We start from the raw sequence: 461,373 nt of genomic DNA on the forward strand, positions 1-461,373 counted from the left end.
TGGAAAGAATAATCCTTATGTATGTCACTACATTAGGAGCATAATCCCAACCTTCAAGTAATTTAGACTTACTGTTTTTCAACATCTATAAATACCTCCATAAAGCTACACAAATATGGTATAGCAAACGCAAAACTTAATTCAACTTTTACAAAGAATCACTTTCACCGCGAATAAATGCTAAAACTTTAGGCAAATCTTGAGGTTGCACAAGAACCTCACGTGCCTTAGATCCTTCGGATGGACCAACAACGCCACGCGACTCAAGCAAATCCATTAACCTACCAGCTTTAGAAAAGCCAACACGCAATTTTCTTTGAAGCATCGAAGTGGATCCAAACTGAGCGCCTACTACAAGCTCTGCAGCCTGAAGCAGCTCATCCATATCGTCGCCAATATCGCTAGTTTTAAGCTTGCTTTGAGCTTGAGCATCCGCTTTTTGAGCCATTTGTTCAATATCTTCACGATACTTTGGCTTGCGCTGAGTGCGAACATACTCCACAGCTCTGCGGATTTCAGATTCACTCACCCACGAGCCCTGCACACGCTGAGGCTTAGCAGCACCCATTGGAAGGAACAAAGCGTCACCTTGACCAATCAAAGTTTCTGCACCAACAGTATCGAGAATAACCCTGGAATCAGTTGCAGATGAAGTAGCAAAAGCCAAGCGAGAAGGAATATTTGCTTTAATCAAGCCTGTTACAACGTCAACAGATGGGCGCTGAGTAGCAAGAACCAAATGCACTCCTGCAGCTCGAGCAAGCTGAGTAATACGCTGAATAGAACTTTCCACATCGTTCTTAGCAACCATCATCAAATCAGCCATCTCGTCTACAACCACAAGCAAATACGGGTATGGAGCAACTTTTCGATTAGAACCAGCCGGAGCATGAACTTTTCCTTCACGCACAGCCTTGTTGAAATCTTTAACATGGCGGAAGCCGAAGAATTGCAAGTCGTCGTAGCGCGCGTCCATCTCTTTAACAACCCACTCGAGAGCCTGCGCAGCCTTCTTAGGATCCGTAATAATCGGTGTGAGCAAATGCGGAATGCCAGCGTATGCAGAAAGCTCTACTCTCTTAGGATCTACCAAAATCATACGAACCTGTTCAGGTGTTGCTCGCATGATAATAGAAGTGAGCATCGAGTTAATAAAACTCGACTTACCAGATCCTGTAGCACCTGCAACAAGCAAATGCGGCATTTTATCGAGAGCTGCCGTTACGAAATGACCCTCAACATCCTTACCAACACCTGTAAGCATAGGGTTTGGATCTTGGCGCGCTTTATCAGACCTAAGAACATCTCCCAGATTTACAATCTCTCTATCTACATTCGGGATCTCAATACCAATTGCAGACTTGCCCGGAATTGGAGAGAGAATACGCACATCAGTACTTGCTACAGCATACGCAATATTCTTTTGAAGATTCGTTACCTTCTCTACTTTTACTCCAGATCCTAACTCAACTTCATATTGAGTTACAGAAGGACCTCTTAAGAAGCCAATAACCTTCGCATCTACCTCAAATTGTTCAAAGGTAGAAGTTAAAGCTCGAATCACACGATCATTCGCTGGTGTTCTTGTTGCATGAGGCTTTCCATGAACAAGTATGTTCAAATCTGGTAGAATATAAGGTTCATCTTCATAAACATTAGAATCACTATGATTTGAATCGTATATATCTTTGCCAGCAGCGCTATCACTATTATTTTCTTGCGATGACCTATATTTATCTAATTGTTGAGCAGGCATATTTCCCCAAGGATCAGAAGAATATTGCTCGCTGGTGCTTATAGGAGCCTTAGGGAATTCATCAATATATAATTCTGGAGATGTTTTCCAAGAATTAGAATTCGCAGAAGAACCACTTGAAGATACAGACCTAGGAGACTCACGATTATGTGATTTATCAACCGTATTTTCATAACCTTGCGATTGATTATTAAGATCACCATCATGACTATTCGTGCGATCAGCATTATTTGATTCGAAATTACTACCGCCATCTTTTGAAGATGCACAGAGAAAAGCATCATCTCCAGCATACTCATCTAAAAGCTCATTATTACTATCTTTTTTCTTAGTTCCAAATAGTGAATTCCATAATTTAGAAATTAACGAATTATGCAAAGATCTGCGAGACTTTTCAGATTTGTCAGAATCATCATGAGTTGGCACTCCATCAGCAAATTCAAGTGTTTTATCATCATCCTTAGAATCATTATCGTATGAATCTTCCTCAGAATTATCGTCTTTACTATCTTTACTATCTTTAGAAAAAGCAGAAAATATAAACTGCGTTATGTCTGTAACATGCAATTTTAAAATCATCAAAAACGAAAAAATTGCGATAATAACAAAAATCACTAGAGCAAAAGTCCTAGATAATCCCCAAGCTAAAGGAGAACCAAGAGAAAAACCTAATAATCCACCAGATTTTTGCAAATCTTCTATGTGAAAATGTTGATTTTTACTAGCAAATAAAATATCTAAAATAGAACATATAGACCACAAAATAAGAACAAAACCACCTATAACACGTGGGTTACCTGATTTTGATCCACTATTTCTCATTAGTCTAATTGCTACAGCAAATAACCAAACTGGTAAAACAATGCTCATAACTCCAAAAACTGCAGATGCTGCGAAGTGAAAAGCAACGCCTATAAAACCACTAACTCTAAACCATTCCGATGCGCAGAAAAGAATAGCAATAATAATCATTACAAAGCACAATCCATCTCTGCGGTATGCTTCGTCGTATTCTCCCACACCAAAAAGCGAACGTACTACTTTACCAACAAGTCGCGGAACAAAAAGCAGCGCGGATTCCCAAAAAGGTTCATCATAAGATACATTTGATGACGACTTTGATGACTTACCGCCCCTACCTGCCATATATAAGCTCCTTAAACATAAATTTATGAAACATAACAAATTATGCAACCCACATTATTCTACCCCAACGTGTACTAATATACGGGCATAAACGTGTACTGATAAATTAAAAAATCTAATTGCAAAAAGAATGATACTCAAAGTAAAAAATAATCTAGCATAAAAAAAAATTCGGCTGAAACCAGCCGAAAAAATGGGGTGGCTAACGCGGCTTGAACGCGCGACCTTCTGAACCACAATCAGATGCTCTACCAACTGAGCTATAGCCACCATTATGGCGCGAAACCCTTCGGGAATCGCACAACAGAGGAATACTATACACGATTTTTTAAATTTATGCTAGTCAATCTTCATTCGGCGCGTCGCACGACAATTCGACATTGCGTAATGTAAGAATATAGCTATGAGTTTTTCGCAAAAATCAGATTCAAATAATGAATTAAATGAAAGCGTTACAAACGAGCGAATTTTTGGTATTTTTGATTCAAAATTACATACAACAAAAGTTCTTCTTCTTGGCTCTGGAGAACTTGGTAAAGAGATTGCTATAGAGCTTATAAGGCTTGGCATAAGAGTATGCGCGGCAGATAGCTATGCGAACGCTCCTGCAATGCAAGTAGCTCAAGAAAATCGCGTTTTAGATATGAGCGACTCTCAAGCGTTACAAGACTTAATAAACGATATAAACCCAGACATAATAATTCCTGAAATTGAAGCAATATCAACTCAAATACTAAAAAATGTTGTAAAGAGTAAGAAAATTCAGGTTGTTCCAAGCTCTGATATTACTGCGATTGCTATGGACCGTGAAGCTTTGCGAAAAATTTCACACGAAAAACTAGGATTGCCAACAACACCATATCGATTTGCTTCTAACTATGAAGAATTAGAAAAAGGAGCAAAAATCGTAGGATATCCATGCGTCGTGAAACCAATTATGAGCTCATCTGGTCACGGTCAATCAATAGTAAAAAATCCTGAAAACCTACAAAATGCTTGGATAGAAGCACAAAATGGAAGAAGATCTAAGCATAAGAATCAGAACACGCAAAACGCTGATATATCTCGCGTAATTGTTGAAGCTTTAGCACCATTAGACTACGAGCTAACAGTACTAACTGTAAGCTCCAGCGCTGGAATAACAACATGCGAACCCATTGCACAATTTCAAAAAAATGGCGATTACAGGCAATCATGGCAACCAGCAAATATACCAGAAAACGTTCGAATCAACGCTCAAAATATTGCTAAACGAGCCGTTGAAGGTCTATCTCAAATAGCAAGAGAAAACGGAGAAACTGGTTGGGGCGTTTATGGAGTTGAACTCTTTGTTCTTAAAAACGGTGATTTACTTTTCAACGAACTATCCCCTCGTCCGCACGATACTGGCATGGTTACAATGATTTCACAGTATTACAGCGAGTTTGCTCTGCATGTTTTAGCTATTTTGGGTGTTCCTATTACTCAAAAGCACACTGCTCTTTGCTTAAAAAATAATGAAGTCGCTTTAAGCCATGCACTTGTTGTAGAAGGTAACGGAAAAATTGGATTTGCGAATGTAGCAAAATCATTAAACACTGAAGATTGCGCAAGATGTGATATACGCATCTTTGGAAAGCCAGAAGTTCATGGCTCAAGACGCATGGGTGTTATTTTGACAGTAGCAGACAGCGTAAGTGATGCAAAATCTTGCGCGACACGCATTGCTAGCGAATTACACACTGTAGAACTACCGTCTTAAAACATCGAAAAATCAAGGTTTTTACTGGTTTAAGACATTAAAAAATTAAAAAATAATACAAAAAAATTGTAGGTAACAATTGTTAGTCTGAACGTGCTGACAAGGTTGGATAAACCTTCAAACAATGTTGGTTTTCGCCTACAGCCATAGATGCAACAAGAGAGGCACGTCAATGGAAAAACTTGACAAGTTGTATGAAGGCAAAGCAAAGAAATTGTATGCCACTGATAACAATAATGTGTTGTGGGTGGAATACATGAATCAGGCAACAGCTGGCAACGGTCTTAAAAAAGCTCAAATTGCTGGCAAAGGCAGCTTAAACAATCAAATAACTTCTTTACTATTCCATCTTCTTGAAGCGCGTGGCGTGAAAAGCCACTTCCTAGGGCGCATTTCTAGCACTGAGCAACTTGTAAAACGCATGAAAATGTTCCCATTAGAAATAATAATGCGAAATACTGCTGCTGGTTCTTTTGCAAAACGTTATGCTGTAAAAGAAGGCACTCCTTTAAAGAAACCATTATTGGAATTCTGCGTTAAATCCGACGAACTTGGCGATCCATTTATTAATCCTGAAGGCGTTGTAGCTCTTGGATTAGCAACCGATGAAGAGCTGGCAGAAATTACTCGTCAAGCTCATGCTGTTAATAATGCATTGCTTGATGTTTTCTCTAAGATTGACGTACAGCTTGTTGACTTCAAGATTGAAGAAGGCGTTGATTCTAAGGGAAACATTCTGCTCGCTGACGAAATAACGCCAGATACTTGCAGACTTTGGGATAAGCGCAATACGAATAATTCTGAAGTAAGCCACTTAGATAAAGATTTATTCAGACGAGATTTAGGAGATATAATTCCAGCCTACGAGGAGATATTCTCAAGGCTTAAATCTCTTGCTCAAAGCGAAAGCGTAAACTTCGACGAAATAAATCCAAATAATTATGTTGAAGAATGATTTTTAATGTGGCTCGCATCTTTCGAGGTGCGAGCCACACGCGTTCTTAAAGCAAAACTAAACAAAATTGAAAAAGAAAACTGAAAAAACAAAACAACCAAAATAGCCAAAACGTACAATTACAAGGCAGGTTTACCGTGGTATTTCGCGTTTATGTTGAAAAGCAATCTGGTTTCGATGTTAAGGCACAGCATCTTAATCACGAGCTTAAAGAAATTCTAGGAATAGATTCTTTAAAATCAACGCGCATAATAAACAGGTATGATGTTGAAGGAATATCAGAAGATCTATTCAACAATGCTATCAAAACAGTTTTTAGCGAACCACCAGTAGATAACACCTACGATTATCTGCCCATAAGCACAAGCGAACATGTTTTTGCTATGGAATTTCTTCCAGGACAATTTGATCAGCGAGCAGAATCTGCAAGTGAATGCATACAGCTTATAAGCCAAGGAGAGCGACCAAGGGTAAGAACCGCGCAAATCTTGGCTTTTAAAGGTGATTTGTCTAAAAAAGATTTGGACGCAATTAAACACTACATAATTAATCCAGTTGAAGCGCGCGAAGCATCTTTAGATAAAGTCAATACTTTGCAAACTGAAACAGTTATTCCAGCAAATGTGGAAGTTATCAACGGATTCAACGATTTAGACGAACAAGGTTTAAAAAAGTTCATAGAAGATCGCGCGCTTGCAATGGACTTGGAAGACGCAAAATTCTGCCAGAACTATTTTAAAAACGAAAATCGCAATCCAACTATTACAGAAATCAAAGTAATAGACACATATTGGTCTGATCATTGCCGTCATACAACTTTTGGCACGCATCTTACAAACATAAAAATAGACGATAAGCAAGTACAAACCGCATTCAATCGTTATCTTGAAATGCGAGAAGAACTTAATCGCACAAATAAGCCGATTTGCCTTATGGATATGGCAACTATTGGTGCAAAGTATTTGAAGCATAATGGAATTCTTAAAAATCTAGACGAATCCGAAGAAATCAACGCTTGTACAGTAAAAATCAAAGTTGACGTAAACGGTCACGATGAAGATTGGCTGTTTTTGTTTAAAAACGAAACACATAATCATCCTACAGAAATCGAGCCTTTTGGTGGTGCTGCAACATGCATTGGCGGATGCATTCGCGACCCTCTTTCGGGAAGATCTTACGTATATCAGGCAATGCGAGTAACTGGTGCTGCAGATCCTAGAACGCCAATAGCCCAAACTCTTGAAGGAAAATTGCCTCAAAGAAAAATCGTAACGTCTGCAGCTGCAGGCTACTCTTCTTACGGAAATCAAATTGGACTTGCAACAGGCGAAGTACACGAGATTTACCACCCAGGATACGTTGCAAAACGAATGGAAGTGGGTGCGGTTGTAGCCGCTACCCCAGCAGACCATGTTCGAAGAGAAACACCTGAGCCAGGAGACGTGATTATTCTTCTAGGTGGACGAACTGGAAGAGACGGAATTGGTGGAGCAACTGGTGCTTCTAAAGCGCAAGACACTGATAGCATTGAGGAATGCGGAGCAGAAGTTCAAAAAGGAAATGCTCCTATTGAACGCAAGTTACAACGACTTTTCCGCCGCAAAGATGCATGCAGACTTATTAAGCGTTGCAACGACTTTGGCGCTGGCGGCGTAAGCGTTGCAACGGGTGAAATTGCAGATGGCTTGATTATTGATTTAGATAAAGTCTCTAAAAAATATGAAGGTCTTGATGGCACAGAGCTTGCGATTTCTGAATCTCAAGAGCGAATGGCTGTTGATGTTGCAGCAAGCGATGCCGACGAATTTTTGTCATACGCACGTCAGGAAAATTTGGAAGCACAAATTGTAGCCATAGTCACAGAAGAAGCACGAATGAAAATGACTTGGCGAGGAAAAACAATTGTGGATCTAAGCCGTGAATTCCTAGCTTCTAATGGAGCTCCAAAAGAGCAAAATATTCACGTTGAAAGTGGCGAAAACTATACTTCGAAATGGCAAGATATAAGTGGCGAATACGCTAATAAATCTTTTGACGAGCGCATGAAAAATCTTGTTTCCAACATAAATATTTGCTCAAACAAAGGTCTTAGTGAAATGTTCGACTCCACTATTGGAGCTGCAACAGTTCTTATGCCTTTTGGAGGCAGACGTCAGCTTACTCCTGCACAAGCAATGGTTGCAAAATTGCCAGTTTTTGGAGAAACGAACACAGCTTCTGCAATGTCGTGGGGCTTTAACCCATATATTATGGAAAAGAATCAATTTACTGGAGCTTATTTAGCTGTTGTTGAGTCTTTGGCAAAGCTCACAGCCAGCGGTTTTACTATAGAAAATGCTTATTTAAGTTTGCAAGAATATTTTGGAAAGCCTCATAATGCTCCAGAACGTTGGGGAAAACCAATGGCAGCTATTCTCGGAGCTTTAAGCGCACAAATTGACTTTGGTGTAGGCGCTATTGGCGGCAAGGATTCTATGAGCGGAAGCTTTGAAAATCTTGATGTTCCACCAACACTTATTTCTTTTGCTGTTTCTACAGGAGACGCGAGAAACGTTGTTTCGCCAGAATTCAAAAAAGCCAATAGTAGAATTTTAAGAATATTGCCTAAATATAAGGAAGATGGAATCACGCCTAAATCTCAAAGCTTCTTAGAGGCGATTAGGATTGTGGAAAATCTTACCTCAAATAAGCATGCGCTTTCCGTTAGCACTCCTGGATTTGGTGCTAGTGCGGAAATCTTATTTAAGATGACTTTGGGAAATCATATTGGGTTAAAGCTTAATAATGCGATTAGCAAGAATGATTTGTTTAAGCCAGAATATGGGTCGTTCTATGTGGAGCTTAAAGATGATTCTGAACTTACGTATGCAGATTCAGATCTTGTAAGCGTAGATGTAGTAGGCGAAACTTGTAATGAGTTCGAGTTTTGCGTAGAAAACGAGAAACTTAATTTAGCTAGTTTGCAAGAAGATTGGGAAAATACTTTAGAAGATATATTCCCGTATCGAGAGAAGGGAGACTCAGTTCCTGCTATAAACTCTAGTGAACTGAAGTATTCTCATAACCACATGCGTTCTCATAGAAAAACTCCGATTAGTCACCCACGCGTAATCATTCCAGTTTTCCCTGGAAACAATTGCGAATACGACACTCAAGCAGCGTTTGAAAAAGCTGGAGCAGAATGCAAAACGCTTATAATCAATAATTTAAGCGCTGATGATATTGCTCAATCTGCAAAAGATCTTGTTGATGAGATTAATAAAAGCCAAATTGTTATGATTCCAGGCGGATTCTCTGGAGGTGATGAACCAGACGGTTCAGCCAAGTTCATAGCATCTTTCTTTAGGAATCCTGCTGTTAGTGACGCTGTTCGCGATTTGCTCAATAATCGCGATGGCTTAATGCTTGGTATTTGCAATGGTTTCCAAGCTCTTATTAAACTAGGTCTTGTCCCGTTTGGAGATATTGTTCCAATGGATTCAGAATGCCCGACTTTAACGTTTAACACTATTGGAAGGCATCAAAGCAAGATTGTTAGAACTCGCGTTGCTTCTAATCTTTCTCCATGGCTTTCAAATTGCAAAGTTGGCGATGTTCATAGTGTTGCAATATCTCATGGAGAAGGTCGATTCGTAGCATTGCCAGAAGTTATGGATACTCTTATACAAAACGGCCAAATCGCAACACAATACGTTGACAGCAATGGCGTTCCAAGCATGAATCTTAAAGTGAATCCGAACGGTTCACTTATGGCTGTAGAAGGAATCACTAGCCCAGATGGCAGAGTGTTTGGAAAAATGGGACATTGCGAACGCAGCGGAAACGGTTTGTACGTGAATATTCCAGATTTTAGAACACAAAACATTTTTAGCGCTGGAGTCGAATATTTCACTGCATAATGTGATTTTTGTAGCAAGTTTATAGGAAAATCTTGATTAAGAATCTAAAACAACAGGGGGTGTTTGATGTCTGCAGAGCTCGAAGACATTCATGAAGAGTGTGGCGTTTTTGGCGTTTGGGGTCATTCAGATGCTGCTAGATTAACATATTTTGGATTACATGCACTGCAACACCGAGGTCAAGAAGGCGCTGGAATCGTATCAAACGATAATGGTCATCTTAAAGGTTACAGAAACCTAGGTCTTTTAACTCAGGTTTTTGCAAACGAAGACATTATGAAGAAACTTACTGGAAACAGCGCAATTGGGCACGTTCGTTATGCTACTGCTGGTTCGGGAAGTGTTGAAAACATTCAGCCTTTTCTTTTTTGTTTCCATGATGGAGATGTTGCTTTAGGACATAATGGCAATCTTACTAATTGCACAACTCTTAGGAATAAACTTGAAGATGAGGGAGCAATCTTCCACTCGAATTCGGATACTGAAGTGTTAATGCATCTTATTAGAAGATCAAATAAAACTTCTTTTATGGATAAGCTTAAAGATGCTTTGCAAATAGTTCATGGTGGTTTTGCCTATTTGCTTCTAACTGAAAAGGAGCTTATTGGCGTAACAGACCCGAATGGTTTTAGACCTCTTTCTTTAGGAAGAATGAGCAATGGAGCTTATGTACTCGCATCCGAAACTTGCGCATTAGATATTGTTAGAGCAGAGTTTATTCGCGATATTGAGCCTGGCGAAATAATTGTTATTAATGACGATGGCTACACTATTGAGCAATATACAAAGCACGTACAACATGCAGTATGCTCAATGGAATTTATTTATTTCGCTCGCCCAGATTCTAATATTTACGGTATTAATGTTCATTCTGTGCGAAAGCGTATGGGTGCGCGTTTGGCTAAAGAATCTCCTGTTGACGCAGACATGGTTATTGGAGTACCTAATTCTTCACTTTCTGCTGCTGCAGGATACGCTGAAACAAGCGGAATTCCAAATGAAATGGGATTGATTAAAAACCAGTATGTTGCACGCACTTTTATTCAACCAACACAAGAATTACGCGAGCAAGGCGTTCGTATGAAACTTTCTGCTGTTCGTGGCGTAGTTGCAGGAAAACGCGTTATCGTTATTGACGATTCAATTGTTCGCGGAACTACCTCTAAGCGCATTGTGCAATTGCTACGAGAAGCTGGAGCTAAAGAGGTACATATGCGTATTTCTTCTCCTCCTCTTAAATATCCTTGCTTCTACGGTATTGATATTCAAACCACAAAGGAACTTATTGCAGCAAAACATTCAGTCGAAGAAATACGCGAGTATATTGATGCTGATTCCTTAGCATTTTTGTCTTTAGATGGATTAGTAGAGTCGATTGGATTAAAAAAGCCAGCGCCTTATGGCGGTTTGTGTGTTGCTTACTTTAATGGCGACTACCCTACTGCACTAGACGATTACGGCGAAGAATTCTTGGCTTCACTTACTCCTGAAGAACGCGAACATTTGCAAGAAGTGAGAAAGCACAGCAAATATTCACACGAAAATCTTATATAACTTAATATTTTAATTGTTTACCGCAATTTATAAATAAAATTTAAGAAAATACTTATAACATAGTTATGAAAGGAATCAATATGCCACACGCATATGAAGAGGCTGGCGTAAGCGTAGAAGCAGGATACGAAGTAGTACGTCGTATTAAATCGCATGTGAATCGCACGAAACGCCCAGGCGTTGTAGGTGGCATCGGCGGATTTGGCGGCTTATTTGATTTGGCATCTCTTGGTTACAAAGAGCCAGTGCTGATTTCTGGTACGGATGGCGTTGGAACCAAGCTTGTGATTGCAAAAATGATGAATAAGCATAACACTATTGGCATTGATTGCGTTGCAATGTGCGTAAACGATATTGCAGCTCAAGGTGCCGAGCCTCTTTTCTTCCTCGATTACATTGCGTGTGGGAAAAACAATCCTGAAATACTTGAGCAGGTAGTTTCAGGCGTTGCAGATGGTTGCGTGCAATCAGAAGCAGGTTTAATTGGCGGCGAAACTGCTGAAATGCCTGGAATGTATGACGAAGACGAGTACGATCTTGCAGGTTTTGCAGTAGGCGTTGCAGAACGTTCGAATATTGTTGACGGCTCTGCTATTTGCGAAGGCGACGTGCTTATAGGACTTCCTTCTTCAGGAGTTCATTCAAATGGATTCTCTCTTGTTCGCAAAGCTTTGTTTGAAGAAGCAGGTTTTAGCGTTGACACCAAGTTAGATGAGCTTGGCGGCAAAACGCTTGGCGAAGTTCTTCTTGAACCTACTCGAATCTACGTAAAAGCTTTGAAGCCACTTTTTGCTGAGCATCTTATTAAGGGAGTTGCTCATATTACAGGCGGCGGATTTATTGAAAATGTTCCTCGCATGTATGCGGATGATTTGGCTGCAAAAATTGATACCACTAGCTGGAGCGTTCCACCTATTTTTGGCGTTATTGAAAAAGCTGGAGAAGTTACTCACGCTGAAATGTTCAACGTTTTTAATATGGGAATTGGCATGGTTTTGTCAGTTGATGAAAGCAAAGCAAACGAGGCAATGCGTATACTAAACGAGCATGACGAAACCGCTTATATTATTGGCAAAATGGCTAAGCGCGAAAACGCTGCAGTTGAGTTGTTGTAAACCGCAAAAAACGCAAAACAGTAGACAGCAAAATCTTAAAGCAATAAAGGATTAAAAATGAAAGTTTTAGTAGTTGGTTCTGGCGCTCGCGAACACGCTATTGCACACGCGTTACTTAAAGGAGAAAGCGTTGAAGAAGTAACTGTTGCTCCTGGAAATCCTGGTATTGCAGCAGATGGAATTCAAACTGTAAACATAAGTCAATCAGATCATGACGCTCTTATTAAGTTCGTTAAAGACAATAACTACGATTTTGCGTTCATTGGTCCTGAAGTTCCGCTTATGAATGGCATTGTTGACGATTTTGAAGCGCATGGAATTGCCGCTTTTGGTCCAAACAAAGCCGCAGCTCAAATTGAAGGCTCTAAAGATTTCGCAAAAAAGCTTATGGCTCGTCACAACGTTCCAACTGCCTCCTACAAAACATTTGACGCTTTGGAGCCTGCACGCGCATACGTTCTTGAGCATGGTGCTCCAATTGTTATTAAAGCGGACGGTTTGGCTGCTGGAAAAGGCGTTACTGTTGCTATGGATGAGCAAACAGCAGTTGATGCTTTGGAAGATATTTTCGTCGATCATCGTTTTGGTCAAGCTGGAGCAAAAGTTGTTATTGAAGAATTTTTGCAAGGTCAAGAGTTTTCACTTATGAGTTTCGTAAGCGGAACTGATTTTTGGGTTATGCCAATTTCTCAAGACCACAAACGCGCTAACGACGGCGACACTGGTCCAAATACTGGCGGCATGGGAGCTTATAGTCCTGTTCCACAAATTAGCGACGAAACAGTTCAGCGTGCTATTGACGAGATTGTGCGCCCAACTGTTGAAGGACTAGCTAAAGAGGGCACGCCTTTTACCGGTGTACTTTATGCTGGATTAATTGATACAGCTTCAGGGCCTAAAGTTATTGAGTTTAATGCTCGTTTTGGAGACCCAGAAACCGAAGTTGTTCTTCCAAGACTTACTAGCGACTTTGGTGAAGCTATTTTTAACATTTTGCATGGCAAAGAACCAACATTTACTTGGATTAAAAATGGCGTAACTCTTGGAGTTGTATTAGCAAGCGAAGGCTACCCTGGCACTTTAGTTACTGGAACTCCTATTCCTCAAATTCCTGTTGACGAAAATCAAGGTCAGCACGTGTATTATGCAGGAGTAAAAAGCGATGAAGAAAGCGGCAAACTTCTTACTTCTTCAGGTAGAGTAGCTCTTGTGCAAGTACATGGAGACGACGTAAAAGACGCTCAAAACAACGTCTACAGCATATTAGATAAGCTTAATCTTCCTCACATGTTCTTTAGGCATGACATTGCGTCAAAAGCACTAGACTTGTAGAGGATTAGCCGACTATCTGATTATCTTAAAAACCAAGAAAGTTTGTATTTTTAAGATAATGTTTCCCAGCTGTAATGTCGTACTGAATCAAGCGGTAATCATGCAATAATTGCTTAGTTTCTTTATTCATATTATTAGCAATCATTGGCTTACCATGATTATCCAGATAGATGGATTGTCCTTCTGGAATCCTATCCCAACCTTGAATCTTATTGACTACAGGAGGCTCCATAGCACTAACCTTATCGTGTAATCTAGTAAGGAAAGCTATATAGGGCGAAACCTTTGAATTAGTATGAGATGCTACTTGAGATATGAAGAAGTTTGGAGACGAATAAGTATTTTTATGAATATTTTTAATCTTATTTGTCTCAATAGCTTTTCTATTTGACCAAATAAAGTAGTCAGTTAAATGCAGATCTAGAGAATTATTTTGATCTGCACTAGCCGTACTGTATACGCCAGGAAGATGATCGCCGTAAAACACAACAGTAACAGGCTTGTCAATTGAATCAAGATTCTCTAAGAACTTTTGCGTAGCATGATCCGTGTAATTAACACCCTTAGCATATGTTTCAATTGATGATGTTTCCGATTGTCCTAAATTAGGTGAACCATCTTTTGCTTTTGCAACAAAATCATTATTCTTATACCAATTTCTATAAGGCATATGATTTTGCATTGTGACTACTTGCACAAACTGCGGCTTTTTACTAGCAGAAATTGACTCAAATGCGCTATCGTAAGCTGAAGAATCTGAAACATAAGGAGATTTATCCAACATTTTTTTATGAGAAATAATATTAGGACCTTCAAGAGCATAAAACTTACTAAAACCGAACTTCTTGTAGTTTATTGATCTAGAATACATGCTTGGCTCATATGGATGAAAAGCTACAGAATTTCCTTCACTACCCCAATATCTGTTGATTGTAGGAGTCCAAGAAGAATTTGGAACAAGCTGCTGATACGGGCTTGTAAGAGATGAATTGAAGTTCACCATGCTCAATCCCGTAAGAGACATATATTCGAGATTCGCTGTTCCCCCACCATAACCAGAAGAAAGCATTAAACCACTATCTGTTTTCTCTTTCAAAGAGCTTATAAATGGCATTGGATTCTTATTCAGTTGCAATCCTGGAACCCTCATTGGGTTTGAGAAAGATTCCGAAAGTACATAAACCACAGTATTGTCTGAAATTTTGCTTTTGCGAGAAACATTGATTTTCTTAGCTTCAGTATCATATTTTTTTAGAAGAGCTTTCATAGTGGATTCATTGTAATCCGCTGGTTTATCCATAACTTTTGGATTCACTTGTCTTAAGAAAGCAACTAAAGCACCGTTTCTTTGCGAATCATAAACAGAATCCCACATCGCAGGAGCATCGCCCATAAACTTAGCAAAACCGTTAGCACTAGAACCAACTGTTCCAACCCCAGAAACATACCATCCAAGACCCAAAAAACACACTAAGCATGTAACAACTCTAATTACAATAGAAATGCGAAAATCCTTAGTAAACACGATTTTTCCGCGATTTACATCTACAAAATGCATAAAAATAGCAGCAATAACAGCTACAAGTACAGCAATTATGGAGCAGACAATCACGGCTATAGCATTATCCGGCAGAAAAGATGCGATATTCCCCGTATTACTCTTTAAAAAGTTCAAGTCCGCTGGAAGAATTGTCTCGTATCTAACATTAACCTTCATATACTCGATTACAGAAATTATTACAGATAATGTAATCAGAATAAGTGTAGTAATCCAAAAACGATTTATTACCATCAACAGAATTCCGTAAATTAGAGCAACTATAAGCAGATTCAAAACGAATACAAAATTTAAGCTAATCCACATTTTTGAAATTATGTTCCATGCGCTTGCCGAAAGCGAGGAAGTCATTTCCACTCGTCCAGACCTTTGAACAGAAAGCTGCACAATCATAACCATTATTGCATCAAATACAACGAACAGAACCGCATACAGCCATCGCGGAATCGCAAGCTTAAAACGTTTAAAAATAGTAAGAAAATTGCTTAATGGCAATTTCACACCCTTCTAATTACATGACTAATACATAACTCATTTACGCATCTATGTTACAAATACATTTTAATTATCGCCATCGTCATAAATAAACATAACTTGTAGTAAACAATTGTGTATATTCATACTTTTGACGTATTGTAATAAACTCTGTATCTTTTATCATTATAATTGATGACATAATATAGAAAATTTTAAGGATTACGAATTATATTATCAACGGCTATATTTTTTGACAGCTCTAATCTAGTGAGGTTTTAAGGAACAGTAAAAATGAAGTTTATTGCCACAATTAACCTAATGCACGGCATACTACCTATAAGTATATTCGCAATATCTGGATTATGCTTAGCTGTCCTTTTAATAACAAAATCTAAAAAAATAAAGTATTTTCCATCTCTTTTAACACAATTAGGTTCTGCATCATTATTCGCAATTATATTTGGATTTATAACTTGGCTTATTTCAGACGTTTTTCTTGTATTCGGAGTAAGCCTAGGATGGCTCGTGATTTTTTCTATTGCAGGAGGATTTGCAGCCGTAGGATTTGCTTTAAGCGCTGCGATAATATCTAAAGGATATAGAAGAGCTTTCGCAATATTTTCAATTATTCTGTTTATTTTAGCCACAATGATTCGCGTAAATATGATTTATGGCGAATACACAACTATTGGATCAGTATTTGGATTAGGTAATTATCCAAAGCTTGAAGAGCATAATAAACATAATGGGGTTATGGAAATCGCTGATTGGAATTCACTCGCAGCACAAAACAAGCTCCCAAAAATACCATCCAAAGGAATAAGTAGATCCGTTAAAATTCCCGCAACAACATCTAACTTCCGTGCCCGCACCGCAAACGTCTACTTACCACCAGCAGCTTTAACAAAATACGCTCCAAAACTGCCTGTAATGGTTCTTCTTTCTGGTCAACCAGGAAGCCCTAATAGGCTATTTGCTGCGAGCGAAATTGTAAACACCTTAGACGCTTATGCTAAGGATCATAATGGTTTAGCTCCGATTGTTGTGTCACCAGATCAAAACGGTACTGCAACACACAATTCTCTTTGCGCGGATACAAAGGTTTATGGAAAAGCACAAACTTATTTGACAAAAGATGTTGTTAATTGGATTCATAAAAATCTACCAGCCAGCAACAATCCAGCACTTTGGCTAATGGGAGGATTTTCTCAAGGAGGAACTTGCGCAACTCAGATTGTGCCAGCTTATCCTAAACTATTTGGAAACATGTATTCTGCAGGCGGAGAACTAGAGCCAACATACAAGAATCGCGATGAAACAATAAAACGTTATTTTGATGGAGATCGCAAAAAATACGAAAAGCATATTCCAGCAAACATAATGAGAAAAAATGCTCCTTTAAAACAAAATTATTACTCTATAGCTGGAGCTTGGGATCCTAAATCGCAAGTAAATCAGTCTAATATTGCTATAGCGGCTCATAAGTCTGGAATAAGCGTTATAACCATGATTTCTAAAGGATCTGGACACGATTGGCATACCGTTCAAAATGGGTTAAAAGTTGTAATCGACCATCTTTGTAAAGATTCTGGAATAACAAGCAATTATCCAGATTTAAACTCTTATAATAATATTCAAGTGGTTATCAATCAGAAGGTGAGGCGATAAATCATGCCAAACTTTTTATCAAAAAATCACGAGTCTACAGCAAAACATCATTTAAGCGTTCTTACCAACGATGTGCGCATGTGGCTATCGCAGCGCGTGCTAGCAGCGAAAATAACTCTAGTTTTCTTGGTTATTAACCTTATTCACTGGGTTTTCAGTACCGTAATGCACATCTATACTTATGGCACCAATGCAACTCTTTCACAATTCTTCTCGTATCATAAACCGAAAATAAGCTCTACTTTTTTGTTTGGGCATAGAAATATTACACAGCTTCTGATTAAACTATTCCACTCGCTATTTTTTGTAAATAGTTTCTCATCTCTAATAGTAAATGCAATACTTTCACTTGTTTTAATAGGATTAGCCGAAACACGTATCGGTAAAATGCGTTTGCTTTTTGTTTCCGTAACAAGCACTCTTATTGGAACAATACTCGGGCTTACTTTAATCGGTAATCTTTCAATGATTATTAGAAACATGCGTTGGATTACTAGAATACCAATTAGACTTTCTCCTTTTACACTTTTTGTTGGAGCTTTTATGGCTGCAGCAACATGCGAATCAATATTGTGGCGTAGACGAATGTTTGTTTTGGGATATGCAATCACGTCTGCAATGCTTCTTTATAGTGGAAATCCTGGGGATTATTGCACAATTTTTGCAGCAATTTGTGGCCATATTATTGGCAATCTGATGAACAAAAATAGCAATGCTAATACAAATACTGTGAAAAGCGCGAACTGGTGGGAAGGAACAGACTACGAGATTAGACGTCTATTTGCCATAACTCAACTTGTTATGGCTTTAGGACCAGTTCTTGCACTATCTTCTAGATCTCATGCTGGAATACTAACTACATTAGGTTTATTCATGTCTCCGCAAATGGGTACGAAACCGTGGCTAGCAAGATGTATATCAAACTATAGTTCAAGCAGTTGCCTGCTTCATTCAGGATTACAACACGCAACAATAGGAGGTCTTTGGATTCGTATTCTTTTGCCTATTGTCACTTTAATGATTATATCTTGGGGACTTTTACGCGGAAGAAGACTTGCAGCTTATGCTGCTATAACAATCAACGGAATTACAGCAGTATATGCAACAATGTATTTTGCTATTTTGCCTTTGATTGCAACTAAACAAACTATGATTTTCCACAAGAATAATGCTACTTCTATAGCCTTTATGCTTACAGCTTTGCCTCCTTTATTAATAGCAATTCTACTGTTTATAAGCATAAAGCATTTTCCAAATCATAGTGATAAGCTTGAGCGCAGAGTTGGATTAGTTGCAATTGTTTTTGCACTATTTTCTACTGGAATAGGATATGTTTGCTTCGGGTTGATTGCACCAAATGAATTTAAGCCTGTAGCAGACTTGCATCATTTACTACGTGATCTTCCAGGGCGTTGGATGCCTATGGGCTTTGGATTAAGGTCCAATGCCATGCTTACACCTATAACTCCTTTGTCTTCAGCAATAACTCAAGGTGTTGGAGTTCTATTCTGGCTTGTTCTTTTTGCTGTTTGCATGGTGTGGTTTAGAAACAAAATAACAATTAATGAAGAAGACCGCAAAAAAGCAAGCGAGTTAGTTCAACTTGGTGGAGACACCATGAGTTTTATGACAACATGGCATGATAACCACTATTGGTTCTCCGCCACTGAACATTCTGCAATAGCATACAGACTAAAATATGGAGTTGCTTTAACTCTAACTGGTCCTTTTGGAGATAAAACAGAATATAAACAAGATTTGAAAGCGTTTATTCAACTTTGCGAACAAAATTCATGGTCTCCAGCATTCTACGCTGTTCACGATGAAGAACGAAAAGCCTTGGAATCTATTGGTTTTTCTTCTATAAAAGTTGGAAGCGATATGCTAGTCTACCCTAAAGAGTGGCAAACTAGGGGTAAAAAGTGGCAGGATATTCGCACTGCCATAAACAAGGCAAAACGTGATGGAATAACAGATGTTCTTAGCACTTACAACGATGCTCCTTGGGAAGTTCAGCAACAAATTATTGAGATTTCGGAAGAATGGGCGGAACTTAAAGCCCTTCCAGAAATGAAGTTTACTCTTGGCGGTTTGGAAGAATTGCATGATCCTAGAGTAAAGATTTTGTATGCGATTGACGAGAACAATCGCGTTCTTGGGGTTACAAGTTGGATGCCGACTTATGACAATAATCGCGTAATCGGGTGGACTCTTGATTTTATGAGACATCGCACGGATAGCCCTAATGGAATTATGGAGTTGCTTATTGCTAGAATGGCGGAACGGTTAAGAGACGAAGGTCTTGAAAATCCAGAATCTGCTGTGGAGTTTATGAGTCTTTCTGCAGCTCCTCTTGCTGGAATAACAGATATTTGTGAAAATTCTACATTAAGCAATGAGGATTCTAGTAAAGATATCCAGGCAAGCCAAAAGCCTACAATTCATGGAGATTCTCAATCTTCAAATCATCATGAATCAAATGATATTATTGTTCATACGCTTGAAATGATGTCCGATATTTTGGAGCCAGCATACGGATTTAAGTCGCTTTATTTCTTTAAAAAGAAGTTCCAGCCTACTAATAGACCTGTATACATATGCTATTTGGATTCTGCAAAACTAGCACAAATATCGTTAGCTGTTACAAGCTCTTATTTGCCAGAGACTAATCCTAAGCAGATTTTAGAAATGCTAAAAACTCTTAAAAAATAGTTCATGTAATGAAAAATCAGCCTAAATTCTAAATCTAGGCTGATTTTTAACTGTAATTAATTAGATTGATTAATGAGTTTGCAATCAATCTACACTCTGATTACAGTCTGGGCATAATCCAAACACTTCCAAAGTGTGATCTATAACCGTATACCCATGAGATTCGGCGATCTTGTGAATCCAACCCTCATCATCAGGAGGCTCTATATCCACGGTTTTACCACACTTTTCACACACAAGATGGTGGTGATGAGTATTCTCATCGCAAATGCGAAATAGTTGCTGTCCATTAAAACGAACAGTATCAACATCGCCACTTTGTGCAAGCATATTAAGCTGACGATACACTGTGGCTAAACCAATGATTTCACCATCTTCCACAAGCAGGCGATGCAGATTCTGTGCAGAAACAAAATTACGCGAAGCTCTTAAATGTTCAAGAACAGTTTCTTTTTGCTTAGTGTTTCTGCGTACTGGCTCACCAACCATTATTTAACCTTTTACCTTTCAAACTATTAAAAAATCTAATACTAGTCCAACAAACTATAACTATTTAAATTTTAAGACTAATACTAAATCTTTTAATCAAGCTCGTCATCCCAACAGCCAGTAGCATCTAATTCTGCAGCTTCTTTAACTGGGTCATCACACAAAACAGTAATATGACCCATTTTGCGATTTTTACGAACCTCAGCCTTTCCATAGTCATGAACATGCCATTCTGGATGCTCTAATATAAGAGAACGAGTAGGAGCAACATGTTGACCAAGAACATTAACCATCACTGCAGGAGAAAGCAGCTTAGGCTTTTTTAAAGGCCATCCAACAATACCGCGAATATGTGCTTCAAACTGATCCATATCGCAAGCTTCAATCGTGTAATGCCCAGAATTGTGAGGGCGAGGAGCAAGCTCGTTTACTACTACACGATTATCTTTAGTAATAAATAACTCAATGCCAAGCGTTCCAGCAAGCTCAAAACCTTTAGCCAGTTGAAGCGCTAAATCGTGTGCGGTCTCTTCTACAACAGGATCCACAACTGCAGGTGCGAGAGTCATATGAAGAATGCTATTGTGATGAACGTTTTTTACAAGAGGATAAGTCACAAAATCATTACCATTGCCGGAAACAAGAATTGAAGCTTCAAAAGCAAAATCTACAAAGCCTTCAAGAATAGACGGAGGGAATTTTCCTCCCCTATCGGAACGGTGATGAATATTAGCAACATCTTCTTCAGTGCGAAGAACATCCTGACCATGACCATCATAGCCACCACGACGAGTCTTAAGAATAGCAGGCAAACCAATTTCTTCGATTGCTGCGTCTAAATCGTCAAGATTATTGACTTCACGCCATTTAGCTGTTTCAATGCCATGCTTATTAATAAACTCTTTTTCACAAACACGATCTTGTGTAACACGCAATAAATCTGTGCCCTGAGGAATAGCTGTTAAATGACGAACCTTATCTAACGCATCTGCGTTAACATTTTCAAACTCGTATGTAAGAACATCACAACGTTCAGCAAGCTCGCGCAAGCCTTCAGGATCATCATAATTTGCCTCAACCTGCAAATCTGCAACCTGAAATACTGGGCAATCAAGCGTTGGATCTAAAACTCCTATGCGGAATCCCATATGTCTAGCTGCAATAGCCATCATGCGTCCCAATTGACCGCCGCCAATAATTCCAATAGTGGCTCCTGGCATCAAACGCTCTACAGCACCATTAGTGACTTCAGATAAGCTCGGCATTAGATTCCTCAACCTTCTCTTTTAATTCTTGACGGTAATCTTCAAGTTCGTCTGCAAGACGATTATCTGTTGTGCTCAACATGCTTACTGCAAGCAAACCAGCATTTGTAGCTCCCGAGTTGCCCACAGCTGTTGTAGCAACAGGAATACCACCAGGCATTTGCACTATAGAAAGCAAAGAATCCCAGCCCGAAAGAGCATGGGATTTTACAGGAACACCAACAACTGGAAGAGTTGTTTGAGCAGCAATCATACCTGGTAAGTGTGCTGCTCCACCAGCGCCAGCAATAATTACGCGAAAACCATTTTTTCTAGCACTGTGAGCAAAATCTGCCATAAGTTCTGGAGTGCGATGTGCAGAAATAACTTTTTTCATATACGGCACTCTGAATCTTTCTAGGATTTCGCAGGCATGACGCATGGTTTCCCAATCACTTGAAGACCCCATAACAACTGCCACAATAGGCTTAGAATCTGACACTTCAGCCACAACAACCTCCCCGTGTATGCACTGATACGCAACTTCTGCGCAAAGGTTACGCACAGGTTTTACTTTACGCAGAAGCACGGAAAAATCGTTGATAATTAGTCTTTTATATTATTTTTTTGTTAACTGTTTGTTTTTGAGAACATATTTTATGTCTGCAGCAGCCGCCACATCGCTCGAATGTGTTACAACAATCACGCATTTTCCGTGTTTATGAGCTGCGTCTTTTAAGATTGATATAACTTCTTGTGTTGTATTTGGATCCAAGCTACCTGTTGGCTCATCGGCAAGAATAACAGGAGCAGAAGATACAAGCGCTCGCGCAATAGCCACTCGCTGCTGCTGCCCGCCAGAAAGCTTTGTTATATTTCTAGTTGATTCGTCTTCACTAAGTCCCAGTTCTTTAAGAATCTTGGAATCAGCATTTGAATTAACAAGACGCAAGTTTTCTACAGGAGTCAAGTAGTCGATTAGATTGAAATTCTGAAAAACTAAAGACACATGATTCTTGCGATGATTAGAATATCCACCATTCTTGGAAATATCTTGTCCATCAAACAATACTGTTCCTTTTGTTGGAGTATCTAATCCCGCTAGAAGAGATAGCATAGTGGATTTTCCAGCTCCAGATTGACCTGTAATACTGTATATTTTCCCTGATTCAAAATCCGCATTAACGTTTCTAAGAACAGGAATATTAGTTGCACCATAAGAATAATCAACGTTGTTAAGTTTTAATAAAGTAGTCATAATAAAACTCCAATATTTTCTAAATTTAATATTTCATACTTAATATTTAATACTTGTAAATTTTTAATTTTCTATCAGAATCCGAATCTTATTCTTAATAAAATCCAGTTAAATCCAATCTTCTAATTGATTCATATTAATTATCTAAGAAAATCACCTCAGCTCATTGAATTCAATACAAAGCGAGGCTTTTTAAACATTATTGGCGCAAGAGCAATGCATAGAGATACAAACGCTATAGCAAATCCTATAAGAATAGCAAAAAATGTTTGTTTATTTGGAATCCAAGAAATGCTTAAGTCAGAAATTGTACTATTTGAGACATTAGCCAATAGCATTGATCCTACACTTGAAGATATTGCAGACCCAATTAGAATTGATGCAACTGAACAGAAGGCTGTTATTATAAAAACTTCTATAATCATTTGCAAAGCTATTACAGACTTGTTCATACCAATTGCCATTAGAACTCCAACTTCGTGAATCCTTCCTCGAACCCAAAAAACAAGAACTAAACCAAGCACTATAATTCCGACTAATGCAAGACACATTAAAATCATTGTTACTAGTTGCTTAACTGTTTTTACAGATTGAAGAACAGAGGCAAATCTTTGCGCATTGTTTTCTACAGAAAGCATGCCATCGCCATCGTTTTTAGCGATTTTATTAGCTTCTTCTAAAGCTTTAGTTAGATTATTTGAATTTTGCATAACGCACTTTATAGAACTGCGATTTTTACTTCCAGACAGGTAAAGAGCGGATTCTAAATCAGTTATTACGCGATTTTCGGAAGAGTCTGACGGCAACGCACCTTTTGTTTGCATCTTGCCAGAAAAAATACCAACAACCTTAAGATTAATGCTTTTGCTGCCTTGTTTTAGCTTTAAAACAGAGCCGAGTTTAAGATTATTTTGCTTAGCAAAAGACTTGTGAATTATTGCAGATTTTGCGCGCTTAAAGTCGCCAGGTGCCGAAGAATCAATATGATTACCTTCCTCAAGCTTATATAATCCTTCTTGAAATCCTTGTGATAACTGTGATCTAGTTGTTCCCGTTATTGAAACAAGCGAAAACATCTCATCATTGTCTAAACGCGGACCATGTATTGGCGCTACAATTTTAACGTTAACAGGATTTGCTAAAACATCTTTTTCTTCTGCAATAGTTTTTATTCCACTAATCTTTTTAAATTTTGCAATAAGATTTTCTGGAATTCCTTCGTTTTTTTGCAAATCTTGAGGAATATCTTGCTGCGATTGATTAGCAGAATCACTAGCAGAATCAGACTCTGGTAAAGTCTCTCCCTGCGTTTTTGCATAAACGCTAAAACCTAAGCCAATATTAGAAGCTATTTGATTCTCAAGATTTTTTACAGAAGCAATAACTCCACTCTGGCAAATAAGCGCACTAAGAACAACCGTAATAATCAAAGCTAAAATAGCACTGCGCCTTGGTTTTCTAACTATAGCTAGCCAAGCTCTTTTTATAATTTGAGTCATTTTACCACCTACTTTTGCAGCCAACTACTTTTGCATGCCAAGCAAATCTCTAGGAGACTTTCGCAAAATAGGAAGATAAGACAACGCAACTGCCACAATAATAACCATCAGAACAATTAATGACGATTGAATTAAACATTCTGTGTTAACTTGAACAGCAATCTTATCTAATGTTCTCGTTGCCATGCTCGATTCTAGATTTCCTCCAGCTTGACCCATCGAACTAAGCTGCTGCGCGGCAGAATTTTTTACTGAGCCTAATGCGCAATCACTAATCCAAGGAGATATTGCGCTCGCAAAACCGTAACCTATTGCAATAGCTGGAATAGCAAGTATCACAAGCTCAAAAAGCTGCTGCAACACAAGGGACGCCTTTCCAACACCAATTGAAGTTAGAACACCAATTTCTCTTCTACGCTCATTAATCCAAAGAATAAGCACTAATCCTAAAGCAATTACAGCAAACGCGCTTACTGCAATAACTGTTATGTTCATCATGGATTTTACGCCTTTTGCTGCTCCAATCATGCCTTGTACGAATTGATCATCTCGAGTAATCTGATAGTTTTGCAAATCAATCGGCAGCTTAGACGCTTCTTCAATCACAGAATCTGCGTCCGCTCCTTTTTTAACCTTAAAACTTGCGTCCTGGTATATTTCTTTTCCAGGCTTATATTTGTAAAGTTCTCTAGTTGTTTTTAAATCTGTATACACAGTGTTTGCAGTTAATTCCGCACGTGTTGCAACTGGGCGATTATTAGCTCCGCCATAAATTCCAACTATGCGTGTTTTTACTTGCTCCGTAGAATGGTTAAGATTATCGGCGTCAAACGGGTTTGCTTTAAGTGTTAACGAATCGCCTAATTTTAAGCCATTTAGTTTTGCTAAATCTTCGTGGATTAAGGAAGCATGCTCATCTGATTCTTGCAAAGCTCTTCCTTTAACCATGTGAATTGATTTTGTTTTGAACGCATTTAGACCCTTAGAGGAGTTTGTTCCCTCTAGGTTTACAGCGTTTCCGAATTGCTTTTCTCTACGAGCATCGTAGTCTTGAACACCTTTGATTCTAGCTGCTTTTGCACCAACTAAATCGGCAGTAACATTTTGACGCAAAACATACGAATCAACATTTTTTAGTGACGCTATTTTTTTAACATCACTTGGCTTAACAGTTCCTGCTCCCCTAGGAGTTCCAGGATTTACTTGCGGATTATTTGCTAAAACAAAACTAGATTCTGCCTGTTCTTCTACCTTTTTGCCTTCTTTTTCTGCAGCAATCGCAACTGCAGAAGATGCCAGCAGAAGCGTTGAAATTAATGCTAATATTACAAACACTATTGCTGATTTCACTCTTTTTCTCAAAACGTAGCGTATTGCGCGAGAAATAAATGTCATCGACTACCTTCCTCATTGAACACTTGTCATTATGAAATTGTCTGTTACAAAATAGGTACAATAAGTACAATCTCGTAGCTTATATGATTTACCCTTATAAAAAGCTAAGAAAGAACTGTTGATTTTCTTTAAATATCTTAGAAAATTTTATGAAAATTACTGATTTAATCTAAAAAATATGCGCAATATTGTTATAATCATTTTAAATATTTTTAGTTGTCGAATGATTATAGAAGAAAATTACGCAAACAAACTATAAGTTTTACTAATTAAAACTTACTAGTCAAAAAAATTTATTTTGCATGATTTAACTAGAATTTGCATGATCATTTTGCAAGATTTGCATAGATAAAAGCGTGTAAAACAAACAAGGCGCGCACATTGTATTACCAAAGCGCCCGCCTTAATTATTTTTATTTATAAACAAACCTAAATCGACCCAAATCTAACTAAAGCGCGGTACCGTGCTGATCGAGTCGCGGATTTTGCTTAGAGTTGCTAAAGCTAAAGAACAGCCCAAACACGCCCAAAGCAAACAACACTGCAACAGTTATAACAAGCACCATTGGCTGACTTGGCAGCCACATAATTACCAAGAACGCGAATGCAGAAAGCAAGAGAACAGCCCAAGAACACACGCCAATAACTTTGCGAACAGTATTCCAAGTATCATCTCCAGCCTTAGCTCGCTTAATATTACGAGTTAACTGTTCCTCTTGTTCTGTAACGCTAGAAGATGGCTTCCAACCGTCAACGCCGTTTTCTTGGAGCCTTCTTGAATGTTCTTGCAGATTGTATTCGTCAATCATTCCACCGCGACCGCGGCCATTCGTTTGATCGTATTGAGACGGGATTCCCCTACGACTCTGCCTGGCTTTTGCTCTACGCTCTTTGCGGTTTGCCATGATTGATTCCTTTCTGCATTGAATTTTCACACAATACGAATCATTTTAACGCATAACTAAGCCATTTTGGCACGCGTCAACAATTTTTTCGATTAATAAATCGTTTAATAAACGCCCTTTTCGAGTGGCAGCAATACGATTTTTGTTCAACACTGCCAAATCTTCTTTACACACTTCGATTAGCACTTTTTGCAAATAAGAATCGTCAAATTCGCAATTTGCTTTACGCATCTTTGTACACAATTCATCAATACTAAGACCTTCCCTAATGCGCAACCCAAGCATTACCTCTTCTATCAACGCATCCTCGCTATTTATACACTCGTAGTTTTGCCAAGGCACGTTTCCTGCATTAATCGCATGCGCCCAACGTTTTGGATGCAAAATATCCCAAGATCTAAGATTGTAAAACTTGCTTGAATCCGCCAAAAGAGCACAATCATCCATGCTTTGCTTGCTAATGCCGCTAACAGAATTGTAGTGAGAATGAGCCCCTGGGCCAATTCCTGCCCAATCAATGTTCTTCCAATATCCAAGATTATGTTGAGACTCAAAACCAGTGCGCGCCCAATTAGAAATCTCATACCACTCTAGGCCCGCAGAATTAAAAAGCTCGTCTGCAACTTCGTATTTCGCGGCTTCATCATCGTCATCTGGCGCGTGAATTGTGCCAGCAGCAATTTGGCGACCCATTTTTGTGCGCGGCTCTACTGTTAGCGCATACGCGGAAACGTGGTTAACGCCCAGGCTCAAAGCCATTTCTACCGACTTTCGCCAATCGTCTAGACTCTCCCCTGGAGCTCCATAAATCAAATCAACACTCGAACGCAAACCACAAGCATCCGCTGTTTTAACTCCGCGCTCTACGTTTTCTGGAGTATGCGTGCGGTCAAGCGTTTTTAACACATGTGGCACAGCCGATTGCATTCCGAAAGATATTCGCGTAAATCCACCTTCTGCAAGCGTCTCAATATAAGACTCGTCTGCAGTGTCTGGATTTGCTTCCGTAGTTATTTCCGCGCCAGGCATAATGCCCCACAAGTTACGTATTTCTTGCAAAATTCGCACTAAATCTTGCGCTTTAAGAACGGTCGGAGTGCCGCCGCCAAAGAAAACAGATTGCGCTTTAGGCTCGAAAATCCCGTGAAATTCCTGCCACTTTTTTACAAGACGCATCTCTAGAATCGCAACATCCGCGTACCCTTCACGACTCGCACCTTCGCCCAAATCACGAGCAGTATACGTATTAAAATCGCAATAACCGCAGCGACGCAAGCAAAACGGCACGTGCACGTAAACTTCAAAAGGCATGCTTTTAGTTTGCATAGCTGATTTATTTAATTCAGCATCCAACTCTAAACTCATCCTTCAGACTTTTGCGCTGCACGAATCTTATCTTTAGTGTCTCTATCGTTTGCGCCATCATCCGTAGCCAAAGCCGCAACAAACGCTTCTTGAGGAACTTCAACGTGTCCAAGCATCTTCATGCGCTTCTTACCAGCCTTTTGCTTTTCAAGAAGCTTGCGCTTACGAGTAATATCGCCGCCGTAGCATTTAGCGAGCACGTCTTTTCTAAGCGCACTAATCGTTTCGCGCGCAATAATACGCGAGCCAATTGCAGCCTGAATTGGAATCTCAAACTGTTGGCGAGGAATAAGTCCGCGAAGTTTCTTCGTCATCATAACGCCGTAAGAATAAGCCTTATCGCGATGCACGATGGCGCTAAAAGCGTCAACCTTATCTCCCTGAATAAGAATATCTACCTTAACAAGATCTGCAGCTTGCTCGCCATCTTCGTGGTAGTCAAGAGAAGCGTAGCCCTTTGTGCGGCTTTTAAGCTGATCGAAGAAGTCAAAAACGATTTCTGCAAGAGGAATCCTGTAGTGCATTTCCACGCGATCGGCACTAATGTATTCCATTGTGCCCATTTCCCCACGATGATCTTGGCACAAGTCCATAATAGCGCCAATAAAATCTTTTGGAGCAATAATGTCGGCAGCAACCATTGGCTCAATAATGCGCTTGATTTTGCCTTCTGGGAACTCGCTAGGATTAGTCACATGATGCTCGGTACCGTCTTCGCTAGTAACGTCGTAAGTTACGTTTGGAGCAGTTGAAATAAGATCTAATCCAAATTCTCGGCTTAAGCGCTCGGAAACAATCTCCATGTGCAAAAGACCTAAGAATCCACAACGGAAACCAAATCCCAACGCAACCGACGTTTCTGGCTCGTAAATAAGAGCAGCATCGTTAAGTTTTAGCTTATCGAGAGCATCTCTTAGCTCTGGGAATTGCGCGTTATCTATTGGGAATAAGCCAGCGTAAACCATAGGCTTAGGGTCTCTGTAGCCTTCCAAAGGCTCAGATGCGGGATTTACAGCGCTAGTAATAGTGTCGCCAACTTTAGATTGACTCACGTCTTTTGCGCCTGTAATTACGTAGCCGACTTCTCCAGCTCCAAGCGCCTTGGTTGGAGCCATATCTGGGCTAATAACGCCGATTTCAATAGGATCATGCGTCATGCCAATGCCCATCATATGCAATTTTTCACGCGATTTAAGCTCGCCATCAACCATACGAATATATGTGACGATTCCGCGATACGAATCGTAGACTGAGTCAAAAATAAGCGCACGAGCAGCGCCATTAGGATTTCCACTAGGAGCTGGCACTTCCAGCACGATTTGGTCGAGAAGATCTTTTACACCTTCGCCAGTTTTCCCAGAAACACGCAAAACTTCATTAGGCTTGCAACCAATTAATCCAGCTATTTCTTCCGCATGCTTGTCTGGCTCCGCACTAGGCAAATCGATTTTGTTTAATACAGGAATAATCGTTAAATCATGTTCGATTGCCATATAAAGGTTAGAAAGCGTCTGCGCTTCAATACCTTGAGTGGCATCCACAAGCAAAACCGCACCCTCGCATGCTGCAAGCGCACGCGAAACTTCGTAAGTAAAATCAACGTGACCAGGAGTATCAATCATGCCAAGCGAGTACTCTTTACCGTCAAAAGTCCACGGCACGCGAACAGCCTGCGATTTAATAGTTATTCCGCGCTCTTGCTCAATATCCATGCGATCCAAGAAACGGTCTCGCATCTCACGTTCTGGCACAATTCCAGAAAGCTGCAAAATGCGATCCGCTACAGTAGACTTGCCGTGATCTATATGCGCAATAATGCAGAAGTTGCGTATCAACGATTGATCCGTAAATCCTGGCTGGTTATGCGGTGTAATCAAAGCAAATATCTCCTTTTAAGACACAATGAATATATAGTATAATGTGCATCAAGCACTGTAACTCATTAATGGTAGCAACTTGACTACCCTAGTCCAAGAAGATAAGAACAGCAAGTTATGCACTTAATTACATTTAATTCATGCAGTAAGCATTATGGTGATTAATATTCGTGAAAATTAGTGGTTTTATCCAAGAATCATGCTATGCTTACCCTTTGTATGTCCTTGATATAGCAAACGTCGTTTGGAGTAATAGTGGCAAACATTAAGTCGCAGAAAAAGCGCGTGCTCACCAATGAGAAGGCACACAAGCGTAACGTGGCAGTGAAGTCTGCTTTGAAGACTGCTATCCGCGCTACTCGTGAAGCCATCGCTGCTGGTGACAAGGCTGCAGCTGAAGCTGCATTCGCAGTGGCTGCTAAGAAGCTTGACAAGGCTGCAGGTCGTGGTGTGATTCATAAGAATCAGGCTGCAAACCGTAAGTCTGGTCTTGCTTTGGCAATCAACGCTCTTTAAAATAGTCGCATTAGATTGCGATCTTAATTAGAGTTTGAAAAATCTCCGTTATCATTTGTTTACATTTGGTAACGGAGATTTTCTGTATACTAGAACATTTTTATATAGTAAAACAAGAATCGTTCAAGAATAAATAAAGTAATATCAAACACTAATATGCATTTTGAATTGAATATCACAATACTTTGGTGTATAAACAGCAGCACCAAAGGCTATTATTGAACCAAAAGAGTCCTTAACAATGGATTCAACTGCAAGAGATGGAGTTTTATCTTCAACCTGTAAAACTTTTGCCATGGTTCCACATAGTTGCTCAACATGAACAGACAAATCATTTTCACAAAGCTTTACAGCGTAATCGCTTTCTAGAAACTCTGCTAAAGATTTTTTCGTAAAATCATGAGTCAAAACTTTTGGAAATCTTGAAGCTTCAAGATAAACTACACTGTAATTAGACAAAACGTCATCAACGTACTTTAATCGTTTAACACAAATCAGATCAATTGACTCATCTAAACCAAGCTTATAAGCAGCAGATTCATCTTTAACTACATCATTTTGAATAACTTTGATTCGTATATGTTCTTTGCTTTCAGAATAATTCTGGTAAAAGCCTTGAACCTGGTCTGATATAACTTCACGGTTAACACTGTGAATAACATCTCTTGCTCTAAAAGTTCCTTTGCCTTGTATTCTTACAAGCAGACCTTCCAATATCAGATTATCAACTGCATGTCTAAGAGTAATTCGGCTAACGTTGTATTGCTTACACAATTCTACTTATGGAGGAAGCTGTTCGTCTGGCTCCATTAAGTCAATGCGTTTCCTAAGATTGTCTCGCACGGCAATATATTTAGGTACACCTTCGGTCACAATCCACTCTCCAAATAGTAATTTTCTTTTAAAAGCTATTAAAAAAAAAATCTTAAAAAATGAAGCTTTTAAGAAAATTTTTACAAATTTGCTTTCAAAACACACAACAGTTACATAGTATCAGTATATTATGCCAATATACGATTAAGGCGTGCCTATACTACAAAAGGCTACAATCTTAAATTATTGATTAAAGTTGCTATTTAATCGCAAATTCAAGATTATAACCTTTTAGACTTATCGTTTCTATTTTTAATTGTGATTTAGGTTTAATTTCTACAATAACTCTTCACAATTGTATTAGTTTTCAATTGCATATTTGACTTTACTATTTTCTCTGCGAGTCAACAATATTGAAGACGCATAGAAAAGAATATAAGATATTACAACTGCAATAATACTTACGATTTTGCCTCCTGCAACATTCGTGTAACCAAGAAAAACTCCAGTTACACCAAAATCAGCGTCTGAATAAGTGGAGTTTGCAGAACCAAGATTACCCAAAACAGGCAAAAGAAGTAACGGCAAGAATGTAATAACAATACCATTAACAAAACCGCCTACAACGCAGCCTCTTCTACCAGCTTGGCCGTTGCTAAATACGCCAGTAACACCACCAGCCATAAAGTGCGCAACAATTCCTGGAATAACAACTGTTGTGCCAGCCAAAGCCATAATAACCATTCCAACAATTCCGCCAGCAAAGCTTGCCAAGAATCCAATAAGAACAGCGTTTGGAGCAAAACCAAAAGTCATAGGAGCATCCAATGCTGGTTTAGCGTTTTTAACGAGTTTTTCGGATATTCCCTTAAATGCTGGAACAATCTCATCTAAAACAACCTGTACGCCTGCAAGAATAATGAAAACGCCTGCAGAGAACATTGCAGCCTTAAGAATAACAAACACAATAAAGTTTTGCCCATTAGATAAATGCGATTCAATATATTGCGGCCCCGCAAAAAGTGCTACAACAGCGTAGATAATTGCCATTGAAAGTGCAATGAGAACAGTTGTATCTTTTAAGAATCCAAGAGCAGCTGGGAACTTAATATCTTCAGTAGACTTAGACGGATGCTTTTTAGAAGCTGTAAGTTTTGCAATCAAAGTTCCAATAAGAACTCCACTACTCGTAGGATGTCCAAGTGCAACATCATCTTTGCCGGAAGCAGTGCGCATAAATGACTGAACCAATGCTGGAGAAATCGTAATAAGTAAACCTTGAGCGAATGATCCGAGAATAATAACGGTTAGAGTATCAAAACCTGCGACATTGAAGATTACTGCGAGCATACTTGCCATATAGAATGCAACGTGACCAGTTAAGTAAATGAACTTAAATCTAGATGTTATTGATAAAACAATGTTAACAATCATTCCAAAGAAGAAGATTAATGCTGCTTCTGATCCATACTTCATAAGAACTGTACCGATTATAGCTTCATTATTTGGTACTACGCCTTGAACATGGAACGCATATTGGAACATGCTCCCAAAAGGATTTAGTGCTTCAGTGACTACTCCAGATCCGGCTGCCAATACTAAGAAACCAATCATTGTACGAATAGAGCCTTGTACTATGTCGGAAATCTTTTTGCCTTGTACTGCAAGACCAATTAGAGAAATCATTGCAACTATTACAGATGGTTGTCTAAAAACATCTAGCAGTATAGACAGAACACCGTTCATAGTTCTCTCCTTATATATTTTTATTAATATGTGAGCTGATTTTGGCATGCATAATTTACAAAATTACAAGAGAGAAAATGTAATTAATGCCAAAAGTCTTTTGCCCAAACTTAACTTAGTGCAAGAAGCCATAATAATGGATAAGCCAAGACATAAATTTGTTATAATGTTATATTCAATTTTTGATGATTTTCGTATATATTTTAAATAAAATGAAAATTATTAAGCATAATTGCGATTTAATAGAAAATAATACAACAAAATCGCAAATAATCTGAAATTTACTAGCATTTCATTGCAGAATAACGTAAAAATATGTGAAAATAATCACAATAATTGCAATAAAAGACACACCCACAATGCAAAAATCACGCAAAAAGCCAGAAAAACACTACTCAATAATCCAAGCTAAACCAATCAAAACAGCCAAGAAAAGAAGATTCACAATTGTGTACATAAGCAAATAGCGACCCTTATTATGAGGATACTTATGCGTAATACTCTTGTATGAAATCAAAGATGCCATAGACGCAATAAGCGTTCCCATACCGCCAAGATTAGTACCAATAATAAGCATCTTCCACTGGTCGCAGAAGCCTGAAAGTAAGATAGTAGTTGGAACATTACTAATCATTTGACTAGAAACAACCGAAACTTCCATAGGATGAGAGCCAACCCACATTTGTGCAATCTCGGTAAATCCTGGGACCCTACGCATGTTTCCAATAAAAATAAAGAACATTATAAATGTAAGAGGCAAAGCCCAGTCTAGAGCGCGGAACACATGCGAATCGCAAATAATAAAGGCAATAACAACTGCCAAAACCATAATCCAGTCTGGAATCCAGCCAGCTACTCCACACAAGCACAAAACAAATAAAAGACTATAAACAATAACTCGCCATTGAGTAAAACCAACACCGTAACCCATAACGCGAATCTCATCTGGCTTAGGTGATTTAGAGTGCGGAGCCAAGACACTTTGTTCAATGTCATCTCCATGCAAGCCCTCAAATTGATCGACTTTTCTAGAGCTAAAGAACACAAACGCAAACGCAATCATAAGAATCGCAGCAGTAAGCGTGTACGGAGCCATAATGGAAAGAAATCCACCAGTAGACATTCTAGTAAGCGCTTTAAGATACAAATTGTGTGCATTGCCAATAGGAGTTAGCATACTTCCAACGTTTGCACCAATCGTCATTAAAGTCACAACAAGAATTGCGTGCTTTTCTGCATTCGCCATCATCAAAACAGAAATCGCAAAAGGAACAAAAGTTACAAGTGCAACATCATTAGTTATAAGCATCGCTGAGAAAAACGTTAGAGACATAAGAACCAGAACTAATCCGCGCTCAGTCCTAACTCTTCTAAGAAGATTCGCGCCAATGCTTCTAAAAACGCCTATTCGTTGGAATCCGCAAACAACCATCATTAAGCAAACAAGTTGAGAAATAGTGTTTACGTGAATGTAGCTAAAATATTGCGCATCTGGTGGAACGAAAAAGCAAGAAATAACAGCTAAAACGGCGGCCACAATAAGGATGGTTTCACACTTGACCAAATTCAGAAGCCAGCGCCTCATCGTTCCTCCGTGACAAAAATACACAACTCGTTCAATTGTATAAGAAACCCAATCCAAAGGGGCAAAAATTCCCGACAAAATCGTTGAAATAACAAGGCATATTGTCTTAAAAGAGCTTTAGTTTTGCCACAAAGCGAATAGGCAAAAATCCGCCCATTTTTATGACACGCGCAAAATGGGCGCATGTCGTAGAAGACTATATTATAAATGGAAAAGAAGTCTTGAAGTTTAAGCTTAAAGGCTGAAACAACTTAAAGCAAAAGCGAGAAGCGCAATTATGGCAAACGAAGAATTGCAGAAAACAAAACAAAACAATCATAAAAGAAACACAGCAGATTTGGTTGTAGAATGCCTTGTAAATGAAGGCGTTGAAGTTGTTTTTGGAATCCCAGGCGAAGAAAATATTCCGCTTTTAGAAGCAATTGAACGAAATGGAAACATACGCTTTGTGCTTACTCGCCACGAGCAAGGCGCAGGTTTTATGGCCGCAACTTATGCTCATATTACTGGAAAGCCAGGCGTGTGCTTAGCAACGCTTGGACCTGGAGCATTAAATCTTACTCTTCCAGTGGCTCAGGCAAACGCAAGCACGACCCCGCTTGTTGCAATATGCGCTCAAGGAAACGTATCTCGTCTTTATAAAGAATCTCACCAAATCATTGATTTGGTGTCATTGTTCCAACCGATCACTCAGTGGTCTTCGATGATGTTAGCTCCAAGCACTGCTCCAGAAATGGTTCGTAAAGCTTTCTCAATCGCTCAAAGAAAGCGTCCAGGAGCAACCTGCCTTGTAATCCCAGAAGACATTAGCGAAATGAGCGTTCCAGAAAACGCAAAGCCACTTCCACTTCCAAGACCTCTGCACATCCTTCCCGCTCCAGATACTATTGACGAAGCTGCTAAAATCATTAGCCAAGCAAAAACGCCGATTATTCTTGCAGGAAACGGAGTTGCACGAAGCCACGCTCAAGAACAGCTACGCGCTTTTGCAGAACAGCTTAATGTTCCAGTTGCAACAACATTTGAAGGCAAAGGCGTGTTCCCAGATAATCACCCTAATGCTCTTGGCGTAGTCGGATTCATGCATAGGGATTATGAGAATTTTGCTTTCGATACAGCAGATTTGATTATTGCTGTTGGATTCTCTATACAACAGTTTGACCCTAAGAAGATTAATCCAAATATTGACAAGACTATTATTCACATAAACACATTTGTTGAAGACACAGACGCACACTACCCTACTGCCCTAAACATTATGGCAGATATTGGTCAGACTCTTAAAACTCTTACAAATGTTCTTAAGGATAGAAACATTACTTTTGATGTAACTCACCCAAAGATTCGTCAAATGATTACAGACGAGCTACGTTCGTTTGAAAACGATAACAGTATTCCTATGAAGCCACAGCGTGTTGTATATGACACTAGGCGCGCTGTTCCAGAAGGCACCAAGGTTCTTGTAGACACAGGCGCTTTAAAAATGTGGATGGCAAGGCTTTACCCAACAATGCACCCAAATACTTGCATTATAGACAACAGCCTTTCTACAATGGCTTGGACTTTGCCTGGAGCTGTTGGAGCATCGTTTATTAAAGATAATAGTGGAAAAATCAACACAAAGCCTGTTCTTGCTGTTATGGGCGACGGCAGCTTTATGATGAATGTTCAAGAGATTGAAACCGCTGTTCGCGTGGGTTCTAGAATGGTTGTTCTAGTTTGGGAAGACAACGCTTACGGATTGATTAAGTGGAAGATGGACTTACACGCTGGAGAACACGAATACGTTGATTTTACTAATCCAAATGTTCCAAAATTGGCAGAAAGCTTTGGAGCTAGAGGCCATGTTGTACAAAAGCCAGAAGACTTATACAACATGCTTAAAGAAGCTTTGGAACAAGAAAGCGGCGTTGACGTTATAGCTTGCCCAGTGGATTATAGCGAAAACATGAAGCTTATTGAAAAGCTTGGAGACATTGATTTTGGCAACTAGGTTGATTGTGACAACTAGAGTGCTAATTGCATAAGAAGAATCTCCGCACTTGCATTAATTCAGTTATCATCTGCCAATTTAAAGATAGTTAAAGGTAGTTTTCTGAAGAATAAATGCAATGCGGAGATTTTTATAATACTTTTACAACACGGTTTAAATATTTAATTTTCCTCCTTTGCTTTATCATCGTAGCGTCTGCCAATAAGAGCTGCTCCTAACGCACCAAAGAACACTTCTTGATTTGCAATCACTACACGATCGGGTATTTTTAGTGAGGACAAAAATGACGATTTTTGTTCAAGTCTACAAATGTATTCTTTTACGCCTTTTAATAAAATTGCTCCTGTTTTACTCACTCCTCCACCAATAACAATAATCTCTGGATCAAAAGTAACTGTAATAATCTGTAGTGCACTAACTAAGGTGGAAATGAACTTATTCCATACTTTTTCAGCTTCTTTATTTTTAGCAGAAACATTGCGCAGCAAAGACGCGATAGGATACTCATTCTTTGCTGGCCAAAGTTTAGATAAACCAGTTCCAGAGATTATTGTTTCTACACATCCACGCTGTCCACATGGGCAATCCCTACCCTGCGTATCAGCAACTATATGACCTATTTCTCCAGCCACACCAGTGGAGCCGTGGAAAATAGAACCATTAATGATAATTCCCGCAGAGACTCCAGTACCTAAATTCAAAAACACTAAACTACTAGAATCAGAACCATAATAATTATATGCACCGAATGCTGCAGCATTAACATCATTATCTATTACAGAATTCAATCCAAAACGTTTACGTATTTCAGTCTTAAAATCTATACTATGAGATCCCAAATTTACTGATTCAGATACTTGCCCAGTATGTTGATTAACTAAACCAGGCACACCAATTCCTATAGTGAATTTAGTATCATTGCCATATTTTAGGATAATTTGATTAATCACTTCAGAAATAAGCTTGCACACTTCATCGACAATCTCTACTTCACCTTGCTTGGTAGAAACTTGAGAATGCGCAATCAGTTCATTATTAGTATTGAAAGCTGCACATAATACTTTTGTTCCACCTACATCTACCCCTATGCTTATATGCGACGGTGTGCTGTGCGTCATAATAAACTCCTTAGAAAAATACTTCTGCTTTGAAGTTGAACCCTATTAAACCAATTAAGTACAATTATTGCACTAAAAGATAAAAATGCAAGACTATCTAATATATTTAATAAAAACATTGAAAAATAAAGGAATCTATAGTTCCAATATTTCATATATAAAAAATAAAATTAGAAAATATTTTACAAAAACATGTTTTAGTATATATTCCAAACTATATATTTATCTGATAGAATATCATGTATAAAACAATGGGCATTAAAAGTGGAACGACGACATGAGCATAAAAACAATAGCGAAGCCAATGATTAATCAATTAATGACAGTGTCTCAAAAAACCATACCTGCCGACGCAAGAATAAATAACAGAATGCTAATATTCAACTATTTATTCCCAAAACAAATACTTTCTAGAGCTATGCTCGTAAGAAAAACAAAATTATCAAAAGCATCTATTTCAACCGTCGTGTACGAAATGCTTGAAGACCACATATTAGTAGAAAGTGGTCAAGAGTCAAAAATAGAAAGAGGTAAAAAAGGTACACTACTCGAAGTAGACGCAAACTATTGGAACATTATAACTATAGATCTTTCACAACCTTGTCTCATACAAGGCGCTGTTGTTAATCTGTGCGGAGATATATTAAAAAGATCGGAAATATCGTTATATAAAAGCACAGATGCGAACTGTGAAAAAATCATAGAAGTTTGCAAAACTCTAATAAATAATTCAAATAATCACATACTAGGAATAGGAATTGCTGTACCTGGGATCGTAGACGATGAAGGAAGAGTAGTTCGCTCATCGAATCTTCAGTGGGAAAATATAAACATTAAAGAAGAGTTGATTAAGCATTTTAATTGTCCAATTATCGTTGATCATGACACGAATAGCGCATTACTAGCCGAAAGATTCTTCGGCAACGGCGTACCAAATACAATTTTTATACAGTTATCGTTAGGTGTTGGCGCATCAATATTAATAAATGATGCTATTATCACTGGAATAAATAATTCTGCAGGAGAAATTGGTCATATTACAGTAGATCCGCAAGGACCAGATTGTTCATGCGGCAAAAAAGGATGTTTAGAAACATATATTTCCGCGGAAACACTGCATAGAAAAATGTTTACATCAAATAGAAAACCAGAAGATATATTAGCAGAGGCAGGTAATTATTTAGGAAAAGCTCTCACAACAACAATTAATCTTTTAGACCTAACAGACGTGGTAATTTATGGACCATCCGACATTGTAAATAAGGTATTTATAAGCTCTACAGAAAAAGCAATACAAGAATATGGTCCATACAGTCCAAAACATCCTTGTACAGTAAGAAGATGCACTTGCAACAATGACATAACTCTTATAGGAGAATGTATATCAGTAATTCAAAATAGAATCATGAATCTCTAAGATATAAAAAGCAAAGAAGCAATCAACAAAAAATTAATGTAAAAACTAGTAGCAAAGAAGCACAAAATGAAAATCGACAATTCAAATATCGAAATAATACCTTCACCACAAAACATATCAATATACGCAAAAGATACTATTACGCTTCCACAATCAAGTCATATTAGTTTCATAAATATTAAACCAGACTTAAGAATAACTACAGCAGCAAAACAGCTATGTGAAGATTTGAAAAACAATCACAATTGCAACTGGAGCATTAGCTACTCAGAAGGATATAAAAGCGCTATATCGGCAGCTATTAACAAACATCTACGTATTCAAGAATATAAAATTTCATCTAAAATCTCAACCAATCAAACACTTGTAAATATAGAAGCTGGGAGCATAGCGAGTATCTGCTTTGCAATACAAACTATAAGACAACTAATTATGCAATATGGTCTAATACTGCCATCATTACAAATTCAAGACTTTCCAGAAATACCTGTAAGAGCATATTCTTATGATGTTTCAAGAGGAAGAGTGCCAAAACTTTCATGGTTAAAAACTTTAGTAGACCAGTTAAGTCTATACAAATATAATCAACTTCAACTATACGTAGAACATGTTATCGATTTAGATGACACAATTGAATCCTGGATTGGACATTCACCATTAACTTGTAGTGAGATTATCGATCTAGATGAATACTGCTATGCAAGAGGAATAGAACTCGTTCCAACACTTGCAACTTTTGGACACATGTATGAAATACTAAGAAGTAACTCATATAAACAGCTTGGCGAATTCCCAGAACAATCAGAAAGACCCTTCAGTTTTGTTGAAAGAATGATGCATCATACTCTAAATCCTACTAATCCTAACACTATACCGTTTATATCTAAAAGGATTAAAGATTATGCATCACTATTTAAATCTAATAAGTTTAATATTGGCGCCGATGAGACCTTTGACCTTGGATGCGGTGAAAGTAAAAATGTTGCTGAAAAAATAGGAGTGGCAAATCTTTATTTGTCCTATATTAAAAAGCTATGTGAAAAATTACACGAATTAGGTTTGCAGCCAATAATGTATGCTGATATTGCAATAAAACACCCAGAGTTATTAGCTGATATTCCAAAAAATGTTATTTTTGCAAATTGGGATTACTCGGCAAACATGAATGAAAACAATATAAAACTAATAAAAAGTCAGAATCGCGATCAATACGTATGCCCTGGCACACAATCTTGGAATAGGCTTATACCAGATTTTGACTCTGCTATAAATAACATATCCAAAACATGTGAATATGGGCACAAAAATCATGTATTAGGATTTTTGTTAACTGATTGGGGAGATTATGGACATATAAACGATCCCATACTCTCACTTCCGTATGTAATAATATCATCGGAATATGCTTGGAAATCTAATAATATTGCAAAAAAAGATTTAATAAACAAGGTAAGTAATGTATTTGCTAACAGAACAAACTCAAACTTACTTAACATTATTAAACAAGCGTCTCATGCACAAGCATTCAGCTGGTCTGACGCTGTGCAATTCAAAGAACTTGAATACAATAACGAAAATATAGCAAACGAAGATGTACTATTTTCATTAGGATATCCAAAGAACACTTCCCTAGAACAAGCAAGAAGACGATTCTTAAATGAAAGAGAATCACAAATATTAAATGCTAAAGAATATAATCGCACTCTATCAGAATGCTCAAAGAGCATCTACGATATAAATGCTTGCAGCGAAAATATAAACTGTGAAAATATAAACAAAGATTTTATAAGCACTAGCATTTTAAACATTCAAGGTCAACAACTGCTCAACCAATTAGGGTTGTACATACTAAACCAGAGATTTACTCTAGCTGAAGCAAAATCTTTTAAAACAAATTTGAACGAATGGTTCACACAATATCAAAATCGTTGGGAATCAATAGGTAAAACGGCAGACCTGTACAGGATACGAGAAGTATTGGATTGGTATATAAAAATACTAGGGATGTGAGAAAAGTATATTTACTGGACATATACGCATTAAATATAAATACGACCGAGAAAGTTTATGAATAACAATAAACAAACCCGGTCGTATTTAAATGTTATTGCAAGATAGAAAAGCATGTCGGTAAAGACAAATTTTGCTAATCTACAACATGTAAAGTACGATAAATGTAATTTTTATATTTTTCTGGATTAAGCTTACTACATATTTCAACATTCGGAGTCTTCCCAGAGAAGAAATTAGCGTCAACAAGAACTGAACCATAACTTGGTCCAGGAGTTGCATCAACTTGGCAATAATATTTTGTGCATTCGCTTACACATTCAGGATATAGCGCAGCGGCAACAGCAGATGGATCAGCCATATCGAGATAAGCATCCCCAAAACGGCTAATATTCATTTCCATTAATTCCCTATTGCAATCAATGGCAAACTTACCAAGTTTTCCACTTTCGCGAATATTAGCAATTTCTTGTGGATTCAGCATACATTCTCCCAAGCATGCATCCCATCCAACAAACATAATATTTTTAAGACCAGAATCAACTAATATCTTTGCAGCTTCTGCATCTTGCCAAATATTGAATTCTGCTACAGGAGAAACATTTCCACGACCTAGACCAGCAGATCCCATAACTACTATGCGACCAACTTTTTTCATCGCTTCATAATCAACCTTAATAGCTAGAGCAATGTTAGTTAATGGCCCTAATGCAATAATGTCTATTTCACCATCCTCACTGTTTCTCAAAGTTTCAATCATTTTCAAAACAGCATTACCATTACTTTCTTTTAAGCGATGAGGCACTAGACCAATATCACCCATTCCATCTCTGCCATGGGTTTCATGAGCATAAACCAAATCGCGCAACAGCATGCTGCTACTTCCTTTATATACAGGTGGTTCATATGAACCAGCATGCTCGATAGTAGTAAGCGTATTAATAGTCGCTTGTTCCATGCATACGTTTCCTGATACAGTGGAAAACATTAATATCTTATATCTAGGATCATTTAAAGCCATGGCAATTGCCATAGCATCATCCGAACCACAATCTGTATCTATTATTATTTTCTTTTTAGAATAAATTTCTTTATTTTCCATAAACTCTCAACACCCTATCAATTAATAGAAACTGTATTTTCAAATGTAACTATCTTTAGCAGTGCAGCCGAAGCAATACATATTGCCAGCATTATAAGCCCGAATGTATATGAGAACCCTACTCCAAATTGCGAAATAACAGCACCAACAACGATAGGAGTTAGCATATCAGCTACGCCACTTGCTGTAGCAACGATAGAGCATGCTATACTCACGCGCTTATACATAATTCTAGAGGCAATTGCAACAATAACACTAAATAAAACGCCTAAGAAAAGACCAGCAACGAAAAGCCCAATATAGTAACTCAAGGCAGTGTTAACAAGCATTGCGGCAAGAATAGCAATAAATGAACCGATACAATTCATGAGTAGCACTAAGGTACCTTTTACATATCTCAGAATCCAAGTGAAAAGGAAACCTCCAAGGACACAACCTAAGTTAAATAGTGTAAACATAAATGCAGCATTTGATTCGCTTATTCCTTTTGTTATTGCAAAACTTGTTGTATACATACCTATAGCAGTCGATACTCCGCTGAATGCGGCAACTGAAATAACAATTCCAGCATAGGCAAGAATCTTACTCTTAGCATATAGTGGCCTGATATGTTCTTCCTCTTTCTCTGTATCTTTAATCTCAGACGTATCTTTGACTATAAAAGACACCGCACAGATAATAAATGAAAGAATACCTAACACATAATATGACCATGCATAAGATAATTTACCACTCAAGAACAGACCTAATACAAATGGTGAAACTGTAGTTCCTACACCAAATAGTCCTTGTCCAAAAGTCAATGAACTTTCATAATTCTTTTTGAATATGCTACTTAACAATGTTGGGCATGCAGCATCCTGCGTGCCAAATGCAATGCCTCCCGCAAACGCAAGTATTAAACCAGAAACAAAACTAGGAATTGTAGGAATACCAAACATAAATATGCCAGTAATAAAAGTACCAATTCCTAAAACTTTTACTGATCCAATTTTCTCTACAAGAACACCTGTTATGTTAACGGTGAGAATTCTACCAAGAGCATATGCTGATCCAAGTAAACCGACAAGTTCAATCTTCTGTCCATAGGTTTGTACTAACTGTGGCAACGTACTGCCAATCATTACACATGTCGAACCTGCCAAGAAATACATAGCAAATGAAAGAAAAGCTTTTAGCGCATCATTACGCTTCATGATTTCACACTTTCCTAGTTCTTTTAATTAACATTTATAAACCATTAGAGGCTTGCCTAAAAAATATCATGATTTTATAATGCTTAAAATGACACTTGTCATGACTAATTTTGTTCTTAAGGAGTAAAAGTAAATCATGAACAACAAATGTATAGCAACGGCGCTTGCATTTATACTAGATGCAACGGATAGCATGAGTACGATTGTAAAAATAGAGAAAGCAAAACAACTCATTCCTCACCAATTCATACGAACATATCACACTAATGATGTTCTCATAAATATGAATAGTGCAGCAAAATATGTATATATCTTTTTAGATGGTAAAGCTACAGTTCGAGGAAGTTTAAATCGTAACGATGGAGTTATTTCAAATATTGAACCAATAGAAATACTGGGACTTTTTGAACTCGTTACCAATGAACCGCATTATACTGCTTTCGTTATGGCAGAAGAAAAAAGTTTGGTATTTAGAATTCCATCTTCGCTATTTCGCGAAATTGTTCAAGAAAATGGCAAAATTTGCTATTTCGTATTATCAATATTCGCAAAAACAGCGGGAAGAACAATGCAAGAAGCAGCAACGAAAAGACTACTTGAATCAATTGACATTATTGGATATTATTTATATACTCAAGCAAACAAAGATAGACCGTATATATGCCCATATACTCGCGAAGATTTAGCAAAAATACTAAATATTAATTTACGAACTTTATACAGGTATCTAGAATCCATGAAAAAAGAGAATCTTATAACAAGCATAAGAGGAAAATTGGTTATAACGGACCAACATTTTGCTTTGCTACATAAAAGATACTCTTCTATGACTATTTAATTATCAAATGACAAATGTCATTTGATAATTAAATAGTCAAAAAGATAATATTTGTAGTAATCAAATAGGAAGTGATTGCATGAAACAGATAATTAAATCATTCAAGGAAGAATTTACTACTGTTGCAGTTGTCACAATACCATTATGTGTTGCTGTTAATTATATTTCTGGAACTATAGCAGGTATGCTAAAACTACCTATTTTCCTTGATACTATAGGTACTTTATTTGCATGCATGATTTTTGGGCCACTTGTAGGAATAACAACTGGAATGCTATCTTCAATAATTTCATCAATCACTATGCCAACCATGCTTCCATTCATAGTGGTCAATATTGCTCTAGCCTTATGCGCTGGTATTCTAGCAAAACATAAAATGTTTTCAAATTATATGAAAATTTTTATTTCTTCAATAATCATGGCAACAATATCCATTATTATTTCAGCACCGATTGTAGTCCTAGTATTTAGCGGGTTCACTGGCGGAGGATCATCTATTATAGCGGCTTTAATAACTGCATCTGGAATGAATATCTGGATTTCTGTATTCTCTACTGAAGGATTCTTTACATGGGTTGATAGAGTATTAACAATCATTATATGCTTAAGCGTTATAAAATGCTTGCCCAATAAATTACTGCTTCTTTTCCCATTAGGTTTACTTTATTTAAAAAATTCAGATTCTGAATAGTAAAAATTAAATCGAGTTTACTATATAAATACAGAGATAAAAGTAATTATGTACATGCATTATATCGATACTATTAATCAAGTAAAAAATACCAAGATACTTGCGACGCTATACCCGACAACAAAATTTATATTGACCATATATTTAATATTAGTAGATATTATATTAAATACTTTTTCATTCACATTATACAATTTGCGACTTTTATTGTTCCCCTATTTTGTTGCTCTACTTGTTCTGATGATTCTATGTGGAATAAAAAAGAATGGATATAAGCTCGTATCAAGTATAGCCATGTTCTCATTATTTGTTGCGATATTTCAAGTCGCTTTCTGTAGACAAGGAAATACAATATTAAGTCTTAATTTTTTGCAGATTACAGATACAGCATTGTCTAATTCTATAACGCTCGGAATGAATACCTTAAATATATCAACTATAGTCATATGTTTTTTCCAAATAACTGATATAGAAGATATTACAATATCTTTAAACAAACTTGGGATGAGCAATAAAACATGTTTCATAATACTTTCTACTTTCCAAACGATTGATTATTTACAAATGCAAATTAAAGCAATAATAACCTCGCAAAAAAGTCGTGGAATAAACTTTAATGGAAATTTAATACGTAGAATTGGCACATTTACTTCGATTTTGCTTCCAGCATTTATTACTTCACTAATAAACATCGAGCAACGCATAATGATGCTTGATTCGCGAAATTTTTTTAGTTCAGAAAAAAAGACATATATTAAACAGGTTAATCATAATGGTCACGAAAAATTAGTACTAACAATAGGAACAATTACACTAGTTTTTCTTATTCTAGGAAGAGTAATTTATGGTTATATCATATAATATTTGCAATTTTTCATACACTTATCCACTTACTTCAAAACCAGCTTTAAGCAAGATAACAATACAGCTAGAATTAGGGAAAATATATGGAGTAATTGGAGCTAACGCTTCAGGTAAATCAAGTCTATGCTTATCTCTTAAGGGATATATTCCTCATTTCTATAAGGGAAAATATTCTGGAAAAATACTATTAAACAACACGATTGATTTATTAAAATCTAATGAATGTGACAGTGTAGGCTTTGTATTTAGCGCTCCTTTTTCACAGTTAAGTCATATCAAAAAAACTGTATTTGAAGAAATTGCATTCAGCTTAGAAAATCGCAGTATCCCTATTCAACAAATAGAGAGTCTGGTTACACAAGTTATGCAATTACTTAACATAGAACAACTTGCGCTTCAAAACCCACTAACCCTATCCGGAGGGCAGGTTCAACGCGTTGCAATCGCGTGCGTTATAGTTAATAATCCAGAAATACTAATTCTTGACGAACCTACTTCACAACTTGATCCAGAAGAAACTAAAAATATTTATAATTTTCTACAAAAATACAAAGACGAGGGACATACCGTAATAATTAGTGAACAAGATACAAATTTGTTAGCGGAATATGCAGATAATATCATTGTTCTTCAAAATGGTTTTATCACTCATTATGGAAATAAATATGATGTTTTTTATGATGAAACTTTCCCTTCTGACTGTATTGATATTCCAGAAGTTGTCAAAATTGTGAAAAAGTTACGTAAGTTTGATATCCAAATAACCCCTGACATAACAGATATAGGCGAATTAATAGTTTTATTAAAGGAGAAATGCGATGAGCATCGCAATTAAATTGAACGATGTAAGTTTTCAATATCCTTCAAATGAAAAAATAAAAAATAAAAATAATGATAAACAAGAAAAATCCTGCAGAATACTAAACCACGTAAACATAGAATTCGAAAGTGGTGAATTATGCGCAATAATAGGTAGCAATGGAGCAGGTAAAAGCACTCTCGCCAAAATAATAGACAATTTATTACAGCCAACTTCTGGAGACATAACTATTGAAGGAAAACAATATAAGACATTAAAGCAACACGATATTACATCACTCGTTGGTTATATTTTTCAAAACCCAAATGATCAAATTTTTAACAGCACTGTACATAAAGAAATTACATATGGGATAAAGAATATAAACAATGATCTTTACAGTCGCGTTCTGAATCTTACTGGTTTAAACGATAAAGAAAATACAAACCCATTTAATTTGTCATTCGCTGAAAGAAAATTTATTAACATTGCATCTGCACTACTAAGAGAACCACATATTATTATTATGGATGAAGTGACTGGTGGGTTGGATAAACCACAAAAAATGCGACTTGTAAAAATACTTAATTATTTACATACGATAAATGTAACAGTATTATTTATCACCCATGACATGGAATTCGCATACGAAAATTGTCAAAATGCTCTCATACTTGATAACGGAAATGTGTTATACAAAGGGAGCATCGAATCTGCATTCCAGAATGTAGAAATAATAAAACGCGCGCATATTGACCAACCAATCATAGTACATATAATGAATGCGCTCGGAATTAACTATATGCATAAAGATAATCCTATACGTGCTTTAGCTAAATATATTGCGAATCGCAATAATCATTAAGGTATATGCAATCAAAAGCATCAAAATATAAACAAAATATCAACATTAAGATGCAATGCGAATACGCAATGAACATAGTTGGAAAGGACGTAATTCTACATTTAACGCGTCATTATTATTGTGCAAAGCTATAGGCATACCATGCAGCACTGGCATTTCCATAAGATCTACCTCTTCAATTGAGGAATAACGCAAGATTTTATTGAGTTTTATTTGCCCATTTGCATATCCACCAGACGGCTCGTGAATACGTAAGATTATGTCTCCAGAACAATCGTCAGCTAGCTTAACCCAATCTAATGCAATTAGACCTGAGTTTCTGTGAATCGTAAACAATGGATCGACTTCTGGTAGCATATCAATAATTGGCGAATTCAAAAAATCAGCTGTACTTAGAACTGAATCCATATTTGCATCAGCAATAAATGACCAAGTAAATTCATGCTTACCTTGATCGGTGTTAGGATCGGGGTAAAGAGGCGCAGAAAGCAAAGATAATCTGAGCATAGTTCCATAAGATGAAGAATAATCGCCAATAGGAGCAGTATCAGCGCCATAAGTAGACGAATTTGCAACAGCAACAGCATACGAGGAATCTTCTATGCGAACAAACCTATGTGTGCATGATTCAAACTTTGCATCATCACTACGAGTATTTTTTACTATTGGCCTTTCAACTAAACCATATTGGCACTCATACTGGGCCTTATCTGAACATACAGATGTTGGCATATCTACTTTTAGAAATTGCTCTTTAGCATTCCAATCAACTTGCGCATGGAAATCAAGTCGTTTAACACATGGCTCTAAAATTATACTTGTTTGAATCTTAACATCCTTTTTACATGCCAAGATTTCAACAGATACACCGCCCGATAAAAGCTCTTTAACGTCAACAATTGAAGAATCATCAATCTTACGATTCCTCATAAATGCATCTCGCTCAATATCCCATGCGTCCCACTGATACGGCTCATCTTTTAATATCTCATATTGCGCCATGCGATAACCAGATGGGATTAGCTCACGATTAAATTTAATATCTTCAACAGAAGATACTGTGCCATCGCGTTCAATAGTCACACTTAAAACACCATTATTAAGAATTACTCCACCATCATTTTTGTGTTTTACAGTTGTTGTATTATTTTTACAGCTTTCACTACATTGATATAAATTCCAAGCGACCTCATTTTTACCTGTATAAGTCAACAACTTTACATTTTCACGCGCATTAACCGCGTTAACCGTGCTGTTAGCTTTTACAATCGCATTGGCAATATCTGAAATAATTTTACGTAAACAAGAAATATCTCTAGCATATTCTTCTCTAGCTTGCCTATGAACCCATGCAATAGCAGAACCTGGAAGAATATCGTGGAACTGGTTCAATAATAAAGTCTTCCAAATTCTAGTAAGCTCATCGTTATTGAAACGATATTCTGGCGCATACACTCGAGCTAAAACAACAAGATATTCAGCCACACGCAACAATGATTCCTCCATGCGGCAATAACGCTTCATATCTTGCTGAGAAGTAAGAGTTTTTCTATGCAACTCTAGATAAAGCTCACCCTTGAATACTGGTGTATCACCATTTGAATCGTCAACAATATCTTTTCGTATTTTTTCAAATAACTCATCAGGAGTGCCGAAATCAACTCTAGGAGCACCCTCTAAATTACGATCACGCCTAATACGAGCAGTCATTTCGCGAGTAGGCCCTCCACCGCCATCGCCAAAACCGTATAACAATATTGCGTGATCAGATAAATCTTTATCCAAAAAATTGCGTTGAGAATAAACTAACTCATGCATGCTCACAGATGAAGCATAAGTATTAGATGGAGGAAAATGAGCTAAAATCCTAGAACCGTCTATTCCTTCCCAAAGGAATGAATGATGTGGGAATTTAGTGGTATCATTCCAAGAAATCTTTTGAGTTAAAAACCAATCAAATCCAGCGCGGCGAGCGAGTTGAGGCAATGCGCCAGTATAGCCAAAACTGTCTGGGAGCCAAATGCCATGCGGATCAACACCAAGATGCTCTTTAAAATAGCGCTTACCAAAAGTCATTTGTCGAATTAAAGATTCACCACATGGCATAATTACATCGGACTCAACCCACATACCACCAACAGGTATAAAACGTCCTTCTTTAATCCTATTTTTCATACGCTCAAATAAATCGGGATGCTCGTTTTCTAGCCACTCGTATTGTTGAGCAGAACTCATAGCATAAGTAAAATCAGGATCCTCATCCATAAGAGCTAAAACGTTAGATATTGTGCGTGCGACTTTCCTGTGCGTCTCGCGCACAGGCCATTGCCAAGCAGAGTCAATATGAGCATGCCCAACAGCAATATGCCTTAGAGAACTTGCCGCCGCGGGCTGACTTAATACATTAGTCAACATATTACGAGCATTTTGAACAGTAGAAGAATCATGTTCATCATATGCATTTAAGGAGCGCTGTAAAGCTTTAGCTAGTTTCCAGTATCGCGGATTATCGTCATTCAATTCTCGCATCAAAGAACTTACAGTCTCAAGATCCATATAATAATCAAAAATATTACGATTAAAAACAGTAACGTCAACATACTTCAACATATATTGGCATTCTGTATTTCCAGTCGCACACTCACCTAAATCAGTAGGAGAAAATGGAGTAGGTCCTTCAACAAATGGATTGTCTGCAGCTTCCAAATATAAAGTAAAATTACCATTTTCATCAATACTAATAGAACGATTATTATGTTCATCAATCAATGGAACCCAATGATTACAAGGGTTTACAGCTTTTATAACTCTTCCGTCAACGTTATACACTAATCCTTCAGCTTGAAAACCAGGAAAAAGATTCTCAATCCAACCTAAATCAACATTTAGCTCAACTTTGCACCCCTTTACCTTTGAAAGATCAATCGACCCTGATATCTCAAACCACGTTGTGCCCCAAGTTGTTCCCCAAACGCTTGGAACATTGAATGAATGAAACACAATATCGTTTCTTTTTAACTTAGAAAAGAATTCGTTAGAAGAAATAGGTTCTCCAGCAATCTCATACGCTCGAATTTTACAATGCAATAAAACAGTATTTATATGCGGGTATAAGCGTTGTTGCATAACTCTTGTACAGCGATTTAATTGCTGCTCAGGTAATAAAAACATAGTTTCTACACTTCTTTCTTACACAATTAAACATTTATACGTAAATCACGTACACGCAAATCACATACGCATAAATCGCATATCTAACATATAAAGACAAAACAAGTATACGATATTAAATCAGTAAAAGTTTATGACAAAAGACAGTAATTAATAAAAATTCATAACTGTTATGAATTTTGGGAAATAAACCTGAATTTTGCTAACCAAAGTTATAATATTTAATCAGCAAAGAGTAATTGTCCATATATAGTGATGAGCTGTTAGAAACTTCAGAAAATATTAAAGATGATATTTTCTAATTGGAATAATTATCTGTAGACAGCATATAAACAGCATAAATGAAGATAGGCAATTATTCATCCCTAACATAACACATGACTCTGTTGATTCAATTTTAAAATTACAATCTACGAAAGGACAATAATGCAAGATTTTGAAACAACTAAATATACGTTTGACACACAAGCCAACAGAATATTCATGGCAGAACAAACAAAACAATTACTTGATTTCGCAAAAAACTTCCCAACACCAATAGGAGGGTCAGGATGGCTCAACACAGACGGAACACTAGATAAAACACGCGGAGTACAAACATGGATTACAGCACGAATGACTCATGTTTACTCAATAGGAGAAATGTTAGGATACAAAGAAGCGAATCAACTTGTTGAACGAGGACTCGACGGACTATTAGGTCCTTTACACGACAACGAACACGGAGGATGGTATCCACAAGTAAGTTGGAACAAAGAACCTGAAAAAGACAAAATTTGTTACACTCACGCATTCGTTATACTAGCCGCATCAAGCGCACTACTAGCAGGACATGAACGAGCAAAACAACTATTAGAAGATGCATTAAAAGTATTCGATAAGTACTTCTGGAATAATGAAATAGGTTTAACAGTAGACACATGGGATACAAGCTTCAATAAGCTTGATTCTTATCGCGGGCTTAATGCAAACATGCATACAACAGAAGCATTTCTTGCAGTAGCTGATAGCACAGGAGATGAAAAATATAGAGAACGCGCAAAGCGCATAATCAGCCACGTAATCAATTGGGCATCTAACAACAATTGGCGAATACCAGAACATTTCAACGATCAATGGCAAGCAGACTTAGAATATAATAAAGACAAAAAAGATGACCAATTTAAACCATACGGTGCAACACCAGGTCATGGAATCGAATGGTCAAGATTAATACTCCAATGGGCATACAGTTACTATAAGGAAGATTGCAAACAGCGAAGAGAAGCATTAAACGCTGCAGAAAATTTGTTTAACCAAGCATTAAAAGATGGATGGAATGCCGATGGGCAACCAGGTATCGTATACACAACAGATTGGAATGGAAAGCCTATAGTCCACGACCGTATGCATTGGACACTAGCAGAAGCAATTAATACATCATCAACTCTTTACAGAATCACTAAAAATAAGCAATATGCTACTTGGTATAAAGAATTCTGCAAATATCTAGACCACTCAGTCATTGATCATTCTAACGGTTCGTGGTTCCATCAACTCGATGATAAAAACAATGTTTTAAATACTGTATGGACAGGAAAATCAGACGCTTATCATGCTTTCCAATCCACTCTGATTCCATTTATAGATACGACGTGTTCTATAGCAAGTGCTATATACAGAGAGCAACTTGATTAATAATAAAATATTGTTAATTTATTAATTTAATAATCCACATTGCAATTAAATCTGCAGTGTGGATTATTTCATCACATACACTCCAAATATTTCACAAATACGTATAAAAATATAAAAATGAGAAACGTTAAAAAGTAAAGTAAACAGCATTAGGACGTAAATACAATATTGATACACATTATAGAATTTGCGACTGAAGGTCTTTTCGAGCGCTTTCCATTTTAGTGATTTGACCTAAAAGAGTAAGCTTTTCTTGACCATCAGGAAGCTTACTCATACGAACTTTAAAAGCTCCGATCTTTCGCATAAAACCAACGTCTAAAAGCTTAATAAGCAGCTCGTTTGCGTACTTTTGCTCTTCTTCACTAGGAACGCGCAAAAAATCAGATGGTCCGCCTTTAGCACTTTCGCCACTATAGTCGTAAGCAGCCGACGAGTTAAGCGAAGAAGCGCTACTTAAGCCCTTGCTTAAAGACAATGGAAGAGGCATTACAGAAAGCTCGTTAATAGCGCCTTCTAACATAGGGCCAGCAGCTTTAGTTATAATATGAAGCCATAATCCTTGACTTACATTTGAAGTAGGCAATCCCCCAGCTGCCACAAAAGCCTGAAAAAGCGTTCTAAAAACTGGCGTAATAAAATTATTCAAAGTAAGCTGAGCAAAAAGCTGACTGTTAAACGCTAAAGGAGATTGCATAAGAACAGCCATAAATTGCTGCTCACACATAAACACGGAATCGTCAACCTTATAGTAACTTTGATTTTTGTACGCGCTTCTAAGCATAGCTGTTTTTATAGCAGCTTCATTCATGCTTTGAGAACGCTGATCAAATACGCGAGAATCCGCGGAAACGATAGAAGAATAGCTTTTAGAATAAGCGTCATCGTCTATAACATGCAATCGCCTTCTATTAGACTCCACTTCCCTACGCATAACGTCTAAATCAACACCAATATTTCTAACAGCTTTCCTAGTGTACAAGTCCAACAAAGACCTATCTCGAATTTGCGCAACAAGAGGAGCAACCGCCTTAACAGCACCCATCTGCCCTGTTGCAAAAGACGTGTCAAACTTACGAATAACAGTGTCGATTACAAAATCGTAAAGAGGATTAGCGCGTGCAATCAAAGAGCGAACAGCCTCATCTCCCCTTTGAATACGCAAATCACAAGGGTCTAAATTGTTATCTGCAACAGCAACAAAAGTCTGTGTTAAAAACGCTGAATCTAAGCCAAAAGCATGTAACGCAGCTTTCTGACCTGCAGCATCTCCATCGAAAGTAAAAACAATACGCGAACTAACTTTTTGACCTTCTACTTTTACAGGCCCCACAAGCTGAATCGCTCCCAAAGAATCGTCTGCAATAAGACGGCGAATAATCTTCGCATGCTCCGCACCAAAAGCCGTTCCACAAGTTGCAACAGCAGTATCTACACCAGCTAAATGGCAAGCCATAACATCCGTATAGCCTTCCACAATCACAACTTGACGCTTTTTAACAATATTCGATTTAGCAATGTCAATTCCATAAAGAACCTGCGTTTTTCTATACAACACAGTATCTGGAGTGTTAATGTACTTTGCACTAATAGAATCGTCGTCATAAAGCTTTCTAGCGCCAAAACCCAAAGTTCTGCCTGTAGAATCGCGAATAGGCCACGTTAATCTGCCGCGAAAATAATCGTAAATTCCGCGCTGACCTTGGCGCGCTAAACCTGCGTCCAATAATTCTTGACGAGTAAAACCCTTATTAGACAAATATCTAACTAGAGTATCCCAACTATTCGGCGCATATCCGCAACCAAAACGTTCACATTGCGCTTGAGTAAAATTACGTCCAGCAAGCAAACTACGAGCTGGAGCTGCTTCTTTAGAGTTGATTTGGGACACGAAAAAACGCTGAGCTTCCTCATTTGCTTCTATAAGACGAGCACGCTTAGAACCTGCGTGAGCACTATCTTTACCAGCTTGCGATTGGTCATAATGAACTTCAACGTGGTATCGATCTGCCAACAGTTCTACTGCCTCGCGAAAATCAATGTTTTCTTTTTGCTCAACATACTTAAAAACATCTCCACCAGCACCGCAACCAAAGCAATGCCAGACACCTAAGCCTGGACGAACGCTAAAACTAGGCGTTTTTTCATCGTGAAACGGGCAAAGCCCCACAAAAGTACCCGTCCCAGAAGGCTTAAGCGTAACAGTTGCAGATACAATATCGTACAAATCTGCAGCAGCGCGCACACGCTCAACGTCTTCTTTTACAATCATTCCAGCCATAATCTCTAGCTTATCGCAAGCCAGCGGCTATAAAACACTCGCGCAAGATAAATGCAAATTTAGCACAAAGCGGCATGAAGAGCTGTAGCAGAACCATCTGTAAGACTTGCAACTTGATCAATCGCAACTCTTAAACGCTCGCCTTCGCTAGAGCAAGTATTCCAATCACTTATAAACACAGCTTCCATAGCATCGTGCGCTCTTGGAGACTTGCTCATAAAAACTTCAACCAAATCTGTTAGAATCTTTTGCTCACGCCTATAAAACTCGCGCTCTCTAGGTTGGATTATAAAATGCACAGCCAAGCTTTTAAGAACGATTATCTCGTAAGATGTTTCTGGCGGAATAACAACATTTGCGCGGTAGCGAATCAAAGCACCGCTCCCATATTTTTCTCGAGTTGCTCTCTCAACTGAGCTTGCAAACCTGCCGATTAAAGCACTAGTAATATTCTTTAAGTGAGCGAGAGACCTTCTAGAACCGTCATAAGAATCGGGGAACATGTTAAGAGCGCGCAAACGCTTAAAAGCCGCCAAAAGACTATCCGCATCCCACTGGCTGCCATACCAATTATGAGCTTCTTGAACAACTTGATCCGCAACGCTTGAATCCCAAACAAGCTCCGTATTAAAAGCGCCAGTCACAATCGCGTCTTCAATATCGTGAACACTGTACGCAATATCATCGGAAAGATCCATAATCTGGCATTCCATAGGTTTTAATTCGCGAGGAGAGCCACTTTTTAGCCAATCAAAAACTTCCCTATCATCTGGGTAAACGCAGAATTTTAGGTCACGCTCGCCTTTATCGTGCGCTTTTGCTTCATCAAAACCCCAAGGATATTTAACAGCAGCATCCAAGCTTGCACGCGTAAGATTTACTCCTGCACTAGCGCCATTTTCTCTAAAAACTTTAGGCTCTAAACGCGTTAAAAGTCTAAGAGTTTGAGCATTTCCTTCAAAACCACCAATATTGCTGGCGATTTGAGCAAGCGCGCGCTCGCCATTATGACCAAAAGGCGGATGACCTAAGTCATGAGCTAAGCAAGCGCAATCTACAACATCTGGATCCGCGCCAAGCATCGAAGCAATCTGGCGACCAATTTGCGCAACTTCCAACGTGTGCGTTAAGCGCGTTCGAGCAAAATCGTCGGAGCCTGCTACAAGCACTTGGCTTTTAGCGCCGAGTCTTCTAAGCGCTGAAGAGTGGATTATTCTGGCTCTGTCTCGTTCAAACGGAGTGCGAGCGCGCGTGTGGTGAGGCTCGCTAGCCCATCTCTCAGTATCGTGCAAGCTGTATTCGCCAACAACTTCGTTATCGGAAGTAATCACATCGTTACACATTAAAAACCTCTTCAACTAATCGCAAGCCGCAAATCACAAAATATTTAGATTAAGCTTTTTTCATCCAACATTTTTATGTCTTTTTTAGGCAAAACTTCGTAAGCATTCTTATACAATCGAGGAACTCTAGGGCCAATCCCAGTCATAATCTCGTAGCTTATTGTTCCTGCAGCCGCCGCCCAATCGTCTGCCGTCGGCTCCGCATATTCAATACCTCTGCCTGGCCCAAAAAGCCTGACTGTATCTCCTTCTTTAACCCCAAGCTCTTTAGCACTGCCTTTTAAGTCAACAATAAATTGATCCATGCAAACGCGCCCCGAAACATGCAAAATCCTAGCACCGTTATTAGTTTCTACGCGCACTGGTCCTCCAGGCTTATTAACATGCCGAGATCCTTGCATATCGTATCCGCTAGCGGCGCGCAAAATGCCATCCGCATAGCCGAGCGGAACGATTGCTGTGCTTGTATTGTCTGGCGTTAAATACGTGCGGCCGTATGAAATGCCGTGACCTGCTTCTACAGATTTAACTGTTCCTAATTGCGCTTGTAAAGTCATAGCTGGACGCAAGTCGTAAGTTTGAGGCACTCCCATAACGGGGTCTGGCTCGTATCCGTACAATCCAATTCCTGGGCGAACAAGCTCAAATCGTATCTCTGGTCTGTTAAGAGTTGCAGCCGTATTAGCCAAATGTCGGATTTTAGGCTCCAAACCAGCTTCGCACATTCTGCGAGTAAAATCGTGGAATTGCTCAATTTGCCTATCTGTAGACGACACAAACTCTGGAACGTCTGGGCAATCAGCAACAGCCAAGTGACTCCATTGCCCAATAACTTCGATTAATCCCTGGCTAGAATATTCACTAAGTTTTTCTAAAGCATCACTAAAGCCTGCAGGCGTAAAACCGTTTCTGCCAAATCCTGTATCTACCTTAACGTGTATGCGCGCAGCGGCGCCAACCGATTTAGCAGCGAGCGCAACAGCATCAATTGAATCAAGCGAGCCAACAGAAATATCAATATCCGCGTTTATTAAATCAGCAAAAAGAGACGTTGGAGCGCTAGTAAGCCACGTAAGAATACGGCATCTGCTTGAATCAATTCCACACGCGCGAAGTCGCAAAGCCTCGTAAGGTTGAGCTGTACCAAGCCAAGTTGCTCCTCCTGCTAGAGCTGCGAGCGCACTAGGAATAAGCCCGTGACCATAAGCGTCTGCTTTAACAACTCCCATAACTGCTGGCGACTTTTGCCCAGGCTGCAAATCTTTAGAAACACGCTCAATCAGCGTTCGCATATTATCCCTGAGCGCTTTTAAATCAACGATTACCTGACCCGGGTATGTACTTAAGGCGCGAGCGTAGTTTTCTTGCAAAATCGCTTGTATACTCGAATTTTTACACATATCTCACGCCTTTACTTTTAGTTTTTAGCTTTATGTTTAATTTTTACTTTTATATTTATTTTTTGTCTACTATATCTGCAACTAATTTTGACTTACATTTTAATACTGCAAATACAGCAAATACCGCTAATACCGTATTACATGATTATGCGAGCGCAACCATTGATACGCGATTCTAGTTGCACTATGCGCGCGATCTGGAATCACAACAAGACCACACTTGCTAAAGCCTTCTCGCAAAATAACTTTTTGCATAATCAAGTTGTCGGGATGAGTGTCGATTCTAACATTAGAGTAGTTGAGCTTAGCCCATTTTAAACACTCTCTTGCCATTTTTGGCTTGACTCCCGAAGATGCAAGTCTATGGATTGTAACGTATGGCAAAACGTCATCTAGCCACGCTCCGTCAATCTTTGCGTAGACTTCATCAAGGCCCTCGCACAGTGCAAATTGCGCCAAAATGCGCTCATTGCCAAAGTCTGGGTCCGTGTCTACAAGAAGATTAAAACGGTTCAAACGAATATCTTCTATAACACTAGATGTTAGAGGAAAACGATCTCCCCATTGATGAGGATTGCCATTATTTGCCATAAATACTCTTGCTCTCTCATAAATATTTTCAATATCTTTTAGATCGCTAAGAGTTGCTTTCCTCAATCTTATTTCACACATACACCCCCCTATGCCTAGAATATGGCGATTCTACAGTATTACACAAGCGAACGCAACAAGTCACACAATCTTACGCTCAAAAGGATCGGAGCTAATGCCCTTGTCTAAAATATCTTTGCACCATTGACGCGCTCCAAACAAACTATGATCGCGGTAGTTTCCGCAAGACTCAATAGTTGTAGCTGGAACATCTTCCCAAGTAGCTTTGTACGCAATAAATTCAAGCGATTCCTTCAACGCGCGCGCAACATCTTCCGTGCTATGAGTGCCCCAAGTTAAAAGGTGGAATCCTGTACGGCAACCAAATGGAGAGCAATCAATGTAACCTTCAATGCGCTGACGCAAAAGAACAGCAATCGTATGCTCAATCGTATGCAAAGCGCCCGTAGGAATAGCCTCTTGGTTAGGCTGAGTTAAGCGAATATCGTAGTTAGAAATAACGTCTCCATTCGGGCCTTTTTGAGTGTCAATATAGCGAACATATGGAGCTTTAACTTTAGTGTGATCAAGCTCAAAGCTTTCTGGACGAGGAGTCGGCTGATTGTTTTGATTTTCGCTCATTTTATCTTTCCTAACTTGTAATACATGCGCAAAATGTATGCGTAAATATGCATAAATAACGATTACTAAATAATATTAGACGCTATTCTTGCCAAACACACATAAACGCGAATTTAAAAGATATTTTTTATTGACTTACAAAGCTTATTACTTACAAACTTGCAAGACTTACCGATACAGACTTACAAAGTAGCAGCATCAATAAGTTCACGCGTGTAGCTATGTTTTGGATTAGTTAAAATTTGACTTACATTCCCAGATTCAACAACAACGCCATCTTTTAGAACAACAACACTAGACGCCAAATGCTGAATCATACCAAGATCGTGGCTAACGAATACGCACGCCATATTAGGGCGATTTGCACGAATCACATTAAAAGCATCTAAAATTCTTGTGCGCTCAGCAACATCGATTGCGCTCATTGGCTCATCTGCAACCAAAACTCTAGGATTATTGATTAGCGCGCGCGCAATCGCAACGCATTGAGCTTGCCCACCCGAAAGCTCGCAAGGGTATCTTTTGCCAAAAACATTAGGATTTAATCCAACTAAATTCAAAACATCATCTACTTTAGAATCAATAACATGTGAATCAACAGTATTTGAATCAACAGTATTTGAATCAGAACTCATGTTTTTACGCCATATTTCAAGCGGCTCAGAAACACTTTTTCTAACTGTCCAACGCGGGTCTAAAGCTGCAAAAGGATGCTGAAATACAAGCGAACATTGTCTTCTCATATTTACGTAAGCAGAATCTTTTAAACTTGATTTTTTAGCATTTTTAGCAGTTTCAACAACTTTGCCGCAATACTCTATTCTTCCTTCGCTTATTTCTTGCAATCCAAGCAAAGAACGAATCAAAGTTGTTTTACCACTTCCAGATCCGCCAATTAGCGCTAAAGATTCGCCAACTCTAAGATTAAAATCAACTCCTTTTAATGCTTCAACGCGCGTCTTTGAACTTCCTAAAACAACGTGAACGTTTTTAGCTTTAAAAATGCAATCATCTTTAGAAGAATCATTCTTATTTAAATCGCTTTTACAGTCAAGGCTTAGATCATTATTATCTAAACTTAAATCATTTTTACTAAGACTTAAAGCGCGCGCCGCAAGAACAAGCTGTTTAGTAGAGCGCACCTTAGGATTTTCTAGCAATTCACCAACACGCGCACTATCGACTAATCGCCCAGAATCCAAAACATAGCAACGAGTAGCAGCGCGAGAAAGTACCGAAAAATCGTGAGTAACAAAAAGCATTGAAGCGCCCATATTATCAACTAAAGAAGTGAGCATATTTACAACATCTTTTTGCGTAACAGAATCAAGAGCAGTAGTCGGCTCGTCTGCAAGAATCAACTTAGGGCAAGTTATAAGCGCTGTAGCAATTCCAACTCGTTGCATTTGCCCGCCCGAAAGCTCAAAAGTGCGCTTATGCAAAATATTCGCGCCTAAACCAACTTTTTCAAGCATAACTTTAACGCGATTTTGAATATCGTCTTCGTCTAAATTGTAATGAAGCCTAAGAGGTAATGCGATTTGCTCGCTAACACTCATAACGGGGTTAAGAGCACGATCCGCCTGCTGAAAAACAACGCCAGCATACTTGCCACGAATGTTTGCAAGCGCAGAATCGTTAGCGCCAACAGTTTGGGCATTGCCAACATGGCAAGAGCCAGTGATTTTGCAATTAGACGGAACTAGGCCAATCGCAGCTCTTAAAAGCATTGATTTACCAGAGCCAGAAGATCCAACTAACCCAACGCGCTCACCATCTTTAACGTTAAGTGAAACATCACTTAAAATGCGCGAAGATCCAATGCTAAGAGATAATCCTTTTATATCAAGACTCATTCTTAGACTCCCTATTTGCTGGATTTGTAACACTTCTTAAAACATCGCCAAAAAGATTAAGAGCCAAAACTGTTAAAGTAACAACAAGACCAGGCCATAGAGCTGCAAGCGGGTAAACGTGAATCAAAGTAACCGAAGTAGAAAGAACACGACCCCAGCTCGGCACTCCCGAAGGAACACCAACACCTAGATAAGTCAATCCGCTTTCCGCTAAAATAACAGTTCCTGCCGAAAGCGAAAGCTGAACGGAAGCAATAGGCAAAATATTAGGAAGAACATGCTTTAGCAGAACGTAACTTCTGCTAGCTCCATTAGAAATCGCGCAATCAACATAGTTGGACTTAAGAACAAGAACAGCACTTGGACGCAAAATACGAGCAAGATTTAAGCCATATCCAAATCCGCATGCAAGCATAATTACAAGAACGGATGCTCCAAGAGGCACAGCAAGCATAAGCGCAATCAAAACCGTTGGAATGGAAATTAAAGCATCTACTGCCATAATGCTTACGGAACGAATTTTTTGAACGCGACAAATCGTAAAACTCAAAATCACAAACCCAACAACGCTTGCAATCACAATTGTTGAAATAACAAGCAAAATCTCTACCCTAGAACCAGCCATAAGCCAACTAAGCATATCTGCACCCGTGCCATCTGTGCCAAGCCAATGATTTAGCGAAGGCTTTTGCCATACCTGGTATCCGTTTGTTTCTAGAAGAGAATAAGGCGTCCACACAAAAGAAAGCGCAGCTACAAAAATCCACAAGCACAAAATAATGCAAACAAATTTTCCAATAATTCCGCGCCAAATGCGGCTTAAAAACTTAATCATTGCTTGAATCACTCCCCACTTGAATCTTGGCTAAGTCTTGAATCCAACAAACGATGCAACGCGTCAATCGCAAATCCAACAAGCAAGAACAATGCAGAAAGCATAAAAAGATTGCCTTGAACAGATATAAGATCTCGCAAACCAACATCGCGCACAAGACCCATACCCATTCCGGGAAGCGAAAACAGATTTTCAATAACCATTACGCCCATAATCATGTGCGCAAAAGTCAAGCCGATTACAGACACAAGTTGCGGCAACGCTAATCGCAAGCCAACGCGCCAAATCATTTGCTTTTTAGTCATTCCACAAGCCATGGCTTGCAATGCAATGTCACTATTAGAAATCTGTTCTAATGATGCTGCAGTGTAACGCATAAAACCAGATCCAACAATAATGCCAACTGTTAGCGCTGGAAGAATCAAAGACAAAAACGCACTACCAAAATCACGCCAACCATCTGTTGGAAAACCTTGAGTAGGGAAAAGCTCCACCAAACCAATACCCTTGCCAAAAATCATGATTAAAATCATTCCACCCCAAAGAGCTGGGACAGATCCTGCTGTAATAGCACAAAACCTTGCGACTACTTGCGAAGCCTTGCCAGAATGCAAAACTTGCAAGCATCCAAGAGGAATACCAATTGCGAGCGCAATTAAAAGTCCAAGGAAAATAAGTGGAAAAGTTATACTAGCACGCATAGCAATAGTGGATGCAACGGAGCGACCAGTGAGCATTGAAACACCAAAGTCACCTCTAAAAACGCCAAAAATCCACTCTAAATATTGAACGAAAAGGGGCTTGTTTAATCCTAAATCGTGTCTTAATTGCTCAACTTTTCCATCTGGCGCGTTTAAGCCAGCCATAACTTGAGCAACGTCTCCAGGTAAAACTCTAAGAGCAAGAAATACGATTGCAGAAATAAATAGCAGCGCTACAAAAAACAACGTGATGCGTCGAAGAATCATGCGCTTCATACAAACCCCTTACTTAATTTAATGTTTTCCGAAAATTTCCGCTTTTTGTTGCTCTACACACCATCTTGAGCTACAAAACCCGTCAATCTTTTCCGCTTTTTGTTGCTCTACACACCATTTTGAGCTACAAAACCCGTCAACTATCTCCGCACTTTGTAGTCCAACACGCCGTAAATCAGCAACATTCTCGGGAGAATTTAGAGCAAATCAGCTAAGTCGCAAGTTGTATAGCGGCAAAAGAACTTGATTAATATCAAAAGGCATGCCTTCAAGATTCTTTACCTTAGCTGTAACAACCTTATAATTAAGCAACCAATCTGCAGGAGCATCCTTGCTAACGATTCTCGCAGCCTTGGCAAGAAGCTTATTAGACTCCTTAGTATTCGCGCAAAGCATTGCCTTAGCATACAAATCCTGAACCTGCTTATTGTTGTAACCATAGTAATATTTAGGATCTGCCCACTGGCCAAAATCATGGCTTTCATTGTGATCTACCATAGACAAATCGTAGTTTTTATTGTTATAAACGTCGTGAAGCCAAGTAGTAAATTCTACAATGTTTACCTTCAGATCAATGCCAATCTTCTTTAGCTGAGACCTCAACTGGTCACCAAGTTGCGTTCCATAAATATTCGGGTATGTAAGCGAAAGATGCAAAGGATTTGATTCGCTGAAACCAGCCTCCTTCATCAATGACTTAGCGCGCTTAACATCATGAGTGTAAATATTAGTCAAATCCTCATAACCTGGGTCAAGAGAAGGAATCGGTCCGCCAAGCAAAGCATCCGTACCGCCGCGTGAAGCAATAATCTGCTTATGGTCAATAGCATATCGAATCGCTTGGCGCACGCGCTTATCTTTAGTCCGCTCACCATTCATGTTCATAGCAAGCACAAATTTATCGGTACTGTTTCCAGCTTTAACAACATAGCGCTTTGCATCCGCTTTAAAAGTCTTAGCAAGCTGACCTGAAATAGGCGCCAAAGCTTGAACAGCTCCAGAAGAAAGCGCATCTACAGCAGCAACATCATCCACAAAATAGCGAACAACAACTTTTGATGTTCTAGGCTTATTAATACCCTTGTAGCACGGATTTGCCTTTAACACAACACGGTCATTCGGCACAAACTTTTCTACCAAATACGGGCCAGATCCAACAGCTTGAGTTTTAGCATCATAATTCGCAAGCTTATCGAAGACTAAGCCAGCTCTAGAGCACAACGCCCACAAAAGCTTTGCGTTTGGCTCTTTAAGCTTGATTTCAAACGTGTAATCATCTTTAGCTTTAGCGGATTCAACTTTTCCAACCATGTTTGATCCGCGATATTTCTTTGCAACAAGCTCGTTAAAAGACCACTCAGCATCTTTAGCAGTAAGCCTGTGCTTGTTAGAAAACACGACTCCCTTACGCATGTGGAACGTGTACTTTAAGCCATCTTTGCTTATTTCCCAACTCTTTGCAAGGGATGGAACAACCTGATTTTTAGTATTTCTAGCTACAAGACCTTCATACACGTTTCCAATCAATAACTGTTCCAAGGAAGAGCCAGATTGATTGCGAATATCGAGATTTGTAGGAGCAAGTTTTAATCCGATTGACACAGTTTTATTTGATACTTGTGTAGAAGATGTTTGACTTGCAGGATTTTTTTGCGGACCTGTAAACGTTGCAATAATAGCGCTAACCACTGCAATTACTACGATTGCTACAGAAACAAGCCAGAATTTTCCTAAACCACGCTTATTAGTTTTATATCCCCTTTTAGACGCAGCGTTAAGCGAAGCATCTGTACTAGAACTAAATTGCGATTGCTCTGCGTTTTCTTGCCCATAGAATTTATCGGTCGCGTCGTTATTGTACGCGCCATCTTTGGGTTCTTTGTTATCCATTCAACAAACCTTTCTGGATTGTAATTAGATACATTATTTATATTTAATTTATATTTATTCTGTTTTACAGCTCGTCGCTTTATCTAGCTGCAACTTTCGCAACCATAAAGTCAACGGCAAACACAATCGTATCCGATTCACAAGTCAAACGAAGATGCGGTGAGTCTAAACAACACATTGCATATTTGCATGATTTTTCAGATATTTTAAGCCTATTTTATTACCATATATCCTACGAATGTGGTTAAATGCCAACAGGCGTAAACTTGCAAACGTGCGCAAAATCCTAAAAAGATTAGAATCACGCTAGCTTGCATATTAACAAAATACATACGTTTAATAGATGCATGAAAATGTGTAGTATAACAATGTACAACATAAAAATGCGTTTAATAGGTTTAGTAAAAAGCGAGGAATAATGGCAGAGAACTTGAATACTACGGTAACAGTAAACGAATCCTCGGATCCGCAAAATAACGGCAGCCAAGACCGCACTGCTCTAAATCGCCAGCTTGCACAAATGCTTAAGGGCGGCGTGATTATGGATGTTACTACTCCAGAGCAGGCGCGAATTGCTGAAGATTCTGGAGCTTGCGCTGTTATGGCATTGGAGCGTATTCCTGCCGATATTCGCGCGGCTGGCGGAGTTTCTAGAATGAGCGACCCAGCTATGATTCACGGCATTCAGGAAGCTGTGTCTATTCCTGTTATGGCAAAATGCCGTATTGGTCACTTTGTTGAAGCGCAGGTGCTTGAGGCTATTGAGATTGATTACATTGACGAAAGCGAAGTGCTTAGCCCAGCAGACGACGTTTACCACATTAACAAGCGCGATTTTGCAGTTCCATTTGTTTGCGGTGCAAAAGATTTGGGAGAAGCTTTGCGCAGGATTAACGAGGGTGCTTCCATGATTCGCACAAAGGGCGAGCCTGGAACTGGAGATGTTATTCAAGCTGTGCGCCACATGCGCATGATGAATTCCGCAATACGCAAGCTTACAAGCATGCGCGAAGATGAGCTTTTTGAGGAAGCTAAGACTTTGCGCGTGCCTTTCGATCTTGTAAAGTACGTTGCACAAAATGGCAAACTTCCTGTTGTAAACTTTGCAGCTGGCGGTGTTGCAACCCCTGCAGACGCTGCTTTAATGATGCAGCTTGGTGCAGAAGGCGTTTTTGTTGGCTCTGGCATCTTTAAGTCTGGAGATCCAGCAAAGCGCGCTGCTGCAATAGTTAAGGCTGTGACTAATTACAAAGACGCTAAAATGATTGCTAAGCTTTCCGAGAATTTGGGCGAAGCGATGGTTGGTATTAACGAGCAGGAAATCAAGCTTTTAATGGCAAATCGCGGCGAGTAATTGAGGCGAATTATTTTGGCAAACTCACCTATCAATACAAATAATTGCTCGCATACTGTAGCAGTTTTAGCTGTTCAAGGTGCTTTTCTTGAACATCGCTTAATGCTTGAAAAATTAGGCGCACACGTTATTGAGCTTCGTCAAGCGCGCGACTTGGAGCAGTCTTTTGACCGCCTTGTTTTACCGGGCGGCGAAAGCACTGTGCAATCGAAGCTTCTCAAAGAGCAAAATATGCTCGAGCCTTTGCGTGAGAGGATTGCAAGCGGAATGCCAGTTCTTGGCACTTGTGCAGGCTTGATTTTGCTTGCAAAAAACGTGGAAGGTAACGAAGTTAGCGGATTTGGCACGCTAGACGTTACAGTTAAGCGCAACGCTTACGGCCGCCAGCTTGGAAGCTTCCACTACGAATCTGAGTTTGGAAATCTTGGCAAAGTGCCGATGACATTTATTCGCGCGCCTTATATTGTGCAAGTCGGGTCGAATGCAGAAACTCTTGCAACTGTAGATGGCAACGTTGTTGCCGCGCGCCAAGGAAATCAAATCGGAACAGCTTTCCACCCAGAGCTTGATGAAGACACTAGAATACACCAGCTTTTCTTAAGCTTATAGATATCTTGCGTTTGTAAATTAAAGTGGCACTTAAATAACTTGATTAAGTGCCACTTTTATTGATTAAATCGCCAGTAAAATCGCTAATAAATCGCTATTTTACTTCAAAAATCGCGTATCCAAAAGCTCCAAGAGATTGATTTTGAGCATCATAATTGTAGCTAATAATCGGCTTACAATCAGGCAAAGCACTAAACGAATCGTTAGATTCATTAAACGCATTTAAAGCTACAACAACACGCTTAGAGTCAGTTTCTCGCGCAAACACAAACTTTCCGCGCTCATCATAGTCAAGAACTCTAAAATTACCATGAATAAAGCAATCGTTATTTTTACGCAATTTTATAAGTTCGCGGAATAAATCACGATTATCGCTGACAGGATTTGACCAAGGCATAGGCGCTCGATAATCACACTCTTCAAAACCAATTACACCAAGCTCATCACCATAGAACACGCTTGGGGCTCCAACAGATGTAAGCAAACAAAGCTCAGCCAAGCGGAATCGCTTATCTGCCGTAGAAAAGTCGCAAGCTTCCGAAGAGCTTTGAGCACACAAGCTTCTAAAGCGACTAACGTCATGGCTATCAAGCAAATTCAATTGACCTTGAACAATCGGGAATGGGTATCTTAAAAGCATATCTACAAATCGACTATTAAACTCGCGCGCATTAATCTTGCCAAAAGCAAAGAAATCGCGGCAAACTTTGCGGAATTCGTAGTTCATAGTGGAGTCAAACATGTCTCCTTGTAGCCAACGCTCAGAATTCTCCCAAATCTCAGCAATTAGCACACTATCTTTTTTAGTCTTTTTAGCAACAGAGCGGAAGGCACGCCAAAAGTCTTTATCAACTTCATTCGCAACATCCAAACGCCAACCGTCAACATCAAAATCTTCAAGCCAATAGCGGCAAACGTCCATAAAATAGTCGCGAACTTCGGGATTAGAAGTATTGAGCTTTGGCATTTTACGCTCATACGCAAAACACGTGTAGCTTGGGCGCTTACCATCTTCGGGGCGCTTAACAGGGAACTTTAATCCATAGAACCAATCCTTGTATCGCGAATTTTCGCCATTTTTAACAACATCGTCAAACGCGAAGAAATACCAACTAGAATGATTAAAAACGCCGTCAATAATTATGTGCATGCCGCGATTATGAACCTCGCTAACAAGCTCCCTAAAATCGTCGTCCGTTCCTAAATTAGGGCAAACATGGTAGTAGTCAAGAAGATCGTAACGATGGTATTCTGCAGCTTTAAAAATAGGATTTAAATACAAGCAATTAAAGCCCAAATCCTCAATATAATCAAGATTTTCGATTATTCCTCTAATGGTTCCACCTAAACGAGTGTGTAAAGTTTGGCCAGTTTTCTCATCAAAATAATCTTTTGCCTCGCAACTTATGCCACGTTTAGAATCTGCAAAACTATCTGGGAAAATGTTATAAACAACAGCCTCTTTAAGCCAATTAGGAACGTCGCTAATCTCCTCGCGGCGAATAAATGGGAACTGGTAGACTTCTGTACGATCTTCTGGAAAATCAGTCGCAATAGTATCGGCGTACAAATACAAGCGCTCATCCGCATCTTGCATCTCAAAGTAATAACAAACTCTATCTAAATCGCTGCTTATGTTTGCTTCATAGTAGTCAAAGTAATCGTCGCTCGCAATCTTTTCCATTTTCAGCGTGCAGAACTGATCTAACGGAGTCAAATCGACGCGATTTCCGTAATGCAAAACGCATGAACAAAGATTATTCTTTGCCGCACGCAAGCGAATTGTTAAACAATATTCTGCCGTAGAATACGCATATTGTGAAAGTGGTCGGTGCAATATTGCTTGACGATTTATCATTTACATTTCCTTTCTAGCCTCGCTGCCATTGTTTTCGACTTTATCACCTACTGTGCTACACCGCTACACTTTGATGGTGACTCGCCGAGAGAGCAAGAAAAATCGAGAATCTCGGCGATGAAAGCCACGCAATTGTTCAGACTCGTAAGAGGGCTGGGTGATTCTTGGTCGAACAATATAAGAGCGGCAGCCGATACCAAATAATCCAATGATCAACCACTACAAACAAACCTCAACACAAAAACAAAATCAAAACCAAATCGGAACAACCGCAACAACAACCAACACACAAGAGGCAGAGCGTTGTAAGACAAGAATTAGCCAGCCCTCGCGCAACACCAAGTAAAGAAAGCTTGTAAAAGCCCACAACAGACTTAGCGTTAATGTAGTATTGCTCTAAAGATGCGAATACTTAAGTTTGGCAACACGCAACAAACGCAACGGAGGCGAATATGCTTTTAGCAGTAGACATTGGCAACACGAATATTGTGCTTGGATTCTTGGAGAACGGCAAGATTGTTGGCACGTATAGAATGACTACAAAAGCAAATCACACTTCCGACGAATACGGCATTATGATTACGCAATTCTTAAATCTTAGCGGTTTTAGCGTAAACGATGTTGAAGATGTTATTGTTGCTTCGGTTGTCCCAAAAGTTATGCACTCGTTCCGCGCAAGCATTGTTAAGTTTTTGCAAATCGACCCTATGATTGTAGGCCCTGGCGTAAAAACTGGCGTAAATATTCGCATTGACGAGCCACGCTCTTTGGGAGCAGACTGCTTAGCGGATTGTGTTGGCGCGTTTTACGAATACGGTGGCCCCGTATTAGTTATAGATTTTGGCACAGCTACAACCTATAACTACGTTGATAAAAGCGGAGCAATTACTTGCGGACTTATTTGCACGGGAATTAGTGCGGCGGCTGCAGCTCTATGGGATAATACTGCTCAGCTTCCAGAAGTTGAGATTTCTCGCCCTAAATCCGTTCTTACAAAATCAACTCGTCCAGCTATGCAAGCTGGATTGTATTACAGCTTCTTGGGTGGAATTGAGCGCACGATTGAGCAATTCAAAATAGAAATAAATGAGCCTTTTAAGGTTGTTGCTACAGGCGGCTTGGGACGACTTTTTGAAAAAGACGTTGAAACTATTGATTATTACGATCCAAATTTGATTTTTAAAGGAATGTACGAGATTTATAGACGAACGATCGGCTGCTAGCGACTTTTCCTTTGGATTACAGACCTAAAGTGCATAAGTCTAGCGCACAACAAAACCCTGATTATACCCGTATTCTTTCAAGTCTTTTTTCCAAAGATTAATACCATCTTTAAGACTAATTTTAGGACCAGGGTCGTCTGGAAGTTGAAAATCCTTACCATCGTCTTGTTTAATGCCTGCATCAATCATCGACTGCACTGTTAAACGTGCTCTTGATTTTCTGTTCCAATCATAGGCCAAACCGACTGTGAAACGAAAATCGCTACGAGAATATACTTCAAACGGCAAATATTTGTAGCCTGTGTCTACATGATTTGCTGCATCTGCAAAAATACGGTTGAATTGTTGTCCTCCGAAATATGGCACATCGATTCCGCGAGAATCACGAACCATTGTTTTGTTTAGAAACGATTTGTCTCTAAGAGTCACAACGTCTGCTGGGAATGCTCCAGATAAAACTCTTTCTTTAATACCAGTCTGATCATGGCATACAAAATTCACAAAACGCATCGCGGCTTCAGGCTTGCGACTAGACTGAAGGACGCTTAGAGCAGATCCTCCCATTTGCGCATTGTCATTGTTTCCATTCATAGTCGGAACTCTCGCTACACGCCACAACCCTGCTCCGCCTGGAATATCATGCATTAAAAGCGATGTCATCCATGCTCCAGCAAAAACAGATGCAACACTGCCAGAACCGACTGCACTTTTCCAAGCTGGAGTCCAAGTTGCAAGTCTTGTATCAACCAAATCTTCGTCAATCATGGACTGCCAAAATTTAGTAAAGTCTTTTGTTCCTTTGTCTTTACTTAAGCGAACTGTAACGGTTTTACCATCGTGAGAAGTTATAAAAGGTCTTCCTCCTGCAAGCCAAATCATAGCGTTGTAAAAACTTGCATCTCCAGAATCTGCAGCAATATAAACGCCAATATTTTTTAATTTTCTTGCAGCATGTAGATAATCCTTCCAGGTGTGAATTTGCGTAACATCCACACCTGCTTGGTTGAATACGTCTTGATTATAAAACCATGCTAAAGGACCTGAATCCATTGGCAATCCATAAACTCGTCCTCCTAATTGAACAGAAGACCATGTGCCTGGCGTATAGAATGTTTGAGTTCCTTGAACGCGATTTGTAATATCCAAAAGTTGTCCGCTAACCGCGTATTGTGGCAAAGCGTGGTATTCAAGCTGGGCAACATCTGGCATACCGTAACCGTCTTGAATAGCACTGTTAAGATTGTTGTATCCGCTTGTATCTTTAACGCTAACTCGAATATCTGGATTTTGTTTCTCAAAATCTGCCGCAATCCGCTTCATGCTTGGTTCCCAAGACCATACTGTTATTTTTGTTCTAGAATCAACAGATCCGCATGACGCACAAAAAGCAACAATAAAAACGCATGTAATCGCAGAAATTACGCGCTTTATATTACGAACAAAAACGCGGTTTATATTACGGTTTATATTACGCATAACAAAACAACCAAAATCCTGCTTGCGACTTTTCTGCGGGCTTCTTGCACACATAATATTCACTGCTATTCTACAGTTACAGATTTTGCAAGATTCCTAGGCTTATCAACGTCATAGCCTTTAAGCTTTGCCATATTCATAGCAAAAAGTTGTAATGCTACAACATCTACTAAAGGACTTAACAACGTTGGGCATTTAGGGCGCCAGAACACAATATCTGCGTAACGCTCAGCGTCTGGATCACCATCTTCTGCAACCGCAATAGTAAACGCTCCGCGAGCCTTAACTTCTTCAATTCCCGAGATTACTTTAGCGTGTAAAACGTCTCTGCCTCTAGAAGATGGCACAATCACAACAACTGGCTCGCCTTTGTCTACTAGAGCTATCGGGCCATGTTTAAGCTCTCCTGCCGCAAAACCTTCTGTAAACGTGTACGCAATCTCTTTTAGCTTTAATGCGCCTTCTAAAGCAACTGGGTAGCCAACATGCCTGCCAAGGAACAAGAACGATTTTGCGTCTATTGTTTTCTTTGCGGCTTGCATAATCGAATCAGCTTGCGTATCTAAAACGTTTTGGATTTTATCTGGCATTTCTTTAAGCTGAGACACAATTTGCTGAATCTCATCTCTGTACATTGTTCCCTTGACTTGAGCCAAATAAAGCCCAAGCATGTATGCTGCTACGATTTGCGCAACAAATGCTTTTGTAGAAGCAACTGCGATTTCTGGGCCAGCATGAGTGTAAAGTACAGCATCCGATTCTCGCGGAATACTCGAGCCTTGAGTGTTGCATATTGCAAGCACGCGGCTGCCCTGCTCGCGCGCGTGCCTTAACGCCATTAACGTGTCCATTGTTTCGCCAGATTGAGATATTGCGACAACAAGCGTTCTATGCGTTAAAATTGGGTCTCTGTACCTAAATTCGTGAGCCAACTCCACTTCTACTGGCACGCGCACCCAATGTTCAATTGCATATTTTGCAACTAATCCAGCGTAGCTTGCTGTTCCACAAGCTACAACTATTATCTTGTCGATTGATCGCAAAATATCTTGACTAATTCTAACTTCGTCAAGAATAATATTCCCTTTTGCGTCGAATCGTCCTCGTAAAGTATCAGCTACGGCATGCGGATCTTCGTGGATTTCCTTATCCATAAAGGAATCCCATCCGCCTTTTTCTACTGCAGAAGCATCCCAGTCTACTGTAAAACAACTAGGGTTTTCAATCTCGTTGCCGTCAAAATCAGTAAGACGAAGCTGTGCTTTTTTGTTTCCTTCTATATCTCCGATTAAAACAGCTTGATCTTGACCAACTTCAAGCACTTTATCTGTGTATTGAACAAAAGCAGCAACATCGGAGCCTAGAAAATACTCGTTATTTGAAACACCTACTACAAGCGGCGAATCGTGACGAACAGCAGCAACAATATTAGGCTGTCTAACGTCTACTGCAAGTAGAGTAAAAGCTCCTTTAAGAATTTTTGCAACTCGTCTTATTGCTTCAAAAAGATCTGGCTTACCAGTTTCTTCAATTATTTGATTCGCGATTTTTCCAAGCGCTTTTGCTGCAACTTCCGTATCTGTTTGAGACGAAAACTCTATGCCTTCTTTTTGCATTTGTTCTTTAAGACTAATAGCGTTTTCAATAATACCGTTGTGAATAAGTGCGATTTTTCCGTCGGCACTAACATGCGGATGCGCATTTAAATCACAAGGAGCGCCATTCGTAGCCCATCGAGTGTGACCTATTGCCACACTCGCTTCTGGCATTGGATCAGCTTCTATATCTTTTCTTAAAACAGCTAAGCGACCAGCTTTTTTGCGTACGCATATAGAATCCATTCCTGGAGCAGCAAGAGCTACTCCAGATGAATCATATCCGCGATATTCTAAGCGTTCTAACCCATTTAAGCAAACTTCTAGAGGCTTTGAGCAAACTGTGCCAAAACCTGCATATCCTACAATGCCACACATAATTTTCTATTGTACGTTATAAAGCGTGCGTGTTTCTACACATGTCGAAAATATGCAAAAATCTTATTAAAATATGCAAAAAATACTTGCAAAACACTTGCAAAACACTTATAAAACGTGATGTAGAAAATCTTTAAATCTTTCTGTTTGTGGGCAATCTATGATTCCTGAAGTACCACATTCAACAACTTTTCCGCCATCCATGAACACAACTTGATCTGCAACTTCTCGCGCAAAGCCAATCTCGTGAGTTACAACAATCATTGTCATTCCATCATTAGCTAAATCACGCATAACGTTAAGCACTTCACCAACTAGTTCTGGGTCTAATGCAGACGTAGGCTCGTCAAAAAGCATTATTTCTGGTTTCATCGCAAGCGCACGCGCAATGGCAACTCGCTGCTGCTGACCACCCGAAAGCTGAGAAGGATAATGGTCTAATCTATCTGCCATTCCAACACGTTCAAGTTCTTTAATTGCTAAATCGCGTGCAGCGGTTTTGTCCATGTGTAAAACATGAACTGGCGATTCCATAACGTTTTCAATAGCAGTCATATGTGGGAACAAATTAAAACGTTGGAACACCATTCCAAGCTTTGCGCGTTGCGCTGCAATTTCATTGTCATTTAACGCTTGCAATGCTTCTTTACCATTATGTATAACGGTTTTTACGCCAATGCGCTCGCCATAAATTGTGATTTTACCAGACGTAATTTTTTCTAGCTGATTTATCAATCGCAATAGGGTTGATTTTCCACTTCCAGAAGGACCAAGTATGACTGTTACACTTCCTGGATTAACAGTCATGTCAACTCCCTTAAGGACTTGAAGATTACCGAAGGACTTGTGTAAATCTTTTATGACTACTGCTGGAGTATCACTTTTAGTAACATTTTGGCTTTGTGTATCAACCGTTAAAATATCAGTCATTTTTCCTCAAATCTAATTACGATTATATAAAATTTGTAATTTTGACGCGGTTTATGCGTTATATGTTTATGCGTTAAAACCTAACATTGTTGCATTATTGCGACCCTTTACAGCGTCACTATTCGCTTTAATCGCATTATCTCCACGTTTTGCAGCATTAGAGTTAATTTGAGCATTGTTTACAATGTCTTTTGCTTCGAATCCTTTACCAAAATGCTTTTCTAACATAACTTGAAAAACCATCAAAATAGACGTAATAATTAAATACCAAATGCTAGCAACTATAAGCAACGGAATCGGCTTATAAATACGATTTGCTACAGCATTTGTTGCAAACTGAAGTTCTAAGGTAAAAGGCACAGCTAAAACCAGAGACGTAGTTTTAAGCATACCGATAGTCTCATTGCCCAAAGGTGGAACGATAATACGCATAGCCTGAGGCAAAACAACCCTGCGCATAGTCAAAGACCTGCCCATGCCAAGAGCTTGAGCTGCCTCAACCTGACCAGCATCCACAGCTTCTAAACCAGCACGAACAATCTCCGACAAATACGCAGCCTCATTAAGGGACAATCCAATAACTGCAGCGTTTAAAGAAGTCATAACAACGTTGGAATCAATGGAGAAAAACTCAACGGATGTAAATGGAATGCCCATACTCAACTTAGGAACAAGTACAGCAAACATTCCCCAAAATACTAGCTGCGTATAAACTGGAGTACCCCTAAAGAACCAAATAAAGAACCAGCTTACGGCTCGAAGAACAGGGTTTACAGACTTACGCATCATTGCTAATCCTATAGCAAGAACGATTGCAATAATCATAGACAAGAATGTGAGTATTAGCGTCCAAGCAATGCCTGTAAGAACATTGTCGCTTATTAGATATATGCCTACAACATTCCACTCAAATCGCGGATTTGTAACTATAGAATAAAGCAGCGAGCACGCAATTATAGCTACGATTATGCCAGCTATGATTGGTCCAGGTTTTTTGACTGGTAGAATTCGATCACCATCAGAATTTTGCGAAAGCTTCTTACTCGCATTGTTAAACATATTTTCTCCATTAACATTTTAAATTGTCACATATGTGAATAATAACTAGCGGATTATTAACTAGTAATTAACGCACTTGCGATGTACAAATATATTAAATACAAATAAAGCGTGCGGTTTTCACTATACTAATAGCTACAAACGCACGCCAAATTTAAGATCAGACTTCTGGATTTACTTGTGCTTCCTTAATGGCAACGTTTTCAACACCCCACTTCTTTAGAATGTCGTTATAAACGCCATTCTTCATAAGCTTATCGATTGCAGCCTTAATGAGCTTTAGCATCTTAGCATCGCCCTTCTTAACGGCTGCACCCATTGGCTCCGCGTCGTTGCTGCTTTCTAGAATCTCTAGCTTTCCATTGTTCTTTATTGCAGCATAACCAGCTACAGGAGTGTCAGCATACATAACGTCTGCACGACCAGAAAGCAATGCTGTAGTGGCGTCGGTCTGCTCCTTAAAGCTCATGATTTCTAGTGGCTTATCGTTATTTGCCTTGCACTGCTTTTTAGCTTCTTCCATGATTGGCTCGCCAACAGTGCCTGTTTCTAATGTAACTTTTTTGCCGCAAAGATTCTTTGGATCTACTTTAGTTGGGTTTCCTTTACGAACTTCAAAAGATAAGCCAGCGTTTGCGTACGTTACAAAATCAACGGACTTCATACGTTCAGCGTTTACAGTAAAGCCCGAGATTCCAACGTTATATTTGCTTCCGATTGCTGGAATAATGGAATCAAACTGAGCATGCATAATCTTCGCTTTTAAGCCCATCAATTTTGCTAAAGCTTTAGAAAAGTCGATTTCGTAGCCGACTGGTGTTTTGCCATCTGCAGCGAAGAACTCTGCTGGAGCATAGCTAACGTTTACACCAACTGTTAATTCGCCAGTTTTTGCAACGCTTTCTGGAACAAGTTTTGCAATCTCATCGTCTTTTTGAACTTTGCTTACATCGTAGCTGCGTGCCACATCTGGGTCTGCTGCCTTAGAATCGGCTGGACCGCATGCGCATGTGCATCCAATCAATGCAAGAGTTGCAATTGCTGCAATAGGCTTAATTGACTTAAAAATCTTATTTGACTTAAGCATTTTCTTCTCCTGTCCAATATTTAAAGAATAAATAACTTATAATTTACAGTGATATGCATAACTATACACGATATCGCTACTAAATTGCGATTATTAAAATGCAAAAACTGAATATTCATAAATTGCCATACATGAATATGCTAAAAATCAGCAAAAAATAGCGAATTACAAAATCGAAAGCCGCATATTATTCACAAAAATGAATAATATACGGCGTGTCGTTTATAGACCTACTACAAAGTTGTACGATTACACCAAGCTGGGTAGAGATTCGAGATTTTTCGCACTGAATGAGATGAACCTCAGCATCTTTGATGGTGATTCATCGAATGAAGAAGAAAAATCGAGAATCTCAGTGATAAAAACCACGTAATTGTTCAAGCACGTAAGAGGGCTGGGTGATTCTTGGTCGAACAGTATAAGAGCAGCAGCCGATACCAAATAATCCAATGAGCCACCACTACAAACAAACTTCAACTCAAAAAAACAAAATCAAAGCCAAATCGGAACAACCGCAACACCAGAAAACACGTAAGAGGCGGAGCGTTGTGAGACAAGAAACACCCAGCCCTCGCGCAACAGTAAGCAAGAAATAAAAAACAGCAAATCACCTAGATTGCATATTCTTGTATCGCATAGCGCGCAATGCTTCGCGCTTATCTTGTTCTTCGCGCAACGCTTGACGCTTATCGTACTCTTTTTTGCCTCGCGCCAAAGCAATCTCAACTTTAGCGTAGCTGCCTTTAAAATAAATCCTCAAAGGCACAATGGTATAACCTTTAGCTTCAATCTGCCTAGAAAGCTTAGCAATTTGAATCGCATGAAGAAGCAACTTGCGCTTGCGCTTAGGAGCATGATTATTCCAAGTGCCATTTAAGTACTCTGGAATATTTGCGCCTTCTAGCCAAATCTCACCACGTCTATCAATATTCACAAACGCTTCAGCTAAAGAAGCTCTGCCTTCGCGCAAAGACTTAACCTCTGTGCCAGTAAGAGCAATACCTGCTTCATAGCAATCTTCAATCGCATAGTCGTGATTTGCTTTTTTATTTCTTGCAACAGTTAAAGTACCATCTGAACCAGGTTTTTTATCCAAATTACACCAGCCTAAATCGAATCATAAAAATTAATAGTGAACATACTCATAATTGCCAGCATTACGAATAGTCCTATAAGACGGGAACGTAGCAAATCCAACGCCACCTTCAGAAATCAGTACCGAACCGTCCGAATTAACGCGTTCAACAACAGCAACATGTCCATATGTAGGATCTGATCCAGCAGCTCCTCTAGCAAATACCATAACAGCACCAACATGCGGTGTGCGATTTACAAGATACCCAAGTCTACGCCCAGAATTCGCCCAATCAGCACCGTTGCCCATAAAGGATCCTACTGGAAGACCAAGCTGTGATCTGCGCAAATACGCCCAAAGTGTGCATTGGCGAGCTGGATAGGCAGAACCTCCAGCTGTGTTACCAGTATTATGACCATAGCAATTGCCAGAACCAGCAGGACAATTCCCAGGAACCGCGTAATTCATACCATTTGCAGCACCATTAGAAAGCGGCAGCGAAGGCAAAGAAGGAGTATTCCAACTGCCGCCGCCTCTAAGCTGTTGACGATTACCATTATTAGGATTCATGCGAGCTGCAGCCGTAGCAGCTAAAGCCCTAGCTTGAGCGTCAATTTGTGACTTCAAAGCAATTATTTCCGCAGCTTCGCGAGCATCTTGAGAAGTAAGACTATTCTTTTGACTCTCTAACTGCTTTCTTAGAATAGTTCCCTGATCTCTTAAAGACTGAAGAGAACGCTGCTTTTCACTGGCAGCCTTAGCCGCAGCCTGAGCACTCTGCGCCTCAGAATCAGCTTTTGCTTTTAATTTTTGAATCTCTGTTTCAATAGCAGCTAAGCGCTGACGTCTATTCATAGAATTACTCAAAGTAACAGCAGCATCATTTGCAGCATTTGCTTCGCTACGTGCAACAGCAGCTTCTGACTGAAGTTTTCCAACAAACTGCTCGGTAGTAGTGGATTTAGTCACCATTGCCATTACGTTAGAGGCATTGGAGCCATGGAAACTTTTGCGAGCAAGTTGAGCTACAGCAGCCTTTGCATCATCAAAATCTTCGCCAGTCTGCTTGATTTTTTCTTCTAAATCGAGTTTGTCTTTTTGCGCAGACTGCAAACGCTGATTTGTTGATTCAACAAGGCCCATAGCTTGTTGCGCTTGCTCCTGAGCTTGCTGAGCAGCACGGACTTGATTAGGGATTTGATGTTCGTTTAAATCATTGAGCTCTAGAATCTTATCAGCAAGCTGTTTATTTACTCCAGCAAGACGCTTTTTAAGAGCGGCATTACTTTGAACTTTCCTGTTGTAATCTTGCATGGTAACTGCATCAGCGCGTAGTGGCTGGCAAGCATATAAGGTAATACCGGCAGAAAGCATAAGAAAGCTGCTTGCAATCGCGCTTGCAACAGTGCGCTTACAATATTTTGCATGGCATTTCTTGCTTTCCATATTTACTTCCCTTTCAAGTAGAATAATTCAAACACAACTAATGCGAATTATACATTGAAAATTCTATTATCGATAAAATTTTTTTATTTATGATTTTTTATTTATGATCTATTAATGTTCATAATTTATTGATAATTTAAATTTTTCTTTTATGTTTACGCTTGCAGATATCTTCTGAGTGCAACCGCGGAGGCGACTATTGAAAGTAGCACGGCTCCAAGAACCAGCACTGGAACTGTCATCCAAACAGTTGTTTGATTTACAAATGGCATCCAACGAACGTTTTGTGCAAGCCAATCTGTAATAAACACTTTAACAACAACGCTTAGCGCGCACCCAGATAGCAGAGAGCCCATAAGGGACGCAAAAGCACCTTCTAAAATAAATGGCATGCGAATTGTCCAATTAGACGCGCCCACAAGTCGCATAATCTCCGTCTCTTGTTTTCTAGATGCTGCAGACATACGAATAGTTGTACCGGTTAGCATAATCGCAACAACAACCATAACTGCAGCAAGCACGATTGTAACAGCCGTGGCATGATTCAAAACGCTAAACACTGGGTCAAAAATTTGTCTTTGGTCTACTACTTCCTCAACACCATTTCTGCCAGAAAGAACTTCTGAAACAACCTGGTATTTAGTTGGATTTGTGAGCTTTAGTCGCAAAGAATCTTGCATATCAGCAGCTGTTAAAGTACGCCCCTGATATAAGCCATTAGGATATTGCTTAAGAAAAGTATTCTTGTAAAATTCGCTTCTACTAACATAAGTGATATTCGAAACATCATCACCTAACTCTTGGTTAATAATGTTTTCCAATTTTACAATTTCTTCTTTAGTAGGAGCTTTTCCAGAAGCACAGGATGCTGACTGACTTGTACCGTCTGGGCAAAGCCATGCTACAACTTCTACCTTGTCATACCAATCGCCTTTGGCTTTTGTGATTTGCGCTTGCATAAGAACAGATGCGCCTATAAACAAGAACGATATGAAGGTAACGAGCATTACCGAAACAATCATAGAAACGTTTCTGCGCAAGCTAATCCACGTTTCTGAGAATATGAACTGCAATCGCATTACTCGTCTCCTTCGTTCTTAAGATTTTCGCTTTTACTGGCTTCAGATTTACTTTTTTCATTGGATTCTTTAGATTCAATATAATCGCCAGTTTCGCTTGGATTCTCGCTTGTATTGCCGACGTTTTCGCCAGAATTTTCGCTAGAATTTTCAATATCGTTTTCGACAATATTTTCTGTATTATTCTTATCTTTTTGATTCTCACTTAAATCAAGAGAATCGCCAGAATCCGAAGAGTTGCTAGAATCTGCAAAATCTGAATTCTTCATATCTTCAGCATCATTCGACTTTTGCACGGGAGGAGCTGGTGGAATTGAAAGACCACGCCCCCAAGTCATAGTTGTTTCTAAAGGCTGAAAAACTTCACCATATCTACCCGTTCTGCCTGAATGAACAGATTGCGCAAGTCGAGCAATACCCTCATTATCTTCAGAACCATTTTGCAAAGTTTGCGCAACAGCATCCATAGCCTGCTTTGCTTGAGCTGCACGCTTTGCGCGTTTAGACATGAATCTGTAATTTTTAGGATCTTCAGAAGACGAGTTAAAACTAGTGTGATCAGAGCCTGAATCTGCCACAGTACGAACACCTGAATCGCCTTCAACTGCCTGCTGAGCTTTCGACTTTTGCTCAACATCTGCGTCTGGGAAGTAAAGCGCAGAATCATAAGAGCCTTCGCGTTCGTCTCGCACAATTTTTCCAGCATGAAGCTCCACAACTCGCTTGCGCATTGAGTTAACAATTTCTTCATTATGCGTAGCCATAACAATTGTAGTGCCCGTACGATTAATAGCGTCCAAAACTTCCATAATGCCAAGCGAAGTAGTTGGATCCAAATTACCAGTAGGCTCGTCAGCGAGAAGAATTTGCGGATGATTCACGTACGCGCGCGCAATTGCAACACGCTGAGCTTCACCACCCGAAAGCTCATGCGGATAATTATTTTCCTTACCAGTTAAGCCAACCGTTTCAAGCACACGCGGAACAAGCGACTTAATAGTAGAACGACTCGTGCCAATAACTTCTAGTGCAAAAGCCACGTTCTGATACACGGTTTTATTATTCAACAGTTTATAATCCTGGAAAATAAAGCCGAGAGTACGTCTATACTGCGGAACCTGACGATTCACTAAGCGTCGCAAGTCATTACCAGCAACGTGAATCTCGCCCTTAGTGGCCTCCTCTTCGCGCAGCAGCAAGCTTAGAAGAGTTGTTTTACCAGATCCAGACGCCCCAACAAGAAACACGAAGTCGCCACGATTAACGTCTAAAGAAATATCGTCCAAAGCAGGGCGCGTACCCTTAGGATAGATCTTCGACACATGTTCTAGTGAAATCAGAGACATATTCTGCAGTTTCCTTTACGAACTATTGAACGATATACTTTAATTTTGTTTTTAACTATTTTATATTTTATTTTTGATTTTTATTCTGACTTTTATCTTGAATTTTATCTAATGCAGACTAAGCTTGCGACTTTTCCTCAGCCTCTTTTTTAGCTGCAACTCTCTGTTCGTGACGCCAACGAATTCCAGCTTCAATAAAACCGTCAATATCGCCGTCAAAAACAGCCTGAGTTTGCGAAGTTTCGTAGCCAGTGCGCAAATCCTTCACCATCTGGTATGGGTGAAGCACGTATGAGCGCATTTGGTCTCCCCAACTTGCCTTAATATCTCCAGCAAGCTCCTTCTTTTTCGCTGCTTCCTCAGCATGCTTAAGCACAAGTAAACGCGATTGCAAAACCGCCATTGCAGCAGCTCGGTTCTGAATCTGGCTGCGCTCATCTTGCATTGAAACAACCAAACCAGTTGGCAAATGCGTGATGCGCACAGCGGAATACGTAGTGTTTACGCCTTGTCCGCCAGGGCCAGACGCCTGGAAAGTATCCACACGAATGTCAGAATCTGGAATGTCAATATGATCTGTAGCTTCAACAAGTGGGATTACTTCTACGGCACTAAAGCCAGTTTGACGCCTGCCTTGATTGTCGAATGGAGAAATACGAACCATTCTGTGAGTGCCGCCTTCTACGGAAAGACGACCATACGCATATGGGGCATCAACTTGGAAAGTGGCGGATTTAATACCAGCTTCTTCTGCGTAAGACGTATCCATCATCTTAGTTTTGTAGCCGTTTCGTTCCGCCCAACGCAAGTACATTCTAAGAAGCATTTGCGCAAAATCGGCAGCATCCACACCACCCGCACCAGAGCGTATTGTCACCACCGCTGCACGAGCATCATATTCGCCGTCAAGAAGAGTTTGAACTTCCATATCGTCCAACTCGTGAGCAATAGAGCCAAGCTCCTCTTGAGCCTCGCTCATAGAATCAGCATCCTCTTCTTCCTGACCAAGTTCAATCAAAGTCTTAGTATCTTCAATGCGTTGCTCAACGGCTTGTAAACGCTTTAATTGAGACTGAGCTGCCGAAAGCTTACTCGTAACTTGCTGAGCGTGATCAGAATCATCCCAAAGTCCAGGCTCCGAAGCCTGCTTTTCTAAATCTGCAATAGCAGTCTTCAACGAATTAACGTCTAAAGCCTTAGAAATCAAAGAATACTTTGCTTCAACATCATTTAACGCTTGGGCAAAATCAAATTCCGCCATTTATTTAAAGTACCTCTTTATATTTTATATTATTCGTTTTACGCACTTACTATTCGAAGTTTAGCGTACGGTCAAAATCTCTGGACCATTCTCTGTAATTGCAATCGTATGCTCGCTATGAGCGCCACGCGAACCGTCAGCAGATCGAAGAGTCCAACCGTCTTTTGGATCTTGATAAATCTCGTCAGTAGTCTTTAAGAACCACGGCTCAATAGCAATAACCAAGCCTGGGCGAAGCTTGTAGCCGTGATGCGCAGTGCCATCGTTAGGAACGTGCGGATCGCCATGCATAATATGGCCAACTCCGTGACCGCCAAACTCAAGGTTTACGCTGTAACCATACTCGTGAGCAACGCATCCAACAGCTGCGGAAATGTCTCCAAGGCGGTTTCCAGGCTGAGCCATGTTAATTCCAGCCTCAAGTGCTTCCTCAGTGCACTTAATTAAGCGCAAATCTTCAGGATCCGCATGCTTTCCAACCACGAAACTAATAGCAGAATCTCCAACCCATCCGTCAACGTTAATCGCTAAGTCAAGAGTCAACAAATCGCCGTCTTTAAGGTTGTAATCAAAAGGAACTCCGTGAAGAACAGCATCGTTTACAGAAGTGCAAATGTAGTGCGCAAAAGGACCAGTTCCAAAATCAGGAGCGTAGTCAACATAGCAAGAAGACGCACCTTTACGGCTCATAATGCGTTGACGAACAAAGTCATCAATCTCAAGAAGATTTGTTCCAACTTTTGTCATTGCTTGTAAATCTTTAAGAATACTACCAACGAAGCGACCCGCAGGCTTCATAGCTTCAATCTCGGATGGAGTTTTAAGTTCAATCATGATTTAAGACTAACGCGCAGGCACGAAAATAGCGCAAAATATAGCGAAAATACTAGCTAATGATGTCGCTTAATACTTGTAATCTAGGCACATGCCTAATAACAATGATAATAATAATAAAGAATCGCAGAAGGAAATTTCTGCTGTAAATTTTGACCCAGCTTCCTTCTCATCGGTTACTCGACCACAAGACGATTTATTCCGTTACGTAAACGGTCCTTGGATTGACACTTACACTCTTCCAGAAGACAAGCCAATGTATGGTGCTTTCTACAAGCTCGCAGAAGATGCAGAGACGCAAATTCGAGATATTTTAGAAAGCGAAGATTGCCCAGCCAAAAAGTCGCGAATCTTATACCGCAACTATTTGGATACTGCATCTATTGAAAAAGCTGGAATTACGCCAATTAAGAGCGATTTAGACGCTGTTGATGCGGCAAACAGCAAGGAAGACCTGGTTCGCACTATTGCTTCTCTTACTCCATACGGTGGTCCAAATGCAATGTTTGCTTTTGGCGTCTGCGGAGACCCTAAAGACCCTAAGACGAATATTATGCACATTGAGCAGGCTGGATTGGGCTTGCCAGACGAAGCATACTATCGCGAAGATAATTACGCTCCGATTCGCGCTGAATACGTAAAAATGGTGGCTTCATTGTTGCGCTTAGCTGGTTACGGAGATGCCACTACTACAAGAGAGCAATCGGAACGTTTCTTGAAGGTTGAAACACAAATCGCAAGCAACCACTGGGATAACGTAGCAACACGCGATTCTCAAAAAACTTATAATCCTTACGATTATGCTGATTTGGCAAAAACGCTTGAAGCGTTAAATCTTGACGCATTCTTGGATGCTGCCCAAAAATCTTACGACGATTCCGAAGAAGCAAAGAATCAGCCAATAGATTTTCGTAAAGCTTTTAGCAAAGTAGTAGTTCACGAGCCAAGCTTTATAGAAGGATTGAATAAGATTTGGCAAGAAGCCGACTTAGAAGATCTAAAGCTTTGGGCACGCGTGCACGTGATTTTGTGCTGGGCAAGCATGTTAAGCGAGGATTTTGCACAAGCGCGATTTGACTTCTACGGCAAAGTTCTTTCCGGCGCCACCAAGCCGCGCGATCGCTGGAAGCGCGCAATCGGAGTTGTTGACGATGCTTGCGGCGAGGAAGTCGGTAAAGAATACGTGCGCTTGCACTTCCCTGAGTCTTCTAAAAAGTATATGCAAGGCTTAGTTGACAATCTTATTAACGCTTACCGCGAGTCGATTTCTCACAGCAGCTGGCTTGGCGAGGAAACTAAAGCAAAGGCTTTGGAAAAGCTTAGCAAGTTTGAGCCAAATATTGGTTATACTAATCATTGGATTGACTACTCTGCGCTAAATATTAAGGAAGACGCTTGCTTAATTGAGAATATGCGCGAAGTTTCTCGATTTGTGTTTGGTAGGTATACTGCAAAAGCTGGAGAACCTGTGGATCGCGAAGAGTGGCAGATGACTCCGCAAACTGTAAACGCTTACTACGATCCGCTGCTTAACGTAATCGTGTTCCCAGCTGCGATTTTGCAGCCGCCATTCTTTAGCCCGAGTGCTCCAGACGCAGCAAACTACGGCGCTATTGGTGCCGTAATCGGTCACGAAATCGGCCACGGTTTTGACGATCAAGGTTGCGAATACGACGGCGACGGCGTGCTTAACAATTGGTGGACTGAAGAAGACAAAACCAACTTCACTGAGCGCACTAAAACGCTTATTGAGCAATACAATGCTTTTACACCAACGCAGCTTATTGTTAAATACTCTCACTTAAAGAGCAAAGAAGAGCGCGATGCAATGCCTCACGTAAATGGCGCTTTAACAATCGGCGAAAACATTGGTGATTTAAGCGGAGTAACTATTGCTCTTAAAGCCTACGCTTTTGCTTTGCAAAAGAGCAAGGGACAAGAAATCGACGGAAGTGACGATGCGATTCGCGAAACTTTGCTGAACGCTCCTAAGATTGATGGTTTCACTGCTTTGCAACGATTCTTCTTAAGCTACGCACTTGTGTGGCGTTCAAAGGCTCGTAACGAGATTGCGGAGCAATACCTTCAAATCGACCCACACTCCCCTGCAGAGTGCCGCACTAATGGCATTGCGCGCAACGTTGACTTGTTCTACGATGCTTTCGACGTTAAAGAAGGCGACGAGATGTGGCTCGACCCAAGCGAGCGCGTACACATTTGGTAAATCGCAAATAAAACTAAAGTAAATAAGTAAACAAAAGCCTGCAAGCGTTTAAAACGTTTGCAGGCTTTTTAAATGATACTAATCAGATTTACTAATCAGATTCACACGCCGAAAGCGTAGGTCTTAACATCCGACAAATTACCGTTCTCATCGTAAGCTTCGAAATGAGTCCAGTAAATGCCTGGGCGTGGGCTCCACAAAGCCCAAGGACCATCAAATCCTTCAACCCACTGCTTAGCATTGTAATCATAAATCTTAATCTTGGTAGAACCATTAGGATTATTAGTGGATGCACCAAGAAGAACACTACTGCCTTGCCAACCAGCATAAGTTCCAGTAATAACTGTTTGGCTTGGAACTGTGTAGTGGAAAGCAATTGTCTTTTCTAGAACAACTTTCTTGGTAGAAGGATCACGAGCTTCGCAATGCAGCCAATAATCACCTGGCTTTGTAACCCAAGAAGCCCAGTTTCCAGTACTCCAATCAGCAATAGTAGCCCACTGCTGAGTATTCAAATTGTAGGAAAGCCAACGATACTCAAGCTGCTTGTCGGTGTAAGCATTTGCACCAACAGCAATATCGTTATTACGAATAATCCAAGCAAAATCAAGGTGAGGAGCAACACCTAACTTGCCTTGTGGGTAGTCAGTGTCTCCAACCTGAGTTGAAAGAGTCAAAACAGATACTCTTCCGTATTTGGTACCTGCTATTTCGCCATATCCGAAGGAAATGTTTTCTGGATTCAAAATCTGGTAAAGATGAGCATTGTCAGTAGTTGCAGCACCATTAGACTGGTGTAATGCAGATTCCTCTCCAGCAGTCCAATCCGACATAGCTTCTTCTGGGCTTTCACCCCAAGCAACGTTTTCGCCCCAAGCCTTACGACCATCGTAGTTTGGAAGGCTCACACCATCCGCAGCAAAATGACCAAGTTTTCCATGCTGAACAGTCTCATTTGCACGACGATAAGCATCCTCTTCATTAGCACGATCATAGCGAATATCGTTAATATACTGCTCTTTTGTAAGACCCTTAGAAGCAACATAATCCGCAAGAGGCATACCGTTCATAAGGGTAACGCCATCGTCATAATACTTTGAACGCACATCACGAATTGCACCTAAAATGTAGCTTGCAACTGACTGATTCTGAACTTGCCAATTAGTATTAACATTAGCAACACTGTGATTCTACACTATAACCAAAGCACTAGCAGATACTGCAGTAGATCCAATCATTGCTACGCAGGCAACGGCTGATGCTGCAGCAGCTAAACATTTCTTTGCAGAAAATACGTGCGACTTATGCCACATAAATGTAGTCCTCTCTCCACGTGATTAATAACTACTTTTCAGTAATCCCTGATTCAAATAACACAAACATGTAGGCAAAAAATTCAAGCTTCACCTTCCAATGCTAATGAAAAACAAAAACTACTTCCGCTAAGTATATCAATCTACATATATTTTCCGCATTTTAGACTCGCTTACTCAGTTTTATATATTTTGTCAAGAGTTTTTAAACGATGTGCATAAAGCATAGGCTTTAACCACATTGATAAAAATATCTTGCAAAACTATTTTTGATACTTCATAGTTGATTCTACTGCGGCAAATTTATTGAAAATCACAATAATCAACACGTGTTGCGCGATGAATTTTGAGATTTAAATTAGTCGCAGTCCAAACTTTTGAAAGGTTAAGAATATGGCACAACAACAAGCAACACTAACAATCAGCGGCTATGTAGGGAATGACCCTGTGAACTTTAGTCGCAACGAAAACTCACCAGCATGCTCACTTAGAATAGGAAGCACAACGTCTTACTATCATAGCGAGGAAAGACAGTGGAAAGATAGACCGACAACTTGGATGACAGTAAAAGCATACAAGTCTTTAGCTGCAAATGTACTAAAAAGCGTGCATAAGGGAGACGCGATAGTCGTATGTGGAAATTTAAACACGGAATCCTGGCACAAAGACGGAGAAGACCGATCTCGAGTTGTACTAGAAGCAACCGCAATTGGACACGACCTAAATCGAGGAATCAGTGCTTTTACTAAATACTCTTATAATCGTGGAAGAACCGATCAGAGTAACAATAGCAAATATCACACTAATCAAATAAACCAAGAAAATCGGTCAAATCAAGAGACTTATTCCAACCAAGATTTGAGCTTGGCGATGAAAAACCCTATGGCTAATACATATTCTATGGATTCTTCGCAAGAAAACGACAGCCAAGAATACCATTATGATGCTGAATCTTCAGCAAAAGAAACAATAGATTTCGTCTCACAAGTCGAAGAAAACCAATATGACGATATTGAAGGAGGTGTAAATGATTTTTAGAAAGTTTTAATAGAATTAAACATTAAAACTTATGAACATTCTATTCTAATAATTTAGATAATTTTTTACTATTCATAGCAATATTGCCGCTGAAAATAATGCGTATAATATACAAAGCATTACACCAACGGCAATATTGCTTAGTCGTTTAATTGTTTAATAGTTTAATTGCTTAATCGCTGATTCGTTGTTAACAGTTATTGCGATTACAACTGTTCACGAACGCGCTCTACAATTCGAGCAGCAGCCTCATCCACTGGAATTGCCTCAACGTTTGAACCGTTGCGATCGCGGATTTCAATCGTTCCATTGTTCACAGTATCGCGGCCGGCTACAGCAATCAGCGGCACACCAACAAGCTCAGCATCCTTAAACTTCACGCCTGGAGAAACCTTTGGACGATCGTCGAAGATTACTTCGATTCCCTGCTTACTAAGCTCTTCAACAACCTTCTCAGCAGCATCGAAAGCAACTTGATCTTTGCCTGTAGCAACGACGTGAACTTGAGCTGGAGCAATCGCCATAGGCCATGCAAGACCAGCATCATCGTGATGCGTTTCTGCCAAGCATGCAATCACGCGGCTAACGCCAATACCGTAACAGCCCATCCAAACTGGTACAGCTTTACCATTTTCGTTAAGAACGCTTAAGCCCAAAGCCTTAGAATACTTTAAGCCGAGCTGGAACACCTGACCGATTTCCACACCGCGTTCGAAGCTCAATGGGCCGGAACCATCTGGGCTCATATCGCCGTCGCGAACCTGGGCTGCTTCAACAACACCATCAGCCTCAAAATCGCGGCCGTAAACAGCGTTGTAAACATGCTTTCCGTCTTCGTCGGCTCCTGTAATCCAGGCGCTGCCCTTTACAACGTGAGCATCCATCAAGTAGCGGACAGGATTTTCAATTCCACTACCATCTTTGCGAGCTTGAGGACCTAATACGCTAAAGCCAATGTAGCCCTTAACAAACTCAGGATGAGCCTTCAAATCATCCTCAGTTGCTTCTTCAATTTCTGCAGGAGCAAACTGAGCTTCAAGACGCTTCATATCTACCTGGCGGTCACCTGGAATACCAATAGCCACGATTTCGCGCCATGGCTCCTCGTGCTCACCACCCTCAGCATCAGCTGGATGCTTAACAGCAATGATCAGATTCTTCAAAGTATCGCTTGCTTGCCATTCGCGGCCGTCTTCGCGCGGATGCAAATCGTTGGAAACCTTAACCAAAGCCTCAATCGTCTTAGCATCTGGAGTATCAAGAGTCTCCATTTTAGGAGTTGCCGAGCAGTCAACATCTTGCATTTCTGGTGTGGTCAAAGCCTCAACATTCCAAGCTTTTCCAGAAGGAGCAAGCGCAAAAGTATCTTCGCCAATTGCCATTGGAGCCAAGAATTCCTCAGAATCCGATCCGCCCATAGGGCCAGAAACAGCGTGAACAATCACGTATTTAATGCCCAAACGGTCGAAAATTCGAGCGTAAGCAGCGCGCTCTTCAACATAAGCAGACTTCAAACCATCTTCGTCAATCGAGAACGAGTAAGCGTCTTGCATAATAAACTCGCGTCCGCGAATAAGACCTGCACGAGGACGGAATTCATCGCGATACTTCGTTTGAATCTGATACAAAGTAACTGGCAAATCCTTGTAAGAAGAATACATATCCTTAACAAGCAATGTGAAAACTTCTTCGTGCGTTGGAGCAAGAAGATAGTCAGCCTCATGACGATCCTTAAGGCGGAAAATGTTATCGCCGTATTCTTCCCAACGATTTGTAGCCTCATAAGGCTCACGTGGAAGAAGCGCTGGGAAGTGGACCTCCTGTGCACCGATACCGTTGATTTCTTCACGAATAATCGCTTGAACCTTGTTTAAAACCTTGAGTCCAAGCGGCAACCAAGTCCACACACCTGGGGCAGATTTACGAATATAGCCTGCGCGCTGCATAAGTTTTGCGGAAGTTACGTCCGCGTCTGCTGGATCCTCGCGCAGCGTACGAAGGAACAGCTGAGACATACGAAGTACATTGGAATTCATGCGTTCCAATCTATTTGCGCATGAGGACATAAACACTTGTTTACACAGCTAATCAAACTACGAACGTTTTACTTGCAAAAAGCGAAAGTGTTCTTGCTTTTGTTTTCCAAATCGACCCAAAAGGGAACAAATGCGGGAAAAATAACACCGTTTCAACAGCAACAAATAAAACTAAAACTCGTCATTGAATCCAAACTCATCATTGCTAGTACTTGCAAAAATATCAAGTTCCTGCTGACTAACGAATTCGTTTTCTAACGTGTTTTTTATGAAAGAATTGGCACCACTGTTAGTAAGAAGCTTACTTGCTTTCTCAGAAGCCTCACGCAAGAATCCGTCTAACAGTACAGCATCCGCCGAAACACTAAACGCGCGATCGTTAATACCTTCCAAATAAAGCCCGCCAAGATTTTCCACGCGAGAAAGCGCCACATATCCCATTCCGGGAGCAAAAGTTCTACGCAAATCCATTACCGCACTGTCAAGCGTCATACCTTGCGATTTATGAATCGTAATTCCCCACGCGCATCTAAGTGGCACTTGATTTACGCTAGCAAGAACAGTCTCACCATCCGTCATTTCCCAAGCAGCCGGCTTAAGAGTGACAATATTGCCGTTTTCAAACTCAACAATCGGCCATCCACCTTTAGATTCAGGTGCGAATCTCAAAACTCGCCCAACCGAGCCGTTCACATACTGCTTATCTTGATCATTTCGCAACGCCATCACTGCAGCTCCAACCTTTAATACAAGCCGTTCTGGAGCGAGCATATTCTTTTTTAAACGCTCGACGAGATTTTTAGGGCCGGCTTCTGTTGCCACGAATTCGTGAGGCTCAGCATCAATTGCCGCAAGCTGCACATTATTTAAACCATCTGCTTGTGAGTTCGTAGGGAAAAGATGAACCGAAACTTCATCGTCTTGCGGATACTCACCAAGGCGACTGGCAAGCACTTGCTTATCTTCGTAGCTTACAAGACCGCCACGAATATCCGTCAAAACTTCAAGCAATTTGCCGTCATCCTGACGATGTTGCTCAGTTAAATAGCACACAACAGGCTTTAAAGCATCCCAGGCGAAAGATTCCGTAATATAGCCTTCTGGATTTTTGCCAGCAGCAGCATACTTTTCGCGCGACTCAATAAACTCTGGACTTGGCTCGAACACATCGCGATTTCGCATAGAAGTACTCACAGGAGGCAGCTGGAAGAAATCTCCCGAAATAACTACTTGAAGTCCGCCGAAGGGAGCAGAGTTTTTGCGCACTTTGCGGCATACTTCATCAACCATGTCGAAAAGCCACGCGTGAATCATTGAAACTTCGTCCAACACGAGCACTTCCGTGGCTTTTATGCGTTTCCCTCGCCTAGCTCTAATGGTTTTAAGAAGCGAATCGCTAAGCGCGTTTGAAACTCCAACTCCACTCCACGAGTGAATGGTTTGACCGTTTAAATGCGTTGCTGCGATTCCTGTAGAAGCCGTTACAGCCACGCTTAAACCGTTTTTTCGCATTTCGCGAATAGCCGCGTTTAATACGTAGGTTTTACCTGCACCCGGAGCGCCGGTAATGAAAACGCTTGCACCAGCGTTGATTATGGTTAGGGCTTCGGATTGCTTCATTGGCAGTACCTTTTATTGCGTTTAATAGTCGCGCTTTATTTAATAATCGCGCTTTTCTGCGGAATTTACGTCTTCTAGCGCGTCTCCGCGGCGCTCGTAGTCGCGAAGCAAGCTCGTGCTCTCAATGTGCTGTGCGCCAGCTTTTGCCTGTGCTTCGCTTGGGCCTGGAGCTGGAACAAACATCATGTCACGGTAATATCTCAACTCGTCAATCGACTCAATAATATCCGCGAGCGCACGGTGACCGCCGTGTTTTGCCGGCTTATTGCGGTAAACGTCTGGGTAAAGTCTGCGCGAAATCTCCTTCAACGTGCTTACGTCTATTACGCGATAGTGCAGATTTGCCATTAAATCTGGCATGTAACGGTCGAGGAACTTTTTATCGGAGCCAACAGAGTTGCCAGCAAGATGTGCTTTTCCGTGCTCTGGCAAAAAGCGCTTTACATACTCAACAACCTGCTTTTGTGCTTCTTCTAGAGGCAAACCGTTTTTATTACACTCGTCAACAAGCCCAGAAGAAGTGTGCATATTGCGTACGAAATCGTTCATATGAGCCACAGCAGCATCGCTCGGCTTAATCACTAAATCAATACCGTCGTCTAGAACTTTCAAATTAAAATCAGTTGGAACTACAGATACTTCGCATAATTCGTCGTGGAAAATATCGAGTCCCGTCATCTCGCAATCAATCCAAATTAAGCGCGATTCTTCCGGCGTAAACGTAAGATCTTCCTTAGCTTCAGCCATTTTCGTTCCTTTCCTAATATTTTTTCGAACCCATCAGCCTACATCTTCCCAGCGACGACTAACAGCTAAAATCACATCTCTGGCATATCAGAAAGTGAAATTCTAGAATATGATCCATTTTTCTTATCTTCAGGGTGAGGCTCTAAACCGATAATAGTTATTGACATATGATCTGGACCATAAACCCAATACATTCTCATTGCACTACTTGTTTTATTCTCCAAGTAGGATTGCCAAACTCTAACACCATATCTATTTGTCAATTCTTCAATATCATGAGTATGCAATCCTGGATGCCTTGGATTTTCAGATAAAAGTTTCATAGATTTTCCCCATTTCTTATAAAGAGAAAGATCTTTTTTACTTATACTGCCTTCTAGAAACTCTTTCTTCAATCTCTCCCAAATATTAGACATCTCTGGAATACCCATTCTAATATTGAAGTTCATTCACTTACTCCTAGAAGTCAGAGAGATCAACAGGTTCAGAGACTTTGCCAATCTTAAAATTGCGGATTGCTTCATCCATACTTTTAAGAGTTTTAGAAGAGATACTCTTAGGAATAGTAAGCTCACGTGGCTCTAATAAAATACAACCATTATCACATTCTTTAACATTGTAATAAGGGTATTTAGCTCCGCGCAGAGTTACACGCTTTTTACTATCAAGACGAACGTCATAATCTTTCACTACTTCCACAAAACACCTCATTTTTAGTGGGATATCCCACTAACTATACAATAATTTTATACGAATTGTCAAAACAAAAACGACGAAAAGTTAGAAAGTAGCAAAAAAGACTTAGCTAACTCTTCGCCGTTTAATGCAAAATTACTTGCGATTTATACGCAACTTATACGCGCAACTTACGAAACTTACGATTTAGTTGTGGAAACCGCTGTAGTTTGGCGCTTCTGCAGTCATCACAATATCGTGAGGATGCGATTCGCGAAGACCAGCATCCGTAATGCGAATAAAGCGACCGCGCTCTTGCATTTCCTTAATATTGTGCGCACCAACGTAGAACATAGACTGATGCAATCCGCCAAGCAACTGGTAAAGCACAGCGTTAAGTGGACCGCGATATGGAACTTCGCCTTCCACGCCTTCTGGAACCACCTTGTCGGAGCTAGTAACGTCTGCCTGGAAGTAACGATCCTTAGAATAAGACTTCTTACCGCGAGGAGCCATTGCGCCAAGCGAGCCCATGCCACGATAAAGCTTATACTGCTTGCCGTGAAGTAAAACCTTTTCACCTGGAGCTTCCTCGCAACCAGCCAAAGTGCCGCCGAGCATAACGGTGTCAGCGCCAGCAACCAAAGCCTTAGCAATATCGCCAGAATAGTGAATACCACCATCAGCAATGCATGGAACGCCAGCAGCCTTGCAAGCCTGAGCCGCATCATAAACAGCAGTAAGCTGAGGCACACCAACGCCTGCAACAACGCGCGTAGTGCAAATAGAGCCTGGTCCAACGCCAACCTTTACAGCGTCGACGCCGGCATCAATCATAGCCTGAGCGCCTTGGCGAGTAGCAATATTTCCGCCAATAATTTGTACTCCGTCAAACGCCTTATCTGCCTTAATTCTGCGAATCATATCGAGAGCCAATCGAGCCTCTCCGTTTGCGGTATCAACCACAAGCACGTCAACTCCAGCTTCCATAAGCGCGCACGCACGCTGCCAAGCATCTCCAAGGAAGCCAATTCCAGCAGCCACGCGCAAGCGACCCTGATCATCCTTAGTAGCATCTGGATACTGCTCAGTCTTCACAAAATCCTTAACAGTAATCAAACCAGTAAGCTTGCCTTCTGCATCAACCAAAGGCAATTTTTCAACTTTGTTGTCTGCAAGCAAACGATGCGCGTCTTCTTTAGAAATATTAGAAGGACCAGTGACGAGATTTTCGCGAGTCATCACGTCTTTGACTTTCAAACGATCATAGTCTTCGGAAGCAATGAAACGCATATCGCGATTGGTAATAATACCAACTAGACGATTTTCGCTATCTACCACTGGCAAACCAGAAATATGAAAACGCCCGCACAATTTATCTAAATCTGCGAGCGTTGCATCTGGGTGAACAGTGAGTGGGTCGGTAATCATACCAGACTCGCTGCGCTTAACAATATCGACTTGCGCAGCCTGATCATCTATAGAAAGATTGCGATGAAGAACACCAATTCCGCCATTTCGAGCCATTGCAATAGCCATATCGGACTCGGTTACTGTGTCCATTGCTGCAGAAATTGCAGGAACTTTCATAGTGATTTCGCGAGTCAGATGAGTAGTTGTATCCACTTCGGATGGGATTACATCGGTTTCGTTTGGAAGCAACAGCACATCATCATAAGCAAGTCCGAGCTTCTCGAAAATTGGTGGAACAGGAGCATACACGGATTCCGTGTTCATATCAGTTGTAGCCATAGGGTTACTATACGTTTTTGCTATGACGTTTGTAAAAATCGCGTTTCATAAACTATGATTCGCGAGTATTCGAGTATTATTTTACGAATTTCGTAGCTCTGGCAGCCGCCTGCGCAAATATGGCATCATTGTAAGAACTGTAAGCAGCGCTGCCGCAATAATCATGCCAACAAGCACGTAAATTGCTTTAAAGAACAGAATCATTATTGACCCGAAAGATATAAGCGCCGCCCATCCCCACAAAATAAGTACTGCTCCTTGCACAGAATGCCCAATGCGCAACATTCTGTGATGCAAATGCATGCGGTCTGGATGCATTGGCGACTGCCCTTTTGCAAGCCTTCTGCATATTGCTAAACACATGTCTAACACTGGCAAAAACAGCACTAAAATCGGAAGCAAAATCGGCATAAATACTGGCAAATATATGCTTGTGTGCACTGCAGATGGATCTAAGTGACCCGTCATTATAATAGACGCGCAAGTTATTAAATACCCGATTAGCATGGAGCCAGAATCACCCATAAAAAGCTTTGCAGGATGCCAATTGTGCAAAATAAACCCTAAGCACATTCCAACCATTGCAACGTCTATAAGAGTTGCCATTGAAGCGTAGCTTGGAGATGTGCGCGCAAGAATATAAGAGTATGTCGCGAAGGCGATTCCGCCAATGGCCACAATTCCAGAAGCCAGTCCATCTAGTCCGTCTACAAAGTTGACTGCATTAATTGAAGCCACGATTAGTATTGCGGTTATTGCGATTGAAAGACTTGGAGACGCTGTAACTAGAGAGCCGAGCGGCAATGTTACGATTTGAAGCCCTCCCCATGCTACAAAAACAGCTATTAGCAATTGACCTGCAAGTTTTAGCATCCAATCTAAGTCCCAAATGTCGTCACAAACACCCAAAAGGCATACGAGTACAGCTCCAGCTAAAACTACCCACGGCTGGTGTGTTCCTGTAAAAAGCCCTGAAATAAAAGGCATGGAGCTTGCAAACGCCATTGATACAGCAAAGCCGAATAGCATTCCCACTCCACCCATACGTGGCGTAGGTATTGTGTGCACGTCGCGAGCGCGCACTTTTCCTACGGCTCCTATGCGAATCGCAAGATGACGTACAAGCGGCATTATTAGCCAAGTTGCGCCTCCTGCGATTGCTGCTATAAACAGGTATACCCTCATTTCTTGCGACTTTCTGCTCTTATCTGTTCTTCACTTATTACGCCTTCGCGCAAAATCACAATTCCGTCTTTATCGCTTGCATCCGCGCCAACTACTGTGCTTGCTACGTGTGAGCGAGTTGGACCAGCATTTAAATACAGCGGAATTTCGTATCCAAAAGCTGCTACTGCCTCTTCTGCGCTGTCTGCGCTCTCGTTTCCGCTGCGATTTGCGCTAGATGCAGCCAAAGGGCCCGTAACTCTTAAAATTTGCATTAATTCTGGGCAATCTGGCACGCGCACACCTTGCGTTGCTTCACATTTCTCACTGCTCTCATCTGCTTTACAAAGCGTAGCAAGCCTTGTAGCTACCGAATCTTTTTTTGCGCGAGCGATTGGCGAATATCCGCCTGGCAGGAATTTTTCCGCCAGCACGTCTAGTGGATTTGGCAAGTAAAGCCCAAGTTTTTCTAGATCACTTACGCTGCTCATAAGTATTTGCAAGGCTTTTGTGCGCGGCCTGCGTTTTAATTGGTAGATTTTCGCTACTGCATCCTCGTTAAATGGGTCGCATGCTACTCCGTAAACTGTGTCTGTTGGCACTACGATTACGCCGCCTGCGTTGATTATTTGCGCTGCAAGTTGCAACGATTCTTCGTTAATCGTGCAAATTTTACTCATTTTTAGCCTCTTTTTTGCATACTACAAATCTTGCTCTGTTTGTTAAGTCGTTTTTGACTTTTGCGCTGCTAAATCCTACGTTTTTTGCATAATCTGCAAGCGCTTCTCCTTGCGTAATATCGTGTTCCATAATCATTATTCCACCCCTACGCAAATATGCAAAACTCGCTTTTACAATTTTTTGCGGTATTAGTAGCCCATCTTGAGATCCACCATATAGCGCCATTTTAGGGTCGTAGTCGCGAGCTTCAATCTGCTCTACTGGCTGGCTTTCTGGCACATACGGCGGATTTGTGATTACTACATCTACTTTCTCTTTAATCGCAGCTTTTTCAGGCAGATTAACGTTTGTAGCATCACCTAATATTGCGTGATATCTGTTTAAAATATTATATTTTTCCGCGATTTTGTTGTAGTTTTTTTGCAAATATTCAAAAGCTTTGGGAGACTTTTCCACAGCCCACACTTGCGCATCTGCAACTTCGCTTGCAACCGATAATCCAATCGCTCCCGACCCTGCGCACAAGTCTAAAACAATAGGATTTTTTAGATTATTTGCGCGAATCCAATCTAATCCCTCTTGAACTACCACTTCTGTCTCAGGCCGCGGCACAAAAACACCTTTGCCAACTATTAGGTCTATGTAGCGAAAAGTAGCGCATCCAATAATGTGCTGCAATGGCTCGCGCGAAGCACGTCTAGATATAAAATCGCTATATTTGCTAGCATAATTGGGCAAAAAATCCTTAAAATCGCCAAGTATTAGCGCTTTGTTTAAGTCTGCCAAACTTACGCCACAAGCGTGAGCCAGTAGCAAACGTGCGTCGTATTCTGCCGACTCTACTCCTGCATCTTCAAGTTTTTCGGCAGATGCGCGCAAAATGTGCAAAATTTCTTGCATTTTACAAGCCACGTGGTGATTTTACTTATCTTACTTAATTTACTTGGATAACTTAACTTACTTGGCTTACTTGGCTTTAGCTAAGCGATCGGCTTCATCCGCCTGAATATCGCTGTCTATAACAGGCTGCAAGTCTCCGTTAAGCACCTGGTCAAGATTGTATGCCTTGTAGTTTGTGCGATGATCCACAATACGATTTTCTGGGAAGTTGTATGTGCGGATTCGCTCAGAACGGTCCAACGAGCGCACCTGCGAGTGGCGCATATCTGCAGCCTCCGCAGCCTCCTGCTCGTGCTTCATGGCTAGCAAGCGCGATTTTAGCACGCGAAGAGCTGCCGCACGGTTTTGAATTTGCGACTTTTCATCTTGCATGCTAACCACAATTCCAGTTGGAATATGCGTCATGCGAACTGCGGAATAAGTAGTGTTCACGGACTGTCCGCCAGGACCAGAGCTCATGAAGATGTCGATTTTCAGGTCTTTTGGATCGATTTCGATTTCGTCGTCGTCTTCGTCTGCTTCTGGGAACACGATTACGCCGGCTGCGGAAGTTTGAATACGCCCTTGCGATTCAGTTACTGGGATTCGCTGCACGCGATGCACGCCGCCCTCGTATTTCATGCTTGCCCACACGCCGTCTTCTGGAGCAGGCGTGCCTTTTGCACGAATCGCAAGCTGCACGTCTTTTACGCCGCCAAGCTCCGTCGAATTTTCGCTTTGTATTACAGTAGTCCAGCCGCGCTTTTCCGCGTAACGCATGTACATGCGCAATAAATCGCCAGCAAACAGAGCCGCTTCTTCGCCGCCCGTACCAGCTTTGATTTCCATAATCATGTCTCGCGCATCGTCTGGGTCTCTAGGAATCAGCGCTGTGCGCAACTTTTCTTTTGCTGCTGGAATTTGTTCTTCTAATTGTTTTGCTTCTTTTGCTAAGTCTTCGTCTTCGCTTGCCATTTCGTTAGCTACTTCGTAGTCTTCGCAAAGCTGCTTGTAGTTTAGGTACGCGCTTACGATTGACCCGAGTTCTGCGTGTCTACGACCGAGCTTGCGAATTGCGTCTGGATTAGACGCTACTTCTGGCTCTCCCATGCGATTTTCAATATCGCGGTATTCGTTTAGAGCTGTAACCGCTGCTGGGAACTGTTCCTCTACTGACTCAGCCATTTTGTTCCTTTGTAGTCGCGTATAACGCGGATTTTGAATAGAAAATATTAAATATTGAGTTAAGTATTAAATATTAAATAAGACACATGAGCACATGTATGTTTAGCACATAAAACGCCAGCCCCGATTCCGCGAGTTACACGAAAGCAGGGCTGGCGTTTAAAAAGCTACTTAGTCTTCTTACCGTAGCGCTTCTCGAAGCGAGCCACACGACCGCCGGTATCGAGAATCTTCTGCTTGCCGGTATAGAATGGGTGGCACTTTGAGCACACGTCAACCGTCATATGATTGCCATTTGCGGTGGAACGAGTTACAAAAGTGTCTCCGCAGGAGCAGGTAACCTGCACTGCGTGATAGTCGGGATGAATACCCTGCTTCATAATGTCTCCTATGGAATTCGGGCGACCCGGGTCGCAAAGCCCCAATAGCTAAGCGTGAACCGGAACCTTCGTTATTCTAGTCACTACCCTCGACTCAACAAATCAACTTTCGTTATCTTCGTTCTTACGTCTGCGATGCTTAGCAGCAAATCCAGCTAAACCAACAGACGCTAACAAGCTGGCGATTAACGCGGACTGTGTAACGTCACTACCAGTTTGAGGCAGAGCTTCTGACGGCTGCTTTGCAGAATCCTTCACGGCTTCTGGCTCTGTTGCTTGCTTAGGTTCCGCAGCCTGTTCAGGTACGACTTCAGACAAAGGAGCTTCAGGCATCGGAATATACGGATATTCTTCTTGTCTTGGTTCTTCTTCTGGCTTCGACGGAGCTGGTGCAGGAGCTGGCGGCACAGGCGTTGGAACAGGTGCTGGAGTTGGCACGGGAGCAGGTTTGCTCTCAGAAATCACATCAATTTCAACAGTAATTTCCGCTTCGCGACCATACTTGTCGGTAGTAGTAAACGTTAGCTCAACTTTCGGCTTGCCGTCAACAATCTTAGGCGTGCCAGAAATCTTGCATTCAGTACCAGCGTAATTTGCGTTAATGCCGTTTACAGAAGTCAAGCCTTGAGCAACTAACTCGTTAATAGTTAATGTCTTGCCATCTACTGTAACCGTTGTGTTATTAACATCTCCTTCAGTCATGTTTTGCAATCTGAAGTTCGTTAGAATACCCTCGCGAGCAGAACCACTAAACTTAAACTTCATAGGAGCCATCTTCTCGAAGTTTGCAGTAATAATGGTTTCGCTTTCTGGGAATACCATTGCAATATCAGCGTCAGTAATACCAGCTTGTACAAGTAAATTCTTCAAAGCTTCAATAGTTGAGTGTTGTGAATTACGAATTATTTTTGCCGTATATGACTTTCCTAATGTTTCAGCAACAATAGCCAATCTATTACGACTTGCTTCATAACTCATATTCTCGTTATTTATAGCTTCAGCAAGAATATTCTTTATAGCCGCAAATGTAGAATTCTTAGATTTGCGGATTACATTAGCTGTAAACGACATGCCATAGCGTTCAGCAATCTTAGCTAATGTTTCACGCTCAATATCAGTTGATTTGTGGTTATCAGCACTGTTATAGATGGTATCAATATGTTTAGAGTAAGATACTTCATCCCAATTCTTGAATATGTAACCTTTGTTAGCAAGAACGTCTGGAATATAATTATTTATTTCAGATATTCTATCTTTACGCACCCAGTATGTATGTACTCGTGACTGCATAGTTCCGCCATTGCCAGCTACATACGTTACCTTTGTGTAGTTTTCTAAAATAAACTTTCCTGCTTGACTGTTACTTGAAGGTAAATCTCTCTCTGCAATCACATTCGGAAGCACTTGAATAGGTACATTTTCATAACGTACTATCTTTGCACCCTTCTTATTTGGATCAGATGTTTCAACCCTCACTCTAACAGTAGTAATGCCCGGCTTTGCAATACGAACGGAATTGGCACCGGAAGAATAAGCTACACCCGCACCATGCATGCCCGCAATCTCTAGGTTATTAGGATCAACACCAGACACAAGCTCATCAGGAGCAGGAACTTCGTCTCCAACACTCTTAACAAACTGAGATACATTCACAGGCATATCAGCAATCTGATTTGCAACATATACGCGAATTTGTCTATTCTTATTTGTGTCAGTTAACGGAACAGGTTTGTTGCCTGCATCATAAACTTCCCACTTGCTAAAGCCCTTAAGCTGTTGCTTTAACTCATTAGTTTTATTATTAACGTCATTTTCATATGTAGTACTATCGGACTTAAAGTAGATAACTTTCGGTTTGTATGAGCCATCATCCCACTTCCTTCCGAAAGCTGGTAAGAACACATACGGCACGTAGTTATCTGGAATTTTCTCATTACTCTTCGCGTCGATGATGTTCATCACCTTTTCATACACTGCTTGGTATGTAGTATTTTCAGAGTACTTTAATTTGCGAATCTCATCATTCGTTAACAACTTTTCACCATTCGCGTTTTGCACATCAACGCTAGTTGCAGATGCTGGTTCACTTACCATCAAAGTAGTGACAGGAATTTCAGGTTGATTTGCTAAGCTTCTTCTTGCACGCGAACGAGCATCAGAATTATCATTATCAACAAAATTCTCAAGCTTCCTCCAGCCTTTGAACACGTAATGGTATCCATCAGCGTCATAATCCTTGCCAACAGCTTGCGGAGCTTTTACGCCCGTAACATCGTCTTTAAGAACGTAGTACAGCTTAGTAGTATCTTTATCAAGGCTGCCCTGATCTTTATGATCAACTTGATTGGCATTTATGAAGTTGACCTTAACATACTTATCCTTATTGAGAACAAGATCACGCTCTGCAGCAACACCCGTAAGAGGATTAGTATCGCCAGGCTGATGTGAAGGCTGAGTACTATCTGGTTTCGGTAGGCTCTTATCGTACATCAACTGGTAAAGCACCTTTAAGCGTCCTACAAGTCTATAAGTCTTGTAATCTGCTGCATCCTTATACTTAACTGTAACTTTCAAAGGAACAGTGTACAAAGCAGGCTTCTTAAGCATCTTCTGCTTTAATGTATTTTGTTCAGCTTCAGTTGGCAAATCATATTCGACTTTTATGTCTTCTACGCCATTATTCGTAGCAGCATCTGCTTTGAGTTGAGGCATATTAGTTATAAAATCGGTTAACTTTGGAAGCGTGTCAGGCTTATCTTGCACAGCGACCAAGTAATCAGTCTGCACTGTTGGTTCTGTCCAAGGGGTTTGATCTGCCACGAACTCTTGGAATGGTTCGTCGACTTTCCACTTGTTAGCAGATTCAGCGACATTTGGAACTGAATCAACCTTCTTACCGTCGTTAAGCATGCTGCTTCGAGACCAAGTTCCCTTAGCGCCAGTTAGCTGATTATTAAGCCAAGCTAATGCGCCACTTCCTTCTTTTGTAATCTTCTCAAGATCAGTACCCTTCTTTACGTAGAACACTTTAGGGCCGCTTGTGCCATCCTTCCACAATCGCCCTGGAGCAGGCTTGAAGATTGCGACTACAGCATCCTTAGGAACTTCACCACCGTCAGAAGTGCTAGAGAAGTATTCAATCTTCTTGTAAACAGCGGTGTAAGTTTTGCCAGAATTATCGTCAACAGTAACATCTTTATAACGACCTTCAGGATCGATATCGTACTTCTGCTCTGGATTTGGATTCTCAGCAGTCGGTTCTACAACCTTAGTTGCCCAGCCCTTGAACACATAGTAGTAATTATCTTGACCGTGATCCTTACCGAAGGCTTGCGGCACGCGGATTCTAACTTCCTTACCCTTATAAACGTACGCAGTAAGAGTAGTTTCTCCGCCAGCAGGATGATTAGCATTATCTCCATCGTGACCAACAATAGTGCCTTCATCATTCTTTCCGGTAAAAGTAATCGGTGCATACTCGTCAATATGAGCTTTGCCGTAGTCGGTAGCTTTGAACTTATCCCAATCGCTTGCGTACACCAAATCTGGCAGCACGCGGTACAGCACTTCAGCTTCAGCACTGTTATCACCAAGCTTCACTTGCACTTTAATCTTGTGCAAGCCTGGAGTGTTGTCAAACTTTTCACCATCAGCAAAGCTGAACTTAGCACCATCTGGATAATCACCAGCATTCGTTATAAGCTTCTTAGCATCATCACTATTTGCAATACTAATATTCTCAGTTGGCTTAAGCACTTGCGGAGCTGCAGCAACAGGAGCTTTTAGCTTGAATTTAGCAGTGTAAATTACCTCAGGACTGTTCTGCTCTTCAGAGCGAATCGGCAAGCGACTTACGCCATCAGCATACTGAAGCTTCGTAGAGCCAGCATCATACGAACCGATTTGCGAAGTCCAGCCATCAAACTCATAGCCTTGCTTTGCTTTCACTGTTGGAAGTGGCATCTGGTATGCCTTCGTGCCCTTAATTGCGTCGTACACAAGAGCAGAGCCGTCAGCTACATTATTATTTTGCCAGTCAACAACGCTACCCATAGAGCCTTGCTTATCATCCACTTTGAACACGTAGCGCGTGTAGTTGGTTGGGCGATACTGATTATCGTCCTGGCGCTTAAGCACGCGAACGTCTTTATACTTGAAGGTGATTGTAGGGATACCGTTAGTCTGCTTACCTTCGCTATCAGTAGTATAAATAATATTCTTCTGCGTAGTTTCCGGCATAAATCCTTCAATCGGCTTATAGAATGCTACGTCATAGTTTCTATTTACAGAGCTGACTTCGCTTTCTGGAAGAAGCTCCTTGCCGTTTTGATCAATATACTTTACCTTATACTTGCGCGTATTGTACGTTTGGTAAATAAACTCGCCAGTATTCTGCTTCTCATCACTCGAGGCTTCAAAGCTCGTGAAATGCTTATCCGGGAAGTGCGTTTCGTCACTGTAGACTGCTTCAGCATTGTAGCGCAAATGCTCGCGCAAACCTGAAACCGTTTGAGTAGAAATGTGATCCACCATCGCGGCTTTTTCTGCGTCTGAAAGACCCTCTTTCTTATAGTCAGCAAACGTGTACCCTGGCTTTAAGAATATGTGCTTAAAAGTACCGTTGTAGCGAGTATCCCTAACCCACACTGCATCAAGCTTTATATCTTCTACTACTTTATTGCCAAAAGCGTACGGCAAAGTTTTGCCGTTCTTAGTAATTTCCCAACCGTAGAAGTCGTAGCCCTTACGCGTTGGAACCTTTATATCATTCTTTTCGTCAATAACATTGTAGCGAGCGAACTCTTTTTTCTTAACTACATCTTGGATAGTATTGCCGTTTTCGTCAGTTCCAGGCATATGGTAGTCAAGCGTCACAGTGTGCTTAATATTAGTTGGCTTACCCCAGGCAGCGTAAAGCTTAATGCCGTTGACTGGCATTGTAATATCTTTGTTTTCGCCATTTATAAACTGAGTACCAGCCTGATCAACAGCCCAGCCTTTAAACACATAGTCTTCTGGCAAATCAGCAGGGCGAACGATGGAGTAAGTCTTGTTATTAAGCGTGAAAGTATACTTGCCGTCGAACTGCTTAGACGTATTACCGGCATCGTCTTTAGTTACAGAAGCATCGTAAGACGTATCGTTTCCGTATAAATCTTTGTCTTCGCCCGTCAAATCTTTTTTGCCGCGCTTAGTCAAGCTATACTCGAACGGCAGGCTCTCTTTAGCAGAGCCATTGCCGTCCTTTATAGCCTTGCCGTCCGCATTATAAAACTGCACATCGTACGACTTGCGGTTGTACCTAAATTCAAGTAGTTTGTTAGTTTCAAATTCAGTTGCATCACCAGAATAATCTTCTTGTTCATCTACTGGAACGCCCCTATACTTTCGAAATGCTAAATGATACTTTTTAGCAAAAGCATTCTTCTCACCATCACTTAAATCATCCCAATTCCCATGACCATGAGATTCGTTATACCACTCTTCCCGATTATCTTCAAAGTCGAATGAATCTAACGAATCACCAACTTTTGTCTTATCATAACCATTAGCAGGATTAAAACCTGCAATAGATGGAGCTGTATATAAATAACCCGAATTGTCAGTATCATCTTTGCTATATGAATCAGTTGAAAGCTCATAATCATTGTCGCCTATATCATCGCCACCGTTTTTAGCAGACGCTATACTTTGCTTCCTAATAATCACCTGTATAGGCGCACTGTTACTACTGCTATCAGCTGTAAGCAGACGCTGATTATCTTTCAACTCGTATTGGTGTGCACTAGGATTCGAAGGGTCATCGCTAATTCTAGGTGCTATGCCAGCACCATTCTTAAAATCAACACGCAAACTAGGATCAGCAAATTCTTTTATAGTAAAACGATACGGAGGAGTGTCACGATAGCAACGTCTACCATCTCCTGCATATCCAAGTGTCCAACCTAAAGAGCCTATATTTTCTTCATTAAAATCTAATTCATTTATATCAGGCCAAATATCAGTAAGCTTTTGACCGTAACGAACATTTACGCGGTAACCTTTATGGTTAATTGCATTACCGCTGTCATCTTCGTTTTTGTCATCATACTCATCTGAGCAATTTCCGCCGCCAGCATAGCAATAAATAGTTTTATTTCCATGCTCATCTTCTCTTTTTATAGCAGCATTGTTTAAGCGACCATTATTTATATCAGCAGGCTTAGCAAAAATAAGCTCGTAAGTATTGCGGTCGTAAACTAAGTTAAGAGTGTTGTTTAAGTCGTCCGCGCAAAGCTGTGATTTACTACGTTTGCCTAAATCTGGGCGGCCAGGCACAAAATCATGTTCCTCACTGTTAAGCTTTTTAGTAAGCTCCTTATTCACATGGAAGTAGCGTGTGAATATATCCTTGCCTTTGTTTTCAGCGGCACCAGGATTCGCGGTATTGTACCCATCTAAGCTTGTTACAGGCGTATCGTTCATCCAGTTGAACTTTGAAATTAAGCCAGTCTTATGGTCAGAATCTTTTCCCTGCAGCTCTTCTTTAGTTAAGCCAAGCTCTGGGTTTTCTACATAATTATCTTCGTTTTCACCATTAAGCTTATTAGTATCATTAGCAACGCCGGCATCATCCATTTTATTAAGCGCAACTTCACTGTCTGTCTTCACATTCTTGCGCTCAACAAGACCCACAAAGTCGTAGTTTTTAAGCGAATTTGGATTATCTTTGTCAACTAAATCCGCTTTTTGCACCCACACGTTCACGCGGTAGCTAGTAGTATTGTTCGCTTCCCAATTAGCCCGGAATTGCACATTGTGATCCGGCATCTTGTAGTCATCAAGAGAAACAATAGTATTCTCATCATAAAGCGGATCACTCTTTTGGTTAGGATCAACTAAAGACCATCCTTTAAAAGTGTAACCGCGCCTAGTTGGTTCCTTAACTTGTGGCACATCTTGCTGGTAATACACTTTTTGAGCAGTAACATCCGTACCGCCAGCAGAATCGTAAGTAACTTCATACGCTTTACGGTAGTAGCGAAGGTTCAAAACAAGCTTGTCTTTTTCATCTTCAGAATCCGAAAGCGGCGAGCTAATAAGATTATGTTCCGGTTCGTAGCCTGGGATGTACGTTGAAACAGCTGTTACATCCGAGCCAACTGTGCCAGTAATCTCTGTAACGTGAATATTCTCAGAAGTGCCATCCTTATGCGTTATAGTAATTACTTTACCTATACCCAAATTTGGAGCATCGATAAACTTATCCTTATTATCGAGATCTTGCACCAAGTGACGCACATAGTACTTAGCTGTTTTAGGAGCGTAGTTGATGTTCAACTCGCCGTAGTACTGAATGCCGTCTTCTGCTGGCATCTGCGTAGAGGATGAAGATTGCGGATTTGTAGTTGTTTGAGATGATGAGGCTTGCGGAGCTTGAGCGCCGTTATTTCCCCCAACAGCCTGCCTTTTCTTTACAGCGTATTCTTTAATAAGATTTTTGTCTAGACGCAAGTAGCGAACAGCGTCCGCATTCGTACCGTCGTCAATAACGAACTCGTTTTTATCGTTTTTAATGTAGTACTGGTATGTGCCTGAATGATATACAGATGGGCGGTATCCAGCAGACTTTGGAAGCTCAATATATTCGTACTTGCCATCTTTGCCAAGATTATCGAAGCCGGCTTTGTCAATCGTAAGCTCGTACGGCTGCACAAGCTGCTTATTCGCAGCGCCGCCAATCGTATAGCGAATTTGCAAATTGTATGTAGCTTTTGGCTTTTTGTCGGTTTGTACCTGTTCGTTGGCTTGCTCTGTGCTCTTCGCCTCTGGATTATCTGTATTCGGCTTAATTACCTGGCTATTTGGATCAGTTGCTGCGTTATTAGTTGTTGTGCCAGTGTTCTGTGTGCCAGCCGGTGTAGAATCAGGTGAAGGCGTTGTGTCAGAAGCTGAAGGCGTAGCGCTTTTATCTTTGCCAGTGACGCCTGTACCTGTAACTGCACCTTGCGCATTATCATGCGAACCTTGTGCAGTGCCTTGTGCAGTTGGATTTTCTGCACTTTGCCCTTGCGCACCTTGCCCCCCTTGAGCATTGCCATTGCCTTCTGCACTTGGGCTCGCTGTATTTCCAGCACCAGAGCTAGATTCTGTACCTGCTGAAGGTGCAGAAGCAGACAGAGTTTCAGGCGCATTACTTGCAGGAGTTACGCTACTCCCCTTGTTAGAACCGTTTGCACTTTCATCAACACTTCTACGAGAACGCACTTTTGGCTTATTTTCATCGTTTACTGTATTCGCATTTTCTTCGTGAGTGCTTGAAGGTTGTGCGCTTGTATTCTGCTCTGTAGCAGGCTGCTTATTTTCAGCGTGTTCAGTCTGCGCTGAATTCTGATTTGGTTCAGCCTTTGCCTCTGGTTTCGTCTTCGCAACAGTCTTTGCACTTGCAGGCTGTGAAGTTTCTGGTTGTGCAGATTGCTTCGCTGCAGGAGCAGCAGCTGGCTTTGTGTATGAAGCCTTTGTATCAGCTGGCTTTGTATCAGCTGGCTTTACAGAATTTTCAACTTTAGGTTTTGCAACAGCTGGCTTTTCAGTCGTTTTATGTGCAGGTACAGACGCGTTCGACTTTGGCTTCTCCGCAACCTTACCAGTTTCAGCTGGATTGGTTTTCTCATCCTTAGTCTGCGTTGTATCAGACTTCTTCGCAGATTTTACAGGTTTTGCAATCTCAGAACTTGATGTATCTTGCTTACCCTTAGTCGCAGTCTTAGTAGCACTATTATCTGCATTACTGTCTGCACTACTAGCCGCAGATCTATCCTCAAAATTATTAGTATCAAAAGAACGATTTGAAGGCGAAGACGAATCGACATTTGTAACAAAATATTCGCCAGAATCCTTAACACCTACGGAAGAATCGCCAGCAACCGTTTCCTGATTCTCAACGCCTTCAGCGATAGAATTAGAATCAGTATTTTTAACTGAATACTCTTTAGCAGAACCAACCATCTGACGCGTAGTACGATCAAAAGTAGCACCCGTGTTAAGCAATCCATGCTTATATAAGCCGTTTCCATCGCCCTTGCCATCGCCCTTGCCATTACCATTCCCAGCACCTTTGCCAGAAGTCTTAGCAACACTATTTACATAAGACGGATCAAAAGAATCAGGGTTAAAAGAAGTCCTAGCTAAAGCCGCTGCGCCAGGCAACACCATAGACAATGTAGACGCTAAAGCTACAGCTGCAACGCCAAGGCGATGACCAGAAGCACTAGTAGCAGTAGACGAGGAAGAACGCTTAGCAGTCTTAGCATTTTTCTTAACGCTCTTAACACTCTTAGCGTTACTAGCGTCGCCAGAAACGCTCTTATGCTTAGCGGATTTAATGCTTAAAACGTCACTACCACTATTTTTAGTTCTAGCCAATTCGACTCCCAAACTCCGTTACATCTAGTACATAGAATCAACATGCACGTTTAGTATTTAACAATCAAAATACACAACATACGGCAATGTTTAGCAACCAGTGCACTCCAAAAAAAATACTTAACCTTTATTATTTAAGCACAAGCTATGGATACCCCCCCCCCATAAGCATTGCAATTTCTGTGTTTTTGGTGTTTCTTGTACTAAGTGAAATACCATGCTTGGTAGAGATTCTCGATTTTTCAAAAAAAAAACCGCGCAAACCAAGAAAATCTTGACTATGCGCGGCTTATAAAATCTTAGAAAATCCTAAGCAAAACCTTACTCGGCTGCAGGAGCTTCTGCAGCAGGAGCGGCAGCATCGGCAGCAGGAGCGGCAGCTGTCTCTTCTGTAGCAGCATCTTCTGGAACAGTAACGCTAACAACAGACTCTTCGCCATCCATGTCGAGCACAACGCCCTCAGGAAGCTTAACATCTTTAGCAAACACCTTGGTGCCATCGGTCAAGCCGTCAACATTAACCACCAAGCGCTCTGGCAAGTTGGCAACGTCTGCGCGAACCTTAAGCTCCTGAACGTCTACGAATGCAACAGCAGCACCCTTTGGAGTGCCTTCAACAAACACTGGCACCTCAACGTCAATCTTTTCGCCAGCCTTAACTTCGTAGAAGTCAATGTGCTCAACGATGCGCTTAACAGGGTTGCGCTGAACGTCCTTAACAACTGCGATTCGTGACTCATTGCCGAACTTAATAGTGAACAAAGCGTTTGCGTGACGAAGAGAAAGAGTAGTCTCCCTCATTGGAAGAGTCACGTGTACAGGTTCAGCACCACCAGCGTAAATGCTGGCTGGAATCAAATTGGCAACACGCAAACGGCGAGCAACGCCCTTACCGAATTCATTGCGAACTTCGCCTTCAAGTGTAATCTTTGTAGCCATATCGGTCTCCTTATGGTCTGGATTATGCGGATAATCTTATTTAAATCCAGCTTCAGGCGCACCGACGCGCCGAAAACCACCATAAGTTGGCTATCAGCCCAGTCGATAACGGAACTTACACAACAATCGCAAGCAACCAACGAATCGCAAAGCGCCTATCGCAAGTATCGCAGTGTTATTCCCTCGCCAAAGCAACTTATCTAGTCTATAAAAACACTTAGACAGATAAAGTCTAAAGTCAAATCCAACACCAAAAGGTGACTTGAATCACACCAACGATTATCATGTATATATAGTCAAAGGCGCATAACAAATATGTGCTCGAAACAAGCTGATTTAACCAAAATAAATTAGCAAATTTAAGCATTTAGCAAAATTAAGGAGCAGATGTGTCCGTCCTAAATACACTCCAGCAGCAAGCTTTCAATCTTGCTCGTAAGGCTTTGCAAATTGGCAGCAACTTCGCGCACCCAGTAAGCGACGACATCGCAGGAGAACCAGACTATTCTATTCCACAAGATCAGCAAGACGGATCACAGAATAAACAGAATAATCTGCTTCAGCAAAATCAGTATCTTCCACGAGTAGACGAATGGGGTTCTCAACTACAAACCACCACTTTCCTAGACCCACAAACTGGCTTGCTAACCACAAAAACGGACGGAAATCCGCCATTAGACGAAGGCACAAGCATCTACGACTTGTATGCAGACAGGGCAGCAAGAATGGGAGATGATCCACTTTACACATACAAAGAAAACGATGAATGGGTTACAAAAACAGCCAACCAGTTCCTTACAGAAGTTAGAAAAGCCGCAAAAGGCTTGATTCACTATGGATTGCGCAAAGGCGACGCTGTTGCGTTAATGTGCAAAACCTCGTATGAGTGGGATGTTGTTGATGCTGCAGTTATGGCTTGCGGAGGCGTGTTGGCTACAATTTACGATACGGATTCTGCCGAGCAAATTCGCAACATTGTAAACAACTCCGACTCGCGCTTTTTGATTGTTGGCACAACTGAAATGAAAGACAAGGCAGATGGAGCTATTGAAGAATGCCCAAGCCTTGAGCGCATTATTTGCATAGAAACAGGCGGATTGGCGGAACTACAAGCCTTTGAATACTCCGTTAGCGACGAAGAACTAGACGAGCGAATTGACTCGGTTAAAAAAACCGACTTGTGCTCTATTGTGTACACTTCTGGCTCTACGGCTGCGCCAAAAGGCGTGGAAATGACGCATGAGCATTACTGCACAACCGCGTTAAACTTGCCAACTTACTTGCCGGACTTGCTTAGCGAGCCTAACGGTTCTGTGCTTCTATTCTTACCTCAAGCCCATTCGTTTGCGCGTGCAATCAACTATATTGTTGTTGCTAGCACGCTTAGAATCTACATTGCGCAAGGCATTACAACGCTTATATCTGACCTTCAAGTCGCAAAACCAACAGTTATGATTGTTGTTCCTCGTGTGCTCGAAAAAGTGTATAATGCGGCTTCGCAAAAGGCAGGTCATGGTGCTAAGGGACTTGCTTTCCAGGGTGCTGTTGTTACAGCTCAGCAATACATGAAGGAAGTACAGGATTCTGGAGACGCTAAGGCGCTAACAAAGGCTCGCCGCGCTGCTTACGATCCACTGGTTTACCGCCCGATTCGCCAAGCGCTTGGTGGGCGTGCGCGCTGGATTGTTGCTGGCGGTGCACCACTGGATCCAGAGCTGCTAGCGTTCTTCCGCGGCGCAGGCGTGCCAGTTTACGAGGGCTATGGTCTTACGGAAACCACTGCCCCGTGCGCGTTTACTCCTATTGGCGTTCCATTCCGTGAAGGCTCTGTTGGCATTGCTTTCCCAGCTTTCACTTTGCGAATTGCTAAAGATGGCGAAGTGCAAATTAAGGGCACTTGCGTGTTTAAGAAGTATCACAAGAATGAAGAGGCGACAGAAACTTCGTTTACAGAAGACGGATGGTATGCTACTGGCGATTTGGGTCGCATTGACGACGATGGCATGCTTTACATTACTGGTCGCAAGAAGGACTTGATTATTACTGCCGGCGGCAAGAATGTGGCTCCGGGTCCTATTGAAGAAGTGATTAAGCGTTGCGAACTTGTATCTCAAGCTCTTGTTCTTGGAGATAAAAGACCATTTATATCTGCTCTTGTGACTTTAGACGAGGAGATTTTACGCAATTGGCTTAAGACCAAGGGCTTGGACGAGACTATGAGCATGGAAGACGCCGCAAATAACGCGGTTGTGCGCGCGGAAATCCAAAAGTTTGTGGATATTGCAAACGAGGACGTATCGCGCGCGGAATCTGTGCGAAAGTTCATTATTCTGCCAGAAGAGTTTACTCAAGAAAACGGTTTGATGACGGCTTCTATGAAGATTATCCGCCCGCGCGTTATTAAGAAATACGCTAATCTGCTTAACACGCAAATGTATACGATTCGCAAGAAGTAGCGCCTAAAGCGTAACTCGCAAATCGCCCAAAACCGCGGTTAACTAGTCTTATAACTGACTAGTCTTCCGCGGTTTTTCGTATCTACACACGATCCCGCTTTTTGCATCTACCCCATGCTTCATGCGTTATATTTGTCGCACCTCCGAGACAAATATAACGAAAATCAGCCAAAAGGCGTTACAAATGTCTCATCAGTGATGCAAATCTAACGAAATTAGGGCAAAAAGCGTTACAAATGTCGCACCTCCGAGACATATATAACGAATCCAGCCATCTCGCAACAGAAAACAAAGAACGTCGCTCACTCGAGACAAATCTAACTTCACAAAATCAGCGCACATACACCATCGCTCGCATAAATCACAGCATTTTAATAATCCTAGGAACTCCTGCATCAATCAGCTTACTCTCAACCCTTTTAGGATTAACAATATCCGAAATGGTAAAACGCACAATCCTGCTTACTCCACACTCCTTCATAAGCAACGCTTCACGCTCAGCCTGCCGGTCAATATTGCGATTAATAACACTAGGATTATACGATTTACGCAACATTCGATTATCGCATGACGAATTAAAATCGACGTTAGTATGACTAGGATTATCGAAATCAACGTAATACTTTGAATGCCCGTCAAACTCGCCAACAATCAACTCAGCATTGGGAAGCCGCCACAAAAAATCACACCTATACTTGCCACCTGAGTGCGGCAATATAAACTCGCGTTGCAATTCTGGCACCATAAATCCGAGCGAAATCATCGTTCCTCGCGCGAACGATTCACCGCCGTTTTCACTTAATCTATTTGCAAAACAACAAAGGCGTCTAAGCGAGAGAAACTTGTCTATTCTAGTTTCACAGCAACTTCCAAAAAATGTGCTTTCAAATAAATCAGAGGTTGTTGCAGCAGAAACACTTTTATAATTATTAATATCCGAAGTCGAATATCTACTTTCACAAATAGAGATGACTTTAGCAAAATCAACATTATCGCGAGCAGCAGAATCGAAAATCGACAATGCTGATCTAAAATTCATGCTATTTGCAACATCGAAAAGCATTGTGCTCTTATCTACAATATGACTTCGAACTCCGTAATCTATATTGTCGCTTAAATGCGAAAGAACAACGAAGCGACCGCCACTTCCCTCCCTTCCACGCACAATTCGAACATCATCACTAGTGCCATCCATCTCTCTGCCTGTTGCATTAATTCTACGCAACAACGGATTATCATTTGCAGACTTTCTGGTTATAGTGCGAACGTAAATTGGAATTGACTGAGACGGCAGCATTTTGACGCAATCACTATTTTTATCAGTTTTATAATCAGTTTTATAATCATATGTTATGTGATCATAATCATTCACAACATCGTAGCCGATTAGCGCAGCAGCAGTAACCCCTGTAAATTTCCAGTCTGGATGAATATCCATCAAAGAAAACGCTATATGTCGAATTTGCTCAGCTGTATACAGATTTTGCCAATATTCTGTTCTTGCGTAAAGACCTGGGAATACTCTCACAAGCGATCCTGCCCTAGTGTACCTATACACACACTGCCTTTGCGAATTGCTGATTGGATGAAAACAACGATGCTCAAACTCAGCTTTTTCGAGCATGCTTTTAACGTTAGACTTTTTCATAAGCCTGAGATTATGAGATAAGCAATGAATGTGCAATAGATTTCGATCAATGTGGATAAAGGCTAGCTTGTAAGTATGAGACTAGACTGAGTTGACTTACGACAAGCGTTAGATTTGCCTCACCGATGATGCAAATCTAACGGATTTGACCCAAAAAGCGTTACAAATGTCTCATCAATGATGCAAATCTAACAAATTTGACCCAAAAAGCGTTACAAATGTCTCACCTCCGAGACATATATAACAAATCTGAGGCAAACAGAGAATGTCGCTCGCGCAGATTTAATCCATAGGTATTTGATAAAATCGCGTTGAAAACTTGATACCCCCCCCCCGGTAGAAAATATGTTTTCCAAAACAAGACGAACGGCAAGAAATTGCTAAAAATCTTGTTCAAAAACACGAAAACTAGCGATTTCCTATTATCAAACATGAGGAGAGGTTTTATGAATGCTAAAATCGCAGCCGCTATATCTTTAGGCGCAAGTTCACTGGCATTATTCGCAATGGCAAATGTGGCAAATGCCGATGTTGTAAATCAAAACTCAGATAATGCAAATGTTGAAATTAATGCTAATCATGAGAATCCTGATCCACAGGAAGCTAAAGCAAATGAACTCGCAAGAGAAGCTGAAAAGCTTGAGTTAGAAACCAAAACAGAAGTAGGCAAAGCCGATGAAGCTGTTAAAAACGCAAATAGCAATCTTGCAAAAGTAAATAAAAAAGTAGAAGACGCATCCAAAAAAGCATCCGAAGCTATAGAAGCGAAAAATCAAGCAGAAAAAGATGCAGAGGATGCAAAGAAGCAAGATGCAGAAGCTAAAGAAAAAGTAGATGCAGCTCAAAAGATAGTTGACGAAGCCGAAAAAATTAAAGAAAATGCACAATTAGCGGCAAGTAACGCCGAAAATGCAAAGAAGCAAGCAGAAACACAACTTGAACAAAATCAAAACGAACTACAAAATGCCCAAAAAGCTGTAGATGAAGCAAAAACAAATCTGAATGAAGAAAACAAGAATCTAAACGCAGCTAAAGAAAATCTTGAAAAAGAAAAGTCATCTTATACCTCTTTAGTTGAAAGCGCAAAATCTCTTGAAGAAGCAAAGAAGAAAACAGATAATGAGCTTAAAGACAAAGAAACAGAATTAAAAGAAAAACAAGCACAGTTAGAGCAACTTAAAAAGTCTGATTCTGCTTTAAGCAATACGGATTTGGAAAAAGTAAAACAAATTGCTAAAGAGAAAGAATCCGTTTATAAGCAAGCTCAAGAAAAAGTAACAAAAATTAAAGAAACGCTTGCTACAAGTACCCAGAAAATTAACAAAACAAGTGAAGAACTAGAATCTAAAGAAAAAGAACTAGAAAAAATCGGTGATTACAAAAAGCTAGTTGAATCTTACAAAAACTTAGACAATCTTAGAGGAAAAGCAGATGCAGCAGAAAAAGTCTACGATGCTGAAAGCAAAAATGATTCTAATACAGAAAATTCATTAGAGAAGAAGTCTGACTTCTACAAGTTCTTGCAATATGTGATTAACACTGAAAAAGCTAAGGAAAATAACAAAAACGAAGATCTTATTGCAGACGCTGAGCGCGCGCAGAAAATTCTTAAAGGCGAATCATATGTGATTCCAGGGCAAGAATTCCAAGATGGATCGTATAAAGAAGCACAAACAATAGAAGCTCCAACGTGGTATGAAGATATTGTAAAACCTGGGCTTGGTAGAGTTGGCAGCGCTGACTCTTTGCAAAACATGAAGGAAGCCGCTGAGTATTATGATGCTTTAAATGAGTACAGAAGAAACGATAACAACGCGTTGCAAAATGTAAACGTGCGTTTAAGCTTGATTGCCGAAAGCATTGTGCATTCCTTCTACTCTGCTGCTATTAATAATCATGCAGTAAACCATGAAAAGTATGATAACGCTAGTGTTATGGACACTACACCGTACAAAACTGCAGAAAATCTTGCGTGGGGAGATTACGACGGGCATAAAAATGGTCGAATGAAATATTCAAATAACGATTGCAAAGTTCTAGACGACGGTAAAACTTCATGCTCAAAGCAAATTAAAACGCAAAGCACGGAACCTAAACCTACAGATAATAAGTGGAATGCCTTAGACGGCTGGTATACGATTGAAAAGAATCGCTATGAAGAGGCTAGAGATACAGGAATCTTCTATACATTCAATGGCGATACAAAGATTGAAAACAAGCTTTCTGAAGCTGGTAAGCAATTCCTTAGGGACAATCAATATGATTTTGGAATGAAATTAAGCCAAAATCCAAACACAAGATTATTCGAAGAAAATGACGAAAATGGCAAGCTAACTAATTTATTTAGTCTTTCCGTAGGTCATTACACTACTTTTGCTAGAAAAGATATAAGTGCTGGCGGTTTCGCAGAAGGCGATTTATATATTCAAGAAATGACTAGACCTTCTGGCGGGAAACAAGAAACTGTTACAAAAAATGAAGATGTTGCTGTGTGGCACGGAAGCAATGAATATTCGATTAGCGTTGCCAAATATAAAGAGCTTCTTGATGGTTATGAGAACAGTCTAAAACAAGAAAAAGCTGCTGGAAGCGCCTCTGAAGATGCAGATGAAATCGTTAAATTGCAAAAGCTGAATGCTGAAGCAAATAAAGCAAATGCAAATTTGTTTGAAGCTAAGTACAATCTTCGAAAAGTACAATACGATTTGAATTTGCCAGACAAAAAGAGCGCTAAGGGGCTAAAAGAACAAGAATTAGAACATGTAAAAGCCGAGAAAGAAAAAGCAAATAATGAAGCTAAAAAATATGGCGACCCTAACGCAGACTGGGGAATCGAAGAAAATGCAGCTATTGCAAAAAAGCTTGCTCAGCAGTGGCAAACAAAGTACACGCATCTAAATGGAAAGGTTAAAACTCTTAGTAGCTCAATAGATGCTGCGAATGCTAAGAACTTACCAAATAAAATCGCCTTGGATGCTTTCACAAATGCTGCATACGATTTTGATAGCGCTAAGAACGAGTTAAAAAAATCTCAAGAAGAATTTGCAAAGCTCACTATTGAAGCAAAGAAATACGAGAATGAGTATAAAGTTGCAAGCACAAATGTAGAAGAAGCCGAGAAACAATCTCAGTTAACTGGTGAAGCAAAGCAAGCTAAAATCAGGGAGTTTGAAGAATCTGTAAAGCAACTCAAATCTACTAAAGACGATTTGCAAATCAAAGCTAATGATGCTGCTAAAAACTTGGCAGAAGCCAACGAGAAGGTCACGAAACAAGATGAAACTGTTGATAGTGTCACACGGTTGCTTGATTCTGCTCGTAACAGAGTTAGTGAAGCAGAGAAACAATTCAATCTTGCAAACAAAACTAAGGAAAAAGCTGAACAGAAAGTTGCGGAAACTCAAAGCCAAGTTAACAAAGCACAGAAGCAAATTGAAGATGCAAGCCAACAAATTGATTCTGCTAACAGAAAAGTTACAGAAGCTCAAAAGCAAGTTCAAGATGCTGAACAGCAGGTAGCTGCAGCAACCGAAGTTAAGAATAAAGCTGATGCTACTAAGTCGAATACAACTAAGTTAGTATCTGATGCTGCTGCTAAAGCCGCTCAAGCTAAGCAAAAAGCTAATGAAGCAAAGTCTGCTATTGAGCAAGCACAACGCATTACAAAAGAAGCTCAAAGCCAATTTGAATCAGCAAAGAAAAAGGCTGAAAACGTTAAAATGCAAGTTTTGCAAGCAAAGCAAAAAGTTGCTGAATTGCATGAGAAAGTTAAGACGCTTTTGGCTGGAGCTAAAAATAACGTAATTGAAAGGTACAACGCTACTTTTGCTGCCGTAAATCAAAGCTTCAATAATTTTGAGAATACGCTTATTCTTCGTTTTACAACGCTTGATGCAGTGGAACAGTCTCTTAATGAATCTACTAGTACTTTAGATAAGACTTTAAAGGACGTAAATTCGCTGGTGACTTCAGATAATGAGAATAATGGTGATGGTGGCAATAATGGTGGTAATAATGAATCTCCAACAGTGCCACAAACAAATCCGTCTCATGACGCAAGCACAGATTTAACGCCTGCTCCTACCCCATCTAAAGAAGTAGAATCGGGCAACGCTAATCAGAATACTGGTTCAACTAGCGCAACGCAGAATAACACGAGCAACAGTACAAGTTCTAGCGAATCCTTCGAGAACTACTACAACCAGTATCTTGCAGGATACGCAAACAACTTGTTCGGAAATGAGCAACTCGGATTCCACGCTGCTATTCCAGCTGCACAATCGCAAAGCGCAAACGATGCTAACGGTGCTAACGGTGCAAATGCTCAAAATGATAATGGCGTTGCAGCGAATAATGTTGCAGGAGCTGCGCACACTAACACTCTTAGCGCAAGCAGCGCTAACCGCATAGCAGCTGCTCTTGCATCTGGCTCTAAAGCTGCAGCTAAGGATCTTGCTAAAGATCTTGCTAAAGCACAAGATGCTGCTAAGGATTCTGCTGCTAAGAGCGAGTCCAATAAGGATAATGCAAAGAACGACGCAAAGGATTCTGCAAAGAGCAAGTCTAAGAGCGAATCCAAGAATGATTCCAAGAGTGAATCTAGTGAATCCAAGGATGAGTCTAAGAACGCTCAAGCTTCTGGCGGCGCACAAGACGGAGCGCAAAGCGCATCCAACAACACTACGCTTAAGGTTGTTGCAGCTCTAGCGGCTGTTGTTGCAGGAATCGCAGCAATCGGAGGCGGCACTTACTTCGCTCGCCATCGTCGCCCATAATCAAAACTAAAAAACAAAAATAAAACCGCGGTTAACTGGTCTTATAATTGACTAGTCTTCCGCGGTTTTTTGTATCTACACACGATCCCGCTTTTTGTAGCTCTACACACGAAAATCAGCAACAAAATGCGGAAAAAACGACGCTTCATGTAGTGCGTTTGTATGACAACACGCCGTATTTTAGGTACAAACACACTACAAGGCAGGTCCTCGTTCGCACGGATTAGCCGTGCGAACGTCTTCGCTTGCGTTGAAAGCACACCGTGCTTTCAACCTTAAGCAAGCTCAGCGCTCCGAATTGCCTTTTCGCGCTACGCTCTAAGCGAAAAGACAGGTCGTCGCGCTAGAACCCCAAGCGCTCAAGCTTCTTAGGGTCACTCTGCCACCCCTTTGCAACCTTCACATGCAAATCGAGCACAGCTTTAGCGCCCGTAATACGATTCACCGCAGTGCGCAAACGCTTCTTAACGCGCACAAGATGCTCCGCACCGCGCCCAATAATAATCGGCTTTTGCGAATCGCGCTCAACATACACCGACACAATCACATGCGCTTTATTATCGCTATATTGCGTATAGTCCCCATCTCCTGGGCGCACAATGCTATCTACAACAACCGCAAGCGAATGTGGCAACTCGTCGTCAAGCTCCTCAAGAAAAGCCCCACGAATCAACTCCGCAATCATGCTAGAAGGACTCTCCTCGCTAAGCTGATCGTCTGGATACATCTTCGGACCTTCTGGAAGATTGTCAATCAAAACCTTCTTAACTTCGTCAACATTGTCGCGTTCCAAAGCGCTAACTGGCACAATATCAGTAAAATCAGCAAACTGTTGAATCTCAATCAAATGAGACACCAACTCATCTCGGCTTAGCGTATCAATTTTAGTGACGATTCCAATAAGCGGAACCTTCCACACCCAGTTTCCAGACGCGTCTTTTTTGGCAAAGTCGGAGCGAAGTCGGCTCAAGATTCTTCTATCTCCAGGCCCAATCTCTTGATCTGCTGGAAGCAAGAAAGCAATCGCATCCACATCCGCAAGCGACTCGTCTACAATATCGTTCAAACGTTGGCCTAGCAAAGTGCGCGGTCTGTGGATTCCTGGAGTATCAACTAACACCATTTGCGCGTTTGGAGTTGTTAAGATTCCGCGAATCGCCTTGCGCGTTGTTTCTGGGCGAGAAGACGCGATTGCGATTTGCGTTCCGATTAGCGCGTTCATAAGCGTTGATTTTCCAACGTTTGGTCTGCCTACTACAGCAACAAATCCCGATTTATAGCCGTTAAAATCAGGCACTTCTACGCTCGCTTTTAGAGAAGGATCTAAATTAGCAAACATTTCGTCATTCATATCTTCCATATCTTCCATATCGTCACTCATATCATTAACATCTTTCATATCATTCATAATTCAACACTATTTATCGCCATCAACTTGCGATGATTCGCTATCTTTACTACTATCTTTATCGCCATTCTTGCCATTATTCTTGGCATCAGCCTTGCTGTCACTCTTTCCGCCGCTCTTTCCAGCGCTATCGTCTTCTTTAAGACCTTGAATATCTTTAAATCCTTGAATATCTCGCTCAACAAGAATCGTGGAGACTTTCTTGCGTCGCCCAGCAGAATCAACCGCGGTTAGCTTAAGACCTCTCGTCACAGCACTCGACCCAACAATCGGCACGTTTCCAAGCAACTTGGTAAGCAACCCAAACACAGTGTCTACATCGTCTTCGTCTATATGAACTTCAAAAATATCTTCCAAATCGGCGATAGGCGTGCGCGCAGGCATTTTCCACACACCCTTACTCACCTCTTGCGGATCCGCGTGCTGAGTGCGGTCGTGCTCGTCTTCTAGCTCTCCAACAATCTGCTCAATCGCGTCTTCAATCGTTACAAGCCCTGCAATTCCGCCATATTCGTCTACAACAACGGCAACATGCTGGCGGATTCGCTGCATTTCGTGGAACAAATCATCCACTGGCTTGGACTCTGGTACAAGCATTGGGCTTCGACTAATCGTAGAAACCGCGCGCTCAGATGCTGCTGGATTAAACACGGTTGCGCGCACAGCATCCTTTAAATACGCGATTCCTTCCAAATCGTCAACCGACTCGCCAATTATAGGCACGCGAGAAAATCCAGATCTTGAGCACAATTTTAGGAAATTTTCCAGCGTTTCGTCGTTTTTAACGCAAATCATATCGGTTCGCGGAACCATGATTTCGCGCGTTAACGTGTCGGAAAGCGTAAGCACGTTGCGCATCATCTCTGAAACTTCTGGGTCAAAATCGTTTGCTTCCACAAGCCTATCGATACTCGCTTTAGCTTGGTCTAATTGAATATTTTCCAACTCTTCGTCGTCGGAAAGAGCAGCATTCTTCTTATGATTTTGGCTTTGATTTTGCGAATCTCCACGGCTTGCGATTTTTGCAAAAGGATTCATAAAAACAGCAATCGAAATTATTCTAGACAAGCGCATCAGCTTAAAAACTGGCTGAGCCGCTCCAACTGCTCTTGGCCGCACAAGAACAGAAACAATTGCAACAATCATTGCAACTATTAGCCCGATTAATAGCGTTAACCAAAGAGGCGCACCAAGAGTCGCCGCGATTGCAGAAAAAGCCACGCCGTCCAGCACATTACACACGATTCGCACAAACGCGCACGCTCCGCTCGTAGCATACCTATCTGCTATAAGCTTTTTTGCTCTGCGAATTCTAGCAAGCTTCCTCAAGCGAACGACTTGACTTTCGTTATCGTTCGTTTGTTCTTCAATCATAAGATTATTAAGACTAGACCTTGTGACTCTTGGCACAGCCCCTTCCGCCGCCGCCATTGCAAGCGAAAGCCACACAAGCAAAACTGCGACTATTGCAATTGCACACAAGCAAGCCCACATATGTGCAGGCAAATCGGGAATCGGCGGAATTGTAATGTTATTTAGCATGATTTTTCTCGTATTCTTCCAGCTCATTTACAGCACCATCTGGCAAAGTGGCGTCGTAAAGTTCGCCAGATCTAGCTGCAAAGAACGTTAGCAAAAGCTGCCTTTGCAAGCCGAACATCTGCTTTTCTTCTTGAGGCGTAGTGTGATCGTATCCAAGCAAATGCAACATTCCGTGAATCGTGAGCAATAGCATCTCTTCCATTGTGCTATGCCCTGCCGCTGCTGCCTGTTGAGCCGCCACCCACGGGCAAATCACAAGGTCTCCAAGCATTCCTTCACTCACTTTGTCGTCGCTTCCAGGAGTCAGCTCGTCCATTGGAAAGCTCATAACGTCTGTAGGACCTTCTAAGTCCATCCACTTTTCGTGAAGACTAGCAATTGGCTCTGGGTCCACAAAAGTAATTGACAAATCGGATTGAACGCTTACTCGCATTTGTTGCAAAACCCACATTCCAAGGTCGGAGAATATTTTTGGGTCGATTTGCCAAACGGTTTCGTTCATCACTTCAACACTCATTATTACTTGATATTCCTCTCAAGATTTTGCGATTCGTTGGCTGCTTGCGACTCAAGACTTTTCCTATTTCTAGCCTTCTCGCGCCTAAAATCAGCCTCGCGATTTTCCCACGCTTCGTACGCTTCTACGATTCGCCCAACAAGCTCGGCCCTAACAACGTCTTGCGCATTTAAGTGAACAAACGCAATGCTTTTAACGTCTTTCAGCACGTTCTCAATCGAAGCTAATCCAGATTTTGGAACCGCTAAATCAACTTGCGTTCTATCCCCTGTAATCACCATTGTGGTGTTAAATCCAAGACGCGTCAAAAACATCTTAAGCTGCTGAACAGTAGCATTTTGCGCTTCGTCTAAAATAACAAAAGCGTCATTAAGCGTGCGACCTCTCATGTATGCAAGCGGCGCCACTTCCACAACGTTCTCGTCCATGTATCGCTTAAGTTGCGGCGCTCCCAACATGTCGGAAAGCGCGTCATAAAGCGGCCTTAAATATGGGTCTACTTTGTCGTTTAGCGTTCCAGGCAAGAATCCAAGATTTTCCCCAGCTTCTACAGCAGGGCGCGTCAACACTATTCTTCGCACTCGCCCATCTTCTAAAGCTCTAACAGCCTTAGCAACCGCTAAATACGTTTTTCCAGTACCAGCAGGCCCAATTCCAAACGTTACAGTATTTGATTCCATTGCTTGAATATAAGCTGTTTGACCCGCTGTTTTTGCGCGAACAGGATTTCCTCCTGCAAACGTTATAACACCTTTAGCCATTCGCGCTTTTCTGCTCATTGCGCGCCTTTTAGCATCTTCACTAGATGGCATTAAATCGGCAGAACCGCGCGCAAAATCGCTTTCCATTGCGCCAGTTCCAAAGCCAGATTCAGTTCCATTACCAAAAGACTTTAATCCGCTAAACGCTCCGCCTAAAACTCCGCCATTGTGCCCAATTCTATCGATTCGCACATTATGCTCGCTACCTTTAAGCACATCTCTTTCTAACATGCGTTTTACAGCATAAGAATCAACAGGAGCTTCGTAAGCGCAATCAACTATTTTGCGCAACGCGTGTTCGGCTTTGCAAGCGTCTTCTTCACTTCTTGCGCTTCTAGATACGATTTTCACACAATCCGCGTGAACGGAAATATCTATGCTTGGAAAAGCTTTCTCCAACTCTCTTAAGTTTGAATCTGCTGCTCCCAAAACAGCAACTGGGCTTAATTCGCTTGGAATTTGAACAATACGCGTTGTACTATTTGCCACGATTTATAAACTACCTTCTTCAAGTTTTTCGCCTGTTAAAACATGAGCGTGAACATGGAACACGGTTTGACCAGCTCCCAAACCAGTGTTGAAAACAAGGCGATAATCGCCATTATAAAAGTCGTTTGCAATTTTTTGCGCAACGCATGCAATATGAGCCAAAACATCAGAATCATTTTGAGCAAGATCTGCAACATTCTTGTAATGATTGCGCGGAACAATCAAAACATGCACCTTGGCTTGCGGATTAATATCTTTAAAAGCCACTACTTCATCGTCTTCATACACTTTGCTGCTTGGGATTTGCCCATCAATTATCTTGCAAAAAATGCAATCGTCGTCAGTTTTGTATGTTTTGCATGCTTTATCCATTATTTTGCCCACTTTTCAATAATTCTTATTGCAATTCTTGTTGCAATTCTTATTGCCGAACACCATTTACTATTTTACACAAAACACGCACAAAGCTTGCAAAAATTGCTTACTACTCATACCTGCCAAGTGCTCTAGAAAGCAACGATAAACATACTGGCCCTGCTGTAGATGCGCGTAAAATATTGCTTCCTAAAACGCAACTTTTGGCGCCAGCGTCTATAAAACTTTGCACTTCTTCTTCGCTAATTCCGCCTTCTGGCCCCACAACTACATAAACAGTGCGCGTTTTGCCATCTTTTAAGCATTTTTCCGTTAAGTCGTTTACGTAGTTTTCGATTTGACTAAAAGAATCCGTTGCGTCTTGATGCAAAACAACTACAAGGCTTCCATAAACGCATGCACGCCTACAAATCGCTAGAATCTGCTTGCTTGTAACTGGCTCTAAAAGCTGTGGAATCCACGCTCTGCGCGATTGCTCCGTTGCAGCCTCAAGCACTTGATTCCATCGCTTATCTGTGCGCCCTGGCTTCCATTTTGAAATCGACCTATTTGCGCACCAAGGAATTACTTCGTCTACACCAATTTGGGTAGCCATGTCTATTGCTTGCTCGTCGTGACCCGTTTTTGCGAGAGCCTGAATAAGCGTTAATCGGGTTGTTGGCGCTGGTTCTTTTATGAACGAATCTACTCTAACTAAGCCGTTTTCGCTGTCTGTAATCGTTGCGTGAATTCGCACTCCTTTGCCGTCCGAAAGGTCTAGCGAATCGCCATCCGAAAGTCGCATTGCGCTTATTGCGTGCCTTTTAACGTGTTGAGGCAAGCTAAGAGTCCACCCTTCTTCAATCCCATTTGCAAGAACGGGCGCATCGTCTTTATTCGTATCCAGCAAAAACAAAGCATCTGTCATAATTTAAGCCTAACGTTAGGCGCAGCCAACATTTTTGCTACTTCTGTGATTCGCTCAAGTATTTCTGCTTCTGCATTTTCGCTCAAGTATTTCTGTGCAAGTATTATGGCAAACTAGAATTATATGAATTGGAGGTATGCGCAAATGGTTGACGATTTTAGACGCAACTTTGCGCATTCTAATAATCAAGATTGCACTACAAGCGATGAAGCTTTTGTGACTTTTCGCGTATCTCGTTTTACGCCAAATGACGATTCTTGCGATTCGTCGGTTACTTGCGACTCCGCGGTTGCTTGCGATTCAGCGGTTGCTTGCGATTCAGCCACCGATTCAGCACCAATCGCCTCCACTAACTCCCCTGGTTTAGTTAGAAGGCACCGAGAAAGCCCTTTTGCAAAAAAGCGCAAAAGTAGCCCATTTTCAACGCAAAATTCTGGCGATTTACCAGCTAAACCATTAAGCGGAAAACATTGGATTCAAGATTATACGATTCGCGCGCGCAAAAACGACACGATTTTAGACTGCTTGCTTAAAATTAAGCGCACAATAGACCCCACTTTGGCATTTAGATACTCTTGCGGTCACGGCGTTTGCGGATCGGATGCTGCAAACGTAAACGGCATGCCCACTTTACTTTGCACAGCCACAATCGCCCAAAACGCTAGGCAAAATACACAAACTCAAGGTGTTAGATCAAGCGGTTTTAGAAAAACTGGTAGCGTAAAGTCGCAAGCAACCGCAACACCAACACCAACAGCCGATGAAAATCACAATCTGCAAGTTCAATCTCAAGAGATATCTTCACTAATCCAAAATGGAAGCTTTGGCATTATTGAGGTTGCGCCACTTTCAGGCTTTCCTATTCAAAGAGATCTTATTTGCGATCTTTCCCCAATGATTGCACAGCTTAAAAGACTCGAGCCATATTTGCAAGCGCAAGATGTTCAAACAAGAAACAGCAGCGGAAAACTTGCGATTATTGAGTTTTTGCAGCACCCAGAGCAGCTTGCAAAGTTTGAGCTTTTAAGCAATTGCATAATGTGCGGCGTGTGTGAAGGAATTTGCCCAGTCTATGCAGGCGGAGAAGCGTTTATTGGACCTGCAGCACTTATAAATGCTGCGCGATTTATTAACGATTCTAGAGATAACGCCACTAATCGAAGATTAGACTTGGCGGATTCTAGCGACGGCATAAGCGCGTGCCAATCCGTGCGAGCATGCTCCAGGCAATGCCCACGCGGAATCGACGTTGGAGAAGAAATTTGGCAACTTACAACGCTTATAAATGAGCGAAAAATGAAGGAAAACTAGCCAAAACTAGCTAAGACTAATTAATAAACTTGTCTCCAGTTGCAATTCGCACAGCTTCTAGAGGATCGTCTGTAGTCGCAAGCAAACTAGGGTCAAAAGACGATATAAGTCCTCTTTCTTTAACTGTAGTTTCAATCCAATTCATAAGGCCTTTCCAATATTCACTGCCGAAAAGAACAACAGGAATTTTAGAAACCTTATGCGTTTGAACAAGCGTAAGCGACTCAAAAAGCTCGTCCATTGTGCCAAAACCGCCTGGGCACACAATAATTCCCGAAGAATATTTTAGGAACATTGTTTTGCGAACAAAAAAGTAACGAAATTGCATTCCAAGATTCACCCACTGATTTAGGCCCTGCTCGTGAGGCAATTCGATTCCTAACCCCACGCTTGTTCCGCCAGCTTCTGCCGCTCCGCGATTTGCCGCTTCCATAATTCCAGGACCTCCGCCCGTAATCACAGCAAAACCGCGTTTTACAAGCTCTTTGCCCATTATGCGAGCGCTACTGTATTCTGGATCGTCTGGCTTTATTCGTGCAGAGCCAAACACGCTAACAGCTAATCCAAGTTTTGCTAAAGCGTCGAAACCATCAATAAATTCGGCTTGTATTCTAAGAACTCTCCAAGGGTCAAGTCCTTGCCACGCATGATTATCTTGCAAATCTCCGTTAGGCAAATCGTGTTGCAATAGCGTTTCCGTTGTGCTTTCCTTAGGAATCATTGGCCCGCGCATCATTACCGCACCGCTGTAATAAGTGTCTTTCCAAGGTGAGTTTTGTTCGCTTTGCGCGCGCAAGTCGCAAGAATTATCTGGATTATCAGATTTACCAGAATTATCTAAACTATCTAAATTACCTAAATTATCTAAATTATTATTAGAAACCATAAGTCACCTTTAGAACTTTCTAGTCACTTTCTAGTCATCTTGTAATCGCGTTAAATAAACGCATTAAAGTCACTCTTCAATATCGTCTAATTCTTCTTCCATATGATTCGATTGCTTTGCAAGCATAAATCCCGAAACAGCAGCCGCAATAATAGACGCCACTAGTACTCCGAATCGTGCTTCACCCGAAAGATCCGCGTCGCTGTATGCAAGCGAAGCGATTAGCAAAGACACAGTAAAACCAATTCCGCACGCGCATGCTGTAGGCAAAAGGTCGCGAACGCGCAAATCGTCTGGAACGCGCAAGCCAATAACTTTCTTAGCAAACCAAGCAGTAATCATAATTCCAAGTGGCTTTCCAACAACTAGCGCAATCGTAATCGCAATTAGTATTGGAGACAAGAACAGCTGCCAAGTCAATGTTTCAAAATGAACTCCAGTTGCAAAAAGCGCAAAAACTGGCAGCGCAAACAAAGAAGACAAAGGCTGAATTTTCTGTCGATACCTTTCGGCTCTAAGCGACTTTTCGCCGTGAACAAGATGCGCAGGAGTTAGCAAACCAACCATTACGCCTGCAAGAGTTGGGTGAACGCCAGCTTGATACATCATAACCCACGCAAGCAAGCCAACAAGAGCCACAACAGGCCACGGAACGCGCTTTAATCGCACAAGCATAGTCCATACTAATCCGCATAAAACAACGCCCACAAACCAATACCATGCGTTAAGCGAAGAGAAGAACAATGCGATTAATGCGATTCCAAGAAGATCGTCTACTGTAGCCAGAGTCATTAAAAATGCGCGCAAGGCTTTAGGAAGCGTTTTAGCAAAAAGCGCAAGAACAGCCAGAGAGAATGCTATATCTGTTGCCGTAGGAATAGCCCAGCCAGCGCGAACCATGTCTAAAGACGGAAGCGCTCCAGAAGTAAGTCGCATAATCTCTTGACCAGCGTGCAACTCCGAGAATATTGTAACAGTTCCCGCAAAAAGAATAGGAGGAACAACCATACCTCCAATCGCGCAAATCATTGGCATTGCTGCCGCGCGAGGGTCTCTAAGCGATCCTGCAATAAGCTCGTGTTTTAAGTCTAAACCAACTGTAAGAAAGAAAATAGTTAACAAGCCGTCTTGAACCCAGTGGCTAATCGACATGTGAATATTTGTGTACGGAATTCCTATTTGAGTGTGAGAAACAGCTTCAAAAATCGGAGACGTAAATGGCAAATTTGCAAGCATTAATCCAGCTAAAGCAAATCCGAGCATAATTAACCCAGATGTACGCTCATTATTGGCTATTTTGCATACTGTTTTCCAAGAGCGTCTTAGCATGATGTAAATCTTCCCTCCGATTTTCTATCTTTTATTTTCTATTTTCTATTTTTGACTTTTAGTTTTTAGTTTCGACTTTTTACTTTCGACTTTTGTTTAACAATTTACGGCATATAAATTTTATGCGATAAAGTTTATGCACCTAGGACTTATAAGTATATAGGATACGTATCGAAATATAACAAAAAACGCCACCTCGCTTAGAAGTGACGTTTCAAATTGTGGAGCTAGGGGGATTCGAACCCCCGACCCCCTCCATGCCATGGAGATGCGCTACCAGCTGCGCCATAGCCCCGTTTTTAATTGTGCGGCTCAAACGAACCTTTGATAGAATACAACAGATTTTGCTACCAACCAAACTCGGCGTGTCGTAAACTCCTCAATTTTTGTTGTAAAAATATGGATTTCTTGCCGCATAAAACTATTATTCGCCACTACCCGATGATTGTTGCGATCCAGATTCTCCCTGCTGTACAGAAGTACCACCATCTGCACCATTAGGTGAAGAATAAGAAGGAGATGAAGGAGACGAAGCCGATCCAGAATCTGTGTTTTGTGAAGAATCACCCTTAGATCCGCTAGATTTTGAGTCAGATCCAGAATTGTTTAATCCATCCGCACCCTTTGAATCACCACTATTCGAAGAGTTTTTATCATCTAAAGAGTTTCCTTCATGATTATTCGCATCTTTTTTATCAGACGGTTTTTTATCCGAACTATTCTCATCATTCTTATTGTCTTCATTAGATTTAGAATAGTTGCCTGAATCTTGATTCTGATTTTGAATACGATTATTCTCACCATTTTCAGGAGTCTGATTTCCCCTATTAGTCTGATTGTTATTTTGCGCAGGATTCTGCGGTAAATTGTTTAAATTATCAGTGCCTTTTCCTTGCGTAAACAACAGAACCATGCCAGCAGTAATAATCACCGCAGCAAGAGCGCTAAGAACAGCAACTAAAATAGTAAGTCGTTTGTACCTTGACTCATCATCCACGTATTTTTTCTGCTTTGCATAGTCATAATCACTATTGTTGCCTAATCTACGCTTTGCGTCGGTTAGCGTAAGCAGAGAATCCGAATCTCCTTCCGAAAGCGAATTATCTTCTTCTTTCATCTTTCTTAATGAAGACAATTCCATAATGCTTGTGTTATCAACGCTATTATCAGTATTTTGCCCAGAGGCAGTAGCCATAACTTTTCTAACTGTTTTTATTCTGCGAGGTTCGTTCGCTTCATGAACCTCATATTCTTCTGGCATATCATCCTCTAATGCAATAAATCGTGCATTATTTACAACTTTAGTGTCATCATCTGCATAATGGCTTGAAACTGATTTTAATGCAGAAGAAGACTGGATCTTTTTTGAAGACGCGTGAATAACATTTTGATAAAGTTGCGATGCTACAGCAGACACAATCGAACCTATTGCAACACCAATTACTGATCCTGCTATACCGATTTTTGACGATAGAAGTAATGCTGTAACAGCTGCTAAAGAACCAGCCAGCACTTGCGTAAACGATATTCCTTTGAAGAAGTTCTTCACAAGTACCACCTTACAAAATTATTATTTACTACTATTCAAATTGACAATTATTGACAACTATTTAAATTGACAACTATTTAAATTGTAGATGCTGCTGCAGATGCAACTTTAGACTCTGTTTCAGAAATTTTCTGCTTATTTTTGATTTTTATAAGCTCAATATGTTCTGCCAAACTTGCAAGCAGAATCGCAGCAAAAATCAATGCAAAGCCAATAAAAGCAACGCTTGTTACGCGCTCGTTGTATAGAATGCTAGAAAATAGCAATGTAAATAAGCATTCTGTGCACATAATCACGGAAGCGTTAGCTGTTGAAAGATAAATCAGAGTATAGTTTTGAATGATTTGCGCAAGAACAGTTACTATCACTATAAGATAGAACATGTTCGTAATAGTTATCCAATTATCTTCGGCATTAAAATTAGGCAAAGGCTCACTTATTGCAGCTCCGCACAAAAATAGAACTCCAGAAACACTAAACTGACCGAATGTTAAAGCAACGGGATTGTATTGTCTAGAATAATACGCTAAGTATGTTAAGTTAAACGCAAAAACAGCCGCGCAAATAAGAGTTAAAACATCTCCGTGAGAAAGTGTAAGAACAAGAGATCCTGGCTTTAATGCAACTAATCCAACGCCCACAACGCATGTTAGAGCTGCAATAATTCCTAAAAGCGTTGGCTTTTTTCTAATAATCATCCAAGCTGAAAATGGCGCTATAACACAGTAGGCGGCTGTAAGAAAAGCACTTCTACCTGGGTCTATCCACCTTAATCCTTCTGTTTGAGTAACTAAAGATGCGTAGTATGTAACACCTGTTAAAAGCGAAGGAATTATTAGCTTTTTAGTAAAATTTTTGCGGATTGTTTTAAAGAAGACTGCGCCCATTATTATGCACGCTCCAAGCATGCGAACTCCCATAAGCCATTGAGGTGGGAATACCTCTAGAGCGTATTTAGATGAGACGTAGCTTCCGCCCCAAATTGCGGCGCATAAGAGCAACATGATTCGCGCGAAGTTTACGTTAATTCGATTGTTCTGTCTTGGTTGAACCGCGCTATTTATTTCACTCATGTCACTCCCCTCAATTTCTTGCAAATCACAAGTCTATAACATTAAATTTTTCTTTAAGGTAGCTAAATTGCCTTATAAACTTTATAGAATAGCCACAAAAACAAGAAAAGTACAACCTATCGGCGTTCCTTCGGAAAATTTCCTAATTGACAACTGAATTGGTTGTACACACTGCGACTTTACCTTAATATTTACGATTAATGATTGATGCGCGACGACCTGCCTTTTCGCTTAAAGCGTAGCGCGAAAAGGTAATTCGGAGCGCTGAGCTTGCTTAAGGTTGAAAGCACAGTGTGCTTTCAACGCAAGCGAAGACGTGAGCGCGCTTAGACCGCGCGAACGGTATTCTCTGTTTACTATTGTGAGAGGGCTGGCTAATTCTTGTCTCACAACGCTCCGCCTATTACGTGTAGTCTAGAGTTGCGGTTGTTCCGTTTTGTCTTTGATTTTGTTTTTGTGTTGAGGTTTGTTTGTAGTGGTTGATCATTGGATTATTTGGTATCGGCTGCCGCTCTTATACTGTTCGACCAAGAATCACCCAGCCCTCTTACATGCTAGGACTTTTGCGTGGTTTTTATCACCGAGATTCGAGATTTTTCTTGCGCGACGACCTGCCTTTTCGCTTAAAGCGTAGCGCGTTAGCGATTTTCCGCTTTTTGTACGTGATTTAGGTCAAATATGGTACAAAGTGCGGAAAATTACGTTTGCACTTTGTACAATTGGTGATTTATGTCACAAGTTTAGGCGTTTTTGCAAAAACTTGTCGAATTTTAAGCATTTATATGCAGGATTGCGCGTAATCTTAGATGTGATTGAATCATAATCATATGATTGCGCGATTGCAAAATAATCAGTTGAAGAAAGGACTCAACATGGCAACTCTTAGTGAAGATATGAAGACTTTTATTGAGAACAATTTGGCTTGGATTGCAACGATTAGCAAAGATGGCGAGCTTGATCTTGGACCAAAGATGTCAATGTTTGTTCTAGACGATAATCACCTTGCTTACCACGAGCGCACTGCAGGTCAGCATTTTAAGAACTTGCAAGACGGCAGCCAGCTTGTTGTTGCCGTTGCAAATTTGGCCGAAAAGAAGGGATATCGCTTCCGCGGGACCGTTACTCTTCACACAGATGACGCGATTTACGAAGAGCAGGTACGAGTTGCAGAAGAAAAAGGCACAAAGAAGCCTGCTGCCGTTCCTGTTATGGAGATTAATGAGATTCAGGATTTGACTTCTGGAGCTAATGCTGGAAAGACAATTGCTAAAGATTAATCAAAATACTAATTTTTAGCAAAAATCTAACAAAACGCCGAATTTTTAGGTCTCTAATACGAGGCATACAATAGCGAGTGGCGTTCTTCTTCAAAGGCGAAGATGAACACCACTCAATTTTTATTTGATTATTTTATTTACTTAAATTTTTACTTAAATTATTTAATTGTCACTAATTTACTTGCTTTCTTTACGCAATGCTTGCAACCTAGCGTTCATTTCTTCCGCTTTCTTCTTCTCGAAGTAATAAATTATTGCAGCAAGTGCAATCGGGAAAATAACAGTGAATACAATCCATCCGCAAATCACAGCTGGCCCATCTTTGAATGAAATCCACCCAACAATCACAGACACAATAAATTGAATAGCAATTGGTGGAACTAGTGCAAAAACGAACTTCGCAAGATTTGACATACGCTCATTCGACCAAAAAATAGCGAACACTCCATAGCCTATGCCAATAACAAACGACGCTACAGCATAAGATGCAATTCTGTTTCCAACTGCGGTATGCGCTAACAGGCTCGACACAAAACTAATTGCAGTAAAAATAGTGCACCCTATGCCAATGCCTTTAACAATGTTTTTTACCATTGTTTTACCAAAAGTTGTAACTTGCTTTTCCATAATAATCATTTCCTTTTTAAGTATTAAAAAATTAGTATTAAAATTTTTGATAGTTTTATATTTGACTACGCTTAAAACTACATTCCTAAGCGCTTTTTGAACCCAGCTAAGCATCTGCGACTAATCCACTCAACGCTTCCGTCGTCCATTTTTACGCTCATACTTCCGCCGAATCCTGGATCAACTCGAACAATGCGATTCAAGTTCACGATTGCGGATTTAGATATGCGCACAAACGACGCGAATTGCGGATTGTCGAAATCCATTAGGCGCTTGTAAGACACGCACTCGCCTTTATCACTGTGAATAATTACGCGCGAATTTTCTACGCAAATCATAATCACATCTGGCTCATGCATAACAATAATCGAATCGTTAATATAACCGTATATGAATGAATTATTGTTGCTATTTTCCGCATTTACAGTATTATTTTCAGTGTTACTTGCTTTTGCATTTTTAGAATCAATGCTTTGCAAATTGGCTATAATGCGTTTAAGATTGTCGTCAATATTGTGAACTGACAATTGAGCGTGCTGCTCCTCTTCTGGCGGCACAATAGCAATCGTTACCTTCATCAAGCCTCCCTTCCGTATACTACCGTTAGCGTTTACTAGCTTTTGCTAACTTTTCTTAGCTTTTGCTAGCTTTCTGTTTTGTAATTTTGACTATACGGCACTGTAAATAATCTGTCTTTACAAAACCGCTAAACGGTAGCTTTTGGAACATAAGCGGCGAAAAATGAAAAGATTACACAGCTACTTAAGCCGCTCCCCAAATGCGAATAAGACGCTGACTTGTAGGGTCGGCTGCAGGGCCTTGATCGTAAGCATCCAAACGCCAATGGATTGAACCATCCGCGTTAAGACTTGGAATTAAACGCGCCCAACGACCGTTTCCCATTCCACCAATCGTCTTATAAGAAGGATCTACCTTGTCTAATCCAAGAAGCTTATGAACAGTTTGAGATAGGCAAGAGCCGTGCGAAAACACTAGCAAATCGCGATCCGAGCCAGTTTTGCGCGCCCAATCCTCAACAGCTTTCGCCGCGCGCTCGCCAACTTCTTGCTTAGTTTCTGCACCGTGGTTGAGTTCACCACCTTTGCCATCAACCCATGACTTAAAATCTTCAGGCCATTTTTCGTTAATTTGCTGGCGATTAAGGCCTTCCCACTCTCCAAAAAAGCGCTCGCGCACACCATTTTCAACGTGAACATTAAGCTCAATCTTATCTGCAAAAGCATGAGCTGTCTGTTGTGCGCGAATAAGCGGAGAAGCAATTGCAACAAAACTCGCGTCTGCTTCTTCTGGAGTAATGCGCACGTGCTCCTCGCTATTTGGATTCTTTGGGTCTTCTAAGTCGGAAGCTCCAAAAAGAACACGCAAAGCCTTACCAGAGCGAGTCACCTGGTCTATTCCAGACTCATCTAAAGCAATATCAATCATGCCTTGAAGTCTAAATTGTGCATTATAAGGCGTCTGGCCATGGCGAACAAGCATTACAGAACGCGCAATACCTTCGTGAGCGCTGTTTTTATTGGCATTATGCGCAATTTGCGTTGCGCTTTCAACAAAATCAACCATTATCTTGCGCTACCTTTCAGACTCTTGATCGCCATTTTGCGCATCATAGACATAATCGCCATCCGCATCGCTCTCATCATGCTCTGGAAGTTGCAAATCAATTGCAGGGCAATCATTCCACAAACGCTCAAGGCGATAAAACTCGCGCGCTTCCTCGTGCATAATATGAATCACAAAGTCGCCAAAATCAAGCAAAATCCACTGTGCTAGTTCTAAACCTTCTCGAGATAAAGCTTTACGCTTATTGTCTTTTAAGTACAAGTCTTTTTCGATTTCTTCGCTAACAGCTAAGACTTGACGCTCGTTAGATGCAGAAACAACCAGCATGGCGTCTGTAATTCCAAGCAGATTGCTAACGTCAAAAGCCTGGATATTAGTGGCTTTTAACCTATCAGCTGCAGCCGCAGCAATCCTAATCGCGTTAACAGAGCTTTCTAAAGCTGCCATTGTTTCTCCTTAACTATTGAACTATCGAACTAGCGCTCCCAAACTGGCTTCCAGCCTTCTACAACATGCTGCGTATTTTCCGAATACACCATGGAATCCGCTGGAACATCGTGACGCACAACAGATCCTGCACCCGTTGTAACTCCATCTCCAACAGTAACGGGAGCTACAAACAGGTTTCCTGCACCAACATGCGCGTTAGAGCCAATAGTCGTGTGATTCTTATGCACACCGTCGTAGTTTGCTGTAATTGTGCCACCGCCGATATTCGTGTGCTCACCCAAATCAGCGTCGCCCATGTAGCTTAAGTGTGGAACCTTAGTGCCGTTTCCAATATGCGCTTTCTTCATCTCCACAAACGCGCCCGCTTTGCTCTCCTCGCCAAGCACATTTCCTGGTCGCAAATACGTCCACGGACCAATGTTTGCAGCGCGGCAAATATGTGATTCTTGCACACGCGAGCGCTCCACAACCGCGTCTTCATCTACTTGCGCATCGATAAGCGTAGTGTATGGTCCTACAACCGCACCGCTTTTAACAATCGTTTGCCCTTGCAAGAAGCACCCTGGAAGTACCGTAACGTCTTCTTGCAAAACAACATCGTCTTCGATCCACGTGTTTTCTGGGTCTAGAATCGTTACGCCTTCAAGCATCCACTTTTCGCAAACGCGCTTGTTGTATGCTTTTGCAAGCGCAGCTAATTGAACGCGTGTATTTACGCCTTCTACTCTCAACGAATCAGCTGCCGCCATTGCTCCAACACGCCCCATTGTGCGAGCGTGCTCTAGCGCATCCGTTAAGTAAAACTCGCCTTGAGCGTTCTTGGAATTAAGGTTAGATATTGCGTCTGTAAGCACTTCCGCATCGAACACGTACACAGATGTGTTCACTTCCTTAATCGCAAGCTCTCCTGCATTAGCATCTTTGTGTTCAACAATTCTTAGCACATCACCATTTGCTTCTCGCACAATTCGCCCGTAGCCAGTGGCATCGTCTAAAACAGCGGTTAAAACAGTTGCTACATTGCCTTGATTATTGTGAAAATCAATTAATGATTGCAATGTTTGCGTGTCTAAAAGTGGCATATCACTTGCCGCAATTACCACAGAACCTTTAAGCGCACTACCACATTCTTGTTTTGAAGCTTCATTAAGATCTCGCATTGCGCACTGCACTGCCCTGCCCGTTCCAGGCTTATCATCCTGGTTCACAATACGCACGGCGTTATTGTAGCTTTGCGCAGCTGCCGACACTCGTTGCGCTTGAGCGTGCACTACAACAGCAAGCTCCTTAGGGTTTACGCCTGCCATTGCGTTCATTACGCGATTTAAGAACGTTTTTCCAGCGAACGGATGCAATACTTTCGGCGTTGTTGAACGCATGCGCGTCCCATCACCTGCTGCCAGAATTATCGCTGCGGCTACATTATCATTATGCTTTTCCACGCGCGCTCCTTGTTTTTATGAGATATTGTCGAAATGCTTTCGAAATAATACAAGAGCAGAAAATCAAACAAGTGCCCCCGACGCGATTCGAACGCGCAACCAACGGATTAGAAGGCCGTTGCTCTATCCATTGAGCTACAGAGGCGCAAGTCGCAATTATACCAAAATTCTTACATCAACACACCCAGTCTTAAATAATTTGCAAATTAATATTTCTGTTTTGACTCTGTTTTGACTCTGTTTTGATTTATATTTATTTATTTTGATTTTACTTTGGGTTTTTGGTGCTCGGCTGCTAGCGACTTTTCCGCACGCGCAACACGCGGTATATTTGATTACTCTACAAAATGTGGTATAGTCATCAAGTCGCGTTAAAACGCGGATAATTTAAGATGCCCCTGTATCCCAATTGGTAGAGGAAACAGCCTCAAAATCTGTGCAGTGTGAGTTCGAGTCTCACCGGGGGCACGTGCACAACGCCGCTTAACATTCTAAGCGGCGTTTTTGTTATCTTCTCTCTCACGCGATTTTGCACGATACACAAACGACACACCAAACGACACACTTAATCCTCGTAGCGTTTTCATTACTGCGTTTGTTCCCTTTTTGGCTCAAATGGTAAACAAACGCGGGAATAGACGACTTCGAGTTTAAATCGTAGCGTGAGAAATCACCAGATTCATGCTAAACGAAAACGCGCACCCAAAAGGATGCGCGTTTAAAAAAACTAACGATTAACTAGCAATCAACTAGGGATTAATCGCAAGCACCAACGGTGTGAACGTAAATAGAGTCGGTACGACCAGCCTGGCGCTCACCCTGAGCAGTGCTCAAAACAACAATCTTGTCGCCGTCTTCAACCTTACCAGCTTCACGAAGAACCTTGTCGGTGAAGATCATAAGATCGTGACGGTTCATATCGTGGTAGTCCTCGCTAATCAAGAAGCCTTCAGTGCCCCAGCTCAAAGCCAACCAGTGATAAGTGTGCTCATTGTTGGTCAAGCCGTAGATTGGAGCAGCTGGGCGTTCGCGAGAAATGCGATGCACAGTGCGACCAGTCTGAGTGTAAGCAACAATCGCCTTAGCGTTAAGCTTGTCCGCCAAGTCAACAGCTGCAGAAGAAACTGCACCCGTGCTAGACATGTCAAGCTCCACAGATGGAATGCGATCATAGCCATTTTCAGTCGCGTATTGAGAAATACGAGACATGGTCTGAACGGTAACTGCTGGATACTTGCCGACTGCGGTCTCGTTAGATGTCATAGTTGCATCGGCGCCGTCAAGAACAGCGTTAGCGCAATCAGAAGCCTCTGCACGAGTTGGAACTGGAGAGTTAACCATTGATCCAAGAACTTCAGTAGCAACGATTACTGGCTTTGCGTATTGGCGAGAAAGCTCAATGCAGCGCTTGGTAACGAGTGGAACCTGCTCAAGTGGCATCTCCACTGCCATATCTCCACGAGCAACCATAATGCCATCAAAGGTCTTAACAATCTCTTCCAAGTTTGCAACAGCCTGTGGCTTCTCAATCTTTGCAACGATTGGAATGCGGCGGCCTTCTTCGTCCATGATTTCGTGAGCGCGATCAATATCGGTAGCAAAACGCACGAACGACATTGCAATAATGTCTGCACCCGTGCGAATAGCCCAACGAAGATCAGACTCATCCTTTTCGGTCAATGCTGGAAGAGAAACGGCAACGCCTGGAAGGTTAATGCCCTTGTGGCTAGAAACTGGGCCAGCAACAACAACCTTAGTGTGTACGTCGTTGCCTTCTACCTTGGTAACCTCAAGACGAACCTTGCCATCATCAATCAAAATTGGATCGCCTGCGTGGCAATCTCCTGGCAAACCCTTGAAGGTTGTGGAAGTGCGATGCTCATCACCCTCAATATCGTCTGTGGTGATAACGAACTCTTGACCTTCTTCCAAATAAACCTTGTCTTCGCCGTCAGCGTTCTTCTTGAACCAGCCGCAACGAATCTTTGGACCCTGCAAATCAACAAGAGCAGCAACATTACGACCAGTGGTCTTTGAAGCTTCGCGCACATTGTTGTAAACGCGCAAATGATCTTCAGGAGTGCCATGCGAACGGTTTAAGCGAGCAACATCCATGCCAGCTTCAACAAGCTTGGTAATGCCCTCTAACGATTCGGTAGCTGGTCCAATAGTATCAACAATTTTGGCTTTTCTCATAATGCCTGCCTGTTTCCTTGTTTGTTTATTTTTAAATGGGAAAATACCCACTTTCCGAGTAATAGTGTACCAGCAAATTGTGACCTATAGACAAAACTCGCGCTTATTTATTTATCGCGTCTATTTATTAGGCACACTTATCACTTAGCAACACTCATTTATTAAAGCACGATTACCTTGTGACTAGTCACGATTAATCACTACTAGCTTATTTATACGCGATTAACTCACGATTAATCATACTCACTTATTAGCCTCATCCATTTGACGCAATTCTTTCTTTAGATCGCGTATTTCGTCACGCAATCGCGCTGCAAGCTCGAATTGCAACTGTTCTGCAGCAACATGCATCTGCTCGCTCAAATTCTTAATCAAAGACATAATATCGTCTTGCGGCAACTCAGAAATATTCGCCATACGCTTTTCTTTACTTTGCTGCCCAAGATTTGGCTCTTTTGGCACGCCATAATGCGAGTTCCCAGCCTTATTAGCATTCCTGTAACCGCCTACTAGCAAAGTTTGAGTATCAACATCCTCTTTAGCAAGCATATCGTTCACATCGCTAATCTTCTTTCGCAAAGGCTTAGGGTCAATTCCATGCGCCTTGTTATACGCGATTTGCTTTTCGCGACGCCTCTCCGTCTCACTAATCGCCTTGCTCATAGCATCCGTAACGCTATCTGCATACATAAGCACAGTTCCAGAAACGTTACGAGCAGCGCGTCCAATCGTCTGAATAAGCGAGCGGTAAGATCTTAAGAAGCCTTCTTTATCTGCATCTAAAATCGCAACAAGCGAAACTTCCGGCAGATCCAAGCCTTCACGAAGCAAATTAATGCCAACAATCACATCAATTTTTCCTTCGCGAAGCTCGCGCAAAAGCTCCACTCTGCGCAAAGTATCAACATCCGAATGCAAGTACTCAACTTTAATACCAAGCTCCAAAAAGTAATCAGTTAAGTCTTCCGCCATTTTCTTAGTAAGCGTAGTAACAAGCACGCGCTCATCTTTTGCAACACGCGCCTTGATTTCCGCAAGCAAATCATCAACCTGCCCTTCCACAGGTCGAACCTCAATCTTAGGGTCAAGCAAGCCAGTTGGGCGAATAATCTGCTCAACTACGCCATCCGAAAGCCCCAACTCGTAATCTCCAGGTGTTGCCGAAAGATACACAGTTTGACCAACATGCTCCAAAAATTCTTTCCACTTTAACGGGCGATTATCCATTGCAGAAGGCAGTCTAAAACCATGCTCCACAAGCGTTCTTTTGCGCGAAGCATCGCCTTCATACATAGCTCCGATTTGCGGCACAGTTACATGCGACTCGTCCAAAACCAGCAAAAAGTCGTCTGGGAAAAAGTCAAGCAAAGTATGCGGAGGCGTGCCTGCAGCGCGACCGTCAAAATGCCTCGAATAATTTTCCACTCCTGGACATACTCCAACTTGGCGAAGCATCTCCAAATCATACGTAGTTCGCATTTCCAAACGCTGAGCTTCCAGCAATTTATTCTGCTTTTTAAGCTGCGCAACTCTTTCGTCACGCTCTTTTTCAATCGCCTCCAGCGCGCGCTCCATGCGCTCAGGCCCTGCAATGTAGTGAGATGCAGGGAAAATATGAACACTACTCTCTTGGCGAATCACTTCCCCAGTAAGCGGATGCAACATTGTAATTCTGTCGATTTCGTCACCAAAGAACTCAATTCGCACAGCTAATTCTTCGTAAACTGGAATAATCTCAACCGTATCTCCACGCACTCTAAAAGTTCCACGCGTAAAAGCAATGTCATTGCGCTTGTATTGCATGTTCACAAATTGACGCAATAAATCGTCTCGCTCAAGCTGCTCCCCAACACTCAGCATAAGCATTCGCTCGGCATACTCCTCTGGGGTACCGAGTCCATAAATGCAAGAAACGGTAGCTACAACAACGCAATCTCTACGCGTAAGCAAATTCGCTGTAGCTGCGTGACGAAGACGCTCAACATCGTCGTTAATATTCGAATCTTTTTCAATATACGTATCTGTTTGCGGAATATACGCTTCCGGCTGATAGTAATCGTAGTAAGACACAAAATAGCTCACAGCATTATCTGGCATAAGCTCGCGAAACTCCGCGCAAAGTTGAGCCGCCAAAGTTTTATTCGGCTCAATAATAAGAGTCGGTCGTTGCAAACGCTCAATTAGCCAAGCGGTTGTAGCAGTTTTACCAGTTCCAGTAGCACCCATTAAAACAACATCGTTTTCGCCGTTTTCAATGCGATTAGCCAGCTCTTCGATTGCTTGCGGCTGATCGCCAGAAGGATTGTATGGCGCTTTTACTACAAAAGGCTTGTTTGTGCGCTGAATTTTATTCGACATTATTTTTCTCCAAGAGCATTTTATTTATTTTACTAAAACCCAACAATCGCGCGGTTGCTTGCGATTTTTCCTTTGAGTCTCTAATGCTCCTTACCCATCCACGTTTTAATTTTTGAATCAACGCTTTTAAGCATAACTTCCATAGGCTTTGTAGAATCAACTACAAAATCAGCGATTTTCCTTCGCGCAATCTCTTCAACTTGATTATTTATGCGCTGCTCCGCCTGATTCTTACTCATTTTGCGCTCGTTTATCATTCGCGCAATGCGAACATCTTTAGGCGCTTCAACTGTAATAATATGATCAAAACTAAATGGAATGCTGTCAATTACTTGCGCAAGCAGCGGAATATCGTGCACAATAATTGAGCTTAAAGATGCGCGTTCACAGCAATCTTCTTTAGAAATTTTCCTAGAATACTCGCTTATATACTCACCTTCTAAAGTCTTCGCTAAATCATAAATAGCAGGATGAATAAGTGATTCAATCTTACTTAACGCTTGCTTATGATTTACATCATCCCCAAAAACACGCTTTGCAATAAACTCGCGATTTAAAGAACCATCATTCTTAACGGCATTTTCCCCAAAAATGCTTACGATTCCCCGCAACACTGCGCTTCCCGGTTCCACTACTTTACGCGCTAAAACATCGTAATCTATAACAAACGCGCCAAACGAACGCAAATGATTTACTACTGTAGATTTTCCAGCAGCGATTCCGCCCGTTACCGCAATCCGCATCATTGTCATACATAAATTATAAGTAATGCCCCAGTAACTAATTACCGGGGCATTATACGCTAAATAATAATTGTAAAATTAGTCTTGAAGTTCAGCTCCATCGGCATCCTTATGCCACTTAGAACCAGGCTGAGAGCAAAGAATGCAAATTCCTTCAATAAATGCCCAAATTCCAGAAACAAAAGCCAGCAAGCCGAAAGAAAGAATAGAAATAAGCAGCTGAGCAACAGCCTTGCCTTTAAAACCAAGATAGAAATTGTGCACACCCAAAGCACCCAAGAAAATCGCTAACAGGCCTGCAGCAATCTTGTTACGAGAGCTTCTGTATGCGTTTAATGAATAATTAGACCCATAGTTAGAGTATGAAGATGCTTGATTGTACTGAGGAGTAGACTGAGAGTACTGACCATATTGCGGCTGAGCATATGAATTCTGATTATACTGAGTCTGACCATACTGAGGCTGAGCATTGCACTGAGGCTGAGCATTGTATTGCGGCTGAGCATTGTACTGAGTTTGAGCACCATACTGGGATTGGTTGTTATATTGTGGCTGAGCCTGGTTATACTGCTGGGACTGATCATTGTACTGTGGCTGTCCGTACTGAGTCTGTCCGTCAGAGCCGGAGTAATCTCCAGTTTGCTTATCTAAATCACTCACAATAATCACACTTTCTCTCGTAAGAAATTTATTTTCTTAAAAACTGTATAATAAAAAATTAATAAATCAAAGCGTTATTACTAAAGATATTAAAAGATGCCCCGATGATTACTCACCGAGGGCATCTTATTTATAAGATTTTAGTAGAAAACTACTTCTTTTCGCTCAAAAGCTGTTCGCGCAAAGCTGCGAGCTGATCGGAATCAGCTAAAGCACCTTCGGTAGAAACCTCATTCACGCGCTAAAACATCGTAATCTATAACAAACGCGCCAAACGAACGCAAATGATTTACTACTGTAGATTTTCCAGCTGCAATTCCGCCCGTTACCGCAATCCGCATCATTGTCATATTTTGATTATAAACGATACATTTCTCACAATAGCGTAAATTTTCATTGACCCTACTAAAACTTCTTATATAGTACGCAGTAAATAGGCCCGTAATAGGATTTCCAATTATCGGTTAATAAACTGTATCCAAGCTTGTTATAAAAATCTAAGGCAACAGCATTGTCATCTTTTTTTGTAGATAAAATTATTGTTTTATATAATTCAAGATTTTCGACTTTCTTCATAAGCGCACTGCCCACACCTAAATGTTGAAATTCGGTGTCTACAAACAACTCATTTAGCTCTAAGCTTTGATTGAACCAATCATAATTTTCTGATAAAAATGGCTTAATTTGATGCGCATACCAATTATCTTGTAATAATTCTATGCCATATAAAACACCGATAATACGATTATTCATCGTAGCAACAAGTAAAAGCGCACTATTGTTATATCTCAAACTATCTAATATGCGTTCACGAACATTATCTATACGATCTAGTTCTTTAGGGAATGCTTTTAGATATAAATCTAAAATTATATTCATATTATCTTTGGCTTCTAAATAATCTAATTTTTTAATTTCAATATTCTTCATAAAAACCCTTTATACAAGCTACTATCCGTATTACAACACAACATATTTAATCGACATATGCATATTTGATTTTACATAACCATCGTTATATAAGTACTAATTATCTCTGCAGCATTAATGAAATTAAAAAATATGCAATATTAAAGAATAAGTATATTTGCTATATTATTCATTTGTTCTAATGTTTTAGGCATAAAAAATAAAAGATGCGTTTTGGAAATTGAATTCTAAAACGCATCTTTTATTTGTAAAATTACTTATAAATCTTAATACTAAATATTTATTTTTAGTCTTTTAACTCAGCACCATCAGCATCTTTGTGCCACTTACTTCCAGGCTTTGAGCAAAGAATCAAAATACCCTCAACCAATGCCCATATTCCCGTAATAATCAACAGGAAACCAAAAGAAAGAACAGAAATAAGCAGCTGTGCAATCGCCTTTCCTTTAAAACCAAGATAAAAATTGTGCACACCTAAAAATCCTAAGAAAATCGCTAGCAAACCTGCAACAATTTTATTGCGCGAGCTTACTAAAGTTGCTTTAGCGTTTTCCTCATTATTACCATCATACGAAGGGAACTGAGGATTTTTCTGATTGTTATCAAACGTGCTCATAATCTTCACCAATCCTTTTAAGAATTATGATTAATGTTTAAAAGCATCATATAATCATTATTCTTAAAAGAAAATTAATTGTACCTATATTTAATTACAAAACTTGAGTCACAAAAATACTCGTAAAACATACTCAAAATAGTAGCCAAACATAAACAAAATTGCCCCGATGGTAACTCATCAGGGCAATTGTTAATAAACTTCTAGTAGAAAGTAGAAACTACTTCTTTTCGCTCAAAAGCTGTTCGCGCAAAGCTGCGAGCTGATCGGAATCAGCTAAAGCACCTTCGCTAGCTGCTTCAGAAGAATAGTTGGAAGCAACTTCTTCCTTCTTTTCTTCCTTAGCTGGCTTCTTTTCAGCTTCTTCGTTCTGACCATCAGCGGCTGCGGATTCTGCTGCAGCTGCGAGTTCCTTAGCGGCAAACACCTTGTGCTGCTCCCACAATTCGTGAGCTGCTGCATACTGTGCTTCCCACTCTTCGCGCTGCTGCTCGTAACCAGCAATCCACTCGTTAGTGTTTGGATCGAAGCCTTCTGGGTACTTGTAGTTTCCTTCTTCGTCATACTCAGCTGGCATGCCGTAGAGAGCTGGATCGAAATCTTCAGAATTTGGATCAACAGCCTCGTTAGCCTGCTTCAAGGAGAGCGAGATACGACGACGATCGAGGTCTACGTCAATAACCTTAACGAATACTTCTTCGCCACCCTTAACAACAGTTTCTGGGTTCTCTACATGACGGTTAGCAAGCTCGGAAATGTGAACCAAGCCTTCGATGCCGTCTTCAACGGAGATGAACACACCGAACTGAACAATCTTGGTGACCTTACCCTTAACAACCTGTCCAGGAACATGGGTACGAGCGAAGCGCTGCCATGGATCTTCCTGAGTTGCCTTAAGGGAGAGGGAGATGCGTTCGCGATCGAGATCAACGTCGAGAACCTCAACAGTGACCTTATCGCCAACCTTAACAACCTCGGATGGGTGATCGATATGCTTCCAAGAAAGCTCGGAAACGTGAATGAGACCGTCAACACCGCCGAGATCAACGAATGCGCCGAAGTTCACGATAGAAGACACAACGCCTTCACGAATCTGACCCTTCTTAAGCTGCGAAAGGAAGGTCTCGCGAACTTCGGACTGGGTTTCCTCGAGGAATTGACGACGAGAAAGTACAACATTGTTGCGATTCTTATCGAGCTCAAGAATCTTAGCCTTAATCTTCTGACCAATGTATGGGGAAAGATCGCGAACGCGACGCATTTCAACGAGAGAAGCTGGCAAGAAGCCGCGCAAACCGATGTCTACAATCAAGCCGCCCTTAACAGCCTCAATAACGGTACCTTCAACAATGCCGTCTGCATCCTTGATCTTCTCAATATCACCCCAAGCACGCTCATACTGTGCACGCTTCTTGGAGAGAATAAGACGTCCTTCCTTGTCTTCCTTAGTTACAACAAGGGCTTCGATGGTGTCGCCAACTTCAACAACATCATCTGGATCAACGTCTTTCTTGATGGAAAGTTCACGGGAAGGGATTACACCTTCAGTTTTGTAGCCGATGTCCAACAATACTTCGTCGTGATCAATCTTTACGACTGTACCTTCAACTAAATCACCATCGTCAAAATTCTTGATGGTTGAATCGACTGCCTTGATGAAGTCTTCTTCGGTGCCAATATCATTAATCGCAACCTTGGCGACTTCGTTATTATTCTCTGCCATTACTTATTAGTGGTTTCTTCTTGGGGTGGATATTACTCGATATTAAATTATGACTTTTGCACGCGCACTATGCACGCACTCTGTCAATGTTATATATAGGCATAGCCAAAATCGCCGTTTTACTTCGGGCGTGTCGCGCTACTTGATATTTGCTACTTAACACTACTCGCCGCTTGCTGCTCGCTCAGCCATGTCAACAACATTAGCCAATAGCATTGCGCGAGTCATTGGACCCACTCCACCAGGATTTGGCGAATACGCTCCCGCGACTTCTCTACAAGCAACATCAACATCGCCTTTTACACGATACCTTCCCACTTCTTCATCAAAAACGCGCGATACACCAACATCAACCAACACACATCCAGGCTTAACATCGCAAGGCTTTACAAATCCAGCGCTGCCCATTGCCGCAATAATAACGTCAGATCGCATCATAATATCATGCAAATCGCGCGTGCGCGTGTGGCATAATGTTACAGTTGCATCTACTCCCCTGCGCGTAAGAAGCAGCCCGATTGTTCGTCCAACAGTAATTCCTCGTCCAAGTACGCACACATTTTTGCCTTCAAGATCAATGTTATAAGCATCTAGCAGTGCCAAAATTCCTCGCGGCGTGCATGGAAGAGGTGTAACAATATCTCCCGAAATATGCATAACCAGCTCGCCTAAATTGTACGGATGCATTCCGTCGCAATCTTTTGCAGGGTCTATTGCCTCAATAATCTTCTTAGAATCCACGCCTTTTGGCAAAGGTAATTGCACTATAAAACCTGTGCAGGAAGGGTCATTATTTAATTTTTCGACAGCAGTAAGAATTTCGTATTCGCTAGCGTCTTCTGGCAAATCGCATCGAATTGAGCGAATCCCCACTTCTTCGCAATCCTTGTGTTTTCCAGCAACATACTTCAACGAACCAGGGTCGCTTCCAACTAAAAGCGTTCCAAGCCCTGGATTAATGCCCTTTTCTTTAAGCTTTTCTACTCTATTTTTTAAGTCGCTTTTAATACTTGCAGCTAGCGCTTTCCCATCTAATACAACAACCATGATTCACTTCCCAGCTCGCATGTTAATTCTTATGTTCAACTTACAAATCATCTAATACAATTCGTACACGTAGTATATTCGTATGGATAGGCTATCGTGAGGTATAGAGGTGCGCGACACAACTACTAATAACAGGATATTAATAATAGAATGGTATTTATTATTAGTAATACAACTTATTAGCTGTACCACAGCAGTACCACACTTTTGTACGTGCACGCTGTTTACGGAAGGGGCGCAAAGATGTGTGAAAATACTTTTCATTTAAGTCGCGCAAAGAAAATATGCAAAGCGATTTTAGCTTGCGCAATTGTGCCATCAATGTTGATTGGCATGGCTGGGTGCGGTGCAAATTCACAATCTTCTGAAAAAACAACACATACAAAAAAAGAAATTAAACAAATTAAAGTTGTTTCCACACTTGAATCTTGGGCAAGCTTAGCCAGAGAGATCGGAGGCAACGATGTTGTTGTTAAGTCAATAATAAACAAGCCAGATGTTGATTCCTCCTCATTTAAACCATCCAGTAAGGATTTGCAAAAACTTTATGATGCACAAGTTGTGATTTCTAACGGGGCTGGATATGACAGTTGGATTGCAAAATACTTATCTAAAAAGAGCGAAACAGTAAATGCTGCTTCTACAGTTGGCGCTTTAAATGGTGATAATCCTTACTTATGGTTGTCCAAAGATGCGAGAAGTGCTATGGCGTCTAATATTTGCGACGTTTTCTCTAAGATTCTTCCGTCAAAGAAGAAGATTTTTACTAAAAGACTTAATACTGTTAAATCTCAAGAAAAGAATCTTGACGAATATATTGAAAAGTTTGGTAAAGATCACAAAAACTTAAAGTATGCGTCAACTAATCCTATTCTTTTCTGGCTTATGTCAGATATGAATATAGAGGATTCTACTCCTAAAGAATATGCTACTCAGGCTGCTCAAGACGATGCTATTGATAAGACTAATGTGGACAAATTCCAGAAATTAATAGAAGAAAGAAAATTTGACGTAATAATCAACAACAGTCAACGCAATAATACTGACATAAGCATTTTGACTGGAACAGCTGGAAGAAGCTACACGTCTGTAATGTGGGTTAACGAGCTCATGCCAACGTATGCAACCGATTTAAGAAAATGGGTTATGAAAATTTGCGAAGACATTGACAATGCCGGTAAAGCTACGATTAACATGAGAAAAGAGTTGGGAAAGCACGAAGCCTCTCAGCAAAATAAGCCTATTACAGAAAAGCCTACAGTTTCTAAGCCAGATCCAAGTAGGTCTAACAAAGGTCAGCAGGATCCTGGAAAGTAAATCTGAAAAATAAAAATAAGTAGAAGATATAGGAAGATATAAAAAAATATAAATAAAGAATAAAATTCACCTCCTAAATTTTTATAACTTAGGAGGTGAATTTTTATGTCCTACTTCTTTTTAGATTTTTTAGACCTCTCGGCAAGCAATCTAAGAGTATCTGCAGCAGCTTCTTCTGGAGCTTGAGTATGGTGTTGCTCATCTCCAGGCAGAGGATCAGCATATCCAAGATTCACATTTAACAAGCGCTCTGCCTGCTCTTCGTCAATCTTTTCAGATAATGCAATTTCCGAAATAAGAATACTGCGAGCGCGAGCAAGCATACGCTTTTCTCCTGCAGACAAACCATGTTCGTCTACATCTCGCTGTGATAAATCTCGAACAACTTCTGCAATCTTGTTAACATCGCCAGTAGCGATTTTCTCAACATTAAGCTTGTATCTACGAGACCAATTCATTTCTTTTTCGAGAATAGGAGTGCGTAAAATTTCAAAAACTTTAGCAACTTCTTTTGCGCCTACAATATCTCGAACGCCAACTTTTTTGACATTGTCTACTGGGACATTAATCTCTAAACCATCTGAAGACAATACAACTAAGCGTAAGTATTGCCTAGTAATACCTTTGACAGTGCGTTCACTAATTTCCTCGACTCGAGCCGCACCATGACGAGGATAGACGACCATATCGCCGACTTGATAACCCACAGAACCCTCCGTATGCACAGAAAAACTCATTTCAGTTTTCCATAAGGCAAAGACTTGAGGCTCGAAAAGATATTTTTTTGACTGATTAGTCAAACTTTGCTCAAAACACACAAGACATACGCAAATAATGTTGTATGATAGACAACATGAGTACAGTATCTAACATCAATGAAGATGCAATCGCAATGGCTGTCCGTCAGGACGTGCTTGCTGCGGTCAGCAACGCAGAATACTACAATCCACACGAGGTCCTTGGTGGACATCTCGGAACTGGCAAAGGCGCTGGTACTGCCACGGTTCGCGTATTGCGACCAATGGCCAAGAAGGTAACAATTCTTACTAAGGGCGGAGAATACGAAGCCAAACACGAATACAACGGTATTTTTACTGCTGTTGTTCCTGCCACAAAGCATTCTAAGAGCAAAGAGTGGTCTGTTCCTAGCTATCGTATCCGCACTGTGGAAGTGAATGGAACCGAGTCTGTAGATGATGATCCGTACCGTTACTTGCCTCAGATTGGCGATATGGACATGTATCTGTTTGGCGAAGGCAGACACGAAAGACTTTGGGAAGCACTGGGTGCTCATGTTAAAAGCATTACCGATTCTTGGGGTCTTGTTAGCCCAGAAACAGGAAAGATGGTTAAAAAAGTTACTGGAACTGCTTTTACGGTGTGGGCGCCAAACGCACGCGCTGTAAGAGTTGTTGGCAACTTTAACTATTGGAATGGTCGCCGCCACGCAATGCGTTCTCTTGGATCTAGCGGTATTTGGGAGCTTTTCATTCCAGGAGTAGGTGCAGGCGAAGTTTATAAGTTTGAGATTATGACTCAAGCTGGAAACTGGATTATGAAGGCAGATCCTATGGAGCGCTCTCATGAGCTTCCACCTAATACTGGATCTGTTGTTGTTGATTCCGAATTTAAATGGCACGATAGCGAATGGCTTGAACATCGCGCAAAGACTAATGCTCACGATGGTCCTGTAAGCATCTACGAAGTTCAGGCAAATAGCTGGAATCGCGATTACGATAATTATCGCGAACTTGCAGATCACCTGGTTGATTACGTTCAGCAAGAAGGCTTTACTCACGTTGAGTTTATGCCTCTTACCCAATACCCGTTCTCAGGTTCTTGGGGTTATCAGGTGACTGGTTATTACGCTGTTGACTCTAGGCTTGGAAGCCCAGACGACTTTAAGTACTTAGTAAACAAGCTCCACAAGGCTGGCATTGGTGTGATTATGGATTGGGTTCCAGCACACTTCCCTAAGGATGACTTTGCTTTGGGTAGATTCGACGGCACCGCGCTTTATGAAGACCCTGATCCTCTTCGCGGCGAGCACCCAGATTGGGGAACGTACATATTTAACTTTGGCAGACACGAGGTTCGTAACTTCTTGGTTGCTAACGCCTGCTTCTGGCTTAGCGAGTATCACGTTGATGCTTTGCGTGTAGACGCTGTGTCTTCTATGCTCTACTTGGATTACAGCCGTGAAGCTGGCCAATGGCGTCCAAACATGTATGGCGGACGCGAAAACCTTGAGGCTATTGACTTTATTAAGGAAGCAAACGCTACTGCATACAAGAATAATCCTGGAATTATGATGATTGCAGAAGAGTCCACTGCATATCAAGGCGTTACTGCTCCTACAGACATGGGCGGCTTAGGCTTTGGCTTAAAGTGGAACATGGGCTGGATGCACGACACTTTGCAATACCTTAAGGAAGAGCCAATTAATCGCCGTTGGCATCACAACGAAATCACATTCTCTATGGTTTACGCATATTCCGAACATTATGTGTTGCCTTTGAGTCACGATGAAGTTGTGTATGGCAAGGGATCTCTTCTTGGAAAGATGCCTGGAGACGAGTGGCAGCAATTTGCTGGTCTTCGTGCGCTTTTGGCATATCAGTGGTCTCACCCAGGAAAGAACCTCCTGTTTATGGGTGGAGAAATCGGCCAGTCTTGCGAATGGAACTTCAACAATTCGCTTAATTGGCATGAGCTTCAATGGCCGTTCCATCAAGGTGTACAAAAGTTGGTAGCAGATCTTAACGCTTTGTATAAGAGTTCTAGAGCATTTTGGAGCCAAGACTTTACGCCAGACGGATTCCAGTGGCTTACTAGCGACGATTCTGATCACAATACTTTAAGCTACATTCGTATTGGTGATAACGGTGAAGAAATTGTTGTGGTTGTTAACTTCTCTGGTCAGGCTTGGCAAGATTACCAAGTGGCATTGCCTAAGGGTGGTCAATGGGAAGAAGTTCTTACAACAGACGACGCTAAGTATTGTGGTTCTGATATTCACAATGGCACATTCACAGCCGCTGCTGAAGAGTATCATTCAAGACCATATTCTGCAAGGATTACTGTTCCAGCGCTTGGAGCTGTATTCCTTAAGCCAGTCAGCAAGTAGTTAGTTGATAATTAATAACTTAAGTTAGGAATCTGAATTAGGTTAAAATGTTGGACACTCCATCAGAAAAAGGTGTTCCTCGAACAATTCTTGTTGTAGAGGATGAGCCAGATTTAGCCACAGCTATTGCGCAACGTATTGTTGCCAGAGGTTGGAAGGCTAGAGTTGTTTCTGATGGAGTGTCTGCTGTTAAAGCTGCTTTAACCTTAAAGCCTGATCTTATAATTATGGACGTCATGCTTCCTGTTATGGACGGCATTGAGGCGACTCGCAGAATAGTATCTAGATACCCTATTCCTGTGCTGATGCTTACAGCTAGAGATGCTGAGTCGGATAAACTGGCTGGATTAAGCGCTGGAGCAGACGATTATGTTACTAAACCGTTTTCTCCTAGAGAACTTATCGCAAGATGTGCTGCTATTTTGAGGAGAGTTGAAAGAGCTACTTTAATCGCAAATAGAGCGCAATATAACGCTCTATTTAAGTTTGGAGATTTGATTATTGACCCTAGACAGAGGCTTGTTACTCTTAACGGTAAAGAAATTCATTTTACTCCTACTGAATTTTCTTTATTGACTACTTTTGCAAAGCATCCTCATGATGTTTTAAAACGAGAAACACTTTTAGAAGAAGTCTGGGATTGGCCAGATGCTTCTGGAACTAGAACTGTTGATTCACATGTTAAATCTTTAAGACATAAAATTGGTTCTTCTTGGATTCGCACAATACATGGAATAGGTTATGCTTTTGAGCCACCTGATGAAGATTATGACCAAATATTTAACTAGAAATAATAAAAATAACAATAACAATTCTGTTGATAAAGTAGGTAAAGTCGATTCTTTTTCTGAGGTCACTTTGCAATCTGCTTTGCATCCTAATCGTTTTATAGGGTTTTTTGCGTCTTTAAAAGGTGAATTATCTGCGATTATTGTTGTTGCAACAGCTATAGCATTTGTAATGGCTTGGTTTCTTTTAAAAGTTGGGTTAAGCGGATGGATTGCAATGCCTATAACGCTAGCTGTAGCGCTAGGTATAACTTACGCATTTTCCAGAGGATTAACTGCTCCGCTTAGACAAATGCGAGATGCTTCTGAAGCAATGGCAGATGGCGATTATTCCGTGCGAGTTCAGATTGAGAATAGAAAAGACGAGGTTGGAAAATTAACTCTAGCTTTTAACGAAATGGCTGAAGAACTAGAGCATGCTGATAACATGAGGCGTGATCTTATAGCTAATGTAAGCCACGAGCTTAGAACACCTGTTAGTGCATTACAAGCTATGGTAGAAAATCTTGCTGATGGAGTTGTAGAGCCAACACCGTCGAATATGGAGGCTATTCTAAATCAGATTCACAAGTTGGCTGATTTAATCACTTTTCTACTCGATTTATCTAGAGTAGAAGCTGGTGCAGAAAGTCTTGTTATTACAGAGTTCGATTTTAAAGATTTTCTTAACAGTATTGTCGAACCTATAGAAATAGCGGATGCTGGGCATAATCATCATATAAGTCTTAATGTCGAAAATGATATTACGCTTGTTGGGGACAAAAATCGCCTATCGCAATTGTTTACTAATGTGGTTTCTAATTCTATTAAACATTCTGCAGACAATACTAAGATTCTTATAACAGCAAAATCGAATCATGAGAAGAATACTCTAGTTTGTAACGTTATTAATTTTGGAAACCAGATTCCTGAGGAGGATAGGGCTGATATTTTCCGAAAATTTGTTAAGGGAAGCCAAGGTATTGGAACTGAGTCTGGTGGCACAGGATTGGGTTTGTCTATTGCAAGATGGGCTGCACAATTGCATAACGGTACTGTAAAAGTTGTTGATGATAAGCGTGGAGCTAATTTTGAGATTACACTACCGCTTACGTATAACAAATAACGAGTTATTATAATCCGTATAAAACACTTTCCTTTGACCATACTCCTGCTATAGCAAAACACGCGAAAACTGTTATACCACAATCTTTTAATGCTTCAACACAATTTTTCATCGTAGATCCTGTAGTGATAATGTCGTCTAAAAGTATTACTTTGCATCCTTTTGGCACTATTCTTGTGTCTACTAAAAACCCTTTTGTGGTTCGCAAAGATCGTCCCCTACTTCCTTTAACTTGAACTGATTTTACTTTTATTTTGCCCATTTTGATTGCTTTTACAACCCGTGCATTAATACCATATTCTTTAAGATTTTTAGAAACGTATTTAGCAATAGGATCCATGTGTTTTCTTCCGCGTTTTCTTTGCGATTTAGAAGACGATGGAATTGGTACGATAATAAGATTTTCAATAATATTTTCATCGGTATTTTTGCAATTACTTTCATAACTATTTTTATAATCACTAATAACTTTGATTATCAATTGAGAAACCAAATATGAAAAAGGCTTATCGAGAAGTTGATTACTATGATCCTTCCAACACAACAAAGATTTCCTTACAAAACCTACATAAGTTGAGCACGAATAAATATTTCCGCACATTACGCTTATCAAAGGATCCTTATGCCATTCTTTAAACATACTCGTGCAATCATCGCACAAAACGCAATCAGGAAGATCACATCCTGCGCAGCCAACTGGAAGAATAAGATTAACCATGGTTTTAAAAACAATCGTCCAAGAAATGTTAAGGATAAGCCCATTTATTTTATGAGTTAGATTTTTTAAAAGCATAAATCGACGATAAATATTACAAAATGTAATTGCAATAAAATTAAGTCAATGTGGTTAAAGGCTATTTTAAAATTTGAAAATATTTATGGAATTAGAAAATTGTCTAAAAATCAGCGCACTAGGAATTAAGATGTTTTAACATTCCAGTGCACAAGTTAAATGTGTCACTAGGATCTTTTACTCTAATAGCCAAAGCTCCAGTTAAAGATGTTGGGTAATCATTACCGCCTTCATACATCCGATCTCCAACAAAAGCCATCTTATTTAAAGGAATATGGCAATAGGAAGAAAGAGCCTTAAGAGCTTGAGCCTTATTATCACCTTTGCTGACAATATCGACACTAGTAAAGCCACCAGCGCGCACAGAAAAATCAGGCAAATTTTTAGAAATTTCTTGAGCTAAAGTAGTTTTTAAAATTCCACTAGGATCCCACTGTTTTTTAAATTCAACAGGAGCGAGTTGACCTAAAGCTGAAAAAGTGATTTGCGTACCACGATTCTCTATCTGACTCCCCCAAAGTTTCTCATCTGAATCACACTTCCACAAACCCATTTTTTTAGCACAAGATATAATTACTTCAATAACATGATTTGCATCATCGTCAGAAATATTATGCGAGTAAATGCAGTACAATCGCCCATCCGAAATGCGATAATAGCTTGCTCCATTAGTCGGCATAATGTGTAGATTATCAAGTCTTGTATATGCAGGTAAAACATTTAAAATCTGACTTTTAACTAGTCGCAAGTCACCGCCAGTAATAACAGCAATAGGCAACCTATTTATCAAATCACCAAAAACTGTACGCATTCCACTTGTCATAGGCTTTTTTGAACAAGCAAGAGTATTGTCTAAATCAAAACCAATAAGCGAATACGATACAAGATACTCACAAAGTCCTTGCTCATTCCACTCATGAATATTAGACTCCAACACTTGCCTCCTGTACAAACCTTGCAATTCAAGTATTCCATATTATTAACATATTTACTACAACGTGTCTTGCATGTTTTGCAGACCACTCATTTCACCATCTATTCCACCATCTATTCCACCATCTATTCCACTATGAGTTTGTCAAATTGCCCTAGCATACAAATAAAGTTAAAGCATGACGTCTTTAATATGGGAACAGCGAAGATATAAAAATCGACACGGCAGAGGAATGAGAATGCCAATGTTTGGCACAAGACTACCACGGTACAGAACAGCAAGCGGAATGTTTGACTCAATGGTAGCTGGTCAAATACGAAGACTTAATGGCGCATGGTCTAATCTTACAAAAGGCGTGCAGTTTGCTGTAGAAGACGTTCCACCATCTCAACCAGTACTTTGGGAAAGCAACAAAAGAATAATGTCTCAAGTATTTCCAGCTTCCAAAGGAATACCACCTAGAATCGTATTGTACAGGCTGCCGCTATGCACACATGTTACTAGTCGCGCAGAATTACAATACGCCATTCGAGATGAGATGGTCCAACGACTAGCAGAATTGTATGGCAGAAGACCAGAAGAAATAGACCCAGACTGGGGATTGTAAAGATAATTAAAATAGTTTACTAAATAAACTACTTCACAATAGCAGGATTTGCTCTAACCTTAACACTTATTCTGTTAGGATCAAGTGATTTAGAAGGAATCCAAGCAACTCCTGCAAGTCCCGCGCTATTTACCGTATTATTTTGAATCCTAGAAGCAAAAGATACGCCAGACTTTGATTTAAGCGTAAACATAATTGCTTTAGGATTAATATCTTTTGCATATATTGTTGAAACAGTATAAGGTTTAATATCAACCGCTTTAGAAGATACCTTTATTCCATAAGAATCATAAGCATTTATGGTTACGTGAGAATTATCCACTAAACCATTTGCAATATATAACGAAGTTTCATCTGCAGAAAGCGGAGATACAAAAGCACTATTAGTCATAGGATTAACAGCATTAACAAAAGCAATATCACTCTGACCATCTTTACCGTTTCTTTCAACAGAAGCCATAATAAAAGTCGAGACAGTGCTTTGAGCAAAAATAGCGCCAACTCCCTTAGGAGCATTTCCTAAATCAACAACCTGAACTTGCCTTGCATTAAGATCTACTTCCTTAATGCTTTTCTTTCCTGAATCATCCAGCCAATATAAATCGAGTTTCCCACTTTTATCAGACCAAATATAAGCTTTGACCTGATCTCCATCTGTAATGCCGGGTAAAACAGGTTCCTTAGACGCCGAGCTTGTTGGCTGAATAATATCCACTCCCTTAGAAACAAGTCCTTGAGAGCGAACGACTTTAACAAAAGATGAAACTGGTGCTTGGTCACTTGAAACTTGAATATACAGCCCATTAGTTTTCTCGGCTGCGGCAGAAATGTTAAAAGAAGAGTCACTATGCGCTGGAACAGTAAAAGTACTTCCAGTAGATAGATTCATTTGAGCACCTGATCTACTTGTTGACCATGCTTTAACACTCACAACAGTTGGTTTTGATGAAAGATTAATAGAATTTAATCTTATTGACACACCTTCCGATATTTGCGGAATAATAAAGTTTTGTCGCATTGATGGAGATACGCAAGAAGTAGCAGACAAACCTTTTAAATCCCCATTTGTTGCCCAAGATACACTAGAAGCAACTGATCCAGTACCAGACTGTGCATTAAGAAAATTGCTTTCTAAAATTTGAGCATCTTTGTCTACATTATTTTCAGCAAAATAAGCTTTACTATCATCATCTGAATTAGAAACATTAGTAAAAGATTTATTGACTAAATCTTTAGAATTTCCAGAATCTTTTAAACCATGTACAGAGGACTTATAAACATTGCCAAAGGACGCATATCGCGCAACCGACTTTAAATCACCTTCGGATTCTTGAAACTCACTATCGCCATAATTTGCTAAATCTGGCAAAGATACTCTAGTCGGACAAACCGTTTGAAAATTAGTAGAACTTACTTGTTTTTCCACACTTCCATTCGGATAAATAGGATCATCCATAATATGTTTAAACGGAGATGTGTAGGATATTACAACAGCAGTAGAAACTAGTATTGCAGCGCTTAAAAGCGACAATAACAATAATTTGAATCTTCTAAAACGAGTAGAAAGATTAACAGAAGCATACTCTTCTGCATGGCGATGACTATTTTTAGAATTCTTATTCGACTTCATTTAAATCTTCCCTGACATATTATTCGTTTAATAAATCATAATCATCTAACTAATCATCTAAACGCTCTATTAAATTGCTATTATTAAAACGGGGCAACGCTACTAAGCAATACAATAATAGGACTAAAGCAAAAACAATAAACCAAGGCATTCTCCATGAAAGTGGACGAGAATGGCTATAAATCGATGTTTTTGAAACAGATTTTTTACTGTTATCAACATCAAAACGGCAGTATGTTCCGTGATCAGATGAAACAACAAGTTGAGTACCATCCGAAGCATTAACGTTCGCAATCAGGTTTTCTGTAGCCTCCTTATTAGAAGTACTATCAGAAGACAAGATGGAATTGTTAGCAGATAAGTTAGTTTTAGCTATGGAATCGTCAACAATATAAATTCCACCTATTCCAAGCTGTTTCAGAGTTTCTATAGACTCATCGTCTGCATGAGAAAGAAGCTTAGAAGCTGCATAATATAGTGTGTTTCTGCTAGGAGAATACCCGTAAAGTACATCTCGAACTTGTAATGCTGGAGATAGATCAATAAGATCACCGCGAACAGTTCGCATAAGTGAAATATCTAGCTCACGACTATTTATTGCTTTAATAGCAAGGACTCGATTAGAGTCATTCTTCCTTAAATAGTCAGAAACAACCATTGGTAAACCGTTATCACTTGCATAAACAGAAGTTAAAGGACCACTTGTTATAGCAAATAATCCGAGCAGAATAGCAACAGCAAAAATACCAAAAGCTAAAATTCCTCTAGCAAGATGAATAATCTTACGGAGCATCGCTTTAGCAGAGCGCCTAATAGCAGCACGCTTAGAAACGCGCGTCGTATAATCGTCTGGATTATTATCAATATTTATATTAGATCTTCGCAAAGGCTCAAAACGATGAACAGCTTTACCGGCAACCATGCACATGCAAGCAAGCACACCAAGCGCGCTTAAACATACGCCTGGAAGAACGCTAGAAGATATAGGACCATCAAAATCCGCTGCGATAACGACTCGAGATGCAACTAATGAAAGAGCCATACCACTTACTATCACAACCCACATCATTCTAGAAGTTCTTAAAGCAAATGGAAGAGCAAGAGAAGCTAAAGCCATTAACAAAGCGAGAACAGCAAACACAATCATTATGATTCCGCGAAGCTGCATAATAGGCAAAGATTGGGAAGAAAAATGATTCAAATCAATATTGAAAGCTCTAAGTAAAACATCTAAATAGTTGACAACTCTAGGAGCACCATTGATTTTTTGCGATGGAACAGCCATAGTCGCAAAAAGCTGACGCCACATTCCAGATTCAAAATAGCGAACTACACTACCTAGAGTTGGAAGAAGAACCAATACAGAAGGTATAGGCATAAGCGCTAGCATAAAACGATGTGAACGAACCATTATCAATGATGCTACGAAAATAACAATCATAGGTAGGATAAGCTGAGGGCAAGCTGCAAGAGGAATCATAAAGCATAACGACGCGCATGCAGCACATTGTATAGATGGAACAGGAAGCACTGGGTCTTCTGTAACATACATTCCTACAGCGTGGAAAGCAAACGCAAATGCTGCTGGCAAAAACACCATTGTTAGAAGCATTGGTAAGTCGCCTCTAGCGAATATGCCAAATGCCATTGCAATCATTGTCCAACAAATACCAGAACAAACTCTTACAATATCGGAACGAGTAAATACTCCTGCAAGCGCCCAAAAACTTAACAACATTGCTGGAGCTGCAAGGAAGAAAATAACACTTACTGCAGCGATTGTATTGCCACCAAACACAATAGAGGCGAGCATCCAAATAATAAGAAGAGGAGATGGAGGTATTGCAGAGGCAAAGCCATCATCTGGAATATAAGATCCGATTGCAGAATTAAAAAGTTGATTAAAACTAGAGCCAGTAGGAAGTAATTGGCTTGAATAAAGCGATGATCCAGAAAAAATCTTACTAATAGGAGCACCATAAAGAAGCATAACAGCCGCAAACACAAGCAAAGAAGCAAAAATAGCAGCACTCCAACGAAGTAAAATTCGCTTATGCAAATGTCTTCTTGCAAGCGGACTTAAAATAACTCCCTTTTTTTGAGTTTTAAAAGCAACAGTCTTGTCTTTCCAACGTGTAATTTGGCTACGACTTGCTATAAGGGACGAAAGCCTCTTCAAAGACACTTTCGCCACTCTAGATACTCTTCTTCTAGCAAAAATAGCTTTAGGAAATTGCGCTAATGCTATCCACGGGAGCATAAGGTGCATGAATGCCACATATGGTTGCTTAGCAAACAAAGACTGCAAGGCGCGAATTAATGACATAGGCAGGCTACACAACCAAACAATTGGCCACATAATCACACGAATATCCGTGTACAAATATCTTTGTTTTGCCATAATCGAATACGCAGAACCGTAGCAAATACTAGATTTTTCAACAGGTCTTTCTTCTCCACTTCGAGTGCGGATTCCATCAAAACGCGCTCTTTTATGCGCTATGCGAGCTTTTGGCACAACAGCTACTCGCCCACCGCTTAAAATAACTCGCCTACAAAAATCGTTAGACTCTTCAAACGTTGTTAACCAAGGTTGAGTCCCTCGCATTGTTTGCCATGCGCTAAGAGAAACAAGAGCACCAGCCAAAGAAACAGAATAAACATCTCCGCGAAAATCATACTGCTCCTGATCTGGTTCACCTTCTACAGTAAGAGAATGCACTCTATGTTTCCATGCATACATGCCAACATTGTGCAAAATCTTACCCTGCCAATCCACTTGTTTTGCACCTAGAATACAAGCTGTTGGTGTATTTCTCCATGTTTCTCTTAAAGCTTCAAGACACTTGTTATCGCAAGGTTTTGAATCGTCGTGAAGAAGCCACAAGGATTTAACGCCTTGCAATGGTAAAAGTTTTCTCAAAGATTTTTCTACCGCATCGCCAAAAGATTTTGCAGATTTAATAGGTAGAACAATAATCTTTATCTTTGCGTAAGATTCCTGTATATAACCCTGATTGTTGTTAGAAAAATCACCACCATAATTACTAACAAAATCTGCGCTAGAAATTAGACCAGATAATGTTGTTGGTTCTATTTGAACATTAAAAGATGTTACAGATTCTTTTTCTACTCTATTAGCACAATCAGCTACAACAATAGTTCCTGGAAGAACAGTTTGATTTATTAAAGCTTGCAAAGTGTCTTCATAAAACCGCGTATCTCTCTCAACACTCATTATTGAAATAATCGACGAATCAACTTCGCGCGGTTGCTTGCGATTTAAAGCTGAAAAAACGTGTAAAACATTATTTTCAAACGTATCAGTCTCAGCGGTTAATGAATCCATACATAATAGTGTACGCAAGGGGTATGTATTATGCATGTTTAGATAATTCTCAATAGAATGCACTATAATAGTAGCTTATATGTGTGTTTACGAAAGAAGGAAGCATGGCAGCCTCTCGCTATGAACAAGACCGCCGGTACCAAACTAACTATTGGGACTCCTCAGCTCCACATCATAGCTTAAGCAATCATATTTTATATAATTCTCGTAAATTAATTTCTATTGTTATTGTTGCCATTCTAGCCTTCTTTTCTACAATCATAGCAGCTGTTTGGCTTGATTTTTCGTCTACAATACAATCTCGTGTTGTTAACATGATTACAAAAGATGGCAAAAAAGTTCAAGCAGTAGACCCTAACGCTGGTAAAACAATCAACATTCTTGTTCTTGGTCAAGATACTCGAGAAGGCAGAAACCGTGCTTTTCAGGGCGGTGGCGAAGATGAAAATCATCAATCAGATACGGCGATGATTGTTCAAATCAGCGCAGACAGATCCTATATAAATATTGTTTCTATTCCAAGAGACTCAATGGTTAAAGCAGCATCATGCAATACGACTAATGGAAAAATTCCTTCCAGGCGCAAAGTGATGTTCAATTCTATTTTTGCTCTTGGGTACGCTAAAGGCGGCGATTTAGCATCGGCAGCATCGTGCACTCTTGCAACAGTAAATGAAATTACTGGATTAGATATAACTAATTTCATTGTTGCAGACTTTAGTGGTCTAAGCGACATGATTAACGCAATAGGCGGCGTAAATTTGTGTATTCCAGTAGATACTAAAGATTACTACACTGGAGTTAATTTAAAGCACGGATTACAGCATTTAGATGGTGTTCAAGCAACACAGTATGCAAGAATGAGGCATGATACTGCAAGCGACGGCTCAGATATTATGCGAACTACGCGTCAACAATATCTACTAAAACAGCTTATTCATCAAGCATTGTCTAAAAACTTGTTCACACAATCAGGTCAGCTATATCAGCTTGCAAAATCTGCTCTAAAATCGCTTAATATAAGCGAAGGATTAGCAAATCCCGCAACACTGGTTGGATTAGCAACAAGCCTTCACAAGTTAAATACTTCTAATATTTATGCACAAACAATACCGATTACAGCTGATCCAGCTGACGAGAATCGTGTTATTCTTGACGACAGTGCAGAAGACGTTTGGGAATTGATGAGAGAAAATAAACCACTTACTAAGCATCTTGCCTCTAAGCAAAGTAAGTCTGAAAAATCTACAAAGAAAAATTCTAAAGAAGATAAAAAATCAACTTCTAAAGATTCCAATGTCTCAAATGACGATTCGGATAATACGAACGGTACAGGTTCCTACGATTCTACAAATAGCGGACCAGCAGGAAAACTTAGCGCTATTAATCCAAAAACTGGATTAGCTAAAGACGAATTAGGCAGACTAATAGACCCAAATAGTGGAGGCATAGTGGATCCAAATGATGGAACAATAAGAGATCCAAATACTGGGCATTACATGGGTATTGCAGATAAATACTTAAATAACACTATTTGCGCAGTTCCAAAAGGGAAATAATAAGAAAGATAGAAAATATATTTTCGACACTACTTTATAACCACAATGCTTTATAATGCCATTGTTAGTTATTGCATTGAGTTAATACGATTAGAAATTATTAATTAGCAAACACATACGAGTTATGCTACAGGAGGATAAATGAGCCAGCAACGTCCAGAAGACGCTTCAGGGAATCAGAATAATCCTCCTAGTTTTGCACCATCTAATCGTAGAAAAAATAAGAATGGCTCTTACTCACACAATACAAGCGCAAATAATGGAAATGCAATACCGAGTTTTCCTCCTAAACAGAATCACAAATTTAAAGAAATAGAAAATCAAAACTCACAAATCAATCAAAAAGCACCATCTTTTGCACCAACATCGCGCAAAAACGGCAACACAAGTCATCCAAAAATATCGAATATAACACCATCAATTAATGTGCAACCGATTAGCACAGCATATTCAAATTCCGAATCGTATATGATTTCACCTGAGTCTTATATAGGAACGTCTAATAAAATCTTTGAAAAACCAGACGATGTAGAATCAATTGATAATCCTGCTAATAACCCTATAGGTTATAGAAAAAAACATCATTTCTTAAAATATTTAACTTTATTGTTAGTAACGCTCTTAATTATTGTAGGAGTGTGTGGAGCGTTATCTTGGAACTGGGTTGATTCACAAATAAAACGCGAACCATGGTTGACTAATACAGAAGACACTCAAGAAACAACATGGCTTATTCTAGGATCAGACCAGAGAGAAGGCGAAGAGGCTAAAGAGATAACAGGCTTTAGAACAGACACTATTCTTGTACTAACAAAACCTGTAAGCGGACACAGCTCTTTAATATCAATTCCAAGAGATTCGCTTGTTTCAATAAATGGTCAGCAAATGAAAATAAACACTGTTGCGCAAGATATTGGAAAACGAGCCTTAACAAAAACAGTCGAAAAAATAACTGGTCACAAAATAGATCATGTAGCAGAAATAAAATTCGAAGGACTTACAAAAGTTGTAAATTCTTTGGGCGGAATAGATTTATGCTATAACCGTACTGTAAATGATGCATACAGTGGTCTTAATTGGACAGCTGGATGCCATAGTGTAGACGGAACAGTTGCGCTAGCTTTTTCCAGAATGAGATACGCGGATCCACAATCCGACTTTGGTAGAGCGGCAAGACAACGCATGGTGATAAGCGCAATAATGAAAAAAGCATTATCTAGCAGCACACTTACAAATTTTGGGACCGTAAAAGGATTTGCAAAAGCATCTCTCGATTCAGCAATGTTAGACGAAAACACAAATCCTGGAACACTACTAAACATGGGGCTTGCGTTTAAAGAAGCTACAGGAAAAGATGGTGTAACGGGAACAGTTTATTGGACAAACCCTGATTATGAGGTTTACGGAGTCGGATCATCAGTATTGTTAGACGACGCCAAGAATATTGAATTATTCAACCAGTTATCTGCAGGAACACATGCTCCTGGAAGCGTGGGAACACTTGCAGAATTAATGAATCAACAATAATACGAATACGATTAACACGATTAACACAAAAAGTTTTATCGTATTTAAACCTTTAACCACACTGCTAGATTTTTCTTGCACAAACTGTAAAAACTCATGCATGATTGCGTTATGGAATATAAGGAATGTAAAAACTACGGAAACTATGAAAACAACGCAATCTATAATAAAAACGCATCCTCAAAATCAATGTTTTGGATGCAGATTATCGCTAATATTGTGCCAATTTTTGCCAATATTGCTCTAGCAATAATGGCGTGCTTGCAAAAAAGTTGGATGATGTTAGCTATGGTTGTCCCAAGCATAATGATGTATATTGCTTGCTTAATACCACAAATTATTCAATACAATGTGAATAAGAAAAGTGATAACAAAAACGAAAATAATATTAAAAAACGTGTTGAAACACAATTTTCTAAAAGGATAAGTCGCCAGCATGTTCAAGGTGTTCCAAATACGCTTGTTCCAATAAATTTAGAAGCAATACTGATAAATAATGCTAATCAAATAAGCAACATAAGTAATTCTAAAAATATAGTAAATAGCAGTACTCCTCCATGGAAAAATGTTGTTTACTCTTGGCTAAAATCTTCCAATGAGTCAAATAAAAAACTCGTAGCACCAATCGGGATAAGTGAAAACGGATATTTTTGTTTAGACCTTATTAGAAACGGACCACACGCTCTTGTAGCAGGTACAACAGGCTCAGGCAAATCTGTGTTACTAACATCATGGTGTTTGGCTTTAGCATTCAACTACTCCCCCAAATCTTTGCAATTTGTTTTTATGGATTTTAAAGGTGGAGCCACATTTGATGCTCTTTCCACACTCCCACACAGCATTGGGAATGTAGGAGATCTAAACCTTCAACATGCAGTAAGAGCACTTAGAGGATTAGAAAAAGAATTAGATAGAAGAGAAAGATTAGTAGCATGCCAAGGATGCCATGATATTAATCAAGTAAAACCATACCAGCCTTCACTGGCTATTGTTATAGACGAATTTCACGCATTAAAAAATCAATTGCCAGACTACATGAATCGTCTTATACGAATAGCATCAGTTGGAAGATCCTTAGGAATGCACCTTATAGCATGCACACAGAATCCAATGGCACAAGTAAATGCAGACATGAAAGCAAATATGTCTATAAACATATGTTTAAGAGTTAGAGATGCAATGCAATCTCATGAATTATTAGGATCATCTTGTGCAGCGAGCATAAATCCAAACAATCCTGGAGCAGCATACTGCAACACTGGAGATGGAATAATAGCATTACAATGCTCACAAAGCAGAAACAAAGATTCTCTTATACAAGCAATAAAATTAGCTGGAAAATTCTACTACTATAATCAACCTAAACAACTATTCAGTGCTCCATTACCAAGATATTTAGGTTATTCAACAATCAAAAATTATTGCAATAATACTTTTTGCAACGATAAATCTTCTAGGTTTAATTCTGACTTTAGCTATGACTTAAGTAAAGAAGATGGATTGTTAATAGGCTTAAAAGACGATGGCATTAATTTAAGCGAGGCAATTCTACCTACAAATCTGGGAAATATCGCAATTATTGGAGGAAATAAGAGAGGAAAAACTAATCTTATAAACGTAATTTCTAAAGCTATAAAATCAAGAAACACATACAACAATTCGCAAAATATTTATATTTTAGACAATGCAGACTCACTGCTAGAACCTTTTAGTAGCGACACAAAGTCTCAAGAATTTCAAAGTAAACTAGTCAATCCAAAAATAACTGTAATTTTCTGCGCACAAAACGCAAGGCATATTCGCATACCAGAACAAGCACCAGTAAGAATAATATTCCCAACAGGAGATGCTGGGACAGATACAATGCTCGGAATACCATCAGACTTGCTAAAAACTCTTAATGTAGATGATTATCAAACTCCAGGAAGATGCGTAATGGTAATTCCTGGAAGTGCTAATCTATTACAGATTTTAAGTTTTACATAAGGCTTTACATAAAAAATATTTTAAATTATTCAAAAAATTAAAAAAATAAAAAATTCTTAAAAAAGTCTTGAAAAAAAGTTATATTCATGGTTTCCTTGAGTGCGGATAGTTTTTAAAAACAAAGTTTAATAATAGTTTTAACCAGCGTAAGCTACGTTTTTTAAAGGGGATATTTATTTATGAGCAGCGCATTTGATTGGCGTTCAAAAGCAGCATGCAGAGACAAAGATCCTGAGCTTTTCTTCCCAGTAGGAAGTAACAGTGCATCTAATCAGCAGGTTGAGGAAGCCAAAGCAGTGTGCAGAACTTGTAACGTTGCAGACAATTGCCTAAGATGCGCGCTTGAAACAAGCCAAGATTACGGCGTATGGGGTGGTCTTAGTGAAGATGAACGACGATCACTAAAACGCAGGGCTATACGTGCAAGAAGAAACCAAAATGCAGAACTGTAATCTACATCTACTCCACTCCTGGAACTCGTAGCTTAATGTCGAGAAGAACACGAGTTCCACCTTCTCTACGTTGCTCCCATTTAACTGTTCCGCCAAAGTCGTTAGTAACAAAAGTATTGATTAACTGAGTGCCTAACCCAGATCCAGAAGACTTAGCCATACCGTGCAAAGACTCACTTTCAATACCCTCTCCATCATCTTCGACGACGATACTCAAATTATCCCCACCTCTACCAACAGAAATCTTAATATGTCCTTCACTAACTCCCTCAAAACCATGCTCTACTGCGTTAGTCACAAGTTCTGTTAAAACAATAGAAAGAGGAGTTGCATCTTGTGCTGCCAACATGCCAAACTTGCCACAAAAATCTATCGTAATATTCTGATTTTGCGAAGCAAGCTCAATAGACATTTTAAGCAAACTAGAAATAACCTTATCAAAATCAACAACCTCATCAGCTGTTTGACTTAAACCTTCGTGGACAAGAGCAATCGTCTGAACGCGTCTTTGTGCTTCTTCTAATTCTTTACGTACTTCTGCAGACTTAGTTTTTCTAGCTTGAAGACGAAGCAAAGCAGAAACAGCTTGAAGATTATTCTTAACACGATGATGAATTTCAGAAATAGTAGCATTCTTAGTTTGAAGCTCTTTTTCCCTACGGAGAACCTCTGTAACATCACGACAAAGAACAACTGCACCCGTTCGATCATTTGGACCATACAATGGAAGCGAGCGCATAGAAACAACAGAATTATTAACTTCTAGTTCGCAATCAACATCCGCTTTACCGCTTAGTACAAGAGGCAAACTTTCAGGAACAACATCGTTTGTGTGCAACAATCTTGCTCCAAACTCGCATAGAAACTCGCCTTGCATAGTGTCTAATCCGCCTAATCTACGGAAACAGCTAATTGCGTTAGGAGAAGCATAGCGCACAACTCCGCTTTCTTCTAAAATAATAAAACCATCTGCAACTCTAGCATTGTGGCGCTGATTTAGCATTGAATCGTGGTATGGAAATTGCTCTCGCGAAATCATGTCGAACAGAGTTTTGCCAGCATTAATGCTTTCGGTCTCATACCTACCGTTTGATTCTCTTGTAGCAAGATTTGTTTCTCTAAGAACAAGACCTAACGTCTTGCCATTATGACGCACTGGGGCGTAAACATTACAAACTGTTGCTCTTCCAACAGTTCTTAATACAGAAGAGTGGAAGCTTGTTTCTTTACTCATTGCTGCATTTAATTCTTGATGCATTGATTCGTCTAGTTTTACACCTAGTAAATCTTCAGTTCTAAGTGTGATTGCTGTAGACGGACGACATTGTTCTGCTACAACGTAATCACCATTGCCGTTTTGAATAATCAAAAGCAAGTCTGCAAAACTTAAGTCTGCTATTACCTGCCAGTCTGCTACAAGGTGATGCAGCCATTCGCGATCAGACTCATCAAAATCTGGACGCGTTGCAAGAATATGAGAAAAATCAGCCATAACCACAATAATATAGCCACATGGATAAATCTAAAACTATGGAGGATTTACTCCTACCAATTACGTGGCAACAAATTACAATAACTCTTTTAATAAAATAGTCTTATAAATTTCTGTTCATAGATTTCTGTTAATAAAATAAATTTACGACTTTCCATATTTGTACGAACAAAAGTTAGTTTAAATTTGCATCGTTTCTTATATTTCACTCCAAATCATGATTTGCATAATTTCTATGCAGCAAACCGAATACATTGACACCATATGTAACACCACTTATAATTTTATAAACACCAAAAACACGCTATTAACTGGGGGTGAAATGTCGCAATGGGACAAATTACTTAAGCGAATACTTAGCTTATCTAAAGATATGAGATTTGAGGAATTGAAAAAAGTGCTAGAAGCCTACGGATATGAAATGTGCAATCCAAGAAGCGGAAGCAGTCATTATACTTTTCGCAAAAATCACGCCAACCCAATTACAATTCCTAAGCATGAACCAATCAAAAAGATATACGTAGAAATGGTGAAATCTGTAGTAGAAGCAGAAGACGAAGAAATAAAAGAGGAAAATCAAATATGGTGAAAACACTTACGAATAAAACGCTTAGCTACTACATGTCACTCCCATACAAGCTGGAGATTGTAAAAGATCCAGATGAAGGCGGATTTGTGTCCTACTACCCTGATTTGCCAGGGTGCATGAGTTCTGGAGAATCCGAACAAGAAGCAGCAGCAAATGCGCAGGATGCTAAAAAGGCTTGGCTGGAAGCCGCACTTCAAAGCAAAGTAAACATAAAAGAGCCGTCTTACCATGAGATAAATGATTATTCTGGGCAATTCAAATTGCGTCTTCCTAAAGAATTACACAGACAATTGTCTGAGCAATCTCAAGCCGAAGGCATAAGCATGAACCAGTATTGCGTTTATCTTCTTTCGCAAAACAACGCTATTGAGCGCGTGCTTGAGCGAGCATAGAAAATAAATACCTAGCTATTTGCTAGCAATCACTCGCAATCACTTGCAACGCAATTTCAATACCTCGAAGCATATCAGCTAAACTCATAGAACTCGTACTCGGCTTATTGAGAATCTGCTCAGGCAAATACGGAACGTGAATGAAACCGCTCTTGATCGGCAATTTCTTAGTCTGGCAATAATGACAAACACTGTAAAGCACGTCATTACACACGTATGCGCCCGCAGAAAAAGACACAGACGCCGGCAATTTTGCTTTATTTAAAGCATCAACTATGTTTACAACTGGCAAAGTCGCTTTATAAGCCACATCACCATCTTGCACAACAGGCTCATACCAAGGCTTATATCCACTATTATCCGGTATGCGCGCAGCTCTACAGTTAATACCAACATACTCGACATTAAAACAAGCAGAACCGCCAAATTGCCCTAACGAAAGCACAGCATTAGGATGAACTTCCTCTATTTTCTCAATAACTTTTTGCGCACCCTTGTTAAATTCCGTAGGAATCTGCAAACGAACAAGTTCCACACCCTCAGGCGCATGCACTGATTGCGCAATCTCCCACGACGGATTTATAGACTCATTATCAAACGGCGTAAAACCAGTAATCAAAATACGCATTAAAATACCCCCTCATACAACTCTCACTTATCAAACTTTATCAAAGTTTATCAAAAGACATTGCGAAAACTATATATACACGAATGCACTTATATAAAACACTCACGATTCTATTACATACTTCACGTTCATAGAAAAGATTAAATCGTAATTACAACTTATACAATAATCAGAAACAACACACCTAGAATCAAAATTAGCAAGACTCGTATCAATGTAATAAGATTTAGTACCAGCGTGTAACTAACGAACAATGTTGTTAATAGCACGCATATGAAAATTAAACAATAACATCGACGACGAAAAGAGATTACCGATGACCAAGATTATTCAGATTGGCGCAAATCATGCTGGCACTGCCTGCGCTAACACCATTTTGAGCTACCCAGGAAACGATCTTACAATTTACGATCAGAATAGCAACATTTCCTTCCTTTGCTGCGGTATGGCTTTGTGGATTGGAAAGCAGATTCAAAGCAGCGATGGTCTGTTCTACCAGAAGCCAGAAGATTTCGTTAAAAAGGGCGCAAAAGTAAATCTTGAAAGCAAAGTTCTAGACATTGATTACGCAAAGAAAGAAGTTACTGTAGAGCTTAAAGACGGCACTGTTATTCACGATTCTTACGATAAACTCGTTCTAGCTACTGGTAGCCTTCCAAACAAGCCACGCATTAAAGGCATTGACTTGGAAAACGTGCAAATGGTAAAGCTTTTCCAGAACGCGCAAACTGTTATTGCTAAGCTTCAAGAGCGCGATTTTAATAACGTTGTGGTTCTTGGCGGCGGCTACATTGGCGTGGAACTTGCGGAAGCTTTTAAGCGCCTTGGCAAGAACGTGACTCTTATTGACATGGAAGACCATATTCTTAACGGCTATTTTGACCCAGAGTTTTCCGATAATTTGAAGCAGATTATGGAAGATAAGGGCATTAAGTTTGAGCTTGGTCAAGCTGTTGAAGAGATTGTTGGAGATACTGAAGTTAAGGCTGTTAAAACAAGCAAGGGTACTTACGATGCCGACATGGTGATTTGTGCTATTGGATTCCACCCAAATGTTGCTCTTGGAAAAGATCATTTGAAGCAATACGAAAACGGCGCTTTCCTTGTTGATAAAAAGCAGCAAACTTCCGACCCAGACGTGTACGCTATTGGCGATTGCGCTACAATCTACGACAACGCTCGAGACCGCGTAAACTACATTGCGCTCGCTACTAATGCCGTTAGAAGCGGCTTGATTGCAGGCCACAACGTTTGCGGAACTCCTGTAGAAACCGAGGGCGTGCAAGGCTCTAGCGCAATGATGATTTACGACTACAAGCTTGTTTGCACTGGTTTGAGCTTAACGGCTGCTCAAAAAGAGGGCATGGACGTTGATTACGTTGATTTTGAGGATACTCAAAAGCCTGCGTTTATGGAAGTTGAGAATCCAAAAGTTAAGATTCGCATTGTTTACAAGAAGGATTCTAAGGTGATTGTTGGATGCCAATTGGCTTCTAACTACGATATGTCTGCAGCAATCCACCTGTTCTCTCTTGCTATTCAAAAGAAAGTCACGATTAAAGAGCTTGCATTGTGTGATATCTTCTTTATGCCTCACTTCAACCAGCCATACAATTACATTACGATGGCAGCTTACACGGCTTTGTTGAAGGGATGATTAGCTTCTGATTAATCTCTGCTGATTAAGTTCTGCGATTAGCTTAAATCGCGTTTATTAAACCAAGCAATTTGTTCTATAATGGAGCGGTTGCTTGGTTTTTTAATCATCCGCGCACAAATCGCGAATTAAAACGCGCATATTAGCGTAAGACGTACAAATTAAAACAAAGGAGTCTAGGATGAAGCAGCTATCTATTAAGCCAACTATTCACAAATTTGAAAATACGCGCGATTTTGCGCAAGAATTTAAGCTTGGCAAAGACGATTTGGTTATTACAAACAAGTACATTTGGGAGCCTTATTTTGGCGATTTAAATCTTGATTGTAATGTGATTTTCCAAGAAAACTACGGCAAGGGCGAGCCAAGCGACGAAATGGTTGACGCGATTGTTCGAGATATTCACACTACTCCAAGGCGCGTGATTGGCATTGGCGGCGGCACTGTTTTGGATATTTCTAAAGTTTGCGCGTTAAAGCAAACAAGCCCGCTTGAAGACTTGATTGATGGCAAGATTCCTGCGCAAAAAGGCGCAGATCTTATTCTTGTTCCAACTACTTGCGGCACTGGTTCCGAAGTTACAAACGTTGCCGTGTTCTCGCTCACAAAGCGCAACACTAAAAAGGGTTTGGCAAACGATTCTTGCTACGCTACAGACGCGGTTCTTATTCCAGAATTGTTAAAGAGCCTGCCTGATTACGTTTTTGCAACCAGCTCTATTGATGCTCTTACGCATTCTATTGAGTCTGCACTCTCCCCTATTGCAACAGAGCTTACAAAAATGTTTAGTTACAAGGCTTGCGGTCTTATTTTGCAAAGCTACATGCGAGTTGTTAAGGAAGGTAGCAGCGCTAAAGCCCAAGTTGTAAGCGACTTGGTTTCGGCAAGTCTTTACGCTGGCATTGCATTTGGTAATGCCGGATGCGGTTGCGTGCACGCTATGGCTTATCCTCTTGGCGGCACTTTCCACGTGGCTCATGGCGAAACGAACGCCGCGCTTCTTACAAGCGTTTTGCGCTACTATGCTAAGCACGAAGAGAATAGCGCTAGCGCAGAAAACACTGAGCTTTCTAAGCTTTTTGACTTTATGGCAAATATTCTTGAATGCCAAAAAGCAGACGTATTAAACAATCTTGACGAAGTTCTTAACACGATTCTCCCTAAGCACAAGCTTCACGAGTATGGAATGACCAAAGACATGATTCGCGATTGGGCTTCAAGCGTTGTTAAAGAGCAGCAGCGACTTCTAAAGAACTCGTACATGCATATGAGCGAAGATGCTATTGCCGAAGTCTACGCATCTACTTTCTAATATATAGTTAACAGTGAGATTTTCAATTATTAACGAAAATTTCTCATCTTCTCAAAAATAGACCCTACAAATCTTGTAGGGTCTATTTTTATTCTCACAGCTTGCTTACTTCGTTAGATTTCCATCCGTTAGATTTCCATCCGTTCGTTAGAATGCTGTTCGTTAGATTGCCACAGGAGTCTCATACGAATTATCGAAGAACATGCGCTCCAGCTTTACTGCACGCGCAAAATATTCTCGAGCAATATCAGCATCCTTAGGACCAATACGATCCAACTCATCACGCAAGAACCCTACAAACTTGTGGAATCCTTCATAATCATGCAGGTCGATCCACTGGTAATGAACCTTGCGTTCAGGACGCTTACCTTCAGCATTTGATGCCCACGTAAGATATATCCATTCCGTAACGTTTAACACGGCTAGCACGGCAGCATAATGTCCACTGTGAGCCGCGTCTAAAAACATCTTTTTAAATTCGCGAGTTGCTTCAGTGTCTGGAATTTTATTGCGGAAAGATTCAGGAGTATTAAATTCGTTAAACGCATCCACAAAATACGTATTCTCATCTCCCGCTACCTCACCAATATATTTCGAAAACACGAGACGAGAATCAAGTGTGTCTGCTGTCGTAACTGCAGCACCAAGCAGAGCCAAGAAACTATCTAAAAATCGGTAGTCTTGAATTAAATATCCAGCTAATACAGCATCAGGAATAGTGCCCTCAACTAACTCGTTAACAAAACTATGATGAATAGCAGCATCCCATGTTTCGATATTCTCATTTTTTAATTCGTCGGTAAATCGTGCAGTCATTGACACGTCCTTTCTCTCTGTAACTCATATAAGCCCTTAGGTAGATTAATATAATTGCGCATAGTTGCGTTAGCCATACCAGTTACGTCATATACAGTTCACATATAGTCGTATAGTTATGCACAACCGAGCACTGCTCGTACACCTAGCTGAACAACTACGCTAGTATGAACAATATCATAAGTAGTCATACTTAACTTGGGTACAAATTTGAGCAGCACTCGGTTGCAATTTTTATATTATGGTAACTTCAGTAACTTCAGCAATCACAGTAATTACTCCCTACTCATTGTCGTATTCTCATGCCTCCAATGTAATTACTGGATGCAAATCAAACATAGTAACTGTGCGCTTTACACAATCAACAATGCTTGTTATTGCAATCGCAATAATGCCAAATATTACAAGAATTCCAATGCTGGAGGCTATTGCTCCACTGTTTCTTCCAGCCATAGCTTGACGAAGCCCAAGAATCGAGTACGTCATAGGCAAGTATGGGTGAACTGCTCTAAAGAACGATGGCGTCATTTGCACTGGGAAAGTTCCTGCAGAGCTAGTGATTTGCAACATAAGCAGCACAATCGCAACTATTCTTCCTGGAATCTTAAACACTACCATAATCATTTGCATTATGGCCATAAAGACTATTGACGCTATAATCCCCAGCGCGTAGAATGCACCAACATTGTCGATTTGCAACTTCAACGCTCCGTGAACAACGCCCATAAGAATTACAGCTTGCACAACGCCCATAATCACAAACGGCGTAAAACTAATAAGCGCACTTTTAAGCGGATTCATGCCATTAAGTATTGCTCGCCTATCCATAACCCTTAAAACAAAGGTTGCCATAAGCGCGCCAACCCAAAGGCCTATCGAAATAAAGTAAGGCGCAAAGCCAGTTCCATAGTTTTCAACATGCGAATAATCATGCTCTTTAAGCGCAACTGGCGCACTCATCATCTTGCTTTTTTGCTTAATATTGTTGATTTTTCCAGACTTTTGAGCATCCTTAAGCCCGTCATGCAACTTTTTTGCGCCTTCAACCAGCTTTGGAGTATTATCCGAAAGCTTTTTAGCACCGGAATTAAGCTGATCAGAACCGTTCACTATTTTCGCTGAACCTTGAGCTGCTGCATTCACACCATTATTTAGTTTCTCGCTACCGTTACTTACTTGAGCCAAACCTTCAGCAAGACTATTCGCTCCAGCAGCAAGTTTATTTGAGCCAGTATTAACAGCCTCAAAACCTTGAGATATTGCGTCAGCGCCGCCCTTTATTTGCAAGCTTCCATCAGAAAGCTTGTCTGCTCCAGCGCTTAAAGCAGAAAGATTTGTTTCGAGAAAATTAGAATTTTCACCTAATCCTTCTGCCAAACTTTGCAAATTAGCAAGCACGTCTTCTTTTGTTACTGCTGGGTTTTGCGCTTGCATAAGAAGACCCGCAAGTTTCGTTTTAGTTTCAGCATTTCCAGCTTTAACATGTTCTTCTAATTCGTTGCTTGAAGCTGCAAGCTTTTGAGCTCCTTCATAGAATTCGTCTGTTGCAGCCGATAACCTTTGCGTTCCTTCGCTTAACTGTTGAGCTCCGTTTGCTAAATCTTGCGTTTTTTGTGCAAGATATTGTGCTCCTTCTTTGCTGCGAGCATTGGCTTCAGTTAGCGTATTCGCTCCTTTTTGAAGCTCCCCTAATCCGCCTTGCAATTTTCTAAGCGAAGCAGAAAGTTTATTCGACCCATCTGCAAGCTTATTTATTCCGCCTTGCAAAGACTTTGATCCTTCATGCAATGCTCCAGCACCGTTTGCAGCAGCACCAAGGGAATCAGAAGCTGAGTTAACTTTCGCAAACATGTGCTCCCAATACTCTTGCGCAATAGCTTCACTTATTTCGCTACGTATAGTGCGGAAAGCGGTCTTACCAATCTGAGATGCCAGCATATTACTTGCCTGATCGTATTTTACGTGAAGCTTTGCTTTAGTAGGAGTATCGTATTGCGCAGAAGCAATGCACTTACTGAATGAAGCTGGAATAGTTGCTACCATAAAGTAATCGCCATTTTTAAGTCCTTTGTTTGCTTTAGCGCTATTTACAAAATTCCACTGGAATCCTTCGCTTCCATCTTTTTGATTCTTTAAACGATTCTTGATTTCATTGCCAACATTGCGCATTTTGCCGTTTATTATTGCACCGTTATCTTCCACAACAACTGCGACTGGAACAGTGTCTAGCGTTTTGTAAGGATTTGTAAAAGCCCATAAATATAACGAACCATATAAAAGTGGGATTAAGGCTACTGTTCCAATAACAAGTTTTCGAGCTTTACCTTTTATAGCATTATTTAATTCACGGAACGCAAGAACAATAGTATTAACGCGCATTGTTTTCACCACCATTTGCTTCACTTGTAGCAAGTTGAGAATCAATATGAGAATTTTCTACTTCCCCATGATTTGGGCTTAGTCTTAAAACTTGATCTGCTTGCTTTTCTAACTCGCTTTGCAAAACTCCCACGCAGCACGAGCAAAAGTGTTTGCTAACATACTCGCGAATATCTGCAATTAAGCATTCACTTTGCTCACTTGTAAGCTCAGTTTCTACGCCGTCTACAAAAAGAATCCACGGCTTTTTTAGCAAAGCAAGTGCGATTCCCAATCTCATGCGCTCACATGGCGTTAAATCACCAATAGCAGTTTCTCTAGGAGATAACACTTTCCAATATGCTAATAGGTTATACGCGTATTGTTGTAGAGCTTCGTGATTTTTAACATTATTCTTGTATTGTTCGCGGAAAAGCGGCGATGCGCTAGCAAGTTTTAGCTCGCTCATAAGCGCTTCTTCTATTGTTTGAGTGTTGTAGAATTCATTGATTCCATTGAACAGTCCCAGCCCAACATATTGACGCGATTCTCTAGTGTCTGTTGGCATATCCAAATCTGCTATTTTTAGCATTCCACTTGTGAATTTCATATATCCAGATAGTGTGAGCAGCAGTGCAGACTTTCCAGAGCCATGTTCGCCCGATATTGCAACGATTTGGTGAGGCTCAACTTTTAATGACACATCCCAAAATGGAGATTTTCTAAATCTTTTTAATCCTAATTCTTTCGCTTCTATAAGCGTTTGTTCTTCTTGCATAATTTACATGCGACGAAATAAGCATTTGAAGCGAAACTGTACGGCACGCTTCTATTGCAATCGTCGAGCATTCCTCCTTTTACTCTTTAATCGTGGATTTTTAATTTTCAATTTTCAATTTTTTGGTTTTATTTTGATTTTTTTGATTTTTTTGATTCTTCTAACTTCAGACTCAATATTTAATTCTGATATCGCCTATAATGATTTTGGCGACTACCTCATATTGCTATGTTGCAACAAAAGGTTATAAATTAAGAGACCAATTATTGACGTTAATCTCCTGAAAGTACTTTCATCGTACTATTCAAGGCGAACAAATATTAACTTATTTTTAAACATTTTGTTCATTTGTCTATATTTTAGCCATAAAAATACGCTATATATAACAAAATCTCACATTTTTGATTTAATCATGTTACTTCCAAATATCATAGATAATCTTAAATCTATTTATGAAAGTTAAACCACTTGAGACGAGTGCTGGCTTTTCTAAATCACTATTGGCAAGCTTTAGTGCTGTTTACGTTTTTCTAAAACCAATCGCAATAGTAATTCAGCCCCACAAATTTTATTTTGCAGGGCTGAACTACTTATTTTATTTATTATCTATTTTTTATTTATTTATTATCTATTGATTACTTGCTAGATTTTTTAGCAAATTTTTTACTCACTAGTGCAGTTAACCATGGCGTAGCCAAAGCAGTAATAATTACTGCAGCAGCAATTTGAGGAGTTGCTATTAATGCGGCTTTTGCCAAATTTGGATCTATAGCCATCATTGCAGCTGGTGTTGCAACAGCACTTGCTGCAGTACTACTTATTGCAGCTCCAGCAATACCAGAGCCCCTAGTTAAGAAGCGATCTGCTAATACTGTAAATACAAATCCAGAAAGCACTATAATGCCAAGCAGCACACCAGAAAGTCCACCTTCAACTAGTTGAGCAAAGTTCATGTTTGCTCCTAGAACAAAGCCCAGAATCATGGTTATAGGGATTATGCCATTAACCAGTTGCTTCTTCATGTAAGGGAAACAATTTCCTAGAATCATTCCTAAAACAAGAGGCAAAATTGATCCAACAATCTGCCAGAATGGTATTACGGCTTGCCCAGAAGAGTTCATAACAATCATTGTTACTGTTGGACCAACGCTTATGGTTGTCATAGCAACAGCTCCACGATCTACTTCAGTGCCATAGTTTGCTGTAATACCAGAATAAAGTGCATTATTAGCTACAGTCATTGCGCCTAAAATAGATAACATTGACAATCCAAGTAGATTATTGTTGCAGAACTTGGAAACAAGCAGAGCAATAACAATAGCAGTTAGGATCTTAACGCTAATAATCACAGCACCGCGCCACAAAGCTTTAGGAGCGTTCTTAAATGAAAGACTTGCTCCAATGCAAAGCATGAATGCGCCGACTAAAGGACCAGTTCCGTTAATTACAGCTGTTGTAAAACCACCTATTTTTAAGGTTGCTGGGAAACATGAGTTTACCAAGCATCCTATAAATAGAGGAACAACGATTGTAGCTCCTGGAATTTTTATTTTCTTTAAGTCTATTTTTGTGATTTGGCTTTTTAGGTTTGCGAACATGATTTTCTCCGTCAGCCGTCTAATACGATTCCGCCATCAACATCGCCAATCTCTCCGTTAACGAAGGAGGCTTCTTTAGATGCAAAGAATAGAATCATTTGCGCAATTTCTACAGGTTGTGCTTTGCGGCGCAAAGGAATTGCGTTAATAATTTTCGCTTCCTTTTCCTTATCTTCCTTCAAAGCTTGAGTCATTGGTGTTTCAGTATAAGATGGGCATACTGCATTGCAACGAATGCCATACTTGCCGCCTTCTTTTGCAACGGCTTTTGTTAAACCATTCACACCAGCTTTAGATGTTGCGTATGCTGCTGTTCCTAGTAAACCGCCACCAATTTTTCCAGCAACAGAGCTAACGTTTACTATTCTTCCGCCACCATTTTCCTTAAAATGCTCAAATAAAGCATGGTTTGTTGCGTAAGTGCCGTAAAGATTAATCTTTACTGTTCTATCAAATTCAGCGTCTGTTAACTGTTCAAATGGAACAGTTGATACAACGCCTCCGCAGTTTACCAAAACATCCACTTTGCCAAAATCTTTGATTATCTGCGCAAAAACGTCGTTAACATTTTGAACATCACCAAGATTTATCTTATAGACAAAGATATTATCTGAACCTAATTCAGATTTTGTTTGGTTTGCTTTTTCTTCATTGATATCGGCGATAATTACCTTTCCGCCTCCATCTAGTACGCCTCGCACGACTTCTCTGCCGATTCCTTGGGCGCCTCCTGTTACAATGACCACGTCATTTGTGAAATTCATTGTTTTTACCTTCTTTCTGAAAAAGAGATAATAACATGGCTGAGTCTACTCTTAAATGCTATTGTTAACAAATTTGTATTAATGTATTTAATTAGTGTATTTAACTTTTAAAGAGTACTTTATAAAAAAGTAATTTAAGTTTTACTTTGCAAATAAAACTTTACGTAAATCTTTATGATATTGTCTTTAATTATTAAAATTTAAAAATTATCAAAATTGAAAAACATATTATTTGCAAACATCAAAATGAAGATAACTTTAAAAAGAGGTGAAACAGTATGCAGATTTTAAACATTCTATGCAATCCGGTAATCGTATCGGTTGTAGTGTTATGCGCGTTAAGTCTCGCTAAACTCAATGTTTTACTCGCAATGATTGTTGCATGCGTTGCAGGAGGCATAGCTGGACATCTCCCTCTTTTTGGAGATGGAAGCCATACTATTATGGCTTTGCTATGTGATGGTTTTTCCACAAATGCGCAAACTGCGCTCGCCTACATTCTTCTTGGTACTTTTGCAGAAGCAATTACAGCAACTGGCCTAGCTCAAATCATTTCTAAAAAAATCAGTAAACTTATTGGCACAAACAAATTTATTCTTCTTGCAGTTCTAACAATTATTGCATGCATGTCTCAAAATATTGTGCCTGTTCATATTGCTTACATTCCTATTCTTATTCCGCCAATTCTTTCCATTATGAACAAGCTTAAGCTAGATCGCCGCGCCGCCGCATGCTGCACTGCGTTCGGACTAGAAGTGCCATACATTGCTATTCCATTTGGCTTTGGCTTAATTTTCCAAACAGTTATTGCAACTAATCTTTCTAAAAATGGTATGAAAGTTAGCGTTTCAGACGTTAGCGCTGTGAACTGGTATTTAGGTGCTGCAATGCTTGCAGCCCTCCTATTCGCCGTGTTTGTGCTATACAGAAAGCCTCGCGAATATAAAACAACCGAAGCAGATACTCGCGCAGCGGACGCTGTTGTTGGCCCGCTTACTAAAGCACACTATGTAACCATGCTTGCGATTATTGTTGTTGTAGTAGTTCAAGTTATTAGTAAGGATCTTTCACTTTCTTCTCTTGCAGGTCTTGCAACCATGATTATTTTTAGAGCCGTTGCATGGAAAGATATCGATAAGCAGCTTATGGGCGGCGTTAAGCTTATGGGTCTTATTGCATTTATTATGCTCATTGCTGGCGGCTACGCTAACGTGATTCAAGCTACGGGCGGAGTTAATGAGCTTGTACACTTTGGCGTTGCTTCTATGGGTCAAAACAAGCTAATCGCTGCATTCGTTATTACGATTATTGGTTTGCTTGTAACTATGGGCATAGGCACTTCGTTTGGCACGGTTCCTATTCTTGCAGTTTTGTTCGTGCCTCTTTGCCAAAGCATTGGTTTTAGCACTCCTGCAACAATTATTCTTATGTCTTCTGCTGCAGCTCTTGGAGACGCAGGCTCCCCTGCTTCCGATACAACGCTTGGCCCTACTTCTGGCCTAAATGCAGATGGTCAGCATAGCCACATTTGGGATACTTGCATTCCAACATTCCTTATCTTCAACATTCCACTTATGGCTGCAGGTATTGTAATATCTCAGTTTATTTAGCAGATTATTTCTTAAGATTAGATACTAAATATCTTATATTATTTAGCTAAATATTTAGTTGAATATTCAATAGAGATTAAGTATTTCGAAACGCGAATAAGTGTTTATTGATAAAATTATCAATAAACACTTATATTTTTTATCAAAATCGTTATAATGTAATATGCAATTATGTATTTGTTATATTTTATGAAATAAAGTAACAAAAGTTTAGTTAATTAATTGGGTATTTTATGAATAAGACAGCGAAAATCATTCTGACCTCAACCATGATGGGTATTGCGACCGCAGCTTGCGCAGTATGCATGAGCCAAACCGCTTATGCTGCTGATACTAATGCAAGTAGTGTCAATGGAACTAATGTTGAGAGTGCAAATAGTAGCACAAAAACAAATACCCCCCCCCCACCACATACCGATTCCACTAATCAGCATAATTTAAAAAATGATAAATCTACTAACCACAACAACACTACCAGTGAAGATCGCGACTACGATACAAATACGGTTCAAACAACTGTTGATTCCAAAGGCGTAACGACAGATAAGGATGTTCAGCAAAACACATCACACGCTGATTCAACAAGCAATGAATTAGCATCGGGGACAGCGACCGATAAGAACGGCACACAAGTCAAATGGCAAGTAACGTATAATTCCAGTAATATCAAAGCTACTGACGCGGCAAAAATGAGCGAATATGGCAAACAGCTCAATTATGATTCTAATAATAATAAGCTAATCGCAACTATGAGCAATTTGCCATTCAAGAATGAAGCAGCAAATGTTGTTGCAAGGAAATATAACGAAATTACCTTAAAAGTTACAAACAACAATGAAACGACGCCTACAATCATTAGCAATATTAAAGAAACACCATGGTTCTACAAAAGTCAATATTTAAAGAATATTTTGGATGAAATTGATAAAACGACAATAGGTTCGTACAACTTTACGAGATACAATCAAGAACAAAAAGTTGGCGGCAAACACCTTAGCGGTTTGAAATACAACTTTAGTGCGCGCAAAGTTGAGGGCACGCCAATAATAACAGACTGGCAGGAAGGTGAAACAAGCCGCATAATTCCTGTATACATGGCAACAACCCATGCGGGCAAAGATTCAGACTATATAACGTTGGGCATATTGCAAAACATTACTGTAAATAAGCCACAGACACCCGTTGTTCCACCAACACCACAGCCAAAGCCACCTGTTACCCCACCAGTCCCAAAGCCACCTGAGTCTGCTACTAATGTATTGGCATCTGGAGCTGCAACGGACAGTAACGACAAACAGGTTCAGTGGCAAGTAATAAATAACGATAAAAATACTAATACTGAACAAATAAGGGCGTACGCTCAGTATCTCAGTTACAATCCCAATACAAACGCGTTGACAATGACAGATGTTGCAGCGTTTACAGAAGACGGTAAAGCTATTTCCGCAAGAAAACTCAGCAACGTTACGCTAAAAATCACGAAGGACGGAAAAACAACAGAAGAAAACATCAAGGAAACGCCATGGTTCTTCAAAGATCAAAATTCACAGAAGATGTGGGACTCAATTAACCAAACAACAATAGGCACGTATAGCTTTGCAAAACACAATCTTGAACAAAAAGTCGGTGGCGTAGGGCTGGAAGGTTTGACCTACGACTTTCTGAATAAGAATTTTGATGGCGCTCCTACGATTGCCTGGAAGAATGGCGAAATAAGCCGCGAAATTCCTGTGTATATAGCAACGATCCATAAAGGTAAAGATGGCTCAGACTATATGATGGTAGGTGAATTTAAGAAATTCAAGGCGTATAAAAATAGGAATGATATTTTTGAAGGCGAACCTGGAACTAATCCTCTAACAAAGCAGCAGTATAAATTTAGTGATCTTGGCGACAATAATGTTAGTAGAACAGTAACTGCCATGTATGCTAATGGTCCTATTTATCTTAAGCCGGGAGAAACAAAAACGGTGCCACTCAAGTTTTATCTGGTAGATGAAAATCGTAAGCCAATTAAGGATATTACTGATGAATTTATGAAGGTATTGAATCCAGAACCAAAGGAAGTGGAAATAAAAAAGGTTCTGTTTACTCGAAATCGGCAGACGTCTTTGATGGATATGAATGTGTCGTATGTGCTGCATACGGATTATTCAATTACATTTACCGCGAATAAAGATGCTCAGGTTGGGGATTCTTACAACACAGATGGCTCTAAGTTGGATAATCTTCCAATGGTTCTTAATCCAGCAGAAACACCAAAATATACCTATGAGCCGGGTATAACGTTGCATGAGAAGAGCAATGCGAAGCACGTAGCTTTTATCAATGCATTCTTTGACGTGATAAAAGCAACACCTAATCCAAATCCTAATCCAAAATCTCCTAAACCGAAACCACCTGTAGTTCCGCCAACACCTGTTCCGCCAACACCTGTTCCACCGGAACCTGAACCAGAATTGGAACCAGAACCAACTCCTGTTCCAATTCCAGAACTTGAACCGGTTCCAGTGCCTATAATTTCGGCACCAGAACCTGAACCAGAGCCATCACCAGCACAAGAAGAGACTGTGGAAGAAGCACCGACTTTACAAACGCACGAACCGCTTGCACGCGCAGGCTCTGAAACCTCAACCATTGCAGGCACTGGATTAGCGTTCCTGCTGTCAGCTTTCGGTGCATTTTCGCTTAAACGCACGCGCATTGGCAAGCACAGCAAGTAACGAGCACAGATAGCCAATAACGCAAATAACTAATAAACGCCAGTCAAGTTGAACTAAACTAACTGGCGTTTATTTTTAAAAACACCAATCAACCAATACAAATGTAGCCAATCGATGCAAATTCGCGGGCGATTGGCTACATTAGATATACCGTCTAGCTAAACATTTTCGCTAGCCCAATATGCTATCGATATTCTTCTTATTGCTTAAATCATCTTCATCAAGAAAATCCATCTGCTTCATTCCGCTTAATCTTGCAATAAGCGAAATTGGGAAAGTAACAATATTTTGATTAAGAGCGCTGATATTACTATTTACAATTCTTTTTGCTGCAGCCAATTGCTCGTTTTCGTCGTTCACTTCTTCTTGCAAATTCAGAAATTGTTCAGAAGACTTTAATTCTGGGTAAGCTTCTGCTAAAGCATAAATCTTCCCTATCGCATGATTCTGATTTTTTATTACCGCACTAGAATCATCAGAGTTTAAGCCTTCTCTTAGACTCACTAAATCCACTAATGTTGTTTTTTCATATTTTGCAAATGACTGTGCAACTTTGAACATTTGGCAAATCGTGTCATATCTTTTAGCGAGCGCAATATCAACGTTTTTCTGCGACTCTTTTATAATCACTCTATATTTTCTTAATCTATTTAAAGTGCCAATAAACCAACCAATAATCATTACAAGCACTATTGCAATAACTATTAAAATGGTGTCCCTATCTATAATGCTATCCATAATGTCACTCATAATGTCTCCTTTAGTTCTAGTCTTTCTCTAGTCTTAGTTTTCTCTAGTCTTAGTTTTTCTGCTTTTGCAATTCGCCAGTATCGCAATTTTCTAGCTTCTAATTTTGCAATTTTTCTTTAATTACGCTGACTATTCCGTAATACTCAGCCAAAACATCTCTAAATTTTTCATATTCTCTTATTAAAGATATATTTTCTATTCCAGATTTTCCAGGAGCTCCGAATAGATACCGACCAGAGTCAAAAGCTGCAATAATATGCTCACTATCTATATATATGCAAACTCTCATTCTTTTTTGCAAATTATTCAATGCTTCTATAAAACTTGGATCTAATACAAGCTTTGTATAAAAATCGTCTGTAGAAAAGATTGAATACGAATTGTTAAATTCAATGGATTCTGTTTGGACTTCGCTCTCTTCTTTTGTTTTTTTGCCATAGTATCCATTTAGTTTTTGCCCCATAAAGGTCTTTCCAGTAACGGGAACAATTCTAATATGACCATTTATATTGGTTTTTGCGTTTATTAATAAGACTTGACCAATAAAATCAGTTTTTTTGACAGTTTTTCCACTTTCAGTTCTAGAAAAGTGCATTGCTTGCATATTTGAAAATTCAGTTTTAGATTCATCGCCAAAAATTATGTGTTTGTTTGAATAATACCTACTAGATATTGGCAGAAGATTATTAAAAATGCTATTGTCAATTCCTTCGGAATTTTCTAATACCGTTCCAGGCAGAATCGCATTCAAAATCGGCGTTAAAACATTATCCGCGTATAGCGCGCTTACATCAACCTTATTCTTTACAAAAAACTTGCCAGCAAAGCAAACAACAAAAGCAATTACTATGAGTAAAGGATATTTATAAGTAGAGTAATCAAGTGAAGGCAGATAATTGCCAACAGCACCAATAATCAGGACTACTGGTATTAATGGAATCAAACGCATTGGGTCAAAAGCGTTGTTTTTTATGCCGTCTTTTAACTCATTTAATTTCCCTTGCATTTGGGGAGATTTTTCTAATTTATTAAGTCTTTCTAAAACTTCGGGATTTGTAAACACGCCACTATGCTTTACATTCATCGTCATCTCCCTCTTATAATCGCCAATGTTTTTGTAACAATATTTTTATAACAACATTTTTGCAAAAGGCATAAAAGGCTCTTATATTTTTTTATCATAAATAACCATTATTTGGAATAGTAGAATTTATGAATATTTGAATTTGAAATAGTTGAATAATAACCACTTTGATTTTGCTAGAGAAGTGGTATAGCTGTGATTATTTTCCGCAAAAATTTAATACAAAATAAATAATAAAGAATCAGTTAAAATAACAAAAAATAAACAAGATTACAATTTATAACACATTAATTTTCAACTACTTTAATAACATTTCTCAAAGCGTATAATGAACTTGAATTTATTCCTTAACTGATAGGAAGTTCCAAAATGGTAAAGAAACTAAAAAATATTTGGAGCGTTAAATTAACTACTGCTTCACTCGTACTAATACCAGCTGCAATCGGCATAAATTACGTTGCGAAACTATTTGCAAGCATGCTAAAACTACCTCTTTGGCTTGGCACACTAGGCACTTGCATTTCAGCATGCTTAGCTGGGCCTGTTGTAGGCGGAATTGCTGGATTTTTAACCAATATTGTTTACGGCTTAACAATTGATCCAATTTCTACAGTCTATAGCATTACAGCTGCAGCAATTGGAGTAAGCGTTGGAATCGCTGCACGATTAAAATATATGGACAAAGGCCTACACATTTTTATAACAAGCCTTATTGTTGCAGCAATAGCAATAATCATTTCTACACCTCTAAACATGATTTATTGGGGCGGAACCACTGGAAACGTTTGGGGCGACGCTGTTTTTGCAGCAATGGGATCCAAAGGCTTCTTTGCATCATTCGTAGATGAGCTTGTTGTAGATATACCAGACAAGATTGTTGTTTTGTTCCTTGCAGCTGGAATTTATAAAGTTCTTCCTAAGAGTTTAATAGCCATATATCAATCAGATGACGAAGATCTTGATAAATAAACGTTTATCACCAGAAAATAAATCGCATAAACGCTAAGTTCTACAAGTTTTAATATAAGCACAATAAGACGAGATAGCATGAAAAGCATCAGCCTATTTGAAGATAAGCATTCGTTTCTAAACGGACTATCTGCAAAAACCAAACTTGCATACGTAATATGCGCTACAAGCACACCAAGCTTACTTGGAGGCTATAGTTCTTTCGCTATCTTTATTATTTTGAGCCTAATCTTACTTGCAACATCAAAGGTTCTAGCAAAAATAAAAATCGTAATACAAGTTACTGGTTTTATTATTGTAACTATTTTTATAGTTCAGACTTTCTTTAGATCAGGAAATTACACGATTTTATTCAAACTAGGACCTTTGATTGCTCGCAAAGAAGGTTTTGAAGTAGCTATGAAGATTGTGCTAAATATATTAAATATTTCGTTTGCATTTTGTGTTTTAACGCTTACAACTAAACCTTCCAATATGATGCAAGAGATGATACAAGCTGGATTACCACCTAAAATTGGTTATGTTTTTGTATCTCTATTCCAAATCATTCCTCAAATAACACAGCAAACTTCGACTATTGTTGACGCTCAAAGAAGCAGAGGATTGAAAACAAAAGGTTCTCTTATAACGCGTTTCAAAGCTTTCTTGCCTTTAATATCCCCGATTATAATGTCTTCATTTATGAGTTCTAAAGAAAGAACTATAGCTTTAGAAGTTCGCGGATTTTCGTGCAATAATCAAAAAACATTCATAAAACCATTTAAGCCAAGCAAATACAATACGCTATTTTTATGCGCTTGTTTAATTGTAATAATAGCGTCTATTATTTATGCGTTGCTTCATAATTTAGGATATATAGCATGGCAGCTATTCATATAGAGCACTTAAAATATCGCTATCCTTATAGTAATACTCTTGCACTTAATGACATTTCTTGCGATATTCATAAAGGCGAATTTATTGGAATAATAGGTGCTAATGGAGCTGGAAAATCAACATTATCTCAAGCCATTTTAGGTCTTGTTCCTAATCTTTACCACGGAGCATACGGCGGCAAAGTTGAGGTAGACGGTCTTAATGCAAAAACTACGCCAATAGACAGTCTTTGCAAAAAAGTTGGTTTAGTTTTTCAAAATCCTTTTAATCAAATTACTGGATCTAAACTTACTGTGTACGAAGAAATTGCGTTTGGGCTTGAAAATCTTGGAATTGAGCAAAACGAAATGCAAAGTCGCGTAGAGAAAATCATGGACATGCTCAACATTGCCCATCTTAAAGATTGTTCTCCATACGATTTATCTGGCGGTCAAATGCAGCGAATGTCTATTGCCGCTATTTTAGTTATGCAACCAGAAGTAATAATTTTAGACGAGCCAACTTCGCAACTTGATCCTAAAGGTTCTGAAGAGGTTTTTAAGTCGGTAGAATCCTTAAAAAATCAGGGTCAAACTATTATTATGATTGAGCACAAAATGGAAAAAATCGCGCAATATAGCGACCGCGTAATGCTTTTAAGCGAAGGAAAACTCATTGATTTTGATACTCCGCAAAAAATCTTTTCTCGCGAAGACTTGGAAGAATATGGCGTAAATCCTCCTGTTTATACTCAAATTTGCAAAAAACTTTCGTTAAAAAACAATAATGGCTTGTATCCAATAACTCTTGAGCAAACGTCACAAATTTTAAGCTCGCACGAAGGGAATCGCTTATAATGACTCCTACTATTGAAATACGAAACGTGTCTTTTTCTCATACTCCAACAACACAAATATTCAACAATCTAAATTTGTCTTTTGCTCCTGGAACATGCGCTATTGTTGGTCAAAATGGCACTGGAAAAACAACTTTACTTAAAATCCTTAGAGGACTTCTTACGCCGAAATCTGGAAGCGTTTTATTAAATGGTAAAGATATTGCAAAATGTAGCGTTCCATCTCTTGCTAAAGATATTGGCTTTGTATTCCAGAATCCAGATGACCAGATTTTTGAATCAACTGTTATACGCGAAGTAATGTTTGGACTTTTAAAAATTGGAATTGATAAGAGTCAAGCATTGATCCAAGCAAAAGAAAGTCTAAAACTCGTAGGACTTTTAGATAAAAGCGACTTAAATCCTTACGATTTAAGTCTTTGTGAAAGAAAAATGGTTTCTATTGCGTCAATTTTAGCAATGGATACTCAAGTTGTTATTTTAGATGAGCCTACGATTGCTCAGGACGATTGCGGAAAACGTTGTATTGAATCAATTATTAAGCACCTTGTTTCTCAGGGGAAAATTGTTATAGCTGTTCTTCACGATATGGATTTTGTGGCTCGAGTATTTAATCGCGTTGTTGTGCTTTCAAATGGCAAGGTTCTTTTTGACGGCACTGCGCGCGACGCATTTATGCGAGACAACATACTTTCTAGCGCACATCTTGATAAGCCAGATGTTGTGAAGCTGTGTGAGAAACTGGGTTATGAAAATACGTTCCTATCTGTTGAAGAATTTGTGAACTCGTATCGTGAACGAAATAATCGCAGATAGCAGAAACGGAATAATCAGAGCGCTAATCGCAAAGTATCCAATACCAAAGTAGCCAATCGCTGCAAATTCGCGGGCGATTGGCTACTATCGCAGAAAGCATGCTGCGTTAATATTTTTACCGAGATTGAAATTGCACAGCACATTACAACAAACCAGCGCAAGCCAGCGCAAGCCAGCCCCAAGCCAGCGCCATATACTCACATAGACACAGTGTAAAGCGAGTAGAAGTAAGCCTTCTGATTCATAAGCTCCTCAAAGCTTCCGCGCTCAATAAGCTCGCCGCTTTTCATCACAAGAATCTCATCATATTGCTTAAGTGAATTAGCATCCAAGCGATGAGTTACCACGAGTCGAAGAATTCCTTGCAAATCCAAAATAGACTGCGTTACGTTCGCGCTCGTCTCGTTATCTAACGCACTCGTTGCCTCATCAACCAGCAGAATCTCGGACTTTTTAAGCAAGCTTCGCGCAATAGCAATACGCTGCTTTTCACCACCAGAAAGATGACTACCATTCTCACCGCACTGATAATCCTTACCTTTAGCAGAAATCAAATCATCCAAACCAGCCAGGTGAATCACGCGATCCACCTCCGCGTCCTGGAATGGCTTAAACAGCGTAATATTATCTAAAATCGAAGCATCAAACATAAACACAGACTGCTGCATAAGAGTCGTCTTATCATAAAGCGAACTCTTGCTCACATTGCTAAGTTCGTGATTATTCAGCTGCACGCTACCTTCATAATCCTTGTAATATCCCATAAGCAAATTAATCAAGCTACTCTTACCAGCACCAGAAGGCCCTACTATCGCGTAAGATTTTCCAGCTTGCAAAGTTAGATTTACGTTTTTCAAGACTTTACGATCAGCATCGTAAGAATACGAAACATCTCGCAAAACAATGCTTTTAATAGAATCGTCAATAATATCGCCAGAATCTTCCTTAACGTTACTCATATAATCAGCCATCTTGCTAATAAGCTTCTTAGCACCCTTCATCTCGCCAAGCATTTGCGGAAGACTTGCAATAGGCTGAAGCACTCCATTCATCAAATTAGTGAAAGCTAACACCATTCCAGCAGTAATAACACCAACATGAGCATTAACCATCCAAGCGCCAACAAGCATCACGCCAAGCTGAGTTGCAAGGCTTGAAATCGTTCCAAGAGCAGAAACAGTAGTCATCGTTTTTTCGCGAAGATTCTTAGTATGCTCAAGCTCCATCGACTGATTCTGATAACGGTTAATAACCTCCTGCTCCGCCTTAAAACTCTTAATAACCGAAACTCCGTTCAAAACATCCTTCGTCAGTGCCGTATAAGACTCATTCGACTTAGAAACCTGCTCCTCTCGAGTGGCAATTCCATTAGCTGTAAGAATCGAGCACGCCATAGGAAGCACAGAAACAATAAGAGCAATAACAGTGAGCAGCGGACTGTAATAAATCATAAGAGCCAGAGAGCTTACAAGCATAAGAACGTCTTGAACAAAGTCAAAAATCTTCTTCAAATACTTTTCTTGAATACGCTCGCAATCATTAGTAAGTACAGAAAGATACGTGCCAGAATTCGCAAGCGAAAAATCACTATAACTCTTTTTTAAAAGCTTCTTAATAACAGACTCTTTATGCTGATTCATTGCTTTTTCAAGAAAGCGAGGGTACGCGCTGCGCTTCAGCGCAAAAATCAGGGAGATTACCAGCATAAAGGAAACTACAAGCAGCAAAATAGTAGTTAAAGAGAAGGTTCCTTTACCTGCCATATAGTCGAAAATAATTTGCAAAATCCAAGAAATAGCAGTGTAAATCATAGACAGGGCAATAAAAACTATCATCGAAAGAAAAGCTACAAGCTTGTTTTCCTTGAAAAATAGTTTTACGTAATTTTTTACGTCGGGATGTAGTTTGGATGATTGCTGATTCTCAGGCGATTGCTGATTTGACGCAGTATTTTGATTTGCGCGTGAATTCTGATTTGCTGTATTGTCAGTTTTACTCATTCTCACTACCTCTCACTTCCTTTATATCTATACTATTTCTACTATCTCTTCTCTAATAGCATTTTCGCAGCTAGCATCTTCATAAGCTATTTGCTTATTCACTCGCTACAAAGCATTGAAAGCTACACTATCATACTTATCATGATTATTAACCCTTAACGTAATACTTAAACGCATTTATACGTAATTCTTGACAGAAATAATAAGCATAGAGTTAAAAAAAAAAAATCAAATTAAAACACTGATTCCATATGTATTATCAGTGTAAACGTGTCAAATGCGCAACGTTGCTTCAATACAAAGCTCAAGAGCATACGCTTTAGAGTCTCCACCCCAATTGCGCTCATCGTAATTTTCAACATCGTGCAAAGTATCTGCAGTGTAAAGAATCTCACCCCAAACGATCCCACGCATTTGCGCACAAGCCGCTAAAGCAGAACACTCCATCTCCACAACCGCACATCCTTCCTGCTTACGACTAGCAACTTTCGTCTTAGTTTCACGGAAAAACCCATCCGTAGTCCACGTTTTAACTTCATGATAAGGCAAATTGTGCGCTTGCAAAGTTTGTAAAATAGCACGTCTCGAGCGCTCTGAAACGTCAACATAACGACTTGGAGGCAAATAATGATAAGAAGTCCCCTCATCCCTTAAAGCTTTATACGGAACCAGGAAAACATTTTCCGCATAATCAACTAGCGATCCGCAAGAACCAGCACTAACAACTTCGCTAACACCGTAAGAAATCAGCCAGTCTAAGATCTGAACAGCGGCAGGAGCGCCAACTGGAGCCTGCACTAAGCAGATTTTTTGCGTTTCTTCTTCTACTTCACTGTTTGTATTTTCCCTTACTGTATCTCCTACTTTTTCTTCCAAAACATATATTGGATATACTTTAGTTGCAGATTCAAAATTTGCTACAATCGTAGCTTTCCTACTTAAAGCATACTGATCAATTTCATCGCCTAAGAAAGCAAAAACCGCTTTAGATGGAAGCTGAACAGAAATATTATCGTGATTTGGCATTAAAACTGCACTTTTATCGGAATCATACTCTAAAATCGGTAAATCGTATTCTGTCATATAATCAACTCCTTCATACAATAAACTAATTCTACAAGCCATTCAATCCTATATACAAGCACGCACATTATCGCACAAAAATCACAAATCAGCCAAACACAACAAATTCTCGGGCGATTGGCTACTATCGCCAAACAGAGACACTCACGCATGAGAAGGAGTACATATCAAAGTTTGACAAACACAAATCAAGTTTGACAAACACAGATCCATTCGCTATAGTCTTCACTTATCACCATTTCTACTAGTAAAGGAGTGCGCATGTATCATACAAATATGATGACAAATTGTTGTTGTAACGTATGCTGTTGCGCATTTCTTAATCGAAATGATGTTTGCAAGCACTAAGTATGCATCATCTAGCCTGTGTTAAAAAGCATTTACGTTAAAACACAGCAAATTACGATTCAAGAAACAGCGCGCTGTTTCTTTTTTTATGCCAAAAATCGAATATAAGACGTTGAAAAGATAACAATTTAATACGGATTAGATATTAAACAGATAAATGGCATCTTTAGAAACAACTAATAAAGCAATAGTCGCTTTATTAATAAAATCATTTTTTAAAAATTAAAAACAAATCAAACAAAACAAAAACAAACAAGTAAAACAACAAACAAGTAAGGGGAAATATTATGTCTAATATTTACAAGTCCGTGCAAGAACTCGTAGGCCACACTCCACTTATGGAGCTTACGCACATTGAAAAAGAGTATAATCTAGCAGCAAAAATCCTTGTAAAACTCGAATACTTCAACCCAGCAGGCTCTGTAAAAGACCGAATTGCAAAGCAGATGATTGAAGAAGCAGAAGCCGAAGGCACGCTTAAACCAGGCTCAGTAATTGTTGAGCCAACCTCTGGAAATACTGGCATTGGTCTTTCAATGATTGCTCAAACAAAAGGATACAAAAGCATTATTGTTATGCCAGAAAGCATGTCTATTGAACGCAGAAAACTTATGAAAGCATACGGCGCCGAACTCGTGCTCACCCCAGCTGCAGAAGGAATGAAAGGCGCAATTGCCAAAGCGAAGGAAATCGTTGAAAACACGCCAAACGCGTGGACTCCAGGACAGTTTACCAATCAAGCAAATGTACACGCGCACTACAACACAACAGGTCCAGAAATTTGGCAAGACACTGACGGAAACGTGGATATGCTCATTGCTGGCGTTGGAACAGGCGGCACAATCACTGGTACTGGCACATACTTAAAAGAGCAAAATCCACATCTGGAAGTAATCGCAGTAGAACCAGCCGACTCCCCTGTGCTCGCAGGCGGCAAGCCAGGAGCGCACAAGATTCAAGGAATCGGCGCAGGATTCGTGCCAGATGTGCTCAACCAAAACATTTACAATCGCATTATTCACGTAACAAATGAAGACGCAATCGAAAGCGGCAAGCTTATAAGCAAAAAAGAAGGCGTTCTCGTGGGTATTTCTTCTGGAGCTGCAATCTGGGCAGCAATCCAAGAAGCAAAAAGAGAAGAAAACAGCGGTAAAACCATTGTTGCAATACTTCCCGATTCAGGAGATCGATACTTGTCTACAGCATTATTTGAAGACTAACTACATTTAGGAGCACTACTGTAAATACGCAAGTTTTGATTAAATAATATATGGATAATAAATGGATAATAAATAACATTATTAGATAATGATCAAAACTATAAAATAAAGAAAATATCAAAAATAACGGGAGAAATGTATGAATGATCGCCTTGATCTTATAAATCAACTAAACTCAATTAACGATTCAGACATAAGACAAGCTACATTCATACCTAATTACCGAAATATTATTGCGCTCATACATGCGACTCAGGCTCTACTTTTGCCTGAGTTGCATGTGCGCAATGAAAGCAACGAGGCTACACAACTCAACGCTAGTTTGAATACTAACGCTAGTTTAAATACCGTTACTTCAAACGCATTAGACACTATAGAACGCATTATATTCCACGAACTTCAATGCTACACAAGCAACACAATTAAAATTCGAGAAACTTGCAATCAATTTATAAATACTCTTCCTACAATTAAAAAGTTACTTTTAACAGATATTCAAGCCATGTATGAAGGCGATCCTGCTTGCACAAGCAAAGTAGAAGTCACACTCGCATACCCTGGTTTTTATGCGATGCTTATTCACCGCACAGCTCACGCACTATACGAACTTAACGTACCGCTAATTCCTAGACTTATGAGCGAATATGCACACAGAAAAACTGGAATCGACATTCATCCAGGAGCAAAAATTGGCGCATATTTCTGCATAGATCATGGAACCGGTATTGTAATTGGCGAAACAACTGTAATCGGCGAGCATGTTAAACTTTACCAAGGCGTAACGCTGGGTGCGAAAAGTTTTGCGCTAGATGATTGTGGAAATCCTGTAAAAGGCGGAAAGCGTCATCCGAATATTGGAAATAACGTAGTAATCTACGCAAACGCAACAATCTTAGGCGGAGAAACCACAATTGGAAGCGGAAGTATAATCGCAGCAAACGCGTGGATTAACCGCAGCATTCCTGCAAACACAACCTACCACTTCCCTAAAGCCTAATACGCTATCATGCTCTGTCCTTTATAAAACCGCAGCACTCGATTTCCGATAACTCAATAAAACCAGCAGATTTATAAAAAGCAATAGTTTTTTCAGTACAATCCGTGGTTAATTGAATTTGACGAACATTAGGGTAACAATCCACAATCGCATTTAACAAAGCAGAGCCTATCCCCTGACGTTGATACTCTGGCAAAACAAGAATATCTTGAATAAGAACAACCGTATATCCGTCACCAACAGCTCTAGCAATTCCAACCAGCTCATCATTTTTATACGCAGCTAAAACCTTGAGTGAATTATTAAAGCCATTTTCTAAAGAAACTAAATCATCTGTATACGAAGACCAACCAACGGAATCATATAGTCTTAAAATATCTTTGCTATTATATTTTTTATACTCTTTTATTTGCACGTCTGTTAAATTCATTTACAATAACACCTCGCAAAATATAGCAAAAGTACGCGATTCTAAAACGTAAAAATGTAAAAACATAAAAACGTAAGAACGCGTACTTGTAAGAATACTTAATAACCGATGCAACAACTACAACAACTACAACAGATGCAACAGATGCAACCGCTACAACAGCTACTTGTTAAGTTGCACAGTCTCGTGATCCATGCCCATCTTAAATTTAAGACCTGCACGCTGCCACATACGATATTCACCAACTGCCGTAAAGAGAACATCTGTGGAAGAATTAAGTGCAGTTTCGCAAGAATCCTGAATCACGCCAATAATAAGACCAATTGCAACTACTTGCATAGCAATATCGTTTGAAATACCAAACGACGAACACGCAAGAGGTATAAGCAAAAGCGAGCCACCAGCTACACCAGATGCACCTGCAGCGCTAACAGCAGAGAGCGCAGACAAAATCACGGCTGTTGGAATATCAACATAAATCCCAAGAGTGTGAGCAGCACACAAAGCCATAATCGAAATCGTTATAGCAGCACCACTCATATTAATGGTGGATCCAAGTGGTATAGAAACAGAGTAATTGTCTTTGTTAAAGCCTAGTTTTTCGCACAAATTCATATTTACAGGAATATTTGCCGCAGAAGAACGCATAAAGAACGCTGTAACTCCCGAATCGCGCAATGTTCGCAATACAAGAGGATACGGATTCTTGCCAGTAAGAACAAAAACCAAAATAGGATTTACAATCAAAGCAACAACAGCCATAGTGCACACTAACAATGCAATAACGGAACCGTATTCACTAAAAATACGAAGACCATTGCTTGCCACTGTTGTATAAACAAGACCCATAATGCCAAAAGGCGCTGCGTTAATAATCCAGTGAACAATTTTTCCAATAGCAGACGAAACGTTGTCAAAGAATGCTTTAGTGGAAGGCTCAGCCAAACGAAGCGCTACACCGAAAGCAATTGCCCAGAATAAAATACCAATAAAGTTTCCCTTAGCAAGAGCGTCTACAGGGTTTACCACAATATTTAACACAAGAGAATTAAGAACTTCACCGATTCCTTGAGGAGATGGTGAAGATGCTGCTTCAACATGCGCAAAAGTGAAGTCAACAGGGAAAATCATAGCTGCACATACAGCTATAAGGCTTGCAGTGAAAGTAGAAATCGCATACAACACGATTACAAGCTTCATGTTTCCAACACTTTTTGCTTTTGCAAGCGCTCCAATCACAAGGCAAAATACCAAGATAGGCGCAACGGATTTAAGTGCGCTCACAAACAGCTTTCCAATAAGATCTAACACGTAAACGTGAGCTGGCACAAAAAGACCAAGTGCAGCGCCAAGAAAAAGACCAATGACAATACGCAGAATAAGGTCAATGTTATTCCACTTTTGAATAATCTTGTGCATGAGAGTCTCCTGTAATTTAGTTTGTGCAGAATATTTTATACTCTTTTATTTGTATTCATACTCGCAAGATCTTCTATTTTTACATATTATACACACGCATGCATATATATGCAAATCGTTAAGTTCTAGCAATTTAACAATGCCTTTTGCTTAGAAGATAACACTTATTAATCACATATAAACTTCATATATTCTGCAGCGCAAATCATCTAATCTGCATAACTCGTATTGGGTAATTGAGGCAAAACAACAAGCAATCCTGCTGTGAAAATCAGCGCGAGTATAGGCAAAAGCTGCCATTGGAACGCCGATGAGAATGCAAATCCAATCCAAGAACCAGTAGTAGCACCAATCGCAAATGCGAGGCGCGCCCAACCAGAAAACTTAGCGAGAGCACTCCCCTTAAACAGAATCTGACGCGCAACAATAATCGGCTCTACTAGTAGCATTCCGCCAATCGCTTCAAGTAAGAATGCAAAGCACATCATTGGCAAAAGATTAATAAACATAAGACAATAAGCAAGCAAGCTCACAGCAATACCTAAAATCGCCACTTTTCTTAAACCGAGCTTTTGAGACGAATGCGCATACAAAACGGATGCGAGCACGCTTCCTACACCAGTGAAAATATACAGTATTGTTAAAGATTTAGAGCCATATTGCTTACCTAGACCAAGAAGAATATAGGAAACAGAGCATGCAGGAATAAAAGCAACCAAAAGAGATCCAGCAAGAAGCATGATTTTACTCTTTAGTAATGGATTCGCAGATTTATTAGATGCAGATTTGGAATCAACATCATTTTCTTGATTTTCTTTCGATTCTTTCGACGCTTCCTCTACATCTTGCGGTGTTTCTTCTACTTCATTAGACGCTTGCGCTTTTTCCTCTATTTCGCAAGACGCTTGCGCAATGTCTTGTTTCATAATAAATCGCGTAGCACAAGCCGCAAAAGAAGTGACGGACGAGAAAATCAAAACCGCAGGAATCGACCAGCTTGCAATCCAAGATCCAAGCGGAGAGCCGAGCAAGGTTCCTGTAATACTTGCCAAAATACTAACAATGCCGCTGTAGTTGACAATCATACCGTCATCGCCACCTGCAGCATCAACCTCGAAAACTTCGCTAGCAATGTCAATCACTTGACCTGTAATCAACAATGCGCAAGAAAGAGCTACAAGCGACCACTTCCACGCAGGAGATCCAAGCATAAGAAGCGGTAGTAAACTGAGCACGCCTTCTACGCCTTCAGTCATAGCAAGAGCGCGAAAACCGCCAAGCTTATCAACTATCCAACCAAAGCATGGCGAAAGAAAATCGGCAACCGTCATAAAAGTCTTACGAAAACCAATCACCCAAGCCGGCAAGCCCACAATAATAATAGAAGGCAAAACCGAGCCTTCATACGCTTGGTTACCGAGCATAGAAAAACAGAAGCCAACCAGCGCCCATCGCAATGCTGGGCTAATAGATCTCATACGAATAAAAATATTATTCTTGCTAAATATTGACTTCACAGCAACCAACTCTCCTCTAAAACTCTTTCAAAATCGCAAATCATAATGCAAGTTTACGCAAACTTACAGGCAAACTTACACAACTACTCACAAATCGCTATCAAACTTAAATAATTCACTACAAATTACACAAATCCAATAGCTTATTTAGTAAATTTGATATCACTATACTCTTGTTTAAAAAAAAAGCAAAAATTGCGTTATTATCGCACATGAGTATTTCTACACTTTTTTGAGTGCACACTATGGATAGTGGGTGCACTTTTTAACGATAGAAAAAGGTAATCGTTAAAAAGTTTAAGATTAGCTTGGTAGCTTGCTGAACAATCTTACGCAATAATCAACATGCCACTAGCATTACACCCACTCCACACCAGCGAATCTAATCCTTATATAATTAACTAAATCCCATATTTATCAGCTAAAACCCTATATTGGTTAAAGTACCTTTACGCTGTTGAACCGCCACACCAACATTCCATATGATCACACCAACAATTGCCCATAACATGCCAACAACAAGAATCACAAGTAGCGATACGCCAACATTTACAGAACCATCAACTATACTACGCGATACTTGAGTAACATGAGTTACTGGAATCACATATAACACGTATTGCATCATCTTAGGAAATACGCTAATCGGAGCAATCACACCACAAACAATAGGAAGTATTGCACTAAGCGCGTTAGAAATAGTATAAACATCATTCATCATCATGCTTATAGCAGCTATAGCAATACCAAATCCCGTAGAAGCAACAGGAACAATAAGGAACAACAGCATCAACGCACTCATATTAATCATCAAGAAAGCACTTGGGCTTACTACAAGCATTGTTATAAACAAAGTCACAGCATCACTCACTAAAGAAATAGTCAAGAGCGCAATAATACGACCTAACCATAATGGTAATGCAACTTTTGCGCTTGTAAGCACGAATGGTGTTGTGCCTTCAAAACGATCCCATGCTAGTGCTTCTGACACAGTCATACTTGTGGAAATAGAACACGCTCCCATCACAGCAGCAAGAGTTGAAGCAATCAAACTATGATTAAAACCCGCGCTAATTGCAGCACTAGCTGTTCCATTGAATCCTCCACTTACAGCTCCAGCTAGAAAAACGTATAAGAACGTGGATAAAAGAGGCTCAATAATCATACGAATAACAGCAGTATTCCAACTATTTAAGCTAGGTATACTCTGTATACTCACTCTTGCACCAGTTCGTATACTAGATAACACGCTCACGTGACCATACTGAGAATATTGATTATATTGATGCAATCTAGCGCACTTACTATTTTGAATAATTTTATTTCGCATAGTTTCAACCTGATTATTATTTCGTATCATATTATGTTTAAACTCCCATTAAGCGTTGCAAGTCGAATAGCATGACGTAACATAAAACCTGCAATAACAAGCAAAACGCTGGATAATACAACACATAACACAATTGCTAACACAGTAGTAGCATTAAACGATTGCGCATGAGCCACCCACACTGCCGACGTAAGCGGATGAATAAATGCAATAATGCGAGCAGGCAATGGCATTGATTCTACAGGGATTACTATTCCACAAAGCATCCATACAGGAATTAAAATCAAACCTTCATAAACTGTAGCTTTACGGCATAATACAAAAATTCCAGATAATAATGCAGCAGAAGCTACGCAAGCGAGCATAGAAAGTAAGTATCCAACTAGCTGCGTGAATGTTATCATAAAGAACCCATGGCATAAAACAGCAACGGTAATAATCGCAAGCGGCATACCAATGCACCCAAGTAAAGCTGCGGATCCTACAATAGGAAGAAACACTGCAGAAGGTGATATAACACTTAAAGTTAAATATTGTAATGTTCCTAAATAACGCTGGTATCCAATAATTCCAACAGCAGTAGTTGTAGCAGACCATAATCCAGCGATAGAAGAATCAACCCAAATATTATTAAGACAATTAGCGCAATCATGAGAAAAACCATAGTATGCAACAATTTTCATCAACGCAAAACATACTGGAGCAAGTATCGCATTTTGCAAGAAAAACGTTGTTTTCGCTAAACTTTTAAGCTGAAACCACATGCCACGAATCACAGAAGCGTATGAATGAGTAGAAGTATTCATATTAAACCTCCTACTTACTTAATGGGAGCAAGGACGGCGAAGAAGACGGCGTAGCAGCAGAAGAAGTAGAAATATTTGGTGCAGAAATATTGTCATTTTGCACAATAGCAAGATACGTTTCTTCCAAACTTGCAGCGCGATCACCTAAACGCGTAATCCCATCAACAGGAATTTTAATATTTCGTTCTTGAGATAATGTTTTACTCCACGCGATAGTAATATTTAACACTCCGTGTGATTCAAAAACATCACACCACAGCACTCCATCAAGTTTTTGCAATTCTTCCTTAACACTAGGAGTTCCGCTTGATAGTTCACCGTCATACGCGTACATTGTTACATGATCAATATGCTGCAAAGAAGCCAACTGCTGAACACTTCCCTGAGCGATAATATTACCGTGATTTATTACAGCAACAGTATCAGCTAATTTTTCAGCCTCACTCATCTCATGCGTAGTTAGCAAAATCGCTATTCCTTGATCTCGTAAAGCATGAATAATTTCACGTACTTTCCTAGCATTTTCAGGATCCAAACCAGTGGTAGGCTCATCTAAAAGCATAAGATCCGTTCTAGCGACCAGCGATCGAGCAATATGTAACCGCTGCCACATTCCCCTTGAAAAAGTTTGAACAGCATCATGAGCTTTATCAAGTAAATCAACTTGCTCAAGAGCATCGTGAATACGCTTTCCTTGCTCCCTATATGGAACAGCAGAAAGATCAGCAAAATAACGAAGATTATCTAATGCACTTAACCTTTGATAAAATCCTCGCTCACCTCCAAGAAGTAACGACACGTGCTTACGCGCTTCTCGAGGATTACTCACAGCATCAATATTGGCAATACGAACACTACCACTATCAGGAGCTAACAACGTACCAACAATTTTTACGGTAGTTGTTTTACCTGCACCATTAGGGCCAAGCAAGCAAAATATTTCACCAGAATGAATATCAAAAGATACGTTATGTAAAACTTGGCGAGTTGTTTTCTTACGACCGAATCCACGAGAATAAGATCTTGTTATATTATCAATACGCAATATTAAGTTGCTAGTTGACTGCTTATTATTGTTATCGCGACTATTAGTTGCGTCTTCTATATTATTATTCATTATTATTGCTTCGTTCTTACGTGTTATTAAAGCTTAATTCTTACTATTATTGAATAAATTTCAACAATGAAAATTAATTAGATAAAAAAGATAACGCTTGCTTACAAGAACGATAAGAACACGCAACAACATGCAAAAAACGTGCAAAAAACCAACGCGCATGTGCAAACATAATGACAAACATCATATGCAATGCGTGTTTAATACTGCTAAAGAATATGTATCTTAAGCTGTTTTATGTGCTTTTATATGCCTTTCAAACCGTTCTTAAGATTAGCGATCATTTGGGCAGTCATAGCGCAACACCTCATAAACTTAAATGTGCTTTACGTGGAAAATTATACGAGCATTACGTCAAAAACTCAAATATAAGCACGCTTAAAACTCTAAAAGAGCTATTGCTGAGTAACAATTATCACATTAACACATAGAAAATAACATTTATGCTCTATTGAAGCATCTTACTTTGCAATTTTTAATATTCATCAAAATCAATCACCTTATCAAATACATCACAATTAGTTTGCGAGCGCAACGCAACATCCAATTCAAGTAGTTATGAAGCAGAATGCAAAGGTAAAGCCGATAGGAAACGCTAAGTCTATATCTTTATTTGGTCCATTGCTATATAACTTCTATATTTCAGCAATATGCATTACATCATCTTTACACTTCTTTATCTAACTTTTCCAATCCTTCAACTAGAGTCTCTACAAATTTTTTCCTGTCTACCTGTTTGAGCACAAACACATTATCTTTGTGCTTCGGAACTTTCCTCAGATCAGCCAATGTCTGTCCTCTTGAAATCCCATTATCAGTAAACTTTTTGTCATATAACCAGGATACCAACCGTATTAATATCAGAAAGCCTCACTCCGCGAAAAATATCACGAAGTGAGGCAATCAGTCACAAGCAAAACCAGACTAAAAGTCCAGTCTTAACATGCTACTACTTGTTGCAATGACGCGAAACACCACGACGCTTACCAGCGAAAAGTGTTACACAAACAGCAGCCAAAACAGCAGCAAACAATGGATTCTTCGTTACGTTGGCATAAGCATCGCAGGCAGAACGGTAACACTCAAGGTCATAGATACAACACACAAAACAGCACTAGACACTGCTAACACACGATGCTTCATATTTTTCTTCATATCCCTCACCTCGTGATACGCAATAGTCGTTAATTCACGTAAAATGACACATATCCCTTATTTTGCGCACTGACGAAGTTCTACCGTGAACCACACTATTTGCGTTCGCTATACCTTTCATAGTGTACTCCTATAACACTAATCAGTAAATATCCATAAACTATGCGCGAATTTGTTTGACATTACCAATTGATATGTGGGTTATAGGTCCAAAAGTGCGTAAAGCTAGGATGATTAATATTTTTGGTTTATACTCCAAGACAATTAGAAACAGAGAGTTGTTAATTTTTTTGTTCAATAATTTTATCGGTAAATGCCTTTAAAAATTCTTTAGAATTGCTCCAGCCTGCACCATTGTTTAATCCCGAGAAATCAAACCCAGATATTTCATCTAAAGCTTTACTACAAACCCATTCATACATTCCAGCCTCTTTGCTTTTATATATTATTAGGAACAATGGTTTCATTGCTTTTTTACCTAATAATATGACACTAATATATTGTTTAGAATACATTACATCGTTATACCATTGTCCTGTCAGCCAATAGAATTTATCTTTGCGCCCCTTTTCACCAATCTCATCGCATAGATTTTGTAATTGTTTAGCCACATACGTGAGAACCTTTTCATCTATGTTTTTTATTAGCAAAGTTTCATCAACACCATTTTTACTTATCTCTTTCCAGTCAACATCTTCATTATTTTCTGAATTTCCTTCATTTCTTGCAGACTTTTGATTTTCTGTTTTTACTTCTCTATTATTATTGCTAAAACTATTCTGATTCTTACAACCTGAAATAAGTGGTATAAGACAAACTACCATAGTCAAAAAAGCATAATGCTTGATATACTTCATTATTTATACCTCCTCTACAACTTAATCTCTACCTAATTGCAACTACGATTCTCATGTTCAATCTTCACTCTGTTATTCGCTATCATCTGCCCAATATTCATTCATCTCGTAGTACAAGTCATCTTTGAGTTTAATAAAACTGACGGGATGTAAATTATGGACAAAGAATGCATATATTCAGTTTACAAAATAATTGTAGCTAAAAATCATCCGATAATCTACAGGATTTTATTTCCATACATAAACAGATGCGTAGGCAAAGTGAATGCACCTTTTAGCAATAGAAGCGAGCAACGTTAAAAGGTTTGCCATTTATTAACAAATCCCAAATGCTTCAAATTCTCTAGAATTGACTTCTGAAATTCTCTTTCATTACCAAGCTCGGGAGCATGGATAAATTCTAAAACATAACTGTCCATAAACAAATTATGCGTCTCTTGTTTTACCCTTTGTATAGCAGGCAAATTATTACTATTTGAAAGCATATAACGCTCATAATAGCCACTGTCCATCTGCCTTACCAACTCTCGGCGAGTTAGATTCTCGTTAATAGCTAAGTTAATGTAGAATTCTCTTTCTTCTTTACTCTTAGATCCAGATATTATTTTCAAATGATTAGACCAGCTCAATTGTGTCAACAACGTTGACACTTTTTCATCATCCTTATCACAGCACTCATCGCTTATAAGTGAAATTTAATGATAAAATCGATAATTTATAAGTTATAACTGATAAAATAGCAAAATCGTATCTAAAATCTCAAGAAGTAAGCTTAAAGCCACAGCACGCTAAACCTTTTAACATTTAGTCCCTACAACCACATTTTTAACCAAAGCCAATCGTCGTACTAATATCCCGCCAAACGTCGGAATAAAAATCCGCCAATTCGCAAGGAAAACAATGAAACATCGCGCTTACGCTTGCAGACTAAACCTTTTAATAATAGCCATCGCGAAACATAATCTACATGAGAGCAAAATCAAGCAGATTACGCATTATCTTCCAGTAGAAAATCTGGTAAATATTTGTGTATAATACCTTCTTGCGAAAAATTCATTGTATCCATAGATAAAACGAATTTAGGATAATTATCCTTAACCAATCGATAAACACCAAATTCCCGGCTACGAGTCTCTTCGCTAGCCATCAAATAAGAGACTTGATAATACTCAGTTTCACCTTGTCTAGTAGCAATGAAATCGATTTCTTGATTATTAATACGACCAACTTGAACCTGAAAACCACGAGACAAAAGCTCAATATAGACAATATTTTCTAGAATACGTTCAATTGACGCAACGTTTGAGAAGCCTACTGCTTGTCTAAAACCATGATCTGTTATATAGTATTTTTCCTCAACCGTCAATAACTTTTTTCCAACACTGTCATAGCGTGGAACTTTTTTCAGAAGATACGCCGCTTGGCAAAAATTCAAGTAATTCAAAATGGTATCAACTGAAACTTTACGATTTTCGCTAACAAAATATTTACGTAAACTATTAGCCGAAAAACTTTGTCCAATATTATCTAAACAAAAAAGTAAAATGCGATTAAATACGTCAACATCTCGGATCGAATTGTATTCAAGTATATCCTTAACAACAACGGTATTATAAATGTCGTTTAAATATCTAAAACTCGGCTCCTCTTCCCCATTAAAATAATGAAGAGGAGGCATACCACCAATTTTGATATATAGCTGAAATAATTCCTGTATGCTTAAATTCAAACTTTGATACAAATTCACGAATTCGCTAAAAGTAAAAGGAAGCACCTCAAAACTTACGTAACGCCCTGCAAGCAAGGTGGCAAGCTCGCCGGACAATAATTTTGAGTTAGAACCAGTCAAATAAATATCGCAATCATAATCAACTCTAAGCGCATTTATAACACGTTCCCAGTGAGAAACTAATTGAATTTCATCAAAGAAAAAATATATTTTACCTTCGATTTGTTGACTACGTTCCGTAATTAATCTCTGCAGATCAAAATCATTTTTCACAGATAAGTATTGAGCTGATTCTAAATTGATATAAATAATACGACTTTGAGGAACGTCTACAAGCAATTCAGATTGAATCATTTTTAACAAAGTGGACTTTCCCACTCGTCTCATACCTGTAATCACCTTCACAATAGGCTTGTCAATAAAAGGTTTGATCTTATTAAGATATTTTTTACGTAATATATATGACATATCCTCACACCTTTCGATTACAGCTTTGCTTACAATTTCGATTATAGTCGATAAATTTATTGTTTTTTATAGTTGTTTCTATTATAATCGAAACAAATTAAAAATTCACTTTTGGGCTTTATAATTAAAAAAAAAAATAAAACATCTTTATTCAAACGTCTGCAATTCGTATGCTTTTAATACACATCCCGTGACATCAAGCAAACGTTCTAAACGTGAGATTTAGGAAACTTACGAGTATAGCTACACTTTTTTCAAGTGCACACTATGGATATTGGGGGCACTTTTTAACGATAGGAAAAGCTATCGTTAAAAAGTTTAATTTTCTAAAACCAAGCTTACCCCATGGCTGCCAATCAGCGTTCAAGCTCCTCAAAACATCATCTATCGGACAACTATCACCTTGAACCGCCTGATCATAGCCTTTAGCCATCAACGCGTTAAACGTTTTCTCATCCATATCATCTTGCGCTGGAAGAGACTTCGGAATAGTAAGCGAAAACGGAATACCCTTATTAAGAATGATTTGACGATAAAACATGTCAATAGCAGTAGCCCTAGGAATTCCAATAGTTTCCAAAATCTGCTCCGCCTGCTGCTTAATATTTTCCTGTATTCTCACATTCACCATCAGTAACGTCTCAACGAACGCAACTCACAGTACTTTTGGATTCTTAATATTCATCAAAATTAATCACTTTATCAAATACATCACAATTAGTTTGCGCGTGCAACACAACTACAAGCTTGTTATTCCTCGTTTTAGCACATCTAATAGCTCGCACAATTATTTCACGTTCACTACAACCATCAGCATCAGTTACACTTTTGAACGTCTCATCCAACATAACAACAGTTCGCTGCTGAGAACCAATACACTTTGTGAGCGACGTGAAATCTGGAGCAACAATAGCACCGTTATCATCAAATAAGTAATCTTCAATCAGCATACAATTCTGAGTATTGTTATGATCAAACCAATCTCGCAACAATACTGATTTACCAGCACCACTAGCGCCAATAATAGCAACTGAAGAAATATCACTATCAGCAATAGTTTTACTAAGATTCTGGTATGCTAATTCATTCCTCTTATACGCTTGCTGCTTACGCTCATAATTTTCCAAACTGAAAACTCGCTGAGCAGTCTGGGTTAAAACTCCTGAATCTTGCAAAGTTTCAATCACATTTTCCAAGCTTGACGACAGCATTACCACAAAATACAACACAGCACTAGCAGAAGCAAAATTCATTGATGATACTGTAAGCATATAAAGTATTGAAAATTCCAACACTAAAGAAAGACTTTGCATCATGCAATTTCTCACTGTGTAAATATTGATAAAACGACGCATACGCTGCCAATACTTATTTTCTGACGAAGCATAATGATACTTGCGCGAACTATCAAAAATAGCACCTTGCGGTAAGCTTCGCGTTGATAATAACGACGATAATGCTCCTAAGAACTTATCGCGATATTGTGCTTGTTTATCCGCAGCCGTATTAAGTAATCGAGAACCGGCATACCATATGAGACAAGATAACGGCACCATAATAATCATTATGTATACGTACTGCGGTACTGCAGCAATTGTCATAGCAAGAACTATTACTGTTTGAACAATAATAAAAATAACGTGTGCAATAGCACTAGGAATACTCATCTGTAAGTCAGAAAAATCATCCCCAAGTCTACCTAAAACATCACCTTTATTATCAATATTTGAATACTTATGCAAACGCATAATCAAACGATTATGCAGTTTTGTAAGTCTCACAATTGGCACAGCATATACAGGAAAATTAAGAGCAATAATACCAACTACAATAAGCAAGCTTGCAAACAATGCAGAAGACTGAAGCATATTTAAGTTGGTGTTCGTAGCAATATTCTCTACAAACATTAACTCAGCAAGAACTATGAGTACTGTTGCTATCGGCAAACAAATAATACTAGCGGAGAATAATTCGCGCACAGTTCTAATGAACTTACCACGTGATTCTGCACCTGTAGGAATTTTCGATTCCACACAATCCGCTTGCATAGTTTTATCACTACAAGTATTCTGCAAATGATTTTCTTCAACCACACTATGCGTGACTTGCTTAGAGTTGTTACCATAAAACACGCAAGGAATATACTCTGGATTACGTGCAAATAAAACAATATGATGAACTTGAGAACTTAGCATAGCTTGTGAAACTGTTTCTCGAAGCTCTGGATTTAACACAGAAAACACGTCATCAAGCACCAAATATTCCACGTCTTGAGCAAACGCCATAGCCAGCACCACGCGTTGACACTCACCAACAGATAACGTTTCAGGATTATGCAAAAACCTATCCGCAACCTCACGTGACACATTAAATAAACGCAAGAAGTTTTCGTACTTCCGACGAGTATCATCGCTCGCAATATCAAACCAAGCTTCAATAAGCCCCTGCGACATAATAGGATTACAAGGCACCAATATTTTACTACTGCTAACAATGGAATCATACGCATTCAACGACGATCCAGCTTCTTTAGACAAAAGAGCGAACTTATTATCAAACACAACAGAATCAGAAATATTAGTAGCATCCGCGAGAGTATTATTCATAGCATTTTGCTCTAATTGCACTAAATCCTTGTCCATTGGAAGAGCAAGCCGAATCACGCGATAATTCACAATATTATTCTGCATGGCGCCATACAAATATTTAATCGCAAAAAGAATTCCAACATTAAACAACGCATTTGGAAAAATAGTTACATGAACAAGAACAACACCAGCAAGCAGTAATGTCAACCCACCTTGCTCAACAATATTACTCAATAATTGAGGAAATATGCGCTTATACAACACTCTTTCTTCTGCTTTACGCGCATCTTCAATCGCCGTAATACCAACATTATAACGATACACTCTTGAAGCGTGAGGAAGTTTATCAATAATTTTACTGAGAAGATTACGACGTTTACCTTCTAAATCCACATAGTTCTTCCACAATACGCCAATCCAACGTATAAGGAACAAATTACCAACGCATAATAGAACTAATAGTAAAACCGCTACAATACTATTCTCGTGATATTGAACAACACAGATAGCAAAAAGAATAATAAACTGCAATATTGATAACACAAAATCAACACCATAAGCTATCTGACTTATCTGATTTGGATATGTTAATGCCGAAGACTGCAATGTTTCATCATCATTATTCTGAACAGATAAACGCACAAAACGATGGAAAGTAAGCTGACGAAACAAAGCGATAAGAAGCATTTCACAACGATCTTTAGCAATAAAACCAAATGCTTGTAAGAAGAAAGATAACGCCAACTTAAACGCAACAAACACTTCAAGCAGCGTCGAAGCAGAATGCAACGATCCCATCGTATAAATAAGCAGCAACATTCCAGCAAGCTGTATCAAACCAGTAATAAAAACTGATAACACCTGCGGCATAAGAACTATAAAATATACTAAAGCACCTTTTGTACGTTGATGATTCGCAACGAACGAATCATAACGAGATACAACCCTATTTAACATATATCTCCAACATACATATTCATTCCAAACCCTCTAATCTACAAGTTTCATTAACTAATTCATCATCAGGGAAACGCTTCAAATCAAGTGCAAAATATCACTATTTCTTCTTATAACCTACAGCAACATTACCTGCTTTATTAAGCCCTGGTACTTTAAGAACATCAGAGCCTGGCTTGTCTTTTAAATCAAATTTCCCAACTAAAAATAAAGATTTAAGTCCTGGACCAGGTAAATTGAACGATGAGTCAACTAACTTAATACGCTTATCTCCAAGAGTGACTTTAGACAAATCATAGTGAGAATCAAGAATATCGCGCGACACAAAGAGATACAACTCATCCTTATTCATATAGTTTTCTGGTATACGAAACTCTTCCCGAGACACCGCCACCGTTTCCCAATGATACGACGCAAGCTCCGCCTTCTCTTCATCGTCAGCACATCCCGCAAGAGAAAAGAGAGTACCTATCAGCAGAAGTACAACAAGACAACTTTGAAAAATGGTTTTACCAAAAATAGTTTTACTTCTCATAACACTACTAGCCTCCTTTTCGCTAACACGACTCTGTATCAAATGATCATAAAACAGATTATTAAGCAAACAAGATCTACAATTCACTCTGATTACTGTAATAGTCTTAATAAATATATTATTTTTTTTATTAATTTGTCTAGATTATCAACGCTAATCTCTTCGTTCACTATCAAACTATACTTTTCATAAACAGCAAGGTTTACGAAACAGAAGAACCAGAAGGATCAATATCATCATGCTCGTTTAATGCTTCCAACAATATTCCCTCATAAACGAAGCAATTACCTGCAAATCTTCACCTTCATAATATTCAACAAACAACTTCTTAAACTCAGGAACCCTATTTTCTTGAATAACCAACAAGCCATTACCATGAGGAATCAAATAATGCAGGGAACTTTTTTACAATTTTTACACTGATTTGTTCCCCAAAACACAAGCAACTAGCGCACACAACTATGGATTCTACTATCTGGCGATCTTCCTACACTCTTCGATTCTAGCATCCAACCAATCTGCCTTACTACCACTCTGCCCTACTGCTCTTTGCAATTAGCTCAGTGCTATATTCATACGTGTAGGTGTTCTGCATATAAGCATCGCTCGGCGACCAGCTTCCATCTGAAGATTTTGAAGCCTTAAACAGAATATAAAAACCACATTTTCCATCCTGAGAGTCCCTGTTATACTGCAGATAAGTAATGTCCGAACGGCTTTCATTCAAAACAAAGTACATATCTCCCTTGGCAGTATAGTTCTCCTTGAACGTAAATCCTTGCGCCGCAAAATACTTATCAAATATCTTAAGCGCTGCATTTCTTTCCTTCTTTGATTCTAAATCACGCGCAGCGGCATCATGCAAATCGGAATTTTTCTCTGTCTCTTCAACCTTTAATCTTGTATCTTTTAATCTTGTATCTTTCCTGTTATTACGATTAATTCTGCTATACCACTCAGATTCACTTATTTTTGGATCAGTATCACTTGAATCTTTCATTGGTCGAAGATACTTAAGGAAAAATGGGCCTTCAGACTTATAAAGATAATACTCAAAAGGAGCATACATATCATCCACATGCTCTGTGTATGTACCATTATCATTTTGTTTCACAGAATATCTGCCAACAATAAACAAAACGTCAAAAAATCCAAGACCTAAGATAATCAATACACAAAGCAGAACATGTAGACAACGAAGTACAATTCTTATACCTATCTTCCGTACAAGCGAAATAAGATAGAGATTATAGAAGACACATACAAGAGCAATCGTAATCATCCAAACAACTGGCATTGCCGCGCATATAACATACGCCCAAGTCTGCAAAAGCCACTGATTTGGAAGATGTACCGCAGTTATTCCAAAGAATGCAGTTAGAATACCACTTAACACAAAAAAGCAACAAAGAATCAGCGAGATTCTACCCTTCCACCGTTGCTTGCCATAGCTAAGAAAAGATTTGTTACAATCTACATTTTCACTACGAAAACGACTGTGTAGATTGCGCTGCCAAATAACACAAATAACCCAAATAAGAGACACAACAACAAGAAGCAGAATTGCAAAACAATAAGTGATCCATCCAAAAAGCTGTAGCTTATTGGATGCCATAAAAACAGTTCCAATAATCATTAAGATGGAAAAGATTTCCGCACTCAGCTGTAAAACCTTATACTTGGATGATCCCTTATTTGCACTGTGAAGGTTTTCACATATTTGCTCATGTGATTCACAATATAGAGGATTTTTCTCATCTGTAGGAGTATGTTCCTGCTTTTCTTTCTCTTTCATCGATGAATCTGACATTTTTCTATCCCTATATTCTGTTCCTATATTGCGCTTACGATTTACAATTGTTCTAATTATTCCAGTCGCTTAGTCTGTTCTCTTCTAGCGTAAATAATAGCGAGTATTTGAACTTCTTTTCTACTCTCATCAAAGCATTAAACGTTTTCTCATCCGTATAAGCAAGCATATTCGATACGCAATATTAAATATATTAAAGACGTTACTTATGTACAAACCGATACTTATAACACATCAAATCGTCAAAATTTCTCTGAACTTTATGTCATGCTCATAAAAGCAAACAAAATCTCGCTTATCACACCTACGCTGCCTTAGTGCAAACGGTACAGTATTTACCCAAGCTCCTTAAACCCCGTCTGACAATGACCGCCAGACTTTAATCGGATATGATTATCACAACTTTCCAAGTAAGATAAATTAACGTAAAATGAGTGAAAATAGTCTGTCTATGACAGTAGGCATCCACTTGACTATATAAATTTAAGGAGGTTAGTTATGAAGAAATCTGTATATCAAGCTATACGATTATTCCTTTTTTCATTATTACTCCCTCTTTTAGGACTTATTATCAATTCTCTTAAATCACTCGATTGGGAAATTGTTTATGACTCACCCTTTTTACTCATTGTTATAGCTCATGCACTTGGTTTAACAAAAATTCTTCTTTACTCGATTGTTGTCAATCAAAAAACACTCGAAAACTTAGGAGTTTGTAAAACCATCGCTATCGCGCTTATCGCCCCTGCTATTGATTTATTGATATTACAAGAGTCTCCTCGGCAATTGGGTAGTAGCTGGACTTGCACGTACATTACATTTTTTATTACTCTTGAATGTATCCCAACTATAATTCCAATCATTGTTAAAGAGTTTTTACGAAGAAGAAACAAAAAGCACAAAGCCTAAAATGCACCCACCTAATCAGCCTTTTACATCAACACAACACTCTCGACGCACGTAGAGCCTTTTGCTCAAAGAAGAAGAAAACAGTCTTATAAAATCTTATGCAGCTACTGCGGTTCTTCTCCATGGATGATGCTTTATAACGATAACAATATCTGTAAGCACAACGCCAACGACTACGCTTACCCATACTAAGCTCGGTGTAAGCAGCCAAGCGAGAACACCAAAAATCAGCAGTCGAAGCAGCACAACAATAACCAAGAAAGGCCAACTTTTTGTTAAGCATTTCTGTTGATCAGCCTTCAATGCGCCCATCAGAACCATAACCGCAGCCGCCGCGCAAGAAAATAGCATATTGCCCAAGAACATGACGAGTAGAGTTCGCCATCCAGCAATAGTACCAAGCATCCACCATTGCAGCATCAATGCAAGCAAAAATGTGACAACATCGCATACTGCTTCCATCAGCATATTCGCAACAATTAACGAGGAGAACGTTAGAGACACACCTCTAGAAGTGTCTGTTTTACCTGCGCTCGCATGCTGTAATGCAATCATGTTTCTCGCCTCGGAGCGCTTTACGCGCTCTTCTTCAAGCATTTGAACGCCAAGCTCAACCGATTTCTTTGAAGCTTCCTGTAATTGCGCATCTGTCATACCTGGCTGCCAAGGCTTTTCAAAAACAAACAGCAACACACTAGTAATCGCTGCGCCAATAATAATGCTTAGCAGCGTAGTATTGGAAACAAGCAATAAAGCAATACCGGAAGTCACCAGCAGCCTGAGTACGAAATCGATGATTCCGATAAGCAAATCGCCAGACCTGTCATCTGGTCTGCGATGCCTATCCCACTGCAGATACGCTGTGCTTAGCAGCGAAAACACCACAACACTCAGTGCGAGTATTGCCACAGTTTCCCAACCTAGTACGCGGTGCCCTATGAACTTTTGTACAAGTAACGCAATAATAAGCGTGCAAATGCCAGCAACAGTTTCTGTAATCACATGACCCCAAAAAGCATGCTTGAAAAGCACTGGTCTTACATTCGTCTCACTCATCATCTTCTCCTAGAAAAAGCAATTACGGAATATCGTGCTATGATTGCACAGCTTCGATTGCACAAAATGTCTAAAAATTGTCCTAAGTCACGATTGAGTGGTCAGTATAGATAAAATTTAATATTTTTCCTATATATTAATCCAATACCTTCTTGTCGTAACATTTCCTCTTGATAAGCTATTTTTCACTTTGTTTTCTAAAATTCCACCATTATTTTCTATAACTCGTATGGATCCAATATTGTCATCATCACACGTAATCAGAATTTTATGTAGATTCAAAGTCTCTTTACAATATGTAAGTGCCATAGAAAGCATTTTTGTTCCATAGCCCTTCATACATTCAGACTGTCTAATCTCGTACCCTATGTGACCACCATAGTTAATTAAAAAAGAATTTAATTCATGCCTAATATTAATTTCACCAATAAATTTTTCATTATCTATCAGCCAAAATGTAGTAGCTTTAACATAATTTTCAGGCAAATTTATACCATGTTCAATATTATAAGAACTCTCTATAATTGTCTCAGGGTGTATAAAACGTCTTTCTGCATTCGACCTAAAAATTTCGTCTTCTTCATTTGCTTCTATATAACCTTGGATATATTTACTATCTGGTCTAATTAATTTCATAAGTTCCTCTTATTCTTAATATGCAATTCTAATAAGAATACAATTCTATTAAAATTAGAATCCATAATAGTCTGTTTAGCTTTAATAGTATTACTATTAAAAAAAAACCATACATACAAACTTTATTAAAGAAAAATTTTTTATTTTTCAAGTGCACACTATGGATATCGGGTGCACTTTTTAACGATAGGAAAAGGCTATCGTTAAAAGGCTTAAAATTGGCTTAATAGCTTGAGTTTGAATCCGAAGATACAACAACGGAAAGCTATAATCTGAATAGTGATTAAACTTTTGCTTTCATTCGCTTGCATATGCTTGCAAGAATTTTGTAAAATAAGGTCAGAAAGGAAGCCAACACAATGACAAACACGAACGCTGTATATGCAAGAATCGATACAAATCTTAAAGAAAACGCCGAAAACATATTGAACCAACTTGGAATAACACCATCTTCAGCAATCCAAATGCTTTACAGCCAAATCGTTTTACAAAAAGGCATGCCATTTGAACTCCGCTTGCCAGTTAATACGCCTACTGCTTTAGGCAGCTTAACAAGAGATGAGTTGGATAAAGAATTACAAAAAGGCATCGACTCTATTTCAACTGGCAAACAATATAGTGCAGATGAAGTAGACCAATTCTTCGCTAAGAAATACGGCGTATGAGCACAACCTATAGCGTCATTTATTCTCCGCAAGCGTTCCTTGATCTCAGCGAATTATACGAGTATATTCGCTTCACATTACAAGTTCCAAAAACGGCGGAAAAACAAGTCAACCGCATTAAGCATGCTATACGTTCTCTTGAGACTATGCCTATGCGATATACGCTTATTAATTGGGAACCTTGGTGTTCTAAAGGAATACGCAGAGTTCCAGTCGACAACTACACTGTTTTCTACCAAGTAGACGAAAACCAAATGACTGTAACAGTTATTCGCATATTCTACTCAGGCAGAAATATAGAAAGTATTGTTAACGACACAAACAACTAATGCGCGTTTGTATTAGAAAAGTAACGAACGAAGTAGCGTAATTTCGAACGTTATAAAACACACTCACCTAATCAGCCTTTGACATCAATACTATAGTCTCAACGTGGATTTAGAGAACTCCTAGTATGGCTACACTCTTTTCAAGTGCACACTATGTATAGTGGGTGCACTTTTTAACGATAGAAAAATATTGCAAAAAGGTTTAAGACCTGCTTAATAACACGTTTACATTACAATTGTTCCAGTTGCCTAGCCTAGTAACTTCTAACGTAAATAACCGCGAGTATTTGAATTTCTTTTCTATTCTCATCAACCAAAAAGTAAATGTAATAATTTTTTACGCGTATTTTTCTAAAACCAAGATTACCCCACGGTTGCCAATCATCGTTCAAGCTCTTAAAAAACATCATCTATCGGATAACTATCACTTTGAGCTGCCTGATCATAGCCTTTGACATCAACGCGTTAAACGTTTTCTCACAACATGAAACAATATATGACTTACAACAAATATATTTTTTCTTTATCAACACATATTTGCGAAGTACGATTGTAAATTTGAGTTATATCCTCCATTTTTTCAACAAACACTTTTGTTTCCGGATCACGCAAAACAGCAAACTCCTTTACTGCTTTTGCTCCCATTGCATTAGCATTTTCATGTAATCCGTTTCCTTTATCTTGTAAAAACTCATCAACAGAACCATCTTTAACTAAAGGAATACCACCAATTAGCTTACCAACAGCAGTACCAGCAGTACCTATAGCTTTCACAACGTTGACTTCCACTTCCGAATTACCAAGTTTTTCTAAATATAAAGAGCTTTTTTCAAATTTCTCACAGTAGTCATCAGACAATTTCTTTATCTCATTTTCTGCATTACTAATGTACTCTTCCGAAAAATTACCACTTAACATTATTTCCATCAAAGATGATAGAGAGAAAATATACAACGACAATCTGTAATACTTAAACTTTTTCCCTAAATCAGACAACGTCGAATTTACGTTACTTTTAGACACAATAAACTTCTTTAACAGAAGAATATCAGTAATCTTTTTCTGATAAGCAATAATGTTCTTTCTAGCACGATTCTTAATATCGATAACAAGCTTATGATTATTCGTAACAGAAATTTCATTATCCCAACTGCACTTATAAGTAGAAGCAATCCCCATCAATGACTCAACATCTGCCTCAATCTGTGACTCATTCTCAACTTCCATAAAGGTAAGTATCTTTTCCTGCGTCTCTTTAATCTTTTTCATATCTTTTTCAATAGAATAAATAGCCACAGCCATCATTAAAAGAGCAGGATTAAACGGAAGTGCTGTTTTCATAGAACCTTGCAAAGACTCCATCTTTGAAATCTGCATCATTCTAGAACCACCGTCAGCTTTTCTTAAAGATCCCCATAGATTCCCATTTTTTGCGTATTTTAGAGTATCACCTGCAGCTTTATTAGCAATCTTATAAAGACCATCCGTAGGAATTGTTATTGTTTGAGTAACCGTATTACATGCAGGAATTAATGACGATAAACCAGATCCAAAATTCAATAATTCAGATACGGGAACACTTAATACTTTATTGTTGTTCTTAGTAAAATCTTTAACATCCACAAGAAGTTTTTCAGTAAAATCTACTAACGCATTTTCACTGTTACTTGCCGAAAGCTCACTACTGTTACCCATAAGAACAATACTATCTGAAATAGTATCTGAAAGAAAATTATACTTCTATTTTTTCTTACTCTCTTGAATACTATGAAACTTTGCAAACAATATTATCGAAATTAAATCCAATGGAAAGCAAACTTGACATTTACTTTCGAAACGATTATCTTATATGTAAAGCTAGCTTTCCATTAGAAAGGAGAATGTAATGTGAAAAATAGACTTGAACAAATTAGAAAAGAAAAAGGCATAACCCAGGAAGAACTTGCTGACGCACTCGAAGTATCAAGACAAACAGTCGGTTCTTTGGAAAATGGGAGATATAACCCGTCAATCATATTGGCATACAAAATTGCTAAGTACTTTAATTTAACAATCGAAGAAATATTTATTTACGAGGAGGATAAAAAATGAAAAAACAAAAAACCCAGAATTTTTGGTACATAGGTTATGTAATAGGTATTTGCGGATTAATTCTTGCACTGACTCTTAAACTGAATGAATCCGTCGAAATTGTATTGTCAGTTGTTTTTGTTGTGATTATCTCACTTTCACACGTAAAAATCATGCACTATAAGATGATGAAAAAAGACCACACCTACAAAATAAATATGAACGATGAAAGAAACGAGAAAATCAAAGATAAAGTAAATGCAACAATGGCATTCATACTAATGCACCTAATGGGAATAATTGCCATAATTGCATTTATCACAAAAGCATATTTACCAGCTGCTCTTTTAGCTATTTCAGTCGCCTTTTCTCCATTAATCATGTTTTTTATCAACAAATATTATGAGAAAAAATATTAAAACCAGACCCACCCACCCATTTACTACTTATTACGAAGAAAACCAACTTTCATAAATTACTTATCTCTAATACGGAACTTTTTTATGATTATTGTGACGGTTTGTTCCCCAAAACATAAACAACTAAATTAATAATTACTCGACAGCAAAATAGCAAAATCACATCTAGAATCTCGAGGAGTAATCTTAAATCCACCACATACTAAACCTTTTAACATTTAGTCATTACAACCGCATTTTTAACCAAAGCCAATCATCGTACTAATATCTCGCCAAACGTCGGAATAAAAGTTCGATAGCGCGCTAACTATTGTAATCTTGATAATATTATGATACTTTTTTGATAAAAGGATGTTGATACTATGATCAATATTCGCCCAGTTTCCGATTTAAGAAATAAATTCCCAGAAGTAGAAGAAACAGTTATAAATTCAAATACACCAGTATTCCTTACAAAAAACGGTTATGGAACTATGGTTCTCATGAGCATCAAACAATACTCTGCTCTCACTGACGACGTTGAAAGAAAACTCGACGAAGCAGATACTTTTGCCGCAAACACTTCTACGCGTCTTTCTAAAGACGACGTCTTTGATAGCGTAAGGAGAAGGATTAATTAACACGAGAACACCCCTACTACAGGATTAGTGTACGCAACTTTTCTGTTTTTTACGTTGTCATCGACGACACTATGGAAGTGCGAAGACTTCTATACTCAAAACGAAATATTGACGCACTACTGGAATAACTATTCCTAATAACAATCATTATTATGCTAACGATTATTAAAAAAGCTATCGTTAAAGGTTTAAAATTGACTTTATAGCCTGATTTCAGGCATGGTATCCATTCTACTAACACCATGCCCATGCAATATTAGATTGTTGGCTGGAAGCCGTGGTGTTCTAAAGGAATACGCAGTGTTCCCATAGATAGCTACACAGCTTTTTACCTCGTAGATGAAGATAAATGTAGTGTGACGGTTGTTCGTATCTTTTATACAGGCAGAAACATCGAAAATATTATCAACAACAAATAATGGAAATTTGACAATATGTGACATATCTTTCTAAAAGCCCAATGTAACGTTTTATATAGTCAAAATCATGACTTGGTGCCAATGAACTTTTTTACGCATAGGTCAAATAATTTCAATAGACTAGCTAGATGCAAAGAATATGCATTTTTATATGTGTGCAAAAATCGAATTTCATTTCTTATGATTAACTGTCATGTAAAACACTAAAAGCATGTACAACACACGGAAAATAAAAATCAGAAGAATGCGGAAATCAAAACTGAAAACCACATTCTTCTGACCAATTCCCAACCAACTACTGGTTCTTACTTATCATGCAACTTACCAACTTGCGTAAATTCCTTATCACCAACACACATCTTCTTATCAGTGAACTTTACTCGCATCATTCTGCTAATAATATACTCATCCGTTATCAGCACAAAAAATTGCTTTTCTTTTTTATTCACCAAGTAATACTGTTCACTGCCAATACTCTCTACCGCTTTACCGAATGCAAACGTATCAAACAAAGGAATATCACCGAACAAAGTAGTAATACACCCGATAAAATTATCCATAAACTTTTCAGACGAATTTGGAATAAACTTCGTCACCGTGAGCATAATAATTTCAGCGTCTGCATATTCATCGCGAATAATTTGTTCCTTCATCTTGATTTTCTTACGAACACCTAATTTTGCATTAAGACCATACTTCTCTAAATCAATAGGCTTCTTAATGATTGACAAATCAATAGCATTGTCTTTATCCAACAAATGATCGACAGTAACACCCAGCGCATCCGCAATCACCTTCAAATTTGCAACATCCGGCAGACCGCGACCACCTTCCCACTTCGCTACCGCAGCACGCGAAACCATAATCATTTCAGCAAGTTCTTCCTGAGTTAAACCCGCTTCCACGCGCGCATTTCTGATTTTTTCTCCTAACAACATCGTATAACTCCTTTCATTGGCTATTAGTTTTCGTTCTTAACGATTATTTGTTTTGCTCGTAATGCAATTAATAATCGCACTGCGTAATTACATGCTAACGAGCAACATATGAATAGAAAAGGAACGAGCGAGAACACAAGTGCTACGAATCGTAACATGGCATTTTCTTAGCACACGCGCACATAATTATGTGAAAATAGCTGTTTCAAAAGAAATTTATACAAAACTAACAGAGAACGTACAAAATCCAAGGTGCACGAGCCATACAACACAACGCGCCGAAGACCGATATCCACCTCATTACTCTGCTCTCATTCATGCAAATCCCCAACAACGAACGTACGGAATAAGGCAACAGAAACATAAGTTTGTTGTCAAGTGCATGTTGGGATATATAACACAGAAAGCAACAGTTTCAGAGTTCAGAAGGAAAAGTTTCATTGAATACAAGAGTTAAGAAACTAGAACTAACATTTTGTCGTGTATATATTAGTGAGAAGCATTTGAAATACTTTCTTAGCTTCTTAGTGAATTTTCCCTATTTATTGATAGCAAAACATAGGGAAATTAGGCAAGAAAAAAGACGATAGATTTTTTCTTTTTTCTATCGTCTTACACATTTAGTATTCAATTTTTCAGTTCAACAAACTAGAATTGACTTATTCGAAAATTTTAATAAATCTCTTTTGCGTCTTATCACATACATATCCTATATTTTCATAGAATTTATGTGCTTCTGTTCTTGCTTCTGCTGAGTTTAACCTGATAAACTTAAGTAATTTTTGTCGAGAATCCATTTCTAAATGATTCATCAATTTTTTTCCAATGCCTCTTCCTTGAAACTCTGGTAAGACAGCTAATCCTAGAATATTTAATCCACAATCTGAATAAAGACTCTCATACATTTCAGCATGTACAAATCCAACAACTTTATGTAAATCCTCATCCTCATAAACATAAATCACATGATGCTTTTTATCAGCTGATAGTTTTGTGATTTGATTCTCTACTAACTCTGTAGAAACAGTATATCTTAAAGAAATATCACATATTTCTCGTATAGATTGAGCATCTTCTTTTTTTATTTTTCTAATCATTTCATTACCTCCGCAACTTCAAATTTATCTAGCTCTATTATTTCAGATATACCCTCGACCATATAGTTATAACAGTAAATCTTACAATCTTGTAATTACCGTATTTCTATTAAGCTTAACCTTGCCTTTTCTCTTTATATATTCTTCAATATCAAACACATTATTATTGTCATAATCTTCTAAGAAATAATGTTTATGTAACGATCTCTTGCCATAATAGCGGGATTCATTAATATCTTTCATCTGAAATTATATGCTCTATTCCACTATGCTCCGATTTAAGATATTCTTTCATAAATGTCGGGTAAGCCTTGAACTTATCAAGCTCATCTATAGGTAACCAATGCATTGTCTCTTTAGCACCTGACTCTGTAGTGCTTTGGCTCGTAAAATCTCTTTTGCCCATGGACTTCATCAAGTAGTAGAGTGTAAGCTCATGGAAGTCTACTCCATCTAAGCCGGAACTACCGATGAATAAGTTCTCGTGTATGACGGCAAGATGATCTACTTCATAATTAAGACCTGTCTCTTCAAATACTTCTCTCTTAACGGCTTCTTCTGAAGTCTCACCCATGTGAACCGCTCCGCCAACTGAGTAGAAATAGTCATCCTCATCATTTCTTGCAAATAGCACACAACCTTCTTCGACTATGATAGCTGCCGCTCTATATCTAAATGCTTTTTTATCGTTAATAAATCCGCAATTATGTTCCATAGTTTACTCCTTTAGAAAATCTGGTAAATATTTGTATATAATCCCTTCTTGCGAAAAATTCATTGTATCCATCGATAAAACATATTTAGGATAATTATCTTTAACCAATCTATAAACACCAAATTCCCTACTACGAGTCTCTTCACCCGCCATCAAATAGGAGACTTGATAATACTCAGTCTCACCTTGCCTAGTAGCAATGAAATCGATTTCTTGATTATTAATACGACCAACTTGAACCTGAAAACCACGAGACAAAAGCTCAATATAGATTCAATTACACTCTCGATTATAGCTTTCGATTATAGTCGATAAATTTATCGTTTCTTACACTTGTTTCTATTATAAACGAAACAAATTAAAAATTCACTTTTTGGTTTTATAATTAAAAAAAAAATAAAACATCTTTATTCAAACGTCTGCGATTCGTATGCTTTTAATACACATCCCATGGCATCAAGCAAACGTTCTCCACATACTCATCATTGTCCAAACTTATTGAAGACACTCTATCGTAAATCGACAATTACCTTATCTATATTCAGATTTCAAGAATGAAACTTTATTCTTTTTCATTGCACACCACTCACCAGTTAGTTTTCCTAAACATTCATATACAAATAGCCAATATTGATCCATTTCACCTTTCTGTTCCAATTCTTTTGCATACTGTTTCAATTGTTTTACCTCTGATTTTAGGTTATTCTTTTTGCAATAAATAAATGCCATCAACATCAATATACAATCTTGAGAACTTTTAATGATTTCAACATCAATACTGTCAATTTTAGAGTTTGAGTCAATTGCATATAACAAAGCAAAAGAGCATGCTTCATAGTTGTTTTTTTGAATATATTTCTCATAGATCATATTTGCATATTTTTGGATTTGATTAGTATCTGCTTCATACTTCTTAAAAATAAATTCGCCTAATATCGGCACTAAATACGGATATAATAATGACAAAGACACAACTGACTTAATTAAATATTCCTGCGCATTTTTGGTCAAGTTAAAATCTTTAAGTGATTTTACTGCGTATAATATTATCGAGTTATTATCAGCATTTTCTGATACCAACTTTATTGTGAAATCTATAAATGCTTGAACTTCTTTATAATCAACATACTCCTTAAATTTTTGAAATGTAGCTATATAATTTTGTATTTTATGAACCCATGTTTCAACAACGCAAATCGGAAGTTCATATATTTCTGTTTTCTTATGATTCATTAATAAATCATATTTTCTTAATTCCCTGTTTAAGTCAATAATAAAATTGTCTACCTCTTCTTTCGTGTTAACATAGCATATGTAATCATCTATATTTCTTATATAAGACATATATTTTTTTGATAAATTTTCATCTATAGCGCATAGAATGATCTCTGACAATATATTAGAAGTATGTGGCCCTATTAAAAGTCCATGTGTTTCTCCATTTTTTACAATCTGTGCAAAATGATCTATTTGGTTGTACCATTCTTTATTGTTCTTTACATTTGCTTTTGCTGCATCTTTTCCAACAAGTGCCCATGGAATTGCATGTGTATATATGCTAGGATAGCACTTTGAAATATCGGCATGAATCATATACCTTTTTCCCAAATAAATGTCAGGCTCAGGAGTTCCATCATCTGTCCAGTTCTTATAATTCATCAAAAATAGTGCTTTTTTATCCTGCATTTTTCTAATATGAATACGGCTAATTATTCTCGGCTGTCCTTTTGTTTTTATTTTAAAATATTCAGTTAATTCAATCCAATGATTCCTCAATGTTTTGCATAACAGTTCATGTCCCATCGGGGTAGGGATACCAATATTTCTCGGAATATTGGTATTTCTCATGCTCTCATAGTTGATGTATCCTCTCCATTCATCTGAAAATGTGTCCTTGCGAATATTTTTACAATAGTCTAAAAACGAATCGCCTGAGAATATAGGAGGTAACTTCTCTGAAAACAGTCCATAAGCAACCAAACTATCATATAATTCATCGGGCTTTATTTCTGATATAAAATCATAATATGTTTTCAATTTTTCGGACCTCCAATTCTCCACTCATCGGCTTTAATCCACTTCCCAATGTCCATTTTTTCCCTTCCCCACATATTTAATGTTGGAAATAGATTTTATATATCTTGTAATTGTTTTCTCGCTAACACCCAACGTTTCAGCCATATATTTACGACTTACACGATGATCTTTCTTTATCATACTTACAATCAAATTCCTAATTGCTTCAGGAGACATTCGAAAGACATCTTGCGAGACATGTCGAGAGACATTCCCTCCACCAACCTTTTGCGTTGCTATCTTCTTTAGAGGAATAATCGTTCTGAATATATCTCCTTCTTCAAACACCGGATTTTGTCCTGAATAAAACTGTGTGTACTTGTAGGTGTTTCTCATTCCTGAGCCAAGTTCATCCGCAAGCCCTATTTCTCTGAAAACTTTAGATATAGCCGGATTCTTAGGAAATGGCTCAAACTTTTGTAAATCTAAAGCTCCCATTCCATGAGCCAAGTTACTGTTTTCAACCGTAATCTTCTCATCATCAATAATCATTTTTGCAGGGAAGCCACTTGAATAATCTCTGTGTGCTAATGTGTTTGATACAATTTCTCTAAGTATCCTATCTCTTGCATTGACATTTACAATTCCGTCTAAGACAAATAAATCGTTCAAATGTTTCTGTCCAAATTCTATAAGTCTTTCATAGCTATCAATCAGATTCGTAATGACAACATCTCTATCGTCATATCTATCCTTATTTTCAACTCTGAATATCGCATCTGTTTTGTGCTGCGGAAGAACTGACATAATAGAGTTGTCTTTTCCAAATAACAAAATAGCAGCTAATGTAATTCCTTCACGCTTTGTTTCCGGATCTGTCAAAATCAAATTGGCAGTTCGTAAAAGCTCTTCATTACTCATATTTTCCCAAACATGATTTTTATTTCGGAAGACAGCCATACTCTTGGCTTTAGCAATAACAGAAGCATCAAGAAAATCAATATCAAGATTCGGATATACTTTATTTACAAAATAGCTGCCCTGTTTTCTTGCATATAGCTTATATACAAGTTCTGAATGATCAGTGATATTGATGTCTCCTTCATAGGACCTATCCCAAATTCTTCCATTATGTCTGCATACCTGATAACCTTCCGGTACTCTGATATAAATTACTTTTTTCGCATCAATATCAAAGACTTTCGGTATTAAATAAAGCGGCGGATACATTTTTTGCGGATTATTGATTACCGTAGTAAATTCTTTAATCACTTTATCTACTTTATCTTCACTAACACCAACAATCTCTCTTTTGTCATTTACACCAAGTAAAACATGTCCTCCATTTCTATTATTGAAAGAGCATATTGTATCAAAGACATCTTTAGTTAAAGCATTCTTGGATTCTTTAAATTCGACATCTATTTTTTCGCCATTTTGAATGAGGTGATTTATCTCTTTAGAATTCATGTCTACCCTCCCATATTCACTAAAAATCGTCTGTATACATCTTAAAATACTTCAACGCATCCAAAATAGCTTCTTACTTTTCAATTGGACACTGTGGTCTTTTCTGTTTCTTACTTTTAGACATATTATAATGTTCCTTAACATCTAAACCATATTTTCTCTTCACTTGCGAATATGAAGTGTTGACATCTTAAACCCATACTTTTTCAAAAAATAAGTTTTAATTTATTCATAAGTTGCTTTACTATCCGCACAGGTAATATCCATCTCGTCAAGTGGAAGCTTAATACTAATATGTCATTTTGAGCCTAGTTTGGAAAGCAACACGATTGCCTCAACGTGGGTTGAGAGAACGGGTAGTATAGCTACACTTTTTTGAGTGCACACTATGAATAGTGGGTGCACTTTTTAACGATAGGAAAGGCTATCGTTAAAAGACTTAAGATTGGCTTAATAACAACGTTTACATTACAATTGTTCCAGTTGTTTAGTCTGGCCTCTTCTCACGTAGATAACCGCGAGTATTTGAACTTCTTTTCTACTATCATCAACACAAAAATAAACGTAATAATTTTTTACGCGTATTCTTCTAAAACCAAGCTCACCCCACGGCTGCTCATCTATACACTTCACACGATAAGGCATCGTCTGCAAAGACATCATTTCCGCTTTTAGTAGCTCGAGTACTCTTTTAGCTACCGTCGGTTCTTTTAACTCCGTGGCAATATATTCTCGGATAAGTGCAAGATGCTCTTTCGCCTGACGAGTAACTTTTACCTTATACTCATCCATTAAAGACCTCGTTCAAGCTCTTCAAAAACATCATCTATCGGATAACTATCGCCACAAACCGCCTGATCATAACCTTTAACCATCAACGCGTTAAACGTTTTCTCGTCCATATCATCTTGTGCCGGAAGTGACTTTGGAATAGTAAGCGAAAACGGAATACCCTTATTAAGAATGATTTGACGATAAAACATGTCAATAGCAGTAGCCCTAGGAATTCCAATAGTTTCCAGAATCTGCTCCGCCTGCTGCTTAATATTTTCTTGTATTCTCACATTCACATTCGCTGTTTTAGTAACTGCCATATCAATCAACCTCCATACACTCATCATAAAATACTGTATCGCATATTGCAACACATTTGCACGAATGGGATTTTTTGACTGTCATACACGATTTTTATGTTCGCATTACTGCATCAGATAGCACGATCAAGCGCCGTGATGGTGGGAAGCCCCGCTTATTTTCTCGTTTGAGTTTGAACATAAAAATAGCAGATAAAGGGAAGGAAATGAATTTACACCACTTTTAGGACTTGACCTATGAAATAATTAATAGTTCCATTTTCAATCAATATATAAAGACCGAGTCCAATAAACACGACAGGTACAATTACTTTTTCGTACTTTTCCACAGTCTCTCCGATAGCAGAAATTGAGGCGAGATTTTGAGATAATTTGCATAGAATCAAAATCCCTAAGGCAAATATTACTAAACTTATACTAATCTCAATCAAACTCTTTCCTGTAAAATAGGGGATATAAATTCCTAAATTATCTCCACCCATTGCCACTGTTAAACTTGTAAATGCTAAGATTTTTGATCCATCTCCGGTAATTTTCCCCTCGATATCTTCTTCATCAATATCTTCATCCACAAAAATTGCTCTTATACCAAGACCTAGCGGAATTAGACCAAGGAGTCCGATAATCCAATCTTGTGGAATAAAATTTAAAAAGTAAGCGGCAATAAGACTAGCCAGTACAAGCAGTCCTGTACCTAAATACTGCCCTACATAAATTGATTTCAAACCTTTCTTTCCTTGACTAGCGAATAAAATAGTCAAAACAACTAAGTAGTCAATGGATGTAGAAACAAAAACTAATAAAGCGGATACTATTGTTTCCATTATTTCTCCTTTCAAAATGTTAAATTTTTTAGACAGGGGGGTACAAAGTGGGTGCACTTTTTAACGTTAACATCCTGTGCACCCGACCCTAGAGCGTTGACATCTTCCCTCATACAGCCAAACTGCGCTCTTAGAAGATTATGACAAGAAGAATGTGTTTGATATTGAAGAATATATAAAGAGAAAAGGCAAAGTTAAGCTTAATAGAAATACTGTAATTACAAGATTAAACGAGTAAACACTAGGTATGTCTTATCGACATGTTCGTATGCAGAAACATATCCATGAACCTTTTAACAATTATCTCTGCCTATCGTTAAAAGGTCTCAAGCAAATAAACTTAGAGTTCTCACACTCCTAGATATTTAATATATATTTGACACGGATTCCACTCATCCCATAAAGTTGGAAAACATTCCAATTCTTTATATCCCATCGCGATATAAAAATGATTTGTAATATCATATTCTTTGTAGTGTCCCATCTGAACAGTTTTTACCTGTGAGTATGTGTAACCCATCTTCCTTGCCATAGCTTCGTATGCTTTGTTAAGTACCGAGCCAACTCCCATTCTATGGAATTTCTTTTTTATACCCATCACAAAAATCTCTGCACAATCCTTGCTGGTTGCGTTTAACACAATAAACCCAACAAGTTTATCATTAATATAACAAGCAAGAAAAGGCTTTTCCTGTGAATCTTGAATATATTCTTCTGTACTTTCTGGCATTCCAAACCATTCTTGAAGATCATACAATACTTCTCTAGATACAGATTCCTTTTCTAGTTTATTCTCAATTTCTTTTACTTTTATATTCAATCCAGTCCTCCACAAACTCTAATTTATTCTTGTCATCAATACTAGAGCCTCCGCCGTCGAATCTTTCCAATCGAAGCTTCCTATTCGGTCGCTTCTCTTGGAGATTCTTGACATGAGACCTACCTCTGCTTCGCATCGATTAGCTTTGCTAATCGCGCGATAGCAGGGTTAGAGTTTCAACGTTGATTGACATTCCCCACTTCACAGGGTGGGTGCAAAGTGTGTGCACTTTTTAACGTTAACATCCTGTGCACTCGACCCCATAGCGTCGATATCTTCCCTCAAACAGCAAAATCACACTCAAAAACCACAAGAACCCAGCTTAAAGCCGCCACGCATTAAACCTTTTAACGATAGACCTCGCTAAGCCTTGCTACACAAAGGCAAATTTGCACCCACCTAATCAGCCTTTGACATCAATACGACAGTCTCGACGTGGATTGAGAGAACTCCTAGTATAGCTACACTTTTTTGAGTGCACACTATGGATATTGGGTGCACTTTTTAACGATAGAAAAAGCTATCGTTAAAAGGTTTAAGATTGGCTTAATAGCTTGATTTCTGAGCATAAAAACAAAAAACAGCCTAGAGAGGACCCCCCCCCCTAGGCTGACTTTTGTAACATTTCAAACGCTCACATTCTTTTGACTTTTACGATGCCCTTTCAACATCCACACTAATCTCTGATTTAAAAGTTACGCTGAACCTGTCCTCGTAAACTTTTATTTTCCTGATGTACTTTCTTACCAGCTTCTCGTCATACTCACTAATATCGTGACGCTCACTTTTCAGAAAATCTTCCATTTCTCTGATTCGTCTTTTAGCATCTTCTTGACCTGCTTTTTCTATAAGAAGCTGCTGTTTCTTAACTTTAAGTTCATCAATCTCATCAGCAGTTTTCGTGTAGTCTTTTTTAGCTTTAAGCAAGGTTAGTAGTATCGCTTGTTTATCTGCAATTCTTTTATCAACCATTTCAATCTCGCTTAAGTTGTTGCCCGCGATAATTTCTCTAATATTATTCTTCAACGTATCCAATACTTCATCCGATTACCCTAACCGATCACCGGCTAAACAGGACGGACATTGAGCCTGACTTTAAGATTCATAAAAAGAAGTGACTATTACTGACAGAGATCAGTAATAGCCACCCAACGTGAGATATTCAACTATTGACTTGAACCAAACAAAATTCAATCAGTCTTTCGAAGGACAGTCTTAAGCGAGATCACTGTGACACCAATAGCAAAAGAGGTAAAACCAATTCTAATAGCAAGTGTGCCATCCCATATTAAGGCAACCAGCATCGCGATTAAGGCAACCGTCAAGCCGAATGTCGCTACTTCACGGCAAAAACGAACGAGCTTGTCCATTCCTTAAATACCTCCTCGTTCACATACTAATAATCAGGTTTCATTTTAACTTTTGAGCTATATTTTACCACTCAACAAAGTGGGTGCAGGGTGGGTGCAAAGTGGGTGCACCTTTTAACGTTAACATCCTGTGCACTCGACCCTAAAGCGTAGACATGTTCCCTCATACAGCCAAATCACGCTCAAAAACCGCGAAAACCCAGCTTAAAGCCGCCACTCACTAAACCTTTTAACGATAGCCCTCGCTAAACCCTGCTATACAAGGGCAAAAATGCACCCACCTATTAAGCCCTTGACATCAATACGACAGTCTCACGTGTATCAAGACTACCCTTATGATAACCATGCATCAATAAAAGAGCCTTAACGTTCATTGCAGGAGAGAAACTGGCAAGGGGAATGTCGTATGATGATAAAAGTCTAAGGCACTACAAACTGGGATTTGGATTTTACTTAAAATTGTATTATTTTATTAGCGATATCTTCTACAAATCGCTTATCGTGTTCCACAAATATGAGTGTAGGCTTTGCTTCTTTTATAATTTCCTCAATCTGTATTCTTGATATTACATCTATATAATTCAGTGGTTCGTCCCAAACAAATATATGAGCTGGCTTTGAGAAACTTACAGCAATTAAAACTTTCTTTTTTTGTCCATCACTATAATTCTTCATATCCATTTCAAATAATTCTCTTGAAAAATCTAATTTTCTTAGAATTGTTTTACACAATGTTTCATCAACATCTTGCTTGTGAATATATTCATTTAGGCTACCTGTTAAATTAGATGTGTCTTGAGGAATATACGAGATTTTTAAATTACCTGCTAATTTTATCTCACCTGTATACTCGTGATTTATACCTAATAAAATTTTAATCAAGGTTGATTTTCCGCTACCATTACCCCCATATATAGCCACTATGTCGCCTTGCTTTATCTCGAAACTTACATTATTTAGGATCTGTCTCTCTCCATAGCATGATGATAAATTGCTAACCGATATTAGAGGATTTTTATGATGATGTAATGGATGCAATAATAGACTTTCCTTTGTTTCGATATCTTTTAGTAAACTCTGTTTTTCTTCTATTGCCTTGTTTTGTCTATTCTCCAAATTCTTAGATTTTTTCATCATCTTGGCTGATTGATGACCTATATGTCCTTTGTCTGGTTTTACACCTGATACTTTTACACCATTTTTAGTATTTTCAATTTTATCAGACCAAATTTGACTTTGTCTTGCAGACTCTTTTAATCGTTTAATATCTTTTCTTAATCTCTCATTTTGACTAATTTCAAATTGGTCTTTCATCACTTTGTTTTCATACCATGATGTAAAATTTCCCGATTGGACATCAATAGAATTCCTGTTAATAGAAATAACATGATTGATACAACCATCTAAAAAATCTCTATCATGAGATATAAGCAAAAATCCTTTTTTACTTTTCAGATATTCACTTACAATTTTTCTTCCGTCCATATCTAAATGGTTTGTTGGTTCATCAATAAGTAAAAAGCCATCTTCTCTTGTAAACAAAATAGCTAAAAGGATTTTTGTTTGTTCCCCTTTAGAAAGCGTTTCAAACTCTCTGTAAACAAGGTTCTCATCTACATTTAGCAAACTGAGTTCTCTAAATAACTTCCATTCTTCATCATCTGATATTAGTTCTTTATATAACTCAATTCCTAATTTTGAAGTATCGCTTATATTTGGTGGAAATTTAATAAATTCAACATCCTTGCTTATTTTACCTTGATAAGTTTCTTGATTTAAAAGTAACTTAAATAGAGTTGATTTACCGATTCCATTTCTTCCTATCAATCCCGTTTTCCAGTTTGTATCAAAGGAAAACGATACATTTTTAAATATGGGTTTTACATATCCATAATATGAGAAAGTGAGGTTTTCAATTTTAATTACTGACATAAAACGCCTCCCTAAATTATCATTTACCGCCCGGGTGCAAAGTGTGTGCACCTTTTAACGTTTAGTTTTTCATGTATTACTACGGTTATCACTGCTTTGCTTTTCAGTCATTTCAATTCTCGATTAGGTAATTTTCCAGTTCTCAAAGCGACAGTAACAAACTCAACCTCTTGCAAGCACTTCTCGCAAAGTTCATAACCCTCATCGAAGTTCACTCTTGACCTAAATGTGCTAGCAATGAATTCGCATGGTGAGGTAATCCTTTCAACTACACCGCACCGTTCGCACTCAGCATACACATTCCCATCCTTAATTGGAATAAACATTCCATGGTCTTTCTCATTTCCCATGACGCTAACATCTTCGAAATCATCAAATTTTACATAGAGCATATACAGCTTCCTCCTTTATCGGTATGTCTATATACGCTCTAATTCCAACTTATATCAAGTTTTATTGCTTCTTTTTTGATCTATATGTCTGCTACTTCGCAATAGCTTTCCCATTAAGACAGTGCACCATGTAATGCGCAAATCCATCGTTTTTACAATTTACCTTCTTCTTATCTGAAACCTCGGTGACACCATTCTCACAATCTACTTCAAGGCTTGCATCCTTGGTGATTGTTCCTTCTAAAATACTCATGCCATTTAACGTATCAAGCGTACAAACATGAGTTACTTCTACGTTTGTTGCTGAAGCCAACCCATTATAACATTTAAGAAAGACATCATCCGCCTTCAAATTAACAACTTCTACCTTGCCATTGTTCACTTCTACATAAAGCTTACCAATCTCAATATCCGTGATGAGCACTTGATTAGAATCAGATTCAACCTCACAAACTTCCACATCATGTGGCAAACTCACAACAATTTCAGGCATACCCTGAGTAAACCACCTCAACCAATTCGAAGCTGAGACTTTTTTAGTTTGAATAAGCCTTATAACATTTTGCGCTTCCTCAACCCTCAATATATCTTGTTCACAGTTAACAAAGCTCACGCCAAAGGTATCAGCACGTTTCACCGTTAAACGAACATCTTTCGTCTCTGCGATAAACTTCTTATTATCCATTCCTTAAGCACCTCCTCGTGCACATACTAATAATCAGGTTTCATTTTACCTTTTGAGCTATATTTTCCCACTTCACAGCCTGGGTGCAAAGTGTGTGCACTTTTTAACGTTAACATCCTGTGCGCTCAACCCTAGAGCGTCGACATCTTCCCTCAAACAGCCAAACTGCACTCAAAAATCACGAGAACCCAGCTTAAAGCCGCCGCACATTAAACCTTTTAACGATAGCCCTCGCTAAGCCTTGCTACATAAGGGCAAAAATGCACCCACCTATTAAGCCCTTGACATCAATACGACACTCTCGACGTGATGAGTTTCCGGATATAAGTCGAACGCGCGCAAAGACTGAACGCTGTAGCCAAACTCCCTAAACGTACCAACATCGCGAGCAAGACTAGTCGGATCGCAGGCAACGTACACAACAGCTCTTGCTCCAGACTTCGCAATCTGCTTACAAACTTGAGCTTTAGCACCAGCGCGCGGAGGATCCAACACAACAACATCTGGATGCGCAAATCGGCGCACAATTTTAGACGATTTACTCGCCTTAAACACCTGCGATTCAAGCGTTTGTGCAACATCACCTTGCAAAGCTTCAACAACATCTCTGCTAAGCCCTGCGCGCCCAATGTTTCGCCTTGCGTTCTTTACAGCAATCGGCGCACCCTCAATACTAAGCACGCGCGCTGGCTCTGCAGAACCAAAAGTGCCAGTAGTACCAAGAGCACCCACAGCACTAGAAGAATCTCCTCCAACATTAGCCAAAGTCGCAAGCGGAATCGTAAACAAACCCGATCCAGAATACAAATCCCACAAAACCGTATTCTTAGTACGACCACCAAGCGCAGAACGAACTAATCCCAAAACGTAGTTCACCAAATGCTCTGGAGCTGCGCGATGAATCTGCCAAAAACCGCGGGCGTCAACATCGTAATCAAAAGTACGCATACGCGATGAATCTCCATCAACAGCAACGCGTACACGCTCACACAACAATGCCGATCCTGCAACCAACTCATCATTTACTATAAGCGCATAATTTTCGCCAATCGCACTAAGAAGCGCAGCCTTATCATTAAAATCAAAACCATCAACTCGAGGCTCTGGAACAGCAAGACGAATTTGCGCATTTGGCGAGAAAGAACGATTCCACAAGTCCAAAGAATCCGCAACAGCCAAAACCGCGCGCGACGCAAGTGGCATAGTATCAATCGCAATGCGATCATGCGACTCGCGCTTACGCATAGACAATCGCCCTTCATCATCCGCAACCAACTCCATGCGCGTACGCCAATTAAACCCGTTAAGCTCCTCATCCCCCGGCATGCGCTCAACAGTAATATCGCTATCCGCAATATCCATATGCGCTAAACGCTGGAATTGATTGGCAATTACGGACGCCTTCCAACGAATCTGCCCAGGCAAAGAAACATGAATTAAATCCGCGCCACCAACTCCGCCACCCTGAGCCAAAGGACCAGCGAGCTTCCATTGCGGCTCTACACGATCAGCGCTAGGCTCCAAAACTTCCACAACTTCCCCAGTAAAAAAGTGCGCTTTTGCACGCATCGGCTCATCCATGCGCACAACAACCAGCTCACCAGGCAGCGCAAATCGCACGAATACAACGCGTCCGTCAAGATGACCTACGCATCTCCCTTGATCCGCATAACGCTCGATTCGCATCGTCACTTGCATAAACTACCCCTTAGTTTTGCGTTTTGTTAAGCCAATTCGCTAACACTGATTTTTGTTAAGCTGATTTTACTTCACTTGAATTTACATCGTTTTGATCTTCGTCAATTTGATTTTCTTCACGATAATTTTCTTCGCGATTTTTATGATGAAGACGCATAAACGGCGTTGCAATAATCAAGTAAGAAACCCAAATTGCGAGCGCCCAGAATGGCAATCCCATAAGCAATCGAACTGTACCGAGCCAGACAACGTTATTCGCCAAATACAGCGGCACTTGCAAAACAAGCCTAAGCGCAAAAACACCAATCCACAATCCAGTAACATACATATACGCTCGCTTAAGCGGCTTATAATCAAGCCATTTGTGCAGCCACGAGCCAAAATTTTCCGTAGGCATTTTGCGAATCGATTCAATCACAAGCCCAAGCGCTGGCACGCGCACAATCAGAGAAATCGCAAGAAGCGCACCATACACAGCGTTTGTAATAAAGCCCATCATGTAGTAGTCGCGAGCTTGATGACTCGTCCACACCCAAATAAGGCAAATCCCTACAGAAACCAACCCACTTAGAGCACCCATAATCGACTGGCGTTGAATCATGCGCGCCACAACTTGCAAAACTGCAAGAGCTGCAGACGCAATAACCGTTGTTTGTACGTTTCGCGTTACAACAAAGCAAATAACAAACAGCAAGCCTGGCAGCATGGATTCAATTACGCCTCGAACTCCTCCAAGGGAGTCAATAACAGAAAACGTGTTTCCTTCAGATCCAATAGAAGCCAAAGAGGCTAATCCTGAGCGTTTTTTGCCGCGCGAATCTTTTTCCAAGACAATATCCTTTGCTGCCTGACTTTTACTATCGACTCTTAACTATCGACTCTTAACTATCTGATTTCAGAAAACATTGGTCCACGAGTTAGCGTGGTTTTGACTTCTACTTGCTGATCTGCACCAAGTGGACCCTTTGGACGACCTAGATTTTCTTCAGAATCGTCAGAACCAGCAGAACCATCTTTACCTGCATTACTTGGAGCAACCAAATCGTGCATTGGAATCATATCTCTAGGAGCAAGTGGCTCTGTTCCGCGGTCTATAACAATATCACTAAACCACTTGTTAAGAAGCACAGTCTCTTCGCTTGTTTTTTGCGACTCTAAAGCAGCACTCCCAGAAAACACTCCGCGAAGCATCCAACGCGGACCATCCACACCAACAATTCTAGTTTCCACTGTCTTATCGTCAACCTTGACTGGAAGTATGAGTTCCTTGCCAAAAACTCCATTCGCTTCCCTAGCATTAGAGTTTCCCTTAAGCAAATCCGCACGAACTTCACTCCATATTCCTTCTGTTTTAGGAGCTGCAAATGCTTCAACCTCAATGCTAGAAGATTTATATGTAACAGTTATGCCAAGAACTTGACCAGTTTCACGCTGCTTTTTTACTCGCAACTCTATACCTTGTAAATATGGTATATATATGGAGCCGAAATCAACATAAGTACCTAAATTAGGTAGTTTCTCATCAGACATGTCCCATGGACCTCTAAGACTTCCGCGTCCTAAGTACGTGTCTGCATCATATCCGCCTGCAGTCAGATCGCTTAGAGCGGAATTTTGGGATTGAAATTCTGCAAGATTCTCAGCATCATCTTTGGCAGCTTTCGACTTGCGCTTGGATTTAAACCATCCCATGGCTCCTCTTTTCTAATGGATTCTTCTTAATAAGCTCTAATTGCCATTTTTCGATGAATACTTTACATATTTCTAATGGCTATTTTTACTCAACTTCACCAGCCTATCACAAGCAAAGCAAAATCACACATTATATTTTATGTTTAAAGCAGCATGGTCAGACCAGCGAGAATCGTAGCTTTGAGCACGATCAATTACGAATCCGCATGCAGTTTCTGCAATTTCAGGTGTTGCAAACTGATAGTCTAATCTCCATCCAACGTTATTATCAAAAGCTTTACCTCGTTGACTCCACCAAGTGTATGGGCCTTGAATATCGCCAGCAAGCATACGCATAACGTCCACAAATTCATACTCGTTAATCCAACGATCAATATAAGCGCGTTCCTCTGGCAAAAATCCAGCACTTTTCTCATTCGCTTTAGCGTTTTTAATGTCAAGAGGCGTGTGTGCAATATTAAAATCACCGCATAAAATCGCCTGATTTCCGCCACTTGCAGCAATATCTCTAAGCTCCCCTAATCGCTTTAACATAGTATCTAGAAAGCGGAATTTTTGCTGCATTTTCTGTGGATCATCAACGTTTCCAGCGTGAACATACACAGATGCAACAGTAATATCATACCCTTGCGGAGTATGTACGTCGGTTTCTACCCATCGCCCAGAATCAACGTCTTCACTTAAACCAGGCAAACCGTAACGCTGCTCTACAACTGGCAAAGTCGTTACAAGCGCCACACCAGCTCTACCTTTTATTTCACAAATCTGATTTGTAACAGAAAATCGCCTGTCATTTTGACCAGATTCACCACTTTTAGACGTATACAAATCCTTGATTTTACTCATAATCGGATCAATCGCATCTTGCGGAGCGCGAACCTCTTGCATACACCACACATCTGGCGTGTGATCTTGAACCCAATCGAGCATCCCCTTGCGCCAAGCCGCACGAATCCCATTCAAATTTGAAGTCGTAATTGTAATCATAAGTTCCACTCTAATATGCACACAACACAAAGTACGCAAAAATAAAGGTGCAGAAGTTTTGACTCCTACACCTTTATTTTAAATTTAAATTTATTTTAAATTTATAGTTTATAAGACACTAGTTTTAAGGCCCATAAACCAGCTTGCGACTAATCCAAGCCAAGTTCCAAATTTCCACCTGGAATTGCATCGAGAAGATCGCGAGTGTACTCCTTTTGAGGATGATCAAACACTTCGTCGGTTGTAGCATGCTCAACAAGTTTGCCATGTTGCATAACAACAACCTCGTCTGCAATCTGACGAACAACAGCCAAATCGTGAGTGATGAACAAGTAGCTTAGTCCTCGCTCCGCTTGCAAATCGTTAAGCAAATGCAAAACCTGATCTTGCACAAGCACATCCAAAGCAGACACAGCTTCGTCGCAAACGATTACATCCGGATCCAATGCCATAGCACGCGCAATCGCAATGCGCTGACGCTGTCCTCCTGAAAGCTCGTTCGGGAAGCGAGTCATAACAGAAGCAGGCATGCGAACCATGTCCAAAAGCTCGCGCACACGATTCTGTCTACTCTTTTTATCGCCAATCTTATGAATACGCAAAGGCTCTTCAATCGAACGATAAATCGAATACATTGGGTCGAGTGAACCATAAGGATTTTGGAACACTGGCTGCACGTGTCGGCGGAAATCAAGCAAATCTGCGCCCTTTAATTCAGCAATATTCTTGCCTTCGTAGGTAACAGTTCCGCTTGTTGGCTTTAGTAATCTCAAAACCATGTTTGCAACAGTAGACTTACCAGAACCAGACTCACCCACGATTGCCAACGTTGTTCCGCGCTTAATCGAGAACGAAACATCGTCAACAGCCTTGAAAAGCTCCTTCTTGCGCGGAAGCTTAAACTCGCGAGTTAAGTGATCTACTGTAATAATGTGCTCGCTCTTTTCAAGAGCTTGCTCACCTACTACGTGATGTTCAAGCAAATTATCCGCGTTTCCACCATGCTCCTTAACGGAAATGATTCGCTGTGAAGCCAAGCTTGGAGCAGCAGCAACAAGTCGCTTAGTATAAGGATGCTGAGGATGTTGCAAAACGTCCAAAGATGGACCAGATTCAACAACGCGACCCTTATACATAACAACAACGTGCTGAGCACGAGCTGCAGCCAAACCTAAATCGTGAGTAATGAACAGAACGGAAGTGCCTAGAGAATCTGTAAGAGTATGCAAATGGTCCAGAATGCGCTTTTGCACAGTAACGTCGAGTGCGGAAGTTGGCTCGTCTGCAATCAGCAAATCTGGTCTGCAAGCCAAACCGATAGCAATTAACGCGCGCTGACGCATACCGCCGGAAAACTCGTGTGGGAATTGCCTTGCGCGAGTTGCTGCATCTGGCAAACCAGCTTCATCAAGCAAACCAGCAATGCGGTCTTCAACACTTGCTCCAATAACATACTTTTTGGCGATTTCCCAAGCTTTGTCGTCGTCTACGCCATACTTGATTAAATCGTCGGCAACGCGCCAACGAGTTTCGGAACCTGGAACCCACTCTTTTTTGTAGTATTCCATAGCTTCATTAAACTTTTCGGCATTTGTTTGCTCACTAAGACCAACCTGCGCCAAAGCTTGCTTTGCAGCGTTCAATAATGCGCTCAGTTCTTTAGAGCCAAGGAAGATTTCATCTTCATTGCTTTTGACTTCTACAGCGTCTCCTGCTAAAGCTTCTGCAAGTGCGGAGCGCTTCTCATGACTAACGTCAACACCATTTGCAAGAAGAGCTTCTTTAACTTGAGTTCCAATTCGCCAAACAGGATTAAGGTTGCTCATAGGGTCTTGCGGAACCAATCCCATTGCTGTACCGCGCAAAGCCGCATAATCTTTAGGCTTTAGATTACTTATTTCTTGACCTTTAAGCTTAATAGAACCACCCGTAACGTGACCTGTTCCTGGAAGCAAGCCTAAAACCGCCATTGCAGAAGTTGACTTTCCAGAACCAGATTCACCCACGATTGCAACCCATTGACCTGGGTAAACGTTAAAGCTCGCATCGCGAACAGCGTGTACGGCTTTTTTAGAATCCGTTGTAAAGTCAACTTGAAGATTTTTAACTTCCAGCAAAGGACCCTGCTCGCGTTGCATTGCAAGGGTATCTACATTTTTACGTGTTGCTGTGTTCATAATCACTATTCCTCCACGCTAACTTACGCCTTACGGCTCTTTGGATCCAACGCATCTTTTACGGCGTCACCCATCATAATAAAGGCGAGAACAGTAATAGCGAGCGCAATAGACGGATAGAACAAAACTTCTGGATTTGTAGTAAGAACATTCCTAGCGGTAGAAATATCTACACCCCAGCTAACGGTCGTAGTCGGCAAACCAATACCAAGGAAGCTAAGTGTTGCTTCCAAAACAATGTAAGAACCAAGGGATGTTGTTCCTACAACAATGATTGGAGCCAGCGAGTTTGGAATAATATGACGGAAAAGATTACGCATTGGAGTTGAACCTAAAGCTGTAGAAGCCGTATTAAACTCAAGATTCTTGGATTCCATAACGGCACTTCTTGCGATTCGAGCAACGCCTACCCATCCAAAGAGAACCATAACAAACACGATTTTCCAAATCGACTTAGATGTGCGGAACATTTGCAAAACTACGATTGCACCCAACAGCATTGGTAGAGCCAGGAAGATATCGGTGATTCGGCTAAGAACCGCATCAATCCATCCGCCAAAGAATCCAGCCAAAGCTCCAATTAGCGAACCAACTAACACCACTAAAGCCGTTGCGAGCAAGCCAACGCTTAAAGATGTACGTGTTCCATATACAACTCGAGCGTAAATATCGCATCCTTGCATGTCGAATCCAAACGGATGTGCAGCAGAAGCTGGCTCAAGCGAATGCTCCAAAACACAGTAATTAGGATTGTGCTTTGTGAGAGCGCCTGGGAAGAGCGCAACAAAAATAATTGCAATAATCAAAATTGCAGAAACAATAAACAATGGATTTCTGCGCAAAGATCTCCAAGCATCAGCCCACATGCTTGTAGCTGGAGCAGATTCGTCTACAGAATCAACTTCTTGAAGAGGCGTATCGTCAAGAGGAGCAACATAGCGTTCCTGACCTGGCAATGTGTTGTAATTTGCATTATTTGTAATCAAATTATCTTCCATAATGTGCTCTCCTTACGCGTAACGAATGCGCGGATCTAGAGCCGCGTACAACATGTCAACAAGAAGATTGCTGACTACAAATATCAACATAAGAAGCGTAACTATAGAAACAACAAGGTTTCCTTCTCCCTTTAGAATTCCCTGATACGTAAGGAATCCAACGCCATGAATGTTGAAGATTGTTTCCGAAATCATTGCGCCGCCCATAAGAGCGCCCAAATCTTGACCTAAGAATGTAACAACAGGAATAAGCGAGTTACGCAAAATGTGTCGAACAATAACGGACCCTTCTTTTAAGCCCTTTGCACGAGCCGTGCGCACGTAATCAAGCGATATGTTTGACGAAATTTCCGACCTTGTAAGTCGAATAATATATGCCATTGAAACGGATCCAAGAACTATTGCAGGAAGAAGAAGATCGTAGAATCCAGGATCATTGCTTGCAGTAACAGGCATAATATGCCACTTAACACCAAACAAATATTGGCCAATAAAGCCAGTAACAAATGTTGGCACAGAAATAAGAAGAAGTGATACAACCAGGATTACGCTGTCGTACCACTTTCCTTTCTTTAAGCCAGAGATTATACCGAAAGCTACGCCGAACAAGGCTTCGAAAGCAAACGCCATCAACGCAAGCTTAATGGTTACTGGGAATGCGCGGCCAATCTCGTCAATTACTGGCTGACCAGCAAACGTATGACCAAAATCAAGAGTAAGCGCATTCTTTAAGAACAACAAATATTGAATAATAAATGGCTTATCCAAGTTATACTCGGCACGAATTTGCGCTTCTACAGCATGGTTAATTGGCTTATCGCCAAACATTGCTTTTACTGGATCTCCAGGCAAAGCAAACACCAAAGCGTATACCAACAATGTTGTGCCGAGAACCACAGGAATCATCTGCAAAACACGGCGCAGAACATATTTACCCATTGGTTTCTCCTTATATATTTACTTAAAAATTCGCATAGCACACACCCAACTTGTGGCTTGCATATTGATTTAACCCAACCTAAGTAAAAACACAAAGTGCTGCCTCGAACAGCGGATAGAATTTTGTAATTTTATTCGCCATTCGAAGGCAGCAGCACGTTTTTACATGCTATTAAATTATGGTTTATTTTTTAATAGCTACTTGATATTAATAGCTACTTGATTTTGATCTTTACTTGTGGAGCTTGTAGTAAAGTGGCATATTCTGCCAATCCATTACAAAGCCCTTCAAGCTTGGAACCATAACAGCCTTAGCGTTCGAGTAGAACAGTGGTACGTATGGAAGATCCTCAAGAAGAATCTCGTTAGCTTGCTGATAAAGCTTAGTTGCCTCAGCTTGCTTAGAAGAAGAAGCCTTCTTAAGCAAAGCATCGAACTTAGGATTCTTGTAATCAGCTTCGTTAGAACCATTGCCATCTGCAGCAACGGAAGCAAATTCCTGAGTCAAGTAGTTTTCTGGGCTTGGGTAATCTGGCATCCAGCCTGCACGCCATGCACCTTTAATCTGACGCTGTTCGCATGCGTTACGGAACTCTTGGAATGTTGGAACTGGAGTGGTTTCAGCATTAATTCCAAGATGATTCTTGAGGGAGTTTACAACTGCGTCGAACACAGACTTAGCGTTGCCATCGGCGTTGTAAGTAAAGGTAAGAGGACCATCATACTTAGAGATCTTGTCTGCCTTTGCCCAAAGTTCCTTAGCCTTTGCGGCATTAAACTTAAGATTTTCGTGACCCTTAAGATCTGCCTTGTAGCCTGGAGTCAAAGGAGAAGTGAACTCGTTTGCAGGAGATGCAGTGTTGTTAAGAACCTTCTTGATGATGGTTTCGCGGTCGATTGCCATAGAAACAGCTTGACGACGCAAGCGGCCTTCTTCGGTAGTTACATCGAAATGTGGCAATTTTGCAGGAATACCGAACTGCTGGATTACAGAACCTGGACGGTTGTATGCCTTCACAGTGGTGTCCTTTTGGAAAGTCTTGGTTTCGGTATCTGGAATGTTATCGGTCATATCAAGATTGCCAGACTGAACATCGCGGTAAGCAGCGGTGCCGTCGGTGTAGATCTTAAAGGTAATGCCGTCATTCTTAGCCTTGCGTGGGCCATCGTAATCTGGGTTCTTTACAAGTTCGATCTGCTTGTTGTGATCCCAAGACTTAAACAAGTATGGTCCAGAAGAAACTGGTTTTTCGCCATAAGCCTTTGGATTCTTGTAGAAGGATTCTGGAAGAGGAGCGAATGCAAGGTAACCAACCTTAATAGCAAACACAGAATCTGGCTGGTTCAAATCAACAGTAAAGGTGTACTTATCTACAACCTTTAAGCCAGAAAGCTGCTCGTCGCCCTTAGTATCATTCTTCTGCAAGTCTTCGTAGCCCTTAATGGTTTGGAAGAAGGAAGAGCACTTCTGAGCATTCTTAGCGTTTGATACAAAGCTCCAAGCCTTAGTAAAGCTTTCTGCGGTGATTGGAGTGCCATCGCTGAACTTCTTATCTTTTTTAAGCTTAACAGTGTATTGGGTTGCATCGGCGTTTGGAGTTACGCTCTCGGCATCTTCATTTACCGTGTTGCCCTTTTCATCAAAAGTGACCAACATGGAGTTGACCAATAGAGCAGGACGACCACCAGCATTTTCGTTAATGTTTCCCGGAACAAGCTCGTTCTGAGGCTCGGAGTTGTTTACAGTAATAACAACCTTGCCACCATTTGTTTGAGCGGTCTTCGAAGCAGAAGAACCGCATCCACCGAGCAGCATAGCAATCGAGCACGCAGCTGCGGCAAAAAGTAATGCCTTATTCTTCATATGTTTTCTCCTAACGTCGGGTATGGCAGGATTCAATTAAATATCACGAAAAAGTCTCATTACAAGCTTTACAGGCTTTTACAGGCTTAATAAATAAAATCCACCTAGTATTTATTGCCAGATGGATTCTTTGCAAAGCCAATAAGGAGGCCTCTTCGTTGATTAAAATTCAATCATACGGATTTTATTAAACAACGCAAGCTAAAAGTCTAAATGTAAAATTTACTGTTATTTTGTCTATAAATCATAAAAACAACTATTATAATAGAAAAATATTAGATTAAATCGTATTTTAGATGATATTTTGCCAAGTCTTTTACATTTGTATAGATATTACAAAAATGTAAATTTGCACTAGAAATATGTAACAATTATGTTAAACGATGCAAAATATGCAACAAGATGATTAAGTATTAATCAAAATAAAAGTGGTGTAAATTCGCACCCAAATGTACGATTCTACACCACTTAATAAATAAAATCAAATGAATATTGAAATTATTTTTAAAATATTTTTATTATATTTTCACCTATTGGTAAATACTACTTAGACTCGCTAGCCTGATGTTCAAGAGCAGCCGCCACTAAACCAGCAAACAGTGGATGAGGCTTAGTTGGTCGAGACTTAAACTCTGGATGAGCCTGAGTTGCCACATAGAATGGGTGAACTTCCTTTGGAAGCTCCACAAACTCAGTCAAATTACCATCTGGGCTTTGACCGCTAATACGCAAGCCGGCTTCACGCAAACGATCTTTATACGCCACGTTCACTTCATAACGGTGACGGTGACGCTCAGTAACATGCGTAGTACCGTAAAGCTCAGCAACAATAGAGCCTTCTTCAAGAAGAGCAGGATAAGAGCCGAGTCGCATTGTGTGACCCATATCTCCCTTACCGTCCACAATATCCTTCTGCTCTTCCATAGTTGCGATTACTGGATCGCCACAATCCTTCTCGAACTCAGTGGAATTAGCATCCTCAAGACCGAGAACGTGACGAGCGTACTCAATAACCATAGATTGCAAGCCAAGGCAAAGACCAAGCGTTGGCAAACCATGCTCGCGAGCGTAACGCAAAGCGCCAATCTTACCTTCAATACCGCGAATTCCGAAGCCGCCTGGAATAACCATGCCATCCATTTGGTCAAGAGCCGCCGCCGCACCTTCTTGAGTTTCGCACTTGTCGGCAGCAACCCAGCGCACGTTAACCTTAGCCCAGTTTGCAAAACCGCCAGCCTTAATAGCCTCAGTAACAGAAAGATATGCATCTGGCAAATCAATGTACTTGCCAACAATTGCAATGTTTAGCTCATGCTTTGGATGATGCACGCGCTCAAGCAAATCTTCCCACTCGTTCCAATCAACATCGTGGAATGGAAGCTCAAGCTCACGAACAACGTAAGCATCCAAGCCCTCGTTGAACAAAATCTTCGGCACATCGTAAATGCTTGGAGCGTCAACGCAGTTCACAACGCCTTCAGCGTCAACATCGCACATAAGCGAAATTTTGTCTTTAATGCCTTGATTAAGCGGACGATCCGAACGCAAAACAAGCGCGTCTGGAGAAATACCAAGAGAGCGGAGCATCATCACAGAATGCTGAGTTGGCTTAGTCTTTAATTCGTGAGCTGCGGCTATATAAGGCACCAAAGAAACGTGCACAAACATGCAGTTTTCAGGACCTAAATCGCGACGAACTTCGCGAGCAGCCTCCAAAAATGGCTGGGACTCAATATCTCCAACAGTACCGCCGATTTCCGTAATAATCACGTCTACATCGTCGCTAGCCTGCGCGCGCATACGCGACTTAATTTCGCCAGTAATATGCGGAATAACCTGCACGCACTGACCCAAATATTCGCCAGCACGCTCCTTACGAAGCACAGACTGATAAATCTGACCAGTTGTAACATTCGCTTTTTGACTTAAGAAAACATCGAGGAATCGCTCGTAATGACCAATATCAAGATCTGTTTCTGCGCCGTCTTCTGTAACGTAAACCTCACCATGTTGGAATGGGTTCATTGTACCCGGGTCAACATTGATATAAGGATCGAGTTTTTGTTGTAAAACGTGAAGACCACGACTACGCAAAAGTCTGCCTAATGAAGATGCAGTAAGACCTTTTCCGAGGGACGAAACAACGCCACCAGTGACAAAAATATGCTTTGTAATATGCTCCTGAGAGTTACCATGTTTTCTTCTAACCATGGAACTCCATAGTATCTTCGAGCCTCGACTCGGAAGAATAATTGAAAAGTCAAATCAAAGTCAAATCAAATGAGCAACAGCCTCGAGCGCAAGCTTATATCCATACAGTCCCATGCCTGTAATAGTTCCAGTTGCAACAGGACTAATCACGCTTATTTTCCGGAAAGAATCGCGGGCAGAAGGATTAGAAATATGCACTTCCATTAGTGGCACTCCAGCATCTAAAACCATGTGCGCAGCATCCGCGAGCGCATAACTGTAGTGCGTAAAAGCAGCAGGATTCATAACTACTGGCGTATGAGTATCAGCAGCTTCGTGCATCCAATGAACCATTTGCGCTTCATCGTCGCTTTGGTGAACTTCCACTTGTAAATTAAGCTCTTGTGCCCACTTTTTGCAAAGCGCGCACAACGTTTTAAAATCTTGACTGCCATAAACGTCTGGCTGACGAACGCCTAATCGCCCCAAATTTGGACCATTTACTACTAAAACTTTACGGATGTTTATAGTGTTTTCTGCATCTACCATTTTCTAACCTCTAATCTTATTAAACGCTTCGCGAATCGCCTCCAGCGGCGGATTATCTAAGTGAATCGGGTTTCCAATCCCGTCTAAAACAACAAATCGTAAGGTGTTGCCTCTAGCTTTTTTATCTTTATGCATCAAGTCAAGAACCTTAGCAAAAGCATCGTCATTATTGCCGCCGCCATTCCAAGATATTGGCAATCCAAGTGATTTTAAAAGCGAGCGATGATACTCAACGTCTTCTGGACTTAAATAGCCCAAAATTTGCGCAAGGCTCGCCGCAAAAACCATTCCAACAGCAACCGCGTTTCCATGACGCCAAGAAAAATGCTCGATTTGCTCAATCGCATGCCCTAAAGTATGCCCATAATTCAAAAACTCGCGCAAACCTTGTTCTTTTAAGTCGTTAGAAACGTGGTATGTCTTAACGCGCACGCTTTTTTCTATTAGATCGCAAACCATATTATTTAAATCTGCATCGTCTAAAATAGAAGGACCATCAACAGAGCGCAACTTGCTAGCATTTTGAGGATTTTCCAGAATTTTTAAGATGCTAGAATCGCCAATAAACCCTGATTTTGCAACTTCTCCAAGTCCTTCAACAAAAATATCGTTAGGAAGAGTAGAAAACGCGCAAGTATCTGCCAAAACGCCAACAGGAGTGTAAAAACTACCAACCAAATTCTTGCCAGCTGCAGTATTTACACCAGTTTTCCCTCCAGTCGAAGCGTCTACCATTGCAAGAAGCGAAGTCGGGCAATTTACGTAGCGGATTCCACGCATCCAAGTAGAAGCAACAAATCCAGCTAAATCCGTAGCTGCTCCACCACCCAAACCAACAATCGCATCTGAACGCGTAAAACCAGCGTTTGCAAGGCGCGACCACACAAAATCCGCAACCTTAACAGTTTTACCAGCCTCTGCGTCTGGAATAAGAATATCGAAAACATCGTAGCCAGATGCGCGCAAAATAGATCTTGCTTTATCGCTATGTCTTTGAACAGGCTGAGTGTGAATTAAAGCTACTCGAACAGGCTGTTTTCCAAGCATTTGAGGTAAAAGACTCATAGCGCCTGCGCCAATATGAACATCGTAATCTTCAATATCTTTACCATCTACATGAACGATTCGTTGCATAATCATATCTTTTACCTTTCTTGCGGCAGGTTTTGGCGTTAATCCGTAAACGCGAGCGTGTAAATTCGCCACTTTGCAAAACACAGGATCACGCTTATCAAACAAATCCATCCATCGTTTTGCGCCATCTTCGCCGCTTAACATAGGACGATTAGAATTCCAGCTTACGCGCTCAATTGCATCACTTGCATTTACTTGCAAATACACAACACGACCGCCTAGCTTTGTATATTTTCTTAAGACATCTTGCGTCTCCTTACGCATTGGAGCACCGCCACCTAGGGCGACTATTGGGGCGGATTGCTCAAAATCTGGGAAAATAGCATCTCTAACAATTTGAGTTTCAATATCTCTAAAAGACTCTTCGCCAAAATCCTTAAAATATTGAGCAATCGGCATATTGATTTTTTGCTCAATTAAATCGTCTGTATCTATAAAAGGAACATTCAAAATATGCGCTAATTCCTTGCCAACACGCGTTTTTCCAGCTGCAGGCATGCCGATTATAACGGCTAACGGCATTTGAGTTTGCGATACATCTTGCGAAATGTCTTTCAAAGAATCTCTAAGCGAATCTGGCAAGGAATCATGCAAAGAATCTTCTTCGCTCATCTCATATGCTCTTTCCAAGATTGAACGTAATTTATAGCATTTCTAGCGGTTTCTTCTAGCGAATCTCCACCAAACTTTTCTAACGCATACTTTGCAAGCGTTAATCGAACCATTGCCTCTGCAACTACTGAAGCGGCTGGGACAGCCGTAAAATCGGAGCGCTGATTAATTGCCTGCGCTGGCTGGCCAGTAAGCACATCTACCGTTCGCAAAGCGCGAGGAATGGACGGAATTGGCTTCATTGCAGCGCGCACGCGAATTATCTCACCATTTGACATTCCACCTTCAATGCCACCAGCACGATTACTAAGTCGCGTGATTTTGCCATCTTCTCCTATTACGATCTCGTCGTGAGCAACCGAGCCAGGGCGATTTGCTTCTTCAAAACCGTCTCCAATTTCCACGCCTTTAATAGCTTGGATTCCCATAAGCGCGCCTGCTAAAGCCGCATCCAAACGGCGATCCGACTCTACATACGTTCCAACTCCAGCAGGCATACCATAAGCAAGCACCTCCACTACGCCTCCAAGCGTATCCGCATTGGCTTTTGCTTCATCAATGCGAGCAACCATGCGAGCTTCGGCATCTTTATCTAGAGTACGAACTGGCGACGCATCCAACGCATCAACATCGTCTGGTGTTGGCAGGGGTAAACTTTTGTTTATATATTCGCCGCCAATTCCAATAACATGCGCAACTGTTCGCACACCCAACGATTGGTGCAAAAACGCATCAGCTACAGCGCCTAAAGCCACGCGGGAAGCCGTTTCCCTAGCGCTCGAACGCTCCAAAACCTCGCGAGCATCACTAAAACCATATTTACGCATGCCCGTTAAATCCGCATGCCCTGGGCGAGGCCTAGAAAGCGGCGCGTTACGACCTTCCACACTTAAATCATGGTCTAACGGGTCTGCGCTCATCACTTCCACCCACTTTGGCCACTCACTATTTGCGATTTCTATAGCAATTGGAGACCCAAGAGTAACACCGTGGCGAACGCCTGTAAGCAAACGCACTTTGTCTTGCTCAAACTTCATTCGCGCTCCGCGACCATATCCAAGTCGTCTACGCGCAAGAGCAGAAACAATGTCTGCGCTAGTAATCTTAACTCCTGCTGGCACGCCTTCAATCATTGCCACCAGTGCTTCACCATGCGACTCCCCTGCCGTTTGCCATCTAAGCATGCCTTCTCCAATCGCGTTGTGCGTTATATTCTATTTCTACAAGTCTTGCACTTTGTAATGCACACTATTTTAAATCTGTACTCGATTCTAAATTCTTTATTCTACTAACCACTAAGTATTGCTCACGATTCACGGACTCAATCACACAAGCCTTTAACCACATTGAGTGAAATTTGTTGCAATGCTTTCCTATTTAGCGTTGTAGGAGGGCTGGCTAATTCTTGTCTCACAACGCTCCGCCTATTACGTGTAGTTTGTTGTTGCTGTTGTTCCGATTTGGCTTTGATTTTGTTTTTTGAGTTGAAGTTTGTTTGTAGGCGTGTGCCATTGGATTATTTGGTATCGGCTGCCGCTCTTATACTGTTCGACCAAGAATCACCCAGCCCTCTTACATGCTTGAACAATTGCGTATCTCTTAATCGCCTGAGATTCTCGATTTTTCTTGCTCTCTCGGCGAGTCACCACCTTCGGCGCTGAGGCTCACCTCTTTCGCTGCGAAAAATCTCGAATCTCTACCTTACTTAGCACTATAAAATCGCAGCAAAAAGTTCAAAGCATAACAGCGATGATTGCAGATGCAGCTAATACGGGTACAAACGGGATTTTATTTTGTTCATTTTGCACAAGATGCCCGCGGAAAAATCGCAAGCAGACTTTAGAGCAGATTTTCCACACTAAAATCCAAATTAATCCAAATATTCCGATTGATGCAAACCAGTAGATTATGCAATCAAATCCAAATAGCGCCAAAGCTTGAGCGATCATAGAAGCGCATGTAACATCGCCAAATCCAAGTGCTCCGCGCACGCAAAGTTTTTGCACCAAAACGTAGAATGCAAAAACTGATACTGCAAAAAGCCAGCCACGTAAAAGAAAATTAACATTATGAAAAGTAATCAGCGAAAAAATAAGGTTAGCGGCAGATTGCGCAAAAGCAGCTAGTACAACCCAAAGTCTAGGCACAATACGGCTTGTTAAATCCGTCGCACACACTGCAATCATGCATATAAGCGTTGGTGTTGCAAATAAACAAGTAACAATAAACTGACTCATTTGATTATGCTAAATAAGCGAAAATTGCATTGCAACAAATTTCACTCAATGTGGTTAAAGGCTTGTGTGGTTATGCAGATTGCACCAAGTATGGTAGAGATTCGAGATTTTTCGCACTGAATGAGATGTATCGCTCGCGCGTTACAGCGCGCTCACGTCTTCGCCGCACGTAAAGTCCACTGGACTTTACGTTTGAGCGGCTCAGCGAATCGAAGTGCATTAGCGCGCTACGCTCTAAGCGCTCATGCAAGTCGATTCGCAGTCCTCCGATGGTGATTCATCGAATGAAGAAGAAAAATCTCGAATCTCGGTGATGAGAGATACGCAATTGTTCAGACTCGTAAGAGGGCTGGGTGATTCTTGGTCGAACAATATAAGAGCGGAAGCCGATACCAAATAATCCAATGACTCACACTACAAACAAACCTAAACCAAAAAAACAAAATCAAAACCAAATCGGAACAACCGCAACAACAACCAACACGTAAGAGGCAGAGCGTTGTGAGACAAGAAACACCCAGCCCTCATACAACAGTAAATAGTAAATATTAAATGTCGTTCGCACGCTCTAAGCGCGCGAACGTCTTCGCTTGCGTTGAAAGCACACTGTGCTTTCAACCTTAAGCAAGCTCAGCGCTCCGAATTACCTTCGCGCGCTAGTTGGCGTTTTCGTTAGAACGCTTATACTCGTCGCGAATCTTCAAGAAATCATCGTAGTTATCCGCAAACTTAGTTTCGCCGGTCTTTAAGTTAGTGGTAACAAAATAAATCCATGATCCTTTTTCTGGATTAAGCGAAGCCAGAATAGCATTATCTCCAGGAATACTTATAGGAGTAGGCGGCAATCCTTTGCGAATCCTAGTGTTGTATGGATTACTTGCATCATCTAATTGTGCTTGCGTAAGGTTAATTGCCTTAATTCCAATACCGTAAGCAACCGTAGTGTCCATTCCCAAAGGCATGTCTTTAGCTAAACGGTTTAATATTACGCGCGAAACTTTACCATAATATTCACGATTATTTACTTCCGCTTCCGCAATAGACGCAATTTTGAGAATATCTTGACGCAGTTTTCCTTTAGGAACTCCCAATGAATCAAGTTTCTGAATACGCTTATCTACCATTTTGGCAAGTATTTTAGTAGCAGATTTCATGGATTTTACGTTGTAAACTCCAGGCTCCAACCATCCTTCAAAACTTCCACCTGCTTCTGGCGGCAAAATCCCCGCTCCGTCTGTTTTTTGAATCGCGTTAAATTGAGCAATGTCAATTCCAGAGATTTGTGCAGCCTTACGAATAACGTCTGTTGATCGTTCTCCTGCTTTAACGTCTAAGAATCCGCCTGCTTTACTTTGATCTGAAAGAATATTTACAACATCAATTGAGTTCATATACTTTTTAAGCGCATAAATTCCTGGGTATAAAATCTTGTTGTTCGCAGCAACAATATTAGAAAAAGTTGATTGTGACTTTACAACTTGCGCTTTAACAAGATTGTTCCCAACTTCTACAGATCCTTGACCTGGCTCTATCGTAAACTCAACGAATCCGTTTCCAGGTCCTGGCCAATCGTCCATAATCGTAGACTGATTGTTGGTTTTTATGTAAACCGCAACCCTGTATAAGCCATATCCAAGAACAAATAGTATTGCAAAAATTAGCGTAAGAATAAACGCTATTATACGTTTTCTCTTACTTTTACGTCGTTTTTGTGCTTTTAAATCTTTGCGCGATTTTGGAGGCACAGGTGGATTAGGAGTTTCGTGACTCCACTTAGCGTTTCGATCGAAAAAATCGTCGATATTCTCAGTCATTAAACGCTTCCTCCCGCTTGGACTGCTGGTTACTATTTCACAGTGACATTATTTCAGAATAACATTATTTCACAATATTGTCGTAGCTATTGTCTGCTTTAATTATTTTTGCAATCATTCTTATAATCGTCAATCGCAGATTGCAAAATTAACACTGCTGACTGCTGATCAACCATAGGACGATGCTTCCTAGTAGAAAAATCTGCATCTAACAGTTGTTTATGCGCCGTAACAGTTGTTAGTCTCTCATCTTTCCAAACAACTTCTGGAATAAAATCGAGAGACCAATCTCCATAATCAAAAAGCGACTTCATTCTTTTGACTAAATTAGTACCCCAACGACGCGCTTTTTTAGCAGATTTTCCTTCAGTTCCGTCTAATTGCAAAGGAAGACCTATTACAACACGACTAACACTATTATCTTCGATAATGTTTAAAACATCTTCAATCGCATTAAACGAATCACCATAGGATTGAACATTCCCAGCAGGATGAGCGAAAGTGAGCTCAGGGTCGGAAAGAGCTGTTCCGACCCTTGCATCACCTAAATCAATACCTAACCACACCATTTTTTGTGCCGCTTTTGGTAAAGATCGCATCGTTTTATTTAAGCGTGTAGCTACGCACTAGTCGAGCTTAGCAACTTCGCTCTTAACAGCATCCAATGCTTCGTCAATCTTAGAAGCATCAGTTCCGCCGCCTTGAGCGAAGTCTGGCTTGCCGCCGCCACCGCCACCAAGCACCTTGGAAGCAGTACGAACAAGATCGCCAGCCTTGGCACCTAGATCACGCGCGGCGTCGTTAGTCGCCACCGCCACCATTGGACGATCCTCTTCATTCACGCCACACAGCGCCACAATCACAGGAGTATCCTCACCTAAGCGAGAACGAACATCAAGTGTTGTTTTGCGCAATGCATCGAAGGAACCAAAGTTTCCAACATTCTTTACAGCAAGCTTAACCGTTGCGCCACTTTGTTTAGCCGCCTCAACCAATTCTGGAACAGCATCATTAAGCTGAGACTCATACACCGAAGAAAGCTTGCGGTCTGAATCCTTCATCTTGTTGAGCAAAGACTCCAAGCGCTCAGCTAACTCATCTGGGCGTGCATTAACCATGCCAGCAAGTTGCGCCACCAAAGCGTGCTCACGAGCACCATATTCATACGCCTCTTCGCCGCACAATGCATCAATACGGCGTACACCAGAGCCAATGGAAGATTCCGAAAGAATGGTTACCATACCAATCTTTCCGGTGCTCTTAGCGTGAGTACCACCGCAAAGCTCGCGGCTCCAACCGTCGCCAATCTCAACAACGCGCACAATATCGCCGTACTTTTCGCCGAACAAGTGCATTGCTCCAAGCTTGAAAGCGTCATCGATTGGCATTTCCTTTGGAACAACCTGCAAATCGTCACGAATACGCTCGTTTACGCGAGCTTCTACACGGAGCAGCGCATCTTTATCAACAGCCTTTGGCCACTGGAAGTCAAAGCGCAAGCGGTCTGGATCAACTACAGAACCGCGCTGAGTTGCCTGTGGACCAAGCTCTTCGCGCAAAGCTTTGTGAAGAGTGTGAGTAGCGGTGTGGCTTCGAGCCAAAGCAGCCCTGCGAACCTGGTCAATATTGGTGTTTACTGGAGCACCAACACTAAGAGTACCTTCAGTAAGTCGGCAGCTGTGAACAATCAAATCCTTGATTGGTCGCTGAACGTCGTCAACTTCCAAAATTGCGCCGTCGTCGGAAATAATCTCACCCTGATCAGCAATCTGACCACCGCGCTCAGCATAGAATGGCGTGCGATCAAGAATAACTTCAACGTTTGCAGGAGCGCTAACGCTTTTAACAGCACCCTTACCGGCTTCAACAATTGCTAAAACGTTTGAACGGCTGGAGAAGTCAGTGTAACCGAGGAAGTCGATTGGCTTTTCAAGCTCCTTCTTAATGTCGTCGTAAACGCTAACATCCACATTGTGACGCTTCTTCAAAGCATCCGCGCGAGCGCGACCTTTCTGCTCGCTCATAAGCTCGCGGAACTTAGCTTCATCAACCTTAACACCCTGCTCAGCAGCCATCTCAAGAGTCAACTCGATTGGGAAGCCGTAAGTATCGTGCAAAGTGAATGCGTCCGAGCCGCCAACAATAGGGTCATCCTTGTGTTCTTTCTTAGCTTTTTCAACAGCCAAGTCAAGAATAGTTGTGCCCTTTTCAAGAGTTCTGCGGAACGCGTCTTCTTCACCATATGCAGCTTCACTAACCTCGTGGAAAGTGTTGTTAAGTTCTGGGTAGCTTGGTTCCATTGCAGCCTTAGAAACTGGGAACAAGGTTGGAAGAACTGGGTCCTGAACGCCGAGCATGCGCATTGCGCGAACGGTTCTGCGAAGAAGACGACGAAGCACGTATCCGCGTCCAACGTTACTTGGGCGCACACCATCGCTCATAATCATCAAAGCGGAACGTACGTGATCTGCTACAACGCGGAAACGCACGTCAGCATCATTATTATCGCCGTACTTTACACCGCTAAGCTTTTCTGCAGCTTCAATAACTGGATAAACTTCGTCTGTTTCGTAAATATTTTCCTTACCCTGCATAAGGTAAGCCAAACGTTCCAAACCTGCGCCGGTATCGATATTCTTCTGGTCAAGCTCACCAACAATATGCAAATCAGTCTTAGACTTGACGTTATCTACCTGGAAGTTTTCGAAGACCAAATCCCAAATCTCAATGAAACGAGATTCGTCAGCAGCAGGACCGCCATCATTACCGTATTTAGGACCGCGATCAACGTAGATTTCGGAGCATGGGCCGCCAGGACCAGGACCACCAGTGGTCCAGAAGTTATCTTCCATACCGAAAACTTGCATGTGCTCTGGGTCGAAGCCTTCGTTCTTCCAAATTGCGCGAGCTTCATCATCGTCGGTATAAGTAGTTACCCAGAGCTTTTCAGGGTCAAATCCGTATCCGCCCTTATCTTGCGGAGTTGTTAAAAGCTCCCAAGCGTAGTGAATCGCTTCTTCCTTAAAATAATCACCAAACGAGAAGTTACCAACCATCTGGAAGAACGTGCCGTGACGAGTAGTCTTGCCGACTTCGTCAATATCAAGAGTACGCACGCACTTCTGGTTAGACGTCATTCTGCGAGAAGGAGGCGTTTGCTCTCCCAAAAGATAAGGTATGAATGGAACCATGCCTGCAATCGTGAAAAGCGTCGTTGGATTTGGTGAAATCAGCGATGCTGAAGGCACGACCATATGACCATGATTACCAAAGTAGTCAAGATAACGCTTTGCAATTTCTGCTGTGCGCATAGGTACGAACTCCTTGTGTTATATTAAAACGCCATGCAACAGGGCGGCACAAAAGAATATCATACCATCATGCTTTAAGGCGCGAGTCGCAGAATGATTAATCTGCAAGACCAATTTTTGATTATAAAACTTTACCTATAAAAACTTTAGTTATAAAAAACTTTCAAGACTTATTAACAAGCTTATTTTATTTAGCATACTTATTAGCATACTTAGAATTAAGCTGCGACTCGTGAGTTTTTCTGCTGGAATTAAAATCCTTAAATAAAGACAAAATCGTGGTTAAAGTAAGATTCTTCGGATCTTTATCAAAGAAAAAATCTCCAACACTTTCTGGGAGTTTTCCTTTAATATAAGCGCGAGCCTTAGTAACAGACATCACGCCTATTACTATTCCTACGCAAAGCCAGAATAAACGCTTAAACATCACTCCCCCTTAGACTCACTCGACTCACCAGAATTAGCTGCGTGGCGTGCAGAAGATTCTGAAAAATCCGTTGGAACTGTAGGCTTATTGAAGAATGCGTTAATAGTGTCCTTAAGAGCATATCCAGCTGCAGCAATCTTAATAATAGGTTTTCCAAGAAAAGCACCATACAAATCTGTAAGAGCACCAACATTAGTCGCAGTGGTGCGAGCAGCATCCGTAACAGCATTAACATCTTCTAAGGTTTTGTTTACTTGCTTTACTGTAGTAACAGACTCATCAATAGCAGGCAAAGCATGTTCACCTGATTCCTTAACGGTTTGAGCAATCTGATTAAACATCTTACCCAACCTAATCAGAGGATAAATCATAAAACCAGAAAGAACCGCAAACGAAATCGCGGCAATTAGAGCAGCTATGTCTCCAACGCTCATCGTAACCTCTTTCCTGCTGTTTTTTACGCGCGACTAACCCACGCAATGTATTTAAAAGATTAACGAAGAGTCAAGACTCTTCGGGTAAACCACTAACACATATCTTTCTTAATATATCAACCTTAATATATCAATATATAAAAGTGGATTTACAGTACGCTCTACTCGTTGTACCCCTTAATAGTTATAGACTGATCAAGCGGCTTAGAAGTGTCAAAATCTAAACGAGTCACACTACCATTTTGCGGACGCTCGCTCAAATCGTAACCAGCAGGCGCAAAACGATGCATAAGACTTAAAAGCGTGTTCCCGTGAGATATTTGCAAAACACTATCCCCATCTTTTAACACTGGATTGCTGGCGATTATTTTAAAACCGCCCTCAACACGCTTCCAATACTCAATATCCGACTCAGCATCATGGAATGGGTCTGCCTCTTTAAGCATATCTCGAGTTGCAGCAAGACCAAATTTTTCAACAATCTCGTTATATGTTTTAGCACCATGAGGAGCACCTGCAGCCCACCAAGCCATATTCATGTCTTGGCCTTCAAAATAGCCGTAGCATTGCTCACGAAAATGCATATCGCTTATGAGTTGTGGTCGAGCATGAGTGTGTTTTTCGTTTTCGCTTAAAATACGCTCAGCAGTGGCTTGCGCACGAGTTGTATCTGAACAATATGCTGCAGCAAAAATGACATTAGCTAATTTTTCTGCTGCACGATCTGCGTCTGCAAGTCCTTTATCGGTAAGAGGAGAATTTGACCAACCTTGAAGACGATTGTAGCAATTAAACATGGTTTGACCATGACGAACTAAATAAAGATGCAGCAACATAACTTAATCATCTCACTTTTAATAAAGTGTTCTACACAATGTGTTATGCAATGCTTTAAACAGTGCTTCCCACAGTGCTTCACACAAATTGACTTTGTTATTTGTTTAATCAGACTAATACAGGTCAGACTAATCCAAATCAACATCGCCTAATTCTTGGAATCTACTTGCAATCAGCTCTGGCGTTGTATCAGAAATCCAAGATGCCATCCCAGCTTCCGACCCAGCCAAATACTTGATTTTGTTAGCATCTCGCATAAACGAGAAGAATTGTAAATTAAGACGATAATGCGCACGACGAGAATCATGCACAGGAGCCTGATGCCATGCTGCAACATAAGGCAAATCAACAAATTCGCTAGAATTTGCAGCACTCATACCAGAAGATAAGTCGAAAGCAGCCGAACCTGCAAACGATTTAGCACTAGAGTCGCCATTAAAACCAAAGAACTTATTAGCACGTCTAAGAAGTGTTATATAAATTTGTGCCAAATCCCAACGCTCTTGGTCGTCAAGCTGATCCAAAGTAAGAACATCACGAACAGGAGCAACATGCACTTCTAGAGGCCAACGCGCTGCTGCTGGAACATACGCAACCCAACTATGATTATGCATAATCACACGCTTTTTAGCCTCAATCTCCGAATTCATCAAATCCTTAAGAAGATTACTGCCAGTACGCTCAAAATAAGCCTCTGTGTGACGCAACTCCTGCTCCAATCTAGGAGCAATAAACGGATAAGCGTAAATCTGACCGTGAGGATGATTCAAAGTCACACCAATTTGGCTGCCGTGATTTTCAAAAGGATAAATCTGCTTAATGCCATCAATTTGGCTAATTTCCGCGGTTCTAAACGCCCAGGCTTCAACAATCGTGCGCATTCGCAAAACAGAAAGATTAGCTGGAAGCATGTTTTCGTTGGAACTAAAGCAAATCACCTCACAACGACCAGCTGCAGGAGCCTGCTTCCACAGCGGATTGCCATCAACGTAGGTTGTTGTGTTTGGCACTCCTGCAACCTGAGCCATAGCTGGATAACGGTTTTCAAAAACAACAACGTCGTAGTCTTCGTCTGGAATTTCACCATCTTGATACTCAGATTCTGGCTTTCTACCAGCGAATGGGTCGATTCTTGATTGCTGATTACTATCACTATTTAAGCTATCACTATTTGAACTCTCTCTAAGAACAGGGGCTGGTCGTTTTGCCCACAGCCTAGACATAGGAATCCAGTCTCCTGTAAGCGGATCCTGACGCATTTGCGGAACTTCGCTAGGAACCTCATTACCTTCGCTATCAAAATGAGATGTAAAGCGATACGCCAACTTTCTAGGGTCGATCAGCTCCCTTGTTTTGTGCCCGCTAACATATTCTGGGTTGTCGTCGATGTAGAAAAAGTCACGACCGTCGGAAAGCTTTGTTGCCGTAATACGAATATGCTCACGTGCGTATGTTCCTGGACGATACAACTTATACGGATACTCTCCACCGAAATCTCGAATAGGAGTTTGAACAGTCGGAATTTGTTGCGTTTGGTAGAAGGAATTATCTCCTATCGAAGAATGCATTGGTGACTGTAATCCTTGGTATGAGTCCGAATGCATAGTGGATTGCGCAGACTGCACGTTTTCAGCCGCCTCTTCTTCTGCTTGAGCTACAAGACTACTCAGCGAAGAATCTCCAACACCCGTGCTGGTTATTTTGTTAATAACCGAGTGGTTTGCGCCGCCAGCCTTGTTCCTAGCGCGAATTGCATTAATGTCTATTGCATCAAAAGCATCTGTGTCTTCCAAGCTTTTTTCAACTTGACGCTCATCTGCCTTCTTATGCGTAGTGCCGTCTTCATCAATTTCAAATCCTGCTGCAGCGCCACCTTCAAATCCACCACCAGGACCAGCGAAACCAGCTGTTGTTGGAATATTGTGAAGTCCTGCAACTTTTTTAGGCTTTTCCACAAAATCATCCCCTTCAAAAACGTTATTGCTTAACACGTCTTTTGCGTCTCTTACATCTTCTGCATCTTCTGCATACTGTGCGTTGTGCGCAGTCATATATTGCTGTGCTTCTTGCACCGCTTTCACATCTTCTTCATTGCTAATTTGAGACATCTTTGACTCCATCGTCTCTTTATTCTTCTTTATCTTCTTTTATTTTCGTATAACTTCTTATTCTTGTATCTTCTTACTTACAACGCTTACTAGACGCTCAGTTATCTATTATATATTTTCTGATTCAACACTCGCAGAATGTTATATTTTGTAATATAACGAATATTATTGTGAATAATTATATATGATTTTGTTTTTTTATTAAACTGTTTTGTTACAAAATGTACGGTTGCTGGCGACTAATCCCAAACAAAAGTTAATGTGCACCAACATGTAACCAACTTTTACGTAGTTCATACTGATTTTATACAAATGCACTACGATTCGTGCAGTATTTTCCGCACTTTGTAGCTCTAAACAGCGTGTTGAACAACAAAATGCGGAAAAACTTCCGCACTTTGTAGTCCAACACACCAATCAGAACTACAAAACACGGGAAGAATAGCAAATAAAACGCATTGACCCCCACTATGCAATGCACAGCAGGGGTCAAGCGGTATGTCCTTAAGAATGAAATCCAGAATTTAGCGAGCGTAGTACTCGACGACGTACTGGATGTTGACTTCAACTGGAATCTGATCGACTTCCGGCTTACGAGTCAAAGTAGCCTTCAAAGAGGCAAGATTCACATCGAGGTAACCAGGAACTGCTGGCAAAACGTCACGATGAACGCCTTCAGCAGCCATCTGGAATGGCACCATTGTCTGGCTCTTAGCGCGAACCTGAATGGTCTGGCCTGGCTTAACACGGTAGGATGGGCGATCAACAAGATTGCCATCTACCAAAATGTGACGATGCACAACAAACTGGCGAGCCTGAGCGGTTGTGCGAGCAAAGCCTGCGCGCAAAACTAAAGCGTCAAGACGGGTTTCCAAATCGGTGAGCATTGCGTCACCAGTCTGACCTGCAGTGTGCGTACCCTTTTCGTAAGCTGCACGAAGCTGCTTCTCGGAAAGACCGTACTGAGCGCGAAGACGCTGCTTCTCGCGAAGACGTACTGCGTAATCGGACTCGGTACGACGACGAGTGCGGCCGTGCTCACCTGGAGCATATGGACGCTTCTCGAAAATACGCTGAGCCTTTGGGGTCAAAGCGATGCCGAGGGCGCGAGAAAGACGCACCTGACGGCGAGAACGCTGAATATTAGTCATTACTAATCCTTTATTCTGTCGTTATCTGAACGGAACGTGAACCAAACATTTACGATTGTTCACGCTGAGCCGGCCTCTCCAGTGCTTCTTCGTGCTAACACACGAACGCGAAAGCATTAAAACGCTGAAATAACGCCATAATTCTTGCGCGCCGACCCACTGATGGGCTAAGGCTCCAGATAATGCCTACAAAAAATAGGCATCGTTCCTTATACTACTCCGCGCCGTAGATACTCGCGCTCACATCAACGTCATCTTTTGCACGAAGTATGCCAGAGTCCATTGTGTAAACACTGTTAGCGCTTGCAGCAACCGATTCATCGTGAGTAACGACTAAAACAGCCGCGCCAGAATCCGCACAATCGCGCAGCAGAGACACCACAGTTTGAGTGTTTTGCGAATCCAAATCGCCCGTAGGCTCATCCAACAGCAGTAAACGCGGGTTGTTAATCAAAGAGCGCGCAATCATAACGCGTCTCATTTCTCCGCCAGAAAGCTCACGTGGATAACAATGCGCAAGATCGTCCACATTAAGTCGCTTAAGCAAATCCATAGCGAAGGAAGTCACATTCACACAATCTTCTGGATGAAGTTTTTCCGCTGAATCGCCTATTCGCTTAGAAGAAGCATCAAAAATCTTAACAGGCAAAATAACGTTATTTATCACATTCAAATTAGCAAGCAGCGTCTGCGATTGCGTAACAAAACCAATGTTTTTTGCGCGAATCGCAGAAATTTGCTCGTCGCTTATAGAAGGCAGTGAAATATTGCATCCAAAAATCGTAACGTTTCCACGCGTCGGCTTTAAAAGACCTGCAATCATGTTTAAAAGAGTAGATTTTCCATTGCCAGACTTGCCCACAATCGCAACAAAGTCGCCAGCTTTAAGCGAAAAATTAACATTGTCTACAGCAATAAACTTCCTATTTTTGCGTTTAAATTCGCGAGTGACATTTTTAAGATTTACTACTAAATCGTTACTAACAACTTTATTCGCCATTTTATTCGCCATCTCTTAAAGTCAAATACGCTTCCCTGCTTGCGATTCGCCCCACAATAATCGCAGAAGTTACCAAAACACTAGCGAGCGAAAACGCTACGGAAACTACCGCAAGCGAGCACACAAACCAAACATTCGACTCCAAGTACGGCAGTTGCAACTGTTGAGAAATAACAACATTATATGGGAACAAAATAAGCGAAGCAAAAGCAACGCCAATCACGCCTCCGCCAAAACCAATCGCAGACGATTCACGCGCAACCATCTTTAGAAGCATGCGCCTATTTGCACCAAGAATCCTCAATGAAGCAAATTCCCTCTTGCGCTCCGATGTAGAAGACGCAAAAACGCACACAAGAATCAACACACCCACAAGCCAAAACGCAAGAATGCCAAGAAAAATCGCCTTATTTAGCACCTCTAAGCTCTTTTTAGTCTGCTCGGTAATTCCGCTTGGAAAGACAACTCCAAGGCTTTTAATTCCGCTAGTTTTACGAATATTTTCCGCAACTTTTTGAGCGCTAAAACCCTTTCTCACTTTTACAAGAACAGCGCTAACTGCCTTGCGTGCGTATTTTGCAGGAATCGCAGTGTGCCCAACTTTAGAAGAATATTTAATAACCGCTGGAATCGTATCTCTGTTTACAAACACTGAATTGTCTAGGCTAGTGCCCGTTTTAGCAAGTTGCGCAACAATCGGCCATTCGTGCCCATACAAGCGAACCGTGTTTTTGTAAGACACAAGCACGTTTGCGCCTGCAATCATCTGCCCTTTTTTAAGCTCGCTTTTGTGTTGCGAATAAATCCATGGCGCGATTACAAAGTCACTCGTAGGGTCAAAACCTATGATTTGCAACTTTTCTGCGCAGCATCCAGCAGATAGAGAAGATATGTAAGTTTGTACGCTTGCTTTTTCAACGCCTTTTGATTTTCGCACAAAATCCTCAATATTGTTCGTAAAGTAAAACGTGCTCGATCCGCCATTAGTTAGCAACGCTTCCGCACGATTGTAAGTGTTTTGCGGAATAACCATAATATCCGCGCCAAGGCGAGCGCGCATACTACTTAAACCATTAGAAAGATTAAGGGAGATTAGCGAGCCGCCAAAAAACACTGCAGCTAAGCACGCGGAAACCACAATTAACGCGGCGGTTCTAAGCGGCTTTTGCTTTAGGTTTTCTAGCGGCAATCGCTTTAATGTAATAGTGTGCATAGTAAATTACTTAGATGCGCACTAGCAAGCAGATTTAGTGTCAAGATACACGCTAACGGATGCAAACACCAACGCTAGTACAGATAGCACAATCAACGTTGGACGCATAACAGATGCGCAATGCATCATTGGACTTTTGCAAACACCAATAAGGAATGTTGTAGTAGCGATCATAAACAGAGAGTTAACGATTACAGCAATATTTAAGCCAGCACGAACGTGTTCTTTAACAAATAGCGCAATAATGCCTAGAATTGCAATAACTACGCCAATTCCAATAGCCACGCGGCTGGTGTAGTAGCATGCCATAGGTTGCATCATCATAGGCATTTTTTGCATTTTATGCATGCCTCCAGTTGAGCATGGTTTTGCAAATGTCAATGGCGCTATAGCAATAAGAATTCCAAAAATAATTGCATGAAGCGATGCGAATAATTTGTTTTTCATAATAAATACCTCATTAAATCTAGTTATTATTTTTTAGTGTTGCTTTTTAACGCAACACGCTTTACGGCACTTATGTTTGCAAGCGCCACGCCTTTTAAAATCTCTTTATAAATACAATCGCAATGTTTAAGAGCTTAATCGACTTACTCTTGAGTCACGAATCTTACACATTTGCGGTTTCGTCTACTTCTATATTTTTCCTACTTTTATATTTTTTCGTATAGCTTAATAGAAAACAAGTCTTGAATATTTTGTTTTAGTGTATATAATCGCGCACTAGTTATAACAATATTACAATTGACAATTTAAAGTAATCTTCAATAGGATTTCATTATTTTAAGTGCAACATTTATAAAACAAAAAATTTTACAATTTTACAATTTCTCAATTGGTGCAACTCTTAACATGAGTCTTTTTACACCATCCGAACCAAAGTCAACTGTAATAATTGAGTTTCTTCCCTTGTCTTGCGTTTTAAGAACAGTTCCAAGACCGTAAGTGTCGTGCGAAATTTTATCACCTTCGTGGAAATCGTTGATGTTTAAGTGATTGTCTTTTTCTTGCAAACCTTGTTTTTTGTAAGACAATGATGATGAAGATGACTGCAAATTTGAAGTGAATGATTGATGCTGGTATGATGCACTCGATTTTCTGGCGATGCGAGTGGTGACTTTTCCAGACTTTGAACCATACGACTTGCCATATGAGCTGCCATATGAATTAGAGCCATAAGACTTTGAGGCATACGACTTGCCATAATGCGATTTTCTGTAACTCGATCCGCCGTAAGTGGTGTACGAATCGTCGTCCCAACCGCCATCGCTTCCAAAATCACTGTCAAAATCGCGGTCAACATCACTGCCCGCTCCCCTAAGCCCAGCACGCATAACATCTGCTTCCTTGCGCTTCCAAGAAATCAAATCGGCAGGAATCTCGTCCAAAAACTGGCTTTGGATCATTTCCGCTGACTTGCCCCATTGCGATCTCTCAGCCGCCCAAGTGACGTACAAAATCTTCTTAGCGCGAGTTATGCCAACGTATGCAAGACGACGCTCCTCGCAAAGCTCCTTTTGATTGTCAACACAGCGCGAATGAGGAAAAGTGCCCTGCTCCATTCCAGTCAAAAACACAACAGGATATTCCAAACCTTTAGCCGTGTGAAGTGTCATAAGCGTAACTTTTCCAGTATCTTCGCCCTGGTCTGGAAGCTGATCCGAATCCGCAACCAAAGCCGTAGTCTCCAAAAAACCAGCAACATTAGCATCAGGCGTATTCTGCTCATACTCGGCTGCAACCGATTGTAATTGAGACAAGTTATCTACTCTAAATTCGTCTTGAGGGTCCTTAGACTCTCGCAAATCCTGCAACAATCCGCTTTCGTTAAGCACGTTCTCCACAACCTTAGAAGGCTTGGAATCGTTAGCTTTCATAAAGTCAATAAGCGAAGTCATAAGATCCCTAAAACTCTTAAGCGCATTAAAAGTTCTAGATGAAATACCAATTTGTTCTGCAATCTTATCTATTTGACTAAGAGCAGACCAAAAACTTATAGAATTTTCTTTTGCATAAGACGTAATCTGCGACTCAGCGCGCGCACCAAGACCACGCTTCGGAACGTTTAAAATGCGGCGCATATTGACATCGTCATCAGGGTTTGCGATCGATTGCAAGTAAGCAAGCGCATCTTTGACTTCGCGGCGCTCGTAGAACTTAGTTCCGCCAACAAGCTGATAAGGCAAGCCCGACTTAATAAGCGCATCTTCTAAGCTACGCGATTGCGAATTTGCGCGATACATAATCGCAATATCTGAGTAGTTTACGCCATCTTCGCCTGCCAAACGCGCGATTTCTTGAGCAACCCAAGAAGCTTCACCTTGCGCGTTATCTGCTACATAACCGACAATCGGCGAGCCTTTGCCTAAAGATGTCCACAACTTTTTAGGTTTTCGATTAGCGTTGTTGGAGATCACAGCATTTGCAGCATCCAAAATGGTTTGCGTAGAGCGATAATTCTGCTCCAACATAATTGTTGTAGCGCTTGGAAAATCCTGCTCAAAGTCTTGAATATTGCGAATATCTGCACCGCGGAAAGCGTAAATTGACTGGTCGGAATCGCCAACAACCGTGATTGAAGATTGCGGAAGTTGAGTGGAATCTGGTGAAACTGATGAAACAGTGGAATCAGTGGAATAATCATCCACACCTGCATCATCCACACCTGCAAGCTCACGAATCAACACGTATTGCGCGTGATTGGTATCCTGATATTCGTCAACCAAAATGTAACGGAACTTTCGCTTGTAATACGCGCTAACTTGCGGATTTTGGCGCAAAAGCTTAACCGTTAACATAATCAAATCGTCAAAATCAACAGCATTCGAAACGCTAAGCCTATTTTGATACTCCGCGTAAACAGCAGCATAAAGCGCATCAGCATTGCCAGCAGCATTAAAGCTAGATGCACCAGATACAGACGCGCCTGGCTTATAATCTGGTGCGTAATTTTTAAGATTTTCCTGCCAAGTAACCAAATTATTTTTGAAATCAGATATCTTAGACAATAAAAGTTTAGGCGTAAACTTTTTAATATCGATGTTCAATTCGGATGCGATTATTTTGACAAGACGCTCGCAATCGGAAGAATCGTAGATAGAAAAACCTGATTTTAAGCCGATTGAATCGCCATGAGCGCGAAGAATTTTAACGCAAGCAGAATGGAAAGTGGAAACCCACATGCTATTTGCACTATTGCCTATTAAGCTCGCCAAGCGCTCGCGCATCTCCGCAGCCGCTTTATTTGTAAACGTGATTGCAAGAATTTGGCTCGGCCACGCCTTGCGATTAGCCAAAATCCACGCGATTCGGCGCGTAAGAACACGCGTTTTGCCGCTGCCTGCGCCAGCTCCGATTAAAAGCGCTGGGCCAGTGTATTGAACAGCCTTGGATTGCTGTGGATTTAAGCCTTCTAAAAGCGATTGTGGGTTGATTTCAGGAATGTTGGAAGATTGTGCGGATGTTTGAGCGTATTGGGCAGCGGCAGAAGATTGAGCTGTTTGGGAAGATTGTACGGAATTTGAATATTTTGCGGAAAAATCGCCAGCAACCGTAGAAGCAGAAACTTCGCTCGTCATGTCTTTATTAATAGGTGCATCGCTAATAGGAGCATTGCTAATAGAAGCATCGCTCTGCTCGTCGGCATCTTCTGGATTGCCAAACAAATCAAAATCGTAACCGTACTTGCTCAAAAGCCCCTCACTCCCGTGTTCCAAATCGCAAAAATTAAACTCTAACCAATTTTAACGAACGGCAGCCAAACACAAATCGTGCGTTTTGCACTGTACGCATTACACAACTTACGCACTTTGTAGCACATTTGACCCAAATCACGTACAAAAAGCGGAAAAACTGACGCACTTTGTAGCTCTAAACAACGTTTTGCATCGTTCGCGCGCTACGCTCTAAGCGAAAAGGTAGGTCTTGTCGCTCGCGCGTTACAGCGCGCTCACGTCTTCGCTTGCGTTGAAAGCACACTGTGCTTTCAACCTTGAGCAAGCTCAGCGCTCCGAATTACCTTTTCGCGCTACGCTTCTCAAGCGAAAAGGTAGGTCGTCGCGCAAGTGAGTCAAAGCTGGGGGTAAGCTATACAAATACACGCTACACACGCAAAACACGGCGCAATTTGAAAGGAATAATCGTGCAAGAACTTGAAGAACGTATCCAAAAAGAAGGCATTGTTAAGCCAGGAAATGTTTTGAAAGTTGACGCATTCCTTAACCACCAGTGCGATTGCGCGCTTTTTGACGCAATGGGAGCTGCATGGGCGCAGCATTTTAAAAACACGCAAATCAACAAAATCCTAACAATCGAGTCTTCGGGAATCGGAATCGCGTGCGTTGCTGCGCGTCATTTTGGCAACGTTCCAGTGGTTTTTGCAAAGAAAGCGCAATCAATCAACTTGGATGGTGATCAATACGTGTCTACCGTATTCTCGTTCACAAAGCAACGCGAATTCCCTGTAATTGTGTCTAGAAAATATTTGAGCGCAGACGACCGCGTTTTAATTTTGGACGATTTTTTGGCTAATGGCAAAGCTTTGCAAGGGTTGATTGACATTTGCGATCACGCTGGAGCCGCGGTTGCTGGCATTGGCATTGCGATTGAAAAAGGCTTCCAAGGCGGCGGAGATGCGTTGCGCGAAGCTGGATATGACTTGGATTCGCTGGCGATTGTGGAGTCGATGGATCCTAACGATGGGTCAATCACCTTCCGCCAATAGCCAAGTCAATATGATTGTGCGCAAATTGTGAAAAAATTAAACATAATTCTTCACAAATCGCAATTTTGCGTAAAAATACGATAAAGTAGTTCGGTTGGTGTTTGAAACCTATTACTCTAAATGTGCTAGCTTTCAACATGCAATTTTTAATAATTTTCAATAAGATAGCTTGATCAAGATAGCTTTAATCGGCTAGTTTTCAACTGATTGGCGGCTAAACGTATGAGTGATGTTGTGATTGTAAGCGCAGCGCGCACACCGATAGGAAAATTCGGAGGCGCGTTGAAATCGCTCACATCTGTTGAGTTAGGAACAATCGCAGCAAAAGCCGCAATCGAACGCGCAAAAATCAGTCCAAAATCTGTAGATCAAGCGATTTTTGGCAACGTACTTCAAGCAGGCAGCGGTCAAAACGTTGCGCGCCAAATCGCCCTTAGCTCGGGGCTTGACGAGTCAAGTTGCGCAATGACAATCAACGAAGTTTGCGGATCTGGTCTTAAAGCCATTCGCCTTGCGCAATCTGCGATTTGCATGGGAGATGCAAAAGTGGTAGTTGCTGGAGGCACGGAAAGCATGAGCAACGTGCCGTTTTACGCGCAAAACGTGCGATTTGGTGGCCTTCGCTACGGCAACAGCGCACTGGTTGATGGACTAAAAAAAGACGGACTTTGTGACGCTTTTACTGGCAAAGAAATGGGAGTTACTGCCGAAAACGTGGCCGCGAAGTTTGGCATAACGCGCAAGCAGCAAGACGCTTTTGCGTTAAAATCGCACCAGAAAGCCGTTTTCGCGCAAAATAACGGCGATTTTGACGCGGAGATTGCACCCGTGCAGCTTTTGGACGGAACTGTGATTAACAGAGACGAGCATCCGCGCGCCAACACTTCTATAGAGAAGCTTTCTAAGCTTAAAACGTTGTTTGAGGCGGATTTTGACAGGTGCGAAACTGGTGGAATGCGCGAGGCAGATGAAACTCGTGAGGCGTATTCTGGAGCAAAACACTCGCCTACTGTGACAGCCGGAAATGCAAGCGGCATCAACGACGGCTCAGCAGCACTCGTCTTAATGAGCAAAGACTACGCAATCGCGCACGGAATCGACTATTTGGCAGAAATCGTAGGATTTGCAGAAGGTGGAATCAGTCCAGACCTTATGGGCTACGCGCCAAAACACGTTATGGAACGCATGCTAAAAAACACGGGCTACACCGTTGAAAACATTGACCTTTTTGAGATTAACGAAGCGTTTGCCGCACAAAGCATAGCCGTGTGCCAGCAGCTGAACATCAACGAAAGCAAACTGAACATAAGAGGCGGCGCGATTGCGCTCGGGCATCCTTTGGGCGCTAGCGGAGCCAGGATTTTAACAACACTTCTTTACGCACTTAGAGACAATCACATGCAAAACGGTGTTGCAGCTCTGTGCGTGGGAGGCGGAATTGGAGTGAGCATGCAAGTTAGGATGCGAAAGTAGACGTGTGATAGACGTGCACGTGTTGTGACACGCGCGAAGTAAGTCGCAGAACGCATACGGAGTGTTGTGATACGCGCGGTTGCTGGCGGTGAATGTGGCGGTTGCCGGCGACTTGAATAGCGTCAATAGCGTCAAAGCAACATTGCAAAAGTGAAAATCGCGAAAATGACGTCAAAAAAAATGGAGAAACATGGCAGCTTTTCGAGAATTAAGCGTAGAACAGCGCATAAAAACGCTGGAATCAGAAGGCACGCTTAGCGGCGATTACACGCAACTTCTGCTCGCACAACTCGCGCAAAGCAGCGAAACAAACATTCCTGCAAGCGTTGCAAACAGCATGATCGAAAACCAAATCGGGCGATTCAGCCTGCCAGTAGGCGTTGTGCGCGGCCTAAAAGTAAACGGAGTTATGCAAAACGTGCTGATGGCTACAGAAGAGCCATCCGTAATCGCTGCCGCATGCAACGGTGCAAAAATCGCAGCAAAAAGCCTAGAAAACGGCGTTGTAGCACACAGCGCACATTACGTTACGCGCGCACAAATAGTTTTTGAAGACGCGGACGGAAGCGTAGCTAAAAAACTAGATAGCATAATGCGTAACGAGTCAAAACGCACGGCGATTAGAGAGGTTGCGCGCTCCGCACACCCATCAATATACCAACGCGGCGGCGGATTAGAACGCGCGCAGGCGGCGGCGTTAACAGGCTTCGCCAAGCTAACACTAGACATAAACGCATGCGACGCAATGGGAGCAAACATAGCAAACACCATTGGCGAAGCTGTTAAAACCCAGCTGGAAAGCTGGGTTGGACGCAAGGCGCTGGTGGCAATTCTTGCCAACTCCAGCCGCGCGGCAACAGTCGCCGAAGTGCGCATACCCGTAGAAGCGCTTGTGCCTAGCGCAAAAACTGCCGCGGCTGGAGATGCCGACGGCATGCGCCTTGCGCGCCGCATCGCCGCCTTAAGCTCCCTGGCCGCCGTAGACGCGGAGCGTGCTGCAACCCACAACAAAGGAATCCTAAATGGAATAGTTGCAGCAGCACTCGTATCTGGTAACGACACGCGCGCATTACAAGCCGCCGCACACGAATGGGCAGCAAAATCTGGTCGTTACATGCCTCTTTCAACCTGGACCTTGCAAAATTCAGGTCAAATCCTTTACGGTCGCATCGAAATCCCGTTGCAAATCGGCACAGTGGGCGGCGCAATCGCCTCGCTACCAATGTCAAAAGTCGCGCTGCAAGTTTCTAAAGTCAATAACGCCAATGATTTCCGTAACGTTCTAGCAGCCGTAGGACTCGTGCAAAACCTGGCGGCTCTTCGCGCACTCGCAGGTCCTGGAATTCAGGCGGGTCATATGCGCCTTCAAGCCGCAAATATCGCTATAGCATCTGGAGCGCGCGGAGACGAAATTCAAAAAGTTGCGCACGCGCTTCTAAACGAAAATTCTTCCGATTTAAACACGAATTCTGCAAGGATGATTCTTGATAATTTGCGAAAAGACAAAAATACTTAGAGTTTAAAATGATAATTACACGTGTTACTCGGTTAACTGCGACTTCCTTCTGTTTGGGATAAGTCGCCAGCAACCACGCCGTAAAATTTACACCACTAAAATCGTCCTTAAAAAAAATCGCCTTAAAAAAAAATAGGAAATCATGAGCAATACTTCAAAAAACACGCCAAAAGTCGGAATCGACCGCATAACTTTCGCAACCCCAAATTGCTATCTAAGCATGCGCGACCTTGCGATTGAGCGCGGAATAGACCCGAACAAATTCACAATCGGAATCGGTCAAAGCCAACAGGCAGTGCCACCAAACCACCAAGACATCGTAACACTTGGCGCTCAAGCTGCTCTGCCGCTTATGCAGTACATCGACAGCAACCGCCTCAAAATGGTGATCGTTGGCACAGAAAGCGGCGTCGACGCCAGCAAATCCAGCGCGCTTTATATTCACAAACTTCTAAACCTTAGCTCGTGGGTGCGCTGCGTGGAAGTAAAAGAAGCGTGTTATGGCGGAACTGCGGCGCTTATGATGGCTCGTGACTACGTTTTGACGCATCCTGGCGCGCAAGTTTTGGTGATTGCTGCAGACATTGCGCGCTACGGCGTTGGCACTCCTGGCGAGGTGACGCAAGGCGCTGGTGCTGTGGCGATGCTTGTAAGCGAGAATCCACACGTGTTGCAAATCAACGACGACAGCGTTGTAAAATCGGCGGAAATCCAGGATTTTTGGCGTCCCGTATATCAAAGCACGGCGTTGGCTCGCGGAAAGTTTTCAACCGAACAATACATTCGCATGTTCTGCGACGTGTGGCAGCGGTACAGTGCGGAAAACGCCTGCAATTTCAACGATTTTGAGGCGATTTGCTTCCATCTTCCATACACAAAAATGGGGCTTAAAGCGCTTCGAGCTGGGTTGGAGGAAAAGTCGAGCGCGCCTATTACAAGCGATACGCGCGAACGTCTTCTTGCGCGATACCAAGACAGCACACAATATAGTCGCCGAATCGGTAATATTTACACTGGTTCACTCTATTTAGGATTAATTTCTTTACTTGATTACGATTATTTTAAGAATTTTGACGATTCTGCGGTTGATGGCGATAGTGAGGTTTCTTGCGACTTATCTTCCGCAACACACACAAACGAATCGCCGACATGCCTGTCTCCTTTACTCTCAGGTCAAAAAATCGGCTTGTTCTCCTACGGTTCTGGCGCTGTAGCAGAATTCTTTAGCGCAACACTTGTTCCAGACTGGCGTAGCGCGCTGTTTTCTAATCAGCACTTAAAGTCGCTAAACAATCGCACGCAATTAAGCGTTTCGCGATACGAGGAGATGTTTAACAGCGCAGCGCCTTATTCTCCGCAGGATTTTATAAGCAGCCAGAAGAATCGAAGTGGCGCGCGATTCGTACTTGACTCCATCGCATCTCAAGAGCGTAACTATCGTTCTATCTAGCTGTAGTGCGATTGTACTGAATTACGGTGTTTTTTAATACAAACGCACTACACATACACACAAAACCGTAGTGCGATTGTACCAAAATACGGCAGGTCGTCGCGCAAACACACTACGCATACACACAAAAACAAGCCAAAACGTTGATATTTCAAGGGTTTTCGGCATGAAAAAAGGGTTTCTAGCGATTGGCTAGAAACCCTGTTCGCGGATGAGGCGAGATTCGAACTCGCGGTAGGTTTCCCTACAACGGTTTTCAAGACCGTCTCCTTAGACCGCTCGGACACCCATCCATGTGTGATTGCTACGCAATATGCACATCAATCACACAAGCGAATAGCCTACCATAATCCCTAGGAAAACGCACATACTCGTATCTAGTCGCGCCTATTTCCCAGCAACTCCAGCAAGTACACAAACATGTTGATGAAGTCCAAATAAAGATTAAACGCGCAAATAATCGAAATACGTTTAATCATTTCTGGCTGATCAGCATACGCTTCAAAAATCGCACGAGTTTTCTGTGCATCGTAAGCCGTAAGACCTGCAAAAATCAGCACTGCAATCGCAGCAATAAATCGCATTGTTCCAGCACTTGGAGCAACAAACATAAGAATTACCTGACTCACGCACAACACCAGCAAAGCCACCATAAGAATAGGACCAGCCTTAAGCATATTCACTTTTGTAGTGAGCGCAAGCATTGTAAGGCACAGGAAGAATCCAGCAGTTAAAGCCAAAACCATTGCAATAGAGCCTAGACTAAACACAGTAAAAATCGTACTAAGCGTAAAGCCAGTAAGCGCAGCATACGCATAGAACATCGCACGCGCAGCAAAAACGCTCATTTTCATAACGCGCATTCCAAGCACAACAGCAAGCACCACTTGCGCAATAATAATGCCGAAGAATCCAAATCGACCCGTAGCATACAAGTAAGAGTAAAGCGCACCCGTACTTTGCGTAAACATTGCCACAAGCGTTGTGACAATTAGTCCAACAGTCATCTCTGCGTAAACTCGACGCACACTCACTCGCTCTGCCTGCTCGCGCACATAAGTAGCCTGCGCGTCGACAATTGTTGGGTTTTGTGCAAAGTTGCCAGCATAATTGCTGTTAAAATTTCCAAAATCTCCCATAATTCCTCCTAAATCCTTATTAAGTATTTAATTATAGTACATTTGTACGACTATGTGTGTCGTGCTACAAAAAGCGGAGATGTAGGTCGTCGTTCGCGCGGTCTACGCGCGCGAACGTCTTCGCCGCACGTAAAGTCCACTGGACTTTACGTTTAAGTGGCTCAGCGCTCCGAATTGCCTTTTCGCGCTACGCTTTAAGCGAAAAGGCAGGTCGTCGCGCATTAGTTGTTACGACTCAGGCGCATCCTCCACGCGCGGCGCACCATTAATATCGCGATGAATACCCTGCATTTGCGCCTCAATTGCCTGCAAATTCTGCGCGCACTCAAGCAGCGTCTTAGAATGCTCCGCCAACTTTGCGTCCGGCAAATCAGCCTTATAGCGCAACGCGTGCTCCAAACTCGCCCAATAATCCATTGCGATTGTACGGAATTGCACCTCCACCGGCGTGTAATGCGCACCCGACGACAAAAACACTGGCACAGCGTAAATTACATGCAAACTGCGGTACCCATTCGGCTTTGGGTTTTTAATATAATCCTTAACCTGCAAAACTTGAATATCCGTTTGCTTGGAAAGGTATTGCGCAACCGCGTACACGTCGTCGCGATAGTTGCAAATCACGCGAATCCCAGCCACGTCGAACAGATTGTCGCGAATCGAACGCGTTGATATGCTTAGGTTTCTGCGGCGTAGCTTCTCAAAAATCGAGTGCACGGATTTTAGTCGCCGCTCCATGTGATGCACGGGATTGTGCGAAAATCGCACCTGAAACTCGCCGTCCAAAATCTCCAGCTTCGTGCTTATTTCGTACATCGCGCCTTCGTACACTTGCATCATGTTTACGAATTCGTCCATTTGATCGGGCGGAAGATGCGGCGTTTCGCTTTTTATAGGTGATTTTTGCGCGGACTTTTCGTCAGCGGTTGCTTGCGACTTTTCCGCGGTGGCGTCTGGCGCCCCACCATCTCCCGCTCCTTGCAAGCTGGCGTAAAGTTCGGCCAAATTTAAACGATTATGACGATCAAGTATCACGGTTCTTATTCTACTCGTAATTTTGTTATAAGTCTGATAATCGCCTGAGAATATGCGCGACGACCTGCCTTCGCGCTTAAAGCGTAGCGCGCGAAGGCAATTCGGAGCGCTGAGCCGCTCAAGGCAGAAGCACTGCTTCTGCGCGGCGAAGACGTGAGCGCGGCTAATCCGCGCGAACGATGTGACGCACTTTCTAGCTCTAAACAGCGTGTTGGACTACAAAATCGGGAAATAGCGCTAGCGCAGTTTAACCACGCCGCGCCCAACCCACAGTATGTGCTTGCCGCGAATATCCCACTTACGCCGCCTCTTACCAGCAACCACAGTGATCATCATGGCAAGAATCGCCGCCGAGAATATCATCGCAATAACAAACAACGTCATCCATAGCGGCCATTGCACATGGTCTTCTGGCGGCGCAACAGGGTCCGGCAGCACACGATACCCCGTAACCAGCAACCTATGCGAGTTCACACCATACGGCGTACAAGTAAGCAGCGTAGCTAAATCGCGCCCCTTCTCGCGCTGCAGCAAACTTATATCGTGCGGATCCACCACGTTTATACGAAACACCTTGTAACGCAAGGTCTCCCCTTGCACATCAAGATAAAAGTAGTCACCCTTTTTAAGGTCTGTTAGCGAATCAAACATGGTTGCGTTCGGCAAACCAGTGTGCGCGGTAATCACAGTATGCCGCCCCTTGCCGCCCACTGGCAAATCCGTGCCATACAAGTGCCCCGCGCCTCGCGCAAGCGTATCTTCTTTTGTACCGTGGTAAATCGGCAGCTTTACGCCAATCTTCGGAATTTTTACAATGCCAATAATGCCCATCGGCTCCTCAAGCGTTTTAAGATAACGCTTGTATCCAGGCGTGTTAGTTATATCTTCCTGACCGTCGCCGCCGTACGGGTCGCGCGTGAGCATATCCTTGCGCGTTGCGTTGTAGCGCTTTGCGCCGCGAATGTGCGCGCGCCGCACGTCGCCAGCCTGATCGTGATTATACTTGTCGTACGCTGTCGATATCTCCTTCGAAACGTGATTGTTCCACAGCGTTGAGCACACAGGGTAGCTAAAGCACAAAATGCCTGCAAGAACCAGCGCAATCGGCTCTAAGATACGCATCAGTGTGCTTTTCTTTTTAGTTATTTTTTTAGTTTTAAGTGTATTTTGGTTTATATTTTTGCTTGAGTTGGATCGTGGAATTTGCTCTTCGGTTGCTTGCGACTTATCCGCTAGCAAACCACTCGCACCAGCCACACTGCTCGTGCCAGCCACATTGGAGGTACGCTTCGCCTTATTCTTAAACAATTTAGCAACAGCGCGCTCACTCAACGAGTGGCACAAATTGCTAATATCGGCTAGCTTCATAACTCCTCCAAGCTCAAGCTATTGAATTAAAGATAATATTTGGTTTGATTTTGCTACAAACGCAGTGGGATTTTGCGCTTTTTGTTGCTCAAAACGGCAAAATTAACAACAAAATCGGGAAAAACTTACCGAAAATGTTGCTTAAAACCACAAAATCAACAACAAAAAGCGGAAAACGACGGGTTTTGTTGCTTTAACAGTCCACATAGGATTGAGTCTAGGGTTTTTGCCCTAGACTCAATCGTTTATGATTTACTAATCAAACTGAGCAAATCACGCAGCCTGCTGCTCTTCTTCCTTCTTGCGATTCTTAAGGAATACGAACATACCAGATCCAACAAGACCAAGGCCAATAAGCGCAAAGATAATCACGCCAGCAGCACCAGTCTTTGGAAGCTTGAACCAATTGTTACCACCATCAGGACCACCATTTGGAAGATCCTTGAAGGAGTATGTAAATGTTTGATCGGCAGCCTTGTAGTTAGCATTTTTTGTGTAATCCTTAGGAATAGTAACCTTGTCAACAGCTGGAGACAAAGCAAACTTTTCTGGAGCCTTGGTCTCCACAACATAGAATTCTTGTCCAGCCTTTGCTTCAAAAGCAGTAGTCAAACCAGTAGCAGGAGTTCCATTCTCACCATTCGCAAAGCCCTTAGCAGACTTATTCTTGCACTTATCATCAGAACGAGTAAGATCCGCTGCGCAAGCCTTTGCATCATTTTCACTAGCGAAGATTGCAAACTTCGCGCCAGCAAGAGGACTTGTACCGTCAATTCCGTTAACCTTCTTAATATTGAACTTAACAAGAGTTACCTTAGATTCGTCGCCTGGATTTGGATTAACAGGCTTTGGCTTATCCTGTTCAGGAGTACCTTTCTTATATCCTGGCTGATAGCCGAACTTATTAACAACTTCGCCAGTACCAACACCAGCTTTAAGAGTAAACTCAAGCTCTACCTTCAACTTTGCATTTGCATTTGTTTTAAGTGCAGTTGCAATTTCACCAAGACCAGCATCGGTAAACGATACAGTGATACGCTTACGGGTTGCAGCGGGTTGATTATCAACAGGACTATCAGCAACACTAACCGTGTACTTATCTTCCTTACCTTTAGTATTCTTAATCTCAGTATTACCGATCATAACCTTCTTAACTACTGTTTTGCTAGAATCGTATGCCTTGCTCAATGCATCATCCCATACTGCAAAGCCCTTATAATCATCAGCCGTACGATCCTTAACAGGTGTACCACTCTTTGTCACTACAGCAGTCTCGATAGTATATGGTAAAACATCTCCAGCACCAACCATTCCTTTAGTATCAACAGTTTTCTTAATAGCATCCTTGGTATATGCGTTCTTAGGATCAACTGTCACATCGTAGTTATAGGTATTATCCGTAGAATTAGATTTACGAGTAACTTCTGGGATAGTCATAAAGAATGGGTCAGGCAGCTTTTCATATCCGTCTGGAACCTCAGTTTCTTCAACCTTGTAAAGGCCGATTCCAAGGTCAGGGAATTTTGCAATACCTTCATTATTAGTAGCTTGTTCACTTGACTTATCTTCAAATGCAATATTACTTGAAGTATTAGGTGTTAGGTTAAGCGTTGGTACCTTAGCTGCAACCTTAAGCCATTCATCATATTTCGTAAGGTCAAGGTTTGCGTTGCCAAGCGACTTAACCTTAGTCACCTTAAACTTTGCACCAGTAACCTTAGTTTTCTTGGTCTGTTCACCTTGGTCATTAACTTCATCCTTGTACTTGGTAATGGTGATGGAGCCCTTTTTATTTGCAGCCTCATTACCAAGAGCCCATGGCGCCTTTTCTGCAGTAGCAGCCCAAGCAGAGCTGCCAGCAACCACGGCGCCAGCAACGCACAGCGTGCCAGCCATTGCGAGCGAAGCCACCGCGGCAACGCATTGTTTAGTGAACTTATTCACTTTCTTCTCCTTTATATCAGTGCCCTTTTGGGCAGGTTTTTGAGGAAAATACGGTTATTGTTTAATGTTTATTGTTTATTTTGTGTTGCGATATATAGGCAAGCCACAATCTGTAAGCAAGCCACGGTTCGTGATCAATCCACAATTTGCGAACGAGCCACAATTATTCATCGCGCTAATGTTTACGCGAATCGTAGTACGCAACAAGTTTTAGCGAGAATCGCACCGCAAGCTTGCAAGCCAGCGCTACTCTTTCGACTAGCCGACTAGCAGGATTGCGTGCAAATTTTTTCATCAGCATCGCCACCTTTCGCTACGTCGCCTTAAAGCGCGAAGCTTTTTGGCAGTTTTGCAGATAAAATCTTTAATCAGTGTCTTACGCAACAACGCATCAAGCATCGCGCGCCCCCACTTGGTCTGATCAAGGAAGAACCCAGCCGCCATGGTGCCCGTGCCAATCACGCACACTACGCTCAGCAGCATGTTCCAGTTCACGCAATCTTCCCCGCCTGTCTTCGGCAGCTTAAATTGTTCGACCACGTGTACTGGGAAATACTTGACAGCCCAATCTTCATCCCTATTACCAGTTGGATTAATCGTTGCTGCAATGTCGTTATTTGTAACGTCAATTTTGTGATCGTCACCAACAGCCGCTTTGTATGTATCCAAAGCATCAGGCTTCAACGCAAACACAGCGCAATAGTATTCTCCAGTTTGAGCAGGCGCTTTGCTGCTCGTAATAGTTCCGCTTGCGCGCTCTGTTGTATTTCCAGTGCTGTCAAACAAAAGGTACTTACCTGCAGGATTGCAGCCATCACCAGCTTTACCACTCTTACGGCACTCCTGTTGTTCCTGGAAGCTTGCATGATCCCATGCCTTCTGCCAATCAAGTTTGAAGAACAGCTTATCGAGATTTTCACTCCACTGTTGCGAATTACTGCTGTTAGAAGTAGCACTACCTTCCCTACACAGTAATCTAAGAGTAATGCCGCCAATTTTATGAGATGACCAAGAGTCAATACCCATATTCTTCAGCAAGCCAATACCCTTCATAACAGTAATGCCATTAATATCGTCTACAGGTCCAGTAAACTTGCCATTTTCATACTGCTTGTATACGTTAAGATGCAAATCACCATTCAACTTCCATGGTCGCAAAATATTCACAGACGCATAAATAGGCTTACCATTGTTACCAGAATCTTCATCTTGAGAAGTGGAACCATCTGGATAGTGAACAACAACAGGCACTTTATCAGGATTATTCTCTGTCGTGGCAGGCATCCACTTATGAGGATAAAAAGCTACTTTGCCGAATTTACCAGCTTGGGTTTTATCCTTAGCATTCTTTTTATCATCGGTATTATCTTGGCCATTTTCAAACAAAGCGTAGGTTAACAATGGAATATTTGCATTTTCAGATTTATACTTCTTAATCTCAAACCAAGTTCCAGCAGGCAAATCGCCTGTTTTAATATCATCCTGATTGTAGGTAGCTTCATTTGCATTCTTGGTACTTTTAGGCACTTCAGAAGTTCCGTGAGTACCAGCATCAAGGGTAATGGTCTCATACTTTGGGTTATAGTAGTGAGAATCTGGATGCACGGAAATATTTAACGTACTTACTGACCAGTCAATACCATTTACAGTATCCAGCTCAGGATTATTTGCATTTGTTTTATTATTTAAAACAGTTTTAATCTGATCGAAAACATTACCTGAAGAAAGGTGCTTTCTTACAATTCCATCGAACTTATCTTGCAGTTTTCCATGCTTACCTTTAATGACAAGATCTTTAATAGCGTATACTTTGCAAACAAAGTCACCGTAATTCTTAGGAGTACCTTTAATATACCCATTAGTACGCTCAGTAGTTTCATTATTACCATTGGCATTCACGTCATAGTCATAAAGGTAATCTGAAATATTACATCCACTACCATTAGATTTATTACACTTCTTACGCAAAGCATTATCCGTAGCATGCAACCACTGTTTTGGAGAAGAAGCGTTCCCTGGACCAACAAGAGTTAAACCATTAATTCCTCCAAGTTTGTAAGAATTAGGTTTAGCTTTACCAGTCTTAGTATCCTTCTCGTAGCAAATCATGCGTTGGTAAATAAGACCTGGCTTATATGTTGACCAAGAGTCAACAAGCTTATCTTGAATTTTTTTATTCTTCTTATACTCGTTACCTCCAAGAATATGGAGCTTTAAATCACCATTACGTGGAGTTTCTCGAACAACATGTACCTTCGCGTACACGGGGTTTCCAAGATTACCTGAATCTGGGTCTTCAGAAGTAGAACCATCTGGATAATGCACAACTACAGGCTGATTATAATCACCATCTTCCATCCACTTATGAGGTCGGAACGTAACCTTACCAAATCTACTTCCAGATCCCTCAGATGAATCATTGCCTTTATTTCCGCTCTTTGGCTTATTACTTTGATTTTCAGGTTCCCAATCAGCCCAGTTTAACTTATTATCACCAGTTTTATATTTTTTAAACTCAAACCATGTTCCGTCAGGAAGTGGGCCTTGCTTAACATCACCCTGATTCTTATTGGCATTGTTAGCATTTTTCTGGCTTGTAGGAGATGAAGTTGTATTCTTGTACACTTTACCATCAATAACTTTTGTACTGTTAGTAAAGTTACCAGCTCTAGCAGTTATAGGCACATAACTAGGGTTGTATCTGTGAGACAGTGAGTAAACAGTAAAGCGGAAAAGAGATGAAGCCATATCTCCGGAGTTATAATCCTTCATAAGAGACGGAGAATCTTTAGCTAATTTATCAAAGTTTTCTAATAATTGGCTACCTTGATGGAACGCAAACACTCTGCAACCAAAGGTACCTTTAGAGATAGGAGTACCACTGATTGTTGCGCGAGAACGCTCCATAGTATCTTTTTCATAATCTTTTTTATAAAGATACTTATTAGTTTCACACTTAAGATTATCTCTTGTACATAGTGCTTCTTGCTTTTCGCTTGCACGTTCCCATTGCACTGGATCTCCAAGATGCAATCCATTAAAACTATCAGAACTACTTTTTATAAAAGTGTGATTTGCTGTGATATTATTCTTCTCTTCGTAACAAATAGAACGAAATACAATCTTGCCCTGATTAACATTAGACCATGAGTCAAGAATCAAATTTGGTTTCATTTTTTCATTGATAGTAAGATTCAGCGGCCTATTCGAATCCACTCCAATACCACTTAGACTATAATTATCGTTACCTTTATTTATTGCTAAATGTAAGTCACCTTGACCTGCAATAATTTTTTTTACGGTGACTTTGGCATAAACAGGAGCACCATCATTCGCTGAGTCAGGTTCTGCAGACGTAGAACCATCTGGATAGGTAACAAGCACAGGCGTCTGTTCGCTTTTGCCTTGATCAACTTTACCTGGAGTAAAATGTACCCTACCTGTGTTTGAATCATTATTCTCAATTTTTGACCAACTTAATACATTAGAGCTAATGTCAATAGTGCTATTGCCTAATTTATTAGTATATTTTTTTAAGACAAATGAAGTACCTCGAGGAAGAGGACCCTCTTGAATAATAACGTTATTTTTTCTATTTGAATCTTTAGCACTAGCAGGTGGATTTGTATAAGCATTCTTCGCAGTAGGCTCAACATTTTCTAACGTCTCATACACAGGGTTGTATATCCACGATTGAGGTATGACCTTAACCTTCGTATTGTGAGTGTATTCAAGAGTCTTAGAATTGTTGCAATTGTACAATTCGGGATTAGGATATGTAATTTTTGTTCCAAAAGTAAAAGTCTTATCTTTATCAGATTTACGCGGATTATACGTTATATATCCTGAATTAGGATTAATATAAACAGACCCTTCAGGCATCTTATTAGGAGAATTTACTGTTTGAATACTACTATCAGACTTGTTTACAATTGAGTATCGTATACCAATATCATCAGGTAAATCAGTGGAAGTTTTTCCATCATACACAAATTTACCTGTAGAACTGTCACCCTCCCATTTACCCGTTTTGATAAAAGGCTTTACTGTTACTGGACGACCATAAGTAGTAAGCGGAACATTATCCTTACCGTAATCTTTCAGCATAGAATCGTTATACTGTGGATAATCAATGTCATTCACACCTTTAGGGTTCATGTTATGCAAGTGTTCCACATAATCAGGTATGCCATCACCATCAGTGTCAAATGGACCAAAAACCGCGTACTTATTTCTACGCCAACTACTTCTAAAACCAGCAGCAACAGGCATTTTTGTATACACATCTTTTTCAGTGTATCCATTTGCTAAGTAGGCACTTACAATCCACGTAAAGCGCTTATCACCAGTATCCCATTCAAGACTTGCAAACATCGTTTCAAAAAGATTATTCTGATTCCACTTGTATATTTCGCACATAGAATACTGGCAATCCTCAGGTTTTCCCTGCAATCGCGAATATTTGTAAGGATTTGGAAGACCACCACCAACGCCATTGTCTCCACTAGAAGGACCAAGATTATCATTCCAATTATCGTTGAAACCTTTAAACTGCCCACGATCACTAGGATCTTTAGTATATGTCCAAGCTGTCCAAGTCCCTGCAAATGTTTTCAAAGTACCAATGCGCATATCATCTTGATCTTCACGAACAAGTTGCGCAGAAGTATCACCTGTTTGTACCTTACCGCTTGAGCCTTCCCAATAGCGTTTAACAAGTATTGAGCTTTTATCTAGACCTTTAGGCAAAAACACTGAAAGAGTAGGTTTACCCCAATAAGCAGTACCGTCTTTAGGTTTATTTCCTTTAGGCTGCAACTCACCTGAATCAAGCTGCCTAGCAAACTCAGCATTTCTGTTGAAAATTATTTTATAAGTTACTTTTGTTCTTCCATTTTCTTTTTCAATAACAGGATCTTCAATCCTCATATCTCTAAATGCATCAGCAGCATCATAAGTGTGCTCTTCATCTTTCCTACCTCTATTATCTTCAGTTGTAGGAGCAACATAACCGTTACCAGCGTAATCCCACCAAACACTTGCCGCATTAGCCCTATTCACTGGCGGCACGATGAGCATGGTTACTATGGTGGCAAAGGTGACAATTATTGCAAGAATCATGTTTCGGAAGATATGCGATTTTCTTGCTGTTTTACCTACGTATGAACTTAATGAATCATTATCCGATAATGAAGAAGAAGATGATGAAGATAAAGAAGATGATGAAGAATTTACTTGCATATTTGAGTACGAATAAATTGGCGCACTGTGGTAATCGGAATCTGGGCGCATTGAATAGGTAGAGTCAGAACCAGCAGACGCATCTGCCACACTATTCGCATTGTCAGTATCGCTCACAGAAAAAACCTTCTGCGCAATGCAGCACACGCGAGATGCGAAACGAGCAAACTTTGCAGGTAACATAATCGACTCACCTTCGATTGTCATTTTTGGCTAGTTTGTACATCCTAGCCATTTTGGCAATTTCGGCTATTGCATAAGCAACACCCTGCTTTTACACGAATCCCAAAATTGGGCAGAATACTACACGTATCAAGTACAGAAGTACTAAGAGCATTCAAATACATGAACTAGCATTTAGCAATTGCAGCATTTACAAACAACGCTTAATGCAATTCCACATGTGAGCACAACAATAAAGCAGCAGAACGCGCAGCTTTACTAAAGTACTCAAGCAAAAGCATTTAGCAAATATACCCCCCCCCCCCATAACGAATTGCAAGAAAAAATAGACTTTAACAGAGCTTTAAGGAAAAGTTTTTATAATTGTTCTCTTTTACAAAAAAATATATTGATTGATCACTAATAACAGAATAGTTTCATGAATATGGTGTAGTATGTTGCGCACTCCGCGTGTCGTAAAACCACAACATCTTGTGGTTCGGATGCGCACTGACCACAAATCGCCAGCTATGTAGTGAGATTGTACTGAATTTCAGCGTTTTTGATACAAACGCACTACATAAAAGCGCTCAAGCAGGTCGTCGCGCAAACTCGGGAAAGCAGATCATTCGTTCGAGCACTGCAGAGTATTACAAAACGTTACGAGTTTGATAGCACTGCGATACAATTAACAAAGTCAAAGCAAAACACACTGCAAATAACGCGAAGACACAAATAACACAGAAGGCAGCACTACGATTAGCTTAATTAGGCGGCAGATTCTGCCAGAGTTTATACCAGTTGGCGCACGAATTGTTGTGCGAACATACAAAGTCGCGCAATTAGGCGGCGACGAAAGATTGCAAACAGCCACTGGCAGATCGCAAGCAACCGACGCCAGCGAAGAAACAACCGACGCCAAATCGCAAAAAATCGAATACCACGACGCGATTGGTCACGTAATCAGCTGGGACGGAGCAACATTGCATCTTATGCGAGACGCGGCAGCAAACGGAAGCCGACCCGAGCAAGAAATGTTCATCGACGCGCGCACAATCGTGCGATTAAAGCCCGTGCCCGAGCGCAAACATCGCAGCTAATCTACGCAAGCTATGTAGTGCGATTTTACTGAATTTCAGCGTGTCGTACCGCGTGCTACGCTTTAAGCAAAAAGGCAGGTCGTCGCGCGAGAGAATGTTGCTCTAATTGGCGTGTCGAGCAACAAAAAGCGGAAAGTTTTCCCGACTTTGTAGCTCAAAACCACAAAATCAACAACAAAAAGCGGAAATATCGTTCGCGCACTACAGCGCAATGCGAAGGCAGATCGTCACGCAAAGCGCTATTCAACAACGCCGTTAGAAATCAGCTCGCGCGCAACCTCGCGATACTCCTTAGCAGTCTTATGCTCAGGAGCAAAAATCGTAATCGGAACCGCCGCAACAGTGGAATCTGGCAGCTTAATCGAACGCGAAATAACAGAATGCAGCACGCGCCCCTGGAAAGCCTCGTAAATCCTTTGCAAAACCTCTTCGCTATGCAAAGTGCGCGTAAACATAGTAACGAGCACGCCAAACACTTGCAAATCTGGGTTAATTCTGTGCTGCACTTTTTCAATCGACTGCATAAGCAGCGCCACGCCTCTAAGCGCAAAGAACTCCGCAGCAACAGGAATAATCACACCATCCGCCGCCGTAAGCGCGTTTACAGTGAGCAAGCCAAGCGAAGGCTGGCAGTCAATAATAATAACGTCGTATTCGTTACGAACTTTGCGCAACACGCCAGCCAAAATCTGCTCGCGACCAACCTCGGTAACAAGCTGCACCTCTGCAGCAGAAAGATCAATGTTTGCAGGCATAACGTCAATGTTTTCGGTGGCAGTGTGACGAATCACATCGTGCACGTCTACAGAAGAATCAAAAAGCGCCGTATAAACCGTGTTATCAAGCGCGTTCGCATTAATCCCAAGCCCCACCGTTGCAGCGCCTTGCGGATCGAAGTCAACAATTAAAACTCGCCTACCGTATTGACTCAACGCACCAGCGATATTGATGGAGCTGGTGGTTTTACCAACGCCACCCTTCTGGTTACACATAGCAATAATGCGCGCAGGACCGTGCGTTGTAAGCGCATCGGGCGCGCGGAAAGTCTCATATTCGCGTCCAAGTAAATCAGTAGGCATAAACTTCAGTCTATCAAAAGGTATGTTCAGTGAATCGATGCGTCGTTGTGTATCTATCTCGCGCGCGGATGACTCATAACATACGCCTCCATAAGCGCATCTGGGCTTATATGCGTATAAATTTGCGTTGTTGTAACGGACGCATGACCAAGCAGCTCCTGCACAGTGCGCACATCGGCTCCGCCCGAAATCAAATGCGTTGCAAATGAATGTCGAAGCGTGTGCGGATGCAATTCTTTGCCAATTTTAGCCATTTTGCCAGCACGCGAAATCGCCTCCCACGCGGATTGACGAGATAGCGATTTGCCACGTTTGTTGAGGAAAATCACGTGAGTATTAGCAGATTTTGACGATGAGTTTAAGGGTGACTTGAGTCGCGACTTTGCGGTTGCTGGCGACTTTTGCGCGCGACTTGCAAGAATAGGTCTTGCGTTAGCTAAATAATCGCGCAACGCGCGTACCGCGCACTTTCCAATCGGCACAAGCCTCTGCTTTTGACCCTTGCCACTAAGCCGCACAACTGATTCCGTCAAATCAATATCCTCGAATTTTAGTCCAACCGCCTCGCTCACGCGCGCGCCAGTCGCGTACAAAAATTCCACAAGCGCACGGTCTCGAAGCGAGACGGCATCCGTGCTACCAAATCCGCCAGCAGCATCGATTACGCGCTCCACTTCGCTAATGCTGAGCACGTCTGGAAGATGCTCCGCTTGCTTTGGCGCTTTGACTTCTGCAGAAGGGTCGCTTGCGATTTGCGCGTTGGAAAGCATGAATTTGTTCCACTCGTGGATGCTTGCGATTCGCCGCGCAATCGTGCGAGGTCCTAAGTTTTGCGATGACATTGCTTGTGATGACATTGCGCGCACGTATTCTTCGATGTCTAGTTGCGTGATTTCATTAACATCGTTGATTTTTCGGGCTTCGCGCAGCCAGTTCGTGTATTTTGTAAGATCCGACTCGTAAGATTCAACGGTTTTTGGAGAAAGCCCGCGCTCCACGCTTATGTGATTTAGAAACTGCTGGATTTTTGGGGAAAATGGCGATTGCTGCGATTCGGTCATATGTCAATTATATGCCGCTCGAATCTACCACTTCGAGTTGCGTAATGCGCAAGCAACCGCAGAATCGCTAAACGCCACGCCAACAATCTGCTCGCCGCTTTGCGCGCTTTGAATCAGCTGACTTTGCCAATCACCTGCACAATCAAGCGCAAATCGAAGCTCGCGCAAATCGCCAGCCAACTCATCGCAAGCAACCGCGCGCTCCTTATACTTGTATTCGCGCCAAGAATCAGCCTTAGCAAAAAACGCGCGCTCATCGCTAGCAACCGCCGAATCGCCATCGCTCCTCTCAAGCATCTTCTTCGCAAAACTCAACTCCTCAATCACACTCCCAAGCAAATCCGCAACATTTCGCCGATTTTCCGCAACCATTGCACGCGTGCGATCTGGATCCGTAAGCGCCACTCGCGTCATATCTCGCCAAGAACCAGCCGACATTTGCAACGCAACATTGCGATTTTCGCTTCCGCACAAAACGTTCGCCAGCGCTGTAGAAACAACGTGCGGCATGTGCGAAATCAGCGCCGCCGAAGCGTCGTGTATAGAATCGTTCAACACAAGCGCGCGATTGCCACACAACGACACAATAACGCGCAAAACCGCCAAAAACCGCCAAAAATCACTATTCTCATCAACGCTAACTGCCCAAAGCGCGCCGTCCAGCAGCTGCGCGCTCGACGCCTGCCAACCCGTAAACTCGCTGCCAGCCATAGGATGCGCGCCAATGTAGCAATCGCCAAGCCCCGCGGCCTTAACCTGCTCGCGCACAAGCCCCTTAACGCTACCAACATCCGTCAAAGTTGTGTGCTGCTTGTTGATTCCGCGCGAAATCTCGCCAAGAACTTCTGGCATAGAGGCAAGCGAATTGCATAAAATCAAAACATTTGGCTGCATGCGCGCAAGCTCCGCAACGCTTTCAACGCAAGTGATTCCAAGCGCCCTCGCCTCTTTATACATTGTTTGATGGCGATTATACGCGTACACTTTGCAGGAGCCAGTCGCAGCCAAACGCTTTGCGATTGATCCGCCAATAAGTCCAAGTCCAACAATACCAACAGAAAATTTTTTAGAAAATCCAGCATCTTCTACCATAATAATTCTCTTTCTGCACGCATTGTGTTCAAAGCGCTCAAAGCATCAACTAGAGCATTGCCTGGAGCATCAATACACACTCCGCCATTAGGCAGCATCCAATCATTCATAACCGGATTATCTCTATTATCAGAAGGATACACTGCTAAAACTCGCACCCAATCACCATGTTCAACAACCTCTTGAATCATAGCTTTGCACGTAGAATCCCAAGGAGCAGCATCAACAGTGGCAATAAAACTATATAAACCATCTTGACCTTTAATCGGCCTAGACATAAAAGAAGTCATATTAAGACCATGATCGCGCACAACGTCAAGCAAATTTGCTAGCACTCCAGCACCTGTACAACGCGGAATAAAAGCAATAATCGAAGAAAAAGATGAATAGCATTCGCGATGCATACTAACAAAATTGAAAGCCTCATCTCTAGGAGCTAACACTAAAAACTCAGTGCGCGCGCCAGAAAAATCTTCAACAGCTTCACTCACAATCCGCCTATTGTATAAATCAGCACAAATTTTAGGGCACAAAGCAACTTCGCCATTAACTAAATCCCTACAAGCAGCAGCGTTTGAAGACGCAGTTTTTTCTTTCAATCCATGCTTTTGAGCAAACTTACGGCATTGTGCCAACGCGTGAGGGTGAGCAACAATAGTCGAACAGTTATCGATTGAATCCGACTGGCAAACAACAGCGTCAAAACTTATATCAACGCCCAAGCGAGCAATGCCAACCATATTTTTTGCATCAATTAATAGATCTAAATTAGGTATTACTACGCCTTCAATATTGTTTTCCCACGCAATAATACCCAAATCGTGACAATCTTCAATTTTGCTAGCGATATTACGAATATTCTCACACGCAGTTGGAATAAGACGCAAAGCACCTAACGATTTACATTGTTCTTTAACTTTTAAAGCAGCTTGATGAGTAAAAGAACCTTCTGGTCCTAAATAACATAATTTGCGGGCACTACTTCTGTTCTTATTACTATTCATGACTATATTGCTATTCATGACTATTCCTCAAAACTACTCTAAGACTGTAAGTAAGACTACTGCATAATGCTATTTTTGCACAAACATGCAGCAAATTCACCTATAAAAATTCACCTATAAACTAACTTACACTTATTTAGCACCGCTTATTTAGCATCAGAGATAACAAAGAATTTATTAGGGATAAAAAGCAAAACTACGTGAACAATAATAATGCCATAAAGCCAAAAATATCCAGCATTTTGCGCAATCCACGGAAGATTATCCGCGCCAAAACCAACTGCAACAAGCACGCCTCGAAACGCGCCAAAAATCCTAAACCATCCAAGCGCAATCATCCACACAACCGAACAGCACACAATTGCGTGCAAAATAAAGCCAAACATGCCACAAAGCATGCGAGCAAAACACGCGCTCAAAGTAACAAGCAAAAGCGCGATTACAAGACCGTACGGAAAGTTGTACATAGCGCCCATTCGATGCGCAAAAGTGCCCAAAACCGCGCAAAATGCCGCCAAAACGCATAAAGCCGCACACTTGCTAGCAAATAGCACGGAATGCGACTTTATGTTAAACATCATTTTAAGGAATCACGCAGCATTATTTTGACGACGCTGCTTAGCGCGCCACTTATACCATTCATCACGGCTCAAAATGATCTTGCGCACGCGAATCGACTCAGGCGTAACTTCCACGCACTCATCTTCGTTAGCAAAGTCAAGCGACTCTTCCAAGCTCATCTTAATTGGTGGCGTCAAAGTCTCAAGAACATCTGCTGTAGAAGAACGCATGTTAGTCATATGCTTAGCAAGCGTAATGTTAACGTCCAACTCGTCTGGCTTATTGTTAATACCAACGATTTGACCTTCGTACACAGGGCTTTGCGGATCCACAAAGAACACGCCACGCGCCTGCAAACGCTGCATAGCATAAGGCGTTGCAACACCCTTACGATCGCAAACCATGGAACCGTTTTGACGAGTTACAATCTGACCAGCCCATGGAGCATAGCCTGCAGAAATAGAGCTTGCGATTCCCGTTCCGCGAGTTGCAGAAAGAAGAGCTGTGCGGAAGCCAATAAGACCACGCGAAGGAACAGTAAATTGCAAGCGAATCCAGCCAGATCCGTGATTGCTCATAGAATCCATGCGACCCTTGCGATCCGCCATAAGCTGCGTAACAGTACCCATGTATTCTTCTGGAACATCAATCGTAGTGTTTTCCATAGGCTCGTTAATTTGGCCGTCAATCGTCTTAGTAACAACTTGAGGACGACCAACTGTAAGCTCGTAGCCTTCGCGACGCATTTGCTCCGCCAAAACTGCCAACGCCAACTCGCCACGACCCTGAACTTCCCAAGCATCTGGGCGGTCTGTTGGAAGAACCTTAATAGACACGTTACCAATAAGCTCGCGATCAAGCCTATCTTTAATCATGCGCGCTGTAAGCTTGTGATCCTTACCTTCTGTGCCAGCAAGCGGCGAATCGTTAATGCCGAAAGTCATGGAGATAGCTGGGTCGTCAACGTGAATCAATGGAAGAGGCTTTGGATCGTTCTGATCTACAATCGTCTCGCCAATCATAATGTCATTAACGCCTGCAACTGCAACAATATCTCCAGGACCTGCAGATGCAACAGGAGTGCGCTCCAAGCCTTGCGTGCGCAAAAGCTCGGAAACGCGGAAGTTTTCAATAGAGCCGTCTACACGAGAAAGCCCGTAAGTCTTACCCTTTTCCAAAGTGCCATTGTAGATTCGCACTAAGCCGAGGCGACCAAGGAAGTCGGAAGAATCGATGTTTGCAACGTGAGCCTGAAGAGGTGCGCCTTCCTCGTACTCTGGTGCTGGAATGTTGGAGATAATAGAGTCAAAAAGCGGCTCCAAATTATCATTGTCTGGCAAACCGCCGTTTTCTGGCTGATTCAAGGATGCATAGCCAGCTTTTGCAGCGCAATAAATAACAGGCAAATCAAGAAGCGAATCAATATCTAGGTCGATTCCTTCTTCAACAACGTCTTGTGCAAGACCGAGAAGCAAATCTGTCGCTTCGCTCACAACCTCGTCAATACGCGCATCTGGACGATCCGTTTTGTTAACGCACAAAATCACTGGCAACTTTGCCTCAAGAGCCTTGCGTAGAACGAATCGAGTTTGTGGAAGTGGGCCTTCGGAAGCGTCAACAAGCAGCACAACGCCATCAACCATGGAGATGCCGCGCTCTACTTCGCCACCAAAGTCGGCGTGACCTGGGGTATCGATTACGTTGATTGTAATTCCCTCTGGGTGACCGTACTTTTCTGCGAGCGGGCCAGTGTATTGCACAGCAGTGTTCTTGGCAAGAATGGTGATGCCTTTTTCGCGCTCAAGGTCGTTGGAGTCCATTACGCGGTCTGGCACTTCTTCTCGCTCAGAGAATACGTGCGACTGCTGAAGCATGGCATTTACGAGCGTTGTTTTACCATGATCAACGTGCGCTACGATTGCCACATTTCTAATATCACCGCGAACAGTCATTACAAACCTCTTCCGTTTTATTTAGCCAAACCTAGACGAGTTTACTCGCGGCTTTAGACACGCCGCTTATGCAATCGCAGATTCACGCAATCGCAGATTCGCTGGCACCTTCTGGCAAATACTTGTCGTATCCTTCTTCTTCCAACTCGTCTGCAAGCTCCGGTCCTGCCGTCTTTACAAAGTGACCTTGCGCAAAAACGTGAACAATATCTGGCTTAATGTACTTTAGGATTCGCGTGTAATGCGTAACCATCATAATTCCCAAACCAGTGCTTTCTTTGGCGCGATTTACGCCTTCCGAAACAATTCGCAAAGCATCCACGTCTAGACCAGAATCCGTCTCGTCTAAAATCGCAAACTTTGGCTTTAAAATCTCTAGTTGCAAAACTTCCGCGCGCTTTTTCTCGCCGCCCGAAAATCCCTCGTTTACAGAACGAGATGCAAACTTTGGGTCCATTCTTAAGCGCTTCATTGCTTCGTTAAGCTCTTTAACCCACGCGCGCAAAGTCGGAGCTTCGCCGCTCACTTCTGTTTTTGCTGTGCGCAAAAAGTTCGTCATCGAAACACCAGGTACCTCTACCGGGTATTGCATCGCAAGAAACAGCCCAGCTTTTGCGCGCTCGTCTGGAGTCATCTTCAAAATATCTTCGCCGTCTAGAAGCACCTGACCCGAATCCACTTCGTACTTTGGGTGACCTGCCAAAGTGTATGCGAGAGTAGATTTTCCAGAGCCATTCGGACCCATAATCGCGTGCGTTTCGCCAGAATTAACTGTAAGATTTACGCCCTTTAAGATTTGCTTGCGCCCCTCCTTTGTTTCTACAGACGCGTACAAATCCTTGATTTCTAAAGTTGACATGTTTATCTCCTATTCTTCGGTTGCTGGCGATTTTCCGCATTTACAGATTCTGCGGCTGCTTGCGATTCTTCCGTCTTAGCTAAACGCCTCTCAATCGCAGCCATCAAATGATCTACGATTTGCGGCACGCCAATCTCATCAATAAGCTCGTTAAAGAATCCGCGCACAACAAGCTTTCTCGCATCCGCTTCGCTCACGCCGCGAGATTGCAAGTAAAACAGCTCCTCGTCGTCGAATCTGCCGACAGAACTTGCATGACCTGCGCCAATAATATTTCCATTTTCAATTTCTAGATTTGGCTCCGAATCGGCAATCGCGCCAGGAGTTAGCACCAGGTTTCTGTTCAACTCGTACGAATCCGTGCCTGGAGCTTCTGGCTTAATAAGCGCGTTTCCAACCCATGTAGAATGCGCTCCCTTGCCGTAAAGCGCGCCCTTATACACTACTCGCGACTTGCATTCTGGGTGATTGTGCACAACCATCGTACGATGCTCAACATGCTCGCCTGGATCCACAAAATACATGCCAAGCATGTTTAAATCGCCCTTTTCGCCACCAAAATCCTGATCCATGCGGATTCGCACAACGTCTCCGCCAAGCGTGACCATTGTGTGACGAAGAGACGCACCCTGCCCAACGTGAATCCTATGATTTCCAACGTGTTTGCTGCCTGAATCCCACTCTTGAATGAACGTTGTAGAAACATGCGCGTTATCTCCAAGAATGATTTCTACGCCTTCAGCAAGCTTTGCAACTCCTGTGTGTTCTACGATAATATCCGCGTTTGTGTAAGAATCGGCTTCAATCACTAAGTGCAATGCGTCGAGTGATTTCGCAGCGTCTAGCGATTGCAAGTTGTTTCCGTGAATTTGCAATATTATTGGCTTTGTAACTTCGCCACAAACATGCAAAACGTACGCCGACTTTGCAGAATTCCACGCAACAGCAGCCACGCGATCCGAAGGCTTCATCTCTGTATGCGGAGCCTCGTTTTTAGGCAAAATTTGCATCGTTACATGCGAATCGCCATCAACACCTTTTAGCTCCACAGCAACGTTGTTAGACGGCTTAAAACTATCAAAAAACTCGGAAATTCGCTCAACTGGAGTGTATCGCCAATCTTCCTGCTTCCTAGTTGGAATCGTAAAGTCTTGCACGTTAAAAGAGCGCACGGATTTATCTGCACTAGAAGGCATTGCAGCAGGAACCGCGTAAGGATCATTAGGGTCTGCTACAGGAATATTAATTTCTTTTTCCGTCATTTTATTGCCTAAATTCTTTTTCAGATCTTCGCTCATCACCCCACGGATCCTTCCATTTGCAATTCCACAAGACGATTAAGCTCCAGAGCATACTCCATCGGCAGCTGGCGACTAATCGGCTCCACAAAGCCGCGCACAATCATGCCCATAGCCTCTTTTTCTTCCAGCCCACGGCTCATCAAATAGAAAAGCTGATCCTCAGAAACCTTAGAAACAGTGGCCTCGTGAGCCATCGAAACGCTATCTTCGCGCACGTCAACATGCGGATAAGTGTCGGACCTTGAAAAATCGTCAACAAGCAACGCGTCGCACACAACTGAAGAGCTAGAGCCGCTAGCGCCCTTAACAATCTTCACAATACCGCGGTAAGCCGAGCGACCTCCGCCGCGCGAAATCGACTTAGCAACAATCGTAGAACTCGTGTGCGGAGCCAAATGAATCATCTTCGCACCCGTATCTTGGTACTGACCGCGGCCCGCAAAGCTCAAAGACATGGTTTCTGCTTTTGCGTACGGCTCAGCAAGAATGCATGCAGGATACTTCATAGTAGCCTTGGAGCCAATGTTTCCATCAACCCACTCCATTGTGCCGCCTTCGCGCACGTAAGCTCGCTGAGTTACCAAGTTGTATACGTTATTTGACCAATTTTGCACGGTTGTGTAGCGCACGCGCGCATGCTTTTCTACAACAATCTCAACGTTTGCAGCATGGAGTGAGTCCGTGGAATAGATTGGAGCTGTGCAACCTTCAACGTAATGCACGTACGATCCTTCGTCTGCAATAATCAACGTGCGCTCAAACTGCCCCATGTTCGGCGTGTTAATGCGGAAGTAAGCTTGAAGCGGAATATCTACGTGCACTCCTTTTGGCACGTACACAAACGATCCGCCACTCCAAGCCGCTGTGTTAAGAGCCGCAAACTTGTTGTCGTCAACTGGAATCACAGTTGCAAAATACTTTTTTACAAGCTCTGGATACTTTTGAACTGCTGTATCCGTATCAACAAAAATCACGCCTTGAGATGCTAAATCCTCGCGAATCGAATTGTAAATAACTTCCGACTCATACTGTGCCGCAACGCCCGAAACTAAACGCTTTTTCTCCGCTTCTGGAATGCCAAGCCTATCGTAAGTTTTGCGAATGTCTTCTGGCAAATCATCCCAAGTTTTCGCTTGATCGTGAACTGGGCGCACGTAGTATTTAAAATCGTCTGCGTCAAAACCGCTTAAATCCACTCCCCAATCAGGCATCGGCTTTTGCAAAAACGCGCGGTAGCCTTGCAAACGAAGGTTTAGCATCCACTCTGGCTCGTGTTTGTCGGCGGAAATTGCGCGAACAACCGACTCGTCAATGCCCTTCTTTGCAGCTTCGCCTGCCGCATCCGAATCATGCCAGCCGTAATTGTACTCGCCAAATTCAGCAACAATCTGCTCGTCTTGGCGAATTTTATCTTCGTTTACGCGAGCGCGATCTGCCACGTACTGGCTCATTTCAACGTCTGCCGCGCTGGATTCTGAAATACTGGATTCTGCAGAATTAGACTCTTCAGTACTAGACCCGTTTTGATTCGCTGCATTCTCGTTCAATGATGCGCTTGATTCAGGCTTATTTGAATCATCAACCACTGTTTTACCCTCCTATCAAGCTTATAAATCGATTATACATTTAGCCACGCAACGCACGCTCCGAGATTTTTGACTTTGCGCGATTTTGCCACCATTTTGCCACCAAACGTGACTCAAATCACATCTTTGTATTCTCTGTATAAACCTTGTCTGTATAAATGAAAATAAAGAAAAATACTTTATTTTTTATTGCATTTTTATTAAAATCTTATTTAGAAAGGTGGTAATTTAGATGACAACAAATACAGTGAACATTAATTTCAAGCTAAATGCAGACGATAAACGACTTATGGAAAATGTTTGCCGAGAACTAGGGCTTTCAATGAGTGCAGCATTCACAATATTTGCTAAGAAAGTTGGAAGAGAACACAGAATACCATTCGAAGTTTCAGCAGATCCGTTTTACAATCCGGAGAATATAAGTCGTCTTAAAAAATCCATAGCACACATGGAAGAAACAGGCGGCACTATACACGAGGTTCCGCTCGATGATTAAAGCCTGGACAGATGAAGCGTGGGAAGACTTTGAGTACTGGTCTAAGCAAGATAAGAAAACTCTTAAGAGGATCCTTCAGCTTCTTAAAGATATTGATCGCAACGGATATAACGGCATAGGTAAACCAGAACCTCTGAAAGGTGATTTTTCTGGATACTGGAGTAGACGGATTGATGACTGTAACAGAATAGTTTACCGAATCGATGGAAACATAATGAGAATAGTTCAGTGCGGTTCACATTATGATAGATGATCGCAAAATCTACGCACGCGGGAAGGCTTGCGAGTAACGCTGTTTAAGAGCCTGAATAGAAACGTGCGTGTAGCGCTGCGTTGTGTTAAGCGACGAATGCCCCAAAAGCTCCTGAACCTCGCGAAGGTCCGCTCCCCCGTTGAGCATATGCGTTGCAGCACTGTGACGAAGCGCGTGCGGCGCAACGTCTGGCACGTTTGCAGCAGCTGCAGCCTCGTGAACAATGCTCCTAACAATGCGCTGGTCAATGCGCTTTGCTCGCACGCCCAAAAACAACGCTTGCGAGCTTGCGGCAGATTTTTCTTGCAGCGCACTTCTCCCACAGTCAAGCCACTTTTTACACGCTTTCGCAGCAGGAACACCGAATGGTACTACACGCTGCTTGTTTCCCTTACCTGTAACTTTTACAGTGTGATTTTCAAAATCCATATCTTGCACATTAAGACCCGTAAGCTCCCCCACACGCATGCCCGTGGCATATAAAAGCTCTAAAATCGCAGCATTTCTGAGTGCGATTACATACTCTTGTTTCGTTTTTGTTTGAGATTTTATTTTAGATTTTATTCGCATTTTTATTTGCGACTTTAGTGGTGTATTTTCTTGATGCTCGGTTGCTGGCGACTTATCCACAGCATAATCTTCAGAACGATCCTCAGCACAATCCAATAACTTTTCCGCTTGCGCCTCGTCTAAAACCGTAGGAAGCTCATTAACAATTTTAGGTGTATTAAGAATTTGCGCAGGATTTGCGCTAATCAAACCAACGTGTGTAGTCCATGCAAAAAAGCCGCGCACAGCCACTACTTTGCGAGCCAAACTAGAGCGCGCGTGATTCTTATTAAGCCAATACATCCATTGACGCAGAACGCTTGTAGACACAGAATTTAAATCAGAAAGATCGTTTACACCACACCATTCAAGGCATTGCAAAACATCTACCCTATATGCGCGAAGAGTGCGACTTCCAAGGCCTTTATTTGAACGCAAATAATCAATATACCGATCGGATAAGTCGGAAGCTTCCGTTGACGATACCAAACCATCGTCAAATAATAAATCATTATTATTACGACTGCTAGCCATAGAACCGCCTCAAATCGCCTATATCACAGCAATCAGAAAGCTCTAATTACCGCTTTCTCCGCTAGACTTACGCCTTCTATCCAACACGTGCCAAGCTTTATCTGCAGCAGCAAGCTGAGCCTTGCGCTTGCTAGAGCCATCCGCCTCACCCAACAGCTCGTCGCCGCTTTCGTGTGCCAAAACCGCGCGCGCATGGAACACGGGCGCATAATCTGGGCCAGAAACCGACATCCTATATTGCGGCTCGTCAAGCCCCATCTCGTGCGCCAAAACCGTAAGCGAAGTCTTCCAATCCAGAGCAGGACCTTCTGTAAGAACCTCCGCCAAAGTGTCGTCAATCAAACGATGCACTACAGCGCGCGCCTCGTCAATGCCATGCTCAACAAAAGTCGCGCCAATAAGCGCCTCAACAATATCGCACAAAATCGAGTCTTTTTGAGCGCCGCCATGCTCCATCTCGCCATGACCCAAAAGAATATACGGTCCAACGTGCAACTTATCTCGCGCAACCGCGCTCAAAGCCCACTCCGAAACAGCCTTAGCGCGAAGCTTAGCCAACTGACCTTCCGTCATATCTGGGTGAGCAGAAAACAGCGTTTCTGTAGAAACAAGCTCCAAAACAGCGTCTCCCAAAAACTCTAGACGCTCGTAGTTTTTAGTGCCTGGATGCTCGTGCGAAAACGAGCGATGAGTGAGCGCCTCAACAAGTAAATCTGGCGAAATCGTAGTACCGAGCGCGCGTAAAAGCTCCTGAGTAGGGTCACCATCATGAGTATGTCCGTCTTTAGAACGCGTAACACCTATGCTGCTAGTTCTAGCATTTTCTGGATGATTTGGGTTCTGATAATTGCGATTTTGAACGTCATTTTTTACATCATCTTGAATGTCATGCTGATCTTTTGTATTGTTCCCACTCATATTTTCAACATTATAGCGCATGCGTTGAAGTCGTTGATTTACAACCTCATGCAATTTCAAGCTCAATAAAAGCGTGCAAAAACACAAGAACCCTGCCACCCGTCGATGGCAGGGTTCTTTTAAAATACAACCTACTTGGTGTGCGCAGAGCGAATTGCTTCGCGATACACGCGACCGCGGAAGTTACCGCAGGTTGGGCAAGCCATGTGAGACAACGCTGGCGAACCGCAGTTCGGGCAGGTAATAGTCTGCACGGCAGAAGCCTTCCAATTGGCGCGACGCGAATGAGTATTAGCGCGCGAGGTCTTGTACTTTGGCAGTGCCATAATCTTTCCTCTATTTCGTTCAACCGATTGAGCTTAAGCGTTCTGTATATTACAGCAAGCGCCATACATTATTCAGAATCGCACTACATGGCAGGTCGTCGCGCACTACGTAATTAGTGTAAATCAGCAGCGATTTTGCGAGTTTTCAAGCTTTTGCTTAAGTCCCTCAAGCGCCGCAAAACGAATATCCGTAATATCGTGATGATGATCTGGATGCTCGTTCAAGTTTTCTCCACATTGCGAGCAAAGGCCCTTGCAATCTGGCTCACACAAAGGTTTAAGCGGCAGCTCGCTAACCATTGTGTCCCTAATAAATGCCTCGATATCAGCAAAGTCGCCTCCGCCAACCAGTGGATACACGTTTCCAGAATCGTCGCCCTCGTCCCAAATATCAGCATCTTCTAAATCATCATTATCGCCATTAGATCTATTAAATTTGGAATTATTGGAACGCGCACCACCCTTGCTTTCCACCTGTGCAAAGAACGCGCACACATCGACGCTCCAATCCCTATGCAACGGCATCAGGCATCTAGAGCACTCTGCGTGTACGCGCGCTGTAATCGTACCCTGGAACATAAGCCCATCCACTACGGAATCAAAGTTGCAGTCTACTGTAACATCGCTCCCTGGCTTCACGCCAATAACGCTGTCTCCTATACCTTCTGGCGCCGGGAAAACGCGATGCAATTGCATGCTACTTCCTGCTCGTGCCGCCATTTGCGCAACTGGTACCGCCCATAAAGACTGGGAGGGATGCGATGCCATTTTTAGTTCCTTTCTTCGCTTTCGTTTACAACTTCTCCATTAACTTGTCTGTTAATCTCGTCTTGCACATGCGCCGCCGCACGCCTGCGTTCTTCTAGAACTCGCTGACCTGCTTGAACATCCTGCTCTAGCTTGTCTAACTGCTGTTTTAAACCTTCCATAACCGTAGCACTGTACTGATCTGCACCACGCGTGAGTTTATCAGCCTTTGCCTGCGCCTCGTTTACGATTCCTTGCGCCTGATTTCTTGCAATGGCGACCACGTTTTCTTGCCCAGCCAAGAATTTAGCTCTCTCTTGTGCTTCTTCAATCATCTGAGCAGCCTGGCTTTGCGCAGAGCTTACGATTGAATTTGCTTGAGCCTGAGCTGTGCGCAAGCGCCTCTCTGCCTCTCGCATTAATGCACTCGCGCGCTCAAGTTGCACTGGTAGCATGTCTTTTAACCTAGATAAGTAGTCGCCGAATTCTTCGCGATCAATCTTTGCCATTCCAGCAGAAAACAGCACGCCTTTTGCTTCATTTAATGTGGTTTCCATTGTGTCGATTATGTCGTAAACTGTTGTGAATTCTTCACGCGACTTTGTTCGCACTTCTTCGCTTACTGTTTGCGGATTAGCGGCTTTAAACACGTTTTCTTTTTCATCTTCAAATTCTATTGCACCACCGTCTTCGCGTTCACGCAAATCTGGCATTGGGAACAAGTTTTGCGCATTATCGCCAGCAGCCGCAGAATCAGCAGAAGAATCGCCAGCAACCGTAGAATCGCCAGCACTATCATCCTTAGTTTTATTTGCCGCAGGCACTGCGTCGTAAGCTTCAAAAGCAGCACTGGGCGAATCATCGTTGTTTGCAATCACTGGATTTAATGGCAACTTTTGGCTGCGATTTGCCGATACTTGGCTTTCCATTGTGTCGTCTTCGTTTTCGCTCATTTTTTCTCCTTCGCTAAGTAGCTGCTCTCTGTTTCTCCTAATAATTTTATTTTATTATTTTAATTTTATGACTTTATTGTACGTATTTTTGTGATATTGCAATTGTTTTAGAAAAAACGTTCTGTAAAAGTGGAACCACATTATCTGGCACCATTCCCGAAACGTCTCCGCCGTGACGAGCAACATCTTTTACAACGGAGCTAGAAACATGTTCCAAAATAGGGTCTGCAGGCAGGAACATGGTTTCTATCCCAGCAAGCTTGCGATTAACCAGAGCCATTCCAAGCTCCGCCTCATAGTCACCATTTTGGCGCAATCCTTTAACTATTACGGTTGCGCCGACTTTTTTGCAATAATCTGTGATAAGACCATCTGTTGAGGCAACAACTATTTTGCACGCTGGCGACTGTGCTGCTCCGCATAAAGGTGGAGCAAATTCCCCGACTGGAAAATCATTTTTTAGGTTTTTAACAGCATTGCGAATAATATCCACACGCTCCGATTCGGAAAACATTGGCGTTTTTGCCGCGTTAACAGCTACCAAAACATGCACTTCTTTAAAGAGATGCGTACAACGTTGTATCACGTCTAAGTGTCCGGCTGTAACGGGATCGTAGGAGCCTGGGCAAACAGCTATAGTCATGCTTTTAGATTACCACGAATCTGACACGAGTCTGACACGAATCAGGCATGAGCTAGACATAAGCTAGACATAAGCCTATTTTTCCTGATTGTGTTTCTTTTTCCCCGCGTTTGTTCCCATATTTGACGTTTTGATAAACAAACACGGGCAAAATACGCAGCTCGAAGTCGTCGATTCGCGCGGCGAAAAATCGAGAATCCCCACGCACTAATAGTAGATAGGCGTAGGACTATGATTGGCTGCAGGTAAAAGTCGCTTATAAAAGTCGTAAAGAACGCGCTTTAAGTTTGATTACTAAAATCGCAAGAAAGGATTGAAAATGCTTGATTCTTTTGATTTCTCAAAGTCCGAAGCAAAGTCTGAAGTAAAGTCTTACACAAACTCTTCCGTACTCATGACAGACATGTACGAGTACACAATGCTCGACGCAGCACTAAAAGACGGAACAGCAAATCGCAAATGCGTTTTTGAGATTTTTACTAGGCACCTTCCTCAAGGCCGCCGCTACGGAGTGGTAGCAGGCACAGGCAGAATCCTAGAGGAGCTAGCGCGATTCCACTTTAGCGACGATGACTTGCGATTTTTGCAAGACCGCAAAATTGTAAGCAAAGACACCATTAAATGGCTAGAAAACTACCATTTTAGCGGCAAAATCCGCGGTTACAGAGAAGGCGAAATGTTCTTCCCAGATTCGCCGATTTTGCAAGTTGAAGGCACTTTTGGCGAGTGCACGTTGCTAGAAACGTTGCTACTTTCCGTGCTTAACTACGATTGCGCAGTGGCGAGCGCCGCCGCACGCATGGTTTCCGCGTCTGCTGGAAGGCCGTGCATGGATATGGGTGGCAGGCGCACAAACGAGTGGTCGGCTGTGGCTGCTTCTCGCGCGGCGGTAATCGGCGGTTTTAAAGGCACGGCAAACCTGCTTGCGGCAAAGCTTTACGGGCTTAAGGCGATTGGAACGGCCGCGCATTGCTTTACGCTTGTGCACGATTCGGAGCGCGATGCCTTTGAGTCACAAATTGCAGCACTCGGAAAAGGAACAACGTTGCTTGTAGACACATACAACGTAGAAGAGGCTGTTAAAACCGCCGTGCAAGTTGCTGGTGCAGATCTTGGCGGTGTGCGCATTGATTCGGGCGATTTGTGCGTTATGGCTCGTCGCGTTCGCGCTCAGCTCGATGCGTTGGGTGCTAAAAATACTAAAATCACGGTTACGAACGATTTGGACGAGTATGCGCTCGCATCTTTGCAAAATGCGCCAGTTGATTCCTACGGCATTGGAACAATGCTTGTTACAGGTTCGGGCGCGCCTACTTGCGCAATGGTTTATAAGCTTACGGAGCGCGAGGGCGCGGATGGAGTTATGCAACCTGTTGCTAAGAAGTCTAAGAATAAGGCGACTGTTCCAGGGCGTAAGCTTGCGTACCGTTCCTACGATTTTAGCGGCGGTGCAAATGGCGGCGTGGCTAGCAATGGCGTAGCCGATTGTGAGCATGTAATTTCTGGCTCGGAGAGTGTCCTCGCGACTTTTAAGCCGCAAGATTCTTGGGAAGATTTGCTAGTTGACTACGTGCAAAATGGCGAATTTAATACGGAGTTTATGGGTCATGACGCAATTATGCGAGCACAGGACTATTGTGCTAGAGCACTTAGCAGACTTCCGATTTCTGCTCAAAGTCTTATGCGTGGCGACCCTGCTATTCCTACAGAAATCAACGTTTTAGGCTAAAAGCCCAGATTGTTCATCTCTTCGTAGATTTTTTTGCACTCTGGGCAAACAGGATAGTCGTTAGCTTCGCGCTTTGGAATCCATACTTTTCCACACAGTGCTACAACTGGGCGGCCAGTCAAGCGCGATTCGATTACGCGATCCTTGGAAACGTAGTGTGCAAAGCGGTCTGCGTCACCGCCATCGTCCATTCGTGCTGATTCATCTACCTCTGGCTTTTCAAGTACGCTCGTGCTTGTGCTAGACCCAGAATCTGGGAGGCTTTGTGAATCGTCTTCCATAACAGCGTTCAAATTAGCAGCGTTTGGATCTTCGCTATACTTTGAATCATTTGAAAACGTCATTGCATCCCTTTCGTACAAATCGCGCTTTGTTGATTGCGACTCATGTTTATACAAGCATAAGTCATAATCGCAACAAATACTCGAATCGACAACCTCGAGCTTAACGCGTGAGTTATTAGCTAAACATATAATTGAGATTATGCTTGAAAATACGAACAGAACTCTTACAGCAGCAGCGGCACGATTGCGCCTATATAACACAGCAACGCACAACACTAGCGGGTTTACAACAGTTACTCCTGGCCACGTTGGCATGTACGTGTGTGGCGCAACTGTGCAAAGCTCACCTCATATAGGTCATATTCGCGCAGCAATCGCCTTCGATGTTGTTCGCCGATGGCTTTTGCGCCTTGGCTACACTGTTACTTTTGTTAGAAATGTTACAGATATTGACGATAAAATCATCAAAAAAGCTAGCGAAAATGGCCAAACATGGTGGCAGCGCGCCTACATTTACGAGCGCGAGTTCACTAAAGCTTACAACACTCTTGGCGTTATGCCGCCTACTGTGGAGCCGCGCGCGACTGGTCACATAAACGATATGGTGGAGCTTATACAGCGCTTGATTAATCGCGGACACGCATACGCAATAACAGACGCGAATGGCAATCCTACTGGAAACGTGTATTTTAGTGTGCCAAGTTGGCAAGATTACGGCGCGCTAACGCATCAAAATGGTAATTCAGACGGCAGCAATAGCGACGACAAATCCAGCAAAGCCGACAAATACAATCCAGTTGACCCTGCTGACGCAAGCCCAGATAAGCATGATGCTCGCGATTTTGCACTTTGGAAAGCACCTTGCGATTTTGACCAAAAAGACGCGCGCTGGAACACGCCGTTTGGAGCAGGACGCCCAGGTTGGCACATTGAATGCTCAGCAATGAGCCACCGCTATCTTGGCGATTCCTTCGACATTCACGGCGGCGGACTAGACTTGCGCTTCCCACACCACGAAAACGAGATGGCACAAACACTCGCTGCTGGATGGAAGAGTGCAAACGTGTGGATGCACTCCGCGTGGGTTACATCTAAGGGCGAAAAAATGAGCAAATCCCTTGGAAACGGTCTTTCTGTTCCATCTGTTTTAGCTCAAAAATCCGCGTGGGTCGTGCGATACGCGCTAGGCGGCGTGCAGTACCGCGCAATGCTTGAGTGGTCGGATCAATCTTTGACCGAGGCACAATCTGCTTATGATCGCATATCTAACTTCCTCGAGCGCGCAAATCGCGTAATCGAAAATCAGCCAGATTATGCGGAAGTTCAAAGCGTTGATGCAGATAATCTTCCAAAAGATTTTACTAAAGCTATGAACGACGATATTAACGTTTCGGGCGCGTTGGCTGCGATTTTTACTGCGATTCGCTCTGGTAACGCGCTTTTGGATGACTATGCGCAAAATCAAAACGAAAATCAAAGCAACGGCATTAAAAGCCTTATTAAGACTTGTGTTTTGCAAGTTCGTGCAATGCTAGACACTCTTGGACTAGACCCTTATTCTCCACAATGGCGCAATCTGTCGCAAAAATCGCAAGATTTAGGTGCGAATAATGGCGCAAGCGCGGAGCATAAGGTTCTTGAATCTTTGATTGCAAATCAGCTTGAACAAAGGGCTATTGCACGCGCAGCTAAGGATTTTGCACGCGCAGACGCGATTCGCGACTCTTTAACCGCCGCTGGCGTTGTAATCGAAGATTGCGCACAAGGGTCATCGTGGCATTTGTCTTAAGTAAAAGCAATGTAAACATGATAAAAAGCAATACAACAAAACATTCCAAACAACCTGTAGAATAGAGCAATTATGGCAGCATTTAGTTCGTTAACAGAAAGACTTTCTGGCGCATTCAAACACTTGCGCAGAAAAGGGAAATTATCCGACGCAGACATCGACGGCACGATTCGTGAAATTCGTCGTGCGCTTTTAGACGCAGACGTAGCTCTAGATGTTGTGCGATCGTTTACTGCTAAAATTCGCGAGCGCGCACTAGGCGAGGAAGTTTCTAGCGCACTGAATCCTGCTCAGCAAGTTGTGCGAATTGTAAACGACGAGCTTACAAACGTTTTGGGTTCAGGCGTTGATAGACCGCTGAATTTTGCAAAATATCCACCAACTGTAATCATGCTTGCTGGTTTGCAAGGCGCTGGTAAAACAACGCTCGCTGGAAAGTTGGGCTACTGGCTTAAGGATTCGGGTCATACGCCTTTGCTTGTTGCGGCGGATTTGCAACGTCCTAACGCTGTTACGCAGCTTGAGGTTGTTGCAGAGCGTGCAGGTGTGGCGATTTTTGCGCCAGAGCGAGGCGTGCAAAGTGACGGCGGCAGCGAAGTTGTTTCGGCTGGTTTAGCCACTGGGGACCCTGTTAAAGTTGCGCGAGATTCTATTGACTACGCGCGCGCAAAAATGTACGACACGGTTATTATCGATACCGCTGGTCGCCTTGGCGTGGACGATGCTCTTATGCAGCAGGCGCGCGAAATTCGCGATGCTGTTAATCCGCAAGAAATTCTGTTTGTTATAGACGCCATGATTGGTCAGGACGCTGTTCGTACGGCTCAAGCTTTTAACGAGGGCGTTGACTTTACGGGTGTTGTGCTTTCTAAGTTAGATGGCGATGCACGAGGCGGCGCTGCATTATCTGTTGCAAGCGTTACGGGAAAGCCGATTTTGTTCGCCTCTACTGGCGAAGGTTTGAAGGATTTTGAGATTTTCCATCCAGATAGAATGGCTTCAAGAATCCTCGACATGGGCGATATTCTAACGCTTATTGAGAATGCGCAAAAGCAGTTCGACGAGGAAGAGTCTCGAAAAGCTGCCGCTAAAATATCTGAAGGAACTTTTGGACTAGACGACTTTTTGGATCAGCTTCAGCAGGTTAAAAAGCTTGGTTCTATGAAGAAGATTCTTGGTATGATGCCTGGAATGGCAGCGCACAGACAGGAACTTGAGCAGTTTGACGACCGCGAGATAGACCGCACAGAGGCGATTATTCGTTCGATGACGCCTAAAGAGCGCAAAGACACCAAGATTATTGATGGTTCTAGGCGCGCGCGCATTGCAGCTGGCGCAGGCGTTCCAGTTTCTGCAGTGAATGCGCTTTTGCAACGCTTTGAGCAAGCAGCTAAAATGATGAAGCGCATGAGCAATGGCGGCGGCGCAGGAATGCCTGGAATGGGCGGAATGCCTGGGTTTGGCGGTCCTGGCGGAAAGTCGAAGCGTAAAGACAAGAAGAGCAAGAAGAAGGGCGGAAAGTCTGGTAATCCTATGCGTCGCGAGGCCGAGGAGCGCGCTCTTAGAGAACGCTTGTCTGGAAATTCTTCTGCAAATAGTGCAAATGATGACGCGAATGGCGAGTCTGCTTTTATGAAGAAGAAGCAGGATTTGCCTAATAATTTGCCAGAAAATCTTCAAAATCTTATGAGTGGCGAAGGCGACTTTGCTGACGAAATGCCTGATTTACCGCCTAATTTGGGCGGCGGACTCGCAGGTCTTTTCGGCAGATAACGCGAATAATACGAATAATCAGTAGATGATTTACGCTATTTTACTTGCGATTTTACTTGTTGCACTTGTTTTGCTTCTAGCTTGGCAGCTACTTAGGTGGCTGCCAGCTGGAGCGGATAGACTAAAGCCACTGCCATATGTTATTGCATTGCTTCCAATTGCACCGTTTTGCGCTGCGCTTGGGCTAGTCGTCAGCGCTGTGGCTGCAGTTGCAACACGATCGCAAAATGAATTTTATAAATCTTATTTATTTTTGTGCGTAGCATATGCGCTGTTATTCGTAATCTCTTTAAAATCGTATACGCCGTATTGGGCAGTAAGATTGCGGCGAATAAAACAGGAAAAATCGCCAGAATTATCACTAGAAAAATCGAGAGAAATCCGCGTTATGACGCTTAATTGCAGATATGGTCGCGCAAACGCAAGTCAAATAATAAAGTTAGCAAAAACGCATAAAATCGATACGATTCTTTTACAAGAAGTAAGCAAAAAACTTGTAAAAAACCTTGAAAAACTTGGGATTAAGCGCGATTTTGCACATGTGCAATTGGGAAGCGCGAACGGACATGAAAATGGCGGCTTTAACGCGATTTATACGCGACTAAGCAATGTTAAATCTTTTGGTAAGTCTATTAAGATTGATGCAGCAAACGTTCCAATCGTTACGGCGGTTACTCGCGACTCATCCGCGGAAAATCTTTTAATAACATTCGCTTCGGCGCATCCAAAGTCGCCTATGCGCGGATGTGCGGCTTGGAGCAGCGGAATAATGGCGCTTGCAAAAATCGGCGAAAATCACAATGAAAACAACGTCAAAGACGTCAAAAAAGTCAAAATAATCGGCGGAGACTTAAACTCTACTCCAGACCACCCAAGCTTTAGAGCGCTACTAAAATCAGGCTTTTTAGACGCATCAATGCAAATCGGCAAGCGACTAAAGACTTGGCCAACGTGGCAAAAATGGCCGAATCTTGCACTTGACCATGTGCTAGTAAAATCAACAGGATGCAACGCTATAGCCACAGAGCAACGCGCGATTCGCGTGGATGGAAGCGACCACTTTGCGTTAATCGTTTGCGTTTCAATCCACATCTAGTCACCGCCTTCTTCGCGCGAATAACTATGCTCTTTGCATACAATACCCCACTAAGTCAGGTAGAGATTCGAGATTTTTCGCAGCGAATGAAGCGAACCTCAGCATCTTTGATGGTGATTCGCTGAAGTAGCAAGAAAAATCGAGAATCTCAGGCGATTAAGCTATACGCAATTGTTCAAGAATGTAAGAGGGCTGGGTGATTCTTGGTCGAACAGTATAAGAGCGGCAGCCGATACCAAATAATCCAAATGATCAACCACTACAAACAAACTTCAACCAAAAACAAAATAAAAGCCAAAACGGAACAACCGCAACACCAGACAACACGCAAGAGGCAGAGCGTTGTGCGAATCGACGACTTCGAGCTGCATAATGCGCGAGAAGTCACCTCGATTCGCTGAGCCGCTTAAACGTAAAGTCCAGTGGACTTTACGTGCGTCGAAGGCGTGAGCGCGATGTAACGCGCGAGCGTAGAAACACCCAGCCCTCACGCAACGTTAAGCAAGGAAAAGACGCCCACGTCTTAGCCCGAATTTGTAGCTCAACACGCCAGTTTGAGCAACATTCTTGGCAAAATGCTTAGTCCACGCAATCAGTCATAATAGAAAAGTTATTCGCGTGAATCGAAGCCCTCTTATCGACCACGCGAGGAACAGTGGAACTCGCAAGGAGTGCCCCACACCCGAGCGAAATTCTACGACTCTAGTTATAAGGAGAGCCATTTTGGCAACCAAGATTCGTCTTAAGAGATTGGGCAAGAAGTTCTACGCCTTCTATCGCGTTGTAATTTCTGATTCGCGCAACAAGCGTAACGGCAAGTCCATCGAAGAGATCGGCATCTACGATCCAAACAAGCAGCCATCTTTGATTCAGATTAAGTCTGACCGCGCACAGTACTGGCTTGGCGTTGGCGCACAGCCAACCGAACCAGTGTTGAAGCTGCTAAAGATTACTGGCGATTGGCAGAAGTTCAAGGGTCTTGAAGGTGCAGAAGGCACTTTGAAGACTGGCGAAGCTGGTCCAGACGCACAGGCTCGCGTTGAGGCTGTAGAAGCCGAAGCTCAGAAGCTTAAGGCTGCTAAGTCCGAAGCCGCTGCAAAGGCTCAGGCTGCTGCAGAAGCCGCTAAGAACGAAGCTGAAGAAGCTCCAGCAGCAGATGCTGAAGCCGAGGAAAAGGCTGAGTAATTATGCTGGCTCAAGCTGTGGAACATCTCATTAAAAACATCGTTGATTTTCCAGATGACGTGTCCGTGCGTTCTCATGAAAACGCTCGCGGCGAACTCTTGCGCGTGCGCGTAAATCCAGAAGACATCGGTAGAGTTATTGGAAGAAACGGTCGTACCGCTAATGCCATTCGCGTTGTTGTACAGGCTCTAAGCCGCCACAACGTTCGCGTAGACATTATGGACGTACGTAAGTGAGATTGAACGTGGCTAAAAACCAACTTTTTGACAACCCTCAGCAAGGTTCAAACAACCTACTGAGGGTTTGTCGTATTGGAAAAGCGCAAGGACTAAAAGGCGAAGTCACTGTCCAAATTTTTACCGACGAACCTTATGAGCGCTTTAAAGCAGGCAATGTGCTTTACACGCAAGACGGCGAGCGCGAGTTTACAATCGAGTCTGCGCGAACGTTTAAAAGCCGTTGGATTTTGCTTTTTGAACAAAGTCTAAATCGCAACGATGCAGAGGCCTTAAACGGTTTAGAGCTTTACACTAAGGCTCAAAGCGCGCAAGAGTTAGAGCAAGAAAATGCTTGGTATATTAAGGATTTGGTGGGTCTTAGCGCGCGCATTTGTGAGAATAATTCACTTGGAGTTGCGCCGCGTGAAATCGGCAAAGTCGTAGACGTTATTGATGGTGCTCAATCATTGCTTAAAATCCGACTTTCAACTCCTGTTGGCGATGATAAAACTGCGCTAGTGCCTTTCGTTCAAGCACTGGTTCCAGAAGTTAATCTTAAAGAAAAATATTTAACTTTAGATCCTCCAGGTGGATTAATCCCAGGAATCTAAAACACATGATTTAAGCTTAAAGGCTTTATAAAATGCAAATCGACATAATCTCCGTGTTCCCTGAATATTTTCGCATGCTAGATTTGAGCTTGCTTGGTAAAGCGCAAGATAATGGCTTGCTTAAAATCAACGCGTATAATCTTAGAAAATGGACGCATGACGTTCATCAATCGGTTGATGATACGCCAGTTGGTGGCGGCGCTGGAATGGTGATGAAGCCAGAAGTGTGGGCGGAATGCCTTGATGAGCTGCTTTATAATGGAGATGACGCCGATAATGACGATAACAAAGCCGATATTGGCGATAACGGCACAGTTCTAATCCTCCCAAACCCTTCTGCCCCACTGTTTTCGCAAAAAGACGCTACCCAATTAGCAAGCGCAAAGCGACTTGTATTTGGGTGCGGACGCTACGAAGGCTATGACGCGCGAATCCCAGAATACTATCAATCGCGCGGAGTAGATGTGCGCGAATATTCCATTGGCGACTACGTTCTTAACGGCGGCGAAGTGGCTGTTAGCGTTATGGTAGAGGCCATTACGCGCTTGATTCCAGGCTTTATGGGTAACCCAGAGTCGATTGTTGAAGAGTCGTACACTGGCGCGGATGCGATTCTTGAGCATCACCAATACACTCGTCCCACAACTTGGCGCGATATTAGCGTGCCTGCGATTCTTACTTCGGGCGACCACACTAAAGTGGATCGCTTCCGCAGAGATGATGCACTAGCGCGCACGAGCCAGATTAGACCAGATTTAATTGAGAAACTTGATTGCAAGTCGCTTAGTAAGCAAGATAGAAAAACGCTGATTAGCCTTGGGTGGGAGGTTTCTGGCGATTCGCCAAAGCGCGCCAACCTGTAAAATTTAGCTGCGCTAGCGCGATTTCTTACTTGATGTTGCGTGAGGGCTGGCTAATTCTTGTCTCACAACGCTCCGCCTCTTGCGTGTAGTCTAGAGTTGCGGTTGTTCCGTTTTGGCTTTGATTTTGTTTTTGGGTTGAGGTTTGTTTGTAGTGGTGGCTCATTGGATTATTTGGTATCGGCGCCGCTCTTATATTGTTCGACCAAGAATCACCCAGCCCTCTTACATGCTTGAACAATTGCGTATCACTTAATCACCGAGATTCTCGATTTTTCTTGCTCTCTCGGCGAGTCACCACCTTCGGTGCTGAGGCTCGCCTCGATAGCGGCGAAAAATCTCGAATCTCTACCGCACTTGGTCACGCTCTAAACGCGAATAAAGGTCAATTAGTAGATTGAATGAACATAACAGCAGTTTCGCCATAGTTGCGCGTGTCGAAAATCTCCCACCCAGCACAAATCTTAGGCGCAACACTGCGCGCGCTACGCTCTAAAACAATAAGCGTGTCAGCTGCGGCACTTACAACGCCCTTACTGACCATATTCTCAATCAAAAGCTCAACTTGCTCTGTCTCTAATGCGTACGGCGGATCCACAAACACCAAATCGAACGCTTCACCGCTGTAGTCTTGTACGAACTGCTCTGCGCGTCTTTTATTTACGCGAGCGCTTAAATCTTCACTCCACGCGCCTTGACTTTGTAGTACTTTAACAGTTTTTGTTATTAACGCCGCCGCAGCTGCGTTCGCTTCCACGCACACGAGTTCTCTTGCGCCCCTAGAAATCGCTTCTACACCTAACGCCGCTGTGCCAGCGAATAAGTCGAGTACTCGAGCACCATCGCATACTCCCCATGAGTCGAGCCTAGAAAAAATCGCCTCTTTTGTGCGATCTGTTGTTGGTCTTGTACATGACTTTGCAGCGCATAATGGCGTGCCTTTAAATCTTCCTGCAATTACGTGCATGTTTTAAGCATATCATTTTAAATTACTTAGACTTGTGTCGAATTTTGTTATTGATATACTTGGAACGGTCATTTGTTTATTTATATAAACAAATGTTGCTTAGCACTGGTTTCTGACGATTTATCCCAAACTACGCTAAACAATGAAGTTCGCTAAAAAGCCTAAGCATAAAATATATAAATCCCAACTACAACTGACATATAACTAAACAACTAAGGAGCTAAAATGACCACAATCATTCTAGATTGCGATCCAGGTCATGACGACGCTATGGCTATTCTGCTAGCGCTTGGCAATCCAAACATTGATTTGCTTGGTGTAACAACAGTCGGCGGAAATCAAAGCCTAGAAAAGGTGACTTACAATGCGCGAGCAACTCTAGAAATGGCACATGCTACAAATATCCCTGTTCACGCAGGCTGCGACCGCCCAATGATTCGTCCTCTAGAAGTTGCTGCTGCTGTTCACGGAGAAACCGGCCTGGATGGAGTGACTTTGCCAGAGCCAACTCGTCCTTTAGATGAGGGACACGCAGTAAACTGGATTATTGACACAATAATGAGTCATGAGCCAGGCACGATCACACTTGTACCAACTGGACCTCTTACAAACATAGCTATGGCAGTTCGCTTAGAGCCACGAATCGTTAGCCGAGTTAAGGAAGTCGTTCTCATGGGCGGCGGCTATCACGTTGGCAATTGGAGCGCAGTTGCAGAGTTTAACATTAAGGTAGATCCTGAAGCCGCTCACGTTGTGTTTAATGAAGATTGGCCTATTACAATGGTTGGTCTTGATTTAACTCATCAGGCACTTTGCACTCCAGAAGTACAAGCTAGGATTGACGCTATCGGTACGCCTCTTTCTGCTTTTGCAAGCGGATTGATGGACTTCTTCCGTAAGGCATACAAGAACAACCAAGACTTTATCGACCCACCAGTTCATGATCCTTGCACGGTTGCATATTTGATAGATCACAGCGTTGTACAAACTCGCAGATGCCCTGTAGACGTTGAGATTAAGGGAGATTTGACGCTTGGCATGACGGTAGCAGATTTGCGTGGACCAGAGCCATCGGCTGACAAGTGCCATACTCAAGTGGCAACTAAACTCGACTTTAACAAGTTCTGGGATTTGATTATTGACGCTTTAAAAGAATTGAAATAATTGAGGTAATTGAAAATAGAGGTTAATTATGACTGAGGTTTCATCTAAAAAACCATCTATGTTGGATAAGGGTGGACGATCAATCGTAGCGCTTATGGTAGCGCTGCTTGTGGCGATTTTCGCATTCCAGCTTAACGCATCTATGCTTTCTCCAGCTCTAGCAACAATGACTCGAGAGCTTAAAACAACGGATTCTCAAATCGCCTTAACTCAAACAGTATTCTTTACTGCAGCAGCATTATTCTCGCTGTTCTTGCCGCGTTTAGCTGATCTTGTTGGACGAAAAAAGGTTCTTACTGGAATTTTAATCTCCACTATTTTGGGTTGTGCAGTTAGCGCTATTGCGCCAAATGTAACAGTTCTTATGATTGGACGAATTCTTCAAGGAGCAAGCGGACCTGTTGTACCAATGTGCTTGATTATGCTTCGCGTGCGCGTTAGCGAAGAAAAACGCTACGCAAAGCTAATGGCAATTCTGACTTCTGTGAACGGCGGTATTGCAGGCGTTGATGCGCTTCTTGGCGGCTGGCTTGCAGGAAACTTTGGCTTTAGATCCGTATTCTGGACTATGGCAGCCATTGGTATAATCGCTGTTCTTTTGGTTGCTTTCTATGCTGAAGAATCCCATGCTCAAGATACGCCAAAGATGGATTGGGTTGGAGTTGTAACCCTTGGTATAGCATTCCTAGCAGCATATCTTGCTATCAACGAGATTGGTAAACTTGCTGGCGCGAATTTGAGTCTTGTAGCAGGTCTTGTGGTTCTTGCAGTAGTATTCTTTGTAGTGTTCTGGAACGTAGAGGGCAAAAACTCTGCTCCTCTTGTTTCTACAAAATATATGAGTCAGCGTCGCACTTGGGGCTTGCTTTCTTGCACACTTCTTACTATGACTGGCGTATTTGCAATTATGAACGGCGTTGTTCCACAGCTAGCTCAAGATGCTAAGGCTGGCGCTGGAATGGGTGCGGACATCGTAAGCTTTGCAACTCTTACACCTTACGCAATCATCGGCTTCGTGTTTGGACCTGTTGCGGGTATGCTTGCTGCAAAGTTCGGGTATCGTCTTGTGCTGCGTGCTGGAATTCTTGTGAGCGTTCTTGGCGTGGTGTTTGGAATTTATGTTGCAGCCTCGCCTTCTGTTTGGTCGCTTGTAGTGCTTTCTTTGTGGCTTGGTATCAGCTATGCTGGCGTTGCAAACATTATGCTTAACGGTCTTGGAATTGTGCTTTCGCCAAAGGATAATCCTGGATATTTGCCTGGAATGAATGCTGGTGCGTTTAATCTTGGTGCAGGCTTGAGCTTTGCGATTCTTTACGCTGTTATGACTAATTTTGTACAATCTGCTGGAGCATCAGCTGGATATATTGCTTCGATGGTTGCTGGAATCGTGCTACTTGCTTTGGCGTTTGCATGCTCGTTCTTGATTCCTAAGCCAGAAGATTGCGAGTGATTCACTAATCTAATTCATTCGTTTTCATTCTTTTAATAATTGCCTGAGAATGTTGCAGAAATCATATTTTGCGCACCATTCTCAGGCTAATTTTTTGCTCAACACCAAAGATAGAGATTTGGTATTTACACGCGCTCGTGAATGTTTTCCATTCTCTCCATTACAAGCTCTGGAGTCATCGACTCGTGCACAGCTTCTACCGATTCCGTGTTAAGAGCTGCGGCGGCTACAGCGAATCGCCCTGTCTTCGTGTTATCAAAATGATTATACCTAGCATAGATCAACGCCGCTGTAGCAGCATCGCTTGAACCATTGTCGTTGCCAACCGCGCGCACGCCTTCTCCACCGTTTCCGTGCGCAACAATCATTCTTTGTACACGTTTTAGCGGTACGGGATAGAACGCTACTCCCTCGTCCGCTACGCCATACGCTACTCCCTCGCGCCCCGAGTTAACAAACACATGCCCAACTCCGCGTTTTAGCAATACTTTAGCGCATCTTACTGCAGATTTTTCGTCTACCGCACAAATGCCTGTTAACGCCTGCGATTCGGCTGTGTCTAATATGAGTGTGTCTATGCAGTGTAGTCTGGAAAGTATTCGTGGAGCTTTTGCATCGGTTATTGCGCGCACCATTATTGGTCTGTGATAGTTGTCGCACACCCATTCGAAGGATTTTTGTGAAATGTTGGTATCTAGTGCAACTATGTCTGCGTTTTCTATTATCGATATTCTTTCGCGCAAGAAGTCTGGTGTCATGTAATCGTAGATGCTCATGTCGTCTAGTGCTAAAAGCCTTTGCCCCGATGCGTCTCCTACATACATGTATGATGCTGTCATTGCATCTGGTAGCTGCTTTGAGTATCCTATTTCTAATCCGTTTACAGACGCGTCGACTTTGAATAATTCTCCGTTGTGGTCGCCGCCGTACACGGATACTAGGCTTACTCGTGTGTTCATTCTTTCTAGTGCCACGGCTATGTTTCGTCCGACTCCGCCTAGCGCGTATCGTACTTTTGCAGCGTTTGAAGTGTAGTCCATTAGGTCTCCGCACGCGATTCCCAGCACGTCCATGCTTATTCCGCCTATTACTGTTACGTAGCTAGGTGGTGTGACTATGTATCCTTTTCCTCTAAGGTATCCTTTGCGAATAAGATTGGAAATGTGTGCAGCTACGCCTGATCTTGTTATTCCTGCTAGGTCTGCAAGTTCTTGCTGACTAATCATAGGGTTCTGTTGAATCCACGATAGAATTTGTTGTTCGCGCTCAGTCATCTTTGCCTCATCTCTCGCGATTTTACCTTTCTATATATCTAGGATATTCAAAAATTGTTTTTTTCGCACGTTTATTGTGAAAATATATATTATTTTTTATTATATTATTTTTTATTTGGCGTTTATTTTTTTATTTGGCGTCTGGGTGCTTAATCGTTATCAGCCGCTTTTAATAGTGCTTTTAGCCTATTAAAAGCGATTTTTGTACAAAACTACTTGGGCAATTTGTGTTTCATGAATCTGATTTCATTAATCTAATTGCTTAGTATTGCTGTGCTGCTACCTTGTGTAAAGTCTAAAACTGCTCCGGCGGTTTGTGGATGTTCTAGTAAGGTCGGGTCGTGTTCTAGTAGCGTGTTTGCGTCCTCTCTTGCTTCTGCAATGATTTTTGCGTCTTTTACTACTCTTAATAGTTTTAGACTGGATTTTCCACCTGACTGACTGTCTCCTAGAACGTCTCCAACGTTTCTTAATTCTAGGTCTTTTTGGGCTATTATGGCGCCGTCTAACGAGTTTTCTACTACTTGTAAACGTTCAGCTGCTAACTGATTGTTTGGTGCGTTTGACACTAGGAAAGCCCAGGATTGTGTGCCTGAACGTCCCACTCGTCCTCTGAGCTGGTGTAGTTGTGCTAGTCCGAAGCGGTCTGCGTCGAAAATCACTATACAACTGGCTTTTGCTACGTCTACTCCGACTTCTATAACCGTTGTGGAAACTAGGATTTGTACTTGTCCACTGTCGAATTTGTGCATTATTTCGCGTTTTTCTTCGTCGCTTGTACGACCTGTTAGTTGTGCGAATTCTACGCCTTTGAATTGTGGTAGGTTTTGTAAGCGTTTTGATATTTGTAAAACTGTGTGGACTTCTCGCTGAGCAATTTGTGTATTTTGGGTATTTTGTGAATTTAGAGTGTATGAGTCTTGGTTTTCTTGGTAGATCGCATCAGCATTATTGTAAGTATTGTAAGTATTATCGTTGTTTTCTTCACTGTCTTCACTGTCTATTCGAGCACATACAACATATGCTCGCTCTCCTGCATCGATTCTGGAGCGAATGTGGTAGAACATGGATGCCATCTTATGCGAGTCTTCTTCGTTTATTACAAAAGTGCGGATTGGTTTGCGTCCGCCTGGAAGCTCTGTTAAATAGGATGCGTCTAGGTCTCCAAACCATGTCATTGCTGCGGATCGCGGTATTGGTGTGGCTGTCATGACTAACAAGTGTGGAACCGCGTTTCCGCTTATCTTGCGTAATAGTGTGTCTCGTTGTTCTACGCCAAATCTGTGCTGTTCGTCGATTATCACCAGCGCTAGGTTTGTTGGTTTAAAGCTTGCGGAGAAAGCTGCGTGTGTTGCCACAATAATCGCTGGCTCTCCACTTGCTACTTTTGCTAGTGCACTTCGTCTGCTGGCTAGCTTCATTCCGCCTGTTATGAGCGTTATTTCAACGTTTATCCCTGCACGCTCAATCATCTGTTGTAGGTTTGTGGCATGCTGTGATGCTAATACTTGTGTTGGGGCTATTAGTACCGCTTGGTGTCCTGATCCTACGGCTTGTAGCATTGCGCTCATTGCTACTATTGTTTTTCCAGAGCCGACTTCTCCTTGCAAAAGACGACGCATTGGTTTTAATGGGGACTCCTCGGTTGCTTGAGATTCGCCTTGCATATCTGCTGTTATTTCGCTAATAACGTTTTTTTGTCCTTCTGTTAGCTCGAATGGTAGGCTTTCTTCAAAGTGTTTTCTTAGCTCGCTGTTTTCGCACGTGTATGCCTTATTTTCCCCTGATTTTTTGCGTGATTGCAAAACTGCTATTTGTGATATGAATGCTTCTTCGTAGCGCATTGTGTGTATTGCGTTTTCAAAGTCGTTTTTGTTTTGTGGATTGTGGATTGATTCGAATGCTGCCGCGCGGTGCATTAGGTTTCTACTGTTTGTGACGAATTGTGGCAGAACGTCTGGCAAAACATCTGAAAGAACATTTGTATCAGGAACATTTGTATCAGCAACACCTGTAGTATCAACATTAAAATCGCTAGAATCGCAAGTCTTAAAAAGTCGCAATAATCCTAAAATCGTCTCGTGAATATGTTCACTAGATATTCTAGAATTTGCGTGGTAAATCGGTTGTGGCGCGCAAAGTTTTTCAATCCCATCTTCTACACTTTGCACAGAAAAATCATCGCTGTTTTGCACGCGCACATCAGTATTATAAGCAGAATCATCGCTTTCAGCACTCTTTGCTCGAACAGTTAGAATCTGCGGATGTGTAAACTGTAGTCTCCCATTGAACTCGCCGCTTGTGCCTCCTACAACAACGGTTTGTCCTACTGCAATTCTGCCACTAACCCATTGCACGTATTGTCTGTTCTTTGAAAAATACACAATCTGTGCTTGTGCCGCATCTTGCGCTACGTTTACTTCTAGCCGATATCCTCGTCGCGCTGCCATTTGCACTATGTTTATAGATTGTATTGTCGCTGAGAACGCCACTTCTTGACCTGGCAAAATTTGGCTTAAATGCGCGCGTTTTAACGGATTTGTGACTCTAAACGGGTAGTATGTTAGCGCGTCTTTTACTGTGATTACACCTAGCGATTTTAGAGCAGACGCGCGTCTCTTGTTGCTTACGATTGACGATATTGCTGTGTTTAGTGTTATGCGTGCTGCCATACTTCGATTATAATCGTTGCGCTACGATTTAAGCGAAAAATAGGGAAACAAAAAAGCCCCGAGCACTGCTCAGGGCCTTACATCTAACACGCGATTCACGCCTCAACGCGCTGAACCTTGCCTGCCTTAATGCATTTTACGCACACACGAAGGCGAACATTTTCGCCATCAATGGTGGTGCGAACCGGCTGAAGGTTCGGGCGGAAGGTGCGCTTATTGCGGATGTGCGAATGTGAAACGCTGAAACCGGTTTGCGGTCCCTTGCCACATACTGCGCAACGAGCTGCCATAATTGGACTCCTATTTTCTTTGACTTGCAAGTCTTGCGTCGCTCACCCACGCAAACCGCCCACGCGACTAACCGACGCTAAATCGCATAAACAAATAAGCATGCTTGAACGCACAACTACACAAGTATATCACTACGCCCGACATTAAATCACACAGGGCTTATCATCAATCAAAATCCGCGAATTTTCGCGCAAATCCTCAATATTCTTGCATCCAAGCAACGCCATAATCACACGAATCTGCGCCTTCCAAGACTCAATTTGCTCAACAAGCGCATCTTCTCCTTCGTTAATAAGCGTGTGCAAAAACTCGCCAGCGACTCCAACAGCGCTTGCACCAAGCCGCAATGAGCGCACAACATCAAGCGGCGTACGCACTCCTCCGCTTGCAAACACTTGCATTCGCGCACTATTGCAAGAATCCGATGAATCGCGCGGCTCGCACAAAATCTCATCGCATTGCGCTATGTCTAGCAACGATTCGACAGTTGTAAGCCCCCAGGAGTCGAGGAACTCGTAGTCGCTTTTACGCCCACGCCTTGCGTTTTCAATCGCAACAAAATTCGTGCCTCCGCGTCCGCCAACGTCCACCGCACGCACGCCCACATTTTTCAACCGCAGCACATCATGAGCGCTCATTCCGCATCCAGTTTCTTTAACAACAACTGGCACTTTCATTGAATCAAGCGCGCTTACAATTGTCTCAATATTGTTAAGCCACGCACTAAAATCGCGGTCTCCTTCGCTCATCACAAGCTCTTGTGCCGCGTTTAGGTGGATTTGCAACGCGTTTGCTTGCAAAATTTCTACAGCTTTAATTGCCTGCTCAGCGCTTGCTCCTGCGCTTACATTCGCCATTACAAATCCTTGCGGATTAAAGCGACGAATCACACTGAATGTTTCTGCAAGCCGCGGATTTTTAAGCGCTGCGCTTAGCGAGCCAGAAGCCATTGCTAAGCCAGTTTTTGCAGCTACCCTCGCTAGCGACTCGTTTATATTTTCGCCTTTTTTGCTGCCGCCAGTCATTGCGTTAATATACAGCGGAGTATCCCATTTTGTGCTTTCGTCAAACACGCTCACACTTGTATCTACATCGCTTAATGCCAATTGCGGCAGCGCGTTTGGAATAAACCGCACGTGTTCAAAACCAGCGTCCGCGTGCGCATCGTATTGTTCGCACGCGAGTTTTATGTGATCGTCTTTGCGCTGTTCAATAAGCGAGAGGTCGCCGCTTTCATCAAATTCTGCGACTTTCAGATTAAGCGCCTCAATACCGCTGTTTTGCCATTCTTCTTCAATGCGAGCAAACACAGCATCAAAATCTTCCGCGCGCGCAATTGCGATTCCGCAATCTCCTCCGCCTGCTCCACTTGTTTTGGACGGCAATCCTGCACCATTGGCAACTTCTATTAGCCGCGTAAGTTTTGGCGTTTCGATTAATGTTCCCGTGATCTCGCCAAGATCTTTTAGCAGCGCACGATTTCGCGCAAATCCGCTTAATAACGCGTCTATGCGCCCATTTTCTAGCGCATTTGCGATTTTTTGCACGCATTTTTCGCTTTGTACGCAAAAATCTTCGTATGTTTTAGAGTAAGTCTTAGCGCTTGTTTTAGAGGGATTGTGCGCGGTTAAATCGCCAGCCTTCACTCCAGCTTTTACACTTCCAACAAGTTCTGCGCTGCTGGCAGGATTCCCCGTCCACCCAACTAAGAGTCGCAAGCCTGCGCCTACTTTTAATCGTTTTACTTCAAATCGCGGCCATTTTTTTATAAGCAGCTTGTGTAGGCTTGAGTCTCCACTTTCAATCATTTCTATTTCTGCTTCAAGCCATTCGCGATTGTACGCGCGGTACATTACCCATCCGCCGTATGCGCTTGCTGCCACGTCTCCGCCGCTTCCTGACTTTTTTACTAGCGACGATGCAATTATGGCTAGCTTGCACAATTCTGGCGTTGTAAGCGTTAATCCGTACCATTTGCACAGCGCTCGCACAGCCGCCACCGTTACGGCTGCAGATGATCCAAGCCCGTATTTTTTGCCTGTTTTTTTATCGTCTAAATCACTTTCTATTTGTAGATTGTATAGGTTTATGGCTGTATTTCCTTCATCTAGTAAAACGTTTTTTACTTCTTTTGTTTCGCGCGCAAAATCGTCTACTATTTGCATTGCGGAAAATACGTATGAATAGATTTTTTTTAATTTTTTTATTTGAGAATCTTGGTTTTGTTCATCGCTGGTTGCTGGCGACTTTTCCGCTGGCAAGTCGCAAGCATCCGTTGAGTCTTTTGCGCTCATAGTTATATCTTCTGCATCTTTTTCGTCTAAAATAAATTCCCTGCCGAAGATTCCACGCTTCCAATAAAGAGGCTTATAGTTTTTAGACTCACTCGTGATTTTTCCGTAAAATGTTGGTAAATCTAGTTTTTTAAGATTATTTTTTTCGGATTCGTTTTTATTAAAGTCGCAGCTGTTATACGTTTTTCCATGGCTATCGCGTATTAGTAGGTTGTCATCGTCAACTGTAACTTTTACATAACGATTCACAGCTGCTACGATTGCAGCGCATCCATCTACAACAGCGTATTCGCCTGCTATGTAAAGTTTTCCAGGCGCTAAAGCTTGCTCATTAGTCATGATTCTCTCCGTATGCTAACGCCACTTCCTGGGCGTGCAATAACAAACTGCGGATTGGATTGCGCAAAGCTGCTAAATGACGGCGATTCCTGCGACTCGCGCAAACGCTTAATCTCACTCAACACGCGCAAACTCAACTCGTTTTTAACTCGCAAAACTTGCTCCGCGCTAGTTAAAACTTTAACATTCGGACCAGCATCCATTGTAGACCAAACAGGAAATCCGCTTTCATCGCGCATTTTTCGCACAACGTTAAGCACAACATGCGTTTCATCTGTTAAATAGTTTACGCTTTCAGCAGCGGCACGCATTGCGTCGTGCATTCCTAAAGCGTTTCTCTCCGACACTTCTCCCAATGCTTGAATATCACAATTTTTGATAGCTGATAACGCCGTATTTAGGTCTTTTTTGCAGTTTTTGATCCAGTCTGCGTAGATTGGTGATGTTTCTACTGTGCGTCGCATTGCTTCACGGCTTGAAATCTTCTTTTTACTAGAGTTTAAAATAACAGTTACCATTGCGAGTTGAAGCTCTTCTGGTGTTTCGATTGGCTCTGCGTAAGACGTTTCGTCGCTTGTGCCAGCGTTCCATAATACTAATCCGCCGTAAATCGACCTGCATGCTGATCCAGATCCTTTGCGAGCTAGAATCGATAAGTTGCGTGGGCTTAGGTTTAATCCTGCGGCGTATGATGCTGCAGACGCAAGTGCCGCAAAACCAGATGCGCTAGAAGCTAATCCTGCGGCTGTTGGAACTGTGTTTACGCTTACGACTTGTGCTTTGCTCTTAATTCCAGCAATTTTTCGCACAATATCTAGCATTTTTACTATTCGTGCACGCTCTGAACTTTGGAGTAAATCGCCTGTAAAGTTTACTCCGTTTAAGCAAATCGAGTCTGCCTCTAGGCAATCATCAAATCGTACTTTTGTTGTTGTGGAAAATCCGTCTAAAGTCAGAGATAATGAGGAAGTATATGGCAAAATCAGAGTTTCATCTCGTTTCCCCCAATATTTGATTAGCGCAATATTTGCGTTTGCTGTAGCTGTAAAAGCGGCTCCGTGATTACTGTTATTAAACGAATCAATATCATCAAGCACATTAAACGCTATTTTTGGCTCAATTTCAACGTTTTCCACGCGTATCCTTTCTTAAGTCTTTAGTCTTTAAAGCGTTTTTAAAGCATACTAACGAATTAGTTATGATTATTGCCCGATTTCTACAATCCACGTTCTAGCTGCTCCAGCGTTTTTAAGCGCTATGCTTACTTTAGACGCATCCTCCTGACTTTGCGCAATGGCTATAATGCATCCACCTCCGCCTCCGCCTGTAAGCTTTGCTCCTAAAGCACCATTTTCGCAAGCATTTTTAACTAGAGCGTCTAAAAATGGCGTACTTATACCTAATTCCGCAAGAATTTTGTGAGCACGAGTCATGCTCGATCCAATATTTTGTATATTGCCAAACTCTAAATCATTCTCTGCATTAAGAGCGATTTGACCAAGCTCTTGCAAAAGTGCATTTACGATTTTCGGCTGGCTATCGCGTTTTTTGCGTAATGCTTCTACTGTTACTTTTGTTGTTCCTTTGAATCCCGAATCAGCTAGCACAATCCAAGCGCGTATTGTTGGGCTTATGCTCATTCGGCTAAATTTGCCATCCAAGAAGCGAACTGGCTGCTGCAGCATCGCACTGGTTGCTGTGGCGTCTAATCCAGATGCTTTCCCGTGCGCAACGCGTTCTGCGTCTTGCGTAATCTCGAATAGTTTTTCATCGCTGGCATTAATACTGTAGTAGTCGAGTATTGCGCGGATCACTGCTCCTGCCGCTGCCGCCGAAGACCCCAATCCTCGCTCTGGCGGAAAATCGCAAGCGGTTTCTATTTGCAATGCTTCGCCCTGCCAATTGGCGAAACGTAATGCCTCTTGTATTGCGGTTTTAATCGACGCGAATCGCGCAGGTGCGCTTCGTAAAAGACCATCAAATCCTAATGCTTTAAGTGTTATGAGGTTTTGCATCTGGCAGCTAAGGTCTTCTGCTGAATCGCATAATTCTGCTCTTTTGCCTTCGTCTGCTGTGGCGCTTGTGTCGTTGAGTGTTCGTGCACTTGTTACTGTTGCGTGCATCTTAAGATTTTGCAGTGGAAGCGCTACTGCGCTGTAGCCATAAACAACCGAGTGTTCGCCAAAAAGAATCACTTTTGCGCAAGTTGTGCCTCTGCCGACGCGATTTTTTGCGCGCGCAACCACGAGCATACTATTGAACTCGTTATTGCGCTCTTTATCACGCTCATTCTTGTGTGCATTCTTGCTCTCGCACGGATTGGATGCGTGGCGATTCGCTAAAGTGTTGCACTCAGTCACTAATCCTCCTTTGCGACACATCTGGCTTACTTGTTGGCACTGCTTAATTGATGCGCGTTTAAGCTTATTTGCCCAACTTTTATAATCTAGTCGCTAAAGCGATTAAACACCACGATTTGCGCTATACGCACACAACACATTCACATTTCCCGAATTTGCGCTCCAATCTACCTTTTCGCTTAAAGCGTAGCGCGAAAAGGTAATTCGGAGCGCTGAGCCGCTCAAACGTAAAGTCCAGTGGACTTTACGTGCGGCGAAGACGTGAGCGCAGCTAACCTGCGCGAGCGACACGACACGTCGTAAACTCGGTACAATCGCACTACATGATTACGCCAAACTAGGTAGAGATTCGAGATTTTTCGCAGCTATCGAAGCGAGCCTCAGCGTCGCTAGATGGTGACTCGCTGAGAGAGCAAGAAAAATCGAGAATCTCGATGATTAAGTGATACGCAATTGTTCAGACTTGTAAGAGGGCTGGGTGATTCTTGGTCGAACAATATAAGAGCGGCAGCCGATACCAAATAATCCAAATGATCAACCACTACAAACAAACCTCAACACAAAAACAAAATCAAAGACAAAACGGAACAACCGCAACTCTAGACTACACGTAATAGGCGGAGCGTTGTGCGAATCGACGACTTCGAGCTGCATAGCGCGCGAGAAGTCACCTCGATTCGCTGAGCCGCTTAAATGTAAAGTCCAGTGGACTTTACATGCGGCGAAGACGTGAGCGCGGCTAATCCGCGCGAGCGCAGAAACACCCAGCCCTCATACAACAGTAAACAGAGAATGTCGCGCAATACCAAGTAAGGAATAGTGCGCAACACCAAATAATTAATGGCTTGAAGAAACTATCCCCAAGCCATTAATCTACACTACGTTGCAGCAGCACACACTGCTACAGATTAAACTAACGAGCCGAATGCTTCCTACGCTTAGACGCAGCACCAGCCACTCCGAGCCCAGCAAACACCGCAGCCAAAGCAGCAAACACCGAGGAACTAGCGCCAGTATTAACACCACTCACGTCACCACGCTTAAGATTCACTCCAGCAGAATTACGCGCTGCGAGCATACCCTCGCGCAAAGCTGCACGCGCAGCACGCAAACGAGCCAACGCCGAATCAACCTGCCCCTGAGTAGCATTCGCGTCCGCTAACACTAAACGAGCGTAATTCAAAGCCGCATTAAACTCACTGACCAAGTTAGAATCAGCCACTACGCCACTAGCATTAGCTGAAACATCACCAAGAGCTTGATCAACCTCAGCCTGCAAAGCACTCTTATCAACAACATTATTAACACTAGTAGTATTCGAATCATTAACACCAACACCAGTATTGTCACCAACACCACTGCCACTATTAATAAGTCTGTTATAAGCATCAATCAACTTTTGCTTAGCATCACGAAGCCTACGAAGAGCCTGATTAACCTGATCCTGAGTAGCATTAGGATCCTTAAGCACACTATCAGCATCATTCAACGCCTGCTGATACTCCGCCAAATCAGCAGCCTTACCAATAATGAACGGAATCGACTTACGGAAATCAGGATCATTGTCAGCCTCAGTGTTCAAATCAGACTTATCGGTCTTGTGTGAATCAGTAAGCTTCTGCTTAGCATCCTGGAGCTTCTTCAAAGCCTCATCAACCTCAGCCTGAGTTGCATTAGGGTTCTTAAGAACTGCATTAGCTTCATCCAATGCGCGCTTATAAGCCTCAGCCTCTGAGCTTCCTGCAGCATTCTGATACTCAGGAGACTTAGTAAAGTCAGAATCCTTACCAGCCTCAGTATTCAAATCAGACTTATCAGTCTTATAGCCTTCAGTAATCTTCTTCTTAGCAGCTTGCAATGCATCTAGAGCATCGTAAAGCTGCTTTTGAGTTGGAACCGTTGTTACGCCTTCTGGAAGCTTGGTCTTCGGCTTGCCAGTAGTACGATCGAAAGCTTTAAGAAGATCCCTAGCAGTCTTTAGCTTCGTGTTATAGTCTTCAAGAGCCTTCTTGGAATCTTCATCACCCTTAGCAGTCGCGTTCTTGAACGCAGGAGTGTTCTCGAACACGTCATCTCTAGTGTCTTTATCTCCATCCTTAGACTTGTCAACTTCTTGCTGAAGCTCAGTAGAACTGGTCTTGTAGTCAGCAAGAATCTTATCCTTGATTTCCTTCAGCTTCTTAAGAGCCTCGTCAACTTCCTTCTGGGTTGGAACATCCTTAGCATCAGACTTTGGTTTATTGTCATCACCGAACTTTTCAAGCAAAGTCCTAGCTTTCTTCAACGCTTCCTTATAAGCAGAGATGTCAGCATTATCTGACTTGCCGTCTTCAGCCTTCTTAGAATCAGCGTTCTTGAACTCAGTAGTAGCCTCAAAGTCAGCATCCGCTACTGTGCCTCCGTCAGCAGTAGACTTCGCAGACTCATCCTTCAAATCCTTAGCGCTGGTCGTAAAAGCGTCATCGATAGCTTTCTTTGCCTTTTGCAAGGCTTCCAAAGCTGTCTTAACATCAGCATTAGTTGGCTTTTTATCTGAATCAGCATTCGGATCTGGATTATTCACCTTGTTAATAAGATCCTGCGCAGCCTTAAACTTCTCGTTATAATCTTGAAGCTTCTTGGTGGCAGAAGTATCAGCCGTTGCATCATTACCAGTTTCGGATTGCTTCTTATACAGAGCATTCTTGTACGGAATCGACTCCTCGAATGGAGGAGTTATAGGCTTGCCTGTAGCATCCTTGTCGCCAACCTCCTTTTCAAGAGGATCAACAACAGTCTTGTACCCGTTGGTAACTGTATCCATGGCTGCTTGTAGGGTCTTAAGAGCATCATCAACTTCCTTCTGAGTCTTGCCAGTTGGATTATCAATGATGTCCTTAGCTTTCTTCAAAGCACTGTTTTCAGTGGTCTCATCCAAAGCTCCAACATCAGTTTTAGCCTTGGATTGCTTCTGCGTATCAGAGGAGTCATCTTTAAGAGCTGACGCATTCTTATACTCAGGAGTCTTCTTAAAGTCACCATTCGCAAAATCTTTAGCAGCGGTTAGCGCATCAAGATTGGTCTTGTAACCATCAGTAATAGTTTGCTTTGCCTTCTTCAAAGCCTCAAGCGCCTCGTCAACCTGCTTCTGCGTTGGGCGTTCACTGTTCTTCTTGCCTGAATCAGTTGCAGCCTTTACAAGTTCACGTGCTTTCTTGAGTGCATCCTTGTAAGCAGTAACATCGTCATTGTCCTTGTTACCTTCGCCCTTCTTAGCGTCTGCGTTCTTGAACTCTGGCGTGTTCTCGAAGTCGTTTTCACCGACGGTTTGCGCGGTGTCTGCTTTAGACTTTTCTGCCTCAGTCTTAAGCGCATCGACGTTCGTCTTGTAATCATCAAGCGCTTTACGCTTCTTATTTAGCTCTGTCAAAGCATCGTCAATCTGCTTCTGAGTTGGCTTAGCGTCGAGAGGCGTATTAGTATCATCGTGCTTTGAGAGCAACTCCTGAGCTTCGGCTAACGCCTTGTCGTAGGCTTTCTTGGCTTCCTTAGCAGCGTTGTTCCTGGTGTCATCAGGCTTGCCATCAGCAGTTAAGAAGTGAGGATCAGATGCGTTGCGATATGCGTCGGAATCCTTTGTGCCTTCAACAGCCTGCTCAGTACCCGATGCGTCTTTACCGTTCTTATCAACACTCTTCTTCAGTGCTTCAACGTTAGTATCTTGAGCCTTAAGAGCGTCACGCTTCTCATCAAGCTTCTTAAGAGCCGCATCCACCTGCGCCTGGGTAGCGGTTGGATTCGTCAAGAGCTTCTTAGCCTCAGTAAGCGCATCGTCGTAGTCTTTAGCCTTCTGCTTGATGTCATTGTATCCAGAAGTATCTTCATTGCCATCAGTACCCAGCTTGTGCGGATCCTTAGCATTCTTATACGCTGGATCGTGCTGAGTATCGGTATCCTTGTTGATGGATTCCTGCAGCTTATCGGTCTTAGTCGCAAACTTATCCAGTGCCTTCGCTGCTTCGTTCATTTCCTTAAGGATTGTGTCAACATCCCTGTTCAGAGGCTCACCGTTCTTGTGCGCCTGAATACCTTTCAGGTAGTCCTTATCGTTAGGGTCGCCATCTTTCTTCGGGATATTGCTATCAGGAATATCCTGACCATTTGCTTGATCCTTTGGAAGCTTGTTAGTAATCGCATTATGTAGCTTTTCAGCTGCATCGTCATAAGCCTTCTTAGCTTTCTTAGCAGCTTCTACATCAGCTTTTTCTGCTTCACTAGGATTTTCCTTTTCGGCAAGAGCCTTCAAGTTCTGGTACGCAGGGCTAAACTTTATAGCAATGTCATTAAATGCAGCTGCAGAAAGCTTAGAAGTGTCCGTTGCGTAGGTGTCGATAATCTTACGCGCGGCGATAAGCTGGTCTTTAACTTTGTTAACCTCGTCTTGCGTTACCGTACTATTCGGCTTATTAAGCTCCGTCATCAAATCTTTTGCAGCGTGGTAAGCGTCGTTATAGGCTTTAAAGTCCTTCGCAGCCTGAGAATCCTGACCATCAGCCTGCGCCTTATCAAACGCATTGAAATAGGCTGGCATTAGATAGCCACTGAAGTTGTCTGCAAGCGCTTTGCCAAGATCGGTTTTATCGGTAGAGTATTTGTCGGAATGAAGTGCGGTTTCAGCAGCTTCAAGCGCTTTCTTGGCGTCCTCAACATCTTTCTTGGTGGCTTTGTCGTTTGCGAGGACGTCTTTAGCTTTCTTTAAAGCGTCATCGTAATTCTTAACAGCTTGCTGAGCAGCAGTGTCATTAGTCTTATTCTTTGCATTCTTATAGAATACACTCTGCTTGCTGTCGTCATTTGGATCAGGATTATCGAAGCTCTTTTGCACGGCAGCGTCAAGAGGAGATTTGTCTGTTGCATTCTTGTCGAGCGCATCCTTAGCTTTCTTAAGATCCTCAATAGCTTTGTTTACATCCTTTTGAGAAGCGTTTGGATCCTTAGAAAGTTCGTTTGCCTTCTTTACAGCGTTATCGTAAGCTGTACGCTCATCCGACGTAGAGTTCTGGTAGGTTGGGTCGGCGGTCTTGAGCTTTTCGTCGCCTTGCTTATCAGCATCGCCCGTATTCACCTTGCCATGCTCAGCGATAGCAGCGTTAAGCTTATCCTTGTTAGTGGTGTACTTATCAAGCTCCTTACGCGCAGCATCGAGCTTTGCCTTGGCATCGTCAACAGCCTTTTGTGTGGCGTTGTCGTCAGCCTTTACTTTCTCAGCTTCAGCAAGCGCATCATCATAAGCTTTTTTAGCAGCCTTAGCTGCTTCATTCTTCTTGGTATCAGGCTTTCCATCGTCGGTCTGGAATGCTTGATCAGTAACATTCTTATACTTATCAGTAGTTACCGTACCAGGAGTTGCAGCAGTAGCGCCTTCTGGAGCCTTACCATTGGCTTCAATCGACTTATTCAGCTCTTCCTTCTTGGTAGCATCACCATCAAGAGCCTCGCGCGCCTTATTCAAAGTAATAGTCGCGTTATCAACCTCAGCCTTAAGCTCTTCGGTTAAATCAGCATCAGTTTTGTTACCAACTTTTTCAAGCGTTTTTTTAGCAGCATCAAGCGCCTTATCGTACGCATCTTTCTTCTCAGCAGACGCGTTGTAATACTTAGACTCGGTTGGAGTCTTCTTGTCAGCAGCAAGCTTGTGATCGCCAATCGACTTAGAAAGATCATCCTTCTTATTCTTCGTCTGCGGTACAAACACCACGTTGATACCCTTAGGAGTATTGCGCAAATTATACTTGTTCTCGCCATACACGTAGTTGTAGTAATACAAGCTATAAGGCTCAATAAACAAGCGCCCGAGCATGAATTTGCCTGTTTTACCAGCAACGTTTACCTTTTTGCTGTCATCGTCAAACGTAAAGTCGCCTACACTTGACTGCTCGTCACCCATCTTCTTGTTGGAGTTATCAACAGGTTTTGCAAAACCGCCATAGCTACTACCATTAAGCTTAACAAGATTTAGAACACCAATTGGCTCTCCTTTGTCGTCAACCGTGTAAGACCTGTGAGTACGTCTAGCTTGCCCGTTCGAACCTTCTCGCTTAACAGTATCAATCTCAGTTCCAAGAAGATTCTCTCGCAACTGTGGGTTATCAGTCTTCACATCAGACTTTACAGTAGCTTTCAATAAACCAAGTACGGCTTGCGTATTGATTTGTTCGCCCTTATCTGGATCGTAACGATAAACAAGCGTCTTTCCTTCTTCCATCCAAGCAAGACCTTCGTCGCTTGTGCGCCCACTAATCTTGTTATTGCTAGCATCCCAGCTAAGTGTGTAATCCTTGCGCAAATCAATCAAACGCGTAAGCTCATGCTTCTGAATGTCGGACTCAAACTGAGCATATGCTTTATCGGTTCTGATAGTAACGGTAATTTTATTTTCATTCATACCGTTGGAAATGCCCGTGTTCTGACCACCACTTGCAGTCGTATCTCCAGTAAGCCAACCAAGCGAAATCTGCTTTTCGTAGTCTTTTGCACTTAAACCAAGCTCTTGATTGTCTTTATTAGCTTCGTAAATAGCTTTCTTGATTTGCTTCAACTCAGCTTGCGAATAGCCCAAAGGATTAGCAACAACCACTGCCTTAACCTTAGAGTTTTCAGAATCACTTGGAATTGCAACTTTATCAGTAGAAACTCTTGTAAGCACTAAGTCACTCAAAGGAATCTTTGGATCATCTTGCGGACTCAAGCCATCGAAGTCGATTGTCGCAGTACCACTGCTGTCAAACGTAACTTTGTCGGTAGATACGCCGTTAAGTTTTGCAAGATTCTTTCTGATTTGAGTCTTTTGATCCTCTGTAAGCTTGCTAAAATCAACTGTATCCACAACCGGCTTCTCAATGCGAGTGCTATAGCGCACTACAGTAAGAGGTATTTCCGGAGACTTCATTCCCAAATCTGTTACAAGATACGTTTTAAGCTTTCGCTCGCCAAATGAGTAATCTCCACTATCATTAGTTTTATTAATTTCTCCAAACATAGCTCCGTCATAAGAACCCATGCCCTGCGGAATTTTTGCATCTACCGTATCTGGAGTGTTATTAACAGTGCTTTCATCAACACGTAAACCAACACCCGCTGACTTACTTTGAGCAACAAGCTGATCAGCTACACTGCTACCAGACTTATGTTCAGTAGGAAGATTTACTGCATTGTGAAGAACTTCTCGTACTTTATCTGCCGACAACCTCTCGTCATACTTTAAGACAATTGATCCTGCTGTTTTTGGCGGAACAAGCGTTGCAACACGGAAGTTATTAGATGTTTGATCATGCTGCAAATTATCCTTATCATAATACAAGAAGATTGAGCGATTTGCACAATAGCCTTGACCCGAAGATATGCCGCCATCCCTGAATGGCTGCTTCATAACCAAGTCCACACTACCGTCAGTATTCGTCTTTAACTCGTAAATTCCGGAATAGCTTTGGTGCATTTCATCTACACGAGCAGAATCAAATTCGATGATTTTCTTGTAAGCTTCAGGATCATCAGTATTAATACTATCTTTTGAATCTGGAAGAATTACTACGCGTACAACCGTCTTACCATCCGCACTCTTTGGCAAATGGTACACAACTTGCTGCTTTTCAAGATTCTCATCAAACGTGTTGCTAGGAGTTGCCCAACCATAAATATTTGGCAGGTTTTTGGAAAAAGCTACCTCATCAGGATTGTGCTCTGCACCAGCGCGATCTTCTCCCTGAGCTACTGTGCTTGCAGGAGTCTCAGGTTGCTTATTTTCATATATCGAACGCTTTGAACGACTCTTCTTTACAGTAGTTTCTGCAGGGGCGCTATTTTCCGCAGTGGTGCGACTGGTTGCATTAGTCTTATCAGTTGCAGGAGTCTTATTGGTAGTGGTCTTACTATCTACAGACTCAGTGCTCGCAGTATTCTGCTCAGCGATTTTCTTCTGCTCAGCATTATTCTCAATTTGCTTCTTACCATCAGTCTTTACTACAGACTGCACAGAAGCATTCTTACTGCTAGTTAAATTCTGTTCGGTCTTAGACTTGTTATCCTGAGTCTCGGCAACATTCTTGTCTGTAGCAACCTTCTTATCAGCCTGATCATTCTTAGCCGCAGAAGGCTCAGCTTTCTTAGAATCCTCAATCTTAGAAGCATCATCCTTCTTAGTAGTTTCGGTCGCAGTCTTATCAGAATCCTTAGAGCCCTCAGCCTCAGCATTCTTCTTAGCAACTAAATTCTGCTCCTTTGTAGAATCATTCGTATTAACAGGAGCAACATTAGCCTCCACAGCCATTGCAGGAGTTGCGCCAAAAGCAATCGCAGCGCCAGCAATTACGCCAGCAGCGCCAGCCGAAAGAGCAGCCACCTTACGCATATCAACAGCCTTTTCAATCGCTTTACTTACTACAGCATCTAACTTCACAGTATTCGCATGCTTTCTGGATTTTGATACCATGATATACTTCTTTCACTTAGTAATCCGATAACGAGGCAGATTCGCATGCCCGCCTATAGACATGCAAAATGCAAATTTTCAACAACGCTAATTTAAAATTTTCATAGCGCACGTTTATAAAATCGCAAGCTATCTTTGTTAGGTTATTATAACAATTTAAAAATTTTTTTGAAGTCAAATAACATATGTTTAAATCAAAAAAGCCTATAGTACCCCCCCCCCCCCCCAAGCCATATTTTTCAACGGTTTTAGGGATTAATATTTTTTTGTAAATATTTTGAATAGGGGCGTTTTTTCACAACTTTTCATTAACCAATCTAAACATTTGTTATGATACAAATCACATTTTTAGACCCTCTGTAGTGGGTTTTCGTTCGCCGCAAGCATCAACTTTTTCCGCTTTTTGTACGTGATTTAGATCAAATTTGGTACAAAGTGCGTCAACTTTTTCCGCACTTTGTAGCTCAACACGTCGATTAGAACTACAAACGCGGGAAACCGCGCGCGAGACTGCGCAAAGCAAGGTAGAGATTCGAGATTTTTCGCACTGAATGAGATGTATCGCTCGCGCGTTACAGCGCGCTCACGTCTTCGCTTGCGTTGAAAGCACACTGTGCTTTCAACTTTGAGCAAGCTCAGCGAATCGAAGTGCATTCGCGCGCTACGCTTTAAGCGCTCATGCAAGTCGATTCGCAGTCCTCCGATGGTGATTCATCGAATGAAGAAGAAAAATCTCGAATATCGGTGATAAAAACCACGCAAAAGTCCTAGATATTCAGAAGGTTTGATGTATTTCTATACGAGCAATAAAAGAGGAGCGTAGCGACGGGACTTGCGAGGAGAGAAATACATCAAACCTCGCGCAACAACAAATGGGTAATATCGCTCGCGTTATATTTGCATCACGAGCGAGACAAATCTAACGAAATTAAGCCAAAAAACGTTACAAATATCTCATCAATGATGCAAATATAACGAATTTGGGTCAAAAAACGTTACAAATGCCTCACGAGCGAGACATATGTAACAAATCTTGGGAAAAGCACAAAGCGCTCAGGCAGGTCGATTCGCACGCAGAATAATAAAAAGCTCTGTGTGAGTCACAGCAAGTAAAACTCGCCACAACTCACACAGAGCCAATGCTTAAGATCAATCCAAATGGATTGCCTCCCAACGCAAATACAACGCAAATCCTACAAAACTCGCAACACTCGCGTGGGAAGCTGGAACACGTTTAACTACTCAGCTACAACCTTAACAGTAAAGGAAGCGCTGATTTCTGGGTGAAGAGCCACAGTTGCTGGGAATTCGCCAGTGGTCTTGATTGCAGCAACGCTAATAGCGCGTGCTTCAACGGCGGCCTTTGGTGCCAAAGCAGCAGCAATCTTATCGGCGGAAATACCACCGAAGAGCTTGCCAGACTCGCTCACCTTAGCGGCGATTTCTACAACAGCGCCTTCGATTGCGGCCTTAGCTGCAACAGCCTCTTCGCGAGTGGCAACAGCCTTAGCCAAGCGAGCGCGGCGCATTGCTTCAATCTGGGAAGCAGCACCCTTATTCCATGCAAAAGCTAAGCCTTGTGGAATCAAGTAGTTACGTGCGTAACCAGCCTTAACAGTAATAACGTCACCAGAGTGACCCAAGTTTGCAACGGTCTTGGTGAGAATAACCTTGGTTTCTGCCATGTTCTTATCCTCTCAATCAGCGACCAGTGGTGGCGTATGGGAGCAAAGCCATTTCGCGAGCGTTCTTAACTGCCTTCGCGATCTTGCGCTGTTCCTGTACGGTTACACCAGTAATACGACGGGAACGAATCTTGCCGCGGTCCGAAACGAACTTACGCAACAAAGCAACGTCCTTGTAATCAATTTCAGTAATCTTGGCAGCCTTCAAAGGATTTGGCTTCTTTTTGAAAGGCTTGACCGGTGGTTGCGGCCTCTTACGTGACATAGGATGTCCTCTCTCAAATGCGTTATAAACATTTATTTTTGTTTACACGCTAAACTGATGTTTTTAAGTTTATAAAAGTCAATTTTTAGTTAGATTTTAAATCAAATTCTAAATTATGTTTTAGATTAGACTAACAAGCGCCCAACTAGATAGTCGCAAGCAACCGCGGATTAACCGCCATTATCTCGCCTAGTAAGCTAGTAAACTAGAACTCTGGCTCTTCGTCTGATCCACCAAAATCGGAGCTGGCTCCAAACGTTGCAAATCCGCCATTTGATGGAGCAGAAGCACTCCACGGGTCTTCAACGTTTACGCCCTGATTAGCGCCATTTTGCGCATTCATTCCAGCACCAGCAGCCGCACTATTCGCATAATTCGCGCCGCCAGCATAACCGCCAGTGTATCCACCAGCATTCATACCAGCTCCAGCACCAGCGCCCTGATTGAATCCATTATTGTTCCCAGCAAAACCGCCTTTAGAGCTCAAACGATTAACTTGAGCAGTAGCAAATCGCAGGGATGGCCCAATTTCATCAATCATCAAATCGATGCTGTATCGCTTTTCGTTGCTGTTTTTATCAACGTAGTTGTTTGCACGCAATCTGCCCTGAACAATAACACGCATTCCCTTTGTAAGCGTTTGCGCGCAATGCTCAGCTAAGTCTCCCCATGCAACACATCTAAGCGATAATGGTGTGCCATTAATGTAGCTATTTGTTCTTCTGTCAAAAGTCGAAGAATTAGACACAATTGTGAAAGAAGTTCTAACACTGCCGTTAGAACTGGTGGCAGTTTCTGGCTCTTTAGCCAAATTTCCAATCACCGTTATAACAGTTTCTCCAGCCATTGCAGCCTCATTCCCTACTTTAAGACTTTTCTTACTTTGAGATTTTAGAACAAAAATCCAACTTTATTTTGACTTTACTTTGCGTCCTTGCGAAGAATCTTCGTGCGGACTACAGATTCGTTAAGATTCAAAACACGGTCAAGCTCGTCGCTAAGAGCTGGCTCAGCAGTGTAATTCACTACAACGTAGTTGCCTTCAGTCTTGCCGTCAATCTCATAGGCAAGCTTACGACGACCCCAGTAGTCGGTACCGTCAACGGAACCGCCCTCTTTGGTGACAAGCTCAAGATACTGCTCGGTCAACTTCTTAAGACCGCGCTCATCAAGCTCTGGATCGGCAATGAACATCAGTTCATACTTATGTGCAGACATCACCCACCTCCTTCGGACTATTCGGCTGTGGAATTTCCACAGCAGGAGTGTGTTTGCAAATCGTTCGCAAATTAAGTTATTACGCAATATTTTTTGCATATTTAATTTTACGAACAACCTATTAAGTCTACATCATGCTGGCGACTCGCCACCGCGCAGCTAATCAACAACACTAATGAGCGTAAATATTTCTGTGCTTCATGTCTTCTGGAAGTGCGTTTCTAAGCGAAACAAGCGATCCAGACCTGAACACAGACCTAATTCCAGCAGCAAGAAGAGGTGCAATCGAAAGAACCGTCATATTCTCTAAGCGCTTTTCTTCTGGAACAGGAACAGTGTCTGTCAAAATGATTTCGCGAGCTCCGCAACCTTTAAGTCGCTCTACGGCAGGTCCTGAAAGAAGCGCATGAGTTGCCACCAAAGTAACAGACTTCGCACCTGCTCCTCTAAGCGTGCGAACAGCTTCGCAAATCGTGCCGGCCGTGTCAATCATATCGTCTACAACAATGCAATCTCTGTCTTGAATATCGCCAATAATTCCGTGCGCTTCCGCGTGATTTGGCCTTGTTGTATCTCGAGTTTTGTGAATAAACGCTAACGGCAATCCACCAAGCTTTGCGGCCCACTGCTCCGAAACCTTGATTCGTCCAGCGTCTGGAGAAACAATCGTAGTGTTTTCTAGGCTCATAGTGTTACGAACGTAATCAATCAACACTGGCATTGCTGTTAAGTGGTCTACAGGTCCGTCGAAGAATCCCTGCTCTTGAGCCGCGTGCATGTCAACGGTAAGAATCCTTTTAGCTCCAGCGGAACGGAATAAGTCAAACATAAGCCGCGCTGTAATTGGCTCACGACCTTGATGCTTTTTATCTTGACGCGAATACCCAAAGAAAGGTGCTACAACGTTTATGCTTCTAGCGGATGCTCGCCTTAAAGAGTCAACCATAAGTAGCTGTTCCATAATCCAATTGTTGATTGGATCGGTGTGCGCTTGCAAAACAAAAACGTCTGCACCTCGAACTGGCTGCGTAAAGCGCACATACATTTCTCCGTTTGCAAAATCGTAGGCAGTTGTTTCTAGAACGTCTATTCCAAGGTATTTGGCAGTTTCTTCCGCAAGTTGCGGATATGCTCTACCCGTTACTAGCATCATTTGCTTTTTTGGAGTGCCTTCAAGAATTGTTGACATATCTGCCTTCCCATTTGCAAAATCGGTAAAAACGCATACTAACCTAGTCTATCAGCATACAGCGCCACTACTCAAACGCACGAACCACCTGTTGCGCGCTGCCGTAAGACGATTGCGCTCCAAATCCTGTTGCTGCGTACGCAGAAACATATGTTGCCACTTGCGCACTTTGAGCTAAACTAAATCCAGCTGCAAGTCCTGCCAAAACGGTTCCCATAAATGCGTCACCGCATCCCGTGGTGTCTACTGCAGAAACTTTTTGCGGGCATATACGAACAGCCTTTTTACCATCTTCCGCATTGTAATCTAAAACAACAGAGCCTTCTGCACCAAGAGTCACAACTGCCTCGTCGAAACCATACTCGTGCATAATGCGCGCCGCATCAAACCAGTCAAAATCATCCCAATTGCCATCTTCTGGCTCGTGAATTTTAAGCAATTGCGCCATTTCATGCTCGTTTACAAGCAGTATGCTTGCGTTTTCAATCAGATCACTTGGAAGCGTGTTTACAAACGGCGAATTATTAAGTAAAACTTTTACACCAGCTGTGCGCGCAATTTTTGCAGCCTCCGTTACAGTTTCCATTGGGCTTTCAAGGCACAATCCTAAAACGCTTGCACTGCTAATAGCCTTCTTAACATCTTCTTGACTAATATATTCCACACTTACTTTTGCATTAGAACCTGGAGCATAGACGATTGTGTTTTCGCCAGCTTTTGCATCTACTGTTATTACTGTTGCGCCACTTTTTATGCCTTCTACACGTAAAATTTTAGACGTGTCTACACCTGCAGATTCTAGCGTGTTAAGAAGGAATTCTGCGTTTTCGTCGCTGCCTACAGCACCAAACATTTGCACATTCGCGCCGATTTTTGCTGCAGAAACGGCTTGATTCCCAGATTTTCCTCCTGGTAGTACTCGCAAATCACTTCCGTTTACAGTTTCTCCAGGATTTGGAAGACGGTCGGCAACTATTGTGTAATCTGCGTTCATGGAACCTAGTACAGCAACATGATTTTGACTTTCGCCTATTTTTTTAAGCGCGTTAGCAAGATTTTCGTTGCTTAACGGAGTAGTTTTTTCTATCATAGAAACCCTTTCATAAATATTCATAAATATTCACAGATATTCACACAATTTTAGACGTCGTCACTTTTAGACGACATCGCCCTAATTTTTAAAGCTATGCACAGGCGCTGGAATTCGCCCACCGCGCGAAACGAATTCCTCGCAGCTTTCGGTGTTTACTGGCATAATCGGAGCATACCCCATTAAACCGCCAAAATTGGCCATTTGCCCAACGCTTTTCCCTTCTACAGGGATTATGCGCACAGCAGTTGTTTTTTGATTTATCATTCCTATTGCTGCCTCATCCGCTATCATTCCAGATATTGTTGCAGCTGTTGTGCTTCCAGGAATTGCAATCATGTCTAAGCCTACAGAGCATACACACGTCATTGCTTCTAGCTTTTCTATTCTAAGGCAGCCTGACTTTGCCGCAGCAATCATGTTTGCGTCTTCCGAAACAGGTATAAACGCGCCAGAAAGCCCACCAACGTAGCTGCTAGCCATTATTCCGCCTTTTTTAACTTGATCATTAAGCATTGCAAGAGCGGCTGTTGTGCCAGGAGCGCCAACAGTAGAAAGTCCGATTTTTTCTAAGACTTCGCCTACGGAGTCTCCCACGGCTGGTGTTGGCGCAAGCGACAAGTCGATTATGCCAAATGGCACCCCTAGCCTTCTAGATGCCTCTTGCGCAACCAACTGGCCTACTCGCGTAATCTTAAAAGCCGTGCGCTTAATCGTTTCGCACAAGAACGCAAAATCCTTCCCGCGCGCCTCGTCTAGCGCGCGCGAAACCACGCCTGGTCCAGATACGCCAACGTTTATCACAGCGTCTCCTTCTGTTACGCCGTGGAATCCACCTGCCATAAACGGATTATCGTCTGGAGCGTTGCAGAATGCTACGAACTTCACACATCCGTAGGAGTCTCGGTCTGCAGTTGCCTGTGCGATTTGTTTGATTACTCGCCCAAGTAACTCCACGCAATCCATGTCAATTCCAGTGCGTGTGGAACCTACGTTTGCGCTTGAGCACACAATATCTGTCTCACTCAAGGCTTTTGGCAATGATTCTATAAGCATGCGGTCGGCTGTTGTCATGGATTTTGCAGGCAGCGCTGAGTATCCGCCGATTAGATCCACTCCAACTTTTTTAGCTGCTCTGTCTAGCGCGTGCGCAATTTGCACAAAATCGTCTGGGCTTTTGCACGCAGAAGCTCCAACTAGGCTTATTGGTGTTACGGTTATACGCTTGTTCACAATAGGAATTCCGTAATCGCGTTCAATCGCGCAGCCCGTGCTGACTAAGTCTTTTGCAATGCGCGTAATTTTGTTGTACACGTTTTCGCACACTTTTTGCATGTTCGAGTCCGTACAATCTAGCAGGTTTATTCCCATTGTTATGGTTCTAACGTCGAGTTTTTCTTGCTCGATCATTGAGTTTGTTTCGCTCACTTCCATAATGTTTAGCATGGGTTTCTCCTACTAATACCTAGATTCTGTGCATGTTTGTAAAAATTTCCGCGCGCTGGCAGTGTATGCGAACGCCGATTTCTTCGCCTAGTTTTGCTAGTTCTTCCGCTAATTCGCCAAATTCTACGCTTATTTCATTTACGTCTACAATCATCATCATGTTAAAAAAGCCATTGACGATTGTTTGAGATATGTCTAGGATATTCGCTTTGCGGCTTGCTAAATGTGATGTTACTTTGGCTATGATTCCTACGGCATCTTTGCCTACTACGGTGATTACGGCTTTGTTTTCATCATGATTAGTGGTGTTCATAATCACTCCTATTGGCGATTTTTCTCTTTTATTGGTCTTATTATTTTTTTATTTTTTATTTTTATTAGGCGCAAAACCCTTACCGACCGACGGTTGCTGGCGACTCATCAGCACGTCACCTGATCTGTTTCGATCTAGTAAAGCGCTGGTTTTTGCTCAATGCTTATACTATTGCCCGTTATGTATAAAACGCAACATACATAATACATATGCAAAATACTTATACAAAAACCCGCCACAATGGGCGGGTTTAATATAAAAACCTAGCTAAACTATCTATTTAGCTTAATCTATTCAGCCTAATCTATTTAGCCTGACTAGTCAGCTTAGCTAGAATAGTCAGACCGAACAGGCTAAATCAAACTAAATCAGGCTTCTACTGGAGCATTCACATCAGCTGGCAAAGCAGCCTTAGCAGCTTCAACGATTGCCTTGAAGGTTTCAACGTCGCTAACAGCGAGCTCAGCCAAAGCGCGGCGATCCAATTCGATGCCAGCCAAACGCAAGCCCTGAATGAAGCGGTTGTAGGTGATTCCTTCTGCGCGAACTGCAGCGTTAATACGCTGAATCCACAACTTGCGGAAGTCGCCCTTGCGAGCCTTGCGGTCGCGGAAGTTGTAAGTAAATGAGTGAAGCAGCTGTTCCTTTGCCTTACGATAAAGACGGGAACGCTGACCGCGATAACCCGAAGCCCTATCAAGAACAACGCGACGCTTCTTGTGAGCATTAACTGCGCGCTTTACTCGTGCCATAAGTATTCCTCAGCTTTCTTAAAAAATCTTTAATTGCGTCTTCGCTTTACTGCAACTTACTTAGCCAGCAAGCCCTTCAAATTCTTGCTCTGTGCTGTAGCCAAAACTTTATCTGCAGACAAAGCACGACGCTTGCGAGCAGACTTATGCTCCAAGTTGTGGCGCATTGCGCTACCATCGTGCATTACCTTACCAGTGCCGGTAAGGCGAACGCGCTTGGACGCTGCGGAATTAGTTTTCATCTTCGGCATTGCTGCCCTCCTTATGATTCTGATCAGATTCTACAGAAGCTTGTGCTGCGACTGCTGCCGCATCCTGAGTTCCTTGCTTTGCTGCAAGACGCGCTGCCTGGCGAGCCTGACGTTCTGCGCGCGATTCAGCGCCTCTACGACGCTGCTCAGACTGAGTATGAATCTTCTTGCCCTTAGGAGCGAGAGTCATTATTATGTTACGACCCTCCTGCTTAGGGGCAAACTCAATAGTTCCACTTTCGGAAACCTCATCTGCAAGCCTACGCAATAACTCAACTCCGCCGATAGGACGCGATTGCTCGCGACCACGCAGCATAATGGTGACTTTAACCTTATCGCCGCCATTTAGGAATCGAAGAACATGACCCTTCTTAACGTCGAAATCATGATCATCAATCTTGAGTCGGAAACGAATTTCCTTAATCTCAGCTGTGCTTTGATTACGACGCGCTTCACGAGCCTTAATCTTCTCGTTGTACTTGTACTTACCGTAGTCAATAAGCTTGGCTACAGGAGGCTTAGCAGTAGGTGCCACCTCGACGAGATCGAGGTTCGCTTCCTTTGCCAGGTTCAACGCTACCGAGGTCGCGATGACCCCCACTTGCTCGCCTTTCGGACCGATAAGGCGTACCTGGGAGACGCGAATCTCTTCGTTAATGCGTGGTTCGTCGCTAATGATGACTCCAATCCTTGTTAAAACAGTGGAACAGCACACCAAAAGGCAAAGATAAATTCAAGTTCACACATCAATCAAAATAAGCACGCAACCTAAATTCATAGCCGTGCGGCTTTGTAGCAATAAATAAATGCCACGTGACCGAAGTCATGAACCCGAAACCACTTTGGGCTTCCAGGTGGGATATACCACTTTCTTGATTACTCAAGCCAAATGTCTATTCTACTTGGAGCCTTGACATTAATCAATGCCAATAATCAACCGTGCTCAAAAATACTAAACAAATCGCAGTAAAACACGCAAAATAAACGCAATTCCACGCGCGCGATATTATGAGACTATGGAGCCTTTAAAGCGCTGCGTTGTTTTAGCAGCTGGAGATTATTACGACCATACGCGCGAACATGTTCCTGATCGCGCTTTAACTATTGCGGCAGATGGTGGCTGGGATCATGCGTGCAGACTCGGCTTGCATGTTGATGCTCTAATTGGTGACTTTGATTCTGTGCGCTTAAAGCTTCCAACAGATGCTGCCATTACGCGACTTCCCGCCGAAAAAGATGATCCAGATTTGCTTTCTGCTCTTAAAGTTGGCTGGGCTAAAGGTTCTAGAGAATTCCATATTTTTGGCGGCTTAGGCGGTCGCGTCGATCACACGATTTCCAATATTCAGCTTATGGTTCGACTTGCCGTTAGAGGCGGAATTGGATTCTTGTATGGAGACGGCACGATTGTTACAGCAATTCACAACGGTTCTCTTGACTTTCCTGCATCTAATGGTCACGAAGGCCGCATGGTTTCTGTGTTCTCACACACGCCCGTTTCTAGCGATGTAAACGAGATTGGTCTTAAATATCAACTTCAGCACGCAACTATGTATGGTGATGCCGTTCAAGGCTTAAGCAACGAGTTACTAAACGATACTCCTGCACATATTGACGTTCATGAAGGCACTCTTGTAATCACATTCCCTATAGATGCTCCACTGCCGCAAGTCAGCTGGTTTAAGCGGCCAGTTGGCGATTTGGGAGATATAAACACTAGCATTTCAAGCGCTCTCGCTGTGCCATCAAAATAGCGTAAATAATCGCAAATTTGCGGTGTAGAGAGCAAAAATGCCTCGTAATGCGTCGTACATACCGCACATTAAAATGAACATGTTAGTTTAAATAACGAAGACCAAAACGTATTGTTAAAAATCGCGAAAAATCGCTAGAACTATGCGTTAAGGTTTCACTCAAGGGAGATCCCATATGACAGTCAAGATTGGTATTAACGGCTTTGGACGTATCGGCCGTTTGGCATTCCGTCGTATTTTTGAGCTTCAGGCTCGTGGCGGTCAAGCTGGCGATATCGAAGTCGCAGCCATCAACGATCTGACCACTCCTTCGATGCTTGCTTACTTGCTTAAGTACGACAGCACTCATGGCACTTTCCGCCACGACGACGGCACCCCAGTTGAGGTTACCTCCACAGAAGACGCAATCGTCGTAGATGGTAAGACTTACAAGGTTTACGCTGAAAAAGACGCAAACAATATTCCATGGGTTAAGAACGATGGCGTTGAGTTCGTGCTCGAGTGCACTGGTTTCTACACTTCTGCAGAAAAGTCCCAGGCTCACTTGAACGCTGGAGCTAAGAAGGTTCTTATCTCCGCTCCTGCTAAAGACGAAACCACCCCAACCGTTGTGTTTGGTGTGAACCAAGACATTTTGAAGCCAACCGACAACATTGTGTCCGCTGGCTCTTGCACAACTAACTCCATGGCTGCAATGGTTAAGCTTTTGCAGGATAACTGGGGTATTAAGTCTGGCTTCATGACCACCATCCACGCTTACACTGGCACCCAGATGATTCTCGACGGCCCACGCGGCTCCAAGCCACGCAACAACCGTTCTGCAGCTTGCAACACCATCGAGCACTCCACTGGTGCTGCTAAGGCAATCGGCAAGGTTGTTCCAGAGGTTAACGGAAAGCTTCAGGGTCATGCTCAGCGTATTCAGGTTCCAGATGGATCTGTTACCGAGTTGACCACTGTTCTCGAGAAGCCAGCAACCACCGAAGAAATCAACGAAGCCTTTAAGAAGGCATTCGAAAACTGCGAATACTTCGGTTACAATGCCGATAGCATTGTGTCTTCCGATATTATTGGCGACACCCACGGTGGCGTTTTCGATCCAACTCAGACCGATGTTAACACTGTTGACGGCGTAACTTTGGCTCGTACCGTTACCTTCTACGATAACGAGTACGGCTTTACTGCTAACATGATTCGCACCTTGCTTTACTTCGCTGAGATTGCTGAGTAAAGTTAGCGAAACACGGTAAAGCTAATAAAGCTTAAATAAAAGCTATAAACCCCTTGCGATGACTCATCGCAGGGGGTTTTCGCAAAACATTTTGCACACGGGGGGTAAAAATGAGCAAAAAACATGCTACGACAGGTAAAGCAACGCCAGCAATCGCACAGTTAGAAAACGCTGGAATTACGTTCCGCGTTGTTGACTATGAGCACGATGCAGACCACATGGATGATGGGTATGGCATGGAAGCAGCGCAAAAATTAGGCGTAAATGCTGAACAAGTGTGCAAAACACTTATGGTAGACACTGGGGAAAAACGCGTAGTTGGGATTGTGCCAGTAAACGGTAGATTGAGTATGAAGGCGATTGCTAGCGCAGTAAATGCCAAAAAAGCCAGTATGACAAGCCCAGATGTAGCCCAACGCGAAAGCGGCTACGTGGTTGGCGGAATCAGCCCATTTGGTCAGCGTACTCATCACGAAACCGTTCTGGATGCTAGTGTTATGCACTTTGATGAGATTCTTGTTTCTGGAGGCAAACGCGGTCTTGATGTTGTTCTAAATCCAAACGATTTAGTTAGCTTGCTTAACGCAACCGTAGCAGATATATTGGCTTAAGTAATACAATTCGTATTATTAAAAACGTTTTCACATAGGGGTGATTTATGAAATCGTATTCGCTACCACCGCGAACAGGCAACCAATACACGATTTGCCACAAAGATTACAAGGCTACAATAACACAACTTGGAGCTGCACTACGCAATTTTACTTGGAGAAATAGTGATATTGTTGTGCCATTTGAGGCTGACGAGTTACCGCCTTGCTACAATGGACAAATACTTATTCCTTTCCCAAATCGTGTAGATAAAGCGTCTTACAAGTTCCAAAACGCGTCTTATACTCTGCCTATCGACGAGCGAGATAGAGACACAGCTTTACACGGCTACGGATACCGCTCATACTGGCAAACTTTAAGCGTTACACAATCCAGTGTGAGTCTTTTATGGCGATCACCAAATATGGAAGGATATCCTTTTGACATTGTTACAATAGCCACTTGGGAGCTTGACGATTATGGGATTCATTTAACGTTGAATACAACCAATCATGGCAATGATGATGCTCCATGGGCTGCTGCAATGCACCCTTGGCTGTGCAACGGATTACAAGGGCATGGAGACGAGATTGATCAACTAAACTCTAAGTGCAAGCTTAAACTTCCTGCAAAAACGCATGTGCGCGCAAATGAACGTTTAATACCAGTTGGTACAGAAAGCGTAGACGGAACGCGATTTGATTTACGCGATAATCCATTTTTAGTTAATCAGCCATTTGATGATGCTTGGACTGATTTAATTAGGGATGACGATGAGTGGACTACTGCGATTTTTACGCGAGCTGACGACTTACAAATAGCGGTGAAAGGCGACAAAAGCGTAACATCATTCCAAGTGTGCACTGCAACTGGTTTCCCTGCAGACAAGCATCCTTGCGGAGTTGCTGTAGAACCACAGACGGCGTATGCGAATGCATTTAACACAGGAACAGACTTGACTGTTATAGCACCACAGGAAACTGTTGTTAACCAATTTAGAATTTCACCTCTGATTGAGAATATGTGATAGCTGCATATATGTGACATCTGGTGAAAGACAAAAGCTTGAACGTCTTGGCAATGTGCGATAATCCCTAAGGTTGTTCATTTTAATCGTTAGGAGTTTATTATGGGTATGCGTGGACGTAAGCGCAAGGCACGCCGCAAAAAGGCAGCAAATCACGGCAAAAGACCAAATGCTTAAGTTAGTGATTTATTAACCTTTATTTTTGGTGATTTTAAACTATTTTAAAAAAAAAAAACGAGCATATTCACTTTTATTGTGGACATGCTCGTTTTTTATATTAACTACGACAAGTCTTTCTTGATATTTCAACGAAAACTCGAGTTGTTGACACACCTTTTGCCGCTTATCTGAATTTTTTACCCCACAACTCTTCACTCTGCCTATCTCTTACCCCGCATTTGTTTATCAAAACGCCAAATATGGGAACAAATGCGGGATAAAAAAAAAACAAAATACTACAAAATAACCCACTCGCGCAAATCAACCACACTAATGCGAGCTTCTGCAAATTCTACAAACTTTTATCTATCAACTTGTCTAGTTCATTCAACCTATTCTTAGCGTGGCAAATCAACTTTTTCTCATCAATAGTTTTCTTGCCAAAGAGCACTTCCTTAAGAACACTAGCTGCTGTAATATTTGGACTATTTTTATACGAATCAGAATCATATATACATTTTTCGTCTCGCTTGTAAATCTGAATTCTGTCAAATATTTTCGATTGTTCTAATTTCAACAAGTTATCTACTATATTGTTCACAATATTGTCGTGATGATCCTTAGGAGTTGCCCTAGCACTTTTAGGATCTTCCAAATACATTTCCCTGTAGCGAATCAGCGTACTGATCCATGACAATTCAGGTTTTGTTGCAATGACAGCAAGAGAAATACGGTAACCACGATCTATCAACATTTTCGCAGTACTACTAGGAACTTCAACACTGCGCAAAGTACCTTCAATTATGAGATTATATTTTTTAGAACTTAACTCATCAATTAAGCTTCTCACCATTTTTGCTGAAAAAGCACTCGTATATTTAACACTTTCTTTACCGTATTTATCAAGCAACTCGCAATAATAAGGGTGTTGAGTCCTATAGCTATCAGCATCAAGGATTATTATGTTACCGTTAAATTCTTTTTGTTTTATTACATGAATGGTCGTTTTGCCAGCACCACTTTGACCACCGAGTAAAACCGCCTTAGGATGCAAATCTGCATGCTTATACATTTGTAAAGAACGTAAATTTCTTAACAAACAGTGAGTAAAATACTCTTCGCTAAAATCTTCTATAACCATAGCAAAATCACACTTACCCATATTTTTCTATAAGATTGTTAACTATTTTTATTGCAACTTACGTATTCAAGCAAGCGTTCTATGCCATCTAAATATCCGATATAACGATTTATATCTTCAAAATTTGTAGATGTATAAATCTTTGTATTAATTACATCTGATAAATCATCACTAATTGCAATCCATGCATTAGAAGAATCATCAAATTGTATATTCATACTATCCTCGTATTTATATAAACGAGCCAGTAAAAGTGCGCCACGCTCCTTTAAAACTTCAATCTTCATATTCAAATCGTATTTATCAGATGCAGATAATTCTTTTTCATGTACGATATCAAAAAGAGAAACCTTGAATTTATCACAAATCTTATCTATTAACCTAGTTGAAATAGCACTTGTACCATTTTCGTATCGCACAATGCTATTACGAGATACTCCTAATGCTTCAGCTAACTCTTGTTGAGTTATTTTTTTTGAGCGACGTAGTGCTCGAATATTCACAGAAACCATATATACGCCCTTTTATAAAAAATCTGCAATAACAATTAATTCAAAATTAAGATTTAAGATTTATTTGTGATATAAGCATATAACAAAAAACATTGAAGCACCAATTTTGGTGCAAAATCTTTACAAAATTTTTAAACTCTCACAACACATACAAAAATATTAAATTGCTCAATAATTGAAAATAAAAAGGGTCATAAGCCAAAATAAAAGATTTAAAGAAAACAAAAAGGCTCGGAGAGTTGACGCCCCTAGTAGCATCTATCTCCAAGCCCTTAATAATCACAGCACTATTACTGTCCCTAGCAAAAACAGCACTGCTAATTACCCTCAACAGTCAACTCACAAGATCAGCATCACCAGAATCCACTGCGAAAAAAGGAAATTAAGCAAAACAGTAAAAACCAGTAATGCAATCCTGCAAGAAAACTTGCGACAGAAATCAAAGAAAACTACCACAGTTGAGAGCAAAATTATAGAAGTGAGCGCACTGAAAAATACGCAGCACGCTCACCGATAACACTTAACGTGCTTTTTAACTTAGTGACGCATCTTGCGAACAGCAGCACCCATACCAGCAAGCATAGAAGCAGCCAAAGCAGTCAAAGCAACACCAACACCAGCATTACCAAGCTTCTCGCCAGCCTTACCACCATGGCCATTGCCACCCTTGGTGCCCATACCAGCAAGCTCACCCTTAGCAGCAGCCTTACCAGCAACAGCGGCTGGAGCAGCAGCCTGAGCCTTAGCCTCAGCCTTAGCTTCAACCTTCTTAGCCTCAGCCTTAGCAGCAGCAGGAGCAGCAGGGAAATCAGTAGAAACTGGGTTCAAAGTGTTAGGATCAGCAAAGCCCTTAACAGCAGAAGCCTCAACCTCAACAGCCTTATTAAAAGCAGCACGATAATTCACAAGAGCAGTATTATAAGCAGTAGCAGCAAGCAAAGCCTTACCACTCTTCTCTCCGAAATTCTTCTCAGCATCAGCATACTCATGAGTCCTATAAGCATTAGCCCTAGACTGAGCAGCCTTCAAATCAATAACAGCAGCCTTGTAAGCATCAGTATCAGTCTTACCAGCCACGCGAAGAGCCTCTTCACGATCAGCAGCAGACTTCACCTGAGCATCCAAAGCAGCCATCTGAGTCTTAGCAGCCTCAAAACCAGCCTTAGCCTTAACAAACTTATCCTGAGCATCCTTATTAGTAGCATCAGCCTCAGCAAGCACAACCTGAGTACGCATCAACTCAGCAGAAGCAGCAGACTTAGATGGATCAGCAGTCTGAACAGGTTTAGTCTGATCTGGCTTAGTCTGATCTGGCTTAGTCTGATCTGGCTTGGTCTCACCAGGCTTAGTCTGATCTGGCTTAGTCTCACCGCCTGGATTCACACCACGCAACGCGTTCAAATAACGCTGATTGGCTTCAACCTGAGCCTTAGCAGCAGCAACAGCCTCAGTCTGAGCTGTAACCTTAGCATCAGCAGCATCAAGAGCAGTCTTCAAATCTTCAGCTTTCTTCTCAAGAGTCTTGCCTTCAGCATCTGTATCCTTAAGCTTCGCTTCAGCTTCAGTATTAGCCTTATCTAAACTCTTGTATTCTTCAGACTGCTTATATTCTGCAGTAGCTTTAGTCTTATCGAAATCCTTATCGTTAACATGCTTTCCAAGATAAGCAGTCAAGCCATCTTCCACTGCCTTCTTAGCAGCTTCTGCAGCCTTCTTAGCAGCATCAAACTTGGTTTTAGCATTCTCATAAGCCGTCTTAGCTGCAGCTTGGGCGCTTTGAAGCTTGACCAAACTTATCTCTGCAGTTCTCACAGCACGCTGGCTTTCACGAAGAGTCTTGTTAGCCTCATGAATTTGTACAGCATCAGCAAGAGCATCACCTTTAGCACCAGCGAATGCTGGGGTTGCCATTGCGAAGCCGGCAAGCAAAGTAGCGCCAGCAGCGAAAGCGGCGATAGCCTTCTTATTCATCATTTTAATTTCCTTTCTTCTTCTCCTCCACGTAAAACACGCGAAGAGAAATTTTAAACATCCAACAACATTTCCGAAATATTGTGGATAACCACCATCTAGAGCATCTAGCTAGCAGCTGTTATTAACATACCCCCCCCCCCGTTTAAAAAAGTCAAGAGGCAGCCACATAAAACAAACAGAAAAAAATAATGTTACACACAAACTAATCCACAATAAAAACTATTTTCACCATAATATTTGTGGATTAACACTAATAAAACCGTAAAAACACATTATTTCAAGGTTTTTAAAGAATTTTCCCAGACTTTTCTCAGGAAACTACTCAGACAAGAACACTAACACTATAAAACCATTGAAAAATCAACATTCCACACACATCACACACGCAACACGCCGACACCACGCAGCGCCACACAGCGCCACGCCAACACAAACCAACATCAAACGAAATGCCATGCTACAAGGCAATCACACCCAACTAGATTCCCGCGTTTGTTCCCTTTTTTAGCAAAATAGAAACAAACACGGACGCGATACCTGCCTTCGCGCTCAAAGCGTAACGCGCGAATGCACTTCGATTCCCGCATTGCTTCTAAAAATTTGCTGCAAAAGTACAAATTCTCGAGCAAGTGTTGTATACTAAAATCACAAAAGATAACATATATGAGCAAAAATGAACACAGAACTGATGGAAAATGTGCATATCACAATCTGTATGTTTTTCAATCTTTCTATTTCAGCTTTTGCTTTATATGATGATTTTTTGCCTTAAAAAATATATAGCGACCTTATACAACCAAGTTCGTATAACAAATCTTATGCAATACTTTTGCGTAAAACATGCAAGAAAGGCTTCAAAATGACAGTCCTTGTAACAGGTGGATGCGGGTACATTGGCGCACACGTTGTTCACGCACTACATCAAGCCAAGCAAAACGTCGTCGTAGTGGATGACCTTAGCTATGGCAAACCAACTCGCATCGAAGGCGCGCGACTTTATGGAATGGATATATCTTCTCCAGACGCTGGTGCGCGACTTGCACAAATCATGAAGGATGAAAATGTTGACTCCGTTATTCACTTTGCAGCGCGCAAGCAGGTTGGGGAATCTGTAGAAAAGCCGCTTTGGTACTATCAGCAGAATATAAACGGCATGCTTAATGTTTTAGAAGCTATGCGACAAAGTGGAGCAAAAAAACTCGTGTTCTCGTCTAGTGCTGCAACATACGGCGAGCCTCCTGTAGAGGTTGTTCCAGAAGACGTTGTACCAATGCTTCCAATTAACCCATATGGTCAAACAAAGCTCTTCGACGAATGGATGGCACGGGCATGTGAAAAACCATACGGCATTCGCTTCTGCGCCCTACGCTACTTTAACGTTGCAGGCTGCGGACCTGTTGAGCTAGAAGATCCAGCTATACTGAACCTTATTCCTATGCTTCTTGAACGTTTACAGAAAGGCAAAGCGCCTGCAATTTTTGGCAGCGACTACCCTACTCCAGATGGCACTTGCATTCGCGACTACATTCATGTTTCCGATCTTGCAGATGCACACATTGCTGCACTATCATACTTGGATCGCGACGAGCGCAAGTACGATGCGTTTAACGTTGGTACTGGAAAGGGCACATCAGTGCGCCAGATTGTTGAAGAGATTCGCAAAGTTACGAAATTGCCATTTAAAGAGGCAATTCTAGATCGTAGAGCTGGCGACCCACCTCAGCTAATTGGCAGCCCGAAGCGAATCAACGAAGAAATGGGATGGCATGCAAAATACAACGTGCAAGACATAGTTGAATCTGCATGGAAAGCTTGGCAAGCAAATCCAGAACATCATATTGACGTTGATACTTGGAAGCAGCAAGACTAAAACAAGATACATAAAAATAAAGACGCATAAACAAAGACACATAAACAAAATAGCTCCTTCGTAAAACGCAACATATGAATCTAAATCACAACATATGTTTATAAACGAAGGAGCTATTTACATTATGATTTATAATTATTTAAATTTGCATTATTGCCAACCAGCCAACAATTAACACAAAACCACTAAGCACACAAACACACTAATGCATACATCAACACGCATCAACAAAGTTCGCTTCGCATAACAGCTACACTTTCTCCAAGCAATGACGCATCTTGTTCTAATGCTGGGAATCGCACTCTTACAGCCCCAAATAGCTTGCTATCAATCCTGCTGTTAATCGCAAACTGCATATTAGCAATAAAAGTATCGTTAATAATACTGCTATCACCATTTACTACCACATCTTCAATACCATTCATAGCTATAGGAATGGCTAATATCTTACCCAAAGAAGTTCCAGCCTGAGTAATAATCCTATCTTTTTCCGATGGAGCATCCGCAATACGCTGTTGCAAACGCGGAATCGATATAAGTGTTTCCAAACATCCTCGTTTACCACAACGACATAAAAGACCATCTTCATCAACAACAACATGTCCAATTTCGCCTGCAGTAAATTTTCCGCCGTCAACAATCTTATTAGAAATCAGTGTTCCTGCACCAACACCACGAGCGATTTGTATGTATATTAAATTACTCGATCCATTAGCAAGTTGTTTTTCTCCCAAGGCTGCAGCATTAGCATTATTATCAACACGAACCGGAACATTAAATATTTTTCGCAAATCATCCGCCAGTGTAACATTTTTCCAACCTAGATGAGGTGCTGATAGAATTTTCCCTTCATCGTCAATAACTCCAGGAGATGAGATACCAATTCCCAATAGTGGTGCCGTAGTCTTTTTACGCAAATCAACGATTAAAGACACAATATCATCTACAGAAAGCTTGTCATCTAAACGAATCGGAGTTTGAATACGCTCTATAACATTTCCAACAAGATTTGTTATAGCTCCAACAATCGTATTCTCTCCAGCAATGTCAACAACTATTATTTGCCTAGAATTCTCGCATAAATGCAATAAAACTGCAGGCTTACCAGGGCACGTTGCAGACTTTGTTTTGCCTTCTTTTACAAGACCGTCGGAAATCAAGGATTCTACCACTGCGGATGCAGACGATTTAGATATACCAGTTAATTTTGCCACATCAGATCTCGAAAGAATATAATTTGAGTAAAGAAGATTTAAAACATTACAACGATTCTTCTTACGAATATCTTCTGGCGTAAATGAGATCAATCTATTACGCGAATCATCAGAGTCTTTCATTCTTTGTTTCTCCTAAGATTCCCACACTAGGTAATTATTTATTTTTATCATTTTATTGCGCCTTGCATAGAACCAAACGTAAGACCATGTTGAATAATCAAGAAGAAAACAATCACTGGCACAGAGAAAATCAGAGATGCAGCCATCTGAGCACCAACATCAACTCCTGAAGGTGTAGCAAATGACGCCAACCATACAGGAAGAGTGTATTTTTCTTGAGTTTTCATAAAAGTATACGCTATTAAATAATCATTCCATGCGTGAATACAAGCAAATACTGATGTTGCGATAATCCCTGGAGCTGCAAGCGGAAATGTAATCCTCCACAAAATTTGCCATTCACTAGCACCTTCAACACGAGCTGATTCAAAAATAGACATTGGCATAGCCAAGAAAAATCCTCGCAAATTCCAAATTGCCACTGGAAGCACAGCAGTAACATAAGCTAAAACTAAACCAACGTAAGTATCAAGCATTCCAAAACGATTGAAAACAATGAATTGTGGTATAAGAATTGCTGTTGCTGGAATCATTTGCACAACAATCACAGCAGCCATAATAAGCTTTCTGCCAGCAAACGCGTGCATAGTTAAAGCAGCACAAGCCAAAAACGCTACAATAACCGCAATAACTACACTCAACACTGTTACCAACAGACTATTGCAAGCATATGAAAGCATTGAATCAGAAGAAAAAGCATCATGCATATGTTCAAACGACCAGTGACTTGGTAACAAAGTTGGCTTGGATTGTAGAACTTCGTTTCGAGGTGAAAATGCCGTAACACACATCCAATACACGGGGAAAATCCATACAATAATAAACACAAAAGCAAGCAACGTGTTAATAATTTTATTCAATGTAACGCGCCTACGAAGCAAATCCAATAAGGTAACTATCTTCATAGCTCATCACCATTCTTTAGAAGTCGTCTAATATAGTAAACCGTGGCAAAAAAGAGTATCAGAGTAGTTACCACGCTTATTGCAGAGCCTTGTCCAATAGAAAAATTAATAAATGCTTTCTTATATGTAAAAACTCCAACGGTTGCAGTAGATTCACGAGGACCGCCCTGAGTAAGTAACCATATTTGATTAAATACGTTGAAATCCCATATGCAAGAAAGTATGGTTATAGCCGTTAATTGTGGAGCCAATATAGGTACTGTAATTTGCCAATATATACGCGTTTTTGAAGCTCCGTCAACTGCCGCAGCCTCAGCATATTCAGGAGCAATCTGCTTTTGTGCCGCATATAAGGTAATAGCAATATATGGAACAGCCTGCCATACGATTATTAATCCAATACAGCAAAAAGCTAAATTCGTGTTACTAGTCCACGAAAGATTGCGAATATTGCCAAAAATTTTTAACTGAGTTAACAGCCAACCTACTACTCCATAACCAGGTTGAAACATCCATTTAAACACTAATGCAGCAGCAACATTAGGCATTGCCCATGCAGCTACAAGAACAATGGACATAATCACCCTTACTACTGCAGATTGTTTAAACATGGTTTGCGCAACCCACATCCCTATGAGCACGCTAGTAATAACGAGAAATGCAGCAAAAGCAATTGTGATTCCTAGAGAATAGTAGAATCCTTTGTCTGCAAAAAGAGTTAAATATTGCTGAATACCAACGAATTCGAATTCTCCAGTGAACAACGATCTAGCATTAAAATTGCTAAGAGATGCTACAACAAGCATAAGTAGAGGCAAAATAACCAACACTATAAGTAATATGCAAGCTGGAAGTAGCATTAGAGCTGGAACTATTTTACTAGCACTTTTACTAGCAGATTTACTAGCAGATTTACTACTATAATTTTTGCTAACTTTTAGGAGCCTCATAAGTCACCACCAACCTGATTATGAGAGAAAATCTCTTGTGCATGGTCATGAAATACGCGTGCTGCTTGCAAAACAGATTTTGCAGACATAGCAGATGAAGCGAATAATTCTTTGAGAGAACCATCTGCTTCGATAGTTGACCATCCAGGAGCTGCAGGAGTTGATTGAGATACTCTAGCTGTTTCGAAGAATCCTTTTTGCACCTCGTCTAAATCGCGAGAATGTAAATATTCATCCAACAAGTCAATACTATTAGGAAGCCAACCATCGTGTTCCACTATCCACTTACGCTGAATTAAAGGGCTTGCAGCAATGCGTATCCATTTTAATGCCAACGCAACGTTGCTACTTCTAGACGGTATTGCCCAGTCTGAACCAGCAAGAACAGAAGGTTGTATACCCTTACCATTTATGCTTGGCATTGGAAATGTGGCAAAATCTTTTCTAGAAAGAGATGGATTAATTGAGATTGCCTTTGTAACAGCTGCACTATTTGTCAATACTGCTGAAGCTTTTTGTTGAGCTAGTATTTGCGCTTGATCAGGATTATTTATTTCTGCAGATCTTGATGCTTCTGTTGAGAATGCGTTTTGAAAATCTGCCCATTTTTTAAGTCCTTGTAAGGTTTTCTTACTTATTGCAGACGAATGCCATTGCATTCCATTGAATGAAGCTAAGCTTCCACCACAATCCCAAACAAATTGCATTCCAGCAAACCAATTCTGTCCTGGAAGATACATTGCACTAAAATCCGCTTCATTTTTGTGAGCTTGTTTTATTGTGTTAAGTGCAGAAATCAGCTGAGTAAAAGTTGTTGGCTGATTTGTTATTCCAGCTGAAGACCATATGCGTTTGTTGTAAATAACAACTCTAGATGCTGCAAATGCTGGGACAGCATACAGCTTATCTTTATAAATAGCTGGCTCTCGTAATCCTTTAAGCCAACGTTTACCTTGTGAAAGCATTTTTTCGTGTTCTGTTATATCTAGTAATCCTCCACTTGCTGCAAAATCCGCTATTTTTGTATTACCAATATCAACAACATCTGGCGGACGAGATGTAGATAATGCAGTTGTAAGTTTTGTAGAAATACCGTCCCAGGGCTGAACTTGTACATGTACTCGCACGCCTGTTTGTGCTTCAAACTGTTTGTTGATTGCGTTAAGTGTTTCTTTTGTAAAATCGTCTTGCATAACCCACACTGTTATGCCATTTTTGGATGAGGATTGGGAAGATACGCTGCTTGTTGGCGCTCCTATAGAGCATCCACTAAGCATTATTGCCATTGCTAGCGTAATAACCGCATAAGCAGTACACTTTCCGTATATTCGTCTCATGCGCGCTCCTTGAAAACATATTTGACTTCGCACCATTGCTTAAGCCGTATTACTATTCTACACCTTCATAAGTACGATTTCCGCACTTATTAAATTTTGTAAAATACATGCAAAAAATGAATCAAATAGTTTATAAGACAAAGAGCGACACGCTCATAACTGTTGGAATTAAAACGATTCGACGACAAAGTTTGATTTTTGATAATTTAAATGCGATGATAGATATACTTTATTTTTTAACCAATAATTAGAAAGTAAAGCGAACTAAATATGTTCAGTGAAGAACCCTATACATAACATAAGCCAAACAAAAAGTTCATTGATGAACAACAAACAAAGGATAAAAATGGCTAGAAATACAATGATGGATTTTTTGTCCAATAAACTTGCGCCGTTTGGCGAAAAAGTCGCAGCACAACGGCATTTGAAAGCATTGCGTGAAGGCGTGCTTATGGCAATGCCTCTTGTACTTATTGGTTCCATTTTCACATTAATTGGAAGCTTCCCTATTGAAGCGTGGACCAAATGGCTTCACACACACGGCGAATTAGATGCTTTACTTAGCACTATGGCAAACAATTCCTTTGGATTAATCGGTCTAGCAACCGCATTTGGAATTTCATACAGACTTGCAGAATCATACAAAACAGACGGACCTTCTGCAGGAGTTCTTGCAATCGGCGCATTCCTTCTCGTAACTCCACCAATCGCAAGCAAAGAAGGAGCAAACGGCATTCCTTACGGACTTATTGGCGGAAAAGGTTTATTCACAGCAATTGTTATAGCCTTCATAACCGCAGAAATATATCGCCAGTTTATTCAACGTAAATTCACAATTAAAATGCCAAAAAGCGTTCCAGAAGCTGTTGGACATTCGTTTGCAGCACTCGTGCCAGGAACAGTAATAATTGTTCTATTTGCAATAGTAACAAAAGTTTTGCAAGTCACAGGAATTGGCAGCCTCAATAATCTTCTCGCTATTATAGTTGGAACTCCATTAGCTCTTATTGGTGCAACACTTCCAGGAACATTCGTTGCCGTACTCCTCAACTCCGTATTCTGGTTCTGTGGCGTAAACGGCGGTCAAGTTGTTGGTTCTGTTATGAACCCAATCTGGCTTCAGCAAGCCGACGCCAATCGTATTGCTTTGCAAGCTGGTCACGCGCTTCCTAACATCATCACTGCACCGTTCATGGATTTGTTCGTGTACATGGGTGGCGGCGGAGCAACAATCGGTCTTGCGCTCTGCCTTCTCTTCTTCTCAAGGAGCCGCGAATACAAAACATTGGGTCGCATTTCAGGCATACCAGCATTGTTCAACATCAACACTGCTATCCTCTTCAGCTTCCCAACCGTTCTCAATCCTATTATGATCTTCCCATTCATCTTTACGCCTATCATCAATGCTGTAGTAACATACGGCGCTATGGCAACAGGATTAGTTCCTTACACCACTGGTGTCGCACTACCATGGACGACTCCACCAATCATCGGCGGATTCCTTGCTACAGGAAGCTGGCAAGGTGCTATATTACAAGCACTGCTTGTAGTACTATCCTTTATAATCTACTTCCCATTCTTCAAGGCAGCAGACGCAGCTCATTCTAAGGCTGAAAAGGATTTAATGGATAGCAAGAACAGCGCTACTTCTAAGGAGGATTAATTAACATGTTGTCTAAGACACTATATGTTCAAGCTAATCCTAATACTGGTGAATTTATTTACAATGAGATGGAACGCCTCTGCAAAAGAATGTTTGGCATGAAAATAACGCCTGCAAGCACACTAGAAGAGGCAGATTTCAAGCTTTTATCCGACGAGCAGAAGCAACGTGCGAATCTAAAAGATGCTTTTAGCTTGAAAGTGACTAGCGCAAAAATCTCAATTCACACTAATACAGATGTAGCACTATTAATTGCCGTTTACAGGTTTGCTTACGAGTTTGGAGCAAGATTCCTAAGACCAGGCAGAAGCAACGAAATACTACCTTCTCTTAGCGAAGAAGACTTTGAAAAGGCAAATATTCAACTTGATGAAACGGCGAGTTTTGCTCATAGAGGTGTATGCATCGAAGGAGCCGACAAGATTGAGAACATAGTCGATTTCATTGATTGGCTTCCTAAAATTGGCATGAATAGCTTCTTTATACAATTTGAAAACCCGTACCCATTCCTCAAACGTTGGTATGAGCACGAGTTTAATCCGTATCAAGAGAAAGAGCCATTCAGCATTGATATTGCGCAACAAATGAGTGATTCTGTTGATGAAGCAATGCAAAAGCGCGGTATTGTTCAGCATAGAGTTGGACACGGTTGGACTGGTGAAGTTCTAGGATACTCCTCAAAATACGGCTGGGAGTCAGGCGTTAGTCTTCCAGAAGACAAAAAACCACTAGTAGCCGAAATTGCAGGGAAACGAGAACTGTTTAACGGCGCTCCAATATTAACGAGTCTGGATTTTGCAAATCCAGAAGTAACTAAGCAACTTGTTGATATTGTTGTATCGTACGCTCAAGAACATTCAGACGTAGATTATCTGCACGTATGGCTGTCTGACGCTTGCAACAATATTTGTGAATGTGAAGAATGCAAAAAGACGTTCCCTTCCGATCAGTACGTTGATTTTCTTAACGCGCTTGACAAAAAACTTACGGAAAAAGGTTTTGACACTCATATTTGCTTCTTGCTTTACCACGAATTATTGTTTGCACCAGAGCATGCGAAAATTGCTAATCCAGAACGTTTCACCATGATGTTTGCACCAATTAGTAGAACGTTTGAAAAAAGTTACGCAGACGTTGACTACAAGAATGGTATTCCACAAACTGAAGCCTACAATCGCAACAATACAGTTATGCCGAACTCGCTAGAAGAAAATCTAAGCTACCTGTTTTCTTGGAAAAAAGCCTTCCAAGGAGATGGATTTGTGTACGATTATCCACTCGGACGAGCACATTATGGCGATTTAGGGTACATGGCTATAAGTTCAACTATTTACCGCGATATTGCACATCTTAGTAAGTTAGGATTAGATGGATACATTTCTTGCCAAGAGCTTCGAGCAGGATTCCCACATAATTTCCCTAATTATGTTATGGGATCCATGCTGTGGAACAATACGCGCACTTACGATGATATAAAGCAAGAATACTTTGCATCACTGTATGGCAATAGTTGGAAAACTGCTGTAGATTGGCTGCAAACCGTTTCTTACCTTTCTTCATGCGATTATTTCAACGCCATTGGTGAAAGAATTAATCTAAAGCAAAGCGAACAGTTCAATGCCATTGCTTGCCTAGCGGACTCAATGGTAACAACTATTTCTAAACAGATAAGTAATGAAACTGGTCACATTGCTAACGAATGGTTGCTTCTCTCTTGGCATCGTGAATACGTTAAGAAACTTTCCCAAGCATTGCGAGAAATTTCTTGCGGACACAACGAACAAGCCCAACAATATTGGTACGAATTCCTTGATTTTATTAGAAGGGAAGAAAACAATATTCAACCGAATCTTGATGTTTACAGAGTAATCGAAGTAGCTAAAAACTACGCTGGATTCAAGCTTTAATCAAAAATAATCCAAAAGATCAATAAATTACCATTAAGAAGTGCCTTTGATCGTTTCTACAGGTTGAAAAACAAGTAGAGACTTTCAAAGGCACATTTTGTTTATGCGTTTATTTGTTTATATATTATTTGTTTATACGTTATATGCTATTTATGCACAATATTTATACACAATTCCTAAGGCGATACTACTTAAGGCATACACCATTTAAGGCAGATACTACAAAATTCGCTCACCACTTGATGACGGTACAGCCGAAAGAGCGCGCGGAGCAGCAAAACCACGTTTTGCAAACTCATCAGCAATAGCCTGAGCAATCGGCTTAGCCCTATTAGTATCAACTAAAGCAATAATGGAACCACCAAATCCGCCGCCAGTCATGCGAGCGCCATAAGCTCCCTCATTGCGAGCCACATCAACAGCAGTATCGAGTTCTGGAACAGTAACCTCATAATCATCTCTTAATGAATTATGTGACTGGTTCATCAATTCTCCCGCAAGAGTAATGTCTGTTTTATGGAAAGCCTCAACAAACTCTCGAACGCGATTTATTTCCGTAACAACATGACGCACTCTTCTCATCATTGTTTCGCCACCAAGTTTCTGCACTCGATTAAGAGTATCTTGTAAAGTCTGCTGTGAATCCTCACTATTAGAAATAGAATCAGCAACAGCACGCAAAGATGACACATTAAGCGCTTGAGCAGCCTCTTGACACATCATTCGACGAGCAGCATATTGACCATCATTAAGCTGATGAGGAGCGCAAGTATCTACAACCAGTAGTTCTAGATTATTCGCCGCCAAATCAAACGGCTGCTGGCTCACGCTTTGTAATGGCGTCAAATCTTTCTTGCAGTCCAACAGAAGCGCATTACCTTCAACACATCGCAAAGAAGCATTTTGATCCAAGCCTCCAGTTGAAGCTCCAGCCATTTCATTCTCTGCCATAATCGCCGCATGAATAAGCTGCACGCGCCCAACATCCGAATCAGATAATCCTAAGTCAAATGCATCACTTAAAGCGAGCGCAATAGAACATGTCATTGCTGCAGAAGAGCTTAAGCCTGATCCAAGCGGAACGCATGAAACAAACGCAGCATCAAAACCACGTACCTTTAAGTAGCCTGCTTTACGCAATGCCCACGCCACTCCAATAGCGTATGCCGCCCAACCTTTTACATCTCCAGCATGTAGATGATCAAGATCCGCTTGTTCGATTGACATAGGGTTAACGCTTGAAACTACTCTAACTTTTGTGTCTCTTCTAGGATGCAACGCAACAAAAGTGCGATGCGGAAGAGCGATAGGCAAGCATAATCCTTCGTTATAATCCGTGTGTTCACCAATAATGTTTACTCGTCCAGGGCTTGCCCATACTCCACCATTATCTTGCAAACGCATTCTGCAATATTCGCCAAAAGTCTCGCTGAATAGTGATGTTGCTTGTCTGGCACCATCATCATTCTTCACTGCTTCAATAAATGATACTGGCATAATAGCACTCCTTTGTACTCACAAATCATAATAATATTTAATATTACTAATATAGTTAATAACATTAGCCTAACTAGCCTAACTAGTCTAAATCAACCGCACCGAGTTCATGGAATCGTTGTGCAATAAGTTCTGGCGTAGTATCTGAAACCCACGCAGCCATACCAGACTCAGATCCAGCCAAATACTTGATTTTGTTAACATCTCTGCGGAATGAGAAGAATTGCAAATTAAGACGATAATTTTCACGACGAGGGTCATGCAATGGGGCTTGATGCCATGCTGCAATATATGGAAGATCCATTCCCAATCCATCTCCCTTATCGAAGAATGCGTTTCCGCGACGCAATAATGTTGAATACATTTGTGCCAAATCCCAACGCTCTTGGTCATCGAGCTGATCCAAAGAAAGAACATCTCTAACTGGAGCAACATGCACCTCTAGTGGCCAGCGCGCTGCGGCTGGAACATATGCCACCCAACTGTGATTTCTCATTACAATGCGCGAAGCATTATCAATCTCTGAAAGCATTAAATCTTTCAACAAATTACTGCCAGTGCGTTCAAAATAAGCTTGAGTATGTCGCAATTCTTGCTCAAGTCTAGGCGCAATAAACGGATAAGAATAAACCTGACCATGAGGATGAGCTAAAGTAACGCCAATTTCTGCACCATGATTTTCGAATGGGAATATTTGTTCAATGCCATCAATCTGGCTAATTTCAGCCGTTCTAAAAGCCCACGCCTCTACTACAGTTCGCAAACGAGATACTGGCAATTGAGCCGGTAACATATTTTCGTCTGGTCCGAAGCAAATCACTTCACAACGCCCAGCTGCAGGAGCTTGTTTCCATAGTGGATTGCCATTAAGATAATGAGGTTCACGGCTTACACCAGGAACTTGAACCATGGATGGAAAACGATTTTCAAAAACCACAACATCGTAATCAGTGTCTGGAACTTCCCCATCTTGATATGCAGAACCAGGTTTGCGAGCGGCAAGCGGATTGCCCTTAGTAAGCGCTCCAGGGCCAGCAGTGATTGGTCGATTCATGCGCGCTGTAGACATAGGAATCCAGTCTCCAGTAAGAGGATCTTGACGCATTTGCGGAGCTGCATACTGCACTTCATTACCATCCGCATCAATATGCGAGGCAAACCTATACGCTAATTTTCTAGGATCTTTCAATTCGCGCGTTTTAAGACCGCTAACATAATCTGGGCTATCATCAAGATAGAAAAAGTCACGACCGTCAGACAATTTCGTTGCAGTAATGCGAATATGATTGCGAGCATACTCTCCTTGCTTATATGACTTATAAGAATTATAAGAATATTCGCCATTATTATTATCAGTAGCATTCTGATGATTTTGAGCGTCGTTAAGTCCGTCGCCAAGTGCGTCATTAAATCCGTCATTGATGTCCATGTTCATATACACCATTGTCCTTTTGATTTTAAATCTTTTGTTATTTTGTATTTATTATTTTGTTTCTTTGCTTTTGCAAAGGTAAATCCACAACGACTCCTAAACAAAAAGCACATCTCAACTCTCAGAAAATGTTACTTTTTGTAACATAACGAGCGTTCTTGATGCTATTCTATCATATAATTGTGTACTTTGAGGGCATTTTATTACATATTTTGCAAAAATTCGCACTAAATAACTCATAGACGCAACATTACAAAAAATAACAATCCACCATTTACTAACACAAACTCAGGGTCTGCAGCGCATTCTACGATTAAGACTATGCCAAACAACATTAACGAGCTTATGGAAGCGCTAAACGAGACACAGCAGCAAAGCGAAAAAACGCCACTCAGCCAATCCTTCCTGCTCGGTTTCGACACAGAAACAACGGGCGCAATTCTCGGCGAAGACTCCATTTGTTCAGCAACTCTTGTGCTCAGAAACCCACAAAATAAGACTCACAATGACGTGATAGCAACCTGGTTAATAAACCCGCACAAGCCAATTAATCCAAAAGCAAGCCAAGTCAACGGATTTACGGACGAGTTCCTACAAGAAAACGGTGGGGAACCAACGGCGGAAATCGAAGCATTGGCTGCGGCGGTAAGCCTCGCGCAGAGCAAAAATATTCCACTGCTTGCATACAACGCTCCTTTCGACGTTGAAATGCTAAGGCATGATTTAAAAAAATGGGATTTAACAAGCCTGAACAATCGCCCGAATAGCACAATCAACGATGGAGAAATTCTTGTAGTAGACCCATTAGTTATAGACCGCGCTGTTTCTAAGCGCACAGGCAAGCGAACGCTTACACATACAACACAATTCTACGGCGTAGAGCCAATCGGAGACTTTCACGACGCAACAGCAGACACTGTAGCGGCAGTGGACTTGATTAAGCCTATAAGCGAATTACATGAAGATGTTGCAAATCTTGAATTATGCGATTTAATGACATGGCAACGCAAAGCGTATACAAAGTGGAAAAACAGCTTCGACGAGTGGCTAAAATCCAAAGGAAAACCAGCTAGCAGCGGAAACTGGCTATAATTCAAAATCAAGAGGAACAAAATGAGCGAAAAAACAAATCTTCATCTAAACATGCTAGACGCAAGCACAATTTTAAAAAATTACAGACTTCTACGAGAAATTATCCAAAAACTCCCACAGACCAATACTGAACACTCAGACGAACAAAACAACTGCATAGAAAACAACATAGAAAACAACGATTTCGTGCATATTCGCAACGAAATCTGGTCTATGAACGCGGACGATTTTAAAAACTACAAAAAAACATACAACCACATAACATACGATTCACGAGATATTAAGAAAAACACTCTTCTGTTCATTAAAGGCAATTTTAAGCCAGAATATCTTAAAGACGCTGATAAAAATGGCTTAACTACATACGTTGCCGAGCAAAGTTACGCGGATTACACCAATGCAGTAGGACTTATAGTAACAGACGTTCGTAAAGCAATGAGCTTGCTTTCATCAGAATTCTTTGGAAACCCGCAAGAAAGACTTAGAGTTATTGGAATTACGGGAACAAAGGGAAAAACAACAACAGCTTACTTCACTCATGCAATTTTAAACGAACATTCTGAAGGCAAAGCAGCCCTATTCTCCTCCGTTGACAATTGCTTAGATGGAAAAACATATGTTGAATCTAATTTGACTACACCAGAAAGCCTAGACGCATTCCGCATGATGAGCCAAGCCGTAAAAAACGGTATGAAATACCTAGTCATGGAAGTTTCATCACAAGCATACAAAGTAGAGCGAGTATACGGACTACACTTTAATGTGGCAGCATTCCTAAACATAAGCCCAGACCACATAAGCCCAATAGAACACCCAACTTTTGAAGACTACCTGTATTGCAAACGCCAAATCGTAAAAAACACTGACGCGCTTATACTCAATGCAGACTGCGCTCACGCAGACTTAATACTCCAAGACGCACAAAACGAATACGTGGACGTCACAACATTTTCAAGAGTACGAAAAGAAGAAATGGGCGAAAACATCTGCAACTGCCAAGCATGCAGCGATCATTCAGACATTCACCCTTACGAAAAAAGCGAAAAATATCCAGAACTTATTTGGACAAAATATGTAGCAATGCCAGTTTCATCAGACGCGCAAGAACATTATGTTGCTATTTTAGACAACGAAAGCAAGAAAAACAAAAAACAATTCGTACCTAATTACACAACTATAGACAAATTCAATCTAAAAATCGCAGGCGACTTTAACTACGAAAACGCCACTGCAGCAATCGCAATCGCAAACGCATTAGGCATAAATGAAAACACAGATCAAAAAGCCCTACATGCTATAGAAAACGTTCAAATATCGGGGCGAATGGAAGTCTTTAAAGACACAAAATCCAATACAGTTGCCATAGTAGATTACGCACACAACTACATTTCCACAAAATCTGTTGTCGACTTCGTATACGACAAATACGGTAACAATGATCTTAGAATCACGCTTGTAACAGGATCCACGGGAGACAAAGCCGTTGACAGGAGAAAAGAAATAGTTCAAGCTGCACAAGATCGAATCAACCAATTTGTGTTCACTCAAGAAGACACAAATGTCGAAGACGAAATGGACATTTGCAAATACATGCAATCTTGCGTAACCAATCCAAACGTTGAATCGCGAATTATTATAAACAGAGCTGAAGCTATTGAGTACAGTGTTGAAGAAGCAAGAAAAGATGCTAGAGAGAACAACAGACTCAACATAATACTTGCTATTGGAAAGGGCGACGAACGCTGGATAAAGGTGCACAACAAGCATGTTCCTTACGAAGGAGATTCGTTTATTATTAAACGCTTATTTAGCTAAGCACCTCTTTAGCTAAAGTCAATTCGCAATGTTTGGATGAGTATTAGCGCGCTGATCCTTAGGCTTCTTCAAGTCTGGATTAACGCGCTCAATAAGCATAGTTCGAGCGTCGCCAGCTGTAACAAAGCTTCCGCAAATCAACACTCCATGTCCGTATCCAACTCCAAGCTCATCGTCTTCGTCAACAAGATTCACAGCTTCTTGAATAGCGTCTGGAAGATCGTCAACGCGAATCACTCGATCTCTGCCAAATACGTTAACCGCAATCTTCTCCAAATCTTCTGGATCCATAACGCGATCACGCCAAGAGTTACGAGTAACAATAATCTTCGTTAAAATCGGCTCAAGAACACCCAAGTATTCTTCAACTTGCTTATCTGCCATCATTGCCACAACGCCAATAAGCTGCTCAAAATTATAATTCTCCTCGATTGTTTTACGAAGCGACTCAGCAGCATTAACATTGTGGCCGCCATCAATAATAATTGTCGGAGAAGTGCGCACTTGCTCAATGCGCCCAGGAACCTTAACTTGGCTCAAAGCCTCGGCAACCAAATCGCCATCCAAAGCGCCATTTACAGGCAGAACAACCTCCGCAGCAGCAAGCGCCGCCAAAGCATTATGCGCCTGATGCACACCAAACTTGTCAATCGGCACATCTTCATAAGTGCCATTAGGCGTGCGCAAAGTGGCAACTTGACCGCCAACAGCTGGAGTGCGCGAAATAACCTCTAGCTCGCCACTGCCGTCACTAAAGTCGCGTAAAAGCTTGGCATTATTGCGATTTGCCACCTCTTGAATAATCGGCAAAACTTGCGATTCGTGTGGCTGCGGCCCCAAAATCACAGTGCAATTTGGCTTAATAATGCCCGCTTTTGTGCGCGCAATCTCTTCAACCGTGTTTCCAAGCCATTGCATGTGATCCATGTCTACAGGACCAATAATCGCAGCATCAGCATTCATAACATTAGTGGCGTCCCATTCGCCACCCATGCCAACTTCCATCACGGCAACATCCACAGGAGCGTCAGCAAAAGCCCAAATCGCCATAGCTGTAAGAACTTCAAAAAAGCTCATGCGCGGCTTGCCATCAGCGTCCATGCGAGCGTCAACCATGTCTATAATGTCTTTCATTTGATCATACACGTCAACGAAATGGTCGTCGCTAATTTCCTCGCCATCAATCATGATTCGCTCATTTACGCGTTGCAAATGCGGCGAAGTGTAAAGACCTGTGCGCAAACCGTACGCGCGGCAAATCGCCTCCGCCATGCGAGCCGTGGATCCCTTGCCATTGGTGCCAGTAATGTGAATTACGTGCATCGATTGCTCTGGATGTCCCAAAATATCAAGTATTAGGCGCATTCTGTCTAAATCAAGATTCGTCTTATTATGTTCTGGAGCGCGTCGCATGATATCACGCTCAACATCAATAATGCGCTCGCCGTTACTATTTGGATGTTCCATAGACATTTTGTTTGCACTCCCCCTGATTTAACTCTCGCCATACGCTGTGTTCGTTATATGCGACATTCTCATGCTCATTTTTCCAACTATCTAGATTAGTAACTGTAGTGTTTTTGTTCCTGCTTTACGGCGTGTCGAAGTAGAAATGCACTACAGATTCGTTAGATTTGTCTCACTCACGAGACATATGTAACAGTTTTTGGCTGTTTTTTGTTATATTTGCATCATTGATGAGACATTTGTAACGTTTTTTGGCTCAAATTCGTTAGATTTGTCTCGCTCACGAGACATTTGCAACGCGAGCGATATTCCTTGCTTGGCGTCGCGTAAGCGACTTTATAACGCGTTATAAATTTCTGCAATAGTAAAAAATGTTACAAATTATACAAAAAATTATTCAAAAGGCGTGTTAGTGGAAACTAAATGGTAGAGTACTCGATGTCGTTTCCGCCCAGGCTGCGTAGGTCAAGAGACGATTTTAAAGAAATTACAATACGCAGCGTCTAGTAGTTAAGGGACTCTTATGAGTGATATTTTCAATAATGAATCAAATAATGAATCAAATTACACCCAATCCAGCACGCCTATAACAGACAAGGCTCAGAATCAAGAAGAAGTTACGCCTACAATAATTAGCAGTCTTCGCTGGCGAGTGGCAGATATATCACTTGGAGCTGCTTTAGCTGCTTTGTTTGGTGTAATCTACTGGGGCTTTACTATTGTGTTCTTCTCCCAGATTTCACCTATTTTGCGAACGATTTTGCCTGGATTTGGCAGCATTTTGCATGGCGTTTGGTACATGTCTGGCCCTCTTGCTCTTCTTTTAATTCGTAAGCCTGGTGCTGCGATTTATGTTAATGTTCTTGGTGCTGTATTCGAAAATATTCTTGGTCAACAATTCTCCGCATTCATGGTTCTTGCTTCTGCCGCTTTACAAGCTGTGTTTAGCGAAATTCCTTTTGCGATTGCCAAATATAAGAAGTATAACCTTACCTTAAGCGTTATTGCTGGTGGTCTTACAGCTATTGAATATGGTATTTATTTGATGTTCGTAATCTACCAAGGTAAGTCTGTAAATTATCTAACAATTCACATGATTTGTGAGTTTATAAGCGGTATTGTGATTGCTGGAATTATTCCTTGGATTTTGTTCGTTGCAGTTCGTAAAACTGGAGCTTTGAGTAATTTCGCTTCTGGAAGAGGACAAGCTACAGTAGCATAATTATTCGAGCTAAAACAGCTGGCGACTAGACTAGCAGAGCACATAAGTGTGCATTGCAATACGAATTGTATATGAATAGTGTTGCATAGCGTGTTAAACGTTTATGGGTGTGTGCTAATCTAGTCGTTGCTGACTTTGTTAGCGTGGGGCTTTAGCTCAGTCGGTTAGAGCAGCGGACTCATAATCCGCCGGTCCAGGGTTCAAGCCCCTGAGGCCCCACTAGATAATCGTCTTAATGGCGTATAAAAAAGCTTCAACTCGTTTGATTCTAGGAATTACCTAATTCATCTTACAAGTTGAAGCTTTTTGTTTATATTCTTACAGACTACAGTCCTGCTTTAGAAAGATAGTCTGGGATTTCGCTCGGGTACTCTGGCCAGGCTCCTGCTTGAGTGCAAACGTACGCAGCAGTGTTGATTGCAGCACGATGCGCGTCTTTAAGCGAATCGCCAGCCAAAATCCTTGCAGTAAAAGTACCAGAGAACGAATCGCCAGCACCAACTGTGTCATTAACTTCCACATGAGGGGTCGGATATGTGGAGCTTTCTCCCGTCTTAGTAAAGATTGTGCTAAAAGTAGATCCGCCAGTCAAAATCACATAATCCAAGCCGTAGCGCGCCTGGAACCATTTGCAAGCCTCATTGTCTGAAGTTTCGCGAATATTGAACATGTCTCTAAGAAGAAGCAGCTCAGAATCGTTAAGCTTAAAAACAGTAGCCTCTTTTAGCAGAGCATCAATTAAATCTTTTGAATAATGATCGCTACGAATGTTAATGTCAAAGAACTTCATGGCGTTTGGCTTAGTGTGCTTTAAAAGCTCCAAAACAGTGTCGTGCGTTTCTTGCGATCTTAAGCTAAGAGTACCAAAGCAAATCGCGTCTGCTTTGCTAACAAGATCTACAAGTTCTCGCGTATAAACAATATGGTCCCACGCAATGTTTCGCACAATCGTGTATTCTGGAATGCCATTTTTAAGTTCCACATCTACTGTGCTAGTTGGCCAAGCATTGCGCTGAATAACGTGCTTGATCCCTGCTTTTTTAACTTCTTCAACAAGTTCATCACCGAGAGAATCTTCTCCAACCGCACTAATAACATAGCTTTCTGCTCCATTGCATTGCGCGTGATACGCAAAGTTGGCTGGAGCACCTCCAACTCGTTTTCCTTGTGGGAGCAAATCCCACAGTATTTCTCCAAGCGAAAGAACGATTGGCTTAGTCATTATATTCCTTTCAAGAGCATCAATGATTTTGGCTACAACTTGTTGATTCAACATTTTTACCCGCAGCACGCCGATAATAAAATAATGCTGTTATAACAAAGCGATATAACAACATTATTGCGTTAAGATTAGATAAATTGGGTCTTTAGGATTTTGAACTTTACAACTCAACGGTTAGTTGCCACTTTTCCGCCGAAATATAAGAAAAGTGGCACTAATCTCATCGAAAAAAGTTGCTCTGCCGCACGTTACTTTGACGCGCACTGAGCCATCCAAGCCTCTACATCATCAATCTGCTTAGGAATATCGATAGAAAGCCATTCAGGGCCATTCTCCGTCATCAAAACATCGTCTTCAATGCGGATTCCGATTCCGCGCATTTCTGGCGGAAGCATAAGATCATTGGCAGCAAAGTACAAGCCAGGCTCGATTGTGAAAATCATTCCTGGAGTAATCTTCGCACCCTGATACGCCTCGTAGCGAGCTTGAGCGCAATCGTGAACATCTAGACCCAAATGGTGAGCAACACCACACGCATGCCAACGACGATGCTGCTGACCTTGCGGCGAAAGCGATTCTTCAACGCTAACCTTTAGAATACCCCACTCGTACAAATGCTCCGCAAGCACGCGCATGCAAGCGTGGTGAATATCGCTGTAAGTTGCGCCTGGCTTAGCCGCTTCAAAACCAGCTTGCTGAGCGTCTAGAACGCATTGGTAAAGCTTCTTTTGCAAATCTGTAAACTTGCCGTTTGTTGGGAAAGTTCGCGTAATGTCTGCCGTGTAAAGGCTGTTGACTTCTACGCCTGCATCAATCAAAAGAAGATCCCCGCTAGAAACCACGCCCGTGTTGCGCATCCAATGCAAAATTGGAGCGTGCTTTCCAGAAGCAACAATCGTATCGTAGCCAACCTCGTTTCCAACTTCTCGAGCAACGGAGTTAAAAGCGCCTTCAATCATGCGCTCAGAATGCTCTTTGCCTAAAGCTTGAGGTAAACGCGTAAGCATGCGATCAAAGCCTAACTTTGTAGCAGCAACAGCTTTGCGCATTTCACCAATCTCGTAAGCATCTTTAAGCATACGAGCTTCGGCTGCTACTTCGTGCAATTTATCGTCTGCAGCAATATTTGCATCTTCGTCGCTAAATCCGCTCGCTTCTCTTAACTCATCTACACGTGCTGTTAAATCGGAGTCCGCTTCTCGCACAATTCGCACACGCACGCTTTCGGCAGAGCTATTATCGTCGCTAACATTTTTTGCGATTGCGTCGTCAAGCTCCGCAATATCGCGCGTTTCAATGCCTGTCATAGCTTTCAACTCTTTGAGTCCTGCGCGAGGACCAACCCAGTATTCACCGTAGTGCGGGTCTTTGTAGAACGCATCAGTGCTATTGTCTGCGCGAGGAGCCACAAAAAGCTGCGGAACGTGAGTTTCGCCAGCCGATTCCTCGTCGCTACCTGCTTGCACCGGATCAAGTACAAGAACAGCGCCAGCTTCGTAATCCTGACCCAAGCCAGTGTAGTATGCGAAAGTTGTGTCTGGTCTAAAAGCGTAGTCGCAATCGTTATTGCGTACTTTTGGCTGACCTGCTGGGATAACAAGGCGCTCGCCTGGGAACCTCTTACCAAGCGCTTCTAAGCGTGCTGGCGTGTACTTTGAGGACTCAAGCGGTTCGATTTGTGGCTCCTGGTTATCCCAGCCACTAGTCATAAACTCTTTAAAGGAATCGCTGTTTGGGCGCAAAGATCGATTGTTTACGCGGTCTTGCGCTTTCTGCGTACCATCCGCGTTTAGTTGCTCACCATGTATTGTTGGCGTTGATTGATGCATATCTTCTGCCATCTTGCGACTCCTTGAATTAATCTTTAATCAACCTAATCTTTAATAAACTTAGATTCAATCTACATTTCCCTATTTTCTTATTAGGAATGTACATTGAAAATAGCCATTAACTTGCAAAATACTAAAGCGAAGCGTTGTAATGCTGCACCTTAAGCGTACGGCGAGAAGAATCAAGCTTGCCGAGCACCATACGACGCAAAGCTTGATCCGCATCCTTATGCTCATCAAGCCAGCGCTGTCCGCGCTCAACTAATTCGTCTACATCCGCATAATTTGGATACAAGCCTTCAATCAAAGTTTCCGCCATATGGAATGTGCGATTCTTCCAAATCCACTCAACTTCAGCAAAGTAGCGCTCAACATAAGGCTTAACCAAATCGCCTTTAGCTGTGCTTGCAAAGCCAGCAACCACAGCACCCATTTGCATATTAGTCAAATTGAGATTACGCAAAGCCTGTTCAAAAGCCCAATCCTTAGCTTCTGCAGTTGATCGAGCCGCACGAGCTTGGTAAGCGTATTCGCGATTCTCGGTAGTATCGCGCTTTTTAAGTTCCGCGTCAATTCCAGCTTCGTCCAAAGCGTTCACGCCTGCGAGCGCAATAAGAATGCTCCAGCGCAAGTCGTTGTCGATTTCCAAGCCTTCTAAGCGCACGGAACCGTCAAGTAATCCGTTAGCTACGCGCACAAACTCAGCATCTCCAACTTCGCCGTATCCAAGATAAGCCTTGAGCAACTGGAATTGCTCGTCAGAACCTGCAGAAGCTGCCAAAGCCAACTGCCAAAGTTCGTGAGCTACATGCTTTGCGACTTCTGCTTGACGCTCAGGCACCACGTAGTGGCTTGCAGTTACCTTTACTTGACCAAGAGCATAGCGGAAAGTAGTTGATTCGCGCTCAGTTGCCAAAGCTTTAAGGCTAAGTTCCACGAAGCGTTCTGCTGGGAATTCTGCGTCGCGAGTCATATCCCACAATGCGAGCCAAATAAGCGAGCGAGTCAAAGAATCCTTGAAACGATACAAGTTTTCTGCAGCAAACTCAAGCGACTTTGCGTCAAAACGCAACTTTGTGTACGTTAAATCGTCGTCGTTCACGAGAATAAGCGCAGGCATTTTTTCGCCGCGCGCTTCCGCCACTTCCGTCACTTCGCCGTCAACATCTAGTTCGATTCGCTTTGTGCGCTTAATTTCGCCACTTGCTTCGTCTACATTGTAGAATCCAACAGCCAAACGGTGTGCGCGAAGAACAGGATGCTCAGCTGGCGCGCTCTGACGCAAACGCAAGGAAGCAATAGTACCGTCAGCTGCTTCTTCGACTTCGGTAGAAATCGTGTTAATTCCAGCCTTTTCAAGCCACTGAGCACTCCAAGCCTTAAGATCGCGTCCGCTTGTAAGCTCCAACTCGTGCAACAAATCAGCCAAAGTTGCGTTGCTGTATGCATGCTTGCTCAAGTAATTGTGGATTCCTTCAAAGAACTTTTCGCGACCAACGTACGCTACGAGTTGCTTTAATACGGAAGCTCCCTTTGCGTAAGTGATGCCGTCGAAGTTAACGGAAGTGTCGTTCAAATCGTTGATTGGAGCCACGATTGGGTGGGTTGTTGGAAGCTGATCTTGATTAAGCGCCCAGCTTTTTTCGCCAGAATTGAAAGTGCTCCAAGCGTCATGCCATTCTGTTGCTTCAGCAGTTGCAAGCGTAGAAGTGAATTCTGCAAAAGACTCGTTAAGCCACAAATCATTCCACCACTTCATAGTTACGTAATCGCCGAACCACATGTGTGCAAGCTCGTGCAAAACTGTTACAACACGACGCTCAGCATATGCGTCCGTGACCTTGGATTCAAACACGTATTGGTCGCGAATTGTAACCATACCAATGTTTTCCATAGCTCCAGCGTTATATTCTGGCACGTAAATCTGATCGTACTTTGCGTACGGGTATGGCACTCCCCAAGTCTTAGCGTAGAAAGCAAAACCTTTCTTCGTAATATCGAACAAGTAGTCAACGTCTTTTGCAAAAGCGTCTTTAAGTGCCTGACGGCAGTACATTGCCATTGGCACTACGCGACCGTCTTCGTTGTTGTAAGTCGTATGCCACTCAGCATAAGGTCCTGCGCAAATCGCAGTTAAGTAGGAGCTCATTTTTGGAGTTGACTCAAACACCCAGCGCTTCATTCCTTCTACAGCGCCATTTTCCAAAGTGCCTGCTTCAGTTTCGCGGCCTTCCAGCGCTGTTTCGCTCTTAACTGGCATGTTGGAAGTCACAATCCAGCTTTCTGGAGCATCCACGCTAAAATCAAAAACCGCCTTCAAATCTGGCTGATCAAACACTGCGTAAACGCGGCGAGCATCCGGCACCTCGAACTGAGTGTACAAATACACGTTGCCGTCGGAAGGATCCACGCTTCTATGTAATCCCTCGCCCGTGTTGGAATATTGGCAGTTTGCTACAACTTCTACGGTATTATGCTCAAGCAGATTTGCTAGCTCAATTCGGCTGTTTGCAAAAACCTTAGAAACATCAAGAGATGCTCCATTGAGCACAACGGATTCAACGCTGTTTGCAATCAAATCGAGGAAGCTTGTTCCACCAGCTTTAGCATCAAACTCAATCTTTGTGTGCGATTTAAAATCGCGTCCCCCTTTGCCTAAATCGAGCGCAACATCGTAGTGAATTGGCATTTGAATTGCGCTAAAACGTTCCGCCGCTTCTACGCGAGTCAGATTTGCTCCTGGCATATTTACCTTCCTTTTTATATTTCCTTTATATTTTCCTTATTCTTGATTATTTTCTGAAATATTTGCTACTACTGGCACAATCATTGGCTTCCTACGCAACGCACGCGCAATCCAACTTCCAAGCGTTCTTCGCATAATCTGCTGAAGCTTATACGTGTCTTTCTCGCCGTGCATCATGGCATCTTGAAGCTGGAAAACAATTTGAGATCGAACTTTTTCAAAATCAGACTCGTCTTCTGCAACAGCATTCAAGTAAATCTTTGGACCTGCTACAACATCTGCGCTATCTGTATTTACCACTATAAAGCTAGACACAAATCCTTCTGTGCCAAGGATTCTACGCTTTTCCAGCTCTTCGTCTGTAAGCTCGCCAACGGAATCGCCATCAACATACACGTATCCGCATGGCACAGATCCAACAACGGCGGCGTTTCCGTGGTACAAGTCCACAACATCTCCATCTTCTGCCAAAACAACATTTTTAGGATCCACGCCTGTTTTAACAGCAATCGAACCGTTTGCCACAAGATGCCTGTGTTCGCCGTGAATTGGCATAGCGCATTTTGGCTTAACAATGTTGTACAAGTAGAGCAACTCACCCTCATTGCAATGACCAGAAACATGAATCGCAGCATTATCTTTGTTGATTACGCGAGCGCCCATTTGCACAAGCTTGTTGATTACTTTGTAAACTTCATGCTCGTTTCCTGGGATTAGTGAGCTTGCAAGAATTACGGTATCAAGCTCATTAACTGTAATATCTTTGTGTATTCCGTCTGCGATTCGCCCAAGAGCTGCCATTGGTTCGCCTTGAGATCCTGTGCACATATACACAAGCTTGTCGTCTTGAATATCTTTTGCTTGCTTTAAATCTACAACAGTATTTTCTGGAATATGCAAGTAGCCGAGATCTGCCGCAATAGACATATTTCTAACCATTGAGCGCCCAACGAACACAACTTTTCGACCATACTTGTGTGCAGCGTCTACGACTTGCTGAACGCGGTGAACATGGCTAGAGAAGCTTGCGACGATTATTTTGCGAGTGGCTTCCGCAAACGCGCGATCCAAAGCTGGTCCAATAGTGGTTTCTGGCTTAACGAATCCTGGAACCTCGGCATTTGTGGAATCCGCCATTAATAAATCAATTCCCTGTTCGCCAAGCTTTCCGAATTCAACTAAATCAGTAAGCCTATGGTCTAGTGGAAGCTGATCTAGCTTTATATCTCCCGTATCAATAAGCGTTCCTGCTGGCGTTTTTACACACACTGCAAGAGCGTCTGGAATGGAGTGTGTTACGCTAATAAACTCCAAATTAAAAGGACCTATTTTTAGCTTGTCTCTGCCTTCTACATGAATCATTTTTGGGTTGATTCTGTGTTCTGCACATTTTGCTTCAACAAAAGCGAGTGTTAATTTAGATCCGATTAGAGGAATGTCTGGACGCATTTTTAGCAAATATGGCACGCCACCAATATGGTCTTCATGTCCGTGCGTAAGTACCAGAGCATCTACTTTATCTAACCTGTTTTGAATGTAGTGAAAATCTGGCAAAATCAGGTCTACGCCTGGCTGCTCTTCTTCTGGGAAAAGCACTCCGCAGTCTATAAGTAAGATATGACCGTTGTATTCTATAACGTTCATATTTCTTCCGATTTCGCCCAATCCGCCAAGCGGAACAATTCTCATTGACCCCTTGCGATATTTTGGCGGAGCGATTAACGCACCATCGCGCTGATCGTTTACCACTGGTGGAAGCGCGTTTTTAACTATTTTAGAACTTTTAGAACTTTGCGTATTTTTGATTTTTTTGCTTGCTTTCAAAGATTCGATATTGTTATCGTTAATCTTGTTATCGATTGTTTTATTGCTTTTTTTACTTGTATTAGTTGTTTTTTCTTTTTTCACAGTTTTATTTGACTTTTTATTCGTTATTTTTGAAGGTTGGGAGGTTTTTACAGAGTCTACAATTTCTGCAAGAATCTCATCCGTCAATTGCATCGTTGTCTTACTCATCTAATCCATTGTAGCGTTACGCCTCAACGGATTAACACTTAAAAATATGAAGCAAATCGCTTTGAATTTGTCGTAAATAACCTATAAAGCTAAAGTTAAAGTCAAAATGTTAAAGCGTGTGTTGAAACGTGTGTTAAAGCGTAAACTCTAATGCTTACCGTATTTTTTCCAAATCTTGATTCCGATGCCGATTAGTACTACAACGATTGCGAAAATCATTGAACCTAAAATTGCGGAGCCTGATTGAATGTCAGCAAAGCCTGCTGCTGCGAATAAATCTGAACCAAACATTACACACCTTCTAAAATTCTTGTTTATTATTTATTGTTTTGTTATAAAAACCTATTATTCCTAATTCTACAATACTTTTTTGCAAAAGATAATACTCCGAATTGCCTTCGTGCTACGCTTTGAAAACTCAGACAGGTTGTCGCGCTTAGAGCGTAGCGCGCAAGGGTAATTCTCTGTTTGCTGTTGCGAGATATGCGGATTCGTTACATTTGTATTATCGGTGAGGCATTTGTAACGTTTTTTGCTGTGGCATATACCCCTTTTAGTATGAAAAGCGTCAGTGTTGTTTGCGTGTTACAATAATCCACCCAATTGACGCGATTGGAATTGCAACAAGCGTAGAAATCCATGGAACCATCATTCCGCCGTGCGAGCTCCACGCGTCAATCGCAAAGCCCGCGACCATTGATCCAAGAGAAGCGCCAGTTGCAGATGCCGTTGGCAGCCACGATAATCCTTCGGTAAGCGAGTGTTCAGGAATCGTGTCTTTAACAATAAGATTTCCAGTTGCAAAAATCGGAGAAACACATAGTCCGCTTAAAAGCTCAAAAATGCTTAGAAGCACAAGTCTATCTAAGTTAATGTTCATAAGAATAAAGCCAATAGTAAGAAGGCTTAAAAACACGATTAGATGAGACCAATTAGATCCGCGGAATTTGTGCGAACCAAAAATAACAGCTCCAACTAAAGATCCGCATGCAAACAGCGCAAGTTGCAAGCCGATTAATTTGTCTAATCCTTGCGCGCGCATTGCTGCAGTAACAGATACGTCAAAAGCGCTAAAACTCATATTAAAAACAAGGAACATAACAACAAGTGGTATGATTCCGCGGTAAAGAAGAACGTTTTTAGGCTTCTTCTTACGATTTTTGTTTTTGAGTTGTTTAAGTGAAAGCCTGTCTATAAGCTTTGTAGTGTTGTTGCTTTTATGTGTGTTTTGTACGTTTTCGCTTTGCTCGCTTATTGCATTTTGCACGTCTTCGTCGTATTTAGGCGCGCTTTCTACTTGCACGATTTTAATAACCGCTGGCTGTGTGTTTTTAAGTGATAAGAACCACGCTCCACCTAGTCCACTTGCTAAAACCGGCACAAAAAGTTGAGATACAGGGTGAACGCTAGTGGCAAGCCATGCTGCAAGAATTGGTCCGAAAATAAACACAATCTCGTCAATTCCAGATTCAAGCGCATATGCAACGTTTAGTAACGTATCGTCGCTTTGACTTTTAAGTGTGTATGCCCAGCGCGTTCTAACAAGCGCGCCGAACGCAAATTGCGTAACTCCCATTAAGATTGCAAGCACAAAAAGTATTGGCAATGGTACACGTATTAGCGCTGCAACAGCAAAAGATAGCATAGCTACAACTTGCGCGCTTAGAGCAAGTGTTCCAACTTTTCTTTGACCAAATCTATCAAAAAACTTTGCATATAATGGCGTTACGGCTGCTTGTGATAGCACGTATGCGGCACTCATAGTGCCTGCAATAGTCCAATTGTTGTAAATGTGATTTAGTGCAAGAACGATTCCTAAACCCATCATCGAAATAGGCAGCCTTGCTATTGCTCCAGATATGCAAAATGCTCGCGTTCCTTCAAAAGAGAACAATCTTGCATAATTTGACATAGGCGAAGACTTTTGCTGCGCCGATTTCGATGACATATTCACTTCCCTTAAAATTTGTACGCGTTTAACGTGCTTAACATGATTGATTTTTGAGTATCTTTCTAGTCTACATTATGGCGTCAAAGTTTGCAGATTGATGTTTTGATTTTCCCGTGTTTGTTCCCTTTTTGGTCGATTGGGGAAACAAAAGCGGGAAAATCGTTCGCGCATTATGCAGATCGAAATCGTCGATTCGAACGTTAATCCATAGGTATTTGATAAAATCGCATTGAAAACTTGATACCCCCCCGTAGAGCTGTATACTGTTTTCGTATGAAGCAAGGTTTAAAAAAGATCGCAATGGAAGCGAACAAAAATTGCGATTCTCGCACAAAATCTTGTTTAAATAGCAGAGTCTACTATTTTAATCATTAGAAAGAGGAGAGGTTAGTTATGAACGCTAAGCTTGCCGTAGCAATATCTTTAGGCGCAAGTTCTCTTGCATTATTCGGCATGGCAGGTGTTGCCAACGCTGAAACAGTTACTCCACCAAATTCTGGCACAAATCCACAACCTGTTGTACAGGCTCCACAAAGTGGTAACGCAAATCCTAGTGGCAATTCAGGTAATGAAAATCCTCAACCTGGAAGCACAAATCAAGGTGGTAATTCTGGGCAGAATCAACCTGGCAGCACTCCTGCAGGCCAGCAAGTCGGTGGAAATAGCGAGGGAACGAAGCCAGAAGAAAAGAAAAATGAAGCTGCAGAACAAGCTATAAAGGATGCAAAGTCCAAGAGTGAAGACGCTCAAAAAGATGTAACTACAGCAGACAATGAAGTTAAGCAAGCAAACGAAAAGGCAACTGAAGCCAAGAACACTGCCGAAGAAGCTCAGAATGGTTTAAATGCTGCTAACAAGTCAAAAGATAAAGCAGATAAAGAAAAGACCGAAGCTGACAACAATTTAAACGCAGCTAACAATGAAGTTAACGCCAAAGAGAAAGTAGCTGAAGAAGCTGCAGGCGATGTAGCTGCAAAAGATAAGGCTTTAAAAGACGAGCAAGCTAAGCAGACTGCAGCTGAAGAAGCAAAGAAGAAAGCCGAGAACGAACAGGCTGCGGCTGAAGAAGAAAAGAAAACCGCTGAAAATAATGTTACTGATAAAAACACAGCTTTAGAAAAAGCAAAAGGAACTTTAGAATCTAAGCAAGACGAGAAAAACGATTACGACAAAAAATTAAAGGAAGCACAAGAAAAGTTAGAAAACGAAAAGAAGGAACAAGCTCGTTTAGATGATATAGCTGATAGAGCCAAAACAAAACAAGAACAAGCAGATCTCGCTGTTGAAAATAACAAAAAAGAGCAGCAAGAAAAGCAAAATAAGATTGATGCTCTAAATAATCCGACTACTACCACTAACGAAGAAGTAGAAAGACTTAAGCGTGAAGCATCTGAAGCTGAACAAAAAGCTAAAGATGCTAAGGAAGATGAGGATAAGAAAGACAAAGAAGCTAAAAATAAGCAAAACGATTTAGATAACGCTGGAAAGAATCTCAACTCAGCAGAAGACGCGCTTGAAAAGAACCCAGACGCTAAGAAGTTGAGCGATACAGAAAAAGCTGTGAAAGACGCTAAGAATGCTGCAGATGAAGCTGCTAAAAATGCTTCTACAACTACAGCAAACTTTGATGGATTCTTGGATTATGTGATTAAAACTTATAAAAATTCTACTAGCAAAGAAGATAAAGCTCTTCTTGCAGACGCTCAGCGCGCTAAGCAGATTTTGAACGGTGAAAGAGTTGAAATCATGAAGCAAGTCCAGAACGGAGACAAAACAGAAAACGTTCTAGACCGCGTTGAAGTACCTATGTGGTATAAGGATCTTGTAAAACTCGGTAAAGTTGGCGGCGCGGATTCATTGCAAAACATGAAGGAAGCTGCAACTTACTACGAGGCACTCAACAAGTTACGCAAAGAAGATAGCGATAAAAACAGCGCAAGTACTGAAGACAAAGCAACTTTGGGCGCTGTTAACGTGCGTCTTAGCTTGATTGCAGAGTCAATTGTAAACTCCTTCTATTCTGGTGCAAATCATGATCATGCAATAAACCACCCTGGTTATAAGAGTAGCGAAGTGATGAAAACTAACCCGTACAATGCTACAGAAAATCTTGCGTGGGGCAATTACGACGGAGACTCTAAGGATCATAAGAATCAGGAGTATGGAAGTTGCCATATAACAGCAAATGGCAATACGTCTTGCTCTGTAGATTCTGAAAAATATAACGCTCTTAGCGGCTGGTATACGGTTGAAAAAGAGCGTTACGACAAGGCTGTTGAAGGAACGTTTGTAACTGGCGAAAAAGGTAGTGAAGTAACTCATAAGATTTCTGATGCTGGTAAAAAGGTTCTTAAAGAACATCGTTATGATTTGGGTCGATACATGCGGCAGAATCCAGATACTAAGTTGTTTGAGTCTGCTGATGATAATAGTAAACTCAAGGGCATTTTCTTGGAATCTGTGGGTCATTACACGAATTTTGCTAGCAAAGATATTACTGCTGGCGGATTCGCTGAAAGCGACTTAAGCTTGCAAGAAGTTACAACAACAACCACAGTAAACGGAAAGTCTACAGTTAGCAAAGAAGATGTTGTAGGAGATGTAGCTGTATGGCACGGAAGCAACGAATCTTCGATTACTATTGCTAAGTATAAGCAACTTCTTGCTAATTACGAGAGTAGCCTTGGTGAAAGCGCTAAGGCAGAGTTGCAAGAGAATGACGCTATAAATAAGCTGAATGCTGAAGCGAATAAAGCAAACTACGATTTGTTTGTTAAAAAGTATGAGCTTCGTAAATTGCATTATGACTTGAACATGAGCGATGCTAACAACTTAGACGCTGCAGATGCCGCTAAACCTGAAGTTGGTTTGCAAGATCAGGAAAAGAACGCACTTGATGTTCTTAAGCAAAAAGCTCAAGAACTTGTTGCGTACTATAGCCAAACTGATGTAACGTGGGCAGCTACGCAAGAGACTGTTAATCGACTTCTTAGTCAAGCAAAATCTGAAGTGCAAAAAATCGAATCTAAAATTACTAATATTACTAATTCAATAAGCACTGCTGATTCCAAAAAATCTGAAGTAGAAAAGCTTAAGAAGGCTGTTACAAATGCAAATACTGCGTTTGAACAGGCTAAAACTGATGTTCAAGAAGCAAATAAAGCTTTAACACAAGCTCAAGAAACAGCTAATAGGTTAAATACTGAAGCTACAAGTGCGCAGCAGAAGTATAAAGAAGCTGAGCAGAAGGCTCAGACTGCAGCTCAGCAGACTAGTGAAGAGCGCAATAAGCAGATTCAAAATCTTCAAGGTGAGCTCGATCAGCTGAAAGAAAAAGCCAAAACTCTGGAGCAGACTGCTAAACAAGCTAAGACAGCTGCTGATGCAGCAAAAAATGATGCTCAACTTCAAAAGAATAAGATTGATGGAGAGTTAACTCAGGCTGTTACACAAGCTAAGCAGAAGGTTGATCAAGCACAGCAGGCTGTTCAAGATGCAATCAAAGCTAAAGATAGTGCTGTTGAAGCGCTTGCGGCAGCAAATAAGAATGTTACTGAGTTAACTGAAAAGATATCTGGATTTGCTGCAGCAATACAAAAGCACGACAATGAGATTAAAGCTGCTAAAACAAAGGTAGCAGATGCTCAAGGCTATCTTGACACAGCAACACAAAAGCAAACTAGCGCCGAAACTGAGCTTAAGAATGCAAAACAAACAGCAAAAGAAAAAGCTGAAGCCGTTAAGACTGCTGAACAAAATGTTGAAAAAGCAATTGCTGCTATTAGTGCTGCTAAAGAATCTGTTAAGCAAGCTAAGATTACGGTTGCTTCTGCTCAATCTGCTCTTGCAGCTGCTAAAACTAAGGTTACACAGGCTCAAACAAAGGTTGAGTCTTATAAGACTAAATTTGCAGCAGCCGTAGCTGCTCTTCCTGAACAAGTTCGAGTGACATATCAGGCGAATTTTGCTGCTGTAACTGGTAACTTTACAACAATGCTAGCAACCCTTAACTCTTGCTCTACTACTTTGAGTTCTGCTACTAGCACGTTGCAAAAATCAGCAGAAAGCCTATCCAAGGCTGTTCCAGAACCAGCTCCAGAACCACCTGATCCTGTGCCACCTGCTCCTGTGCCACCAGCTCCTGTGCCAGTACCAACACCACCTACACCACCAGTAGTACCTGCACCACCAGTGGTACCGGAACATCATAATGAAGGTGGTTCTAATACCAACACTGGCAGTGGAACACAAGAGCAAAACACTGAATCAGGCAATGCTAATCAAAATACTGGTTCAACTAGTGCAACGCAAAATAACACTAGCAGCAGTACGAGCAACAACACGAGTTCTAGCGAATCCTTCGAAAACTACTACAACCAGTATCTTGCAGGATACGCAAACAACTTGTTCGGAAATGAGCAACTCGGATTCCACGCTGCTATTCCAGCTGCACAATCGCAAAGCGCAAACGATGCTAACGGTGCTAACGGTGCAAATGCTCAAAATGCTAATGGCGTTGCAGCGAATAATGTTACAGGCGCAGCACACGCTAACACTCTTAGCGCAAGCAGCGCTAACCGCATAGCAGCTGCTCTTGCATCTGGCGCTAAAGCTGCAGCTAAAGATCTTGCTAAAGCACAAGATGCTGCTAAGGATTCTGCTGCTAAGAGCGAATCCAATAAGGATTCCAAGAGTGAATCTAGTGAATCCAAGGATGAGTCTGAGAACGCTCAAGCTTCTGGCGGCGCACAAGACGGCGCGCAAAGCGCATACAACAACACTACACTTAAGGTTGTTGCAGCTCTAGCGGCTGTTGTTGCAGGGATCGCAGCAATCGGAGGCGGCACTTACTTCGCTCGCCATCGTCGCGCATAATCAAAACTAAAAAACAAAAATAAAACCGCGGTTAACTGGTCTTATAATTGACTAGTCTTCCGCGGTTTTTGTATCTGTCATATACAAAAATCGGCTCGTATCGCTCGAACATTCTCCTTATCTGTTGTTGAAGCGAGGGCTGGGTGTTTCTTGTCTCACAACGCTCTGCCTCTTACGTGTAGTTTGTTGTTGCGGTTGTTCCGTTTTGTCTTTGATTTTGTTTTTGGGTTGAGGTTTGTTTGTAGTGGTGGCTCATTGGATTGTTTGGTATCGGCTGCCGCTCTTATATTGTTCGACCAAGAATCACCCAGCCCTCTTACATGCTAGGACTTTTGCGTATCTCGAATCTCCACCACACTTGACTCAGTCATGTAGTGCGATTGTACCTAATTTACGGCGTGTCGTTATACAAACGCACTACATAATTACATCAAGCTAGGTAGAGATTCGAGATTTTTTGCACTGAATGAGATGAACCTCAGCATCTTTGATGGTGATTCATCGAATGAAGAAGAAAAATCGAGAATCTCGGTGATAAAAGCCACGCAAAAGTTCTAGATATTCAGAAGGTTTGATGTATTTCTATACGAGCAATAAAAGAGGAGCGTAGCGACGGGAGTTGCGAGGAGAGAAATACTCAAACCTCGCGCAACACCAAATAGGAAATGTCGCGCGCTACGCTTTAAGCGCTTATGTAGGTCGTCGCGCGACGACCTACATAAGTAGCAACTAAACGCTAGTCGCGATTAGCGTGCATTGCGCGCATGCGACGAGTTACAAACGCTCCTCCAATTGCAGCAATCATAGTTGCCATCAATCCAGCAGTAGCAACGTCTGCGCCCGCAGCAACGCCTGCATTCCCGCGAGAACGCATGCCCTTTATAACGCGGCTGCGAACAGCTGCACGCACTTTTGCAGCATTGGCTTGAGCATCCGCAAGTGCCTTACGAGCATCCGCAAGCTTAACAGCAGCAGCGTCAACTTGCGCTTGTGTTGCGTGCGGATCTGCAGCAACGCGCTTAGCTTGTGCCAAAGCTTCGTCTAGCGTAGCAGCAGCCTGCTTAACTGCAGCATCCGCTTGCTTTACTTCTGGAGCGTTTTCTACAGCGTTGTTTACAGCCTTGTTGTCAACACCTGCATTTGCTGCGCCCGCAGTGCCAGTGCCCATTCCTGAGCCTGAAGATGTACCTGCACCACCCTGGGCGCCTGTAGCTGAGCCAGCGTTTGCGTTACCAGCTCCAGCATTGCCAGGCTTAGAATCAGTTTCAGCACTATCAATCTGAATGTTCAACTCGCCCTTATCTACAATAGTAGGCGCATTATCGTTCACACCATAACCTGCTTCAGAACCAGAACCAGCATTACCAGAACCAGCATTACCAGAACCAGCATTACCAGAACCAGTATTATCAGTTCCAGCACCAGTTCCGTCACCAGGAGTTGGCAGTGGACTTGGGGTTGGAGTTGGCTCTATTGGTTTCGTGCCATCAAGAGCTTTAGCAGCGTCTTGCAACTTCTTCAAAGCCGCATCCAAAGCCTTCTGCTTAGCTTCCTTTGTGCTAAGATCTGGCTGTTGAGTACCTTGACCAGGTTGTGCTTGCTGATCGGCAGCGCCAGTCAGCTTCTTGATTAATTCATTAGCTTCGCTCAAAGCTGTATCGAACGCAGTCTGCTTTTCTTTAGTAGAATACGTATACTTATCTGAGTTCTTAACCTTGTTGTTCTTATCAATCTCATCTTGCAAAGGCTTGGTGTTAACACCGTCCAAAGCAAGGCGAGCCTTAATAAGCTTGTCTAGAGCATCGTCAACAGCCTTCTGCTTTTGAGCTTCTTGATCAGGAGTAAGCGGAGTGGAAGTAGGCTTCTTAGCATCCTCATTATCACTGTTTGCTGTTTGCAAAGCAGCTTCTGCATCCTTCAGAGCCTTGTCAAACGCTTCCTTCTTATCTTTAGAAGAAGTGTTGTAAACAGAATCGCCTGGAGTCTTAGGATCAGTTTCGCTTGGCTTCAAGTTCTTGTCGGAGTCAATCTCCGCAGCAAGAGCATCGGTCTTAACGCCTGCACCCTTAACTGTGTTGTCAAGATCCTGCATTGCCTTAAGAAGATCCTTGTACAGCTCATTAACCTGATCCGCATCCTTAGGATCGCCCTTAGCTTTGTCAAGCACGGCACCAGCTGCAGTAGAGGCACCATCAAATGCCTTCTTCTTATTAGCGTCATTAGAATTCTTGTATGCATCGCCCTTAGCAAACTTATCCGCAATAACCTTCAACTCTTCAAGACGAGCCATAGCGTTATCGGTGTTGATTGCATTTGCGAGCGCATCGTCAATATCGTCAACACCAGTGTCTTTGCCTTTATCGTCAACGTGATTCTTTGCAGCTGTGCCGTTGATAATGTCTTTATACGCTTGCTTTTGCGCATTGTTCAAATGACCAAGCTTATCAATAGCAGCAAGAGCATCCGCAATCTTCTTTGCTTTCAGCGCGCGATCAGCAATACCCGTTGGGTCGCCAAGCTTTTTTGCATTGTTGATATCATCAATAGCCTTCTGCTTGTCAGCATCAGAAAGATTGCTTGCATTAATGCGCGCGATTTGCTCTTTCTTTTCGTTAGCAAGAGCATCCTTGTTTTCGTTCTCTTGCTGTTGTTTGTTGTTTTGCTGCGCGTTAGTCACCTGAGTGTTGATTTCTTTAAGCGCATCTTCAATCTTCACGCCATCAACAGCAGTCTTGATATCAGACGGCTTGGTTGCTTTGTTTACAGTGTCTTTAGCACCATTGATTGCAGTCTTGGCAGCTTCAACCTTCTGCTTAACAGCTTCTTTCTGAGTCTCATTCAAGCCATTTTCAGCGTCGGTCAGCTGCTGCAAAAGCGCATCAAGCTTGGCAAGACCAGAATTCTTAGCATTTTCTTCGTTAATTGCGTTCTGGCGCTTGGCTGTGTCAAGAGCATTCTTAATCTCTTCTGCGGTGGCAGCAGGATTCGTCTTTGCAAGAGCAGTTTCCAAATCGGTGAGCGTTGAATCCTTACCCGACTTTGTACCGAGCAACTCGTTAAGAGCAGCATCATCGGCGTGGGTTGTATCGGTTTTACCCTCAGCACCCGTACCATGATCAAGGAATGGTAACTCATCCTTAATAGCTTTGCGAGCAGCATTTCGAGCTTGAGCTTCGTTAACAATCTGCTGAACTTCTTCAGGAGTCTTAGCACCAGACTTGGAAGTATCACCACTCTTCCCATTCAGCTTTTCCTTGAGCTTATCCTTTTCATCTTGAGTTAAATCACTAAGACCATCAATAGTGTCGTTAGCACTCTTCTTATCCTTAGTGGTTTGCTCTTCTTGCTTCTTTTCGCGCTCCTTCTTATCCTTTTCTTTTTGCTCGTTTTCGCGCTTTTCCTTTTCTTCTTTTTCCTTCTTCTTAATGTCTTCAGGCTTTACATTATTCTTACCAGCCTGATCATTAGCCTGCTTGAGGATATTCTGAATCTGCTCCTTTGTAGTAGCATTTTCAATCTGCTTCTTGTAATCTTCCTTCTGCTTATCAGTAAGCTTTGGATTACGATTAATAAGCTCCTTCGCCTGCTCTTTAAACTTCTTGAGATCATCAGCAGATGGGGTTGAGGTTTGATCCTTAGGCTTAGGAGTAAACAAATCAGCTTTCTTAATTCGAATCAGTTCTTCCGCATGACTATCGGTAGAGCCTGCTTTCCAGCCGCGAACAACTAAATCACCACTAGAATCAATACCAACACTCGTCACACCACCTGCTTGCTTATCTCCAGTGTAAATATTCAAACCGGATGTTCCAGCAGCAGGAGTTAAGTTATATGTGTTTGCATTGTTGCCAGAAAGAACAGTAGCACTCTTAGAATAAGCATTCGCGAGCTTTGACCAGTCAGTCGTCGTATAGTTCTTCTTCAAGAACTGCTCTACAACAATCTTCTTGTAATCATCATCAGTTAAATCACCCTCGTGATCCAACGTCAACTTCTCAAAATTGTACGTATACTCAACTGGCTTTGGCTTCTGATAATCAGCAATCTTCTTGATAAGCTCACGAAGAGCTTTCTCATTATTCATGCCATCAATATCTGTGTCAGTAGCTTTTAGAGTGGTTATAGCATCATCTGTTAACTCTCCAGCTTGCTTTCGCTGGTCACGAAGCTGCTTAGCAAGCTATTTCAATTTTTCAACGGTGTTGTCCGTAGGAGTCTGGCTTCCACTATTTGGAGCATACAAATCATCTGCTGAAATAATAAATAATGGGGTCTCAGTTGATACGTCAATATTAGCGTCATCCTGGTCTGCATACTGATAACCAGTAACTGTTAATCCATTATCACTATTTACACTAATTGATGTGACTCTTCCATTACCATTGTTATATGGTTCAAGATTTGTTGTACCGGCTTTCGCTGTCCAGTTTTTACCAACAGCTACGTTACTAGTAACACTTGCTAATTCTTGTTCAGTCCAACCAGTGTAATTATCTTTAACAAACTGCTTTAATGCTTTAGCAGCTTCTTGAGGCTTTACATCAGAAACCTTGGATTCATTAATTTGAGTCTTAGTAACAAAATATTTATAAGTATTTTTGTTGTTGTTAGGGTCAGTATCAGTCTTGCTCGTAGGCGTCTGCTGCGTAGGATTCTGGGTACCAGTTCCAGTTACCTCCTTTTTATAGAAGATTCCGATTGGATAAACCTTATCCTCATATCCATCAGCCTTGAAAGTCACGGTACCATCCGCAATACTAATCGTTGCAGATGTTATAGTCACAGACTTACTAGGATCGTTCGCATCTTTTGCAGTACGACCCTTTAACTGATTTTGAAGTGTTGTAATTAAACCTGGAGCAACAGTAGCATGCTTATCAAATGGATCAAATTTTACCTGAGCAGGTGCATCCGGCAAATCAACCGTGAACGTCTTCTTTTCTTCAGCTGGCTTTGGAGTTGGCGGCTTTGGAGTAGGAGTTTGCTCAGCAGCCTTTTGCTTTAGGAATTGCCAAGAAGGAATCTCTGTTGTTGAACCGTCTGCCCAGGTGATGATGGCATTCTTGAAGTCTTTATCAAAGCTTACAGGAGTTTTATCGTCTTTCTTAGCTGCAATATAGACATCCAAGTCAGCGTTTGCTTTATCGAAAGCATCGGTTACTTGCTTTTTCTCCGTGTCAGTCAATTTTGAAAGATTCTCAACCTCAATCGCATCCGGCACAACGTAAGGCGCCCAGTCGGAGATTTTTGGTCCTTGTAACACCAAATCTGTAGAAGGAATAGTAAGCTCTGATCCATCAGCATAAGTAACTTTTGCGCTGCCGTCTTCTTGAACGCGAATTTCATACTGACTATTAGTTTGCTTCACATGCTTCAAGAACTCGTTTGGAGATGAACCACCATTAGCATCAATAATCGCTTGACGAATTTTAGTTTTTTCATCAGAAGTAAGATTCTTCAAATTCACTACAGGCGTGCGCTCAGGCATGACTGGCTTGTACTTATCTTTATCAGTCTCGTCTTTAGAAACAAGCAAGCTAGCTGGCATAGTGCGAGTCGTCTTATCTTTAAAGGTGATAGTTGCAGAGCCGTCCTTATTCACAACAACACCATTATCAGCAACTAATTCTTTGAAGTACTTGGTGTTTTCATTCGCTTTTGTGATTTTTTCTTTAATTGCTTTCTGTTCCGCATCCTGCAAATTAGAAGGATCCTTAACCTTCGTAACCTCTGGATACACAAGCTTCAAATGGTCCGCAATCTTTGGAGTATTGTGCTTTTGACCAACAGCATAGTGCCAGTTACCAGCAAAACGATACACGCCAGCAGCAAAACGAAGCGGATTCTCATCGCGCTTCTGCCAAGCATCATCCGTCATCTCGCCAACGTAAGTCATGTCATAGAAGCGCTGACCTGCCGACTCCCAGTCTACAAAAATGCCCTGTAAGCCGTCGGTTTCCTTCTGATAATCACCCCACTGACCCTCAGTATTTCCAGCGTTATCGTAACTTCCGCCATTAAGACCAAGCAGCTGCTTCCACCCCTTATTTGCAAGCACATTTTGCTCATCAAAGTAGAAGTTGGAGATGCTTTTCCACTGCTTTGGAGTAGGATATGTTTTCTTAGACACAACGCCGTAGCCGTTTGTATCTGTAAACGTAAACTGCGAAGAGCCAGTTGGCACAAACGGCTGATTTCCGCGCTGATTTGTTAGTTTTTCAACGCGCGTATACGTAATATTTTGAACGTTCTTCAAGCCTTTTGGAACGCCATACCACCACATTGGGCGGAATCGCCAATCGTCAGCTGCGCCGTCTTTTTTGGCACAATTAGAAAGATAATGAACGCGAACAAACTTTCCAAGCGGGTCTTTACCTTCATCCTTGCCCGCCTGAGCATGCTCAAGAGTATCGTAATAATCCACTTCTATGTGGAAACGAGCTTCTGTATAACTTGCGTCTGTTTTATAACCGTAATAAATGTTGTTGCCAGTGCCGTCTACATAACCGTCAGCATAGGCAGGTGAGGAAACGAATACCCCCCCCCCCAAGCACCATTGCGCCAGTCAACATTGCAGCGCAAACGCTCTTTGAAAGAACTGGCTGAGAATCAGCCCCAACACCAGAATTAACGCCAGAATAGTGCTTAACTACACGAATCTTCTTAGACATACTCTTACTCCATCATCTTGTTTTTGAATTCTGTTCAAACCAAATCACAAAATTCATATAATAAAGTAAAGCAAATTCTACTAATTGTTATATACAATTTAAGATTAATTTGTATGATGAATTTTATGCGATTAACGCGCGCAACACACAAAAATCTCGATGATGAAAATCACGCAATTGTTCAAGCAAGTAAGAGGGCTGGGTGATTCTTGGTCGAACAGTATAAGAGCGGCAGCCGATAGTAAACAACACACTGGCTCACGCCTACAAACAAACTTAAACCAAAAAACAAAACAAAAAAGTCAAATCGGAACAACCGCAACAACAGAATACACGTAAGAGGCAGAGCGTTGTGCGAATCGACGACTTCGAGCTGCATAATGCGCGAGAAGTCACTTCGATTCGCTGAGCCACTTAAGTGTAAAGTCCACTGGACTTTATTCTTGAGCCAAATCACGCTTTGAAGGAGCTTGAAATGCGTTATGCAATTTCAAGCTCAGTCAAAGCGCTTGGTGCGGTTTACAAACGGCTCACCCGAATATATGTACAAGTCCTCAACGAGGTCTTTTACGCGGTTCGCATACTTCTCATGATCCTTTTTAGCCCACGTAGCATCTCGCCTAAGCCCGTGATAATCGTAGAAACTAACATCGCAAGCCGTATCTGTGTGCAAAAAGTAGCGATTCACTCCGCGGCTGCGCAAATGTTGCATTGTGCGCTTCCACAATCCGCCACCGACTCCGTGCCCGCGAGCGTCTGGAGAAACAATAAAAAGCTCCAACTCTGCCTGAGTCAAGTCGTTAATATGGCTCATCGCCTCTAACTTGCGCTCAATCTGGCCCATGCCAATCGCAGAATCCAACGCTTTTGCGTGCGAAGAATCGCCTTTAATAGCCATCTTTGCTTCTTGCTCTTCTAGCATCTTCTTAACTTGCTTAAACAGCACTTTATCTCCGTACACGCGCGCAAGCAAAAGTCCCATAAATTTGCCGTTTATCGTTGCAACAGTTCCAAACGTGGATGGCTCTAAATAGTGCAGCACGAATCGCCTAGAAAGATTGCGCGAAGCGTCTGCTCCAACAGCATTCGCAATCCCCCATGTGCGCTCGTATTCTTCTATGATTGCGTCAATGTCGTTAATTTTAACTGGACGAAACTCAACCGTCATTTTGTCCTTCTTTTACTTTTACTAACTTTACTTTTACTAACTTAAATCGGCTTATATTCTACTTTTAGATTATCAAAAAAGTTGATTTTAAAAAGACGCTTCACTCAAAATTTCGTCGCGCGTTTTACACAATGCGTGAATCTCGCGATTTTCCGCACGCGCCTCGCTAACGTAGTAAAGAGTGGCGTCAATGCATCTTAAATCAACGTTTGTTGCGCGCGCTAGCAGCATCCTATACCAGTCGAGCTGCTCTAGTTTTAGGCGAATATCTTCCGCGCTTTTTGGCCGCTTTCCCGTCTTCCAGTCAACGATTGTGTAGAGTTTTGTAGTATCGCTAGCGTCTAGTCCTCCTGCAAAAACAGCATCCAAAGTGCCGTTGATGATTCTATTTGCAAATTCCGTATTATCGATTTGCATTAAAATCGGCATTTCTGCAGCTAGCGGCACTCGTTTTGCCCAACGCGATTCTATAAGCCGTTGCTTCCATTGATTTAATGCGCAGCTTTGCGAATCTGAATCTTTGCAACTTTGATTAAAATCATCTATAACTTTTTGTCTGTTTTCAGGCGTTTTTTCTAACGATATTCCATGTTTTACAATGTTTTTCCACTCGTAGCATTCACAAGATTCGCTCGGTGTTGCTGAGTCTACAAACTGTTGCGCCCAAGCGTGGAATTTTGTGCCCAGGTTTGCATCTATTGAAGGAATGGACGGGATTGGTCTAATGCAAGCCAATAGATTGTTGTAAACGCTTGTTTTTGCATTTTGTGCGATTTTACTTATTTTTTGCAACGATGTTACGTTTAGTCTTGATCCGCTAGATATTTTATTCACTTTTTCGGCTAATTCTTCTAGCGAATAGTCGCAGTCATTTTGTGATGTTAAGTCCGCGTCTTGTATGAAAATTTTTGCCTTATAGAGCAACGATTTAGGGTTTGTGTTTATGGATGAATCGTATACGGATTCTAAATCAGAATCGCAGTTTTCTACGAGTTTTGCTGATTCTATTAAGGATTTTTCTATAGTACTGCTCAACGTACAAGGCCATTTAAGTGTTGGCTCTAAACTTGATGAGTCAGACTGAGGCGCGATTTTGCTAAATTCTGCAGCAAATTCCTGAGCATCGTCTCCAGCTATAAAACCGAAAACATCCTGTTCTTCATATTCTTCAGATTCTTTCGATTCTGTTTTATTTTCCTCATTTGAATCACAGCGTTGGACTTTGATAGCTCCATTGAGATTTTTAATAGCATTTATTGATTCGTTAAGAAACACTGACGCACTGCGCTTTCTGCCACTTTGAGCGCTATCTCCAGATGTAGCTGATCCTGTTAAAAGAGCAGCGAACTTTGCGCGCGTAAGAGCAACATACATAAGGTGACGCTCATCCATGTGAAGCTGAATTCCGCGCTCCTCACTTTGCGTAAATGGCATAGAATCAACGTTTTGCTGGGATTTATACGCGTTATACACGCGGCGCGTTTCTTCGCTCAAAAAATCGCCAGAATCCGAAGAATCGCAAGAATCTACTTCTTTAACTGCCTCCGCAAAATCGCACAAAGCTTTGATTCTATCTGGCTTAATCTCGTCAAAAATCTTTTGCACACTATCTAAACTTTGCATTGCTTTTTCTGGGTGCATTGCCTCCGCGCGCGTGACTGTATGCGGAAAATGCGGCAAAATGTTGGCATCCACGCGCAATGCGCAAGGCACGCTTGCACCAAACTCAATCGGTATGCGAGCGCTAGCCTGCCCATTATCATCAACTTTTAGCGAATCTCCTTGATTACTTGGAAAAGCGCCCTCATTTAGACCAACTACAGCAACAGCAGGCCATTGCAATCCTTTGGATTGGTGAACTGTCATTAGCACGACTTGCGCTGGTTCTGTTTGAGACGAAGATGAAACAGAGGATCCTGACTGAGAATCAAGATTTTTTGCTGAGTCAATCCAGCTTATTAGTCCGCGCAAACTTACGTCCTGCCACTCGCCCATTTCCTGAATATATGTTTCTACAATTGCATTTAGAGAATCTAACACACTACGCATGTCGTCCAGCATGATTTGGTTGCTAAAATCCTTGTATTTTAAGGCAGACCCCACTGCTGTATCTATGTCTACATTAAGAGCTTGAACAGCGGCTTGCATTACGTTTGTTAGCGAGTTTCTTTGTATGCCTTCTACATTATGTAGGATTTTACTAAGTCTTTTTACTGCATCAAATCCTCCAATGCTAAGTTTTTGCTGCATTTGATTAACCCACTGGTCGTTTTTTGTGGAAAAATCACGCATTATTAGGTCTGCTAAATAAACTCCGCCATAAATATTTATGACTTGCCCAGATATTTCCCCACTATTCGCCTTGTTTCTAAGATTGCGAACGGCAGAATCCCACTGACTTTTAGGAAGATCTGCTTCTAATAATCCTGCCGACGAGTAAATGTTGTAAAGATATTCCGTGTTGGCGCTATTTGCGATTGCAGCTAATGCCCCCAAATCATCGGTAGATAGCGCAAAACGAGGTGTGGCTAGAAGTCGCATAAGTGAGTTTGAGTCGCTGTGATCTTGCACTACTTTTAGGAGGCTTAACACATCTTTAACTGCTGGCTTTTCGATTAACGATGAGTATCCTACTATGCTTGTTCTTATACCTGCTGATTCTAATTTTTCAGCATATTTTGGCATATTTGCTTTACTTCTAAAAAGAATTGCAAGTTGCGGCTCAAGCGGATTTTCGCCATATTTTTCAACGATTTTCTTAGCGAATCGCACTACTGCATCAATTTCTTCTGCCTGAGATGGCATAAATAGCGCTGCAATCGTGCCATTTGATGCATCCTCTTTTGGCTTTAAAGTTTCTACTTGCACTTCGCGATCGTCAATGCTGCTAAATCTACGACTTGCGTTTTGCGTTGAATTATCGCCATTTTCTCCGCGCATCGGCTCAGTTAGTGCGTTTGCAACTTTTAGTATAAAAAGCGAGTTTCTGCGTGTAACAGTTAGCGAATATTTGTTTTGTTTGTTTATATTAAAGTCTTGTTCAAATTTGCAGAAAGCTCCTGTAGACGCTCCTCTAAACGAGTAGATTGCTTGGAATGGGTCTCCTACTGCCATAACGTGTGTACGCTTTGACGCCGCAAAATCGCCATCATTATCGCCACCATTCTCCGCATCATTCTCCGCATCATTCTCCGCATGAAACAGCGTATTTATAAGCATTGCTTGCGTTGTAGAAGTATCTTGATATTCGTCTAAAAGAACTTGCGAATATTGATTCCTGTATTGCGCACAAATCGAAGGAAAATGTGTAACCAAATAGTAGGCTGCGATTGTAAAATCGCTAAATTGTGCCATGTTTACGCGCTTTTTTTCAGCGTCAAATTGCAAAACAAGATCTAACAGTATGTCTCTTTTTACACATGAGTTGTATAGGTTCACGCAAAGTTGCAAGCATGAATCATCCCAATATTTTTCGTATTTTTTACACGCTTGTTTAAATTTTTCTGAAGATGTTTTTGTAACGTCTTCCGCACTCATTCCAGCAGTTTTTTTGACTTTTTTGTATTTTGGTATTGCTGGTGATTTAGCAGGTAATGGCGATTCGACTTTCTTGTTTCCTATGACATTTTTTAAGTGTTCTGCAAACTCGTTATTCCACTCTCGTATTTTTTGTACTGCTTGAGGCACACTGGAACAAGTGTTTCCTTGCGCATCTACACCTATCATTGAGCATGATATTTCAGCACAAAGTTTCATAACATCTGAACATAACGTGTCAAAATCATATAATTTGTTTAAATTTTTATTGTGATTTTGTGGATTATCTAAATATTTTCCGATTATACTTTTTATGATTTCCATCGCGCCAGCATCGCTTAATGGCATTGTGTTTTGATTAAAGCCAACCAAAAGCCCGTATCTTCTTACGATTGATTGAAAGAACGCGTCGTACGTCATCACTTCTGGCTTTAAGAATGACTTTGCGCCATTTGCACCGCTTGCACTCACCTCTGCAGAAACGCGACTTAGCAATTCCGCAGCCGCCTTATTTGTAAAGGTTAATCCCAATATGGACTCTGGCGGAACTTTGCTTTTAATTAAATGTATTACGCGGCGAGTCATAGTGTATGTTTTGCCGCTGCCAGCTCCAGCAACTATTAGAACGTCCTGATTAATCGGCGCTTCTATAACGTTTTTTTGCTCTAAACTTGGAGCACTATTAGGCGTGGATTTTACGGCGTTAACGTTGTTATTATTCATTTTTACCTTCAATCATTTCGTAAACCGTGTCCACTTTTCCAGCGCAACCAGGACATACATCTAAACATCTGCAATGATTTTTATGGTCTGCTTTTGGCTCAACAACAAAACTGGTTGACTTAACAGCAGAAGCAGCAAAGAATACTCGAGATATCATCATAAGAGACCATTTTGTTCTCATAGGCAGGTTTACAAAATCCGACCACGCATTCTGGCTCACACCGTCCGCAGGATTTTGCGCATCAATATCTGGAAGCTCGTAAAGACGATTATCATCCGCATACCTGTATCGACTTATCAGTCCTTTAGTGCTCAACGCGCCATCAGCATCAAACAAAGACGGCTGACAAATGTTTTCTGCAACACCATTATCTTGCGCAGGAGAATCTTTGTATACAACGTGAAACAGCGCACTTCGCGCGATTTTTGTATGCTTAAACTTAAGCAATTGTTTAACGTCTTCAACGTTTTCGTTACAAAACACAATCCCAAGCTGATAGCAGATAAGTTGTAAATCGTTAAACACCTGCTGCGTTTTAGGAACTTTTCCTGTTTTATAGTCGATTAAGCGAATTTGTTCCGTATTGTCATTTAACTTTCTAATTTCCATGCGGTCAATTCGACCTTGAATCCTCACTCGCAAATCGCTAGACGCGCCATTTTGCCATCCACCTACTAAGAATCCCATTATTGAATAAAGATCTTCCAAGCTTGTTTGCGTTTTAGACGCACGATTATAGGCGTTTAAAATATCGTCGAATCCAAAAGTGGCATTTATATTGCACTCGCAATAAGCATGTTCAAGATTCCCCAAATCGACGTCTGCAATTGTAGGTTTTGCAGACTTCGACCTTTCTAACGCTGGTAAAATATCAGTAACCACACCGTCTTCATCTTTTTTTGCCATAATCGGGTAGTTTGATCCAGTTAAAGAACCTACAAAATATTGAGCAATCGTATAAAGCGCTCGTCGAACATTTAAATCATTTTTTATAAAACGATATCGGTCTTTTACGTCTGAAATATTGGAATCGCTTGGGCAAATCGAATAATAATGCTCAATCATAGTGTTTGCAACATCTTCAATAGCCTTTTTTTGTAAAGCGCTTATAGATTCAAACGAAAAATCAAAGTCAGGAAATTCGCTAACTTTGTTATTTTTAATCGCAGCAAACGCTTGCAATTGTGGATATTTTTCGCGTAAATACTCGTTGTCTAAATGCTCATCTTGACTTGCCCATCTAGCAGTTTCGTGAATAAGCGTGCCGAATTGTGCTGCCGTTCCTCCACGTGTAGGACCTGCAAATTTTCGTTCTAAAAGACAACAGACTGGACATGACCAAAGACTATCCACCATTGATGGAGATAGTGTGACTAAGTTTGATTTTGATTCGTTTTCAATAGATTTCTCTTCGGTCTTAGAACCGTAATTTTTACGAATAAAATCCCAATTTTCTGGATTTGCCGAATCCACTCCATTATTTTTCAAAAGATTCAACGCTGTTAAAGCATCTTTAACAGTAGGATTTTCGTCTAAGTTGTGACTATTTTCTGATTCATATATTGCACGCGCTATTTGTGTTCGCGCCGAAGCAACAAGCCCTCTAGGATCCGCATCCATTACAGCAAAATCTTCACAGAAATCAGTGTATTCACTACTTCCATCCGCATTACGCCAATATATTTCTGGCAAATAGTAGTAGAGAAAATCAGAAGGAACACAATCATCACTATTAACCGCGCTTATAAATAGATGACGGTTGGCGCGCGTAATCGCCATTAAAAAGCTTCGCTGCTCTCCAGTAAAAATCGCTTGTCTATCGTTTACGCAAATTCCAGTAGGATTAGCGTATTCATCTAATAATGATGATTTTTTAGAATTATTAGATTTAAGGTTTACTGAGCCGAAAATCCTATTATTTAACACCATGTTTACTAGAGTTTCTGACCCAAACATTGTGCTTCTAGCCGCAGTATTTGGCCAAACTCGCTGCTGTACGGCTGGAATCCACACATAATCCCAGCGAGAACCAACCGAGCCAGACGGAGTTGTGAGCGTTACAGAATCAGGAGCAGGAGCAACACTGGCAAGAGAATCAGCTTCAATTTCCATTTGACGAACTTGATCAATAAACTGTGTGATTGTTGGTGCCGCTGCATAATAGTCGCCAGCAACCGACGACTCGTAATAATCCGCACGCGAATCTATGTAATTAAACGAATTAGCATACTCAAATAATCGCATAGCAGCATCTAGTCTATCGTTTGCAAGACGACCTTCATCGTTGTTTTTAAGCGCTTGAATCTGCCACTTTTTAGCGCAATTACAAAGATTCCACGCCTGCCCAAGTATGTAACTAGCCTCGTTTGTTTCACTATTTTGAATTTTTGCTAAATCTTGTTTTAAAATCTTAGACAGTTTAGACGTGATTTTAAAAACGCGCATTAAAGTACGAAGATGAACACTGTTTGGGCGCATTTTTTGCAAAACAGAAAAAATTTCTGTAGTTTGATCAGATTGAGTTTGGTTAGCTGGTGACTTATCAGCTGGTGACTTATCCAATAAATCAGAATCGCAGGAATCAACACTAAAATCATCACAATCCATTGATTTATCAATAGCACAACTATCAATAAGCGCTTTAATTATCAGAAGATAGCAGGAATCAACACTAAATCGCGTGGAATTAGGGTTTGGATTTGAATCAAAAATACGATTGTCGAAGTTAAAATTAGCATCCAAACCATCATTCTTAGAATCAGTCTTGTTTAAAAGCTGATTTTGCAGTAAATCCCACTGTCTTATAAGAACGCTAAGAGGGGAATTTTCCTTAGATGTAACCATGTCACTAAGAGAGACAATGGAACGCATAAGCGCTTCTACAGCACTTAAATCAGCACAATTATAATTATCTGAATCTATCAGGGGACTATCCATTATGGTTTTTATGCGACTTTTCACAAAACGCGCAATCGAAGAAATAGTGCGAGTTCCTAAAGATACGTCTTTAGCTAAATTATCCACGCTATTTTGGCTAAATTGCGCCAATTCAATAAGCGCAAACAATGCTTTTATAAACGGCTCTTCCCTGAGAGCGCGAGTAACGGACGAGTATCGCACAGGAACACCATCTTTGCGAAGTCGCTCGCCAAAAGCACGAACAGTAGCATTATCGTGAGCAATCACAGCCATATTTTTCCACGGGATTTTGTGATCTAAGTGAGCGCGTTTTATTTGCCAAATAACACAATCCATTTCTTCGCGCGCAGTACGATACAAGTCGCCAGAAACCGAAGAATTTTCTGTTTCTTGCGAATTTGATTCGATTTTTTCTATAGGAAAAGCGCCTTGAATATTTGCCATTTTCCAAGCCCTGCGGGCGATAGGCGTTGGCGTTGGCATAAGCGAAGGGATTGAAAGCGAAACCCTAGATGAAAAAAGACTCAGTGGAATTGAGCGACTATTTTGTTTTAGCAAATCTGAAGTATTTGAAGAATCTACATAGTCATTGGAATCATTGGGATCATTGGGATCATTGTAAGACTCAGCTACACCGTCAATCCTATAGTCACAAATTTTAAGTACCGCTGCTTGCATAACACCATGCTGAGCAGCTTCAACCACATAATCTGGGTATGATCCACGGAAGGATTGCACAGATTCGTCTGGGTTTGCCGTTAAAACAATACGAACGCCCAAACTAGATAGAGACTCAAGAAATGCAAGTCCAGCAAGTGTTACATCATGAAAATCATCTACCACCAAAAGACGTGGAAGTGAACATTTAAGCGCAAATAATTCTTTAGAAAAATCCTTTGAAGAGTCAGCTGAATAGTCGCAAGCAACCGACGATTCTTCTGTATTATCATCATATAAACTCTTAAAAATCTCATTCAAAATTTGAACACCGTTAGCCAAAAGTTTAGAAGAATCTAATCTAAAAGCATTTGGATATTTTTTCCGCACACAATCCGCATACTGACTACGAAGTGCAAAAGCCAAATTCCATTGCACACGCAAACGATTAGCAATGCTAGAAGATTGCAAATCCGCCTGCAAAGTTGCAAGCAAATCGGAACTAGAGCCGGATTGCAAATGCGACTGAAAATTAAGGCTATTTAATATTTGCAACTCTGCAGATTCGCTTACAATTCCCATTTCGTCTAACCGAGCGAGCATATCGCGAAGTTGATGAATGAAAGCACTATTTATTGGCAAATCCTGAGTATTTTGAGCATTATAAGCATTATGTGCATTCCGATAATCTGTAGAGTCGAACGAATCCATAAGATTATCACTGTTTTGCAACTGCGATATTACGTAAATCCAAGAATCATGTGATTTATAATCACCATCTTGCAAAGATTTAGAATACTCTCCAGAAAAATAATCGTTAAAAAGCGAGCAGATTTTGCAATCACCGCTATCGCCTTGCAAAACATGATTAACATGCATTCGCACTATTTCGCGAAGAATCGCATCTTGTTCAGCGCCGTTAAGCAATTTAGGAGAGGGCATTCCAAAAAGCTTATTTCGTGCGGAAATCAGGCTGAATGCAAAAGCGGAAAGAGTGCCAACTGGACGAGACTGGTATGAAACACCAAGATTGCTTATTACGTAGTTAGACATGCGTGCGGCAGTTGCACGATTCTGAGCTGCGGCGATAGCAAAATCAGTGCGAATCGCATATTTGAGTAAAAGCTGTACGGCTTCATCGTATTTAGAGTCCTGCGTATTCTTCCAATTAGCTCGCAAACCGCATAGAAGAGCGTTTAGAGCGAAACTTGACTTTCCAGAATTTGGAGCGCCAAACACCAACAAAACATTGGTGTGACGTTCGCTGGTGTTTTTAAGACTGCCATCAAGCAACGATTGAACAGCATCTAGCGCAGAATCTTCCGTACACATAAACACAATTCTATCAACTGGCTTGCGTTTGTATGTAACCTCGTAGTGCGATTGTACCAAAAAATGCCCAAATTAGATACAATCGCACTACAGCTTTATGTAGTGTGATTGTATAGAGACACGCCGTAAATCAGGTACAAACGCACTACATGGCAGGTCATGTCGTTCGCACGGATTAGCCGTGCGAACGACTTCGCCGCCGTAGAAGCACACCGTGCTTCTACGCTAAGCGGCTCAGCGAGTCGAGGTGATTTCTCGCGCATTATGCAGCTCGAAATCGTCGACTCGCACGCGGTCTAAGCGCGCGAACGTCTTCGCTTGCGTTGAAAGCACACCGTGCTTTCAACCCTAAGCAAGCTCAGCGCTCCGAATTACCTTTTCGCGCTACGCTCTAAGCGAAAAGGTAGGTCGGAGCGCACTATTGTTGACTAAGAAGTCGCGTAGCGCGAGCGTTTTTAATCGCAAGAAATGCTATTCCAATGCCAATAAAAATCAGCGTAAAAATGGCAAGCAAATAAACAACACCCACTCCAAGCGTTGTGGAATTAAACGTGTTTGGCGCAAAACCAAACCATCCTGCAGGAGCCTTGTAATTCAAAAAATTGTACGGCGCTGCCATAGCATGCTCTCCCCATCGCACGCCAGCAAACTCGCTTAAACACACAGCGTACGCAACGTAAGTGAGCGGCGGAATCGTAGCAAAATAAACGTGCGCGCGGCTGGACTTGTACTTGTAATCAAAAAGAACAAAGTCAAAAATCGCAAGCAGCGGCGTTATAAAATGCACGCATAAGCTTGAGCACCCATTGTTCATGTACGCGCCAACAAATCCGAGCTTGTTTGTAGGAGCCAAAAAGCACAGGTACAGCGTAAAAGTGACGGCGATTGAAATCGTCATCATAAATTTAAAAATGTACCATGCGTTTGGCTTTGCATCCACCCAGGCTCCAGCGCGCTCACTCTGTTCATCGCTTTTAGATTTAAGCGCACTTCGCGTGTCTAAAATCAGCGAGCCAAGCAGCGCAACACAAATCATCAAGTTAGAAAGATTCGTAAAATACGTTAGTGCCATTGAATCCCAAGACATTGCCATTCCGTAAATGGACGAAACTATTGCAATAATTCGAATCATGGTTCTTGTAACGTAATCTTTGCGCGCCAAGACTAGTGTTTCGCTCATTCTTATCTCGCTTTCAAATAATTTTTAACTCTCATCTATGTTCTTCAATGTTTTACATAAATAAGATTTACTATACTTGACTCCGATCTAGGAATAGCAAAACGTGCAAAATTTAATGGCGATTTTTGTAGATAAGGCCAAACAATCTCCTGCAGCGCAACGGTTCTGCCGAAACATTGCAATGCTTGCTGTACGTTAACTCGCCACTAAATCCGTTTCCGCTAAGCACAGACGCCAACCATCCGCGCCTACCGAATGCGCCCGACGCGATGAAGAGTGCCATTAATATGCCGAACAGGAAGGTATACGTAATAGCAGCGTTTCCACCAGTAAACGGCAGCGGAATCGGCGACACGTTGATGCCAGTAATCTTTATGTAGCCTATGATAGGAGCTGTTTCTTTACTCTCATCATAGCCAACGCTCTTATTATCTGACTTATCTTTTGTCTGCGCGTATACGGCGTAAACAGCCGTATTGCCATGAGTGACAAGCATCTGCTGCAATTTGTCAGAATCTACACTTGCGTTTCCGCTATTATCGCGCTTCAAAATAGGCGTGCAATCTTTATCTTGAGGCTTGTTATTGTTCATCCAACGCACGCATACTTGAAGATTCTTCTCAACTACGTCTCGAGAATCAAAATCATCGCTAGCATCTACTAACAATTCTTTGCCGCCCACTTTACCGTTAGTGTCTGGATTACCTGTGAAAGTGAACTTAATGTCATTAGCACTAACCTCGTAAGGTTTAGCCATAGTCGAAGATTTAAGCGAACCTATAGATTCAGCTTTAGGCTTTATTACATCAACCGGCACTACGTATACTGGAAGAAGTGTAGGTGCAGAGGCAACATTCTTAAAATGAGTTTGTGCATTATAGCCATACGTGTTCTTTAAGCTATTCATTGCCCAACCGTTAGAAAGCGACAAAGCATAAACTGGAGCAATAGCCTTTTTAGATGTTCCTTTTATGTCATCTGCAGTTTCTATGTTCTTATGTCCGCCTAAAACTTTTTCAAGATTAAATGATTCAGAATTGACACTCGTACAATTTGGATTTGCAGTATCACCGCCCTCACACCATTTGTTCACAGTAATATCTTGAGGACTCATATTCAAATAATTATTACCCAATGTACTGTAATTCATGCCATTAGTGTTAGAAACATTTAATCCGCCACCATAGTTTCCATTACCTAATACTAAATCAGGTATATTGATATACTCATCGTTCAGCGTGAAGAAACCAGAGCCATTGCCGAATTTATCTACTCTAGTTTTGCCATCAGGGAGCTGTACCGTAACTTCCTTACTACCTTCGCCATTTTTCTTATCTGTACCACTTACAACGCGCAAAGATGGTTGAATCTTCTTAAACTCATCTTCACTCATACCAGATGGAACATTCGGCTTAAGAGTGAGAGCATTCTGTAATTGGTTTAAATCGATGCGCTTGTCTTTCGTACTCGCGTTATAACGGTACACAAGCGATTGATGACCAGGCGCGCCAACCAGTTCAAAGCCAGGGTCGCTAGAACGCTCACCAATATATGGCTTCTTCTTATCCCAAGTAATCGTGTAGTCAGCGGCAGAATTACTATCACTTCGCAGCTTAGCAAATCTTGTTACAATATTGCGCCTAGGCTCTGGCGTTACAGTTCTCCTACGCCATCCGCGCGTAAGTATAAACGAGTCCTGCTCGCTACCTACATTAGAGTAATTATTGCGTCCATCATCCTGTTTTTGAGGAGCAATATAGTTCCCACGTTTCCACGTAACTTTCGACTCATTTGCGGCAAGAGTATCGTCATCATCATCTAAGCTAGCGTTACTATTGTCTACACTAACACCACTTCTTGTATTAGTAGCATTATCGAGCGAATCGTTATCACCCGAGTCTAGCCATTTGCCTCCTGCATTTCCGTTGCGCAATACATGATTCACAGCACGCTTTTCGGAATCATTCAGAAGCAGTGGATGCACTTGTACTACTTTCTTATTGACTACGACTGGGAAGAATACACAGTCAGACGGTTCACTCCACACCTTTGGAGCCTTACTTTCAAGACGGCATACAGAACTTCTCTTAGAAGACAAAGAGTCAACTGATTGAACACCTCGCATGTCTTCTTCTTTTGCACTATTTGCTCCGTTTTGAGCCTGACTTACATTTTCACTACCTGAAAGCTTCTTCAAATCATTATTAACAGAAGTAGTTTCATTAGCATCATTTGCTAACTCATCCAAATTTTCGGATTTAACGCCAGGCATATCTGACCAAGGTCCGTAAGATCCAGTGCGATTCCTTGCACGCACTACGCTTCCAGGGGCTAGGAAACCTGATGGGAACAATATTGCAGTTTTATCGCCACCAAATGCTGTCTGATTTAGATCATTTGTACTTAGCCCTTCTGGGAACATGTAGCCATCACACAAACTCCACCTATCACCTGTTTTAGCTCTACATAATGCCAATGATTCACTAATATCACTATCATCATTTATACCTGTAGTAGCATCTGCACTTCTACTGTATATTGCATTAGCACCAGCATTCCTTAGCGATACTGTATTACCAGTTTTTGCTGCAGCTTTCTTTGCGCGAGCAAAATACACTACGAGTCGAGTTGCATTATTTCCAGAAATCACAGACACCTTATTGCTGTAATTAGGAGCAGAGGCTCCTTCCCAATCATGAAGCCACACGCCAGAACCAGACAAATCATTATAGTGATTACCATCGTATGCTCGCACAACTGGAGCTTTAGCTACAGTCCAATTGAACTTGAATTTGCCTACTACTGCTTCGTCACTCTTGTTTCCAGAGTCGTCAGTTACTTGCGCAATCATCTTGAAGGTTGGAGAATTTTTAGAATCATTTCCACGCCATTTTTCTATAAATCCGCGCAACAGTTCCTTATTTGTATTGCCTCCTGTTACAAACCTTACGCGAGGAGCTTTTTTAGTTTTCGGATCTGTTGCACCTTCTGCTTCAATGTCTATGCTCAGAGTATCCTTCAAAGCTTTGCTTACATGCGTAGTCTTATCTGCAACATTGAAATCATCATCCAGTGCAAGCAAATCTACTACGTTGAATAATCCCGACTGCTTTGTAATATCAGTCTTGTTCATATCAATAGTCGTAACAGTTCCGCAAGAATTAGCATTTGTTTTAGTAGGATTACACTCGCCAAGAAGCTTCTTACTAGGATCGTTAGCATCTTTTACTGAAATCCACGGCTTGTTCTTGTCTACTGGCACGAACCACACGTTAATTACATTTGGCGTGTGATCTTTGTCACCCTCGTCTCTGGCCTCTAATTCTCTCCACGGATTACCGTTGAAAATATATAGCTGCGCATGCAAAGGGTATTTGTTACCACTTTTCTTTAGAATAGCAGCACCAATATTAGCTCCAGAATCTTGCTGATTATAATCTTCGCCACCTGGCATAACGTAACCTTGAGGCTGAACAAAATTATCTTTATCAGTAATATTATTTGTGAATATAGTCTGACCGCCGCCAAGATTACTATAATTAACTAAATCAACAATATTAGCCCATTCTCCGCGCGCATTATTTACTTTACGTGCGTAGCCAATTCCATCACCGCGATTAGGCATTCTGTTGTATCCACCCCACAGCTTTTCTATGGTTGTCTTATTAGTAGAATCAGCATCATTAGTGTTCAATGGGTATAGTGATGGCTGTATTTGGTTTCTAAGCCATCGGCTTTTCTTTGTGCCTTGGAATAAGCTCAAAGCCTCATTCGTGTTGAAGTTTTTATTATCACCTTGGTTAATGTTGAATCTGTACACCAAATACTGTGAGCTATTTTCATCACGACCGTACCACTTAAAGCCATCGTCTGTGTTACGACCGTTTATTTTTCCACTGCCGTATGACCAATCATAATCTGCACGAATATTAACAAATCGCGTGATTTTCTTCTGCTTTGGATCAAGTACAGTTTCCTGATTTTGATCATCTTTAGTGTCATTGCCTGTACCAGTTGCTTTTACTACTTTAAAAGTCTTTTCTGAACCTGACTTACCTTGAGCTGTATTTTTAGTGTCAGGAGTTACAGAAAGGCAGATTTTATACTGCTTTGTGTTGTCTTTACAAGAATATTTATCGCTTGTGCCGCCAAGAGTTTTAGTTTCATCTTTCGACCAACCAATTTCATCTTTTCGGTATTGGAACAAACGCGGATTCTTTTGCTTAATTCTATCTATCAAACCTTGTTTTTCGGAAGGATTCAGCTCATACGGGTTCACCTGAACCATGCCATCGTCTGGCCAAGTCATATCTAATGGCAATGGGTCAGAAGATGCATTCAAAGTTGTTTGAAGCTGAGAAGCATTATTGCCAACACCCGCATAAATTCTTGAACCAATCTCTGCCAAATGCTCTGGGATAGTTATTTCACCAGTTTTTGGATCAAATGTTATATCCTTCTCATAAGGCATAAAGTTAGTAAAGTACGAATGATCAGGTTTATCATCGTTAAGCTGTTGCCAATCTTCACCTGCTTGACGAGTTAACATAATACCGTGGCATGATTTATTAGGACAATCACTAAATATTCTGAATGTATCAGTTTCTCCTACAGGCTTCTGCTTTGGCTCACCTCTTTTCCATATGCGAACAGCTAATACTGCAACTTGCTTAGATTTTGTTAAAAGATTAACTTTACCAACGTATCTACCATTTGGCTGTTTTTGCCAACGAACATTAGGAGCAGTAAACTCATCGCCAGTTATAATAAGCTTAATCTTTTTTTGAACCTTATTTCCAGCATCATCCCAAGCGTGGAACGTAAACTCTTTAACACCAGAATCATTAGATTTAAGTTCAGGACCATTTGTTTCACTTGTAGTTACATAACCTGATTGATCTGTAGCACTATCAACGCCTACAGGCTTAGATTGATCATATTTATTAAAAGCAGTTGCTTTAAATTGTTCACTTGTTGACTGTATATCTGTTTTATTGTTGTTATCTTTTACCTTTTCTTTGGTTCCCATGTACACGTGTTTATCATCGTGACCAGTTACTAGGAATCTAATTCTGCTGCCAACCGATATTTTCATACCATTTTCAGGCACAGATCTAGGCTCTCCACCATTGATGCTAACTTTTACGTCTATAGTCGGCTTCTCATCATCAACATGCGTAAACACAAGTGGTAATACGCCAGTAGACTCATCCCAATACGTTATTTTTGCGTACTTTGCAGCAACATACACTGGCTTTACTTCTGGCTGTTCACCAAATTGAAGCATAATACGATTTTCATCATTAGGATTAGTTGGGGTTGCGTATTCTTCTTTTACAGGATTTGAGAAGTAGTCTTTTGCAAGTTTCGCATATTTTGCTTTTTCGTCGCCAGTTAACTTTTGGTCAACTGTTTTACCACTAGGCGCATCATAAAGTTTCCAAATATAACGCTTTGTATCATTTAGCGGCCTAAGCTTACACTCTTGACTATCTTTATTTTTCGCAGCTGCATCCGCTTGTGCAGACTTATCTGCAGCTTTATCAGCAGCTTTGTCATCATCACCCTTGCAAGGGTCTACTACGTTTACAACTGGTACTCTTACAGCAACCTTCGTTTCCGCATCTTTCAGAGTGTTAGATTTCTTAAGCGAACCATCTGCATTTGTCCATTCAACACTATAAATGGCGCGATCTTTAATCGCCGCGTTTGCACCAGAATCTTGGCTATACAAATAACTATCGTTAAGCGGATACTCTAAACCATGAGCATCACCGGGAATTTTACCATCCTTAATAGAACCGTAGTAAACAGAGTCATCTGAATCTGAATATTTACTATAGTTTTCAAGATTATTACTACTATGCGAATCTGGCATATATAAACGCGGATTCAATGCGTGAGCAAATTCATATATTTTACCCTTGTTATCAAGATAATTTACATAATCTGCAGCTTTTCCTAAACTATCTTTAGAAGACCTATATTTTGGATTATCTTGCCACTCTTGAGTCTGCAGTGGTCTAAACACATCCGCTTGACCAATAATATCGTACTTTACTTTTTTAGCAGAACCCATTTGAAGCTTGTCATTCCAATATTGAACAGTCAAATCGTGTATGCCAAACTTTGAATCTTTTGTATTAATATTAGTGTTAGGATCTAATGGTTTTCGCCACCATCTGTTTCCACGAGCATACTTGTTTTCTGACGCATTATACTTTGGCAATAATGAAAGCTGGCCTTTAGCCCAAACTGTATTATTACCACATTGTGCTTCAGTATCTTTATCACACACTTCTTGTCTTGTAGGTTGGAATAACAAACTCGTAACATCAATATTCTTAGTATGAGCCAATAATTGACCATTATTGCTAGTAAAAGGACCTAAATGTGTACCACGAAGGAAGGAGTAATGCGGCACATTTATATCTACAAGATTAGGTATTCCATACCATTGCTGATACAAAGTAGTGTATTCGTAAGTTGTATGGCCTGATCCAATACGATAATTTGACAAAGAGTATTTAGGATTCCTACTATATGGATCGCCTAAACCGTATCTTGAAAGAGGACCATGCCAAGTATCTCCATAATAGCTTCCTGCACCATAGTAGGAAGTACTCAGTTTTCCATATTTACCATTATTCGATGTTGTATAGTGAATATGGTAGCTATAAGGTGATTTGCTCTCATCAAATTGATTACGTAATGCAAAAATCTTTGCTCGTGGCTCTTTATCAGTTCCTCGAAGCTCAGAAAAGAGGTTATCTATCAATTTTATATAAGTGTCATTAAATTTTTGAGTACCATCTGGAGGAAGACGAGTACCAGCTTTATGTTCACCTTCACTTGGGAAACCATAGTTACCAGAATGATAGCAGTCAAAGCCGTAAGAATCACATAATCCAAGTTTACGATTGCTATCATCTCTGTCCCTTTGAGTTCCACCTTCAAAAACACCAACATTTTCTATAGCATTTGAATTACCAATGCGATACCACGCTTTATCAAGGGTCTCGCCATCGTTAAGTGGCTCTTTTCTAGTGCCCTCATCAATACAAAAACCGTTTGGATTAACCCAATCTTTTGCGCAACCGCGATTCTTTGCATCAAAATGCAAGCGCTCTACATACTGGTCATACTGGCCATTACTTGTGTCGAGACTCTGATCTTTAGGAACAACAAAATAGGTCAAAGCTTTAGCAGCACCATGAATGCGCGCACCCATGTTTACAAGTACATCCCAAATATATCCATTACCATCACGTTTAGGAGTACGTTTCATAAAAATGTAATCGTGAACATCGTCAAGCTGAATACGATTTAAAGAATCAACACCATTTTTATTTTTCAAATAAGCTAAGTTACGTATACGTTTTTGCAGGTATGTTCCACGCGGATATGGAGTAAAGTTTGGGTCATTATTCGTATAAATACCCTGAGGTTGATCATAACCACTATCTTCGCGCCAAGGATTATCTCCACGTTCCATATCAGCACCTTTTGACGCTCGATGACCTGTTTCATCACCATCATCTGTAATGCATTCAGAACGAGCATAATTACGATTACAGCCGGGACGAAACTCCATCCTGCTGCGATCGTAACCCATTTTGTCTCCATTTGAAGATCGTTCTGTATTATTGAATATTTCATTGGAGCGATCCATGCCAAAAGAAGTATAAGATGCACCCTGCTTAGCCATACCTTTGGCAGCGCTCATCATAGCACTGTCAATAAGTCCTTTATCAGACGCATCACCCTTAGCGGCGTTGTTAGCAAGATTATTATTTACGCTTACACCATTTTTCAGCTTTGCAAACGCATTGTTTTGTCCATCTATAAAAACTGGAGGTTGCGATGGCGCAGAAATATCGGCATTATCAGCAGCATTAGGCTTAGCAGCAGATTTAGGCTTATCGCCAGACTTATTGGACTCATGCTTTTTACCAGAATTACCAGAGATAGCCGCATTCGCGGCAGTGCCACTGTCAGCAGCTACAGCAGTGTTTGCAGTTAGGCACATCGGCAGCCACATCGCCACCGAAATCAGGAAAATAAGAGCAGCCTTAGTCGCCTGCTGAGCTAAACGTCCTATCCAGACGACAACACTTAGCAAAACCGTCCAAATACTTCTCATTTGTCCACCTAAACTCTCGTGTGCTAATTTCCACATGCCAATCAATGTATTAAGTTTTAAAATCTTAAATTTTGATGTATTTAAATTTTGATGTATTAAACGCATCAATTTTTTTAACGTATTAAGTTTTAACGTATTAAGTTTTCAGTTTTTAAGCTTTGAAGCCTTCGGACGCTTGCCCTGCGCAAAACCATCAATAATCGACTCAAAGGATTCCTGACTAATCCTTCTCACTTCTTCGGAATCCCTATACATCTGCTTGTTTTGGTCGCCATAAATGCCAAGCCAAAGAGTATCGTTAGTCTGGTCATCACCATTGGCATCACTATGGTCATCACCATTATTTCGATCATCGCCGTTCTGCTTATCGTTTTTCTTCTTTTTCTTCTTAACAATCGGCAGACCAGCCCAGTAAATGTAGCCTCCAACCACACTCAAGCTTGCAATGCTCCCAACAAGCCACCACGGGAATCTCGGAACATCTGGCTTTTTACCAAGCAAAGACTTGTCCGCAGCAGGAGTCGGTATTACTCGCTCTCCCGTCACCAAGATTCTCTGTGTGTTGATTCCAAGCGGCGTGCAAGTAATCAGAGTCACAAGATCCTTGCCTGGCACTGCAGCAATTTTCTTTGTTTCGTCTGGGTTTACAACAATTTTTTCTATCACCTTGTAAGTGAGAATCTCGTCAAAAACCTCGACCGTAAAAGAATCGCCCTTATCTATCTCATCCAATCTCGTGAACATTTCCGCACTAGCCAAACCGCGGTGGCCAGTAATCACGGAACGAGTCCCTAATCCTCCAACTGGTAGAGAAGTTCCGCGCAAATGTCCAAGTCCCTTAAGCAGAGTATCGTCCTGCGTACCGTGATACACGGGCAAATCTAGGTCAATTTTCTTAATGCGAAGGCGAGCCATAAGACCATCGTCATTCGCTTTCAACTGATCCCAATAGTTTTGACTAACGTCAGACGTTTCGCCATGGGATGTTGGAATATTCGTGTTCGCCTCATATATTGCTCCTACGGATAGCTTGCGATTGTATTCGCGCGCGCGAGCCAGCTGCTCATGCGGAGCTGGAATAGCATGCGTGATTAGCTTAGCGTATTCCGCAGCTACTTCCGACATGTGATACTGGCTTAACCACATTGCTGCATGTGGGTATAACAGTGAGGCGAACGATGCGGTTAATAGAAGCGCTGGAACGATAGAAGATTTAGAAAATCTCCACTTTCGTTTATCGCGTTTCTTATGCTTAACCGCAACGTTTCGATTTAAGAATAAAAACCTAAGCATTTGTTGCTTTGCGATTGGACTTGAAATTGGATTTACGATTTTATTTGTGATTTGATCTGCGACTTGATCTGCGACTTAATTTTCGATTTTGTAAGCCGATGCGAGTATTCGCGAATCCGCGCAATTCACTCACTTGAATACGCAAACACTCGCATACAGCTTAAATCACAAAACAATCAAAAATAATCACAAAACCAAGTAAGCCTTACGCTTCTTCTTGTTCCTTGCGGCGACGGGTGATGATGTAGAACAACGTGCCGCCCAAGCCAACAATGCCGAATGCAGTGAGCAACACTAAGCCGCGCGCACCAGTCATTGGCAGTGCTGCGAGGATCTTGTCTAAGCCAGTGGCTTTCTTGTTTTCGATTTCCTTAGTATTGTTCTTTGTAGCATCTGCAGCAGTATCTGCCTTCAAAGCAACGCACTTAGGAGTAGAATCAAGCAAATAACCAGCAGGAGCCTCAGTCTCAACCACGCAGTAAAGCTTAGTTGTTACAGCAGGATTAGTTTCCTTTGAATTGTAGACGAACAATCTTACGGAATCTGTACCTTCAGTCTTAGCTCCACCATCAGTCTTTACTTTAGTTTTTAGTGAAACATTATTGAGCTTAGTTCCAGCATCCTGATTATTCTTCTTAATCTTGCCATCTGAAACAGTAAAAGTGTCATTTGCAGTTGCAGATGTGTCAGTAACCTCATATACATCAAACTTTGCATCATTCAAAGGCAACTTTTTCTTATCACCATTTGCGCCGATTTCTTCCGTAACCTTATTAACAGTCAACGTACCAAAGTGAGCGGTATCATTAGGAATGTCGTCACCACCGCAGTCACCATCTTTCTTGGTTGGTGTACATGGATCATTACCATCACCGTTACCAGTCTTATTATCATCAACGTACGTATTGGCTACGTTAGCAATGTCCTTAACAGTATCAGCAACTTTAGTGACAAGCTCTACCTCAAGCTTAACAACTTTCTTATCGGTAGTGTGTTTAGAATACTCATCATAAGCCTTTTTGAGACCACCAGTAGATTCGGTACTAGTAAGAGAGAATGAAACTAAACCATTAGTATTTGTAGCTGTGTAATGAGTAGTAGCATCAAGAGGTACATCATTTGCACTTGTATCTTTTTGACCAGAATCAGTATAAGTCACAAGTTTTGCACTGCTAATCTTATCGTAAGTTAAACCAGTTTCTAGCTTATCCTTAAAACCGATCTTCTCGTACTTATTGCCATTCTTAGGAGCTGTGAGAGGAATCGCAATCTTCCAAGTTATAGTGGTTTCATTATCCTTAGTCAAATCCTTACGGCTTAAGCTGCTAACTGTCTTAGTTGGACGTTCCTTGCTTGTATCATTCTTTGGATACACATTAACAGCGTAAATCCAAGGATTAGCCTTGTCTTTAGGATTTGGAAGAGGAGTGGTCACAAAGAACGGAGAAACACGCTTTGTAATGGAAACCTTTTTCCATGTGCCGTCTTCTTGTAATTGTGCACCAGAAGTATCGGTTTCTTCGATGTAGTAAAGACCCATCGCAAGATTTTCAAACTTGGCTTCACCACTATCACCGGTTTCAACGGTTTTACCATTAGCTTTGTTAACACCATCACCAGTATCTGTATACTTCTCAAACTCTGCATTAGCGCCAGTCATAAACTCGGAAGCTGTCTTCTTACTAGCAGTAGTTGTTGCTACTAAATCTTCTAACTTTTTAATCTTTTTCCAGTCTGAAGACTTTGAAAGGTCAATATCATCAGAAGAATTTGCATTCTTCTTCTTTACTCGCCATAGAGTAAACTTAACACCCTTAACTGGCTTCTTATCTTTTAAAGTCTTAACAGTACCATCAGAACGTTCACTAGTTTCAGGTCCCTGATACTTGTGAATAATAATGGATGTAGCGCTCTTTTTGCCCTGATTAATATTAGCAGTGTCAACACCCTTAGCCTCACCCTGCGCATAAGCAATAGAGCCAGCAATACAGCATGTTCCAAGTGTGCATACCGCCGCCAAAACAGCAACGGTGCGCTTCAGCGAATTCGTATTTAAACGCATGTTTCCTCTCTTCTTTAGAGTGACATCTCGTTATGAGAATTTTGTGTTTAGAAAGAATCGCCCATGTGATTAGACTTTTCCGCAAAAATCGCATAAATATCGCGAACTACAGATTCCTCTCACCGGGCTTCTATGCGCACTAAAGCTGTGCGCCAAACCTTCATTGACTAAAACAGACTAGCATTTTGCAGCGTAAAAATCACCTAAAAATCACCTAAAAATCACCTAACAAAAGCCTACTAAAATAAGCTTTTAATACCCCCCCCCCGGTATCGTTGAAATATCAGGGTTTTCTCAGCTTAATAAGTGATTAAAATTGTTAAAAATTCTTTCCGAATTTTTGCTAAATTCGCACCTTGGCGTGTCGAATAAACCGCGTCGTTATCGCTCAGGCAGGTAATCGTTCGCGCGTTTGCTTTCCCTTTTTCAGGAAATATGACTACAAACACGGGCAAAAATACACAAACACAAGCGAATCAAGTCAAATTGCATTTTATAGCAAAATGTCGATTCTGCAATAAATCATCAAAATAAAATTGTCGATTCTGCAAAAATTTGCTAAAATAAAATAATCGATTTTGCAAAGAATGGCGGAATTACAATGATTTATAACCTTAATCAATCAACATCTATCGCAACATACACTGAGCGCAAATTTCCACGCAAACTCTACTCACAAATGCTCAATTGGAAAAACTCTTCTAACGGAAAAACAGCACTACTCATAGAAGGACCACGACGCGTAGGAAAATCCACTATTGTAAAAGAGTTTGCGCAAAATGAGTATGAAAGCTACATCTTAGTGGATTTTTACACAGCATCTCCAGAAGTAAAACAACTATTCGAAGATCTTTCAGATTTAAACTACATCTTCTTGCAACTCCAGCTTACATATAAAACAAGCCTCAAGGAACGCAAGTCGTGCATTATTTTTGATGAAGTTCAACTCTGCCCAAAAGCGCGCCAAGCAATTAAAGCCCTAGTAAACGATGGAAGATACGACTACATAGAAACAGGCTCACTAATTTCAATCCACAAAAACGTTAAAAATATTCTTATTCCAAGCGAAGAACGCAAACTAAAAATGCATCCTATGGATTATGAGGAATTTAAGTGGGCACTTGGCGACAATACAACCATTCCGCTTCTAAAAAAACTCTACGATTCTAAAAAACCAATCGGTCAAGCAGCATGCAGAAAAATGCTAAGAGATTTTAGACTTTATATGCTTGTTGGAGGAATGCCACAAGCTGTTGAAAGCTATATTGAAACCAACGATTTTAGTGTTGTAGATAGAGTAAAACGCGATATTCTTTCACTTTACGAAGATGATTTTAGAAAAATAGACCCTACTGGTAAAATATCTGCAATTTTTGATTCCATTCCAGCTCAGCTCATGTCTAACACTTCCCGTTACCATGTTTCGAGCGTTCTTGCTGGCAACAGAGCAAATACTGTTCTTGAACAACTAGCTCAACTAGAAGATTCTGGAACTGTGCTAATCTCCCACCATACTAACGATCCTAATTCTGGAATGTCTCAACACAAAGATTTATCTAAGTTCAAACTCTTTCTTGCAGATACTGGTTTGTTTGTTACGTTAGCATTTAAAGACAAGTCTTTTACAAGCAACGACATTTATATGCGATTGTTAAACGATAAGTTGCAAGCAAATCTAGGTTATGTATACGAAAATATTGTTGCTCAAACTTTGAGCACTCATGGACACAAATTGTATTATCACACTTTTATGGACGGCGACGCGCGATTAATCGCGGACGATACTAATGTTGAGATTGACAATCACGATAATCGCCACAGCAAGTGCAACAATCGCAACTATGAAGTAGATTTCTTGATTGCTGATAAGAACAAGATTGTGCCGATTGAAGTAAAGAGCTCAGGTTATAAAACGCATGCTTCACTTGATTCTTTCGCGCGTAAGTTTTCCTCGCGAATTGCACGGGAAATATTGATTTATACGAAAGACTACCAACATAATGGAATGCTGGAATACATTCCAATAGTAATGACTGAGTTCTTGTAATTTGCTCACGTCTTCGCTTGCGTTGAAAGCACATACGACTACAAACACGGGCAAAAAGAAACAAACACAGGCGAATCTACGACTTCGAGCTTAAAGCGTAGCGCGAGAGGCGCTTTGACTGAGCTTGAAATTGCATAACGCATTTCAAGCTCCTTCAAAGCGTGATTTGGCTCAAGCATAAAGTCCAGTGGACTTTATGTGCCAAATCAGCCGAGCGGCTACTAATAGCCGCGAGGAATAGAGCGCTGAGCCGATCAAACGTAAAGTCCAGTGGACTTTACGTGCGGCGAAGACGTGAGCGCGCTTAGACCGCGCGAACGAAGTGACCGCACTTTACACCAGATTTAATACAAAACACGCAAACGCAAAAAAACAAAAAGCCGCTGCAAGATGTGTAAAACAACTTGCAACGGCTAATTCAATTCAGACTAGCAAAATCAAACCTAGAGATTTAAGCAAATCACCCATAAATAATATAGATAGCCTAAAATCGCCAGTTATACATAGACTGATTAGTTAAGGTCATCGTCATAATCACCCTGACCACCCTGATCATCAAGGAAGTCATCTGGATTAAACTCATCCCCAAGCTGCATATCGCCAAAATCAATGTTCGAGAAATCAACATCTCCCATGTTGCTCTCGCCAAAGTTTGACGGAGTGCCATCTGCTCCACCCAAACCAAGGTTTGGATAAACAGCATCACGCACCTCAGGATCTGCAAAGACATCCGCATTACGATAACGCGCCAAACCAGTACCAGCTGGGATGAGCTTACCAATAATAACGTTCTCCTTCAAGCCCTTAAGATCATCTTCCTTCTGGCTCAAAGCAGCTTCAGTAAGCACGCGAGTAGTCTCCTGGAAGGATGCGGCAGAAAGCCAAGAATCTGTAGCCAAAGAAGCCTTTGTAATACCCATAAGCTCTGGACGACCAGCAGCAGGCTTACCACCATTCTTAACAGCCTCAAGATTTGCTTCACGGAACTTAGCCTGATCCACAAGTTCGCCTGGAAGAAGGTTCGTGTCTCCAGAATCAATCACCGTAATGCGGCGAAGCATCTGGTGAACAATAACCTCAATATGCTTATCGTGAATATCAACGCCCTGAGAACGGTACACGTTGTGCACTTCTTCCACAATGTTCACCTGAGCAGCACGAGGACCAAGAATTCGCAGAATCTTCTTAGGATCCACAGAACCTTCAATCAGCTGCGTACCAACCTCAACGTGGTCTCCATCCTTAACAAGCATTGGAGCACGACGAGTTACTGGGTAAACGATTGGCTCAACCGTAGTATCGTCTGGAGTCAAAGTCACCTGACGACCATGGTCAGTATCCTCAACCTTCACAACACCTGGGAACTCAGCAATTGGAGCTTCGCCCTTAGGTGTACGAGCCTCGAAAAGCTCGGTAACACGAGGAAGACCCTGCGTAATATCGCTTGCCGAAGCAACACCACCAGAGTGGAAGGAACGAAGCGTAAGCTGCGTACCAGGCTCACCAATGGACTGTGCTGCAACAATACCAACAGCCTCGCCAACATCAACAAGAGAGCTTGTAGCCAAAGACCAACCGTAGCACTTTGCGCAAACGCCACGCTTAGACTCGCAAGTAAGCACAGAACGAGCCTTAACTTCTTCGACACCATGCGCAACCAAGTCACGCAAAACATCCATCGAAAGCGCGTCACCACACTTAGCCAAAACGGTTGTACCATCTGCTGGATCGAGAACATCTGCAGCAAGCAAGCGCGAGTATGGACCACCATCAGCAGCCTTAACAAGCGTCAAATTGCCATTTTCGTCGCGGTCCGCAATCTTCATCATAAGACCACGCTTTGTGCCGCAATCTTCCTCACGAACAATAACTTCCTGAGAAACGTCCACAAGACGACGAGTCAAGTAACCAGATTCTGCAGTACGAAGTGCGGTATCAGCCAAGCCCTTACGCGCACCGTGCTGGGAGATGAAGTACTCCAACACAGAAAGACCATCACGGTAGTTTGACTTAACAGGACGAGGAATAATCTCACCCTTAGGGTTTGCCACTAAGCCTCGCATACCAGCAATCTGACGAATCTGCATCCAGTTACCGCGTGCACCAGACTGAACCATGATGTTCACGTTGTTATCATCATGGAAGTTCTCGCGCATAGCATCTGCAACCTTATCGGTGCATTCAGTCCACAAGTTAATCAACTCTTGACGACGCTCTTCATCTGTAAGAAGACCCATATCGTACTGGGAGTTAATCTTTGCAGCCTGATTCTCATAGTCTTGTGCAATAGACTCACGATTTGAAGGAAGCACAATATCAGAGAATGCCATTGTAACGCCAGACCAAGGTGCTCGAGTAAAGCCAAGATCCTTCAAAGCATCAAGGGATGCGGCTACCTGAGCAGTGGAATAACGTGTAGCAATATCGTCAACAATCTTGGAGAGAACACCCTTTGGAACCTGCTGGTTCACAAACGGATAGTCCTCTGGAAGAGTGCCGTTAAACAACACGCGACCGTAGGATGTGGCGAACAATACAGTTCCATCCTTAAAGCGCTCTTCATGAACAACATCTGGGCTGCCTGGCTCTGGATCTACGACCTTAAGTTCTCCTGGCTCCCAATCCTTTGGTAGCACAAAGTCCTCTGGCACGCGGATTAATACCTTTGCCTGCATGTCAATCTCATGCTTGTCGAGTGCCATTTGAGCCTCTGCAAGCGAAGAGAAGATTCTGCCTTGACCCTTTGCACCGTCTATTACTGTAGACAAGTAGTACAAGCCCAAAATCATATCCTGAGATGGCATGGTAACAGTGTGACCATCTGCTGGCTTCAAGATATTGTCGGATGCCATCATCAAGCTGCGAGCTTCTGCCTGAGCTTCGGCGGAAAGTGGCAAATGCACTGCCATCTGGTCACCATCGAAGTCAGCGTTGAATGCGGCGCAAGCAAGTGGTGGAAGGTGAATTGCTTTACCTTCAACCAAAATTGGCTCAAATGCCTGAATACCCAAACTGTGAAGTGTAGGAGCACGGTTAAGAAGCACAGGATGTTCAGAAATAACTTCCTCAAGCACACCCCAAACCTCGGAATCTCCGCGATCTACAAGGCGCTTTGCGCTCTTCATATTCTGAGCAAAGCCCTGATCCACCAAACGCTTAATAACGAATGGCTTAAACAGCTCCAACGCCATTGGCTTAGGCAAACCGCATTGATGCATGCGGAGGCTTGGACCAACAACGATTACGGAACGGCCAGAATAATCAACTCGCTTACCGAGCAAGTTCTGGCGGAATCGACCCTGCTTACCTTTAAGCATATCGGAAAGCGACTTTAGTGGACGGTTCGATGCACCAGTTACTGGGCGACCACGACGACCGTTGTCGAAGAGTGAATCGACTGCTTCCTGAAGCATGCGCTTTTCGTTATTAAGCATGATTTCAGGAGCACCAAGTTCAATCAACCTCTTCAAACGATTGTTACGGTTGATTACTCGACGGTACAAGTCGTTCAAATCGGATGTTGCAAAGCGTCCACCATCAAGCTGAACCATTGGTCGCAAATCTGGTGGGATTACTGGAATAACGTCCAAAACCATTGCTTCTGGCTTGTTTCCAGTAGTCAAGAACGCGTTTACAACTTTAAGTCGCTTCAAAGCGCGCGCCTTGCGCTGACCAGTACCATTGTCGATTTCTTCGCGAAGTTCTACGGCAGCAGACTTAAGGTCGAAGTCCTGCAAGCGCTTCTTGATTGCTTCAGCACCCATGCAGCCTTCAAAATAGTCACCGTAGCGGTCTTCCATTTCTCGCCAAAGGTCAACATCGCCTTCCATGTCTCCTGCGCGTAAGCCCTTAAAGCGATCGAAAACTGCGTTCAAACGCTGAATCTGCTCATCGTAGCGAGTACGAATAGCAGCCATTTCTCGCTCTGCTCCAGCGCGCAATTTAGACTTTGCGTTGCCTTTTGCTTCGCCTGATTCTTCCAGCTCGTGCAGGTCTTCTTCTACCTTCTTTGCGCGAGCTTCAATCTCATTGTCGCGGCGCTTACGAAGATTGCCGATTTCCGTATCGAACTCGTCTTGCAAGTCTGGAAGATCTTGGTGACGCTGCTCTTCATCTACCTTAGTAACCATGTAGGCTGCAAAGTAAATAACCTTTTCCAAGTCTTTTGGAGCAATATCAAGCAGGTAACCCAAGCGGCTTGGCACACCCTTGAAGAACCAAATGTGTGTTACAGGAGCCGCAAGCTCAATATGACCCATGCGTTCACGGCGAACGCGGCTGCGTGTAACTTCCACGCCGCATCGCTCGCACACGATTCCCTTAAAGCGCACGCGCTTATACTTGCCGCACGCGCACTCCCAGTCGCGAGTAGGACCGAAAATCTGCTCACCGAACAGACCATCCTTCTCTGGTTTAAGGGTACGGTAATTAATGGTTTCTGGCTTCTTAACCTCGCCGTGGCTCCAGCTACGGATGTCGTCGGCGGTTGCCAGTCCAATCCTCAGTTTGTCAAATGCGTTGACGTCCAGCACTATTATCGTCCTGTCTCATGAAATTGTTTTTCTAAGTTTCTTAAAGTGATTAGTGATTAGTGATTAAGTTATTTCTAATCACTGGTATCACTGGTATTCAGGTTCTTGAATAACTTGATCTTCCTTGGCGGACGAATCTGGTCGCGCACCAATGTTGAAGCCCAAATCTTCAGAAGACGACACCGGATCATCATCCTCATCCTTCATGTCAATTGCCACTCCTTCGGAGTTAAGCACTTCAACATTCAAGGAGAGCGACTGCATTTCCTTGAGCAACACCTTGAAGGACTCAGGAATACCAGCTGGTGGAAGGTTATCGCCCTTGACAATAGCGCCATACACGCGCACGCGGCCGTCAACGTCATCAGACTTTGTGGTCATCATTTCGTGCAATGTGTAAGCAGCGCCATAAGCCTCAAGCGCCCACACTTCCATTTCGCCGAAGCGCTGGCCGCCGAACTGCGCCTTACCACCCAACGGCTGCTGGGTAATCATAGAGTAAGGACCAGTGGAACGAGCGTGAATCTTATCATCAACCAAGTGATGCAGCTTCAAGATGTACATGTAGCCAACAGAAATTGGCTTAGGGAATGGCTCACCAGTGCGGCCGTCAAACAATGTTGCCTTACCGTCGGAACCAACAAGCTTATTGCCATCGCGGTCTGCAAGCGTAGTGCTCAAAAGACCCTTCAAGGTTTCTGGGCGCACGCCGTCGAACACTGGAGTTGCAACAGGAGTGCATGGATCGCCGTGCTCAGCGCCTTCTGGCACATACTTCTTCCAAGCAGCCTCAAGGTCTGGATCCAAATTAATATCCCAACCAGCGTGAGCAATCCAACCCAAGTGAAGCTCGAGCACCTGACCCAAGTTCATTCGAGAAGGCACACCCAACGGGTTAAGCATAATGTCTACTGGAGTACCATCAGCCAAGAATGGCATATCCTCTTCTGGCAAAATGCGGGAAATAACACCCTTGTTGCCATGGCGACCAGAAAGCTTATCGCCCTGCGTAATCTTACGATGCTGAGCAATGTACACGCGAATCATCTGGTTTACGCCATTTGGAAGCTCATCGCCATCGTCTTCAGCGTCTTCACGAGTGATTTCCTTAACAGCAATCACAGTACCAGTTTCGCCGTGTGGCACGCGCAAAGAAGTGTCTCGAACTTCACGGCTCTTTTCGCCGAAGATTGCACGAAGCAAGCGCTCTTCTGGAGTAAGCTCAGTCTCGCCCTTAGGCGTTACCTTACCAACCAAAATGTCGCCAGCTTCCACCTCGGCACCAATGCGAATAATACCGCGCTCGTCGAGGTTTGCAATAGCGTCTTCGCCAACGTTTGGAAGGTCGCGAGTAATCTCTTCGGCACCAAGCTTGGTTTCACGAGCATCGATTTCGTACTCTTCAATGTGAATCGAAGAAAGCGTATCGTCTTGCACAAGACGCTGGGAAATAATAATAGCATCCTCGTAGTTGTAACCATTCCAAGGCATAAACGCAACGAGCAAATTCTTGCCGAGTGCAAGCTCACCCTTGTCTGTTGCAGGACCGTCTGCCAAAACTGTACCAGCTTCAACACGCTCGCCATCTTTAATAAGTGGCACCTGGTTGTAGCAAGTAGTCTGGTTAGAACGCTGGAACTTAGAAAGCTTGTAGCTGGACTGAGTTCCATCGTCGTTCATAACGCGAATAATATCTGCAGAAACGTAGGTTACAACGCCTGGCTTTTCGGAAAGAATCACGTCTCCAGAATCAACTGCAGCACGCCATTCGGAACCCGTACCAACAAGTGGACGCTCCGACTTAATAAGCGGCACAGCCTGACGCTGCATGTTGGTACCCATCAAAGCACGGTGACCTTCATCGTGCTCCAAGAATGGAATCAAGCTTGCGCCAAGGGAAACCATCTGTCGTGGGGAAACATCCATGTAGTCAACAGTGCTTACAGGAACATCGACTGCTTCTTCTTCGTCAACACGAGCAAGTGCCTGAGTGCCAACAAAGTTGCCATTTTCATCGAGTTCCTGATTTGCCTGAGCAATAACGTGCTCGGCTTCGCGATCTGCGGTCATATATTCGACTTCGTTAGTCACATGACCGTTAACAACCTTACGATAAGGTGTTTCAATAAAGCCGAATGGGTTGATGCGACCAAAGGTTGCAAGCGAACCGATAAGACCGATGTTTGGACCTTCTGGGGATTCGATTGGGCACATACGACCAAAGTGGGATGGGTGCACGTCTCGAACTTCCATAGATGCGCGATCTCTAGAAAGACCACCAGGACCAAGAGCCGAAAGACGACGCTTGTTTGTAACGCCTGCCAAAGGATTGTTCTGATCCATAAACTGGCTAAGCTGAGAAGTTCCGAAGAACTCCTTAATCGTAGCGTTAACTGGTCGAATGTTAATCAACGACTGTGGTGTAATCGCCTCAGCATCTTGCGTGGTCATGCGCTCGCGCACAACGCGCTCCATACGGCTTAAGCCAGTACGAATCTGATTCTGTACAAGCTCGCCAACCTGACGGATTCGACGGTTTCCAAAGTGATCGATATCGTCCACGTCTACACGCAATTGCACATCTTCGCCATCACGCTTGCCCGGGAAGGTCTTTTCACCCGAGTGCAAAGTAACCAAATACTTGATTGTGGCAATAATGTCTTCGCGATTCAAGCTGCGATCGTTGTAATCCGCTTCCAAACCAAGCTTGCGATTAATCTTATAGCGACCAACGCGCGCCAAATCGTAGCGCTTTGTGTTGAAGTAGAAGGATTCGAGCAAATTGCGACCCGCGTCTGGAGTTGCGGTATCTGCTGGGCGAATCTTGCGATACAAGTCTGTAAGAGCATCATTTTGAGTGTCGATTGGCTCTTTTTCTAGAGCGTCGAGAACAAGAGGATACCCTTGGAATGCCTCTGCAATTTCTGGCTTAGTCATGCCAATTGCCATCAAGAACACGATTGCAGACTGCGTACGCTTGCGATCTACGCGCACGCCAAGAACATCGCGCTTATCAATCTCAAACTCAAGCCACGCTCCGCGACTTGGAATGATTTTTGCGCCAAAAACGTCTTTGTCGGAAGTGCGATCTTGCGTGCGGTCAAAATACACGCCTGGGGAACGCACAAGCTGGGACACAATTACGCGCTCAGTGCCGCCAATAATGAATGTTCCGTGTGGTGTTTGCAGCGGGAAATCACCCATAAACACAGTCTGGCTCTTAATCTCGCCAGTTTCGCCGTTTTCAAACTCTGCGTTTACGTACAAAGGAGCGGAATATGTGTAATCCTTCTCTTTGCACTCAAGCACAGTGTGACGTGGCTCTTCAAAATATGGATCCGAGAATGTGAGGCTCATTGTCTCAGCAAAATTCTCAATTGGAGAAATCTCTTGGAACACTTCTTCCAGACCAGAGACATGAGGCACAGTGTGAGTGCCATTTGCCTCATCTTCTTCGACGCGCTTCTTCCAACGCTCGGAGCCGATCAGCCAGTCAAAGCTGTCGGTTTGCACACCGAGGAGGTATGGCACATCGATTGGCTCACAAATGGAGCCGAAATTCACACGATCCGACGCTTTATGCAATTTAATGCTGTGCTCGTCGGCACGCGCGATGACTTTGGTGGTGTTCGTCGTAGCTTGTTCAGCAGCCAATGGACGTTCCTTTATCGCTAGCTAGTTTTCTTAATCCTTGGGAGCTTTAGAAAATCGCAGCAAACGCGCTTAAAATCAATGATTTTGGGTTTGCGGGCGCCTTCTTCGGTTCCTTGAGTATGCCCGCTATATGACACACCGTGTACAAAGAAACGATTTTACCCCTTCACATCGACTTTTGGCGCCATTTGTGCATGTGTTAGCGAACAGAAATAACCACGGGATTGCTTTGTAGTCCTGACACATCCTTATGCGCAATTTGTGCAATGTAAGTTCCGCGCGAAACTTTAGGCAAGTCGGCGTCATCTAAGCAATCCTTGCCGGTAGGCGTTCCGACTGTAGCATCCGTGCTCCATACGATTTTTTTCTCGTACGAATCACCTTTTGCCATTAACAAAGGCTTGAGTGGAATTCCGCACACATCTGATCTCCACTGCGGCTCTATTTTCTGCTGCTTTTCTTGCTTTTCTCTAGATTTATCTGATTTATCAGACTTATCAGCACTTACGCTGTCTCCAATTGTCAACACCATTCTGCCATCCGACGCATCTATTCTGCAGGAATCGTCTCCTTCATGAACTATGCGAGCAGTAAATTCTACGCTTCCTCCCATCGGTACAGATTGCGATGCTGAGGTTAATTCAATACGAACGTCTTTTGCACTACATTTTTTTATGATTCCAACAGGTCTTGGATCTGGCACAAGTTGTTTAGATAGAGTAACGTCTGAATGTTTGCTTATAGCAGTTCCGATTGCGGCAATTCCTTTGAAAACGCTGATTATGCAAAAGATACAAAACACTAAAACAGCCAGCAGCCCCACGCAAACTATGATTCGGCGGCGAATGTACATGCGGCGGCGCGCAGCACTAATCTTCCGCTTCGGTTTACGTTTTAACACAGGCATAGTCACCATTGTAATGCATGAGTAGTTTTAAGACTATTTTTGACTATAAGCTATTTTTATAGACTATTTTCCGCCCTCAAATCCAAGCTGACGCCACGCTTCATAAATGGCGATTGATGCGCAATTTGTAAGATTTAAGCTTCTAAGCGAAGGACGCATTGGCAAGCGAACCTGTTCCGCAACATGAGGGCCAGCCATAATATCCATTGGGTCTGGAATATCTCCTGGCTCTGGTCCAAAAAGCAAAATATCGTTCGGCTTATACTCAATATCTGTGTAAAGTTTTGTGGCATTTGCAGTAAACGCGATTATGCGAGAATTTGGCATTGACTCAACAAGGTTTTCAAAATTCGGGTGCATAACAACGTGTGCCATATCGTGATAATCAAGACCCGCGCGACGAAGCTTTGTATCTTGAAGATTAAATCCAAGTGGCTCTACAAGATGCAAAATAGTGCCCGTTACCGCGCAAAGGCGAATCGCAGAGCCTGTGTTTCCTGGGATTCTAGGCGAATAGAAGCACAAGTGCGGGGTCTGAGTTTGCGCAGTGCTTGCATCTTGCGCGCTTAGCATGGCATCCATAACGCTGATTGGATTTCCGTGCGCGTCTGTTACAAGCTCGTCCGGACCGTAGTTTGACTTTCGGTAGCCATACTCATACATCTGCTCTACACGATTGACTGGGTTTTGTGCGTCTTGCATACTTTTATCTTCTTTACTTTTATCTTCTTTACCTGTGACTTGCATACTCGTAATAATCACCTCAATAAAATCATCATAATAAAAATAAGCGCGAATCCTGCAAAATCAGCCCACGAGAACACAGCTCCCGTAAACACAACAGCCGTGATTGCCGCCATAACAGGCTCGCTCGCCCCCAAAAGCGTTCCGCGCACAGATCCAACTCGCATAACGCCAGCCAAAAACATCCAATATGCGCCAAAAGTTCCGCCAACAATCGTAAAAGTAAACAGCAAGTACGCGCGCAAATCCAAAGGAGGCATTGTTTGCCATGGCTTCACAAATGGCATCATAATAAGACCTGCAATAATAAACGTAATTCCGTTTACAGTAAGATTTCCCCATTTTGCAATCAATTTAACTGGCATAATCGCAAGAGCCGCCGTACTTGCAGCATCTGCCAATCCCCACAAAAGTCCCATCAGCGGCAGCGAAAGCGAGCTAAAATTGCCTCCCGTTGCCATAAGCGCAGTTCCTGCAAATGCAAGCAAAACACCAATGTTTTCGCGCAAAGTCGGAGTTCTTTTTGACCGCAAACACACATAAACAAGCACAAAAAGCAGATTCAGGCTTTGCAAAACAGTAGCCGTGCCAGAATTAGTCCAGTCAATTGTAAAAAGATACGCCACTTGCGTTAAAAGCACACACACAATACCTGTTACAACTAGCATTGGCCATGATTTTTTTGTGCTTAATGCATCAACGAGTTGCTTGCGATTAACAATTGACGCAACGATTACAAAAAGCACGCCTGCAGCAAGCTGACGAACGCACGCGATTTGCAACGGACTCACAAGGTATTGCGACATTAGAATCTTAGAAACAGTAGCATTCGTGCCCCAAAGCGCGCCACCAAGAATCGTCAAGATTATGCCAATCATCATTGTGCGCGGACTATGATCCACCGCAGGATTTGGCTTTTTAGGCTTTATTTTTTGGATATTCTTTACAAAACCAACATCCATGCTAAACACCTTCTAAACTTACATCCCGTACTCGCTAATAATCCTGTAGTTTTGCGCATATGTAGCAAGTTGTAAGTCGCAAACCTCGCAAATCGCTTACTACATATGAAAAATCTACACTATCACATAATCAACAACACGCACATAATCAACAACACGCAATTGCAAGGATTGTATACTCAAATCAATCCGCCACGCGCGACTTTGCATTATCCTCAGTTTATGTTATCTTATTTAAGTTGTCTTTCGTTATGCTGTTTAGCACAATGATTGATGTGGAGAATTCGCCTAGTGGTCTATGGCGCACGCTTGGAAAGCGTGTTGGTGTAACAGCCTCACGAGTTCGAATCTCGTATTCTCCGCGCTTAGGGTTCTAGCCAGCATCATTGGTTAGAACCCTTTTTATATATTTGCCTATGCATCAAAATATATGAACATAAACAAGCAGCTTAGCGTCGAACTCAACTGTTAGGCAATTTCTGCGCAGAACAACCATGCAAAATTGAAGCCATGCTACGTTTTTCCGCACTAGTAACGCTAAGATCGTACTTATACTTAACAGCAATCTGCCTAGCTACATAATCGCATCTAAAGGATTTATTAGATGGAAGCCAATAAGCCGCAGAAGCAGATCCTTTTTCTTGGTTCGCTGCTCCTTGAACAGCAAGAAGATTAAGCATATCGTTACCAAACTTAAGCCTCTTGGCATGACTCCATTTCCAAGCGCCTGATTGCCAAGCGTTTTCTAGTGCTACAACATGGTCGATTTGAACAAGAGCACTAGTTTTTCTTCCTCGAACAAAATTAATATTTAAACCGGTATAAGGATCGTGCAAAAGCCCTGATGCTACTTTGCAAGAACCAGAATACTTAAAACGAACCTGTTTTAAATCGCGAGCAAGAACATCTTCTCTAACATCACAGCCATTTTTATCAACATCTGTAGTCCTGTATCCAAAGACACTCCTGTTGTATCCAGACGGGTGTGATTTAGCGACTTTTAGCTTATTAAGAAGAGCAGCAGCATCTCCATCAGCAACGTATTCACCAGTAATTTCGCCGACATCATGATTGATTTTTGGCAGAACAAGCCCAATAACAATGCCTATAAGAATAGCCAAAGAAATAAGCCATATAAAAGAGGTTATTCTTTTGGATATAGGATTACTTGAATAATGCGTATTACGATCGTACTGCATGATTTATGTCTACAACCCAAGGGATACGCCTAATAACAACGTCTAAAACTTGTTGAATAAGGCTAATAAGCACAATAATTGCCATAACCGCGTACACAACATTCCATTGTGGATTCTTAGTGACAATTGGGTGAATAGTGTTAGAAACAAGCATTATTGTGTTCGCAATACCTATAAGAGCAACAGACATAAGAATTGCCTGCATTCTTCCCACTTTACGAGATAATCGCACTCGCTGTTGCGAAAGCTTACGCATTGAATCAACAACACGCTTAACACAATGCTCACCCTGTCGGAAAGCTAGAACCTCATCAATACCAAGTTCTACATCATCAACTTCAAGCTCCACCATCTTTTGTTCTGAATGAACTTTCTTAATAAAACTGCGGAGTCTAAGTCTAAATAATCCTGGAATTATAAACACTATTAGAGCACAAATCACAACAGCAAAAATAGCAATTTGAATATCAAAGTAACATAACAAAACGATTGCTGGAATAATCGACAAAGCCATTCCAACACTCATGCTTAAACCTGCCTTGTGCAAATGCGCATGATGAAGATCCACGCCAGCAAAAGATGTCACTAATGTTATGCATCTTAAACATGCGCATACGCTTACGATAAGCACGTATTCTTGCATAGCAAGTCCAAAAAGCGGTCGATTAGCGATAGCGAACATTGCTGCAAAAGTGCAAACAGGTATCAATACTGCGCAAACTATATTGATTGCTGTAGAGAATGCTGAAAGAATCGCAAAAAACGCCTTTTTCAACGAAGATATAGTTGATTTACTTTCATGAGATAAATCTTTCAATAAGCCTTCGTGTTTTGCATTATTAAAATTCTTATTAGAGTTTTCATCAAAACTTTTAGCATATTTGTCTACTTTATTAGCTTTATCAACACTACCATCTGCGAAATTTTCGACATAAGAGCTAATAGAACTAGAACTGGTGTAATGCGAATTATGATATACACTAACGTTAACCAAATTGTCCGCTTTAGAAACGTAGTTATCGTCTGGCAAAAATACAAGAATCGTAGCTTTTTTAGCAACATGACGCAAAATATCACATAAATTCTTAGCTTCATCAGAACTAATATCGCTTGAAGAATAGTCGAAAATATACACTGGAGTTCTACGAATAAGCGCACGAGCCATAATAATTCGTCGGAAAATATCTTGCTTATTTTCAACCTGAATATTGTCTACACGCAAATCTAATCCGTTATAATCCGCATAAACAACACCATCTACATGAGCAGTACGCAATGCTTGCCACATAGATGTAGTAGTAGCATTAGACGATGCCATGAGCAGATTCTCTCGCAAAGTGGCTGAAAACAGATGACTATTTGAACGAACAATAGTAACAAGATCTGCAATAGCACCAGGATTTTCATTATTTAGTGAAACATAAGTTGAGTTTCCAGAAATATCACCAAAATCAGATACCACAAAAGGCGATTCAACATCTACTTCAGAAAAACCATATCTATCGCTGTAAGATAGCGCAACATCTGATTTATCGCTAAAAACTACGCCATTCAAAACATTATTAGTAAATAATTCGTAGTATTCCTTTGGCATTACATTCAATTTTCCACTTGAAATATTAAAGGATGCACGCAAAGGTTTATTATTTTCAGTGAAATTGCATCGCACATGAAGAGAAACATTACTGGCTCCATCTGGGATGCTCAGCGACTTTTTATTATCTGAGAAATCTATGGAATCTGCAGAAGCAGAAGATTCTACAGAGTCTAAATTAGAAGAATGAACCTTATTAGAAGCAACACTTTTAAACAAGTCACTAATGTTATTCAAACCTAAAACAGCCCGATTTTTAATATGCATACAGTTAGCAACTCTACGTATTGGATCTACGCTTAGCATAAGAAGGGGCAAAGTTAGCATTGCAGCAGGAAGACCAACAGATTTAACAGAAAGAAGCCAAACTGTAGAAATAATTGCCACACCAGTCATTAAATACGTTAAAAATACGCATAAACAGCGCCACAAAACGCGAACATCTGCAAGAGCAGATACAAGTGCCAAAGTAGAAAAAATTGACGCAAAAACGCAAATCGTGGCAACATAAGAGTTTATTGAAAACATTGCAACACTAACCGCAAAAGGCATAGGAAAAGCAGCAATGATCTGCGGCAAAAGTAAACCATACCAACGTTGAACCCACGCAACATCATCGTTCACACAAATAGAAGAATATCCCTTAGACCACTTTTTAGAAGAACTCAAAGAAAGCATAGAACGCAACATTTTTGGTCTAAGCTTCATAGATACGCGAGTTCCAATTTCGGTAGAAATAGTACAAGACTGATGGAACGCAATATATTTTACGATAAGTATTCCAACAAGAGAAATAAGATAAGACGTCAATTCAACAGAGCTTAACAAGGATTTGCCAGTATATTTTGCAGGAATAAGCACTGGCGAAAGAATTCCAACACAAACATACACAAAACCAATATTCGCAAGAGAAGATATAGCAAGACACGCCGCTCTTAAAACAACCAAGTGCTTAACACCTGGAACAAAAGCGAAGAAACGACCAATCATTTAACTATCCTTTTCTTTTCCATAGAAAACTCTTTTAAATTCCAAAAATACTTTCACGCACTACAAAGTACACACACGATACCCTGCAGATTGAATCTACAAATTCGAGTAGCTCGCACTGTTAAAATCAGCTTTAAATCTCTTAAAAACGCTATCTAAACACTCTCTACAAACACATACCCACGCACTAGCTCACTACCCCTTTAGCATTCAAGATTACGCTGAGCATCAGGCATCAACACGCCGAAGAACTTTAGCTTAAATGCCAACTAATACGATGCAAATCACTAGGACCATACTCTAAAATCGCAGCTCTATGCGATTTAGAACCATAACCCTTGTTATGTGCCCAATCATAAATTTTATATTTAGGATCATCAGACAAGCTTGTCATAAGAGAATCTCGAGTCACCTTTGCGATCACAGAAGCTGCAGAAACACTAGCACACTTCTGATCAGCCTTAACTAAAGTGTGAACTTTAACAGGAAAATCAATACTAGGCGCATCAAAAGTTCCAGAAACCTTACCAATATAATTAAATGGTCCATCTAAAATCGCTGCAATATGAGCATTTTCAAGCTTATATCGCATACTGTTTTGCACATCTGAAATTGCACGAATCGCGGCTACACCAAGAGCATAACTTATTCCCCACTCGTCAATCTCGCGATTTGTACAAGAACCAACAGCAAAAGCATCGCACCAATTTTCAAGAGGCTCCAATAATCCTTCACGCTTGTGAGCGTTAATAAGCTTGGAATCAGCTAATCCATCAGGAAAATAACCAGAATTAATTTTATCGGCACCAAAAAGAGCAGCACCAACCATAACAGGACCAGCTAAACTACCACGTCCAACCTCATCTAATCCAATAACCCAATCGAAGCCACTTTTTAAAAGGTCTTGCTCAAAGTTAAAAGACGGAACAGCAGCCAAAATCTCCCCAAATCTAATATCTACGCACGTTTAAAAGAACTATTTAGCATCTGACTTATTTCTTACATCATCAAACGCATCGCTATGATTTTCAAAAATACCCATACGATTCAAAGGCCAAAAACGCATAAATGCCACGCCTTCAACCTTAGAAATAGGTACCAAACCATCGTCACCATCATTCTTATGATACCTAGAATCCGCAGAGTTAGCGCGATTATCTCCTAGAACAAATACATGACCAGGTTTAACCTTCACCTTAAACGGGAAGGAACTAGGACTTACACCTGGTTTAATATAAGCAGATTCAAGCACAGGAACACCGTTAACAAGAATTGGGTCACCATCGCCCTTACATTCAACGGTATCCCCAGGCAATCCAATTAGACGCTTTATAAGATCTTTACCAGACACAATTCCGCCGCGACTATTTTCACCTTGAAGCCAATTAGCAGGATCTTCAAAAACAACAATATCTCCACGATTTAGCGGAAACAGTCGAGGAGTGAGCTTAGACGTAACAACATAATCGCCAATATGAATTGTGTCTAGCATAGAGCCAGACGGAATAAAATATACGCCGAGAATAAAAACACGAAGAAAAATAACAACAAGAATAGGCACAAGATACCATGCAACAAGCTCTTTCCAAGATGTTTTAAAAAGCTTGCGAGTACGAACCTTGGACTGAGATTTAGAGGAATCATAATCACTATCTTGATATCCAGAAATATGATTCCCTTTTATTTTTCCATGCCTAGCACGTTTAGCACTGAAGCCAGAAGTTAGACTTGGTCTTTCTTCTGGCTCCGGTGGAACTGGAGAAGGATTTAAGCCGTGACCTGCCACATTAACAATGTGACCATCGCTATTTTGCAAGTCTTCGGCAGACATATTAATCCTTAACGTTAAATCCTTAACCTTAATAAATTTACTTAGCAGCGCTGTTGTCACGACGCTCGGCAATACGAGCAGCCTTACCACGCAAAGCGCGCAAGTAGTAAAGCTTAGCGCGACGAACGCGACCACTACGAACCAGCTTAATCGAATCGATAGCTGGGGAATGAAGTGGGAAGCGACGCTCAACACCAGTGCCGAAGCTCACCTTACGTACAACGAAAGTCTCGCGAACACCAGCACCCTTACGAGCGATAACAACGCCAGTAAAGGTCTGAATACGAGTGTTGTTGCCTTCCTGAATCTTAACGTTAACGTCAACAGTATCTCCAGGACGGAAAGCTGGGATTTCCTCAGCAGACTTAAGATGCTTAGCATCAAATGCTTCTACAGCATTCACCATGATAATTCCTCCTCGCCGCCGCATATCGACGTAAGCTACATCAAAGTAAGTTAGTCTAATTTTAACTTTTTCAACTTTACTTTGAATAATCCTTCCCAAAAAGTTTGCTTTTCAGGGCTTCCATCTGCCAAAACTTTAAAAAAGCAGGCTAGACTATTGATAAGTCGACTATGCGGCATCGCCTTATCGAAAGCATACAAAACACAAATTTATGCTCAATAATGGACATTATTGAGCATTATTTCGCACTATTTCAGCGCACAACGCCATTAAGCGGCGCCGTCTCAACAGTACGAGTTAATTCGTCATCATCGGCATCGTAGTCAAAAAGCTCACCATAACGACCCCAGCTAATCGCAATATCAAATTGCTGACGAGCCAAGGCGTCCGTATGCTTGCTGCGAAGCAAATCCAAAATCAACTCGCCACGAAGCTTGCCATTGCGGTTTCGGCTCAAAGCCTGATCAATTGCATGAACAAGAGGAGCATGCTCAATTGCAAGACGCGCAAACACCTGCTTGCTGTGCAAAATGTCGGCATTATGCCATTCTTGACCTGCTGGCGTAATAGTAATATGACCATTTTCTGCTGTAAGCAAATTAAGCATTGTTCCAGCATCTACAAGTGGGAACAAATCATCGATTTCAAACGACAAATCCGCAGCCAAATCAGCCAAATCAATGCCATCTGGCTCTTCCGAAATAACGTCTAGCAAACCTGCCATTCCTCCTGGCGTTGCGTTCGGCAGCAAGTGCACAGCAACAGGCTCAGGCTTCGGCTCCCCCGCATCCGCCTGCTCCTCGTTTTGCTTAGCTTCTGCCTCCGCGTCGTGATGCTTTTGAATAAGCATGTCGGCGATTGCAGCAGCCTCTGTTTCTTCCGCATCCGTCTGTTCCACAGGTTGAGAATCGCCATCCGCACCAGACAAGTCGCCAGCAACCGTTGTATCAGTATTATCTGGCTCAGATTCACCCTCTGGCATAGAACCAGTCAAAATCGCATAAAGATTATCAACCATCGCCTCAAATTCAGCACTATGCTTGTCTCTCGGGCGAGGCAAATCAACTTGCACGTCTGCAATCAAATGCCCAGGATGAGATCCCAAAACCACCACGCGATCTGCCATTTGCACAGCTTCTTCAATATTGTGCGTAACGATTACAACAGACTTGATATCACGCTCTTCACTAGACCAAAGCTTAAGAACTTCCTGACGAAGATTTTCTGCTGTAAGAACGTCAAGCGCAGAAAATGGCTCGTCCATAAACAGAGCATCTGGGCGCAAAACAAGCGCGCGCGCAATACCTACGCGCTGACGCATGCCGCCAGAAAGCTCCTTTGGGTACGCTGTTTCAAAGCCGTCCAAACCAATAGCATCAATTGCTGCGAGAGCAAGCTCCGTGCGCTTTTCTTTGCTAACGCCTCTAGCGCGCAAACCAAGCTCCACATTGTCTTGAACTGTAAGCCATGGCATAAGTGCGAATGTTTGGAAAACGATTGCCACCCCTGGGTTTGGACCAGTAAGCTCGCGACCGCGATACGTTACAGTTCCCTCTGTTGGCTGAATTAAGCCTGCCATTGTTCGCAAGAAGGTTGATTTTCCAGCGCCAGAACGCCCTAGAATTGCAACGATTTCGCCTTCGCGCAACGTAAACGATATATCGTGAAGTACGTGCTGAGTAGTTCCACTATCCGATGTGAAACTTTGAGTTATGTGTTTTGCGTCGATGATATCGCTTGTAACTGAAGATTGCGCAGCCAAATTCTGCGCAGCCTTTTCTGCGGTTTTGTTCAAAGTGTTCATAATATTTGCCAATCTGTTTTGTAAAGTTAAAAAGTTTATAAACTTAAAAAGTTTAATTTTCCGTAGTTTATTTGATTTATTCGATTGATTAGTCGATTGATTAGTCGATTAATTCAAAACAAATCTTTTTGCCGAATACCTTTGCAAAGGAGTCCAGAACAGTCGATTACTTAACACCACTATTAAGCTCATAACCGTTACTCCCACAAGCGTTTTTACAGAATCACCAACGGTTGTTGCATTCGTAATATACGCGCCCAAACCCTGAGTTGCCATGTGATTCTTGCCATATTCCACAATCTCTGACACAATCGAAGCGTTCCAAGCACCACCAGCGGCAGTAATTCCGCCAGTGCACCAGGATCCAAAAATCGCAGGCAAAACAAGAGTCTTCCACTTGAGCATACGATTTAATCTAAAGCTTCTTGCCATTTCTCGTAAATCGTCTGGAATCGCGCTAGCGCCTGCAATAACGTTAAACAGAATGTACCATTGCGTGCCAAGCGCCATCAAAATAATACTTCCCCATCCAAGGTCAATATGCCAAGCCATAAACCACATCATTGCAAATGGGAACACAAAGTTTGCTGGGAAGCTAGCCAGAATTTGCACAACAGGTTGCATAATTCGCGAAATCTTAGGATTCATGCCAATATATACGCCTACTGGAACCCAAATCAGCGAGCTCACAAAAATCAACACAGCTACGCGAGCAAAAGTCAAAGCTCCTAACGCTCCAGCTGTAGCGAACTCCTGCAAACCTGTGCGAGTTGCTACAAAGTAAAGCATTTGAGCAGCAAGCCCCAAAATCAGCACAGCCATAACAATGTTGAAAACCAAGTCGCCAAGTTTACGCTGTGATGCTTTACGCGGCCACTGTGAACCTGTGCGTCCGAATGGTCGTGTAATAATTTCAAGCCATTCGCGAATCGGAGAAAACAGCTTGCTAATAACTTCGTCGGCATGCGAATGACGAATAAGTGTCAAAACAGCACTCTTTCGTTCTTCGTCGGATGCGCTTTGAGTTATGCGGAATCGTTCTGCCCAGGCGGTAAGCGGCTTCCAAAGGAAGAAGTCAATCGCTAGCACAACAACAATCATGGATAAAATAGCCCACCAAATGTTTCCAAGCTTGTTTTCTGCTGCAGATTGCGCCACAAAACTACCTACTCCAGGAAGCGCGTAAGTGTGATTGTTTACGGAAATCATTTCGGAAGCAGTAAGGAAGAACCATCCGCCGCCAACGCTCATCATGCAATTCCAAAGCAGCGGAATCATTGCGTTTGGCATATCTAGTACCCAGAATCGCTGCCAATGCGTAAGTTGCAAGCTGCGCACTGCCTCGTCTAGCTCTTTTGGCTCGCTTAAAAGCGAACGGTGGAACGAGAAAGTCATATTCCAAGCCTGGCTTGTAAAAATCGCAAAAATCGAAGCGGCTTCAACGCCCATCATCGATCCTGGGAAAATCACCAGCCAAATCGTTACTGTAGCCGAAAGGAAGCCAAGAATTGGAACGGATTGCAAAATGTCTAGCAACGGAATAAGAACCTTGCCTAGTCGGCGGCTGCGCGCTGCAAGAGATCCGTAAATAATGGTAAAAATCAGCGATGCTATAAGCGCAAGCATCATACGAAACACGGATCTAAGCGTGTAGTAAGGCAAATTAATAAGGTCAGTTGAAACTGCAGAAGGTATTCCTTTAGGTCCAATCGGCTGGTTAATGCGCTGCAAAAGGAAAGCGCTTACTCCAAAAAGCGCGATTATACCAACGCACACAATAATGTCGGACCAAAAACGAGTGTTTTCGTCTACTTGCGTACTAGCACCGTTTTTTCCAGATGTTGTAAATATTGTCATGATAAGTCCTCTGGGAACGCGTATTTTTACACGCGTTTGCCGCTTATCACCACTATTTTTTGCGTTTATCTTAAATTTCGCTTAGAATTTTAGACTTTATTTTAGAAGCGCTTATTTAGCGCGCGGCTGCTGGCGACTTATCCCAACAAATCAAATAAAATAAAATCTTTAATCTCAAAACCTGTAATCGCAAACATTTTGGCGGTGACTGCCGGTTTTTTATATTCATCTTTTGTATATTCAGGGGGAACGTCCGTACTACTACTAATACTGTCTGAATCGTCACTAACGGCATTAACTGTATTAGCGCTTTGATTACAACTGGTACTACTGCTACTGTCATGTTTCACGGCAATCACCTCCTCTAGCTTGTGCGCGCCAACGCAAAACCGTATCATCGTATCATCATTGAACCGGACGGCAAGCAAGAAGACACAAGGTGATTTTTAAATCAAAAGAAATCAACCTTAATCTTGTCGTTCAAGCTTCAGCTTCGCAGGGCGGTGGTGTTGCATTAGTCGAAGCCTTGAAATCGACAACGACTGTTGACCAACTTGCAGTGTCTCCACTGTGTTGCGGCAGCAACCCGTATCCCCGTGGTAGCCTTACCTACCGACCGTGCTCATTATAAATTATCACTGCTCTTGTGTCAACCTATTTTTGAATCGAAGTGCATTCGCGCGCTACGCTCTAAGCGCTCATGCAAGTCGATTCGCAAAAAGCCTCTTGAAGATTTAATCAACAAGAGGCTTTAAATCAACAATCAAATAAGATTGCTACACACTCACTTACTTGCGATGAGCGCGATAGAAGCGAATCAAGCTCTGGGTAGAAGCATCCTGAGCTGCCAAAGCATCGTCATCCTTAGAGATTGCAGGAGTAATCTGCTTTGCAAGCTGCTTGCCAAGCTCCACACCCCACTGATCGTAGGAATCCAAGCCCCAAACAGTGCCTTCGACGAAGGTGATGTGCTCGTAGAGAGCAATCAACTCGCCCAAGCTAAATGGAGTCAAAGCTTCGCCGAAGATAGAAGTGGTTGGACGGTTGCCGCTAAATACGCGAGCTGGAACAATCTCTTCTGGAGTTCCTTCAGCGCGAACTTCGTCAGCAGTCTTGCCGAAAGCAAGAGCCTTAGTCTGTGCAAGATAGTTGCCCAAGAAGAGCTCGTGCACATCCTGATCGCCATCTTTAGTAGGATTTGGCGTGTTCACGAAAGCAATGAAGTCAGCTGGAATAAGCTGAGTGCCCTGGTGAATCAACTGGTAGAAAGCGTGCTGGCCGTTGGTGCCTGGCTCACCCCAGAAGATTTCGCCGGTTTCGCTTGTTACAGGAGTGCCGTCCCAGCGCACAGACTTACCGTTGGATTCCATGGTGAGCTGCTGCAAATAAGCTGGGAAACGGTGCAAGTACTGATCGTATGGAAGCACAGCGTGAGAAGCAACCTTGTAGAAGTTGCGGTACCAAACGTTGAGCATACCGAGAAGCACAACAACATTCTTCTCGAATGGGGTTTCAGCAAAGTAAGTATCGATTGCGTGGAAGCCCTTCAAGAACTCTTCGAAGCGCTCTGGTCCAAGAACTACAGCCAAAGAAGTGCCAACAGCGGAATCCACAGAGTAGCGGCCGCCAACCCAGTTCCAGAATCCGAAAGCGTTGGTTGGGTTAATGCCGAACTCTTCAACCTTCTCGAGATTGGTGGAAACAGCCACGAAGTGCTTTGCAACAGCTTCAGCCTTCTTTGCGTCGCTGCCGTCAATAGCACCGCTCTCCTGAAGCTTATTAAGCAACCAGGTACGAGCGGTACGAGCGTTGGTCAAAGTCTCCAAAGTGGTGAAAGTCTTGGAAACAATGATGAAAAGCGTGGTTTCTGGATCCAAATCCTTGGTCTTCTCTGCCATATCATTTGGATCGATATTAGAAACATAGTGAGCGCTAATTCCAGCATCAGCATATGGCTTCAAGGCTTCGTAAACCATGACTGGACCCAAATCAGAGCCGCCGATACCAATGTTTACAACGGTCTTGATGTTCTTGCCAGTAACGCCCTTCCAAGCGCCGGAGCGAACTTCGTTAGCAAAATCGTAAATGCGACCCAACACTTCACGCACGTCGGCAACGGTATCCTGACCGTCTACCATGAACTTACCAGCATCTTCGGCTGGACGACGCAAAGCGGTGTGCAATACTGCACGATCTTCGGTGTTGTTAATGTGCACGCCAGTGTACATCGCCTTAGTGCGCTCATCAAGCTTAACTGCCTTTGCAAGGTCGGCGAAAAGCTTAAGCGTCTCTGGCTTAATCAAATTCTTAGAAAGATCGAAGTGGAGGTCTCCAGCTTCGAAGCTCAACTTATCCACGCGATTTGCATCCTGAGCAAACCACTTCTTCAGGCTCACGCCTTCGGACTGCAATTCATCATAGTGCTTCTGCAAAGCAGCCCATTCAGGTGTTTTAACGGCGTCAACTGGTGGATTGATGGCCATTTCTTGGTCCTTTCATCTTGAATGAAGTGACGTGATGCCTTGTTTTATCAATCTTTAGGCACACTTGAACACGTTTTAATCACAATAATCATCGAGAATCATAGTGAACTATAAAGTAAACACGTGTAAATGCGCGCAAAGTGGAACTTGTGCATCACTATCTTCCAATTGCCAAGATACTCACAAAAGCGGACAGAAATACACTTTGACTAGAACACATGCGAACATTTGCGGCGCGTCATGCTAGACAAATTGCAAATATTAATATATAGTATTTGATTTGTGCGCGAGTCGCGAATGCTTCTCGGGCAAATTGCCACTTTAGCTCAGTCGGTAGAGCGTCTCACTCGTAATGAGAAGGTCGACAGTTCGATTCTGTCAAGTGGCTCTTAAAGTTTCTTTTTCGCTTGTTTTAGGCGATTTAAGCGCGAGTGGCGAAATGGTAGACGCGCAGGATTTAGGTTCCTGTGTCTTACGACATGTGGGTTCAAGTCCCATCTCGCGCACAAAAATGGACCAAATGCTATTGCACCTGGTCCATTTTTCTCTTAAACGAAACAACCAAAGAAAATATTAACTCTTAGTCTAAAACTACACTCCAAAAGCATAAGTCTTAGTATCTTTGAGTGTACCATTAGATGTGTAGGCTTCAAAATGTGTCCAATAAATTCCAGATTTAGGACTCCACAAAGCCCATGGACCCTTAAATTGGCTCACCCATTGTTTGGCGTTATAGTCATATATTTTGATAATCGTGTAACCATTAGGATTATTTGTAGTAGCACCTAGTAAAACATTGCTACCACGCCAAGCCGCATAAGTGCCAGAAATCACGGTATCACCTGTAAAAACAGGAGCCGGTGCATTTTGAATCTCATAATGGAAAGCAATGGTTTTGTTACCCAAAGGCTTCTTAGTGAACGAATCACGAACATCACAGTGAAGCCAATAATCACCGTTGCTTGTCACCCAAGAAGCCCAATTGCTAACAGACCAGTCAGAAATAGTCTTCCACTGCTTATTAAGCAAATCGTAAGCAAGCCAACGGTATTCCATATGATTGTAAATACTACTACTTGCTGCAGCGCCTACAGCTATATCGTTACTGCGAACAATCCACGTAAAATCGATGTGAGCGCGGCTTGTAGGCGTAGTTGGCCTAGTACCAAATGCATTTAAATCAACATTACCTTGAATTCCAGATACAGAACCGCTAGAAGTGTACTGCCAGCCGCCTAATGGTGTTGTAATGTTAAAAAGCGTACTGGCACCATAGCTAGCAACCCAGCTTGTACGATCGTGAATATATTGGGAATTAAGCGGACCGTTTAAATAATTAGCATAAGAATAAACACCTAGATTAGTGTATCCAGCAGAAGCAAGCTGGTTCCACCACGATGCAACAATATTCTGATAAACATATGGATCAGTAGGTGGTTGATGCCCTGCCCACTCCCATCTTTCCAAATCATAGTAAACAGGGTATGCAAGGTCACTTGGATTAACGCCAGCACCTTGCAAAAGCCTTGCCACATCAGCACCTTCGGAAGCTCCATCAGAAGGCGTTTCAGCGTAGGAATAAACATAAACTCCAAAAGGAATACCTAAACGCTTGCATTCGTTAATATTTCGCACAGCATACTTGTCGTAACCATTATCCCAACCGTAGCTGATGCGAATTATTGTACCTTCTACTCCAGCGGCTTTAGCAGCAGCCCAATCAATTTCATGCTGATGTTCAGAAACATCTATAACACCTCTAGCGTTATAAGCAAACATGTTTCCGTTGCCATCAAAGAATGATTGAGAACCATTGTAATCTTCCCATTCCACACCATAATTTGTTACAGGCAAATAGGCTTTGCGAACAATACCATCAGTTGTTGTGGCTGTTTTAGAAGACAATATTGTTGAATCTTTTGCTTTAGCAGAAGATTTAGACTCGTCTGGAATAGGCTGATTTGAGCTTATTAGACGAACTTTGGAAGGATTGGCAGAATTTGTAGAATTCGTAGAATTGTAGCGCTTAATTGCTTTTCGCAAATCTCCAACAGTAATAGGCGTAAAACGTCTTCCATCGCTCTTAGCAAGAGGATCTGGCTGCTTGTCTTTAGTACCAATAATTTTAGGATCAGTAACAATATCGCCAGTTTTAAGAGATTTCAAATGACCAGTAGATGTAAGAGCATATTTTGAAGAAACTACTTCGTCACTATTCTTAAATGACGACGCCACTTTTGAAGGCAACTTAAAATCAGGATTATTGGCATCACCATCGGCAAAACCATTCAAACGATTATCTTCAGCAGAATTACTATTCCCATTATCTGCACTTTTTATTGCATTATTTTTGGCACTTCTTAATGAACTTCTTGATGAACTAGAAGCAGAGCCTTCAAAAACACCACGTCCTTCAACATTAATAGATGGAGAAACGTTCATAACAAATGCAGCAGCAACAGAAACTAAACTTGCAATTACACGTACAATAATTTGTCCCACAACTCCTCCAGAGATATGCTTTTACGTGTTTTTACCTCATACAACCATAGCAATATGCGCAAACAGTAAAGAAACAAATCGCAAATCAGAATAACGAAAAAACACAAAAATAACTATGACTAATCACGATATATTTAGAACAATCGGAATCAAAGAAATCACAGAAATCAAGTGGAGCGGATGACGGGAATCGGACCCGCGTCATCAGTTTGGAAGACTGATACTCTACCATTGAGCTACATCCGCAATTGCACGTAATGGAATTTTTATAAGACCCCAAAACAGCGACTCGAACAATTATACAGATGATTTTGACATAAAACAACTAACGACACTCCACTTAGATTCTCAAGAGCGTTGTACCACACGATTAACATTCCCGTGTTTGTTCCCTTTTTATGCAAATACGACAACAAACGCGGGAAAAAAAAATAAACAAAACCATACAGTGCAAATCGCAAATATCTAAGCTATTTCTAGAATCACAAACGCAGAGGCGATTGCAGATGCATCTTCAAGCAAACCATCGTGGCTCAAAGAAACATGCCATCTAATAGAAAAGCCATTCTGTGCATTAATCATAGGAACCGTGCTCAAAGATTGCATAAGCTTTTCATTAACAGCATCATTAAGATGGACACTTGGGCAACCACGAGAATCATCTAAAATCTCAATACTCGACCACGGTGTGTTATCTAGCGTGTAAGGATATTTTGCATCTCCAAACGAAGATAAAGCCTCGCACCACGCTTTTATAACTGCCTCTTTTCCAGCCCAGCGCGCTGCAATATGCATCGCCTCAGCGTCGTTTTTTGAGTTCGCTCGCATGGCGCACTGTCTAAGCTCTCTCTGAGAAAACAGAGCACGCCAACCATCGCCATCATGCATCTGCTCAGCAAACTGCGCAACGTTTACCAAGTCGTGCCCTATTCCTGCAATCATACACACCTACTTTTAGCACATATACATACTTTTTTATGTTCTACGCAAAAATACTATATAAAATCTTGTATAAAATATATTTAAATCAACAATCACTTACGCGCTTTTACTGCAGTAGCAAACGCCGAAAAAATCACCGGCAAATGTTTTCCAAAACTACAAAACGACAGCAAACGCCAGAAAATTACGCACGCTACTACCTGCTTAAGCATGTGTACAAGAAACGCTACAAGTGTGATTAATTCATATGCGAATAAATTACTATAAAACGATAAAATTTTAGATAATTTTAAACAATCCGTCGTTATGACAATATTTTATACATAGAGCACCCCCCCCCCCCGCAGGAAATTTTACAGTTATAGAACACTTAACAATAAAAAAATTACGACAAAATAGTAAAAATACGATATAATATTATGCAGCATGTATATAAACGTACTTATTGTCTACCGTTGCTTTATGAAAACACAAAATTAGTATTTGAAGAAGAACTAGACACAAGTTTATATACGACACACATTATGGAACGTTAAATTAAGAAGCACAAGAATAAAGGATTACGGATTATTATGGCAAATAGCAACCGCAAAAAGCATGCACGCGAGCAAGTTGAGAGCTCGTTTAAAAACGTTGATTCATCTTCTGCGTATGCAACCATGCGCAAGGTTTCATTGAGCACACTTGCCACAGTTCTCACTGCAGCAACCTGCTTGGGTGGTCAGCCAATCCTCGCATCCTCTAATATTCTTCTTCCTCCAACTACGGCAGCTTTTGCGCAAGAAGTGCGTAACGCTGATCCTACTCCTTGGCTGCATACGCCAAATATTCTTGAGTTCCAAAGGTATCGCTTTGCTAACAGCAACGGAAAAATCGGTCAAATAGGATCCGACGGTTTGGGTGATTACGATAACACCACCAAGAAATCGGATATGTATGCACATCTTGAAAAGAACGGAAACGACCAGTACCTAATCTTCGATGTGTTCTTTAACAACGACGGTAAAGATATGACTGGCGCTTCCAAACAACAACAGTATGTTTGGCAAATTCCTTTTGCAGTTGCTGACTTAAATAATGGTTATTACAATGTAGACACATTAAGTGATTTAAGCTTTAATTTTTATAAACGAAATGGCACTAGTCCACAAACAACAAACGCTGTTCTTTCACGCGATTTTTCATTATTCACTAAAGAAAATAGCCAGTCAGCAACACTTAGTAAGCCTTTGCAAGATGACCAGCACCTTGGAAATTCTATTTACAAAATAACCTTAGGCATAAGAGGAGGAAACAGCAACAAGCAAGATTTGAGTGATACTTTCCACAAGAATGCAGGCGACGGGGTTATTAGCAATGCTACAACATTAACAGGCGTATATAAGGGCAAGAGCTACGGCATCGGCTTAAGAACTACGAACGTCGACTATGCAGTACACATGCATTGCAAAGTAAAATTACGTCAAGGAGTCACTCTTGACGACATTCAAGATGCTTATACATGGGCAAATACAAGTACTTATGGTAGAACGACTAACTCGGCTTACACCTTTATTTCTGGTCGCGAGCGCTGGAAAGAACCAAATCTTAAGCGCACAAAAAGCGACAATTTACCTCCAAAGCTGTATTTTAATGGCAAAGAGATTAGCGATTCCAACAACAGCATTACCGTGTATCAGGGCGATACTCCTACAATCAAATTCGGAACATCTGACGACAGTGGAAAGGTTAATAGCTTCTCAGTTAAGGGTCTTCCTAACGGTAATGGAGATGTCACTGAAAACAGTAATGGCATGGAAGCAACTGAAGCTAAGCATCACAACCATGTTGTTAATAGAGTTAAGTTTGAATATAAGAACGGCAACACGCCAGCAAATACTGACTACACGGTTACTGTCTCTGCAACCGACGCTTCTGGAAACAAAGTAGAAAAGAAAGTTACAGTACATCTTAAAAATCTGAACCAGAAGTACAAGGCTCCAACCACTACACCGATTACTGTTGATTGGGGACATAAGGCAACTAATGAAGAATTAAAGAAACATGTTTCTAATATTGAAGGCGGTGGACAACTAGATTTCAATACTTTCCCAGAGACTAAACTACCAGATATAGCTTTTAATGGGAAAGACACTGCTACAATATCCACATCAGCAAAAGTAATATATTCAGACAATTCGTACCATATTGTTACGATTCCTGTAATTGTCAGAAAGCCGCTCGCATTGCAACACAAAAGCGAGCTGAAAGATCACGAAGTTAAAGTAAATGTTGGCGACACTCTTACTAAAACAGGAAACAAGGTTGACGCTAAGCAATATCTTGGCATAACCGATAAGAATGTTAAAGATAAAATTAAGAGCGCAGAGTGGGTGAACGGCGAACCTTCCACAAACGTTGCGGGAAAGAAGACTTACACTGCTAAAGTCACATTTAGCGACGGCAGTACTGCAGAAGAAAAGGTCACTTTCACTGTTCGCCCTCAAAAGCCTAAGATTGAGACTGATTTGACTGGCGTTGCAGGTGTAAAAGGCAAGGAAGTTGTAGTTAATGCTGGTCCTGGCACAGCTGGAAGCACTGTAACGCTTAAAGATAGCAAGGGCAATCAAATTGGAACTGGAAAAGTTGGCAACGATGGCAAAGTTACAATTACAGTTGCTAACGGCATTCCTGAAGGAAACATTACTGCAGTAACTACTACTGCAGATTCCGTAAGCTCTGACGCAAGCGACGCTAAGAAGGCTACTAAGGATGACAAAGCTCCAACGCTTACTGCTGATAAAGATAGCGTTACCGTAAAAGTTGGCGAAGATCTGAAAATTCAGCTTACTGCAAAAGATGATGTAAAGATTGAATCTATTGACACAGCAACAGCAACGATGGCTTTTGCTCGAAATGATTTCAGTAAGATGATGGCTGTCGCAGCGCGTGCAAAAACTGATTACACGAAGAATAGTGATAAGGAAAAGGTTTTCACTTATAACTTCTCCGGCTTTAAGCCTGAAGAAGTTGGCACTTATACTCTTACGTTCTCCGCAACTGATGCTGCTGGTCACAAAACAGAAAAAACTGTGACTGTAAAAGTGGAGAAAAAAGAAGACATTAAGTCAAAGAATATTGCTGTTGACTTAGGTCACAAGCTCACCGAAAAAGACGCCGAAAAAGCTATTGCCAACGGAAGAAAGCTTAAAAAAGCAGGCGCAACCTTCAAGTGGAGCACTGAAACTGGCGGAACTCCAGACACTTCCACTGTTGGCAAGGAAAAGACTGGAAAAGTTATTGTAACTATTCCTACTAACGACAAAAATCACCCACGCGTTGAAACTGTTGACGTTAAGGTAACTGTTAGGGATAACGAAAGTCCTAAAGTTGCGATTCAGCAAAAGGGCGACGGTGGTACATATAACACCATTGATCCTGGATATCCAGATGGTCCAAAATACCCACCAGTATTTACTATTACTACATACCGCGGTGATAAGAACGATATTAAGATTACTGCAACAGACAACAGTGGCAACGTTACAACTCTTACTTTAACGCCTAAAACTCCAGGAGAAACAGAAAAAGCTCCTACCGGAACTGGCACAACTACAGATCCTAAGACTTTGACGCTTGATGGCACTACTCCGCTCAACACTAAGCCTGGCGAGTATACGCGTACCTTAAAAGCGGTGGATCCTTCGGGCAATCTTAATGAAGTAACTGTTAAGTTTATTGTTAAGCCGCAATCCGACAAATATGGTGATGTTAAAGGCACGCCTGTTACGTACAACATGGGCAGCGGCACAAAGCATCCAGATCCTAAGAGCGGTATTAATGCAGATGATCTAAAGAAACTACCTAGCGACGCTACCTACTCTTGGGCTAAGGAACCAGATTGGAATAAGCCTGGCGAGCAGAAAGATGCTAAAGTTCGCATAACATTTAAGGACGGTTCAACTAAAGACGTTACTACAACCGTTACCGTTAAGGACGATATCGCGCCTGTTATTAACACACCTAGTACCAATAAGGCAAAGAGAGCAGACACTGAGAAAACAGCTGAGTACTACCAGTTCAAGGTGCATAATGGCAAACCGTTCAGCATTGATATCAACGCTTATGACAACAGCGGAAAGATTAAGAGTGCAACAATAGCAACATTCCCAGGTCATGACGGAAAAATCACTATTGACAATCAAAACGGGAATTCTGCAGAAAAGCCTGCGACTATTCATATTAAGGGCACTGCAAAACGAGATGCGAGTATAACTAATTCGTCCGATAACAAGTGGTCTCGTGAGCTTGTTGTTACAGACGAAGCTGGCAACGAGTCTAAGCTTAAGGTTCAAATCTCCGTGTACACGGATGCTGAAGAGCATACTGCTACTGCTAAGCAAGTTGATAATCCTAAGGATAACAACGCAATTACCAACGCGATCACAATAACAAAATATGATAATCCAAATACGCCAATCGATAAGACTGGTATAACATTTGAAGTTGGAAAAATTCCTACAGATGATGGAAATTACACTGTTCCTGTAACTGTTAAATATCCAGATGGATCTTCCAGCAAGATTGAAGTGCCTATTGTCGTTAATAGGGAGTCTAACAACTACGACCCTGTTGGCAGGACGATTACTGTTCATTGGAATTCTAAGGAAGATATTGCAAATAAGATTAAGTCGTTTGGCGATGGCAATGGCTTGACGTGGAATGGAAACTCTCCAAAGCAAAATCCAACAGTAGAAATCGTCAACACAAAAGACGTTCCAAGCACCGATAAGCCTGGCGAAAGCAAAGTGCAGGTTAAGGTTAAGTATTCGGATGGCTCTAGTGACGTTGCAACAGTAACTGTTAAAGTTTTGGATCCACAAAACAAGGATTACACGCCAGAAGGTCAAACAATTAACATTGACTACAATAAGACGCCGAATACAGGTATATCCAGCAAGATTACCGGCGTTGGCAAGGATAAAGGCATTAGCTTTGGTAAAGATAAGCAAGGCAAAGATATAACGCTTCCAGAAGGCGCAAGTATTGCTATTGACGACAAAGCTAAGACTGTTCCAGATGGCACTCAGCCTGGTACTTTCGATATTCCTGTAACCATTACGTATAAGGATGGCTCTAAAGATCACGCAACAGTAAAGGTTACTGTAGGAAAGCCTCAAAGTGAAACTCATACGCCAAAGGTTGACGGCGGAATCACTAAGAAGTATGGAGAAAGTGGCCCTTCTGACAATGACATCATTGCTAAAGTCACTGTTCCAAACAAACCAAATGGTACAACAATTACAGTTGATAAAGGTCAAACACCTATCGACACTAAGACTCCTGGAACCGTAAACGTTAAGGTTACTGTTAAGTATCCTGACGGTTCTGAGGATCACGTGGAAGTTCCTGTAACAGTTGGCGAGCCAGATAACGAAACCTACAAGCCAAGCGCAGAAGCTATCAACAAGAAGCGTAATGAGAAAGCTCCTGATGCTGATGAAATCAAGAAGGCTGTAAAGACTTCTACAGTTAAGAACAAGACTGCTCCAAAGGAAACAAAAGTAGAGCTTGTAGATCCAAAAACTCCTCTACCAACTACAGATAAGACTGGCACAACTAACGTACCTGTTAAGGTCACATATCCAGATGGTTCCAGTACTGTTGTGCAAGTACCTGTAGTAGTTACAGACACTGATGCCACTGCGAACACTCCTGCAGTTGACCCTGTAGAAGAGCCGTATGGTACTGATAAAGAAAAGACCAAGAAAGCTGTTACAGCTGCTGTAACTGTTCCTGATTTTAAGCCAAAGAAGGACGGCGATAAGCCAACAGTCACTATCACAAGCGCCGATAAGGATATTCCAGACGGCACAAAGCCTGGCACTTATCACGTTAAGGTTAAGGTCACGTACCCAGATAACACAACTGATGAAGTTACTGTTGATGTGACTATTAAGAACAAGCAGTCGGATACTTTCGAGCCAAAAGCAACGCCTGTTGTTAAGCCGTTTGGCAAGAAGGTTACATCTGATGATGTAACAGGCAATGTAACTGTTCCTAATTGGTCAAAAGATTCAAAGGAACAACCAAAGATTGAGTTGAACGAGCCTAACACAAAGCTTCCAGATGGTAAGACTCCTGGACACTCTACTGTTAAGGTTAAAGTCACCTACCCAGATGGCACAACTGACACTGTTGACGTGCCAGTAACTATTAGCGATAAGCAGTCTGAACTTTACCCACCTAAGGCAGATAATCTTGAAAAAGATAATGGTCAAAAGCCTTCGGACGACGAAATTATCGGCAAAGTAAGTGTTCCTACCTGGCCAACGAACGAAACAAATAAGCCAACTTACTCTATTGCTGAGGGAGATAAGTCTAAAATCCCTAATGGAGATAAGGCTGGCAAGTTTGAAGTGCCTGTAACAGTTACGTATCCGGATGGATCAACAACTGTTATTAACGTACCTGTAACTATTAAGTCTCCAACTGCTACAGCTAAAGTTGTGACTGTGCCAAAGGGCGTGGAACCTAAGCCAGAGGACAGCATTGCCAATAAGGATAAGTTCCCTGATGGCACTAAGTTCGAGTGGGATAACAACGGAAAACCAGACACATCTAAGGAAGGTAACAGCGTAAAAGGCAAAGTAAAGATTACTATTCCTGGATCTGATACTCCTCAAGAAGTTGAAGTAAAGGTTAACGTTGTTGACCCAAGTGCATCTGAAGTCAACGTGCCACAGGGCAAGGATTTGCCAGAAGCTAAGGATGTTATTAAGGATTCTCACGATACTAGTAAGTTCCCTAATGGCACTACGTTCGAGTGGAAACCTGAAGATAAACCAGATACTAACAATCCTGGCGCAAAGAATGGCAAGATTATTGTTACTATTCCAGGTCAAAAGCCTGTGGAAGTGTCTGTAACAGTGAACGTTTTGCCAAAGCCAGAAGCGAATGTTGTGAACGTTCCACAAAATGGCACATTGCCAGAAGCTAAGGATGTTATTAAGGATTCTAGCGATACCAGTAAGTTCCATAATGGCACTACGTTCGAGTGGGAAGATAGTGGCAAACCAACTACAGATACCGTTGGAGAAAAGACAGGCGGTAAAGTAAAAGTCACCATTCCAGGTGTAAATGGCAAGTCTGGTTATACGATTGATGTTCCTGTAACTGTGAACGTAAACCCTGTGCCTATAGCAAAGGAAACCACCGTCCCACAGAACAGCAATCCTGATCCTAAGAACAGCATTGATAACAACAACAAACTCCCTAAGGGAACCACATTCGAGTGGAAGAAAGATGCTGCCCCAAAGACCGACAAGCCAGGCACTGCTAGTGGCACAGTGATTGTCAAGATTCCAGGGCAAGCACCTCAAGAAGTGCCTGTAACAATTACTGTTACAGCATCGCCTGAAGGAAATGACGTAACTGTGCTGCAGAAGACTGACGGCAAGGACAACACTCCTCAGCCAAAGGATGTTATTAAGAATAACGGAGATTTGCCTGAGAATGCCAAGACTTCTTGGAAGAAGAAGCCTGATACGTCAAAGACTGGCAACCAACCAGGAATTGTGACCGTTAAGGTGCCAGGCGAGCCAGATGTTGACATTTCAGTCAATGTGTTCGTTGTGCCAAATCCAGCCGGTAAAACAGTGAGCGTACATGTTGGTGATTCTCCAAGCGCAGAAAACAGCATTGCCAATAAAAATGAGTTACCTAACGGAACCAAGTTTGCTTGGGCAACTAACGGTACTCCAGATACCAAGACAGCTGGAAACAATAAGAGCGGCACTGTCGTGGTAACTATTCCAGGTATCGCAAATCCTGTGAACGTACCAGTAACAGTAAACGTTGTGGCACAGAACAAGCCATTTATCAACGATGGCAAAGCCGAAAACAAGCCTGGTGATAAAGGTTCTGCAGATAATGGCAAGACAACTATTACTGGTAAGGGAACTCCTGAAGCCACTATCAAGGTTCAAAACAGCAATGGCACCGCATTGAAGGATGGCAATAAAGAAATAACTGTCACTGTAGATAAAGATGGCAACTTTACCGTTGATGTTCCTCATCAGACCCCTGGCACAACACTCAAGCTTGTTCCAAACAAGGGTGGAGTTGATGGTGACGCAACTACTGTAACCGTCACTGCTAAACCACAAAAGCCAACGATTACGGTACCGACTGACAACCAGAAGAACGACGGAAACGTAACTGTAACTCCGCCAACTGATGACACAACGGTTGTAAAGATTGAAATCAATGCTAAACCGAATTCAATCAATGGTCCAGAACAGCCAGTTCGCACAATTATTGCCAAGAAGGATAACGATGGTAAGTGGAAGATTGACGGAGACGCTCCAGATGGCGTAACTGTTAATCCAAATACTGGCGTTGTTACGATTCCAACAAAGAATTTGGAAGACGGCAGCACTATTACTGCAGTATCTAAGAACAAGACGGACAAACCATCTGATCCTGCTACTGCTGTAACTGGCTTTAAGACTCCACAGATTAGTGAGCAAACGCTAAAAGACAATCCAGATGATTCTACTAAACAAATCATCACTGGAAAGACTCTTCCGGGCGCAACAGTAACTGTTACCGATAACAATGGCAATCAAATCGGAACTGGTACCGCAGATAAAGATGGCAACTTCACTATTACTATCGACAAGCAAAAGCCTGGTGCCATCGTCACCCTCACACCAACCAACGGTAAGGGTGATGGTGCAAAGACGGGCGATAGCGTAAATATTACTATTGGCGGAAATATTACTAAGCCGAATATTGACACTCCAACCAATGGTGGTGCTAGCGTGACGCCTGATCTCACGGATACGCGCGTGAACAAGGTTGTAGTTACTTACACTCCAGAAGGCAGTGAAACAACCGCAACGATTACTGTTGTTGCTGAAGGCGACAAGCATGAGTGGAAGATTGACGGAGACGCTCCAGAAGGCGTGACTGTTAATCCGCAAACTGGCGTTGTTACGATTCCAGCAAACAAGATTAAGAGCGGTAGCACTATTACTGCGCAATCAGAAGACAGTAGCGATAAGACTGGCAAGAGCAAGTCAGAAGTGGTAACTGCTAAAGTTGCCGAAAAGGAGAAGCCTGCACCAGAACCAACGCCAACGCCTGCGGGTGAGCCGACTATACTCACACCACAAGATGGTGTTGAGCAAGGTTCCGCAACTGTTACCCCACCAGCAGACGCTGATACTCTCGAAATCACGTATACTCCAGAAGGCGATACAACGACTCCTGTAACAATTACCGTGAAGAAAGATAAGAATGGTAACTGGACTATTGACGGTAACACTCCAACCGGCGTGACTGTTGATCCTAAGACTGGTAAAGTCACCATCCCTGCAACCCAAATCAAGGATGGTAGTACGATTACCGCGCAAGCCAAGAAGAATGGTCAACCATCCAACATGGCAAACGGTAAAGTAGGAAATAACCCAACCAAGAAACCAACACCAACGCCAGAACCGGCACCGACACCGGAACCAGCACCTGCGCCAACCCCAGAACATGAATCTGGTTCTCATGATTCTGATGAACACACTGGCAACAGTGAAAACAACAGGAATAAGAGCAATAACACTCAGTTACAAGCTCCTAAGTCTCCTGCACATCACTCCTCCGGTCAGGTTGCGCAATCAAAGTTAACCAATACAGGCTCTGCAATTGCTGCAGCAAGCACTGTTGCTGCACTCGCAGGCGCAATAGGTGCTGCACTCGCAGTCATTATTCGCAGGAAGAAGCGCGACTAAACGTTGGTGGTGCAACAAATATTAAAATTGAATAAATAATATACATATGCTCCGTGATAAAAGGGTTCGCAAAATTTACGACAACTCTTCAACCACGGAGCATTGTTATATCTGTAAAGCTATAGAACTGTAGACTACAGAGGTATAAGCTACAGAGATATAGGTGCGACAAATAGATGCCGTTAAATGATCTGGGTACTGGTAGCGAAATAGCATACCACTGCGATAATGACAGCGTACTACTGGCATTAGGTAATATCAGGCGACATACGCAATGCTACACGTACTAAATATGGCATACTGAACTACAGAGCTACTTACGTAATTTTTAACGCAACTCCAATCGCCTTACATTTTTCCTGCAAATGTGGTCAAATAAAGCCAGAGCGAAAACAGATGCCGTGGAATAACACAGCAAATGTTTCCACATAACGCCAAAACGACTACAAACGCCGGAGAAAATTCCCCGGCGTTTGTAAGTAAGCAGCAGCTCAGCAGTAGCAGCCGCTGGCATCTAGGCGAGCGTCTGGGTTTAGAGCGTAGTACGGTTTCCTTACTTGGTATTGCGCGAGGTTTGAGTATTTCTCTCCTCGCAAATCCCGTCGCTACTCTCCTCTTTTATTGCTCGTATAGAAATACATCAAACCTTCTGAATATCTAGAACTTTTGCGTGGTTTTTATCACCGAGATTCTCGATTTTTCTTGCTACTTCAGCGAATCACCATCAAAGATGCTGAGGTTCATCTCATTCAGTGCGAAAAATCTCGAATCTATACCTAACTTGGCGCAACCTTGTAGTGCGTTTGTACCTGATTTACGGCGTGTCGTCATACAATCGCACTACAAGGTTGATCGTCGTTCGCGCGGATTAGCCGTGTGATTCCGAACGTCTATTAGTAGCCGCTCGGCTGATCTGGCGCGTAAAGTCCACTGGACTTTACGTTTAAGCCAAATCACGCTTTGAAGGAGCTTGAAATGCGTTATGAAATTTCAAGCTCAGTCAAAGCAAACGCACTACAAAAGTGCTCTCGCGCGCGACGCTTTAAAACTCAAAGCCACAAATCTATCTAAATGCAACTTTATAACGAGCAATAGCTGCAACAAATGTAAGTATAATGAACAGCGCAAAAGTATAAACAATGTTGCTTCCTGTTTGAAGCATAGATCCACCACGCTTTGAAACACCATTATCTACAACAGTTACTTCAGTCCATGCGATTTGTTTGCCACTCTCGTCTACAAGTAGAACAGTGTGTTTACCAGAGTATCCAGCTGGGAATATTGCATCGAATTGAGGCACGCCATTCACCATTCGTACAGTAACATACTTTGAACCGTCGGAGCCTTTAAGCAATCGCGGAGACGAGTAGATGTATGCGTAAGCATATGCAATACCTTCACGATTCAGACGTTCAATAAACTCGCCGTTTTGAATGCGAATGTTTACTTTGTTCACAATTCCAGCATTCGCAACATTATTGTCTCGTACTAGCAGAGTTCCTCTTAGCTCTGACTTAAGCTGCTGCACTGTTGCCGGTGCAGTAGGAGTTGGAGCAGCTGATGATGGCTTAGCAGGCGCAGATACAGCAGAATTTGAGGAAGATTCAGGTTTTGTTTTAGCTGGTTTAGACTGATCTGAATTTTCATGCACATTCTGCTTAGGTTTTGAATGAGTTTGATATTCAGAAGTAGAGTGAGACTCAGCATTAGGCTTAGATTCAATACTATTATTAGGTTCATGAGCAGGCGTATTAGACTTAGAGCCTTGCTGGGATGCAGAACCTGATTCGGAATTACTAGGAGCAGTACCCACATCTGGGACTAAAGTATGTGGAGCAGGATGATTTTCAGTATCAGAGTCTCCAGGAGTTTGCTCACGACCAGGCGTAGATGAATTTGGCTCATGAGTTCCAGGATGAGTTTCTCCAGGAGTTGGAGTTGGAACTGGCGCTGGCTGAGGAGCCGGATTCACAGGATTAGAACCAGGCTGAGGATGAGGGCCAGGCGCTGGAGCCGGATTTGGCACTACAGGACCAGGAACAGGTGGCTGAGGTGATGGAGTAACAGTACCAGGAGTTTGTTCATGCCCAGGAGTAGATGGATTCGGCTTCTGCGTACCAGGCTTAGATCCATCCTTCAACTTATTGATATCCAAAGGATTCATCTTATATTTGAGAACATCATCAACATTAATATTTGCAAAAGGATTGTCGTTCTTCTTTTCAGCATCCTTCACAAGTACTGAAGTCGAAAGAGCAGAAACCTTGTAATTTCCATTGTCATCTACAGATGCTTCAGGACACACTGACTCATCATTGCTGTTAGCTTTCCCATCAGCAATGCGCACGCGATACTTTCCTTTGCCAATATTCACAGTAAATTCACCACTATTAGCATTGAAAATAAACACATACGTTTTACCGTTGTTGTCAACACTAAATGCGTTAATACCATCGCTGCTCTTAATCCAATGCATATTATTGTTAACATCAGAATATTCAGAATCTCGTAAAGCTGGAATCTCGTTTCTTAGCTTTATCAACGCTTTGAAGTACTCGACAGCATCTTCATTCGTTTTAACTAGATCCCACTTAACGGAATTGTCACCGTCGCCAGCATTGTAACTATTAGCATTACCATTCTTGCTTCGTAAGAACTCTTGACCAAGCTCAAAGAATGGCATGCCATGCGCAAACATTACAAGCGAATTAGCAAGCATTACTCGCTTCTTAAGATTCTCTTCTGTCTCATTAGGCAAGGATTTCTTCAACTTATCGTAAAGATTAAGATTGTCGTGAGCTTCAACATATTGCACAGTCTGACCAGCATTCGCGTAGCGCCTACCAGTGCAGCTTGCGTTTCCAGGCTGGCAACCGTAAAGATTTTGCATTACAAGATTGTCGCTGCCTCTGTTTCCAGACACGAATCCAGCAACATCATCATCTCCTTGACCCTTTACAGCATCACGGAAGGAATCGTTAAAGAACGCAACGCCATTATTTTCAGCAAGCTTATACGCATTAGGCTGAATAGTGCGGTTTCCATAAGGCAATTGGCTCATATCCCAGCCTTCGCCAAGAATAATCGAGTTCGGGTCAATTGCATGAACAGCTTCACGCACTTCCTTAATGGTTTCAAGGTCAATCAATCCCATCAAATCAAAACGGAAGCCGTCAATACCGTACTCTTTAGCCCAATACTTTACAGAGTCAACAATATACTTTCGCATCATTTTGCGCTCTGAAGCAGTATCGTTTCCGCAACCAGATCTATTAGACAAGCTGCCGTCATCGTTGTAACGGAAGTAGTAGCCTGGCACAGTCTGTCCAAAAGCGTTCTTTTCTGCGTTATAAACATGGTTATAAACCACGTCCATAATCACGCGCAAACCAGCCTTATGTAGACCTTCAACCATTTGCTTTAGCTCAGTAATGCGCGTAGCAGGATTTGCTGAATCAGACGCATAGGAGCCTTCTGGAACGTTGTAGTTTATTGGATCATAGCCCCAGTTTTGATGAGGATTATCTTTGTCGTTCTTATCAACATAACTCAAATCTCCTGCTTCATTAACAGAACCAAAATCATACATTGGCATGATTTGCACATGAGTGATGCCGAGGGACTTCAAATAATCAAAGCCAGTTGGCTTGCCATCTTTTTTAGCACCAGATTGAATTACACCAAGATACTTTCCGCGCTTTGCAACATCTACGCCAGAACTTTCATGAATCGAAAAGTCGCGAATATTCATTTCTGCAATAGTCGCATCAGTTGGACGCTTTCCAAATGATGCCTTACGAGATACAGGTGTTGCCATGTTGCCACCGAATACAACGGATCTCATTCCATTTCGCACAGCAGCTTTTGCATAAGGGTCTGGAGAATTATTAACAGTGCCATCTGCAAAATAAACCTTGTATGTATAAGCAGTGCCAGCTTTTGCATAACTCGTAGTAATACTCCACACGCCAAGCTTTCCATCTTCTGTGCCAAGAGTCATATCTTGCTTTTTATCTTCTTGCGCTTTTTCATCAGTTGACTTATAAGTTACTAACTCCACTTTTGCAGCAGTTGGCGCCCAAAGCTTGAAAGTCGTAGAACCATCTTTTACAACAGCACCCAAGTCATCGCCTGTGTACGCATACTTTTGATCAAACTCATCAGTGCGAACAATCTTAGAACCTTTAACAGTTGAAGCAGACACTGTTTTAGGCATTCCACCAACACCCTTAATGTTGATTTCATACATTTTCTTAAGATCTAATTCGTTCTTTGCAGTGATTACGATCCTATTATCCACAACAGCAACTTGCGAAATATCTATTGTCTTGTGTTGATTTTTCTTTGAATCTGTAACATCAGTTACAGTAACATTTTTCTTCTCAACTTCCGAAGGGTCGCCGCTCACGTTTACAGTAAATTCCTTAAAAGACGTAATATCAGCATTAATAGCATTAGCCTTCGTGTTGATTACGTTTGGGCTTAAGTAAACTCTACTATCGCCCTGCATAAGCCAGATTTCAGCATTACCAGTGTTACCATCTTCGCTTAAAGTAATTGCTTTTGCAGGAATTGGGCGATCGCCTTCGCCAGGATCTTTAGAAACCCAATCGTTGCCTTGCATAGAATAGCGCACAATAAACTTTGAATCTTTTATGCCAGAATCATTGTGGAATGTATATTCTGCAATCTTACCGAAATCATCATGAGCCGTAAAATCTTGCTTTACGCCCTTCTCACTACCGCACCAAGTCCAAAGATTCCAACCAGCGTAATCCTTGTTTGTTCTGCGGTAGTGAACAGTAACATTTAATGTTTTAATGCTATTAAGCTTGTTAGAGACTTCAGATGGAGGTTCTGCAAAAGTATTTGAATCTCCTCCGTAAACCCAAGCTTCGCCAACACCATCTTCGATTTGCCAGATATTACGATCTCCGCCGTCCTTATGCCAGTCCTGACCATCAACGGGTTTCTCGGTAATAATAAATCCAACTTTTCCGCTCTCGTAAGTGCCATCAGCTTCAACTGCGTAAGTCTTACCAAAAGCGTCTTGACCATTGAATTCATGCCAAGCACCTTTTATCTCTTGACCATCTGCATTTTTAAGACCCCAGATATAGACGCCCATATGGCGATTGTCACCATATTTTTGCTTATAGTGAATAACAATCTTTGTCTTTAATTCAGTAGGCTTTGAAGATGTGTCCTCAACCTTGCAAGGAATGCTAGCAGATTCAGAACCTTTCAAATCGGCATCTACTACATAAGTTTTCGAACCAGCTTGAATTTCAAAGTTTGCTCCAGACTGATTGTTCTTGTTATACCAATTACTTCCACCGTCATTAAATACAGCAGTAATTTGCTTGCCATTATTAGGAATTGTTCTTGCAAACCAACCATCGCAAACTTTGCGCATTGGTCTACCAGGAACTGCAGTCCAAGATCCATTGCCGATTTGATAATGAATATTTACAGAACTTGGATTACCTGCTTTATTTTTAGCATTAAAATAGACAGTTGTTGACTGGTCTTTAGCATCGTCAACATTGTATTTTGGATCAGATTCATCACGTGCTGGACCAGCTTTACTAGCGCTATCTGCTTTAGAATCCACATGCAAAGCAATTGCAGAATAAGGAGCAATAGTCGCAGCAACCTTGCCATCTGTAACTTTAACAGTCTTAGAGCAATTCCCCGCAGCATAAACGTTGCAATACTCACCATTTGGCAAATCAGTAGTATACAAAACTTTCTTTGCGTTTGGAGTATTGTTAATTGCTAAGAAGCCCTTGCCTGCGCGGCTAAATGCAATGTTATTATTGTCACTCTCCTGCCAATTAGTGACTTGAGCACCATTTACAGCATTAAAGAAGCCAACCATTCCACGAATCGAAGTCCAACGCTGAGTGCACTGCCAACCAGTTGTTGGAGAACAATCTACATTTGGAACAGAGGTTTCAGTCGCACCAGGCGCACCATCATCCTTATTTTTTGCATCAAACCTATACCCCGAGTAAATGTTTGGGTTTCCGTAAGGGTAGCCAAGCATAAACGCGTTTGCAAGCTCGTAGCGAGGACCATCCTTATAAGTAAGAGTGCGCACATAATTTTCTCGAGGAGTATCCCAATTAGTAACAAAAATTGAAGCTTTATCGCTTGGAACAAGTCCATTAGTAATATTCTTTAGATTCGAAATTGAACCATAAAAATTGCTCTTTAATCGGTAGGAATACTGGAATTCGTTGACTTCACCTTCCTTTAAATGCTGATCTGGCTGTATTTCTTTAGCTTCAGAAGGATCACCAATCGTCTCCTGCATCCACCAAATCTTGTCAGGCGTAGTGTGCGCAGCATCAGCAGCAGCTTTCTTAATCGCAGCCATATCTGTTGGAGAAATATGCTTTACTGCATCGATACGGAAGCCAGCAACACCAAGTTTCAGCAAATTAGCAAAGTACTTGCCTAAAGTTTCGCGCACATGCTGCTTTGACGTATCCAAATCAAGCAAGCCAACAAGCCTGCGATTCCACACTTCCTCCGCATTGTTATAGTGCTCAATATTCCTAGCATCTTGATGGAAATCATCCTTCTTATATCCAGCATCTGGGAAATCTTCTTTAGCAGCGCTATATTGGCTCCCACCAACACCCTCTGTATGAGTGTCACCAGCACCAGTCATGTGATTAATAACAGCATCCGCAATAATTCCAACACCTGCAACTTTGCAAGTGTCAATCATGCTCTTAAACTCATTTTCAGTACCGAGTTTTGACTTTAATTTATAGCTAACAGGCTGATAAGAAGTCCACCACTGAGTACCCTTTACATGCTCATTTGGAGGAGACACCTGCACATACTTAACACCCTCAGGACCATAAGTTGTTTTGCATTCTTGAGCAATACTCTTCCAATTCTGCTGGAATGCAGTAACAATAACGCCCTTACGGTTAAGAGTTAGATTGCTAGATTGAGGATTACTAGATTCACTACTAGACTCACTACTAGCGCTTGCATTGCCAACAACAGCAAAACCTGTTATTAACATTGCACTCGCTGCAATCATAGAAACTATTTTCGACGCAAGGTGGCGATGAGCGACCATCTGCATATCCTTTCCTCCGTTGGCACAAACATGCTTCTATATTGTTTTATTCCATGCAAAACATGAAAACTATAGGTGACACAACTATGTTTCACTTCTTATTACAACCAACTTTGGTTTACACATAAGATTGCTTATTTTGAACGCAAATCGCCATAAGCACATTGAATTTTTCGCAATTTTGCACGTAAGGAGCTATTATAACACTTTTGCAATTTTTACAAAAGTCAAAAATACAACTGCTATATCAGTTACGCTTGTAGTCGAATCGACCTGCCTTCGAGCTTAGAGCGTAGCGTGCGAACAACACAATACGACGCAAATTCAGTACAAACGCACTACAGTTTTGTTTGTTTGTGTAGTGCGTTTGTATCAAATTTTGGCATTTTTTGGTACAAACGCACTACAAGATTCTACCTGAGAGTCAGCAGTAGTAGCCGCTTGCATCTAGGCGAGCGTCTGGGTTTAGCAGCATAGCTTTTTCTGCTTCGTGACCATCGTAGCGAGTGCCATCCGGAAGGCGCGTGCCATCCTTCAGCAAGTGACGATTCTCAACAGGCTCGAACAAAGCAGATCGACCCATCATGCCTTCCTCAAATCGCCTCTGGCCCGCAGCCAAACGCGCATTCGCCTTGGTACGCCAATTCTTAAGCGCATCCGCACCAGCGCTAGCTGCCACAGCAGCCTCAAACGCACCAGGGTGAACTAATGCCACAAATCCGCTAACGTGACCGAAGCCGAGCGAAGTTGCGAGAGCAACCTTCACTGCACAAGAACCTGCACAATCGCCAATGCGCATCGGCTCACGCAACCAAACCATGTGGTCGTCGCGCGCAAGCTTAGGATCCACGCAGTCAAGTGATGCGTTTCCAGGGATTACGCCACTTCTAAACAGCTGTGTCAAACCGTTGATTTGGAAGATGCACGCACCACCCTTTGCATGTCCGGTCAGCGTCTTTTGGCTGATTACGAACAGTGGATTGCCTTCCGTGCGTCCGATTGCGTGCGCAAGAGTATTGTGCAGTTCGGATTCGTTCGGATCGTTTGCGTTCGTGGAAGTATCGTGCTTAGAAACCACAGCAATATCGTCCGGAATAACGCCAAGCGCTGCCAAATCGCGCACGAGCTTAGACTTAGCTCCACCCATGCCCGCAGCCAAAGCACCCAAGCCCGGAGCAGGAATAGAAGTGTGAATGCCGTCAGCATACGAATGAATGAATCCGACTACGCCAGCAACAGGTAAACCAAGCTTCAAAGCAATATCGCCGCGCGTAACCAAAATCGTACCGCCGCCTTGTGCTTCAAGGAAGCCGCCGCGTCTGCGATCGTTTGCGCGAGAGAAGAATCGTGGATCGATGCCCTTCGCATACATTTCTTCGCTATTGGCAGTTGCGTTCATATTGCCGAAGCCAACTACGGATTCCACACCGATATCGTCAATTGCGCCAGTTACTACGAAGTCAGCTTTGCCGAGAGCAATCTTGTCGACGCCTTCTTCGAGCGAAACCGCTGCAGTTGCGCATGCAGACACTGGCTGAACCATATTTCCGTAGCCGCCGATATAGGTTTGCATTACGTGAGCTGCAACAACGTTTGGAAGCGCCTCTTGCAATACGTCCGTAGGAATTTCGTGGTTAAGGAAGCGATCCAAGTACAGTTTGCGCATTGAACTCATGCCGCCGAAACCGGTTCCTTGCGTGGAAGCAACCATCGACGGATGCACAGATTGCAAAATCTCCGAAGGCGTGAAACCAGCAGAAATATAAGCGTCTACAGTTGTGACAATATTCCACAGCGCAATCGTGTCAACACTTCCAACCATTGAAGCTGGAATACCCCACTTCAGCGGATCGAAGCCCTTAGGGAATTGTCCACCGACGGTTCTGGTCATTGCAGCCCTACGCGGCACGCGAATCATAGAACCTGCCTTGCGCGTAACAGTCCATTCGCCAGATTCTGCATCGCGAGCAATCTCAGTGTGCGATTCGTCAAGCGCCACGTATTCGCGCGCAATTGTTTCTGTTGGAACGCTGAAACTCACGTCGTGATCGAGGAAGATTTCTGCTTCTTCTTCGTTCGCTCCATCCTTGTAGTCGCCACCCATGCCGGTTTCGAATGGTCGAATACCGGAGCGCGCCACTACTTCATCGCGATATTTCTCTGCAATATCTTCTTCTGGAACAAGCGTGCCTTCAGCATCATACCAGCCTGGCTTTGGTGAATCCTGCCAAGTAAGCAAGCCCATATTCCAAGCCAATTCTAGTACTGCTCCTGCAGAAAGCTCCACGGATCCATCTTCGCGAATTCCAAGTTCTGCTTCGAAACGAGTACGTCCAGAACCCCATGGTCCAAGTTCGCCGACTGAGACGATTACAATTTCGTCTTCTGGACGCGCTGTTACGTTCTTCCAATCAGCCAAGTTGACTCGCGGCTGAGTTGGCACGTAAGGCGTTGGAAGTGCTTTGTTGGTTGATTGAGCAGTTGATTTAACAGAAGATTCTGCAGCTTCTTCTGCAGCTTCCGCAGCTTCAGCACGCTTCTGATCTTCCAGTGCTTCTGCACGAAGAGCATTCAAATCAAGAGGCTCCTTGCCTAATCCACCCGTAAGATCAACGTTCAAAGGCGCGATTGCGGCCTGTTCGCGCGCTTCCTTCGTGCACAAATCGAGCAAACGATCTGCCATTTCTTGCGTTGAGTAGGTAGTTAATCCATGACGTTCAACTACAGCCACAAGCGGATCATTTCCACCCATTAAGCCGGTTCCACGCACCCATCCAATCTTAGGATGCGCAAAAGTCACGCGATCCGACCACACACTTTCTGCATGCGCACGGTTCACAATCGCGTCGAAAGCACTCTTGACTTCGCCGTAAGCACCATCGCCGCCGAACATACCTCGGTTTGGAGAGCCAGGTAACACAACGTGCATACGATGTTGTACATCTGTATCTGCTCCAATCTGTGCAAATCCGGCGATTGCACGCTCCACACCCCACAGCATCAAGCGCGATTGCGATTCAAAAAGCGAACCAGAATCAGCCAAAGTACCGTGAACTGGTGGAGCTGCAAACGGGAAGAACATGCTCGGCTCGTAAGCAGGCTTCAAAATAGTAGTAGTTGCGCCGCTAACTTTCTTCGAAACTGTGCCAACCCACTTTACAAGCGCGTCAACATCGCGATAACTAGACAAGTTTGCTGGAACAAGCCACAACTTTGCGCCCATTTGAGCGTTTTCGCGATACGCTTTCTTCGCCCAAGACTTAACGCTCGGCTTGAAACTGTGCGAAGTTGCGATAACCGTAGCTCCACCCTTAAGCAAGCCCGTTACTACGCGAGCAGCAATCGAATTAGGAGCAACGCCTGTAACTACTGCAACTTCTCCTGCAAAACGAGTTGCTTGAGCAGTATCGGCGTTGTTTTGCGCAAGTTTATTGCGAGAATCGCGAACAATACCATTAAATATTGTTGCAAGATTGTTTAATTCGCGAGATTTAGAAAGACTTGCAAACCACTCAGCTTCCGAAGCTACTGCTTCCCCTGCACCAAGGAAACTACCAAAATCATTTAAGATTTCAGAAACTTCATTTACCTGAATATCAACATTCTTTCCAGCATACTTGTAGTACAAGCGAGCAACGTCTTCGCGAGCCGAAGCCCAGCGGTCGTCGAAAAGAATTGCCTTTCGCTCATCAAATCGAGGAGCCACCTGCTTTGGCCAATCTGCACCAAGCTCAGCTTCAACAGCAGACACAACAGCAGCATTTTCGTCACTTTCAGTTTCTGCTTTAGGAGCCTCAACACCAAGCTTTGCTAGCACAAACTTAGCAGTTGCAGCAAGTATGCCATCTGCGCCAACAACCTGCTGAGCAAAAGCGTCAAGAGCTGCAGAATCAACAACAGCACCGCCGGCTGCGCCAGCAGCACCAGGCTGAGAAACGCTAACGCCGTGAGCTTGAGCAACTTGTGCAATTGCTGCGTCGATTAAAGCGTCAGCTGCAGCAGTATTCTTTGCAGGATCAGTTGAAAGTTGCGCAAGATTTTCACCGCGCACGCTAGCACCTTCACGCGTTTGCAAAACCAAAGCCGCAAGAACGTGCGCACGCCAGCCTTCTCCAAGTTGCCAGACTTCAGAGATTCGCTTGTCAATTTGCGCTGGTTTCACACCGGCTGCACCGAAAAGCGCACGCAAACGTTCGCGCACAATATCGGAAAGCACGGCACCAAAAGCTTTATAGCGAGGAGCAACCGAATCAACTAACTTTTTAAGCGCACTCATTGGAGCTTCTGCAGCACCGTCCACGCTTGCCACGCCAAGCTCGGAACTAATATCCATAAGAAGCTGGTTTCTGCGCGAAGATACGCCATTTGTAAGCGTATCAGTTGTATCAGTGTCGCCGATTTGGTCAAGACGGATTTTTGCACTATACGCAATAAGCATTGAGATTGCGTCGGATGCTTTGAATGGCAAGTCTGCTACAGGTCCGCTTGCTGCTGCATTAGCTGCAGGAGCAGCAGAGACAACATTTGCTGCAGGAGCTGCAGGAGCAGTAGTCGCATCAGCAGTGCTACTTGCTTCTTGATTATCTTCCTCAGTAAACACTTCAGGCACAAGCGAATCAGTGTCAGTCATATAAACGCGACCTTCGTCACGACCAACGTTGTAAACAGTCACTTTTTCGCCACTAAACTCCGGCAAAGCAAGAGTTTTAGCACCAAGATTTGCCAAAGTTGGCGCGTTTCCTAAACCAACTTCAACGTACTCTTCAACGCCAAGACCACCGCGAGCGCGATCGGCAAACATAAGAGCCTGCGTTTCAATCCAACGAACTGGAGAAGCGAACTGCCATGAAAGAAGCTCCGTAAGAAGCAATCTACCGAGCTTCTGCTCATCCTCTGCATAAGATTTCCACGTAGTTTCATCTTCCAAAGCTGCTTCAATGCGCTCAGATGGCACAACATCCAAAATCTTTTGCGCAAATTCTCGCGTAAGCTCAAACGGGCAAGCCACGAGGTTTGGAATGTAACGGCCTACAAGCACAGAGTAATCAATATGCTTCGGCAGCAGCGAATCGAGCTTGTCGCGGAATTCTGGCACACCCTTTCGAAGAATTCGAGAGTGGAACGGCACGTCAATTCCTGGAACAAACATGAATGGAGGCTTGCCGCCATACTCTTTAGCCCTCTTGGCAGAATCTTGAGCCAAAGCTTTCAAACCTTTTATTGTGCCTGCTATTGCGTATTGTTGACCTGCCAAATTGTAGTTTACGATTTGCAAGAATTCGCCAGTTTGCTTAGAGATTCCTTCAACGTACGCGTTTACACCATCATCGTCCACACCGAACTGGTTTGGACGCAAAGCACCCATTCGATAGTTGGATCGTCCTTGCTCATCTCGCTCAATCAAGTGATGCATTGTAGATCCGCGGTGGAACACGAGTTCCAACACGGTTTCTAGCGGAATAATTTGAGCGAAGGAGCTTAGCGCATTGTATTCGCCAAGCGAGTGACCAGCAAAATACGCAGGCCAAATATCGCATCCTGCTTCTCTTAAGCGAGCGGTTTGCGCAAAAGCAACAGTAGCGAGCGCAACTTGAGTAAATTGTGTTAAGTTGAGCAAGCCTTCTGGATGACGATATGTTACGCCATTTGCTGTTAATTCCTTAGGATTATCTCGCACTACAGCAAGAATTGAGAATCCTAGTTTTTCGCGAGTGAGTTTGTCTGCGCGCTCCCAAGTTTCGCGCACAGCTGGCGATTTGGCGCGCTCATCCAATGACATTCCTTGTTTTTGAATACCTTGTCCTGGATATACGAATGCTGCTCGCGGCGCGCGTGTAAGTGCGCTCGCTTTAGAAACTATTTGCCCGTTTACTCGGCATGTGATTTCTAGCGCTAGCCCTCCGCGGCGTACTTTCCCTACTCGTTCTACGGTAATTTCTACCTCGTCGTTAAGCTGCACCATGCCGTACATGTTGTACGTCCAGCCAACAAGATCATAGTGTGCGCCTTTTTCATCCAATGCTTGAGCAACATGCTGAGCTGCTGCTGAAAGCCACATTCCGTGTACTAGAGGTGCGGAAAGTCCAGAGATTGCGGCTCCTCTTTTGGATGTGTGTATTGGGTTAAAGTCACCTGATGTGCGCGCAAAAGCTGTCATGTCTTTAGGTGCGCGAATTACGACGCGTCTAAGCGCTCGTCTAGGCGTGTTGTCTACGCTAAATCCGTGTAATTCTGCCGCATCTCCGTATTCTGGAGCAGGCTTTGGTAGTGCTGCACTGTAGCTTCGTCCACGAATCGCGAATCGTTCTGTTTCGTGCGCGATTTTTGTTCCGTCTTGCGCATTGTGAATTATGTGTATTGTCACTACTCGCCCAGAAGCTGATTCGGCGTAATCTTCTGCCCAACCAGTGAGGTTTATGCGTGTTCCAACATATTTTTGCAGGTCGTCTGTAGATAAATCTAGTTCTATTAGGTGGTCTAAATGTACTGCGTTGAGTAGTCCTTCAATTACTGGGTATCCGTCTACCATTACGGATCCTAGTGCTGAGTATATTGTTGGCCATGCTGGACCTACTAGCGCGTCTGGCACGATTCTTGATGCTTGCAAACCTTCTGGCAGGCGTCCAGCTGTAGCAGATTCGTGGTCGATTCCTAGGTTTCTAGAAAGCGTGTATGCTGATTTAATCACGCCAAATGGTATTTCGCAGGCTGTTTCACATGTTGTTTCACAGGCTGATTTGTTAGCTTTTCCACAAGCTATTTCTTTTTTAACTTGCTCGCACGCTTCTTGGCTTGCGTCTACTTTTGGCATTTCACTTAAAACATCTCCAGTAATCGCAGTATTTCCAATGCCTGCGGTTGCTGCCAACATGTTATAAACGTGTTTTGGTAGTCGCTCGCGGTCTACTACTGGTATGCTTCCAGCACGCTTTGCGTCTACAATAAGCGGAATTACTATATCTCTAACAGCATGATTTTTTCCGCTGTTCTTTACGCTATTCTTGATACCGTTTTCATTGTCGGCTTCATGCTCATCCCAGAACGTGTCTAGTTTAATGTCTAAATCAAGCTTAATTACGCTATTTTCTTCACTTATTACGGTTATAACATAGTTTTCACTATTATTTTGCGTTTTATAAGCAGGATTATTGGTTACGTGACCAATCCAAGAAATATTCGGACATGAGCGCACATATTCTTCAATATTTTGCGCACAGTCTATTTGGCTAAACGCGTTTTGATTAAAGCCCAGAGGCAAGTCGCCAGCAGCCGAACCATTTATAACCGCAGCCTCAAATCTTCCTAAAATATCCGCGATTGGCTCATCCATTGTGATTATGCCTGCAACAGAAATAGGTCCTGGAATTACTCGCACAGCATCCGCAGAATATCGCGAATCTTCCGACTGCCAAAGCTGATCCTGACCCCACCAGCGAAGAAGATCATTGTCAATTACTGGCACAAATGGCATTGGCTTAGGATATTCACGCACCAAGGTTGGGAACCACGCAGCATCCATTGGAACAACGTTCATCGTGCTCGCATTAGGAAAAACTTGCACAAGAGAATCGAGAGCAGACTGAGGATTTTCAGCAATCTGCTTAATATCTGGCAAAATCGAAGTAAATTCGCCAGAATCTTGGCTTATTAAACGTGCTTCAATACGCTGTAACAAATGCATGTAGCGATCCGCGTAAGTAGGATCTGCCCAAGGATAGCTTAAATCAAGGAATCGCTGCGCAAACTGGGTATATGTCATATTTTCAACATCGCCAAAATATGGTTTAGCAGTAGAGTTAAGCGCGCGAATCACTTCATCTCTGCGGCTAGAAAGCTCTTCTGGATGCTTCATCATATGAACAAGAAGACGACCACAGCGCGCGGACGCATTCTCAATTTCGTAAATATCTGCGTGCAAATGGCTTAATCCGCTTGTTACTCCGCCAACAACCTTTCCAGAAGGCACCCAGCGCTCGCCAATCGGAGCAAACGGATCTTCACTTGCGCCAAGACCTTCCACACACGCATCATTTGCTTCTGTAATTCCTGGCGTCTCCACCAACATGCGCTTAACTTGCGCGCTTGTGTGCGCTTCCTTTGCTGTCATTGCTGCAGTGCCAATCATCACAGCATCTACTGGCATATTTGGCAAATCGTACTTATTGGACCATTCGCCACTAATGTAGTCTGCTGCACGAGCTGGAGTGCCGATTCCGCCACCTGCTACAAGCACCAAATTATTGCATTCGCGCACTTGAGCATAAGTGCTAATCAGCAAATCATCTAGCGACTCCCAAGAGTGGTGGCCGCCTGCAGATCCGCCTTCTACTTGCGCAATAATTGTTGCTGGCTTAACAGCTTTTGCAATGCGAACTACTTGGCGAATCTGCTCTACTGTTCCTGGCTTAAAAGCAACATACGGGAATCCGTCGGCTTGAAGAGTTTTAACAAGTTCTTTTGCCTCGTCTAACTCTGGGATTCCTGCAGATATTACAACGCCGTCGATTGGCGCTCCAGAAGCACGCTTTTTTGGAACTATACGTTTGCTGCCAAATTGCAAATTCCACAAATAGCGGTCCATAAACATGGCGTTGAATTCTACGGTTGCTCCTTCTTGCAATTGCTTGCTCAAAGAATCCATGTGCCTGTCGAATACTTCTTCTGTTACTTGTCCACCGCCTGCAAGTTCTGCCCAATATCCTGCGTTGGCTGCGGCGGCTACAATTTCTGGGTCTACTGTGGTTGGAGTCATGCCAGCAAGAAGCACAGGAGCTTTGCCTGTTAGCTTGCTGAATTTTGTTACAACTTTCTTTCCAGCTGGAGTATCGATTACTCGCGGCGCAAAATCCGCCCAGCAGCCGGTACGCAATAATTCAGCTTCTGCAGCGCTAGTTGTGCTTGCTTTTGCGCGCGCGTTCATTGTTCCAACTTCTACTACGCCAGCTCCGCTTCCTTGTAGTAGCACGTTTGTTAGCTTGCCAAGCACTTCTCCTGGACCCATGTCTAATACGTATAGCTCTCGCGCATTCACGTTATTTAAAACTTTTTCTATTTGCTTCGCCCAATCTACTGGCTCTACTAGCACAGCGTTTGCAAGCTTTAGTGCAAGTTCAGCATCTAATCCTGCGTCCTTTGCCCAGGCTTCAACTTGTTCTACAGCAGGTTTCATGATTGGAGAATGGAATGGCACTGTAACATCTAAATACTCTGCGATTGGCGCAAAAACCGATCCGCCTCGTTCCTTCATTTCGCGCATTTTTTTGGAGCGCTGCGACTCTTTCTGTGCCTGATTTTGCACGGCTTCCATGTCTTCTGGATATCCTGATAGCACAATGTGATTTCGCGAGTTTTTAACTGCGATTGATATAACGCCTCTGGTTCTTTCTACTCGCTTAATCAAGGCTTTTGCCTGTTCAAACGTAACGCCTTTTAGCGATAGCATTGGTGTTTTTTCGCCGTTTCCACTGATTTCTAACATTCGCGCTTCGCGGTCTGCTGCTGCTCCGATTATGTATGAGATTGCTATAAGTTCAGCTATTTGGTTTTGCGCGTTTTGCCATGACCCTGCTTTTATACGAGCTTCTACTATTTTTGCGGCTATTATGCCTTGAGAGTGTCCAAGGCTTGCAATTGGCTTGTTTACTTCAAAGTTGTAGCCTAAGTTTGTTAGGTCTCTTACGCTTGCAAGCTGAGCAATTGTGATTCCTGGTACGCTTAATTGTGCGCTGGCTGTGTTGATTTTAGAATTTTCTAAAGCATCGAATACGTTTATGTCACTTCCAGCATTTGCTAATAACTGTGGATATATGTTTGATAGTAAAG

Annotated in this window: 319 protein-coding genes, 10 tRNA genes, 4 pseudogenes and 1 riboswitch (2 of these 334 running past the window's edge); of the genes and pseudogenes, 90 read left to right on the forward strand and 243 right to left on the reverse strand. The window is 41.7% G+C overall.

What is annotated here, in order from left to right; translation table 11 throughout:
• The 3 genes from pgsA to GAVG_RS03590 form a co-directional block, all read right to left on the reverse strand.
• On the reverse strand, positions 1-85 hold the start of the coding sequence (gene pgsA / locus GAVG_RS03580) for a CDP-diacylglycerol--glycerol-3-phosphate 3-phosphatidyltransferase (protein WP_004113615.1). Its footprint begins 530 nt before the window's first position; only the first 85 of its 615 coding nucleotides appear in the window; its start codon is at positions 83-85; its stop codon lies beyond the left edge, outside the window.
• A 63-nt stretch (positions 86-148) separates the two neighbouring features.
• Positions 149-2,902, reverse strand: coding sequence for a DNA translocase FtsK (locus tag GAVG_RS03585; RefSeq protein WP_013399612.1), 2,754 nt, complete (start codon positions 2,900-2,902; stop codon positions 149-151).
• 194 nt (positions 2,903-3,096) lie between these two features.
• Positions 3,097-3,172, reverse strand: a tRNA-His gene (locus GAVG_RS03590).
• A 133-nt stretch (positions 3,173-3,305) separates the two neighbouring features.
• Here GAVG_RS03590 and purT point away from each other — a divergent pair.
• From purT to purD, 6 genes are all read left to right on the forward strand, one after another.
• Entirely contained in the window at positions 3,306-4,643 is a 1,338-nt protein-coding gene (gene purT / locus GAVG_RS03595; RefSeq protein WP_009994279.1) for a formate-dependent phosphoribosylglycinamide formyltransferase, read from the forward strand.
• Positions 4,644-4,815: 172 nt separating this feature from the next.
• Positions 4,816-5,598 carry a phosphoribosylaminoimidazolesuccinocarboxamide synthase gene (gene purC / locus GAVG_RS03600; RefSeq protein ID WP_009994280.1) on the forward strand — a complete coding sequence of 261 codons (783 nt, stop codon included), beginning with the start codon at positions 4,816-4,818 and terminating at the stop codon, positions 5,596-5,598.
• A 137-nt stretch (positions 5,599-5,735) separates the two neighbouring features.
• Positions 5,736-9,497 (forward strand): phosphoribosylformylglycinamidine synthase, encoded by a 3,762-nt coding sequence (locus tag GAVG_RS03605; protein WP_009994283.1) that lies wholly within the window; start codon positions 5,736-5,738, stop codon positions 9,495-9,497.
• Between the two features lie 66 nt (positions 9,498-9,563).
• The gene (purF, locus tag GAVG_RS03610) at positions 9,564-11,051 is read left to right on the forward strand and encodes an amidophosphoribosyltransferase (RefSeq protein ID WP_004113604.1); all 1,488 of its coding nucleotides are present in this window, start codon (positions 9,564-9,566) and stop codon (positions 11,049-11,051) included.
• An 80-nt stretch (positions 11,052-11,131) separates the two neighbouring features.
• Complete coding sequence (gene purM / locus GAVG_RS03615) at positions 11,132-12,166, forward strand: phosphoribosylformylglycinamidine cyclo-ligase (protein ID WP_004113603.1); 1,035 nt, start codon at positions 11,132-11,134, stop codon at positions 12,164-12,166.
• Between the two features lie 57 nt (positions 12,167-12,223).
• Entirely contained in the window at positions 12,224-13,498 is a 1,275-nt protein-coding gene (gene purD, locus GAVG_RS03620) for a phosphoribosylamine--glycine ligase (protein ID WP_009994285.1), read from the forward strand.
• Between the two features lie 25 nt (positions 13,499-13,523).
• Here purD and GAVG_RS03625 read toward each other — a convergent pair whose 3' ends face one another.
• Positions 13,524-15,557, reverse strand: coding sequence for an LTA synthase family protein (locus GAVG_RS03625; protein WP_009994286.1), 2,034 nt, complete (start codon positions 15,555-15,557; stop codon positions 13,524-13,526).
• 267 nt (positions 15,558-15,824) lie between these two features.
• On the opposite strand from GAVG_RS03625, the gene GAVG_RS03630 reads away from it, so the two are divergent.
• Positions 15,825-17,201 carry an alpha/beta hydrolase-fold protein gene (locus tag GAVG_RS03630; RefSeq protein ID WP_013399614.1) on the forward strand — a complete coding sequence of 459 codons (1,377 nt, stop codon included), beginning with the start codon at positions 15,825-15,827 and terminating at the stop codon, positions 17,199-17,201.
• A gap of 3 nt (positions 17,202-17,204) precedes the next feature.
• The gene (locus GAVG_RS03635) at positions 17,205-19,913 is read left to right on the forward strand and encodes a bifunctional lysylphosphatidylglycerol flippase/synthetase MprF (protein ID WP_009994291.1); all 2,709 of its coding nucleotides are present in this window, start codon (positions 17,205-17,207) and stop codon (positions 19,911-19,913) included.
• Positions 19,914-19,997: 84 nt separating this feature from the next.
• Here the strand turns inward: GAVG_RS03635 and GAVG_RS03640 are convergent, their stop codons facing one another.
• The 9 genes from GAVG_RS03640 to lepA all read right to left on the reverse strand — a co-directional run bounded on the left by GAVG_RS03640 (position 19,998) and on the right by lepA (position 29,945).
• On the reverse strand, positions 19,998-20,402 hold the full coding sequence (locus GAVG_RS03640; RefSeq protein ID WP_004113597.1) for a Fur family transcriptional regulator: 405 nt from the start codon (positions 20,400-20,402) through the stop codon (positions 19,998-20,000).
• Between the two features lie 92 nt (positions 20,403-20,494).
• A complete protein-coding gene (gene purK, locus GAVG_RS03645) occupies positions 20,495-21,667 on the reverse strand; it encodes a 5-(carboxyamino)imidazole ribonucleotide synthase (protein ID WP_004113596.1) in 1,173 nt (390 codons plus the stop codon).
• Positions 21,651-22,115 carry a 5-(carboxyamino)imidazole ribonucleotide mutase gene (gene purE / locus GAVG_RS03650; RefSeq protein ID WP_217430555.1) on the reverse strand — a complete coding sequence of 155 codons (465 nt, stop codon included), beginning with the start codon at positions 22,113-22,115 and terminating at the stop codon, positions 21,651-21,653. Before purE ends, purK begins: the two co-directional genes overlap by 17 nt.
• Positions 22,116-22,265: 150 nt before the next feature.
• A complete protein-coding gene (locus GAVG_RS03655; RefSeq protein WP_004117754.1) occupies positions 22,266-22,904 on the reverse strand; it encodes an ABC transporter ATP-binding protein in 639 nt (212 codons plus the stop codon).
• Between the two features lie 158 nt (positions 22,905-23,062).
• Positions 23,063-24,403, reverse strand: a complete 1,341-nt coding sequence (locus GAVG_RS03660) for an ABC transporter permease (protein ID WP_009994116.1) — start codon at positions 24,401-24,403, stop codon at positions 23,063-23,065.
• A 24-nt stretch (positions 24,404-24,427) separates the two neighbouring features.
• Complete coding sequence (locus tag GAVG_RS03665) at positions 24,428-25,798, reverse strand: ABC transporter permease (RefSeq protein WP_009994117.1); 1,371 nt, start codon at positions 25,796-25,798, stop codon at positions 24,428-24,430.
• Positions 25,799-26,247: 449 nt separating this feature from the next.
• Positions 26,248-26,703 carry a tripartite tricarboxylate transporter TctB family protein gene (locus GAVG_RS03670; RefSeq protein ID WP_004117747.1) on the reverse strand — a complete coding sequence of 152 codons (456 nt, stop codon included), beginning with the start codon at positions 26,701-26,703 and terminating at the stop codon, positions 26,248-26,250.
• A 45-nt stretch (positions 26,704-26,748) separates the two neighbouring features.
• Positions 26,749-28,068, reverse strand: a complete 1,320-nt coding sequence (hemW, locus tag GAVG_RS03675) for a radical SAM family heme chaperone HemW (RefSeq protein ID WP_009994119.1) — start codon at positions 28,066-28,068, stop codon at positions 26,749-26,751.
• Positions 28,065-29,945, reverse strand: coding sequence for a translation elongation factor 4 (gene lepA / locus GAVG_RS03680; RefSeq protein ID WP_009994121.1), 1,881 nt, complete (start codon positions 29,943-29,945; stop codon positions 28,065-28,067). Before lepA ends, hemW begins: the two co-directional genes overlap by 4 nt.
• A gap of 255 nt (positions 29,946-30,200) precedes the next feature.
• On the opposite strand from lepA, the gene rpsT reads away from it, so the two are divergent.
• Positions 30,201-30,461, forward strand: a complete 261-nt coding sequence (gene rpsT / locus GAVG_RS03685; protein WP_004113577.1) for a 30S ribosomal protein S20 — start codon at positions 30,201-30,203, stop codon at positions 30,459-30,461.
• Between the two features lie 144 nt (positions 30,462-30,605).
• Here the strand turns inward: rpsT and GAVG_RS03690 are convergent, their stop codons facing one another.
• The 3 genes from GAVG_RS03690 to GAVG_RS03700 form a co-directional block, all read right to left on the reverse strand.
• Positions 30,606-31,235 (reverse strand): GntR family transcriptional regulator, encoded by a 630-nt coding sequence (locus GAVG_RS03690; RefSeq protein ID WP_009994124.1) that lies wholly within the window; start codon positions 31,233-31,235, stop codon positions 30,606-30,608.
• Positions 31,236-31,634: 399 nt separating this feature from the next.
• A complete protein-coding gene (locus tag GAVG_RS03695) occupies positions 31,635-33,020 on the reverse strand; it encodes a PTS ascorbate transporter subunit IIC (RefSeq protein ID WP_048653125.1) in 1,386 nt (461 codons plus the stop codon).
• 391 nt (positions 33,021-33,411) lie between these two features.
• Positions 33,412-34,605 carry an SLC13 family permease gene (locus GAVG_RS03700; RefSeq protein WP_004113569.1) on the reverse strand — a complete coding sequence of 398 codons (1,194 nt, stop codon included), beginning with the start codon at positions 34,603-34,605 and terminating at the stop codon, positions 33,412-33,414.
• Positions 34,606-34,882: 277 nt separating this feature from the next.
• Between GAVG_RS03700 and GAVG_RS03705 the strand changes: the two genes are divergently transcribed.
• Entirely contained in the window at positions 34,883-36,598 is a 1,716-nt protein-coding gene (locus tag GAVG_RS03705; protein ID WP_004114980.1) for an acetolactate synthase large subunit, read from the forward strand.
• A gap of 161 nt (positions 36,599-36,759) precedes the next feature.
• Here GAVG_RS03705 and GAVG_RS03710 read toward each other — a convergent pair whose 3' ends face one another.
• Entirely contained in the window at positions 36,760-37,716 is a 957-nt protein-coding gene (locus GAVG_RS03710; protein ID WP_004114979.1) for an ROK family protein, read from the reverse strand.
• Positions 37,717-37,993: 277 nt separating this feature from the next.
• On the opposite strand from GAVG_RS03710, the gene GAVG_RS03715 reads away from it, so the two are divergent.
• Positions 37,994-39,133: an ROK family protein gene (locus GAVG_RS03715; RefSeq protein WP_004114978.1), complete on the forward strand. Its 1,140-nt coding sequence runs from the start codon at positions 37,994-37,996 to the stop codon at positions 39,131-39,133.
• Positions 39,134-39,199: 66 nt separating this feature from the next.
• On the forward strand, positions 39,200-41,143 hold the full coding sequence (locus GAVG_RS03720; protein ID WP_009994129.1) for a beta-N-acetylhexosaminidase: 1,944 nt from the start codon (positions 39,200-39,202) through the stop codon (positions 41,141-41,143).
• A gap of 136 nt (positions 41,144-41,279) precedes the next feature.
• Here the strand turns inward: GAVG_RS03720 and GAVG_RS03725 are convergent, their stop codons facing one another.
• Complete coding sequence (locus tag GAVG_RS03725; protein WP_009994130.1) at positions 41,280-42,245, reverse strand: nucleoside hydrolase; 966 nt, start codon at positions 42,243-42,245, stop codon at positions 41,280-41,282.
• Between the two features lie 17 nt (positions 42,246-42,262).
• Positions 42,263-43,441 carry an MFS transporter gene (locus GAVG_RS03730; RefSeq protein WP_009994132.1) on the reverse strand — a complete coding sequence of 393 codons (1,179 nt, stop codon included), beginning with the start codon at positions 43,439-43,441 and terminating at the stop codon, positions 42,263-42,265.
• Positions 43,442-43,577: 136 nt separating this feature from the next.
• Here GAVG_RS03730 and GAVG_RS03735 point away from each other — a divergent pair, with 136 nt between their 5' ends.
• From GAVG_RS03735 to GAVG_RS03755, 5 genes are all read left to right on the forward strand, one after another.
• Positions 43,578-44,279, forward strand: coding sequence for a Crp/Fnr family transcriptional regulator (locus tag GAVG_RS03735; RefSeq protein ID WP_009994133.1), 702 nt, complete (start codon positions 43,578-43,580; stop codon positions 44,277-44,279).
• A 79-nt stretch (positions 44,280-44,358) separates the two neighbouring features.
• On the forward strand, positions 44,359-44,970 hold the full coding sequence (locus tag GAVG_RS03740) for an ECF transporter S component (RefSeq protein ID WP_013399619.1): 612 nt from the start codon (positions 44,359-44,361) through the stop codon (positions 44,968-44,970).
• Positions 44,971-45,024: 54 nt separating this feature from the next.
• The gene (locus tag GAVG_RS03745; protein ID WP_004113546.1) at positions 45,025-45,831 is read left to right on the forward strand and encodes an energy-coupling factor transporter transmembrane component T; all 807 of its coding nucleotides are present in this window, start codon (positions 45,025-45,027) and stop codon (positions 45,829-45,831) included.
• Positions 45,815-46,669: an energy-coupling factor ABC transporter ATP-binding protein gene (locus GAVG_RS03750; RefSeq protein ID WP_013399621.1), complete on the forward strand. Its 855-nt coding sequence runs from the start codon at positions 45,815-45,817 to the stop codon at positions 46,667-46,669. Before GAVG_RS03745 ends, GAVG_RS03750 begins: the two co-directional genes overlap by 17 nt.
• Positions 46,653-47,498, forward strand: a complete 846-nt coding sequence (locus GAVG_RS03755) for an energy-coupling factor ABC transporter ATP-binding protein (RefSeq protein WP_009993757.1) — start codon at positions 46,653-46,655, stop codon at positions 47,496-47,498. The genes GAVG_RS03750 and GAVG_RS03755 overlap by 17 nt, the downstream gene beginning before the upstream one ends.
• Before the next feature lie 45 nt (positions 47,499-47,543).
• Here the strand turns inward: GAVG_RS03755 and GAVG_RS03760 are convergent, their stop codons facing one another.
• Positions 47,544-50,669 (reverse strand): alpha-mannosidase, encoded by a 3,126-nt coding sequence (locus tag GAVG_RS03760; RefSeq protein ID WP_009993756.1) that lies wholly within the window; start codon positions 50,667-50,669, stop codon positions 47,544-47,546.
• A 426-nt stretch (positions 50,670-51,095) separates the two neighbouring features.
• Here GAVG_RS03760 and GAVG_RS03765 point away from each other — a divergent pair, with 426 nt between their 5' ends.
• Positions 51,096-52,346: an AGE family epimerase/isomerase gene (locus tag GAVG_RS03765; protein WP_009993755.1), complete on the forward strand. Its 1,251-nt coding sequence runs from the start codon at positions 51,096-51,098 to the stop codon at positions 52,344-52,346.
• Between the two features lie 178 nt (positions 52,347-52,524).
• On the opposite strand, the gene dnaG is transcribed toward GAVG_RS03765, so the two are convergent.
• From dnaG to GAVG_RS03810, 9 genes are all read right to left on the reverse strand, one after another.
• A complete protein-coding gene (gene dnaG, locus GAVG_RS03770) occupies positions 52,525-54,627 on the reverse strand; it encodes a DNA primase (protein WP_009993754.1) in 2,103 nt (700 codons plus the stop codon).
• Positions 54,628-54,686: 59 nt separating this feature from the next.
• Positions 54,687-55,970 (reverse strand): deoxyguanosinetriphosphate triphosphohydrolase, encoded by a 1,284-nt coding sequence (locus tag GAVG_RS03775; protein ID WP_004113534.1) that lies wholly within the window; start codon positions 55,968-55,970, stop codon positions 54,687-54,689.
• A 44-nt stretch (positions 55,971-56,014) separates the two neighbouring features.
• Positions 56,015-57,370: an alanine racemase gene (alr, locus tag GAVG_RS03780; protein WP_013399623.1), complete on the reverse strand. Its 1,356-nt coding sequence runs from the start codon at positions 57,368-57,370 to the stop codon at positions 56,015-56,017.
• A 126-nt stretch (positions 57,371-57,496) separates the two neighbouring features.
• On the reverse strand, positions 57,497-58,042 hold the full coding sequence (locus GAVG_RS03785; RefSeq protein ID WP_013399624.1) for a GNAT family protein: 546 nt from the start codon (positions 58,040-58,042) through the stop codon (positions 57,497-57,499).
• Between the two features lie 60 nt (positions 58,043-58,102).
• Entirely contained in the window at positions 58,103-58,603 is a 501-nt protein-coding gene (locus tag GAVG_RS03790) for an S-ribosylhomocysteine lyase (protein ID WP_004113527.1), read from the reverse strand.
• 182 nt (positions 58,604-58,785) lie between these two features.
• Complete coding sequence (locus tag GAVG_RS03795) at positions 58,786-60,459, reverse strand: ABC transporter ATP-binding protein (RefSeq protein ID WP_009993502.1); 1,674 nt, start codon at positions 60,457-60,459, stop codon at positions 58,786-58,788.
• Positions 60,449-61,294 carry an ABC transporter permease gene (locus tag GAVG_RS03800; protein ID WP_048653126.1) on the reverse strand — a complete coding sequence of 282 codons (846 nt, stop codon included), beginning with the start codon at positions 61,292-61,294 and terminating at the stop codon, positions 60,449-60,451. The genes GAVG_RS03795 and GAVG_RS03800 overlap by 11 nt, the downstream gene beginning before the upstream one ends.
• 8 nt (positions 61,295-61,302) lie before the next feature.
• Positions 61,303-62,271 (reverse strand): ABC transporter permease, encoded by a 969-nt coding sequence (locus tag GAVG_RS03805; RefSeq protein ID WP_013399627.1) that lies wholly within the window; start codon positions 62,269-62,271, stop codon positions 61,303-61,305.
• Positions 62,272-62,478: 207 nt separating this feature from the next.
• Positions 62,479-64,161 carry an ABC transporter substrate-binding protein gene (locus tag GAVG_RS03810; RefSeq protein WP_004113520.1) on the reverse strand — a complete coding sequence of 561 codons (1,683 nt, stop codon included), beginning with the start codon at positions 64,159-64,161 and terminating at the stop codon, positions 62,479-62,481.
• Between the two features lie 418 nt (positions 64,162-64,579).
• On the opposite strand from GAVG_RS03810, the gene pdxS reads away from it, so the two are divergent.
• On the forward strand, positions 64,580-65,515 hold the full coding sequence (gene pdxS, locus GAVG_RS03815) for a pyridoxal 5'-phosphate synthase lyase subunit PdxS (RefSeq protein ID WP_004113518.1): 936 nt from the start codon (positions 64,580-64,582) through the stop codon (positions 65,513-65,515).
• A 15-nt stretch (positions 65,516-65,530) separates the two neighbouring features.
• Positions 65,531-66,124 carry a pyridoxal 5'-phosphate synthase glutaminase subunit PdxT gene (gene pdxT, locus GAVG_RS03820; RefSeq protein WP_004113516.1) on the forward strand — a complete coding sequence of 198 codons (594 nt, stop codon included), beginning with the start codon at positions 65,531-65,533 and terminating at the stop codon, positions 66,122-66,124.
• Between the two features lie 94 nt (positions 66,125-66,218).
• On the opposite strand, the gene GAVG_RS03825 is transcribed toward pdxT, so the two are convergent.
• Positions 66,219-67,982 (reverse strand): glycoside hydrolase family 13 protein, encoded by a 1,764-nt coding sequence (locus GAVG_RS03825; protein ID WP_009994174.1) that lies wholly within the window; start codon positions 67,980-67,982, stop codon positions 66,219-66,221.
• A 452-nt stretch (positions 67,983-68,434) separates the two neighbouring features.
• On the opposite strand from GAVG_RS03825, the gene GAVG_RS03830 reads away from it, so the two are divergent.
• Positions 68,435-69,205, forward strand: a complete 771-nt coding sequence (locus tag GAVG_RS03830; RefSeq protein ID WP_009994175.1) for a type III pantothenate kinase — start codon at positions 68,435-68,437, stop codon at positions 69,203-69,205.
• A gap of 39 nt (positions 69,206-69,244) precedes the next feature.
• Here GAVG_RS03830 and GAVG_RS03835 read toward each other — a convergent pair whose 3' ends face one another.
• The 11 genes from GAVG_RS03835 to map all read right to left on the reverse strand — a co-directional run bounded on the left by GAVG_RS03835 (position 69,245) and on the right by map (position 82,771).
• Entirely contained in the window at positions 69,245-70,735 is a 1,491-nt protein-coding gene (locus tag GAVG_RS03835) for an ABC transporter substrate-binding protein (protein WP_009994176.1), read from the reverse strand.
• Between the two features lie 11 nt (positions 70,736-70,746).
• Entirely contained in the window at positions 70,747-72,654 is a 1,908-nt protein-coding gene (gene glmS, locus GAVG_RS03840) for a glutamine--fructose-6-phosphate transaminase (isomerizing) (protein ID WP_004114934.1), read from the reverse strand.
• 108 nt (positions 72,655-72,762) lie between these two features.
• Positions 72,763-73,584, reverse strand: a complete 822-nt coding sequence (locus GAVG_RS03845) for an amino acid ABC transporter ATP-binding protein (RefSeq protein ID WP_013399629.1) — start codon at positions 73,582-73,584, stop codon at positions 72,763-72,765.
• A 66-nt stretch (positions 73,585-73,650) separates the two neighbouring features.
• On the reverse strand, positions 73,651-74,643 hold the full coding sequence (locus tag GAVG_RS03850; protein ID WP_004113501.1) for an amino acid ABC transporter permease: 993 nt from the start codon (positions 74,641-74,643) through the stop codon (positions 73,651-73,653).
• 160 nt (positions 74,644-74,803) lie between these two features.
• Positions 74,804-75,730, reverse strand: coding sequence for an ABC transporter substrate-binding protein (locus GAVG_RS03855; RefSeq protein WP_004113500.1), 927 nt, complete (start codon positions 75,728-75,730; stop codon positions 74,804-74,806).
• 607 nt (positions 75,731-76,337) lie between these two features.
• A complete protein-coding gene (smpB, locus tag GAVG_RS03860) occupies positions 76,338-76,826 on the reverse strand; it encodes an SsrA-binding protein SmpB (RefSeq protein WP_004113499.1) in 489 nt (162 codons plus the stop codon).
• Between the two features lie 30 nt (positions 76,827-76,856).
• Positions 76,857-78,251 carry a CHAP domain-containing protein gene (locus tag GAVG_RS03865; RefSeq protein WP_004113498.1) on the reverse strand — a complete coding sequence of 465 codons (1,395 nt, stop codon included), beginning with the start codon at positions 78,249-78,251 and terminating at the stop codon, positions 76,857-76,859.
• Positions 78,252-78,406: 155 nt separating this feature from the next.
• Positions 78,407-79,330 (reverse strand): permease-like cell division protein FtsX, encoded by a 924-nt coding sequence (gene ftsX / locus GAVG_RS03870; RefSeq protein WP_004114923.1) that lies wholly within the window; start codon positions 79,328-79,330, stop codon positions 78,407-78,409.
• Positions 79,330-80,676 carry a cell division ATP-binding protein FtsE gene (gene ftsE / locus GAVG_RS03875; RefSeq protein WP_004114920.1) on the reverse strand — a complete coding sequence of 449 codons (1,347 nt, stop codon included), beginning with the start codon at positions 80,674-80,676 and terminating at the stop codon, positions 79,330-79,332. The genes ftsX and ftsE overlap by 1 nt, the downstream gene beginning before the upstream one ends.
• Positions 80,677-80,794: 118 nt before the next feature.
• Entirely contained in the window at positions 80,795-81,937 is a 1,143-nt protein-coding gene (gene prfB, locus GAVG_RS03880) for a peptide chain release factor 2 (protein ID WP_004120869.1), read from the reverse strand.
• A gap of 60 nt (positions 81,938-81,997) precedes the next feature.
• The gene (gene map / locus GAVG_RS03885; RefSeq protein WP_004132877.1) at positions 81,998-82,771 is read right to left on the reverse strand and encodes a type I methionyl aminopeptidase; all 774 of its coding nucleotides are present in this window, start codon (positions 82,769-82,771) and stop codon (positions 81,998-82,000) included.
• 91 nt (positions 82,772-82,862) lie between these two features.
• On the opposite strand from map, the gene GAVG_RS03890 reads away from it, so the two are divergent.
• Positions 82,863-84,995: a M13 family metallopeptidase gene (locus tag GAVG_RS03890; RefSeq protein ID WP_013399630.1), complete on the forward strand. Its 2,133-nt coding sequence runs from the start codon at positions 82,863-82,865 to the stop codon at positions 84,993-84,995.
• A 101-nt stretch (positions 84,996-85,096) separates the two neighbouring features.
• On the opposite strand, the pseudogene GAVG_RS07500 reads toward GAVG_RS03890, so the two are convergent.
• Positions 85,097-85,609, reverse strand: a pseudogene (locus GAVG_RS07500) (1,4-beta-N-acetylmuramidase); the annotation flags it as partial.
• A 576-nt stretch (positions 85,610-86,185) separates the two neighbouring features.
• Positions 86,186-86,308, reverse strand: coding sequence for a hypothetical protein (locus GAVG_RS07545; protein ID WP_013399632.1), 123 nt, complete (start codon positions 86,306-86,308; stop codon positions 86,186-86,188).
• Between the two features lie 393 nt (positions 86,309-86,701).
• Between GAVG_RS07545 and GAVG_RS03900 the strand changes: the two genes are divergently transcribed.
• Positions 86,702-87,346: a single-stranded DNA-binding protein gene (locus GAVG_RS03900; protein ID WP_004138146.1), complete on the forward strand. Its 645-nt coding sequence runs from the start codon at positions 86,702-86,704 to the stop codon at positions 87,344-87,346.
• 206 nt (positions 87,347-87,552) lie between these two features.
• On the opposite strand, the gene GAVG_RS03905 is transcribed toward GAVG_RS03900, so the two are convergent.
• The 13 genes from GAVG_RS03905 to GAVG_RS03965 all read right to left on the reverse strand — a co-directional run bounded on the left by GAVG_RS03905 (position 87,553) and on the right by GAVG_RS03965 (position 108,809).
• Positions 87,553-89,382 (reverse strand): proline--tRNA ligase, encoded by a 1,830-nt coding sequence (locus GAVG_RS03905; protein ID WP_029600586.1) that lies wholly within the window; start codon positions 89,380-89,382, stop codon positions 87,553-87,555.
• A 171-nt stretch (positions 89,383-89,553) separates the two neighbouring features.
• On the reverse strand, positions 89,554-91,002 hold the full coding sequence (locus tag GAVG_RS03910) for a PIF1 family DEAD/DEAH box helicase (protein WP_009994423.1): 1,449 nt from the start codon (positions 91,000-91,002) through the stop codon (positions 89,554-89,556).
• 39 nt (positions 91,003-91,041) lie between these two features.
• On the reverse strand, positions 91,042-91,749 hold the full coding sequence (orn, locus tag GAVG_RS03915) for an oligoribonuclease (protein ID WP_009994424.1): 708 nt from the start codon (positions 91,747-91,749) through the stop codon (positions 91,042-91,044).
• Between the two features lie 71 nt (positions 91,750-91,820).
• A complete protein-coding gene (locus tag GAVG_RS03920; RefSeq protein WP_004130611.1) occupies positions 91,821-92,072 on the reverse strand; it encodes a hypothetical protein in 252 nt (83 codons plus the stop codon).
• Positions 92,073-92,208: 136 nt separating this feature from the next.
• Positions 92,209-92,448 (reverse strand): hypothetical protein, encoded by a 240-nt coding sequence (locus GAVG_RS03925; protein WP_004120033.1) that lies wholly within the window; start codon positions 92,446-92,448, stop codon positions 92,209-92,211.
• A 183-nt stretch (positions 92,449-92,631) separates the two neighbouring features.
• Complete coding sequence (guaB, locus tag GAVG_RS03930; protein WP_004114891.1) at positions 92,632-94,176, reverse strand: IMP dehydrogenase; 1,545 nt, start codon at positions 94,174-94,176, stop codon at positions 92,632-92,634.
• Positions 94,177-94,257: 81 nt separating this feature from the next.
• Positions 94,258-95,361: an MraY family glycosyltransferase gene (locus tag GAVG_RS03935; RefSeq protein ID WP_004113078.1), complete on the reverse strand. Its 1,104-nt coding sequence runs from the start codon at positions 95,359-95,361 to the stop codon at positions 94,258-94,260.
• Positions 95,358-96,020 (reverse strand): L-threonylcarbamoyladenylate synthase, encoded by a 663-nt coding sequence (locus tag GAVG_RS03940; RefSeq protein WP_009994425.1) that lies wholly within the window; start codon positions 96,018-96,020, stop codon positions 95,358-95,360. The genes GAVG_RS03935 and GAVG_RS03940 overlap by 4 nt, the downstream gene beginning before the upstream one ends.
• Positions 96,013-96,921: a peptide chain release factor N(5)-glutamine methyltransferase gene (gene prmC / locus GAVG_RS03945; RefSeq protein ID WP_013399634.1), complete on the reverse strand. Its 909-nt coding sequence runs from the start codon at positions 96,919-96,921 to the stop codon at positions 96,013-96,015. The genes GAVG_RS03940 and prmC overlap by 8 nt, the downstream gene beginning before the upstream one ends.
• Before the next feature lie 66 nt (positions 96,922-96,987).
• Positions 96,988-98,085, reverse strand: coding sequence for a peptide chain release factor 1 (gene prfA / locus GAVG_RS03950; RefSeq protein ID WP_009994429.1), 1,098 nt, complete (start codon positions 98,083-98,085; stop codon positions 96,988-96,990).
• A gap of 167 nt (positions 98,086-98,252) precedes the next feature.
• Entirely contained in the window at positions 98,253-98,465 is a 213-nt protein-coding gene (gene rpmE, locus GAVG_RS03955; protein ID WP_009994430.1) for a 50S ribosomal protein L31, read from the reverse strand.
• 102 nt (positions 98,466-98,567) lie between these two features.
• A complete protein-coding gene (locus tag GAVG_RS03960) occupies positions 98,568-107,870 on the reverse strand; it encodes an InlB B-repeat-containing protein (RefSeq protein ID WP_048653127.1) in 9,303 nt (3,100 codons plus the stop codon).
• A 321-nt stretch (positions 107,871-108,191) separates the two neighbouring features.
• Positions 108,192-108,809, reverse strand: a complete 618-nt coding sequence (locus GAVG_RS03965) for a 50S ribosomal protein L25/general stress protein Ctc (RefSeq protein ID WP_004114880.1) — start codon at positions 108,807-108,809, stop codon at positions 108,192-108,194.
• A 389-nt stretch (positions 108,810-109,198) separates the two neighbouring features.
• Between GAVG_RS03965 and GAVG_RS03970 the strand changes: the two genes are divergently transcribed.
• The gene (locus GAVG_RS03970) at positions 109,199-111,265 is read left to right on the forward strand and encodes an AMP-dependent synthetase/ligase (RefSeq protein WP_009994433.1); all 2,067 of its coding nucleotides are present in this window, start codon (positions 109,199-109,201) and stop codon (positions 111,263-111,265) included.
• Positions 111,266-111,626: 361 nt separating this feature from the next.
• Here GAVG_RS03970 and GAVG_RS03975 read toward each other — a convergent pair whose 3' ends face one another.
• Positions 111,627-112,913, reverse strand: coding sequence for a hypothetical protein (locus tag GAVG_RS03975; RefSeq protein ID WP_004113096.1), 1,287 nt, complete (start codon positions 112,911-112,913; stop codon positions 111,627-111,629).
• A 446-nt stretch (positions 112,914-113,359) separates the two neighbouring features.
• On the opposite strand from GAVG_RS03975, the gene GAVG_RS03980 reads away from it, so the two are divergent.
• Positions 113,360-117,688: a coiled-coil domain-containing protein gene (locus GAVG_RS03980; protein ID WP_048653128.1), complete on the forward strand. Its 4,329-nt coding sequence runs from the start codon at positions 113,360-113,362 to the stop codon at positions 117,686-117,688.
• A 343-nt stretch (positions 117,689-118,031) separates the two neighbouring features.
• Here GAVG_RS03980 and era read toward each other — a convergent pair whose 3' ends face one another.
• The 6 genes from era to GAVG_RS04010 all read right to left on the reverse strand — a co-directional run bounded on the left by era (position 118,032) and on the right by GAVG_RS04010 (position 123,687).
• On the reverse strand, positions 118,032-119,096 hold the full coding sequence (gene era / locus GAVG_RS03985; protein WP_009994154.1) for a GTPase Era: 1,065 nt from the start codon (positions 119,094-119,096) through the stop codon (positions 118,032-118,034).
• 9 nt (positions 119,097-119,105) lie between these two features.
• Positions 119,106-120,638 carry a hemolysin family protein gene (locus GAVG_RS03990; protein WP_009994156.1) on the reverse strand — a complete coding sequence of 511 codons (1,533 nt, stop codon included), beginning with the start codon at positions 120,636-120,638 and terminating at the stop codon, positions 119,106-119,108.
• A complete protein-coding gene (gene ybeY / locus GAVG_RS03995) occupies positions 120,628-121,155 on the reverse strand; it encodes an rRNA maturation RNase YbeY (protein WP_004113111.1) in 528 nt (175 codons plus the stop codon). Before ybeY ends, GAVG_RS03990 begins: the two co-directional genes overlap by 11 nt.
• Positions 121,156-121,157: 2 nt before the next feature.
• On the reverse strand, positions 121,158-122,405 hold the full coding sequence (locus GAVG_RS04000) for a PhoH family protein (protein WP_009994158.1): 1,248 nt from the start codon (positions 122,403-122,405) through the stop codon (positions 121,158-121,160).
• Positions 122,406-122,408: 3 nt separating this feature from the next.
• Positions 122,409-122,777 (reverse strand): histidine triad nucleotide-binding protein, encoded by a 369-nt coding sequence (locus GAVG_RS04005; protein ID WP_004114864.1) that lies wholly within the window; start codon positions 122,775-122,777, stop codon positions 122,409-122,411.
• 112 nt (positions 122,778-122,889) lie between these two features.
• Entirely contained in the window at positions 122,890-123,687 is a 798-nt protein-coding gene (locus tag GAVG_RS04010) for a 16S rRNA (uracil(1498)-N(3))-methyltransferase (protein WP_004114863.1), read from the reverse strand.
• Between the two features lie 144 nt (positions 123,688-123,831).
• Between GAVG_RS04010 and GAVG_RS04015 the strand changes: the two genes are divergently transcribed.
• Positions 123,832-124,998, forward strand: a complete 1,167-nt coding sequence (locus tag GAVG_RS04015) for a succinate dehydrogenase/fumarate reductase iron-sulfur subunit (protein ID WP_009994162.1) — start codon at positions 123,832-123,834, stop codon at positions 124,996-124,998.
• Between the two features lie 16 nt (positions 124,999-125,014).
• Here the strand turns inward: GAVG_RS04015 and GAVG_RS04020 are convergent, their stop codons facing one another.
• The 5 genes from GAVG_RS04020 to GAVG_RS04040 form a co-directional block, all read right to left on the reverse strand.
• The gene (locus tag GAVG_RS04020) at positions 125,015-125,884 is read right to left on the reverse strand and encodes an LOG family protein (RefSeq protein ID WP_009994163.1); all 870 of its coding nucleotides are present in this window, start codon (positions 125,882-125,884) and stop codon (positions 125,015-125,017) included.
• Between the two features lie 69 nt (positions 125,885-125,953).
• Positions 125,954-127,213 (reverse strand): Na+/H+ antiporter NhaA, encoded by a 1,260-nt coding sequence (locus tag GAVG_RS04025; RefSeq protein WP_004114860.1) that lies wholly within the window; start codon positions 127,211-127,213, stop codon positions 125,954-125,956.
• Between the two features lie 222 nt (positions 127,214-127,435).
• Positions 127,436-127,508, reverse strand: a tRNA-Ala gene (locus GAVG_RS04030).
• A 129-nt stretch (positions 127,509-127,637) separates the two neighbouring features.
• Entirely contained in the window at positions 127,638-128,762 is a 1,125-nt protein-coding gene (locus GAVG_RS04035) for a hypothetical protein (protein WP_009994165.1), read from the reverse strand.
• A 77-nt stretch (positions 128,763-128,839) separates the two neighbouring features.
• On the reverse strand, positions 128,840-129,835 hold the full coding sequence (locus tag GAVG_RS04040; RefSeq protein ID WP_004138359.1) for a DMT family transporter: 996 nt from the start codon (positions 129,833-129,835) through the stop codon (positions 128,840-128,842).
• An 872-nt stretch (positions 129,836-130,707) separates the two neighbouring features.
• Here GAVG_RS04040 and GAVG_RS04045 point away from each other — a divergent pair.
• On the forward strand, positions 130,708-131,112 hold the full coding sequence (locus GAVG_RS04045; RefSeq protein ID WP_048653143.1) for a pyridoxamine 5'-phosphate oxidase family protein: 405 nt from the start codon (positions 130,708-130,710) through the stop codon (positions 131,110-131,112).
• A gap of 177 nt (positions 131,113-131,289) precedes the next feature.
• Here the strand turns inward: GAVG_RS04045 and GAVG_RS04050 are convergent, their stop codons facing one another.
• The 6 genes from GAVG_RS04050 to GAVG_RS04075 all read right to left on the reverse strand — a co-directional run bounded on the left by GAVG_RS04050 (position 131,290) and on the right by GAVG_RS04075 (position 135,360).
• Positions 131,290-131,739 carry a DUF3021 family protein gene (locus GAVG_RS04050; protein WP_048653129.1) on the reverse strand — a complete coding sequence of 150 codons (450 nt, stop codon included), beginning with the start codon at positions 131,737-131,739 and terminating at the stop codon, positions 131,290-131,292.
• A 77-nt stretch (positions 131,740-131,816) separates the two neighbouring features.
• Entirely contained in the window at positions 131,817-132,317 is a 501-nt protein-coding gene (locus tag GAVG_RS04055; protein ID WP_004113132.1) for a LytTR family DNA-binding domain-containing protein, read from the reverse strand.
• Positions 132,318-132,501: 184 nt separating this feature from the next.
• On the reverse strand, positions 132,502-133,323 hold the full coding sequence (locus GAVG_RS04060) for a histidine phosphatase family protein (RefSeq protein WP_009993488.1): 822 nt from the start codon (positions 133,321-133,323) through the stop codon (positions 132,502-132,504).
• Between the two features lie 9 nt (positions 133,324-133,332).
• A complete protein-coding gene (gene rsfS / locus GAVG_RS04065; protein ID WP_009993484.1) occupies positions 133,333-133,770 on the reverse strand; it encodes a ribosome silencing factor in 438 nt (145 codons plus the stop codon).
• Positions 133,771-133,799: 29 nt separating this feature from the next.
• Complete coding sequence (gene glmU / locus GAVG_RS04070; RefSeq protein WP_013399648.1) at positions 133,800-135,215, reverse strand: bifunctional UDP-N-acetylglucosamine diphosphorylase/glucosamine-1-phosphate N-acetyltransferase GlmU; 1,416 nt, start codon at positions 135,213-135,215, stop codon at positions 133,800-133,802.
• A gap of 72 nt (positions 135,216-135,287) precedes the next feature.
• Positions 135,288-135,360: transfer RNA gene (locus tag GAVG_RS04075), tRNA-Arg, on the reverse strand.
• Between the two features lie 249 nt (positions 135,361-135,609).
• Between GAVG_RS04075 and GAVG_RS04080 the strand changes: the two genes are divergently transcribed.
• A tRNA-Leu gene (locus tag GAVG_RS04080) sits at positions 135,610-135,683 on the forward strand.
• Positions 135,684-135,971: 288 nt separating this feature from the next.
• Here GAVG_RS04080 and pyk read toward each other — a convergent pair.
• The 9 genes and pseudogenes from pyk to GAVG_RS04125 form a co-directional block, all read right to left on the reverse strand.
• Positions 135,972-137,411, reverse strand: a complete 1,440-nt coding sequence (gene pyk, locus GAVG_RS04085) for a pyruvate kinase (RefSeq protein WP_004113139.1) — start codon at positions 137,409-137,411, stop codon at positions 135,972-135,974.
• Positions 137,412-137,654: 243 nt separating this feature from the next.
• Positions 137,655-139,769, reverse strand: a complete 2,115-nt coding sequence (gene uvrB, locus GAVG_RS04090) for an excinuclease ABC subunit UvrB (protein WP_009994372.1) — start codon at positions 139,767-139,769, stop codon at positions 137,655-137,657.
• A gap of 80 nt (positions 139,770-139,849) precedes the next feature.
• Positions 139,850-140,521, reverse strand: coding sequence for a dephospho-CoA kinase (gene coaE / locus GAVG_RS04095; protein ID WP_004114846.1), 672 nt, complete (start codon positions 140,519-140,521; stop codon positions 139,850-139,852).
• A gap of 69 nt (positions 140,522-140,590) precedes the next feature.
• Positions 140,591-141,181: a TM2 domain-containing protein gene (locus GAVG_RS04100; RefSeq protein WP_009994373.1), complete on the reverse strand. Its 591-nt coding sequence runs from the start codon at positions 141,179-141,181 to the stop codon at positions 140,591-140,593.
• A gap of 224 nt (positions 141,182-141,405) precedes the next feature.
• Positions 141,406-141,522: pseudogene (locus GAVG_RS04105) on the reverse strand (dephospho-CoA kinase); the annotation flags it as partial.
• 55 nt (positions 141,523-141,577) lie between these two features.
• Complete coding sequence (locus GAVG_RS04110; protein ID WP_009994374.1) at positions 141,578-142,102, reverse strand: GNAT family N-acetyltransferase; 525 nt, start codon at positions 142,100-142,102, stop codon at positions 141,578-141,580.
• Between the two features lie 286 nt (positions 142,103-142,388).
• Positions 142,389-142,718, reverse strand: a complete 330-nt coding sequence (locus GAVG_RS04115) for a TM2 domain-containing protein (RefSeq protein ID WP_009994376.1) — start codon at positions 142,716-142,718, stop codon at positions 142,389-142,391.
• A gap of 220 nt (positions 142,719-142,938) precedes the next feature.
• Positions 142,939-144,441 (reverse strand): 30S ribosomal protein S1, encoded by a 1,503-nt coding sequence (gene rpsA / locus GAVG_RS04120; RefSeq protein ID WP_004113153.1) that lies wholly within the window; start codon positions 144,439-144,441, stop codon positions 142,939-142,941.
• A 162-nt stretch (positions 144,442-144,603) separates the two neighbouring features.
• A complete protein-coding gene (locus tag GAVG_RS04125) occupies positions 144,604-145,488 on the reverse strand; it encodes a bifunctional methylenetetrahydrofolate dehydrogenase/methenyltetrahydrofolate cyclohydrolase (protein ID WP_004114841.1) in 885 nt (294 codons plus the stop codon).
• Positions 145,489-145,731: 243 nt separating this feature from the next.
• Between GAVG_RS04125 and GAVG_RS04130 the strand changes: the two genes are divergently transcribed.
• Complete coding sequence (locus GAVG_RS04130; protein WP_004114839.1) at positions 145,732-146,805, forward strand: metal ABC transporter solute-binding protein, Zn/Mn family; 1,074 nt, start codon at positions 145,732-145,734, stop codon at positions 146,803-146,805.
• 110 nt (positions 146,806-146,915) lie between these two features.
• Here the strand turns inward: GAVG_RS04130 and GAVG_RS04135 are convergent, their stop codons facing one another.
• A complete protein-coding gene (locus GAVG_RS04135; protein ID WP_009994378.1) occupies positions 146,916-147,512 on the reverse strand; it encodes a CarD family transcriptional regulator in 597 nt (198 codons plus the stop codon).
• Between the two features lie 146 nt (positions 147,513-147,658).
• Here GAVG_RS04135 and glgB point away from each other — a divergent pair, with 146 nt between their 5' ends.
• Genes glgB through GAVG_RS04150 form a run of 3 tightly spaced genes read left to right on the forward strand, consistent with a single transcriptional unit; the run spans position 147,659 to position 151,825 of the window.
• Positions 147,659-149,932 (forward strand): 1,4-alpha-glucan branching protein GlgB, encoded by a 2,274-nt coding sequence (gene glgB / locus GAVG_RS04140; protein ID WP_009994379.1) that lies wholly within the window; start codon positions 147,659-147,661, stop codon positions 149,930-149,932.
• A gap of 47 nt (positions 149,933-149,979) precedes the next feature.
• Positions 149,980-150,720, forward strand: a complete 741-nt coding sequence (locus GAVG_RS04145) for a response regulator transcription factor (protein ID WP_004113162.1) — start codon at positions 149,980-149,982, stop codon at positions 150,718-150,720.
• Complete coding sequence (locus GAVG_RS04150; protein WP_009994381.1) at positions 150,692-151,825, forward strand: sensor histidine kinase; 1,134 nt, start codon at positions 150,692-150,694, stop codon at positions 151,823-151,825. The genes GAVG_RS04145 and GAVG_RS04150 overlap by 29 nt, the downstream gene beginning before the upstream one ends.
• A 7-nt stretch (positions 151,826-151,832) precedes the next feature.
• Here GAVG_RS04150 and GAVG_RS04155 read toward each other — a convergent pair whose 3' ends face one another.
• Positions 151,833-152,618, reverse strand: coding sequence for a ComF family protein (locus GAVG_RS04155; RefSeq protein ID WP_009994383.1), 786 nt, complete (start codon positions 152,616-152,618; stop codon positions 151,833-151,835).
• Between the two features lie 118 nt (positions 152,619-152,736).
• Positions 152,737-153,555, reverse strand: coding sequence for an HAD-IIB family hydrolase (locus tag GAVG_RS04160; RefSeq protein WP_013399656.1), 819 nt, complete (start codon positions 153,553-153,555; stop codon positions 152,737-152,739).
• 175 nt (positions 153,556-153,730) lie between these two features.
• On the opposite strand from GAVG_RS04160, the gene GAVG_RS04165 reads away from it, so the two are divergent.
• Positions 153,731-154,159 (forward strand): metallopeptidase family protein, encoded by a 429-nt coding sequence (locus GAVG_RS04165; protein WP_004138024.1) that lies wholly within the window; start codon positions 153,731-153,733, stop codon positions 154,157-154,159.
• Between the two features lie 28 nt (positions 154,160-154,187).
• Here the strand turns inward: GAVG_RS04165 and GAVG_RS04170 are convergent, their stop codons facing one another.
• Both GAVG_RS04170 and GAVG_RS04175 read right to left on the reverse strand, forming a co-directional pair.
• Positions 154,188-155,789 (reverse strand): DUF5719 family protein, encoded by a 1,602-nt coding sequence (locus GAVG_RS04170; protein WP_004114828.1) that lies wholly within the window; start codon positions 155,787-155,789, stop codon positions 154,188-154,190.
• Between the two features lie 49 nt (positions 155,790-155,838).
• A complete protein-coding gene (locus GAVG_RS04175) occupies positions 155,839-159,138 on the reverse strand; it encodes a glycosyltransferase family 2 protein (RefSeq protein ID WP_009994386.1) in 3,300 nt (1,099 codons plus the stop codon).
• 104 nt (positions 159,139-159,242) lie between these two features.
• Between GAVG_RS04175 and GAVG_RS04180 the strand changes: the two genes are divergently transcribed.
• The 4 genes from GAVG_RS04180 (at position 159,243) to GAVG_RS04195 (ending at position 164,662) form a co-directional block, all read left to right on the forward strand.
• On the forward strand, positions 159,243-160,697 hold the full coding sequence (locus GAVG_RS04180; RefSeq protein WP_004113175.1) for an LCP family protein: 1,455 nt from the start codon (positions 159,243-159,245) through the stop codon (positions 160,695-160,697).
• A gap of 141 nt (positions 160,698-160,838) precedes the next feature.
• On the forward strand, positions 160,839-162,224 hold the full coding sequence (locus tag GAVG_RS04185) for an LCP family protein (protein WP_009994387.1): 1,386 nt from the start codon (positions 160,839-160,841) through the stop codon (positions 162,222-162,224).
• Between the two features lie 96 nt (positions 162,225-162,320).
• On the forward strand, positions 162,321-164,210 hold the full coding sequence (locus GAVG_RS04190; RefSeq protein WP_009994388.1) for an FtsK/SpoIIIE domain-containing protein: 1,890 nt from the start codon (positions 162,321-162,323) through the stop codon (positions 164,208-164,210).
• Positions 164,211-164,389: 179 nt separating this feature from the next.
• Positions 164,390-164,662, forward strand: coding sequence for a WhiB family transcriptional regulator (locus tag GAVG_RS04195; RefSeq protein ID WP_004113182.1), 273 nt, complete (start codon positions 164,390-164,392; stop codon positions 164,660-164,662).
• Positions 164,663-164,669: 7 nt separating this feature from the next.
• Here GAVG_RS04195 and GAVG_RS04200 read toward each other — a convergent pair whose 3' ends face one another.
• Complete coding sequence (locus tag GAVG_RS04200; protein ID WP_013399665.1) at positions 164,670-166,154, reverse strand: sensor histidine kinase; 1,485 nt, start codon at positions 166,152-166,154, stop codon at positions 164,670-164,672.
• 235 nt (positions 166,155-166,389) lie between these two features.
• Between GAVG_RS04200 and GAVG_RS04205 the strand changes: the two genes are divergently transcribed.
• Positions 166,390-166,743, forward strand: coding sequence for a type II toxin-antitoxin system HicA family toxin (locus GAVG_RS04205; protein WP_013399666.1), 354 nt, complete (start codon positions 166,390-166,392; stop codon positions 166,741-166,743).
• The gene (locus tag GAVG_RS04210) at positions 166,737-167,135 is read left to right on the forward strand and encodes a type II toxin-antitoxin system HicB family antitoxin (RefSeq protein WP_009993678.1); all 399 of its coding nucleotides are present in this window, start codon (positions 166,737-166,739) and stop codon (positions 167,133-167,135) included. Before GAVG_RS04205 ends, GAVG_RS04210 begins: the two co-directional genes overlap by 7 nt.
• 22 nt (positions 167,136-167,157) lie before the next feature.
• On the opposite strand, the gene GAVG_RS04215 is transcribed toward GAVG_RS04210, so the two are convergent.
• A complete protein-coding gene (locus GAVG_RS04215; RefSeq protein ID WP_013399667.1) occupies positions 167,158-167,763 on the reverse strand; it encodes a pyroglutamyl-peptidase I in 606 nt (201 codons plus the stop codon).
• A 316-nt stretch (positions 167,764-168,079) separates the two neighbouring features.
• On the opposite strand from GAVG_RS04215, the gene nox reads away from it, so the two are divergent.
• Positions 168,080-169,420 (forward strand): H2O-forming NADH oxidase, encoded by a 1,341-nt coding sequence (gene nox, locus GAVG_RS04220; RefSeq protein ID WP_009993680.1) that lies wholly within the window; start codon positions 168,080-168,082, stop codon positions 169,418-169,420.
• 181 nt (positions 169,421-169,601) lie between these two features.
• The gene (locus GAVG_RS04225) at positions 169,602-170,732 is read left to right on the forward strand and encodes a 4-hydroxybutyrate dehydrogenase (protein ID WP_009993681.1); all 1,131 of its coding nucleotides are present in this window, start codon (positions 169,602-169,604) and stop codon (positions 170,730-170,732) included.
• Positions 170,733-170,894: 162 nt separating this feature from the next.
• On the opposite strand, the gene GAVG_RS04230 is transcribed toward GAVG_RS04225, so the two are convergent.
• From GAVG_RS04230 to GAVG_RS04250, 5 genes are all read right to left on the reverse strand, one after another.
• Entirely contained in the window at positions 170,895-171,548 is a 654-nt protein-coding gene (locus tag GAVG_RS04230) for a TenA family protein (RefSeq protein ID WP_009993682.1), read from the reverse strand.
• 300 nt (positions 171,549-171,848) lie between these two features.
• Positions 171,849-173,927, reverse strand: coding sequence for a YhgE/Pip domain-containing protein (locus tag GAVG_RS04235; RefSeq protein ID WP_009993684.1), 2,079 nt, complete (start codon positions 173,925-173,927; stop codon positions 171,849-171,851).
• The gene (locus GAVG_RS04240) at positions 173,917-174,684 is read right to left on the reverse strand and encodes an ATP-binding cassette domain-containing protein (RefSeq protein WP_009993686.1); all 768 of its coding nucleotides are present in this window, start codon (positions 174,682-174,684) and stop codon (positions 173,917-173,919) included. Before GAVG_RS04240 ends, GAVG_RS04235 begins: the two co-directional genes overlap by 11 nt.
• Positions 174,685-175,319: 635 nt before the next feature.
• On the reverse strand, positions 175,320-176,282 hold the full coding sequence (locus GAVG_RS04245; RefSeq protein WP_004113201.1) for a 2-keto-3-deoxygluconate permease: 963 nt from the start codon (positions 176,280-176,282) through the stop codon (positions 175,320-175,322).
• An 11-nt stretch (positions 176,283-176,293) separates the two neighbouring features.
• The gene (locus tag GAVG_RS04250) at positions 176,294-177,046 is read right to left on the reverse strand and encodes an SDR family NAD(P)-dependent oxidoreductase (protein ID WP_004113203.1); all 753 of its coding nucleotides are present in this window, start codon (positions 177,044-177,046) and stop codon (positions 176,294-176,296) included.
• Positions 177,047-177,324: 278 nt separating this feature from the next.
• Here GAVG_RS04250 and GAVG_RS04255 point away from each other — a divergent pair, with 278 nt between their 5' ends.
• Both GAVG_RS04255 and GAVG_RS04265 read left to right on the forward strand, forming a co-directional pair.
• Positions 177,325-178,656 carry a Na+/H+ antiporter family protein gene (locus GAVG_RS04255; RefSeq protein WP_004113204.1) on the forward strand — a complete coding sequence of 444 codons (1,332 nt, stop codon included), beginning with the start codon at positions 177,325-177,327 and terminating at the stop codon, positions 178,654-178,656.
• 233 nt (positions 178,657-178,889) lie between these two features.
• Positions 178,890-181,379 carry a hypothetical protein gene (locus tag GAVG_RS04265; protein WP_231858622.1) on the forward strand — a complete coding sequence of 830 codons (2,490 nt, stop codon included), beginning with the start codon at positions 178,890-178,892 and terminating at the stop codon, positions 181,377-181,379.
• 171 nt (positions 181,380-181,550) lie between these two features.
• Here GAVG_RS04265 and GAVG_RS04270 read toward each other — a convergent pair whose 3' ends face one another.
• The gene (locus tag GAVG_RS04270; RefSeq protein WP_004138045.1) at positions 181,551-182,129 is read right to left on the reverse strand and encodes a LemA family protein; all 579 of its coding nucleotides are present in this window, start codon (positions 182,127-182,129) and stop codon (positions 181,551-181,553) included.
• A gap of 97 nt (positions 182,130-182,226) precedes the next feature.
• Complete coding sequence (locus GAVG_RS04275; protein WP_009994033.1) at positions 182,227-183,213, reverse strand: DUF3137 domain-containing protein; 987 nt, start codon at positions 183,211-183,213, stop codon at positions 182,227-182,229.
• 369 nt (positions 183,214-183,582) lie between these two features.
• Between GAVG_RS04275 and GAVG_RS04280 the strand changes: the two genes are divergently transcribed.
• The 4 genes from GAVG_RS04280 (at position 183,583) to GAVG_RS04295 (ending at position 186,709) form a co-directional block, all read left to right on the forward strand.
• Positions 183,583-184,182 carry a sensor histidine kinase gene (locus GAVG_RS04280; RefSeq protein WP_004114802.1) on the forward strand — a complete coding sequence of 200 codons (600 nt, stop codon included), beginning with the start codon at positions 183,583-183,585 and terminating at the stop codon, positions 184,180-184,182.
• Between the two features lie 78 nt (positions 184,183-184,260).
• Positions 184,261-185,061, forward strand: a complete 801-nt coding sequence (locus GAVG_RS04285) for an energy-coupling factor transporter transmembrane component T family protein (protein ID WP_009994035.1) — start codon at positions 184,261-184,263, stop codon at positions 185,059-185,061.
• Positions 185,043-185,894, forward strand: a complete 852-nt coding sequence (locus GAVG_RS04290; protein ID WP_009994037.1) for an energy-coupling factor ABC transporter ATP-binding protein — start codon at positions 185,043-185,045, stop codon at positions 185,892-185,894. The genes GAVG_RS04285 and GAVG_RS04290 overlap by 19 nt, the downstream gene beginning before the upstream one ends.
• Positions 185,894-186,709, forward strand: a complete 816-nt coding sequence (locus GAVG_RS04295; protein WP_004114797.1) for an energy-coupling factor ABC transporter ATP-binding protein — start codon at positions 185,894-185,896, stop codon at positions 186,707-186,709. The genes GAVG_RS04290 and GAVG_RS04295 overlap by 1 nt, the downstream gene beginning before the upstream one ends.
• Before the next feature lie 197 nt (positions 186,710-186,906).
• Here GAVG_RS04295 and GAVG_RS04300 read toward each other — a convergent pair whose 3' ends face one another.
• Together GAVG_RS04300 and GAVG_RS04305 are read right to left on the reverse strand one after the other, a co-directional pair.
• Entirely contained in the window at positions 186,907-188,709 is a 1,803-nt protein-coding gene (locus GAVG_RS04300) for an ABC transporter ATP-binding protein (RefSeq protein ID WP_009994039.1), read from the reverse strand.
• Between the two features lie 273 nt (positions 188,710-188,982).
• Entirely contained in the window at positions 188,983-189,792 is an 810-nt protein-coding gene (locus tag GAVG_RS04305) for a nucleoside phosphorylase (protein ID WP_048653130.1), read from the reverse strand.
• A 635-nt stretch (positions 189,793-190,427) separates the two neighbouring features.
• Between GAVG_RS04305 and cysK the strand changes: the two genes are divergently transcribed.
• Both cysK and epsC read left to right on the forward strand, forming a co-directional pair.
• A complete protein-coding gene (gene cysK / locus GAVG_RS04310) occupies positions 190,428-191,360 on the forward strand; it encodes a cysteine synthase A (RefSeq protein ID WP_004117534.1) in 933 nt (310 codons plus the stop codon).
• 139 nt (positions 191,361-191,499) lie between these two features.
• On the forward strand, positions 191,500-192,357 hold the full coding sequence (gene epsC, locus GAVG_RS04315; RefSeq protein ID WP_009993515.1) for a serine O-acetyltransferase EpsC: 858 nt from the start codon (positions 191,500-191,502) through the stop codon (positions 192,355-192,357).
• Between the two features lie 7 nt (positions 192,358-192,364).
• On the opposite strand, the gene GAVG_RS04320 is transcribed toward epsC, so the two are convergent.
• The 13 genes and pseudogenes from GAVG_RS04320 to GAVG_RS04385 all read right to left on the reverse strand — a co-directional run bounded on the left by GAVG_RS04320 (position 192,365) and on the right by GAVG_RS04385 (position 209,075).
• Positions 192,365-192,787, reverse strand: a complete 423-nt coding sequence (locus GAVG_RS04320; RefSeq protein ID WP_009993516.1) for a GNAT family N-acetyltransferase — start codon at positions 192,785-192,787, stop codon at positions 192,365-192,367.
• Positions 192,788-192,949: 162 nt separating this feature from the next.
• Positions 192,950-194,206 carry a serine/threonine transporter SstT gene (sstT, locus tag GAVG_RS04325; RefSeq protein ID WP_009993517.1) on the reverse strand — a complete coding sequence of 419 codons (1,257 nt, stop codon included), beginning with the start codon at positions 194,204-194,206 and terminating at the stop codon, positions 192,950-192,952.
• Between the two features lie 209 nt (positions 194,207-194,415).
• The gene (locus GAVG_RS04330; RefSeq protein WP_048653144.1) at positions 194,416-195,723 is read right to left on the reverse strand and encodes an MFS transporter; all 1,308 of its coding nucleotides are present in this window, start codon (positions 195,721-195,723) and stop codon (positions 194,416-194,418) included.
• Between the two features lie 421 nt (positions 195,724-196,144).
• Complete coding sequence (locus tag GAVG_RS04335; protein ID WP_004114777.1) at positions 196,145-197,083, reverse strand: ABC transporter permease; 939 nt, start codon at positions 197,081-197,083, stop codon at positions 196,145-196,147.
• On the reverse strand, positions 197,080-197,859 hold the full coding sequence (locus tag GAVG_RS04340) for a hypothetical protein (RefSeq protein ID WP_004114776.1): 780 nt from the start codon (positions 197,857-197,859) through the stop codon (positions 197,080-197,082). Before GAVG_RS04340 ends, GAVG_RS04335 begins: the two co-directional genes overlap by 4 nt.
• A 10-nt stretch (positions 197,860-197,869) precedes the next feature.
• The gene (locus tag GAVG_RS04345; RefSeq protein WP_004114774.1) at positions 197,870-198,976 is read right to left on the reverse strand and encodes an ABC transporter ATP-binding protein; all 1,107 of its coding nucleotides are present in this window, start codon (positions 198,974-198,976) and stop codon (positions 197,870-197,872) included.
• Between the two features lie 1,436 nt (positions 198,977-200,412).
• Positions 200,413-200,988 (reverse strand): hypothetical protein, encoded by a 576-nt coding sequence (locus GAVG_RS04355; protein WP_004113262.1) that lies wholly within the window; start codon positions 200,986-200,988, stop codon positions 200,413-200,415.
• Between the two features lie 296 nt (positions 200,989-201,284).
• On the reverse strand, positions 201,285-201,638 hold the full coding sequence (locus tag GAVG_RS04360; protein ID WP_080967290.1) for a DUF1016 N-terminal domain-containing protein: 354 nt from the start codon (positions 201,636-201,638) through the stop codon (positions 201,285-201,287).
• Positions 201,639-201,976: 338 nt separating this feature from the next.
• Complete coding sequence (locus GAVG_RS04365) at positions 201,977-203,185, reverse strand: ATP-binding protein (RefSeq protein WP_013399688.1); 1,209 nt, start codon at positions 203,183-203,185, stop codon at positions 201,977-201,979.
• A gap of 356 nt (positions 203,186-203,541) precedes the next feature.
• Positions 203,542-203,816 (reverse strand): annotated as a pseudogene (locus tag GAVG_RS04370) (type II toxin-antitoxin system RelB/DinJ family antitoxin).
• Positions 203,817-203,859: 43 nt separating this feature from the next.
• Positions 203,860-206,643 carry an ATP-binding cassette domain-containing protein gene (locus GAVG_RS04375; RefSeq protein WP_226988332.1) on the reverse strand — a complete coding sequence of 928 codons (2,784 nt, stop codon included), beginning with the start codon at positions 206,641-206,643 and terminating at the stop codon, positions 203,860-203,862.
• A 187-nt stretch (positions 206,644-206,830) separates the two neighbouring features.
• Positions 206,831-207,265, reverse strand: coding sequence for a hypothetical protein (locus GAVG_RS07440; protein WP_004113272.1), 435 nt, complete (start codon positions 207,263-207,265; stop codon positions 206,831-206,833).
• 526 nt (positions 207,266-207,791) lie between these two features.
• A complete protein-coding gene (locus tag GAVG_RS04385) occupies positions 207,792-209,075 on the reverse strand; it encodes an MFS transporter (RefSeq protein WP_009994786.1) in 1,284 nt (427 codons plus the stop codon).
• A 498-nt stretch (positions 209,076-209,573) separates the two neighbouring features.
• Here GAVG_RS04385 and GAVG_RS04390 point away from each other — a divergent pair, with 498 nt between their 5' ends.
• A complete protein-coding gene (locus tag GAVG_RS04390; RefSeq protein WP_004136366.1) occupies positions 209,574-209,984 on the forward strand; it encodes a hypothetical protein in 411 nt (136 codons plus the stop codon).
• A gap of 96 nt (positions 209,985-210,080) precedes the next feature.
• On the opposite strand, the gene GAVG_RS04395 is transcribed toward GAVG_RS04390, so the two are convergent.
• On the reverse strand, positions 210,081-211,040 hold the full coding sequence (locus GAVG_RS04395) for a hypothetical protein (protein ID WP_029600600.1): 960 nt from the start codon (positions 211,038-211,040) through the stop codon (positions 210,081-210,083).
• A 129-nt stretch (positions 211,041-211,169) separates the two neighbouring features.
• The gene (locus GAVG_RS04400; protein WP_009994781.1) at positions 211,170-211,676 is read right to left on the reverse strand and encodes a GNAT family N-acetyltransferase; all 507 of its coding nucleotides are present in this window, start codon (positions 211,674-211,676) and stop codon (positions 211,170-211,172) included.
• Positions 211,677-212,035: 359 nt separating this feature from the next.
• Between GAVG_RS04400 and GAVG_RS04405 the strand changes: the two genes are divergently transcribed.
• Positions 212,036-212,341, forward strand: a complete 306-nt coding sequence (locus GAVG_RS04405; protein ID WP_009994780.1) for a type II toxin-antitoxin system RelB/DinJ family antitoxin — start codon at positions 212,036-212,038, stop codon at positions 212,339-212,341.
• Positions 212,338-212,670 (forward strand): type II toxin-antitoxin system RelE/ParE family toxin, encoded by a 333-nt coding sequence (locus GAVG_RS04410; protein ID WP_004113282.1) that lies wholly within the window; start codon positions 212,338-212,340, stop codon positions 212,668-212,670. The genes GAVG_RS04405 and GAVG_RS04410 overlap by 4 nt, the downstream gene beginning before the upstream one ends.
• A 254-nt stretch (positions 212,671-212,924) precedes the next feature.
• Here GAVG_RS04410 and GAVG_RS07605 read toward each other — a convergent pair whose 3' ends face one another.
• The 3 genes and pseudogenes from GAVG_RS07605 to GAVG_RS04415 all read right to left on the reverse strand — a co-directional run bounded on the left by GAVG_RS07605 (position 212,925) and on the right by GAVG_RS04415 (position 214,365).
• Positions 212,925-213,080 (reverse strand): hypothetical protein, encoded by a 156-nt coding sequence (locus GAVG_RS07605; protein ID WP_004114756.1) that lies wholly within the window; start codon positions 213,078-213,080, stop codon positions 212,925-212,927.
• Positions 213,067-213,149 (reverse strand): annotated as a pseudogene (locus GAVG_RS07330) (toxin-antitoxin system protein); the annotation flags it as partial. The pseudogene GAVG_RS07330 and the gene GAVG_RS07605, both read right to left, overlap by 14 nt.
• Before the next feature lie 22 nt (positions 213,150-213,171).
• Positions 213,172-214,365 carry a hypothetical protein gene (locus tag GAVG_RS04415; RefSeq protein ID WP_004114755.1) on the reverse strand — a complete coding sequence of 398 codons (1,194 nt, stop codon included), beginning with the start codon at positions 214,363-214,365 and terminating at the stop codon, positions 213,172-213,174.
• Positions 214,366-214,557: 192 nt separating this feature from the next.
• Here GAVG_RS04415 and GAVG_RS04420 point away from each other — a divergent pair, with 192 nt between their 5' ends.
• The 3 genes from GAVG_RS04420 to GAVG_RS04430 all read left to right on the forward strand — a co-directional run bounded on the left by GAVG_RS04420 (position 214,558) and on the right by GAVG_RS04430 (position 215,779).
• Positions 214,558-214,761 (forward strand): helix-turn-helix transcriptional regulator, encoded by a 204-nt coding sequence (locus GAVG_RS04420; protein ID WP_004113289.1) that lies wholly within the window; start codon positions 214,558-214,560, stop codon positions 214,759-214,761.
• Positions 214,758-215,159 carry a hypothetical protein gene (locus GAVG_RS04425; protein ID WP_009994776.1) on the forward strand — a complete coding sequence of 134 codons (402 nt, stop codon included), beginning with the start codon at positions 214,758-214,760 and terminating at the stop codon, positions 215,157-215,159. Before GAVG_RS04420 ends, GAVG_RS04425 begins: the two co-directional genes overlap by 4 nt.
• A gap of 362 nt (positions 215,160-215,521) precedes the next feature.
• Positions 215,522-215,779, forward strand: a complete 258-nt coding sequence (locus GAVG_RS04430; protein WP_009994775.1) for a type II toxin-antitoxin system Phd/YefM family antitoxin — start codon at positions 215,522-215,524, stop codon at positions 215,777-215,779.
• 724 nt (positions 215,780-216,503) lie between these two features.
• Here the strand turns inward: GAVG_RS04430 and GAVG_RS04435 are convergent.
• From GAVG_RS04435 to GAVG_RS04630, 40 genes are all read right to left on the reverse strand, one after another.
• A complete protein-coding gene (locus GAVG_RS04435; protein ID WP_009994774.1) occupies positions 216,504-217,136 on the reverse strand; it encodes a helix-turn-helix domain-containing protein in 633 nt (210 codons plus the stop codon).
• A gap of 659 nt (positions 217,137-217,795) precedes the next feature.
• A complete protein-coding gene (locus GAVG_RS04440; protein WP_009994773.1) occupies positions 217,796-218,233 on the reverse strand; it encodes a GNAT family N-acetyltransferase in 438 nt (145 codons plus the stop codon).
• Positions 218,234-218,462: 229 nt separating this feature from the next.
• On the reverse strand, positions 218,463-218,948 hold the full coding sequence (locus GAVG_RS04450; protein WP_004574859.1) for an NUDIX hydrolase: 486 nt from the start codon (positions 218,946-218,948) through the stop codon (positions 218,463-218,465).
• 3 nt (positions 218,949-218,951) lie between these two features.
• Entirely contained in the window at positions 218,952-219,206 is a 255-nt protein-coding gene (locus tag GAVG_RS07505; protein ID WP_009994770.1) for an ATP-binding protein, read from the reverse strand.
• A 273-nt stretch (positions 219,207-219,479) separates the two neighbouring features.
• Positions 219,480-221,009, reverse strand: coding sequence for an RNA-directed DNA polymerase (locus GAVG_RS04460; RefSeq protein WP_009994769.1), 1,530 nt, complete (start codon positions 221,007-221,009; stop codon positions 219,480-219,482).
• Positions 221,010-221,018: 9 nt separating this feature from the next.
• Positions 221,019-222,434: an AlbA family DNA-binding domain-containing protein gene (locus tag GAVG_RS04465; RefSeq protein WP_009994768.1), complete on the reverse strand. Its 1,416-nt coding sequence runs from the start codon at positions 222,432-222,434 to the stop codon at positions 221,019-221,021.
• 468 nt (positions 222,435-222,902) lie between these two features.
• Complete coding sequence (locus GAVG_RS04470; RefSeq protein ID WP_009994766.1) at positions 222,903-223,226, reverse strand: type II toxin-antitoxin system RelE/ParE family toxin; 324 nt, start codon at positions 223,224-223,226, stop codon at positions 222,903-222,905.
• Positions 223,226-223,528: a type II toxin-antitoxin system RelB/DinJ family antitoxin gene (locus GAVG_RS04475; RefSeq protein ID WP_009994764.1), complete on the reverse strand. Its 303-nt coding sequence runs from the start codon at positions 223,526-223,528 to the stop codon at positions 223,226-223,228. The genes GAVG_RS04470 and GAVG_RS04475 overlap by 1 nt, the downstream gene beginning before the upstream one ends.
• A gap of 212 nt (positions 223,529-223,740) precedes the next feature.
• The gene (locus GAVG_RS04480) at positions 223,741-224,352 is read right to left on the reverse strand and encodes a CadD family cadmium resistance transporter (RefSeq protein ID WP_004120505.1); all 612 of its coding nucleotides are present in this window, start codon (positions 224,350-224,352) and stop codon (positions 223,741-223,743) included.
• Positions 224,353-224,701: 349 nt separating this feature from the next.
• Positions 224,702-225,172 (reverse strand): GNAT family N-acetyltransferase, encoded by a 471-nt coding sequence (locus GAVG_RS04485; protein ID WP_004111719.1) that lies wholly within the window; start codon positions 225,170-225,172, stop codon positions 224,702-224,704.
• A gap of 651 nt (positions 225,173-225,823) precedes the next feature.
• Positions 225,824-226,198, reverse strand: coding sequence for a hypothetical protein (locus GAVG_RS06565; RefSeq protein ID WP_054448924.1), 375 nt, complete (start codon positions 226,196-226,198; stop codon positions 225,824-225,826).
• 164 nt (positions 226,199-226,362) lie between these two features.
• Positions 226,363-226,542 carry a hypothetical protein gene (locus GAVG_RS04490; protein WP_004128547.1) on the reverse strand — a complete coding sequence of 60 codons (180 nt, stop codon included), beginning with the start codon at positions 226,540-226,542 and terminating at the stop codon, positions 226,363-226,365.
• A gap of 453 nt (positions 226,543-226,995) precedes the next feature.
• Positions 226,996-228,474 (reverse strand): Lsa family ABC-F type ribosomal protection protein, encoded by a 1,479-nt coding sequence (locus GAVG_RS04495; RefSeq protein ID WP_004113321.1) that lies wholly within the window; start codon positions 228,472-228,474, stop codon positions 226,996-226,998.
• A 107-nt stretch (positions 228,475-228,581) separates the two neighbouring features.
• On the reverse strand, positions 228,582-228,866 hold the full coding sequence (locus GAVG_RS04500) for a hypothetical protein (RefSeq protein ID WP_009993964.1): 285 nt from the start codon (positions 228,864-228,866) through the stop codon (positions 228,582-228,584).
• A gap of 91 nt (positions 228,867-228,957) precedes the next feature.
• Entirely contained in the window at positions 228,958-229,551 is a 594-nt protein-coding gene (locus GAVG_RS04505; protein WP_004114736.1) for a DUF4097 family beta strand repeat-containing protein, read from the reverse strand.
• A gap of 273 nt (positions 229,552-229,824) precedes the next feature.
• Entirely contained in the window at positions 229,825-231,249 is a 1,425-nt protein-coding gene (locus GAVG_RS04510) for a class I SAM-dependent RNA methyltransferase (protein ID WP_009993962.1), read from the reverse strand.
• Positions 231,250-231,304: 55 nt separating this feature from the next.
• Positions 231,305-232,078, reverse strand: coding sequence for a DUF3159 domain-containing protein (locus GAVG_RS04515; protein WP_004113335.1), 774 nt, complete (start codon positions 232,076-232,078; stop codon positions 231,305-231,307).
• Positions 232,079-232,134: 56 nt separating this feature from the next.
• A complete protein-coding gene (locus tag GAVG_RS04520; RefSeq protein WP_004114681.1) occupies positions 232,135-232,941 on the reverse strand; it encodes a DUF3710 domain-containing protein in 807 nt (268 codons plus the stop codon).
• 123 nt (positions 232,942-233,064) lie between these two features.
• On the reverse strand, positions 233,065-233,928 hold the full coding sequence (locus GAVG_RS04525; RefSeq protein ID WP_004113341.1) for an exodeoxyribonuclease III: 864 nt from the start codon (positions 233,926-233,928) through the stop codon (positions 233,065-233,067).
• Positions 233,929-234,077: 149 nt separating this feature from the next.
• Positions 234,078-236,105 carry a dipeptide ABC transporter ATP-binding protein gene (locus tag GAVG_RS04530; RefSeq protein WP_009993960.1) on the reverse strand — a complete coding sequence of 676 codons (2,028 nt, stop codon included), beginning with the start codon at positions 236,103-236,105 and terminating at the stop codon, positions 234,078-234,080.
• Positions 236,106-236,128: 23 nt separating this feature from the next.
• Entirely contained in the window at positions 236,129-237,103 is a 975-nt protein-coding gene (locus GAVG_RS04535; protein WP_004114677.1) for an ABC transporter permease, read from the reverse strand.
• 12 nt (positions 237,104-237,115) lie between these two features.
• Positions 237,116-238,042, reverse strand: a complete 927-nt coding sequence (locus GAVG_RS04540) for an ABC transporter permease (RefSeq protein ID WP_004114675.1) — start codon at positions 238,040-238,042, stop codon at positions 237,116-237,118.
• A gap of 232 nt (positions 238,043-238,274) precedes the next feature.
• Entirely contained in the window at positions 238,275-239,906 is a 1,632-nt protein-coding gene (locus GAVG_RS04545) for a peptide ABC transporter substrate-binding protein (protein ID WP_013399698.1), read from the reverse strand.
• Positions 239,907-240,449: 543 nt separating this feature from the next.
• Positions 240,450-242,117: a CTP synthase gene (locus GAVG_RS04550; RefSeq protein WP_004113351.1), complete on the reverse strand. Its 1,668-nt coding sequence runs from the start codon at positions 242,115-242,117 to the stop codon at positions 240,450-240,452.
• A 60-nt stretch (positions 242,118-242,177) separates the two neighbouring features.
• A complete protein-coding gene (aroQ, locus tag GAVG_RS04555) occupies positions 242,178-242,645 on the reverse strand; it encodes a type II 3-dehydroquinate dehydratase (protein WP_009994916.1) in 468 nt (155 codons plus the stop codon).
• Positions 242,646-242,648: 3 nt separating this feature from the next.
• On the reverse strand, positions 242,649-244,391 hold the full coding sequence (locus tag GAVG_RS04560) for a bifunctional shikimate kinase/3-dehydroquinate synthase (RefSeq protein ID WP_009994914.1): 1,743 nt from the start codon (positions 244,389-244,391) through the stop codon (positions 242,649-242,651).
• The gene (gene aroC / locus GAVG_RS04565) at positions 244,388-245,575 is read right to left on the reverse strand and encodes a chorismate synthase (protein WP_048653131.1); all 1,188 of its coding nucleotides are present in this window, start codon (positions 245,573-245,575) and stop codon (positions 244,388-244,390) included. Before aroC ends, GAVG_RS04560 begins: the two co-directional genes overlap by 4 nt.
• Positions 245,576-246,124: 549 nt before the next feature.
• The gene (locus tag GAVG_RS04570) at positions 246,125-246,628 is read right to left on the reverse strand and encodes an A24 family peptidase (RefSeq protein ID WP_042711365.1); all 504 of its coding nucleotides are present in this window, start codon (positions 246,626-246,628) and stop codon (positions 246,125-246,127) included.
• Positions 246,629-247,284: 656 nt separating this feature from the next.
• Entirely contained in the window at positions 247,285-248,442 is a 1,158-nt protein-coding gene (gene mltG / locus GAVG_RS04575; RefSeq protein WP_004114666.1) for an endolytic transglycosylase MltG, read from the reverse strand.
• Positions 248,443-248,540: 98 nt separating this feature from the next.
• A complete protein-coding gene (gene ruvX, locus GAVG_RS04580; protein WP_004113362.1) occupies positions 248,541-249,011 on the reverse strand; it encodes a Holliday junction resolvase RuvX in 471 nt (156 codons plus the stop codon).
• Positions 249,012-249,068: 57 nt separating this feature from the next.
• A complete protein-coding gene (gene alaS / locus GAVG_RS04585; RefSeq protein WP_048653132.1) occupies positions 249,069-251,753 on the reverse strand; it encodes an alanine--tRNA ligase in 2,685 nt (894 codons plus the stop codon).
• 187 nt (positions 251,754-251,940) lie between these two features.
• Positions 251,941-252,180 carry a hypothetical protein gene (locus GAVG_RS04590; protein ID WP_009994908.1) on the reverse strand — a complete coding sequence of 80 codons (240 nt, stop codon included), beginning with the start codon at positions 252,178-252,180 and terminating at the stop codon, positions 251,941-251,943.
• Entirely contained in the window at positions 252,180-252,614 is a 435-nt protein-coding gene (locus GAVG_RS04595; protein WP_004113368.1) for a DUF948 domain-containing protein, read from the reverse strand. The genes GAVG_RS04590 and GAVG_RS04595 overlap by 1 nt, the downstream gene beginning before the upstream one ends.
• Before the next feature lie 161 nt (positions 252,615-252,775).
• Positions 252,776-253,450 (reverse strand): histidine phosphatase family protein, encoded by a 675-nt coding sequence (locus GAVG_RS04600; protein ID WP_004117424.1) that lies wholly within the window; start codon positions 253,448-253,450, stop codon positions 252,776-252,778.
• 129 nt (positions 253,451-253,579) lie between these two features.
• The gene (galT, locus tag GAVG_RS04605) at positions 253,580-254,974 is read right to left on the reverse strand and encodes a galactose-1-phosphate uridylyltransferase (RefSeq protein WP_042711366.1); all 1,395 of its coding nucleotides are present in this window, start codon (positions 254,972-254,974) and stop codon (positions 253,580-253,582) included.
• A gap of 1,109 nt (positions 254,975-256,083) precedes the next feature.
• On the reverse strand, positions 256,084-256,710 hold the full coding sequence (gene rpsD, locus GAVG_RS04610) for a 30S ribosomal protein S4 (protein WP_004113375.1): 627 nt from the start codon (positions 256,708-256,710) through the stop codon (positions 256,084-256,086).
• Positions 256,711-256,924: 214 nt separating this feature from the next.
• Positions 256,925-257,710 carry an ABC transporter ATP-binding protein gene (locus GAVG_RS04615; protein WP_009994906.1) on the reverse strand — a complete coding sequence of 262 codons (786 nt, stop codon included), beginning with the start codon at positions 257,708-257,710 and terminating at the stop codon, positions 256,925-256,927.
• 1 nt (position 257,711) lies between these two features.
• The gene (locus GAVG_RS04620; RefSeq protein ID WP_009994904.1) at positions 257,712-258,923 is read right to left on the reverse strand and encodes an ABC transporter permease; all 1,212 of its coding nucleotides are present in this window, start codon (positions 258,921-258,923) and stop codon (positions 257,712-257,714) included.
• A gap of 21 nt (positions 258,924-258,944) precedes the next feature.
• Entirely contained in the window at positions 258,945-259,370 is a 426-nt protein-coding gene (locus tag GAVG_RS04625; protein WP_004113387.1) for a DUF4418 family protein, read from the reverse strand.
• A 374-nt stretch (positions 259,371-259,744) separates the two neighbouring features.
• Positions 259,745-262,615, reverse strand: a complete 2,871-nt coding sequence (locus GAVG_RS04630) for an ATP-dependent helicase (RefSeq protein ID WP_009994902.1) — start codon at positions 262,613-262,615, stop codon at positions 259,745-259,747.
• Between the two features lie 449 nt (positions 262,616-263,064).
• On the opposite strand from GAVG_RS04630, the gene GAVG_RS04635 reads away from it, so the two are divergent.
• From GAVG_RS04635 to GAVG_RS04650, 4 genes are all read left to right on the forward strand, one after another.
• Positions 263,065-263,646, forward strand: a complete 582-nt coding sequence (locus tag GAVG_RS04635; protein ID WP_009994899.1) for a xanthine phosphoribosyltransferase — start codon at positions 263,065-263,067, stop codon at positions 263,644-263,646.
• Between the two features lie 222 nt (positions 263,647-263,868).
• Positions 263,869-265,119 (forward strand): thiolase family protein, encoded by a 1,251-nt coding sequence (locus GAVG_RS04640; RefSeq protein WP_009994898.1) that lies wholly within the window; start codon positions 263,869-263,871, stop codon positions 265,117-265,119.
• Between the two features lie 190 nt (positions 265,120-265,309).
• Positions 265,310-266,635 (forward strand): hydroxymethylglutaryl-CoA reductase, degradative, encoded by a 1,326-nt coding sequence (locus tag GAVG_RS04645; RefSeq protein ID WP_009994897.1) that lies wholly within the window; start codon positions 265,310-265,312, stop codon positions 266,633-266,635.
• Between the two features lie 142 nt (positions 266,636-266,777).
• Positions 266,778-268,085, forward strand: a complete 1,308-nt coding sequence (locus tag GAVG_RS04650; protein ID WP_009994895.1) for a hydroxymethylglutaryl-CoA synthase — start codon at positions 266,778-266,780, stop codon at positions 268,083-268,085.
• Between the two features lie 208 nt (positions 268,086-268,293).
• Here GAVG_RS04650 and GAVG_RS04655 read toward each other — a convergent pair.
• The 6 genes from GAVG_RS04655 to GAVG_RS04680 form a co-directional block, all read right to left on the reverse strand.
• A tRNA-Ser gene (locus GAVG_RS04655) sits at positions 268,294-268,378 on the reverse strand.
• An 84-nt stretch (positions 268,379-268,462) separates the two neighbouring features.
• The gene (locus GAVG_RS04660; protein WP_004117411.1) at positions 268,463-269,224 is read right to left on the reverse strand and encodes a Bax inhibitor-1/YccA family protein; all 762 of its coding nucleotides are present in this window, start codon (positions 269,222-269,224) and stop codon (positions 268,463-268,465) included.
• 228 nt (positions 269,225-269,452) lie between these two features.
• Positions 269,453-270,259 carry a GTP pyrophosphokinase gene (locus GAVG_RS04665; protein WP_004574898.1) on the reverse strand — a complete coding sequence of 269 codons (807 nt, stop codon included), beginning with the start codon at positions 270,257-270,259 and terminating at the stop codon, positions 269,453-269,455.
• 237 nt (positions 270,260-270,496) lie between these two features.
• Positions 270,497-271,627, reverse strand: a complete 1,131-nt coding sequence (locus tag GAVG_RS04670; protein WP_009994889.1) for a class C sortase — start codon at positions 271,625-271,627, stop codon at positions 270,497-270,499.
• Positions 271,628-271,900: 273 nt separating this feature from the next.
• Positions 271,901-273,571 (reverse strand): SpaH/EbpB family LPXTG-anchored major pilin, encoded by a 1,671-nt coding sequence (locus GAVG_RS04675; protein WP_004113407.1) that lies wholly within the window; start codon positions 273,569-273,571, stop codon positions 271,901-271,903.
• A gap of 294 nt (positions 273,572-273,865) precedes the next feature.
• On the reverse strand, positions 273,866-278,995 hold the full coding sequence (locus GAVG_RS04680; protein ID WP_013399713.1) for a Rib/alpha-like domain-containing protein: 5,130 nt from the start codon (positions 278,993-278,995) through the stop codon (positions 273,866-273,868).
• Between the two features lie 797 nt (positions 278,996-279,792).
• On the opposite strand from GAVG_RS04680, the gene GAVG_RS04685 reads away from it, so the two are divergent.
• Positions 279,793-280,074, forward strand: coding sequence for a DUF6725 family protein (locus GAVG_RS04685; RefSeq protein ID WP_009994887.1), 282 nt, complete (start codon positions 279,793-279,795; stop codon positions 280,072-280,074).
• 239 nt (positions 280,075-280,313) lie between these two features.
• Here the strand turns inward: GAVG_RS04685 and GAVG_RS04690 are convergent, their stop codons facing one another.
• The 9 genes from GAVG_RS04690 to sufB all read right to left on the reverse strand — a co-directional run bounded on the left by GAVG_RS04690 (position 280,314) and on the right by sufB (position 290,569).
• Positions 280,314-281,153 carry a ParA family protein gene (locus tag GAVG_RS04690; protein WP_004113420.1) on the reverse strand — a complete coding sequence of 280 codons (840 nt, stop codon included), beginning with the start codon at positions 281,151-281,153 and terminating at the stop codon, positions 280,314-280,316.
• 53 nt (positions 281,154-281,206) lie between these two features.
• On the reverse strand, positions 281,207-282,214 hold the full coding sequence (locus GAVG_RS04695; protein ID WP_009994886.1) for a site-specific tyrosine recombinase: 1,008 nt from the start codon (positions 282,212-282,214) through the stop codon (positions 281,207-281,209).
• A gap of 24 nt (positions 282,215-282,238) precedes the next feature.
• Complete coding sequence (locus tag GAVG_RS04700) at positions 282,239-283,306, reverse strand: prephenate dehydrogenase (protein ID WP_009994884.1); 1,068 nt, start codon at positions 283,304-283,306, stop codon at positions 282,239-282,241.
• On the reverse strand, positions 283,300-284,328 hold the full coding sequence (locus GAVG_RS04705; RefSeq protein ID WP_009994882.1) for a prephenate dehydratase: 1,029 nt from the start codon (positions 284,326-284,328) through the stop codon (positions 283,300-283,302). Before GAVG_RS04705 ends, GAVG_RS04700 begins: the two co-directional genes overlap by 7 nt.
• A gap of 128 nt (positions 284,329-284,456) precedes the next feature.
• Positions 284,457-284,891 (reverse strand): hypothetical protein, encoded by a 435-nt coding sequence (locus GAVG_RS04710; RefSeq protein ID WP_004574855.1) that lies wholly within the window; start codon positions 284,889-284,891, stop codon positions 284,457-284,459.
• Positions 284,892-284,900: 9 nt separating this feature from the next.
• A complete protein-coding gene (typA, locus tag GAVG_RS04715; RefSeq protein WP_004114597.1) occupies positions 284,901-286,823 on the reverse strand; it encodes a translational GTPase TypA in 1,923 nt (640 codons plus the stop codon).
• An 82-nt stretch (positions 286,824-286,905) separates the two neighbouring features.
• Positions 286,906-287,682, reverse strand: a complete 777-nt coding sequence (gene sufC / locus GAVG_RS04720; RefSeq protein ID WP_004113429.1) for a Fe-S cluster assembly ATPase SufC — start codon at positions 287,680-287,682, stop codon at positions 286,906-286,908.
• Positions 287,683-287,684: 2 nt separating this feature from the next.
• The gene (sufD, locus tag GAVG_RS04725) at positions 287,685-288,980 is read right to left on the reverse strand and encodes a Fe-S cluster assembly protein SufD (RefSeq protein WP_009994879.1); all 1,296 of its coding nucleotides are present in this window, start codon (positions 288,978-288,980) and stop codon (positions 287,685-287,687) included.
• Positions 288,980-290,569, reverse strand: a complete 1,590-nt coding sequence (sufB, locus tag GAVG_RS04730) for a Fe-S cluster assembly protein SufB (RefSeq protein ID WP_009994877.1) — start codon at positions 290,567-290,569, stop codon at positions 288,980-288,982. The genes sufD and sufB overlap by 1 nt, the downstream gene beginning before the upstream one ends.
• Positions 290,570-290,801: 232 nt before the next feature.
• Here sufB and GAVG_RS04735 point away from each other — a divergent pair, with 232 nt between their 5' ends.
• Together GAVG_RS04735 and GAVG_RS04740 are read left to right on the forward strand one after the other, a co-directional pair.
• Positions 290,802-291,065: a type II toxin-antitoxin system RelB/DinJ family antitoxin gene (locus tag GAVG_RS04735; RefSeq protein WP_004113434.1), complete on the forward strand. Its 264-nt coding sequence runs from the start codon at positions 290,802-290,804 to the stop codon at positions 291,063-291,065.
• Complete coding sequence (locus GAVG_RS04740; protein ID WP_004113436.1) at positions 291,058-291,318, forward strand: Txe/YoeB family addiction module toxin; 261 nt, start codon at positions 291,058-291,060, stop codon at positions 291,316-291,318. Before GAVG_RS04735 ends, GAVG_RS04740 begins: the two co-directional genes overlap by 8 nt.
• A gap of 9 nt (positions 291,319-291,327) precedes the next feature.
• Here the strand turns inward: GAVG_RS04740 and GAVG_RS04745 are convergent, their stop codons facing one another.
• From GAVG_RS04745 to coaD, 6 genes are all read right to left on the reverse strand, one after another.
• On the reverse strand, positions 291,328-292,401 hold the full coding sequence (locus GAVG_RS04745) for a tyrosine recombinase XerC (RefSeq protein ID WP_009994874.1): 1,074 nt from the start codon (positions 292,399-292,401) through the stop codon (positions 291,328-291,330).
• Positions 292,402-292,443: 42 nt separating this feature from the next.
• A complete protein-coding gene (gene rnc, locus GAVG_RS04750; protein WP_004117354.1) occupies positions 292,444-293,340 on the reverse strand; it encodes a ribonuclease III in 897 nt (298 codons plus the stop codon).
• Between the two features lie 110 nt (positions 293,341-293,450).
• On the reverse strand, positions 293,451-293,645 hold the full coding sequence (gene rpmF, locus GAVG_RS04755) for a 50S ribosomal protein L32 (RefSeq protein WP_004113441.1): 195 nt from the start codon (positions 293,643-293,645) through the stop codon (positions 293,451-293,453).
• 123 nt (positions 293,646-293,768) lie between these two features.
• Complete coding sequence (locus GAVG_RS04760; RefSeq protein WP_009994870.1) at positions 293,769-294,413, reverse strand: YceD family protein; 645 nt, start codon at positions 294,411-294,413, stop codon at positions 293,769-293,771.
• Between the two features lie 2 nt (positions 294,414-294,415).
• Positions 294,416-295,345 (reverse strand): SPFH domain-containing protein, encoded by a 930-nt coding sequence (locus tag GAVG_RS04765; RefSeq protein ID WP_009994869.1) that lies wholly within the window; start codon positions 295,343-295,345, stop codon positions 294,416-294,418.
• A 73-nt stretch (positions 295,346-295,418) separates the two neighbouring features.
• Complete coding sequence (gene coaD, locus GAVG_RS04770; protein WP_014554409.1) at positions 295,419-295,988, reverse strand: pantetheine-phosphate adenylyltransferase; 570 nt, start codon at positions 295,986-295,988, stop codon at positions 295,419-295,421.
• Between the two features lie 319 nt (positions 295,989-296,307).
• Here coaD and GAVG_RS04775 point away from each other — a divergent pair, with 319 nt between their 5' ends.
• A complete protein-coding gene (locus tag GAVG_RS04775; RefSeq protein ID WP_009994867.1) occupies positions 296,308-297,717 on the forward strand; it encodes a nicotinate phosphoribosyltransferase in 1,410 nt (469 codons plus the stop codon).
• On the opposite strand, the gene GAVG_RS07445 is transcribed toward GAVG_RS04775, so the two are convergent.
• Positions 297,714-298,061 carry a DUF3039 domain-containing protein gene (locus tag GAVG_RS07445; protein WP_004113460.1) on the reverse strand — a complete coding sequence of 116 codons (348 nt, stop codon included), beginning with the start codon at positions 298,059-298,061 and terminating at the stop codon, positions 297,714-297,716. The two genes, GAVG_RS04775 and GAVG_RS07445, sit on opposite strands and share 4 nt — an antisense overlap.
• A gap of 139 nt (positions 298,062-298,200) precedes the next feature.
• On the opposite strand from GAVG_RS07445, the gene cysS reads away from it, so the two are divergent.
• From cysS to trmD, 7 genes are all read left to right on the forward strand, one after another.
• The gene (gene cysS / locus GAVG_RS04785) at positions 298,201-299,790 is read left to right on the forward strand and encodes a cysteine--tRNA ligase (RefSeq protein ID WP_009994866.1); all 1,590 of its coding nucleotides are present in this window, start codon (positions 298,201-298,203) and stop codon (positions 299,788-299,790) included.
• 72 nt (positions 299,791-299,862) lie between these two features.
• Positions 299,863-301,563, forward strand: coding sequence for a signal recognition particle protein (gene ffh / locus GAVG_RS04790; protein ID WP_004117337.1), 1,701 nt, complete (start codon positions 299,863-299,865; stop codon positions 301,561-301,563).
• Between the two features lie 25 nt (positions 301,564-301,588).
• Positions 301,589-302,659: an endonuclease/exonuclease/phosphatase family protein gene (locus GAVG_RS04795; RefSeq protein ID WP_009994865.1), complete on the forward strand. Its 1,071-nt coding sequence runs from the start codon at positions 301,589-301,591 to the stop codon at positions 302,657-302,659.
• A 723-nt stretch (positions 302,660-303,382) separates the two neighbouring features.
• On the forward strand, positions 303,383-303,844 hold the full coding sequence (rpsP, locus tag GAVG_RS04800) for a 30S ribosomal protein S16 (protein WP_004114571.1): 462 nt from the start codon (positions 303,383-303,385) through the stop codon (positions 303,842-303,844).
• A gap of 2 nt (positions 303,845-303,846) precedes the next feature.
• Positions 303,847-304,080, forward strand: coding sequence for an RNA-binding protein (locus tag GAVG_RS04805; protein WP_004113470.1), 234 nt, complete (start codon positions 303,847-303,849; stop codon positions 304,078-304,080).
• A gap of 8 nt (positions 304,081-304,088) precedes the next feature.
• Positions 304,089-304,673, forward strand: coding sequence for a ribosome maturation factor RimM (gene rimM / locus GAVG_RS04810; protein WP_009994861.1), 585 nt, complete (start codon positions 304,089-304,091; stop codon positions 304,671-304,673).
• Between the two features lie 32 nt (positions 304,674-304,705).
• Complete coding sequence (gene trmD, locus GAVG_RS04815; RefSeq protein ID WP_009994860.1) at positions 304,706-305,536, forward strand: tRNA (guanosine(37)-N1)-methyltransferase TrmD; 831 nt, start codon at positions 304,706-304,708, stop codon at positions 305,534-305,536.
• Positions 305,537-305,918: 382 nt separating this feature from the next.
• Here the strand turns inward: trmD and GAVG_RS04820 are convergent, their stop codons facing one another.
• Positions 305,919-306,500, reverse strand: a complete 582-nt coding sequence (locus GAVG_RS04820) for an RsmD family RNA methyltransferase (RefSeq protein ID WP_004117328.1) — start codon at positions 306,498-306,500, stop codon at positions 305,919-305,921.
• Between the two features lie 225 nt (positions 306,501-306,725).
• On the opposite strand from GAVG_RS04820, the gene uriH reads away from it, so the two are divergent.
• Positions 306,726-307,664 carry a uridine-preferring nucleoside hydrolase UriH gene (uriH, locus tag GAVG_RS04825; protein WP_004113476.1) on the forward strand — a complete coding sequence of 313 codons (939 nt, stop codon included), beginning with the start codon at positions 306,726-306,728 and terminating at the stop codon, positions 307,662-307,664.
• Between the two features lie 28 nt (positions 307,665-307,692).
• Complete coding sequence (gene uriT, locus GAVG_RS04830; protein ID WP_004114561.1) at positions 307,693-309,114, forward strand: uridine transporter UriT; 1,422 nt, start codon at positions 307,693-307,695, stop codon at positions 309,112-309,114.
• 125 nt (positions 309,115-309,239) lie between these two features.
• Here uriT and GAVG_RS04835 read toward each other — a convergent pair whose 3' ends face one another.
• From GAVG_RS04835 to infC, 18 genes are all read right to left on the reverse strand, one after another.
• Positions 309,240-310,388, reverse strand: a complete 1,149-nt coding sequence (locus GAVG_RS04835) for a PfkB family carbohydrate kinase (protein WP_004113479.1) — start codon at positions 310,386-310,388, stop codon at positions 309,240-309,242.
• A 254-nt stretch (positions 310,389-310,642) separates the two neighbouring features.
• Positions 310,643-313,060 carry an ATP-dependent DNA helicase RecG gene (locus tag GAVG_RS04840; RefSeq protein ID WP_009994858.1) on the reverse strand — a complete coding sequence of 806 codons (2,418 nt, stop codon included), beginning with the start codon at positions 313,058-313,060 and terminating at the stop codon, positions 310,643-310,645.
• Between the two features lie 95 nt (positions 313,061-313,155).
• Complete coding sequence (rpmB, locus tag GAVG_RS04845; RefSeq protein ID WP_004105392.1) at positions 313,156-313,350, reverse strand: 50S ribosomal protein L28; 195 nt, start codon at positions 313,348-313,350, stop codon at positions 313,156-313,158.
• Positions 313,351-313,494: 144 nt separating this feature from the next.
• Complete coding sequence (fni, locus tag GAVG_RS04850) at positions 313,495-315,984, reverse strand: type 2 isopentenyl-diphosphate Delta-isomerase (RefSeq protein ID WP_009994855.1); 2,490 nt, start codon at positions 315,982-315,984, stop codon at positions 313,495-313,497.
• A complete protein-coding gene (gene mvaD / locus GAVG_RS04855) occupies positions 315,981-317,120 on the reverse strand; it encodes a diphosphomevalonate decarboxylase (RefSeq protein WP_009994853.1) in 1,140 nt (379 codons plus the stop codon). Before mvaD ends, fni begins: the two co-directional genes overlap by 4 nt.
• A 66-nt stretch (positions 317,121-317,186) precedes the next feature.
• Complete coding sequence (mvk, locus tag GAVG_RS04860; RefSeq protein WP_009994852.1) at positions 317,187-318,344, reverse strand: mevalonate kinase; 1,158 nt, start codon at positions 318,342-318,344, stop codon at positions 317,187-317,189.
• Positions 318,345-319,257: 913 nt separating this feature from the next.
• Positions 319,258-326,811, reverse strand: a complete 7,554-nt coding sequence (locus GAVG_RS04865; protein ID WP_009994851.1) for an FIVAR domain-containing protein — start codon at positions 326,809-326,811, stop codon at positions 319,258-319,260.
• Positions 326,812-328,049: 1,238 nt separating this feature from the next.
• Entirely contained in the window at positions 328,050-328,496 is a 447-nt protein-coding gene (rplI, locus tag GAVG_RS04870) for a 50S ribosomal protein L9 (RefSeq protein ID WP_004117309.1), read from the reverse strand.
• 16 nt (positions 328,497-328,512) lie between these two features.
• Complete coding sequence (rpsR, locus tag GAVG_RS04875) at positions 328,513-328,761, reverse strand: 30S ribosomal protein S18 (RefSeq protein ID WP_004105399.1); 249 nt, start codon at positions 328,759-328,761, stop codon at positions 328,513-328,515.
• A gap of 205 nt (positions 328,762-328,966) precedes the next feature.
• A complete protein-coding gene (gene ssb / locus GAVG_RS04880) occupies positions 328,967-329,608 on the reverse strand; it encodes a single-stranded DNA-binding protein (protein ID WP_004112976.1) in 642 nt (213 codons plus the stop codon).
• Between the two features lie 74 nt (positions 329,609-329,682).
• The gene (rpsF, locus tag GAVG_RS04885; protein ID WP_004112977.1) at positions 329,683-329,979 is read right to left on the reverse strand and encodes a 30S ribosomal protein S6; all 297 of its coding nucleotides are present in this window, start codon (positions 329,977-329,979) and stop codon (positions 329,683-329,685) included.
• A 172-nt stretch (positions 329,980-330,151) separates the two neighbouring features.
• Positions 330,152-331,168, reverse strand: coding sequence for a ribose-phosphate diphosphokinase (locus GAVG_RS04890; RefSeq protein WP_004112979.1), 1,017 nt, complete (start codon positions 331,166-331,168; stop codon positions 330,152-330,154).
• Positions 331,169-331,235: 67 nt separating this feature from the next.
• On the reverse strand, positions 331,236-332,258 hold the full coding sequence (locus tag GAVG_RS04895; RefSeq protein WP_009994848.1) for a ribokinase: 1,023 nt from the start codon (positions 332,256-332,258) through the stop codon (positions 331,236-331,238).
• Positions 332,259-332,339: 81 nt separating this feature from the next.
• Positions 332,340-333,704 carry a PFL family protein gene (locus tag GAVG_RS04900; protein ID WP_004117303.1) on the reverse strand — a complete coding sequence of 455 codons (1,365 nt, stop codon included), beginning with the start codon at positions 333,702-333,704 and terminating at the stop codon, positions 332,340-332,342.
• Positions 333,705-333,723: 19 nt separating this feature from the next.
• Entirely contained in the window at positions 333,724-334,017 is a 294-nt protein-coding gene (locus GAVG_RS04905; protein ID WP_004112985.1) for an ACT domain-containing protein, read from the reverse strand.
• A gap of 368 nt (positions 334,018-334,385) precedes the next feature.
• A complete protein-coding gene (rplT, locus tag GAVG_RS04910) occupies positions 334,386-334,769 on the reverse strand; it encodes a 50S ribosomal protein L20 (RefSeq protein ID WP_004114536.1) in 384 nt (127 codons plus the stop codon).
• Positions 334,770-334,825: 56 nt separating this feature from the next.
• Positions 334,826-335,020 (reverse strand): 50S ribosomal protein L35, encoded by a 195-nt coding sequence (gene rpmI / locus GAVG_RS04915; protein WP_004112988.1) that lies wholly within the window; start codon positions 335,018-335,020, stop codon positions 334,826-334,828.
• Positions 335,001-335,735, reverse strand: coding sequence for a translation initiation factor IF-3 (gene infC, locus GAVG_RS04920; protein ID WP_013399724.1), 735 nt, complete (start codon positions 335,733-335,735; stop codon positions 335,001-335,003). Before infC ends, rpmI begins: the two co-directional genes overlap by 20 nt.
• 301 nt (positions 335,736-336,036) lie before the next feature.
• On the opposite strand from infC, the gene GAVG_RS04925 reads away from it, so the two are divergent.
• From GAVG_RS04925 to GAVG_RS07615, 5 genes are all read left to right on the forward strand, one after another.
• Complete coding sequence (locus GAVG_RS04925) at positions 336,037-336,774, forward strand: thiamine diphosphokinase (RefSeq protein ID WP_004112993.1); 738 nt, start codon at positions 336,037-336,039, stop codon at positions 336,772-336,774.
• A gap of 175 nt (positions 336,775-336,949) precedes the next feature.
• The gene (gap, locus tag GAVG_RS04930) at positions 336,950-338,005 is read left to right on the forward strand and encodes a type I glyceraldehyde-3-phosphate dehydrogenase (RefSeq protein ID WP_004112995.1); all 1,056 of its coding nucleotides are present in this window, start codon (positions 336,950-336,952) and stop codon (positions 338,003-338,005) included.
• Between the two features lie 110 nt (positions 338,006-338,115).
• Positions 338,116-338,616, forward strand: coding sequence for a Cys-tRNA(Pro) deacylase (ybaK, locus tag GAVG_RS04935; protein ID WP_004112997.1), 501 nt, complete (start codon positions 338,116-338,118; stop codon positions 338,614-338,616).
• A gap of 47 nt (positions 338,617-338,663) precedes the next feature.
• Positions 338,664-339,623 (forward strand): aldose 1-epimerase family protein, encoded by a 960-nt coding sequence (locus tag GAVG_RS04940; protein ID WP_004112999.1) that lies wholly within the window; start codon positions 338,664-338,666, stop codon positions 339,621-339,623.
• 102 nt (positions 339,624-339,725) lie between these two features.
• Positions 339,726-339,800, forward strand: a complete 75-nt coding sequence (locus tag GAVG_RS07615) for a 50S ribosomal protein bL37 (protein WP_369803150.1) — start codon at positions 339,726-339,728, stop codon at positions 339,798-339,800.
• A gap of 334 nt (positions 339,801-340,134) precedes the next feature.
• On the opposite strand, the gene GAVG_RS04945 is transcribed toward GAVG_RS07615, so the two are convergent.
• The 3 genes from GAVG_RS04945 to GAVG_RS04955 all read right to left on the reverse strand — a co-directional run bounded on the left by GAVG_RS04945 (position 340,135) and on the right by GAVG_RS04955 (position 343,409).
• The gene (locus tag GAVG_RS04945) at positions 340,135-340,923 is read right to left on the reverse strand and encodes a zeta toxin family protein (RefSeq protein WP_029600575.1); all 789 of its coding nucleotides are present in this window, start codon (positions 340,921-340,923) and stop codon (positions 340,135-340,137) included.
• Positions 340,924-340,961: 38 nt separating this feature from the next.
• Complete coding sequence (locus tag GAVG_RS04950) at positions 340,962-341,435, reverse strand: helix-turn-helix transcriptional regulator (protein WP_004113003.1); 474 nt, start codon at positions 341,433-341,435, stop codon at positions 340,962-340,964.
• 537 nt (positions 341,436-341,972) lie between these two features.
• A complete protein-coding gene (locus tag GAVG_RS04955; protein WP_009994216.1) occupies positions 341,973-343,409 on the reverse strand; it encodes a hypothetical protein in 1,437 nt (478 codons plus the stop codon).
• An 859-nt stretch (positions 343,410-344,268) separates the two neighbouring features.
• Here GAVG_RS04955 and galE point away from each other — a divergent pair.
• Positions 344,269-345,279: a UDP-glucose 4-epimerase GalE gene (gene galE, locus GAVG_RS04960; RefSeq protein WP_004116755.1), complete on the forward strand. Its 1,011-nt coding sequence runs from the start codon at positions 344,269-344,271 to the stop codon at positions 345,277-345,279.
• A 224-nt stretch (positions 345,280-345,503) separates the two neighbouring features.
• On the opposite strand, the gene GAVG_RS04965 is transcribed toward galE, so the two are convergent.
• The 4 genes from GAVG_RS04965 to GAVG_RS04980 are packed head-to-tail and all read right to left on the reverse strand — an operon-like array spanning position 345,504 to position 349,808.
• The gene (locus tag GAVG_RS04965) at positions 345,504-346,616 is read right to left on the reverse strand and encodes an ROK family transcriptional regulator (protein ID WP_004113009.1); all 1,113 of its coding nucleotides are present in this window, start codon (positions 346,614-346,616) and stop codon (positions 345,504-345,506) included.
• A 47-nt stretch (positions 346,617-346,663) separates the two neighbouring features.
• Positions 346,664-347,521, reverse strand: coding sequence for a carbohydrate ABC transporter permease (locus GAVG_RS04970; protein WP_004113011.1), 858 nt, complete (start codon positions 347,519-347,521; stop codon positions 346,664-346,666).
• Entirely contained in the window at positions 347,518-348,471 is a 954-nt protein-coding gene (locus tag GAVG_RS04975; protein ID WP_009994218.1) for a carbohydrate ABC transporter permease, read from the reverse strand. The genes GAVG_RS04970 and GAVG_RS04975 overlap by 4 nt, the downstream gene beginning before the upstream one ends.
• Positions 348,468-349,808: an extracellular solute-binding protein gene (locus GAVG_RS04980; protein WP_009994219.1), complete on the reverse strand. Its 1,341-nt coding sequence runs from the start codon at positions 349,806-349,808 to the stop codon at positions 348,468-348,470. Before GAVG_RS04980 ends, GAVG_RS04975 begins: the two co-directional genes overlap by 4 nt.
• A gap of 346 nt (positions 349,809-350,154) precedes the next feature.
• Here GAVG_RS04980 and GAVG_RS04985 point away from each other — a divergent pair, with 346 nt between their 5' ends.
• Positions 350,155-351,471, forward strand: coding sequence for a PTS sugar transporter subunit IIC (locus GAVG_RS04985; RefSeq protein ID WP_014554396.1), 1,317 nt, complete (start codon positions 350,155-350,157; stop codon positions 351,469-351,471).
• A gap of 5 nt (positions 351,472-351,476) precedes the next feature.
• Entirely contained in the window at positions 351,477-353,378 is a 1,902-nt protein-coding gene (locus GAVG_RS04990) for a DUF4838 domain-containing protein (protein WP_009994224.1), read from the forward strand.
• Between the two features lie 219 nt (positions 353,379-353,597).
• Here the strand turns inward: GAVG_RS04990 and galK are convergent, their stop codons facing one another.
• On the reverse strand, positions 353,598-354,875 hold the full coding sequence (gene galK / locus GAVG_RS04995; RefSeq protein ID WP_004138635.1) for a galactokinase: 1,278 nt from the start codon (positions 354,873-354,875) through the stop codon (positions 353,598-353,600).
• Positions 354,876-354,957: 82 nt separating this feature from the next.
• Positions 354,958-356,304 (reverse strand): galactose-1-phosphate uridylyltransferase, encoded by a 1,347-nt coding sequence (gene galT / locus GAVG_RS05000; protein WP_029600577.1) that lies wholly within the window; start codon positions 356,302-356,304, stop codon positions 354,958-354,960.
• Positions 356,305-356,628: 324 nt separating this feature from the next.
• Here galT (GAVG_RS05000) and GAVG_RS05005 point away from each other — a divergent pair, with 324 nt between their 5' ends.
• Both GAVG_RS05005 and GAVG_RS05010 read left to right on the forward strand, forming a co-directional pair.
• Positions 356,629-357,399, forward strand: a complete 771-nt coding sequence (locus tag GAVG_RS05005; protein ID WP_004113025.1) for an exonuclease domain-containing protein — start codon at positions 356,629-356,631, stop codon at positions 357,397-357,399.
• A 21-nt stretch (positions 357,400-357,420) separates the two neighbouring features.
• Positions 357,421-359,214 carry a UDP-N-acetylmuramoyl-L-alanyl-D-glutamate--2,6-diaminopimelate ligase gene (locus GAVG_RS05010; protein ID WP_013399730.1) on the forward strand — a complete coding sequence of 598 codons (1,794 nt, stop codon included), beginning with the start codon at positions 357,421-357,423 and terminating at the stop codon, positions 359,212-359,214.
• Between the two features lie 18 nt (positions 359,215-359,232).
• Here GAVG_RS05010 and GAVG_RS05015 read toward each other — a convergent pair whose 3' ends face one another.
• Entirely contained in the window at positions 359,233-360,687 is a 1,455-nt protein-coding gene (locus GAVG_RS05015) for a bifunctional folylpolyglutamate synthase/dihydrofolate synthase (RefSeq protein WP_013399731.1), read from the reverse strand.
• Between the two features lie 517 nt (positions 360,688-361,204).
• On the opposite strand from GAVG_RS05015, the gene GAVG_RS05020 reads away from it, so the two are divergent.
• Together GAVG_RS05020 and GAVG_RS05025 are read left to right on the forward strand one after the other, a co-directional pair.
• A complete protein-coding gene (locus GAVG_RS05020) occupies positions 361,205-361,903 on the forward strand; it encodes an ECF transporter S component (RefSeq protein ID WP_004114512.1) in 699 nt (232 codons plus the stop codon).
• Between the two features lie 145 nt (positions 361,904-362,048).
• Positions 362,049-362,122 (forward strand) — tRNA-Ile (locus GAVG_RS05025).
• Between the two features lie 106 nt (positions 362,123-362,228).
• Here the strand turns inward: GAVG_RS05025 and GAVG_RS05030 are convergent.
• The 6 genes from GAVG_RS05030 to GAVG_RS05050 form a co-directional block, all read right to left on the reverse strand.
• Positions 362,229-363,125: a carbohydrate kinase family protein gene (locus tag GAVG_RS05030; protein ID WP_009993771.1), complete on the reverse strand. Its 897-nt coding sequence runs from the start codon at positions 363,123-363,125 to the stop codon at positions 362,229-362,231.
• A gap of 248 nt (positions 363,126-363,373) precedes the next feature.
• Positions 363,374-364,966, reverse strand: coding sequence for an aminopeptidase P family protein (locus tag GAVG_RS05035; protein ID WP_013399732.1), 1,593 nt, complete (start codon positions 364,964-364,966; stop codon positions 363,374-363,376).
• Between the two features lie 121 nt (positions 364,967-365,087).
• Positions 365,088-367,700, reverse strand: a complete 2,613-nt coding sequence (gene pepN, locus GAVG_RS05040) for an aminopeptidase N (RefSeq protein WP_009993767.1) — start codon at positions 367,698-367,700, stop codon at positions 365,088-365,090.
• A 36-nt stretch (positions 367,701-367,736) separates the two neighbouring features.
• Positions 367,737-369,716: a ribonuclease J gene (locus tag GAVG_RS05045; RefSeq protein WP_009993765.1), complete on the reverse strand. Its 1,980-nt coding sequence runs from the start codon at positions 369,714-369,716 to the stop codon at positions 367,737-367,739.
• Positions 369,717-369,863: 147 nt separating this feature from the next.
• Positions 369,864-370,007 carry a hypothetical protein gene (locus GAVG_RS07065; RefSeq protein ID WP_004113042.1) on the reverse strand — a complete coding sequence of 48 codons (144 nt, stop codon included), beginning with the start codon at positions 370,005-370,007 and terminating at the stop codon, positions 369,864-369,866.
• 277 nt (positions 370,008-370,284) lie between these two features.
• Positions 370,285-371,664, reverse strand: a complete 1,380-nt coding sequence (locus tag GAVG_RS05050) for an MFS transporter (RefSeq protein WP_004113044.1) — start codon at positions 371,662-371,664, stop codon at positions 370,285-370,287.
• A gap of 396 nt (positions 371,665-372,060) precedes the next feature.
• Here GAVG_RS05050 and GAVG_RS05055 point away from each other — a divergent pair, with 396 nt between their 5' ends.
• The gene (locus tag GAVG_RS05055; RefSeq protein ID WP_009993839.1) at positions 372,061-376,542 is read left to right on the forward strand and encodes a hypothetical protein; all 4,482 of its coding nucleotides are present in this window, start codon (positions 372,061-372,063) and stop codon (positions 376,540-376,542) included.
• A 736-nt stretch (positions 376,543-377,278) separates the two neighbouring features.
• Here GAVG_RS05055 and GAVG_RS07580 read toward each other — a convergent pair.
• The 10 genes from GAVG_RS07580 to GAVG_RS05105 form a co-directional block, all read right to left on the reverse strand.
• On the reverse strand, positions 377,279-380,626 hold the full coding sequence (locus GAVG_RS07580; protein ID WP_009993840.1) for a GA module-containing protein: 3,348 nt from the start codon (positions 380,624-380,626) through the stop codon (positions 377,279-377,281).
• A 96-nt stretch (positions 380,627-380,722) separates the two neighbouring features.
• Positions 380,723-383,092 carry a GA module gene (locus GAVG_RS07585; RefSeq protein ID WP_331709004.1) on the reverse strand — a complete coding sequence of 790 codons (2,370 nt, stop codon included), beginning with the start codon at positions 383,090-383,092 and terminating at the stop codon, positions 380,723-380,725.
• Positions 383,052-383,213 (reverse strand): hypothetical protein, encoded by a 162-nt coding sequence (locus GAVG_RS07590; protein ID WP_004114498.1) that lies wholly within the window; start codon positions 383,211-383,213, stop codon positions 383,052-383,054. The genes GAVG_RS07585 and GAVG_RS07590 overlap by 41 nt, the downstream gene beginning before the upstream one ends.
• Before the next feature lie 496 nt (positions 383,214-383,709).
• Positions 383,710-384,381, reverse strand: a complete 672-nt coding sequence (locus GAVG_RS05075; RefSeq protein ID WP_013399735.1) for a GNAT family N-acetyltransferase — start codon at positions 384,379-384,381, stop codon at positions 383,710-383,712.
• A gap of 87 nt (positions 384,382-384,468) precedes the next feature.
• Complete coding sequence (locus GAVG_RS05080; RefSeq protein ID WP_009993950.1) at positions 384,469-388,641, reverse strand: ATP-dependent helicase; 4,173 nt, start codon at positions 388,639-388,641, stop codon at positions 384,469-384,471.
• Complete coding sequence (locus GAVG_RS05085; RefSeq protein ID WP_009993949.1) at positions 388,634-393,550, reverse strand: PD-(D/E)XK nuclease family protein; 4,917 nt, start codon at positions 393,548-393,550, stop codon at positions 388,634-388,636. Before GAVG_RS05085 ends, GAVG_RS05080 begins: the two co-directional genes overlap by 8 nt.
• 418 nt (positions 393,551-393,968) lie before the next feature.
• Positions 393,969-394,730, reverse strand: a complete 762-nt coding sequence (locus GAVG_RS05090) for a hypothetical protein (RefSeq protein WP_004138616.1) — start codon at positions 394,728-394,730, stop codon at positions 393,969-393,971.
• 112 nt (positions 394,731-394,842) lie between these two features.
• Positions 394,843-402,873: a hypothetical protein gene (locus GAVG_RS05095; protein ID WP_048653133.1), complete on the reverse strand. Its 8,031-nt coding sequence runs from the start codon at positions 402,871-402,873 to the stop codon at positions 394,843-394,845.
• A 144-nt stretch (positions 402,874-403,017) separates the two neighbouring features.
• The gene (locus tag GAVG_RS05100; RefSeq protein ID WP_009993870.1) at positions 403,018-404,166 is read right to left on the reverse strand and encodes a class C sortase; all 1,149 of its coding nucleotides are present in this window, start codon (positions 404,164-404,166) and stop codon (positions 403,018-403,020) included.
• A gap of 205 nt (positions 404,167-404,371) precedes the next feature.
• Positions 404,372-406,228 carry a SpaH/EbpB family LPXTG-anchored major pilin gene (locus GAVG_RS05105; RefSeq protein WP_013399737.1) on the reverse strand — a complete coding sequence of 619 codons (1,857 nt, stop codon included), beginning with the start codon at positions 406,226-406,228 and terminating at the stop codon, positions 404,372-404,374.
• A gap of 601 nt (positions 406,229-406,829) precedes the next feature.
• Here GAVG_RS05105 and GAVG_RS05110 point away from each other — a divergent pair.
• Positions 406,830-408,275: an ATP-binding protein gene (locus tag GAVG_RS05110; RefSeq protein WP_048653134.1), complete on the forward strand. Its 1,446-nt coding sequence runs from the start codon at positions 406,830-406,832 to the stop codon at positions 408,273-408,275.
• Between the two features lie 512 nt (positions 408,276-408,787).
• Here the strand turns inward: GAVG_RS05110 and GAVG_RS05115 are convergent.
• The 5 genes from GAVG_RS05115 to GAVG_RS05135 all read right to left on the reverse strand — a co-directional run bounded on the left by GAVG_RS05115 (position 408,788) and on the right by GAVG_RS05135 (position 419,074).
• On the reverse strand, positions 408,788-412,807 hold the full coding sequence (locus tag GAVG_RS05115) for a DNA-directed RNA polymerase subunit beta' (RefSeq protein ID WP_048653135.1): 4,020 nt from the start codon (positions 412,805-412,807) through the stop codon (positions 408,788-408,790).
• An 87-nt stretch (positions 412,808-412,894) separates the two neighbouring features.
• Positions 412,895-416,461, reverse strand: a complete 3,567-nt coding sequence (gene rpoB / locus GAVG_RS05120; RefSeq protein ID WP_013399741.1) for a DNA-directed RNA polymerase subunit beta — start codon at positions 416,459-416,461, stop codon at positions 412,895-412,897.
• 199 nt (positions 416,462-416,660) lie between these two features.
• Positions 416,661-417,377 carry a hypothetical protein gene (locus tag GAVG_RS05125; RefSeq protein ID WP_013399742.1) on the reverse strand — a complete coding sequence of 239 codons (717 nt, stop codon included), beginning with the start codon at positions 417,375-417,377 and terminating at the stop codon, positions 416,661-416,663.
• A 54-nt stretch (positions 417,378-417,431) separates the two neighbouring features.
• A complete protein-coding gene (locus tag GAVG_RS05130; RefSeq protein WP_226988348.1) occupies positions 417,432-418,070 on the reverse strand; it encodes a tRNA (cytidine(34)-2'-O)-methyltransferase in 639 nt (212 codons plus the stop codon).
• Positions 418,071-418,126: 56 nt separating this feature from the next.
• Positions 418,127-419,074, reverse strand: a complete 948-nt coding sequence (locus tag GAVG_RS05135) for a DMT family transporter (protein ID WP_004114476.1) — start codon at positions 419,072-419,074, stop codon at positions 418,127-418,129.
• A 277-nt stretch (positions 419,075-419,351) separates the two neighbouring features.
• Between GAVG_RS05135 and GAVG_RS05140 the strand changes: the two genes are divergently transcribed.
• Positions 419,352-419,436 (forward strand) — tRNA-Ser (locus GAVG_RS05140).
• 99 nt (positions 419,437-419,535) lie between these two features.
• Here the strand turns inward: GAVG_RS05140 and GAVG_RS05145 are convergent.
• The 9 genes from GAVG_RS05145 to pgi form a co-directional block, all read right to left on the reverse strand.
• Positions 419,536-420,273, reverse strand: a complete 738-nt coding sequence (locus GAVG_RS05145) for an HNH endonuclease family protein (RefSeq protein ID WP_004573794.1) — start codon at positions 420,271-420,273, stop codon at positions 419,536-419,538.
• Positions 420,257-422,857, reverse strand: a complete 2,601-nt coding sequence (locus GAVG_RS05150; RefSeq protein ID WP_009994365.1) for a 6TM ABC transporter family protein — start codon at positions 422,855-422,857, stop codon at positions 420,257-420,259. The genes GAVG_RS05145 and GAVG_RS05150 overlap by 17 nt, the downstream gene beginning before the upstream one ends.
• A 253-nt stretch (positions 422,858-423,110) precedes the next feature.
• Positions 423,111-423,794 carry a ribonuclease HII gene (locus tag GAVG_RS05155; protein WP_004114467.1) on the reverse strand — a complete coding sequence of 228 codons (684 nt, stop codon included), beginning with the start codon at positions 423,792-423,794 and terminating at the stop codon, positions 423,111-423,113.
• Between the two features lie 39 nt (positions 423,795-423,833).
• The gene (gene lepB, locus GAVG_RS05160) at positions 423,834-424,688 is read right to left on the reverse strand and encodes a signal peptidase I (protein ID WP_004114465.1); all 855 of its coding nucleotides are present in this window, start codon (positions 424,686-424,688) and stop codon (positions 423,834-423,836) included.
• Positions 424,689-424,725: 37 nt separating this feature from the next.
• A complete protein-coding gene (rplS, locus tag GAVG_RS05165) occupies positions 424,726-425,094 on the reverse strand; it encodes a 50S ribosomal protein L19 (protein ID WP_004114457.1) in 369 nt (122 codons plus the stop codon).
• A gap of 253 nt (positions 425,095-425,347) precedes the next feature.
• Complete coding sequence (locus GAVG_RS05170) at positions 425,348-426,898, reverse strand: ABC transporter ATP-binding protein (RefSeq protein WP_009994361.1); 1,551 nt, start codon at positions 426,896-426,898, stop codon at positions 425,348-425,350.
• 108 nt (positions 426,899-427,006) lie between these two features.
• Entirely contained in the window at positions 427,007-428,755 is a 1,749-nt protein-coding gene (locus GAVG_RS05175) for an ABC transporter permease (protein ID WP_009994359.1), read from the reverse strand.
• 137 nt (positions 428,756-428,892) lie between these two features.
• On the reverse strand, positions 428,893-429,105 hold the full coding sequence (locus tag GAVG_RS05180; RefSeq protein ID WP_226988334.1) for a hypothetical protein: 213 nt from the start codon (positions 429,103-429,105) through the stop codon (positions 428,893-428,895).
• A 113-nt stretch (positions 429,106-429,218) separates the two neighbouring features.
• A riboswitch (M-box (ykoK) riboswitch) is annotated at positions 429,219-429,379 on the reverse strand.
• 164 nt (positions 429,380-429,543) lie between these two features.
• Entirely contained in the window at positions 429,544-431,238 is a 1,695-nt protein-coding gene (pgi, locus tag GAVG_RS05185; protein ID WP_009994356.1) for a glucose-6-phosphate isomerase, read from the reverse strand.
• 315 nt (positions 431,239-431,553) lie between these two features.
• Here pgi and GAVG_RS05190 point away from each other — a divergent pair.
• Positions 431,554-431,626 (forward strand) — tRNA-Thr (locus GAVG_RS05190).
• A gap of 37 nt (positions 431,627-431,663) precedes the next feature.
• Positions 431,664-431,744, forward strand: a tRNA-Leu gene (locus GAVG_RS05195).
• An 85-nt stretch (positions 431,745-431,829) separates the two neighbouring features.
• Here GAVG_RS05195 and GAVG_RS05200 read toward each other — a convergent pair.
• From GAVG_RS05200 to GAVG_RS05210, 3 genes are all read right to left on the reverse strand, one after another.
• Positions 431,830-433,740, reverse strand: a complete 1,911-nt coding sequence (locus tag GAVG_RS05200; RefSeq protein WP_009994355.1) for a glycoside hydrolase family 25 protein — start codon at positions 433,738-433,740, stop codon at positions 431,830-431,832.
• A gap of 172 nt (positions 433,741-433,912) precedes the next feature.
• Positions 433,913-433,986, reverse strand: a tRNA-Gly gene (locus tag GAVG_RS05205).
• 219 nt (positions 433,987-434,205) lie between these two features.
• Complete coding sequence (locus GAVG_RS05210; protein WP_004114448.1) at positions 434,206-434,682, reverse strand: holo-ACP synthase; 477 nt, start codon at positions 434,680-434,682, stop codon at positions 434,206-434,208.
• A gap of 572 nt (positions 434,683-435,254) precedes the next feature.
• Here GAVG_RS05210 and GAVG_RS05215 point away from each other — a divergent pair.
• Positions 435,255-444,449 (forward strand): Rib/alpha-like domain-containing protein, encoded by a 9,195-nt coding sequence (locus GAVG_RS05215; RefSeq protein WP_048653136.1) that lies wholly within the window; start codon positions 435,255-435,257, stop codon positions 444,447-444,449.
• A gap of 1,063 nt (positions 444,450-445,512) precedes the next feature.
• Here GAVG_RS05215 and pulA read toward each other — a convergent pair.
• Both pulA and GAVG_RS05225 read right to left on the reverse strand, forming a co-directional pair.
• On the reverse strand, positions 445,513-451,551 hold the full coding sequence (pulA, locus tag GAVG_RS05220; protein ID WP_009993939.1) for a type I pullulanase: 6,039 nt from the start codon (positions 451,549-451,551) through the stop codon (positions 445,513-445,515).
• Positions 451,552-451,975: 424 nt separating this feature from the next.
• Positions 451,976-461,373 carry the 3' portion of a type I polyketide synthase gene (locus GAVG_RS05225; RefSeq protein WP_013399750.1) on the reverse strand. 151 nt of this gene lie beyond the right edge of the window, so only the last 9,398 of its 9,549 coding nucleotides appear in the window; its start codon lies beyond the right edge, outside the window — the gene reads right to left on this strand; the stop codon is at positions 451,976-451,978.

The organism is Gardnerella vaginalis ATCC 14018 = JCM 11026, from assembly GCF_001042655.1.
Taxonomy (GTDB): Bacteria; Actinomycetota; Actinomycetes; order Actinomycetales; family Bifidobacteriaceae; genus Bifidobacterium; species Bifidobacterium vaginale.

Excerpts from the sequence above, each read along its gene's own strand:
- GAVG_RS03585 (WP_013399612.1), bottom strand. The coding sequence starts at position 2,902 with ATGGCAGGTAGGGGCGGTAAGTCATCAAAGTCGTCATCAAATGTATCT.
- purT (WP_009994279.1), top strand. The coding sequence starts at position 3,306 with ATGAGTTTTTCGCAAAAATCAGATTCAAATAATGAATTAAATGAAAGC.
- purC (WP_009994280.1), top strand. The coding sequence starts at position 4,816 with ATGGAAAAACTTGACAAGTTGTATGAAGGCAAAGCAAAGAAATTGTAT.
- purF (WP_004113604.1), top strand. The coding sequence starts at position 9,564 with ATGTCTGCAGAGCTCGAAGACATTCATGAAGAGTGTGGCGTTTTTGGC.
- purM (WP_004113603.1), top strand. The coding sequence starts at position 11,132 with ATGCCACACGCATATGAAGAGGCTGGCGTAAGCGTAGAAGCAGGATAC.
- purD (WP_009994285.1), top strand. The coding sequence starts at position 12,224 with ATGAAAGTTTTAGTAGTTGGTTCTGGCGCTCGCGAACACGCTATTGCA.
- GAVG_RS03630 (WP_013399614.1), top strand. The coding sequence starts at position 15,825 with ATGAAGTTTATTGCCACAATTAACCTAATGCACGGCATACTACCTATA.
- GAVG_RS03635 (WP_009994291.1), top strand. The coding sequence starts at position 17,205 with ATGCCAAACTTTTTATCAAAAAATCACGAGTCTACAGCAAAACATCAT.
- GAVG_RS03640 (WP_004113597.1), bottom strand. The coding sequence starts at position 20,402 with ATGGTTGGTGAGCCAGTACGCAGAAACACTAAGCAAAAAGAAACTGTT.
- purK (WP_004113596.1), bottom strand. The coding sequence starts at position 21,667 with ATGCCGAGCTTATCTGAAGTCACTAATGGTGCTGTAGAGCGTTTGATG.
- purE (WP_217430555.1), bottom strand. The coding sequence starts at position 22,115 with ATGGGGTCTTCAAGTGATTGGGAAACCATGCGTCATGCCTGCGAAATC.
- GAVG_RS03655 (WP_004117754.1), bottom strand. The coding sequence starts at position 22,904 with ATGACTACTTTATTAAAACTTAACAACGTTGATTATTCTTATGGTGCA.
- GAVG_RS03660 (WP_009994116.1), bottom strand. The coding sequence starts at position 24,403 with ATGACTCAAATTATAAAAAGAGCTTGGCTAGCTATAGTTAGAAAACCA.
- GAVG_RS03665 (WP_009994117.1), bottom strand. The coding sequence starts at position 25,798 with ATGACATTTATTTCTCGCGCAATACGCTACGTTTTGAGAAAAAGAGTG.
- GAVG_RS03670 (WP_004117747.1), bottom strand. The coding sequence starts at position 26,703 with ATGGCAAACCGCAAAGAGCGTAGAGCAAAAGCCAGGCAGAGTCGTAGG.
- hemW (WP_009994119.1), bottom strand. The coding sequence starts at position 28,068 with ATGAGTTTAGAGTTGGATGCTGAATTAAATAAATCAGCTATGCAAACT.
- GAVG_RS03695 (WP_048653125.1), bottom strand. The coding sequence starts at position 33,020 with ATGAACGGTGTTCTGTCTATACTGCTAGATGTTTTTAGACAACCATCT.
- GAVG_RS03700 (WP_004113569.1), bottom strand. The coding sequence starts at position 34,605 with ATGAGGCGCTGGCTTCTGAATTTGGTCAAGTGTGAAACCATCCTTATT.
- GAVG_RS03705 (WP_004114980.1), top strand. The coding sequence starts at position 34,883 with ATGGCAAACGAAGAATTGCAGAAAACAAAACAAAACAATCATAAAAGA.
- GAVG_RS03710 (WP_004114979.1), bottom strand. The coding sequence starts at position 37,716 with ATGACGCACAGCACACCGTCGCATATAAGCATAGGGGTAGATGTAGGT.
- GAVG_RS03715 (WP_004114978.1), top strand. The coding sequence starts at position 37,994 with ATGAGCATAAAAACAATAGCGAAGCCAATGATTAATCAATTAATGACA.
- GAVG_RS03720 (WP_009994129.1), top strand. The coding sequence starts at position 39,200 with ATGAAAATCGACAATTCAAATATCGAAATAATACCTTCACCACAAAAC.
- GAVG_RS03725 (WP_009994130.1), bottom strand. The coding sequence starts at position 42,245 with ATGGAAAATAAAGAAATTTATTCTAAAAAGAAAATAATAATAGATACA.
- GAVG_RS03730 (WP_009994132.1), bottom strand. The coding sequence starts at position 43,441 with ATGAAGCGTAATGATGCGCTAAAAGCTTTTCTTTCATTTGCTATGTAT.
- GAVG_RS03735 (WP_009994133.1), top strand. The coding sequence starts at position 43,578 with ATGAACAACAAATGTATAGCAACGGCGCTTGCATTTATACTAGATGCA.
- GAVG_RS03740 (WP_013399619.1), top strand. The coding sequence starts at position 44,359 with ATGAAACAGATAATTAAATCATTCAAGGAAGAATTTACTACTGTTGCA.
- GAVG_RS03745 (WP_004113546.1), top strand. The coding sequence starts at position 45,025 with ATGCATTATATCGATACTATTAATCAAGTAAAAAATACCAAGATACTT.
- GAVG_RS03750 (WP_013399621.1), top strand. The coding sequence starts at position 45,815 with ATGGTTATATCATATAATATTTGCAATTTTTCATACACTTATCCACTT.
- GAVG_RS03755 (WP_009993757.1), top strand. The coding sequence starts at position 46,653 with ATGAGCATCGCAATTAAATTGAACGATGTAAGTTTTCAATATCCTTCA.
- GAVG_RS03760 (WP_009993756.1), bottom strand. The coding sequence starts at position 50,669 with ATGTTTTTATTACCTGAGCAGCAATTAAATCGCTGTACAAGAGTTATG.
- GAVG_RS03765 (WP_009993755.1), top strand. The coding sequence starts at position 51,096 with ATGCAAGATTTTGAAACAACTAAATATACGTTTGACACACAAGCCAAC.
- dnaG (WP_009993754.1), bottom strand. The coding sequence starts at position 54,627 with ATGGCTGGAATGATTGTAAAAGAAGACGTTGAGCGTGTGCGCGCTGCT.
- GAVG_RS03775 (WP_004113534.1), bottom strand. The coding sequence starts at position 55,970 with ATGTGTAACGATGTGATTACTTCCGATAACGAAGTTGTTGGCGAATAC.
- alr (WP_013399623.1), bottom strand. The coding sequence starts at position 57,370 with ATGTGTAAAAATTCGAGTATACAAGCGATTTTGCAAGAAAACTACGCT.
- GAVG_RS03785 (WP_013399624.1), bottom strand. The coding sequence starts at position 58,042 with ATGTGTGAAATAAGATTGAGGAAAGCAACTCTTAGCGATCTAAAAGAT.
- GAVG_RS03790 (WP_004113527.1), bottom strand. The coding sequence starts at position 58,603 with ATGAGCGAAAATCAAAACAATCAGCCGACTCCTCGTCCAGAAAGCTTT.
- GAVG_RS03795 (WP_009993502.1), bottom strand. The coding sequence starts at position 60,459 with ATGAGTCTTGATATAAAAGGATTATCTCTTAGCATTGGATCTTCGCGC.
- GAVG_RS03800 (WP_048653126.1), bottom strand. The coding sequence starts at position 61,294 with ATGATTAAGTTTTTAAGCCGCATTTGGCGCGGAATTATTGGAAAATTT.
- GAVG_RS03805 (WP_013399627.1), bottom strand. The coding sequence starts at position 62,271 with ATGAAGCGCATGATTCTTCGACGCATCACGTTGTTTTTTGTAGCGCTG.
- GAVG_RS03810 (WP_004113520.1), bottom strand. The coding sequence starts at position 64,161 with ATGGATAACAAAGAACCCAAAGATGGCGCGTACAATAACGACGCGACC.
- pdxS (WP_004113518.1), top strand. The coding sequence starts at position 64,580 with ATGGCAGAGAACTTGAATACTACGGTAACAGTAAACGAATCCTCGGAT.
- GAVG_RS03825 (WP_009994174.1), bottom strand. The coding sequence starts at position 67,982 with ATGATAAATCGTCAAGCAATATTGCACCGACCACTTTCACAATATGCG.
- GAVG_RS03830 (WP_009994175.1), top strand. The coding sequence starts at position 68,435 with ATGCTTTTAGCAGTAGACATTGGCAACACGAATATTGTGCTTGGATTC.
- GAVG_RS03835 (WP_009994176.1), bottom strand. The coding sequence starts at position 70,735 with ATGTGTGCAAGAAGCCCGCAGAAAAGTCGCAAGCAGGATTTTGGTTGT.
- glmS (WP_004114934.1), bottom strand. The coding sequence starts at position 72,654 with ATGTGTGGCATTGTAGGATATGCAGGTTTTGGCACAGTTTGCTCAAAG.
- GAVG_RS03845 (WP_013399629.1), bottom strand. The coding sequence starts at position 73,584 with ATGACTGATATTTTAACGGTTGATACACAAAGCCAAAATGTTACTAAA.
- GAVG_RS03850 (WP_004113501.1), bottom strand. The coding sequence starts at position 74,643 with ATGTTTAACAATGCGAGTAAGAAGCTTTCGCAAAATTCTGATGGTGAT.
- GAVG_RS03855 (WP_004113500.1), bottom strand. The coding sequence starts at position 75,730 with ATGCTTAAGTCAAATAAGATTTTTAAGTCAATTAAGCCTATTGCAGCA.
- GAVG_RS03865 (WP_004113498.1), bottom strand. The coding sequence starts at position 78,251 with ATGGAAAGCAAGAAATGCCATGCAAAATATTGTAAGCGCACTGTTGCA.
- ftsX (WP_004114923.1), bottom strand. The coding sequence starts at position 79,330 with ATGCGATTGCAGTTCATATTCTCAGAAACGTGGATTAGCTTGCGCAGA.
- ftsE (WP_004114920.1), bottom strand. The coding sequence starts at position 80,676 with ATGTCTCTGATTTCACTAGAACATGTGTCGAAGATCTATCCTAAGGGT.
- prfB (WP_004120869.1), bottom strand. The coding sequence starts at position 81,937 with ATGGCGGAATTTGATTTTGCCCAAGCGTTAAATGATGTTGAAGCAAAG.
- map (WP_004132877.1), bottom strand. The coding sequence starts at position 82,771 with ATGATTGAACTTAAAACTCCATCCGAGATTGAAGCTATGAAGCCTGCG.
- GAVG_RS03890 (WP_013399630.1), top strand. The coding sequence starts at position 82,863 with ATGCCTAATAACAATGATAATAATAATAAAGAATCGCAGAAGGAAATT.
- GAVG_RS07545 (WP_013399632.1), bottom strand. The coding sequence starts at position 86,308 with ATGTGGCATAAGTCGCACGTATTTTCTGCAAAGAAATGTTTAGCTGCT.
- GAVG_RS03900 (WP_004138146.1), top strand. The coding sequence starts at position 86,702 with ATGGCACAACAACAAGCAACACTAACAATCAGCGGCTATGTAGGGAAT.
- GAVG_RS03905 (WP_029600586.1), bottom strand. The coding sequence starts at position 89,382 with ATGAATTCCAATGTACTTCGTATGTCTCAGCTGTTCCTTCGTACGCTG.
- GAVG_RS03910 (WP_009994423.1), bottom strand. The coding sequence starts at position 91,002 with ATGAAGCAATCCGAAGCCCTAACCATAATCAACGCTGGTGCAAGCGTT.
- orn (WP_009994424.1), bottom strand. The coding sequence starts at position 91,749 with ATGGCTGAAGCTAAGGAAGATCTTACGTTTACGCCGGAAGAATCGCGC.
- GAVG_RS03920 (WP_004130611.1), bottom strand. The coding sequence starts at position 92,072 with ATGAAACTTTTATCTGAAAATCCAAGGCATCCAGGATTGCATACTCAT.
- guaB (WP_004114891.1), bottom strand. The coding sequence starts at position 94,176 with ATGGCTACAACTGATATGAACACGGAATCCGTGTATGCTCCTGTTCCA.
- GAVG_RS03935 (WP_004113078.1), bottom strand. The coding sequence starts at position 95,361 with ATGAGGGTATACCTGTTTATAGCAGCAATCGCAGGAGGCGCAACTTGG.
- GAVG_RS03940 (WP_009994425.1), bottom strand. The coding sequence starts at position 96,020 with ATGAGTAAAATTTGCACGATTAACGAAGAATCGTTGCAACTTGCAGCG.
- prmC (WP_013399634.1), bottom strand. The coding sequence starts at position 96,921 with ATGCAAGAAATTTTGCACATTTTGCGCGCATCTGCCGAAAAACTTGAA.
- prfA (WP_009994429.1), bottom strand. The coding sequence starts at position 98,085 with ATGGCTGAGTCAGTAGAGGAACAGTTCCCAGCAGCGGTTACAGCTCTA.
- rpmE (WP_009994430.1), bottom strand. The coding sequence starts at position 98,465 with ATGAAGCAGGGTATTCATCCCGACTATCACGCAGTGCAGGTTACCTGC.
- GAVG_RS03965 (WP_004114880.1), bottom strand. The coding sequence starts at position 108,809 with ATGGCTACAAAGATTACACTTGAAGGCGAAGTTCGCAATGAATTCGGT.
- GAVG_RS03975 (WP_004113096.1), bottom strand. The coding sequence starts at position 112,913 with ATGAAAAAGTCTAACGTTAAAAGCATGCTCGAAAAAGCTGAGTTTGAG.
- GAVG_RS03980 (WP_048653128.1), top strand. The coding sequence starts at position 113,360 with ATGAATGCTAAAATCGCAGCCGCTATATCTTTAGGCGCAAGTTCACTG.
- era (WP_009994154.1), bottom strand. The coding sequence starts at position 119,096 with ATGAATGATATGAAAGATGTTAATGATATGAGTGACGATATGGAAGAT.
- GAVG_RS03990 (WP_009994156.1), bottom strand. The coding sequence starts at position 120,638 with ATGCTAAATAACATTACAATTCCGCCGATTCCCGATTTGCCTGCACAT.
- ybeY (WP_004113111.1), bottom strand. The coding sequence starts at position 121,155 with ATGAGTGTTGAAGTGATGAACGAAACCGTTTGGCAAATCGACCCAAAA.
- GAVG_RS04005 (WP_004114864.1), bottom strand. The coding sequence starts at position 122,777 with ATGGATAAAGCATGCAAAACATACAAAACTGACGACGATTGCATTTTT.
- GAVG_RS04010 (WP_004114863.1), bottom strand. The coding sequence starts at position 123,687 with ATGACAGATGCTTTGTTTTTGCTGGATACGAATAAAGACGATGCGCCC.
- GAVG_RS04015 (WP_009994162.1), top strand. The coding sequence starts at position 123,832 with ATGGTTGACGATTTTAGACGCAACTTTGCGCATTCTAATAATCAAGAT.
- GAVG_RS04020 (WP_009994163.1), bottom strand. The coding sequence starts at position 125,884 with ATGGTTTCTAATAATAATTTAGATAATTTAGGTAATTTAGATAGTTTA.
- GAVG_RS04025 (WP_004114860.1), bottom strand. The coding sequence starts at position 127,213 with ATGCTAAGACGCTCTTGGAAAACAGTATGCAAAATAGCCAATAATGAG.
- GAVG_RS04040 (WP_004138359.1), bottom strand. The coding sequence starts at position 129,835 with ATGAGTGAAATAAATAGCGCGGTTCAACCAAGACAGAACAATCGAATT.
- GAVG_RS04045 (WP_048653143.1), top strand. The coding sequence starts at position 130,708 with ATGGCAACTCTTAGTGAAGATATGAAGACTTTTATTGAGAACAATTTG.
- GAVG_RS04050 (WP_048653129.1), bottom strand. The coding sequence starts at position 131,739 with ATGGAAAAGCAAGTTACAACTTTTGGTAAAACAATGGTAAAAAACATT.
- GAVG_RS04055 (WP_004113132.1), bottom strand. The coding sequence starts at position 132,317 with ATGAAGGTAACGATTGCTATTGTGCCGCCAGAAGAGGAGCAGCACGCT.
- GAVG_RS04060 (WP_009993488.1), bottom strand. The coding sequence starts at position 133,323 with ATGGTTGATTTTGTTGAAAGCGCAACGCAAATTGCGCATAATGCCAAT.
- rsfS (WP_009993484.1), bottom strand. The coding sequence starts at position 133,770 with ATGGCAGCTTTAGAAAGCTCTGTTAACGCGATTAGGATTGCTGCGGCT.
- pyk (WP_004113139.1), bottom strand. The coding sequence starts at position 137,411 with ATGAGAAAAGCCAAAATTGTTGATACTATTGGACCAGCTACCGAATCG.
- uvrB (WP_009994372.1), bottom strand. The coding sequence starts at position 139,769 with ATGTCGAATAAAATTCAGCGCACAAACAAGCCTTTTGTAGTAAAAGCG.
- coaE (WP_004114846.1), bottom strand. The coding sequence starts at position 140,521 with ATGACAATGATGCGGATTGCGGTAACGGGCGGAATCGCTGCTGGAAAA.
- GAVG_RS04110 (WP_009994374.1), bottom strand. The coding sequence starts at position 142,102 with ATGAAGAATATTGAAATTAAAAAATTAGATTATTTAGAAGCCAAAGAT.
- GAVG_RS04115 (WP_009994376.1), bottom strand. The coding sequence starts at position 142,718 with ATGAGCACGTTTGATAACAATCAGAAAAATCCTCAGTTCCCTTCGTAT.
- rpsA (WP_004113153.1), bottom strand. The coding sequence starts at position 144,441 with ATGGCAGAGAATAATAACGAAGTCGCCAAGGTTGCGATTAATGATATT.
- GAVG_RS04125 (WP_004114841.1), bottom strand. The coding sequence starts at position 145,488 with ATGGTTGTTGTATTAGATGGGAAAGCGCTAGCTGCAAGTATTAAAAGC.
- GAVG_RS04130 (WP_004114839.1), top strand. The coding sequence starts at position 145,732 with ATGTGTGAAAATACTTTTCATTTAAGTCGCGCAAAGAAAATATGCAAA.
- glgB (WP_009994379.1), top strand. The coding sequence starts at position 147,659 with ATGAGTACAGTATCTAACATCAATGAAGATGCAATCGCAATGGCTGTC.
- GAVG_RS04145 (WP_004113162.1), top strand. The coding sequence starts at position 149,980 with ATGTTGGACACTCCATCAGAAAAAGGTGTTCCTCGAACAATTCTTGTT.
- GAVG_RS04150 (WP_009994381.1), top strand. The coding sequence starts at position 150,692 with ATGAAGATTATGACCAAATATTTAACTAGAAATAATAAAAATAACAAT.
- GAVG_RS04155 (WP_009994383.1), bottom strand. The coding sequence starts at position 152,618 with ATGCTTTTAAAAAATCTAACTCATAAAATAAATGGGCTTATCCTTAAC.
- GAVG_RS04165 (WP_004138024.1), top strand. The coding sequence starts at position 153,731 with ATGACGTCTTTAATATGGGAACAGCGAAGATATAAAAATCGACACGGC.
- GAVG_RS04170 (WP_004114828.1), bottom strand. The coding sequence starts at position 155,789 with ATGAAGTCGAATAAGAATTCTAAAAATAGTCATCGCCATGCAGAAGAG.
- GAVG_RS04175 (WP_009994386.1), bottom strand. The coding sequence starts at position 159,138 with ATGGATTCATTAACCGCTGAGACTGATACGTTTGAAAATAATGTTTTA.
- GAVG_RS04180 (WP_004113175.1), top strand. The coding sequence starts at position 159,243 with ATGGCAGCCTCTCGCTATGAACAAGACCGCCGGTACCAAACTAACTAT.
- GAVG_RS04185 (WP_009994387.1), top strand. The coding sequence starts at position 160,839 with ATGAGCCAGCAACGTCCAGAAGACGCTTCAGGGAATCAGAATAATCCT.
- GAVG_RS04190 (WP_009994388.1), top strand. The coding sequence starts at position 162,321 with ATGCATGATTGCGTTATGGAATATAAGGAATGTAAAAACTACGGAAAC.
- GAVG_RS04195 (WP_004113182.1), top strand. The coding sequence starts at position 164,390 with ATGAGCAGCGCATTTGATTGGCGTTCAAAAGCAGCATGCAGAGACAAA.
- GAVG_RS04200 (WP_013399665.1), bottom strand. The coding sequence starts at position 166,154 with ATGGCTGATTTTTCTCATATTCTTGCAACGCGTCCAGATTTTGATGAG.
- GAVG_RS04205 (WP_013399666.1), top strand. The coding sequence starts at position 166,390 with ATGCAGCAAACCGAATACATTGACACCATATGTAACACCACTTATAAT.
- GAVG_RS04210 (WP_009993678.1), top strand. The coding sequence starts at position 166,737 with ATGGTGAAAACACTTACGAATAAAACGCTTAGCTACTACATGTCACTC.
- GAVG_RS04215 (WP_013399667.1), bottom strand. The coding sequence starts at position 167,763 with ATGCGTATTTTGATTACTGGTTTTACGCCGTTTGATAATGAGTCTATA.
- nox (WP_009993680.1), top strand. The coding sequence starts at position 168,080 with ATGACCAAGATTATTCAGATTGGCGCAAATCATGCTGGCACTGCCTGC.
- GAVG_RS04225 (WP_009993681.1), top strand. The coding sequence starts at position 169,602 with ATGAAGCAGCTATCTATTAAGCCAACTATTCACAAATTTGAAAATACG.
- GAVG_RS04230 (WP_009993682.1), bottom strand. The coding sequence starts at position 171,548 with ATGACTGCACGATTTACCGACGAATTAAAAAATGAGAATATCGAAACA.
- GAVG_RS04235 (WP_009993684.1), bottom strand. The coding sequence starts at position 173,927 with ATGCGCGTTAATACTATTGTTCTTGCGTTCCGTGAATTAAATAATGCT.
- GAVG_RS04240 (WP_009993686.1), bottom strand. The coding sequence starts at position 174,684 with ATGCAAGAAGAACAAACGCTTATAGAAGCGAAAGAATTAGGATTAAAA.
- GAVG_RS04245 (WP_004113201.1), bottom strand. The coding sequence starts at position 176,282 with ATGTTCGCAAACCTAAAAAGCCAAATCACAAAAATAGACTTAAAGAAA.
- GAVG_RS04250 (WP_004113203.1), bottom strand. The coding sequence starts at position 177,046 with ATGAATTTCACAAATGACGTGGTCATTGTAACAGGAGGCGCCCAAGGA.
- GAVG_RS04255 (WP_004113204.1), top strand. The coding sequence starts at position 177,325 with ATGCAGATTTTAAACATTCTATGCAATCCGGTAATCGTATCGGTTGTA.
- GAVG_RS04265 (WP_231858622.1), top strand. The coding sequence starts at position 178,890 with ATGAATAAGACAGCGAAAATCATTCTGACCTCAACCATGATGGGTATT.
- GAVG_RS04270 (WP_004138045.1), bottom strand. The coding sequence starts at position 182,129 with ATGAGTGACATTATGGATAGCATTATAGATAGGGACACCATTTTAATA.
- GAVG_RS04275 (WP_009994033.1), bottom strand. The coding sequence starts at position 183,213 with ATGAATGTAAAGCATAGTGGCGTGTTTACAAATCCCGAAGTTTTAGAA.
- GAVG_RS04280 (WP_004114802.1), top strand. The coding sequence starts at position 183,583 with ATGGTAAAGAAACTAAAAAATATTTGGAGCGTTAAATTAACTACTGCT.
- GAVG_RS04285 (WP_009994035.1), top strand. The coding sequence starts at position 184,261 with ATGAAAAGCATCAGCCTATTTGAAGATAAGCATTCGTTTCTAAACGGA.
- GAVG_RS04290 (WP_009994037.1), top strand. The coding sequence starts at position 185,043 with ATGGCAGCTATTCATATAGAGCACTTAAAATATCGCTATCCTTATAGT.
- GAVG_RS04295 (WP_004114797.1), top strand. The coding sequence starts at position 185,894 with ATGACTCCTACTATTGAAATACGAAACGTGTCTTTTTCTCATACTCCA.
- GAVG_RS04300 (WP_009994039.1), bottom strand. The coding sequence starts at position 188,709 with ATGAGTAAAACTGACAATACAGCAAATCAGAATTCACGCGCAAATCAA.
- GAVG_RS04305 (WP_048653130.1), bottom strand. The coding sequence starts at position 189,792 with ATGACAGAATACGATTTACCGATTTTAGAGTATGATTCCGATAAAAGT.
- cysK (WP_004117534.1), top strand. The coding sequence starts at position 190,428 with ATGTCTAATATTTACAAGTCCGTGCAAGAACTCGTAGGCCACACTCCA.
- epsC (WP_009993515.1), top strand. The coding sequence starts at position 191,500 with ATGAATGATCGCCTTGATCTTATAAATCAACTAAACTCAATTAACGAT.
- GAVG_RS04320 (WP_009993516.1), bottom strand. The coding sequence starts at position 192,787 with ATGAATTTAACAGACGTGCAAATAAAAGAGTATAAAAAATATAATAGC.
- sstT (WP_009993517.1), bottom strand. The coding sequence starts at position 194,206 with ATGCACAAGATTATTCAAAAGTGGAATAACATTGACCTTATTCTGCGT.
- GAVG_RS04335 (WP_004114777.1), bottom strand. The coding sequence starts at position 197,083 with ATGATACGAAATAATAATCAGGTTGAAACTATGCGAAATAAAATTATT.
- GAVG_RS04340 (WP_004114776.1), bottom strand. The coding sequence starts at position 197,859 with ATGAATACTTCTACTCATTCATACGCTTCTGTGATTCGTGGCATGTGG.
- GAVG_RS04345 (WP_004114774.1), bottom strand. The coding sequence starts at position 198,976 with ATGAATAATAATATAGAAGACGCAACTAATAGTCGCGATAACAATAAT.
- GAVG_RS04355 (WP_004113262.1), bottom strand. The coding sequence starts at position 200,988 with ATGAAGTATATCAAGCATTATGCTTTTTTGACTATGGTAGTTTGTCTT.
- GAVG_RS04365 (WP_013399688.1), bottom strand. The coding sequence starts at position 203,185 with ATGTCATATATATTACGTAAAAAATATCTTAATAAGATCAAACCTTTT.
- GAVG_RS04375 (WP_226988332.1), bottom strand. The coding sequence starts at position 206,643 with ATGCCGCAGGTGTTATCAGTTTTTATTACTGGTTTGATACAGCTTGCT.
- GAVG_RS07440 (WP_004113272.1), bottom strand. The coding sequence starts at position 207,265 with ATGAGAAGTAAAACTATTTTTGGTAAAACCATTTTTCAAAGTTGTCTT.
- GAVG_RS04385 (WP_009994786.1), bottom strand. The coding sequence starts at position 209,075 with ATGTCAGATTCATCGATGAAAGAGAAAGAAAAGCAGGAACATACTCCT.
- GAVG_RS04390 (WP_004136366.1), top strand. The coding sequence starts at position 209,574 with ATGAAGAAATCTGTATATCAAGCTATACGATTATTCCTTTTTTCATTA.
- GAVG_RS04395 (WP_029600600.1), bottom strand. The coding sequence starts at position 211,040 with ATGAGTGAGACGAATGTAAGACCAGTGCTTTTCAAGCATGCTTTTTGG.
- GAVG_RS04400 (WP_009994781.1), bottom strand. The coding sequence starts at position 211,676 with ATGAAATTAATTAGACCAGATAGTAAATATATCCAAGGTTATATAGAA.
- GAVG_RS04405 (WP_009994780.1), top strand. The coding sequence starts at position 212,036 with ATGACAAACACGAACGCTGTATATGCAAGAATCGATACAAATCTTAAA.
- GAVG_RS04410 (WP_004113282.1), top strand. The coding sequence starts at position 212,338 with ATGAGCACAACCTATAGCGTCATTTATTCTCCGCAAGCGTTCCTTGAT.
- GAVG_RS07605 (WP_004114756.1), bottom strand. The coding sequence starts at position 213,080 with ATGATGTTTTTTAAGAGCTTGAACGATGATTGGCAACCGTGGGGTAAT.
- GAVG_RS04415 (WP_004114755.1), bottom strand. The coding sequence starts at position 214,365 with ATGGGTAACAGTAGTGAGCTTTCGGCAAGTAACAGTGAAAATGCGTTA.
- GAVG_RS04425 (WP_009994776.1), top strand. The coding sequence starts at position 214,758 with ATGAAAAAACAAAAAACCCAGAATTTTTGGTACATAGGTTATGTAATA.
- GAVG_RS04430 (WP_009994775.1), top strand. The coding sequence starts at position 215,522 with ATGATCAATATTCGCCCAGTTTCCGATTTAAGAAATAAATTCCCAGAA.
- GAVG_RS04435 (WP_009994774.1), bottom strand. The coding sequence starts at position 217,136 with ATGTTGTTAGGAGAAAAAATCAGAAATGCGCGCGTGGAAGCGGGTTTA.
- GAVG_RS04440 (WP_009994773.1), bottom strand. The coding sequence starts at position 218,233 with ATGATTAGAAAAATAAAAAAAGAAGATGCTCAATCTATACGAGAAATA.
- GAVG_RS04450 (WP_004574859.1), bottom strand. The coding sequence starts at position 218,948 with ATGGAACATAATTGCGGATTTATTAACGATAAAAAAGCATTTAGATAT.
- GAVG_RS04465 (WP_009994768.1), bottom strand. The coding sequence starts at position 222,434 with ATGAATTCTAAAGAGATAAATCACCTCATTCAAAATGGCGAAAAAATA.
- GAVG_RS04470 (WP_009994766.1), bottom strand. The coding sequence starts at position 223,226 with ATGGATGAGTATAAGGTAAAAGTTACTCGTCAGGCGAAAGAGCATCTT.
- GAVG_RS04475 (WP_009994764.1), bottom strand. The coding sequence starts at position 223,528 with ATGGCAGTTACTAAAACAGCGAATGTGAATGTGAGAATACAAGAAAAT.
- GAVG_RS04480 (WP_004120505.1), bottom strand. The coding sequence starts at position 224,352 with ATGGAAACAATAGTATCCGCTTTATTAGTTTTTGTTTCTACATCCATT.
- GAVG_RS04490 (WP_004128547.1), bottom strand. The coding sequence starts at position 226,542 with ATGGACAAGCTCGTTCGTTTTTGCCGTGAAGTAGCGACATTCGGCTTG.
- GAVG_RS04495 (WP_004113321.1), bottom strand. The coding sequence starts at position 228,474 with ATGTCAGTAATTAAAATTGAAAACCTCACTTTCTCATATTATGGATAT.
- GAVG_RS04500 (WP_009993964.1), bottom strand. The coding sequence starts at position 228,866 with ATGCTCTATGTAAAATTTGATGATTTCGAAGATGTTAGCGTCATGGGA.
- GAVG_RS04505 (WP_004114736.1), bottom strand. The coding sequence starts at position 229,551 with ATGGATAATAAGAAGTTTATCGCAGAGACGAAAGATGTTCGTTTAACG.
- GAVG_RS04510 (WP_009993962.1), bottom strand. The coding sequence starts at position 231,249 with ATGCAAGTGACGATGCGAATCGAGCGTTATGCGGATCAAGGGAGATGC.
- GAVG_RS04520 (WP_004114681.1), bottom strand. The coding sequence starts at position 232,941 with ATGGGATGGTTTAAATCCAAGCGCAAGTCGAAAGCTGCCAAAGATGAT.
- GAVG_RS04525 (WP_004113341.1), bottom strand. The coding sequence starts at position 233,928 with ATGATTACAATTACGACTTCAAATTTGAATGGGATTCGTGCGGCTTGG.
- GAVG_RS04530 (WP_009993960.1), bottom strand. The coding sequence starts at position 236,105 with ATGAACACAGCAACACGTAAAAATGTAGATACCCTTGCAATGCAACGC.
- GAVG_RS04535 (WP_004114677.1), bottom strand. The coding sequence starts at position 237,103 with ATGGAAGATAATTTGATTACAAATAATGCAAATTACAACACATTGCCA.
- GAVG_RS04540 (WP_004114675.1), bottom strand. The coding sequence starts at position 238,042 with ATGGGTAAATATGTTCTGCGCCGTGTTTTGCAGATGATTCCTGTGGTT.
- GAVG_RS04545 (WP_013399698.1), bottom strand. The coding sequence starts at position 239,906 with ATGAAGAATAAGGCATTACTTTTTGCCGCAGCTGCGTGCTCGATTGCT.
- GAVG_RS04550 (WP_004113351.1), bottom strand. The coding sequence starts at position 242,117 with ATGGTTAGAAGAAAACATGGTAACTCTCAGGAGCATATTACAAAGCAT.
- aroQ (WP_009994916.1), bottom strand. The coding sequence starts at position 242,645 with ATGGTAGATGCAGAAAACACTATAAACATCCGTAAAGTTTTAGTAGTA.
- GAVG_RS04560 (WP_009994914.1), bottom strand. The coding sequence starts at position 244,391 with ATGAGCGAAGAAGATTCTTTGCATGATTCCTTGCCAGATTCGCTTAGA.
- aroC (WP_048653131.1), bottom strand. The coding sequence starts at position 245,575 with ATGCTTAGATGGCAAACGGCAGGGGAGTCGCATGGTGAAGCACTGGTG.
- GAVG_RS04570 (WP_042711365.1), bottom strand. The coding sequence starts at position 246,628 with ATGAGTCAGTTTATTGTTACTTGTTTATTTGCAACACCAACGCTTATA.
- mltG (WP_004114666.1), bottom strand. The coding sequence starts at position 248,442 with ATGACTGAGAATATCGACGATTTTTTCGATCGAAACGCTAAGTGGAGT.
- ruvX (WP_004113362.1), bottom strand. The coding sequence starts at position 249,011 with ATGGTGTGGTTAGGTATTGATTTAGGTGATGCAAGGGTCGGAACAGCT.
- alaS (WP_048653132.1), bottom strand. The coding sequence starts at position 251,753 with ATGCGCACAGCAGAAATTGCAAAGCGTTATCTTGACTACTTTGGTAAT.
- GAVG_RS04590 (WP_009994908.1), bottom strand. The coding sequence starts at position 252,180 with ATGTTTAAGCGTTTATTCTGGCTTTGCGTAGGAATAGTAATAGGCGTG.
- GAVG_RS04595 (WP_004113368.1), bottom strand. The coding sequence starts at position 252,614 with ATGAGCGTTGGAGACATAGCTGCTCTAATTGCCGCGATTTCGTTTGCG.
- GAVG_RS04600 (WP_004117424.1), bottom strand. The coding sequence starts at position 253,450 with ATGTTGCTGCATCTTTATTTAGTTCGTCATGGTCAAACCATGTTTAAT.
- rpsD (WP_004113375.1), bottom strand. The coding sequence starts at position 256,710 with ATGACTAATATTCAGCGTTCTCGCCGTCAGGTGCGTCTTTCTCGCGCC.
- GAVG_RS04615 (WP_009994906.1), bottom strand. The coding sequence starts at position 257,710 with ATGGCGAATAAAGTTGTTAGTAACGATTTAGTAGTAAATCTTAAAAAT.
- GAVG_RS04620 (WP_009994904.1), bottom strand. The coding sequence starts at position 258,923 with ATGCACACTATTACATTAAAGCGATTGCCGCTAGAAAACCTAAAGCAA.
- GAVG_RS04625 (WP_004113387.1), bottom strand. The coding sequence starts at position 259,370 with ATGAAAAACAAATTATTCGCATCGCTTCATGCAATTATTTTTGGAATT.
- GAVG_RS04640 (WP_009994898.1), top strand. The coding sequence starts at position 263,869 with ATGAGTGATGTTGTGATTGTAAGCGCAGCGCGCACACCGATAGGAAAA.
- GAVG_RS04645 (WP_009994897.1), top strand. The coding sequence starts at position 265,310 with ATGGCAGCTTTTCGAGAATTAAGCGTAGAACAGCGCATAAAAACGCTG.
- GAVG_RS04650 (WP_009994895.1), top strand. The coding sequence starts at position 266,778 with ATGAGCAATACTTCAAAAAACACGCCAAAAGTCGGAATCGACCGCATA.
- GAVG_RS04660 (WP_004117411.1), bottom strand. The coding sequence starts at position 269,224 with ATGGGAGATTTTGGAAATTTTAACAGCAATTATGCTGGCAACTTTGCA.
- GAVG_RS04670 (WP_009994889.1), bottom strand. The coding sequence starts at position 271,627 with ATGAAGCTAGCCGATATTAGCAATTTGTGCCACTCGTTGAGTGAGCGC.
- GAVG_RS04680 (WP_013399713.1), bottom strand. The coding sequence starts at position 278,995 with ATGTTACCTGCAAAGTTTGCTCGTTTCGCATCTCGCGTGTGCTGCATT.
- GAVG_RS04690 (WP_004113420.1), bottom strand. The coding sequence starts at position 281,153 with ATGCCTACTGATTTACTTGGACGCGAATATGAGACTTTCCGCGCGCCC.
- GAVG_RS04695 (WP_009994886.1), bottom strand. The coding sequence starts at position 282,214 with ATGACCGAATCGCAGCAATCGCCATTTTCCCCAAAAATCCAGCAGTTT.
- GAVG_RS04700 (WP_009994884.1), bottom strand. The coding sequence starts at position 283,306 with ATGGTAGAAGATGCTGGATTTTCTAAAAAATTTTCTGTTGGTATTGTT.
- GAVG_RS04705 (WP_009994882.1), bottom strand. The coding sequence starts at position 284,328 with ATGAATAGCAATATAGTCATGAATAGTAATAAGAACAGAAGTAGTGCC.
- GAVG_RS04710 (WP_004574855.1), bottom strand. The coding sequence starts at position 284,891 with ATGATGTTTAACATAAAGTCGCATTCCGTGCTATTTGCTAGCAAGTGT.
- typA (WP_004114597.1), bottom strand. The coding sequence starts at position 286,823 with ATGACTGTTCGCGGTGATATTAGAAATGTGGCAATCGTAGCGCACGTT.
- sufC (WP_004113429.1), bottom strand. The coding sequence starts at position 287,682 with ATGTCAACTTTAGAAATCAAGGATTTGTACGCGTCTGTAGAAACAAAG.
- sufD (WP_009994879.1), bottom strand. The coding sequence starts at position 288,980 with ATGAGCGAAGATCTGAAAAAGAATTTAGGCAATAAAATGACGGAAAAA.
- GAVG_RS04735 (WP_004113434.1), top strand. The coding sequence starts at position 290,802 with ATGACAACAAATACAGTGAACATTAATTTCAAGCTAAATGCAGACGAT.
- GAVG_RS04740 (WP_004113436.1), top strand. The coding sequence starts at position 291,058 with ATGATTAAAGCCTGGACAGATGAAGCGTGGGAAGACTTTGAGTACTGG.
- GAVG_RS04745 (WP_009994874.1), bottom strand. The coding sequence starts at position 292,401 with ATGGCTAGCAGTCGTAATAATAATGATTTATTATTTGACGATGGTTTG.
- rnc (WP_004117354.1), bottom strand. The coding sequence starts at position 293,340 with ATGCGCTATAATGTTGAAAATATGAGTGGGAACAATACAAAAGATCAG.
- rpmF (WP_004113441.1), bottom strand. The coding sequence starts at position 293,645 with ATGGCACTGCCAAAGTACAAGACCTCGCGCGCTAATACTCATTCGCGT.
- GAVG_RS04760 (WP_009994870.1), bottom strand. The coding sequence starts at position 294,413 with ATGGCATCGCATCCCTCCCAGTCTTTATGGGCGGTACCAGTTGCGCAA.
- GAVG_RS04765 (WP_009994869.1), bottom strand. The coding sequence starts at position 295,345 with ATGAGCGAAAACGAAGACGACACAATGGAAAGCCAAGTATCGGCAAAT.
- coaD (WP_014554409.1), bottom strand. The coding sequence starts at position 295,988 with ATGACTATAGCTGTTTGCCCAGGCTCCTACGATCCCGTTACAGCCGGA.
- GAVG_RS04775 (WP_009994867.1), top strand. The coding sequence starts at position 296,308 with ATGCTTGATTCTTTTGATTTCTCAAAGTCCGAAGCAAAGTCTGAAGTA.
- GAVG_RS07445 (WP_004113460.1), bottom strand. The coding sequence starts at position 298,061 with ATGACGTTTTCAAATGATTCAAAGTATAGCGAAGATCCAAACGCTGCT.
- cysS (WP_009994866.1), top strand. The coding sequence starts at position 298,201 with ATGCTTGAAAATACGAACAGAACTCTTACAGCAGCAGCGGCACGATTG.
- ffh (WP_004117337.1), top strand. The coding sequence starts at position 299,863 with ATGGCAGCATTTAGTTCGTTAACAGAAAGACTTTCTGGCGCATTCAAA.
- GAVG_RS04795 (WP_009994865.1), top strand. The coding sequence starts at position 301,589 with ATGATTTACGCTATTTTACTTGCGATTTTACTTGTTGCACTTGTTTTG.
- GAVG_RS04805 (WP_004113470.1), top strand. The coding sequence starts at position 303,847 with ATGCTGGCTCAAGCTGTGGAACATCTCATTAAAAACATCGTTGATTTT.
- trmD (WP_009994860.1), top strand. The coding sequence starts at position 304,706 with ATGCAAATCGACATAATCTCCGTGTTCCCTGAATATTTTCGCATGCTA.
- GAVG_RS04820 (WP_004117328.1), bottom strand. The coding sequence starts at position 306,500 with ATGCACGTAATTGCAGGAAGATTTAAAGGCACGCCATTATGCGCTGCA.
- uriH (WP_004113476.1), top strand. The coding sequence starts at position 306,726 with ATGACCACAATCATTCTAGATTGCGATCCAGGTCATGACGACGCTATG.
- uriT (WP_004114561.1), top strand. The coding sequence starts at position 307,693 with ATGACTGAGGTTTCATCTAAAAAACCATCTATGTTGGATAAGGGTGGA.
- GAVG_RS04835 (WP_004113479.1), bottom strand. The coding sequence starts at position 310,388 with ATGACTGAGCGCGAACAACAAATTCTATCGTGGATTCAACAGAACCCT.
- GAVG_RS04840 (WP_009994858.1), bottom strand. The coding sequence starts at position 313,060 with ATGGCAGCACGCATAACACTAAACACAGCAATATCGTCAATCGTAAGC.
- rpmB (WP_004105392.1), bottom strand. The coding sequence starts at position 313,350 with ATGGCAGCTCGTTGCGCAGTATGTGGCAAGGGACCGCAAACCGGTTTC.
- fni (WP_009994855.1), bottom strand. The coding sequence starts at position 315,984 with ATGACTAATGAGCAAGCTTTAGCGCCTGGAAAACTTTACATAGCAGGC.
- GAVG_RS04865 (WP_009994851.1), bottom strand. The coding sequence starts at position 326,811 with ATGGTATCAAAATCCAGAAAGCATGCGAATACTGTGAAGTTAGATGCT.
- rplI (WP_004117309.1), bottom strand. The coding sequence starts at position 328,496 with ATGGCAGAAACCAAGGTTATTCTCACCAAGACCGTTGCAAACTTGGGT.
- rpsR (WP_004105399.1), bottom strand. The coding sequence starts at position 328,761 with ATGTCACGTAAGAGGCCGCAACCACCGGTCAAGCCTTTCAAAAAGAAG.
- ssb (WP_004112976.1), bottom strand. The coding sequence starts at position 329,608 with ATGGCTGGAGAAACTGTTATAACGGTGATTGGAAATTTGGCTAAAGAG.
- rpsF (WP_004112977.1), bottom strand. The coding sequence starts at position 329,979 with ATGTCTGCACATAAGTATGAACTGATGTTCATTGCCGATCCAGAGCTT.
- GAVG_RS04890 (WP_004112979.1), bottom strand. The coding sequence starts at position 331,168 with ATGTCAACAATTCTTGAAGGCACTCCAAAAAAGCAAATGATGCTAGTA.
- GAVG_RS04895 (WP_009994848.1), bottom strand. The coding sequence starts at position 332,258 with ATGATAGAAAAAACTACTCCGTTAAGCAACGAAAATCTTGCTAACGCG.
- GAVG_RS04900 (WP_004117303.1), bottom strand. The coding sequence starts at position 333,704 with ATGCTAAACATTATGGAAGTGAGCGAAACAAACTCAATGATCGAGCAA.
- GAVG_RS04905 (WP_004112985.1), bottom strand. The coding sequence starts at position 334,017 with ATGAACACCACTAATCATGATGAAAACAAAGCCGTAATCACCGTAGTA.
- rplT (WP_004114536.1), bottom strand. The coding sequence starts at position 334,769 with ATGGCACGAGTAAAGCGCGCAGTTAATGCTCACAAGAAGCGTCGCGTT.
- rpmI (WP_004112988.1), bottom strand. The coding sequence starts at position 335,020 with ATGCCGAAGATGAAAACTAATTCCGCAGCGTCCAAGCGCGTTCGCCTT.
- GAVG_RS04925 (WP_004112993.1), top strand. The coding sequence starts at position 336,037 with ATGGAGCCTTTAAAGCGCTGCGTTGTTTTAGCAGCTGGAGATTATTAC.
- gap (WP_004112995.1), top strand. The coding sequence starts at position 336,950 with ATGACAGTCAAGATTGGTATTAACGGCTTTGGACGTATCGGCCGTTTG.
- ybaK (WP_004112997.1), top strand. The coding sequence starts at position 338,116 with ATGAGCAAAAAACATGCTACGACAGGTAAAGCAACGCCAGCAATCGCA.
- GAVG_RS04940 (WP_004112999.1), top strand. The coding sequence starts at position 338,664 with ATGAAATCGTATTCGCTACCACCGCGAACAGGCAACCAATACACGATT.
- GAVG_RS04945 (WP_029600575.1), bottom strand. The coding sequence starts at position 340,923 with ATGGTTATAGAAGATTTTAGCGAAGAGTATTTTACTCACTGTTTGTTA.
- GAVG_RS04950 (WP_004113003.1), bottom strand. The coding sequence starts at position 341,435 with ATGGTTTCTGTGAATATTCGAGCACTACGTCGCTCAAAAAAAATAACT.
- GAVG_RS04955 (WP_009994216.1), bottom strand. The coding sequence starts at position 343,409 with ATGATGAATAAGAAGGCTATCGCCGCTTTCGCTGCTGGCGCTACTTTG.
- galE (WP_004116755.1), top strand. The coding sequence starts at position 344,269 with ATGACAGTCCTTGTAACAGGTGGATGCGGGTACATTGGCGCACACGTT.
- GAVG_RS04965 (WP_004113009.1), bottom strand. The coding sequence starts at position 346,616 with ATGAAAGACTCTGATGATTCGCGTAATAGATTGATCTCATTTACGCCA.
- GAVG_RS04970 (WP_004113011.1), bottom strand. The coding sequence starts at position 347,521 with ATGAAGATAGTTACCTTATTGGATTTGCTTCGTAGGCGCGTTACATTG.
- GAVG_RS04975 (WP_009994218.1), bottom strand. The coding sequence starts at position 348,471 with ATGAGGCTCCTAAAAGTTAGCAAAAATTATAGTAGTAAATCTGCTAGT.
- GAVG_RS04980 (WP_009994219.1), bottom strand. The coding sequence starts at position 349,808 with ATGAGACGAATATACGGAAAGTGTACTGCTTATGCGGTTATTACGCTA.
- GAVG_RS04985 (WP_014554396.1), top strand. The coding sequence starts at position 350,155 with ATGGCTAGAAATACAATGATGGATTTTTTGTCCAATAAACTTGCGCCG.
- GAVG_RS04990 (WP_009994224.1), top strand. The coding sequence starts at position 351,477 with ATGTTGTCTAAGACACTATATGTTCAAGCTAATCCTAATACTGGTGAA.
- galK (WP_004138635.1), bottom strand. The coding sequence starts at position 354,875 with ATGCCAGTATCATTTATTGAAGCAGTGAAGAATGATGATGGTGCCAGA.
- galT (WP_029600577.1), bottom strand. The coding sequence starts at position 356,304 with ATGGACATCAATGACGGATTTAATGACGCACTTGGCGACGGACTTAAC.
- GAVG_RS05005 (WP_004113025.1), top strand. The coding sequence starts at position 356,629 with ATGCCAAACAACATTAACGAGCTTATGGAAGCGCTAAACGAGACACAG.
- GAVG_RS05010 (WP_013399730.1), top strand. The coding sequence starts at position 357,421 with ATGAGCGAAAAAACAAATCTTCATCTAAACATGCTAGACGCAAGCACA.
- GAVG_RS05015 (WP_013399731.1), bottom strand. The coding sequence starts at position 360,687 with ATGTCTATGGAACATCCAAATAGTAACGGCGAGCGCATTATTGATGTT.
- GAVG_RS05020 (WP_004114512.1), top strand. The coding sequence starts at position 361,205 with ATGAGTGATATTTTCAATAATGAATCAAATAATGAATCAAATTACACC.
- GAVG_RS05030 (WP_009993771.1), bottom strand. The coding sequence starts at position 363,125 with ATGACTAAGCCAATCGTTCTTTCGCTTGGAGAAATACTGTGGGATTTG.
- GAVG_RS05035 (WP_013399732.1), bottom strand. The coding sequence starts at position 364,966 with ATGGCAGAAGATATGCATCAATCAACGCCAACAATACATGGTGAGCAA.
- pepN (WP_009993767.1), bottom strand. The coding sequence starts at position 367,700 with ATGCCAGGAGCAAATCTGACTCGCGTAGAAGCGGCGGAACGTTTTAGC.
- GAVG_RS05045 (WP_009993765.1), bottom strand. The coding sequence starts at position 369,716 with ATGAGTAAGACAACGATGCAATTGACGGATGAGATTCTTGCAGAAATT.
- GAVG_RS07065 (WP_004113042.1), bottom strand. The coding sequence starts at position 370,007 with ATGTTTGGTTCAGATTTATTCGCAGCAGCAGGCTTTGCTGACATTCAA.
- GAVG_RS05050 (WP_004113044.1), bottom strand. The coding sequence starts at position 371,664 with ATGTCATCGAAATCGGCGCAGCAAAAGTCTTCGCCTATGTCAAATTAT.
- GAVG_RS05055 (WP_009993839.1), top strand. The coding sequence starts at position 372,061 with ATGAACGCTAAGCTTGCCGTAGCAATATCTTTAGGCGCAAGTTCTCTT.
- GAVG_RS07580 (WP_009993840.1), bottom strand. The coding sequence starts at position 380,626 with ATGAATAATGAGAAAGCTCTTCGTGAGCTTATCAAGAAGATTGCTGAT.
- GAVG_RS07590 (WP_004114498.1), bottom strand. The coding sequence starts at position 383,213 with ATGTCTAAGAAGATTCGTGTAGTTAAGCACTATTCTGGCGTTAATTCT.
- GAVG_RS05075 (WP_013399735.1), bottom strand. The coding sequence starts at position 384,381 with ATGACGGTTGAGTTTCGTCCAGTTAAAATTAACGACATTGACGCAATC.
- GAVG_RS05080 (WP_009993950.1), bottom strand. The coding sequence starts at position 388,641 with ATGAATAATAACAACGTTAACGCCGTAAAATCCACGCCTAATAGTGCT.
- GAVG_RS05085 (WP_009993949.1), bottom strand. The coding sequence starts at position 393,550 with ATGTGTACGGAAGATTCTGCGCTAGATGCTGTTCAATCGTTGCTTGAT.
- GAVG_RS05090 (WP_004138616.1), bottom strand. The coding sequence starts at position 394,730 with ATGAGCGAAACACTAGTCTTGGCGCGCAAAGATTACGTTACAAGAACC.
- GAVG_RS05095 (WP_048653133.1), bottom strand. The coding sequence starts at position 402,873 with ATGAGAAGTATTTGGACGGTTTTGCTAAGTGTTGTCGTCTGGATAGGA.
- GAVG_RS05100 (WP_009993870.1), bottom strand. The coding sequence starts at position 404,166 with ATGCTTAGGTTTTTATTCTTAAATCGAAACGTTGCGGTTAAGCATAAG.
- GAVG_RS05105 (WP_013399737.1), bottom strand. The coding sequence starts at position 406,228 with ATGCGTTTAAATACGAATTCGCTGAAGCGCACCGTTGCTGTTTTGGCG.
- GAVG_RS05110 (WP_048653134.1), top strand. The coding sequence starts at position 406,830 with ATGATTTATAACCTTAATCAATCAACATCTATCGCAACATACACTGAG.
- GAVG_RS05125 (WP_013399742.1), bottom strand. The coding sequence starts at position 417,377 with ATGGTGACTATGCCTGTGTTAAAACGTAAACCGAAGCGGAAGATTAGT.
- GAVG_RS05130 (WP_226988348.1), bottom strand. The coding sequence starts at position 418,070 with ATGCAAGACGCACAAAACCCAGTCAATCGTGTAGAGCAGATGTATGAG.
- GAVG_RS05135 (WP_004114476.1), bottom strand. The coding sequence starts at position 419,074 with ATGGATGTTGGTTTTGTAAAGAATATCCAAAAAATAAAGCCTAAAAAG.
- GAVG_RS05145 (WP_004573794.1), bottom strand. The coding sequence starts at position 420,273 with ATGCAGTACGATCGTAATACGCATTATTCAAGTAATCCTATATCCAAA.
- GAVG_RS05150 (WP_009994365.1), bottom strand. The coding sequence starts at position 422,857 with ATGATTGGTCGTTTCTTCGCTTTTGTTCCAGGTGTTAAGCACTTGGTT.
- lepB (WP_004114465.1), bottom strand. The coding sequence starts at position 424,688 with ATGTCTGCCGAAGACTTGCAAAATAGCGATGGTCACATTGTTAATGTG.
- rplS (WP_004114457.1), bottom strand. The coding sequence starts at position 425,094 with ATGGTGAATGCTGTAGAAGCATTTGATGCTAAGCATCTTAAGTCTGCT.
- GAVG_RS05170 (WP_009994361.1), bottom strand. The coding sequence starts at position 426,898 with ATGAACACTTTGAACAAAACCGCAGAAAAGGCTGCGCAGAATTTGGCT.
- GAVG_RS05175 (WP_009994359.1), bottom strand. The coding sequence starts at position 428,755 with ATGACAATATTTACAACATCTGGAAAAAACGGTGCTAGTACGCAAGTA.
- pgi (WP_009994356.1), bottom strand. The coding sequence starts at position 431,238 with ATGGCCATCAATCCACCAGTTGACGCCGTTAAAACACCTGAATGGGCT.
- GAVG_RS05210 (WP_004114448.1), bottom strand. The coding sequence starts at position 434,682 with ATGATTGCAGGAATAGGGCACGACTTGGTAAACGTTGCGCAGTTTGCT.
- GAVG_RS05215 (WP_048653136.1), top strand. The coding sequence starts at position 435,255 with ATGGCAAATAGCAACCGCAAAAAGCATGCACGCGAGCAAGTTGAGAGC.
- pulA (WP_009993939.1), bottom strand. The coding sequence starts at position 451,551 with ATGGTCGCTCATCGCCACCTTGCGTCGAAAATAGTTTCTATGATTGCA.